This is a genomic window from Campylobacter lari subsp. concheus (genome assembly GCF_008245025.1).
Taxonomy (GTDB): domain Bacteria; phylum Campylobacterota; class Campylobacteria; order Campylobacterales; family Campylobacteraceae; genus Campylobacter_D; species Campylobacter_D concheus.
In genome coordinates, this window is the sequence record NZ_CP043426.1 from 743,901 (window position 1) to 1,205,273 (window position 461,373).

The 461,373-nt window shown below is 29.5% G+C and carries 448 protein-coding genes, 3 tRNA genes, 1 other RNA gene, 7 pseudogenes and 1 riboswitch (2 of these 460 running past the window's edge); of the genes and pseudogenes, 189 read left to right on the forward strand and 270 right to left on the reverse strand.

Annotation, left to right across the window (positions count from 1 at the left end; translation table 11 throughout):
- The 15 genes from fliD to CLCT_RS04000 all read right to left on the reverse strand — a co-directional run.
- Positions 1 to 844, reverse strand: the 5' end (the start) of a protein-coding gene (fliD, locus tag CLCT_RS03930) for a flagellar filament capping protein FliD (protein WP_149062320.1). Its footprint begins 1,445 nt before the window's first position; 844 of the gene's 2,289 nt are visible here — the first part of the coding sequence; the start codon lies at positions 842 to 844; its stop codon lies off the left edge, out of view.
- A 2-nt stretch (positions 845 to 846) separates the two neighbouring features.
- Positions 847 to 1,188 (reverse strand): flagella length regulator FlaG, encoded by a 342-nt coding sequence (gene flaG / locus CLCT_RS03935; protein ID WP_039668392.1) that lies wholly within the window; start codon positions 1,186 to 1,188, stop codon positions 847 to 849.
- A 117-nt stretch (positions 1,189 to 1,305) separates the two neighbouring features.
- Positions 1,306 to 3,099, reverse strand: a complete 1,794-nt coding sequence (locus tag CLCT_RS03940; protein ID WP_149062321.1) for a menaquinone biosynthesis decarboxylase — start codon at positions 3,097 to 3,099, stop codon at positions 1,306 to 1,308.
- Positions 3,100 to 4,026 carry a hydroxymethylbilane synthase gene (gene hemC / locus CLCT_RS03945; protein ID WP_149062322.1) on the reverse strand — a complete coding sequence of 309 codons (927 nt, stop codon included), beginning with the start codon at positions 4,024 to 4,026 and terminating at the stop codon, positions 3,100 to 3,102.
- Positions 4,017 to 4,412, reverse strand: a complete 396-nt coding sequence (locus tag CLCT_RS03950; protein ID WP_149062323.1) for an FxsA family protein — start codon at positions 4,410 to 4,412, stop codon at positions 4,017 to 4,019. Before CLCT_RS03950 ends, hemC begins: the two co-directional genes overlap by 10 nt.
- Positions 4,409 to 6,109, reverse strand: coding sequence for a proline--tRNA ligase (locus CLCT_RS03955; RefSeq protein WP_149062777.1), 1,701 nt, complete (start codon positions 6,107 to 6,109; stop codon positions 4,409 to 4,411). The genes CLCT_RS03950 and CLCT_RS03955 overlap by 4 nt, the downstream gene beginning before the upstream one ends.
- Positions 6,096 to 7,403: a glutamyl-tRNA reductase gene (gene hemA / locus CLCT_RS03960; protein WP_149062324.1), complete on the reverse strand. Its 1,308-nt coding sequence runs from the start codon at positions 7,401 to 7,403 to the stop codon at positions 6,096 to 6,098. The genes CLCT_RS03955 and hemA overlap by 14 nt, the downstream gene beginning before the upstream one ends.
- The gene (locus CLCT_RS03965) at positions 7,403 to 8,296 is read right to left on the reverse strand and encodes a polyprenyl synthetase family protein (RefSeq protein WP_149062325.1); all 894 of its coding nucleotides are present in this window, start codon (positions 8,294 to 8,296) and stop codon (positions 7,403 to 7,405) included. Before CLCT_RS03965 ends, hemA begins: the two co-directional genes overlap by 1 nt.
- A 47-nt stretch (positions 8,297 to 8,343) precedes the next feature.
- Positions 8,344 to 8,784, reverse strand: a complete 441-nt coding sequence (locus tag CLCT_RS03970; RefSeq protein WP_371315833.1) for an exporting protein — start codon at positions 8,782 to 8,784, stop codon at positions 8,344 to 8,346.
- Positions 8,781 to 9,044, reverse strand: a complete 264-nt coding sequence (locus CLCT_RS03975; RefSeq protein ID WP_039628328.1) for a DUF2018 family protein — start codon at positions 9,042 to 9,044, stop codon at positions 8,781 to 8,783. The genes CLCT_RS03970 and CLCT_RS03975 overlap by 4 nt, the downstream gene beginning before the upstream one ends.
- A gap of 3 nt (positions 9,045 to 9,047) precedes the next feature.
- Positions 9,048 to 9,674 (reverse strand): HAD family hydrolase, encoded by a 627-nt coding sequence (locus CLCT_RS03980; protein WP_039668400.1) that lies wholly within the window; start codon positions 9,672 to 9,674, stop codon positions 9,048 to 9,050.
- Positions 9,671 to 10,003 (reverse strand): hypothetical protein, encoded by a 333-nt coding sequence (locus CLCT_RS03985; protein ID WP_039668401.1) that lies wholly within the window; start codon positions 10,001 to 10,003, stop codon positions 9,671 to 9,673. The genes CLCT_RS03980 and CLCT_RS03985 overlap by 4 nt, the downstream gene beginning before the upstream one ends.
- Complete coding sequence (locus CLCT_RS03990) at positions 10,000 to 11,625, reverse strand: cation:proton antiporter domain-containing protein (protein WP_149062327.1); 1,626 nt, start codon at positions 11,623 to 11,625, stop codon at positions 10,000 to 10,002. Before CLCT_RS03990 ends, CLCT_RS03985 begins: the two co-directional genes overlap by 4 nt.
- Before the next feature lie 24 nt (positions 11,626 to 11,649).
- Positions 11,650 to 12,024 carry a heat shock protein transcriptional repressor HspR gene (locus CLCT_RS03995; protein WP_039668403.1) on the reverse strand — a complete coding sequence of 125 codons (375 nt, stop codon included), beginning with the start codon at positions 12,022 to 12,024 and terminating at the stop codon, positions 11,650 to 11,652.
- A gap of 12 nt (positions 12,025 to 12,036) precedes the next feature.
- Positions 12,037 to 12,909 (reverse strand): co-chaperone-curved DNA binding protein A, encoded by an 873-nt coding sequence (locus CLCT_RS04000; protein ID WP_039628332.1) that lies wholly within the window; start codon positions 12,907 to 12,909, stop codon positions 12,037 to 12,039.
- Positions 12,910 to 13,057: 148 nt separating this feature from the next.
- Between CLCT_RS04000 and CLCT_RS04005 the strand changes: the two genes are divergently transcribed.
- From CLCT_RS04005 to CLCT_RS04035, 7 genes are read left to right on the forward strand one after another with little or no spacing between them, the layout of a single operon-like run.
- A complete protein-coding gene (locus tag CLCT_RS04005) occupies positions 13,058 to 14,476 on the forward strand; it encodes a DegQ family serine endoprotease (protein WP_149062328.1) in 1,419 nt (472 codons plus the stop codon).
- A 12-nt stretch (positions 14,477 to 14,488) separates the two neighbouring features.
- Positions 14,489 to 15,163, forward strand: a complete 675-nt coding sequence (locus tag CLCT_RS04010) for a response regulator transcription factor (RefSeq protein ID WP_039668406.1) — start codon at positions 14,489 to 14,491, stop codon at positions 15,161 to 15,163.
- Positions 15,160 to 16,401 (forward strand): ArsS family sensor histidine kinase, encoded by a 1,242-nt coding sequence (locus CLCT_RS04015; RefSeq protein WP_149062329.1) that lies wholly within the window; start codon positions 15,160 to 15,162, stop codon positions 16,399 to 16,401. Before CLCT_RS04010 ends, CLCT_RS04015 begins: the two co-directional genes overlap by 4 nt.
- Before the next feature lie 7 nt (positions 16,402 to 16,408).
- Positions 16,409 to 18,430 carry an ATP-dependent helicase gene (locus CLCT_RS04020; RefSeq protein ID WP_149062330.1) on the forward strand — a complete coding sequence of 674 codons (2,022 nt, stop codon included), beginning with the start codon at positions 16,409 to 16,411 and terminating at the stop codon, positions 18,428 to 18,430.
- Between the two features lie 59 nt (positions 18,431 to 18,489).
- Complete coding sequence (gene tpx / locus CLCT_RS04025; protein ID WP_149062331.1) at positions 18,490 to 19,014, forward strand: thiol peroxidase; 525 nt, start codon at positions 18,490 to 18,492, stop codon at positions 19,012 to 19,014.
- A 39-nt stretch (positions 19,015 to 19,053) separates the two neighbouring features.
- Positions 19,054 to 19,659: a Crp/Fnr family transcriptional regulator gene (locus CLCT_RS04030; protein WP_039668410.1), complete on the forward strand. Its 606-nt coding sequence runs from the start codon at positions 19,054 to 19,056 to the stop codon at positions 19,657 to 19,659.
- 57 nt (positions 19,660 to 19,716) lie between these two features.
- A complete protein-coding gene (locus CLCT_RS04035) occupies positions 19,717 to 19,917 on the forward strand; it encodes a YgaP family membrane protein (protein WP_039668411.1) in 201 nt (66 codons plus the stop codon).
- Here the strand turns inward: CLCT_RS04035 and msrA are convergent.
- The 15 genes from msrA to CLCT_RS04110 form a co-directional block, all read right to left on the reverse strand.
- Positions 19,914 to 20,420 carry a peptide-methionine (S)-S-oxide reductase MsrA gene (gene msrA / locus CLCT_RS04040; RefSeq protein WP_149062332.1) on the reverse strand — a complete coding sequence of 169 codons (507 nt, stop codon included), beginning with the start codon at positions 20,418 to 20,420 and terminating at the stop codon, positions 19,914 to 19,916. The genes CLCT_RS04035 and msrA overlap by 4 nt on opposite strands.
- Positions 20,410 to 20,775, reverse strand: a complete 366-nt coding sequence (locus CLCT_RS04045; protein WP_039668413.1) for a hydrogenase maturation nickel metallochaperone HypA/HybF — start codon at positions 20,773 to 20,775, stop codon at positions 20,410 to 20,412. Before CLCT_RS04045 ends, msrA begins: the two co-directional genes overlap by 11 nt.
- Positions 20,775 to 21,746, reverse strand: a complete 972-nt coding sequence (gene hypE, locus CLCT_RS04050; RefSeq protein ID WP_039668414.1) for a hydrogenase expression/formation protein HypE — start codon at positions 21,744 to 21,746, stop codon at positions 20,775 to 20,777. The genes CLCT_RS04045 and hypE overlap by 1 nt, the downstream gene beginning before the upstream one ends.
- Position 21,747: 1 nt before the next feature.
- Positions 21,748 to 22,839: a hydrogenase formation protein HypD gene (gene hypD / locus CLCT_RS04055; protein ID WP_149062333.1), complete on the reverse strand. Its 1,092-nt coding sequence runs from the start codon at positions 22,837 to 22,839 to the stop codon at positions 21,748 to 21,750.
- Positions 22,826 to 23,107, reverse strand: a complete 282-nt coding sequence (locus CLCT_RS04060; RefSeq protein ID WP_039618343.1) for a HypC/HybG/HupF family hydrogenase formation chaperone — start codon at positions 23,105 to 23,107, stop codon at positions 22,826 to 22,828. Before CLCT_RS04060 ends, hypD begins: the two co-directional genes overlap by 14 nt.
- Positions 23,107 to 23,838, reverse strand: a complete 732-nt coding sequence (gene hypB / locus CLCT_RS04065) for a hydrogenase nickel incorporation protein HypB (protein ID WP_149062334.1) — start codon at positions 23,836 to 23,838, stop codon at positions 23,107 to 23,109. Before hypB ends, CLCT_RS04060 begins: the two co-directional genes overlap by 1 nt.
- A gap of 63 nt (positions 23,839 to 23,901) precedes the next feature.
- Positions 23,902 to 26,100: a carbamoyltransferase HypF gene (gene hypF, locus CLCT_RS04070; RefSeq protein WP_149062335.1), complete on the reverse strand. Its 2,199-nt coding sequence runs from the start codon at positions 26,098 to 26,100 to the stop codon at positions 23,902 to 23,904.
- Positions 26,081 to 27,595: a hypothetical protein gene (locus tag CLCT_RS04075; protein ID WP_149062336.1), complete on the reverse strand. Its 1,515-nt coding sequence runs from the start codon at positions 27,593 to 27,595 to the stop codon at positions 26,081 to 26,083. The genes hypF and CLCT_RS04075 overlap by 20 nt, the downstream gene beginning before the upstream one ends.
- A gap of 100 nt (positions 27,596 to 27,695) precedes the next feature.
- Positions 27,696 to 28,517, reverse strand: coding sequence for a dipeptidase PepE (gene pepE / locus CLCT_RS04080; protein ID WP_149062337.1), 822 nt, complete (start codon positions 28,515 to 28,517; stop codon positions 27,696 to 27,698).
- Positions 28,518 to 28,590: 73 nt separating this feature from the next.
- On the reverse strand, positions 28,591 to 29,256 hold the full coding sequence (locus CLCT_RS04085; protein WP_149062338.1) for a M48 family metallopeptidase: 666 nt from the start codon (positions 29,254 to 29,256) through the stop codon (positions 28,591 to 28,593).
- Positions 29,232 to 30,548, reverse strand: coding sequence for an MATE family efflux transporter (locus CLCT_RS04090; protein ID WP_149062339.1), 1,317 nt, complete (start codon positions 30,546 to 30,548; stop codon positions 29,232 to 29,234). Before CLCT_RS04090 ends, CLCT_RS04085 begins: the two co-directional genes overlap by 25 nt.
- 307 nt (positions 30,549 to 30,855) lie before the next feature.
- Positions 30,856 to 31,596 (reverse strand): phosphate ABC transporter ATP-binding protein PstB, encoded by a 741-nt coding sequence (pstB, locus tag CLCT_RS04095; protein WP_039668422.1) that lies wholly within the window; start codon positions 31,594 to 31,596, stop codon positions 30,856 to 30,858.
- Entirely contained in the window at positions 31,593 to 32,681 is a 1,089-nt protein-coding gene (gene pstA / locus CLCT_RS04100; RefSeq protein ID WP_149062340.1) for a phosphate ABC transporter permease PstA, read from the reverse strand. The genes pstB and pstA overlap by 4 nt, the downstream gene beginning before the upstream one ends.
- Positions 32,678 to 33,592, reverse strand: a complete 915-nt coding sequence (gene pstC, locus CLCT_RS04105) for a phosphate ABC transporter permease subunit PstC (protein WP_149062341.1) — start codon at positions 33,590 to 33,592, stop codon at positions 32,678 to 32,680. Before pstC ends, pstA begins: the two co-directional genes overlap by 4 nt.
- Before the next feature lie 14 nt (positions 33,593 to 33,606).
- The gene (locus CLCT_RS04110) at positions 33,607 to 34,590 is read right to left on the reverse strand and encodes a substrate-binding domain-containing protein (RefSeq protein WP_039668425.1); all 984 of its coding nucleotides are present in this window, start codon (positions 34,588 to 34,590) and stop codon (positions 33,607 to 33,609) included.
- Positions 34,591 to 34,675: 85 nt separating this feature from the next.
- On the opposite strand from CLCT_RS04110, the gene CLCT_RS04115 reads away from it, so the two are divergent.
- The 8 genes from CLCT_RS04115 to CLCT_RS04150 all read left to right on the forward strand — a co-directional run bounded on the left by CLCT_RS04115 (position 34,676) and on the right by CLCT_RS04150 (position 45,530).
- Positions 34,676 to 35,335 (forward strand): response regulator transcription factor, encoded by a 660-nt coding sequence (locus CLCT_RS04115; protein WP_149062342.1) that lies wholly within the window; start codon positions 34,676 to 34,678, stop codon positions 35,333 to 35,335.
- Complete coding sequence (locus tag CLCT_RS04120) at positions 35,329 to 36,618, forward strand: sensor histidine kinase (protein ID WP_149062343.1); 1,290 nt, start codon at positions 35,329 to 35,331, stop codon at positions 36,616 to 36,618. Before CLCT_RS04115 ends, CLCT_RS04120 begins: the two co-directional genes overlap by 7 nt.
- Positions 36,619 to 36,695: 77 nt before the next feature.
- Positions 36,696 to 37,190 carry a non-heme ferritin gene (gene ftnA / locus CLCT_RS04125; RefSeq protein WP_012661514.1) on the forward strand — a complete coding sequence of 165 codons (495 nt, stop codon included), beginning with the start codon at positions 36,696 to 36,698 and terminating at the stop codon, positions 37,188 to 37,190.
- Between the two features lie 106 nt (positions 37,191 to 37,296).
- Positions 37,297 to 37,932, forward strand: coding sequence for a S24 family peptidase (locus CLCT_RS04130; protein ID WP_039668429.1), 636 nt, complete (start codon positions 37,297 to 37,299; stop codon positions 37,930 to 37,932).
- A gap of 181 nt (positions 37,933 to 38,113) precedes the next feature.
- Complete coding sequence (locus tag CLCT_RS04135) at positions 38,114 to 40,051, forward strand: multiheme c-type cytochrome (RefSeq protein ID WP_149062344.1); 1,938 nt, start codon at positions 38,114 to 38,116, stop codon at positions 40,049 to 40,051.
- Positions 40,052 to 40,098: 47 nt separating this feature from the next.
- Positions 40,099 to 42,165 (forward strand): rhodanese-like domain-containing protein, encoded by a 2,067-nt coding sequence (locus CLCT_RS04140; protein WP_149062345.1) that lies wholly within the window; start codon positions 40,099 to 40,101, stop codon positions 42,163 to 42,165.
- 56 nt (positions 42,166 to 42,221) lie between these two features.
- A complete protein-coding gene (locus CLCT_RS04145) occupies positions 42,222 to 42,821 on the forward strand; it encodes a SoxW family protein (RefSeq protein ID WP_149062346.1) in 600 nt (199 codons plus the stop codon).
- 9 nt (positions 42,822 to 42,830) lie between these two features.
- Positions 42,831 to 45,530 carry a cytochrome c biogenesis protein gene (locus tag CLCT_RS04150; protein ID WP_149062347.1) on the forward strand — a complete coding sequence of 900 codons (2,700 nt, stop codon included), beginning with the start codon at positions 42,831 to 42,833 and terminating at the stop codon, positions 45,528 to 45,530.
- A 1-nt stretch (position 45,531) separates the two neighbouring features.
- Here CLCT_RS04150 and CLCT_RS04155 read toward each other — a convergent pair whose 3' ends face one another.
- From CLCT_RS04155 to CLCT_RS04200, 10 genes are all read right to left on the reverse strand, one after another.
- On the reverse strand, positions 45,532 to 45,756 hold the full coding sequence (locus CLCT_RS04155; RefSeq protein ID WP_039668432.1) for a hypothetical protein: 225 nt from the start codon (positions 45,754 to 45,756) through the stop codon (positions 45,532 to 45,534).
- Positions 45,749 to 46,708, reverse strand: a complete 960-nt coding sequence (gene lpxD, locus CLCT_RS04160) for a UDP-3-O-(3-hydroxymyristoyl)glucosamine N-acyltransferase (RefSeq protein WP_149062348.1) — start codon at positions 46,706 to 46,708, stop codon at positions 45,749 to 45,751. Before lpxD ends, CLCT_RS04155 begins: the two co-directional genes overlap by 8 nt.
- The gene (gene ilvN / locus CLCT_RS04165) at positions 46,705 to 47,172 is read right to left on the reverse strand and encodes an acetolactate synthase small subunit (RefSeq protein ID WP_039668434.1); all 468 of its coding nucleotides are present in this window, start codon (positions 47,170 to 47,172) and stop codon (positions 46,705 to 46,707) included. Before ilvN ends, lpxD begins: the two co-directional genes overlap by 4 nt.
- A complete protein-coding gene (locus CLCT_RS04170) occupies positions 47,169 to 48,878 on the reverse strand; it encodes an acetolactate synthase large subunit (RefSeq protein ID WP_149062349.1) in 1,710 nt (569 codons plus the stop codon). The genes ilvN and CLCT_RS04170 overlap by 4 nt, the downstream gene beginning before the upstream one ends.
- 85 nt (positions 48,879 to 48,963) lie before the next feature.
- The gene (locus tag CLCT_RS04175; protein WP_149062350.1) at positions 48,964 to 49,521 is read right to left on the reverse strand and encodes a 2-oxoglutarate:acceptor oxidoreductase subunit OorC; all 558 of its coding nucleotides are present in this window, start codon (positions 49,519 to 49,521) and stop codon (positions 48,964 to 48,966) included.
- Positions 49,518 to 50,363 (reverse strand): 2-oxoglutarate ferredoxin oxidoreductase subunit beta, encoded by an 846-nt coding sequence (locus CLCT_RS04180; RefSeq protein WP_039668437.1) that lies wholly within the window; start codon positions 50,361 to 50,363, stop codon positions 49,518 to 49,520. The genes CLCT_RS04175 and CLCT_RS04180 overlap by 4 nt, the downstream gene beginning before the upstream one ends.
- A gap of 1 nt (position 50,364) precedes the next feature.
- Entirely contained in the window at positions 50,365 to 51,489 is a 1,125-nt protein-coding gene (locus CLCT_RS04185; protein ID WP_149062351.1) for a 2-oxoglutarate synthase subunit alpha, read from the reverse strand.
- 8 nt (positions 51,490 to 51,497) lie between these two features.
- Positions 51,498 to 51,812 carry a 2-oxoglutarate:acceptor oxidoreductase, delta subunit gene (locus CLCT_RS04190; protein ID WP_039668439.1) on the reverse strand — a complete coding sequence of 105 codons (315 nt, stop codon included), beginning with the start codon at positions 51,810 to 51,812 and terminating at the stop codon, positions 51,498 to 51,500.
- 172 nt (positions 51,813 to 51,984) lie between these two features.
- Entirely contained in the window at positions 51,985 to 52,881 is an 897-nt protein-coding gene (locus CLCT_RS04195; protein ID WP_149062352.1) for a malate dehydrogenase, read from the reverse strand.
- Between the two features lie 18 nt (positions 52,882 to 52,899).
- A complete protein-coding gene (locus CLCT_RS04200; RefSeq protein WP_170230434.1) occupies positions 52,900 to 55,401 on the reverse strand; it encodes a YhdP family protein in 2,502 nt (833 codons plus the stop codon).
- On the opposite strand from CLCT_RS04200, the gene mltG reads away from it, so the two are divergent.
- Complete coding sequence (gene mltG / locus CLCT_RS04205; RefSeq protein WP_149062354.1) at positions 55,388 to 56,341, forward strand: endolytic transglycosylase MltG; 954 nt, start codon at positions 55,388 to 55,390, stop codon at positions 56,339 to 56,341. The genes CLCT_RS04200 and mltG overlap by 14 nt on opposite strands.
- Here mltG and CLCT_RS07835 read toward each other — a convergent pair.
- Positions 56,342 to 57,802 (reverse strand): annotated as a pseudogene (locus CLCT_RS07835) (DNA translocase FtsK); the annotation flags it as partial. It lies immediately after the preceding gene.
- Positions 57,803 to 59,224: 1,422 nt separating this feature from the next.
- Entirely contained in the window at positions 59,225 to 61,459 is a 2,235-nt protein-coding gene (gene flgL, locus CLCT_RS04215) for a flagellar hook-associated protein FlgL (protein WP_149062355.1), read from the reverse strand.
- A 155-nt stretch (positions 61,460 to 61,614) separates the two neighbouring features.
- Between flgL and CLCT_RS04220 the strand changes: the two genes are divergently transcribed.
- A tRNA-Leu gene (locus CLCT_RS04220) sits at positions 61,615 to 61,701 on the forward strand.
- Between the two features lie 79 nt (positions 61,702 to 61,780).
- On the opposite strand, the gene CLCT_RS04225 is transcribed toward CLCT_RS04220, so the two are convergent.
- The gene (locus CLCT_RS04225; RefSeq protein ID WP_249040747.1) at positions 61,781 to 62,293 is read right to left on the reverse strand and encodes a hypothetical protein; all 513 of its coding nucleotides are present in this window, start codon (positions 62,291 to 62,293) and stop codon (positions 61,781 to 61,783) included.
- Between the two features lie 716 nt (positions 62,294 to 63,009).
- Positions 63,010 to 63,294, reverse strand: a complete 285-nt coding sequence (locus CLCT_RS04235; protein WP_149062356.1) for a hypothetical protein — start codon at positions 63,292 to 63,294, stop codon at positions 63,010 to 63,012.
- 63 nt (positions 63,295 to 63,357) lie between these two features.
- Here CLCT_RS04235 and CLCT_RS04240 point away from each other — a divergent pair, with 63 nt between their 5' ends.
- Positions 63,358 to 63,603, forward strand: a complete 246-nt coding sequence (locus CLCT_RS04240) for an HNH endonuclease family protein (RefSeq protein ID WP_282958263.1) — start codon at positions 63,358 to 63,360, stop codon at positions 63,601 to 63,603.
- A gap of 153 nt (positions 63,604 to 63,756) precedes the next feature.
- Here the strand turns inward: CLCT_RS04240 and dnaE are convergent, their stop codons facing one another.
- Positions 63,757 to 67,350 carry a DNA polymerase III subunit alpha gene (dnaE, locus tag CLCT_RS04245; protein ID WP_149062358.1) on the reverse strand — a complete coding sequence of 1,198 codons (3,594 nt, stop codon included), beginning with the start codon at positions 67,348 to 67,350 and terminating at the stop codon, positions 63,757 to 63,759.
- 103 nt (positions 67,351 to 67,453) lie between these two features.
- On the opposite strand from dnaE, the gene CLCT_RS07775 reads away from it, so the two are divergent.
- Positions 67,454 to 67,693: a SelT/SelW/SelH family (seleno)protein gene (locus CLCT_RS07775; RefSeq protein ID WP_255349556.1), complete on the forward strand. Its 240-nt coding sequence runs from the start codon at positions 67,454 to 67,456 to the stop codon at positions 67,691 to 67,693.
- 23 nt (positions 67,694 to 67,716) lie between these two features.
- On the opposite strand, the gene CLCT_RS04255 is transcribed toward CLCT_RS07775, so the two are convergent.
- The 6 genes from CLCT_RS04255 to CLCT_RS04280 are packed head-to-tail and all read right to left on the reverse strand — an operon-like array spanning position 67,717 to position 71,961.
- On the reverse strand, positions 67,717 to 68,283 hold the full coding sequence (locus CLCT_RS04255) for a DJ-1 family glyoxalase III (RefSeq protein ID WP_149062359.1): 567 nt from the start codon (positions 68,281 to 68,283) through the stop codon (positions 67,717 to 67,719).
- Positions 68,284 to 68,294: 11 nt separating this feature from the next.
- On the reverse strand, positions 68,295 to 69,167 hold the full coding sequence (locus CLCT_RS04260; protein WP_149062360.1) for an N-carbamoylputrescine amidohydrolase: 873 nt from the start codon (positions 69,165 to 69,167) through the stop codon (positions 68,295 to 68,297).
- Positions 69,136 to 70,050 carry a cation diffusion facilitator family transporter gene (locus tag CLCT_RS04265; protein ID WP_039668447.1) on the reverse strand — a complete coding sequence of 305 codons (915 nt, stop codon included), beginning with the start codon at positions 70,048 to 70,050 and terminating at the stop codon, positions 69,136 to 69,138. The genes CLCT_RS04260 and CLCT_RS04265 overlap by 32 nt, the downstream gene beginning before the upstream one ends.
- Positions 70,047 to 71,024: an agmatine deiminase family protein gene (locus CLCT_RS04270; RefSeq protein WP_149062361.1), complete on the reverse strand. Its 978-nt coding sequence runs from the start codon at positions 71,022 to 71,024 to the stop codon at positions 70,047 to 70,049. The genes CLCT_RS04265 and CLCT_RS04270 overlap by 4 nt, the downstream gene beginning before the upstream one ends.
- 56 nt (positions 71,025 to 71,080) lie before the next feature.
- Entirely contained in the window at positions 71,081 to 71,362 is a 282-nt protein-coding gene (locus CLCT_RS04275) for a hypothetical protein (protein WP_012661606.1), read from the reverse strand.
- Positions 71,362 to 71,961 (reverse strand): MBL fold metallo-hydrolase, encoded by a 600-nt coding sequence (locus CLCT_RS04280; protein WP_039668449.1) that lies wholly within the window; start codon positions 71,959 to 71,961, stop codon positions 71,362 to 71,364. Before CLCT_RS04280 ends, CLCT_RS04275 begins: the two co-directional genes overlap by 1 nt.
- 61 nt (positions 71,962 to 72,022) lie before the next feature.
- On the opposite strand from CLCT_RS04280, the gene CLCT_RS04285 reads away from it, so the two are divergent.
- Genes CLCT_RS04285 through CLCT_RS04305 form a run of 5 tightly spaced genes read left to right on the forward strand, consistent with a single transcriptional unit; the run spans position 72,023 to position 76,555 of the window.
- Positions 72,023 to 72,763, forward strand: coding sequence for an NAD+ synthase (locus CLCT_RS04285; protein WP_039668450.1), 741 nt, complete (start codon positions 72,023 to 72,025; stop codon positions 72,761 to 72,763).
- Positions 72,750 to 73,688 carry a tetraacyldisaccharide 4'-kinase gene (locus CLCT_RS04290; RefSeq protein WP_149062362.1) on the forward strand — a complete coding sequence of 313 codons (939 nt, stop codon included), beginning with the start codon at positions 72,750 to 72,752 and terminating at the stop codon, positions 73,686 to 73,688. Before CLCT_RS04285 ends, CLCT_RS04290 begins: the two co-directional genes overlap by 14 nt.
- Positions 73,663 to 75,072 carry a threonine synthase gene (thrC, locus tag CLCT_RS04295; protein ID WP_149062363.1) on the forward strand — a complete coding sequence of 470 codons (1,410 nt, stop codon included), beginning with the start codon at positions 73,663 to 73,665 and terminating at the stop codon, positions 75,070 to 75,072. The genes CLCT_RS04290 and thrC overlap by 26 nt, the downstream gene beginning before the upstream one ends.
- Positions 75,069 to 75,794, forward strand: a complete 726-nt coding sequence (gene kdsB / locus CLCT_RS04300) for a 3-deoxy-manno-octulosonate cytidylyltransferase (protein ID WP_149062364.1) — start codon at positions 75,069 to 75,071, stop codon at positions 75,792 to 75,794. Before thrC ends, kdsB begins: the two co-directional genes overlap by 4 nt.
- Positions 75,791 to 76,555, forward strand: a complete 765-nt coding sequence (locus CLCT_RS04305; RefSeq protein WP_039668454.1) for a transporter substrate-binding domain-containing protein — start codon at positions 75,791 to 75,793, stop codon at positions 76,553 to 76,555. Before kdsB ends, CLCT_RS04305 begins: the two co-directional genes overlap by 4 nt.
- Here CLCT_RS04305 and CLCT_RS04310 read toward each other — a convergent pair.
- Positions 76,552 to 77,268, reverse strand: coding sequence for an amino acid ABC transporter permease (locus CLCT_RS04310; RefSeq protein ID WP_240387577.1), 717 nt, complete (start codon positions 77,266 to 77,268; stop codon positions 76,552 to 76,554). The genes CLCT_RS04305 and CLCT_RS04310 overlap by 4 nt on opposite strands.
- 247 nt (positions 77,269 to 77,515) lie before the next feature.
- Here CLCT_RS04310 and dsbD point away from each other — a divergent pair, with 247 nt between their 5' ends.
- Entirely contained in the window at positions 77,516 to 79,207 is a 1,692-nt protein-coding gene (gene dsbD, locus CLCT_RS04315; protein ID WP_149062366.1) for a protein-disulfide reductase DsbD, read from the forward strand.
- Positions 79,207 to 79,860 (forward strand): MOSC domain-containing protein, encoded by a 654-nt coding sequence (locus CLCT_RS04320; RefSeq protein WP_170230435.1) that lies wholly within the window; start codon positions 79,207 to 79,209, stop codon positions 79,858 to 79,860. Before dsbD ends, CLCT_RS04320 begins: the two co-directional genes overlap by 1 nt.
- Here CLCT_RS04320 and CLCT_RS04325 read toward each other — a convergent pair.
- Entirely contained in the window at positions 79,853 to 81,028 is a 1,176-nt protein-coding gene (locus CLCT_RS04325; RefSeq protein ID WP_170230436.1) for an NAD(P)/FAD-dependent oxidoreductase, read from the reverse strand. The two genes, CLCT_RS04320 and CLCT_RS04325, sit on opposite strands and share 8 nt — an antisense overlap.
- Positions 81,029 to 81,130: 102 nt before the next feature.
- On the opposite strand from CLCT_RS04325, the gene CLCT_RS04330 reads away from it, so the two are divergent.
- Positions 81,131 to 82,495, forward strand: coding sequence for a sodium-dependent transporter (locus CLCT_RS04330; RefSeq protein WP_039668458.1), 1,365 nt, complete (start codon positions 81,131 to 81,133; stop codon positions 82,493 to 82,495).
- Here CLCT_RS04330 and CLCT_RS04335 read toward each other — a convergent pair.
- From CLCT_RS04335 to CLCT_RS04355, 5 genes are all read right to left on the reverse strand, one after another.
- Positions 82,466 to 83,350 (reverse strand): 1-aminocyclopropane-1-carboxylate deaminase/D-cysteine desulfhydrase, encoded by an 885-nt coding sequence (locus CLCT_RS04335; RefSeq protein ID WP_149062369.1) that lies wholly within the window; start codon positions 83,348 to 83,350, stop codon positions 82,466 to 82,468. The genes CLCT_RS04330 and CLCT_RS04335 overlap by 30 nt on opposite strands.
- A complete protein-coding gene (locus CLCT_RS04340) occupies positions 83,337 to 84,287 on the reverse strand; it encodes an OmpA family protein (protein WP_149062370.1) in 951 nt (316 codons plus the stop codon). Before CLCT_RS04340 ends, CLCT_RS04335 begins: the two co-directional genes overlap by 14 nt.
- The gene (locus CLCT_RS04345; protein WP_039668461.1) at positions 84,274 to 85,605 is read right to left on the reverse strand and encodes a MotA/TolQ/ExbB proton channel family protein; all 1,332 of its coding nucleotides are present in this window, start codon (positions 85,603 to 85,605) and stop codon (positions 84,274 to 84,276) included. Before CLCT_RS04345 ends, CLCT_RS04340 begins: the two co-directional genes overlap by 14 nt.
- A gap of 75 nt (positions 85,606 to 85,680) precedes the next feature.
- A complete protein-coding gene (gene fbaA / locus CLCT_RS04350; RefSeq protein WP_149062371.1) occupies positions 85,681 to 86,745 on the reverse strand; it encodes a class II fructose-bisphosphate aldolase in 1,065 nt (354 codons plus the stop codon).
- Entirely contained in the window at positions 86,745 to 87,560 is an 816-nt protein-coding gene (locus CLCT_RS04355) for a major antigenic peptide/PpiC-type peptidyl-prolyl cis-trans isomerase (RefSeq protein ID WP_039618453.1), read from the reverse strand. Before CLCT_RS04355 ends, fbaA begins: the two co-directional genes overlap by 1 nt.
- A gap of 79 nt (positions 87,561 to 87,639) precedes the next feature.
- Between CLCT_RS04355 and nth the strand changes: the two genes are divergently transcribed.
- A complete protein-coding gene (nth, locus tag CLCT_RS04360) occupies positions 87,640 to 88,266 on the forward strand; it encodes an endonuclease III (RefSeq protein WP_149062372.1) in 627 nt (208 codons plus the stop codon).
- Between the two features lie 23 nt (positions 88,267 to 88,289).
- Here the strand turns inward: nth and gltS are convergent, their stop codons facing one another.
- The 4 genes from gltS to CLCT_RS04380 all read right to left on the reverse strand — a co-directional run bounded on the left by gltS (position 88,290) and on the right by CLCT_RS04380 (position 94,017).
- Positions 88,290 to 89,498 (reverse strand): sodium/glutamate symporter, encoded by a 1,209-nt coding sequence (gltS, locus tag CLCT_RS04365; protein ID WP_149062373.1) that lies wholly within the window; start codon positions 89,496 to 89,498, stop codon positions 88,290 to 88,292.
- Between the two features lie 115 nt (positions 89,499 to 89,613).
- The gene (locus CLCT_RS04370; protein WP_149062374.1) at positions 89,614 to 90,954 is read right to left on the reverse strand and encodes a TolC family protein; all 1,341 of its coding nucleotides are present in this window, start codon (positions 90,952 to 90,954) and stop codon (positions 89,614 to 89,616) included.
- Between the two features lies 1 nt (position 90,955).
- Entirely contained in the window at positions 90,956 to 92,887 is a 1,932-nt protein-coding gene (locus CLCT_RS04375) for an ABC transporter permease (RefSeq protein WP_149062375.1), read from the reverse strand.
- Positions 92,884 to 94,017: an efflux RND transporter periplasmic adaptor subunit gene (locus CLCT_RS04380; protein ID WP_149062376.1), complete on the reverse strand. Its 1,134-nt coding sequence runs from the start codon at positions 94,015 to 94,017 to the stop codon at positions 92,884 to 92,886. Before CLCT_RS04380 ends, CLCT_RS04375 begins: the two co-directional genes overlap by 4 nt.
- 126 nt (positions 94,018 to 94,143) lie before the next feature.
- On the opposite strand from CLCT_RS04380, the gene CLCT_RS04385 reads away from it, so the two are divergent.
- A complete protein-coding gene (locus tag CLCT_RS04385) occupies positions 94,144 to 94,752 on the forward strand; it encodes an NAD(P)H-dependent oxidoreductase (protein ID WP_149062377.1) in 609 nt (202 codons plus the stop codon).
- Positions 94,753 to 94,821: 69 nt separating this feature from the next.
- Positions 94,822 to 98,334 carry an acyl-[ACP]--phospholipid O-acyltransferase gene (locus CLCT_RS04390; RefSeq protein ID WP_394349067.1) on the forward strand — a complete coding sequence of 1,171 codons (3,513 nt, stop codon included), beginning with the start codon at positions 94,822 to 94,824 and terminating at the stop codon, positions 98,332 to 98,334.
- Between the two features lie 29 nt (positions 98,335 to 98,363).
- On the opposite strand, the gene CLCT_RS04395 is transcribed toward CLCT_RS04390, so the two are convergent.
- Together CLCT_RS04395 and CLCT_RS04400 are read right to left on the reverse strand one after the other, a co-directional pair.
- Positions 98,364 to 100,373 carry a CocE/NonD family hydrolase gene (locus CLCT_RS04395; RefSeq protein ID WP_149062379.1) on the reverse strand — a complete coding sequence of 670 codons (2,010 nt, stop codon included), beginning with the start codon at positions 100,371 to 100,373 and terminating at the stop codon, positions 98,364 to 98,366.
- Entirely contained in the window at positions 100,370 to 101,620 is a 1,251-nt protein-coding gene (locus CLCT_RS04400; protein WP_039668470.1) for an MFS transporter, read from the reverse strand. The genes CLCT_RS04395 and CLCT_RS04400 overlap by 4 nt, the downstream gene beginning before the upstream one ends.
- A 253-nt stretch (positions 101,621 to 101,873) precedes the next feature.
- Between CLCT_RS04400 and CLCT_RS04405 the strand changes: the two genes are divergently transcribed.
- The 7 genes from CLCT_RS04405 to mnmH are packed head-to-tail and all read left to right on the forward strand — an operon-like array spanning position 101,874 to position 107,127.
- Positions 101,874 to 102,818, forward strand: coding sequence for an NAD(P)-binding domain-containing protein (locus CLCT_RS04405; protein WP_149062380.1), 945 nt, complete (start codon positions 101,874 to 101,876; stop codon positions 102,816 to 102,818).
- Positions 102,812 to 103,504: a tRNA1(Val) (adenine(37)-N6)-methyltransferase gene (locus CLCT_RS04410; RefSeq protein WP_039668472.1), complete on the forward strand. Its 693-nt coding sequence runs from the start codon at positions 102,812 to 102,814 to the stop codon at positions 103,502 to 103,504. The genes CLCT_RS04405 and CLCT_RS04410 overlap by 7 nt, the downstream gene beginning before the upstream one ends.
- A complete protein-coding gene (locus CLCT_RS04415) occupies positions 103,494 to 103,865 on the forward strand; it encodes a YkgJ family cysteine cluster protein (RefSeq protein WP_149062381.1) in 372 nt (123 codons plus the stop codon). Before CLCT_RS04410 ends, CLCT_RS04415 begins: the two co-directional genes overlap by 11 nt.
- On the forward strand, positions 103,841 to 105,076 hold the full coding sequence (locus tag CLCT_RS04420) for a tetratricopeptide repeat protein (protein WP_149062382.1): 1,236 nt from the start codon (positions 103,841 to 103,843) through the stop codon (positions 105,074 to 105,076). Before CLCT_RS04415 ends, CLCT_RS04420 begins: the two co-directional genes overlap by 25 nt.
- The gene (locus CLCT_RS04425; RefSeq protein WP_149062383.1) at positions 105,061 to 105,663 is read left to right on the forward strand and encodes a beta/alpha barrel domain-containing protein; all 603 of its coding nucleotides are present in this window, start codon (positions 105,061 to 105,063) and stop codon (positions 105,661 to 105,663) included. The genes CLCT_RS04420 and CLCT_RS04425 overlap by 16 nt, the downstream gene beginning before the upstream one ends.
- Positions 105,663 to 106,151: an HIT family protein gene (locus tag CLCT_RS04430; protein ID WP_149062384.1), complete on the forward strand. Its 489-nt coding sequence runs from the start codon at positions 105,663 to 105,665 to the stop codon at positions 106,149 to 106,151. The genes CLCT_RS04425 and CLCT_RS04430 overlap by 1 nt, the downstream gene beginning before the upstream one ends.
- On the forward strand, positions 106,144 to 107,127 hold the full coding sequence (mnmH, locus tag CLCT_RS04435) for a tRNA 2-selenouridine(34) synthase MnmH (RefSeq protein ID WP_149062385.1): 984 nt from the start codon (positions 106,144 to 106,146) through the stop codon (positions 107,125 to 107,127). The genes CLCT_RS04430 and mnmH overlap by 8 nt, the downstream gene beginning before the upstream one ends.
- Here mnmH and CLCT_RS04440 read toward each other — a convergent pair.
- From CLCT_RS04440 to CLCT_RS04450, 3 genes are read right to left on the reverse strand one after another with little or no spacing between them, the layout of a single operon-like run.
- A complete protein-coding gene (locus tag CLCT_RS04440) occupies positions 107,122 to 108,642 on the reverse strand; it encodes an inorganic phosphate transporter (RefSeq protein ID WP_039668477.1) in 1,521 nt (506 codons plus the stop codon). The genes mnmH and CLCT_RS04440 overlap by 6 nt on opposite strands.
- A 46-nt stretch (positions 108,643 to 108,688) precedes the next feature.
- Positions 108,689 to 109,789, reverse strand: coding sequence for a 4-hydroxythreonine-4-phosphate dehydrogenase (gene pdxA / locus CLCT_RS04445; protein ID WP_149062386.1), 1,101 nt, complete (start codon positions 109,787 to 109,789; stop codon positions 108,689 to 108,691).
- Complete coding sequence (locus CLCT_RS04450; RefSeq protein WP_149062387.1) at positions 109,786 to 110,553, reverse strand: pyridoxine 5'-phosphate synthase; 768 nt, start codon at positions 110,551 to 110,553, stop codon at positions 109,786 to 109,788. Before CLCT_RS04450 ends, pdxA begins: the two co-directional genes overlap by 4 nt.
- Positions 110,554 to 110,608: 55 nt before the next feature.
- Between CLCT_RS04450 and CLCT_RS04455 the strand changes: the two genes are divergently transcribed.
- The 3 genes from CLCT_RS04455 to CLCT_RS04465 are packed head-to-tail and all read left to right on the forward strand — an operon-like array spanning position 110,609 to position 112,672.
- Positions 110,609 to 111,568, forward strand: a complete 960-nt coding sequence (locus CLCT_RS04455; protein WP_149062388.1) for a Ppx/GppA phosphatase family protein — start codon at positions 110,609 to 110,611, stop codon at positions 111,566 to 111,568.
- A 10-nt stretch (positions 111,569 to 111,578) separates the two neighbouring features.
- Entirely contained in the window at positions 111,579 to 112,022 is a 444-nt protein-coding gene (locus CLCT_RS04460) for a GatB/YqeY domain-containing protein (protein WP_039668481.1), read from the forward strand.
- Complete coding sequence (locus CLCT_RS04465; RefSeq protein ID WP_149062389.1) at positions 112,019 to 112,672, forward strand: DNA/RNA non-specific endonuclease; 654 nt, start codon at positions 112,019 to 112,021, stop codon at positions 112,670 to 112,672. Before CLCT_RS04460 ends, CLCT_RS04465 begins: the two co-directional genes overlap by 4 nt.
- 29 nt (positions 112,673 to 112,701) lie before the next feature.
- On the opposite strand, the gene dnaK is transcribed toward CLCT_RS04465, so the two are convergent.
- Genes dnaK through CLCT_RS04480 form a run of 3 tightly spaced genes read right to left on the reverse strand, consistent with a single transcriptional unit; the run spans position 112,702 to position 115,875 of the window.
- Positions 112,702 to 114,564 carry a molecular chaperone DnaK gene (gene dnaK / locus CLCT_RS04470; protein WP_114640400.1) on the reverse strand — a complete coding sequence of 621 codons (1,863 nt, stop codon included), beginning with the start codon at positions 114,562 to 114,564 and terminating at the stop codon, positions 112,702 to 112,704.
- A 22-nt stretch (positions 114,565 to 114,586) separates the two neighbouring features.
- Positions 114,587 to 115,096 (reverse strand): nucleotide exchange factor GrpE, encoded by a 510-nt coding sequence (grpE, locus tag CLCT_RS04475; protein WP_039668484.1) that lies wholly within the window; start codon positions 115,094 to 115,096, stop codon positions 114,587 to 114,589.
- Entirely contained in the window at positions 115,093 to 115,875 is a 783-nt protein-coding gene (locus CLCT_RS04480) for an HrcA family transcriptional regulator (RefSeq protein WP_149062390.1), read from the reverse strand. Before CLCT_RS04480 ends, grpE begins: the two co-directional genes overlap by 4 nt.
- A gap of 239 nt (positions 115,876 to 116,114) precedes the next feature.
- Between CLCT_RS04480 and CLCT_RS07780 the strand changes: the two genes are divergently transcribed.
- The gene (locus CLCT_RS07780; protein WP_256374638.1) at positions 116,115 to 116,246 is read left to right on the forward strand and encodes a hypothetical protein; all 132 of its coding nucleotides are present in this window, start codon (positions 116,115 to 116,117) and stop codon (positions 116,244 to 116,246) included.
- Here the strand turns inward: CLCT_RS07780 and CLCT_RS04485 are convergent.
- The 5 genes from CLCT_RS04485 to CLCT_RS04505 are packed head-to-tail and all read right to left on the reverse strand — an operon-like array spanning position 116,235 to position 120,699.
- The gene (locus CLCT_RS04485; protein WP_149062391.1) at positions 116,235 to 116,864 is read right to left on the reverse strand and encodes a hypothetical protein; all 630 of its coding nucleotides are present in this window, start codon (positions 116,862 to 116,864) and stop codon (positions 116,235 to 116,237) included. The genes CLCT_RS07780 and CLCT_RS04485 overlap by 12 nt on opposite strands.
- Positions 116,861 to 117,097, reverse strand: a complete 237-nt coding sequence (locus tag CLCT_RS04490; protein WP_039668487.1) for a hypothetical protein — start codon at positions 117,095 to 117,097, stop codon at positions 116,861 to 116,863. Before CLCT_RS04490 ends, CLCT_RS04485 begins: the two co-directional genes overlap by 4 nt.
- The gene (locus tag CLCT_RS04495; RefSeq protein ID WP_149062392.1) at positions 117,081 to 118,133 is read right to left on the reverse strand and encodes a DHH family phosphoesterase; all 1,053 of its coding nucleotides are present in this window, start codon (positions 118,131 to 118,133) and stop codon (positions 117,081 to 117,083) included. The genes CLCT_RS04490 and CLCT_RS04495 overlap by 17 nt, the downstream gene beginning before the upstream one ends.
- 9 nt (positions 118,134 to 118,142) lie before the next feature.
- Positions 118,143 to 120,302, reverse strand: coding sequence for a flagellar biosynthesis protein FlhA (flhA, locus tag CLCT_RS04500; protein ID WP_039668489.1), 2,160 nt, complete (start codon positions 120,300 to 120,302; stop codon positions 118,143 to 118,145).
- Complete coding sequence (locus CLCT_RS04505) at positions 120,295 to 120,699, reverse strand: Rrf2 family transcriptional regulator (RefSeq protein WP_039668490.1); 405 nt, start codon at positions 120,697 to 120,699, stop codon at positions 120,295 to 120,297. Before CLCT_RS04505 ends, flhA begins: the two co-directional genes overlap by 8 nt.
- A gap of 176 nt (positions 120,700 to 120,875) precedes the next feature.
- Between CLCT_RS04505 and rpsO the strand changes: the two genes are divergently transcribed.
- On the forward strand, positions 120,876 to 121,148 hold the full coding sequence (gene rpsO / locus CLCT_RS04510; protein ID WP_012661650.1) for a 30S ribosomal protein S15: 273 nt from the start codon (positions 120,876 to 120,878) through the stop codon (positions 121,146 to 121,148).
- A gap of 188 nt (positions 121,149 to 121,336) precedes the next feature.
- Here the strand turns inward: rpsO and CLCT_RS04515 are convergent, their stop codons facing one another.
- Genes CLCT_RS04515 through ilvC form a run of 5 tightly spaced genes read right to left on the reverse strand, consistent with a single transcriptional unit; the run spans position 121,337 to position 125,445 of the window.
- Positions 121,337 to 122,230: an RsmB/NOP family class I SAM-dependent RNA methyltransferase gene (locus tag CLCT_RS04515; RefSeq protein ID WP_149062393.1), complete on the reverse strand. Its 894-nt coding sequence runs from the start codon at positions 122,228 to 122,230 to the stop codon at positions 121,337 to 121,339.
- Positions 122,217 to 122,603 (reverse strand): Holliday junction resolvase RuvX, encoded by a 387-nt coding sequence (gene ruvX / locus CLCT_RS04520; protein ID WP_149062394.1) that lies wholly within the window; start codon positions 122,601 to 122,603, stop codon positions 122,217 to 122,219. The genes CLCT_RS04515 and ruvX overlap by 14 nt, the downstream gene beginning before the upstream one ends.
- The gene (locus CLCT_RS04525) at positions 122,600 to 123,367 is read right to left on the reverse strand and encodes a DNA-processing protein DprA (RefSeq protein WP_149062395.1); all 768 of its coding nucleotides are present in this window, start codon (positions 123,365 to 123,367) and stop codon (positions 122,600 to 122,602) included. The genes ruvX and CLCT_RS04525 overlap by 4 nt, the downstream gene beginning before the upstream one ends.
- A complete protein-coding gene (locus tag CLCT_RS04530; RefSeq protein ID WP_039669064.1) occupies positions 123,354 to 124,412 on the reverse strand; it encodes a divergent polysaccharide deacetylase family protein in 1,059 nt (352 codons plus the stop codon). Before CLCT_RS04530 ends, CLCT_RS04525 begins: the two co-directional genes overlap by 14 nt.
- A 10-nt stretch (positions 124,413 to 124,422) precedes the next feature.
- Positions 124,423 to 125,445, reverse strand: coding sequence for a ketol-acid reductoisomerase (gene ilvC, locus CLCT_RS04535; RefSeq protein ID WP_149062396.1), 1,023 nt, complete (start codon positions 125,443 to 125,445; stop codon positions 124,423 to 124,425).
- 107 nt (positions 125,446 to 125,552) lie between these two features.
- Here ilvC and CLCT_RS04540 point away from each other — a divergent pair, with 107 nt between their 5' ends.
- The 6 genes from CLCT_RS04540 (at position 125,553) to CLCT_RS04565 (ending at position 130,411) form a co-directional block, all read left to right on the forward strand.
- Positions 125,553 to 127,493, forward strand: coding sequence for a VacB/RNase II family 3'-5' exoribonuclease (locus CLCT_RS04540; protein ID WP_149062397.1), 1,941 nt, complete (start codon positions 125,553 to 125,555; stop codon positions 127,491 to 127,493).
- The gene (gene holA, locus CLCT_RS04545) at positions 127,486 to 128,451 is read left to right on the forward strand and encodes a DNA polymerase III subunit delta (RefSeq protein WP_149062398.1); all 966 of its coding nucleotides are present in this window, start codon (positions 127,486 to 127,488) and stop codon (positions 128,449 to 128,451) included. The genes CLCT_RS04540 and holA overlap by 8 nt, the downstream gene beginning before the upstream one ends.
- 90 nt (positions 128,452 to 128,541) lie before the next feature.
- Complete coding sequence (gene rpsF, locus CLCT_RS04550) at positions 128,542 to 128,916, forward strand: 30S ribosomal protein S6 (protein ID WP_012661658.1); 375 nt, start codon at positions 128,542 to 128,544, stop codon at positions 128,914 to 128,916.
- A gap of 3 nt (positions 128,917 to 128,919) precedes the next feature.
- On the forward strand, positions 128,920 to 129,447 hold the full coding sequence (locus CLCT_RS04555) for a single-stranded DNA-binding protein (RefSeq protein ID WP_115645698.1): 528 nt from the start codon (positions 128,920 to 128,922) through the stop codon (positions 129,445 to 129,447).
- 10 nt (positions 129,448 to 129,457) lie between these two features.
- Positions 129,458 to 129,718: a 30S ribosomal protein S18 gene (gene rpsR / locus CLCT_RS04560; protein WP_039618521.1), complete on the forward strand. Its 261-nt coding sequence runs from the start codon at positions 129,458 to 129,460 to the stop codon at positions 129,716 to 129,718.
- Between the two features lie 51 nt (positions 129,719 to 129,769).
- Positions 129,770 to 130,411 carry a MarC family protein gene (locus tag CLCT_RS04565; RefSeq protein WP_149062399.1) on the forward strand — a complete coding sequence of 214 codons (642 nt, stop codon included), beginning with the start codon at positions 129,770 to 129,772 and terminating at the stop codon, positions 130,409 to 130,411.
- On the opposite strand, the gene CLCT_RS04570 is transcribed toward CLCT_RS04565, so the two are convergent.
- From CLCT_RS04570 to fliW, 5 genes are read right to left on the reverse strand one after another with little or no spacing between them, the layout of a single operon-like run.
- Complete coding sequence (locus CLCT_RS04570) at positions 130,393 to 130,815, reverse strand: hypothetical protein (protein WP_039668499.1); 423 nt, start codon at positions 130,813 to 130,815, stop codon at positions 130,393 to 130,395. The two genes, CLCT_RS04565 and CLCT_RS04570, sit on opposite strands and share 19 nt — an antisense overlap.
- Positions 130,812 to 131,540, reverse strand: coding sequence for a type II secretion system protein (locus tag CLCT_RS04575; protein ID WP_052239458.1), 729 nt, complete (start codon positions 131,538 to 131,540; stop codon positions 130,812 to 130,814). The genes CLCT_RS04570 and CLCT_RS04575 overlap by 4 nt, the downstream gene beginning before the upstream one ends.
- Entirely contained in the window at positions 131,524 to 131,820 is a 297-nt protein-coding gene (locus CLCT_RS04580) for a hypothetical protein (RefSeq protein WP_149062400.1), read from the reverse strand. Before CLCT_RS04580 ends, CLCT_RS04575 begins: the two co-directional genes overlap by 17 nt.
- Positions 131,817 to 132,545, reverse strand: coding sequence for a pyrroline-5-carboxylate reductase (locus CLCT_RS04585; RefSeq protein WP_149062401.1), 729 nt, complete (start codon positions 132,543 to 132,545; stop codon positions 131,817 to 131,819). Before CLCT_RS04585 ends, CLCT_RS04580 begins: the two co-directional genes overlap by 4 nt.
- Entirely contained in the window at positions 132,545 to 132,940 is a 396-nt protein-coding gene (fliW, locus tag CLCT_RS04590; RefSeq protein WP_012661666.1) for a flagellar assembly protein FliW, read from the reverse strand. Before fliW ends, CLCT_RS04585 begins: the two co-directional genes overlap by 1 nt.
- 176 nt (positions 132,941 to 133,116) lie before the next feature.
- On the opposite strand from fliW, the gene bamD reads away from it, so the two are divergent.
- A complete protein-coding gene (gene bamD / locus CLCT_RS04595) occupies positions 133,117 to 133,773 on the forward strand; it encodes an outer membrane protein assembly factor BamD (RefSeq protein WP_039668502.1) in 657 nt (218 codons plus the stop codon).
- A complete protein-coding gene (lon, locus tag CLCT_RS04600) occupies positions 133,773 to 136,151 on the forward strand; it encodes an endopeptidase La (RefSeq protein ID WP_149062402.1) in 2,379 nt (792 codons plus the stop codon). Before bamD ends, lon begins: the two co-directional genes overlap by 1 nt.
- Positions 136,152 to 136,166: 15 nt before the next feature.
- Here lon and CLCT_RS07785 read toward each other — a convergent pair whose 3' ends face one another.
- The 11 genes from CLCT_RS07785 to CLCT_RS04655 form a co-directional block, all read right to left on the reverse strand.
- Complete coding sequence (locus tag CLCT_RS07785) at positions 136,167 to 137,546, reverse strand: methyl-accepting chemotaxis protein (RefSeq protein ID WP_371817767.1); 1,380 nt, start codon at positions 137,544 to 137,546, stop codon at positions 136,167 to 136,169.
- 4 nt (positions 137,547 to 137,550) lie between these two features.
- The gene (locus tag CLCT_RS04610; protein WP_039668505.1) at positions 137,551 to 138,042 is read right to left on the reverse strand and encodes a PAS sensor protein; all 492 of its coding nucleotides are present in this window, start codon (positions 138,040 to 138,042) and stop codon (positions 137,551 to 137,553) included.
- Positions 138,043 to 138,119: 77 nt separating this feature from the next.
- Complete coding sequence (gene cetC / locus CLCT_RS04615) at positions 138,120 to 138,611, reverse strand: energy taxis response protein CetC (protein ID WP_039668506.1); 492 nt, start codon at positions 138,609 to 138,611, stop codon at positions 138,120 to 138,122.
- A gap of 46 nt (positions 138,612 to 138,657) precedes the next feature.
- On the reverse strand, positions 138,658 to 139,869 hold the full coding sequence (ilvA, locus tag CLCT_RS04620; RefSeq protein WP_149062403.1) for a threonine ammonia-lyase: 1,212 nt from the start codon (positions 139,867 to 139,869) through the stop codon (positions 138,658 to 138,660).
- Between the two features lie 2 nt (positions 139,870 to 139,871).
- Positions 139,872 to 140,231: a CoA-binding protein gene (locus CLCT_RS04625; protein ID WP_170230446.1), complete on the reverse strand. Its 360-nt coding sequence runs from the start codon at positions 140,229 to 140,231 to the stop codon at positions 139,872 to 139,874.
- A 67-nt stretch (positions 140,232 to 140,298) separates the two neighbouring features.
- Positions 140,299 to 141,471, reverse strand: a complete 1,173-nt coding sequence (locus tag CLCT_RS04630; RefSeq protein WP_149062404.1) for an MFS transporter — start codon at positions 141,469 to 141,471, stop codon at positions 140,299 to 140,301.
- Between the two features lie 11 nt (positions 141,472 to 141,482).
- Positions 141,483 to 141,902 carry a MarR family winged helix-turn-helix transcriptional regulator gene (locus tag CLCT_RS07745; protein WP_149062405.1) on the reverse strand — a complete coding sequence of 140 codons (420 nt, stop codon included), beginning with the start codon at positions 141,900 to 141,902 and terminating at the stop codon, positions 141,483 to 141,485.
- Between the two features lie 58 nt (positions 141,903 to 141,960).
- On the reverse strand, positions 141,961 to 143,001 hold the full coding sequence (gene trmA / locus CLCT_RS04640) for a tRNA (uridine(54)-C5)-methyltransferase TrmA (RefSeq protein ID WP_149062406.1): 1,041 nt from the start codon (positions 142,999 to 143,001) through the stop codon (positions 141,961 to 141,963).
- On the reverse strand, positions 143,002 to 144,714 hold the full coding sequence (locus CLCT_RS04645) for a Na+/H+ antiporter NhaC family protein (protein WP_149062407.1): 1,713 nt from the start codon (positions 144,712 to 144,714) through the stop codon (positions 143,002 to 143,004).
- Positions 144,715 to 144,730: 16 nt separating this feature from the next.
- Positions 144,731 to 145,477: an SDR family NAD(P)-dependent oxidoreductase gene (locus CLCT_RS04650; protein ID WP_149062408.1), complete on the reverse strand. Its 747-nt coding sequence runs from the start codon at positions 145,475 to 145,477 to the stop codon at positions 144,731 to 144,733.
- Positions 145,474 to 146,721, reverse strand: a complete 1,248-nt coding sequence (locus tag CLCT_RS04655; RefSeq protein WP_149062409.1) for an ankyrin repeat domain-containing protein — start codon at positions 146,719 to 146,721, stop codon at positions 145,474 to 145,476. The genes CLCT_RS04650 and CLCT_RS04655 overlap by 4 nt, the downstream gene beginning before the upstream one ends.
- 110 nt (positions 146,722 to 146,831) lie before the next feature.
- Here CLCT_RS04655 and CLCT_RS04660 point away from each other — a divergent pair, with 110 nt between their 5' ends.
- Together CLCT_RS04660 and CLCT_RS04665 are read left to right on the forward strand one after the other, a co-directional pair.
- Positions 146,832 to 147,284, forward strand: a complete 453-nt coding sequence (locus CLCT_RS04660; RefSeq protein ID WP_039668514.1) for an O-6-alkylguanine-DNA/cysteine-protein-methyltransferase — start codon at positions 146,832 to 146,834, stop codon at positions 147,282 to 147,284.
- Position 147,285: 1 nt separating this feature from the next.
- Complete coding sequence (locus CLCT_RS04665; protein ID WP_149062410.1) at positions 147,286 to 148,164, forward strand: EamA family transporter; 879 nt, start codon at positions 147,286 to 147,288, stop codon at positions 148,162 to 148,164.
- Here CLCT_RS04665 and truA read toward each other — a convergent pair.
- Genes truA through glmU form a run of 7 tightly spaced genes read right to left on the reverse strand, consistent with a single transcriptional unit; the run spans position 148,118 to position 154,362 of the window.
- Complete coding sequence (gene truA, locus CLCT_RS04670; protein ID WP_039668515.1) at positions 148,118 to 148,852, reverse strand: tRNA pseudouridine(38-40) synthase TruA; 735 nt, start codon at positions 148,850 to 148,852, stop codon at positions 148,118 to 148,120. The genes CLCT_RS04665 and truA overlap by 47 nt on opposite strands.
- Entirely contained in the window at positions 148,852 to 149,877 is a 1,026-nt protein-coding gene (locus tag CLCT_RS04675) for an LptF/LptG family permease (protein ID WP_149062411.1), read from the reverse strand. Before CLCT_RS04675 ends, truA begins: the two co-directional genes overlap by 1 nt.
- The gene (locus CLCT_RS04680; protein WP_149062412.1) at positions 149,874 to 150,626 is read right to left on the reverse strand and encodes a prepilin peptidase; all 753 of its coding nucleotides are present in this window, start codon (positions 150,624 to 150,626) and stop codon (positions 149,874 to 149,876) included. Before CLCT_RS04680 ends, CLCT_RS04675 begins: the two co-directional genes overlap by 4 nt.
- On the reverse strand, positions 150,623 to 151,291 hold the full coding sequence (gene uppS / locus CLCT_RS04685) for a polyprenyl diphosphate synthase (protein WP_149062413.1): 669 nt from the start codon (positions 151,289 to 151,291) through the stop codon (positions 150,623 to 150,625). The genes CLCT_RS04680 and uppS overlap by 4 nt, the downstream gene beginning before the upstream one ends.
- Position 151,292: 1 nt before the next feature.
- Positions 151,293 to 151,913: a hypothetical protein gene (locus tag CLCT_RS04690; RefSeq protein WP_170230437.1), complete on the reverse strand. Its 621-nt coding sequence runs from the start codon at positions 151,911 to 151,913 to the stop codon at positions 151,293 to 151,295.
- The gene (gene coaBC, locus CLCT_RS04695) at positions 151,910 to 153,073 is read right to left on the reverse strand and encodes a bifunctional phosphopantothenoylcysteine decarboxylase/phosphopantothenate--cysteine ligase CoaBC (protein WP_149062415.1); all 1,164 of its coding nucleotides are present in this window, start codon (positions 153,071 to 153,073) and stop codon (positions 151,910 to 151,912) included. Before coaBC ends, CLCT_RS04690 begins: the two co-directional genes overlap by 4 nt.
- Positions 153,070 to 154,362 carry a bifunctional UDP-N-acetylglucosamine diphosphorylase/glucosamine-1-phosphate N-acetyltransferase GlmU gene (gene glmU / locus CLCT_RS04700; protein WP_149062416.1) on the reverse strand — a complete coding sequence of 431 codons (1,293 nt, stop codon included), beginning with the start codon at positions 154,360 to 154,362 and terminating at the stop codon, positions 153,070 to 153,072. The genes coaBC and glmU overlap by 4 nt, the downstream gene beginning before the upstream one ends.
- 159 nt (positions 154,363 to 154,521) lie before the next feature.
- On the opposite strand from glmU, the gene CLCT_RS04705 reads away from it, so the two are divergent.
- The 8 genes and pseudogenes from CLCT_RS04705 (at position 154,522) to CLCT_RS04740 (ending at position 166,045) form a co-directional block, all read left to right on the forward strand.
- Positions 154,522 to 156,876, forward strand: a complete 2,355-nt coding sequence (locus tag CLCT_RS04705) for an autotransporter outer membrane beta-barrel domain-containing protein (protein ID WP_149062417.1) — start codon at positions 154,522 to 154,524, stop codon at positions 156,874 to 156,876.
- A 140-nt stretch (positions 156,877 to 157,016) separates the two neighbouring features.
- Positions 157,017 to 157,752, forward strand: a pseudogene (gene fliP / locus CLCT_RS04710) (flagellar type III secretion system pore protein FliP).
- 9 nt (positions 157,753 to 157,761) lie between these two features.
- Complete coding sequence (locus tag CLCT_RS04715) at positions 157,762 to 158,673, forward strand: AEC family transporter (protein ID WP_149062418.1); 912 nt, start codon at positions 157,762 to 157,764, stop codon at positions 158,671 to 158,673.
- An 8-nt stretch (positions 158,674 to 158,681) separates the two neighbouring features.
- A complete protein-coding gene (locus CLCT_RS04720; protein WP_149062419.1) occupies positions 158,682 to 160,430 on the forward strand; it encodes a chorismate-binding protein in 1,749 nt (582 codons plus the stop codon).
- Positions 160,427 to 160,990: an anthranilate synthase component II gene (locus tag CLCT_RS04725; RefSeq protein WP_149062420.1), complete on the forward strand. Its 564-nt coding sequence runs from the start codon at positions 160,427 to 160,429 to the stop codon at positions 160,988 to 160,990. The genes CLCT_RS04720 and CLCT_RS04725 overlap by 4 nt, the downstream gene beginning before the upstream one ends.
- Positions 160,991 to 161,034: 44 nt before the next feature.
- Positions 161,035 to 162,291: a TolC family protein gene (locus CLCT_RS04730; RefSeq protein WP_149062421.1), complete on the forward strand. Its 1,257-nt coding sequence runs from the start codon at positions 161,035 to 161,037 to the stop codon at positions 162,289 to 162,291.
- The gene (locus CLCT_RS04735) at positions 162,288 to 163,028 is read left to right on the forward strand and encodes an efflux RND transporter periplasmic adaptor subunit (RefSeq protein WP_149062422.1); all 741 of its coding nucleotides are present in this window, start codon (positions 162,288 to 162,290) and stop codon (positions 163,026 to 163,028) included. Before CLCT_RS04730 ends, CLCT_RS04735 begins: the two co-directional genes overlap by 4 nt.
- Before the next feature lie 2 nt (positions 163,029 to 163,030).
- Positions 163,031 to 166,045, forward strand: coding sequence for an efflux RND transporter permease subunit (locus CLCT_RS04740; RefSeq protein WP_149062423.1), 3,015 nt, complete (start codon positions 163,031 to 163,033; stop codon positions 166,043 to 166,045).
- Here the strand turns inward: CLCT_RS04740 and CLCT_RS04745 are convergent, their stop codons facing one another.
- The 18 genes from CLCT_RS04745 to CLCT_RS04830 all read right to left on the reverse strand — a co-directional run bounded on the left by CLCT_RS04745 (position 166,046) and on the right by CLCT_RS04830 (position 178,835).
- On the reverse strand, positions 166,046 to 166,375 hold the full coding sequence (locus tag CLCT_RS04745; protein WP_149062424.1) for an ArsC/Spx/MgsR family protein: 330 nt from the start codon (positions 166,373 to 166,375) through the stop codon (positions 166,046 to 166,048).
- Positions 166,369 to 167,709 (reverse strand): class II 3-deoxy-7-phosphoheptulonate synthase, encoded by a 1,341-nt coding sequence (locus tag CLCT_RS04750; RefSeq protein ID WP_149062425.1) that lies wholly within the window; start codon positions 167,707 to 167,709, stop codon positions 166,369 to 166,371. Before CLCT_RS04750 ends, CLCT_RS04745 begins: the two co-directional genes overlap by 7 nt.
- Positions 167,710 to 167,761: 52 nt before the next feature.
- Entirely contained in the window at positions 167,762 to 168,115 is a 354-nt protein-coding gene (locus tag CLCT_RS04755) for a cupin domain-containing protein (RefSeq protein ID WP_240379230.1), read from the reverse strand.
- 2 nt (positions 168,116 to 168,117) lie between these two features.
- Complete coding sequence (rplS, locus tag CLCT_RS04760; protein ID WP_012661698.1) at positions 168,118 to 168,474, reverse strand: 50S ribosomal protein L19; 357 nt, start codon at positions 168,472 to 168,474, stop codon at positions 168,118 to 168,120.
- 11 nt (positions 168,475 to 168,485) lie between these two features.
- Positions 168,486 to 169,190 (reverse strand): tRNA (guanosine(37)-N1)-methyltransferase TrmD, encoded by a 705-nt coding sequence (gene trmD, locus CLCT_RS04765; RefSeq protein ID WP_149062426.1) that lies wholly within the window; start codon positions 169,188 to 169,190, stop codon positions 168,486 to 168,488.
- Positions 169,187 to 169,711, reverse strand: coding sequence for a ribosome maturation factor RimM (gene rimM / locus CLCT_RS04770; RefSeq protein ID WP_149062427.1), 525 nt, complete (start codon positions 169,709 to 169,711; stop codon positions 169,187 to 169,189). The genes trmD and rimM overlap by 4 nt, the downstream gene beginning before the upstream one ends.
- Entirely contained in the window at positions 169,701 to 169,946 is a 246-nt protein-coding gene (locus CLCT_RS04775) for a KH domain-containing protein (protein WP_012661701.1), read from the reverse strand. The genes rimM and CLCT_RS04775 overlap by 11 nt, the downstream gene beginning before the upstream one ends.
- Positions 169,947 to 169,949: 3 nt before the next feature.
- Positions 169,950 to 170,177 carry a 30S ribosomal protein S16 gene (rpsP, locus tag CLCT_RS04780; RefSeq protein ID WP_012661702.1) on the reverse strand — a complete coding sequence of 76 codons (228 nt, stop codon included), beginning with the start codon at positions 170,175 to 170,177 and terminating at the stop codon, positions 169,950 to 169,952.
- A 71-nt stretch (positions 170,178 to 170,248) separates the two neighbouring features.
- The gene (gene ffh, locus CLCT_RS04785; protein WP_149062428.1) at positions 170,249 to 171,586 is read right to left on the reverse strand and encodes a signal recognition particle protein; all 1,338 of its coding nucleotides are present in this window, start codon (positions 171,584 to 171,586) and stop codon (positions 170,249 to 170,251) included.
- A 64-nt stretch (positions 171,587 to 171,650) separates the two neighbouring features.
- Positions 171,651 to 172,403, reverse strand: coding sequence for a pseudouridine synthase family protein (locus CLCT_RS04790; RefSeq protein ID WP_149062429.1), 753 nt, complete (start codon positions 172,401 to 172,403; stop codon positions 171,651 to 171,653).
- Complete coding sequence (gene waaA / locus CLCT_RS04795) at positions 172,384 to 173,568, reverse strand: lipid IV(A) 3-deoxy-D-manno-octulosonic acid transferase (protein WP_149062430.1); 1,185 nt, start codon at positions 173,566 to 173,568, stop codon at positions 172,384 to 172,386. The genes CLCT_RS04790 and waaA overlap by 20 nt, the downstream gene beginning before the upstream one ends.
- Positions 173,565 to 174,284 (reverse strand): zinc ribbon domain-containing protein, encoded by a 720-nt coding sequence (locus CLCT_RS04800; RefSeq protein ID WP_149062431.1) that lies wholly within the window; start codon positions 174,282 to 174,284, stop codon positions 173,565 to 173,567. The genes waaA and CLCT_RS04800 overlap by 4 nt, the downstream gene beginning before the upstream one ends.
- 11 nt (positions 174,285 to 174,295) lie before the next feature.
- Positions 174,296 to 175,021 (reverse strand): Nif3-like dinuclear metal center hexameric protein, encoded by a 726-nt coding sequence (locus tag CLCT_RS04805; protein ID WP_149062432.1) that lies wholly within the window; start codon positions 175,019 to 175,021, stop codon positions 174,296 to 174,298.
- Positions 175,011 to 175,871 (reverse strand): glycine--tRNA ligase subunit alpha, encoded by an 861-nt coding sequence (gene glyQ / locus CLCT_RS04810; protein ID WP_039668538.1) that lies wholly within the window; start codon positions 175,869 to 175,871, stop codon positions 175,011 to 175,013. The genes CLCT_RS04805 and glyQ overlap by 11 nt, the downstream gene beginning before the upstream one ends.
- On the reverse strand, positions 175,868 to 176,374 hold the full coding sequence (locus CLCT_RS04815) for a DUF3972 domain-containing protein (RefSeq protein WP_039668539.1): 507 nt from the start codon (positions 176,372 to 176,374) through the stop codon (positions 175,868 to 175,870). Before CLCT_RS04815 ends, glyQ begins: the two co-directional genes overlap by 4 nt.
- Before the next feature lie 9 nt (positions 176,375 to 176,383).
- Entirely contained in the window at positions 176,384 to 176,878 is a 495-nt protein-coding gene (gene purE / locus CLCT_RS04820) for a 5-(carboxyamino)imidazole ribonucleotide mutase (protein WP_039668540.1), read from the reverse strand.
- Positions 176,875 to 178,131, reverse strand: coding sequence for a peptidase U32 family protein (locus CLCT_RS04825; protein ID WP_149062433.1), 1,257 nt, complete (start codon positions 178,129 to 178,131; stop codon positions 176,875 to 176,877). Before CLCT_RS04825 ends, purE begins: the two co-directional genes overlap by 4 nt.
- Positions 178,128 to 178,835: a hypothetical protein gene (locus CLCT_RS04830; RefSeq protein ID WP_039668542.1), complete on the reverse strand. Its 708-nt coding sequence runs from the start codon at positions 178,833 to 178,835 to the stop codon at positions 178,128 to 178,130. The genes CLCT_RS04825 and CLCT_RS04830 overlap by 4 nt, the downstream gene beginning before the upstream one ends.
- Before the next feature lie 201 nt (positions 178,836 to 179,036).
- On the opposite strand from CLCT_RS04830, the gene glnA reads away from it, so the two are divergent.
- Positions 179,037 to 180,467, forward strand: a complete 1,431-nt coding sequence (gene glnA, locus CLCT_RS04835) for a type I glutamate--ammonia ligase (protein WP_039668543.1) — start codon at positions 179,037 to 179,039, stop codon at positions 180,465 to 180,467.
- A gap of 28 nt (positions 180,468 to 180,495) precedes the next feature.
- Here glnA and purU read toward each other — a convergent pair whose 3' ends face one another.
- The 14 genes from purU to CLCT_RS04900 all read right to left on the reverse strand — a co-directional run bounded on the left by purU (position 180,496) and on the right by CLCT_RS04900 (position 192,356).
- Positions 180,496 to 181,323: a formyltetrahydrofolate deformylase gene (purU, locus tag CLCT_RS04840; RefSeq protein WP_039628491.1), complete on the reverse strand. Its 828-nt coding sequence runs from the start codon at positions 181,321 to 181,323 to the stop codon at positions 180,496 to 180,498.
- The gene (locus CLCT_RS04845) at positions 181,320 to 182,429 is read right to left on the reverse strand and encodes a tRNA nucleotidyltransferase/poly(A) polymerase family protein (RefSeq protein WP_149062434.1); all 1,110 of its coding nucleotides are present in this window, start codon (positions 182,427 to 182,429) and stop codon (positions 181,320 to 181,322) included. Before CLCT_RS04845 ends, purU begins: the two co-directional genes overlap by 4 nt.
- Complete coding sequence (gene ciaD / locus CLCT_RS04850; protein WP_149062435.1) at positions 182,398 to 182,835, reverse strand: effector protein CiaD; 438 nt, start codon at positions 182,833 to 182,835, stop codon at positions 182,398 to 182,400. Before ciaD ends, CLCT_RS04845 begins: the two co-directional genes overlap by 32 nt.
- Positions 182,832 to 183,080: a hypothetical protein gene (locus tag CLCT_RS04855; protein WP_087699331.1), complete on the reverse strand. Its 249-nt coding sequence runs from the start codon at positions 183,078 to 183,080 to the stop codon at positions 182,832 to 182,834. Before CLCT_RS04855 ends, ciaD begins: the two co-directional genes overlap by 4 nt.
- A 61-nt stretch (positions 183,081 to 183,141) precedes the next feature.
- Positions 183,142 to 184,314, reverse strand: a complete 1,173-nt coding sequence (locus tag CLCT_RS04860; protein ID WP_149062436.1) for an MFS transporter — start codon at positions 184,312 to 184,314, stop codon at positions 183,142 to 183,144.
- A gap of 2 nt (positions 184,315 to 184,316) precedes the next feature.
- On the reverse strand, positions 184,317 to 184,484 hold the full coding sequence (locus CLCT_RS07685) for a hypothetical protein (protein WP_170230438.1): 168 nt from the start codon (positions 184,482 to 184,484) through the stop codon (positions 184,317 to 184,319).
- A 2-nt stretch (positions 184,485 to 184,486) separates the two neighbouring features.
- Positions 184,487 to 184,822, reverse strand: a complete 336-nt coding sequence (locus tag CLCT_RS04865) for a chaperone NapD (protein ID WP_039668548.1) — start codon at positions 184,820 to 184,822, stop codon at positions 184,487 to 184,489.
- The gene (locus CLCT_RS04870; RefSeq protein WP_149062437.1) at positions 184,809 to 185,735 is read right to left on the reverse strand and encodes a WD40 repeat domain-containing protein; all 927 of its coding nucleotides are present in this window, start codon (positions 185,733 to 185,735) and stop codon (positions 184,809 to 184,811) included. Before CLCT_RS04870 ends, CLCT_RS04865 begins: the two co-directional genes overlap by 14 nt.
- A 4-nt stretch (positions 185,736 to 185,739) precedes the next feature.
- The gene (locus CLCT_RS04875) at positions 185,740 to 186,258 is read right to left on the reverse strand and encodes a periplasmic nitrate reductase, small subunit, cytochrome c550 protein (protein ID WP_039668550.1); all 519 of its coding nucleotides are present in this window, start codon (positions 186,256 to 186,258) and stop codon (positions 185,740 to 185,742) included.
- Positions 186,248 to 187,039 (reverse strand): quinol dehydrogenase ferredoxin subunit NapH, encoded by a 792-nt coding sequence (napH, locus tag CLCT_RS04880; protein ID WP_149062438.1) that lies wholly within the window; start codon positions 187,037 to 187,039, stop codon positions 186,248 to 186,250. Before napH ends, CLCT_RS04875 begins: the two co-directional genes overlap by 11 nt.
- Positions 187,036 to 187,785 carry a ferredoxin-type protein NapG gene (gene napG, locus CLCT_RS04885; protein ID WP_149062439.1) on the reverse strand — a complete coding sequence of 250 codons (750 nt, stop codon included), beginning with the start codon at positions 187,783 to 187,785 and terminating at the stop codon, positions 187,036 to 187,038. Before napG ends, napH begins: the two co-directional genes overlap by 4 nt.
- A gap of 2 nt (positions 187,786 to 187,787) precedes the next feature.
- Complete coding sequence (gene napA / locus CLCT_RS04890) at positions 187,788 to 190,562, reverse strand: periplasmic nitrate reductase subunit alpha (protein WP_149062440.1); 2,775 nt, start codon at positions 190,560 to 190,562, stop codon at positions 187,788 to 187,790.
- A gap of 169 nt (positions 190,563 to 190,731) precedes the next feature.
- Positions 190,732 to 191,526 (reverse strand): flagellar basal-body rod protein FlgG, encoded by a 795-nt coding sequence (gene flgG, locus CLCT_RS04895; protein WP_039626513.1) that lies wholly within the window; start codon positions 191,524 to 191,526, stop codon positions 190,732 to 190,734.
- A 17-nt stretch (positions 191,527 to 191,543) separates the two neighbouring features.
- Complete coding sequence (locus tag CLCT_RS04900) at positions 191,544 to 192,356, reverse strand: flagellar hook-basal body protein (protein ID WP_039668554.1); 813 nt, start codon at positions 192,354 to 192,356, stop codon at positions 191,544 to 191,546.
- Positions 192,357 to 192,491: 135 nt separating this feature from the next.
- Here CLCT_RS04900 and rpoD point away from each other — a divergent pair, with 135 nt between their 5' ends.
- Positions 192,492 to 194,369 carry an RNA polymerase sigma factor RpoD gene (gene rpoD, locus CLCT_RS04905; RefSeq protein ID WP_039668555.1) on the forward strand — a complete coding sequence of 626 codons (1,878 nt, stop codon included), beginning with the start codon at positions 192,492 to 192,494 and terminating at the stop codon, positions 194,367 to 194,369.
- A gap of 21 nt (positions 194,370 to 194,390) precedes the next feature.
- On the opposite strand, the gene CLCT_RS04910 is transcribed toward rpoD, so the two are convergent.
- Positions 194,391 to 196,484, reverse strand: a complete 2,094-nt coding sequence (locus tag CLCT_RS04910; protein WP_149062441.1) for an RNA degradosome polyphosphate kinase — start codon at positions 196,482 to 196,484, stop codon at positions 194,391 to 194,393.
- A gap of 227 nt (positions 196,485 to 196,711) precedes the next feature.
- On the opposite strand from CLCT_RS04910, the gene nrfH reads away from it, so the two are divergent.
- The gene (nrfH, locus tag CLCT_RS04915; RefSeq protein ID WP_149062442.1) at positions 196,712 to 197,206 is read left to right on the forward strand and encodes a cytochrome c nitrite reductase small subunit; all 495 of its coding nucleotides are present in this window, start codon (positions 196,712 to 196,714) and stop codon (positions 197,204 to 197,206) included.
- A 16-nt stretch (positions 197,207 to 197,222) separates the two neighbouring features.
- Positions 197,223 to 199,040: an ammonia-forming cytochrome c nitrite reductase subunit c552 gene (locus tag CLCT_RS04920; protein WP_149062443.1), complete on the forward strand. Its 1,818-nt coding sequence runs from the start codon at positions 197,223 to 197,225 to the stop codon at positions 199,038 to 199,040.
- A 27-nt stretch (positions 199,041 to 199,067) separates the two neighbouring features.
- Here CLCT_RS04920 and thiC read toward each other — a convergent pair whose 3' ends face one another.
- The 3 genes from thiC to rpe form a co-directional block, all read right to left on the reverse strand.
- Entirely contained in the window at positions 199,068 to 200,366 is a 1,299-nt protein-coding gene (gene thiC, locus CLCT_RS04925) for a phosphomethylpyrimidine synthase ThiC (RefSeq protein WP_149062444.1), read from the reverse strand.
- A 46-nt stretch (positions 200,367 to 200,412) separates the two neighbouring features.
- A riboswitch (TPP riboswitch) is annotated at positions 200,413 to 200,516 on the reverse strand.
- Positions 200,517 to 200,548: 32 nt separating this feature from the next.
- The gene (locus CLCT_RS04930; RefSeq protein WP_149062445.1) at positions 200,549 to 201,313 is read right to left on the reverse strand and encodes a 3'-5' exonuclease; all 765 of its coding nucleotides are present in this window, start codon (positions 201,311 to 201,313) and stop codon (positions 200,549 to 200,551) included.
- Positions 201,310 to 201,957 carry a ribulose-phosphate 3-epimerase gene (rpe, locus tag CLCT_RS04935; protein WP_149062446.1) on the reverse strand — a complete coding sequence of 216 codons (648 nt, stop codon included), beginning with the start codon at positions 201,955 to 201,957 and terminating at the stop codon, positions 201,310 to 201,312. Before rpe ends, CLCT_RS04930 begins: the two co-directional genes overlap by 4 nt.
- Before the next feature lie 142 nt (positions 201,958 to 202,099).
- Between rpe and rpmB the strand changes: the two genes are divergently transcribed.
- From rpmB to CLCT_RS07845, 5 genes and pseudogenes are all read left to right on the forward strand, one after another.
- A complete protein-coding gene (gene rpmB / locus CLCT_RS04940) occupies positions 202,100 to 202,294 on the forward strand; it encodes a 50S ribosomal protein L28 (protein WP_012661734.1) in 195 nt (64 codons plus the stop codon).
- A gap of 25 nt (positions 202,295 to 202,319) precedes the next feature.
- Positions 202,320 to 203,447, forward strand: coding sequence for a potassium channel family protein (locus CLCT_RS04945; RefSeq protein ID WP_039668561.1), 1,128 nt, complete (start codon positions 202,320 to 202,322; stop codon positions 203,445 to 203,447).
- A 48-nt stretch (positions 203,448 to 203,495) separates the two neighbouring features.
- The gene (locus CLCT_RS04950) at positions 203,496 to 203,711 is read left to right on the forward strand and encodes an HP1242/YdcH family protein (protein ID WP_012661736.1); all 216 of its coding nucleotides are present in this window, start codon (positions 203,496 to 203,498) and stop codon (positions 203,709 to 203,711) included.
- A 429-nt stretch (positions 203,712 to 204,140) separates the two neighbouring features.
- Positions 204,141 to 204,431 (forward strand): annotated as a pseudogene (locus CLCT_RS07840) (methyl-accepting chemotaxis protein); the annotation flags it as partial.
- A 63-nt stretch (positions 204,432 to 204,494) separates the two neighbouring features.
- The gene (locus CLCT_RS07845; protein WP_371817728.1) at positions 204,495 to 204,872 is read left to right on the forward strand and encodes a CZB domain-containing protein; all 378 of its coding nucleotides are present in this window, start codon (positions 204,495 to 204,497) and stop codon (positions 204,870 to 204,872) included.
- A gap of 10 nt (positions 204,873 to 204,882) precedes the next feature.
- On the opposite strand, the gene CLCT_RS04960 is transcribed toward CLCT_RS07845, so the two are convergent.
- The 3 genes from CLCT_RS04960 to groES all read right to left on the reverse strand — a co-directional run bounded on the left by CLCT_RS04960 (position 204,883) and on the right by groES (position 207,481).
- Complete coding sequence (locus tag CLCT_RS04960) at positions 204,883 to 205,452, reverse strand: nudix-type nucleoside diphosphatase (protein WP_039668563.1); 570 nt, start codon at positions 205,450 to 205,452, stop codon at positions 204,883 to 204,885.
- A gap of 117 nt (positions 205,453 to 205,569) precedes the next feature.
- Positions 205,570 to 207,207: a chaperonin GroEL gene (gene groL, locus CLCT_RS04965; protein ID WP_039641822.1), complete on the reverse strand. Its 1,638-nt coding sequence runs from the start codon at positions 207,205 to 207,207 to the stop codon at positions 205,570 to 205,572.
- Positions 207,208 to 207,220: 13 nt separating this feature from the next.
- Positions 207,221 to 207,481, reverse strand: coding sequence for a co-chaperone GroES (groES, locus tag CLCT_RS04970; RefSeq protein ID WP_149062447.1), 261 nt, complete (start codon positions 207,479 to 207,481; stop codon positions 207,221 to 207,223).
- A 162-nt stretch (positions 207,482 to 207,643) separates the two neighbouring features.
- Here groES and CLCT_RS04975 point away from each other — a divergent pair, with 162 nt between their 5' ends.
- Positions 207,644 to 210,187 carry an AsmA family protein gene (locus CLCT_RS04975; protein WP_149062448.1) on the forward strand — a complete coding sequence of 848 codons (2,544 nt, stop codon included), beginning with the start codon at positions 207,644 to 207,646 and terminating at the stop codon, positions 210,185 to 210,187.
- 29 nt (positions 210,188 to 210,216) lie between these two features.
- On the opposite strand, the gene hpf is transcribed toward CLCT_RS04975, so the two are convergent.
- The 13 genes from hpf to yajC all read right to left on the reverse strand — a co-directional run bounded on the left by hpf (position 210,217) and on the right by yajC (position 224,285).
- Positions 210,217 to 210,735 carry a ribosome hibernation-promoting factor, HPF/YfiA family gene (gene hpf, locus CLCT_RS04980; protein WP_039668566.1) on the reverse strand — a complete coding sequence of 173 codons (519 nt, stop codon included), beginning with the start codon at positions 210,733 to 210,735 and terminating at the stop codon, positions 210,217 to 210,219.
- 78 nt (positions 210,736 to 210,813) lie between these two features.
- Positions 210,814 to 211,494 carry a 3-methyladenine DNA glycosylase gene (locus CLCT_RS04985; protein ID WP_149062449.1) on the reverse strand — a complete coding sequence of 227 codons (681 nt, stop codon included), beginning with the start codon at positions 211,492 to 211,494 and terminating at the stop codon, positions 210,814 to 210,816.
- Positions 211,491 to 214,430 (reverse strand): transcription-repair coupling factor, encoded by a 2,940-nt coding sequence (gene mfd, locus CLCT_RS04990; RefSeq protein ID WP_149062450.1) that lies wholly within the window; start codon positions 214,428 to 214,430, stop codon positions 211,491 to 211,493. The genes CLCT_RS04985 and mfd overlap by 4 nt, the downstream gene beginning before the upstream one ends.
- Positions 214,420 to 214,824, reverse strand: coding sequence for a bactofilin family protein (locus tag CLCT_RS04995; protein ID WP_070256690.1), 405 nt, complete (start codon positions 214,822 to 214,824; stop codon positions 214,420 to 214,422). The genes mfd and CLCT_RS04995 overlap by 11 nt, the downstream gene beginning before the upstream one ends.
- Positions 214,752 to 215,663, reverse strand: coding sequence for a M23 family metallopeptidase (locus CLCT_RS05000; protein ID WP_235362463.1), 912 nt, complete (start codon positions 215,661 to 215,663; stop codon positions 214,752 to 214,754). Before CLCT_RS05000 ends, CLCT_RS04995 begins: the two co-directional genes overlap by 73 nt.
- A complete protein-coding gene (locus CLCT_RS05005) occupies positions 215,650 to 216,819 on the reverse strand; it encodes a Mur ligase family protein (protein ID WP_149062451.1) in 1,170 nt (389 codons plus the stop codon). The genes CLCT_RS05000 and CLCT_RS05005 overlap by 14 nt, the downstream gene beginning before the upstream one ends.
- Before the next feature lies 1 nt (position 216,820).
- A complete protein-coding gene (locus tag CLCT_RS05010) occupies positions 216,821 to 218,188 on the reverse strand; it encodes a hypothetical protein (RefSeq protein ID WP_149062452.1) in 1,368 nt (455 codons plus the stop codon).
- Between the two features lies 1 nt (position 218,189).
- Positions 218,190 to 218,687, reverse strand: coding sequence for an LPS assembly lipoprotein LptE (lptE, locus tag CLCT_RS05015; RefSeq protein WP_039668573.1), 498 nt, complete (start codon positions 218,685 to 218,687; stop codon positions 218,190 to 218,192).
- Entirely contained in the window at positions 218,684 to 221,113 is a 2,430-nt protein-coding gene (leuS, locus tag CLCT_RS05020; RefSeq protein ID WP_149062453.1) for a leucine--tRNA ligase, read from the reverse strand. The genes lptE and leuS overlap by 4 nt, the downstream gene beginning before the upstream one ends.
- 8 nt (positions 221,114 to 221,121) lie before the next feature.
- Positions 221,122 to 221,463, reverse strand: coding sequence for a DUF6394 family protein (locus tag CLCT_RS05025; RefSeq protein WP_039618681.1), 342 nt, complete (start codon positions 221,461 to 221,463; stop codon positions 221,122 to 221,124).
- Between the two features lie 2 nt (positions 221,464 to 221,465).
- The gene (secF, locus tag CLCT_RS05030; protein ID WP_039668575.1) at positions 221,466 to 222,437 is read right to left on the reverse strand and encodes a protein translocase subunit SecF; all 972 of its coding nucleotides are present in this window, start codon (positions 222,435 to 222,437) and stop codon (positions 221,466 to 221,468) included.
- Entirely contained in the window at positions 222,437 to 224,017 is a 1,581-nt protein-coding gene (gene secD, locus CLCT_RS05035) for a protein translocase subunit SecD (protein WP_149062454.1), read from the reverse strand. The genes secF and secD overlap by 1 nt, the downstream gene beginning before the upstream one ends.
- Positions 224,010 to 224,285: a preprotein translocase subunit YajC gene (gene yajC, locus CLCT_RS05040; RefSeq protein WP_039618686.1), complete on the reverse strand. Its 276-nt coding sequence runs from the start codon at positions 224,283 to 224,285 to the stop codon at positions 224,010 to 224,012. Before yajC ends, secD begins: the two co-directional genes overlap by 8 nt.
- Between yajC and CLCT_RS05045 the strand changes: the two genes are divergently transcribed.
- Positions 224,255 to 225,577 (forward strand): apolipoprotein N-acyltransferase, encoded by a 1,323-nt coding sequence (locus CLCT_RS05045; protein WP_149062455.1) that lies wholly within the window; start codon positions 224,255 to 224,257, stop codon positions 225,575 to 225,577. The genes yajC and CLCT_RS05045 overlap by 31 nt on opposite strands.
- Positions 225,578 to 225,587: 10 nt before the next feature.
- Here CLCT_RS05045 and metK read toward each other — a convergent pair whose 3' ends face one another.
- Positions 225,588 to 226,781: a methionine adenosyltransferase gene (gene metK, locus CLCT_RS05050; protein WP_149062456.1), complete on the reverse strand. Its 1,194-nt coding sequence runs from the start codon at positions 226,779 to 226,781 to the stop codon at positions 225,588 to 225,590.
- A 132-nt stretch (positions 226,782 to 226,913) separates the two neighbouring features.
- On the opposite strand from metK, the gene sstT reads away from it, so the two are divergent.
- From sstT to CLCT_RS05135, 17 genes are all read left to right on the forward strand, one after another.
- Complete coding sequence (gene sstT, locus CLCT_RS05055; protein WP_039668579.1) at positions 226,914 to 228,140, forward strand: serine/threonine transporter SstT; 1,227 nt, start codon at positions 226,914 to 226,916, stop codon at positions 228,138 to 228,140.
- Positions 228,141 to 228,149: 9 nt separating this feature from the next.
- Positions 228,150 to 229,028 carry an aspartate carbamoyltransferase catalytic subunit gene (locus tag CLCT_RS05060; protein WP_149062457.1) on the forward strand — a complete coding sequence of 293 codons (879 nt, stop codon included), beginning with the start codon at positions 228,150 to 228,152 and terminating at the stop codon, positions 229,026 to 229,028.
- 4 nt (positions 229,029 to 229,032) lie between these two features.
- Positions 229,033 to 230,754: a M3 family oligoendopeptidase gene (locus CLCT_RS05065; protein WP_039668581.1), complete on the forward strand. Its 1,722-nt coding sequence runs from the start codon at positions 229,033 to 229,035 to the stop codon at positions 230,752 to 230,754.
- Positions 230,747 to 231,193, forward strand: coding sequence for a hypothetical protein (locus CLCT_RS05070; RefSeq protein WP_149062458.1), 447 nt, complete (start codon positions 230,747 to 230,749; stop codon positions 231,191 to 231,193). Before CLCT_RS05065 ends, CLCT_RS05070 begins: the two co-directional genes overlap by 8 nt.
- Positions 231,190 to 233,253 (forward strand): ATP-dependent helicase, encoded by a 2,064-nt coding sequence (locus tag CLCT_RS05075; protein WP_149062459.1) that lies wholly within the window; start codon positions 231,190 to 231,192, stop codon positions 233,251 to 233,253. Before CLCT_RS05070 ends, CLCT_RS05075 begins: the two co-directional genes overlap by 4 nt.
- The gene (locus CLCT_RS05080; protein ID WP_039668583.1) at positions 233,250 to 234,068 is read left to right on the forward strand and encodes a pseudouridine synthase family protein; all 819 of its coding nucleotides are present in this window, start codon (positions 233,250 to 233,252) and stop codon (positions 234,066 to 234,068) included. The genes CLCT_RS05075 and CLCT_RS05080 overlap by 4 nt, the downstream gene beginning before the upstream one ends.
- Positions 234,062 to 234,289, forward strand: a complete 228-nt coding sequence (gene csrA, locus CLCT_RS05085) for a carbon storage regulator CsrA (RefSeq protein ID WP_012661763.1) — start codon at positions 234,062 to 234,064, stop codon at positions 234,287 to 234,289. Before CLCT_RS05080 ends, csrA begins: the two co-directional genes overlap by 7 nt.
- Complete coding sequence (locus CLCT_RS05090) at positions 234,286 to 235,041, forward strand: 4-(cytidine 5'-diphospho)-2-C-methyl-D-erythritol kinase (RefSeq protein ID WP_149062460.1); 756 nt, start codon at positions 234,286 to 234,288, stop codon at positions 235,039 to 235,041. The genes csrA and CLCT_RS05090 overlap by 4 nt, the downstream gene beginning before the upstream one ends.
- A complete protein-coding gene (gene smpB, locus CLCT_RS05095; protein WP_039668585.1) occupies positions 235,041 to 235,496 on the forward strand; it encodes an SsrA-binding protein SmpB in 456 nt (151 codons plus the stop codon). Before CLCT_RS05090 ends, smpB begins: the two co-directional genes overlap by 1 nt.
- Positions 235,497 to 235,509: 13 nt before the next feature.
- Positions 235,510 to 236,127, forward strand: a complete 618-nt coding sequence (locus CLCT_RS05100) for a thioredoxin domain-containing protein (protein WP_039668586.1) — start codon at positions 235,510 to 235,512, stop codon at positions 236,125 to 236,127.
- Complete coding sequence (locus tag CLCT_RS05105) at positions 236,111 to 236,404, forward strand: ATP-dependent Clp protease adaptor ClpS (protein WP_039668587.1); 294 nt, start codon at positions 236,111 to 236,113, stop codon at positions 236,402 to 236,404. Before CLCT_RS05100 ends, CLCT_RS05105 begins: the two co-directional genes overlap by 17 nt.
- Positions 236,401 to 238,530: an AAA family ATPase gene (locus tag CLCT_RS05110; RefSeq protein ID WP_149062461.1), complete on the forward strand. Its 2,130-nt coding sequence runs from the start codon at positions 236,401 to 236,403 to the stop codon at positions 238,528 to 238,530. Before CLCT_RS05105 ends, CLCT_RS05110 begins: the two co-directional genes overlap by 4 nt.
- Positions 238,505 to 239,146, forward strand: coding sequence for a leucyl/phenylalanyl-tRNA--protein transferase (aat, locus tag CLCT_RS05115; protein ID WP_039668589.1), 642 nt, complete (start codon positions 238,505 to 238,507; stop codon positions 239,144 to 239,146). The genes CLCT_RS05110 and aat overlap by 26 nt, the downstream gene beginning before the upstream one ends.
- A 92-nt stretch (positions 239,147 to 239,238) precedes the next feature.
- Positions 239,239 to 239,670: a flagellar basal body rod protein FlgB gene (gene flgB, locus CLCT_RS05120; protein ID WP_039668590.1), complete on the forward strand. Its 432-nt coding sequence runs from the start codon at positions 239,239 to 239,241 to the stop codon at positions 239,668 to 239,670.
- A gap of 10 nt (positions 239,671 to 239,680) precedes the next feature.
- A complete protein-coding gene (flgC, locus tag CLCT_RS05125) occupies positions 239,681 to 240,175 on the forward strand; it encodes a flagellar basal body rod protein FlgC (RefSeq protein WP_039618718.1) in 495 nt (164 codons plus the stop codon).
- A gap of 3 nt (positions 240,176 to 240,178) precedes the next feature.
- Positions 240,179 to 240,472 carry a flagellar hook-basal body complex protein FliE gene (fliE, locus tag CLCT_RS05130; protein ID WP_039668591.1) on the forward strand — a complete coding sequence of 98 codons (294 nt, stop codon included), beginning with the start codon at positions 240,179 to 240,181 and terminating at the stop codon, positions 240,470 to 240,472.
- 3 nt (positions 240,473 to 240,475) lie between these two features.
- Complete coding sequence (locus tag CLCT_RS05135) at positions 240,476 to 242,287, forward strand: cell division protein FtsI/penicillin-binding protein (protein WP_039668592.1); 1,812 nt, start codon at positions 240,476 to 240,478, stop codon at positions 242,285 to 242,287.
- A gap of 27 nt (positions 242,288 to 242,314) precedes the next feature.
- Here the strand turns inward: CLCT_RS05135 and hemH are convergent, their stop codons facing one another.
- From hemH to CLCT_RS05150, 3 genes are read right to left on the reverse strand one after another with little or no spacing between them, the layout of a single operon-like run.
- On the reverse strand, positions 242,315 to 243,217 hold the full coding sequence (hemH, locus tag CLCT_RS05140) for a ferrochelatase (RefSeq protein WP_149062462.1): 903 nt from the start codon (positions 243,215 to 243,217) through the stop codon (positions 242,315 to 242,317).
- Positions 243,217 to 244,077 carry a Gfo/Idh/MocA family protein gene (locus CLCT_RS05145; protein ID WP_039668594.1) on the reverse strand — a complete coding sequence of 287 codons (861 nt, stop codon included), beginning with the start codon at positions 244,075 to 244,077 and terminating at the stop codon, positions 243,217 to 243,219. Before CLCT_RS05145 ends, hemH begins: the two co-directional genes overlap by 1 nt.
- Positions 244,074 to 245,150, reverse strand: a complete 1,077-nt coding sequence (locus CLCT_RS05150) for a DegT/DnrJ/EryC1/StrS family aminotransferase (RefSeq protein WP_249040761.1) — start codon at positions 245,148 to 245,150, stop codon at positions 244,074 to 244,076. Before CLCT_RS05150 ends, CLCT_RS05145 begins: the two co-directional genes overlap by 4 nt.
- 108 nt (positions 245,151 to 245,258) lie before the next feature.
- Here CLCT_RS05150 and alaS point away from each other — a divergent pair, with 108 nt between their 5' ends.
- From alaS to CLCT_RS05180, 6 genes are all read left to right on the forward strand, one after another.
- Positions 245,259 to 247,796 (forward strand): alanine--tRNA ligase, encoded by a 2,538-nt coding sequence (alaS, locus tag CLCT_RS05155; protein ID WP_149062464.1) that lies wholly within the window; start codon positions 245,259 to 245,261, stop codon positions 247,794 to 247,796.
- A complete protein-coding gene (maf, locus tag CLCT_RS05160; RefSeq protein WP_149062465.1) occupies positions 247,796 to 248,338 on the forward strand; it encodes a septum formation inhibitor Maf in 543 nt (180 codons plus the stop codon). The genes alaS and maf overlap by 1 nt, the downstream gene beginning before the upstream one ends.
- Entirely contained in the window at positions 248,338 to 250,269 is a 1,932-nt protein-coding gene (locus tag CLCT_RS05165; protein ID WP_149062780.1) for a PBP1A family penicillin-binding protein, read from the forward strand. The genes maf and CLCT_RS05165 overlap by 1 nt, the downstream gene beginning before the upstream one ends.
- An 82-nt stretch (positions 250,270 to 250,351) precedes the next feature.
- Positions 250,352 to 251,245 (forward strand): protein-methionine-sulfoxide reductase catalytic subunit MsrP, encoded by an 894-nt coding sequence (gene msrP / locus CLCT_RS05170; RefSeq protein WP_039668598.1) that lies wholly within the window; start codon positions 250,352 to 250,354, stop codon positions 251,243 to 251,245.
- The gene (locus CLCT_RS05175; protein ID WP_149062466.1) at positions 251,245 to 251,805 is read left to right on the forward strand and encodes a sulfite oxidase heme-binding subunit YedZ; all 561 of its coding nucleotides are present in this window, start codon (positions 251,245 to 251,247) and stop codon (positions 251,803 to 251,805) included. The genes msrP and CLCT_RS05175 overlap by 1 nt, the downstream gene beginning before the upstream one ends.
- Before the next feature lie 90 nt (positions 251,806 to 251,895).
- A complete protein-coding gene (locus CLCT_RS05180) occupies positions 251,896 to 253,791 on the forward strand; it encodes an NAD(P)/FAD-dependent oxidoreductase (RefSeq protein ID WP_149062467.1) in 1,896 nt (631 codons plus the stop codon).
- 63 nt (positions 253,792 to 253,854) lie between these two features.
- On the opposite strand, the gene CLCT_RS05185 is transcribed toward CLCT_RS05180, so the two are convergent.
- The 3 genes from CLCT_RS05185 to CLCT_RS05195 are packed head-to-tail and all read right to left on the reverse strand — an operon-like array spanning position 253,855 to position 256,702.
- Positions 253,855 to 255,975 (reverse strand): heavy metal translocating P-type ATPase, encoded by a 2,121-nt coding sequence (locus CLCT_RS05185; protein ID WP_149062468.1) that lies wholly within the window; start codon positions 255,973 to 255,975, stop codon positions 253,855 to 253,857.
- Entirely contained in the window at positions 255,965 to 256,156 is a 192-nt protein-coding gene (locus CLCT_RS05190; RefSeq protein ID WP_039668602.1) for a heavy-metal-associated domain-containing protein, read from the reverse strand. The genes CLCT_RS05185 and CLCT_RS05190 overlap by 11 nt, the downstream gene beginning before the upstream one ends.
- Positions 256,157 to 256,702: a GNAT family N-acetyltransferase gene (locus CLCT_RS05195; RefSeq protein WP_039668603.1), complete on the reverse strand. Its 546-nt coding sequence runs from the start codon at positions 256,700 to 256,702 to the stop codon at positions 256,157 to 256,159. It lies immediately after the preceding gene.
- An 80-nt stretch (positions 256,703 to 256,782) separates the two neighbouring features.
- On the opposite strand from CLCT_RS05195, the gene CLCT_RS05200 reads away from it, so the two are divergent.
- The 6 genes from CLCT_RS05200 to CLCT_RS05225 all read left to right on the forward strand — a co-directional run bounded on the left by CLCT_RS05200 (position 256,783) and on the right by CLCT_RS05225 (position 260,556).
- Positions 256,783 to 257,490, forward strand: coding sequence for a YebC/PmpR family DNA-binding transcriptional regulator (locus tag CLCT_RS05200; RefSeq protein WP_039618745.1), 708 nt, complete (start codon positions 256,783 to 256,785; stop codon positions 257,488 to 257,490).
- 9 nt (positions 257,491 to 257,499) lie between these two features.
- Positions 257,500 to 257,982 (forward strand): peptidylprolyl isomerase, encoded by a 483-nt coding sequence (locus CLCT_RS05205; protein ID WP_039668604.1) that lies wholly within the window; start codon positions 257,500 to 257,502, stop codon positions 257,980 to 257,982.
- 47 nt (positions 257,983 to 258,029) lie between these two features.
- A complete protein-coding gene (locus CLCT_RS05210) occupies positions 258,030 to 258,458 on the forward strand; it encodes a hypothetical protein (RefSeq protein WP_039668605.1) in 429 nt (142 codons plus the stop codon).
- A 49-nt stretch (positions 258,459 to 258,507) separates the two neighbouring features.
- Positions 258,508 to 259,113, forward strand: a complete 606-nt coding sequence (locus CLCT_RS05215; protein ID WP_039668606.1) for a DedA family protein — start codon at positions 258,508 to 258,510, stop codon at positions 259,111 to 259,113.
- Positions 259,114 to 259,264: 151 nt separating this feature from the next.
- Positions 259,265 to 260,041, forward strand: a complete 777-nt coding sequence (locus CLCT_RS05220; RefSeq protein WP_039668607.1) for a threonine/serine exporter family protein — start codon at positions 259,265 to 259,267, stop codon at positions 260,039 to 260,041.
- Positions 260,038 to 260,556 (forward strand): threonine/serine exporter family protein, encoded by a 519-nt coding sequence (locus tag CLCT_RS05225; protein ID WP_039618755.1) that lies wholly within the window; start codon positions 260,038 to 260,040, stop codon positions 260,554 to 260,556. Before CLCT_RS05220 ends, CLCT_RS05225 begins: the two co-directional genes overlap by 4 nt.
- Here CLCT_RS05225 and argS read toward each other — a convergent pair.
- From argS to mnmG, 12 genes are all read right to left on the reverse strand, one after another.
- On the reverse strand, positions 260,553 to 262,148 hold the full coding sequence (gene argS / locus CLCT_RS05230) for an arginine--tRNA ligase (RefSeq protein ID WP_039668608.1): 1,596 nt from the start codon (positions 262,146 to 262,148) through the stop codon (positions 260,553 to 260,555). The genes CLCT_RS05225 and argS overlap by 4 nt on opposite strands.
- A 9-nt stretch (positions 262,149 to 262,157) precedes the next feature.
- On the reverse strand, positions 262,158 to 262,397 hold the full coding sequence (locus CLCT_RS05235; protein ID WP_039668609.1) for a twin-arginine translocase TatA/TatE family subunit: 240 nt from the start codon (positions 262,395 to 262,397) through the stop codon (positions 262,158 to 262,160).
- A 1-nt stretch (position 262,398) separates the two neighbouring features.
- Entirely contained in the window at positions 262,399 to 263,013 is a 615-nt protein-coding gene (locus CLCT_RS05240; protein ID WP_039668610.1) for a deoxyguanylate kinase / guanylate kinase, read from the reverse strand.
- A complete protein-coding gene (locus CLCT_RS07690; RefSeq protein WP_170230439.1) occupies positions 263,010 to 264,476 on the reverse strand; it encodes a hypothetical protein in 1,467 nt (488 codons plus the stop codon). Before CLCT_RS07690 ends, CLCT_RS05240 begins: the two co-directional genes overlap by 4 nt.
- 59 nt (positions 264,477 to 264,535) lie before the next feature.
- A complete protein-coding gene (gene fliR / locus CLCT_RS05250) occupies positions 264,536 to 265,306 on the reverse strand; it encodes a flagellar biosynthetic protein FliR (RefSeq protein ID WP_149062469.1) in 771 nt (256 codons plus the stop codon).
- A complete protein-coding gene (locus CLCT_RS05255) occupies positions 265,293 to 265,928 on the reverse strand; it encodes an ABC transporter ATP-binding protein (RefSeq protein WP_149062470.1) in 636 nt (211 codons plus the stop codon). Before CLCT_RS05255 ends, fliR begins: the two co-directional genes overlap by 14 nt.
- Positions 265,929 to 265,930: 2 nt before the next feature.
- Positions 265,931 to 267,007: a translation elongation factor Ts gene (tsf, locus tag CLCT_RS05260; protein WP_149062471.1), complete on the reverse strand. Its 1,077-nt coding sequence runs from the start codon at positions 267,005 to 267,007 to the stop codon at positions 265,931 to 265,933.
- Positions 267,007 to 267,792, reverse strand: a complete 786-nt coding sequence (gene rpsB / locus CLCT_RS05265; RefSeq protein ID WP_039626640.1) for a 30S ribosomal protein S2 — start codon at positions 267,790 to 267,792, stop codon at positions 267,007 to 267,009. Before rpsB ends, tsf begins: the two co-directional genes overlap by 1 nt.
- 173 nt (positions 267,793 to 267,965) lie before the next feature.
- Complete coding sequence (locus CLCT_RS05270) at positions 267,966 to 269,093, reverse strand: c-type cytochrome (protein WP_149062472.1); 1,128 nt, start codon at positions 269,091 to 269,093, stop codon at positions 267,966 to 267,968.
- Between the two features lie 2 nt (positions 269,094 to 269,095).
- Entirely contained in the window at positions 269,096 to 270,340 is a 1,245-nt protein-coding gene (locus tag CLCT_RS05275; protein ID WP_149062473.1) for a cytochrome b, read from the reverse strand.
- 1 nt (position 270,341) lies between these two features.
- On the reverse strand, positions 270,342 to 270,845 hold the full coding sequence (locus tag CLCT_RS05280; RefSeq protein WP_012661802.1) for a ubiquinol cytochrome c oxidoreductase, 2Fe-2S subunit: 504 nt from the start codon (positions 270,843 to 270,845) through the stop codon (positions 270,342 to 270,344).
- 166 nt (positions 270,846 to 271,011) lie between these two features.
- Positions 271,012 to 272,865, reverse strand: a complete 1,854-nt coding sequence (gene mnmG, locus CLCT_RS05285) for a tRNA uridine-5-carboxymethylaminomethyl(34) synthesis enzyme MnmG (RefSeq protein WP_149062474.1) — start codon at positions 272,863 to 272,865, stop codon at positions 271,012 to 271,014.
- A gap of 122 nt (positions 272,866 to 272,987) precedes the next feature.
- Between mnmG and ribE the strand changes: the two genes are divergently transcribed.
- Genes ribE through CLCT_RS05300 form a run of 3 tightly spaced genes read left to right on the forward strand, consistent with a single transcriptional unit; the run spans position 272,988 to position 274,436 of the window.
- A complete protein-coding gene (gene ribE / locus CLCT_RS05290; RefSeq protein ID WP_039668618.1) occupies positions 272,988 to 273,596 on the forward strand; it encodes a riboflavin synthase in 609 nt (202 codons plus the stop codon).
- On the forward strand, positions 273,560 to 274,228 hold the full coding sequence (gene pgeF / locus CLCT_RS05295) for a peptidoglycan editing factor PgeF (RefSeq protein WP_149062475.1): 669 nt from the start codon (positions 273,560 to 273,562) through the stop codon (positions 274,226 to 274,228). Before ribE ends, pgeF begins: the two co-directional genes overlap by 37 nt.
- A gap of 1 nt (position 274,229) precedes the next feature.
- Entirely contained in the window at positions 274,230 to 274,436 is a 207-nt protein-coding gene (locus tag CLCT_RS05300) for a hypothetical protein (protein WP_149062476.1), read from the forward strand.
- 2 nt (positions 274,437 to 274,438) lie between these two features.
- Here CLCT_RS05300 and CLCT_RS05305 read toward each other — a convergent pair whose 3' ends face one another.
- Entirely contained in the window at positions 274,439 to 275,692 is a 1,254-nt protein-coding gene (locus tag CLCT_RS05305; protein WP_149062477.1) for a sensor histidine kinase, read from the reverse strand.
- The gene (dccR, locus tag CLCT_RS05310; RefSeq protein WP_149062478.1) at positions 275,655 to 276,320 is read right to left on the reverse strand and encodes a two-component system response regulator DccR; all 666 of its coding nucleotides are present in this window, start codon (positions 276,318 to 276,320) and stop codon (positions 275,655 to 275,657) included. The genes CLCT_RS05305 and dccR overlap by 38 nt, the downstream gene beginning before the upstream one ends.
- A 122-nt stretch (positions 276,321 to 276,442) precedes the next feature.
- Between dccR and CLCT_RS05315 the strand changes: the two genes are divergently transcribed.
- The 14 genes from CLCT_RS05315 to lepA all read left to right on the forward strand — a co-directional run bounded on the left by CLCT_RS05315 (position 276,443) and on the right by lepA (position 291,375).
- Complete coding sequence (locus tag CLCT_RS05315) at positions 276,443 to 277,030, forward strand: bacteriohemerythrin (RefSeq protein WP_149062479.1); 588 nt, start codon at positions 276,443 to 276,445, stop codon at positions 277,028 to 277,030.
- 80 nt (positions 277,031 to 277,110) lie between these two features.
- Entirely contained in the window at positions 277,111 to 277,674 is a 564-nt protein-coding gene (locus tag CLCT_RS05320; protein ID WP_149062480.1) for a bacteriohemerythrin, read from the forward strand.
- Between the two features lie 10 nt (positions 277,675 to 277,684).
- Positions 277,685 to 277,906 (forward strand): ribbon-helix-helix domain protein, encoded by a 222-nt coding sequence (locus CLCT_RS05325; protein ID WP_039668625.1) that lies wholly within the window; start codon positions 277,685 to 277,687, stop codon positions 277,904 to 277,906.
- A gap of 374 nt (positions 277,907 to 278,280) precedes the next feature.
- Entirely contained in the window at positions 278,281 to 279,519 is a 1,239-nt protein-coding gene (locus tag CLCT_RS05330) for a major outer membrane protein (protein WP_149062124.1), read from the forward strand.
- Positions 279,520 to 279,808: 289 nt separating this feature from the next.
- Positions 279,809 to 280,246, forward strand: a complete 438-nt coding sequence (locus tag CLCT_RS05340; RefSeq protein WP_149062481.1) for a c-type cytochrome — start codon at positions 279,809 to 279,811, stop codon at positions 280,244 to 280,246.
- 16 nt (positions 280,247 to 280,262) lie between these two features.
- Positions 280,263 to 281,375 (forward strand): ABC transporter substrate-binding protein, encoded by a 1,113-nt coding sequence (locus CLCT_RS05345; RefSeq protein ID WP_149062482.1) that lies wholly within the window; start codon positions 280,263 to 280,265, stop codon positions 281,373 to 281,375.
- Positions 281,376 to 281,385: 10 nt separating this feature from the next.
- Positions 281,386 to 282,501 (forward strand): ABC transporter substrate-binding protein, encoded by a 1,116-nt coding sequence (locus CLCT_RS05350; protein ID WP_149062483.1) that lies wholly within the window; start codon positions 281,386 to 281,388, stop codon positions 282,499 to 282,501.
- Between the two features lie 22 nt (positions 282,502 to 282,523).
- Entirely contained in the window at positions 282,524 to 283,420 is an 897-nt protein-coding gene (locus CLCT_RS05355) for a branched-chain amino acid ABC transporter permease (protein WP_039668629.1), read from the forward strand.
- 1 nt (position 283,421) lies between these two features.
- Complete coding sequence (locus tag CLCT_RS05360) at positions 283,422 to 284,453, forward strand: branched-chain amino acid ABC transporter permease (RefSeq protein WP_149062484.1); 1,032 nt, start codon at positions 283,422 to 283,424, stop codon at positions 284,451 to 284,453.
- A complete protein-coding gene (locus CLCT_RS05365) occupies positions 284,450 to 285,220 on the forward strand; it encodes a high-affinity branched-chain amino acid transporter, ATP-binding protein (protein WP_039668631.1) in 771 nt (256 codons plus the stop codon). Before CLCT_RS05360 ends, CLCT_RS05365 begins: the two co-directional genes overlap by 4 nt.
- Positions 285,207 to 285,902 (forward strand): high-affinity branched-chain amino acid transporter, ATP-binding protein, encoded by a 696-nt coding sequence (locus CLCT_RS05370; protein WP_039668632.1) that lies wholly within the window; start codon positions 285,207 to 285,209, stop codon positions 285,900 to 285,902. Before CLCT_RS05365 ends, CLCT_RS05370 begins: the two co-directional genes overlap by 14 nt.
- 3 nt (positions 285,903 to 285,905) lie before the next feature.
- Positions 285,906 to 289,136, forward strand: coding sequence for a c-type cytochrome biogenesis protein CcsB (gene ccsB / locus CLCT_RS05375; protein WP_149062485.1), 3,231 nt, complete (start codon positions 285,906 to 285,908; stop codon positions 289,134 to 289,136).
- Between the two features lie 12 nt (positions 289,137 to 289,148).
- Complete coding sequence (locus CLCT_RS05380; RefSeq protein ID WP_149062486.1) at positions 289,149 to 289,574, forward strand: hypothetical protein; 426 nt, start codon at positions 289,149 to 289,151, stop codon at positions 289,572 to 289,574.
- 10 nt (positions 289,575 to 289,584) lie between these two features.
- A complete protein-coding gene (lepA, locus tag CLCT_RS05385; RefSeq protein WP_149062487.1) occupies positions 289,585 to 291,375 on the forward strand; it encodes a translation elongation factor 4 in 1,791 nt (596 codons plus the stop codon).
- Positions 291,376 to 291,406: 31 nt separating this feature from the next.
- On the opposite strand, the gene CLCT_RS05390 is transcribed toward lepA, so the two are convergent.
- Positions 291,407 to 292,030 (reverse strand): hypothetical protein, encoded by a 624-nt coding sequence (locus tag CLCT_RS05390; protein ID WP_149062488.1) that lies wholly within the window; start codon positions 292,028 to 292,030, stop codon positions 291,407 to 291,409.
- A 267-nt stretch (positions 292,031 to 292,297) separates the two neighbouring features.
- On the opposite strand from CLCT_RS05390, the pseudogene CLCT_RS05395 reads away from it, so the two are divergent.
- Positions 292,298 to 293,625 (forward strand): annotated as a pseudogene (locus tag CLCT_RS05395) (MATE family efflux transporter).
- Here the strand turns inward: CLCT_RS05395 and CLCT_RS05400 are convergent.
- Genes CLCT_RS05400 through thiD form a run of 4 tightly spaced genes read right to left on the reverse strand, consistent with a single transcriptional unit; the run spans position 293,606 to position 296,454 of the window.
- Entirely contained in the window at positions 293,606 to 294,247 is a 642-nt protein-coding gene (locus CLCT_RS05400; RefSeq protein WP_039668637.1) for a uroporphyrinogen-III synthase, read from the reverse strand. The pseudogene CLCT_RS05395 and the gene CLCT_RS05400 sit on opposite strands and share 20 nt — an antisense overlap.
- Positions 294,244 to 294,870, reverse strand: a complete 627-nt coding sequence (thiE, locus tag CLCT_RS05405) for a thiamine phosphate synthase (protein ID WP_149062489.1) — start codon at positions 294,868 to 294,870, stop codon at positions 294,244 to 294,246. The genes CLCT_RS05400 and thiE overlap by 4 nt, the downstream gene beginning before the upstream one ends.
- Positions 294,857 to 295,639, reverse strand: coding sequence for a hydroxyethylthiazole kinase (gene thiM, locus CLCT_RS05410; RefSeq protein ID WP_039668639.1), 783 nt, complete (start codon positions 295,637 to 295,639; stop codon positions 294,857 to 294,859). Before thiM ends, thiE begins: the two co-directional genes overlap by 14 nt.
- A gap of 2 nt (positions 295,640 to 295,641) precedes the next feature.
- On the reverse strand, positions 295,642 to 296,454 hold the full coding sequence (gene thiD / locus CLCT_RS05415; protein WP_149062490.1) for a bifunctional hydroxymethylpyrimidine kinase/phosphomethylpyrimidine kinase: 813 nt from the start codon (positions 296,452 to 296,454) through the stop codon (positions 295,642 to 295,644).
- A 203-nt stretch (positions 296,455 to 296,657) separates the two neighbouring features.
- On the opposite strand from thiD, the gene CLCT_RS05420 reads away from it, so the two are divergent.
- The 3 genes and pseudogenes from CLCT_RS05420 to CLCT_RS07855 form a co-directional block, all read left to right on the forward strand.
- Entirely contained in the window at positions 296,658 to 297,110 is a 453-nt protein-coding gene (locus CLCT_RS05420) for a low molecular weight protein-tyrosine-phosphatase (protein WP_039668640.1), read from the forward strand.
- A 255-nt stretch (positions 297,111 to 297,365) separates the two neighbouring features.
- A pseudogene (locus CLCT_RS07850) lies at positions 297,366 to 297,956 on the forward strand (cache domain-containing protein); the annotation flags it as partial.
- Between the two features lie 747 nt (positions 297,957 to 298,703).
- Positions 298,704 to 299,186, forward strand: a pseudogene (locus CLCT_RS07855) (methyl-accepting chemotaxis protein); the annotation flags it as partial.
- Between the two features lie 30 nt (positions 299,187 to 299,216).
- On the opposite strand, the gene CLCT_RS05430 reads toward CLCT_RS07855, so the two are convergent.
- Genes CLCT_RS05430 through ribA form a run of 3 tightly spaced genes read right to left on the reverse strand, consistent with a single transcriptional unit; the run spans position 299,217 to position 300,723 of the window.
- The gene (locus CLCT_RS05430) at positions 299,217 to 299,579 is read right to left on the reverse strand and encodes a hypothetical protein (RefSeq protein WP_149062492.1); all 363 of its coding nucleotides are present in this window, start codon (positions 299,577 to 299,579) and stop codon (positions 299,217 to 299,219) included.
- Complete coding sequence (gene rsmG, locus CLCT_RS05435) at positions 299,573 to 300,160, reverse strand: 16S rRNA (guanine(527)-N(7))-methyltransferase RsmG (protein ID WP_371315831.1); 588 nt, start codon at positions 300,158 to 300,160, stop codon at positions 299,573 to 299,575. Before rsmG ends, CLCT_RS05430 begins: the two co-directional genes overlap by 7 nt.
- Before the next feature lie 2 nt (positions 300,161 to 300,162).
- Positions 300,163 to 300,723: a GTP cyclohydrolase II gene (ribA, locus tag CLCT_RS05440; RefSeq protein ID WP_149062494.1), complete on the reverse strand. Its 561-nt coding sequence runs from the start codon at positions 300,721 to 300,723 to the stop codon at positions 300,163 to 300,165.
- 70 nt (positions 300,724 to 300,793) lie between these two features.
- Here ribA and hemB point away from each other — a divergent pair, with 70 nt between their 5' ends.
- The 4 genes from hemB to CLCT_RS05460 are packed head-to-tail and all read left to right on the forward strand — an operon-like array spanning position 300,794 to position 304,874.
- Complete coding sequence (gene hemB, locus CLCT_RS05445) at positions 300,794 to 301,774, forward strand: porphobilinogen synthase (RefSeq protein ID WP_149062495.1); 981 nt, start codon at positions 300,794 to 300,796, stop codon at positions 301,772 to 301,774.
- A gap of 2 nt (positions 301,775 to 301,776) precedes the next feature.
- Positions 301,777 to 302,262 carry a DUF2603 domain-containing protein gene (locus CLCT_RS05450; protein ID WP_149062496.1) on the forward strand — a complete coding sequence of 162 codons (486 nt, stop codon included), beginning with the start codon at positions 301,777 to 301,779 and terminating at the stop codon, positions 302,260 to 302,262.
- Positions 302,249 to 303,604: an oxygen-independent coproporphyrinogen III oxidase gene (hemN, locus tag CLCT_RS05455; RefSeq protein WP_149062497.1), complete on the forward strand. Its 1,356-nt coding sequence runs from the start codon at positions 302,249 to 302,251 to the stop codon at positions 303,602 to 303,604. The genes CLCT_RS05450 and hemN overlap by 14 nt, the downstream gene beginning before the upstream one ends.
- Position 303,605: 1 nt before the next feature.
- Entirely contained in the window at positions 303,606 to 304,874 is a 1,269-nt protein-coding gene (locus CLCT_RS05460; RefSeq protein WP_149062498.1) for a (Fe-S)-binding protein, read from the forward strand.
- Positions 304,875 to 304,876: 2 nt separating this feature from the next.
- Here the strand turns inward: CLCT_RS05460 and CLCT_RS05465 are convergent, their stop codons facing one another.
- Genes CLCT_RS05465 through CLCT_RS05475 form a run of 3 tightly spaced genes read right to left on the reverse strand, consistent with a single transcriptional unit; the run spans position 304,877 to position 307,102 of the window.
- A complete protein-coding gene (locus CLCT_RS05465) occupies positions 304,877 to 305,086 on the reverse strand; it encodes a hypothetical protein (RefSeq protein WP_149062499.1) in 210 nt (69 codons plus the stop codon).
- Between the two features lie 37 nt (positions 305,087 to 305,123).
- Positions 305,124 to 306,131: an alanine racemase gene (locus tag CLCT_RS05470; RefSeq protein WP_149062500.1), complete on the reverse strand. Its 1,008-nt coding sequence runs from the start codon at positions 306,129 to 306,131 to the stop codon at positions 305,124 to 305,126.
- Positions 306,131 to 307,102 carry a L,D-transpeptidase family protein gene (locus tag CLCT_RS05475; RefSeq protein ID WP_149062501.1) on the reverse strand — a complete coding sequence of 324 codons (972 nt, stop codon included), beginning with the start codon at positions 307,100 to 307,102 and terminating at the stop codon, positions 306,131 to 306,133. The genes CLCT_RS05470 and CLCT_RS05475 overlap by 1 nt, the downstream gene beginning before the upstream one ends.
- Positions 307,103 to 307,227: 125 nt before the next feature.
- Here CLCT_RS05475 and CLCT_RS05480 point away from each other — a divergent pair, with 125 nt between their 5' ends.
- The 3 genes from CLCT_RS05480 to CLCT_RS05490 are packed head-to-tail and all read left to right on the forward strand — an operon-like array spanning position 307,228 to position 308,654.
- Positions 307,228 to 307,647, forward strand: a complete 420-nt coding sequence (locus tag CLCT_RS05480) for a copper chaperone PCu(A)C (protein WP_039668649.1) — start codon at positions 307,228 to 307,230, stop codon at positions 307,645 to 307,647.
- Entirely contained in the window at positions 307,647 to 308,093 is a 447-nt protein-coding gene (locus CLCT_RS05485) for a hypothetical protein (RefSeq protein ID WP_149062502.1), read from the forward strand. The genes CLCT_RS05480 and CLCT_RS05485 overlap by 1 nt, the downstream gene beginning before the upstream one ends.
- A 3-nt stretch (positions 308,094 to 308,096) precedes the next feature.
- Positions 308,097 to 308,654, forward strand: a complete 558-nt coding sequence (locus CLCT_RS05490) for a cytochrome oxidase biogenesis protein, Sco1/SenC/PrrC family (protein ID WP_039668651.1) — start codon at positions 308,097 to 308,099, stop codon at positions 308,652 to 308,654.
- 11 nt (positions 308,655 to 308,665) lie between these two features.
- On the opposite strand, the gene CLCT_RS05495 is transcribed toward CLCT_RS05490, so the two are convergent.
- The 6 genes from CLCT_RS05495 to mapA all read right to left on the reverse strand — a co-directional run bounded on the left by CLCT_RS05495 (position 308,666) and on the right by mapA (position 314,772).
- The gene (locus tag CLCT_RS05495; RefSeq protein WP_039668652.1) at positions 308,666 to 309,868 is read right to left on the reverse strand and encodes an ABC transporter permease; all 1,203 of its coding nucleotides are present in this window, start codon (positions 309,866 to 309,868) and stop codon (positions 308,666 to 308,668) included.
- Positions 309,869 to 309,931: 63 nt separating this feature from the next.
- The gene (locus tag CLCT_RS05500) at positions 309,932 to 310,378 is read right to left on the reverse strand and encodes a hypothetical protein (protein ID WP_149062503.1); all 447 of its coding nucleotides are present in this window, start codon (positions 310,376 to 310,378) and stop codon (positions 309,932 to 309,934) included.
- Positions 310,354 to 310,872, reverse strand: coding sequence for an LPP20 family lipoprotein (locus tag CLCT_RS05505; protein ID WP_039668654.1), 519 nt, complete (start codon positions 310,870 to 310,872; stop codon positions 310,354 to 310,356). The genes CLCT_RS05500 and CLCT_RS05505 overlap by 25 nt, the downstream gene beginning before the upstream one ends.
- A 61-nt stretch (positions 310,873 to 310,933) precedes the next feature.
- The gene (gene gyrA, locus CLCT_RS05510; protein ID WP_149062504.1) at positions 310,934 to 313,519 is read right to left on the reverse strand and encodes a DNA gyrase subunit A; all 2,586 of its coding nucleotides are present in this window, start codon (positions 313,517 to 313,519) and stop codon (positions 310,934 to 310,936) included.
- 36 nt (positions 313,520 to 313,555) lie between these two features.
- Positions 313,556 to 314,128, reverse strand: coding sequence for a ComF family protein (locus CLCT_RS05515; RefSeq protein ID WP_149062505.1), 573 nt, complete (start codon positions 314,126 to 314,128; stop codon positions 313,556 to 313,558).
- On the reverse strand, positions 314,125 to 314,772 hold the full coding sequence (gene mapA, locus CLCT_RS05520; protein WP_149062506.1) for an outer membrane lipoprotein MapA: 648 nt from the start codon (positions 314,770 to 314,772) through the stop codon (positions 314,125 to 314,127). Before mapA ends, CLCT_RS05515 begins: the two co-directional genes overlap by 4 nt.
- 207 nt (positions 314,773 to 314,979) lie before the next feature.
- Here mapA and CLCT_RS05525 point away from each other — a divergent pair, with 207 nt between their 5' ends.
- Positions 314,980 to 316,341: a DASS family sodium-coupled anion symporter gene (locus tag CLCT_RS05525; RefSeq protein WP_149062507.1), complete on the forward strand. Its 1,362-nt coding sequence runs from the start codon at positions 314,980 to 314,982 to the stop codon at positions 316,339 to 316,341.
- A 4-nt stretch (positions 316,342 to 316,345) separates the two neighbouring features.
- Here CLCT_RS05525 and CLCT_RS05530 read toward each other — a convergent pair whose 3' ends face one another.
- From CLCT_RS05530 to ileS, 21 genes are all read right to left on the reverse strand, one after another.
- Entirely contained in the window at positions 316,346 to 316,960 is a 615-nt protein-coding gene (locus CLCT_RS05530; RefSeq protein WP_149062508.1) for a thiamine phosphate synthase, read from the reverse strand.
- The gene (gene thiH, locus CLCT_RS05535) at positions 316,950 to 318,083 is read right to left on the reverse strand and encodes a 2-iminoacetate synthase ThiH (RefSeq protein ID WP_149062509.1); all 1,134 of its coding nucleotides are present in this window, start codon (positions 318,081 to 318,083) and stop codon (positions 316,950 to 316,952) included. Before thiH ends, CLCT_RS05530 begins: the two co-directional genes overlap by 11 nt.
- A gap of 1 nt (position 318,084) precedes the next feature.
- Entirely contained in the window at positions 318,085 to 318,843 is a 759-nt protein-coding gene (locus CLCT_RS05540) for a thiazole synthase (protein ID WP_149062510.1), read from the reverse strand.
- On the reverse strand, positions 318,843 to 319,643 hold the full coding sequence (gene thiF, locus CLCT_RS05545; protein ID WP_149062511.1) for a thiamine biosynthesis protein ThiF: 801 nt from the start codon (positions 319,641 to 319,643) through the stop codon (positions 318,843 to 318,845). Before thiF ends, CLCT_RS05540 begins: the two co-directional genes overlap by 1 nt.
- Entirely contained in the window at positions 319,640 to 319,831 is a 192-nt protein-coding gene (gene thiS / locus CLCT_RS05550) for a sulfur carrier protein ThiS (RefSeq protein WP_149062512.1), read from the reverse strand. The genes thiF and thiS overlap by 4 nt, the downstream gene beginning before the upstream one ends.
- Positions 319,828 to 321,267, reverse strand: coding sequence for a restriction endonuclease subunit S (locus tag CLCT_RS05555; protein WP_149062513.1), 1,440 nt, complete (start codon positions 321,265 to 321,267; stop codon positions 319,828 to 319,830). The genes thiS and CLCT_RS05555 overlap by 4 nt, the downstream gene beginning before the upstream one ends.
- Positions 321,257 to 322,249, reverse strand: a complete 993-nt coding sequence (locus CLCT_RS05560) for an ATP-binding protein (protein WP_149062514.1) — start codon at positions 322,247 to 322,249, stop codon at positions 321,257 to 321,259. Before CLCT_RS05560 ends, CLCT_RS05555 begins: the two co-directional genes overlap by 11 nt.
- A 2-nt stretch (positions 322,250 to 322,251) precedes the next feature.
- Positions 322,252 to 324,315, reverse strand: coding sequence for a type I restriction-modification system subunit M (locus CLCT_RS05565; RefSeq protein ID WP_149062515.1), 2,064 nt, complete (start codon positions 324,313 to 324,315; stop codon positions 322,252 to 322,254).
- A gap of 9 nt (positions 324,316 to 324,324) precedes the next feature.
- Entirely contained in the window at positions 324,325 to 325,422 is a 1,098-nt protein-coding gene (gene dapE, locus CLCT_RS05570) for a succinyl-diaminopimelate desuccinylase (RefSeq protein WP_149062516.1), read from the reverse strand.
- A 3-nt stretch (positions 325,423 to 325,425) separates the two neighbouring features.
- On the reverse strand, positions 325,426 to 326,019 hold the full coding sequence (locus tag CLCT_RS05575; RefSeq protein WP_039668665.1) for a LysE family transporter: 594 nt from the start codon (positions 326,017 to 326,019) through the stop codon (positions 325,426 to 325,428).
- Positions 326,013 to 326,711 (reverse strand): SIR2 family NAD-dependent protein deacylase, encoded by a 699-nt coding sequence (locus CLCT_RS05580; protein ID WP_039668666.1) that lies wholly within the window; start codon positions 326,709 to 326,711, stop codon positions 326,013 to 326,015. Before CLCT_RS05580 ends, CLCT_RS05575 begins: the two co-directional genes overlap by 7 nt.
- A gap of 45 nt (positions 326,712 to 326,756) precedes the next feature.
- Positions 326,757 to 328,955 carry an endonuclease MutS2 gene (locus tag CLCT_RS05585; RefSeq protein WP_149062517.1) on the reverse strand — a complete coding sequence of 733 codons (2,199 nt, stop codon included), beginning with the start codon at positions 328,953 to 328,955 and terminating at the stop codon, positions 326,757 to 326,759.
- Positions 328,955 to 329,302: a hypothetical protein gene (locus CLCT_RS05590; RefSeq protein WP_149062518.1), complete on the reverse strand. Its 348-nt coding sequence runs from the start codon at positions 329,300 to 329,302 to the stop codon at positions 328,955 to 328,957. Before CLCT_RS05590 ends, CLCT_RS05585 begins: the two co-directional genes overlap by 1 nt.
- A complete protein-coding gene (gene murC, locus CLCT_RS05595; RefSeq protein WP_149062519.1) occupies positions 329,295 to 330,587 on the reverse strand; it encodes a UDP-N-acetylmuramate--L-alanine ligase in 1,293 nt (430 codons plus the stop codon). The genes CLCT_RS05590 and murC overlap by 8 nt, the downstream gene beginning before the upstream one ends.
- Before the next feature lie 88 nt (positions 330,588 to 330,675).
- Positions 330,676 to 332,199, reverse strand: coding sequence for an LTA synthase family protein (locus tag CLCT_RS05600; protein WP_149062520.1), 1,524 nt, complete (start codon positions 332,197 to 332,199; stop codon positions 330,676 to 330,678).
- A gap of 190 nt (positions 332,200 to 332,389) precedes the next feature.
- Positions 332,390 to 332,647: a hypothetical protein gene (locus tag CLCT_RS05605; RefSeq protein WP_149062521.1), complete on the reverse strand. Its 258-nt coding sequence runs from the start codon at positions 332,645 to 332,647 to the stop codon at positions 332,390 to 332,392.
- A 35-nt stretch (positions 332,648 to 332,682) separates the two neighbouring features.
- The gene (locus tag CLCT_RS05610) at positions 332,683 to 333,471 is read right to left on the reverse strand and encodes a carbon-nitrogen hydrolase family protein (protein ID WP_149062522.1); all 789 of its coding nucleotides are present in this window, start codon (positions 333,469 to 333,471) and stop codon (positions 332,683 to 332,685) included.
- Complete coding sequence (gene xseB, locus CLCT_RS05615; RefSeq protein WP_039628709.1) at positions 333,464 to 333,637, reverse strand: exodeoxyribonuclease VII small subunit; 174 nt, start codon at positions 333,635 to 333,637, stop codon at positions 333,464 to 333,466. Before xseB ends, CLCT_RS05610 begins: the two co-directional genes overlap by 8 nt.
- Positions 333,637 to 335,088, reverse strand: coding sequence for an IMP dehydrogenase (gene guaB / locus CLCT_RS05620; RefSeq protein WP_039668672.1), 1,452 nt, complete (start codon positions 335,086 to 335,088; stop codon positions 333,637 to 333,639). Before guaB ends, xseB begins: the two co-directional genes overlap by 1 nt.
- A 9-nt stretch (positions 335,089 to 335,097) precedes the next feature.
- Positions 335,098 to 336,462: an Asp-tRNA(Asn)/Glu-tRNA(Gln) amidotransferase subunit GatA gene (gene gatA, locus CLCT_RS05625; protein ID WP_149062523.1), complete on the reverse strand. Its 1,365-nt coding sequence runs from the start codon at positions 336,460 to 336,462 to the stop codon at positions 335,098 to 335,100.
- A gap of 99 nt (positions 336,463 to 336,561) precedes the next feature.
- The gene (gene ileS, locus CLCT_RS05635) at positions 336,562 to 339,327 is read right to left on the reverse strand and encodes an isoleucine--tRNA ligase (RefSeq protein WP_149062524.1); all 2,766 of its coding nucleotides are present in this window, start codon (positions 339,325 to 339,327) and stop codon (positions 336,562 to 336,564) included.
- A 100-nt stretch (positions 339,328 to 339,427) separates the two neighbouring features.
- Between ileS and CLCT_RS05640 the strand changes: the two genes are divergently transcribed.
- Positions 339,428 to 340,519 carry a CinA family protein gene (locus tag CLCT_RS05640; protein ID WP_149062525.1) on the forward strand — a complete coding sequence of 364 codons (1,092 nt, stop codon included), beginning with the start codon at positions 339,428 to 339,430 and terminating at the stop codon, positions 340,517 to 340,519.
- 20 nt (positions 340,520 to 340,539) lie between these two features.
- On the opposite strand, the gene CLCT_RS05645 is transcribed toward CLCT_RS05640, so the two are convergent.
- The 11 genes from CLCT_RS05645 to CLCT_RS05695 form a co-directional block, all read right to left on the reverse strand.
- The gene (locus tag CLCT_RS05645; protein WP_149062526.1) at positions 340,540 to 342,339 is read right to left on the reverse strand and encodes a ShlB/FhaC/HecB family hemolysin secretion/activation protein; all 1,800 of its coding nucleotides are present in this window, start codon (positions 342,337 to 342,339) and stop codon (positions 340,540 to 340,542) included.
- Between the two features lie 120 nt (positions 342,340 to 342,459).
- Positions 342,460 to 345,255: a two-partner secretion domain-containing protein gene (locus CLCT_RS05650; protein ID WP_170230440.1), complete on the reverse strand. Its 2,796-nt coding sequence runs from the start codon at positions 345,253 to 345,255 to the stop codon at positions 342,460 to 342,462.
- An 11-nt stretch (positions 345,256 to 345,266) separates the two neighbouring features.
- Positions 345,267 to 347,885, reverse strand: coding sequence for a hypothetical protein (locus CLCT_RS05655; RefSeq protein ID WP_149062528.1), 2,619 nt, complete (start codon positions 347,883 to 347,885; stop codon positions 345,267 to 345,269).
- A gap of 193 nt (positions 347,886 to 348,078) precedes the next feature.
- Positions 348,079 to 348,576 (reverse strand): TlpA family protein disulfide reductase, encoded by a 498-nt coding sequence (locus CLCT_RS05660; protein ID WP_149062529.1) that lies wholly within the window; start codon positions 348,574 to 348,576, stop codon positions 348,079 to 348,081.
- Complete coding sequence (locus tag CLCT_RS05665; protein ID WP_149062530.1) at positions 348,537 to 349,028, reverse strand: TlpA family protein disulfide reductase; 492 nt, start codon at positions 349,026 to 349,028, stop codon at positions 348,537 to 348,539. The genes CLCT_RS05660 and CLCT_RS05665 overlap by 40 nt, the downstream gene beginning before the upstream one ends.
- Positions 349,018 to 349,674 carry an ABC transporter ATP-binding protein gene (locus CLCT_RS05670; protein WP_039668677.1) on the reverse strand — a complete coding sequence of 219 codons (657 nt, stop codon included), beginning with the start codon at positions 349,672 to 349,674 and terminating at the stop codon, positions 349,018 to 349,020. The genes CLCT_RS05665 and CLCT_RS05670 overlap by 11 nt, the downstream gene beginning before the upstream one ends.
- Positions 349,674 to 350,789, reverse strand: a complete 1,116-nt coding sequence (locus CLCT_RS05675) for an ABC transporter permease (protein ID WP_039668678.1) — start codon at positions 350,787 to 350,789, stop codon at positions 349,674 to 349,676. Before CLCT_RS05675 ends, CLCT_RS05670 begins: the two co-directional genes overlap by 1 nt.
- Positions 350,779 to 352,071, reverse strand: a complete 1,293-nt coding sequence (locus CLCT_RS05680; RefSeq protein WP_149062531.1) for an ABC transporter permease — start codon at positions 352,069 to 352,071, stop codon at positions 350,779 to 350,781. The genes CLCT_RS05675 and CLCT_RS05680 overlap by 11 nt, the downstream gene beginning before the upstream one ends.
- On the reverse strand, positions 352,061 to 353,482 hold the full coding sequence (locus CLCT_RS05685; RefSeq protein ID WP_149062532.1) for a Fe-S-containing protein: 1,422 nt from the start codon (positions 353,480 to 353,482) through the stop codon (positions 352,061 to 352,063). Before CLCT_RS05685 ends, CLCT_RS05680 begins: the two co-directional genes overlap by 11 nt.
- Before the next feature lie 77 nt (positions 353,483 to 353,559).
- On the reverse strand, positions 353,560 to 354,081 hold the full coding sequence (locus CLCT_RS05690) for a ferrirhodotorulic acid transporter, periplasmic binding protein (protein WP_012661874.1): 522 nt from the start codon (positions 354,079 to 354,081) through the stop codon (positions 353,560 to 353,562).
- Entirely contained in the window at positions 354,078 to 356,153 is a 2,076-nt protein-coding gene (locus tag CLCT_RS05695) for an FTR1 family iron permease (RefSeq protein ID WP_149062533.1), read from the reverse strand. The genes CLCT_RS05690 and CLCT_RS05695 overlap by 4 nt, the downstream gene beginning before the upstream one ends.
- A 301-nt stretch (positions 356,154 to 356,454) precedes the next feature.
- Here CLCT_RS05695 and CLCT_RS05700 point away from each other — a divergent pair, with 301 nt between their 5' ends.
- Complete coding sequence (locus CLCT_RS05700) at positions 356,455 to 357,789, forward strand: cation:dicarboxylate symporter family transporter (RefSeq protein WP_149062781.1); 1,335 nt, start codon at positions 356,455 to 356,457, stop codon at positions 357,787 to 357,789.
- Here the strand turns inward: CLCT_RS05700 and CLCT_RS05705 are convergent.
- Positions 357,786 to 358,643 carry a D-amino acid aminotransferase gene (locus tag CLCT_RS05705; RefSeq protein WP_149062534.1) on the reverse strand — a complete coding sequence of 286 codons (858 nt, stop codon included), beginning with the start codon at positions 358,641 to 358,643 and terminating at the stop codon, positions 357,786 to 357,788. The two genes, CLCT_RS05700 and CLCT_RS05705, sit on opposite strands and share 4 nt — an antisense overlap.
- 11 nt (positions 358,644 to 358,654) lie before the next feature.
- On the reverse strand, positions 358,655 to 359,632 hold the full coding sequence (locus CLCT_RS05710; protein ID WP_149062535.1) for a glycosyl transferase family 90: 978 nt from the start codon (positions 359,630 to 359,632) through the stop codon (positions 358,655 to 358,657).
- Positions 359,633 to 359,761: 129 nt separating this feature from the next.
- On the opposite strand from CLCT_RS05710, the gene CLCT_RS05715 reads away from it, so the two are divergent.
- Positions 359,762 to 360,253, forward strand: coding sequence for a hypothetical protein (locus CLCT_RS05715; RefSeq protein WP_149062536.1), 492 nt, complete (start codon positions 359,762 to 359,764; stop codon positions 360,251 to 360,253).
- Here CLCT_RS05715 and CLCT_RS05720 read toward each other — a convergent pair.
- Positions 360,250 to 361,170: a hypothetical protein gene (locus CLCT_RS05720; RefSeq protein WP_149062537.1), complete on the reverse strand. Its 921-nt coding sequence runs from the start codon at positions 361,168 to 361,170 to the stop codon at positions 360,250 to 360,252. The genes CLCT_RS05715 and CLCT_RS05720 overlap by 4 nt on opposite strands.
- Before the next feature lie 3 nt (positions 361,171 to 361,173).
- Complete coding sequence (rsmH, locus tag CLCT_RS05725) at positions 361,174 to 362,091, reverse strand: 16S rRNA (cytosine(1402)-N(4))-methyltransferase RsmH (RefSeq protein ID WP_149062538.1); 918 nt, start codon at positions 362,089 to 362,091, stop codon at positions 361,174 to 361,176.
- A 61-nt stretch (positions 362,092 to 362,152) separates the two neighbouring features.
- On the opposite strand from rsmH, the gene CLCT_RS05730 reads away from it, so the two are divergent.
- From CLCT_RS05730 to CLCT_RS05750, 5 genes are all read left to right on the forward strand, one after another.
- On the forward strand, positions 362,153 to 362,731 hold the full coding sequence (locus CLCT_RS05730; protein ID WP_039668688.1) for a class II aldolase and adducin N-terminal domain-containing protein: 579 nt from the start codon (positions 362,153 to 362,155) through the stop codon (positions 362,729 to 362,731).
- Positions 362,732 to 362,810: 79 nt separating this feature from the next.
- Positions 362,811 to 364,289 carry a peptidylprolyl isomerase gene (locus CLCT_RS05735; protein WP_149062539.1) on the forward strand — a complete coding sequence of 493 codons (1,479 nt, stop codon included), beginning with the start codon at positions 362,811 to 362,813 and terminating at the stop codon, positions 364,287 to 364,289.
- Positions 364,286 to 365,665, forward strand: coding sequence for a cell division protein FtsA (ftsA, locus tag CLCT_RS05740; protein ID WP_149062540.1), 1,380 nt, complete (start codon positions 364,286 to 364,288; stop codon positions 365,663 to 365,665). The genes CLCT_RS05735 and ftsA overlap by 4 nt, the downstream gene beginning before the upstream one ends.
- Before the next feature lie 11 nt (positions 365,666 to 365,676).
- Positions 365,677 to 366,783, forward strand: a complete 1,107-nt coding sequence (gene ftsZ, locus CLCT_RS05745; protein WP_149062541.1) for a cell division protein FtsZ — start codon at positions 365,677 to 365,679, stop codon at positions 366,781 to 366,783.
- A gap of 21 nt (positions 366,784 to 366,804) precedes the next feature.
- Complete coding sequence (locus CLCT_RS05750) at positions 366,805 to 368,169, forward strand: nicotinate phosphoribosyltransferase (RefSeq protein ID WP_149062542.1); 1,365 nt, start codon at positions 366,805 to 366,807, stop codon at positions 368,167 to 368,169.
- On the opposite strand, the gene ispG is transcribed toward CLCT_RS05750, so the two are convergent.
- Complete coding sequence (gene ispG / locus CLCT_RS05755; protein ID WP_394349074.1) at positions 368,166 to 369,230, reverse strand: flavodoxin-dependent (E)-4-hydroxy-3-methylbut-2-enyl-diphosphate synthase; 1,065 nt, start codon at positions 369,228 to 369,230, stop codon at positions 368,166 to 368,168. The genes CLCT_RS05750 and ispG overlap by 4 nt on opposite strands.
- A gap of 534 nt (positions 369,231 to 369,764) precedes the next feature.
- Between ispG and CLCT_RS07750 the strand changes: the two genes are divergently transcribed.
- Together CLCT_RS07750 and CLCT_RS07860 are read left to right on the forward strand one after the other, a co-directional pair.
- Positions 369,765 to 370,169, forward strand: coding sequence for a hypothetical protein (locus CLCT_RS07750; protein WP_249040748.1), 405 nt, complete (start codon positions 369,765 to 369,767; stop codon positions 370,167 to 370,169).
- Positions 370,091 to 370,586, forward strand: a pseudogene (locus CLCT_RS07860) (DUF2972 domain-containing protein). The gene CLCT_RS07750 and the pseudogene CLCT_RS07860 overlap by 79 nt, the downstream one beginning before the upstream one ends.
- Here the strand turns inward: CLCT_RS07860 and CLCT_RS05770 are convergent.
- The 4 genes from CLCT_RS05770 to CLCT_RS05785 are packed head-to-tail and all read right to left on the reverse strand — an operon-like array spanning position 370,579 to position 373,350.
- The gene (locus tag CLCT_RS05770) at positions 370,579 to 372,423 is read right to left on the reverse strand and encodes a primosomal protein N' (protein WP_149062543.1); all 1,845 of its coding nucleotides are present in this window, start codon (positions 372,421 to 372,423) and stop codon (positions 370,579 to 370,581) included. The pseudogene CLCT_RS07860 and the gene CLCT_RS05770 sit on opposite strands and share 8 nt — an antisense overlap.
- Complete coding sequence (locus CLCT_RS05775) at positions 372,420 to 372,890, reverse strand: type II secretion system protein (RefSeq protein ID WP_149062544.1); 471 nt, start codon at positions 372,888 to 372,890, stop codon at positions 372,420 to 372,422. The genes CLCT_RS05770 and CLCT_RS05775 overlap by 4 nt, the downstream gene beginning before the upstream one ends.
- The gene (locus CLCT_RS05780) at positions 372,891 to 373,130 is read right to left on the reverse strand and encodes a hypothetical protein (protein WP_149062545.1); all 240 of its coding nucleotides are present in this window, start codon (positions 373,128 to 373,130) and stop codon (positions 372,891 to 372,893) included. It abuts the gene before it with no gap.
- On the reverse strand, positions 373,117 to 373,350 hold the full coding sequence (locus tag CLCT_RS05785) for a hypothetical protein (protein WP_012661890.1): 234 nt from the start codon (positions 373,348 to 373,350) through the stop codon (positions 373,117 to 373,119). Before CLCT_RS05785 ends, CLCT_RS05780 begins: the two co-directional genes overlap by 14 nt.
- A gap of 154 nt (positions 373,351 to 373,504) precedes the next feature.
- Here CLCT_RS05785 and uvrB point away from each other — a divergent pair, with 154 nt between their 5' ends.
- The gene (uvrB, locus tag CLCT_RS05790) at positions 373,505 to 375,478 is read left to right on the forward strand and encodes an excinuclease ABC subunit UvrB (protein ID WP_149062546.1); all 1,974 of its coding nucleotides are present in this window, start codon (positions 373,505 to 373,507) and stop codon (positions 375,476 to 375,478) included.
- Between the two features lie 17 nt (positions 375,479 to 375,495).
- Here the strand turns inward: uvrB and efp are convergent, their stop codons facing one another.
- The 8 genes from efp to pheS are packed head-to-tail and all read right to left on the reverse strand — an operon-like array spanning position 375,496 to position 385,340.
- Entirely contained in the window at positions 375,496 to 376,065 is a 570-nt protein-coding gene (efp, locus tag CLCT_RS05795) for an elongation factor P (RefSeq protein ID WP_039618934.1), read from the reverse strand.
- A 60-nt stretch (positions 376,066 to 376,125) separates the two neighbouring features.
- A complete protein-coding gene (serA, locus tag CLCT_RS05800; protein ID WP_149062547.1) occupies positions 376,126 to 377,706 on the reverse strand; it encodes a phosphoglycerate dehydrogenase in 1,581 nt (526 codons plus the stop codon).
- Complete coding sequence (locus CLCT_RS05805) at positions 377,703 to 378,182, reverse strand: hypothetical protein (protein WP_039668698.1); 480 nt, start codon at positions 378,180 to 378,182, stop codon at positions 377,703 to 377,705. The genes serA and CLCT_RS05805 overlap by 4 nt, the downstream gene beginning before the upstream one ends.
- Before the next feature lie 6 nt (positions 378,183 to 378,188).
- The gene (locus CLCT_RS05810; protein WP_149062548.1) at positions 378,189 to 379,856 is read right to left on the reverse strand and encodes a 30S ribosomal protein S1; all 1,668 of its coding nucleotides are present in this window, start codon (positions 379,854 to 379,856) and stop codon (positions 378,189 to 378,191) included.
- 55 nt (positions 379,857 to 379,911) lie between these two features.
- Positions 379,912 to 380,748: a 4-hydroxy-3-methylbut-2-enyl diphosphate reductase gene (locus tag CLCT_RS05815; RefSeq protein ID WP_149062549.1), complete on the reverse strand. Its 837-nt coding sequence runs from the start codon at positions 380,746 to 380,748 to the stop codon at positions 379,912 to 379,914.
- Positions 380,738 to 382,024, reverse strand: a complete 1,287-nt coding sequence (gene aroA / locus CLCT_RS05820; protein ID WP_149062550.1) for a 3-phosphoshikimate 1-carboxyvinyltransferase — start codon at positions 382,022 to 382,024, stop codon at positions 380,738 to 380,740. The genes CLCT_RS05815 and aroA overlap by 11 nt, the downstream gene beginning before the upstream one ends.
- Positions 382,021 to 384,351, reverse strand: coding sequence for a phenylalanine--tRNA ligase subunit beta (gene pheT, locus CLCT_RS05825; protein ID WP_149062551.1), 2,331 nt, complete (start codon positions 384,349 to 384,351; stop codon positions 382,021 to 382,023). Before pheT ends, aroA begins: the two co-directional genes overlap by 4 nt.
- Positions 384,348 to 385,340: a phenylalanine--tRNA ligase subunit alpha gene (pheS, locus tag CLCT_RS05830; RefSeq protein ID WP_149062552.1), complete on the reverse strand. Its 993-nt coding sequence runs from the start codon at positions 385,338 to 385,340 to the stop codon at positions 384,348 to 384,350. The genes pheT and pheS overlap by 4 nt, the downstream gene beginning before the upstream one ends.
- A gap of 84 nt (positions 385,341 to 385,424) precedes the next feature.
- Between pheS and CLCT_RS05835 the strand changes: the two genes are divergently transcribed.
- Entirely contained in the window at positions 385,425 to 385,790 is a 366-nt protein-coding gene (locus CLCT_RS05835; RefSeq protein ID WP_039668704.1) for a histidine triad nucleotide-binding protein, read from the forward strand.
- A 17-nt stretch (positions 385,791 to 385,807) separates the two neighbouring features.
- Here CLCT_RS05835 and pckA read toward each other — a convergent pair whose 3' ends face one another.
- From pckA to CLCT_RS05860, 5 genes are read right to left on the reverse strand one after another with little or no spacing between them, the layout of a single operon-like run.
- Positions 385,808 to 387,382 (reverse strand): phosphoenolpyruvate carboxykinase (ATP), encoded by a 1,575-nt coding sequence (gene pckA / locus CLCT_RS05840; protein WP_149062553.1) that lies wholly within the window; start codon positions 387,380 to 387,382, stop codon positions 385,808 to 385,810.
- 10 nt (positions 387,383 to 387,392) lie between these two features.
- Entirely contained in the window at positions 387,393 to 389,177 is a 1,785-nt protein-coding gene (locus CLCT_RS05845; RefSeq protein ID WP_149062554.1) for a biotin/lipoyl-containing protein, read from the reverse strand.
- A 58-nt stretch (positions 389,178 to 389,235) separates the two neighbouring features.
- Positions 389,236 to 390,570 carry a sodium-dependent transporter gene (locus CLCT_RS05850; protein WP_149062555.1) on the reverse strand — a complete coding sequence of 445 codons (1,335 nt, stop codon included), beginning with the start codon at positions 390,568 to 390,570 and terminating at the stop codon, positions 389,236 to 389,238.
- 9 nt (positions 390,571 to 390,579) lie between these two features.
- Positions 390,580 to 391,917, reverse strand: a complete 1,338-nt coding sequence (locus CLCT_RS05855) for a sodium-dependent transporter (RefSeq protein WP_149062556.1) — start codon at positions 391,915 to 391,917, stop codon at positions 390,580 to 390,582.
- Positions 391,918 to 391,926: 9 nt separating this feature from the next.
- Positions 391,927 to 393,279, reverse strand: coding sequence for a sodium-dependent transporter (locus CLCT_RS05860; RefSeq protein ID WP_149062557.1), 1,353 nt, complete (start codon positions 393,277 to 393,279; stop codon positions 391,927 to 391,929).
- Positions 393,280 to 393,474: 195 nt separating this feature from the next.
- Here CLCT_RS05860 and CLCT_RS05865 point away from each other — a divergent pair, with 195 nt between their 5' ends.
- The 4 genes from CLCT_RS05865 to cetZ all read left to right on the forward strand — a co-directional run bounded on the left by CLCT_RS05865 (position 393,475) and on the right by cetZ (position 395,726).
- On the forward strand, positions 393,475 to 393,798 hold the full coding sequence (locus tag CLCT_RS05865; protein ID WP_012661906.1) for a F0F1 ATP synthase subunit C: 324 nt from the start codon (positions 393,475 to 393,477) through the stop codon (positions 393,796 to 393,798).
- A gap of 28 nt (positions 393,799 to 393,826) precedes the next feature.
- Positions 393,827 to 393,912 (forward strand) — tRNA-Leu (locus CLCT_RS05870).
- 18 nt (positions 393,913 to 393,930) lie between these two features.
- Positions 393,931 to 394,365 carry a hypothetical protein gene (locus CLCT_RS05875; RefSeq protein ID WP_039668710.1) on the forward strand — a complete coding sequence of 145 codons (435 nt, stop codon included), beginning with the start codon at positions 393,931 to 393,933 and terminating at the stop codon, positions 394,363 to 394,365.
- A 65-nt stretch (positions 394,366 to 394,430) separates the two neighbouring features.
- Positions 394,431 to 395,726 carry an energy taxis response protein CetZ gene (cetZ, locus tag CLCT_RS05880; RefSeq protein WP_149062558.1) on the forward strand — a complete coding sequence of 432 codons (1,296 nt, stop codon included), beginning with the start codon at positions 394,431 to 394,433 and terminating at the stop codon, positions 395,724 to 395,726.
- An 11-nt stretch (positions 395,727 to 395,737) separates the two neighbouring features.
- On the opposite strand, the gene CLCT_RS05885 is transcribed toward cetZ, so the two are convergent.
- The 8 genes from CLCT_RS05885 to CLCT_RS05920 form a co-directional block, all read right to left on the reverse strand.
- Positions 395,738 to 396,901, reverse strand: a complete 1,164-nt coding sequence (locus CLCT_RS05885) for a metal-dependent hydrolase (RefSeq protein WP_149062559.1) — start codon at positions 396,899 to 396,901, stop codon at positions 395,738 to 395,740.
- Positions 396,898 to 397,800: an NAD(P)H-dependent glycerol-3-phosphate dehydrogenase gene (locus CLCT_RS05890; protein WP_149062560.1), complete on the reverse strand. Its 903-nt coding sequence runs from the start codon at positions 397,798 to 397,800 to the stop codon at positions 396,898 to 396,900. Before CLCT_RS05890 ends, CLCT_RS05885 begins: the two co-directional genes overlap by 4 nt.
- Before the next feature lie 2 nt (positions 397,801 to 397,802).
- Positions 397,803 to 399,221, reverse strand: coding sequence for an Asp-tRNA(Asn)/Glu-tRNA(Gln) amidotransferase subunit GatB (gatB, locus tag CLCT_RS05895; RefSeq protein ID WP_039668714.1), 1,419 nt, complete (start codon positions 399,219 to 399,221; stop codon positions 397,803 to 397,805).
- A gap of 123 nt (positions 399,222 to 399,344) precedes the next feature.
- Positions 399,345 to 400,025 (reverse strand): F0F1 ATP synthase subunit A, encoded by a 681-nt coding sequence (locus CLCT_RS05900; protein ID WP_039668715.1) that lies wholly within the window; start codon positions 400,023 to 400,025, stop codon positions 399,345 to 399,347.
- A gap of 62 nt (positions 400,026 to 400,087) precedes the next feature.
- Entirely contained in the window at positions 400,088 to 401,596 is a 1,509-nt protein-coding gene (locus CLCT_RS05905; RefSeq protein WP_149062561.1) for a phytoene desaturase family protein, read from the reverse strand.
- Complete coding sequence (radA, locus tag CLCT_RS05910; RefSeq protein ID WP_149062562.1) at positions 401,587 to 402,927, reverse strand: DNA repair protein RadA; 1,341 nt, start codon at positions 402,925 to 402,927, stop codon at positions 401,587 to 401,589. The genes CLCT_RS05905 and radA overlap by 10 nt, the downstream gene beginning before the upstream one ends.
- A 3-nt stretch (positions 402,928 to 402,930) precedes the next feature.
- Positions 402,931 to 403,797: a signal recognition particle-docking protein FtsY gene (gene ftsY / locus CLCT_RS05915; RefSeq protein WP_149062563.1), complete on the reverse strand. Its 867-nt coding sequence runs from the start codon at positions 403,795 to 403,797 to the stop codon at positions 402,931 to 402,933.
- The gene (locus tag CLCT_RS05920) at positions 403,797 to 404,342 is read right to left on the reverse strand and encodes a TlpA family protein disulfide reductase (RefSeq protein ID WP_149062564.1); all 546 of its coding nucleotides are present in this window, start codon (positions 404,340 to 404,342) and stop codon (positions 403,797 to 403,799) included. Before CLCT_RS05920 ends, ftsY begins: the two co-directional genes overlap by 1 nt.
- 67 nt (positions 404,343 to 404,409) lie before the next feature.
- Between CLCT_RS05920 and CLCT_RS05925 the strand changes: the two genes are divergently transcribed.
- The 4 genes from CLCT_RS05925 to CLCT_RS05940 are packed head-to-tail and all read left to right on the forward strand — an operon-like array spanning position 404,410 to position 408,341.
- Complete coding sequence (locus tag CLCT_RS05925; protein WP_039668719.1) at positions 404,410 to 405,039, forward strand: 5-formyltetrahydrofolate cyclo-ligase; 630 nt, start codon at positions 404,410 to 404,412, stop codon at positions 405,037 to 405,039.
- Positions 404,963 to 406,516: a ribonuclease Y gene (rny, locus tag CLCT_RS05930; RefSeq protein WP_039628788.1), complete on the forward strand. Its 1,554-nt coding sequence runs from the start codon at positions 404,963 to 404,965 to the stop codon at positions 406,514 to 406,516. Before CLCT_RS05925 ends, rny begins: the two co-directional genes overlap by 77 nt.
- An 8-nt stretch (positions 406,517 to 406,524) precedes the next feature.
- The gene (locus tag CLCT_RS05935; protein ID WP_149062565.1) at positions 406,525 to 407,088 is read left to right on the forward strand and encodes a DedA family protein; all 564 of its coding nucleotides are present in this window, start codon (positions 406,525 to 406,527) and stop codon (positions 407,086 to 407,088) included.
- A complete protein-coding gene (locus CLCT_RS05940) occupies positions 407,085 to 408,341 on the forward strand; it encodes a ComEC/Rec2 family competence protein (protein ID WP_149062566.1) in 1,257 nt (418 codons plus the stop codon). Before CLCT_RS05935 ends, CLCT_RS05940 begins: the two co-directional genes overlap by 4 nt.
- Here the strand turns inward: CLCT_RS05940 and CLCT_RS05945 are convergent.
- The 3 genes from CLCT_RS05945 to CLCT_RS05955 are packed head-to-tail and all read right to left on the reverse strand — an operon-like array spanning position 408,288 to position 411,192.
- The gene (locus CLCT_RS05945; protein ID WP_039628795.1) at positions 408,288 to 409,100 is read right to left on the reverse strand and encodes a ribonuclease BN; all 813 of its coding nucleotides are present in this window, start codon (positions 409,098 to 409,100) and stop codon (positions 408,288 to 408,290) included. The genes CLCT_RS05940 and CLCT_RS05945 overlap by 54 nt on opposite strands.
- Positions 409,100 to 410,482: an FAD-linked oxidase C-terminal domain-containing protein gene (locus CLCT_RS05950; RefSeq protein ID WP_149062567.1), complete on the reverse strand. Its 1,383-nt coding sequence runs from the start codon at positions 410,480 to 410,482 to the stop codon at positions 409,100 to 409,102. Before CLCT_RS05950 ends, CLCT_RS05945 begins: the two co-directional genes overlap by 1 nt.
- Positions 410,482 to 411,192 (reverse strand): plasminogen-binding N-terminal domain-containing protein, encoded by a 711-nt coding sequence (locus CLCT_RS05955; protein ID WP_394349073.1) that lies wholly within the window; start codon positions 411,190 to 411,192, stop codon positions 410,482 to 410,484. Before CLCT_RS05955 ends, CLCT_RS05950 begins: the two co-directional genes overlap by 1 nt.
- A 125-nt stretch (positions 411,193 to 411,317) precedes the next feature.
- On the opposite strand from CLCT_RS05955, the gene CLCT_RS05960 reads away from it, so the two are divergent.
- The 3 genes from CLCT_RS05960 to tpx (CLCT_RS05970) are packed head-to-tail and all read left to right on the forward strand — an operon-like array spanning position 411,318 to position 414,351.
- Positions 411,318 to 412,475: a peptidoglycan DD-metalloendopeptidase family protein gene (locus CLCT_RS05960; RefSeq protein ID WP_039668725.1), complete on the forward strand. Its 1,158-nt coding sequence runs from the start codon at positions 411,318 to 411,320 to the stop codon at positions 412,473 to 412,475.
- A 1-nt stretch (position 412,476) separates the two neighbouring features.
- Complete coding sequence (gene mgtE, locus CLCT_RS05965; RefSeq protein WP_039668726.1) at positions 412,477 to 413,820, forward strand: magnesium transporter; 1,344 nt, start codon at positions 412,477 to 412,479, stop codon at positions 413,818 to 413,820.
- Positions 413,821 to 413,832: 12 nt separating this feature from the next.
- Entirely contained in the window at positions 413,833 to 414,351 is a 519-nt protein-coding gene (gene tpx, locus CLCT_RS05970) for a thiol peroxidase (protein WP_149062569.1), read from the forward strand.
- Here the strand turns inward: tpx (CLCT_RS05970) and CLCT_RS05975 are convergent.
- The 4 genes from CLCT_RS05975 to CLCT_RS05990 form a co-directional block, all read right to left on the reverse strand.
- Positions 414,348 to 415,733, reverse strand: coding sequence for a replicative DNA helicase (locus CLCT_RS05975; protein WP_039668728.1), 1,386 nt, complete (start codon positions 415,731 to 415,733; stop codon positions 414,348 to 414,350). The genes tpx (CLCT_RS05970) and CLCT_RS05975 overlap by 4 nt on opposite strands.
- 12 nt (positions 415,734 to 415,745) lie before the next feature.
- Positions 415,746 to 416,648: a cysteine synthase A gene (gene cysK / locus CLCT_RS05980; protein WP_149062570.1), complete on the reverse strand. Its 903-nt coding sequence runs from the start codon at positions 416,646 to 416,648 to the stop codon at positions 415,746 to 415,748.
- Between the two features lie 97 nt (positions 416,649 to 416,745).
- Entirely contained in the window at positions 416,746 to 417,048 is a 303-nt protein-coding gene (locus CLCT_RS05985; RefSeq protein WP_039619003.1) for an HU family DNA-binding protein, read from the reverse strand.
- Positions 417,049 to 417,139: 91 nt separating this feature from the next.
- Positions 417,140 to 418,054, reverse strand: coding sequence for a glycosyltransferase family 9 protein (locus CLCT_RS05990; protein ID WP_149062571.1), 915 nt, complete (start codon positions 418,052 to 418,054; stop codon positions 417,140 to 417,142).
- Between the two features lie 56 nt (positions 418,055 to 418,110).
- Between CLCT_RS05990 and CLCT_RS05995 the strand changes: the two genes are divergently transcribed.
- From CLCT_RS05995 to CLCT_RS06045, 11 genes are read left to right on the forward strand one after another with little or no spacing between them, the layout of a single operon-like run.
- Positions 418,111 to 418,926: a glycosyltransferase family 2 protein gene (locus CLCT_RS05995; protein ID WP_149062572.1), complete on the forward strand. Its 816-nt coding sequence runs from the start codon at positions 418,111 to 418,113 to the stop codon at positions 418,924 to 418,926.
- 47 nt (positions 418,927 to 418,973) lie between these two features.
- Positions 418,974 to 419,648, forward strand: a complete 675-nt coding sequence (locus CLCT_RS06000; RefSeq protein WP_249040763.1) for a glycosyltransferase family 25 protein — start codon at positions 418,974 to 418,976, stop codon at positions 419,646 to 419,648.
- Positions 419,645 to 420,520, forward strand: a complete 876-nt coding sequence (rfbA, locus tag CLCT_RS06005) for a glucose-1-phosphate thymidylyltransferase RfbA (protein WP_149062574.1) — start codon at positions 419,645 to 419,647, stop codon at positions 420,518 to 420,520. Before CLCT_RS06000 ends, rfbA begins: the two co-directional genes overlap by 4 nt.
- Positions 420,521 to 421,549, forward strand: a complete 1,029-nt coding sequence (gene rfbB, locus CLCT_RS06010) for a dTDP-glucose 4,6-dehydratase (protein ID WP_149062575.1) — start codon at positions 420,521 to 420,523, stop codon at positions 421,547 to 421,549.
- A gap of 1 nt (position 421,550) precedes the next feature.
- Positions 421,551 to 421,955: a class E lipooligosaccharide biosynthesis 3,4-ketoisomerase WlaRB gene (gene wlaRB / locus CLCT_RS06015; protein WP_149062576.1), complete on the forward strand. Its 405-nt coding sequence runs from the start codon at positions 421,551 to 421,553 to the stop codon at positions 421,953 to 421,955.
- Positions 421,945 to 422,685 carry a class I SAM-dependent methyltransferase gene (locus CLCT_RS06020; protein WP_249040749.1) on the forward strand — a complete coding sequence of 247 codons (741 nt, stop codon included), beginning with the start codon at positions 421,945 to 421,947 and terminating at the stop codon, positions 422,683 to 422,685. Before wlaRB ends, CLCT_RS06020 begins: the two co-directional genes overlap by 11 nt.
- A complete protein-coding gene (locus CLCT_RS06025) occupies positions 422,682 to 423,611 on the forward strand; it encodes a GNAT family N-acetyltransferase (protein ID WP_149062577.1) in 930 nt (309 codons plus the stop codon). The genes CLCT_RS06020 and CLCT_RS06025 overlap by 4 nt, the downstream gene beginning before the upstream one ends.
- A complete protein-coding gene (locus CLCT_RS06030) occupies positions 423,608 to 424,003 on the forward strand; it encodes an FAD synthase family protein (RefSeq protein WP_149062578.1) in 396 nt (131 codons plus the stop codon). Before CLCT_RS06025 ends, CLCT_RS06030 begins: the two co-directional genes overlap by 4 nt.
- The gene (locus CLCT_RS06035) at positions 424,003 to 425,268 is read left to right on the forward strand and encodes a CDP-glycerol glycerophosphotransferase family protein (protein ID WP_149062579.1); all 1,266 of its coding nucleotides are present in this window, start codon (positions 424,003 to 424,005) and stop codon (positions 425,266 to 425,268) included. Before CLCT_RS06030 ends, CLCT_RS06035 begins: the two co-directional genes overlap by 1 nt.
- Positions 425,265 to 426,323: a glycosyltransferase family 2 protein gene (locus CLCT_RS06040; protein WP_149062580.1), complete on the forward strand. Its 1,059-nt coding sequence runs from the start codon at positions 425,265 to 425,267 to the stop codon at positions 426,321 to 426,323. The genes CLCT_RS06035 and CLCT_RS06040 overlap by 4 nt, the downstream gene beginning before the upstream one ends.
- A 4-nt stretch (positions 426,324 to 426,327) precedes the next feature.
- The gene (locus CLCT_RS06045) at positions 426,328 to 427,413 is read left to right on the forward strand and encodes a DegT/DnrJ/EryC1/StrS family aminotransferase (RefSeq protein WP_149062581.1); all 1,086 of its coding nucleotides are present in this window, start codon (positions 426,328 to 426,330) and stop codon (positions 427,411 to 427,413) included.
- On the opposite strand, the gene CLCT_RS06050 is transcribed toward CLCT_RS06045, so the two are convergent.
- From CLCT_RS06050 to waaC, 4 genes are read right to left on the reverse strand one after another with little or no spacing between them, the layout of a single operon-like run.
- Positions 427,410 to 428,567 carry a glycosyltransferase family 2 protein gene (locus CLCT_RS06050; RefSeq protein WP_149062582.1) on the reverse strand — a complete coding sequence of 386 codons (1,158 nt, stop codon included), beginning with the start codon at positions 428,565 to 428,567 and terminating at the stop codon, positions 427,410 to 427,412. The genes CLCT_RS06045 and CLCT_RS06050 overlap by 4 nt on opposite strands.
- A 3-nt stretch (positions 428,568 to 428,570) precedes the next feature.
- Entirely contained in the window at positions 428,571 to 430,118 is a 1,548-nt protein-coding gene (locus tag CLCT_RS06055; protein WP_149062583.1) for a glycosyltransferase family 2 protein, read from the reverse strand.
- Positions 430,119 to 430,126: 8 nt separating this feature from the next.
- Entirely contained in the window at positions 430,127 to 430,999 is an 873-nt protein-coding gene (locus CLCT_RS06060; protein ID WP_149062584.1) for a lipid A biosynthesis lauroyl acyltransferase, read from the reverse strand.
- Positions 430,996 to 432,015 (reverse strand): lipopolysaccharide heptosyltransferase I, encoded by a 1,020-nt coding sequence (gene waaC / locus CLCT_RS06065; protein WP_149062585.1) that lies wholly within the window; start codon positions 432,013 to 432,015, stop codon positions 430,996 to 430,998. The genes CLCT_RS06060 and waaC overlap by 4 nt, the downstream gene beginning before the upstream one ends.
- Positions 432,016 to 432,081: 66 nt before the next feature.
- Between waaC and CLCT_RS06070 the strand changes: the two genes are divergently transcribed.
- The 20 genes from CLCT_RS06070 to CLCT_RS06165 all read left to right on the forward strand — a co-directional run bounded on the left by CLCT_RS06070 (position 432,082) and on the right by CLCT_RS06165 (position 452,218).
- On the forward strand, positions 432,082 to 432,861 hold the full coding sequence (locus CLCT_RS06070) for a 3'-5' exonuclease (protein WP_149062586.1): 780 nt from the start codon (positions 432,082 to 432,084) through the stop codon (positions 432,859 to 432,861).
- A gap of 58 nt (positions 432,862 to 432,919) precedes the next feature.
- On the forward strand, positions 432,920 to 433,906 hold the full coding sequence (gene galE / locus CLCT_RS06075; protein WP_039626879.1) for a UDP-glucose 4-epimerase GalE: 987 nt from the start codon (positions 432,920 to 432,922) through the stop codon (positions 433,904 to 433,906).
- A complete protein-coding gene (gene pglK, locus CLCT_RS06080; RefSeq protein ID WP_149062587.1) occupies positions 433,900 to 435,594 on the forward strand; it encodes a BC-type lipopolysaccharide transporter PglK in 1,695 nt (564 codons plus the stop codon). The genes galE and pglK overlap by 7 nt, the downstream gene beginning before the upstream one ends.
- Positions 435,591 to 436,655, forward strand: coding sequence for a GalNAc-alpha-(1->4)-GalNAc-alpha-(1->3)-diNAcBac-PP-undecaprenol alpha-1,4-N-acetyl-D-galactosaminyltransferase (pglH, locus tag CLCT_RS06085; RefSeq protein ID WP_149062588.1), 1,065 nt, complete (start codon positions 435,591 to 435,593; stop codon positions 436,653 to 436,655). Before pglK ends, pglH begins: the two co-directional genes overlap by 4 nt.
- Before the next feature lies 1 nt (position 436,656).
- A complete protein-coding gene (gene pglJ / locus CLCT_RS06090) occupies positions 436,657 to 437,757 on the forward strand; it encodes an N-acetylgalactosamine-N,N'-diacetylbacillosaminyl-diphospho-undecaprenol 4-alpha-N-acetylgalactosaminyltransferase (protein WP_149062589.1) in 1,101 nt (366 codons plus the stop codon).
- A 1-nt stretch (position 437,758) separates the two neighbouring features.
- Positions 437,759 to 439,897: an undecaprenyl-diphosphooligosaccharide--protein glycotransferase gene (pglB, locus tag CLCT_RS06095; protein WP_149062590.1), complete on the forward strand. Its 2,139-nt coding sequence runs from the start codon at positions 437,759 to 437,761 to the stop codon at positions 439,895 to 439,897.
- Positions 439,894 to 441,021: a N,N'-diacetylbacillosaminyl-diphospho-undecaprenol alpha-1,3-N-acetylgalactosaminyltransferase gene (gene pglA, locus CLCT_RS06100; protein ID WP_149062591.1), complete on the forward strand. Its 1,128-nt coding sequence runs from the start codon at positions 439,894 to 439,896 to the stop codon at positions 441,019 to 441,021. The genes pglB and pglA overlap by 4 nt, the downstream gene beginning before the upstream one ends.
- Positions 441,014 to 441,616: an undecaprenyl phosphate N,N'-diacetylbacillosamine 1-phosphate transferase gene (pglC, locus tag CLCT_RS06105; protein WP_149062592.1), complete on the forward strand. Its 603-nt coding sequence runs from the start codon at positions 441,014 to 441,016 to the stop codon at positions 441,614 to 441,616. The genes pglA and pglC overlap by 8 nt, the downstream gene beginning before the upstream one ends.
- Complete coding sequence (gene pglD / locus CLCT_RS06110; protein WP_149062593.1) at positions 441,603 to 442,199, forward strand: UDP-N-acetylbacillosamine N-acetyltransferase; 597 nt, start codon at positions 441,603 to 441,605, stop codon at positions 442,197 to 442,199. The genes pglC and pglD overlap by 14 nt, the downstream gene beginning before the upstream one ends.
- The gene (gene pglE, locus CLCT_RS06115) at positions 442,196 to 443,356 is read left to right on the forward strand and encodes a UDP-N-acetylbacillosamine transaminase (protein WP_149062594.1); all 1,161 of its coding nucleotides are present in this window, start codon (positions 442,196 to 442,198) and stop codon (positions 443,354 to 443,356) included. Before pglD ends, pglE begins: the two co-directional genes overlap by 4 nt.
- Before the next feature lies 1 nt (position 443,357).
- Positions 443,358 to 445,121, forward strand: coding sequence for a UDP-N-acetylglucosamine 4,6-dehydratase (configuration-retaining) (gene pglF / locus CLCT_RS06120; RefSeq protein ID WP_149062595.1), 1,764 nt, complete (start codon positions 443,358 to 443,360; stop codon positions 445,119 to 445,121).
- 113 nt (positions 445,122 to 445,234) lie between these two features.
- The gene (locus tag CLCT_RS06125; RefSeq protein ID WP_039619063.1) at positions 445,235 to 445,612 is read left to right on the forward strand and encodes a chemotaxis response regulator CheY; all 378 of its coding nucleotides are present in this window, start codon (positions 445,235 to 445,237) and stop codon (positions 445,610 to 445,612) included.
- 12 nt (positions 445,613 to 445,624) lie between these two features.
- Complete coding sequence (locus tag CLCT_RS06130; RefSeq protein ID WP_039668748.1) at positions 445,625 to 446,461, forward strand: 50S ribosomal protein L11 methyltransferase; 837 nt, start codon at positions 445,625 to 445,627, stop codon at positions 446,459 to 446,461.
- Positions 446,461 to 448,383, forward strand: a complete 1,923-nt coding sequence (gene ftsH, locus CLCT_RS06135; RefSeq protein WP_149062596.1) for an ATP-dependent zinc metalloprotease FtsH — start codon at positions 446,461 to 446,463, stop codon at positions 448,381 to 448,383. The genes CLCT_RS06130 and ftsH overlap by 1 nt, the downstream gene beginning before the upstream one ends.
- A complete protein-coding gene (locus CLCT_RS06140) occupies positions 448,383 to 449,000 on the forward strand; it encodes a phosphatidylserine decarboxylase (protein WP_149062597.1) in 618 nt (205 codons plus the stop codon). The genes ftsH and CLCT_RS06140 overlap by 1 nt, the downstream gene beginning before the upstream one ends.
- On the forward strand, positions 448,997 to 449,707 hold the full coding sequence (gene pssA / locus CLCT_RS06145) for a CDP-diacylglycerol--serine O-phosphatidyltransferase (RefSeq protein WP_039668750.1): 711 nt from the start codon (positions 448,997 to 448,999) through the stop codon (positions 449,705 to 449,707). Before CLCT_RS06140 ends, pssA begins: the two co-directional genes overlap by 4 nt.
- Positions 449,708 to 449,769: 62 nt before the next feature.
- A complete protein-coding gene (locus CLCT_RS06150) occupies positions 449,770 to 450,324 on the forward strand; it encodes a hypothetical protein (protein ID WP_149062598.1) in 555 nt (184 codons plus the stop codon).
- Between the two features lie 49 nt (positions 450,325 to 450,373).
- Positions 450,374 to 450,463: transfer RNA gene (locus tag CLCT_RS06155), tRNA-Ser, on the forward strand.
- A gap of 98 nt (positions 450,464 to 450,561) precedes the next feature.
- A complete protein-coding gene (locus CLCT_RS06160) occupies positions 450,562 to 452,031 on the forward strand; it encodes a Y-family DNA polymerase (protein ID WP_149062599.1) in 1,470 nt (489 codons plus the stop codon).
- Positions 452,024 to 452,218, forward strand: a complete 195-nt coding sequence (locus CLCT_RS06165; RefSeq protein WP_039668753.1) for a hypothetical protein — start codon at positions 452,024 to 452,026, stop codon at positions 452,216 to 452,218. The genes CLCT_RS06160 and CLCT_RS06165 overlap by 8 nt, the downstream gene beginning before the upstream one ends.
- A gap of 18 nt (positions 452,219 to 452,236) precedes the next feature.
- Here CLCT_RS06165 and ciaB read toward each other — a convergent pair whose 3' ends face one another.
- On the reverse strand, positions 452,237 to 454,072 hold the full coding sequence (gene ciaB, locus CLCT_RS06170) for an invasion protein CiaB (RefSeq protein WP_149062600.1): 1,836 nt from the start codon (positions 454,070 to 454,072) through the stop codon (positions 452,237 to 452,239).
- Positions 454,073 to 454,136: 64 nt separating this feature from the next.
- Between ciaB and CLCT_RS06175 the strand changes: the two genes are divergently transcribed.
- The 4 genes from CLCT_RS06175 to CLCT_RS06190 all read left to right on the forward strand — a co-directional run bounded on the left by CLCT_RS06175 (position 454,137) and on the right by CLCT_RS06190 (position 457,196).
- Positions 454,137 to 454,541 carry an acyl-CoA thioesterase gene (locus tag CLCT_RS06175; protein WP_012661971.1) on the forward strand — a complete coding sequence of 135 codons (405 nt, stop codon included), beginning with the start codon at positions 454,137 to 454,139 and terminating at the stop codon, positions 454,539 to 454,541.
- A 64-nt stretch (positions 454,542 to 454,605) separates the two neighbouring features.
- Positions 454,606 to 455,535 (forward strand): ribose-phosphate pyrophosphokinase, encoded by a 930-nt coding sequence (locus CLCT_RS06180; protein ID WP_039619082.1) that lies wholly within the window; start codon positions 454,606 to 454,608, stop codon positions 455,533 to 455,535.
- Between the two features lie 181 nt (positions 455,536 to 455,716).
- The gene (locus CLCT_RS06185; RefSeq protein WP_149062601.1) at positions 455,717 to 456,283 is read left to right on the forward strand and encodes a hypothetical protein; all 567 of its coding nucleotides are present in this window, start codon (positions 455,717 to 455,719) and stop codon (positions 456,281 to 456,283) included.
- Positions 456,276 to 457,196, forward strand: a complete 921-nt coding sequence (locus CLCT_RS06190; RefSeq protein ID WP_039668756.1) for a Dam family site-specific DNA-(adenine-N6)-methyltransferase — start codon at positions 456,276 to 456,278, stop codon at positions 457,194 to 457,196. Before CLCT_RS06185 ends, CLCT_RS06190 begins: the two co-directional genes overlap by 8 nt.
- 50 nt (positions 457,197 to 457,246) lie before the next feature.
- Here CLCT_RS06190 and ssrA read toward each other — a convergent pair.
- Together ssrA and CLCT_RS06200 are read right to left on the reverse strand one after the other, a co-directional pair.
- Positions 457,247 to 457,605, reverse strand: a transfer-messenger RNA (tmRNA) gene (gene ssrA, locus CLCT_RS06195).
- A gap of 1 nt (position 457,606) precedes the next feature.
- Positions 457,607 to 458,017, reverse strand: coding sequence for a histidine phosphotransferase (locus CLCT_RS06200; protein WP_149062602.1), 411 nt, complete (start codon positions 458,015 to 458,017; stop codon positions 457,607 to 457,609).
- An 87-nt stretch (positions 458,018 to 458,104) separates the two neighbouring features.
- Between CLCT_RS06200 and ruvB the strand changes: the two genes are divergently transcribed.
- Together ruvB and CLCT_RS06210 are read left to right on the forward strand one after the other, a co-directional pair.
- Positions 458,105 to 459,115, forward strand: a complete 1,011-nt coding sequence (gene ruvB, locus CLCT_RS06205; RefSeq protein ID WP_149062603.1) for a Holliday junction branch migration DNA helicase RuvB — start codon at positions 458,105 to 458,107, stop codon at positions 459,113 to 459,115.
- Entirely contained in the window at positions 459,105 to 460,148 is a 1,044-nt protein-coding gene (locus CLCT_RS06210; protein ID WP_039668759.1) for an AI-2E family transporter, read from the forward strand. Before ruvB ends, CLCT_RS06210 begins: the two co-directional genes overlap by 11 nt.
- A gap of 6 nt (positions 460,149 to 460,154) precedes the next feature.
- Here the strand turns inward: CLCT_RS06210 and CLCT_RS06215 are convergent, their stop codons facing one another.
- Positions 460,155 to 461,373: the 3' portion of an MFS transporter gene (locus CLCT_RS06215; protein WP_149062604.1), read on the reverse strand. Its footprint extends 83 nt past the window's final position; 1,219 of the gene's 1,302 nt are visible here — the last part of the coding sequence; its start codon lies beyond the right edge, outside the window — the gene reads right to left on this strand; it ends in the stop codon at positions 460,155 to 460,157.

Genomic DNA, 461,373 nt, shown 5'->3' on the forward strand with positions numbered 1-461,373 from the left:
CAATGGTGTATCTTTCGTAATTTTCACCATTTTTAATTACAAAAGTTAAAGAAGTTTTTTCGCCTGAATTTAAAAGCTTCTGATCTTTAATAGCATCTAAACCTGTATTCCCTTGTATTTCCTCTTTGCTGCTATTTCCGCTTGGTCTAAAACCAAATAAACCACCAGCACTAATACTATTCTTATCAAGTTCCCAACCTAAACCTGCAAGTAATTTATCATCTCCAGAGAATGAAATATTATTTTGTGCTCCAGTTTCTGTACTTTGCACTACTAAGCGGTAAGGGTTGTTTTTGTCGCCTGTGTTGACAATTTTTGCTTCAATTTTACCACCAGAAATTCCATTGATTTTTTCTGCAAGTTGAGATACTGTAGTGCTTTGATCGATATCGATTTTATAATTTTTACCATTTTGTGTAATAGTAAAAGAAGCACTATTTCCTTGCAATCCTAAACTTTTCATTACAGATTCTGTTTTATCTTTAAATCCATTACTTTGATAAACATCTTTTTGAGCAAGTTGATCTACCACTACATTCATATTTTTCAGATCAGACAAAGATCCAACCGTCAAACTAGCAGCAGCGCTATCTCCGCTTACACTAGGAGAAACTTTTTTTTGATTAAATTGAGAAGCATCACCAAGACTATTTACTGCTGTTTGAAAAGCTAAAAGTTTTGCTTCTAACTCTGCTAAATCTTTTTGTCTTGAGCTATTAGTTTCTAATTGAGAATTATATAAACTTAAATTCGCATTCATTTCTGCTTCTTTTAGTTTATTAAGTGTATCGCTTGTTAAAACTCCTGAACCTATTCCTAAACTTCCCAAACTACCTACTGCCATAATTAACTCTCCTTATCAAAAATGGTGCCAATAACACCTTGGAAATGTTCTATTAATTTCATAACTTCTTCACTAGGGATTTTACGTATTAAACGACCCGTGTCTTTTTCAGTTACGCTAACATACATTTCATGAATTTTATCATTGTACGCAAAACGTACATTTGTTTCTAATGTTTCCATTTGGTTATTAAGTTTTTCTGTCGCATTTTTTAGTTTCTCATTTAAATTCTCATCTTGATTATTTAAATCAGTATATTGTTTATTGTCTTGAGATACTCTCTCGGTGTTTTTTGTGTTAAATTGAGCTGTATTTGTATCTCTTTGAATATTACCAATGTCCATTTTAAACTCCTTTTTAAAAGACTTTAAAATACTCTATCGACATAATTTTAAAAAACTTAATATTTAGATTAAAAATCTATCTTTTTATAAGCAAAAAGTGTTCTCAAAAGTTTAAAACTAAAAAATTTCAAACTTTTTGAATAATTTTTCATCATTTGGAAGTAAATTTCTTGCAATGAGTTTATCTATAACTTCTTTAGAGCAATTTGTCATTAAAGGCCATTCTTTGTGATAATTTTCTAACGATCCTTTACTTGTTGCATCAATAGCAACGCAATCTTTTTTGATAAATATATCTCTTTTTGTATCTATATTATTTACCACACGCCAAATTAGCATGTAAGGATTTTCTAAAATAGCATCTGTATCTAAGAAAACCAAGATTCTAAAATGCTTTTTACAAGTTTGTAATTTTTCAAAAACTTGAGCAATTTTTTCTTTTTTGTTAATTAAAATTACGCAAATTGGGGCAAAAGTTTGAGTATAAAATTGCTTTAAATTTAAAATACTTTGATCTTTTTCTTTAAAAAGTGAAAGCAAAGTCTCATTGCTTAGAATTTCAAGTTCGACTTTTTTCTCATCACCGCACGCATCAAGCCCTGCTTTACCACCATAACAATAAGTGTTTGAGGCATGATCGAGTTGATCACAAATTCCTTCGCTAATAAGCAATTTTTCTTCATCAAAGCGATTGAGTATATAAGGTATGAGTTTGTCATAATCTTGCAAGCAAGGTGCATTTTCATCGACAAAAATAGCATGTTTTACAAAACTCATTTGCCCTACTCCCCAAAAAGTATGCATTATTTGTTTTGCATGAGCTGGGTATTTTGCTTCTATTTTAGCCAAGATTAGATTGTGAAAAACCCCGTTTTCAGGCATATTATAATCTATCAAATCAGGAGCATTTGTTTGAAGTAAAGGTAAAAAAACTCTTTCTGTTCCAAGCCCCATGTATTTATCTTCTAAAGGTGGTTTTCCTACAACAGTAGCTTGATAAATCGCATTTTTTTTAGCAAAGATTTTTTCTATTTTTAAAACAGGGCAAAGTTCAACAGGGGTATAAAAACCTGTATGATCTCCAAAAGGTCCCTCGGGTGCGAATTCATTTGGATCTACAAAACCTTCAATTACAAAATCACTATCATAAGGCACATAAAGACAATTACTTTTACATTTTGCTAAAATAGCAGGTTTTTTCTTGATAAAGCCATAAAGTAAAAGTTCAAAAATTCCTTTTGGTAAAGGCGCTTGAGCACACCAAATATATAAAGGATCTCCACCTATGGCTATACTTACTGGCATTTTTTGATTTGCTTTTTTATACTCATGGAAAAAATGGCTCGCATCTTTATGAATTTGCCAATGCATAAGCAAGGTTTTTTCATCAACTACCTGCAAACGATACATTCCAAGATTGTTTTGTTTTCCATCTAAGCTTTGAGTATAAACTTGCCCCATGGTAATAAAAGGTGCAGCATCTTTTTCCCAGGTTTTTAAAATAGGCATATCATATAATGAATTTAAACTTTTGTAGTTAAATTCTCCATCTTTTTTAATGCGTTTTGGTGGGATATTTTTTAAATCAAGTAAGGTTTTGAAAAAATTTAATTTTGCACCAAAGCTTTGCGGTATATGCATTTTAAGTAAAGAACTAATTTCTTTAGCCACATCTTCATAGTCTTTCCCAAATGCTAATTTTAAAGCTTTTTCATTACAAAAAGTATTTAAAAGAACAGGATAATCGTATTTTTTACCGTTTTTTACCGCATTAGTAAAAAGCAAGGCTTTTGAGTCTTCTTTTTTAACTTCTATATAAGCTAAATGTGCCATTTCAAGATCAACATCAACGGGCTCATGAATGGTTTTTAATAAATTATTTTTTTCTAAAAGCTTTATAAATTTTTGCATTTATATCATACTCTCTGCTTCTTTTAAAATTTCTTTTGCACCTTTTGCTATCATTTCTTTAGCTAAAAGTTCACCCGCTTTTGCGTAATCTTGCTTATCAATTATTCTTTTTTCTTTGAGAATTTTACTTGCGTCAGGCAAGCCTACTATGGCGCGAATTTCTATTTTTTCATCAATGATTTTTGCATTAATTCCTATAGGTACTTGGCAGCCACCTTCTAGAGTTTTTATAAAATCTCTTTCTATATGGGTTTCTATGAAGGCATTTTCATCATTTAAGCATTCAAGGTATTTTAAAATTTGTTTATCATCAATACTTTCTATACCTAAGGCTCCTTGGGAAGCTGCAGGTATCATCTCATCAAGTTCAAAAGCTCTAATGTGTTTTATTTCTTTATCCAAACCTAAGCGTTTAATGCCAGCTAGAGCTAAAATGATAGCGTCAAATTCTTTAGCTTTAAGTTTTTCTAAGCGTGAATTGATATTGCCTCTTAGAGAAATGATATTTAAATCAGGTCTTAACGCTAAAAGCTGCATTCTCCTTCTAAGGCTTGTGGTGCCTACTTTTGCACCTTTTGGGAGAGCACTCAAGCTCTCATAATACTCACTTAAAAAAGCATCATTTACTACTTCTCTTTTTGAAATAGCAGCTAAAACTAAACCTTTTGGGAAAAAACTAGGTACATCTTTTAAACTATGCACAGCTAAATGTGAATTGCCTCTTAGCATACTTTCTTCAAGTTCTTTTGTGAAAAGTCCTTTTCCGCCTATTTTAGCTAAAGGTGAATCAAGTAAAACATCGCCTTTAGTTTTAAAACCTTCTAAAGAAATTTCTAATTTAGAATGTATTTGTAATAATTTATTTTTTATATACTCACTTTGCCATAATGCAAGTTGGCTTTTTCTTGTTGCGATGATTAATTGCATTTTTTATGCTCCTGTATGATTTCTACATCTATGATTTCTTCTTCATTATTTGTTTGATGATATTTTCTTTTTTGTTTTGTAAATAATTTTAATACCATCATGAAAAATAAGAGTAAAATTCCTAAAAATGTACTTAAAATTCCTGGTATTAAAAGCAAAATTCCTACTATAGTTAAAGAAAATAATTTAATCATACCAAATAAATTTGTATTGGTATTTTGCATAGTGATGAGATTTGTCCAAGTCTTTGCTAAAAACATTGCACCTAAAAACATACTTGCAAAAACTATCATAAAAAAATTTAAAAAGCCAAAAAAGGTTATAAATAAAATACTAGCGATTAATTCTAAAATTAAAAATACACTTAAATTTGTTTTTACCATCATAGAATTTTCTCTAAGTGTGAAATTACTTCTTGGGTTTTCAAAACTTGTTTTTCTAAGGTATTTCTATGGATTAACTCTACTTCATCATTTTCTAAGCCCTTACCTATAACTAAAGCATAAGGAAAGCCCATTAATTCAAAATCATTAATCTTTATACCAAAACGCTCATTTCTATCATCAAATAAAATCTCTTTATCTTTAAAATGAGTGTAAATTTGCTCAGCAAATTCCATAGCTTTTGTGTCTTTTATATTAGAAACGATAATATCTAAAACAAAAGGAGCTAGAGTTTTATTCCAAATACAACCTTTTTCATCATGGCTTGCTTCTATGGCAACAGCTACTAAACGACTCACTCCCATACCATAACAACCCATAGTGAAAAATTGAGCTTTACCATTTTCATCTAAATAGCTTGCATTCATTGCTTTTGAGTATTTATTTCCAAGTTTAAAAATATGCCCTACTTCAATACCCTTGCTTTGCTTGAGCTTATGTTGGCATTTTGGACAAAGATCATGCTCTTTAACTGCTACAAGATCTTTAAAGCGTTCTTTGTTTAAATTTACAACATTAATTCCGACTAAATGATAATCTTTTTTATTTGCTCCAATAATCATATTTGTTTCATTTTCAAGCTCATGATCAATATAAAAATCAACACCATTTAATCCTACAAAACCGATAAATCCTGGTGCTAAACCTGCTTTCTCTAATTCTTCTTCACTTACATCAACTAATTCTAATGCATTTGCTGCATTTAGTGCTTTAACTTCTTGTAATTCATCATTACCGCGTATAAAAAATACTATAATTTTTTCTTCATTTTCATAAATAGCTTTTTTGGCAACAGCTTTAATGGTATAGTAAGGATTAATTTTAAAAAAATCCGCTAATTCTTCTATAGTTTTTACATTTGGAGTGTGAAATTGTGTAGCAAAATCAGCTTCTGGTCTTTCATCTTCACAACTTTTTTTAGCTCTTTTTGCTGCTTCGATATTTGCAGCATAATCACAATGTTCACATAATAATATATCATCCTCGCCATTTTTAGCCAAAACCATAAATTCTTTTGAACCACTGCCGCCAATAGCCCCGCTATCAGCTTCAACAGCTCTAAATTCAAGCCCCAATCTTGTAAGAATTTTACTATAAGTTTCATGCATAAGATTAAATTCTTTATCTAAATCAGCTTCGCTAGCATGAAAGCTATAGCCATCTTTCATTAAAAATTCTCTACATCTTAAAAGTCCAAATCTAGGTCTAGCTTCATCTCTAAATTTAAGTCCTATTTGATACAAATGTAAAGGAAGTTGTTTGTAAGAATTTATTTTATTTCTTACTAAAGCTACCATAGCTTCTTCATGGGTTGGCCCTAAAACAAAATCATTTTCTTTTCTATCTTTAAAGCGTAAAAGCTCTTTACCAAAAACATTAAATCTCCCACTTTCTTTCCAAAGTTCAGCCGGAGTATTAAAACTTAAATTTACTTCTAAAGCGCCTGCTTTATCCATTTCCTCTTTGATGATATTTTTAATTTTATCTAAAACTCTTTTTCCTAAAGGTAAAAAATTATACAAGCCACTTCCAATTTGTTCTACAAAGGCACCTTTAACTAAAAATATATGACTTGGCAAAGTAGCATCTTTTGGATTTTCTTTTGTGCTTATGGCATAAAATTTACTAAATTTCATGATTATTCTCCAAATTAAATTCACATTTATAAAGGTTTAAACCTTCCATATTTTCATTTTTTAAATCAAACACATAACGCATAGCATTAATTACTGAATCATTTTGCATAGTTCCGCTTAGTTTTTTTAAATTTACGCTAGGATGATGTAAAAATGCATTCATTACTTGTCTTATAAGCTTTTTTGCTTCTTCATGGTTTGAGTGTTTTAAATATCCTTTATCTATAGCCTTTTGTAATTGTTCTTTAGCGATTTCATCAGCTTGTAAGCGCAATTGCTTAACCAAAGGCAAGGTTGCTAGTTTGCTTAGATGTTGAAAAAACTCATTTGTCATAGTACCTACTATAGAATAAGCAATTTGGGCCTGGTGTTCTCTTAGAGTTAAATTTTTTCTTACAACTTCTTCTAAATCATCAACAGCATAGACTATATTTTTTTCATTTGCTTTTACATCAATATCCCTAGGCACTGCTATATCAAAAAAATATCTTTTATAATCTTTTTCTTCTAATAAATCATTAGTTATGATAGCATGTGGAGCATTTGTGGCACTAAAAAATATCTCATATTGATTTAGCACTTCTTTTAAATTTGCAATACTTTCATAGCTTGCATTTTCACCTAAATCCTCGCAAAGCTTTTGAGCATTTTGTATATCTCTATTTAATATCAATACTTTAGCCTTGGCATTTAATAAATGTTTACAGGCTAGTTCGCTCATTTCCCCTGCACCTACTACAACAGCAGTTTTATTTTCTAAATTTACAAGCTCTTTAGCTTTTGCCACCGCCACTGAAGCAACTGAAATAGGATTTTTAGAAATTTCAGTTTGATTTCTAACACTTGCTGCACATTTAAAAGCATAATGCACTGCTCTAGTTATATGCACACCACATCTTTGCTCTTGCAGGGCAAATTTATAAGCATCTTTTAATTGTCCAGCAATTTGTGTTTCACCAATAACTAAGCTATCAAGCGAACTTGCTACAGAAAATAAATGATGGATAGCTCCGCTATCTTCGTAAAAATCAGCCTTAGTGCTTAAATTTTCTCTATCAACTCCACAAAGCAAACTAAGTGTTTTTAAAATATGCTCATTAATGTTTTCAACATCCCCAACAAAAAGAAAAATTTCAACCCTATTGCAAGTACTAAGTACTAAGCTTTCTAAAATTTTATTATTAGTATGGATTAGCTTTAGTAATTCTCTTTTTTTATCTTCATTAGAAAAGGAAAGTTTTTCTCTAGTAGTAATATCTGTATTTTTATGTGTAAAACTGATGCAGTAATAATGCATTAAAATTCCCTTTCTATCATGCTTTTAACAATATCTTCTAAATCTTTTATATTGTATTTTTTTATAGCTTTTAGTGCATTATTTGCATAAGTGTTTAGTTCTTGACTAACTTGATTAAAAATTTCATGCTCTTGTATTTTACTTTTAATCCAAGCAAGCTCATTCGCACTTAAATCTTTCTTGTAGTAAGACTTAAGCATTTCTTGATCTTGTGGATTTAATTTTTCGTGTAAATACATATAAGCAAGAGTGGTTTTACCTTCTTTAAAATCATTCATAGCAGGTTTACCTAAGGTTTGCTCATCACCTTTGATATCTAAAATATCATCTACAATTTGAAAAGCTAAACCTAAATTTTTACCATATTCTGCAAAATCATCTTCGTTTAAATTAGCAAGTATTGCCCCGCACCTTGCACTAGCTTCGATTAAAACGGCTGTTTTATTATATATCATTTGCAAATAAGCGTTTTTATCAGTATTGAAAGTTTCGCTTAAATTTACATCCATTAATTCACCAACAGAAAGCATAACAACAGCATTAGAAATGATTTTTGCTAATTTTAAATCAATCAAAGAAAGTTCATAGAAGGCTTTTGAGTATAAAATATCTCCAAGCATGATAGCATTTTTAGCTCCAAATTGCGCATTAATAGACTTTACACCTCTTCTTAATTTTGCTTCATCAATCACATCATCATGCAATAAGCTTGCAGCATGAATTAACTCTATGATAGCACAGATTTTATAGCTAATATCACTTTCTCCAGCTATTTTTAAAAGTAGTTTTGAGCGTAATTTTTTGCCACCTTGAAGTTTTGAACTCATGGTTAAAATAGGCTCATAATTTAATTCAGATAAAAATTCATGCATATACTGATCGATCTTTTGCACTATGCTTTCCTTAGTTTTCTTATAATTATATTTTATTAAATTTTACTTTAGTTTTGATTAAGAGTGGCTTTTCTAGGGTCTAAAAATTCTACTTCTAATTTCTTATCTCTATCTTCTATATACACAGTAAAAATAGCTTTACCTTTTTTAAAATCACTAAATTCAAGTATCAATCTTGCTCTATCTATATGAGGATTTTTATAATCAGGTACTAAGGTTTGATCTACCCAGTTTAAATTTCTTCTTAAAGACATCACAAATTGCCTAGGATATTTTTTATACTTTGAATGAACGATGATATTGGTTTGATCAAATAAAGTCCATGAGAAGTCAAAATAATAAATCTCATCAGGATAATCAATTTCTTTTATTTTTACACTTGCTTTTTCATCTTTACTTAAGGTAAATTTATAAGTATAATCAAAAAATACTTCAGCCTTTAAAAAATTAAAGATCAAAAATAAAGATAAAAGTAAACGCAAAATCAACCCTCATGCCCTAAAATTTCAGCACTTAAGCCTATATAAAAATCATTCTTTCTCTCATCTATTAAGAGTGAATTTTCTATTTGAAATTGTGCTACATCGCTTTCATTTAAATTATTTTTTTCCAAAAGCTCTATCATAGCGATATGATCGGCTAATAATTTTTCTAAAACATTTTCCAATGCACCCAAATTTGCATATTTTATTGTTTCGATAAATTTTTCTTTGGGACTTTTTGCAAACATTTCATCAAAAATATCCATTTTTTAACCTTTCATGTGAGTTTGAATTTTTTCTATTAAAGTAGTTTTATCATTAGCTTCATCTAAGTCTTTAATTTCTTTTTGCCAAGAAATGTGTATATAATCCATCTTAGCATTTTTAGCACAAAGCCTGTCTTTTAAACTATCGCCTATAAAAACACTTTTTTCATATTTTGCTTCATCTGTGATTAATCTTAGCATCATGGGATCGGGCTTAGCTTCTATACCATAACTAACACCTAATATTTTATCAAAATATGAAAGAATGTTTTGTTTTTTTAAAATAGGCACCAAGCTTTCTTGAGGTGCATTAGTAGCTATAGCCAGATAACAATCATTTTTTTTACAAAATTCCAAAACCTCAAGCACACCATCAAAAAGTACCACGCTTTGATCATAATGCTTGATAAAATACTTCTCATAACCTTCTTTAAAGCTAGTATGTGAGTAAGTATCTACCCCATAAAAAATCTTAGCATAATTTTCTCCAGGAGTATTGATAGTATCTAAAATGAACTCTCTTTTTAAAGGTTTTAAATTGAAATCTGCTCTTATTTCATTTACCGCACATACTATAGCATTAGCACTATCTATAAGTGTGCCATCCATATCAAAAATTACATTTATCAATATTCATCCTTAAATTTAATTTTATGTTTATCTTTTTTATAACTTTGATTATTTTTTAGCTTATATAAGGCATTGGCTTTTGAAGCTAAGGTTTTTTGATCTAAACTCTCATCTAAGCACTCATTTACAAAAAGCTCTAGTGCCTTAGTATAAGTAGAATCCAAAAACACCGCTTGAACTTTTTCAAAGATTTTAGCATTTTTTTGCACTCTTTCTCTAAAAAGTGTTAAATCAAAATCTTCCCTTTTTAAAGCACTCACAGCAGAGTTGGTAAATTTTTCTAAAGCTCTTACGTATTTAACTCTCAAAGCTTTTTCATCATTTTTCATTCTGCTGCACTTGTATTGATTCTGCATTGCAATGCTTCTTGTACTAAATTTCTAGCTATTGAAGCTTCAGCATCTACAATGTGTAAATGTTTATCAGTGTGTGGGAAAATAATCTTAGCACCTGTGCCACTTGTTTTTAAAACCGTTTGTATAGGTTTATTGAAATTAGAAAGTACTTGATAGAGCATGTCAAGTTTAGCTTCATTGCTTATAGTTATAATAGCAACCGAACATTCTTCTATATTAGCTACCTTTAGTGTTTCTACTTGGGCTACATTTGCAAAAAATACATTTTCATTTCTACTACGCCCAAGCTCAACTAAATTTAAATCACTTTCTAAAACTAGATATGGAATACCTGTTTTTTTGATCTTTTGCACTACTTCTTGACCCAATCTTGTATAACCAAAAACGATAAAATGATCTTTCATTTTTTGATCACATAGATAAAATTTAGCCATATCACTTTGTTCACCTTCAGCTGCGTTGGCTATTTTTCTAAGATTATTTAAAATAAAAGGTGTTGCAACCATAGTGATAATAGAAACTATAATAAAAATTTGTGCCGTTTTTTCATCTATAAGTGAATTTACTTGCATTAGCGAAAACACCGCTAGAGCAAATTCTCCAATTTGAGAAATACTCAAAGCAGTTTTTAACGCCACTCTTTTTCTTGTATAAAGGATTAAAAGACCATAAATTACTACAAACTTTATTAACAATACCAAGCTTACAAAAACAAAAATCAAAAACCAATTTTCAAAAACTATATGAAAATCAATTTGCAAGCCAACACTAATAAAGAAAAATCCTAAAAGTAAATCCCTAAAAGGAACTAAATCTGCTTCTATTTTATGTTTATATTTAGTTTCTGCTATCAAAGCTCCAGCTATGAATGCTCCAAGCGAGTAAGAAAAACCAAAAGAATGTGCTAAAAAACTTGCTCCTATTACGGTAAAAAGAATAGTAGCGATGAAAATTTCATTTGCATTAGTCTTAATGATAAATTTTAAAACATAAGTAAAAAGGTATTTACCTATAAAATAAAGCAAAACAAGTAAAATCACAGCGCTGACTAAGGTTGTAAATAAAAGCTTTGAAATATCAGCGTTTTGAGAGCTAAATATATCAATCATCAACAGCAGTGGTATTACGGCAATATCTTGAAAAAGCAAAATTCCCAAAGCTTTTCGGCCATATTCTTCATTGATATCGCCACTATCATTAAGTATTTTTAAAACTATAGCTGTGGAGGATAAAGCTAGGGCAAAACCTGCTATCATTGCTATATGATTTGCTATACCTAAAATATAAGTTACAAGTAAAGTACAAACCAAGCCGCAAGTTAGCATTTGCAAACTTCCATTTAAAAACACTTCTTTTTTCATTGCCAAAAGATGCTTAAATGAAAATTCAAGTCCTATGGTAAACATTAAAAAAACTATACCAAACTCAGCCACATGGATAATGATTTCATTGGTGCTAAAACCATAAAATTCACGCACAAATAAACCTGTGGCTATATAGCCTATAATGGTTGGAATTCCAAATTTTTTAAGTATAACATTAAGTACGACAGCAACTGCTACTGCAGTTAAAAATAAAGTTATAAAAGCATCCACTCACCAACCTTTTGTAATGTTTTATTATTTTATTTTTTCTAAAAAAATTAAGTCAAAATTGCTTCTGTGTTTTACTACTGCTCTTGATTTTGAAGGATTATCTCTTCTATCAAGTTCTAATCTCAATTCTTCAATGGTATTTTCAAACTCATCAATTTTTGTTTTTAGCTTTAAAATCACATCAACACCAGCCAAATTAACTCCAAGATCTCTTGTTAAGCGTAAAATCATTTTGATTCTATCTATATCTTTTTGAGAATATAGTCTCATTTTACCATCGGTTCTACTTGGTTCAACCAAACCTTCTTTTTCATATTGTCTTAGAGTTTGTGGGTGTATGCTTAAAACCTTTGCAACAACACTTATAAGATACACTGGTTCATCATAACTATGCTCCATTGCATACTCCTTTTAAGGTAATTTTTCTTCTAAAATTTTTACAAATTCAGGATCAAGGCTATTAATATCAGGTATTTTTACATTTAAAATTAAATACATATCTCCATAAAGATCTGTTTTTCTATTTTGTACCCCATAACCTTTAAGTCTGATTTTTTGATTGTTTTTTGAATTTGGAGGTATGGTGATTTTAACTTCTTTTCTTGGAGTATGTACGCTGATTTTATCTCCAAAGAGTGCTGTTTTTAAACTAATTTCAACCTTTTTGTATAAATCATCATCTTCTCTTTCATATTCATCACTTTTTTCAAGCTCTACCTTTAAAATCAAATCTCCTTTTTGTCCTTGAAAGCTTTTTCCTTTACCTCGTATGCGTAGCTTTTCGCCATCTTTTATGCCATGTGGAATTTTGATTTTAACTTGTTCGTTATTGATATTTATTGTGTGTTCACCACCTAAAATTCCTTTCTCAAAAGGAATTTTAACACTTGCTTGCAAATCTAGATCCTCTTCAAAACCCCCAAAACCCCCAAAACCACTTCTAAAATTATTACTAGAACTAAAACCTCTACCAAAGCCTCCAAAGCCTCCGCCGAAAATATTATTTAAAATATCATTAATATCAGCTCCGCCTGCATTTCTTGAAAAATCATGAAAACTTTGTCCACCAAACATGGAATCACCGTATCTATCATATTGAGCTCTTTTTTTCTCATCACTTAAAATTTCATAAGCGGCGTTGATTTCTTTAAATTTTTCCTCAGCACCTGCTTCTTTATTGATATCTGGGTGATATTGTCTTGCTAATTTTCTATAAGCTTTTTTTATTTCATCTGCACTAGCATTTTGCGAAACACCTAGTGTTTCATATAAACTATTACTCATTTTTATTCCTTATTTTTTATAAGATTATACCATAAACTTTAGTCTTAGTCAATCAACTTTTATAAGTTTTAAAACTAAAGGTTTTATTTACAATTGCGTAAAAATAAAATTTTATACTTGTGTAAATTGATTTTACAAAGGATAATACATGAAAAAAACTATGGTTCTTTCTTTGGCATTGGCAACTAGTCTTTTTAGTGCTAGTATTGATTTTAAACAAGCTGAAGATAATATTCAAAGATCTTTACCAACTGATAATCAAAATACTATACTCTCTTATCATAATTCTATACAAAAAGTTAAAAATTCAGTTGTGAATATCTCAACTTCTAAAACCGTTCAAAGCAATTCCTTTGGGATTGATGATTTTTTCAATGATCCTTATTTTAAACAATTTTTTGGTTTTGATTTTCCGCAAGCTCCAAAAAGTAAAAAAAATAAAAAAGAAGTAGTAAGTTCACTTGGATCTGGTGTAATTATTTCAAACGATGGTTATATTATAACAAATAATCATGTTATAGAAGATGCTGAAAAAATCACTGTAAATTTACCTGATTCAAGCACTGAATATAAAGCTAAATTAATCGGTGCTGATCCTAAAACAGATTTAGCAGTAATAAAAATAGAAGCAAAAAATTTACCTGCTGTGGTTTTTGCTGATTCGGATAAATTATTAGAAGGTGATGTAGTATTTGCGCTAGGTAATCCTTTTGGTGTTGGAAGCAGTGTTACGAGTGGAATTATCTCGGCCTTAAACAAAAACAATATAGGTTTAAATCAATACGAAAATTTCATTCAAACGGATGCTTCAATTAATCCTGGAAATTCAGGTGGGGCTTTAGTTGATAGTAGAGGGGCTTTAGTCGGGATAAACTCAGCCATACTTTCAAGAAGTGGTGGAAATAATGGCATAGGTTTTGCAATCCCTTCTAATATGGCAAAATCTATTGCACAAAAACTTATCGAGCATGGAAAAATAGAAAGAGGATATTTAGGTGTGGTTATAGGCGCTTTAACTCAAGATATTAAAAAAGCTTATACTAATCAAGAAGGAGCTTTAATAACAGAAGTTCAAAAAGACTCAGCAGCTTATAGTGCAGGATTAAAAAGAGGTGATTTGATTATAAAAGTAGATAAGACTGTGATTAAAAGCCCTATGGATTTAAAAAATTATATAGGAAGTATTGATCCAAAACAAGCTATAGAAGTAACTTATGAAAGAGATAATAAAGTCAAAACAGCTAAATTTATGCTAAAAACAGATGAAAAATCGCTACAATATGAAAAAGGTTATATTGATGGTTTAAAATTAGTAGAGCTTGATTCTAAAAATAAACAACAATACCGCATACCTGAAAATATTGGTGGTATTTTAATCACTGAAGTTACTCCAAAATCAAAAGCAGAAAAAATAGGCTTTGAACAAGGTGATATTATTATAGGTATTGACCAATACGAAGTTTCAAATTTTAAAGAATTATCTAAGGCTTTAGAATTAAATAAAGGCAAAGAATATGTTAAAATTTGGATTAATAGAGGCGGTATGGTTAGAGCTTTACTTTTTTAAGAAAGGAAGAAAATGACAAATATTTTAATGATAGAAGATGATTTAGAATTAGCTGAGATTATAGCTGAATATTTAGAGCAATTTGATATGAAAGTAGATATTGCTCATGAGCCTTATATAGGTCTTTCAAGACTTGCTTTAAATCCTTATGATTTAATCATTTTAGATTTGAGCTTACCTGGACTTGATGGGCTTGAAGTATGTGAGGAAATTCGTAAAAAATATGATACACCTATTATCATTTCAAGCGCAAGACATGATATTAGCGATAAGGTTGCAGCTCTTGATTTGGGTGCTGATGATTATTTACCAAAACCATATAATCCTCAAGAACTTCAAGCAAGAATTAAAAGTCATTTAAGAAGAATTTCAAATACAAAAACTGCTCAAGCTCAAGTTAAAAAAGATCTTGTATATGATAAATACAAACATACTATCACTATGAAAGATCAAGAAATTAACTTTACCAATGCTGAATTTGATATTTTAAGTTATTTAATTAAAAAAGAAGGTGGAGTGGTGAGTCGTGAAGAGCTTGTGTATAATTGTAGCTCTATTAGTGAAGATTCTAGTAATAAAAGTATAGATGTAATCATTAGTAGAATCAGACAAAAAATCGGAGATGATCCTAAAACTCCAAAATACATTCATTCAATCAGAGGCATAGGGTATAAATTAACTCAATGAATAAATCATCAATTTTTTATACCATAACCTTTGTTTTTTTACTTGCTAGTGTTAGTGTGATTTTAGCATTTTTATGGCTTATAAAATATGATCAGCAAAATTACACTAATGAACTTAATGCAAAATATTCTTTTATAGCTAATGCAAGATTATTGTATTTTAACCATGTAATTAGCGAAAAAGAATTTTATGAGCAAACAAAAAATTACAAGATGATAGAATTAACCACACCATCTTCTATAAGAAAAATCATCTATAAGGCTGAAACCATAGCGCGCGCTCAAACTAGCACAGGTGTGGTTGAAATCATTACTTTAGAAGATAGTGTGTATTTAAAAATCATTTTTGATGGTAAGCTTTATTTGTACAAAGATTTAGAATATCAAGGTTATCGTTATTTTGTGATTAAGCTTATTGCTAGTATAGTAGTAATGGTTTTATTGATTTTATATATTTTTATCATTAGAAAATTAAAACCACTTAGAGCTTTAAAAAGACAAATAGATAAATTTGGCGAAAACAAACTCAATGAAATTCAAAATGTCAGTAAAGGCAATGATGAAATTTCTCAAGTAGCAACAGCCTTTTATGAGTCTATTTTGAGAATTCAAAAACTAAACACTTCAAGGCAATTTTTCTTAAGAAATATTATGCATGAGTTAAAAACCCCTATTACTAAAGGTTTAATTACTTTAGAAATGCTTGAAGATAGCAAATATAAAGAAAGATTAGTAGGCGCTTTTAATCGTTTGGAAATTTTGATTAATGAATTTGCAGCTATTGAACAAATTACTTCGGGCGCTGGTTTAATTAATTTAAAAAAATACAATATCTTAGATCTTTTAGATGAAGCTAAAGATATAGCTATGAGTGATGATGAAAAAGTAAAAATTAGTATCAAAGAAAGTTTTAGCGTCAATGTAGATTTTAAACTTTTTACTACTGCGATGAAAAATATGATAGATAATGCGACAAAATATTCTGATGAAAATTGTGTTACCATAGAAATAACTAAAGATTATCTTTGCTTTAAAAACAAAGGAAAAGCCTTAGATAAAGACTTGAAATACTACACTCAAGCCTTTACGCAAGGAAAGAAAAACAAAGATAGTTTTGGACTCGGATTATATATTGTTAAGACTATTTTAGATTCTCATAAACTTACACTTTATTATGAATATAAAGATGGTGTTAATCATTTTTATTTTAATGATATACAAAATATAATTTTAAACTAGGAAGCTCATGCCCTTATCGCGTTTAAATGAAGAACAATACAAAGCCGCTAGTGCTCCTTTTGGACATAATCTAATCATAGCAAGTGCAGGTACAGGTAAAACTTCAACCATAGTTGCAAGAATAGCTTTTTTACTTCAAAATGGCATAAAGCCTGAAAAAATTATGCTTTTAACTTTTACAAACAAAGCTAGTAAAGAAATGATAGAAAGACTTGGTAGGTATTTTGATAAAAGTATTACTTCAAAAATCACAGCAGGAACCTTTCATAGCACTGCTTATTCTCTACTTAAAGAGTTAAATCATGATATTATTTTAAAACCTGCTAGTGAGCTTAAAATTCTTTTACGTTCTATTTTTGAAAAACGTACTTTTCATCATCTAAGTGATACTAAACCTTATATGCCAAGTTATTTGTATGATGTATATTCTTTATTTCAAAATACTAATGCAAATTTAGATGAATTTTATAATTGGTTTTGTCAAAATTATGATGAACAAGCTATTTATGCTGAAATTTATGAGGATATTTTAAAAGAATACGAAGAAGAAAAAGCACGTTTTAACTATGTAGATTTTAATGATTTATTGATTAAATTAAAACATGTTTTAGCTTCACATCATTTTGAATTTGATGAGATTTTAGTAGATGAATACCAAGATACTAATACTTTACAAGGTTCATTAATTGATGCTTTTAAAAGTAAAAGTTTATTTTGTGTGGGTGATTATGATCAGAGTATCTATGCTTTTAATGGGGCTGATATTTCTATTATAGGAAGTTTTAAAGATAGATTTATCGATGCAAATATTTTTACTTTAAATAAAAACTATCGTTCTAGTAAAAATATACTTGCGCTGGCTAATAAGGTAATTTTAAACAATGAAAGATTATATCCCAAAGAATTGATTGTAACTAGAGAAGGAGATTTTAAGGCACCAAGTTTGCTAACTTTCAATGAATTATTTGATCAATACTCCACCATAGCAAAAATAATCTTACAAAGTGGAGTTAATCTTGATGAAATTGCTGTTATTTTTAGAAACAATTCTAGCGCAGATGGAGTAGAAGTTGCCTTAAGAGAACTTGGTATAGCAAGCAAAAGAAAAGGTGGAGGAAGCTTTTTTGAAAGCTTGGAAGTTAAAAACTTTTGCTCTATGCTTGCAATCGTGCTTAATCCAAAAGATATCATGGCTTTTATACATTTGCTTGAATACACCAAAGGAGTCGGTGGGGTTTTAGCAAAAGATATTTTTGATGCTTTATTAAAACTGGGGTATTCTAGTTTGATTAAAGGTTTTTTAAATCCTGATAGTAGTGTTAGTTTAAAAAAATACAAAAAACAAAGTTACCAACTAGGACTTTTTGATGATATTGAGGAGCTAGCCTCGCCTTCAAGGTTTAATTTAGAAAGTGAATTTAACACCCACCCTATTTTAAGCCTTCCTAAAATCAACGAGCTTTGTGCGAAAAATCTTGAAAAAATTTATCTTTTTATTAAAAAAGCAAGCGAGTGTAAAGTTTCAACTCAGCTTGTAAATTTAATCTTAGAAAATGATTATTTTAAAGAAATTTGTGATATTTTAGCAACCAAAAGAGCGACTAATAAAAACTCCAATGTTGATTTAAATAAAAAAAGTGAAATTTTAGAAAAAATCAATGCGAAAATGTTTGTACTAAAAGAACTTGCTAAAAATTATAGTGATAATTATAAATATTATAATTTTCTTACTCTTGGAGCTAGTGAAATGAGTAGTGGCAGTGGGGTTAATCTTTTAAGTATACATGCTAGTAAGGGGCTTGAGTTTGAGCTTGTATTTGTAATTGATCTTGCACAAGGAAGATTTCCTAACCAAAAACTCATGAGTATGGGTGGAAGTTTAGAAGAAGAAAGAAGGCTTTTTTATGTAGCAGTAACTAGAGCTAAGGATACTTTATACTTAAGCTATGCAAAATATGACAAGATAAAAAAAAGCAATTATCAACCTTCGTGTTTTCTAATCGAAGCAGGTATGTGTAAAGAGGAATAAAATAAGACTTTATTAATCTTTTTATATTATGATTAATAAAAATCATTCAAGGAGAAAAAATGAATAGTGTATTATTCAAAGGAAATAAAGTAAATTTAAAAGGAAATAACATCCAAGTTGGCGATATGGCTCCAAATATCACCTTAAAAGCTAAAGATCTTTCAGGTGTTGAAATTGCTCCAAAAGGCAAAACTCAAATTATTATCAGCGTGCCAAGCCTTGATACTCCAGTATGTGCAACTGAAGCTAGAGAATTTAATAAAAAAGCGGCAGCAAGCGGTGTAGAAGTAATCGTAGTTAGTATGGACTTACCATTTGCTATGGGTCGTTTTTGCTCAACTGAAGGTATAGATAATTTAACTGTTGCAAGTGATTTTGTTTCTAAAGAATTTGGTGAAAAATATGGTGTTTTAATGTCTGATGGTCCGCTTGAGGGAATTTTAGCTAGAGCAGTGTTTGTAGTTAAAGATGGTATGGTTGCTTATAAAGAATTGGTAAATGAAGTAACAGAACTTCCAAATATGCAAGCTTTAGAAAGTTTCTTAGGTCAAAGTTGCGGATGTGGTGGTTGTGGTTGCCACTAAAATTTAAAAGCCTTTTATAGGCTTTTAAAACTTAAAAACATGGAAAATTTTCTTTCTCGTTTTGAAATAGAAAAACAAGATCTCAAACTTATACAAGAGCGCTTACAAATAATAAACATTGAAAAAGACTTTAAGGTCAATGATAAATGTTTAGGATTTATAAAAATTTTAAAAGGCGAGCTTAGAGCTTTTATTTTAACCCCAAATGCAAAAGAAATAACACTTTTCCACCTTAAAGAAAATGATGAATGTGTTATTTGCTCTGAGTGTAATATGGATGGCATATCTTATGATGTTTTCATACAAAGTACTCAAAATACAAGTATAGCCATCATCCCCTCTTCAACTTTTCAAATTTTAAAAGAAAAATACCCAAAAATTAATAATTATGTTTTAAGTTTAATTACCAAGCGTTTTAATACCTTAATCAAAGTTTTAGAACAAGCTTTATTTATGCCTTTATCCTCTAGAATTTGTGATTTTTTGAAAGAAAATGCTAGCAACAATACTTTAAAAATTACTCATGAAGCTTTAGCTAATCACTTAGGAAGCGCCAGAGAGGCTGTTTCAAGAATTTTAAAAGAATTAGAAAAAGAAGGTAAAATCAAACTTGAAAGATCTAAAATAATACTAATTTCTTTGTAACTTTATCACAGAAATACTTTTAAAATTTATTTATAATATCAGCAAAAAGGAGAAATTATGAGTAAATTAGAAAGAGTGCTAAGAATAGCTTTAGCCATAGTGGTATTTTCTTTAGGAGTTTATTTTTCAACTTGGTGGGGATTATTGGGTTTAATTCCTTTATTAACAGGTATTTTTGCTGTTTGTCCTATAAGAGTACTTAGTGGAAAACAAGCTTGTCCACTTGGGGTTTGCCCTATTTCTAAAAAGAAAAATTAGGAATGATTTGCTAGTTTTTCTAGCTTTGGCGCGATGATAAATCTACAATAAGCTTGGCTGGGATTATTTTTAAAATATTTTTGATGATAATCCTCAGCCTTATAAAATTTTTCTAATCTTAAAACTTGTGTAACTATAGCTTTAGCGTAATATTTTTGTACTTTTTGTAAAAAATCACTAATGATTTTTAACTCCTCGTTAGTTTGATAAAAAATAACTGATCTATATTGCGTCCCCTCATCAGCACCTTGTTTATCTAGGCTTGTTGGATCATGCATTTTGAGAAAAATTTCTAAGATTTTTTCTAATGAAATTTGTTTTTCATCATAAATTATCTTAGCTACTTCTATATTTCCATCGCCATTTATCACGCTTTCATAACTTGGATTTGGCTTACCACCGCTATAACCTACTTCTGTATAAGCTACGCCTTTAATTTCATCAAATACAGCTTGAGTACACCAAAAACAACCCGCACCTAAAATGATTTCTTTATTTGTCATTATTTTCCAAACCCTCATTTTCTTTTAAAACAAGTTGCATAAGATAAAGTTCTTCTCCATCTATGATTTTTAAATCTTTATCTTCACATTTTGGGCACCAAAAGATATTATTTTCAAGTACTCCACTAAAATGGCATTTTTGACACTCAACTACTACTTCTTGAATATGCATAATAAATTTAGCGTTCTTGCACAAAGGGCTATTTTCTTTAAAAGTTTCAAAGCTTCTTTGTAAAAGTGGAGGTTCAACCCCGCTTAAGCGCCCTATTTTAACATGCACTTCTTCAATAATTTTTCCTTGAGCATATTCTTCGCAAAGCTCTAGCAAAGATTCTGTAATGCTTAACTCATGCATTAGCAAATTCTTGGTAAAAGTTCGCCTTTTGGAGCTTCTAAAATGCGTTTTGCTCCATAAGCATTTTCTAAAACCACTCTTGCTTTTTTATTAGCTGTGATTTCACCTATAATGGCTGCATTAGCATTGAATTGTTTTAAAATTTCTAATGCTTTTTGCTCATCTTTTTTATCTACACAAATAATAAAAGTTCCTTCATTTGCAAGCTCATAAGGCTCGTACCCAAAAAGCTCACAAACCCCTAAAACTTCATCACAAACTGGAATTTTTTCTTCATATATTAAAAGCTCTAAATTACTTAATTTAGCCCATTCATTTAAAACCGCACTAAGTCCACCGCGCGTAGCATCGCGCATTGTTTTTATAGAAATATCTGCATTTAAAAGTGCTAAAACTTCATCTTTTAAGCTTTTACAATCACTTTGGATATTTGCCTCTAAATTATTTCTTTCAACCAAAACCGCACAACCATGAGCTCCAATATCCCTTGAAACTAATATACTACAACCACTTTTTAAGTCTTTGGTATTGATTTTTTTTATATTTTTACCTATACATGAAGTATTAATATATATCTCATCGCCTTTATTTTTAGGAACAACTTTAGTATCCCCACAAACTAGTTTTACTCCCGCTTTATCGCATTCTTCTTTTATAGATTTTAGTATAATTTTTAATTTTTTTATCTCAAAACCCTCTTCTAAAATCAAGGCTAGTGATAAATATAGCGGTTTTGCTCCCACCATTAATACATCATTTACGCTACCACAAACTGCTAATTTTCCTATATTTATATCTTTTAAAAAGATAGGATTTAGTATAAAAGAATCGGTGCTAAAAGCCAAATCATCTAAAATAGCAGCATCATTTGCTTCTTTTAAAACATCATTTTCAAAAATAGAAAAAATTTCATTTATCAAAGCATTCATTTCTTCGCCACCGCCGCCATGAGCTAAAGTAATTTGCTTCATTTTATGCCTTATCTTGATAATATTTATAATAAGCCGCACAAGCTCCTTCACTAGAAACCATACAGCTACCTATAGGATTTTTTGGAGTGCAAGCTTTTGCAAACACCTTACAATCATAAGGTTTAGCTAAGCCTCTTAAAATTTGACCACAAATACAAGCTTTACTTTCATCTTTACTTTGTACTTTACAATCAAACACCTTGCTAGCATCTAAGTGTGCAAATTCATCTTTTAAACAAAGCCCACCATTTACAATCACTCCAAGACCTCTAAATTCAAAATCACAAGGTTTAAAGTATTTTTCTACTAAAGCCTTAGCTTTTAAATTACCCTCTGTGCTAACTACTCTGTGATATTCATTATAAACTTCAAAAGTATTTGCATTTATTTGCTCTACTATATTTAACACACTAAGCATTATATCAACTGGCTCAAAACCACTCACTGCTATAGGAGTTTTGTATTTTTTAGCAATAGGTTTATAAATGTTTGATCCTGTGATAACACTTACATGAGAAGGTCCTAAAAAGGCATCAATTTTTACATTTTCATCTTGCATGATAGCTTCTACCGCAGGTGGAACTAATACATGATTGATATGAAAAAATAAATTTTTTAAATTTAAGGCTATACTTTTTTCTATAATCACCCCGCTCATAGGTGTAGTTGTCTCAAAACCTATGGCAAAAAAGATTATATTTTTTTCAGGGTTTTTTAAAGCTATATCTATCACATCCAAAGGTGTATAAAGTGCTCTAATATCAGCTCCTTTAGCTCTAAGATCAATTAAGCTTTCATAACTTCCTGGCACTTTAAGCATATCACCTAATACACAAAAGATAGTATTTGGCATACTTGCAAGCTTTAAAGCTACATCAATACGCTCTCTTGGCATAACACACACAGGACAGCCTGGACCATGAACAAAATTAATTTCTTTTGGCAATAAATCAGGCAAACCAAATTTCATAATACTATGCGTATGTCCACCACAAATTTCCATGATATTAATAGGCTTAGTAATTTTAGAAGCAATAAGTTCTTTTAGGGCTAAAATTCTTTCTTTATCTCTAAAATCATTAATTAAATCCATTTTTTAGCCCCATATCGCCTTCATTTTCATCAATTTGGCCATTTTGCATTTTTTCTGCTATATCTGTATAAATTTTTAAACTCTCTTGTGCAGCTTGAGTGTCGATTTTCTCCATAGCAAAACCCACATGTATAAGCACATAATCACCTACTTTTAAAGGCTCGCTTATCAAGTCTAAACTCACTCTTCTTTTAACCCCTAAAGTTTCTACTATGGCTGAATTTAGCTCATCAATTTCTAAAATTTTAGAAGGTATAGAAAGACACATTAGTTAAGCTCCTTTTTCATTTTTAGATAATTTATCCAAAGATCAAATCCTGTTTTTGTTTTGCTATCTAAAATCATAATATCTATTTTAGGATTTAGTCTTTTAGCGGCCATAGAAGCTGCTTTGAAATCAAAGTCAAAATGCTGAGCTAAATCGGCTTTAGTAATGACTAATAAATCAGCCTTTCTAAACATCACTGGATATTTTTCTACCTTATCACTACCTTCTGTTACTGAAAGTAAAACTACATTTAAATGTTCACCCAAATCATAACTTGCAGGACATACTAAATTTCCCACATTTTCAACAAATACTATATCAAGTTCGCTAAGTTTGAAATGATGTAAAGCTTCATGCACCATAAAAGCATCTAAATGACAAGTTTGTCCTGTGGTGATTTGATGAGCTAAGCCTCCTGCTTTGATAATTCGATTTGCATCATTATTAGTTTCTAAATCTCCTTCAACCACGGCTATTTTTAAATCATCTTTTAAAGTTTTTATAGTTTCTTCTAAAAGTGTTGTTTTACCGCTTCCTGGAGAACTCATTAGATTAATACAAAGAGTATTATACTCATTAAAATGCTCTCTATTATGAGCTGCTTGATGATCATTTTTTGATAAAATTTTACTAATAACATTAATAGTTTTTTCATCTTTTAAAGCTGGATTTTCATAATGGTGATCATGATGTTCATGTCCATTAATAAAACAACCACAATCTTTGCACATAATCTTTCCTTTATATTTTTATTTTATTGTATATAAAAAAGTATTAAAAAAATATGAGTTTTATTAAGTTTTTAAAGATAAATAATGTACAAGTTGCCCAAGTGCAATAGAGCTATCATTGCAAGGAAATTGTAAAGAAGTTTTATAAGTGAATTTTTTTCGATCTAAAATTTCAAGCAAGGTTTTATTTTGAAATACCCCGCCACACAAAAGTACTTCTTCTTTAAAATCTTTTGAATATTCTATAATTAAATTTGCAATACCATTAAGCAAACCTGTGCTAATTTTAACCTTATCTTTGTCTTCTAAAGCTTGTAAAAAAGCATTTTTAAAGCAAATTTCTTTTTCATGGATATCAAATTTGTAACTGCAATCAAGATTTTTATCATAATATTTTTCCATCAAAAGTCCAATTTGTGCTTCATAGTCAAGCTTTTGTATATCAAAAGCAAAAGCGCCAAAAGCATCAATAATCCTACCAAGAGAACTTGTATATAAAGAGCTTTGCGTGTGAATTTTTTTAAGATTATTTAATTTTACTTGAGAAAATTTAACTAAAAACTTACTAGCTTTGCTTTCTAGATTAAAATCAAAAATCAAAGCTAAAGTTAAATTTGCGATATTTTTAATATCCGCATTAATTAGTTTGAAATTTTTAAAATGATTTAACCTTTCATAGCTTTTTAAATTCGCTCTAAAAATCTCCCCACCCCAAATTTTTCCATCATCTCCATAACCTGTTCCATCAAAAACAAAGGCTAAAACATCATTTTTGTAAATTTTGTGTTCGAATAAACAAGCGCACAAATGCGCATAGTGGTGTTGCACGCGAAAATTTTTATAATCATTAAAATCTTTTACATAGTTAAATTGTGGGTGTTTATCGCTTAAAATATGATCAAAATTTAACCTATAAGAGTTTTGAAAGAAAGTTAAAATTTTAAAAAATCTCTCTTGTATATCTAAACTTTTCATATCACCTATATAAGGAGAAATAAAAATTTGATTTTTAAAAAAACAGGTAAATTCATTTTTTAGCTCGCTTCCTAGAGCTAGAATATTTTCTTTTGCATTAAAAATACTTGCTGTGTTGATATAAAGTGGGTTAAGACCTCTTGAAGTCCTTAAAAACATTACTTCTTTACCAATAACTTGAGCAATGCTATCATCGCTTGAGTTGTGTATTGTTCTATCATAATCAAGATAAAAATCAAACACATCACTAAGCTGCTCTAAAAGTTTTGTTTCTTCATAAATAATACTTTGTGAGCTTAGATTAGCACTTGTCGCAATGATAGGTTTTTTAAAATGTTCAAAAAGCATTAAATGTGTTCCCATATAAGCTAACATAATACCTATTTTATTAGTATCTGGTGCTAAGTTTTTATGAATATTTTTGCTATTTAAAATAACTATAGGTTTTAAATTTGAAGTTAAAAGTTTTGCCTCAGCTTCATTGATAAAAGCTAATTCTTGAGCCATTTTAAGATCTTTTACCATAATAGCAAAAGGCTTTTTAGGGCGATTTTTACGTATTCTAAGTTCATTTATAGCATTTTCATTTGTGCTATCGCAAATTAAATGAAACCCACCCATACCTTTAAAAGCTATGATTTTACCTTCTTCTAAAAGCTTTGCCAGTAAGATAAAAGCTTTTTCATCTTTGGCTAAAATATTTTGATTTTTATCTTTTAAAAAAATAGTAATTTTGCATTTTGGACATGAGAGTGGTTGAGCATGAAATCGACGATTAGTAGGATCTTCGTACTCACTTTGACAAAAAGAACACATTTTAAACTCATCCATAGTAGTATTAACTCTATCATATGGAAGTTTTTTTATAATTGAAAATCTTGGCCCACAATTTGTGCAAGTGATAAAAGGGTATTTAAAACGCGGATTTTTCTCATCATAAAATTCATTATAGCAATCCTCACAAAGAGCAAAATCACTTAAAATTGGACTAAATTTTTCACCATTTTGTGAAGTACTTATACTAAATTCATTATAAGTTTTTTGAAGTTTTTTATAAGAAAAATTAAAATCATCTATCCTAGCTAAAGGTGGTAAATTAGCAAAAAGTTTTTCTTTAAAAATTTCTAATTCATCATTGTTACACTCAAGGATTATAACAACGCCTAAGCTATTATTATAAACTTCACCTTTTAAATTAAGCTCTTTGGCTATATTAAAAACAAAAGGACGAAAGCCAACGCCTTGCACTAGCCCTTTAATATGAATTTCATATCCAAAGCGGGACATCGCTTAACTTAAAAAATGGTATGTGTTTAAATACATTTTTACTAAGGCTTTTGTGTTCAAACAAGCTTCCGCTAAGCACGGCACAATCAACTTGTTCTTTAGCCTTTAAATCATCAAATAAATCTCTTAAAAAATACGCCAAACTCTCAACAACACCTAAGGCTATGATTTGATTTTCTACCCCAGCAAGCTTAAAACTCATCACGCTTCTTAAGGTCTTAGTATAATCAAATTCTTTTTGCTCATTAAGCTTAAAATCTATCCTAACGCCTTTTGCCATTTTACTCTCATCTGCTAAAGCTAAAAGCGCTAATGCTGCTTTTTGTTCATCTTTACCAAGCTCTAAAATCATCCCTACCATGCCAAAAAGATTAAAAAAATTATTAGCCATGTTTAGTTCTTTTCGCACAAGAATAAATTCTTTTTCATAATTAGCTAATAATCTCTTAGCAACATCATCTTGACTTATAGTTTCATAAAACTCATCAAAGCTTTTTGGCAAGCAAAGTTTTAAAAGATTTAGCTCTTTATTAAGTAAGATAATATCATTATATTTTTTACTAAGCTCTAAAAGCAAAGGCTTTTTGTCTTTAAAATCAGACAATATACAAGAAATTCTTGCATAATTTTTATCTTCTTTTTGAAAAATCAAATTTTTAAACTCAGGTAAAATATAATCATAACCCCTGCAAACTACTAGCTCATTTTCGATTAAAGCCACTTCAAAATCATCTTCAAAATGTTCTATCTTTTTAAAATTTAAAAACTTAATCCCTTCTTTTTCAAGCTCAAAACATAAAGCAAACAAGAAAAGATTATCATATATTTTTATTTTAAAACACTCATGATTTAATTGATGATTTTGTCTAAAAATAGCATTAAATTTAAGTTTCATTAGAGGCTTTTCAACCCCTGCTAAGATTTTAAACTGCTCGTTATTGCAGGAAAAAAATGCATTGATATGCTTTGGATCGCTTGGCATTAAAAAATCATCTAATGCTTCATTAAAAATTTCAAAAGCATATACTCCTTTTGAACTTTTAAAATATATTTTTTCTTTGTTTTTTAATTTTCCCAAGGCTTTTTTTAAATTATCGCAGAAATTTTCTTTAGTAATTTTTATAAAATCTTCTTCTATCTTAAACTCTTCTTCTACAAAAACACCCCATTCATTTTCTAAAAGTTCGCCATTAGTATAAGCATTTGCATTGAGTCTTGTTAAAAAACTTCTTTTGGTGAAGGTTTTTTCTTTTTTTATAGGTGTAAAATCTTCTTCTATAACTTTTAAGTCAAATTTGTTTAAAAAAACACTGTGGCTGATATTTTCTAAATTAGAACAAAAGGCTTGAATTTTATCTTTTTCCCCTTTAACTTTAATGATGATTTTTTCATCTTTTTGCTCATAATCATACACATAATCTTTAGCATAATAAGCTAACAAATATTCAAAAATATCATTTTTAGATTTATAATTAAAAGTAATTTCTAAAAGCAAGTTAAAAACCTTAAAATTAAATTTTTAAAGCATAAATATAACAATTTTAATTCTAAGGAAAGCTTAAACAAGCTATCTAAAATATAGATAGCTTGTCATTTTAGTAGTTAAATTCAGAACCAATAGTGATTTTTTGAATTTCTTTTTTGTTTTCAAGTTTTAAAAGCGGAGCGTTTTTATCCATACCTAAAACTTTTGCTTTTTTACCATCAAGTAATAACGCAACACCTTCAGGCAAAGCATAAACAACTACTTTAGGATTAACAATCAAAAACTCTTCTAATCTTTCTTCACGGCTTTCACCATTATGTCCTACTGGCTTACCTGAGATAAAATGTGGATTAATTTGATGAGGGAAAATATTGAAAGTATTAAATGATTTTGGTTCAACTATAGGCATATCATTAGTTGTCATCATAGTTGTACCTGCTACATTTGATCCTGCTGACCAGCCAACATAAGGCACACCCTCGCTTACTCTTTTTGCAATGAGTTCTATTAGGTTATTATTATAAAGTTGATTTACAAGTTCAAAAGTATTTCCACCCCCTACAAAAATCGCATCAGCACTTTTAACAATATCAACAGCATTGCCTCTATGCACACTAATTATTTGAAGACCTAAACTTTCTAAAGCTTTAGCAACTTGTGTTTCATATTGCTCATAAGTTTTTCTAACACCTGCATAAGGTATAAATGCTACTTTTTTGCCTTTTAAGTTATTTTTTTCAACAAATTCTTTAAGCCAAGGCAAAGCATGGTTTAAATACCCAGTGTCTTTATAGCCTGAACTTGAGAGCAATAAAGCTTTTTGCTTATCTTTTGGAAAATTAACCACATCATTAGCATTTAAAGCCACCCCGCTAAAAAGTATAGCAGCCAAACCAAGCACACCTGCTTTTAACAAATTTCTTCTTTTCATTATTTTTCCTTTAAAAGATATTTAAAAATAATTTATTTTAATAAATGGTTTTTTAAATTAAAATAAATTTTTGTTAAAAAATAAGACTTTTTAGAAAAACTTCTCTTTTCTTGTAATCAGGCATTAATTTATATAAAAAATCATAAAATTCTTTTTGATGATGTGGGTAGATTAAATGTGTAAGTTCATGTAAAATCACATATTCTATAGCTTTTATGGGTTTTTGCATGAGTTTTAAATTTAAGTTTATATATGCTTTTTGATGATTACAAGAACCCCATCTTGAAATCATTTCTTTAATACAAATTCTTTGTACCTTTCTCTTGCAGACAAATTGCCATTTTTTTATAAAATACTCAAAAATAACCCTAGCACTACGCCTTAAGAAAAGATCTAAGGCTTTTTGATTTTTTGCAAAAATTTTATCTTTTCTTATGAGAACTTTTTTATGATTTTCATTAAAAACCAACTTGTATTTTTTACCTAAAAAATACAACTCATCACTCGCTAAAATTACTCTTTTTAAAGAAAGTTCTTTTTCTTTAGCTCTAATCCAGCTTTCATTTTTTTCTAAAAATCTTAAAACATCTCTTTGTTCATAATATAGCGGTATGCTAAGTTTGAAATTCAAATCCCTATCTATCCTAAGTCTTAGATATTTAAGTTTTTTCTTTTCAAAAGCAAAACGAAATTCTTTAAATTCTAAAATTCCTTTTATACCAGTGCTTTGCCTTGCCATTTTTTACTTTTCCATCTATATGAATTTACAATACCGCGTAAAAACTCATCTGCACAAAAACCTATCCAAACTCCCAAAATTCCAAGTCCAGCATAAAAACAAAGCACATAACCAACCGGTAAAGAAACCCCAAGCATAAACACCACTCCACTTAAAAATGGAAATCTCGCATCACCACTTGCTCTTAGCGAATTCACCATGACTATATTAAAAGTTCTTGAGATTTCTAAGAAAATTGAAAGAGTAAAAAGTGGCATCATAAGTTCTTTTAAACTTTCTTCAAGCTTTACCACACCCATGGTAAAATCTTGCAAAACATAATTAAGTAAAGCCACAAAAGCACTTGCTACCACGCTAAAATACAAAGCTATCCAAGTATGTTTATAAGCTACATTTAAGTATTTTGCGCCAACTAATTTACCTATGATAATCTCATTTGCTACACTTATAGCTTGTCCTACTAGCATGATAAGCAAAGAAATTTGAAAATAAATCGTTTGAACGCTTAAATTTTCTTTACCTAAACTCGCTACAAAAGCAAAAGCTATAGTGTATTGTATAAACCATATCAAATGCTCTCCTGCCGCAAAGCCACCGATGTTAAAAATCTTTTTAAGCACTACTTTTTCAAGACTTATCATCTCTTTAATTTTAAGGTGAATTTTGAGCTTAAAACTAAGTATTGCTACAAGCATACCAAAGGCTACCAAACGCCCAAGTATATTACTAAACCCCACTCCAAAAAGCTCTAGTTTGGTAAAATGTAATACATAAAAATTTCCTATAAATATCACAACATTCATCAATAAGGTAGTAAACATAACCCAATAAGCCATATTATACACCCTAATAATAGCAGCCAAAACTATACCCATAGCATCAAAAAACAAACAAATTCCAAGCATATGCAAGTAAATCGCACTATCTTTTAAAAGCTCATTTGGAATTTGCAAAAGATAAAGCAAAAACTCTCCATTCCATAAAATCAAACTTCCACACACAAAACCAAGCAAGGCATTTAAAAATAAACTTTGATGAATTACCTTTCTTGCTAAAGTGTAATCTTTAGCCCCTAAAGCTTGAGCGATCACTACGCTACAACCCACACTTAAAAAGCTAAAAATAATGATAAATAAATCTGCTACTTGATTACCCGCACCCATGGCTCCAACTAAAAAGTTAGAATACTGCGAAACCATCACGGTGTTAATAATCAAAGAAAAATATCTTAAAAACATTTCAAGCAATATAGGCATACTAAGATGTTTGAGTGAAAGTTGTTTGCTTGCCATAAATACTCTTTTTGATAATAATCTTTTGAAAGTAAAAAGTAATTTTACTTAAAAATTACTTTTTTAAAGATAAATATATTTTTAATTATACTAATTTCAAGAATAAACAGATGTTTGAGTGAAAGTTGTTTGCTTGCCATAAATACTCTTTTTGATAATAATCTTTTGAAAGTAAAAAGTAATTTTACTTAAAAATTACTTTTTTAAAGATAAATATATTTTTAATTATACTAATTTCAAGAATAAACAAATGTATTTTAGAAAATTTTGATTAATTATATTATCAAAATTTCTAAATAAATAAAAATCACCCAAAAGATCCACTTAAATATGCTTTTGTTTTTTCTTCTTTAGGATTTTCAAAAAATTCCTTACTCTCTCCAAATTCTACAAGCTCTCCTAAATGAAAAAACGCAGTATAATCAGCCACGCGCTTACCTTGTTGCATATTGTGTGTTACCATGATCATGGAAAGATTATGACTTAATTCTTTAATAAGCTCTTCTATAACACTTGAAGATATAGGATCAAGTGCAGAAGTTGGCTCATCTAAAAGTAATAATTTTGGCTTTATAGCCAAAGCTCTTGCTATACAAAGGCGTTGTTGCTGGCCACCTGAAAGTGCTAGAGCGTTTTGTTTTAGTTTATCTTTTACTTCCTCAAAAAGACCCACTTTTTTAAGACAATCTTCCACCAAGGCATCTTCTTCATCTTTGTTTTTGATCATCCCATGGAGTTTTGGAGCATAAGAAATATTATCATAAATGCTTTTTACAAAAACATTAGGTTGTTGAAATACCATTCCAACTTTTTTTCTAAGTACAACTAAATCTTGATTTTTAACATCTTTTCCATCAATCTCAACAAGACCATCGATTTTTGCGATTTTATCATTCATTCTGTTAAAACAACGCAAAAATGTGGATTTTCCACAACCTGAAGCACCTATTAAAGCTGTGATTTTATTTTTTTGAATTTCCATATTTATATCAAACAAAGCTTGTTTTTTACCATAAAATAAATTTAAATTTGTTGTTTTTGCTATCATTTTAATTTTCCTTGAAAATATCTTCTTAAAAGTATTGCTGCTAAATTTAAAATCACCAAAAGAGATAAAAGCACTATAATCCCAGCTGCTGTTCTTTCTAAAAATGCACGCTCTGGCATAGCTGACCATGAAAAAATTTGAGCAGGCAAAACACTTGTTGGAGCAAAAACACTATTTGCTACATCAGGTATAAAAGCTATCATACCTATAATCATCAAAGGCGCAGTTTCGCCAATAGCTCCTGCTAGAGTTAAAATAGAACCTGTTAAAATCATAGGCATTGCCAAAGGTAGCATAACACCTTTTATCATTTGAATTTTAGTCATACCTAAAGCATATGCAGCATTTTTCATATTAATATCCACACTTTTTAAAGCAGCTTTAGTTGAAACAATAATAATAGGCAAACTCATAATAGCTAAAGTAAGTCCCCCGACTAAAGCACTAGAACGAGGCATGCCAAAAAGATTAATAAACACTCCAAGACCTAAAAGTCCAAATAAAATACTAGGAATGCTAGCTAAATTATTTATACATACTTCTATAAAATGCGTAAATACATTTTGCGGAGCAAATTCTTCTAAATAAATAGCAGCTCCAACTCCTATTGGAATACTCACGGCCATACATACTAACATTACAAGCAAAGTTCCAATCACAGAAGCAAATATTCCTGAATTTTCAGGTGATTTAGAGTCTCCATTAAGGAAAAAATTCGTGTTAAAACTTAGTTTTATTTCTTGCTTTTGAACTAATTCATCAACTAATTTTTTTTGCTCATCACTTAGTTTATTGTAGTTTTTTTTCATATATTGATCAACTTCAGAATTTGCTAAAAACCAAGATTTTTCTTTTATTTGACCCGTTCTTATTTTCCTTTGTTCAGCGCGCGATAAAAGCTCATATGAAGGGCTATTTCTATCAGCATGGGCATAAATGTAAGTTTGCTTAAAAGCTCCTATCCCAAGATACCCTACACTTGATAAAAAAATACAAAGAAAAATAAGGTTTATATAAAGCCCTATTTTACAGAATCTTTTGAAATTTTTTGAAGCTTTTTTTCTTTGTTTAAAAAGTTTTTTCATAAATTTTTCCTTTTATGGAAGCGATTTATCAAATAAACGCTAAAGATATTAATGATTAATGTGATAATAAAAAGCACAAGCCCTAAAGAAAATGCACTTAAAGCCAAAGAGCTATCAAAAGCTTGATCACCACTTAATGCTTCTACTATTTTTACAGTCACTGTTGTCATATCTTCTAAGAAATTCATTGTTAAATTTGGACGTAACGAAGCAGCCATAACAACAATCATAGTTTCACCCAAAGCTCTTGAAAGTCCCAAAAGACAAGCTGCAACTATACCTGGCATTGCTTCTGGTAAAATTACTGCAAATACGACTTCTTTTTTAGTCATACCTAAAGCATAAGCTCCATTTATCCTTTTTGAACTTACAGCTTCAATGCAATCTTGTGAGAGTGAAGCCACTATAGGAACTATCATAATGCCCATGATAAAACCTGCACCCAGAGCACTTTGAAAACTAGCTTTGATACCAAAAAGAGAGAAAAACCACACTATAAAAGGAGCTACAACTATGGCTGCGAAAAATCCAAAAACTACAGTAGGAATTCCTGCTATAATTTCTAAAATAGGTTTTAAATAGTTTTTAGATTTTTTACCCGCAAATACTCCAAGATAAATAGCACACATTACACCTAAAGGTAAGGCTGTTAACATTGCTATTAGTGAAATATAAAAAGTTCCCCAAAATAAACTCAAAGCACCAAAAACACCATGCTTACTACTTCCATCAGCACTTACAAATGCAGCATCTGCTGCCCACTGACTTGAAAACAAAAAAGTAAATACGCTTTCTTTTTGAAAAAATTTTAAAGCTTCGATTAAAATCGTTAGCATAATAGCAAAGCTTACTACTACGCTAACAAAAGCACAAAGAAAAAGCGTTAATTTTATTATTTTTTCTTTTATCAATTTTTCATCCTAAATCAAAAAACTTTCCCTGCTTTAACAAGCTCATCAGTTAATAACCCTTTTTCTTCTATATGTTTTTGGGTTTGTTTTAAAGTTTTTTCATCCAAAGGAACTAATCCTATTTTTTCTAATTCTGCCCCACTCTTAGCTAAATCATCGCTCATATAAATTTTTGCAAATTCAAATACTTCTGGATTTTTCTTAGCATTCATATATATAAATAAAGAACGAGCTAATTTATATTTTCCCTCAGATATATTTTTTTCATCAGCTTTTACACCATCAATGTAAGTAGCATTAATTTTATCATCATTACTAGCTAAAAATCCATATCCAAAAAGTCCAAAAGCTTCCTTATCAACAGAAAGTTTTGAAACAATTAAATTATCATTTTCTCCACTTGGTATAAATGCTCCATCTTGGCGTATAGTTTTATATACACCTTTGTATTCAGGAATTTTTTTAGAAATATCTACCATTACAAGCTCTTCTATACTATCTCTTGTTCCTGAACTTGATGGAGGGCCATAGATTGTAATTTTTCTATTTGGTAGATTTTTATTGATTTGTTGCCAATTTGTGTAAGGATTTGGGATTAATTTTCCATCTTGTGGAATTTCTTTAGCCAAAGCTAAAAATAACTCATGTAAGCTTATATTTAACGGGGCATTGATTTTATTTTGAGCTAAAACTATACCATCATAACCTATCATAATCCCGACTATATCACTCACACCTGATTTTTTACAAGTTTCAAATTCACTTGGCTTAATTGCTCTTGAAGCATTAGAAATATCAGTAACACCCTCGCAAAAAACTTTAAAACCACCACCTGTACCAAGACTTTCAACTATAGGTGTTTTTGTATTTTTTATGACAGCATACTCTTCAGCAACAAAAGAAGTAAAAGGGTAGACAGTGGATGAGCCTGCTATTTTTAATTCTACTGCTTCTAAACTAACAAAGCAAGCTACACTTAAAGCTAAAAGTTTTTTCATTTTTTCTCCTTAGTTAAAAAGTAATGAAAATTTAAAAAAACTTGGAAACATTTTGGATACATGTATTTTTTGATATAATTTTTATATGTTAAATGTTATTTTGATAGAAGATGATAAAGACTTAAACGAATTAATCACACTAAGACTTGGCCAAGAAAATATAAAAATTTATAGTTATTTTGATTTTTTTGACTTAGAAAATTTTCTAGATACAAACGAAATAGACTTAATCATCATGGATAGAAATTTACCAAGTGGCGATAGTGTAGAGATGATAAAACAATTAAGAAAAAAAGGTTATATGGAGCCTGTGATTTTTCTTAGTGCAAAGACTTTACAAAAAGATATTTTAGAAGGCTTTGAGCAAGGCTGTGATGATTATATATGTAAACCTTTTGATTTCAATGAGCTTTTATTTAGAATCAAAGCTGTAACTAAAAGAAATAAAATTCCAAAAGAACAAATTTCTTATCAAGATTTTACCTTATATATTGATGAAAGAAAATTAGTCTATCATACAAATACATTTGAAAATTTATCAACCTTAGATGTAGAATTACTCAAGTGTTTTTTTAATCACAAAAATCAACTTCTAAGTCGTCAATTTTTAAGTGAGCAAGTATGGAAAAATGACACAACAAGCGATAAAACAATCAATACAGCTATTTTAAGATTAAAACAAAAAATTCCACAAATTAAAGAAAATATCACTTCAGTGCGCTCGGTAGGTTATAAATTGTGTTAAAAATAAAAATATTTTTTCTTTTTATACTTGGATTTTTTTGTATTGCTTTTTTTATATTGTTTTATTTTTTCAATGAAAGCTATATCAATACTACAGTAAAAAACACTTATGAACAAAAACTAAAAACACTCAATGATGTTTTACAATTTCAGTTATTAAATACACTAAATTCCAATAACATCAAGCAATTTGCTCAAAATACCAGAGCAGATTTTATCGTTAAACAAGATGATGATATTTTTTCATCATTAAAAGATTATTCTTATTTTCTAAATCACTTTGAGTCTAATTTTACTCATGATTTTTATAATCAAAAAGAAATTTATTTTAAAGCTTATACTTATAAAAACTATCAATACATCATCATTGTATATCCTAAAATACACTCTTTGGTGCAAAATTTTTGGATTAAAAATATAATTATTTTTTCTTTCTTTTTACTTGTACTTGTTGTGTTTTATTTTATTGTGTTTTATTTTTTCAAAAATTATTTTCAAGAATTATTATTGTTTGTTAAAAATATCAAATCAAATACTAATTTTATTTTAAAATATAATTTTGTTTATGAATTAAAAAATTTAAATTTACGCTTATTGAAAATTAAAAAATTACTCATCAAGCAAGAATTAAAAAACAAAAAGCAAGCTAAGAAAATTCAAACCAAAAACACCCAACTAAGCAATGTAATCAGTGCTATATCACATGAGCTTAAAAATCCTATAAGCGTTATAGATTTGAGCTTGCAATCTTTAAAAGAAACCAATGATAAAAATATGAAATTATTTTTACTTGAAAAAATTCACAAACAAAGCGTAAAAATCAACCAACTAACACACAAACTCAATTTTGTTTTTAATCTTAATTTTGATTCTTTAAATTTAGAAAAATTCGACCTATATGCTTTAAGTAAAAATTTATTAGAAAGTTTTAGAGATGATAGGTTGAAAATTCAAGGCCAAACAAGCTTTATTAAAGCGGATAAATTTCTCATAGAACAAGTTATCATTAATCTAATAGACAATGCCTTAAAATACAGCAAAAAAGAGGTGTTAATCATTGTAGAAAATCAAAATTTTACTATCATAGATCAAGGTGTAGGCATAGAAGAAAAACACCTTAAATTTATAACAAAAAAATTCTACAAAGCAAACTCAACACAAAATAACTCTTTTGGACTAGGATTGTTTTTAGTTAAAAAAATACTCACTTTACACAAAAGTTCTTTAAAAATTCAATCTAGCCCACAAAAAGGTAGTGTTTTTTCTTTTAGTATTATTTTATAATTTTATGAATACACTTATTAATGTATTTTTAATGTAGTTCTAACTAATATAACAAAAATAATTCATAAGGAGAAAAAATGCTTTCAAAAGAAGTAGTGGCTTTATTAAACGAGCAAATCAATAAAGAAATGTATGCGGCAAATTTGTATTTGAGTATGAGTTCATGGTGCTATGAGCATAGTTTTGATGGTGCGGGTGCGTTTTTGTTTGAGCATGCAAGAGAAGAAAGTGATCATGCAAGAAAACTCATCACTTATTTGAATGAAACTGATTCTAAAGTAGAGTTAAAAGAAGTTAAAAAACCTGATAGTGATTTTAAATCATTGCTTGATGTGTTTGAAAAAACCTTTGAACATGAGCAAAGTATCACTGCTTCTATTAACAATCTTGTAGATTTTATGCTTTCAAGTAAAGATTATTCTACTTTTAATTTCTTGCAATGGTATGTAAGCGAACAACACGAAGAAGAAGCGCTTTTTAGAGGTATAGTAGATAAAATCAAACTCATAAGCGATAATGGCAATGGCTTATACATGGTAGATCAATACATCAAAAGCTTAATTAATAAATAATTTTTTAGCTTCCATAAATTTGGAAGCTAAATATCTTTTAATTTAAAAGAATTCTTGCAAAATAAAAGTAAATTTGCTAAAATACTTTTTATTTAAAAGGATTTTTATGCAAATGAATGAAATTACTGATAAACTTAAATTTATACTCCAAAAAGAAGGCATAAAAAACGCCAAAGATTCTGATGTAGCTAAAATGCTAAATATTAATCCCGATACTTTTTATAGTATGAAATTTAGAAATTCCATACCTTATAAGCAAATACTTCATTTTTTAAATGAAAGAAATATCAATATCAATGCATTTTTTTATGAAGATTCTCTTGAGAGTAATACTCCAACACTTGATCTAAACTATAATGTCTTAAAATATTATGATGTTAATGCTTCTATGGGAGGTGGAGCTTTAAATGATAATGTTAGTTTTTCAGAAGTGATTATAGATGAAAAACTTAGTGATTTTTTTGGCTCTAAAGATTGTGATATCATCCCATGTATAGGCGATAGCATGGAGCCTGAAATCAAAGATGATTCTTTGTGTTTAGTAGATAAAAGCAAAAGCTTTAAAGAGGGTGGAGTTTTTGCAGTAAACACTCGAGATGGTTTGTTTATCAAACAAATTTTTAAAAGCAATAAAGGCGGAGTTTATCTACACTCTTTTAATCTAAGTTATGCAGATGTTCATTATCAAAATGGTGATTTTTTAATCGTGGGTAAAGTAGTGGGTACTATAAGTAGAATTTAGTATTTAGCAAATAATTTCTTTTTCTATATAATAATTTTTATTATTTAAATTAACAAAAAATAAATATAAATATATTTTAAGTTAATTTTTATTAAAAAATAGTCACAATTATACTTTAATAGTTAATAGATAATAAATAAGAGTATTTTTATCTTTTAACAAAACACGCGAAAGGGAAGTTATGAAACACAAATTAGCTAAGGTTGCTACCTACGCCTGTTTAGCCTTAGGTATAAGTTTAAGCTCGCAAGCTTTTGCTTCTTCAGAGCCTAGAACTCTTGATGGTTATGTAGCTCAAGAGGATGCATTTTTTGACTATCTTTACAAACATCACCCTATTTTTAAATATGAAAAAGAAGGGCGTTTGGTGGGTAAATTTACTCATAGTGATAGAACTGAAAACTGGGTTTTAAATCAAAATGGGGCTAAATTTGCTGCTGAGCATGATTTAAAACAAGCTTCTATTACTTATCGTTTGCCTTATGAATCTTTCTTAGATTTTCCAAATAAATTCGTAGGCCCAAAAAAATGTGGTGAGTGTCATCCTGCTCAATATGCTTCTTGGGAGCGCTCTCGCCATGCAAAAACCGTGCGTTTTCCACATGAAATGGAAGAAGTTGGTGGAGCTGAAGGTTTAAAAAAACCTATGTATAACTCTCAAGCTACTATTTTACCTGATGGAATTTATCCAAATGATGTTTATGCTCTCATTGGAACACCAAGAACAAAATATGGTTTTATAGATAAATGGCTTGTACGTGGAACTTACCATGTAGAAGATGGAAATTTGAGTGATTTAAGTGGTAAATTAACCGCTGGAGGTAATCAATTCTCAAGACTTTGGAGTGAGTTTTTAACTCCTGAAATGGCACAAAAAATAGCTGCTTTTGCACCTGGTTTTCCTACTAAAATGGAAGATTTTGGAGGAAATGGTTCTCAAGTATGGGGAACAAACTCTTATGCTGCAACTTATAAAGAAAAAGCGGTTTTCCAGCCTGCTACTGCATATTGTGAAACCTGTCATACTTTTAAATTTGACTTTAAAAGTAAAGAAGAATTTTACAAAGCACTAGGTAATCCAAAAGAACTTCAAAAACATACCATCTCAAAAGGTATTACTTGCGAGGAATGCCATGGGGCTGGAGCACATCTTTATGGAGCAAGAGGTGCGGGTATGCCATCAAATTGTGAAAGATGTCATCAAAGATTTTCATATAATGAAGCTGATGCTAAAATAAATCCTAGAAAACCTTTCAATGCATATTTTAAATCAAGTTGTCCTGCGTGTGGAACAGAAGGTGCTCAAATGTATTCTTCAGCGCACTATGATAAGGGTATGAGATGTAATACGTGTCATGATCCACATGAAGTAACTTTTAATGATTGGAAAAGTGGTTACACTAAAACAAAACTTAAAAAAACTTGCAAAGATTGTCATGAAACCCAAGCTAGTTTTTTCAAAAAAGGTGGAATTCACGCAAAAGATAGCTGTACAGCTTGTCACATGCCAAATATGATGAGTTGTGAAAACTTTGGAGCGGTTCAAAACCCTGATAAAGGTGGATTTGATAATGTTAGAGCCTCACATATTTGGAATATCAAAGTAGACAAAACCGCAAAAACACTCAACCCACCAGAAGGCAAAGAAAGATCACCTAAAGTTGGTGGTTGGACTATAGCTAGAGATGATGAAGGTAGATTTTTCCTTGATTTAATGTGGAGTTGTGGTAGAACTAGTTTTAGCGATATTAACCTAATGGGTCCTGGTGCAAGTGGTTGTCATAGTCCTGTGCAATCAACCTTACCTGAAAAACTTCACTTTAGTAATCAAGAAATGATTTATGATAAAGTAATGCAGTGGCAAAATCCTGTTAAAGAAGGCTATGAGAAAATTAGAAAAGGCATAGCAAATATTGATAAAACTTTTGCTGAAAAAACCAAACTTTCAGTAGAACAAAAATCAAAAGTACTAAGCCTAACTAATCAAGCTCAAGCCATAGCTGATAGACTAGAAAAAGATGGTTCTTGGGGTGTTCATGGGCCTGCTTATTCTAAGAAAATCATAGAAGAAGCTTTAATTTATATCCAAGAAGCACAAAATATCCTAAATGATAAATAAAAACAAAGGAAGAATGAAAAATTCTTCCTTCAAATAAGGAGCTAGTCTTGAAAAATTTAATCATTCGACTTTTTATTGTCCTTTTTACTCTCTTTATGCCATCAGGATTTATTTTTGCTGAGGCTAATGGAGAAATAGGCTCAATAGAAGGTGTAAAAAGTATTAGCTTAGCACAAGCTCAAGAAATGCTAGATCAAAATAATACTTATTTTTTTGATGTCAACTCAGAGCAAGATAGACAAGCTAATGGCTATATACCTAATTCCATATCAACCTATGTTGAAAATTGGCAAAATTTATTACCTAATGATAAAAATGCAAATTTAGTATTTTATGGTTTAAATCGTTTTAGATTTGAAGCTTCTCAAGCTGCTGCAGTTGCTATAGAACTTGGCTATAAGAACTCTGTTGTAATGCTTGATGGCATTGAATCATGGATAACATCAGGTAGAAAAGTTGAAAAAATAGACACAGTTAAATGGGAAAAAGCTAAAGAAATTATCGAGTTTAAAGATACTATCCACTCAAGATTTAAATTTAGCAATACCCCATCTTGTCGTGATTGTCATGCTCAAAAAGGTAAAGGCATTAGAGCTGATATTGCAGCAAGTAAAAACTTAATCAATCAAAAATGCGCAACTTGCCATGAAAAAGCAAGCAATGCTTTGGCAAAAAGCGCTCATGGGATACAAGAGTTCTTGCCTGCTCAAGATATGCAAAAGAAAAAAGAAAAACCATCTTGTGCGACTTGTCACTCTATTCATGTTACCCCAAAACATTCAGGAATTTATTCACAAAAACAATTAGTCGATCAAAAATGCGCACAATGCCATAAACAAAAAAGTGCAACTTTCCATATGACTTTCCATGGTAAAGGTATGTTTTTAAGTACTCCAGGTGAAACTCCAAGTGTTGCTACTTGTTCTGATTGTCATGGCAAACACAATATTTTAAAATCAAGTGAAAGAAACTCAACTCTCTCGCCAATTAACCGTGTTCAAACTTGCAAATCATGTCACCCAAATGCAAATGAAAATTTCGCAAATTGGATGGCACATGCTGATCATAGCGATGGTGAAAAATATCCTGGATTACATGGTGCTTATATATTTATGACTATTTTAGTGATTTCTGTGTTTGTTTTCTTTGGAGCTCATACTATACTTTGGTGCTTGCGTTTAATTGCTATGCGTATAAAATATCCTAAAGAATGGAAAGAAGCAAGAAAAGCAGCGCATGAAGATAAAGTAAGAGTAAGAAGATTTAGCACTTTCCATAGAATTCAACATTTCTTTATGGCAGCTAGTTTCTTGGGTCTTGCATTCTCAGGCTTACCGCAAAAATTTTATGATTCAGCGTGGGCTAAACCTATGATTGATTTAATGGGTGGAGATATTATTAACGCAGCAACCATACATCATATTTCAGCCATAGTAATGTTTGCAGTATTTTTCTCTCACATTGGAGAAATCATCATTGTAAATTGGAAACGCCGTGATGTAGCAAGGGATCCAATAACTGGCAAAATAAGCTTTATGAAAGTTTTAAAAGCTACTTTTGGACCTGATTCTTTAATGCCAAATTGGCAAGATTTTAAAGATATGAAAGATCATTTTAAATGGTTCTTTGGTTTTGGGCCAAGACCACAATTTGACCGCTGGACTTATTGGGAAAAATTTGACTATCTAGCAGTATTTTGGGGTATGTTTATCATTGGTATTTCAGGGCTTATTTTATGGTTTCCTGCTTTCTTTGGTAAATTTTTACCAGGTGAAGCAATCAACCTAGCAACCCTACTTCACTCTGATGAAGCTTTACTTGCTACAGGATTTATTTTTGCAATTCATTTCTTTAATACGCATTTTAGAGCAGATCGCTTCCCTATGGATATGGTGATTTTCTCAGGAAGTATTAGTGAAGAAGAGATTAAACAAGAAAGAAGTGTATGGTATAAACGCTTAAAAGAAAGTGGAAAATTAAGCACTTTATATGAAAATAAAAGTAATTTCAAAGCATATCAATGGCTAGCTAAGCTTGTAGGATTTGCAATGCTAATCACTGGCTTAGTATTTTTATTTTTAATGCTTTATACTTTCTTTAACACTATCTTATAACCTTATTCGCTATAATAGCGAATAAGGACTTTTCCTAACTTTTTCAAGGATTTTAAATGTTTAAAACAATACTCACACTTAGTTTTTTAAGTATTTTTTTTACAGCTTGTTCTAATGAAGAAAAACTTGATTCTAATTTAATCTCAAGTGGCACACAATTTTCTAAAGAAAATTTACAAAAAGCAAATGATTTAGATAAAAAATCTTATGAAGAAATAGCTCATTTATTTAAAGATAATACAAATATAAAAAGTGATGATAAAAATATTTTAATCATTTTTAGTGCAAATCAGTGCCTTTATTGTGATAAATTAAAAGAAGAGATTAAAAATGATAAAAAAATACAAGAACTTATAAAAGAAAAATACAGCTCTTATTATATAAATATAAGCTATAAAAAAATTCATACATTTTATAAAAACCATAAAAGCGATTTAAGCACAGCTGAAATTTCTAGTATTTATAACATAATAGCTACCCCTACTATTGTAATTTTAAACAAAAACAGCCAAACTTTGTTAAACTATCCTGGTTTTATTAGCGCCAAAAGACTAAGTGCTACAATGGAGTTTTTAAACCAAAAAGAAAATCAAAATTTAGACGAAGCAACCATAGCGCAAAAACTTATACATTTTTATAAAGAAAATAATATTTAAAGGTTAAAAATGCAGTATTTTTTTTCTTTTGCGATGAGTTTTTTACTAATGAGCATATACGCCATAGCTTGTGCTGTGGCGACCTTTATAGAAAATGATTTTGGTATTAGTGCGGCTAAAGCTTTGATTTATAATAATGCTTGGTTTGATATGCTGCATTTATTACTAGGTTTAAATTTAATCGGGGTGATATTTTATAACAAGCTTTTTCAAAAGAAAAAATACTCTATTTTGCTTTTACATTTATCTTTTATAGTGATTTTAATCGGTGCTGGACTTACTAGATATTTTGGCTTAGAAGGTGGAATGCATATAAGAGAAAATGAAAGCTCTAACACCATAGTCACTAGGGAAGAATTTTTAAAAATTACTGATTTTGATACTAATGCTAGTTTTAAATTTCCTATTAGTTTTACCCCGCTAACCCAAAAGCATTTTGAAAAAACTATTGACTTAAATGGCGAAAAATTAATCATAAGCTCTATCAAATATACTCCACAAAAAGACTCTATCACACCTGTTAGCTTAGAATTAAATATTAAGTATCAAAAAGCAAATACACAAATAATCTTAAATCCAAATTTTACAAACAAACAAGCAGTGCATTTTAACTTACAGGGAAAAAATTTTACCATCAATTGGGGACCAAGAGAAATCAAACTTCCTTTTACATTACACTTAAAAGATTTTATACTAGAGCGTTATTTAGGCTCTATGAGCCCATCTTCTTATACTTCAAAAATTCAAATCATAGATAAGCAAAATAATATTGAGTTAAATTATGATATTTTTATGAATAATGTTCTTGATTATGGTGGATATAGATTTTTTCAAAGCTCTTATGATCAAGATGAGCAAGGCACTATACTTTCAGTCAATAAAGATCCTGGTAAAATTCCTACTTATATAGGTTATACTTTATTGATTTTAGGATTTTTATGGGTTTTATTTGATAAAAAATCAAGATTTCATCGTTTAAGTGTTTATTTAAAAAAAGGTCAAAGTTTTGTATTGTTTATTTTGCTTTTTGCAAATTTACAAACCCCACTTTTTGCACAAGAAAATAAAAATGAAATTTTAAATTTAATCTCAAATTTGCAAAAAAATTCCTATGAACATTCTTTAAATTTTGCAAAACTACTTGTGCAAGATCATAATGGTAGAATCAAACCTTTAGATACTTTGGCAATGGAATTTGTTTATAAAATCACTCAAAAAGAAAAATTTTTAAATCTTCACTATGATCAAATTTTTCTTGCAATGATGATTTATCCTAAAGAATTTAGAAAAATCAAAATGATAGCTACAAAAACAAGTAAATTAAGAAAACTAATAGGTGTAGATACAAATGAAAAATACATAGCATTTGATGATGTGTTTGATAATGGGGTATATAAACTGAGTAATTATGTTGAAGAAGCTAACCGCAAAAAGCCCTCGATAAGAACTAGCTTTGATAAAGATTTACTAGCTTTAGATGAAAAAATAAATCATGCATATTATATTTATAGTGGTCAAGCTTTAACTATTTTTCCTGATATTAATGAACAAAGTTTAAAGTGGTATTCTCCGGTACAAATTTTACCCTTTGCAAAAGAAGATATAGAGCGTTTGCAAATGCTTTTAGTTAGCTATTTTTTACAAGTTCGCAATGGTATTGAAAACAATCAATGGCAAGATGCAAATGAAATTTTACAATCTTTAAAAGATTTTCAATATCACTATGGAAGCAATGTTTTACCACCAAAGGAAAGATTAGATCTTGAAATACTGCTTAATCATTATAATATTTTTGATAATCTAACTTTTGTTTATATTAGCTTTGCGTTAGTGTTTTTCTTTTTAAGTTTTTATACTATATTAAAAAATATTTCTTTATCTGCCTTTGTATATGATTTTTTTTACATTATTTTAAGTATGTGTGTAATCATACATGCGCTAGCTTTAATCATTCGTTGGTATGTAGGTGGGCATGCTCCTTGGAGTAATGCTTATGAAAGTATGATTTATATAGCTTTTGCTTGTGCGATAAGCGCTGTGATATTTTTTAAAAAATCACTTTTAGCTTTATGTAGTGCGAGCTTTTTAGCAGGCATTTCGCTTTTTGTAGCTCATCTTGGCTTCATGGATCCTCAAATTGGAAATTTAATACCTGTTTTAAAATCATATTGGCTTAATATTCATGTATCAATTATAACAGCAAGTTATGGATTTTTAGCACTTTGTTTTATTATAGGAATTTTGAGTTTAATTCTTTTTACTTTAAGAGGTAAAAATAAAAATATAGATTTAAACATCACCAAATTACACTGCGTTAATGAAATGTCTATGATAATAGGACTTGCAATGCTTACGATAGGAAATTTTTTAGGCGGAGTTTGGGCCAATGAAAGCTGGGGAAGATATTGGGGTTGGGATCCAAAAGAAACTTGGGCTTTGATTTCTATTGTAGTTTATACCATGGTATTACATTTAAGATTTATTTTCAAAACATATTTTATTTTTGTTTTTGCAAGTGCTAGCGTTTTAGCCTTTTATAGTATATTAATGACTTATTTTGGAGTAAATTTTTATCTCTCTGGACTTCATTCTTATGCAAATGGCGACGCTTTCCCTATACCAACTTTTGTGTATATTTTGATTGTGCTTAATTTTACTTTAATTATTAGTGCAGGAAGAAAACGGGATTTAAATACGCCTAGTTTTTAAACTAGGCTTTGCTTTTTTCTATTTCTTGAAGTGCTAGGATAAGATCTTTTAAATTTTCATAAGGAATATGAACTTTCCAATCTATTCCATTTTCCTTTTTTAAAGCCACACCTATGCTTAAAACATCATTACTTCCTACACCATAAGGATTAGAAAGATTACAAAGGCTTATTTCTCCACTTTTACTACCATGTAATTCTATAGTTTTAAATACTTTTTTACTCATGTTTATCCCTAAAAGCTGTGATAATTTTTGCTTGAAATTTTAGCCAATCTTTTTGAAGCATGATAGGAAAACCACCATAAACCCTAGCACCTTCTAAATTTTTAGTGACCCCGCCTCTTGCGGCTATGGTAGCAAAATCCCCTATTTCTAAATGCCCACTTGTAGCACTTTGTCCACCCATAGTAACATTTTTACCTAAAACACTTGAACCTGAAATTCCACTTTGAGCTACTATAAGACAATTCTCTCCTATTTCACAATTATGTCCTACTTGAACAAGATTATCAATCTTTGTACCTTGCTTTATGATAGTACTTTCAAAAACTGCTCTATCAATAGTCGTACAAGCTCCAACTTCTACAAAATCTTCTAAAATAACATTTCCATTATGATAAATCTTATAATGTTCGCCATTTTTTGTATGCGCATAACCAAAACCATCACTACCTATAACACAATTTGCCAGCAAATGACATTTTTTACCTATTTTAGTGTCATTATAAATCACAGCATTTGGATGGATTATAGTATATTCACCTATACTTACATTATCACCTATATAAGCTCCTGCCATTATCACTACATGATCAGCTATTTGAACATTTTCACCTATATAAACATTTGGCATAATCTTAGCACTTTTGGCAATATTAGATTGTTTTTTTTCACTAGAGATTAAAGGTTTAGCAAAAAGCTTACTTAAAAGCGCAAAAGATAAATGTGGGTTATCAACGACTAACTTAATGCAATCTTTTGAAACTAAATTTTCAAATTCTTTCGAGATCAATATAGCCCCAGCTCCACTACTTGCAATTTTTTTAGAGTTTTTTTCTCCATCACAATAACTAAGTTCACTAAAACTTGCATTATTTAATGAATTTAAAGCTGTAATTTCTATATCTTCTCCACAATATTCTATGCCTAAAAATTTAGCAATTTCACTAATTTTCATTTTACCTCCATTAAAATAGAACCGCTTCTAACTACACTAATAGGATTATACTTTTTCATAGTTTTTAAAAAGTTATCGATATTTTTTGCATCATCACTTGCCATTACTATAATAAACTCATCATCACTATAAGTTATACTGCCATTATAAGCTTTTAATATAGCATCTAAGCCTGCAAAATTTTCATTTAAAGCAATCTTTACCAAGGCTGTTTCTTTTTCTATAAAATCACTAGAATCAATCACCTTATAAGTGGGTATGAGTTTGTGAAGTTGTTTTATGATTTGCTCAAAAACTTTTTCATCACCTAAAGTAACGATATTTATCCTTGAAAATTCTTTATCATCAAGTGGTGCAACAGTAAGAGATTCTATATTATAACCACGCCCTGAAAAAAGTCCAACAACGCGTGATAATACCCCATGCTCATTTAATACAATGACAGAAATTACTCTTCTTTTCATTTTTTATCCTTGTTTTTATAGCTAGGTAAAATCATATTATAAATAGCTCCCCCTGCAGGCACCATAGGTAATACATCTTCATAACGATCTATAGCCACATTTAAAATACAAGTTTTTTTAGATTTTAAGGCTGCTTTGAAAGCTTTTTGAAATTCTTCTTTATTACAAACATTATAACCCTCACAATGAAAACCTTTAGCAATAGTAATAAAATCAGGTTGACTTGTTAAATCTGTATTAGAAAATCTTTCTTTATAAAACATACTTTGCCATTGTCTTACCATGCCCAAAAAAGAATTATTTAAAACGATATTAATCACTTTGATTCCATAAGCACTTGCAGTCATTAGCTCTTGTATATTCATTAAAAAAGAACCATCGCCTACAAAATTTACCACCACTTCTTCACCCACAGCTAATTTAGCTCCAAGTGCAGCCGGTAAAGAATAACCCATAGTTCCTTGTCCACCACTTGTTGCAAGTTGTCTTGCATAATTAAAAGGATAAAATTGTGCTACCCACATTTGATGCTGCCCCACATCAGTAATTATCCTTGCATCAGGAGCTAATCTAGCACATTCTTCTATAACCCATTGAGGTTTTAAAACTTCATCACTATCTTCATAGATTAAAGGATATAATTGCTGATATCTTTGTAAAGTTTTAAACCATTCTTGGTATTTTGTATTATCAAAACTTTCTTTTTTTAATTCTTCTAAAGTATCTAAAATAACACTTTTAATATCTCCAACTATAGGAAAATGCGCTTCGATGATTTTAGAAATAGAGCTTGGATCTATATCAATATGAACGATTTTCGCACCCTTGGCAAACTCACTTGTTTTACCAGTAATCCTATCATCAAACCTAGCGCCCACAGCAATGAGCAAATCACACTCACTTAAAGCAATATTTGCACAATAACTCCCATGCATACCTGCCATTTTTAAATTAAGCTTATCATCACTTCTTAAAGTTCCTAGAGCCATCAAGGTTTCAACTGCAGGAATTTGACAAAAATGAATCAATTCTCTTAATTCATCACTAGCATTAGAAGCTATACAACCTCCACCTAGGTAAAATAAAGGTTTTTGAGCATTTTTAATCAAACTTACTAATTTTTTAATTTGCTTAACATTTCCTTTATAAGTTGGCTTGTAAGTTTTCATAGAAATTTCTTTAGGATAATGCCATTTACCTATAGCAGCAGTAACATCTTTAGGTATATCAATATGCACAGGCCCTTTTCTACCTGTTGTAGCAATATAAAAAGCTTCTTTTAAAATTTTAGGTAATTCTTCAATATTTTTTACTAAATAATTATGCTTTACACAAGGCCTTGAAATACCTATCGCATCGATTTCTTGAAAAGCATCGGTTCCTATTAAAGAATTTGCAACTTGAGCTGAAATTAAAACCAAAGGTATAGAGTCACTATAAGCAGTAGCCAAACCTGTAACTGTATTGGTAAAACCAGGTCCACTTGTAACTACTGCCACACCAACCTCACCACTCATTCTAGCATAAGCATCAGCACTATGTAAGGCTGCTTGCTCGTGTCTAACTAGGATATGTTTAAAATGAGTTTGCTTATAAATTTCATCATAAATATTTAAAGCAGCACCACCAGGATAACCAAAAACTACTTTAACATTTTCTTCTTTTAATGCTTCACAAATCATTTGCGAGCCATTTAGCTCTTTCATTATTTTACCTTTTTTGCTTAAAAATGGAAAATATTATAACGATAATTTAATAAATATTATTTTATAAGGAGAGTTTCTTGAAAAATCAAGAAACTACTTGTGCTTTTTTAGCGTATTCTACACCTAAATCAAAAGCTTTTGCATTTGCTTCTTTAGTTTTTGCAGGTACCATATCAAGCATAGTTTGTTTTAATGCATCAATATCAATACATTTACTCATATAAGCAGCTATAGCTAAAGCAACAACTGATTGAGTAGCTACATTACCTACTTCTTCTTTAGCTATAGTAATAATAGGAATTTCAAAAATTTTCCATCTAGTATAATCTTCTTTGCTTGGATGAACTAAATTTGGCTCTACAACTATAACACCGCCTTCACAAACACCATCTTTGAAATTATGATAACCCTTATCAGCAGTTGAAAGCATAAAACTAACTTCGCCTTCTACTGCATAAGGAAAAAAGATTTCACTTTCATCAATGATAATATCAACCTTAGTTGGTCCGCCTCTAACTTGAGAAGTATAAGTAGAAGCTTTAAAAGCATTGCGCCCTTCTTTAATGGCAGCTTTAGCTAAAATTTCACCTGCAGTGATAACCCCTTGTCCACCTTCGCCGCAAAATCTTAATTGATATTTCATTTTAATGCTCCTAAATCAACCATTCTTTTTTCTTTCAAGGCTCTTCTAACTTCTTCATAAGCTTCGCAATATTCTGCCTTGCTTTCATCTTGATGCAAAATTCCTGTAGGGAATTTATCTGCTCTTTGCTCATAGTCTAATTGTTCAAATTTAGACTTATCTACACAACGATTTTTAATCCAATCAAGCATGCTTACAGCTTCACCCATTTTATTTTTTCTACCAAGATTAATATGGCAGTTTGAAAATACATCTACAAAACTATAACCTTTGTGCGATAAAGCTTTAAAAATGATATTTTCAAGTTTATTTGCCTCAATAACATTTGTTCTTGCTACAAAAGAAGCCCCAGCAGCTTTAGTAAGCTCACAAGCGTCAAAATTTGGGTCTATATTACCTGCTTGAGCTGTAACAGTGTAAAAACCTTGCGGAGTAGTTGGTGAAGTTTGTGAGTTTGTAAGACCATAAATAAAATTATTGATTAAAATATGAGTTAAATCTATATTTCTTCTACATCCATGGATAGTGTGATTTCCACCAATTGCTAAAGTATCACCATCCCCACTTACTACGATTACGTGTTTTTTAGGATTTGCTAGCTTAATCCCTGTTGCATAAGCAATAGCTCTACCATGGGTAGTATGCACTGTATTACAATTTACATAAGAACTCATTCTACCACTACAACCTATACCAGAAACTAAACAAACATCATCCATATTCCAGTCAAGTTTTTGAATAGCCCTAATAATAGCTTTTAAAACAACGCCATCACCACAACCCCAGCACCATTGTGTTGGAAGTTTATCTACTCTTAAATATTCATCGTAATTAAAAGCCATTTTACATATTCTCCTTTACTTTAGCAATAATTTCACTTGGGGTTATAGGGCGACCATTTGCACGGTGCAAGCTAATAAAATCATCTCTTTTGCTTACTCTTTGAATTTCTTCTAAATATTGCCCCATATTAAGCTCACTTACCATAACTTTTTCAAATTTAGATACCACTTGAGCTATTTTTTTCTCAGCTACTGGATAAAGTGTGATTGGTCTAAAAAGCCCTACTTTTAAACCCTCTTCTCTAAGTCTTAAAATAGCTTCTTTAGTAGATCTTGCAACACTACCATAAGCAATGATTAAAAACTGCGCATCATCACACATAAACTCTTCATAAGTACAAATTTCATCTGTATTATTTTTAATCTTACCAAACAATCTTTTCATATTTTTATCTACTATCATTCCATCTTCAGTTGGAAAACCTATATCTCCATGATGAAGTCCTGTGATATGATAACGATAACCTTCAAAGAAAGGATTTAGCGTAGCAGCTTCATTTTCCCCTGCTGCATAAGGTTTGTAATCTTTTTTATCGCCCGTAAATTTTTTACGGTTAATAATTTCTAATTCTTCTAAATCAGGTAATTTTGCCTTACCATTCATATGTCCTATGGTTTCATCTAAAAGCAAAAATACCGGAGTCATGTATTTTTCAGCTAGATTAAAAGCTCTAATGGTTTCAGTATAAGCTTCTTCTAACGAAGCAGGAGCTAAAGCTATACTTGCATAATCTCCATGTGTTGGAGCTTTTGCTTGAAACAAATCTCCTTGTGCAACTCTTGTTGGAAGGCCAGTGGATGGACCACCCCTCATAACATTTACAATTACTAGTGGAATTTCAGCTATAAAACCCAAACCAATTTGCTCAGCTTTTAAAGAAATTCCAGGTCCACTACTTGCTGTCATAGACTTAACACCACTCATAGAAGCACCCAAAGCCACACTAATACCTGAAATTTCATCTTCCATTTGTATAAAAGTACCATCATTTTTTGGTAGCATATGGCTTAATTCATGTGCTATTTCAGAACTTGGGGTAATTGGATAACCACCAAAAAATTTACAGCCACAATCAATCGCAGCTTTTGCTACTAAAACATTACCTGTTGATATCACTTCTCTCATTGTTTTTCCTATGCGTTTAATTTTTTATATTTATTTTCTTTAACAGCTTGCGCTCTTTCTTTAGCTTCTGGTGTAAGCTTTGCAAATTTAAACTCATCTCTTTTGGCAACAAAAATTGCAAAATCAGGACAGTGACTTTCACATTCACTACAGCCTATACAAGAATCAGGATGAACCACTTCTATCATCTGTCCTAAAACTGCGCTGATTTCATCTCTCATTGCTAAAACTCCAGCTGGACAATAGCTAACACAGATATTACAAGCTTTACATCTTGCTTCATCAACCCAAACCGGTGTATTTTCTGGGGCTACCATTAAAATTCCTTTCTAATTTTTTGTTATTTTTAATGATTTTTTATCAAAAGTTATTTTTAAAACAAACTTTTTATTATAGCGAATTTATAATATGAGTAAATATTATTTAAAATATAAAGTAAAACAAATAGGTATTTATAACGCAAAGTAACATTAGGAGTAAAAAACTCCTAAAAAATTATTTATAATTATACTCAATGAGAGAATTTTCTAATGCAATTTGTTCTTGATTATCTAATTTCAACTCCAAAATTTCAAGTACTCCATCAAAACTTATCCTTGCCATAACACCAAAAGCTTTTTCTTTTATGCCATATTCTCCATCTAAAATCACACATATTGGTAAAAATTCTCCACTTTTTAAAGCCTCTATCATCCTCACGCAAGCACTCGCAGGGGCTAAATATGCTGAAGTTTTTAAATATTTTATAATTTTAGCACCACCTGTTTTAACTTCTTGTTCTATTTGAGCAAGATCATATTCACTTAAAACCTCATTTAATGCTTTGTTTTGAACTTTACTTTGAGATTTTACTAAAATCATACTATCATTGTGAAAACCTATAAGTTTAGTATCTATACAAGAAGTTTTTATATTTAATTTTTTACCAACTTCATATTTAAATCTAGCATTATCCAAAACACCTGCCATAGCAATAATTTTCTTTGATGAGAATAATTTACTGTCATAAAGAGCATCAAGTAAAAAATCTACAGGGTTGCTTATTATGATAAATAAAGGATCGTTGTTAAATTTTTTAATATTATTAGCACACTCAAGCATGATTTTAGCATTAATAGTAAAAAGCTCATCCCTACTTTGACCTTCTTTTCTAGCTATTCCCGCACTAAAAATAACCACTTGAGAATCTTTTGAGTGTGCATAATCATCTGTGCAAGTTATTTTAATATCAAAATTAAAAGCAGCTATACTCTGACTTAATTCTAATTCTCTAGCAAAAAGCAAATCTTTGTTAATATCAATTAAAACAAGCTCATCAACCAACTCTCTTAAAATCAAAGCATAAGCAGTGCTTACACCGACATTTCCTGCACCTATGATAGTGATTTTCATTTTTTCTCCTTTTTGCATTTATTTCACTAAATTAGCTGGTAATTCAAAAATATTTTTAATCAAATGATAAGGAAGTTGCAAGCTTTGTGCGATAAGCTGGGTCTTAAATTCAGGATCATCCACTGTTCCGCTTAATTTAATTTGTGTACTAATTTGTCTATCCTTGCCTAATATAATTTGATTGATAATTGGAACTTTGGAAATAACCGAACTAGCTGATTTTAGCGTTCTAAGTTCTAATACACCATCCACTTGATTGCTTCTTAAATTGATTTTAACTTGACCTAGCACATCTGCACTATCGCCATTAAAATTAAGTGCGTCTATTTCAAAAAGATCTTTTTTACGGTTAAAACTTATACCAGCATTTTCAACACTAAATCCTTTTTCATTAAAGGTGGGTGCTTTAAATAAAATTAAACTAGGTATGGTATCAATAAAACTTAAAAGCTGTTGATGAAATTTTAAATCTTTTAAATAAGTATCTTTAAATAAAAATTTACCTTTGAAAAAATCGGTGCTATTGCCATCTACATAAAGATTAAACTCACCTTTTTCAAAAACATTTTGATGTATAAAAGTATTTAGAAAATCATCATCCATTTTTAAAGCTCTAATTTGCATTTGATTTTCTTTAAGCAAAAAGTCAAATTTAGATTCATTTCTATTTGCCCAAGCTTTTATATAATCTTTTTGAATTTTAACGTCAAATTGATCAAAATCCAAGGTTTTATTAAAATCTTTTAAAATCAAATCTATATTTTTTCCACTAATATTATAAGTTGAATTTTCAAGAGTATCTAAAGTATTTTCCGTATCTTGCTGAGAAATTAATAAATTAATATTATTTAAAGTAATATTTACATCATCATTGTCTTTTTGAGCAAAAATACTACCACTTGCACTAGTTAAATTAAAATCATTACCTTTTATTTTTATACTAAAACTATCATATTCATAAGGATTATTATCTTTATAGAGCAAAAATGACTCAAAAGTAGTATTATTAATATCTACATTAAAATCTTGAAAATTTAAAGTATTTAAAGATAATTCCCCATCATGCACTTTATTTTTTTGCATTAATTTAGAATAATCTTTATATTTTGCAAGTTTTTCAACATAAACAGACATACCTTGATCAAAATTTAAAGTTGTGGTAAATTCTTTATTATATAAACTAATATTTTTGTCAAAATCAAGGCTTAAATCAAGAAATTTATTTTCCATTTTTAAGCTCTTTTGTGGTAGTTCTAAGTTTGTTATAAAGGTTTTAAAATCACCTTTTTTTTGCTTCAAATCAACACTTGCATTAAGATCACCATTAAACATACTACTTTGCACGCTTGCATTTTGTATATTTAGTTTATCTTTTTTTAAAGTAACATTTGCCTGAGCTATCTTAAAATCACTTATATTTATATTTGAATTAATAATATTAAAACTACCATTATAAGTAATTTTTTCAGGATGATCAAAAGGAATTTTCAGTGTTAAATCAGTCTTTGTGACACCATTGTTTTGCAAAAATGGTAATTTTATATCATATAAAAGCAAAATTTTATTAACCCTATAATCAGCTCTAACATTATCACTTTTAATATGTATATAAATTCCTGCTTTTTCATTTAGCATATTATCTATATAAATTTGGCTTTGAGCTAAATCATAATTATTAAAACGCAAATCATCATAAATAAAATCGAGTCTTTGTTTAGCAAATTCAAGCCTTACAAAAGGACTTACGATAGGATCTATGCCTTTATCTAAAACTACTTTTAAATTATTTACATAACCTTTGGCATTGATATCATTTAAATAATATCTATGTTTTCCAAAATCTGCAAAACCGGTTAATTTTTCTATAAAATAAAAATCAGCCTTTACCTTACCACCCACCCAAAGAGCAAGATTAGAAGGCAAATGCACTCCATTTTCTACTAAAACATCAAAAATTTGCGAAATATTATTTGAACTGATATTTTCTAATTCATAAGCAATCTCTTCTCTTTTGAGTGAAAATTTAACATCACTTTTTAAAAAATCACTATCGATTTTACCTTTAAAAATATAAAATTTTGTCTTAGGATTAATAAGCAAGGAACCAATTACACTAAGATTATGATCTTTTAAAAGAAAATTATCAATATTAGCTTGTATATTTTTATCACTAATTTTTAAATTCACTTTTACTAAAAGATTTTTACTGTTTACAAAAAATAAATTATTTTTATAAATTAACTCCACGGGATAGTTATTGACAAACATTTCATCAATATTGATTTCTTGAAAAAACCAATAAATATATTTTACATCTTTGATAAGCTGCACAGCTTTACTTGCGCTAGTTTCATTTTGAGTACTTTGACTTTGAGAATTTACTACGACTTTTTTAGCATTTAAAATGAGTTTTTTATCTAATTTAATATATAATTTCTCTAAATTAATAGAAGAAAATTCTAATTTTTCTATGTAAATTCCATTTTTGAGGTAAACAAACAAAGCAATGAAAAGTATCATAGGTAATGCTAAAAATTTAAGAATTTTTTTAATATGTTGTGATTTGATTTTAATTTTTCTTTTATCCATTTTTTATTATCTACTTTTACCTATAAAAACAAACTCTGTAGTTTTTATACCACAAGGTTCTGTTAGTAAGATTATAACGCAATTAGATAAAAATAACTATAAAATGAGCGGTATTGATAAATATACTTTATATTTATTAGGCCATCCACAATCTGGTTGGATAAATATAGGCACAAAAGAACTAAATAGAGCTGAATTTTTACATAAACTTACCGTCGCTAAGGCAGCACTTGAAACTATTACTTTAATTCCTGGAGAAACGACTGAAATTTTCTTTGAAGAATTAGCACCAAAGTTAAATTTAAATGCTAAAACTTTAATGCAAGAATTTTACAAACAAAGCCCTTTTAAAGAAGGTATGCTTTTTCCCGAAACTTATAAAATTCCAAAAGGTATCACAGAAGAGCTTTTGGTAAAATATCTTTTGGCTTACTCTGCTAATGAATTTAAAAAGCTTTCTTATAAAATTTTTAGAGAATATAATGAAAAAAAATGGCATGAGTATCTCATCATAGCTTCCATTATACAAAAAGAAGCAGCGAGTAATGAAGAAATGCCTATAGTTTCATCTGTAATTAGAAATCGTTTAAGAAAAGGTATGAAGCTTCAAATGGATGGAACATTAAATTATGGAAAATACTCTCATGAAAAAATCACTCCACAAAGAATAAGATCGGATAATAGTTCTTATAACACTTATAAATTTAATGGTATACCGAAAGAAGCTGTGTGTAATGTTTCATTTGAAGCTATTAAGGCAGCTATTTTTCCTGCTAAAACAGAATATTTATATTTTGTAAGAGATAAAAAAACGAACAAGCATATTTTTACCTCTACTTTAAAAGATCACAATAAGGCAATAAGAAATTAATTATAAAATTTCTCTTTGTCCTTTTGCATCAGGTTCACTTAAAATACCTGTTTGTGAAAGTTGCTCTATGATATTTGCTGCGCGGTTGTAACCTATTTTCAAACGTCTTTGCAAATAAGAAATACTAGTTTTTCTATCTTCTAAGATTACAGCCTTTGCTTCTTCATAAAGTTCATCTAAATCTCCATCATCAAATTCACTTCTTTTATAAGATCCATCTTGACTATCATCTTTTAAAAAGCTCTCATCATATTCTACTACTTGTTGAGCTTTTAAAAACTCCACAATATTTTCTATTTCATTTTCACTTGCAAAAGGTGCATGCAAACGCACTAAACCACTCATACCAGGAGGAGTAAATAAACAATCTCCACGCCCTAGTAAGCTTTCAGCACCCATAGAATCTAAAATAACCTTAGAATCTATCTTTTGCCCTACTTTATAAGAAATTCTACTTGGTAAATTTGCTTTTACAACCCCAGTAACAACATCTACTGAAGGGCGTTGTGTGGCTACTATTAAGTGAATTCCACTTGCTCTTGCCATCTGAGCTAAACGACCTATATAAAATTCTACATCCTTACCCGCAGTCATCATTAAATCAGCCAACTCATCAATAATCACTACAATAAATGGTAAGATTTCACCACCTTGTTCTTTGATTTTTTCATTGTAATTTTCTATATTTTTAGTTTTTGCTTCAGCCATCAAACGATATCTGCGTTCCATTTCAGCTACCATATTCGATAAAGCATTTACCGCCTTTTTAGGATCAGTAATTACCGGAGTAAGCAAATGTGGTATATCATTATAAATACTAAATTCAAGCATTTTAGGATCTATCATCATAAGTCTTAAGGTTTTTGGTGAATTTCTATAAAGCAAAGATAGAAGCATAGAATTAATTCCCACACTTTTACCACTTCCTGTAGTTCCTGCTATTAAAAGATGAGGAAGCTTTTTAAGATCTGTGATGAAAGGATCGCCTACTATATCTTTACCCAAAGCTATAGTTAAAGGTGAGCTAGAATTTTTAAATACCTCACTTTCTAAAATTTCTCTTAAGTAAATTGTATCAATTTTTTCATTTGGCACTTCAATCCCTACTACATCTTTACCTGGAATTGGAGCTTGAATTCTTATAGTTTGAGCTTTTAAAGCCATAGCTAAATCATCTTGTAAAGATAAAATTTTACTCACTTTAACATCTGCTGCTGGACGAAATTCAAAAGTAGTTACAACAGGACCTGTATAGGTTCTAACTACATCACCACCTATTTTAAAACGTCTTAATTTTTCCAATAAATCATAAATTTTTCTATCAATCTCTTCTTCATTTATCTCACTTTTACCTTCTTTTGGCATGGTTAAAAAATCTAAAGGTGGTAAAGAAAAATCTTTTGGTTTTTCAAAATTTCCAAAGTCAAGATCTTTCAATAAAGCTTTATTTTCACTCACTTCATTAGCGATAGAATGGTGTGTTTTATTATCTACTGCTTCCACTATAGACTCTTGAGCAATTTCAAATGGAACTTTTTTTTCTTTGACTTCATTTTGCACTTCTTCTACCACAAAAGGACTTTCATAATTTTTTTTACTTCTTAGCTCTTCTATACTAACAGGTTTAGTAAAATCATCTTCATTAAAATCTAGCTCTTTTACTTCATTTTGCGGGATAAAATCCTCATCTTTAAAATCTTTCACCCCTAAAAAGCTAGTTTTATTTTGAATTTTTTTAAATTCAGCTTCTTTTTGCGCCTCTATGGCGTTTAATTCTTCAATTTTTTTAAAATCCTCATTAAGCTCTTCCAAAATTTTTTCTTTTTGTAAAATTTTATATTCTTCTAGCAATTTAGCTTTTTGTAACATTTGCTCACGCTCTTTAAGCTCTTTGGCAAATAAAGAATTTTCTTCTATCACTTCTTCTTTATTTTCATTTAAGTCCATATTACGTCTTTTATAGCTTGGTTCATCTAAATTTTTACTTTTTAAAGTTTGAGTATAAATATCTTCACTATTGTTTTTATATTTTGACAAATACTCTTCAGGGGTCATTTCATCTTCCTTTGTATTTATTTGACTAGCTTTTTGAGCAAAACTTGCGATAGGCTCTGAAAGCTCATGAATATAACTTGAGCTTAATTTTTTATCCTCTTCACTAATTATCACTTCTTCTAATTCTTGATTTCTTAAATCTTTAAGATTAAATTTTTTATTTTCTTGAGTCTCTTGTTTTGATAGATCTTCCTTTTTAACGGGCTCTTCTTTTTTCTCTTTGATTAAAAGTTCTTGTTTAAGTTTTTCTTGCTCTTCTTTGGTTTCATTTTCATACTTATCGCCACCAAAAAATCCAAAAATTTTATTTTTAACCAAAGTTTCAAGTTTTAAATAAAAATCAAAATCAAGTTCTATTTTAAATACTTCTTTGATAAATTCTGGAAAAGAAATGATAAAAGCAAACGATAAAAGCAAAATTACTAAAACCAAGCTACCTATTTTACCAAAAAGTCCATCTAAAATCACAAACATAGTAGAAGCTATATAGCCTTTATCTTGTAAAAATTCTGAAGAAAAAATAAGTGAAGCAAAAATGCAAGCAAAAATAGCTATACTGAATCTACGTTCGATAAGTTCAAAATTATAGTTATTTTTATATAAAAGATAATTAAACCAAAAAAAGGCAAAAGGATAAATTTTAGTCAATACCCCAAATAGAAAATAACTAAGCTTTGCTAAAGAATACCCTATAATACCTACTAAAGTTTGATCAGGTATTAAAGCACTCAAACAAAAATAAAAAATTAAAATATTTAAAATAACAAAAATAGCTTCTTTTTTTATAACATATCCTTTATAAAGAAAAAAGCTATTATATCAAAAAAATTATAAGTAGTTTAATAAACTAATTTGAGAAATTTTAGAAGTAGCTGAAAGCATCGCTTGATAAGAAACCATAGTTTGCATAAATTGCATATAAGTTTGCCCATAATCAGCATCAGTAACGCCACTCTTAATGGTAGCAACATTAACATTTAAAAATGTCATTCTTTTATTTGTTTCTTCTATATTATTAGTATAAGCTCCTATGGTTGTATGAATTTTTCTTACATGATCTTGTAGATGATCAATTCTTTCTAAAGCACCTTGTAAACCTGTATTTCTAGGATCACTCCCTTCAGAATCTGCTCTCATGTTTCCACTTAAAACAGCATCTATCATTTCATCTAAATCTTTAATTAGATCAACATTAGGATCGTCAATAGTTAAAGAATTATTTGCACTAAATACAAAACCAGAACCATTATTTACTTGACCCCCAGTCGCAGGAAAACCTGCATTTGAATTAGAATCTTTAATAGTTAATCCAATATTAGTATTGGTTGAAAATTTATCTGTAATGTGAATACGACCTTTATAGTCCATATTGACTTCAACAAAATCTTTAGAATTTGAGATATTTTGCTGGATAGTTTGAAAATCATTATTGCCAATTGTGCCATTTGGATTTGCATTAATAGTTGTTGTTGGTATATTATCACTTGCAAACATACCTATAATATCATTTAATTGTCCATAGGTAATATCCTCAGGTTTTGTTTGCATACCAACTGCATTGCCTGTGTTTTCATTATACTGAGAATGCGTGATAGGAAAACTTATTGTTTGACCATTTTGATCAAGATAACTCACTGTTGAATTTCCTAGATTAATAGTAACATTATAAGTTTGACCACTCTTAGAGGTAATATCCATTTGAAGCACTTGTCCTGCCATACTTCCATTAGCATTAGCGATTACTTCGCTTAATTTGGTACTATCAGTAGCATATTCGCTTGTCCCTCTAATGATTTGCGATACATTTCCAAATACAGAATTACCATCTTTTTCAAAAGCTACATCAAAGTCTTTTCCATCAGTTTTATTTCCATTGATATTGCTTTTAATAAAGTCTGTTTGGTGTATATTTAATTGAAAATCTTGACCATTAATTTGCACCGTAACTGGACTTTGCACCTGATTTAAATCACCATTAGGAACAGCTTGTTGCATAATCTCATTAGTAAGTCTATCTTGATCCCATCCAGCTGCTTCAGCTGCTTCTTGTAGTTCTTGAATTTGAGTTCTATCTGTTGCTTGCGGAGTCAAAGCAATTGCATGAAAATCTAAAGAACTATTACCTTCTTTTAAATTTTTAATCTCTATTTGACCACTATCATTGATCGTAACATCCACTACTTTATTAGTATCAGTATTTCCATAAAGCTGACCTATATTTTCTAAAACATCACCTATTTTATCTTCAGGACCTATATTTAAAGTAGCTTTAAAACTTGTACCATCAGGTCTAACACCTTGAATATACATCGAAGAACTTGGAAAAGGTAGTTTACTACCCGCATAATCAAAATCTTTATCAGGATCAAGACCTCCACCTTGAACATAGTTTTGTCCTATTAAATATGAAAATTTATCCTCTTCATCTAAAAAGTCTTTTTTGCTAGGGTCTTTATTTACATCAAATCTGTTATCGATTAAAGAAACATTGGATGAAATTATTTTACTAATATCAGAATCAGGTTTAAAAAATAAATCCCATCCAGGTATATTATAAGGAATTTGGGTTCCAGCACCACTTACTACAAAAATATTATCCTTATTACCATAATAGTTTCCATATTTATCGAAAGGCTTTGTAGCTGCATTAGAACCTGCAAATAAATATTGTCCATTAATACTAGTGTTTGCAATATTTACAATAGAATCTTTTATAAGTTCAAGCTCCTTTGCGATAGCCTCTCTAGAAGTTTGAGAATTTCCATCACTAGCGGCTTTTGTTAAAAGTGTTTTAAATTTTTCTAAGAGTTCTGTAATATTTTTCAAAGCAGTATCAGTATTTTTTGCCATTTCCATAGCAGATTGAGTTCCTTGGATGACCTGACCTATATTAGCTAATTCATATTCCAATCTTGAGCCATTAATATAGGTATTAGCATTCTCCCAAGAATGTTGGATAAGCTGACCAGTTTGTAATTGTAAATTATACTTATTAAGCAAAGACTGACCATCTGTATAATTTTGTATAGAAGTGTAGTAACTATACTGATTACTAATTCTCATAATTTTACTCCACAAATAATTTTTTAAGTATATACAAGCAAAAAAAGTTCCAATTTTTAAAGATATTTTAATTTTTATATAAATATTTTATATTTTTTTAATTTTTTTTTAGTATAATTTCATATTCTATAATTTTTAATTTAAAATCTTAAAAAGCCCGAGTGGTGAAACTGGTAGACGCGCCAGACTCAAAATCTGGTAAGGGCAACCTTGTGTCGGTTCGAGTCCGACCTCGGGCACCATTTGTTTTTTACTCCCAAGTGTTTTTTAAAGAGTTTTTATTTTCATTAACAAATCACACCTGCTAAATCCACCATTTACTTACTTCAATCTCACATTCATAATCATATTAGATAAAAAGATACTATCTTTATCAAAGCTTTTTGAGTTATATTCTAGTTTTAAGTTTCTTTTTTGTATATCTTGCATTAAAGTTGAAAGATTGTATAAACTTAAACTTTCTAATATATTTATAAGTTCTATCTTACTTAAAGTATTAAAATCATTTAACAAGCTAAGATAATTACTTATAATAGAAGAAGAATTGATATTATTAAATACGATTTTATTTTTTATATCTTCTTTAATAAAAAATTGATTATTTTTTATATAAAAATAATCTTTAAGATGATGATTACTTAATATTTGATTATAAAAACTTAAAAGGCTTTCTTTACTATTTAAGTCTATAAAATTTAAAAATATATTTTCTTTTAATAATACTTCTTGTAATTCTTTTAAGTTTTTAAAAGCTTGATTTATACTAGAAGTATTTTTTAAAGCATAAATGATATTATCATCTTTAGAAATTTTTCTATTTATATTATATTGCAATAAAGGATTTTTATAAAGTGTATCACTATTGATTAAGATATTGATACGAAAAGATTCTTTACTTTTATTAGTTGATTAAAGCAAAGATATAATATCTTTTATAACTTGTAAAATATTATTTGCTACTTCACCATAACCCCAAGTAAAGATAATATGATTATCATCTATATTTTGTAGCACCAAATAATAAAGAAGGTGCAAAAATTAAAGCACTAAGGAATAAAATGTAAAATCTTTTCATCAGTTGTATTAAAGAAGTTAAAGAGTTTGTTTGGTATAATTATATTAAGGGTGCAACGCCAAAGGGGCGCAACCCTTTAGCGTTAATTTACCACCCAGAAGGGAGGTGAGCTTAATGCTAATAAAAATTATCCTTATAATTATACTCTTAACGCTTTGCTATGTCAAGGCTTATTGAGTATCCCCTGCTTTTGCAGGGTTTAGGATAATCCCTTTGGCTAACCAAACAAACTTTTAACTAAACTCTATCTCCTTTCTATAATTTTATTTTTCTTTTTAATTAGTAGGTTTTCTTGTTAAATTCTCAAGATTGCTTTCAATCTTTTCTTGTATTTTTATAGAATCAGATTGTATTTTATCTACTTCAATATTTCCAACAATTATTTTACTTATTAAGTTTTGCTAGCTTTTTTCATCTTCTTTACAAGGTACAAGACCTATAAATACTTTATCTTTATCACAGTAACAACCACCAGTTAAGCCAAAAATTTATCTTTAGAGCGGCATCTATTATCTTTTTTATTAAAGATAAAAATTTGTCCTCCGCAAGAACCATCATCTTCCCAACCATTATTATTTTCATCATTAATACCAACTTGAGCATCATCTTCGATATAGCTAGTACCTTCTATGCAAGGAAACGGGGAGTATTGATACTTATTATCTGTTATTTCTTCATTAAATGGACATACCTTCCTACTTTTAACACAATTGCTTGCAGGTTGATATTGAAGCATTACAAGTATCATTAAAACCATCATTGTTAGAATCTATCGCTAGATCATCTAAGCTTTTAGGGTGGCAATTTCAATAAACGATATATTATTACAACATATGCCACAGATAATAATCATCATAGTTTTATACCTTTAGATGCAAATATACAAATAGAACATGTATTGCCTATAAAATACAAAGAATATAATTGGGATGAAATATTTACAGAAGATGAAAGAGAAAATTGGACTAATGCGTTAGCAAATTTAACATTAATATCTATGAGAAAAAATGTTCAAGCGTTAAATTATGATTTTGCTAGAAAAAAAAGAAATTTATGCAAACAAAGATAAGATTTTAACTTGTTATACAATAACTCAAGATATAATATATAATTATAATGAGTGGAACACAAATTCTCTTGAAAAAAGAAAGAAAGAATTAATAGAAAAAATTTCAAATATATTATCAATTTAAGCTATGATAATCATAGCTTAAATTGATATTTAACCTTTACATTTTTGAGAAATTTCTTCAAAAGTCTCTTTAGAAATCACAAAACCTGTATGATAAAGCAAGCAACTACCCACATCTAATACTTTTAAAACTAATTTTTTATTATTAGCGTCTTTTGGATTATGTTTAGAATTTGCTAAAGAATAAATCTCATAAACCATATCTTTACTAAGTTTGTTAATATCAAGTTCTATGATATTTTCTTCAAATTTCATAGGCTCTTGGGTAAATTCTTCTTTGTTTTCTTTTTTTACAAAGCTTTTCTTCTTACTAAAAGATTTTAGCTCATTTTCTTTTGCTTCTTCTAGGGTATAAATTTCATTTAAACTAAAGCTTAAGTCATTGTCATTGTTTTTATATCTTAGTAAAAAAGCAAAGGCTTCATCTTTGCTTTCTTTAAAAAGTGCTTCAACTTTTTCTACTTGAGCTTCAAAGATGATCATATCAAAAGTAGAGTAAAAGTCTAAAACCACAGCCTTAGCATATCTTTTACCACTTTTACTCATCATTGATTTAAAATCTTCAATCTTTCCTACAACCAAAAGCTCACCCTCGCCTTTGAGTGTTTCAAAATCCATACTTTTAAAATACTCTATGCCTTCTATTTGACTTGCAAATTTATCCAAAGGATGGCCTGATACATAAATTCCTAAGATTTCTTTTTCATAGCCTAATTTTTCCATTAGTTCAAATTCTACTTTGCTATCATGAAGCCCTACTTTAATATCTGCAGCTATTTCCTCTTCTCCAAAAAGAGAAGCAGTAGAGTTTCTTTTAACTTCAGCGATTTTTCTACTTGTTTCTGAAATAAGCTCAAGATTATCCACTAAACATTTTCTAGTATAACCAAACTCATCAAAAGCACCTGATTTAGCTAAATTTTCTATGGTTTTTTTATTAATCTTAGTAGGATCAATCGAACTTATAAAATCATCAAAATCACTAAAGCCCTCTTCCTTGCGAATTGCCATGATATTTTCTATCGCAGGAATTCCCACACTCTTAATCGCTCCAAGCCCATAAATAATAGCTTCAGAACCATCTTCAAGCTTAGTTGCACTAAATTCTCTTTGAGCTTTGTTAATGCTTGGTGGTAACAGCTTGATATTCATTCTTTTCATCTCTTCAATATATTTTGCGACCTTATCTACATTGCTTTCTTCGCTTGTTAAAAGTGCAGCCATAAATTCACTTGGATAATAAGTTTTTAAATACGCTGTTTGAAAGGTTATAAGTGCATAGGCAGCTGAGTGAGATTTGTTAAAACCATATTCGGCAAATTTCAAAATAAGCTCAAACAAATCATCAGCCTTTTTCTCATCATAGCCTTGTTTTTTAGCTCCTTCTAAATACTCTGCTTTGAGATTATCTAAGATTTCTCTTTTTTTCTTACCCATAGCACGACGCACATTATCAGCTCCGCCCAAAGAAAAACCACCAATTTTTTGCACTATTTGCATAACCTGCTCTTGATAAACTATAACCCCATAAGTATTTTCAAGTATAGGTTTTAAATCTTCAAATGCATAAGTAGCAGCCTTTCTACCATGCTTGATATCGATAAAATCATCCACCATTCCACTATCAAGTGGTCCTGGTCTATATAAAGCTAAAACCGCTATTAAATCCTCAAATCTTTCAGGCTTTAACCTAGCATTTAAACTTTGCATACCGCCTGATTCTATTTGGAAAATGCCCAAGGTATTACCACTTTGTATGGTTTTATAAACCTTAGGATCATTCATATCAATCTTTTCCCAAATTACATCTTTACCATAGCGCTTTTTCACTAGCTTAATCGCATTATCAATCACCGTAAGGGTTTTTAAACCCAAAAAGTCAAATTTGATTAAATCCACATCTTCAAGATATTCTTTAGAATACTGCGTTACCAAATGACACTCATCATTTTTGCTTTGTCTAAAAAGTGGAGCTTTATTCCATAAAGCTTCATTAGATATCACAACCCCTGCTGCGTGCATACCTGCATTTCTATTTAAACCTTCTAATGCTTTAGCAAAATCCCAAACTTGACGTCCTTTTGGATGAGAATTTACAAATTCAGCAATTTTTGGTTCTTGCTCATAGGCTTTTTCTAAAGTGATTTTTAGCTCTTCAGGAACTAATTTTGCCAAAGCATCCGCATCAGGTATACTCATATCACAAACCCTAGCCACATCACGGATTACTCCCTTTGCTAAAAGCTTACCAAAAGTAATAACTTGTGCAACCTTTTCAGCTCCATATTTATCAATAACATAATCAATCACTTCCCCTCTTCTATCTTGACAAAAATCCACGTCAATATCGGGCATTGATACACGCTCAGGATTTAAAAATCTCTCAAAAAGAAGATTATAAGGTATAGGATCTAAATCTGTAATTTTCAAACAATACGAAACTAAACTCCCCGCTGCACTCCCACGCCCTGGGCCAACTGGTATATCTTTTTCCTTAGCTGCGGCGATAAAATCATGAACGATAAGCATATAACCTGAAAATTTCATATTTTTAATAATACTAATTTCTAAATCAAGCCTATCTTTATACTCTTGATGCTTACTCTCATCGATAAATTGAAGTCTTTCTTCTAAACCCTTTTTACAAAGATACTCAAAAACTATATCATCATTATCAAAGCTAAATTCTTGATCTTCTTGACTTAAGCTTAAGCCATATTTTTTCGCATATTCACGGGTAAATTTAAAATTTGGTGGCGTTGGATCACCTAGTTTTAATTCTAAATTACATTTATTAGCTATTTCTTGAGTATTTTCAATGGCTTCAGGAATATCAGCAAAAAGTTCGCTCATTTGCTCTGGTGTCTTTACATAAAACTCATGAACCTCATGTCTTAAACGCCCAGGATCATCAAGTTTAACCCCCATAGCTATACACATAAATACTTCATGTGCAGCTGCTCTTTCTTTAAAAGTATAGTGTGTATCATTAGTTGCAATAATTTTTATATCAAGCTCTTTAGCAAGTTTAATAATAGAATCATCGATAAATTTTTGATCATCAATACCATGACGCATAATCTCAAGGTAAAAATCATCTCCAAAAACCTTTTTATACCAAAGCGCAGCTTCTTTTGCACCTTCATAGCCTTTTGCACCAAATTTTAAATTTCTTTCATTTTTGGTATTTAAATGCCAATTAACCTCACCTTGCAAACACGCAGAAGAACAAATCAAACCCTCACTATGTGCTTCTAAAAGCTTTTTGTTAATCCTTGGGTAATAATACAAACCATGTATATAGCTTTGCGAGCTTAAATACATCAAATTTTTATAGCCAATTTCATTTTTAGCAAACAAACAAATATGAAAGCGTTGTCTTGAGCTTTTATCACTTAAATCATCGTGATTATGTAAATATGCTTCAAGCCCTATGATAGGTTTAATCCCCTCAGCCCTCATTGTTTTGTAAAAATCAATAGCACCAAACATATTTCCATGATCAGTCATAGCAACACTTGTTGCACCTTGCGCTTTTAGCGTTTTAGCAAGCTCTTTGAGTTTATTTGCTCCATCAAGTAAAGAATATTCTGTGTGTAAATGTAAATGTGTAAATTGGCTCATATTTTCCCTTGTATTTTTTTATTATTATAAAAAAAAACCTTAAATTTAAAACTTACAAGCATAAAAAATGTATAATAGCTTACTTTCAAAAAAGGAGTAAAAAATGGAAGTAAAAATTTATTATTGTAATCTTTGAAATTACAAACCACAAGCTGCAAGGGTTGCAGAAGAAATACAAAATGAATTCAAAGATGTGCAAATTTCTACCATAGAAAAAGGTGGTGGTCATTTTATAGTAGAAGTAGATGGCAAAATCATTTACTCTAAAAAAGACTTGTTTAACTGCGAAGTAGATAGATTTCCTCATGAGGGTGAAATCACCAAGCTTATGAAACAAATGTAAGCTAAACCCTCATTAGCGAGGGTTTATTTTGTCAAAGGAACAAGCATACCTTCATAAAGTTTTTGATAAATTTCTTCTGAGCATAAATGCTTAGCAAGCTCTAAACCAAATAAAATAGCCGTAGCAGGCCCAGCTGCTGTGATGACATTTTCATTTACCACAACTGCTTTATTTACTCTTACACCTTCAATACCTACTTCACAACCAGGATAGCAAGAAAACTCTCCATTAATTACCCCTGCTTTTGCCAATACCATAGGTGAAGCACAAATAGCCGCTACGATTTTTTTCTTAGCATGTAAATCTTGTATGATTTTTATGATAGCTTGATTGTTTTTTAAATTCATCATACCTTCAAATCCACCTGCCAAAGCAATTGCGTCTAAATTTTCTTGATCAACACTAGCTAAACTTATATCAGCCTTTATGCAAATTCCATTAGCTCCTTGTACTAAAAGCTCATCATCTAGCGAAGCAATAATAACTTCTAAATTTCCACTAGCCTCCCCTGCTCTTTTTAAAACATCAGCTATACCTATAAACTCAGCTTCTTCAAAACCTTTTGCCAAAGGCACTAAAACTTTTTTCATTTTTCCTCCTTTTAGTCAATAAATCTTTTATTTAATTCATGAAAATACTCTATGCGTCTATCGCGTAAAAATGGCCACCATCTGCGCACATTTTCACATCTTTGCATATCAATTTCAATGATTTTACAAAGCTCTTGTTTATCATCGGCTCTAAAAAGCTCTTCGCCTTGAGCCCCAAAAACAAAAGAATTCCCCCAAAATCTTATGCCATCTTCCACACCGCTTTCATCTTTTTCAAAACCCACTCTATTAATAGCTACTACAGGTAAGCCATTAGCTATAGCATGGCCTCTTTGCACACCTATCCAAGCTTCAAGTTGTCTTTGTTTTTCTTCTTTTTCATCCTTATCAAACCAACCTATAGCAGTAGGGTAAATCAAAATTTGAGCTCCTTTTAAAGCCATTAACCTAGCAGCTTCAGGATACCATTGATCCCAACATATTAAAACCCCAAGCTTTCCAACGCTTGTTTGTATAGGTTCAAAACCCAAATCACCCGGGGTAAAATAAAATTTTTCATAAAAGCAAGGATCATCAGGTATATGCATTTTGCGGTATTTACCTGCTATGGAGCCATCTTTTTCAAATACCACACTAGTATTATGATAAAGTCCTGCACTTCTTTTTTCAAATAAAGAAGTTACCAAAACAACTTTATTTTCTTTAGCTACATTAGACCAAAATTTAACATCTTCTTCATAATCATTTGCCAAATCAAAAAAGTTTGTATTTTCACTTTGACAAAAATACTGCGTTTGATGAAGCTCTTGCAAGCATACAAGCTCAGCCTTTTCCTTTGCTGCTTGTTTGATAAATTCACATGTTTTTTCTATAGTTTTTTCTTTATTTTGTTTAAATTCTTGCTGTATGAGTGCTAATTTCATTTTTACTCCTTTCTTCTTCTGAATCATCATAAGGGTCTAAGTGTATATGGATATTCCAAAAATCATCTTTAAAATACTCCCTTATACTATCTTCAATCTCGTCACCGATTTTATGAGCTTTTAAAAGTGATATTGTAGGTTCAAAAACTAAATGCACACTAACATAAAGTATATCAGGGCTTTTTCTAGTTTTTAAATGATGAAAGCTTTTGACTTCTTTATTTGCGCTTATAATTTGTTTAATCACTTCAACTTGCTCTTTATCAATTGCCACATCTAATAAAATTTTAGAACTTTCTTTTATGATTTTAAAAGCTGAAAAAATCGTATATAAACTTATAGCTATACCAAATAAACCATCAATAAAATGATAATTTGTAAAAGCTATAATCACAAGTGCTAAAAGCGTTAGAGCATTAGTTAAAAAGTCTATTTTATAGTGCAAACTATCGGCTTTTATAATCAAGCTTTTTGTTTTTTTAGCAACATAGTTTAAAAAAACCACCAAACACAAAGTCACAACCATAGCAAAAGCCATGACAAAAATTCCAAGATCAAGTTTTTCAACGCTTTCTTGATTGTGAATTTTCAAAACGCTCTCATAAAAAATATAAACCCCAATCCCACTAATCACAAGACCTTCAAAAAGCCCCATTAAAGCTTCAATTTTACTAAGGCCAAAATTATATTCTTTACTAGATCCTTGAGAACTTTTTTTCAAAGCTAAAAAATTTAAACCCGAAATCACACAATCAAGTAAAGAATCAATCGCACTAGAAAGCACCGCAACAGAACCTGAAGCTAAACCTACTATAAATTTAACAATAGCTAAAAAAATAGCACATACACTTGCGATAATAGTTGCGCTTTTTTGCAAATTCATCTTTGACCTTCATAGCGGTTTTGACAAGAACAATGCAAAGAACCATTTTGTCTTAAAAACACTCTTGCATCAACCCCTACTACTTTTCTATCTTTACATGTTTTTTGTAAATTTTCTAATACCAAAGCATCGTTTTCATCATTATAAGTTGGTACTATCAAACCACCATTAACAAAAACAAAATTTGCATAAGTAGCACCAAGCCTTTTACCTTCAAAATACAAAGGCTTAGGTAAAGGAAGCTCTAATAAATCAAATCTTGTTTTTTTCAGCTCCTCTTCCATAGCCTTTAAAGGTGCATAATGCTCATCATTTTCATCTTTACACACACAATAAGCGATAGTTTCTTCATTGATAAATCTTGCTAGAGTATCTATGTGATGATCAGTATCATCACCTTTTATATAGCCATGATTTAACCATATAATTTGATTTAAACCAAAAATTTCTTTTAATTTAGCTTCAATTTGCTCTTTATTTAAATGTGAATTTCTATTTTCATTTAACAAACAAGCACTCGTTGTAAGCATTATCCCTTGCCCGTTAAAATCAATACTTCCACCTTCTAAGATAAAATCAATTTTTTCTAATTTTCCAGGCAATTTTTGTGCAAAAAGCTTTGAATTGACTGCATTATCCAAAGTACTTTGAAATTTATCTCCCCAAGCATTAAAAGTAAAATCAAGCCCTATGAGTTTATCATCTTCACATACATCAATTGCACCAAAATCTCTAATCCAAGTATCATTAGTATCGCATTTAAAAAAATCAACGTTTTTTATATGCTTAAATCTTTGAAAGTCTTTTTCACTTGGTGCTATAAGTAAAACTTTTTGAAAATTTGCCACAGCTTTAACAAATTCTTCATAGCTTTGTAAAATCTCTTCTAAATAAGGCTTCCAATCGCTATTTTCATGAGGCAAGGAAAGTAAAAGTAGCTCTTGTTTTTGCCATTCTGCTATGCTTTTTCTCATTTTAATACCCTTTTTGATAATTAAAAAAGTATTTTAACATTTTTAATGATAGTTTTTTACTCTTTTTTTAAAACCCAAGCAAAATACCATATCGCAAAAGATAAAAGCAAAATCATAAAAAGCTTTTTATCATACACTCCAAATCCTATATAAAGCACAGAATACATAAAACCAAAACTTCCTGCATAAATGCAAATTCTACTCATTAAACCATTTTCCACCGCTCTAAAACATGGGCATTTGTGAAAAAATTTCTTTTTTGCTTCTTTGGGTTTAAAAAAACTCAAAACCGCACTTAAAATCAGCAAAAAACTTAAAAAATATAAAACCTTATCCATTAGTGAAAATACCTTAACCAAGCAGGAATTGCTTTTTGTTCTTCTTTTAAAGTGCTTTCTTCTCCATGCCCTGGAAGCAATCTAAAATCTTTTTCATAAGCTAAAACTTTTAATAAACTCTCTTTCATCTTAGCTGCATCTGAGTAAGGAAAGTCCCATCTACCGATACTACGATAGAATAAAAAATCTCCACTAAAAAGCACATCTTCACCCACAAGTTCTATCATACAACACCCTGGAGTATGCCCTGGGAAATGATGAAATTTAAACTTAAACTCATCTATACTAAATTCATTTTCATTTTCTATCAACACATCAGCATTTGAATGTTCAAAACCATAATTAAAAGGATCTTTTAACATAAAAGCATCATCTTTATGGATAAAAAGTGGAATTTCATAAACCTTTTTAACTTTAGCATTATCATAAACATGATCGTAATGACCATGAGTATTTAAAATAGCCAAAGGTTTGCTTGTATTTTCTTTAATAAACTCATAAGCATTTTCACCTGGATCGATGATGATTTGCTTATTATTGTGATCTATAATATAACAATTTGTTTCATACATTCCGCATGGTTGTTTTAAAATACGCATATAAACTTCCTTTTAACTAAATCAAATATAATTTTAAAAAATTAATATTTAAAGATTTTTTATGAATTATACAAAATTACAAGAATTATTGATCAATTTTATAAAAGAACAAGCAGGAGATAAAAATCTCATCTTAGGTTTAAGTGGTGGGATAGATTCAGCTTTAGTAGCTCATCTTTGCAAAAAAGCAGTAGGTGAAAAACTTTTTGTGCTTTTAATGCCTACAAAACATTCTAAAAAAGAAAATTTAGATGATGCATTAATGCTTTGTAAAGATTTGCAAATTCATCACAAGATCATTTATATTGATGAAGTACTTTGTGCTTATGAAAAAATTTGTCAAAACTTAACCCCTTTACGCTTTGGGAATTTAGCCGCAAGAGTGCGTATGAGCTTGCTTTATGATTATTCAGCCTTACATAATGCTTTAGTGGTAGGCACTTCTAATAAAAGCGAGCTTATGCTTGGTTATGGAACTATTTATGGAGATTTAGCTTGCGCTTTTAATCCTTTGGCTACACTTTATAAAAGTGAAGTTTTTGAGCTTGCTAAATTTATGGGTGTGCATGAAAATTTCATACAAAAAGCTCCTAGCGCTGATCTTTGGCCAAATCAAAGCGATGAAAAAGATCTTGGCTATAAATATAAAGTCTTAGATGAAGTTTTAAAAGCTTTAGAAAACAATCAAAGCTTGGAAAATTTTGATGAGAATTTAAAAAATTTAGTCTTAGAGCGTGTGCAAAATAATGCTTTTAAAAGAAAACTTCCAACAACACTAGAGAATACATATGACTTGGCTTGATCGCTATTTTTTTAAACCTAATTTTTTACAAAAAACTCTAGCCTTTTTGCTTTTGCCTTTTAGCTTTTTATATATGATTATAGCTATTTTAAATACTAAATTTAAAAAAGAACTTGATTTTAATTTACCCATTATAAGCATAGGTAATCTAACCCTAGGAGGCAATGGAAAAACTCCTATTTGTAAAGCTATAGCAGCTGAGTTTGAAAATTGTTTTATCATCTTAAGAGGCTATAAAAGACAAAGTAAAGGCTTAATTATCGTTAAACACAAAGATGAAATTTTATGCGATATTAAAGAAAGTGGCGATGAAGCTATGGAGTATGCACTTACAAAGCACATTAGTGGAGTGATAGTAAGCGAAGATAGGGTTAAAGGCATACAAAAAGCTATCGAGCTTGGAGCAAAAATCATACTTTTAGATGATGCTTTTTCTAAATTTCACATTAAAAAGCTTAATATTTTATTGCAAAGTAAAGATGAGCCATTTTTTAATTTTACCCTACCTAGCGGGGCTTATCGTTTGCCAAAATCTTTTGCTAAAAGGGCTGATTTTATAGCTAAAGAAAATGAAGACTTTGTGCGTTATTCTCATGTAAAAGAAAATCAAAAAGCAGTTTTAATAAGCTCTATTGCAAAGCCTTTTAGATTATATGAGCATTTTATCAAAGCTAGGGCTTGCTATTTTTTTGCCGATCATTATACTTTCAAAAAAGAAGAATTAGAAAAACTTTTAAAAAAATACAATTGCGACACCTTGATGCTAACCTTTAAAGACTATGTGAAAGTAAAAGATTTTGGCTTTAAAACTGAACTTATTCATCTTGATATTGTTTTAAAAGATAGCTTTAAACAAGTTTTGCAAGATTATATTTATAAATTTAACAAAAAGGAAGAAAATGTTGCTACACTCAACCCAAGATAAAAACCATCAAGTAAGCTTTTCAAAAGCCTTGCTTAGCCCTAGTGCACCTAATAATGCTTTATATGCACCACTTAATCTACCAAAGCTTAACAATGATGCTTTAAAAAATTTAAGCTACAAAGAATTAGCCTTAAAAATCATCGCAGCTTTTGATTTTGATTTAGAGCTTGAAGTTTTTAAAAAAGCTTTAAAAACTTATGAGAGTTTTGATGATAAAACCTGCCCTGTTCATTTAAGAAAAATTAATGATAAGCTTTATATTAATGAATTATTCCATGGACCAACAAGAGCTTTTAAAGATATGGCCTTACAGCCTTTTGGTGTGCTTTTAGAACACTTAAAAAAAGATGATGATTTTTTAATCATGTGTGCTACAAGTGGTGATACAGGGCCTGCTACGCTAAAAAGCTTTGAAAATAAAAAAGGCATAAAAGTGGTTTGTATTTACCCAAATGAAGGCACAAGTAAAACTCAAGCTTTACAAATGACACATTCAAATGCAAGCAATTTAAAATCCATAGCCATCGAAGGTAATTTTGATGATGCGCAAAATGCCCTAAAAGCGCTTTTAAATGATGAGGATTTTAAAAATACTTTAAAAGAAGAAAAGTTAAGTCTAAGTGCTGCAAATTCAGTTAATTTTGGAAGAATACTTTTTCAAATCATCTATCATTACTATGCTAGTTTAAAAATTGATAAAACAATAGATATTATCATTCCAAGTGGAAATTTTGGTGATGCTTTGGGAGCTTATTATGCTAAAAAAATAGGAGCAAATATAGGTAAAATTAAAATTGCTTCCAATTCAAACAATATCTTAAGTGAGTTTTTTAATACAGGCAAATATGATTTAAGAAATAAAAGCTTACAAAAGACTATTTCTCCTGCTATGGATATACTTATATCATCAAATATAGAACGCTTGCTTTTTGATAAATTTAAAGATGAACGCACCAAAGAGTTAATGCAGGCTTTAAAGAATGAAAAATATTATGAGCTTAGCCAAAAAGAGCTAGAGCTTTTACAAGAAGACTTTGAAGCTGATTTTTGTAATGATGATGAGTGTATGCAATATATCAAACAATACAGCCACTTAGGACTTTTAGACCCTCATACTTGCACTTGCTTTAAAATGCTTGATTCTAACACTACTACGCTTATCACTTCCACAGCACAATGGAGTAAATTTACCCCAAGTATGTATCAAGCAATTTATAACAAAGAATGCCAAGATGAACAAGCTTGCATGCAAGAACTTGCAAAAGAATTTAAGCAAGAAATTCATCCAAATATCGCAAGCTTATTTACAAGCACACAAAAGCAAAATCAAGTTTGCAAACTTGAAAATCTAAAACAAACTATTATAGAATGGATAAAACAATGATAATCATACCAGCAAGATTAAAATCAAGTCGTTTTGAAAATAAAATTTTATGCGAGATTGATAATTTACCTATGTTTATTTATACAGCTAAAAAAATGCAAGAAGTTGATGAAGTGTGCGTCGCACTTGATGATGAAGAGGTTTTAAAAATAACACAAAAACATAATGTAAAAGCAGTTTTAACAAGTAAAAATCACGAAAGTGGCACTGATAGGATCAACGAAGCTTGTCAAATTTTAAAACTAAATGAAAATGAGCTAATCATCAATGTCCAAGCCGATGAGCCTTTTATAGAAACACAAAATATTAAGGATTTTAAAGAATTTAGCCAAAAAGCTTTTGAAGATGAGCTTTGTTTTATGAGTAGTTGCTACAAAGAAGTAGATGCAAAAGCTTGTAATGATCCAAATTTGGTTAAAGTAGTTACCGATAGTAATAATTATGCTTTGTATTTTTCAAGATCTAAAATTCCTTATGAAAGGGTAAATTATAAACAAAATTTTAAAGCCCACCTTGGAATTTATGCATATAGGGTTAAAAATTTACAAGAATTTTGTACTTTGAAAAACTCAGCTTTGGAAGAATGTGAAAAATTAGAACAATTAAGAGCCCTAGAAAATGGTAAAAAAATCAAAATGTTAAAAATACAAAGTCAAAGCATAGGTATAGATACAAAAGAAGATTATGAGAAAGCTTTAGCTAAATTTGGAGTTAAAAAATGAAAAAAATACTTTTTTTACTAAGCTTGTTTTTTACAATCCATGCAAAAGAATTAATCGTAGGTATGGAGTTAGCTTACCCTCCTTTTGAAATGAGTGATACTAAAGGTAATCCAAGCGGCATTAGTGTAGAGTTTTTACAAACCTTTGCTAAAGAAAAAAACTATGATTTAAAAATTCAAAACATAGCTTGGGATGGACTTATACCTGCTTTAAGAACTCAAAAAATAGATCTAATCATGTCTTCTATGAGCATAAGCGAGCAAAGAAAAAAAGTAATAGATTTTACCTTGCCTTATGCTAAGGCAAATTTAGCGATATTAAGTGCTAAAAATTCAAATATTAATTCCATAGAAGATTTAAATCAAAAAGGGAAAATCCTTGCTTTAAAAAGAGGTTCAAGTGCGCATTTATATGCTCAAAAAAATCTTAAAAATGCAAAAATCTTAGTATTTGATAAAGAAAATGCAGCCATTTTAGAAGTCATTCAAGCTAAAGCTGATGCTTTTATTTATGATCAAATGAGTATTTATAAAGCATGGAAAAAACATCCTGAGCAAACAAAAGCTATTTTTACCCCTTTTGAAAAAACACCTGAGCAATGGGCCATAGCTTTAAATAAAAACAATACCAAATTAAAAGAAGAACTCAATGAGTTTATTTTAAAATCTAAAGAAAATGGTCTTTTTGATAAACTAAGTCAAAAATACCTCAAAGATATGCAAGAAGTTTTCAAAGAACAAAAACTTGAGTTTTTCTTTTAAGAAAAACTCTTTTCAAGCTTTCTTGAGAACATAGAAATAGGTAAAGTTAAAACCAAATAGCAAAGTGCCAAAGGAATATAAATTTCTAAAGTAGAAAAGGTAAAAGCATTGATTTCTTGAGCATTTTGTGTTAATTCTGAAATAGCTATAACACTTAAAAGAGAGCTATCTTTAATTAAATTACTAAGCTGTCCGCTTAGTGGTGCTAAGATATTTTTTAAAGCTTGGGGGAAAATAACGCTTTTATAAATTTCAAACTCACTTAAACCCAAAGCTTTAGCACTTTCATATTGCATTTTATCGACACTTAAAATTCCTGCTCTAAATATCTCACAAATATAAGCACTAGCAAATAAAGCTAAAATCAAAACTCCGCAAACATAACGATTATCAAGCCCTAAATTATCCGCAAAAATATAATAAATCAATAAAATTTGCACTAGTAAAGGTGTACCTCTAACAAGTTCTATAAAAACTCTTGCAAACATATTAAAAAGTACAATTTTACAAAGACTCATATAGCATAAAATCAAAGCAAAAATCACACCTACAATCAAAGACAAAATACTAATAAAAAAACTCGTAAAAAAGCCTTGCATCATTTTGTCTTTATATTCATAAATTGCCATAAAATCAAAATTATAACTAGCACTTAAAAAAGATAAATAAAAAAATAAAAACAATAAAAAAACCAACAAAAAAGCATTAACCATATATGTTTTTAAAGTAATTTTTTTATGCTCGTTAAATTTATTGTGTACTAAAAAAATATTATTCAAAAATTTCCTTTATTATGATTTCAAATATAGCAAATAGCAACTAAATTTCACTAAATATAAGATTGTTTAAAATTGAAATTTTAGTTTATAACAAACTCCTTAATTTAGGATAATTATTAACTTAAATTTACCACAAATAAGTAAAATAAAACAAATTTAATTTATAGTTTCAAGGAGAAAAATGCGTTTTTTAGCGGTATTTTTTATTTTTTTAAATTTAGCTTTTGCTAATAATGGAGTATTATCACTCAATGAAGCTTTTAAACTCAATACCCACAGCAATAATCAAGGAATTTTCTTAAAAATCAATCTTGCAGATAGAATTTATCTTTACAAAGATCAAGTCAAAGTAGAATTAGATTCAAATGACATTACTTCTTTATTAAATTTCCCACAAACTCAAACTAGAGAGAACAAAGAAGTAATCTTTAGCCAACTTGAACTTTTTATACCTCAATTATTATTAGATGATTTTGTTAAAAACAACAAAGCAAAACTTTCCTTAGCTTATCAGGGTTGCTCAGAAGAAGGTTTATGCTATCGTCCTGTATATGTAAATTATGAACTTAATAAACAAAATGGAATTTATGCTATAAAATCCACTAAAGATCAATTTAAAAAACAAAACGAAGATGAGCAAATTGCTAATGATTTAAGCACACAAAATATATTTATCACGCTTTTAACTTTCTTTGGATATGGTTTATTATTAGCACTTACTCCTTGTATTTTACCAATGATACCTATTCTTTCATCATTAATCGCAATGAAACTCAAAGATAAACCATCTAAAAAATACAGCTTTTATTTATCTTTTATCTATGTCTTTTTTATGTCTTTAGCTTATGCTATAGCAGGTGCTTTAGTAGGTCTTGCAGGGGCTAATGTACAAGGTTTATTACAACAACCTTGGATTATCATTACTTTTGCAGCCATCTTTGTATTGCTCTCACTTTCTATGTTTGGCCTTTATGAATTACAACTGCCACTTAAATTTCAAAATTTTATTAATAAAAAAATAGAAGGTAAAAACGGAGTTTTTGGTATAGCTATCATGGGCTTTTTATCAGCTCTTATTGTAGGACCTTGCGTGGCTGCACCTTTAGCAGGGGCTTTGCTTTACATTACTAATAGTGGTGATGTATTTTTAGGAGGACTTTCTTTATTTGTGATGAGTTTTGGTATGGGCATGCCTTTATTTTTAATAGGACTTGGAGGAAGTTTTTTAAAAAGCGGAGCTTGGATGCTTAAAATAAAGATTTTCTTTGGTTTTATCATGCTTATCATGGCAGTTTGGATGCTAGAAAGAATACTTAGTGCAAATGTCATTTTAATGCTTTATGGGCTTATAGGGGTATTTTTTGCTAGCTTTATGGGTTTATTTGATGAAGCAAAAACTAATTTTGATAAATTTAAAAAAGCAAGTATGATTTTAATTTTAGCCTATAGTTTAAGTTTAATTTTAGGTGGCTCAATGGGTTCAAAAAGCTTGCTAAAACCTCTTGAGTTTAACCTTGCTTCAAAAGAAAATAACTCTAGTTTAAGTTTTAAAACCATTAAAAACTTAAAAGAACTTAAGCAAGAATTACAAAATTCTACCAAACCAGTCATGCTTGAATTTACAGCTACTTGGTGTGAAAACTGCAAACTTTTAGAGGAATATACTTTTACAGATACGAAAGTACAAAATTTGCTTGCTAATTACACACTTTTAAAAGCAGATGTGACACATAATAGCCAAGAAGATTTAGCTCTTATGAAAGAATTTGGAGTTTTTGGGCCTCCTGTGATGATATTTTTTAACAAAGGCGAGGAAAAAGGACGTATTATAGGCTATGTAGATGCAAATGATTTTTTAAGTAAAGTTTCTTGATGAGCTTTATTAAATCTTTGCAAATTGGCAAAATCAAAAACTATAATAAATTTCATTCAGCATTTATCAAGGATATTTATTTAAATTCTTTGCAAATTTATACAGATTATATTCTTGATAATGAAATAGCTGATAAAATTCATCATGGAGATTTAGAAAAAGTTGTTTTTGCAAATAGTGTGCAAAACTATACTTTATGGAATAATTATTTAAATCAATACTTAAATTTTGGGGAAATGGGAGAGAATTTAAGTATTAATGGTTTAAATGAAAATAATGTTTGTTGTGGGGATATACATGAGATAGGTACTTGTATTTTACAAGTAAGTCAACCGCGCAAGCCTTGTTTTAAAATTTCTAGCATACACAATCACTTAAATTTCACTCAAGAAATTTTCAAAAGCGGAAGAAATGGATGGTACTATAGAGTCTTGAAAGAAGGTATAATAAACAAAAATGACAAAATCAAAATCTTACAAAAAGATGAAACTAATTTAAGTATTATGGAGTTAAATCAATTATTTTCTAATCCTTTTAAAAATTCAAATTCTTTAGAAAAATTAGAAAAAATTTCCACCCTAGCAAAAGGATGGAAAGAGAGTATTCAGGCTAGATTAAATCATACTTATGATGATTCTTATATGTTTATTTAAAAAATCCTTTTATCCCTATAAGCTGATACTGCCATAATTTTTCTATAAAAATTTTAAGTTTTATTGCTAAAAAACCACTAATTGGCTTATGTAAAACTGTGCCAACTGCATAATCATTTCCGATTGAACAAACGGTATTTCCACTCACAAAAGAAAATTCTTGCTTGAATTCCTTCTCATCAATCATAGCCATTAAAGCTTTAGCTACATAAGCTCCTTCTCTTAATGCAAGCTGGGCTGTTGGAGGATAAGGAGTGCTGGTTTTAGGATTTTTAAATAAACTATTATCACCTATAAAAAAGTATTTTGATGGATTTTCAACATTTAAAGGATGCATGAAAGCATCTACTTCTATACGCGATCTTGCACTTGGAAAGTCTGAGCTATTTTCTATAACGCTATTGCCTCTAACCCCTGCAGTCCAAATGATAGTACTAGCTTTAACAAATTCTCCCTTATCAAGTCTTATACCATTTTTTTCACATTCTATGATTTTAGATTTTTCATATACTTTCACACCAAGTGCTTCTAGCCTTTGCCTTGCTTTTAAAGCCAAACTTTTATCAAACATAGGTAAAATTTGATCCATAGCCTCAATAATAGAAAGTTCTAATTTCTCATAAGCAATTTGTTCTTTTTGGCAAAAAATTTTAAGCTCTTTAGCTAAAGAAGCTACAAATTCAACTCCACTTAAACCCCCGCCACAAACTGTGATTTTTAAATCATCTTCATTTTGGGTAGTTTTATAATTTTTTATTTTCTCATATATTATTTCATTAATCTTTAAAGCATTTTCATAATTATCTATACTCAAAGCATATTCTTGCATACCTTTAATACTAAAAGTTTCTTTAGCAAAACCAAGCCCACATACTAAAATATCAAAGTCAAATTCATTATTTTTAGTAAAAACTTTGTCTTTAGAAATTTTTAAAACTTCATCTTGGATAAAGTTGATTTTTGGATTTAATAAAGGTAAAAGATCATATTTTGAACTATAAATATCTTCATTAGAAGCTACTTTATGTAGTAAAATAGTATGATAATGATAAGAATTGTTATTAATCAAACTCACTTGTGCTTTTTCAAAAAACTCATCAGGTAAGGCTTTTATAGCCGATAAAGTAGCATATCCTGCACCTAAAAACAAAATTTTCTTTTTTTGCATGGATTTTCCTTTAATTTGATAAAAAAATAAATAAAAATTTGGCATAATGGTATTATTTTTTATCTTAAAATATTTTTTATTTAAATTTAGCAAGGAAAAAGCATGCAAAGACAAACTTGGAGCAATACGCTAACTTATATCCTTACAGTAGCAGGAGCGACTATTGGTTTTGGAGCCACTTGGCGTTTTCCATACTTAGTAGGTGAAAATGGAGGCGGTGCTTATGTTTTAGCTTTTTGTATAGCTATGATTTTTATAGGAATTCCTGTGATTTTGGTTGAAAATGTCATAGGAAGACGTAGAATGCTAAATTCAGTCGATGCTTTTGGCGGAAAAACAAGCGATGGGGTTAAAATATCTAATTCTTGGCAAGGTGTTGGCTATATGGGACTTTTAGGTAGTTTTGGAATTATGGCTTATTATATGGTAATAGGCGGATGGGTTTTGGCTTATATTTTTAAAATCATCATAGGCGATTTTAACCTTTCAAACCCCATTAATGCTCAATATACAAGCGAATTTTATAGCTCTACTATAGAAAATAATCCTTTGTTAATAGGAATTTTTACTACTATATTCGTGATAATTAACTGGATTATCTTAAAAAAAGGTGTGATTGATGGCATAGAAAAGTCAGTAAAATACCTTATGCCATTTTTATTTATCTGTCTTTTGGTTGTTGTTGTGCGTAATTTAACACTTGAGGGAGCAAGTGAGGGCGTGAAATTTTACCTTACTCCTGATCTTTCCAAAATCACTCCTAAATTGTTTATAGACGTTTTAGGGCAAGTATTTTTTGCCTTATCTTTGGGTTTTGGTGTAATGATAACCTTATCTTCTCACCTTAAGAAAAATGAGAATTTAATCAAAACTTCTGTTTATACAGGAATTTTAAATACTCTCATAGCAGTACTTGCTGGTTTTATGATTTTCCCTGCTTTATTTAGCGTAGGTTTAACCCCTGATAGTGGGCCATCTTTGGTTTTTAAAACCTTACCTGTTGCATTTTCACATATACCTTTTGGAAATGTAATTTGTGTGTTTTTCTTTTTACTTTTAATCATCGCTGCACTTACCACAAGCTTGCCAATTTATCAAGTAATTATCAGTGTTTTGGAAGAAAAATTTAAACTAGCTAAAAATACTGCTATCAATCTAACGCTTGGAAGTATTTTTGTCTTGGGAAATTTACCATGCATACTTACTTATGGTCCTTTAAAAGATATTACTATCGTCAAAGGAAAAAATATTTTTGATAGCTTTGATTTTATTAGTGGAAATATATTCTTTGTTTTAACCGCATTTTTTTGTTGTATATATATAGGTTGGATACTTAAAAAAGATGCTATTTATGAGCTTTCTAATCAAAATACTCTAAAAGGAAGTATTTTTAAACTATGGTATTACTATGTTAAGTTTATTATACCTTTGGTTATCTTAGTGATTTTTTATTTTGGTATTTTTTAATTTATACTCATAACGCTTTAACATACTTATATTTCCTTCAAGGCCTCCTTGATGGATATATAAGATTTTTCCATCATGTTGCTCTTTATGAGCTAATAAAGTTTTAAAACCCACCATATCATAAAGCAAATCAAACTCCACTCCACATTCTTTTTTTAGATCTTGATAAAGATTATAAAATTCCAAATAAGGCTTAGCAAAATGATATTTTTTAGGTGGATTTAGTATGGTTAAATTATTAAAATCATAATTTGGCTCTAAGCTTAAAATTTGCTCTTTTAAATACGCACTATCTCCCACACAAGCACATGTAAAAACTTTAAATTTGCTATGTTTAGCCAAAAAAGCCGCAGAAGTTCCTGTACCTGAAGGTAAAAAAATACTTACATTTTCATTCAATTGCTCACTAAGCTCTAAAGCCAGTTGTTGATATCCAAATTCAGCTTCTTTTATAGCCACACCCTCTTCTATAAAAACATCATCATCTTTTTTTAAGGCTAAAGCCTGTAATCTTCTTGTAGGATAATTTGTATTTTCTATCAACTCCACATTGTGTTTTAATGCAAATTCTAAATTTCCATGGGGATTTTCTTTTAAAAAAGAACTCATTTTTTCACAAACAAAAATGAGCAAAAAATCATTTTCATAACAAAACTTAGCTAAAGCAACCAAAGCATTGCTTTGAGAAGAGCCAAAGGAAATAAATCTTTGTCTTTTTTTAAACAAATGTTTATTTTTTTCAAAAAAGACTAGTTTTCTAGCCTTATTTCCATTGATATAACCTAGTAAATCATCTCTTTTGAGTAAAAATTCGAAATCTTTGTATTTTAAAACATCAATTCTACTTGCTATCAAGGTATTTTTCAACCTTTTCTAAAGCATTATTTGTATTGATATTAAACTTAATCTCTATTCTACGACTTGCTTCTTTATCTTCTTTACCATCTTTTATAATTACATCAGAATAAGACCTACCACTTGCCATTAAAAGTTTTTGCAATCTTGGATCTTTATAAAATGAGTATATAAAACTCATCACAGCATAAGCTCTTTTTTGCGATAAATCAAGATTATATATATAAGAACCTGCACTATCTGTATGACCTTCTATGACTATATTTTCTATGCTATTTAAGATATTTTCATCTTTTAAAATATTGTCAAAATACTGCGTTAAAATCGTTTTCAAATTCTCTTTTGCTTGAGCTTTTAGCGTAAAAGAATTTGTATCAAAAAGTACTTCAGAAGGTAAAACTATCGCCCCTGTATTAGAATCTAAAGTAATATTAGTATCAAATTTTGCTTGAAGATTTTTAATGGTATTTTCTTTGATTAAACCTAATTCTTTGATTTTACTTTTTGCCTCATCAAAATTACGCTCTAATTCTTTGATTTCTTCATCTTTTTTGTTTAATCTCTCAAGCAAAGCAAAAATTTGTTGATCTTTTTCATCCAAACTTGAATTTAAATCTTGGTTGAGTTTAGTAATATTAGCCTCTAAAGCCTGTTTTTGCTTATTAACATCATCAAGTGTGCTTGAAGTATTATTTAGTTTTTGGCTAAGATTTTTTAAAATATCTTCTTTTTGGTTTAATTCTTCTTTGTTCTCTCTTAAGCGCTCTTCTTGTTTTTGTAGATTTTCTTTTATGATTTGCAAATCACTTTGAGTTAAAACATACTTAACAACTATAGCTCCAATAAGCAAAATAAATATAAAAAGCAAGCCCGCCATTAAATCTGCATAAGCTATCCAAAAATTATGTTCTTCATTGTTAGAATTATTTTTTATCATCTATTTTTTCATCTTCTTTTTGATTTTCAAGCTTTGCAATAACTTGCGTTGTTTGCTCATCTAGTTCTTTGCTTTCTTCTTTAAATTCTTGCATTAGTGAAATTTTTTCATCGATATTTTTTTCATCTTCATATGCTTCTTTAAAAGTATGCATACCCTCTATAATACTTGCCCTAAAACCTTCAAAAAGTTTAGTTTGATTATCAAGCATAAGATTTTGATATTTTTCAATATTATTTGAAAAATTATTCACCTTTTCATCCAAAGCACTCACACTTTTATCCAAATGCACAATCTTATCTGAACTCACATCTAAGAGTCTATTGTATTGCTCTGAAATTCTTAAAGTTAAATCTTTTATGTTTGAATTTAGCATATTTACCGCATTTGCAATCTCGCTGTAAGTTTTAACTATATCTTTTTGCTCTCTTTGGGTTTTAGACAAATCGCTCATAGTTTGTTTTACATGCTCACTGCTTAATCTTACAGCTTTTTCCTCAGCATTTACAAGCTCTTGAAAAACCTTGAATTTTCTATCTATTGTATTATCTAATTCTTTAAAAAATTCCTCATTACTCACATGCTCAAAAATCGTGCCTATTTTTTCAAAATGTTGCAAACTTTCTTGAAGATATTTTCTATCAATTTCTTCTTTAGACCAGAAAAAATCACTTGTTGCGTTTTTTTGACGATTCAGAAGTTTTTGGAATTTACTACTGCCATATTTTTCAAAAAATATCCACCAAAGTGCTAAGAAAATTCCATAAATTGATACATAAAAGGCTGTTCCTACTCCATTTAATAAAACTGAAATTTCTTGTTCTAAACCTGCTGTGTCGCTTGAATTAAAATTTGGCATAGACATGGCTATACTTATAAAAGTTCCTAAAATACCAAGCATAGGAAAAATAGCTGCACCCACAGAAGCAAAATTTTCATTTCTCAAATCTTTCACATAAGCATAAGCAAAATCATCAAAACTAGCGTTTGACTTTGTTTCTTTACCTATAACTAAAAAATGCTTCATAATATAGCGTTTTAATATAAGCTTAAATTCATCTTTTTGTTGCTCAAAAATACTTGAAGCATAATCAGCACTATGTCTAGCAAAAATCAAAGCCACTAAAAAGATAATCCCTATCATTATAACACTATGTAATTCTACTTTAAAATCAATCTTTCCAAAATATCCTAAAAGCACTAAAATATACAATATAGCAGGAATAAAAATAATCTTTAAATAAGCAACAATTCCTGTACTACCTTTTCCCTCAGGCAATACAAGATCAGAAAAATCATCAGTTGTTTTAACTTCCATTTTATAAACCTTTGTTAATTTTGCTCTAAAAATTTGAAATCTTCACAGGAAAATCAACTAAGAGTTATAAAACTCTTAGTTTCTATCGATACAATTTAAATCACTAAAAGCACACTCTAAGCGTTTAATCATACTCTCTTCTCCCGCTCTAAGCCATACTCTTGGATCATAGTATTTTTTATTTGGCTTATCATCACCTTCAGGATTGCCAATTTGTCCTTGCAAATAAGCTTTATTTTTAAGTTCATACTCTCTAACACCATCCCAAAAAGCCCATTGTGTATCTGTATCAATATTCATCTTAATCACACCATAGCTAAGTGCTGCTTTGATATCTTCTATATCACTACCACTGCCACCATGGAAAACAAAATTGATTGGTTTTTCTTCACCAAGATTGAATTTTTCTTTTACATAATTTTGAGAGTTTTTAAGAATTTCAGGTCTTAAAATCACATTTCCTGGTTTATATACTCCATGTACATTACCAAAGCTAGCTGCGATTGAAAATCTATCACTAATTTTAGAAAGTCTCTCATAAGCTAGTGCTACATCTTCAGGCTGAGTGTATAATTTTGCATTATCGATATTAGTATTATCCACTCCATCTTCTTCACCACCCGTACATCCTAGCTCAAGCTCCAAAGAAATCCCAAGCTCAGACATTTGCTTTAAATAATTTTCGCAAGTACTTAGATTACTTTCTAAATCCTCTTCACTTAAATCAATCATATGAGAGCTAAATAAAGGCTTGCCTGTTTCTTTTTTAAACTCAATATTTGCTTCAATCAAAGCATCAATCCAAGGAAGTAATTTTCTAGCAGCATGATCTGTGTGTAAAATCACTGGAACTCCATAAGCTTTTGCCATTAAATGCACATGTCTTGCACCACTTATAGCACCAATTACTTCAGCTTTTGGGCAAGCTTTTCCTGCTACAAATTTAGCTCCCCCATTTGAAAACTGAATAATCACAGGTGAATTAACTTTTTTAGCACTTTCTAAAACCGCATTGATAGAATTTGTCCCTACGACATTTACCGCAGGGATAGCAAATCCTTCTTTTTTTGCATGATTATACACGATATTTAGATCATCACCGCTTAAAACACCTGGCTTAACAAGATCTAATACACCCATTATTTGTATTCCACTTTTGCTTTTTGAAGAAGTTCTTGAGCTTTTTTATTCATAAGTTCTTTAAATTCTTCCATTTTGATATTGCTTTCAATACCTGCTTTTACTTCATTATAACTCATAGTACTTTTTGCCCTAGCATCTTCTTTTAAGATAATATGATATCCAAAATCACTTTTTACAGGTGTTTTAGAAATAGTACCTTTTTTCATAGAAAAAGCTGCATCAGCAAATGGTTTTACCATAGTTGATTCAGCAAACCAACCAAGATCGCCACCTTGAGCTGAAGAACCTTTGTCAATTGATTTTTCTTTTGCAAGTTGAGCAAATTTATCATTTAAAGCTTTTCCACTTAGCTTACTAAGCTCGGCAATAATATCTTTAGCTTCTTTTTCGCTAGTTACCAAAATATGCTTAGCTTTCACTTGAGCTGGTTTGGTAAATTTATCTTTATTTGCTTCATAGAATTTTTTAGCTTTAGCATCATTATTTTTAATTGAATCAAAAATTTTCTTTTGGTAGATATTTACCAAAATAGCTTCTTTAGCACGCTCTAATTCTTCTTTATATGAAGGATCATTTTCTATTTTTTGAGCTTTAGCGTCTTTTAATACAAGTTGTTGAACAATATATTGATCAATAATTGCTTTTTTTTGTTCAGCTGGTAAATCAGTGATTTTAGCACCTCTTAACATAGGAGCAAAAAATTCATTCACTTCTGTATCACTGATATTGTTTCCATCAAGGGTTGCAACCACCGCAGCATTTAAACTCAAACCCGTTAACAAAGCCGCAGCAACTAAAGAAATTTTTTTCATTGTTTTTCCTTTTGAAATAGTTTTGTTGATTTTATTATATCTAAACTTTATTTAAAGCCGATTAACATACAATAAGTTTATGAAAAGAAATTTAGAAATTAAAAAATTATTTTTAGAACATTTTGGACAAGCAAAAACAGAATTAGTTTTTAGTAATGCTTATGAACTTATAGTTTGTGTTATGCTCTCAGCTCAATGTACCGATAAAAGGGTCAATCTCATCACGCCGGCTTTATTTAAAGCTTATCCTAATGTGCAAAATTTAGCTAAGGCAAACTTATCATCTTTGAAGCTTTTGATTAATTCTTGCTCATTTTATAATAATAAAGCACAAAATTTAATCAAAATGGCTCAAGCAGTTTGTGAGCAATTTAATGGTGAAATCCCTATGAATGAGCAAGATTTAAAAACTCTAGCAGGAGTAGGACAAAAAACTGCACATGTAGTGATGATAGAATGGTGCGGGACTAATTGTATGGCTGTAGATACCCATGTATTTAGAGTTTCACACAGACTTAATCTTAGCAAAGCCAAAACCCCTGAAGAAACTGAAAAAGATTTAACTAAAATTTTTAAAGATAATCTAAACTATCTTCATCAAGCTATGGTGCTTTTTGGACGCTATACATGCAAGGCTAAAAATCCTTTATGTAAAGAGTGTTTTTTAAATCATTTATGTAAGAGCAAAGATAAAAAGTTAATCTAGCACTAAATTAGTGCTAGATGATTTTAATGAAAGAATGGTAGATATAAGAAAGCATTAATCACTAAAGCATTTACTATATCTATGAAAAATGCACCTACTAAAGGTACAATAATAAATGCCATATGGCTCATACCATAGTGATTTGTTACAGTTTGCATATTTACCATAGCTGTTGGAGTAGCACCTAAACCAAAACCACAATGTCCTGCTGCTAAAACTGCTGCATCATAGTCTTTTCCACATACTCTAAAGGTTACAAATATAGCAAAAGCAGCCATCATAGCAACTTGTACTACTAAAATTACTAGCATCGGTAGTGCAAGGGTTACTAGATCCCAAAGATTAATAGTCATTAACGCCAAAGCTAAGAATAAAGACAAGCTTACATTACCTAAAACTGATACTTCTCTATCAAACACATGGTGAATTTTTGTAGCTGATAAAATATTTCTTAAAACAACACCCACAAAAAGACAATACACAAAAGTTGGTAAAGTAAAACCTGTGTTTGCTTTAATATAAGTAGATAAAGCATTACCTATTAATAAACATAAAGCAATCAATGCTAAAGACTCTATAAAAGAAGATGGAGTGATCAATCTTTCTTTTTCTGGAGATTGGAAATTTAAAATCGCATCTTTATCATCATTTTGTTTTGGAACTACTAATTTATGTTTATTAACCAAATATCTCGCAACAGGACCACCTATGATACCACCTGAAATAAGTCCAAAAGTCGCACAAGCAATAGCAATAGTAGTTGCACTAGAATACAAATAAGGTTCTTTAATAAATTCAGCCGCCCAAGCCGCACCTGTACCATGACCACCACTCATTGTAACAGAACCTGCTATAAGCCCCATAAGTGGATTTTGTCCCATGGCAGTTGCTACGCCTATACCAACTATATTTTGCGCAAAAAGCAAGCCAACAACTACAACTAAAAAAACCGCTAATTTTCTACCACCTTTTTTTAATGAAGCAAAATCGGCTAACAAACCAATACTTGAAAAGAATGCAAGCATTAACGGATCTTTCATAGATTCATCAAATTTAATGTCTAATGAAAAAGAACTATGTAAGATTAAAAGAATAATCGCAGCTATTCCACCACCAACAACTGGCTCAGGGATATTATAATCACGAAGAAATTTTACCCTTTTAATGACAAAAACGCCCAAAAGCAATACTATAACCATAGTAACTAGCGTTGCATAAAAATCAAATTTCATATCTCTCCTTTGTTTGATTTACTTATCAATTGTAATCTAAATGACTTTAAAAACAACGCAATTAAACACTACTCTTTACTAAGATATTACAAAATGAAACATTTTTAAGTCTATTTTACTCTGAAATCAATACTATATTATGATACAAATTAATATTTTTAAGCAAAGATAGTTTCGCTCTACTAAGCTCTTGAAGTGAATTAATAAGCAAAGCATCTGCATCAAGATAATCTTTTAGCTCATTACGCCCTAATTCATATTTTTCAAAATATAATTGTGTAATTTTTGCTTGATTGGTATTAATATCTTTTACTAAATTTAACAAATCATTGTAGTATTTATCGTTTTCATAACAAAGTTTAAACTCATGGATAGCTCTTTGTAATGCGTCTTTATACTCATATAAGCGTGCTTGGTATGTAAATTCAGAAATTTTTACATTTTGTCTTACTCTATAAAAGTCCAAAAATGGTAAGTCAATAACAACATTACCTCCTAAGATTAAAAATTTAAAACTTTCATCAAAATTTTTATCACTCCCATCTAAATTTCCTAATATTTTTATACTAGGCAAAATGCTTTTTTGCACACTTGCATAATCCTTATAAGAAGCCATAAGTTGATTTAGTTTTGCTTGAACCTGTGGTCTATAAGCAAGCATTTTTAACTCTATATCAAAATTAATTTTTTGCAAATAAAAATCCTCAAGAGTGTAATTTAGTATTTTATTAATCAAACGCTCATCATCTTTACCTAGCAAATTTTTTATATTTTTAAGTGTTAAGTCTTTATTTTGCAAATTTGTAATGATGTTTTGTTTAGTGTTTAATAAAGACTTTTTGATATTTAAAAGATCAATATATTCAACCTTACCATAATCAAATTTAGTAGTATAAATTTCTAGCATTTGTTCAAGATTTTTTAAATGATTGTTTAGCAAGCGATCTACATCATTAAAATAAATTAATTCAAAAATACTATTAATTGCCAAATTAATCGTATCAAGTTCTAAAGAACGTAACTCATATTCGCTTGCTTTTGCTAAAAATTCAGAACTAGCAACTTGATCTGAAATTTTTCCATATATATCAAGCTCATAATTTAACATAATGCCATTTGAAAAACTATGCATTTCTGCACCATTGTTTAAATTTTTTCTTATATTTACACCTAAATTTCCACTCAAAGTAGGATAAAAATCTAAATTTAAAAGCTTATATCTAGCTAAAGTGCTTAAAAAATTAACTCTTGCTACATTTAGATCTTTGTTATTATCAATAATAGCTTTTAAGATATTATTTAAATCTTGATTATTATATTTTTCCCACCAAGCCTTGCTTGCATTAAAATCTTCAAAATATTCTTTTTTTATTTGATCTTGAGATACTTGCTCTAATTTTACACCTACACAAGCATTTAAAAAAAAGGCTATAAAAAATAAAAAAAATATTCTCATTTCATTCCTTTGATAAAGCACTAATAGGATTTAAATTTGCTGCATTTTTTGCTGGGAAAAATCCAAAAACAACTCCGATTAAAACCGAACTTAAAAGCCCTAAAAATACTGAATTTAACGAAAGTATCATTGTAAAACCAAAATTTAAAGAATTAAATACTTCAATGATGATAAAAGAAAGTATTACTCCAAAAATGGCCCCTAAAGAACAAATCAATACAGCTTCAATTAAAAATTGCATTAAAATATCTTCTTTTCTAGCTCCAATAGCCATTCTAACTCCAATTTCCCTTGTACGCTCACTTACTGAAACAAGCATTATATTCATCACGCCAATACCACCTACTATCAAAGATACCACTGCAATAGAAGAAATAAGTAAAGTCAAAGTAGCAGTATTTTCCTCAATAGCATTTTTAATCGCATCAGAATTTATAGTGAAAAAATCTTTTTTTCCGCGTTTAATCTCTAAAATTTTTACCATAGCCTCTTCAGCTAAAGCAGGATTTACCTCATCTTTTACCTTAGTTACTATGGCTCTTATTTGCTTATCCCCTGTGATTTTATTCATCAAACTAGAATAAGGAGTATAAATTTTAATGGTATTTTCATCAGCTCTAAAGCCTTTATTATCTCTTTCTTTTTTTAAAACACCAACTATAGTTAAAGGTTGCTTGTTAAAAATCACGCTTTTACCTAAAACATCTCTAGCGCTGATATTATCAAATAAAATTCTCAAAGCATTTTCATCTATAATACAAATATTAGCATTATCTTTTATATCCTCATTATTAATAAATCTACCATCTACCATCACAAAACCTCTAAGTCTTAGATGATTTGGCCCTACTCCATAAATTCTAGCTTGCAAAGAATTATTCTTATAAGTTACCACCCCTATTTTGCCTATATCTGCTTCTACTGCTTCTAAATAAGGCAAAGAACTTAGGGTTTTTAAATCACTTAAATTTAGCCTTGTTTTACCTGATCGAATATCTCCCAAGCCACGCCCTGAAACAACTTCTATAGTATTAGTCCCGATAGAGCTAATGGAAGCAAGTATATTTTGTTGAGCTCCAAGTCCTAAAGCAACCACGCAAACTACTGAAGCTATTCCTATGATAATACCAAGCATAGTAAGCAAAGAACGTAGCTTGTGTGCTACAATGGAAGCTACAGACATTTTCAAACTTTCAAAAAGCTGATTTTTAAGTAAATTAAAGCTTTTTTTCTCTTTTGGCATTAACTTAGCTTTTATTTCATCTGCTTTTTTTGCACCATTATCACTTATAATCTTACCATCTTTAATTTCTATAACTCTTTTTGCTCTAGCAGCTATTTCTCTATCATGAGTGACTAAAACTACAGTGTGTCCTTGTTCATTTAGTTTATTTAAAATTTCTAAAACTATTTTACCGCTTTTAGAATCAAGCGCACCCGTTGGCTCATCTGCTAAAATAAGCTCACCACCATTCATCAAAGCTCTTGCTATGGAAACTCTTTGCTGTTGTCCACCACTTAGTTCATTTGGCTTTGATAATTCTTTATGATCAAGCTCTAAAAAAGAAAGTAATTCTTTAGCCTTTTGTGATCTTTCATGTTTGTTTTTACCCGCATAAACAGCAGGTAAAGCAACATTATCTTTAGCATTTAAAAGACTAAGTAAATTATATCTTTGAAAAATAAAACCTATTTTTTGGCGCCTAATCCTTGCTTTTTCATCTTTGCTTAAATTTGTAACTTCATATGCATCTAAAAAGTATTTTCCACTACTTGGCTCATCGAGTGTGCCTATAATATTTAAAAGAGAGGTTTTTCCACTACCTGATTGTCCTATAATGGCTACAAATTCTCCCTTTTGAATATAAAGATTAATATTTTCTAAAATAGTTGTATTATTAATCTTTTTTTGTATATTTTCTAAGCGTATCATTTTTTATTTTTACCTATGATAACTAAATCACCCTCATTAATACCATCTAAAATTTGAGTATTTAAACTATCTTTAATACCTAATTTAACAGGTGTTTTCACACTTATATTATTTGCTTTTAAAATTTCTACATAATAACCACTTGTATCGCTTTTTATAGCTAAAGTTGGTATAACTAAAGTATTATTTTCTGTTTTAATAGCAATTTCATTTTCTGTACTCATACCTATGCGTAAAAAATTATTATCATTTTTTACAAAAACTCTTGCATAATAATACACAGCGCTAGTGCTAGCACTTGAGTTTGAGTTTAAATTTGTATTGCTTGTTGCATCACTTATGGTAGTATTTGCTGGATCTATGCTTGAAATAGTTGCTTCGTATTTTTTATCAGGCTCATTTAAAATACTAAATTTAACCTTTTTACCAACACTGATTTTATTAATATCAGCTTCAGCTATTTGCATACGAATTTCCATTTCACTTAAATCAGCCAAACGCACTATACTTGGTGTATTTTGGTTTGCATTTACAGTTTGTCCCTCTTCAACTGCTACATTAATAATCTCACCCTTACTAGGTGCAGTTATGGTAGTATAGGCTAAATCTTTTTGAGCATTTTTTAAAGAAATTTCAAGTTGAGTAGTTTGAGCTTTTAAATCAGCTACATTCGCTCTTAAGGCATAAAAAGTATTTTTAAGATTTTCAAGATTTTCTAAAGAAGTAGCCTTTTTGTCATAAAGCTTTTGCTCTCTTTGGTATTGTTTGGTAGCTATATCAAGAGCGATTTTTTTACTTTCTAAATTTGCCTTTGCACTTTCAAGCTGAGCTTTAGTAATATCTAAATCATTTTGTTGTTTATCTTTATCAATTTGTGCAATTAAATCACCTTCATTAACATGATCACCTAATTTTACATAAAGTTTAGTAATTTGCCCACTAACTTGCGCACCAACATCAACTTGGGTTTTTGCATAAACTTCGCCAATTGCTTCTATACTTTGAGTGATGTCTTGTTTTTTAACTTCATAGGTTAGATAATTATATTCTTCCTTATTTGCAAAAAAGAAAAAATATACCCCTATAATGAGTATAATAAAAAATATGCTTAAATAAATTATTTTTTTCATTTTAATCCTTTAAAATCATATAATAAAACATTTGTATGAAGTAAAAATAAAATTGTAACAATAAAATATAATTTTAACAATTTTAAAGCTTATAAGATATAAGATAAATCAAAAAAAGGAAAAATAATGCAAGATTATTTAAATTTAATGCAAAATCGCTCTTCTATTAGAGCTTACACCCAAGAAAAAATTTCTAAAGAGAATTTAGAATATATCTTAGAATGTGCTAGATTATCTCCTAGCTCCTTAGGACTTGAACCTTGGAAATTCTTAGTTTTTCAAAAAGATGAACATAAAAAAGAAATTGCTAAAATAGCTAATAATCAAAGCCATGTAGCAAATTGCGCTGCTATTATAGTTATAATTTCAAGGGCTGATTTTAAAGATTATTTTGAAGAAAAGCTAAAAAAGAGAGGTTTAAGCCGAGAAGAATTAAACAAACGCTTGCAAACTTATAAGCCATTTTTAGACGCAATGGATTTAGAACAAAGTTTTATTTATGCAAAAGAACAAAGCTATCTTGCTATTGCAAACATTATCAATGCTGCTTATAGTTTAAATTTGGGTTCATGTATTATCGGTGGCTTTGATAAAGATAAAATCAATCAATATTTAAATTTAGACACTACCAAGCAGAGAGTATCCATGCTCATTACTTTAGGATATACCCAAGAAAATATTAGCACAGAAAAAGCTCGTTTTACATTTGATGAAGTGGTAGAATTTAAAGATTAATCAAATATCAAAACTCCATTTAAATTTTATATAATAAAATAATATTTTTAAAATAAAATGGAGTTTTTAATGCAAGGAAATTTTTTAAAGATTTTTGGCGTATTGCCATTTTTAGCAGTAGCTTTTATTAACGCTTTTGTAGATTTAGGACACAAAATCATTATACAAAACACTATCTATAAATTTTATGAAGATAGCACCCAGCTTTTTCTAACTGCTATTGTTAATGCTTTGATGCTTTTACCTTTTATCCTTATGCTTTCGCCTTCTGGATTCTTAGCAGATAAATTTCCTAAAAATAAAATCATGAAAATATCTGCATTATTTTCGGTAATATTAACTTGTATTATTTGTTTGTGTTATTATCTTGGAGCATTTTGGCTTGCTTTTGTAATGACTTTTATCATGGGAGTGCAATCTGCTTTATACTCTCCTGCAAAATATGGTTTTATAAAAGAATTAGTAGGAAAAGAACTTTTAGCTATGGGAAATGGAGCCGTAAATGCGGTAAGTATCGTGGCTATTTTAGCCGGTATGACAGTATTTTCTCTAAGCTTTGAAATACTTTTTGAGCCAAATTTTAACACTCCTTCGGATATTTTAACACAAATTGCGCCTTTGGGTTTTGTATTGATAGCTTTTGCTTTATTAGAACTTTTTTTAGCTTATAAACTTCCTAGTTTAAAAGAAGAAGATAAAAATTTAAGTTTTGATAAAAAACAATATTTACAAGGAAAGCTTTTAGCCTCTAATTTAAAAACAATATTTTCTCATAAAATCATTTGGCTTTGCATTGTAGGAATTTCACTTTTTTGGGCCATATCACAACTTTATTTAGTAAGTTTTCCTGTATATGCAAAAAATGATCTTTTTATAGAGAATACCTTTTACATACAATGCTCTTTAGCTTTTTCTGGTATAGGAGTGATTATAGGATCACTTATTAGTGGTAAGTTTTCTAAAAACTACATCGAATTAGGTCTTATACCACTAGGTGCTTTAGGGATTTTTCTAATGAGCATTTTAATGCCATTTTTAGAAAACTTACTAAGCTATAGTGTGGTGTTTTTTATTTTTGGTTTAAGTGGTGCATTTTTTATCATACCTTTAAATTCTCTCATACAATTTCATGCAAAAGAAAATGAACTAGGAAAAGTCTTAGCAGGTAATAATTTTATACAAAATATTTTCATGTTAGGCTTTTTAACACTAGCTACTTTTGCTGCTTATGCTGAATTTGAAGTGATAAATTTGTTTTATTTTATCATCGCTGTGGCATTTTTTGGAAGCGTTTATGTGCTAAGTAAATTGCCTTTTTCTTTAGTGCGTTTATTAATGAGCATAGCGTTTTTTCAACGCTACCGTTTATTAGTAGAAGGTTTTGAGAATATTCCTGAAAAAGGTGGAGCATTATTGCTTGGTAATCATATATCTTTTATAGATTGGGCTATTGTACAAATGGCTATACCAAGAAAAATTTATTTTGTTATGGAAAAAAGCATTTATTCTAAGTGGTATATTAAAATTTTTCTTGATAAATTTGGAGTTATTCCTGTTTCAAGTGCTTCTAGTAAATCAAGCTTAGAGCTTATTGCTATGCATATTAAAAACGGAAATTTAGTTTGTCTTTTCCCAGAAGGAGTACTTTCACGCCATGGACAGCTTAATGAATTTAAAGGCGGATTTGAGTTAGTTTGCTCAAAATTAGAAGAACAAGATGGAGTGATTTTGCCTTTTTATATTAGAGGACTTTGGGGAAGTGCTTTTTCAAGAAGTGATGAAGAATTTTCAGCAAGAAATCGCAAAATAAGCAAAAGAAAAATCGCTATTGCTTTTGGAAAAAGCTTACCAATACACACTAAAAAAGAAATTGTCAAAGCAAAAGTTTTTGAACTTTCTTTTATTGCTTGGAAGTCTCAATGTGAAAGTATGCATACTATAGCCAGAGCTTGGATAGATAGCGCTAAAAGAAATTTAAGTCAAATAGCTATTGTTGATCCTTTAATAGGTGGTATTACTTATAGAAAAATGCTTGCTTTAAGCTTGGTTTTTAGCTCTTTCATAAAAAATATATCGCATGAGCTAAATATACAACCTACCCAAGGAAGCTATGCTCCAAAAGAAGAATGTATAGGAATTTTGCTCCCTGCTTCTATGGCTAGCTCTCTTTGCAATCTAGCTGTATTACTTGCAAATAAAATCGTAGTAAATTTAAACTTCACAGCAGGTGTAAAAGCGATTAATCAAGCCATTCAAAGTTCTCAAATTCAACAAATTTATACCTCTAGAAAATTTATAGAAAAATTAGAAAATAAAGGTATAAAACTAGAATTTGAAGAGCATGTTAGAATTATTTTTATGGAAGATGTTATCGCAAGCTTTAAAAGACAAAAACTCAAAATCTTTTCTATGCTTGCTTTAGTAAGTATCTTACCTACTTGTTTAATAAAAGCATTATTTGCACCTAATAAACAAAACCTTGCCATAGCTGCTATATTATTTAGTAGTGGTAGTGAAGGAACACCTAAAGGAGTAATGCTAAATAATCGTAATATTTTAAGCAATATAGCTCAAATTTCAGATGTATTATGTGCAAAAAATGAAGATGTTGTCTTATCTTCTTTACCACCTTTTCATGCTTTTGGATTAACTGTAACTACTTTTATGCCTTTATTAGAAGGGATTAAAAGCATAACACATGCTGATCCAACAGATGCACTAGGCGTAGCAAAAGCTATAGTAAAAAATAATGTTAGCATTATGTGTGCTACTTCAACTTTTCTAGGTATTTATGCAAGAAATAAAAAACTTGATGCGATTATGTTTGAAAGTTTAAGGATTATCGTCTCAGGTGCTGAAAAACTCAAAAGCGAAGTAAGAACTGCCTTTGAAATGAAATTTAAAAAACCTATTTTTGAAGGCTATGGAGCCACTGAAACCACTCCAGTTGCAAGTGTGAATTTACCGAATAAATTTGATCCTGATTACTGGATTTTACATCGTGCAAATAAAGAAGGTAGTGTAGGTATGCCTTTACCAGGAAGCGCTATACGCATAGTAGATCCATCTACTTATGAAAGTTTAAATCATGGAGAAGACGGATTAATACTCATTGGTGGTCATCAGGTTATGGTGGGTTATTTAAACAATAAAGAAAAAACCGATGAAGTTATCAAAGAAATCGATAACATACGCTGGTATAATACCGGAGATAAAGGCCATGTGGATGAGGATGGCTTTTTATATATAGTAGATCGTTATTCTCGTTTTGCAAAAATTGGCGGTGAGATGATATCTTTAGGAGCTTTAGAAGAAGAAATTGCTAAATTTATCAATACAGATATAGTAAAATTTTGCGCAGTTGCACTAGATGATGATAAAAAAGGTGAAATGGTATGCTTATTAGTAGAATGCCAAGAGCAAGATTTTGATGGAATTTGTGAAGTGATTAAAAACTCTACTATGCCTGCTATTTTTAAACCAAGTAAATATTTTAAAGTAGAGCAAATTCCGCTTTTAGGTTCTGGTAAAGTGGATTTAAAAGGCGCTAAAGATTTAGCTAAAATCTTGCAAGAAAATTAATTCCCAAAGCAATTTTACTTTGGGAAATTTTACAAACTATTTCTTTTAGTTTTATAATCATATTTTTTATCAAAAACAAGCTTATCATTTTCTTTGACTGCTATCTTTCCTTTAATATAAAAATACTCCAAATCACTAGTTTGTGTTAAAATTATATCTGCCTCCATCATACAACCTTCTCGTCCTATTTGCATTGTTTGAGTAATGGTATATTGCGCGCTTAATGGATTTTCATTTTGAAGTTTTAATTCTCTTTTTAAATTATGCTTTACTAAAACATCAATCTCATCAAATCTATAAACACCTTCTCCAAAAACTCCACCAACACCATCTGTAATACAAGTCCAAGTATCATTTAAAATATCATAAGAAATGCTTCTATCTACCCTACCTTCTTCTAAAAGTGTTATTGGAGTTAAAGGAGCACTTTGTGCTTGCATATTGATTTTATTGCTATCTTGACCATTAAAACATGGTAAATTAAATTCACACTCATTTAAATCTAAAGTCAAGGTTGAAATTTTTGGCATAGGCCAAAACATAGGCCAAAAAGAATTCGCTAATGATAATCTTATCTTAGAACCCTTGGTAAATCTATAGCCGCAAGCATCAAGTTTGATTTGCTTTTGGATAAATTCATCTTTTTTTAAAGGTATAAATTGCTCTTTATCATCACTTAATGCAAGATTGACCACTCCATAACTTACTCTTTTTACAAAACCATCAGCTCTAACTTCACTAAGCTGAGCAAAAAGCATAGCTTTTTCTTGATCACTTGTAATTTTTACATTTAAAACCGGAAAACCCAAAATATCTAAATCTTGTTCTAAAAAATCACTTTCAAAAACAACTGCCATCCCATCATCCAACCTTTGATCACTAGGACTTTCTCCTAAAACACCAGCCCCCATCCATTCTCCAGATAAAAGCCCATGATTTAGCGGAGTGTTGATTTTGATAAATTCACTTGATTTTTTACATGTTAATTTATACGAATTTAAATAGTATTTTTTATAGCCAATATCTTTTTTAAAATCATTTAAAGCAACAAAACGACCTTCCACTTTCTCTGTTTTTGAATTTGGCTTAGAACTATTTTCAATATACGCTTGTATCATAGGAGTTTCAAGCGCATCATTTTCCTCATTTTTAAGCCATTTATCCCACCATTTAAGTGCTTCTTGTAAAAAACCCATTGCAGGTAAAGGCAAGCCATCATGAGGATAAACATGAGCCCAAGGACCAACGACAGCTTTTTTTGGAACTTTCAAAGAATTCATTAGAGTAAAAACAGGATTAGTATAAGAATCAGCCCATCCATCTAATGCAAAAACAGGAACTTGTATATCATCATAATTTTCTCCAACAGATCCATGCTTCCAATAGTCATCTTTTAAAGTATGCTCAAGCCACAATGTAGGCCATAAAGGCATATTTTCAAGCCTATTGAGCCATTTATTTCTACCATTTGGATCAATTTTTGGATCAACAAAGCGTGATTGATATGCAAGCATGATATTACCCCACCAAAAATTATCATTAAGCAGACATCCACCTTTATAATGAATATCTTCATTAAACCTATCATCAGTAAAACCTACCACTATAATAGCTCTTAAATTTTTGGGTCTTCTTGCTGCAACTTGTAAAGAATTAAATCCACCCCAAGATTTACCCATCATACCAATATTCCCATCACACCATTCTTGCTTTGCTATCCATTCAATAACTTCTAAGGCATCATCTTGTTCTTGCTTTAAATATTCATCTTCCAATAAACCATCAGATTCCCCACTTCCTCTAATATCAACTCTAACAACCGCATAACCATTACCACTAAAATATCCATGCATAGGTTCATCTCTACCTCTTGTTCCATCATTTTTTCTATAAGGAATATATTCTAATATAGCAGGAACTTTTTCTTTAACTTGAGGAAGCCAAATTCGTGATGAAAGCTTGGTGCCATCTTTTAAAATTATCCATTCATTTTCTATCACTTTAACCTTGTTTTTAAAATCAAAAATAATTTCTTTCATTTTATCTCCTTTTTATTGTATTTTTTAATCCAAATCAAACAAAACATTACACCCAAAATAGCCATAGCTATCATAATAGTAAAATATATATGAAAACCTTTTACACCTGGATATCTATCTAACAAATCCCCAGCAAGCAAAGGTGCAAAAACCTCAGGTAAATATCCAAAAGTAGATACAATACCTATAGCCATACCTGCTAAATGAATAGGAATTTTTCCCTCACTAAGTAAAGAGTAATAAATTCCAAAATTAGAATACATAGCTACATAAATTACCACACAAGCAGAAGTTAAAACGCTCATTTGTAAAAATCCATTTAATTTTGAACTAAGCATTAAAAAAATAACACCGATTCCCATTAAAATAAAGCCTATCATCATTATTTTAGCCTTTCCGTATCCATCTGCTATAAATCCACCTACTACAGAAGAAACAGGACGAATGTATTGAGCTAATACTGTTAAAATAGCTGCGAAAACAGCAGAAGCTCCTATAACATTACTTGCATAAGGAGTAAAATAATAAAAGCTCATATTAAAAAAATATGTACAAAAAGTAATAGCAACCACAAGCCAAAGAGCTGAATTTTTCAAAAGAAAAACCAAATCTTTGATTTTAATCTTCTCGCTTTGTTCATTAACCTCATCTTTTAAAAGAAAAAATAATAAAACAGCACTTGCAATAGGAGCTATAGAATAAAATATAATAACCATTTCTATACCTTGTGCGGCTAAAGCTTTTGTTTGAAAATATCCAAAAATACTTGTAGCTATAGCCAAATGTGCAGCACCAACAACACCTCTACCACCTTCAAAAATTCCATAAGCTTTTGCTTGTTCTTTAGAATTTGCCAAACTTCTTACTATTTTCATCAAAGAAGGCCAAAAAGTTAATAATGAAGTAATTCCCCAGATTCCATAAATAATCAAAAGTGCATTTAAAGAAGTAAAATATAAATGTAACAAACCACCAAGTCCTGTAGCAATTAAAGAAAAAATCAATAATTTTTTTGGCGCAAAACGATCTGCTAAATATCCTCCTAAGGCATAAGAAAACAAACCAAGTAAGCCATAAGCACTACCCAAAAGGCCCATTTCAAAATTATTTAAATGATAAAGACTCATATAATCATCATAATAATATTTTCTAAAATAAGGCAAACCATAAATAATAGATCCACAAAAAGATAATAACAATAATGTAAAAAAATTATTTTTTAAACTTTGTTCTTTATTTTCATACATTAAAAACCTCCTTTTTTATACTATATATGATTTTTTTATTTTTTAATAATATAAATATAGATAATTTTGCATAAAAATTTTAAATTGATATATTTTTTACACACTTAAGATAATTTTTAAAAATTTTTTTTAATTAAATGAGTTATAATAAAAACAAAAACTCTACAAAAAATTAAAATTATCTATAAATTTTTATATTTCATTATCATTTTTTTGATACATTTATACATTAAAAATATTAAAAAGGGAAATAATGAAAATTTTTGATATGGTAGTTATTGGTGCTGGCCCTGCAGGTATTGCAGCTGGAGTAGAAGCTAAAATAAAAAATAAAGAAGTTATTGTTTTAGAAAAAGCTGATGCAATTTGTCAAACCTTAGTAAAATTTTACAAAGAAGGTAAAAGAGTAGACAAAGCTTATAAAGGTTGTGATAGCACAAATTACGGGCATATAAATTTTGAAGATGGAACTAGAGAAAGCACAATAGAAATTTTCCAAAATGCTATCAAAGAGTATAATCTTGAAGTAAAGCTTTCTAGTGAAGTTGAAAGTGTTAAAAAAGATGGAGAAAATTTCATCGTTAGCACTGCAAATGAAAATTATATTTGCAAAAATGCGGTTATTGCTATAGGTAGAATGGGTAAACCAAATAAACCAAGCTATACTTTACCTATAACTTTAACAAAAATCATCAATTTTAATGCAAATTCAGCAAGCCAAGGTGAAAAAATCTTAGTTGTAGGTGGTGGAAATTCAGCAGCAGAATACGCTATAGATTTAGCTAAAAATAATGATGTGACACTTTGCTATAGAAGAGAAACTTTCTCAAGATTAAACGATATTAATCTTAGTGATATTCAAAAAGCTTTTGAACAAGGCAGTGTAAAAGCAAAACTTGGCATAGATATAATTAGTATTGAAGATGAAAGCGGTAAAGCTAAAGTAAATTTCACTAACGACACAAATGAAATTTATGATCGTATTATTTATGCTATTGGTGGTTCAACTCCACTTGATTTCTTACAAAAATGCTCTATAGAAGTTGATGAAAAAGGCGTACCAAGCTTTGATGAAAATAAAGAAAGCAATGTAAAAGGATTATTCGTAGCAGGTGATATAGCGAGTAAAAACGGAGCTTCTATTGTAGTGGGTTTAAATGATTCGTTTAAAATCTGCGATCATCTTTATAAATGCTAAAACTCTTTCAATATTTAAAAGGCTATCGCTATAATAACGATAGTCTTTTACTTTTTGACTTTTTATCTAAATATAATTTAAAAGGTAATATCCTTGATATAGGATGTGGTTGTGGAATTTTAGGACTTTTGATAAAGCAAAAATTTCCAAATTCAAATGTTTATCTACTAGATATCCAAGAGCGAAATATCAAACTAAGTTATAAAAATGCCAAAGAAAATAAACTTGAAATTCAAGGCATTTGTGAAGACTTTTTAAACTATAAAAGTGATATAAAATTTGATTTTTTGATCTCCAATCCTCCATTTTATAAAAAAAATACACAAAAAAGCCAAGATTTGCATTTATGCATATCAAGATATCAAGAATTTATGCCACTTGAGAAGATGTTTGCTAAAATAAATACTTTAATCAAGCCAAATGGTAGTTTTTTTATGTGCTATGAGGCAAGCTTTTTAGATGAAATTTGTGCTTATTTAAAACAATTTAAATTAAAACTAGTTTCGCTTCAATGTGTTCATACCAATATACAAACTAACGCAAGACTTGTTTTAATGCATATTAAAAAAAATAGCAAAAGTCCTTGTGTAATAGTACCTACACTTTTTATGTATGAAAATGATGTTTTAAATCCAAAAATTAGTGAAATTTATGAAAATACAGGAACTATAAGCTATGATGTGTGAAAAAGGTTTTGATTATTCTTTTGATGAAAGTGCTTGTGAAAAATGTGGCGGGAAGTGTTGCACTGGAGAAAGTGGGTATATCTATGCTAGCAAAGAAGAATTAGAAGCTATTGCTAGTTTTTTAAATTTAAGCTTTGAAGCCTTTAAAGAACAATATCTCATCAAAGTTGGGTTTAAATATAGCTTTAAAGAAGCAAAGTATGAAAATGGCTATCGTTGTATTTTTTTTGATACAATGCATAAAAAATGTTTAATTTACAAGCATAGACCAAAACAATGTAGAACTTTTCCATTTTGGGAGTATTTTAAAACATACAAAGAGGAGTTAAAAAAAGAATGTATAGGGGTTTGCTTTCACTAATTATAGTTTTTATCCTAACAAGCCTTGCTTTAGCTAAAGGTGAAGATGAAATCCTACAAGCACTTATTTATGAAGAGCATGGACAATTTCAAAAAGCATGTGATATTTACACAAATTTATTTCATGAAAATAACGAAAGTATTTACTTGCAAAAGGCTTTATTTTTAGCTTTAAGTGCTAATTTAAAACAAAAAAATGAACTTTTAAAAGCTTCTAAAGATTTTTTAGAACACACAGCTATTGCAAGATTAAATGCTTTATATTTTTTTGAAATAGGAGACTATAAACAAGCTGAAGCTATACTTTATAAACTCATTAAAGAAGAACAAGATTATAGAAATTATGAAATATTAGGTGATATTTTTACCAAAAAAGCTTTATACACTAAAGCTTTAGAGCAATATAATCTTGCTTATAAGCTTTTTGAACATGAAAATTTATTACTTAAAATAGTTGAAATTAATATCAAAAATAAAAATATCAACCAAGCTAAAAAGGCCTTAGAAGAATTTGTAAAAAGTTCACAATGCACCCTTAAAACATGCACCCTACTTTTAAAAATTTATCAAGAACAAAAAAATCACAAAGCAAGTATTCAAACCCTTGAAAAGCTATATAAACTCAACAATGATATTAAATACATCTACGCTATGATAGAATTACTAGTACAAGAAAAAAACTATACTCAGGCTCTAAATTTAACCCAAAAATACAACATAGATCCTGATACTAAAATTTTCTTATATACACAAACAAAAGATTATAAAAAAGCTTACGAAATAGCCTTAAAACACTATGAACTTAGTAAAGATAAAAAATATCTTTCTATGGCAGGCGTTTTGGAATTTGAAATTCATATGGATCCTAAAAGTAAAAAAGTCACGGACCCAAAAATTCTAGCTTCTATTATGAAAAAATTTGAGCAAAGCGTAGATATACGCAGTGATGCTTTATATCAAAACTACTATGGTTATGCCTTGATTGAGTATGATATTGATATAGCCAAAGGTATAGAGCTAGTAGGCTGGGCGCTTGAACAAGAACCACAAAATCTTTATTATCTTGACTCTTTGGCTTGGGGGTATTATAAACTTAAAGATTGTAAAAAGGCTTATGAAATTTTGCAAAAAACATTGCATGATAAAGAATTTTCAAGCTCAGATGAAAGTAAAGAGCATTTAAAGGCCATTGAAAAATGTTTAAAACAATAGATTTAAAAAATCATTTTTCAAAAACACAAAAAATTCTTGAAAGTAAAAAAGAAATTTTTCCTTATGATATGCTAGGTAGAAGCCTAGCCTCTAATGCCTTTTATCCTAAAGATATTTATACGCTTTTACTTGAAAAAAAACTTTCGCATTTTTTATATTCTGAAGATTTAAATTTTAATCATGGAAATTTTGATGCCATCATCTTGCCAACAAGCCCTTTACTTAATCAAGATATACAAAATTTAAGCCTTTTTAGGCGTTATCATGAAAAACCTATTGTGCAGTTTGATTTTATTTTTGATGAATATCAAATTTTAGAAAGCTTAGTATATGGGGCTGATGCGTTTATTGTATTTCCTAAAATGCTAAAAACCATGCAACTAAAAAAACTTTATAATTTTGCAATACATCTTGGCTTAGAAGCCATTTTTTACCTTGAAAGCAAAAATGATCTTAATAATGCTATTTTGGCAGGAGCTAGAATTTTTTTATTAGAAGATGAAAAGCTATTACCTTTGATACCAAAAAATAAAGCTCTTATAAGTAAAAATATTAAAAATCTACATGCTTGCATAAAGGAGAGTTGATGGAGTATTTATATGCACCTTGGAGGGATGTTTATTTTAACAATAAAGATAAAAATTTTTGCCCTTTTTGTCATTGTAAGCATGAACTTAATAAAGATGAAAAACTTGGGGTAATTTTTAGAGCTAAAGAATGCTTTGGCATTATGAATAAGTTCCCTTATAGTCCGGGTCATTTTATGATTATTCCTTATGAGCATTTAGAAAATATAGAAGATTTAAGTGATGATACATGGCTAGAAATTAGCCATTTTGTGCGTATTGGAGTTAAAATTTTAAAAGAGAACTTTCATGCTAAAGGTGTTAATATAGGTATGAATTTAGGCAGTGCAGCAGGAGCTGGCATAGCACCACATTGTCATTATCATTTAATCCCAAGATGGCAAGGCGATACAAATTTTATCACTACCATAGGACAAACTAGAGTTTGTGGGAGTGATTTAAAAAAAGTTTATACAACCTTATGCAAAGCTTTTAAAGACTATGTATAAAGAAGTTGATTTTGAAAATTTTTTAAAATTTAATTTTGATCTTTTAATTGATGCAAGAAGTCCCAAAGAATACAAACTTGCTCATATAAAATCTGCGCAAAATTACTACGCACTTAATGATAATGAATTTGAAGAAATAGGCACACTTTATAAGAAAAACAAGGGCTTAGCTAAAGCAAAAGGTGCAAGTTATATTTGCGAAAATATGAGTAAGCATATTAATAAAATTTATCAAAATTATAAAATAGGCTCTTTGGTGGGAACTTATTGCGCAAGAGGTGGTAAAAGATCAAAAGCTATTGCTTTAATCTTAGCTGAACTTGGTTATAGGGTTGTAAGATTAGAGGGTGGATATAAAGCCTATAGAAGTTATGTGAGTGAGTTTTTTACTAAAGATTTAAATATTGAGTTTTTATGTCTTTGTGGTAATACAGCAAGTGGCAAAAGTGATTTAATCCAAACTTTGGATAATGCTTTAAATTTAGAAAAACTTGCTAATCATCAAGGATCAAGTTTTGGTAAAATTTATGGAGAACAACCAAGCCAAAAAGCTTTTGAAGATGAATTGTTTTATTTTTTAAAAGATTATACCCATAAAACTTGTTTTATAGAAGCTGAAAGCAGGCAGATTGGAAATTTAACTATCCCGCTAAATTTATACAATAGCATGCAAAAAGCTAAGAAAATTTGGTGTGAATGTGACACGAATTTACGTGTTCAAAGAGTTTTGAAAAACTATGCTCCAATGGATAAAAAAGTATTTTATCAATGTGTTGAAAAAATATCACCTTATATCAGCAAGGATTTTAAACTAAGACTTTGTCAAAATTATGAAGAAAACAATTTAGAACTTTGTGTAAAAATGCTTTTTGAATATTATGATAAAGTATATAAAAAACCTACAAAAATTGATTATTTTATCGATAGCTCTAATTTAGATGAAGCTAAAGAATATCTTATGAGTTTAAACTCATAAGATTGTATTTGCAAAGATAATAAAAATAATACTTGAAAGAATTCCAGCAACTGGTAAAGTAATCACCCATGCTAAACCAATAGGTTTCATCATAGCCCATTTAGCATCTTTATTAAATACTCCTATACCTAAAACTGCACCAATTAAAATATGGGTTGAGCTAACTGGAATTCCAAGTTGAGTAGCTAAAAGTATAACAATACTTGCGCCAAGTTCAGCACTAAAACCTGTTGTTGGTTTAATTTCAGCAAGTTTTGAACCCACAGTTTGAATGACTTCTTTACCTAAAAACCAAAGCCCAATAACTAAAGCTATACCAAACATAAGCATTACAGCAAAAGGTACTGGTGAGCTAGGATTAATGGTATCATTTTTAAGCACATCTAAAATTGCAGCAAATGGTCCAAGAGCATTAGCTATATCATTAGCTCCATGTGAAAAAGCAAAACTTGAAGCAGTAAAAATTTGAAACCACGAAAAAATCTTTTCTATGGTTTTATTAACCTGAGTTTTTTTCATCAATCTCACAACTGCTAAAGTAACAATATAAGCAAAAATAGAAATAATCGAAACTATCCATAAATTTTGCATTACATCTAAAGTAGAAACATTATTTAAACCCTTAAATAAAAACATAGAAGCAATAGTCAATGCGCCTACACCTGCTATTAAAGGAACGTGAAATTTCATTCTTGAAAAAACATCTATATTTTTTTCTTTTTCTTTTAGCTCTTTGATTTTTAACTTGTATTCACTTCTTTTTTCATCATCATCTAAAACAATAGCACTAAGTTCTTTGATTTGCTCTTCTTGGCTTTTGTTTTTTAAATTTTTAAAATATTCTTCTTTAAATGCTTTTTTTTCTTTTTTGATTTCTTTTACTACAAGAGTTATTTCTTCTGATGGTTTTAGGATTTTTTTATAAATATAAGCATAAATTAAATACGCCACAAGCCCACCAAGCAAAGGTGAAATAACCCAACTCATAGCTATTTTATAAATACCATTCCAATTTACCATAGATAATGCTTGATCTTGATCAAAAAATACAAACCCCATAGCAATACTTGAACCTACAATACCTCCTATAATACTATGAGTAGTAGAAACTGGAAGTCCTTTTTTGGTCGCCACAAAAAGCCAAATTCCTGAACTTAATAAAGCTGAGAGCATTACACATACAAACACCATAGGATTAACCCCATCAGGTAAAACCACTATACCACTTCTTATAGTATTTGTTACTTCTCCTCCTGCAAACACAGCTCCGCTTAATTCAAATACTGCTGCAATAATCAAAGCTTGTTTTATGGTAACAGTTTTAGCCCCCACGCTAGTGCCAAATGAATTTGCTACATCATTACCACCAACATTAAAGGCCATGAAAATACCAAATATACTAGCAAGGATAAATAATATCATGGAATTATTAGGAATATAATTATATCCCCAGACAAAAAAACATAAAACACTCACAATAAAAATAAAAAATGCAATAGCATTATCTTTACTCAAGTATTCTCCTTAAGAATTTATTTTAATGAATTAATTTTAGTAACTTTTACTTAGTTTTTTCTTTGATCTTTAAAAATTGCAAAGCAGATTTCACTGCTTGCATATAACTTTGTAAATTAATTTTTTCATTTTTATAAGCCCTATCATAAGCTGTACCATGATCAACGCTAGTACGAATTATAGGTAAATTTAAACTCACATTAATACTTTTTTCAAAATACAAAGCCTTCAAAGGCGCTAAACCTACATCATGATACATACTCACCAAATACTTGCATTTACTTAACGCAAAAGGAGTAAAAGCACTATCGGCCACTAAAGGCTCACTTAAATAAATATTTTCCTTATAAGAAAATTCTTTTTCTTTTTGACTTAAAAAATCTTCATTTTCTAAATTTTGCAAATTTAATGCATAATCTTTTAAAAATACATTTGCCATTCTTATAGCTTTTTTTATCTCTCTCTCTTCTTCTCCACCTATTACACCATTATCACTTGCATGAGGGTTAAAACTTAAAACACCGATTTTATCAAATAAAGTACATTGATAAAAATTAATTAAAAATTGTGCAAGTTTGAAAGCTTTAATCTCTTTAAAAACATCTCTTAAAGCCATATGCTCAGTATATAAAGCCACAAAAAGCTCATCACACCCTAACATCATAATAGCATCTTGTCTGAAAAAATCTCTTAGCGCATCAGTATGACCTTTATAGCTCACTCCCCCCATTTGCCAAGTCTTTTTATTAATCGGTAAAGTTACCAAAGCATCTAAAAATAAATGCGTGCAATAACTAGCTCCTTCAAAACTTAAAAAAGAATAAATCCCACTTTTAGCGTCTAAATTTGCAGGATTTAACTCAAAATCAAAATCAATAATTTTACTAGCTTGATATGAAAACTCATAAATTAAAAAATTTTCTTTTTCTTCTTTAAAGATAAATTGTGGTTTTGGAGCATTAGAAATTTCAACTAAATTGATTTTAGATTTAGGATTTATTTTCAAAAGTTTATTTGCTTTTTGAAATAATTCATAATGCACAAAATAATAAGGCTCGCAAATTTTTACTAACTCATCATGACAAGCTAATAAAATTTGCATACCTATACCATTTAAATCCCCTATACTTATAGCAATTTTTTTCATCTTTTAATTAAAGCTTTCATTTGCAATATAGCTTTTTCTAAGCCTACAAAAACCGATCTTGCTACTATACTTTGGCCTATATTTAACTCTTCTATTTCTAAAATATCTACGATATTTTTTACATTTTTATAATTAAGTCCATGTCCAGCTGCTACTCTTAAATTTAAACTCTTAGCTAAACTTGCACTTTGTCTTAATCTTTGGAGTTCATTTTCCAAAAGCTTTTTGAGTTCATTTTTACTTAAAATTAATTCAGGCAATGCATAAGAAGTTTGATTGATATTGGTATATAATGCATTATAAATATTAGCATACAAGCCTGTATGAAGCTCTATAAAATCAGCATTTAAAGAAGATGATTTTTTGATATCTTCTAAATTTGGATCAATAAATAAAGAAACTTCGATTTGCTCTTGCTTTAAAGCATTAATAACTTCTTGTAGTTTTTCATTGTCTAAATTTAAACCACCTTCTGTTGTGAGTTCTTGTCTTTTTTCAGGTACTAAAGTAACGCGTGAGGGTTTGTATTTTAAAGCATATTCTATCATATCAATAGAGCATTCTAAATTCACTATACATTTGCAATATTTTAAGATATTTTCTAAATCAAACTCATTAGCATGGCGACGATCTTCTCTTACATGGATAGTGATTTGATCAGCTAAATTTGCACTCAAAAACGCAACTTCAAGCAAATCAGGATCATTTACTTTTCTAGCTTCTCTTAAAACTGCTATATGATCGATATTAACCCCTAAAAGCATAAGTTTTCCTTATAAGTTTTTTGCTATTATACTTTAATTTTTTTAAGGAGAGCTGGTGCTAGGTATTGATATGGGTTCAAATACATTAAGAGCTGTTTTAATGGATGAGAATTTTAATAAATTAAAAAGCGAAGAATTTATCATAGGGGCAGCTAAAAATATGCAAAATGACACCATTAGCGATGAAGCCGTAGAAAGAATTTTTAACGCTTTAAAAATATTAAAAGAAAAAAATTATAACTTAAGTCAAGCCGAAGCAGTTGCCACAGCTGCTTTTAGAAAAGCAAAAAATACTGAGTTTATTTTTGAAAAAATTCAAAAAGAATTTAAACTTGATGTAAAATTAATCGATGCAAAAACCGAAGCAAAATTAAGCATTTTAGGTATGCAAGAGCGTCTTAAATCTCTTAAGCTTTTTAGAAAAGACTTAAACTACTGTGATTTAGGTGGTGCTTCTTGTGAAATTTCAAATGATAAGTTTAGCAAAAGTTATGATTTTGGAATTATTAGTTTTTATGAAAGAATGTATTTTAAAGCTATAAAACCAAGTGCTTATGTAAGATTTTTTAAAAAATACCCACAAAATCTTGCACGTATTAAAGATGAAAAATTAAAAATTCATCTAAGCCCCTATCCTGCGCATCTAAAACAACTTGTCTTAAAAGCTTTTAATCTTAGTAAAGATATAAAATTAAAAGGAAATTTTTTCATATTAAATTCAGGAGTACCTACTACACTTTGTGCTTATAAACAAAACATAAAATACAAAGATTATCTAGAAGAAAGTGTAAATGGCAAAATACTCAAACGCAAAGATTTTTTTGATTTTGCATTAAAAATTTGGAATTTAGAACAAGAAAAAGCTAAAATTTATCTTGGAGAAAATAGAAAAAAATACCTCATAGCAGGCTCAATGATACTTTTTGCTTTATTTAATAAGCAAAAGCTCATTGTGATTGATGATGGTGTTAGAGAGGGTGTGTGTATAGCACATTTTAAAAATATCAAATTTTAAAGGAGAAAAAATGGGTTTAAAAGATCAAATTTTAGAAGATATTAAAGAAGCTATGCGTAATAAAGATGATTTTAAAAGAAACACTTTAAGAACACTTAATGCTAGCTTTAAACAAATAGAAGTTGATGAAAGAATCACACTTAATGATGAAAGAATATATAAAATCATTGCAAGTGAGATTAAAAAAAGAAACGAAGCAGCTTTAGCTTTTTCTAAAGGCTCTAGAGAAGATTTAGCACAAAAAGAACTCCAAGAAGTAGCTATTTTAAGTGCTTATTTACCAAAACAACTTAGCGATGAGGAATTAAAAAGTGAGCTAGAAAAACTTATAGAAAAATTACAAATTAACTCTTTAAAAGAACAAGGTATTTTGATGAAAGAAGCTAAAATATTTTTTGGCGCAAGCGTTGATGGTAAAAGACTTAATGAAATGGTAAGAAAGCTTTTAGCATGAAAAAAGTTTTAACACTTTGCGCCTTAGCTTTAAGCTCTTTTGCTTATACTCAATATGAATTACACCCTAGCTTTAAAGCTTATTTTAAAGACTGCTCTTTATTGATGGATAAATATTATTATATTAATTGTTATGATTATAATTATAAAGGTACTAAGGCAATTGCTTATAAATTAGAAGCTAAAATTTTAAATCAAGGACATATCAAAAAACGCCCAAGATTTCAAGAAGATACAAATTTACCTAAAAAATACAGAACTTATTGGGAGGATTATCTAAGAAGTGGTTACACAAGAGGGCATGTCGTACCAAATCAATCCATGAATGCAACCCCACAAGCCCAACTTAGCACTTTTTTAATGAGCAACATAACTCCGCAAAAAAAAGATATTAATGCAGAAATTTGGAATGAAATTGAACAAAGAGAAAGATATTTAGCAAAGAAAAATAAAGAATTAGAAGTCTTGAATTTAGTACTTTATGATGATAAGCCAAAACGCATTAAAAATAACATAGCCATTCCTAGTTTTTATGTCAAAATTCTTAAGGCTAAAAATTTCAGTGAATGCTATAAAGTACCAAATAACGATAATTTTGCAAGATTTGATAGAAATTATTTTAAGGAAGATTGTAAAAAATATATTGATTAAACTAGAAGCATAAGGCTTCTAGTTTAATTTTACTCAACTTCAGCATCGATTACATCATCGTCTTTTTTCTTTTGGGCGTTTGGTTCTTCTTTTTTGTACATATTTTCTGCTAATTTATGAGAAACTTCACTTAAAGCTTTCATTTTGCCTTCAATTTCTTCTTTAGAAGCATTTGCATTTTTCAATGTTTCTTTTAATTCATCTAAAGCTTTTTGAATATTTGCTTTATCATCATCACCTACTTTATCTCCAAGTTCACTTAAAGATTTTTCTACTTGATGCACTAAACTATCAGCAGCATTTCTAGCTTCTACTGCTTCTTTGCGTTTTCTATCTTCTTCTTTGTGAAGCTCCGCATCTTTTACCATGTTATTGATTTCTTCTTCACTTAGTCCGCTTGAACCTGTGATTTTAATCTCTTGAGCTTTACCTGTAGCTTTATCTTTTGCACTAACTGTTAAAATACCATTTGCATCAATATCAAAAGTTACTTCAATTTGTGGCATACCGCGAGGCGCTGGCGGAATTCCTTCAAGATTGAAATTTCCTAAAGATTTATTATCACGGCTAAATTCTCTCTCACCTTGTAAAACATTGATAGTAACTGCACTTTGATTATCTTCAGCAGTTGAGAAAACTTGCTCTTTTTTAGTTGGTATAGTTGTACCTTTTTCAATGATTTTAGTCATCACCCCACCTAAAGTTTCAATACCTAAAGAAAGCGGAGTAACATCAAGTAATAATACATCTTTAACATCACCTTTAATAACCGCACCTTGAATCGCTGCGCCAATTGCAACAACCTCATCAGGATTTACTGATTTATTAAGCTCTTTACCAAAAGCTTTTTTAACTTCTTCTTGTACTAGTGGAACACGAGTAGAACCACCCACCATAACAATTTCTTTTACTTCGCTTTTATCAAGCCCTGCATCTTTTACTACTTCGTTAATCTTACTAATAGTTTCAGCAACTAAACCATCAATCATACTTTCAAATTTAGCTCTTGTTAGAGTTTTAGTTAAGTGTTTTGGACCACTTGCATCAGCTGTAATAAATGGTAAATTAATATTAGTTTCATTAGCTGAACTTAATTCTTTTTTAGCATTTTCAGCCGCTTCTTTTAATCTTTGTAAAGCCATTACATCGTTTTTAAGATCAATACCTGTTTCATCTTTAAACTCATTTGCTAAAAAGTCGATTAATTTATTATCAAAATCATCACCACCTAAAAACGCATTACCACCAGTTGCTAAAACTTCTACAACATTATCACCTGTTTCAAGCACAGTAACATCAAATGTACCACCACCTAAATCATAAACTACAATTTTTTCACTTTCTTTTTTATCAAGTCCATACGCTAAAGCTGCTGCTGTTGGCTCGTTTATAATTCTTAATACATTCAATCCTGCAATTTGTCCTGCTTCTTTTGTAGCTTTTCTTTGTGCATCATTAAAATACGCTGGAACAGTAATAACCGCATCTTCTACTTTTTCACCCAAGAAAGCCTCTGCATCTTCTTTTAATTTCATCAAAACTTTTGCTGAAATTTCTTGTGGAGTATAAATTTTACCTGCTATTTCAATCGCACAAGCTCCATTTCTTTCTGTGATATGATAAGGCAAGCGATTTTTAGCTTCTTTTGCTGCCTCTTCATTGATCATTAAACCCATAATTCTTTTTATAGAATAAATAGTTTTTTCAGGATTAGTAACCGCTTGACGCTTAGCGCTATCTCCAACTAAAACTTCACCTTTATCTGTAAAAGCAACTACTGAAGGAGTAGTATTTTTACCTTCTTTATTTGGGATAACTTTACTCTCACCTCTTTCATACACACTCACACAAGAATTTGTTGTACCTAAATCTATACCTATAACTTTTGCCATTTTTTATCCTTTTTATTAAATTTTATTTTGCAACACTAACTTTTGCTGACCTAATCACTCTATCATTCATCATATAGCCCTTTTGTAAAAGCTGAACAATATGATTACTTTCATGATCAGCGCTTTCAACATGAAACATTGCTTCATGTAAATTTGGATCAAACTCACCATTTGCTTCTATTGCTTTAACCATATGCTTTTCAAGTTTTTTCAAAAGCAAATCTAAAGTGTTTTGAACCCCTTCTTTGATTTTTAAACTTAATTCATCATTGGCTTCTACATTAATAGCCGCCTCTAATGCATCAACTACATCAAGCAAATCTTTAGCAAAACTTTCATTTGCATAAATTGTTGCTGCAATTTTTTCTTTTTCCATTCTTTTTTTGATATTTTCAAATTCAGCATTTGCTCTTAAATAAGTATCTTTTAACTCATTATACTCTACTTGAAGTTTTTCTAATTCATTGTTTTGACTCTCTGAATTTTCCACTGCTTCTTCTTGCATTTGCTCATTTTGCTTTTCTTCGCTCACGCAGCCTCCTTTATAATATTTAACATTGTTTTAAAATCAGAATACACACTACCAGCAAAAACCACATTAGATTCTTTGCCCAAAAATGTACTCTTAAGCTTTAACCCCATAAAACCCTCTTCAAACAAAGGATCAAATTGCAATTTATCATTAAAATAAAATCCAATTTGAGGAGATAAAAGCTTAGCAAATTCATCATTTTGATAAATTTGATAAACTTTACTCTCATTATATCTATAATAAACCATAGCCTCTTTTAACATAGCAATTTTCTCTAACAATTCTTTAAACTCAACTCTAAAAGCTAATTTTTCAATATTTTTTAGATCAAGTCCTATAAGTCTTTGCAAGAAAATCAAACTATCTTGACTAAATCTTAAAACCAACTCATTTTTCCCAAAATCAAGTATAATAAATTTATCATTAACCTTGGTAATATCTTGTAAAATAAGCTCATCGCCACCATAAACTAAGGTATAAATTTCAAACTTATCAAGTAAAAACTCTAACAAAGCAAGATCGTTAATCACAATCTCATCTTCACAAATTTGCTCATACCAATAAGCCTTCATAGCAGTAAAAGTTGGTATACGACCACTGCTAATGTGAAGTTGTGTTAATACACCTTCATCACTTAATTTTTTAAAATAAACTCTTATAGTAGAAGCGGGTATGCTAACTTTATGATTTAACTCGTTAGAACCCACAGGATTATTACCCTCTAAATAGGTCTCAATGATGGTTTTTAAAATTAAATCTTTTTTACTATAAGACTTCACTACAAAACCTTAGTTTTTTAATTTAGCACTCAATGTTTTTAAGTGACAAAATAATTATACAACTTTAGTATAATAATGTCAAGTTATTTTTAAATAAAAATATTTAAAATAATTTAGTCTATATAACTAAAGTTTATTTATCCATTTATATATAATATATAAAAATTTATTTTTCAGTTTTTTTAAAAGAAAAGATAATATAATTGCGTCTAGCAATATTTTTTAAAAGGTTTATAATAATGAAAAATCTTACTTTAAGAGAAAAGCAAGATCTTGAAGCTTATGTATTTTCTAATATAGAAAGAAAAAAAATGGCTTTGAGTAGAATTTTAAAATTATATTATTTAAGATTTTTTAGATTAGTTTTTTAATTTATATTTTCTCATACTCTCTTTTGCGAAGGATAAATCTTTAAAATCAGGAGATGAGATTAACTCCATACAAGTTTTATCCAAATTTTCCATTCCACTTACTTGCATACTAGCTTGTAAATTTTCATCTAAATATAAATCAAAAATTACACAAGCTTGGTTATTAACCTTGTAAAGAATTTTTCCACCTTTTTTCTCATCTAGTTTATACGCTTGTAATTTATCGTTTTTACTCATTTTCTTAATTTCATTTGCAAAAGATTGATGTAAGGTATAATAAATCATAAAATCGCGCATAATATTTTTAATATCAGCAATTTCTTTTCTTAGTTTTGATAAATCTTTAGCATATAAACTTATAAATTGCGTATTTAAGTATTCATTTAGACTTTTTTCGTTTAAATTTTCACACAATGGATAAATTTTAACCACGAAAGCATTATTTTTAGCAAGCACTATATCCACACAAGCTTGTTTGTTTTGTTTGTATTCTAAAAACAAAGCTTGACTTGAGTTTAAATTTAACGTGTTTTGCTTATTATAAGCAAAATCACTTAAATCTTCGTAGATATTTGCATAAGAAAAAATTCCTATAAAAAGCAATAATAAAATTTTCATTCAAATAAATCTTTATAATGATTTTTTAAGTACTCTACTACCTCTAAGATCTCATCAACTCCTTCTTTTTGAGTATTTTGGCAAACTTCATCAATACAATCAATATAAATTTCAATTGCTTTTTCTAATTTTGATCTTTTTACCCCAGCAAATAACAGCATTGCTTCTAAAACTATGCTTAATTCATATTGTAAATTTTCTATTTCTTCTTTAAAATCATGATTTGTTTTCATTATTTTCCTTTAATTCTTTGCTTTTAATCAAATCTACAAATTGTGCTTTTATAAAATCATAATTAGAGCTATCTTTATATGTGGCAAACAATCCACCACTAGCATTTTTATGCCCTCCTCCATTGACCAAGCTTTTAGCCATCAAACTCACATCAATTTTATTATTTGCTCTAAAACTCAAGGTTTTTCTTGAGCTAAGATCAACGAAAAAATCAAAATCAGGATTTTGCATTAAAAAATCATTTCCAATTACAGAAGTATTGCCTATATTTGAAGTTAATAAACCTTTACTTCCTTTATAAAATACACTAAAATTTTCTTTATTTACACTTAGTCTTTCTACTACGAATTTAGAAATTAAATTGCTTAAGGTGTCATCATTTTCTTTTTTGAAAAAAGATTTTTTTAAACCATGTAAATCATCATCTAAATTAATATGAGCATTTTTTTGATGAATGTATTTTCTACAAACATCAAAAAGATAAAAAAGATATTTGATATTTTCTTGTGCAAACATTACTCTATTGATTTCTTTTGCGCCAGAAACCATACCAAGCAGTACTTTTCCAAGTTCAAAGTTCTCATCTTCACTCAACCAAATATCTACTGCATTCACCACATCTACAAATTCTGACAAGGCTTTATTTTCACCACAACATTTACTAAAAAAATCATAAACAATCTTAGTAGCACATCTTTTATCATCTAAAAAATACCAAGGATATTTTTGCATACATTCTAAGCCACTTTGATGATGATCTAAAAGTAAAAGTTTGATTTTTTTACCTTGTATGGCTTTTTGAAAATCTTCACATTGACTTAAAGTTAAATTTAAATCCGTGATTAAAATCACAAATTCTTCATTAGGATTTTGCTTTAAATCTTCCTCTATATTTTTAAAAATCACATTAAAATTTTCATTAATCTCTTTACCATAATTAGAATTATAAAAATAACAATTCTTAAAATAAAAATCTAGCACATACTGACAAGCATAGCCATCTAAATCCGTATGTGAAAGATGATAAATTTTCATATTTTTCCTTTATAAATTATCAACTTTTATGATACCTTCTGTTTCAAATTTAGTATTTTCTGCAATCTCAGCAAAACTTAAAACTGTAATATTAATACCAAAATTAGAACAAATATCAGCAATAAATTTTCTAAGTTGTGGTTCAACACAAAGTAAGAAAGGTTTAATTCTTGTATTTGCCACACTTGCAAGTTCAGCCTTTAAAGCCTCCACCAAAGCGCCAGTTTGAGCTACATTTATCATTAAATGATACGAACCATCTTTAAACTGCACATGCTCCATTAATTTTGCAGCCGCAGCAGCATCAAAAATATAAAAGCTAATTTGTCCTTTTTCATCCACATATAAATTTGTGATTGCTCTTGCTAAAGAAGCCCTTACATGCTCAATAATCATATCCAAACTCTTACTTACTTCAGCTATATCACTAATTGATTCTAAAATTGTAAGCATATCTTTAATAGGAATATGCTCTTTAAGTAAAGCTTTTAAAACCTTTTGAATTAAACCTATACTAGCAACTCTTAAACAATCATCTACCACGATAGGATAATCATTTTTGATTTTATCCAATAAATTTTGAACCTCTTGTTTAGTTAAAAGCTCTGAAGCATTAGCTTTTATAAGCTCACTCATATGGGTTGAAATCACACTTGCTGGATCAATTACAATATAACCATTTAGCGTTGCCTCATCTTTTAAAGATGATTCTATCCACAAAGCATCAGAATTAAAGGCAGGTTCTTTAGTAGCTATACCTTCGATAGGTTCGGTAATAAAACCACTATCCATAGCTAAATATTTATCAGGATAAATTTCAGCGCTAGCTATACCCACGCCTTTGAGCTTAAAAGTGTATTCATTAGGTTTTAATTGCAAATTATCTCTAATTCTAATTTTTGGCATTAAAAAGCCTAAACTTTGAGCTATATTACGTCTTGTTGATCTAATACGCTCTGTTAATTCGCTTTCTGCTAACTTAATAAGCCCATAGCCTAATTCTAATTCTAAAATTTCTAATTTTAAAATATCTGTGATTTTGTTTTCTTCTTCTTTTAAAATTTCTTCCTCACTACGTTTTTGTGGTTTAGCTTGCTCTTGTTCATCAGCTTCTTGGGATTTTTTAGCCGACATTGTATTGATTTGAATTTTACCTTCTTGTACTTGTTTTATCATATAACCAAGACCCAAAAATACCAAAGCCATAAAGCCCAAAGAAAAGTGCGGTAAACCAGGTACTAAAGCAAAAATAAATAAAACAAAACCTACAATTAATAGTGTTTTGTATTCTCCTAAAAGCTGATTAATAGAACCTTCAGCAAAATTATCCTCATCTTTGCTAGCACGCGTGATGATGATTGCAGTTGCTGTTGAAGTTATAAGCCCAGGAATTTGAGAAACAAGTCCATCACCTATTGTTAATATAGTATAAGTTGAAGCACATTCTCCAAGCTCCATATCATGCTGAAAATAACCTATCATAAAACCACCAATTAAATTTACAATGGTGATAATAATCCCAGCAACAGCATCCCCTTTTATAAATTTAGAAGAACCATCCATTGCTCCATAAAAATTTGCCTCAGCTATAATTTCTTGGCGTCTTGCGCGTGCAGTTTTTTCATCAATCAAACCTGCATTTAAATCCGCATCAATAGCCATTTGTTTACCTGGCATTGCATCAAGGGTAAATCTTGCTTGAACCTCAGAAACCCTTGTGCTACCTTTGGTTACAACCATAAAATTAATCAAAACCAAAATACAAAAAACAACCATACCTATAACATAATTACCACCAACAACAAATTCACCAAAACTTGCCACTATATCACTAACAGCAGCTGGACCTTGATGACCCTCACTTAAAATCATACGCGTTGTAGCAATATTAAGCGAAAGTCTAAAAAGTGTGATGATCAAAATCAATGTTGGAAAAGTTGTTAAATCCGTAGGCTTTGGTATATACAAAGAAATTAAAATAATTAAAACCGAAATGGCAATACTTAAAGCAAGAAAAAAGTCTAAAACTATACTTGGTAAAGGCACTATAATAATTGCTAAAATTGCAATAATTACGGCTACTATGGTTAAACTTTTTGCCTTTAAAATAGGTGCAACAAGCGGAGCAACCCAAGGCAATACTAAGCTAAAAATATCTCTTTTAGCCATTATTTTGAATAATATCCTCTAAAGTAATAGAAACTAAAAAATCATCGATTTTATTTTGAAGTTTCACTAAAACTGGCATAATTTTACAATTATCCTCTTTTTGAGAAGGACAAATTCCATTACTACATTCAAAAACATTAATAGATTTTTTCTCTACACTATTAATAATTTCTTTTAAAGTGTATTCACTTGGCTGCTTAATAAGCACAAAACCGCCCTTAGCTCCCTTGTAAGACTTCAAAAGTGCATCTTTAGCAAGAGCTTGTAAAATTTTTGCTAAAAAACTTTTAGGTATATCTAAGACATTTGACATAGTATCTACATCTTGCGGTTCTTGGGATTTTGCTATATGAATTAAAGACAATAAAGCATATTCGCTAGCTTTGGTAAATAACATTTGTTCCTTTCAAATTATAAATATAATATATTACTTGGTTATTAATAAAAATTTTTATTATATCAAAAATAAGTATCGATAAATATTAAAATTCATTTTTTTTAAATTTCAGCATTCTTTTTGGTTTTTTAGTTATAATTGCACTTTTTATTTTAATACCGCTCAGGAGGTCTATTATGGCTTTAGATTCGGCTAAAAAAGCAGAAATAGTTGCAAAATTTGCTAGAAAAGAAGGAGATACAGGTTCTCCAGAAGTTCAAATCGCACTTTTAAGCGCAAGAATTTCAGATTTAACAGAACATTTAAAAATCTACAAAAAAGATTTTTCTTCTCGTTTAGGTCTTTTAAAGCTTGTTGGTCAAAGAAAAAGACTTTTATCTTATCTAAAAAGAAAAGATTATCAAGCTTATTCTAAATTAATTAGCGAATTAAACTTAAGAGATAAATAAGCCTCGTGCTTATTTATCTTTATACATTTTTTATTGCATTTATTTGCTACTACTTTAATTTAAGTTTTCAAAATTTCATCGTTTTATTCACAAGAGTTTCACAGTGTGAATTTACATTCTAAGCGCCTAAAAATAGCACTTTAAGTTTTAAACTAAAAAATATTTTTCACATTTAATTTTATTGATTTTTAATATTTTTTCACTTTTGCTATAAAAAAACCATCTGCATAGTCATCTGGCAAAACTCTTTTAGCAAACGATAAATCAAATTCATCACTCTTTGCGCATATAAAATCAACCTTGGTTAAATCAAAATCAAGCAATTCTAATTTAAAATTTTCGTTTCTTAATGCATTTTCTAAAACCGCTTCGTTTTCTTCTCTTAAAAATGTACAAGTGCTATATACTAATTCTCCGCCATGTTTTAAAGCTAATAATGCTGAATGTAAAAGCTTTTTTTGTAAATTTGTAATTTGCTTAATTTCTTTTGTGTTTTTTTGGATTTCAAAACCCATTTTTGCAAAAGTTGAGCAAGGTGCATCAAGTAAAATTTTATCAAATTTCAAAGGACAAGTCTTGCCTATTATGCGTGCGTCTTTTAGGAAACATTTTGCAATTTTAACTTGATAATTTTCCATGGTTTTTTTCAAGGTAAAAAAACGTGCTTTAGATAATTCACAACTTGCTAAATAACCCTCATTTTGCATAAAATTAGCTAAATTTAAACTTTTTCCACCAGGAGCTGCACACATATCTAATATACTCTCACCAGCTTTAACACCCAAAGTTTTAGCGCATAAATATGAAGAATAATTTTGTATATAAAACTTACCCTCATTAAAAGCTTTCATTGAGCTTAGTTTGCTTTTGAAGATACTTGGAACTTTATAGCAATATAGATCAATTTTTTCAAATTCTATATTTTCATTATTTAAAATTTCTTCCAATTCATCATTATCAATAAGCAAGGAATTTCTAAAAATATTAATATATTTTTCTTGATTAAAACTTTGAAGGATTTGTTCTTTTTGCTCTTTTGTATAAATTTCATCTAAAGCTGTATTTAAATCAAGTAAGGCCATAAAAATCCTTTAAAAACAAATACGCAGCTAAAGAATCAAGTTTGCCATCTTTTTTCTTTAAATTCACCATGCCAAGTTCTTGTGCATTTTTAGAACTAAAACTCTCATCAACAAAAAAAACTTCTTTATCAAAATCAAGTAAAGATATGAAATGTTCTATCCTTTTTCGCATTTCATCTTCGCTAGATCCACCCAAAGGAATTCCTACTACTAAAGTATTTACATCATACTCTTTGATGTACTTTTTTACCTCATTTGCTGCTTGATTACGGTTTTTTCTAATAATAGCTTCAAGTGGCATAGCTATACTTTTATTAACACACAAAGCAACACCAATACGCTTTAAGCCTATATCTAATGCTAAAGTTTTCATAAGCAAGCTCTTATTTTCACTCCAGATATTTCTACCAAACCCTCAAGTTCATACTCATAAACTCTATCGCCAAATTTTTTTAAAACTTTTTCTAAATCGTCTTCATGTTTTAAAAAACTTAATAAATCATCTTCACTTTGCTCATAATGAAGCTCTCCAAACATTTTTGCAAATTCATCAAAATCATGAATTAAATTTGCCTTTTTTGTAGCTAAAAGCAAATTTGTTCCATCACTTTCATTTTTCCTATGAGGTAATACATATATAGGTTTATTCATACCTAAAGCAAGTCTTGCGCTTTGCATAGAACCACTTTTTAAATCAGCTTGAGCTATTATAACAACCTCACTTAAAGCAATAATAAGCCTATTTCTTAATAAAAAATCGTAGGGCTTTGCCTTGTAATTTCCTTCATTTTCACTTAAAGCTAAAGCATTTTCATAAATATTTAAAATTTCATTTGTGTTTGCTTTTGGATAAATCTCATCAAGCCCATTAGCAAATATAGCTATGGTTTGAGGGTAAGCTATTTTAGCTGCTTGGATATCAACCCCCAAAGCCCCGCCACTTACCACACAAACATTAGTTTTTTTTAACAAAGTCACCAGTTCAACAAGACAATTTTTGGTATAAACACTCATTTTTCTAGAACCTATAACAGCTACTTTTCTAGCATTTAAAAGCTCTAAATTACCCTTATAATAAATCTTTGAAGGCGGATTTAAAAGATTTTTAAAATCCTCAATATTTTCAATAAATTTCATTTAAATACACAAGCTCAACTGAATTTAACAATTCTTTACTTTGCACCAAAGCTTTAAAAGTCTTTTCTCTTGGATGACCAATAGCAATAGCAAAACCTTTCTTTTTTGCCTCTTCTACTGCTTGTTTGAGTTGATTTTTAATATATGTTATATTATCTTCATTATCCAAAAAAACATCTCTAGCTATATAAGATTGATTAAACTGATTTGCTAAATTTTTAGCTTTAGATTTTCCTATGGTTCTTGAATCAACAAAAATAAAATCGTTTTGTTTAAAAGCACTAAATAATTTTTCCATAGCCTGCTTATTTGCAGTAAATAAACTTCCTGTGTGGTTGTTAATAAATTTTGCTCTTGGAAATTGTTCTTTTACAAAAGCTACACGCTTGCTTATTTTTTGCATATCATCACTAGGATGTAAAGTATTTAATTCTGCCTTGTCGTATTTTATAGCAGCAAGGGGCAAATGCACCATAAAAAAGTCAAAATCCTTTGCGAACTCAGCTGTATAAGGATGATGTTTATCAGGTGGAAAAAAAGATGGGATTAATTTTAAATTTGTTTTTTTAAGCATATCTACATGAGTGTGACTTGCCATATCATCTATAATAATTGCTAGACGAGGTTTGGTATTTTTTTGCACTAGGATTTGAGTTTTATTATCCTCGTTTTTATCTGATATATTTTGCTCTTCGTTGTTTAATTCTTTGCTTGCATTTTGATCTATTACTTCTAAAATTAAAGTTTGATTATCTTCTTTAGTTTGATTTAACTCTGTATTTACAGGGTTTAAATTTAAAATTTCACTAATATTTTTATCTAAAAATTCTAATTTTTCATTTTCTAAAGTCAAATTTATATCATTAAAACTAAAATTACTTTCTTGCTCTATTGTAGGTGACAATGGTTCTTTTTTAATTATAGTTTGATTGAAATCTAAAACTTTATTTTCTTCTTTTTTTAAAAACAAAGCTCCAAATGCAAAAAGAAAAATTCCAAACACAACCAAACAAAGTGCCAAAAGCACTTTGTATTTTTTATTTATAGTTTTCAAATTAGTTTTTATCTTTATCAACTAATTTTTTAGCACTAATCCAAGGCATCATAGCGCGAAGTTCGCGTCCTGTTTTTTCTATCAAAGAATCATTCATTAATTTACGCTCTGCATGCATTCTTGCAAAATTCGCTCTTCTTTCTAAGATAAAATCTTTAGCAAAACTTCCATTTTGTATGTCTTTTAAAACACCTTTCATAGCCTCTTTAGTTTCTTTGGTAATAATCTTAGATCCTGTGATATAATCTCCATATTCAGCAGTATTAGAAACAGAATATCTCATATCAGCAATACCACCTTGATAAATCAAATCCACAATTAATTTCATTTCATGCAAGCATTCAAAATATGCCATTTCAGGCTCATACCCTGCTTCAACTAAGGTTTCAAAACCAGCTTGGATTAAAGCACTAAGTCCTCCACAAAGCACTGCTTGCTCACCAAATAAATCTGTTTCAGTTTCAGCTTTAAAAGTTGTTTCTATAATACCTGTTCTACCACCACCTATAGCACTAGCATAACTTAAAGCTAAATTTTTAGCATTTTTACTTTCATCTTGATGGATAGCAATTAAACAAGGAGTGCCCCCACCTATACTAAATTCATGCCTTACAGTATGACCTGGAGCTTTAGGAGCTATCATAATCACATCTATACCTTTTGGAGCAACGATTTGTCCATAATGGATATTAAATCCATGTGCAAATGCTAAAGTTTTGCCTGCTTTTAATTCAGGTTTAATTTCCTCATTAAAAATTTCACTTTGAATTTCATCAGGAGCTAAAATCATAATCAAATCTGCTTCTTTGGTAGCTTCTTTTACGCTTTTTACTATAAAATTTGCTTTTTGAGCTTTTGCCCAACTTTGCCCACCCTCTTTTAAGCCTATGATAATATCTACGCCACTATCTCTTAAATTCATAGCATGAGCATGACCTTGAGAGCCAAAACCTATAATAGCTACTTTTTTTGATTTTATTAAATTAATATCACAATCTTTATCATAATAAATTGATACAGCCATTATGCACTCCTAAAATTAAAATTAAAGCAAAGATTATAACTAAAAAATATAAATTTAATCCTTTTATGATAAAATTTAAGTTTTGAAAAATTACTATAAAGAGTCTTATGAAAGAATTATTTAATCAACTAAGTTATGGTCTAAATGCTAATGAAATTACTAATAAAAACAAGCAAATAATTAAAGAGTTATTAACTTGTGATATTATTAAATTTTATAAAAACAAATACTATTTAAAAGATGGCTTTACTTTTGGTAAAATTGACATTTCTGTTAATGGAACGGGATTTTTAGAAAGTTTTGATCCTGCTTTTAAGCGTGATTTGCTCATAGAAAATAAAAATTTAAAAGGAGCAAATTATGCTGATATAGTTGTGGCAAAATTACTTCCTCTTAAAAAAAAGCGTCCAAGTGCTAAAGTTATTTTAATACTTAAAAGAGCCCATGAAACTTCTTTGGTTATAACTAAAAAATACGGCGAAGTAGTCCTTGGAGTAAATATTCAAACAGGACTCACATGTGCCTTAAAAGCCTCTCAAAAATCCTTAAAAGCTCTGCCTTTAGGAACTATTTTAAAAATAGAAAATCATGATAATAATATCACTGAAGTGATAGGGCATATTGATGATGATTTTGTGGATGAAAAAATTTCCTTAGCACTTTTTAATAAAAATGCAATTTTTGATAATTTATGTGAAAATGAAGCAAAAGCTTATGGAGATAAAGTCGATGCAAGCATGTATCCATCAAGAAAAGATCTTAGAAATTTAAATTTTTGCACCATTGATCCAATTGATGCAAAAGATTTTGATGATGCAATTTATTATGATAAAAATGAACATGCCATTTATATAGCCATAGCTGATGTAAGTGCTTATGTACATGCTTATAGTGCTATTGATAAAGAAGCAAGATCAAGGGGTTTTTCGATTTATTTTCCTCATATTGCTATACCTATGTTGCCAAGAGCTTTGAGTGAAAATATTTGCTCACTAAAACCTAATGAAGATAGGTTGACATTTTGTTTTAAAATAAGCTTAGATCAAAACAATGAAGTGATTAAAGAAGAGCTTTTTGAGGCTATTATTAACTCAAAACGCCGTTTTAATTACGATGAAGTTGATAAGTATTTACAAACGCAAGAAGACTTAGGTGCGATTAATTGGCTTTATGAAGTTTTTAAAATCACTCAAAATTTACGAAAAAAACGATTAAAAAATGCCTGTGAGTTTAAAACCCAAGAGTTAAGAATGACTTTAGATGAAAATAATAAACTCATAAAAACACGCCTTGAAAATGACACAGCCTCGCATAATTTAATCGAAGATTGCATGCTTTTAGCCAATAAAGCTGCAGCAAAACTCATTGATATAGGAGTTTTTAGAAATCACTTAAGTCCTGATTATAAAAAAATAGATCAATTGCTAGCTGATCTTTCAACGCTTAGTATAGATATTAATTCTAAAAATAATGTCATAGAATTATTTAAAGATATTCAAACCTTAGCAAATGAGCTAAATATAAGAGAAGAAGTAGATAAACTCATCATCAAGGCGCAAAAAAAGGCCGAATATTCTAGTGAAAATGCGGGACATTTTGGCTTGGGTTTTGATAAATATACCCATTTTACAAGCCCTATTAGAAGGTATTCTGATCTTATTTTACATAGACTTTTAAAGGCTAAAATCAACAATGATGAAAAAATGTTTAATTATTTGCTTTTAAACATACAAAGCACTTGTGAGGAATTAAGCCTACTAGAAAGAGAAGCAGATAAAGTTGCTTGGCATTTCATGGATAGAAAATTTACAAGATGGGCAAAGGAAAATATAGGAAAAAGATTTAAGGCTTTAGTGGTAGAAAATCAAAGTTCATTGCAAGTAAAATTAAATGATGAAATTAAAGGGGCTTTGATTGCTATCATAGGTTCAAGGGCAAATTTATTAGAAAATGTAGAAGTAGAAATCACTGAAGTGGATATTGTTAGTGCCAAAATTTTTGGAAAAATCACCAAGCATTTTAGTTTAGAAAGAAACCAAAATGTATAAAAATCAACTTCAAAGCTTACTTAATAGCAATAGTTTTCCTAATTTTTTCTTGCTTTATGGAGCGGATAATTTCCAAATAGAGCTTTATGCTAAATTTATTAAAGATAAATACTCTTTTGATGAGAGTTTAAGATTTTATTTTGAAGAATATGATTTTAAGCAAGCCTATGATTATTTATCTAGCGCCTCCTTATTTAGCGAGAGAAAACTACTAGAAATCAAAACTCAAAAGAAAATCCCAAGTAAAGAACTCAAACAACTTTTACAGCTTTGTCAAAATTCGCAAGATAATTATTTTTTACTCGAAATTTATGATGAAAGCTCCAAACAAAGTGAAGCGGAGAAAATTTTTGCTAATAATTTTTGTAGATTTTATAAAGTAAATTCAGCTAAAGAAGGTATGGAGTTACTAGCTTTAAAAGCTAAAGAATTAAATATTAACATCACTCAAAATGCCCTTTATGCTCTTTTTTATAATTTTAATGAGAATTTATATTTGGCAGCTAATGAGTTAAATAAATTTAGTGGTTTAAATATCGATGAAAAAATTATTCAAGAGCATTGTTATAGCTTAAGCACTATTAGTTTTGAAAATTTTTTTGATAAACTAATGCAAAAACAAGATTTAAGAAACGAACTTGAAAATATTTTAGAAAATTATAATGAAGTAGCACTGATTAACGCCTTATATGCAAATTTTTATAGACTTTTTAAAATTGCTTTACATGTTAAAATTTATGGAAATTTAGACTTAAAAGAAATTTTAGGCTATACTCCGCCTATTTCTGTGGCACAAAATCTTCAAAAACAAGCTCTTATAGTCAAAATATCACAATATAAACATATCTTTTTAACACTTTGTAATTGCGAATATGAATTAAAAAAAAATTCTAAAATAGAAAAAAAAGAGTTTTTAATCTCAGCACTTTTACAACTTAGCACCATATTAAAAAGTTAAATTAAGAAAACTTATGGTAAAATAAAATTTGCATTTTATGCAAAATCCTTGCCTAAAATTTTAGGCTTTATATCCATAAGGAGAAATTAAATGAGACATTATGAAGTTTTATTCATATTAAAACCGACACTTACAGAAGAAGAAGTAAGTGCTAAGTTGGAATTCGTAAAAGAAGTCCTTACAAAAAATGGCGCAGAAATTGAAAGCGTAGTTCCAATGGGAACAAGAAAACTTGCGTACAAAATTAAAAAATACGAAAGAGGAACTTATTTTGTGATTTATTTCAAAGCTCCTACAAATTTAATAGCAGAGCTTGAAAGGGTATTAAGAATCACTGAAGAAGTAATTAGATTTTTAATCGTAAAATATGAAAATAAAAAAGAAATTGCAGCTTGGGAAAAACTAAGCAAAGGTATCAAACAAAATAAAAAAGAAATCAAAGCTAGTGAAAGTACAGAAGGCTAATTAATGTTTAATAAAGTCGTTTTAGTAGGTAATCTTACAAGGGATATAGAGATGCGTTATGCTCCATCAGGTAGCGCGATAGGCTCTTCTGCTATAGCTGTAACAAGAAGATTTAGTACAAATACAGGAGAAAAAAGAGAAGAAACCTGCTTTATCGACATTAGTTTTTTTGGTAGAACAGCAGAGATTGCTAATCAATACCTTAACAAAGGTAGTAAAGTTTTAATTGAAGGTCGTTTGAGATTTGAGCAGTGGAGCGATCAAAATGGACAAAATAGATCAAAACACAGCATTCAAGTTGAGAATTTAGAAATGCTAGGTTCAACTGTACAAAATAACCAACAAAACAATTTTGACAATCAAAATTATGGCTATAATCAAAATTTTAACCAACAACAAAGTTTTGATCCCTATGCTCAAGTACAAACTAGAACAAACCCATCTAATACTTATCAAAATCCTCAAAAGGAAACTCCTATGAAGGAAATTGATATTGATAAATATGATGATGATACAGAATTACCATTTTAAAGGAAAAAACATGGCAGAAAAAAGAAAATATTCACGTAAATATTGCAAATATACAGAAGCTAAAGTTGATTTCATCGACTATAAAGATACAGCATTATTAAAACATGCTTTATCAGAAAGATTTAAAATCATGCCACGCCGTTTAACAGGTACTAGCAAAAAACACCAAGAAATGGTTGAAGTTGCTATTAAACGTGCAAGACATGTAGCACTTATCCCTTATATTGTAGATAGAAAAGAAGTTGTTACTAATCCTTTTGAGGGACTATAATTATTAAATCAATCCCAAGCTTAAAAGCTTGGGAAAATAAAAGGTTGTCTTATGTTTTCAGATATAGAATCTGAAATTTATGCTATTTTACTTGCTTCTGTTGCTATTATAGCAGTCTTAAATCCTTTTGGAAATCTTCCACAATTTATAGCAATGACCGAAGGTCTAGATGCTTATACAAGAAAAAAACTTTTTAGAAATATCATTTATACTGCATTTTGTATTGTTTTAGCTTTTTTACTTTCTGGACCGTTTATCATGAAATATTTATTTAAAATAGATATTAATGATTTACGAGTTGCGGGCGGTTTGATTTTAATCATTATGAGTACTAAAAATTTACTTTTTACTCCATCAAGTTCTCAATTTCAACATTATCAAGGATTAAGCCATAAAGAATTATTGAAAAAAAGTATAGTCCCAATGGCATTTCCTATGCTAGTAGGCCCTGGAACACTTTCAACGATAGTGGTTATTTCAGAAGATCAAAATTTAGCTATAGCTATAACTTCTGTATTACTTACCTTTGCTTTTATTTTTGCTTTATTTCACTTTTCAGCTACCATTGAAAAAGTCATAGGAAAGCTTGTGCTTTATGTTTTTTCACGTATTGCTTTAGTTTTTATTATGGCTATGGGAGTAAAAATGATAGCTATTGGGGTTCAAACTTACATTCAATCTAATTTAGGATAAACAAAAAAACTTTTTTGTAAAAACACTTCTTCATTTACCGCTTTATTACCATTTAGCAACACACTAATATTTACCGCTATAATACTTTTTGCATTAGCATCATTTGCTATCAATTTATATTCTTTACACTCACCTAAAGGATAAGCATAATCAATTCGTATTTTTATATTATTATATTCAAAATTATATTCATTTAAGCATTCTTTACCCTCTAAATAGGTTTGATATAAAAAATATTTAGAAAGCTCTTTTGCATCATGAAGTAAAATCTTTCCTTGAGTATAAAGAGTTAAATCTTTCATAATTCTTGGAGAATATGAAGAAATTTTTATTACAAATACCATAACAAAAGAGATAAATAAAATAAAAGATATTGTATAAACCATAGCAAACGATTTTTTCATAAAAACATCCACTTAGATAAACATTCATTTTGACTTTTATCACATATTAAAGCTTTTAGCGCCTTATCATCTTGCTTGAAAATAAGCTTTGAAATATTTTGAGCTAATAAAAAAGATCGTTTATTATGATTTAAATCATCTATTTGCATATAAATATTTTCATTTTCTAAATATACCTTAACATAAGCATATAAAATAGTATAAAATCCACTAAATTTCTCATTAATAAAATGGATTTTCTCTCTATCATTTACTAATACTTTATAAATTTTTGAATTTTTTATATCATAAAAATACATATAATCATTAGCATATATTTTTAACTTTTTTTCGCTATGCATATCTTTATAATTACTTAAAATTCCTTTAGAACTTCCATTTTCTATAAAATGCAAATTGCTTTTTGGACTAAAAAAACTTTCATTGTTTTCTAAAATAATGCCACTAAAGTTTAATTTTTTCAATGATAAATCATAAAAAATATCATCATTTGCGCTCATATAACACTCAAAAGAACTACTTGTCAATGTCGCATTTAAACAAGAATGATAAATTTTTTCCATACTAAGCAAAGTTTGGTTTAAATTTAAAAATACTGTGTTGGAATTTTTAATTTTGTAACTATGATTATAAAGATGTATGGCCGGATTGCTCAAGATAACAATCAATACACCCAAGATAACAAGGCTTAATGCAAGCTCTAATAAACTAAAAGCTTTTTTCATCTATAAAAGCTTCTTTATAGGATAAATCTTTTATTTTTAAAGATTTGAGTTTAAACTCATCACTAGTGTATTCTAAAAAGTTATAAGTATTTATATTTACTTCTTTTGATTTATATGAAGGATTTCGCATAAATAATTCTTTTTCTTCATTAAAAAGGATTTGATTTTGCCATATAATATTTAAAGGTTTGTGTGTAAATATAAGATAATAAGATCCAAAAACAAAAGATAAGATTACAATACAAAAAGCAAGCTCTAGGAGACTAAAAGCTTGCTTCATTTATTTAAACTTGCATTAAAAGCTTCAAAAAAAGCACCGCGCAAAGCTCTTTTTTCTAAAGCCTCAACTCCTCTTATAGTCACCCCTGCTGGAGAACAAATTTTTTCTTTAATAATAGCAGGATGTGTATGGTTAAACAAAGCACTAAAGCTTTCAAAACAAGCACGCGTAAGCTCATAACTAAGCTCATTTTTTAAACCATTTTTCACACCTGCATTTGCTAAACTTTCTGCTACCAAAGCCAAAAACGCAGGAGCACACCCACTTAAAACCATAGCCACATCAAATTCTTTTTCATTTTGCAAACTTATGGCTTTACCAAAAGTATTTAACAAAGATATAATTTCATGTTTATATAAATCATTTTCCATCAAATACGCAGTCGCTGAGGCTTTAAATTCAGCTGCTGTATTTGGCATGATTTTTATATAATTTTGTGCATTAACACAATGAAGTTGCTCAAAAGTAGTATTTGCTAAAACTGAAATAAGCCATCTTGCCTTGCCTTTTAATTTAACAGCTACTTCTTCTAAAGCATAAGGTTTAAATGCTAAAATAACATTTTTATCTTCTAAATCAAATTCTTCATAAGATAAAACTTCTAAATTTAAGCTACTAGCTTTTTTTAAATCCCTAGCAACAACAACTACTTTATAAGTATCTTTTAAACCTTTAGCTATAGCACTTGCCATAGCGCCATTTCCTAAAATATAAATTTCAGACATTATTTTGTTTGCTTAATAAAAGCCGAAATCTTTTCAGATTGAAAATAATTAGGGTATTTGCTTGTATCCAAAATCACTTGCACTAAAGAATTATTATCATAATTCATCACAACAGGTGCTAAAAAATTAACTGTAGATTCTTCTAGTGGCTCATTAATAGCGACAATAACAAATACGCCAAAATTAGTTTGCTCATTTAAAGCTAATAATTCTTGATAATAATCAGGTACTTCAAAATCATAATCAGGACGGATCATATAAGGATCAATCATCACAAAAGAAAAATCTTTACCATCAAGACTTTTAAGTCTATAAAAAACCTCATCTATTTTATAAAAGTTCATATTTTTGGTATCTTCAAACCCCAAAATAGGACATTTAACCTCTAAATTCATTTTGCCTCCTAAAATCTATTGACTAAGAAATTACAATTCATAAAGCAATTTTAGTTCCAACTTTTTAAATTATACTAATTAAAACTTTTTGATTATAATTTTAATTCAAAAATTAACATTTTCATAAACATAAAAACATTATAATTATAAACTATATAAATTTATAAGGTAACACCATGAAAAAACTTTTTATTTTTTCGTTTATTATTGCAGGTTTATTTTTAGGAGCATGCAGTTCAAAAAAAGCAGAAGATTTATATAATCTAAGCTCAATGGAATGGTATCAACAAATTATAAAAGATTTACAAGAAAAAAATCTTGAAGCAGCTGATAAACATTATACTTCAATGGCAGCTGAACATATAGCTGATCCATTATTAGAACAAACTTTACTTATATTAGCCCAAGCTCACATTAGTGAAGAAGAGTATGAAATGGCAAATTTTTATCTTGATGAATACTTAAATAAATTTGGTGATTCACAAAATGTAGCTTATATAAGATATTTAAAAATCAAGGCCAAATTTGACTCTTTTGCTGTTCCAAATCGCAATCAAGCACTAATGTTAAAAACAATAGAAGAAATCAAAGAATACAATCAAAGCTATCCTAATGTGCAATATAATGATTTAATTGACACCATGCTTACTAAATTTAATCTTGCAGTTTTTTATCTTGATACCAGTATAGCAGAGTTATATCAGAAAAAAAATAGAGAGCAAAGCTATGAAATTTATAAGCAAAAAATAGAAAATTCCGATTTTAATAAAATCGATATGATTAAACCAGAACTTCCATGGTATAGAAAAATATTTGAAGAAGGTATAATGTAATGAAATTAGAAAATACTCAAAACTATCCAACAAAACTTCCTGTTCTTGTGGAAGATGAGCTTTTTTTATACCCTTTTATGATAACACCAATTTTTTTAAATGATATGCAAAATATCAAAGCTTTAGATACTGCTTTACAAAATGAGAGTATGATTTTTGTAGCACCATCTAAGATTGAAGGTGGACGTGGTTTTGATGAAATTTATGATTGTGGGGTTATTGGAACTATTATGAGAAAAGTTCCATTGCCTGATGGTAGAATTAAAATTTTATTTCAAGGTTATGCTAAAGCTAAGATAGTTGAAAGAATTTCAGATGATCCCTTACTTGCTCTAGTTGATTTAATCCACCAAGAACCATTATGTAACACAAAAAAAGAAGCAATCATTGAAGTAGTAAGAGAAAAAGCTAAGGCTTTATCTACTGTGAGTCATTATTTTCCACCTGATCTTTTAAGAACCATAGAAGAAGATGTCGAACCTAGTAGAATTTGTGATTTAATACTAAATTCCATTAAAATCAAAAAACAACAGGCGTATGAATTTTTCATCGAAACTAATTTAGAAACCAAGCTTTTAAATTTAATTGATTATTTAGCTAAAGAAATTGAAGCAAATAAAATTCAAAAAGAAATCAAAAACAAAGTTCATTCTAAAATAGATAAAGTCAATAAAGAATATTTCCTAAAAGAACAACTCAAGCAAATTCAAAGAGAGCTTGGAAGTGATATACAAAAAGAAAGTGAAGTAGAAGAATATAATAAAAAATTAGAAAAGAAAAAAGCTTTTATGTATGAAGAAGCTTATAAAGAAATCAAAAAACAAATTCAAAAATATGAAAGAATTCATCAAGATAATTCAGAAGCCTCTATGGTGCAAACTTACATAGAAACAGTTTTAGATATACCTTTTGAGCACTCTTCAAAGAAAAAGCTTAATCTAAAAGATGTCTCTTTGCAGCTTAATAGAGATCATTATGCATTAGAAAAACCAAAAGAACGTATTGAAGAATACTTTGCGGTAAAAGAACTTTTAGAAAAACGCAAAATTAAAGATAGAGATGGTGCTAAAGTTATCTTGTGCTTGGTTGGACCTCCAGGTGTTGGTAAGACTTCTTTAGCAAATTCAGTCGCAAAAGCATTAAAAAGAGAATTAGTACGCATAGCTTTAGGTGGCTTGGAAGATGTAAATGAATTAAGAGGGCATAGGAGAACCTATATAGGAGCTATGCCAGGACGCATTATACAAGGACTTATAGAGGCTAAACAAAGTAATCCTGTGGTAGTGCTTGATGAGATTGATAAACTAAGTCGTAATCACAGAGGAGATCCAAGTGCAGTTTTACTTGAAATCTTAGATCCTGAACAAAATACTAAATTTAGGGATTATTACCTAAATTTCAACATTGACTTAAGCAAAATCATTTTCATAGCTACTGCAAATGATGCAAGTTTAATCCCACCTGCTTTAAAAGATAGAATGGAATTTATAGAGCTTAGTTCTTACACTCCTCAAGAAAAATTCCAAATAGCTAAAAACTATCTCATACCTGATGAAATAAAAAAACATGGACTAAAAGAAAAAGAAATTAGCTTTGATGATGAAGCTATAGAATTAATAGTCAATGAATACACCAGAGAATCAGGTGTAAGAAATTTAAGAAGAAAGATTGCTGAAGTTTGCAGAAAATGTGTTAAAAAACTTCTTTTAGAAGAGAATATTAAGAACATTCAAATTAATGCTAAAAATTTAAAAGATTTTTTAAACAAAAAAGTCTTTGAAATAGAAAAACATGAAAAAGAAAATAAAATCGGTCAAGTAAATGGACTTGCATGGACTGCAGTGGGTGGGGATGTTTTAAAAATAGAAGCCATTAAGATCAAAGGCAAAGGCGAGTTAACTCTTACAGGAAGTTTGGGTGATGTGATGAAAGAATCGGCAAAAATTGCTCAAAGTCTTATTAAAAATTTAATTGATGAAGAACAAATCAAAACACCAAAAAGTCTTTTTTATAAAAAAGATGAAAGTATTTACAATCAATACAATCTTCATATTCATGTTCCAGATGGTGCAACACCAAAAGATGGACCAAGTGCAGGCATAACAATCACTACAGCTATTGCCTCTATTTTTAGCGACAAAAAAGTAAGATCTGATGTTGCAATGACAGGGGAGATTGACTTAATGGGCAATGTTTTACCAATAGGTGGCTTAAAAGAAAAATTAATTGCTGCTTATAAAGCTGATATTAAAACAGCTATTATTCCACATAAAAATTACGAAAGAGACTTAAAAGATATCCCAGAGGAAGTAGTAGAAAATATGAAAATAATTGGGGTAAAAACTTTAAATGAAGTATTAAAAATAGCTCTTGTGTAATAAACTAGAAGCTTATTAAGCTTCTAGTTTATCCATAATTAATTTACTATCTTTTTCCAACTCTCTTATATCACTAATAATTGAGTCATAATCTTCTTTTGAAATATTTTCTTTTTTAGCTATTTCTATAGCTTTATTTGCAGAGTGTTGTATTTTTTCACTCTTAGAATCCATTTCATTTTGAGAGATTAAAGGACAGAAAATGCTTTTTGCATCTTCATCTTTACATAAACTAGAGATTGGATCAAGATTTTGTAAATTTTGCTGAGAACCATTAAGAGTAAGATAAACATCTGATTTATATAAAATATGATCTATTTTCATAGCTGATAAAGTCAAATCAGAAGCAAAATTCACAAATTCTTTTCCTAAATGAGAACTTTTATCTTCTAATTCTCTAAATGCTTCGCTAAAATTAGCGATTTTGCTATTAGAAGAATTTGCAATATCAAATACCTTTTCACTGTTTTCTTGTATTGAGCCAATTTCTTGATTCATTACTTGAATTGCTAAGGTAATCTCACCAGTTGCTTTTTGCGTTTTTTCAGCAAGTTGTCTTACCTCATCTGCAACCACAGCAAAGCCTCTTCCATGTTCACCCGCACGAGCAGCCTCAATAGCCGCATTTAGCGCAAGAAGATTAGTTTGATCTGCTATATCTCTAATAACTTCTACAATTGCATTGATACTTTGAGCATTTGATGCAAAAGTATCAACAGCATTTTTACTCTCATCAGCTACTTGCATCATAGAAGAAATCGAATCTTGCAAATTACCCACTTCTAAACCATTCTTTTGAGCAGTATCTGATATGATTTTAATATCACCAAAAACTTCTCTCATCAACTTAATAATACCATTTAAAGCAGAAGATAAGTCGTTTAAATTTTTATTTTGACTATTTAAACTCAAATCCATCAATTCTCTTGATAAAGCATTTTTAAAAACAGATTTTCCTGTTTTTTCTATATCATCTAAGGCTTTATTGATAAAGTTAATATTATGAACAAAAATTCCTTTTAAACCTTCAGGAATAGCTCTTCTAAAATACTCACCCTTTTGAGAACAAGCAATAGAAGTATTAATTTCTCTCAAATAAGCTTCTAAGCCATCTATAGTATTATTAAGATTATCTGCAATTTCTTTAAGTTTTTTATTGCTACATTTAATGTATACAATTCTTGAATCAAAATTACCATTTTTTAATTCTCTACTAAGATCTAAGATTTTATCACTAAATTGATCTTCTTTTTTTAAAACAACAAAAGCAAAAGTAAACAATAAAAACAAAGCCAAAGAAAACCCAAAAGAAATAAAATCTATAAAATATATAGAATTTGCACAAGATAAAATACCCAGACCAATACCAACTAATACTATATTTTTCATCAACATCCTTTTATTTTTGAATTTGCATTATTAATTCATTGTAGCTCATCCCATAGGATTTTACTACAGCATTTAGTTCTTCAAGTCCTGCTTTTACACCACCTTCCTTTTCTTTTCTTATAAGAACTTTATAAATTTCTTCTATTGTTTTAACAGCCTCTGCTTTAGGCTTTCTTCTTACTGAATAATAATTTAAAATATTTTCATTAGAATCACAAGAAGCTGTTATGTTTGCAAAAACCCAATAATAATCATTAAATTTTGTTTTATTTTTTACAAAAGCAAAAACCTCTCTTTTCATTTGAATATTATCCCATAAATATTTAAAGACAGTTCTTGGCATATCAGGATGACGCATAATACTATGAGGTTTATATAAAATTTCATCAATTTTATAATCAGAATATTTCAAAAAATCTTCATTAGCATAAATAATTTCACCTTTTAAATTGGTTTTTGATGTTATCAAAACATCTGAAGTTAGAACTTTTTCCAAAGACATAGATAATTTCCTTATTTTTAAAATAATAAGACTAATTATACCTTTTTTTATAAAAAAAATAATTTTATTTGTAAAAATTATTTTTGAAGCTCTAAAATTAATTGATTATAACTCATATTATAAGAATTAACTATTTTCATAAGCTCATTTACTCCAGCTTTTATGCCTTCTGTTTTTTCAACTTCTAATAAAACCTTATAAACTTGCTCTATCACCGGTATTGCTTCTCTTTTTGGTTTCCTTCTTACTGAATAGTAGTTTATAATATTTCCTTGTTTATCAAATGAGGCTGTAACATTAGTAAATACCCAATAATAATCATTTTGTTTAGTTTTATTTTTTACAAAGGCAAAAATTTCTTTTCCATCTTGTATATAGTCCCACAAACACTTAAAAACCGTTCTTGGCATATCAGGATGGCGTACGATATTATGTGACTTATACAAAATTTCATTCATTTTATAACCAGCATATTTTAAAAAATCATCATTAGCATAAATGATATTTCCTTTTAAATCTGTCTTAGAGGTTATCAATGTATCTGGTTCTAAAATTTTCTCTTGTGACATTTTTACCCTTTTTTAATTTCATTTACAAAATATTATATTTAATATATCATAAAATTTCATTAAAATTAAAACCTTTATCATAAAGTATTTTTCTAACTAATTCTTGGTGTTCTTTTCCTTTAGTTTCCAAAGTGATTGAAATCATTGCATCACCATATTCAAGCTTAGTTGAAAATCTATCATAATCAATTTTAACTATATTAGCCTGAGCTTCTTTAATCGCATCACTCAAAGCACTCAAAGCTCCTGGTTTATCAACTAAAGTAACATTAATAAGCATTTTTCTAAAAGCTTTAAACAAGCCTTTTTCTATAATGATATTTAACATTTGCACATCGATGTTTCCACCACTTAAAATCACTCCGATTTTCTTATGATTTTTTAAATCTATTTTTTTATGTAAAAGTGCAGCAACTGCTGATGCTCCTGCTCCCTCAACTGTTATTTTGTGTTTTTCAAGTAAATATAATACTGCATTAGCTATTTCTTCATCATCAACCTGAATAAAATCATCAACACATTCAAGAATAATATCAAAATTAATTTTATTCACATCACGTACTGCTATACCATCAGCTATAGTTCTAACAGCTTTTGAATTAATTATTTTTTTATTTTTAAAACTCTCATACATCGCAGGAGCTCCTTTAGCACTCACTCCGATGACTTTTATAGCGGGATTAATTTGCTTAGCAGCACTCGCCACACCACTAATCAAACCTCCTCCACCAACTGGAACTAAAATCATATCTAAATCACTTATTTCATCAAGCATTTCAAGCATTAAAGTGCCTTGTCCTGCTATAATACTTTCATTTTCAAAAGGATGAATGAAATTTAAATGATGTTCTTTAGCATAATTTAGTGCATAAGCATAAGCCTCATCAAAATTATCTCCTTTTAAAATCACTTTTGCGCCTAAATTTTTAGTAGCACTTACTTTTAATAAAGGTGTAGCTTCGGGCATAACAATCACAGCTTCTATATCAAATTTTTTAGCACTAATCGCAACTCCTTGTGCGTGATTTCCTGCGCTTGCAGCTATTACTCCTGCTTGTTTTTGTTCTTTAGTTAAATTAGCTATTGTATTATAAGCTCCTCTGATTTTATAAGCACCTGTTTTTTGCAAATTTTCACATTTTAAAAAAACATCAGTTTCTAAAAACTCACTTAAAAAAGAAGAGTGTACAAAAGGGGTTTTTAATACAAAATCTGCGATTTTTTGTTTTGCTTGATAAATTTTATTTAATTCAACCATGACTATCCTTTTTGTAGTTCTATTTTAATGCAACAATTTTGAACGCAATTTATACCATATTTTTTACATTTTTGCATTATTTCCTCATTGATAATACCAAGTTGCATCCAAAAATTTTTAATCTTTTTACTCAAAAGATCCTCAAAAATTTCATTTGCAAAACTTGCTTTTCTAAACATTACAACCGTATCAACTTCAAAAGGGATTTCTTTTAAATTTCTATAAACCCTTTCATTTAAAATAAAATCTTCTTTAGGATAGATGGGATAAATTTTATAACCTAAATCTTGTAAATATTTGCTTACAAAATGAGAAGGTTTATCTTGATTAGGGCTAAGTCCTATAATGGCTATATTTTTCATAGTACTTAGTATTTTATAACTATCACACAATGCTTTTCCTTTTTAAAGCATTGTATCTAAAATCAAATTAACAAGAAGCTTTTTTTACAATCAACAAACAATACAAAATCAAAGCCATTGCAACCAATAAAACACAAAAAGCATAAACATTGGCAAAACCTATACTTGGCTCTATAATACCTAGCAAATAAGGACTTACTCCTATACCAAAATCCAAAGCTATAAAAAATGTAGAATTAGCCAAACCCATTTTTTCTTTAGGTGCAAGTTTTATAGCTAAAGCTTGAGCACTTGAAGTAGCATTAGCATAACCTAACGCACAAAAAACTCCAGCTAAAATAATCATATAAAAATTTAATGCAAAAGCAAGTAAAAGCAAACATACTATAAAACTCAAAAAGGAAAAAATCATCACAATATTAGCACCATATTTATCAAACACTTTACCAGCAAGTGGTCTAAAAACCATAGAAAACCCAGCATATATCACAAAAAACATAGATCCAGCAAAAGCTAAATTTAAACTTTGGGTATAAGCACTCATATAAGCTATAATAGCGCCAAAAGGGCATGCAAGCAAAAAGGTTACCAAAGCTAAATTTAAAACTGATTTTTCAAAATAATTATAAATACTAAATTTTCTTTTTATATGATGATGTTTTTTAAATCTTCTTATTTTTAAAAAAATAGATAAGATTAACGCAAAGACAATACTCAAACAAGCTATTAAAAAACTAAGCCAAAATTGATTGATAGAGTCAAGTTTTATGGCCAAAAAAGGACCTAAAGCTGAAGTTAAAACAACGCTTGTAGCATAATATCCTATACCAACTCCTCTTTTATTGCTAGGTATTATCCTAGCAATAGCTGCCCCACAAGCACAAGAACAAATTCCATAACAAATCCCTGCTAAAAAGCGTATCAAAATCAAAAAATATACATTATAAAATTTCAAATACATTAAATTAATAAAAAGATAAAACAAAAGCGAAAACACTATAACCTTTTTTATATTAACATCATCAATTATAGAACCAAAATAAAGTCTAGATAGTAAAGCGCCTATAACAAAAGCTCCCATAATAAGACCTGCAGTGCTAGTTTGAAGGTTTAAAACACCTAAAACATAATCTGTACTAGAAATAGTACTCATATAAAAAACAAGACAAATAACAAAATTTATCCCAAAAATACAGAAAAAATTTATATTAAATAAATTATATTTTTTACTTAATCCCATGAAAAAACCTTTTAAATTTTCTCATTGATATAATCAAGTAATTTTAAAAGTCTTTCTTGATCTTTTACATCTAAGATATCCAAAATATTTCTTTCATATTTTCTTATATAAGCATTTGCATCTAAAAAAATTTCTTTACCTTTAGCGCTTAAAGTAATGATTTTTTCTCTTTTATCATCTGCTTCCAAAAACTCTATATATTCAAGCTTTGCTAATTTAGAAACAACTCTAGAAAGCATAGCTTTATCCATCTGATAAAACTCACATATTGGAGCTAAAGTGCTATAGCCATGCTGATTTAAATATACAAAAACCCTCCAATCACTTGATTTTAGTCCAAAGGGTTTTAAAATTTCATTGACTTGATAGAGTATTTTTCTATTTGTATAAGTAATTTTTTGAAATAAAATAAGAAATCCTTTATAAAAAATTAATTGATTAAATCAACTATTTTTATAGTAACAAAGCTTGTATAAATTCTAACTTATGCTAGGCTTTTATTTTTAAATGCACCCCACATTCAAGATGAGGAGTATTGGCAAATTGATCAAAAAAGGCTAAATTTAAAATTTCATGACTTTGACATAAGATTTCAAGATTTTCTTTCAAAGTGGTAGGATTACATGAAATATAAATGATATTTTCATAATTTTTAATAAGTTCAATCACACTTAGATCAAGCCCTGCTCTTGGAGGATCAACCAAGACATGAGATATTTTAAAGCTATCTAAATCTATGCCTTTTAAGCGATTAAATTCTCTTTCTTTTTTCAAAGCTTGACTTAACTCTTCGCTAGAAAGCCTTGTAAAAGTTATATTTTCAATAGAATTTAAAACGCAATTTTTTAAAGCAAATTCGATATTTTTTTTAGAAATTTCAGTTGCTAAAACTTTGTTAAAATTTCTTGCTAAAGCTATGGTAAAATTTCCATAACCACAATAAAGCTCTAATAAATCTTGTTTAAAATCACTCCTAATACAAGATATAACCCACTCGATCATCTTTTCATTGATAAAAGTATTAGGCTGGATAAAACAATCATTATTAAACTCATATAAAAATTCATTTGTATTGATTTTTAAAGCTTGTCTTAAATTTTCTCCATTAAATACAAATTTTTTACCCCTGCTTCTTGCTATGAGTTTGAGATTTAATTTTTCTGCTAATTCTTGTAAATCTTGTGCAATTAACTCTATATTTTTATGGAAAAGTAAAGTTATACTTAAATCTAATTTTGTAGCTAAAAACTCTACTCCAAAAAGCTTATGTTTTAAATTTTCATTTAGATTATTTAATAAAATAGGCATATAATCTTGAATTTTTTCATCTGCTATATCAAATTTTTCAATAGGAATTTTTTTCTTATTTTCAAACATTGCATAAGAAATTTCCCCATTTTCATGATGATATATAGAAAATTCTGCTCTAGTTCTATAAGCTTTTAAAGGCGACTTAAAGCACTGGATTTCTTTATCATATAAAGAAGAAAACAATGCTTTATTTAAAGCAATCTTTTCTTCAAAATGCATCTATGCATCTACCTTTTTACCAACTACAAACAGCAAGGCTATCATAGCTAAGATTCCAAAAACAAGCCCTAGCCATACATTAAGTCCTAGTGTTACTGGTAGATAACCACAAAGTATACTAATAGCACAAACACTCAAAGCATAAGGCATTTGCGTGCTAACATGAGCTAAAAGATCGCACTTACTTCCCATAGATGAAAGTATTGTGGTATCAGAAATTGGCGAGCAATGATCTCCAAAAATAGCTCCTGTTAAAACCCCAGAAATATTAATAATCATATATTGGTGCAGCTCTGCTCCGCTTAATTCATTATGAACACCAACAGCCATAGCTAAAGGAATAGCTAAAGGCATTAAAATACCCATAGTCCCATAACTAGTTCCTGTCGAAAAAGAAATAATAGAAGCAAAAATAAAAATTGCCGTAGGAAGTAAGTAAATAGGTGTTTTATCTGAAAATAAATCAATTAAATATTTAGAAGTTCCTAAATCCTTAATCACAGAAGCTAATGACCATGCGCAAAGTAAAATAATCACAGTCATAATCATAGTTCTCCAACCATGAGTCCAAACTACAATAGCTTCTTTTAAAGTAAATATTTTTCTATACATTCCTAAAATAATAGCTACTATAGTAGCTAAAAGTGCTGCTTGAAACAATACAACCGAAGCATCAGCTGCGCCAAAAGTTTCTCTAAAAGCAAATAAACTAAATGGTGCTGCATCAATTTGCGCTTTAATACTCGCATCATCCAAAGCATTATAACCACTAAAATAAAAACCTATAAATGAAAATACAATCAAAACAGCTAAAGGTATAATGGCATTAGAAGCTTGTAATTTCACATGCTCTTTTGGTTCTAAAACCTTATCTTCTATATTATCAATTTGCTCATGACCATGAGAAAATTTACCCGCTCTAGCTCTAAGCTCAGCTTTTAACATAGGCCCAAATTCTCTACCTGTATAAATAGTCAAAACAACAAAAATCAACATAAAAAGATTATAAAATCTATAAGGTAAGGTTTGTACAAAGATTTCAAAAGCATTGATTTCTTCTTTTACTATACCCAAATGCGCAAAAGTTGCATTATCGATTAAATCATATCCGCTACGAATTAAAGAAATTTCAAGTCCTATCCAAGTAGAGATGATAGCAAGACCGGTAATTGGCGCTGCAGTTGCATCCATAATAAAAGCAAGTTTTTCACGACTTACTCTAAATTTATCTGTCACTGGACGCATGATAGGACCTACGATTAATGAATTAGCATAATCATCAAAGAAAATAAAAATCCCCATACACCAAGTAGCAAATTGTGAACTTTTTGCCTGCTTAGCTTTAGTAGAAAGCCAAACAGCCACAGCCTTAGTACCACCTGTTTTAGTAATAAGGGCTACAACCCCACCTATAGTTAAAACTTGCAATAAAATTCCTGCATTACCAGGACTTGCCATAGCATTTACCACTTTAGAAATAAAGCCTGTAAAAGAAGCAATAATAGCATGATAAATGCTATTTTCAATAAGTCCTAGCATAAAAGTACCACTTAATGCACCAATAAACAACGAAAGTACTACATCTTTAGTAATAAAAGCTAAAATAATAGCTATCACCGGTGGTAAAAGCGTCCAAACTCCAAAAAGTTCTGCATTTGCCTGCACATCAGCAAATAATAATAAAGGAGCTAATAATAAATAAAAAATTTTCATATTTTTCCTTAAGTTTTTATATTTTCTCGCTAAAAGTTCCTGCCCATGTTTGAGTCACAGGCATAAGTTCAATTTCGTTAATATTAATATGCTCAGGCAAGCTAATAATAAAAGTAATAATTTTTGCTATATCTTCAGCTTTAATATATTTAGTATTTTCATAAACCTCATCAGCTTTTTTAATATTACCTTTAAATCTCACTTTACTAAATTCAGTTTTACAAAGCCCTGGAGCGATATTAGTTACCTTTATATTACTTCCACGCAAATCCGTTCTTAAAGCTTTAGAAAATTGTGCCACAAAAGCCTTAGTTCCACAATAAACATTACCTCCATAATAAGGCACATTTGCCGCAATTGAACCAAGATTAATCACATGAGCATTTTTTACCTTTCTAAGTAAAGGTAAAGTAGCTCTTGCTATGTATAAAAAGCCTTTAATATTAGTGTCTACCATGGCCTCTATATCTTCAATATCCAAAGAATCAAACTCATTTAAACCCAAAGCAAGACCTGCATTATTAACAAGTAAAGAAATATTTTGTAAATCTTGAGGCAAATTTTCAATTGCTGTAAAAACCGCTTGTTTATCCCTAACATCAAGTATAATAGGATAAATTTTATCCCCATAAAGCTCTTGTAGTTTTTCCAATCTTTCTTTGCGTCTTGCTATGGCTATAACCTTATAACCAAGCTCTATCAAAGCTTTTAAACTTTCTAATCCAAAGCCTGAACTTACCCCTGTTATTAAAGCAATTTTCATGGTTGTGCCTCTTCATACAACATCAAATTTTTATTTTCTTTTAAACCAAGTTTTTTTAAAAATTTAATATTTTCTTCTTTTTTTGCAATAATGGCAAAATCAAGAGCATTAAATCCTAAATCATCTATTTCTTTATAATTAGCTTTATAATCTATAAGTAGCTTAAGCATTTTTACATCAGCATAATTTGCCCCATGCATAAAGATATTTTTAGAAGTATGCTCAAGCGCACATAAGGTGATAAAGTATGGTGTATTGCTTCCCATACTGGCAATAGAAAGTTTTTCATTATCGTTAATGTATTTTTGATTTACATTTGCACCATTTTCAAGCAAAAGCTTGGCAACTTTATAGTTGTTATATTCAACAGCATAAAACAAAGGTGTTTTCCCAAAAGAATTTTTATAATCAATCACCGCTTCATTTTCAAGTAAAAGCTTGACATTTTCTGCATTATCCAGTGCAAAAAATAAAGCAGACTCATAACCTTCATTTATTTTTACACCTAATTTTATAAATTCTCCTATAATCTCATTTTCTCTATTATTTAACAAGGCTGATTTAAAACCATTGTTTAATTCTAAATTGCTAATTTTTTTAGTATAAATATACTCTTTAATCTGCTCTAAAGAATTATTTTTATTAGCTACAAATTTTTCAAAATCTGAAATATCTTTAAAAATTTTAGTCTCACCAACCGCCCAATTTAAAAATTCATTCAAAGCATTACTAGCAAAATAAATTGCACTTGCTTTATCTAAATTAAATTCCTTTTGAAAATATCTTGTTAAAGGATTAATCGCATTATTGTATTCTTTCCAAAATTCCTTAAAAAGTTTAAAATTTCCAATGCTTTGATAAGCCCAAAATCTAAAATACGCTTTTAATTTTGCAAATTTTTCTTCAAGTATTATAGGATCTTGTAAAGTCTTTTGATAGCCCTGCGGATCAAGTGCAATTTCTAATAATTTAAAATCAAATTTTCTCAAATCACTAAAATATTCTCCGCCCATACAAGCGCTATTACTTCCTCTAATTTCATTAGCAAGTTCATATAATCTTTTTGTGATTTGATGGTTTTTTAAAGAAAAAGCGCAATTTAAATCCACTTGTGCAAAATCTTGTGTATTTTTTGGCTCAAATTCTTTGAAAAAATCAACCTTATTTTCCTTAACATACTCACAACTATAATCCAAAGCTAAAGCATTTAAACTTATAATCAAACTAAATAATAAAATCTTCAAATATTTTCCTTGAATATAAATTAAATTACTATTTTAACTAAATTTTTGCTTTAATAACAATTAATTAATTTAAAATTCATACAATGCCTGCTTTTAAAATAAGGAAAAATATGTATCAAAGTTTTTATAAAGCTAGTTTTGCTTATATTCTTTTACAAAGTGATAAAGATAAGCTTATTAATGTTGATTTTACTATATACAAGCCTGATTTTACCAAAGACAAACACCCTGTTTTAGAACAAGCTTTAGAAGAACTAGACCTTTATTTTAACAAAAAGCTTTTTACTTTTAACACTCCCCTAGCTCTTCAGGGAAGCGAATTTGAACAAAAGGTATATAAAACTTTAGTAAAAATTCCTTATGGACAAACTAAAACCTATCAAGAAATTGCTTCTTTTATCAATCATCCAAAAGCTTTTAGAGCAGTAGGCAATGCAAATTCTAAAAACAAACTTGCAATTTTTATACCTTGCCATAGAGTGGTAGCTAAAAATCACTTAGGTGGATATAATGGTGGTTTATTTATCAAAGAATCTTTACTTAAATTAGAAGGCGTGCTTTAAAATGCCAAGTTTATTACTAGCAAGTTTTATTTGGGCTTTTTCTTTTTCACTAATTGGGCATTTTATCACCTTAGAAATGGATAGTTTTTTTGCAGCATTTGCAAAAGTTTTTTTGTCTTTATTGGTATTTTTACCTTTTTTAAATTTTAAGCTAAATTTATATTTAAAACTAAAACTCATAAGCATTGGAGCTTTGCAACTTGGTGTAATGAATTTATTTTATTATCATTCTTTTTTATATTTAAGTGTAAGCGAAGTAACGCTTTTTACGATTTTTACGCCTTTTTATGTTGTGCTTTTCTATGGGCTTTTTTCAAAAAATCTTAGATATTTATATTTCATAAGTATTTTTATATGTATTATGGGTGCTTTTGTAGTTAAATTTGATAATATTAACTCTAATTTTTTATATGGCTTTTTACTTATTCAAGGGGCTAATTTAGTATTTGGAGCTGGACAAAGTTTTTATAAAATTTTATTAGAAAAAAATACAAACTTAAGCCAAAAAGAAGCCTTTAGTTATTTTTATTTAGGCGCAACCAGTATAACCTTGCCTACTTTTTTATTTTTTGGAGATTATAGTAATTTACCATCCAATTTAAGCTCTTGGATAGCTTTGATTTATCTTGGTACTATTGCTTCAGGGATTGGATATTTTTTATGGAATAAAGGATCTACTGAAGTAGATAGTGGGGTTTTAGCCTTGATGAATAATACCGTTATACCTATAAGTATTTTTATCAACATGAGTATTTTTGGAGTAGATGTAGAGCCATTACCTTTTTGCATAGGCACTTTAATCATTCTTTTTTCATTTTTTATACATAAAAAAATCATGCATCATTACAATAGGAAATCTTACTCAAATACAAACCACTAGCAGGAGCTAAAAATCTACAATGAGCTTTTTTAGCATTGATTTGCTCTAAAAGCTCATTTTGGCACATTTTTCCTTCTAATACTTTTAAAATACTTGCCATCATCATTCTAATTTGCGATCTTAAAAAACCATTTGCTTCAAAATAAAACACAGTGTAATTTTTATAAGCATAAACTCTAGTTTTATACATTTTTCTTATGCTTGTTTTATTATCAGAGCCTTCTTTTTGAAAGAGTTTAAAGTCATGCTCTCCTTCAAATAAAAATGCAATTTCCTTGGCTAATTTAATATTTATTTTTGGATAAAAATGCACATAAGAGGCTAAAAAAGGATTATATTTTTCATGACTTATAATATAACGATATGCTCTTTTTTGCACATTAAAACGCACTTGAAAATTTTCTTGCACTCTTTGGATATGCTTTATATGTATAAATGGGTGTGCAAAATAATTGATTTTATTTTTTAAATATACAAAATCTTTAAAATACTCTCCCGCTTTTACACAAGCGACTGCATTAAATGCATGCACACCTTTATCAGTTCTTGAAGCAAATAAAGGCTTTTCATAAATACCCAAATGCGACAAGGCCTGCGCTAAGGTATCTTGGACACTAAGTTTATGTGGCTGAGTGGCTGAACCTTGAAATTTAGAACCATCATAAGAAAAAGTTAATTTTAAAAGCATTAATACTTACTTGCAATTTTTGCTTTAAAATAAAACAAAGAAGCAATTAAAAAGCTTGAAAAAATCACGGCAATAGCTACAAAGGGAGGATTATAAAAACTAATCAAAAGCGTAAAATAAGCAAAAATAATCACAAAAATTCCAAAATAAGCAAAACCTTTTTCATAACGATAAGTTACTATACCAAAAGAGAGTGCAAAAAGCACACTAGCTAAAGGAAATAAAGCTATAAGAATATAAATAACAAATTCTTTTGCTTTTTCTTTATTGCTTGTCACATCAGACCAATACCCATAAAAACTTTGAGTATTTAATTCTTTAGAAGAAAGTTTGCTTTTAATTAATAAATTTTTAAAGCTAGAAATATGCCAATCTTCTTCTTTAATCTCATAAGCCTTTCCCTCATCTAGCTTAAAAGTAATAACCCCATCATTTGTTTCTAACTTTCCTTCTTTGGCTAAAATCACTTGTTCTTTGTCTTGTGGATTTTTCTTTGGATGATACATTATGATATTTTTATAAGTTTCATCAGAATTTTTAGCATCAATAAAAACAAGCCATTCTCCATATCTTTGTCCAAATTCCCCTGTTTTTATGCTTACTTTAGCACTAATTTTTTTATAATCTACAAAACTATCAAAAAGTTCAAAAGATATAGGTATAAAAACCAAAACCACCACAAGCATAAAAGCACTTACTAAAGCTGCAATTTTTGCAAAAAAACTTGCTATCATGCTTGGAGCTACACTCAAAGCAAACAACACCGTGCTTTCATTTTCCCTAGAAAGCCTATAAAATGCCAAAGTCAAAGCTATGAAAAAAGATATAGGTAAAGTAAAAATCAATATCTTTGGTAAAAGAAAAATATATAATTTGATTAATTCAAAAAAAGTAATTTCAATATAAGCAGTAATTTTAGCAAGTTGTATAAAAAATATAATCGAAACAATAATAAATAAAGTAAAAAACAAAGACAACATTGTGCTTAAAAACTGATTAAGCAAATACTTATAAACTAGTTTCATAATATACTTTCTATAGTTAGATTAATCAAAATTCCACAAAATAAAAAAGGAATCATAGGCATTTGATAATCTTTCTTGGCTATTTTTATAAACATCAAAAGACTTAAAAAACTTGCAATAAATAAAATCAAAAAGCCTTTTTCATAACCAAAAATTCCAAAAATCAAAGCTATTATTATAACATCACCTTCCCCTAAACTTTCTAAAATTTCATCTCTTTTTTTAAAATTTTTAATAAAATTAATCACACTTTTTAGTATGAAAATTAACCCCGCCCCAAAACACACTCGAAATAAAAAGCTATCTTGAAAATCCTCTAAAATTAAACCATTCTTTTGTAAAAAATCAAAACAAAAAGCTAAAATAAATAAAATCCAAAGCCAAAGCTCACTCACCGATTTTAGATAAAAATCCATCCAAGAAAGCGCTAATAATACAGCTAGCATACAGGCAAAAATTAAAATTTGAAAAACATCTTCAATTAGATAAAAAGCAAAGACAAACAAACACGCACAAATAAATTCATTAAAAGGATAAATCAAAGAAATTCTTTCTTTACAAAAGGCACATTTGCCTTTTAAAAATACAAAAGATAGCAAAGGAAAAAGATGATAAAATTTCAAAGTTTTAAAACACTTAGGACATTTTGATCTTGGACTTATTATGCTTTCTTTATTAATCGTTCTTAAAATCAAAACATTGATAAAAGAACCCACACAAAGTCCTAGTAATAAAAAGAAAAATATCATTTACCAAAGGTTCTTTTGCGTTTTTTAAACTCAGTAATGATATTTGCGATTTCTTTTTTAGTAAGTGCAGGAAATAAGGTTTGACTAAAATAAATTTCTGCATAACTTGACTGCCATAACAAAAAATTTGAAATTCTTTTAGCACTCCCTACCCTTAAAAACAAATCCACATCCTCACTTAAGTCAAGATTTGCTTGTATATTTGCTTCATTAATTTCAAGATTTTTTTCAACCACCTTTTTAACCGCTCTAACTATTTCATCCTTGCCTCCGTAAGAAATAGCTAAATTTACACATAATTTTGTGTAATTTTTAGTTTGTTCTTGAAAATTTTGTATTTTTTTTAAGGTTAACTCATCTAAAAGATTTAAATTTCCTATAGCTTTAAAACGCACTTCATTGGCTACAAATTTATTTAAAGACTCATCAAGATATTTATTTAATAGCTTGAAAAGAAACTCCACTTCTTCTTTTGGTCTTCGCCAATTTTCTGTACTAAAAGCATAAAGGGTTAAATTTTGAATTTTTTCATCTATACATACTTCTATGATTTTTTCAACAACTTTAGCACCTTGACTATAGCCAATTTTTTCTAAAAGTCCATTTTTTCTAGCCCATCTTCTATTGCCATCCATTACCACAGCAAGATGTTTTAATTCATTCATTCTATCCCTTTATATCCATCAATCTTTTAAAAACAAACATAGGATTAAGCGTATTAACTACTTCAAATTTAAAATACTCATTTAAAAAATGCGCTACTTTGACAAAAGGTGTTTGTATGCGTGTGATTTTACCATTATCAATTATAATTTTTAAAGCACCAAAAATTTCAAAATACAAATACACTTCTAAAATATTTCCATTTTTCTTAGCTTCAAACAAAGCCCTATTTCCCTCATAAACAAAAGGTATATGATAAATTCCTTCAAAAAATGCAAAAAACATTTCCTTATAAATTTCAAACTCATACGCACTTTTACTTTCCATAAGCCTTTGGATAATGAATTTTTTATACCAAGCTTTTTCATCACCTTCTTGTAAAAGCTTTTCTATGAGTTCAGCTCCCTCTTCAAAAAGTCTAATTTTAGGCTTTTTCAAAAGATTTTTAAAAGAAATTACACCTTTGTCTTCATAAACTTCGGCTAAATATTCCTCCCCTACTTCAAGCTCTATCATACTTTTTGTTTCAAGCTTTTTAGTATTTAAAAGCAATACATAGCGATTGTATGCGCGTTTTTCTAAAATTTGCATTCTTACAGGTAAGGTTGAGTTGATGATATTCACCAAAGTTTCCTTAATTCTTGTGCTAAAATAAAGCCAAGTTTTTCTTTACTTTGTTTAAAACTTTGAGAGATACTATCTTTAGTGATAAAACAAATGCTATTTTCATCGCCTCCAAAGTTCATTTGTCCATTTAAGACATTTAAACACACCATATCTAAATTTTTACTAACTAAAGATTTTTTAGCATTTTCTAGTGCATTTTGCGCGTCAAATTCCATCTTAAAACCTATTTTTTTACCTTTAAAATCTAAATTTTTTAAGATATCCTCATTAAGCTTTAATTTTAAATCAAGTCCGTTTAAATACTCATCTTTTTTAATCTTACCCTTATAAGCCTCAAGAATAAAATCACTCACAGCAGCAGCCATAATTAAAGCATCAAAATCTTTATATTTTTGCAATTTTTCTTTTAATTCTAAAGAAGATTCAAATTTTTCTAATTTATAAGGTGTTTTAAACTCTACTGAGCTAACTAACACCACCTTAGCACCTAAAAAAAACAAAGCATCAGCAATTGCCTTTGCCATTTTTCCACTTGAAAAATTACTAATACATCTTACATCATCAATTTTTTCTTTAGTTCCACCACCGCTTATAACAAAACTTTTATCTTTAAAAAAATCTTCTTGCATTAAGCTTCTTTTTAAAGTATTTATAATGCTATCAAGCTCAGCCAAAGCTCCCAAACCCTCATCTTTACAAGCTAGGGTTTTAACTATAGGATCAATGATAATATAGCCTTGCTCTTTTAAATTTTTTAAAGAATTTTGAGTGCTAAAATGTAAATACATGTTTGTATTTGCAGCGGGTGCAATTAAAAATGGTTTATTTTTATCTACTGCTATTAAAGTTTGAATAAATAAATTATCTGCTATACCATAGTTTAGTTTATTGATAGAATTTATACTAGCAGGCGCAAAAAGTACACAATCGCAAGTCTTGCTGAAGGCTATATGATTATTAGTATTTTGCCAACTTTCATTATCTTCACATAAAATTTCATCCGCTAAAGCTTCAAAGCTAAGCTTAGTGCCAAATTTCAAAACTCCCAAGCTTAACAAAACTTTAACCCTAAAACCTTCTTTTTTTAATAAAGAAATAAGCTCATAAGCTTTATAAAAGGCTATACTTCCACTTACTGCTAGTAAGATTGTTTTCATTTTTTACCCAGTTTTTTATAGTAAAAATCTTCTATGATTTGCACTTTTGCTCTATTGATATGTAAAGAACCTTTTTCTACGTCTTTACATACGGTACTTCCTGCTGCGATGATTACCTCATCTTTTATCTCAACCGGAGCAATAAATTGCGTATCTGAACCAACAAAAACATTTTTACCTATTTTGGTTTTATGTTTTTTAACCCCATCATAATTACAAGTGATAGTACCACAACCGATATTAGTTCCCTCATCTATCTCACAATCCCCCAAATAACTCAAATGCCCTGCTTTAACTCCATTTAATAATGCATTTTTACATTCTACGAAATTTCCTATATGGGTATTTTTAAGCTGACATTTTGGACGCAAATGTGCTAAAGGTCCTACATCGCTATTTTCTACTATACTATCTTCAATCACACTTGAACTTTTAATAATAGAATTAATGATTTTTGATTTTCCCTCTATACGCACATTTTCATACACTTCACACTCGCCTACAAACTCAACCTCATCTGAAATAAAAGTCGTTGCAGGCATGTGAAAAATCACTCCTTGCTTCATCCATTCTTTTTTAATTGCTTCTTGCATAAGATCTTGAGCTAAGCAAAGCTCTATTTTATCATTTACCCCCATAAAATCTTGCTCATTTACAAACACCGCATCGATTTCATAACCCTTTTCTTTTGCCAAATAAACTGCATCGGTTAAATAATATTCTTTGGCTTTATTATCATTTTTTATCAAAGGTAATACCTCTTTTAAAATTTGTGCTTTTATAGCATAAACACCACTATTGCAAATGTTTATAGCAAGTTCTTCTTTGTTTGCATCTTTTGTTTCTACTATTTTTTGAATTTTATTTTCTTTTAATACTATTCTTCCATAGCTTTTTGGATCTTTTGCCTCAAAAACCGCCACATTAAAATCACTTTCATTTAAAGCTATTTTTTCTAAATCCTCTGCCTTAATTAAAGGCATATCACCACATAAAATCAATACTTTTTCATGCTTACCTTCATAACCCCTTAAAGCTCCTGCAGTACCTGGAAAATTTTGCAAATCTTGCTCTAAAAAGCGTGTATTTGGAAAATGCTCTAAAACAACTTGTTCAACCTTTTCTTTTTGATGAGAAAGCACCACACATACATCATCACTAATTTTATATGCTTGTTTTAAAATATGTAAAATCATTGCTTTTGAGCAAATTTTTTGAAGTACTTTTGGATTTTGCGATTTCATACGCGTACCAAGTCCAGCAGCTAAAATAAGCACAGAAATTTTCATGAAACACCTTTATAAAAAATTATTGCTTATTTTAACAAGCTAAAGTAAAAAATTCTTACTGATTATTGCTTATTTTTGTAGATTCTCATTTACTTTAAACTTAAATTTATGGGGGGGGTATAATGCTTTTTTTCAATTTAAAATTAAAGGAGTAATCAAATGAAACTTTCTTATCATACAAGTAAAGTTTTAATGGGAGTTAGCATTAGTGCTTTATTAAGTAGTGCCACCTTAGCACAAGAAATAAATCATGGAAATTTTTCTGATTTTTTTAATTATAAAGATGGAATTTGGAGTTTAGATTCTAAAGAAAATATAGAATTAAAAATAAGTCCGAGTATGCTCCAACTATATCCTATCCAAGAAGGTATAAATGGGGCTGGAAAGACAATAAAAGAAATTAATATCAAAACAAGTGATATTTTAGCCATAGGATCTGATTCAGATTGGGTGGATCTAGGTGAAACTTCAACTAATGAAGCACGATATGATTTATATAGTGTTAATTTAGAAGCAAAAGAAGTTATTTTAAATAAAGATCAAACTTCTTTAAAAGCAAATAAGGCTTTCAATATAAAAGGAAATCTTACACTTAATGGTAGCTCGCCTATAACAAATGATAATATAAGCAACGAAGAACTTGATAGACCTAGTCTAGATGTATGGAATGGATATGGCGAAAAAGATGGCTATATGAACATACAAGGAAATTTAAATATAAATAATTCTTTTATCGGTATACATGATGCAAATAAAAAAGGTGGCTTAATCTCTGTAGATGGAGATGTAAATATAAAAGATTCAGCTATAGGCATAAGCACAAATAGTGTTTCAAATTTAGGTATAAAAAACTATGTAGCTATAAAAACAACAGGTAGTTTTAACCAAGATATAGATAAAAACATAATAACAGCACTATATACTAAAGATATAACGAGCATGCTTGAAACAAGCAATTTACTACCAAAAAATATATTTTTTGAAGATACTGATTTGGCTCAATTTACAGATTATAAACTTAGTGTTTCTAATGATGGTAAAAGTCTTTTAATTAGCGGTGGTGCTAATGAAAATGTAAGAGATTTATCAATGATATTAAAATCTGAAATTGATATTAGAAAAGAAGCTTTAGATAGCTTTAATAATATAAAAGAAGATATTAAAAGAAATGAAAATTTAGAAAATTCTGGATTTGGAACCTACCAAAAACCAGGATATATTGGCGATGATGCTATGCTTGAAGCCATAGCACAGGCAGAAAAAGAACTGCAAGAACAAATTAAAAAATTAGAACAACAAATCCAAGATATACAAGATAATGGTGGAAAATTTGATGGTGGTGATTTAGTTGAAAACATGAAAGATGTTAGCTTAGAAAATAAAAATTTAGCTGTAAATATGATAAATAGTATTTTAGATTCTAAACTTAGCAATGATGCTATCGCAGCACTCACTCTAGATACCACAGGAAAAAATCTAAACACACTTACCACAAATACAAAAGCAAGTGCAAAAGCTATAGTAAATAATGCTCAAAATTCTTCTGTTAATTCATCTATAGGTGTAGCAAATGACCTAGCCATTGGAACAAGAATAGCAAAACTTTCAAATCCTTATCAAGATAAAGCTTTAGTAGAAAAATTTGCTACAACCCATATAGCAGCACTAGCAAGTGATGTTTATAATTATTATGGAAATTCTTCATTTAATAATAGCTTTTGGGGTAATGTTTTTGGTGGTGCAAATATCATAGATGGAGATAGTGGCGCTTTATATGGATTTACACTAGGTGCTGATAGAAAAATCAATGATAATGCTTTGCTTGGTTTTTACTTTACTTATGCTGATTCAACTATTAAAGATGGTGTTATGGAACAAAAATCAGATAACTATCAATTTGGTATTTATTCTTTAATTAATCCAAACGATCAATGGGAAATCAATCTAAGAGCTTACGGGCAAATTTCTCCAACAGATCAAAGCGTAATGATGTTAAGTGATTTTAGTAATGCTAATTTTGATAGCAAATTCTTTGGTTTAAGCGCTAATGCCGGTAGAATTTTTAATCCAAATTCATCATCATTATTCATCAAGCCTTTTGCTGGTATAAATTACTACTATGCACACACTCCAAGTTATAAAGAAAGCAGTATGTTTGCAAAAGATGTTCAAAGTATGACAAATAATTCCATATCTTTAGAACTTGGTGCTGAATTTAGAAAATATATGAGCGAAGCATCATATTTATTTATCACTCCAAAAATAGAACAATATGTAATGAATGATGGAGATGATTTTGTAGCTGGATTTATTGGCTCAGGTTCTAATTTTATCATCAAAGGTAATGATAAGAAAAAAACTTATGGACAAATCATTATAGGTGGTAATGTTGATATTAGTGAGCAATTTAGCTTAAATGCAGGTATTGGAGCTAAACAAATACTAGCTGGTAAAACAGATGGTAAAAATGAAACTTATGTAAGCGGACAAGTAGGTTTTAAATACAAATTCTAAAAAATATTTTTAAAAAATTCCTAAATGCTAGAGTTTTTCACTCTAGCATTTTAAAATAGCAATTAATCCTACAAATTATATTATATTTTTAAGAGTAAAATTGCTAAAATAATGCTTTTAATTTTAATCAAGGAAATATTTTGAGGGTTTTACTAGCTTTATTTTTATCAAGCTTGGCTCTTTTAGGCGCTGAAGCAACCATACCAACTGTAAATTTAAGCCTTAGTGCTCCAAATAGTCCACAACAACTCGTAACAACCCTAAATATAGTCATAGTTCTAACCATACTAGCTCTTGCACCTACTATTGTTTTTGTAATGACTTCATTCTTAAGACTTGTAGTAGTATTTTCTTTTTTAAGAACAGCTCTTGGCACTCAAACTATGCCACCAAATACTATTTTGGTTACTTTAGCTTTGATTTTAACTTTTTTCATTATGGAACCTGTAGCTACAAAATCATACAATGAAGGTATAAAACCCTACATTGCCGAACAAATAGGCTATGAAGAAGCTTTTACTAAAGGTGTTAAGCCTTTTAAAGATTTTATGCTAAAAAACACTAGAGAAAAAGACTTAGCGCTTTTTTATAGGATTAGAAATTTAGAAAATCCAAAAACCATAGATGATGTGCCTTTTAACAGTTTTAGTGCCAGCCTTTATGATAAGTGAGCTTAAAACTGCTTTTGAAATAGGCTTTTTACTTTTCTTGCCATTTTTGGTTATTGATATGGTAGTAAGCTCGGTATTAATGGCTATGGGTATGATGATGCTACCTCCTGTTATGATTTCTATGCCTTTTAAACTTTTGATATTTGTACTTGTAGATGGATGGAATTTACTCATACAAAATTTAGTCAAAAGCTTTTTAACTTAGTAGAATAAAATGTATATTTTTTCTTCTTTGTTTAGTATATTTTGTTTGCTTTTTGGCGGATACTTTGCTAAAAAAATCAAAATTTTAAGACAAAAACAAGCACGTGCTTTTTTAGATTTTGCCATTATTTTTGCCTTGCCTTGCTTGATTTTTGAGCGTGCTTATCATTTAAATTTTGATTTTTCTTTAATTGTTATTATATTGCTTGGGTTGGGTTGTACTATTTTTTCAGCATTATGTTGTGTATTTTTAGCTCTTTGCTTTAAATTTAGCAAAAGTACTCTTGTAAGTATTTTTTTACTTTCTAGCTTTGGAAATACTTTATTTGTAGGTATACCTATTATTAGTGGAATTTATCAAGATCCTCATTTTTTGAGCGAAATCATCCTTTATGATGCACTTGCTACTTCTTTGCCTGTAGCTTTACTTGCTCCCTTTATCATATCTTTAGCTAGTGAGCAAAGGGTAAGCTTTTTACAAAATCTTAAAAAAGTTTTTACTTTTCCACCTTTTGTTGCTTTGATTTTAGGACTTTGTTTTAAACTTACCACGCTTCCGGATTTTATCTTTGAACCTTTGCGTATGCTTGGAGCTAGTGCTACACCTATAGCACTTTTTGCCATAGGTTTAAATTTAGGTTTTTTAAGTATAAAAACTTCTTACAAAGCAACTATAATAGTTATTTTTGGTAAAATGATACTCACACCTTTAATATTTTTAATATTTTTAAAGCTTTTAAATTTCAAATTAAATCCTAGCTTGGTCATCGCCTTACTTGAATCAGCTATGCCCACTATGACAATGGTTGCAGCTATGATTATGAAAGCAAAGCTTGATACAAATTTAGCAGTTAGTTCTGTAGCCTTTGGTATAGTTTTTGCCTTTATTTCTTTACCTATTTGGGTATATTTTTTAAACTAAGGATATAAATGGCATTTGCTATCTTTGGAAAATATCTTTATGATGATCTTTCCTTTACTCTTAAAGCCCACACTCAAAAAGAAAGTAAAAAAGCTTTTAAAATCATAGAAAAATATAAAAATCAATGTTATTTTTTAGGTTATATCCAATATGAATTTTATAAATATCTAGAAGATAAAAACTATAAAAGCAAAGAACCTTTTTTGTATTTTTTTGCTTTCAAAACAAGAAAAATCTTTACAAATGAAGAAAAAAATTTAGACTTTTATCCAAGTTTTTCATCTAATTTAAATCAAGAAAAGTATTATGAAAATTTTGACAAAGTTAAAGATGCTATAGCTAAAGGCCAAAGTTACCAAATCAATCTTACTCAAGAATTACATTTACAATCAAATCTTAGTTTATATGAGAGTTTTTTAAGCCTTTATCCCAAGCAAAATACCCCTTATAAAGCTTATATGAAAAATGAATTTTTAGAACTAGCTTCATTTTCACCTGAGCTTTTTTTTAAAATCAAAAATAAAAAAATCATCACAAAACCTATGAAAGGTACAATCAAACGCTCAAATAATCCAAAAGAAGATGAAAATCTAAAAAACTTTTTAAAATACGATGAAAAAACCATTAGTGAAAATGTAATGATAGTTGATTTATTGCGCAATGATATTTCAAAACTCATCAAAAAGCATTCTTTAAAATGCGAACTTTTTAAGGTTAAAACCTATCCTACTTTACACCAACTCATTTCAAAAATAAGCGGAAAATTAAAGCAAAAAAATGATTATTTTAAAATTTTCAAAGCCCTTTTTCCATGTGGATCTATCACAGGTGCACCCAAAATAGAAACCATTAAACTCATAGAAATTTTAGAGCAAAGAAAACGTGGAATTTATTGTGGAGCGATAGGTTTAATCCATAAAAACAAAGCAAAATTTAGCGTAGCCATACGCACTTTAGAGAAAAAAAATGATGATGATTTTTTAAGATATGGCGTGGGAAGTGGACTTGTGTGGGACTCGCAAAAGCAAGATGAATTTGAAGAATTAAAACTAAAAAGCAAAATTTTAGAACCTAACTTTTACTTGTTTGAAACGATGTATTATAAAAATCATTCTATCTTATTCTTCAAGGAACATTTGCAAAGGATTTTAAACTCAGCTAAATTTTTTGACTTTGATACTCAAAGATTAATACATGATTTTAAAAATATACTAGATAGCAAAGATAAAAAATTCCATTTTAAATCTTTACAAAATTTTAATAATTTTGTTTTCAATCATCATCATTTTTTTACAAAAAGTAATTTTACTCAAAAATGTTCAAAAGCTATTAAATTAAAACTTTTTAAAAACGGCCTTTATAAGTTTGATTTTAGCAATATACAAGAAAATTCAAGCAAAAAGCTACTCATAAGTAAAGACATTGTAAAAGTAAATCTTTTAACACACCATAAAACTTCTCTGCGTAGTTTATATGAAGCAAATTCTCATCTATGGAAAGAAAATATTTGCTATGATATAGTTTTTTTTGATGAGCAAGACATGCTTTGTGAGGGTTCAAGAACTAATATTATCATAAATTTAAACAACGAATATTTTACCCCTTATGCTAAAAACTGCCTCAATGGAATTTATAGACAAGCACTCTTAAAACACAAACTCATTAGGGAAAAAGATATTACTAAAGATGATCTTTTAAATGCTAAAGAAATTTATGCTACTAATTCTTTAAGAGGCTTAAAAAGGGTGTTTTTGTGAGAGTTTTGATTATAGATAATTATGATTCTTTTACCTACACCATAGCCTTTTATTTAAAAGAATTAAATATTACTTATAAAATCATCAAAAACGATAAATTTAAAAATCCAAAAAAGCTTAGAAAATATGATTTTACCCATCTTTTAATCTCCCCTGGACCAAATTCTCCAAAAGAATCAAAGTTAAGCCTAAAAGCTATAAAATATTTTAAAAAAGATAAAAAAATATTTGGAATTTGTCTAGGACACCAATGTATAGCGCATATTTTTGGTGGTAAAATTTCTAAACTTCCAAACCCAACTCATGGTAAGGTAAAAACTATAAATTTTAAACCAAACCCTCTTTTTAAAAATCTTAAGCAAAATTTTAAAATTTGTTTATATCACTCTCTTTATGTTAATCATATAGGTAAAAAATGTGAAATTTTAGCCCATAGTGAAGATAATATCATCATGGCTTTAAAACATAAAAAATACGACATTTATGGAATCCAGTTTCACCCTGAAGCTATACTAAGTCAAAATGGCAAAAAGCTACTTAAAAATTTTCTTGCTTTATAATTACTTTAAGTTATATTTTCTATAATAAAACAAAAAGTTTAAAAATGAAAATTTTATATTTGCTTTTCTTGCCTTTATTTTTACCAGCTAACAATCTTAAAGAATTGATAGATTTAAGTTTAAACAATGAAAATTATTTACAAAAGCAACTCCAATTTTCAAAAAGTATCTTAGAACAAGAAAGCGTACAAAATGCTTATTTTCCAAGTTTACATTTAGGGGTTTCTTATCTTGGCTCAAACAAAGATCGCTTTATCATAGAACCTCAAGAAAGTTTAATGAGTACTCTTTCGCTTAAATTTTTACTTTTTGACGGAGGCAATAGAGAAGCAAAAATCGCTAGTATGCAAAGTCTAAAACAACTTGCTCATCTTGAAAAAGAAAACATGGCAAATTATATGGCGCTTAGCGCTAGTGTTTTGTATTTTAATTATCTTAGTTTAGAAAGCATTATAGCAAGTGATAAACAAAAAGAAATCGCTCTACAAAATCAACTCAAGCGCTTAGAAAATTTTTACCAAGCTGGACTTGCTAGTCAAAGTGAGCTTGAGAGCATAAGAGCAAAATTTGAGTTAAGCTCTTATGAATTAGCTCAAAATGAATTAAAACTATATGAATTAAAAAACGAAATTTATAATCTTAGCAAAACGCATTTTACGCCTTCTTTTCAAAATATTTTACAAGAACCAAGTGTAGAAAAAAACAAAAACTATGAAATAGCCCTTATGCAAGAAAAATTAAATTTAGAAAATTTAAAAATAGACTCTGCTAGAGCTGAGTTGTTTCCAAAAATATTTTTACAAAATAGTTTTAGTTTTTATGATATGAACTATAATCCTAAATTACCACATGAGCTAAAATCAACAAGCGAAAGCTTTTTAAAAGAACATGGACAAAGCAATCGTTTTATTTTGGCTTTTGAGTGGAAAATTTTTGATTTTGGTGCTAATCAAAAAGCCCTAGAAGCTCAAAAATATACAAGCAAAATCACTCAATTAGAGCTTGAAAAAACCAAAAGAAAAGTAGATATAGAACTAGATAATCTTTTACAAGAAATTGAAATTTCTAAAGTTAAAATAAAAGCATTAAATGCAAGTTTCAAAGCAGCCAATTTAGCTTTTGAATCCATTGAGAAAAAATACAGTGCAGGACTTTGCTCGTATGTAGAATACCTAAATGCATTAGAATTAAAATACAAAAGTCAAAGTCAGCTCGAACTGGCTAAAAATGAATATGAAATCACAAAAGCAAGGTATTATTTTACAGCTGGAATTGATATAAAAACAAAGGTTTTAGAATGAAACTGGTATTTTTAATTTTATTTTCTTTACTCACTTTAAAAGCTGAAGAAATTTATGCTAGTTTTGATGTGCTCGCACAAAATCAATCAAAATTATCCTTGCAAAGTGCTGGTATAGTTAAAGCAATTTATGTGAATATTAATGATAAGGTAAAAAAAGATCAAGTTTTACTTAAACTTGAAGATTCTAGCGAGCAAATAGCCTTAAAATTAGCACAAAATGAGTATAAACTTGCCACTCTTGCACTAGAACATGCTAAAAGTTCTTTAGAAAAATTTAAAAAGGTGCAAGAAGTTATAGATAAGCAAAGTTACGAAAATGTTTTATTTGAATTTCAAAAAGCACAAAGCTTGCAACAAAAAGCCTTTTTAAATATACAACATTATAAAGACTTAATCGATAAAAAAACTCTAAAAGCACCTTATGATGGGATTATTTCTAACAAATATATCGACATAGGCGATGGAGCTAAAGGAATTTCTCATATTTTATTTGAATTTTTTTCTTATCCAAAAGTAAAATTGCTTTTAAGTTTTGATGAAAAATTTAAAGACAAGGTAAAAATTGATGATATTTTTATTTACAAAATAGACTCAAATGAAAAAGAATATCAAGGTAAAATCACACTTATTTATCCAAGTATAGACATAAAAACACGAAAAATTTATGCAGAAGTTGAAGCCTTAAACTTTACTCCAGGTTCTTTTGGAGAAGGAAAAATCATCACCAAGGATTAATCTTGTATCGTTTTGCTATTAATAATCCTATTGCTGTTTTGATGTTTTTTATCGCTTTGGTGATTTTTGGTACTTTTTCTATTTTTAGTATGCCTATTAATCTTTATCCAAAAGTAGATATTCCTTTGATTAAAATTACCACTACCGCTAATGGAGATTTAAAATTTATAGAATCTAAAATAACCAAAGAAATAGAAAATGCAATTTCAGATGTACAAGGGATAAAAAATATCAATTCTACAAGTTATAATAATTTTTCTATTTCTGTTGTTGAATTTGAATTAGGCAAAAACTTAGAAGTAGCTGCAAATGATATTAGAGATAAACTTAATACTATTAATCTTCCGGTAAAGCCAACACTAGAAAAAATATCCCCCGATGCAGGATCTGTTGTATCATTATTTTTAAGTTCTAAGGATCATTTAAAACTTATGCGTAAGATTGACAATGACATAAAACCATTTTTACAAAAAATTTCAGGAGTTGGAACGATCAATGATATAGCCTTTTTAAAACCACAAGTTCAAATCAAACTCTTGCCTAATGCCTTGCAAAAATACCACATTAATGCACTTGATGTAGCCAAAATCATCCAAAGCCATAATTTTAAACAATATCTAGGTGAGTTTGAAAATTCAAAAGATAATTTCACCATCAAAGGATATTTTGAAGCACAAAATTTAAAAGAGTTAGAAAATATACGCATTTTTAGTGGAATATTTTTAAAAGATATAGCAAATATTAGCTATGGCTTAGAAGATCAAAAGCAGTTTGCAATGTTTGATACAAAAGATGGGGTATTGCTTGAACTTAATAAAATTTCTGGTTATAACTCCTTAAAAGTTATAGAAAATATCAAAAATTCCTTAAAAACACTACAAACAATAGCAGGCAATGAGGTAGAAATTAAAATAGTTTACGATAAAAGCCAAAACATCTTAAAACATATCAATCAAGTTATCTTTGATATGATTTTTGGTGTGATTTTGACACTTTTAATAGTGTATGTATTTTTAAGAAATATCAGTGCAACTATTTTAGCTTTTATTGTTTTACCAACTTCAATTATTTCTAGTTTTTTTCTCATTAATCTTTTAGGTTATGACATTAATCGCTTAACCATCATAGCTCTTACTTTAAGTATAGGAATTTTTATAGATGATGCTATAGTTATTATTGAAAGTATAGCCAAAAAAGCAAAAACACTCCCTCCTTTACAAGCTTCATTTGAAGGGATCAAAGAAATAGGTTTTAGCGTTTTAAGTATTAGTGCGGTTTTATTGTGTGTGTTTATACCTATTGCTTATATGAATTCAGTTCCTGGTTTATTTTTTAATGTATTAGCTACTAGTGTTGCTTCTGGTGTGATCATAAGTTATCTTGTAAGTGTATTTTTAATACCTACCTTAAGTGCTAGATTTTTAAATACTAGCGAAAGCACATTTTATAAAAAAAGTGAATTTTTATTTATAAAACTTGACTTATTTTATGAAAAGCTACTTTATAAAGTTTTAGCTAATAAAATTAAATTTATCCTATCAACACTTATTATAATTACTTTATGCTTTTCTTTAACTCCTAAAATAGGATTGGATTTTCTACCTATAGAAGAAGATAGCGAAATACAAGTTTTATTAGAAAGCAAAAACGACTTATCTTTAGAAGCTATGAAGGAAAAAAGTTTAAAAGTATATGAATATATAAAGCAAGATCCAAGTGTTGCTTATGCATATTTACTTATAGGATATAATGACGCAAAGGAAATTAAAAAAGCAAAAATTTATGTAAAATTAAAACCTTTAAATGAAAGAAAATTCAGACAGCCTAAGCTTATTAGCCTTTTTCAAGAAAAATTAAACTCCTATGAAGACTTAAAAATAAAAGTTTTAGAACTCCCTAAAATAGAAGGAGCAGGCATTGAAGATCCAGTTCAAATTCAAATTTTAGGTGATGATTTAAAGTCAATAAAAGAAGCTATTGATAGAATGAAAGAAGTATTTTCAAAACACGAAGGTTTTGTTGCTATAGATGATAATGAAGGGGATTTAAAAGAAGAGATTGCTATTAATATTAACAGAGAAAAAGCTGCTAAACTTGGTATTAACCCTCAAGAACTGGCTTATGTTTTGGCTTATTCCTTTGGAAATTTAAGTGTTGGAAATATGGATTATAAAAATTTTAAAGATGAAATTATTCTTAGCTTTGATGAAGCTTTTAAGCAAAATCCAACCAGTTTAGAGCTAATAGAACTTAAAAATCACAACAATGAAAGTATAAAACTTGCTAGTATTGCTAGCTTTTCTTATAAAAAAGATCTTTCTTTAATTAACAGACACAATAAAACTACTAGTATAAAACTCACTTCGAGTATAGAAAACATTTCTTTAGGTGAAGTAAGAAAAATTTTTGAGTCCAATTTAGCTTATATTTTAGGAAAAAATAACCTATCTTTTGCTTATTCTGGTTTTTTGGACTTTTTAGATGATACCATTAGTGGATTTTTGTTTTCTATATCTTTAGGAATGATTTTGATTTATCTAATCCTTGCTTCTTTGTATTCAAGCTTAATACTTCCTTTAATCATCATGATAAGTATGCCTTTGGCCTTTGGTGGAGCTTGTTTTGGAATTTTTATCACAGGAAATCACTTTTCTTTATTTGTACTTGTAGCTATTATTTTGCTTTTTGGAATGGTAGGAAAAAATGCTATATTATTAGTAGATGTAGCTAATAAAAAATGCGATGAAGGCATGGAGGTAGAAAAAGCGCTAATTTATGCAGGAAAAAGTCGTTTAAGAGCCATTTTGATGACTACTTTTGCGATGATTTTTTCCATGCTTCCTCTAGCACTTTCAAAGGGTTCTGGTTTTGAAGGAAATTCTCCTATGGCCATTGCTATTATATTCGGACTTATTAGCTCAACTTTACTTACACTTTTAGTAGTGCCAGCTTTATTTAAATTTGCTCATAATTTAGATGTGAAAATTAAAAAAATCTACCAAAGAGAGAAAATTTAATTAAAAACTCTCATATTCTTTGGCTATAAAGACTTCATCATCTTTTACAATTAATGGGCGTTTTATGAGTGTTGGACTTTGTAAAATCATCACTTTAATTTCATCTTGGTCTAAATTTTGAAGTTTTTCTTTATTTAACCCTAATTTTCTAGCACTCATACCTGCTGTATTTACAAGCTCTAAAATACTTCTTTTACTAAGCCAAAAACCCAAAGTTTCTTCATCTAGTTTTTTAATGTCTAAAAATGCAAATTCAATTCGCTTAGAATTTAAATAATCCATAGCTTTTTTAACACTATTGCAATTTTTAATACCATAAAATTTTAACATTTTCTTGCCTTTTTAACTAAGTCTGCTATAATAAATGCTAATTCTAAAGCTTGATCAGCATTTAATCTTGGATCACATTGTGTTTCATAACGTTTAGAAAGTTCTTCTTGAGTGATATTTAAAGAGCCTCCTACACATTCTGTTACATTTTGCCCTGTCATTTCTAAATGCACCCCACCAGGATACACTCCCTCACTCATAGCTATTTCAAAAAATACACGCACTTCTTGGATGATTTTATCAAATTCTCTTGTTTTAAAATTACCTGATTTAACTGTATTTGCATGCATAGGATCTATGCTATAAAGTATATTAAATCCTTCTTGTTTTAACTCTTTAAATAATTTTGGCAAGGCATTTTCTATCTTATCACACCCCATACGAATAATGAAATTTAACCTTCCTGCTTCATTATGCGGATTTAAAATACTTACTAGCTTTTTTATCTCATCTAAATCATAACTAGTGCTAAGTTTAACACCAAGTGGATTTTTCACCCCGCTTAAAAAATGCACATGTGCTTCATCTGCTTTTCTAGTACGCTCACCTATCCAAAGCATATGTGCTGAGCAATCATAAATTTCCCCACTTAAACTATCTACTCTAGTTAAAGCTTCTTCATAAGGCAAAAGCAAAGCTTCATGAGAAGTATAAAAGGCTGTTTGAGAAAGATTTGGAGTATCAGTGATGCCGCAAGCTTGCATAAAGGCTAAGGCTTGAGTGATTTTTTCACTAAGTTCATCATATTTTTTTCCAAGCTCTGCCTTTTTTAAAAAACCCAAATTCCACTTATGCACTACTCTTAAATCTGCTAAACCACCTCTTGAAAAAGCTCTTAATAAATTTAAAGTTGTAGCACTTTGATAATATGCTTCTAGCATTCTTTTAGGATCAGCTGTTCTTGATTTTTCATTAAATTCAAAACCATTAACAATATCCCCACGATAACTTGGAAGTGTTACTCCATCTACTTCTTCAAAATCACTACTTCTTGGCTTTGCAAATTGCCCTGCAACACGCCCTACTTTCACTATAGGACAAGATCCTGCAAAAGTAAGCACTATAGCCATTTGAAGCATAACTTTAAACATATCTCTTATATTATCAGCACTAAAATTTACAAAACTCTCCGCACAATCTCCTCCTTGGAGTAAAAACGCTTGAGAATTTACAACATTAGCAAGGGATTTTTTTAATTTATCCACCTCACCTGCAAAAACAAGTGGTGGTAATTTTTCTAATTTTTTAACAACATCTTGCAATTCATTTTCATCAGGATATTGTGGTTGTTGTTGAATTGTATAATTTTTCCAAGAATCTTTAGTCCATTTCATAACTTAACTTCCTTATTTTAGTAAGCTAAAATTATACAAAATAAGACTTAAATTAATATTTTAAAATACTTTCAACGCGTTCAAGACTATCTTGCTTATATAAAGTTAAGCGCACTATAGAATCTTCTAGCGCTAAAAGATTATGGACTTCATGAGCTTTTAAACTTATACTATTCAGTGTTTTAAGTAGAATTTTTTGGTTTAAAACTCCAAAATCAATGGAACCTTTTAATACTTGTATGGTAATATCAAAAGGCGCTTTATGATCTTTCATAAAGCTATCTTTTGACATAGTTATGCAGATTTCTTTAGCATAAGTATTTTCTATTTTCTTAGATATATTTATGCCATTTTGAATTTCTTGTTCCCAAGAAATTACTTCATATATTTGAGTTCTAAATTCCACTTTTATTTTTTAAGTTCTTTAATACGAGCAGCCTTACCTCTTCTATCTCTTAGATAGAATAATCTAGCACGACGCACACGACCTCTTCTTAATACTGTAATACTTTCTAAACTTTCACTATAAATAGGGAAAATTCTTTCAACGCCTACATTGTTAGCACCTATTTTGCGCACGATGAAAGTTTCATCTACACCATTTCCTCTACGTGCTATACAAATACCTTCAAAATTTTGAATTCTTGTTTTATCGCCTTCTTTAATGCGAATAGCAAGTCTTAAAGTATCTCCAGCACGAAATTCTGGAACATTTTTACCTTCAATTTGTTTTTGCTCAAATTGCTCAATGTATTTATTTTTCATAACGATATTCCTTAAAATTTGCGTTCATGCTTTTGATACAAATCAGGACGAAAATATTTCGTTTTGCAAGACGCCAAAGTAGTTTTTAAAGCTGTGATTCTAGCGTGATTTCCCTTTAAAAACTCTGAAGGCACATAAAATTTTTTATTTTCCTTTTCAAAAATAAAAGGTTTGGAAAACGATGGAGCTTCTAATAAGTCATTTTCAAAACTTTCTTCACTTAAGCTTTCACTATTTCCAAGAACATCTTGGATATTTCTGCTAATAGCATCACACATCACCAAAGACGCTAACTCTCCACCTGTAAGTATAAAATCACCTATAGAAAATACCTCGTTAGCAAATTCTTCCACAATGCGTTCATCCAAACCCTCATATCTACTACTTACAAAGCAAATATGATCTTTTTTGCTTAATCTTTTAGCATCAGTTTGCTTAAAAGTCTTAGCACAAGGCAAAAGAAAAACAAAATGAACATTTTTATCTTGCTTTTTAATACGCATTAAACAATCATACAAAGGTTGAGCTTGTAGTAAAAGCCCTGCGCCTCCTCCTATTTTATAATCATCTACTTTAAAGTGCTTGTTTGTGGTAAATTTTCTAGGATTAATAAAAGTAAATTCTAATATCCCCTTTTCTTTTGCCCTTGCCAAAATAGAAGTTTGAAAATAAGGTTCAATAAGCTCTGGGAATAAACTTACAAAAGTATATTTCATGAATTTTCTAAAATATCCAAAGCAGATTGTGTAAATATCTTTTTACTTTCTACATCAACTTTTTGAATATATTTATCAACATAAGGAATATAAAAATTTTTAACCTTTGTCTGTAGTTTTTCATCGCATTTTATACAAAATAAAAACCCTGCTCCATTTTCTAAAATGTCTTCAACTACACCTAATTTTTGCTCATTTTCAATAACATCACATCCAATTATGTCAAAATAAAAATACTCATCTTTTTTTAATTTACAAGTTTCTTTTGTAGCTTCAATAGTTTGAAAAAGAGTAATATTAGTTAAGGTTTTAGCAGCATCAACACTCTCAAAGCCTTCAAATAAAATCAAAGATCTAATTTTATCAAAAGCCTTTATGGTGTAAATTTTTTGATTAATATCAAAAAATTTAGCACCTATTTTAAACTGCTCATAAAAATCACTAAAATTATGTAATTTTACATAACCTTTTAAACCAACACTTTTTCCAAGTTTAGCAACTTGAACTAAATCACTCTTCAATGGCTTTTACCGTTATACGATATGAAGTTGCATCTTTAACTTTGTAAGCCATAATAACTGTTTTTATTGCGTTGATTAATTTTCCATTTTTTCCGATCAACTTACCAGTATCAGATGGATCGACATAAATGATAATTTCAGCAAAATTATTTTCTAAATTTTGTCTTTGTATATCAACTTTTTCAGGAAAATCAACAATTAATTTTGCGTATTCTCTTAAAAAATTTTCAACCATTTTTTATTTGCTTGTAATAGCTGCTACTCTATCGCTTAATTTAGCACCTACGCTTTTCCAATAAGCTAAACGTTCAGCATCAAATTTTACCACTTCAGGCTCAACCATAGGATTATAATATCCAATGCTTTCTATCCAGCTACCATCACGTCTTTTTCTACTATCAGTTACAACTATACGATAAAATGGTCTTTTTTTACGTCCCATTTTTGTAAGTCTGATTACCGTCATTTTAATACTCCTAAAAAAATTAAAATTTTGTTATAGATATTTTAACTCATATATCCATAAAAAAGCTTTAATTATTGCGGTCTTTTAGCTTGCTGCAACATATTCATAAAGTTTTCCATTCCTTTTTTGTTTGAAAATTTCTTTGCCAACTTAGCTGCATTACTAAATTGTTTTAAAAAGCGATTTACCTCCATTTGAGATAAACCAGCACCCTCTGCAATACGACGCTTTCTTGCGTTGTTTAACAAATCAGGATTTTCTCTTTCTTTTGGTGTCATTGATGAAATCATTGCCTTAATATGAATAATTTCTTTAGAATTATCCAAGTCAATATCTTTAATATTTGCCGCCATAGATGATAAACCAGGTATCATACCAATGATTGATTTCATACTACCAAGTTTTTTAACACTTTCCATTTGATTTAAAAAGTCATTAAAATTAAATTCACCTTTTTTAATTTTCTTATTAAGTTTTTTTGCTTCCTTTTCATCAATAATGGCTGCAGTTTTTTCAGCCAAAGTCGCTAAGTCACCCTCGCCCATAATACGATTAACAATCCTATCAGGGATAAATACTTCTAAATCAGCTACTTTCTCACCAACACCAATAAATCTTAAAGGCACACCAATTTGTTTTGCTATACCTAGTGCAACGCCACCTTTAGTATCTGCATCAAATTTACTTAAAATAACCCCTGTAATTTCTAAAGCCTCATTAAAGCTACTTGCAGTCTTAACTCCATCTTGACCACTCATGGCGTCAGCTACATAAAATACTTCATCAGGATTTAAAATAGCTTTTACTTCTTTAAGCTCATTCATCAAATCCGTATCGATTGCTAAACGGCCGGCAGTATCTACAAGCAAAACATCATACATAGAATTTTTTGCTTTTTCTAAAGCTTGTTTAGCTACATTTAAAGGATTATTTTCATTTTCTATAAAAAACAAATCAAGCTCATTAGCTTGAGTGAGTTGTCTTAACTGTTCTACTGCAGCCAATCTTTGCAAATCACATGCAGCAATTAGTACTTTTTTATTTCTTAACTTTAAATAATTAGCAATTTTTACCGTAGTAGTAGTTTTACCACCACCTTGCAAACCACACATCAAAACAACCGTAGGTGGCTTACTAGCAAACACAAAACCTTGATTTTTACCTTTAACACTAAGAATTTCTTCTAAATTTTTCTTAATTGAGTCTAAAAATTGTTTTTGACCTATGCCATTGGTTTTCACATCATTTTCTACTAAAGTAAGTAATTCTTTAGTAACTTTATGATGTACATCTGCTTTTAAAAGGGCTTTTTTTAAAGTGTCAAGAGCGTTTTTTAAAGCTTTTTCATCATCAACAAAACGAAGTTTATTAACCGCGGATTTAAATGACTCGCTAACTATCTCAAACACTTTATTTTCCCTTTATTAAAATTTTAAAAAGCTAAATTATAAACCCTTTTAGCTTTAAACGCCTTTAAAAATTTAAATTTTTTATTTCAAAACCATAAACATTGAAGCTCTCATCAAGCAAGGCTTTAAATTGATAATCAAGAATATGCGTTTCATAAGAATGCAAATACATTCTAGAAGAGCTAATTTTTGCATATTTTTCATCACCGATAATACCATGTTTTATATGATTTAAATGCACTCTGATTTGATGTGTTCTACCTGTTTTAATAACTACTTTTATTAAGGTTTTTTTAGCATTTACCATTAAAGGTACAACTTGAGTATGAGCTTCTAAGCCAAATTTATCAATTTTACTAAAGGCTCCAGATTTATTTTTTATTGTAGTTATTTTTTCACAAATTTCAAATTCTTCAGCAATCACTCCATCAACAATAGCTAAATAACTTTTATAAACATTTTGTTTTTTGTATTCTTGAATACATTTTAGTCTAAATTCCTCATCTTTACTTAAAAGTAAAACTCCACTTGTTTCTTTATCAAGTCTATTGATTAATTTAGCATTATAAACACCTTCTAAATTCTCACTAATCTCTCCATAAGGCTTATTTAAAGCTATGATTTTATCATCTTCAAAAAGTATTTTTGCTTTTTTTATTTTTTGCACAACAAATCTTGTTTTAGAACTCATTAAAGCTCTAGCTATAACAATCTTTTTACCCATAGCAAAAACACAGCCCTTATCAATCAAATCTTTTGCTGCGTTATTAGAAATTTTTTCTTGCATTGCAAGCAATTTATAAGCTTTTTCTTGCATCTAAACCTTCTTTTATGCTTAATATAATTTCATTTAAACCACTTTGTTCTTTAACCTGCGCTTGCGATAATTTTTGTTTTAAAAAATTATTTATATCTTTTACACTCTCGCAAATATACAAATCACCAACTTCTTGATATAAACTTTCTTGATTAAAAAAATATTTCCCTGAAATAATAATATTATTCCATCTAGCTGCTTCTATGGGATTATGCCCACCTATATTGTCTATAAAAGAGCCGCATAAAAAAACCACATCACTAATCTTATAAAAACTTTCTAGCTCACCCAAAGTATCCAGCAATAAACATTTAGCATTAAAAAAATTTGCAAAATCATTTTCGCTTAAAATAAAGTCTGAAAATTTTTGCATATTATAATGATTTTTTTGACAAAAATCTTTTAAAATTTCCTCAACCTCGCCAAAACGCTCTGGATGTCTTGGAGCAATAATCAATTTATCGTTTTCTTCTAAATTAATTTCATTAAGCAACAATTGCTCTTCATTTTCATGCGTACTAGCAAATATAATAATCCTAGCTTTGGGTTTGGAATAGTTTTTCACTTGCTCTTGTTTTATATTAGCTTTAATATTTTTATATACTATAACATTTTTAGCACCCAAGCATTCCAATCTTTCTTTGTCTTTTTGACTTTGTGCAAATACAACATCAATATATTTAAAAATCAAACGATAAAAAAAGCTAAAACGTTTGTAGTTTTTTAAAGATCTATCGCTAATTCTAGCATTTAATAAAACAACTTTTGCATTATAAAATTTAGCCATAAACACAAGCATAAGCCAAAGCTCTGCTTCAAAAATAACTAAAACTTTACAAGGTCTCATCCAAAAAGGTACAAAAACCTCGAAAGGGAAAAAATTTACTTTTTTAGAATATTTTAAAGCTTCACTAAATCCAGTTTGAGTTATGGTTGAAATTTTACAGGTTGGAAAAAGTTTTATTAAAGGAATAAGGCTTTTAATTTCACCAAAAGAACAAGCATGAAAATATACATCACCTTGCTTTTGCCTTAAATTTTTGTAAAGAAAAAATCTTGATTTTAATGATATTTTATACTTTTCCTTGCAAAAACTTAAAATCAATAAAAAAGGAGCTGCAATTATATATATAATCACAGCAAAAATATAATAAAAAAAAATCAATTTTGATTTTCTTCTTTTTCTTTGTATAAAATTCTTCCACAATGTGGGCAAGTTATGATTTCATCACCTTTTAAAACAGCCAAATAAGTTTTATCATAAATTCTCATAAAACAGCCATAACAAGCATGTTTTTTTACAGGAACTACTGCAGTATTTCCCGCCCATTTTCTAATTTTTTCATAAAAAGTTAAAACTTTTTGGTTTATTTCGCCTACTAGTTTTACCTTTTTATCATAAATTTGTAATCTTTCTTTTTCGATATCTACTAAAACAGTTTTAGTTTGAGCATCAATTTGATCCACTTCATTTTCAAGTTCGCTTCTTTTAGCTTGCAATTCTTGTATAAACTTTTCTTTGTTTTCTAAAATTTTATCCAATCTTTCAATTTCTTCATTTGCAGCATCAAGTTGTTCTTTGGCTATATCCTCTTCAATTTTTAAAGCATTTGCTTCTTTTTCGGTTTTTACTGCTGCACTTTTTTTAGCTATTTCTTTTATTTTTACACCAAATTCTGCAATATGATTGTTGTTTTGAATTTTTTGATTTTCTATATCTTTAATATCTTTCTCAAAGCCTGCAATCTCCTCTTCTGTTTTATCAAGCAAATTGCGTTTTTCTTTTAAATCTTTTGTAGCATCTTCTACTTTATTTGCAAAACCATCAAGTTCTTTATCAATTTGCGATAAAGCTATAAGTTGTTCTAAATATTTACTCATTGAAATTTTCCTTAAAAATATTGAAATGGATTTTTTGAAACTGATATTATAACTTCTAAATGAAATTTTTGCAAATCTTTTGCTAAAATTTTACCAAAACAAGATTCACTTTCATAGTGTCCTATATCAATCAAACTAAGTTTATTATGATAACTTTCCAAAGCTTGATGATATTTAAAATCTCCACTTAAAAAGCAGTCTGCTTTAACACTAGAAATTAAATCTCCTCCACTACCTGTGCATATTGCTAAAGTTTTAATTTTTTCATTACCTGCATTTACAACTCTTACATAATCAAGCTTTAAACTTTTTTTTACATGATTAATTAAATCACTAAATTTAAAATCAACATCACAGTAAATTAAAAAATCATTTTGTTCTTTAATCTTAAAACCTAAAATTTCATGAGCAAAATAAGCATTTAAATGACTTAAGTCAAAATTCGTATGCATAGCAATTAAAGCTATGTTTTTTTGTATCATTTTAGTAAGAATATTTTGCGGATAAAATACCCCGCTTAAGTTTTTTAAACCTTTAAAAATCAAAGGATGGTGAACTATAAAAAGTGAATTTTCACGTGCATTTTCAATTAAATGTATATCCACATCAAGAGCAAGATAAATTTGATTTACTTCTTGATCTAAAGTTCCAAGCAATAAGCCACTATTATCCCATGAACTTTGCGTACTAAATGAGCTAATAGTATCCAAATAATCATAAATTTCTTTAATTTTCATCTAAACTTTCTTTATACACCAAAGCACAATTTTTAGATAATTCTCTAATTTTAAGCATAAAATCTTGTCTTTGAGTTACTGAAATAGCTCCTCTTGCATCAAGCAAGTTAAAAGTATGTGCTGCTAACATACAATAATCATATGCGGGCAAGGCAAGTTTTGCTTCTAGTGCATTTTTGCATTCATTATAAGCATTTTCAAATTGCACATTTAAAGTTTTTACATCACTTACTTCAAAATTATATTTACTAAATTCAAACTCACCTTGCTTGTGAACATCTTTATAAGTAATTTTTTCGCCGTTAAATTCATTCCAAACTATGTCATATACATTATCTACATCTTGCAAATACATTGCAAGTCTTTCTAAACCATAGGTAATTTCAGCACTTACTAAATCTACGCTTATACCGCCAACTTGTTGAAAATAAGTAAATTGTGTTACTTCCATACCATCAAGCCAAACTTCCCAACCCAGACCCCAAGCGCCCAAACTTGGACTCTCCCAGTTATCCTCAACAAAACGAATATCATGTGATTTTAAATCAAAACCTAAATTTTCCAAACTTTTCAAGTATAATTCTTGGATATTATCAGGACTTGGTTTAATCAAAACCTGAAATTGATAATAAGCACCTAGTCTATTAGGATTTTCACCATATCTTCCATCAGTTGGTCTTCTACTTGGTGCTACATAAGCAGCTGCCCAAGGTTTTTTACCTAAACTTCTTAAAAAAGTTGCAGGATGAAAAGTCCCTGCACCTGCTGGAAAATCATAAGGCTGCATAATGGCGCAACCTTGTTTTTGCCAAAATTCTTGTAAGTTTAATATCATTTGAGAAAAAGTCATTTTTCTTCCTTTATTTCTTCTGGCTTTTCAGGTGAATTTGCATATAATTCTACTGTTTTATTCCACATCATTTTATATTTTCTTTTTAGAAATTCCACTTCATTGCGTGCATACTTGAGTTGCTCGTTAAGATTTTCTATAGTTTTTCTATCCTCATCATAAAGTTCTTGCATAGAATAAAGAGCATCTTTTAAAAATTTATTCTCACCTTTTAAAGCTTCTAAGGTCTCATCTTTAGCATCAAGAACTTTTTCGTGTAAGTTTAAAATAGTACCTATGGTTTTTTCTACAAAACTTTCTCCTGCTAAAGTCATAGAATTTACCATAGCAGGTTGCTTTGAGCTTGTTGGAACCACGCTAAATGTTCCCTGATTAGCCTCAATATAAATTTCACCCTCTTCTTCTTTGAAATTTAAAGCACCATTTGCCATCATTCCTTTTACAACATCTTCAGATAAATGCACTAATTGACAAAATTCTTTTAACTTCAAGTAGGTTTGCATAAATACTCCTTAAAGAAAAACTTCAATGGTACTAGAATCTTGAATTAGTTTTTCTTGTTGTTTTTTTCTATCTTCTAATAATTTTTGTGCTAGAAATTCATCCTCTATAGCTAAAATTTGCACAGCTAAATAAGCTGCATTAATAGCCCCTGCTTTACCTATAGCCAAAGTTGCTACAGGAATTCCACTTGGCATTTGTACAGTAGAAAATAAAGAATCCATACCTGCCAAATTACTTCCTGGCATAGGTATACCTAAAACAGGTTTTGTTGTATGCGCTGCAACAACTCCTGCTAAATGTGCTGCCATACCTGCTGCTGCAATAAATACTTTTGCACCTTTTTTTTCGGCATTTTTGATATATTCTTGGGTTCTTTGAGGACTTCTGTGTGCTGAAGTGATTAAAACTTCGTATTTTACATCAAATTTTTCCAAAATTCCTAAAGCTTCTTTCACTACATCATAATCACTCTTGCTTCCCATCAATATAGAAACAAATTTCATTCAACACTCCTTCTTAAAAAGCTAAATTCTGGAAGCTTAAACGGCAAAGTAATTTCATTTTCATTACCACTATGAATTTCACTAAATTCTTTATTATTTTTGGCTAATAATTGCTTAAAAACTATAAATTTCTTACCATCATTTTCATAGACTAAGCCTAGTTTATTTTCTCCTAATTCTATATTATAATTAATCGGAGTTAAAATTTCATATTCTTTGTTTAATTCTATCTTGCCTTTACATTTAAAAAACTCACCATCTTCACTAATAGCATGCACCTGATGAGTTCCTTCTTCTATACTTGTATTGTGATTAATAGAATCAGTTTTTTCATAAGCTCTTGAAACTAAATATCCATCCGTAAAACCTCTGTGCTTTAATGTATGGATTTCTTTTTCATATTTAGCAGCATCAAAAGTGTCTTCCAATACATCTTGCACCGCCATTTTATAAGTTCTTGTAGTCAAAGCTACATAATACTCGCTTTTTGTTCTTCCTTCTATTTTAAAAGCATGAATACAATTTTCTTGCATGATCTTTTGAATATATGAGCTTAAATTTAAATCTTTAGAATTAAATACATGTGTGCCATTTTCATCTTCTTCTAATCTAAAAAGTGTATTTGTCTCTGGATTTTTCGCATAAAGTTCATAATTAAATCTACAATCATTTGCACAAGAGCCACGATTACTCATGCGTCCACTTTGTACTGAGCTTATTAAACATCTACCAGAATATGCAAAGCACATAGAACCATGCACAAAACTTTCAAGCTCGATATTACAATTATTTTTTAAATCTTTTGCATCTTTTAAACCAAGTTCTCTTGCTATAACAACACGCTTAGCTCCCATGTCTTTATAAACTTGAGCGTCTAAATAGTTTAAAATATTAGCTTGAGTGGATACATGAAGATTAATTTCAGGTGCAAGTTCTTTAACTAAACGCATAGCACCTACAGAAGCTACTATAAAAGCATCTGGTTTCATTTCTTTTAATTTTAAAATATGCCTTTTTAAACCCTCAATTTGTGAACTAAAATGAAAACCATTAATGGTTACATAAATTTTTTTTCCTCTTGCGTGAGTATAATCAATAGCCTCTTTAAAAGTTTCATAATTGAAATCTCTAGCAGTTCTTGCTCTTAATGAAAAATTACTCACTCCCGCATAAACAGCATCAGCTCCATAAGCTAACGCTATTTTTAATTTTGTAAAATTTCCCGCAGGAGCTACTATTTCAGGAATAATCATTTTTTTCCTAAACTTGCGATTAATGCCTCAATATCATCATTGCTTACAACATCTGTAGTTGTATCACCTTCAATATGCACAGCAGATCCCACGCGTTTTTCATCATCAATTTTACCTTCAAATAGACTACTCATATATCTACTTAAAGCTCTCATAACATTAATAACACGTTCAATTTTTTGACGATGAATATCTTGATATTGCATAGCATCCATTGCCATCATAACCTCATCTTGTCCAGTTTGCAAACAACCTGTGATTTCATCTATAATATTTTTAGCATTATTGTTAGTTTCTATAGCTTCTTTAAAGCTTACAACATTAGGAAATTTTGCATTTAGTTTTTCAAAAATTTCTATATTTTTATTCAAAGCATCGCTAATTACACAAAGCTCATTTTCTGAATTTGCAAAAAAATCATTAATAATTTCTAACTTTTCCATCATTTCAGTAGCTTTGATTTCGCTATCTCTTGTAACATCATCAAGCTGATGCACAACTTTATGTTCTTTACTAGGTGGTGGTGGTGGCCAAGCCATATCTGCTCTTGCTTTATAATCACCATTAATCATTGCATCAACAATTTGTTTATTTTTTTCCTCATCTTCATACTCTGTTTCAGGCTTTATTTCTGTTTCTTCTACAGAATCAAGATCTAAATCTTCAGTGCTATTCATTAAAGCATCTAATTCTTCTTGAGTCATCTTTACACCTTTTTAATATAAAAAACTAATGTGAAATTATATTATAAAAAAATATAAACCAATATTAATTTTATTAATTAATTATATAAATTAATATTTTTTATATTTGACTATAAAAAAAATATTAATTTAAACTTAATTTAATAAAAATATACTACAATCTTAAAAAATAAATTAATACCGATTTAAAAAGGAGAGAAAATGGGTAAGTTTGTAAATAACATTGGTGAGTTTTTTAGTTATTGTCAAGAACATGAAGTTTTATTTGTTGATTTTAGATTTACTGATATGATAGGCACTTGGCATCATATCACTTACAATATAAAAGCAATTGATGATAAAACTTTTGAAAATGGAATTCCTTTTGATGCAAGCTCTTTGCACGGTTGGCAACCTATAGAAAAATCAGATATGATTTTAAAACCTGATGTAGAAAGCGCATTTTTAGATCCATTTACAGCAGATCCTACTATCATAGTAATTTGTGATGTATACGATATTTATAAAGATCAAATGTATGAAAAATGTCCAAGAAGTATTGCCAAAAAAGCAATGCAACACTTAAGTACAAGCAATATTGCTGATACAGCTTATTTTGGTCCTGAAAATGAATTTTTTATTTTTGATAATGTAAAAATAGTTGATTCTTCTCATTGTGCAAAATATGAAGTAGATACTGAAGAAGGTGAGTGGAATGATAATAAAGATTTCGCAGATAGTTATAATAGCGGACATCGTCCAAGAAATAAAGGCGGATATTTTCCTGTAAGTCCTATTGATTCTAGTGTAGATATTAGAGCTGAAATGGTGCAAGTTTTAGAAAGAGTGGGTTTAAAAACTTTCGTACATCACCATGAAGTAGCACAAGGACAAGCTGAGATTGGTGTAGAATTTGGAAATTTAGTTGAAGCTGCTGATAATGTGCAAATTTATAAATATGTAGTAAAAATGGTAGCACATTTAAATGGAAAAACTGCAACCTTTATGCCAAAACCACTCTATGGAGATAATGGAAGTGGTATGCATGTGCATATGAGTCTTTGGAAAGATGGAGTAAATTTATTCTATGATAAAAAAGGCTATGGAAAATTAAGCGAATGTGCAATTAATTACATCGGTGGAATTTTAGCTAATGCTAGAAGTGTTGCCGCATTTACCAATCCTAGCTCAAATTCTTATAAAAGAATAGTTCCAGGTTTTGAAGCACCTTGCATATTAACTTATTCTTGTCAAAATCGCTCTGCAAGTTGTCGCGTACCTTATGGTATTAACGAGAAAAGTGCAAGAGTAGAAATCAGATTTCCTGATAGCACTTCTAATCCCTACTTGGCTTTTACAAGCTTGCTTATGGCAGGACTTGATGGTATTAAAAATAAAACCATACCGGTTGGCCCTATGGATGAAAATTTATTCGCACTAACCCTAGATGAAATTAGAGAAAAAGGTATAGAGCAATTACCTCACACCTTAAGAGGATCTTTAGAAGCACTCATTAGAAAAAATGCTTTCTTAAAGCCTGTTATGAGTGATGTGTTTATCGATGATTATCAACACATGAAATTTGAAACCCAAGTATGGCCTGTAGAAGCTAGACCAACTGCATATGAGTTTAAAACTTGTTATTCTTGCTAATTTTTGATGCCTTTTTGGCATCAAAAATTTAAAACACTATCGTTTTATTTTCGTGTATAAAAATCCTATCATCAAACACCAAATCCAAGGCCTTAGAAAAAACATTTTTTTCCACATTACGCCCTGCTTGTTGCATAGCCTGCCAAGAATATTCATGAGTAACCGGTATAACATCTTGAGTGATAATTGGCCCCTCATCTAAGTTATTATTTACAAAATGCGCTGTTGCGCCTATAATCTTAACTCCTCTTTCATAAGCTTGCTTATAAGGATTAGCTCCTATAAATGCAGGTAAAAAAGAATGGTGGATATTAATAATCTTCCCTTCAAAATGCTCCACAAAAGATGGAGATAATATTCTCATATATTTTGCTAAAACAATATAATCAAACTCATATTGTTTTAAACACTCTAGTAATTTTTCTTCATGCTCTTGTCTGCTTAAATCCTGTGCTAAAATAGTATGAAAAGGTATGTTAAATTTATCCACTAAAGGTTTTAATACCTCATAATTTGCAATAACTGCTTTAATATTTGCGTTAAATTCCCCACTAAATTGGCGGATAAGTAATTCGCCTAAACAATGAGTTTCTTTAGTAGCTAAAACAATAATATCTTTTTTTCTCTTTGGTGTAATTTCGATTTGTGCATTATCAGGAAGCATGGCTTCAAGCGTTCCCTTAAAAGCTTTTATATCAAGTTCACCTTCTAAATGTGCCCTAAAGAAAAAACGATTTTCTCCAACAAATTCATCATTTTTTATAATATTGATTCTATATTTAAAAATAACATCTGAAATTCTATAAATCAATCCTTTTTCATCACTACTTGAAATTTTTAAAATATATTCATTCATTTTTGCTCCTTTATATAATTTTTTAATTCTTGCAATCTTCTTTTTTCAAGCTCAATCCCAAGCTCTTTTCCACTAAATCCTTCCTTTAGCAAATCATTAGCACTAATTTTACTTTCAAAAGTATGATGATATAAATTTAATTTCTTTGCTTGTGCTATACGCTCATTATCCCAAAGCCCAAGCCATTTACAAAGTGGAATTTTTAAAGCAATTTTAGCTAAATTAAAATTATCAATTTTACCTAAAATAAATTCTTGTTCACATTTTTTTAATAGTTCTTTTTTTAATTTTGTTTTATTGAAAAATTCCTCTTTATTTATATGAAAAAAATTCAAATACAAATATAAATACAAAGCCTCATCGCAAATTAATTTTTGACTATGCTCTAAAAGTCTTTCAAATTCTTCATTACAGCTTTGATAAAAAAATATTTTTTCTTCTAAATTTAAAATTTTGAAATACTCATAAGCTTTATTTAATTTTGAAGTTTTAAAAATTTTATAAAGTTCATTATTAATACGTTCTTTAGATAAATCACTTATATCCATAGTTTGCATTAACTTTAAACTTTCCTTTGCAATTGTTAAATCAAACCTGCATGCAAAAGAAATTCCACGAAGCACTCTTAAACTATCTTCAACAAAACTTTTATCATCAATATGTCTTATAATCTTTGCTTGTAAATCTTGCAAGCCATTAAAAAAATCTAAAAAATTAAAATCAAAAATATTTACCATCAATGCATTAACGGTAAAATCCCTTCTTTTAGCTCCTTCTTGTTCATCATTACAAACTTTAACTTCAAAACCTCTATGGCCTGTAGAAATTTTATTTTCATAACGTGCTAGAGCTAAATCAAATTTTTTGTATTTATATACAAAAAAACTTTTTCCTACTCCATTTGCACCAAATTTTTGCATAAGCTCATCAAAAAACTTAGGCTCAATATCATAAATTTCTATATCATAATCATCGCTAGATAAATCTAAAAAAGAATTTCTCACACAACCACCTACCAAATAAGCTCTTTGCGTGTAAGGTTTAAGTATATTTTTAATTCTTAAAAAATCTTGATCATTTTTTAAGTCTATCTTCAATCTTTGCAAGTAAAAACTCTAAAAAAGTAATTGTAATATCTAGTCTTTTTTCTATATGCTCATCTTTAGTATTTTTTAATCCTTCAAATAAAACTAAAATACGCTCTCTGAGATTTTTTAAAAAAAATTCTTCATTATTTATAATACTTTCTTTTTTTTCCTCTAAAGCTTCAACCTTAATAGCCATAGCTTGCTTATCTTCTTTAACTTTTACTTCTAAATCATCTAATTCTTGGATCAATTCTTGTGCAACTTGATTAATCTCTTTTTTTATTTTATCTTCTTGGATATTAATATTTTTTTCTTGGGTAATTTCTTCTACCATAGGAGCAAATTCATCATTTTTACTTTTTTTATTATCTAACTCTGAATTAACTTCGCTTATGGCCATTTTTGCTAAATCTTCTATATTCATAGTTTTATTAACCACCTTTTAAATTCATTAACTTCTTCTTCGCTTTTCATATTTACAAAAAAATCAAGCATATCGTAATTTAAATCTTCATGATTAGAACGCAAACCACTTAAACGCCTTATAGCATCAATAGCATTTTTATTTTGCGGATCTTGCTTTAATATATTTTTATAAATCTCCAAAGCTTCATCTTTTAAACCTTGTGCCTCATAAATAGAAGCCTCTGTTACTGTATATCGCATTATCAACTCACAAAAAATAAAATGTCAAAATTCTAACAAAAAAGACTTTAATTTATTTTAATTTTTACTTAATCACAGGAGCTTTATATGCTAAAAATACAAAAATATTAAGTATTATAGCTACCGTAATAAGCATAATAAAGCCTAAAGTAAAATTTCCAAAACTATCATGGAGCATACCTATAATCCAAGGTGCTTGAGCTGCTATTAAATACCCTATGCCTTGTGACATGGCAGAAAGTTTAGCTGCTATAAAAGAAGTTGAACTTTTTATAGCAATAAACAATAATGAAATTGTAAAAACCCCACTAGATGCAAAACCTAAGAAAATAGCTGCTAATAACAATACTAATTTTACATCACAAAAAAACACCAAAATAAAACTTAAAACATATAAAAAACCTAATATTATAATAACAAAACCCTTAGCATGAGCTCTTAGTTTTCCTAAAACAATAGGCAATAAAAACGCCACAGGCATGCCTATGATTTGAGAAAGTAATAAAACATTAGAACCAAAATCGATTCCAAAACCTTTTTCACTTATCATCACACTAAGCCAAGCAAAAAGACTATAAGATAAAAAACTTTGCAGTCCCATTACGATAGTAACTTTCCAAGCTGTTAAATTTAAAAAAAGATTTATTTTATTGATGTTTTTCTTTTTAGGACGCAATAATCTTTTGTTTTTCAAATGTGGAAAATAAAAAATCAAAGCAATCAAAGCTAAAACAACCCAAAAAAACATAGCTTGAGGTACTTCAAAAATTTTAAGCAAAGGAAGTGATAAGGCCACTCCAGCAATTGAAGATAAACCTATAATTGATCCATATAAACCCATTATTTTATAAGCATTTTTTGCAAATTTTTCTTTTACAAAAGAAGGTAATAAAACATTAGCTATTGCAATACCTGCCCCAATTAAAAAAACTCCATAAAATAAACCTATATTACCCCCATAACTTCTAATAAACTCTCCAAAAACAATTAAACACAAAGCAAAAAACAAAGCTTTAATTTGCGAAAAATACGCCACGAAAAAAGATATAAGTCCAAAGGCTATCAAAGGTAAAGTTGTAAGCATACCTGCTAGAGCTGAATTTATCTTATAGTATTCTTGAATGTATTCTACCATAGGACCTATAGAGGTTATAGGTGCTCTTAAATTTAAAGCAAGGGTAATTACAACTAAAATATTAATCCAAAAGAATTTTTTATATGAAATTTGCGTATGCATGATTATTTTTGATTTAATATATTTTCAAGATATTTTTGTTTATCTTGTTTAATATCTTTTTGTTCTATTTGTTTTTGTTGTTTTACTACTTCATTTTCCTTAGAAAAATAAAAATGATCAATAATAAAAACAGAAGAAATGATAAAAATCAAAGGAATCAAAAAAACCATAATCAATACTTTCTAAAGACATTACCATAGTATTCTATATTATCTTTTTTTAAATTATCATCAAAAGCATTTGCCTCAAAATTTGCTTTTAAAATTTTCTCTCTTTCTTCATCTAAATCCTGATAAGAAAAAACCATATTAATACTCACTACCCCATCAAGTTGTTCTAATTGTTTATATGCTTTTAACTCATCATCTAAATTTTCACTTTCTATTACTACTATAATTTTTTCATCCTGAGCTAATTCCACGCTACAACAAGGTGTTTTTTGAATTTGCTCTTTGAGCTTTTCTACTTTTTCTTCTTTAGTTAAAATCAATACACTAGAAAGATTCATCTATACTCCAAAATATAATTTTATTTTCATAACCCGCACTAATGAGTTCATGCTCATTTACAAATATAAGATATTCTAGCAAAAAATCTTTATTTTGGAATTTTTTTATTGTCTTTAGGTTTTTGGTATTTACAAGTTCTATAATATTTTTTTCATTATCCCCAAAAGCCGCTATAGAACCATTTTCATTTAAAGTGCAAGTATAAATCAAAAAATCTCTTTCTATATTTTTTTCTTGATCATTTTGCACTATGCCTAATTTTCTATCAGTACTACAGCTTGCAATAATTGCGCTTTTAAAATCAAGTTGATAAATATTATCCTTGTGAACATTCTTATAACTTTTTATTTTTTGCCACTTTTTCACATCAAAAAGCATTAGTTCACCACTTTCAAAACCCGCCACTAATTGAGTTTTAGTTTCATTTAAAACCACATCACTTAAGCTAGAGCTAGAAAAAGTAAAATTTTTTACAACATTTTTTGTTTTTAGATCAAAAAGCTCTATATTAGAACCTAGCAAGGCTAATAAAATAATATTATCATCTAAAAACAAAGCTTTTTTTACTCCATCGTTAGCTAAATCATAGCTTAAAAGTTGTTTATTTTTATAAACATATAATTTTTTACTTCCAAAATCACCTTCACTTAAAATCAAAATAGCCCCATTTAAGTAATCAATACTATAAATTCTAGGGCTAAGATTTTCTTCATAAAAATTTTTAATCTTATCTAGCTGAGTGATTTTTTGCATTTTTTTATCTTTAAGAAAATATTGATTTATTTCTCCATTATCAAGTCCTATGAGTAAACTATTATCAGCAAACTTTAAAGCGTTTAAATTTGAATCAAGCTTAAGCTCATAACTAAATGTATAAATACTCATTAATAAGACTAAAAATATTTTTTTCATAATTTTATTTTACACCTTCGTTTAAAACATCTAAAAGATTAGATTTTTTCTTTGATTCTTCACTTTTAAATTTTGCTTCAAAGCTATTTCCTACCAAAGGTTTAGCATCACTTTGTGGCACATGACATTGTGTACAATTAAATCTTGCATCACTTATCATATCTTTAGTAGATTTGTTTTTTCTTAAATCAAAATAATGACTACTTGGAAGTGGCGTAGCTCCAACATCTTTAGCAATAGTCTTATCATGACAACTTAAGCAAATATTATTATCCTTAGTGATTGGAAGCATATCCTCTAAAGTGTGCGGGATTAATGGTGGAGCATTTTCAAACGATCTTTCAATCAAAACAGATTCACCAGCCATTGTTTGAGAATATTTTACATCCAATAATTCTACATTTTCACCTTCTAAACTTGTTTTTCTTAAACCTATATCTTTTGAATCAACACTTTTAACAGCAAGCCCACAAGCACTTATTAAAATAGCTGCTGCTAAGGATAAAAAGATTTTATTTTTCATTTTCTCTCCTTAAATTTATTATACTAAAACCTAAAGCATCATCGCCGCAAATATCAATACATTTTCCACATCTTATACATTCACCTGATTTTACATCTTGATTTTCTTTACCTATCATCCAAAGCACTTGCTTTTCAGGACACACTCCAAGACATTTATAACACTTAGTACATTTTTGTAAGTTATATCTTACTTTTAACAATGAAAAATGCGAACTTAAAGCCCAAAAAGCCCCTAAAGGACAAAAATGCGAACAAGTAAATCTTGGACTAAAAAATGTATCTGCACAAAAAATAATCAAAGCTATAAAAAGCCAAGAAACACCACCGAAAATAATCCCTCTTTGGATTATTCCTATATAAGAAAATTCCTCAAAAATAGGAAAAGAAAAAAGAAAAGAAAAAATCCAAACAAAAGCTAAAACATAATAACGCAAATTTTTATTTACATTAAAAACTCTTGTTTGATTAAAGCCTAATTTATTTCTAATAAAATAAGCAAAATCAGTAATGATATTCACAGGACAAACCCAAGCACAAAACGCTCTTCCAGCAAAAATAGCATAAAATAAAAATACTATCAAAGCACCACTTAAAGCCATTAAATCTACCTGCAAACTTGCTAAAGCAAGTTGAATAAACGCAAAAGGATCACTTAGTGGCACCAAAGAAAATAAAACTGAAGAGCTTAAATTTCCTTTTAATATAAAATTAAATACACCAAAAGAAAAAAAAGTCAAAATAGACAATTGCACTATTCTTCTTAAAATAAGATATTTCATAGCAATTCTCCATCATTAAGGTAATCTTTAGCCTTATTTTTATTGAAATTTTTATCTGTGTTTACATCTTGCAAACGCTTTTCATCTTTTTCATCCCAACCTTTGATGTAATTATCTCCAACTTTTCCTAAAACAAATTCTCTAGGTAAAACCCTAATAGCTGCTTTTTGTGTTATACAGGCTTTTTCACAAATCCCACATCCAACACATACTTCATGATCTACCACAGGTAGTAAAAATGCATGCTTTGCGGTTCTTTCATTACGTTTTGTTTCAAGTTTTAATGCTTTATCTATTAAAGGGCAAGCCCTATAGCAAGCATCACATTGAATTCCCCAATAAGCAACACAACTTGCACTATCAATTATAGCTATACCCATTTTTGTTTTATAAATTCCATCTTGTTGGTCTAGATATTTACGATCTAGAGCATTTGTAGGACAATCTCTTATGCAAGGTATATCCTCACATAACCTGCAAGGGTTTTCTCTTGCTACAAAAAAAGGTGTACCATTTTTAGCACTATTTTCTAAATTTGCTAGCTTCAAAACATCATAAGGACAAGCTTTTACACAAAGTCCACATCGTATGCATTTTGATAAAAATTCTTTTTCATCATCTGCTCCAGGAGGTCTTAAAAAATACTCCTGATTTGAGCTAAATGCTAAACTTGCCAAAAATGCACTTCCGCTTCCTATACATAAAAGCTTGAAAGCAAAGGCTAAAAATTCTCTTCTATTTTTCATTTTTATGCTTTAGTAATTTTTACGGCACATTTTTTGAAATCTGTTTGATTAGACAATGGACAAGTTGCATCTAGTGTAACTTTATTTATATACACATTCTCATCAAACCAAGGCACATACACAAGGCCTTTAGAAGGTTTATTTCTACCGCGAAAATCTACCCTAGCTTTTACTTTGCCACGGCGAGATTCTACCCATACAATATCGCCTTGATTGATTTTCATAACCTTAGCATCATCTTCATTCATATAACAAAGCGCTTCAGGAACTGCACGGAAAAGCTCAGGAACCCTCATAGTCATTGTTCCACTATGCCAATGCTCTAAAACCCTACCAGTAGACAACCAGAATGGATACTCTTTGGTTGGTCTTTCAGGTGCTTTCATAAATGGTCTAAAGAAAATTTTTACTTTATTTTTTAAGCTGTATTTTTCTTTAGTTTGCGGAGCTAGCAAGTCTCCTTTTGGTAGTTCTTTTGCAAAATCTCCATAAAATGCAAAATCTGAATTTGGAGCAGCTTTTTTAGCATAATAATCAAATTTAGTATTAAATCTCCACTGTGTTTCCTTGCCATTTACTACAGGCCATCTTAAACCTCTTACCTTATGATAAGTATCAAAATCAGCTAAATCATGTCCATGACCCAAGCCAAATTTACGATATTCTTCCCATAAGTATTTTTGCACAAAAAATCCATAACCATTAAATTCTTTACCATCACTACCTATGACTTTTCTCTCATCACCTAACACTTCAGAATTATCAAAACCTTTGGCGATATTATCCTTAGCTTTGAAAGTTTTTGCTTCTTTATTTGCAAATAACACATCAAATAAAGTATCATCTTCGCTATAACCCATAGCTTTTGCTTCTTCCAAAACACTTGGTAAAGTAAGCTTATCATTTACCTTAGTTTCACCCCAAACTTCTTTTAATTTAAAGCGTTTTGCAAATTCCATAATTTGCCAAGTATCACTCATAGCCTCACCTACAGGCAATACTTGTTGTTTCCAGTGTTGAGTTCTTCTTTCAGCATTACCATAAGCTCCCCATTTTTCATAAATCATTGCACTTGGTAAAATCAAATCAGCCACTTTGGCACTAATTCCTGGGTAACAATCACTTACAACAATAAAATTATCCATTTCTCTTGCTGCTGCTATCCAGTGGTTTGCATTAGCTGTATTTTGCCAAGGATTATTCACTTGTACCCAAGCAAATTTGATATTTCCATCTTCTAAATCCCTCATGATTTTCAAATACGGTGCGCCTGGTTTTGGATTGATCGTTTTTGCAGGTACTTTCCAAATTTTTTCACTAATAGCTCTATGTTTAGGGTTTGCCACCACCATATCAGCAGGTAAACGGTGTGAAAAAGTTCCAACCTCTCTTGCTGTTCCACAAGCACTTGGTTGCCCTGTCAATGAAAATGCTCCACTACCTGGCTTAGCTTGTTTACCAAGTAAAAAATGTACCATATAAGCTTGCTCATTTACCCAAGTACCTCTTGTGTGTTGGTTAAAGCCCATAGTCCAAAAACTTACAACTTTTCTATTTTTTTCTATATAAAGATTAGCTAATTCTTGAAGTTTTTTCTTAAATTCTTCCATACTTTCATCTTCATTACCCTTAGCAACTTTAGCAACATATTCAAGCGTATAAGGCTCCAAAGCTTTTTTGAAATCTTCAAATGAAATTTCCCAATGCGCATCAGGAGTATTTTGGTGTTTCATTTCAAATTTATCGCCTGCTTTTACCCCCAAATAAGCCAAAGATACTGCTTCTTCTTCATCTACAATAATAGCATTTTGCTTTATTACGGTATCTTTTTCACTTGCTTTAAATTTAGGATGGTTTGGATTATTTCTCATTCCATAACCAATATCAGCATAACCTGTTGTAAAAATACAATGTTTTTCGATAAATTCTTTATCCATTGCTTCAGGATGATTATAAACAATTTCTCTAGCGATATAATTCCAAATAGCTAAATCAGTATTTGGTTTGAAAATGATTTCAGTATCTGCTATATGAGAAGTTCTATTAGAAAAAGTAGATAAATTTACGATTTTAACTTTATCTAAATTACTTAATTTTCTATCACTTACCCTTGACCATAAAATTGGATGCATTTCTGCCATATTTGCACCCCAAGTAATAATAGTATCAGTAAGCTCTATATCATCATAACAACCAGAAGGCTCATCAACCCCAAAAGTTTGCATAAAACCAACAACAGCACTAGCCATACAATGACGTGCATTTGGATCGATATTGTTTGATCTAAAACCAGCTTTTACTAATTTTGCAGCAGCATATCCTTCTTGTATAGTATATTGACCACTTGCAAAAATTCCAATTCCCTCAACACCTTTTTCTTTATAGGCTTTTTTAAATTGTTTTTCCATTTCATCAAAAGCTCTTTGCCAAGAAACTTGTTGAAATTTTCCTTTTTTATCAAACTCACCTTTTGCATTTACGCGAAGTAAAGGTGTTACCAAACGGTCTTCTCCATACATGATTTTTGCATTAAAATAACCTTTAATACAATTTAATCCACGATTTACCGGAGCTGCTGGGTCTCCTTTTACAGCGACAATTTTGCCATCTAAACTTGCAACTAAAATTCCACAGCCTGTACCACAAAATCTACAAACAGCCTTATCCCAACGCCATTTATTCTCAGTATTTGCAAGTACACTACTTGGAACACTAAGGCCTGCAACACCACAAGCACTAGCAATAGCGGTATTTTTAATGAAGTCCCTTCTGTTCATTATATCCCTCGTTATTGTTTTATTTATGTATAAAAGAATACATAGATAAAATATTACTATGATTATTTTAAATTTAAATTATAATAGAGAATATTTTATAAGTATTTATAAATAGGAGTTTTTTAGTATTTTTTAATATTTTTTGCATATTATAAAACGCTAGTTAATTCTAGCGTTTTAATTGATTTACAATACCAAGCATATCATCACTTGTAGTAATAGCTTTTGAGCCTGCCTCATAAGCTCTTTGCCCTGTAATAAGATCAGTCATTTCTTCTACAAGCTGAACATTGCTAAGTTCTACAAAGCCATGTTTAATTACAGAAAATCCATTCTCCCCTGCTATACCTGCAATAGGCGCACCACTTGCATCAGTTTCTACTAAAAGATTATCTCCTAAAGCATGTAAGCCCGCTGGATTAATAAAATTTACAAGCTCGATTTGGCCTATTTGAGTTTCAGCTGTATTTCCTGGTTGCATAACAGAAACCGTTCCATCACTTGCTACGTTAATGGCTGTAGCATCCTCAGGTATAGTCATTTCTGGCAAAAGTCTATAACCATCTGAATTTACTATATTTCCTTCGGCATCTTTAGTAAATTGACCATTTCTAGTATAAGCTATAGTTCCATCAGGCATTTGAATTTGAAAAAAGCCATTATTACCAGCAATTGCCATATCAAGACCTGATGTTGATGTTTGTTTTAAACTACCTTCACTAAAAATTTTACTAACAGCTGTCACTCTTGAACCAAGACCCACTTCTATACCACTTGGGTGTTTTGTGGTGCTTGAGGTTGAAGTACCTGCGTATTTCATCGTTTGATACATCAAATCCGCAAATTCTGCACGCGATTTTTTATAACCTACTGTATTAACATTTGAAATATTATTTGAAGTTACGTCAATTTGTGTTTGTTGCGATACCATCCCTGATGCTGCTGTGTATAATGATCTTAACATTTTATCTATCCTTAGTTTTATTTAGTACTTGCTAATTTATTAATAGCTTCTTGATTTAAATCATCCATATGAGATGTCATAACTTTTTGATACATCTCAACCATTCTATTTGCTTCAATTAATCCTACCATTTCTGTAACTGGATTAACATTTGATCCTTGAGTAAAACCTTGCTTTATAGCATTTGAATTTGGCAAATCTCTAATTTTGTTTAAATTATCGATTTTGTACATATTATCGCCATCTTTTTGTAAATCTCTTAAATCATCAACTTGTGCTACAAATAATCTTGCTATATCTTGATTAGATGCACTGATGATTCCATTTTTATCTACATTAATAAAAGAAGTGGAATTTCCTATACGTATGCCATCATTTTCAGGATTGTTAAAATAATCACTGCTTAAAACTCTATACCCTTGACGATTTACCAAATAACCCTCATCATCAAGCTGGAAATTTCCATCTTGGCTTAATCTTACCTCGCCATTATTTGTTTTAATTAAATAAAAAGTATCTTCGCGAGTAAGAGCTAAATCCAAAGGATTATGCGTCATTTTCATAGAACCTACACTAAAATTTGTATAGACATGATTAACCTGCGGAACTCTATCTATAGTTGTATTTACAAATCTTGCAGCATCTCTTGTGTGATTTTGTATAGGTAGCTCATCTTGAGTTTCTTTAAAAATCCTTTTAAAATCTGCAATAACAACATTATCTCTTTTATAGCCACTCGTATTTACATTTGCTAGGTTATTAGTTACAACATCTAAGCGATTAAACTGCGTAACCATAGCGCCAGTAGCCTGATAATACCCATTTTGCATTGTTTTTCCTAACTAAAATCTTAATTTTCTAGCTAACAAAGCAAAAGATGTTCCAAAATGTTTTTATTTGTTTTTAATTAATTTTTAGGCATAATATTTGGTTTTACACTCATTACTTAAATACAAGGGGTACTCATGGCTAATGAAACCAATGTTTTAGAAGAACTTTTCAAAGAAAATTCTAAAGATTATATCACATATGAAAAACTTGTCAAGTATTTTGCAAAGCTTCCAAATGTAACAAGTGCAAAAAAAATCCGCGATTTAATGGATAAACATAAAGTTGAATTAATTTCTTCAGCTGAAATTGCTAAAAAAAGAAATTTAGAAGAAGCAAAAAAACTACAAGAAGAAAAACAAAAATTACAAGATACGAGTTTAGAAAATGAATTTGATTTAGCCAATGAAAATGATTTGCTTGAATGGAGTAGATCAGACTCTCCTGTTAGAATGTATTTAAGAGAAATGGGGCAAATAGCTCTTTTAAATAAAGATGAGGAAGTTGAAATTTCTAAAAAAATTGAGCTAGGTGAAGACATTATCATCGATGCTTTTTGTTCTGTGCCTTATTTGATAGATTTTATACTTGATTATAAAGAACCTTTAATCAATAGAGAAAGAAGAGTAAAAGAGCTTTTTAAAAGCTTTGAAGATGATGATAAAAATGATGATGATAAAAATGATGATGAAATAGATTCTGAAGAAGAAAATGAAAACGAGGAAAATGAAAACTCAAGTGAAAAAAAACCTAAAAAAGCAAGCAAGAAAGAAGATGAAAGAACCTTAAAAGTTATAGAAAGTTTTAAAGCCTTAGAAAAAGCAAAAAAAGAATGGTTAAAAACCATATCTACTATTAATGCAGAAAAAAATGATGATGAATTGTTAGATAAACTCATAATTGCTTTCAAGAAAAATATATTAAAAGAAAAACTAATGGATCTAGGTCCAACTTCAAAACTTATTTCTGAAATCGTAAAATCCATGGAAACAGCTTTAAAAAGCGATGAGGAATTTGACAAAGAATTAAAACGCTTAGAGTATCGTTTACCAATGTTTTCAGAAGAATTAAAACAAAGACACCAAGATATCTTAAAAGATATTACCAAACTTAGTAAAGAAGAAATTGCTGAACGCGCACTAGAAACTACGATGGTAAGCACTTATATGGAGATTAAAAAACTCATTCAAACCAAAGAAGCCAGCCAAAATTCTTTTGATTTAGAAAAAGATCAACTAAAAGAAATTCTAGAGCAAATAAAACGTGGTAAAAAAATCTCAGATGAAGCTAAAACCAGAATGGCAAAGTCAAATTTACGCTTGGTTGTAAGCATTGCTAAAAGATATACCAATCGTGGATTACCATTTTTAGATTTAATCCAAGAAGGTAATATAGGCTTAATGAAAGCGGTAGATAAATTTGAATACAAACGCGGTTATAAGTTTTCAACCTATGCAACTTGGTGGATTAGACAAGCTATTTCAAGAGCTATTGCTGATCAAGCAAGAACAATTAGAATTCCTATTCATATGATAGAAACTATTAATCAAATCAATAAAATCATTCGTGAGTATTTACAAAAAGAAGGCAAAGAACCTGATGTAAGCATTATTGCTAAAGAAGTAGGACTTAGCATAGATAAAGTAAAACAAGTAATTAAAATCACTAAAGAGCCAATTTCTCTAGAAGCACCTATTAGCAATGAAGATGATGGTAAATTTGGAGATTTTGTAGAAGATAGAACTTCGATTTCTCCTATGGATCACATCTTAAAAGATGATTTAAAAGAACAAATTGATGAAGTTTTAGATCAGCTTAATGATAGAGAAAAAGCTGTTATTAGAATGCGTTTTGGTTTAATGGATGATGAAAGCGATAGAACCTTAGAAGAAATCGGCAAAGAACTAAATGTTACAAGAGAAAGAGTAAGGCAAATAGAAAGCTCAGCTATAAAAAAACTCAAGCACCCAAAAGTTGGTAGAAAACTTAAAAATTACATAGAAGGTTGGAAATAATCCTTGCTAAAAAAGCAAGGATTAGCTATCCCTAAAAAGCTTCGTTGCTAAATGCGCTGCCCTACTATGATCAGTATCTTTTTTCAAGGTATTAAAAATTCTACTAATATATTCTTCTAAAATTTGTTGAGAATTGTTAATTTTTTCTGCTTCATTTAAAGCAATCTTACGATATCTTCCTTCACTGTTTAACTCATAAGCTAAATCATTATCACTTAACTGTAGTTTTAAAATTTGAGCTAATTTTGCACGCGAATGCTCATCAAAAATAGGAGTCATTAATTCTAGTCTTCTTTCTAAATTCCTTGGCATCCAATCAGCGCTTGAAATAAAATAATTTGGCTCAGTATGTTTAAAATATAAAATTCTAGCATGCTCTAAATATTTTCCAACTATACTTCTAACTTTTATATTTTCACTATACCCTTTTACTCCAGGCCTTAAACAACAAATTCCACGCACAATAAGATCTATTTTAACACCCTTATTTGAAGCCTCATATAAAGCTTCAATCACATCACCATCTACTAAAGCGTTCATTTTAGCTATGATTGCTCCATTTTTTCCATGGCTTGCTTCAGTAGCTATCATATCTAAAATTCGCTCCTTAATCTGCTTTGGACTCATTGATAAAGTCTTTAAGCGACGGCTTTTACTATATCCTGAAAGTATATGAAAAAAAGTTGTGGTATCTTGAGAATATTCTTCTTTAGAAGTGAAATAACTCACATCGGTATAAATTTTAGCCGAACTTGCATTGTAATTGCCTGTACTTAAATGATTATAAATTTTTAATTTATCCCCTTCTTTTCTAATCACTTGAGCTACTTTTGCATGCACTTTAAAACCTGTAATGCCATATATTACATGAGCTCCTGCATTTTCTAATGATTTTGCCCAGTGTAAATTATTTTCCTCATCAAAGCGTGCTTTTAATTCTACCATTACAGTAACTTGTTTACCATCACTTGCTGCATCAATTAATGCTTGAACTATGTTTGAATTTTTTTCTACCCTATAAAGAGTCATTCTTATAGAAACAACCTTAGGATCTTTACTTGCTTCTTTGATAAATTGATACACAGGTTCAAAACTTTCATAAGGCTGTATAGCTAATATATCTTGTTTATCAATTGCATTAAAAATAGATACATTATCTCCAAAAGGAGGTAAAATCTTTGATGTATACACAGGGTTTAGTAAGTGTGTAAATTCTTTATTAGAAATAATTTGCCACAGTGATGGTAAATTTAAAAGTATACTGTATTCATAAATGTCTTTATGAAAAATATTCATATGAGAACTTAAAAATTCGATCAACTGCTCATCTGCGCCTTTTTCTATTTGCAAGCGTATAAAAGCACCTTTTCTACGAAGCTTTAAACCCTGCTCCAAAATCAACATAAAATCATCAGCCTCTTCTTCTTCTATCTCCATATCAGCATTTCTAGTTACCCTAAAGGCAGCAGATGACAAAAGCTTATAACCAGGAAAAATATGTTCGGTATGATGGCGCACTATGCTTTCTATAGGCACATAAATATTAGAGCTTACTTGATAAAATCTTGGTAAAACCCTAGGTATACGTATCATGCCAAATTTTAAAAGTTCAGGATGCATAGGATCGCAAAGTTTTACCGCCAAAGAAAACGAAAGATTATTTAAATGTGGAAAAGGATGAGTTGCATCAACCGCAATAGGTACTATTACAGGAAAAATATTAGAGAAAAAATGATCATTGCATTCTTGTTTTAAATCCTCATCAAGTTCTTCATATAAGCGAATAAATAAATTTTCTTTTTCCAAATCTTGAGTGATTTTAGTAAAATACTGTTCTACTACATATTTTTCTTCATGTAAATAATTTCTAATGGCTTTAAGCTGTGCAAGTGGTGTCATTTCATCATTACTTGCTGTACTTATTCCTGCTATAAAAAGCTGTTTTAATCCAGCCACTCTTATCATATAAAACTCATCTAAATTTGTACAATATATGGCTATAAATTTAAGTTTTTCAAGCAAAGGAAGATCTTTGGAACATTGATCTAAAACACGGGAGTTAAATGCAAGCCAAGAAAGTTCTCTATTAATATACATTGATGGTTGAATTTGCATAATACACCTGCCTTATTTTCTAGTATTTAATATTTTAGTATTTCTTTTATTAAAATTTATTTTATTTTTATAATAGTAAATAAATTTATATAAAAAAATAATACTTTTTTGATCTTATTAAAAAAAATATAAATGAATGATAAATTTATATTTATTTTTTAAGTTTTATAGTGTAATATAATTAAACATAAGTTCTTGCAACTTAAACTTCATTCAAAGGAGAGACTTTGAAAAAAGCAAACTCAAAACTTTTTGCTGTTTTCCTCTTCTTGCTTGTAATTTTAGCAGGAGTTGGAATGTATACTTTCCATAATGCTAAAGGCACTTCTTATTTTAGCGATGCCAGTGAAAGCTGTAATAACTGTCATATTATGAACGAAGTTTATAATGATTATTTAAAAGCTTCACACTCTAAAGAAGTTGATGGTAAACCAAGAGCAACCTGTAATGATTGTCATTTGCCACATAGCTTTTTTGAAAAATGGATTGCTAAAGCTCAAAGTGGTTTAGGACATGCTTATGCATTTACTTTTAAACTTGATTCTTTACCTACGCATTTAAGTGCAAATGCAAAAAGTAAAGAAATAGTCCAAAATAATTGCATAGAATGCCATAAAGAAATTGCGAGCAACACTATCAACCCTACTCTAGATCCACACAAAAATAATTCTTTAAGTTGTGTATCTTGTCACCAAGGTGTTGGCCATAAGAGAGGATTTTAAATGAAAGGAGTAATTAATGAATAATAAAGGCATTTTATATAGTGCTATAAGTGCTACTATAGTAGCTATTGCGGGCGTATTGTGGTTAAATCAAGATATCACAGCTAAAACAAATGATTCAGTGGGCGGAATCATTTCTCAAGAAATTGTAAAACTTGGCGATGAAAATCCCACTTTTGATTACTGGGGAAAGAACTTTCCTGATTATTTAGATATGCATACAGCAGTGGAAAAACAAGCACCTAATGCAACAGAATTTGGTGGAAATTTAGCTTATTCAAAACTAATCCGCTATCCACAACTAACTGTTCTTTGGGCAGGTTATCCATTTAGCATTGATGCAAATGAAGAAAGAGGACACTTTTGGGTTCAAGTAGATCAAATGGATACAGCTAGAAATAACAAAGACTTCTTAAATGCACATGACTTTGCAGGATTTGGTGGCCAACCAACAGCTTGTATGAACTGCCATAGTGGATGGACTCCTTGGCTTTTAAACAACACTGCAAAAGGTGATTGGGTGGCATTTAACTCTGCAAAATATTGGACTATGATTAAAACAGTTCCTGCGGTAAATGGAGCTAAAGAAAACTCACCTGAGCACAGTGGACCTCATGGTGGAAAAAGAATGGGAGTAACATGTGCAGATTGTCACAACCCAACAGATATGAGTTTAAGACTTACAAGACCAGCTTTAATCAATGCATTAATTTCAAGAGGCTATGAAGCAGATGAAAAACAAGGCATTAAAGCTTCAAGAAGCGAAATGAGAACTTTAGTATGCTCTCAATGTCACGTTGAGTATTATTTCAAACCAACAGGTACTAAAGTAAAAACTATCGGTGAAAGTATTGCTAATGATAGTTCTAAAAAATGGTGGAATGGCACACAAAAAACTTACGATGAGTTTGACTCTTGGAGAGATGGAAATAAACCAATTGAAATTGAAGTTGATGGTATAGAGTTAACCTATCCATGGAGTGAGTGGAAAAAAGGTGAGTCATTTAGAATAGAAATGTTTGATGATTATTATGAAAAAAGTAGAGAAAATTTCCCAAGTGATTGGGTTCATAAAATCACTAAAGCACCTATGTTAAAAATTCAACACCCAGAAAGCGAGCTTTATAGTGGTGGAGTGCATGCTGCAAATGGTGTAAGTTGTGCAGATTGTCACATGCCTTATATTAGAAAAGGTGCAAAAAAAGTTACTAACCATAACATCACTTCACCTTTAGTTGATATTAACTCAGCTTGTAAAACTTGCCATACTCAAAGCGAAAGCTATCTAGCTAAACAAGTAAAAGATATTCAAAATTCAGTAGCTCATGATTTAAGAACAGCTGAATATTCTTTAGTAAGCTTAATTAAAGATGTAGAAACTATTCGCGCAGAGCTTGGAAAAATGCCTAAATTCCAAACTAATGGCAAAGCAGATGATGCTAAAATTTCAGCTGAATTAAAAGAAGTATTAGAACTACATAGAAAATCTCAAGTAAGAGCAGACTTTGTAGGTGCTGAAAACTCAACAGGATTCCACAATCCTAGAGAAGCTTCAAGAATGCTTTTACAATCAGTTGATATGTCAAGACAAGGACAAACTAAATTAGTAGAAATTGCAGCCAAAAATGGTATTAAAGATTTCAAAACTTCAAATTTAGGTTTTGAAGATATTCAAAAATTAAATCCAGGTGAAATTCACTATAAAGTAGATCTAAATGGCAACAAAGCAGGAGATCGCTACTATAAACACCAAGAAGTAAATGGTAATCCACCGGCAAAACTTCTTGAAGATGATAAAAATCTAAAACCTTATAATTATAAAGTAATAGATTAATCATACTAAACCCTCATAATCGAGGGTTTATTCTTTTATCAAACTTACATCCTCACCTTTTAAAATTTTATTCATAGTGTTCATAGCGCACATTTTTCCACACATTGAACAAGAATTAAGCTCATCAGGTTTTCTTTCATTAAACATTTTCTTAGCCTTTTCTCCATCAATTGCTAATTTAAACATTTTTTCCCAATCAATATCTTGTCTAGCTTTACTCATTGCATCATCTATTTTTCTTTCTTTAGGAAGTTTGGCTATATCTCCTGCATGAGCTGCTATTTTAGTCGCTACTATACCATCTCTTACATCTTCTAAATTTGGAAGTCTTAAATGCTCAGCAGGTGTTACATAGCAAAGTATATCAGCACCAGCTGCTGCTGCAACTGCTCCACCGATTGCTCCACTTATATGATCATATCCTGCACCTATATCAGTAACCAATGGTCCTAAGACATAAAAAGGTGCGCCGTTGCAAATTCTTTTTTCAAGTTGCATATTAGCTTCTATTTCATTAATAGCCATATGACCAGGTCCTTCTATCATTACTTGTACATCTTGAGCCCATGCTCTTTTAGTTAACAACGAAAGTTCGATAAGTTCAGCAATTTGAGCTCCATCGCTTGCATCATGGGTGCAACCTGGTCTTAGTGCATCGCCCAAAGAAAGTGTCACATCAAATTCCTTACATATAGCAAGCAAATCATCATAATATTCATAGAATGGATTTTCAGCATTATTCATTTGCATCCAAGCATAAAGAACTGAACCTCCTCTTGAAACTATATTAGTAATCCTATCACACTCTTTAAAAACCCTAGCAGCACGAGAATTTATCCCTGCATGAATTGTCATAAAATCCACTCCACTTTTAGCATGATGATATACTACATCTAAAAAATCTTTTGCCTTAATATCTTTTAAATCTTTTTCTAAAAATCCAACTGCATCATAAACAGGCACCGTGCCTATCATAGCTTTTGAAGTAGCAATTAGCTCATCTCTAAAACGACTAGTTTTACCATAATTGCTAAGATCCATAATAGCTTCTATATTAAATTTATGAGCTAACTCCACTTTTTTCATTTCTTCACTATAATCTACACAATCATTTGAAACACCTAAATTTACATTTACCTTTGTTTTAAGTCCATAGCCAATACCATTTGGGTCTAGTGCTTTATGGTTGATATTTACAGGAATGATGATTTTTCCATATGCTATATTTTCAAGCAAAAAATCTTCACTTACTTGCTCTTTTTGTGCAACAATTTGCATTTGTTTTGTGAAAATTCCTTCTTTTGCATAAGACATTTGAGTTTTCATTTAAATTTATCCTTAAAATAAAAATTTGGATAAATGAAGGGTATGTGAGTAGTTGATAAATTATCCCAACGCTAGCATTACCTAGTTCTGGTGCGGTCTAAGCTTTTAGCTTACTCTCAGCCTGTATCACAAGCTCCCGTCATTTATGCAAAGCAAGTATAACAATAAATACAAAACAAAGTTTATTTTTTTATTTGACTTTTAGCTTGCTTGCTAAAATGTAACAATTCTTCGGTGGTTTTTATATAAAAAGGAATTTTTTTAAGACAGTATTTTAAAATTTCACTTGCAGCCAAAGCATCACTTAAGGCTCTATGATGCTTACTTTCAATACACAAAAACTCTTTTAGTGCATCAAGACCGTATTTTGGACTTTCAATGCACTTTTTAGCTAAATCAATAGTGCATAATCTTCTATTTAAAAGCACTCCAAAATCATTTTCATACATAGCTTTAGATATAAAATGATAATCAAAACGTACATTGTGTGCTACAAAAATGCTATCTTTTAAAAACAATTTAAAATCATTTAACACAGTTTTTAAAGAAGGTGCATTTTCTACCATATCCAAACTAATCCCGGTTAATTCTGTAATATTTTCAGGTATACTTTCTACTTTTATAAAGCTCTCAAATCTATCAATTTCTTTATAATTTTGAATTTTAACCGCACCTATTTCTAAAATTTGACCACTTTTTATCCCACCAGTGCTTTCAATATCTACTACACAAAAAATCTCATCTTTTATTTTTATATTCTTACTTTTTAAGCACAAGCAATTTTGTGCATTAAGCTCCACTCCTAGCCCTAAAAGCTCAAAAATATATAAATCAAAATCATAATGGTTTAATTCTTCTATTTTTGCAAGTTCTTTTAAAACCCAAGGAAAAGGTTTGTTTTCCTTACTTAGCTTGATGATTAAATCATCGATTTGTTGTTGGCTCAAAATTCAAGCTTTAAAGAATTGATTGCTGTTTTTTTATCTTGCGAGGAAAAGATATAACTACCTGCGACTAAAATATCAGCTCCTGCTTCATCTAAATCAGGTGCATTTAAACCATTTACCCCACCATCTACTTCTATAAAAACTTTAAGATTTTTCCTATCTATCATTTCTCTTAACTGTCTAATTTTATCATATATCAATGGTAAAAAATTTTGCCCACCAAAGCCTGGATTAACACTCATTAAAAGCACCATATCTACAAATTCTAAAATATACTCTATACTTGAAACTGGAGTATGTGGATTTAAAACAATGGCAGGATGAATACCTTTTTTTCTTATATACTCACACACCCTAATAGGATGATTTTCAGCTTCTAAATGAAAACTAATAAATTTTGGTTTTATTGGGATAAATAAATCTACAAAACTACTAACATTATATACCATTAAATGCACATCTAAAGGCACTGAAGTAATTTTTGAAATATTTTCAATCACACAAGGACCAAAAGTAAGATTTGGCACAAAATGCCCATCCATTACATCAATGTGCAACAAATCAGCCCCTGCTTCACACACATCTTTAATCTCATTTTCCAAATTTAAAAAATTTGCAGACAATAAACTTGGCGCTACATACATTTTATATCTCCAATAAAAGTAAAAAATAATTTTATCATACTTATTATCAAATTTTCTTTATGTATTTTTGATAATATTTGATTTTTTTAAGCTTGTTTTAGATATAATGCTAAAAATTATTTTTATTTCATAAGGAAAATTTATGTCAAGAATTTGCCAAATTACAGGAAAAGGACCTATGGTAGGTAACAATGTTAGCCATGCTAACAATAAAACAAAAAGACGCTTTTTGCCAAATTTAAGAACAGTTCGTATTACCTTAGAAGATGGAACTACTAGAAAAGTTAGAGTTGCTGCTTCAACTTTAAGAACACTTAAAAAGCAAAGTAGTAAATAATCCTTAATGTAAACGAGGAATTACTATGTCTTTTTTAAAAAAGCTACAAAAATTCCTCAATTGGTCTCCCTCTCCAAAACCTTCAATTAATCTCAATGATGAGCTTTATGAGCAACTTAAATTTTTAAGAATTCCTCTTATTGCTGTTGTAATGATGACATTAATTGGGGCTTTTGGTTATATGCTCACAAGTAATTACAACCTTAACGACGCTATTTATCAAGCTGGTATGACTTTTACCACTTTGGGTTATACTGAAGTTAATCCCATACCAACAGCAGGTAGAATTTTTACTGTTGTATATGTATTATTAACTTTTACAATATTTACTTTTTGTATGGGTTTAGTAATAGAAATAGTAAAAAAAGGTGTTTTGTCTAAAATCATCAAGGAAAGAAGAATGCTGCATAAAGTTGCAAGATTAAAAAATCATTTTGTAATATGCTATCATAATGATTTTACCATAGAATTAGCACAGCAATTTAGAGAAAATCATATTCCTTTTGTTGTAGTTGATGAAATTGAAAATTTCAGTGAGATTGCTGAAAAATATAATTATCCTTATTATATAGAAAGCGCACCTCATACCAACACAGCTTTTTTAAAAACCAATCTTTCTAGTGCAAAAGGCATAATCACCCTTAGTAATAACATAGCAGATAATATTGCTATCATCGCCTCAGTAAGATTATTTGAAAAAGAATTACAAAGAATTAATCCTTATTTTATACTAGCCAGCTCAAGCAACGAAGATGAAACAGAAAAACTTAAAAAACTTGGGGCAAATTCTATTGTTTCTGCTACAAAATTAGTTGCACAAAGACTTAGCGCGATGTCAGCAAGACCAGATATGGAAAATTTATTAGAAAATTATCTTTATAAAAAAAATAGCCCTATTGATTTAGAAGAGGTTAAAATTCCTGATGAATCATGGGTGAGATTTAAAAGATTAAAAGAAATTCATTTAAGAGATATGGCAAATGTAAGCATAGTAGGAATTTTAGAAAATAAAAAATTCACACCTATGCCAAGAGGTGATACTTTAATAGGTACTGGAGCAAAATTATTAATCGTAGGTACAGCAGATAGCATAAAAATAGCCAAAAAGATTATAAAAAACAAGCAAAAACCTGATGAGTTAAAATATATTTAACTTATTTTAAGTTATAATCAAATACTAATTTAAAAAAAGGAGGCTTATATGCTACATGAATTTAGAGATTTAATTACCGAGCTAAAAGGTAAAGATATGCACTTTGATAAATTGTTTGAAGAGCATAATGAACTTGATCATAAAATTAAAGACGCTGAAGAAGGTAGAATTCATCTAGATAGCTTGGAAATTGCAAATCTTAAAAAAGAAAAACTAAGATTAAAAGATGAGTTAAATACTTATTTATCAAATTACAAAAAATAATTTCTTTCTAATTTTAACTTTCAAGGAAAAACCATGTTTGGAAAAAAAAGTCAATCAAAACAAGACTTTGAAGATTTGCAAAATAAAATCAAAGAGCTACAAGAAGAAAACAAAAAACTTCTTTTAGAAAAACAAGAACTAATTGAAAAATACGAAAAACAACTTCAAGAAGATTGTGGGAAAACTGCACTTGAAACTCGTCTTTTAGAAATGCTATTAAATGGAGTATTAAAAGGTATTTCAAATGTACAAGGCGATATGCAAGAAAATGTAAATAAAGCAGAGATGATTTCTCAGTATTCTGACTCATCATTAAAAGATATGCAAGAATTAAATGCGATTACACATTCAATCATATCCTCACTTCAAAGCATTATTGAATCAGCCAATCGCTCAAGAGATACAGCAGGTAATTTACATCGTAGTGTTGATGAAATTACCAATGTTATTAATTTAATTAAAGATGTATCTGATCAAACCAATCTTTTAGCGCTAAATGCTGCTATAGAAGCTGCGCGTGCGGGAGAGCATGGTCGTGGTTTTGCTGTTGTTGCTGATGAAGTTCGAAAACTTGCTGAAAAAACACAAAAAGCAACTTCTGAAGTAGAATTAAATATTAATCTATTAAAACAAAATGCAGATGAAATGTATGGACAAAGCGAACAAGTAGAAAAAGTGTCACTAGAATCAAATGAACATATTATAAAATTCTCTAGTAATTTTACTCAATTAATTTCTAATGCAAACTCAACTAGTTCACATGCTAAAAGTATTGCTTCTGAAATTTTTGTTTCTTTAGCTAAACTAGATCACGTTGCTTTTAAGCTTAACGGCTATAACGAAATCATTCATGCCACAGGTAAAACGCTTTCTGATCATTTAAGTTGTAGACTTGCAAAATGGATTGCGGGTGTAGGTAAAGAAAGATTTTCTAGCGGAAGAGCTTTTGGTAAGTTAAATTTACCACACCAAAAAGTGCATGAAAATATCAACCAAGCCGTTGCCTTAGCACATAATGAAAATACAGGCAATGAATTAGTTCAAAATCAAATTCTAGATAAATGCTCAAACGCCGAAAAAGCCTCTGAAGATTTATTTGTAATCTTTAAAGAAATGCTTGATGAAAAAGACCCAAACATTGAAAATAAAGAAGAAAAATAAAAGGTAAGATTTAATTCTTACCTTTAAACCACAAATACGCATATTCAAGTAAAGGGGTTTTGATAGGATTTTCTTTAGAAAATTTTTCGAAGTCTTTTCTTTTTATCCATACTGCTTGAATATCCTCTCCATCAATTCCACCACCATGACCAATTTTATCATCTTCAGTAATTTCAGCATAAAATAAAAACTGTCTGCTTACACCTGAACCAAAACCTGTGTAAAACTCTCCTATTTTTTCTACAAGTTTAGGAGCATAACCTAGTTCTTCAATACATTCTTCTTTAGCTATTTCATCTAAACTTAAATTTTTATCAACAAGTCCTGAGCAAAGCTCTACACTAAATCCCATCTCATCTAATTTTAAATTATTACGTTTTTGATAATCCCATAAAGGAATTCTAAATTGCTTTACAAAAACAAAAGAATCTTTTTGAGTATGATATAAAAAAACAGAAACACTATCTAATGCTTCTATAAAATCCCAAGTATATTTTTTATTATCTTTGCCTATATAAGTATATCTTTTAGGTTTAATGTATTTTGAGTTGGAAAATTGCTCTTCTTGTAAATTTTTCATGTAAAATCCTTATAATTTTACATCTATTATAACAAAAATAAAAATCAGTGCAGAAAAATAAAAAAAGAGTGAGTTGCTTTACATAAAAAGCAACTCAAAAGCAGCAAAAAAATGGTATTACATCATACCACCCATGCCTCCCATACCACCCATGCCACTCATATCAGGCATAGCAGGTTTATCTTCTTTGATTTCACTAATTGTAGCTTCAGTTGTTAAAAGCATGCTAGCTACTGAAACTGCATTAAGTAAAGCTACTCTTTCTACTTTAACAGGATCAATAATACCGCTTTCAAGCATATTTACATATTCGCCTTTTGCAGCATCAAAACCAGTGTTTTCTTCTTTACTATTTTCTACCGTATTTACAACTACACCAGCATCAAACCCAGCATTTTCAGCAATTTGTCTTAAAGGTGCTCTTAAAGCTCTTTCTACAATAGCTGCACCAATAGCCTCATCACCTTCTAAATTCAAGCTGATTTTTGATTTTGCCTTGATCAATGCAGCACCACCACCTATTACTATACCTTCTTCAACAGCAGCTTTTGTAGCACTTAATGCATCATCAACTCTATCTTTTTTCTCTTTCATTTCAGTTTCCGTAGCAGCACCAACTTTAATTACCGCTACACCACCACTTAATTTAGCAAGTCTTTCTTGTAATTTTTCTCTATCATAATCTGAACTTGTTTCAGCAATCTGTGCTTTAATTTGGTTAATTCTTGCATCAATATTTGCTTTCTCACCTGCTCCATTTACAATAGTTGTATTATCTTTATCAATAATCACGCTTGAAGCTTGACCTAAATCTTGGATACTAGCACTTTCTAAAGTTCTTCCAAGCTCTTCAGAAATCACTTCACCACCTGTTAAAATAGCAATATCTTCAAGCATAGCCTTTCTTCTATCGCCAAATCCAGGAGCTTTAACTGCTGAAATATTTAAAACACCTCTTAATTTATTTACAACTAAAGTTGCTAAAGCTTCACCTTCAATGTCTTCAGCTATAATTAAAAGTGGTTTTCCTGTTTTTTGAATTTGCTCTAAAATTGGTAACAAATCTTTCAAGTTAGCAATTTTTTTATCAAATAACAAAATAAATGGATTTTGCAATTCAGCTGTCATTTTTTCAGTATTTGTAATGAAATATGGGCTTAAATAACCTCTATCAAATTGCATGCCTTCAACTACATTTAATTCATCATTAATTGATTTTGCTTCTTCAACAGTGATAACACCATCTTTTCCAACTTTTTCCATAGCATCAGCGATTAAATTTCCGATTTTCTCATCTGAATTTGCAGAAATTGTTGCAACTTGAGCGATTTCTTTTTTGTCTTTAACTTCACGAGAAAGTTTTTTAAGTTCAGCTACTATAGCTTCACAAGCTTTATCCATACCTCTTTTAACTTCTATAGGATTAGCACCTGCTGTGATATTTCTCAAACCTTCTTTAAAAATAGCATGCGCTAAAACTGTTGCTGTTGTTGTTCCATCGCCTGCCTGATCAGCTGTTTTACTAGCTACTTCTCTAACTAAAGAAGCACCCATATTTTCTAAAGAATCTTTTAATTCCACTTCTTTAGCCACACTCACACCATCTTTTGTGATAGTTGGAGCACCAAAACTTTTTTGGATTAATACATTACGACCGCGTGGCCCCATAGTAACTTTTACTGCGTCATTAAGTTTTTTAACACCTTCATAAAGTTTATTTCTTGCTTCATCTGAAAAAAATATTTCTTTTGCCATTTTTTATCCTTTTTTATTTAATAATCCCCAAAACATCATCAATATTAAGAACCAAATACTCTTCATTATCAAGTTTAATTTCAGTTCCACCGTATTTTGCAAACATTACTTTATCATTTACTTTAACATCTTCTATTTCTTTACTCACTGCAACAACTTCACCATTTAATGGTTTTTCTTTAGCATTATCTGGTATAATAATCCCAGAAGCAGTAGTTTTCATTTCTTCTAAGCGTTTTACCAAAATACGCTTTCCTAGAGGTTGAAAATTCATTTTTTATCCTTTCTAAAATGTGCCATTTTTAGCACTCTTTGTTTTTGAGTGATAGAATTATACATTAAAGAAAGTTAATTGTCAATAAATTAAGTAAAATATATCATATAGATTTAGTCTATTACACTAAATCTATATGATATATCATTATAAAGGTTTCTCATGAAAAAAATTCTTTACATTCTTTTAGGTGTAGTGTGTGTGGCATTATTAGCTATATATATATTATTATTTACAAGCATAGGTAATGCTTTTTTAAAGCCAAGAATCGAAACGATTATTGCTCAAAAAAGCGGTATGAATGTTAAATTTGAAAATTTTAAAATTAGTTTTTCACAACTTAACATTAAAGCAAACATTGATGATAAATTTTTTGCTAACATAGAAGGTGGTATATCACCTTTAAGACTAGGATTTAATTTAAACTATCTTTTAGGACTTAAACAAAATTATATTCAAAAACTTGGTTTAAAAAGCGATAAAGATTTTACATTTAAGGGTAATGTTGTAGGTAAAAGTAGCGATTTTTCAGTAAAAGGTAATGGATTTTTATTTGATTCTAATCTTAACTTAGATGCAAAAATCGTTGATTTTTCTCCTATAAATCTTGAATTCGTTGGAAAAAATATAGATTTAGCTCAAATTTTAGATTTTACTAATCTACCAAGATATGCTCAAGGAAAAATTAGTATTATAAGCGATATACAAGCTAAAGATTTAAAACCAAATGGTAATGCTTTGATTAATTTTTACACAAGTTCTATCAACAATACTCTTATTGAAAAAGATTTTAATCTAAGCTTACCAAAACAAAGCTATATAAAAGGCGAAATAAGATCTTTAATCCAAAACAATGAAGTTATTTCTAAAAGTGAAATTTTAAGTAACTTCTTCAGACTTTATACACAAAAAAGTATTTATGATATAGCAAAACAAAGCTTAACTAGTGATTTTGATATCAAAATAGATGATTTTGATCAATTTTCATCTCTAGTCAAAATGAAACTCCAAGGTAAAAGTCAAATTCAAGGTAATTTACTTTTTGCAAACAATCAATTGCAAAAATTAGATGCTAACTTACTTGGATTTGGTGGTAACTTAAAAACTATTTTAGAAAATAATAATCTTAATATCAATACAACTAATATAGAAGTAGCAGAGCTTTTAAAAACTATCTCTATGCCTGCTTTTATTAATTCTAAATTAATTTTAGATTTAAAAGCACAAGGACTTGATTTTAAAAATTTCAATCTAAACACTAGGTTAAACAATGCAAATATAAATGTTATAGAATTTAAAAAACTAAGCAATCTTGATTTTCCAAAAACAAATTTTAATCTACAAGCTAAAGCAAATGCGAAAAATTCTTTGATTGATTATGAAGCTTTGCTTGATTCAAACATAGCAAAAATACCTCAGCTAAAAGGCTCTTATAATCTTACAAACAAAGATTTAAAAGCACAAATTAGTGCTTTTGTAGATAATCTTAACAAATTAAAACCTTTAACCAAACAAGATCTCAATGGGCCTTTAAATTTAGATGCTAAAGTTGATCTTAAGGCAAATCAAATTCAAAATCTTGATGCGAATATTAAAATCATGGAAGGACTTATCAATGCAAAATCCAATGGGAAAAGTTTACAAGCAAAGGTTGATAATATAAAATTAGAACAACTTTTCCCTTTAATAGGACAAAAAGTTTTAGCATTTGGCGATATAAATGCAGATATTGACTTAAAGTCGCTTGATTTTAACAATATTAATGGTGATTTTAAAGCCATTATTAATTCTTCTTTTAATGAAGTAGAATTATCTAAGCTTTTAGATAAAAAATTTCCAAAGAATACTTCAGCAAAAATCAATCTTGATGGAAAAATTTCTAAATCAATCATTGATTTTAACGCTAAAGCTCTAAGTTCATTTGCGAATATTAATTCACTAAAAGGAAAATTTGATCTTAATCAAATGGCTCTAGCAAGCACTTATAATATTTCATTGCAGGATTTTTCTAAGCTAGGATTTTTAGTCGATAGAAGCTTAAAAGGCAAGGCTGATTTTGAAGGAAAATTTGATTTTAAAAATGCTTTAATAGATGCAAGCGCTAATAGTAAAAATATATTTAACGGCTCATTAAACGCAACTTTAAAAAATAATATTTTTAACGCTAAAATGCAAAATACTGATCTTTCAAATTTAGCTCAAAGTTTAGATTTACCTGATTATTACCAAGCAAAATCAAACTTAAGTATCGATTATAATCTTTTAAAAGAAAGCGGTGTGGTACTAATGAACTTAGCTGATGGGCAACTTAAGAAAAACCTCATCACAAGCGCTTTAATGTTGCTTTTACAAAAAGATATCACTCAAGATGTATATCGCAATGGCGAAGCTAAAATAAATATCAATAAAAATCTCATAGATTTAAATTTAAACCTGGTGGCCGATAGAAGTAATATAAACATCAGTAAAGGTAAGGTTGATACAAAAAATACTAAATTAAACATTCCTTTTAATATCGTCGTCGATAGAGCAAATTTCAAAGGCATTATAAAAGGAACAACACAAGATCCCAAAGTAAGTCTTGATACAAAAAGTGTTGTAAATTCTATTGTTAATACAATAGGTGGAAATACTAGTGATGGCGCTAAAAATACAGGTAAAAAAGTAGATCAGGCAATAGATAAAATCTTTAACAAACTCTTCTAATACATCTAGCCTTTTTGAGGCTAGATTTTTTAAAACAAACCAAATTTACCATCTTTTTTCTTATATAGTACCCTCATTTTTGCATCTATATCATTAAAAACTAAAAATATATCTTTACTTGCTTTTAATTTTTCCAATGCTTCTTCAATTTCCAAAGGTTTATATAATTCAAGCTCTGTTGGAACTATCTCATCTTCTTCAATCACACTTGGTAGTACTAAATTTCCTTTTATTTCATCTTGATGCTTATGCGTGATATTTTTATCATGCAATCTTCTTAAAACCTTAGAAATTCTATCAATAGCTAAATCTATAGCAGCATATAAGTCTTTATCCTTTTGCTTTACAACCACTGTGTTAATACCAGCTAGGTTAATGCTAAATTCAGCCCAAAATCCTTTCTTTCCATGCCTTTCATCAGCACTTATAACACAACGCGCAGAAATCACATCTAAGCCATATTTACTTAAAGCATCAAAACTTTTTTCCACATACTCTTTTATAGACTCAGTTAGCTCAAATTGCTTTCCAACTATACTTGTATTCATTACTTCTCCTTTTTATGAAGTTAAATACATTATAGCACTTTAATCGTAAAAAATTAACTTTTTAAATAAAAAATAAATTTAAAATTTTAAAGGATCTAAAATAAGCACACCGTTTGCTGAAAGTTTTTTTCCTTGAAAATACATTTTACAAAAAGAAACAATTAAAGCATGAAAAATTTGATAAAGCTCATATAATTTACATTCTTTTTTTAGTAAAACACACAATTCTTGTTGATTTTTAGCTATGTCTTTTTTAAAAAAATCTGCCAATTCATCATAACTTTGACACTCATAGCCTAAATAATTAGCTATTTTTGCACTATAAACATCAACTACTAAAACTTCTTTTTTGCATATATAATTTAAAATTCCATCTGCACTTTCTTGACCCAAACCTTTAACATCTAAAAGCCATTCTCTATCTACTTCTTCTTTAAAAAGTTCAAAAGAATTAAAATCTTGGAAATATTTTTGAGTGAAGTTTTTAATATATTTTGCCTTGGTATTATAAAATCCACTCGGCTTTATTAAAAGCGCCAAATCTTGAGTATTTAACTTTGATAAATCTTCTATCTTAGTAATATTTGCTTGTTTTAAATTTGTCAAAGCTTTTAATACATTTTTCCAGTTTGTATTTTGAGTTAAAATCACAGAAATTAAAATTTCAAACTCGCTTAAAGTATTATTTTCTAACCACTCAAAATCTTTATAGTCAGTATTTGCATTAACTAAAGCTTTAAAAATTTCATATCCACTCATGCTTTTTCACACTTTCTTAAATGCATCAAAATAGCCTCAATTACATCATCATCGTCTTTACTTTTTGCCTTAATGACTTCCTTGCTCTCATCATCTTTGACAAAACAAATATTTTGCTCATAATTACTCACTAGTTTATAATGCTTGCTAGCTAAAATTTTTATGATGATTAAATCCAAAAACTGCTTTGTGAAGATATCAGGCTTGCCAAAACGGTCATTCATCTCACTTTCTATCTCATAGACTTCATTAACACTCATACATTTACTAAGTCTTCTATAAAGTTCTAATCTCAAACGATCTTCGCTAATATACTCACTATTTAAAAAGGCATTAATATTAAGCTTTAAATCTATTTTTTTCTCTTTAATTTCTTCTTTTTTACTTAGCTTATTAATTTCATCTTCTAACATTTTAAGATATAAACTATAACCAATTTGCTCTATATGCCCACTTTGGTCCACGCCTAATAAATTTCCACCCCCGCGAATTTCTAAATCATGATAAGCAAGCACGCTTCCTGAGCCTAAATAAGAATTACTCTCTAAACTCGTAAGTCTTTTTAAAGAATCTTTAGTGATTTTTTCCTTATCTTCAATCAAAAAATAACAATATCCTTGCTTAGCGCTACGCCCTACTCTTCCTCTAAGTTGATGCAAATCAGCCATACCAAAGCGATCTGAATTTTCTACTATAATAGTGTTTGCATTTGCCAAATCAATACCACTTTCAACTATAGAAGTGCAAAGCAATAAATCATATTCTTTATTTTCAAATTTAATCATCTCTTCTTCAGTAGTTTTAGCATCAATCTTAGAATGCAAGATTAAAATTTTTAAATTCGGAAATAAATCTAAAAGATATTTTTTACACCCATCAATACTTGCTATATGATTATGTATATAAAAAATTTGTCCTGCTCTTCTTAATTCTCTAGAAATAGCTTCTTTAATCAAAGCATCATTACTTTCTCTAACAAAGGTACGCACATCCAAACGATCCTCAGGTGGAGTTTGTAAAACACTATATGATTTTAAAGAACTGAGGGCTTGATTTAAGCTTCTTGGTATAGGCGTTGCTGACATAGATAAAATATGGGAGTTTTTACTTAATTCTTTGAGTTTTTCTTTTTGTTTTACACCAAATTTATGCTCCTCATCTATCACAACTAAACCTAAATTTTCACACTCAACCCCTAAAAGAGAATGCGTTCCAACCACTACGCAAGGCTTATTTTCTTTTAAAAATGCCAAAACTTGTTTTTTTTCTTTGGCACTAGTAAAACGATCTAGCTTAAAAACATCTATATTAAAAGAGTCAAATCTTCGTTTTAAGGTTTTAAAATGCTGGGCTGAAAGTAAAGTAGTTGGTACAAAAAACAAAGCTGTATAGCCACTTTTTACACAAGTAAATATAGCATTCATAGCAACTTCTGTTTTACCAAAGCCCACATCACCACTTAAAAGCCTATCCATTACTTGAGAACTTTTTAAATCTTGAGTGATTTCTTGACAAACTTGACTTTGATCTTTAGTGTAAAAAAATCCCGCCTTATTGATAAATTCATCTTGTAATTCTTGAGAAATTTTTAATTCTTTTGCTTTTATCAAAGCTCTAGCTGCTGCTAAAGAAACTATATTTGATGCAATAGCAAATAATTTTTCTTTTAATCTTTCTTTGATTTTTAGAAAACTTCCTTTTCCAAGCTTATCAAGCAAAGGTACACCACCACTTGCACCGATATATTTATCAATCATATATAAATTTTCAACAGGCAATAAAAGCTTGTCATTATTTAAATACCCAAGAGCTACAAATTCTTTTTTTGCTCCTGCAATTATAATAATCTCAAGACCTAAAAATTTAGCTATACCATAATCTTCATGTACAACAAAATCCCCGACTCTAAGCTCATCTATTACCAAACTTGCTTTTCTAACTCTTTTATTTTTTTCTTTTTTATTTAAAGAGATAATAAGCTCATCTTGAGTGATTAGGTTGATTCTTTCTTGAGATATTTTTAATTTAATATTTGAAAATTCTTGTAAATTTAAAGCTTTAAACAAAGCTTCATTCTTTGCTAAAACAGTAATTTTTTTATCTTTGTGAAAGGTGAAAAAATCATGATTATAAGAACTTACTAAATCTTTATAAAATCTTGGTTCATGTAAAATATTTTGATTGATTTTACTAATATCTTCTTCAAAATCATTTATATCAAATTTTTTTATGCTTACAAAATTTAAATTTAAATAATCACAAAAATCATCAATACACCAAAAGCCTAAAGAATTAACATCATTGATAATACTTTGACTTTGAAAATTTTGAATTTTTTCTTGTAGATTTTCATATTGCTCTTGATTGAAAGCACTCAAAAATGGACAAATTTCAATTTTTGAAAGTTCATTTGGGATTGATTTTTGCGTATAAATATCAAAATATCTTATACTTTCTATCTCATCTGAAAAAAGCAAAATTCTAAAAGGTTGCTCTTCACTAATCGCAAAAATATCTATAACATCCCCGCGTATTGAAACCTCACCCTTATCTTGAACTATATCTACAAATTCATATCCACTATGTAAAATTTCTTCTTTAAATTTCTCTAAAACAAGAAGTGAATTTCTTTTAAGAATAATATTTTTTAGATGCTTTTTTCCGGGGAGTTTTTGCAAAATTGTTTTTATAGGAGAAATTAAAATTTTATTTTCATCTTCTTTATGATAAGCATTTAAAACTTTACAAATTTCAAAAAGCTCTTTAGAAAAAGAGCGCAAATCGCTACCAAATTCTGCTCTAAAATCAGGTAAAACGAAAGTTTTTAAATTTAAAAATAAACAAACTTGAGCTAATTCATCTGCTTCTTTATCATTCTCACAAACTATTAACTCAGTTTTGTTATTTAATAAATATTCATATAATTTAGCTTGCATTTTCTGAATTTTCTATGCTCACATCAATAGTTGTAAGCTCTTCATCTTTTTCAATTATTTTACTGCTTCCGTTAAATTTTCCACCATTTTCAATGCTCAATTGTTTAACTATGATATTACCATTAAGCACACCACCGGATAAAATCTCTAAAGAATCAACTTGCATTTCTCCTTCAAAAACCCCATTAATCACTATCTTGTTTGCCTTAACTTGTCCTTTTAAAACACCACTTTTGCCTATTACTATCACATTAGAAGAATCAATCACACCTGTAATTTCTCCATCTAAGTGAAGCATAGAGTCAAAATAAAATTTTCCTTCTATTTTTGCTCCGTTTGAAATGACTGTAGTTTCGGATACTGTAGCAATAGAGCCTTTATTAAAGATTGCCATGGAACTCTCCTTTCTTTATCAAATATTTGTTCATAATTTTTTCGGTTTAAATCTATAAAAATTTTAGGGTCTAAAAGTTTATTAATAAATCTAACCTCATAATGCAAATGTGGCCCCGTAGAAAGACCGGTATTTCCTGTATATCCAAGCAAATCACCTTTTTTTACAAATTGCCCTGCTTTAACAACATCTTTGCGCATCATGTGTGCATATACTGTTTTAAAGCCAAAATTATGGATTAAAATCACTGAATAGCCATAACCATTATTGCTGTATGCAGCATACTCAACCACTCCATTTGCCGGTGCATAAATAGGAGTATTTAAAGCTGCTCTTAAATCAATGCCTGGATGAAACTCTTTTTTATTTAATATAGGATGATGACGCCATCCGAAATTACCTGTGACTCCATTATCTTCAATCACATGGCCATTTGGAATTTGTGTTAAAAATAAATAGGCTTGATCATTAGTAAGCTTAACTTTTTCCAATCTTTCTGGTATATCTAAACCCTCATCTTGCTTTAAACCTAAATTTTCTTCAATATCTGCAAGTTGAGTTTGGAGTTCACCATACAAGGCTGTTTTTTCCTCTAAACTTTTTTGCATACTTTCATTTTGAGAAAATAATTTAGTATTTTTTGCTGACAATGTTTCTTGCTCTTTTAAAAGCTCTGAACGCTTATCTGCTAAATAATTAATATATAAAGCACCCAAAACTATAACAACAAAAACAAAAGTAGTAAAATAAATAATTACTTTTTTTATGATCTGACTTAATAAAAAATGTCTAGAACCATTTACATCTGTGATAGTTAGCGTAAATTTATCTTTCATTATAGCCTCTTAAAAATTTTTCTACCAATACAAAAGAACCAAAAACTAAATACAACTCATCTTTTTTTATTTGTTCAAATTTTTGATGAGCAATATCTAATTTTTCTAAATTTTCTAGCAAAACAGAGCCTGCTAAAGGTCTGTCTTTACTTTCATACTCATAAATTTCAACTATTTTTATTATAGGCTTTAAAGCCCTTAAAATTTTATAAGAATCTTTATCTAAAAAGCAATTATAAACTAAATGAACTTTTTTTTCCTTGAAAATTTCAGCTAAAGTTAAAGCTGCCATTTCATTATGGCCTACATCAACAAAAATATTTTGACTTATTTGTTCACATCTTCCTTTTAAATCAAGTTTTGGCAAATTACTAATGCGTTGAATTAATTCTTTTTCATTTTTGGCACAAATTTTAGAAAAAGCTTCTAAGGCTAAAAAAAGATTATCTTTTAAAAAACTCGCTAAATTATATTTTTGAATATATTCTTGTACACAAGGATAAATAGTTGTATTTTTATCTAACGAGCTAATATTTAGACTAGCTTGTTTTAAATTTGCTATTTTTTGAGCCAAATTTAATACTTTTACCTCTTGCTTATGATTAATTAAAGCTTTAGTACTCATGGCTTTTAATTTTGTTCTTGCTATTTCATCTAAGTTTTTACCTAATAAATCTTGATGATCAAAACCTATTTTAGTAAAAATGCTAAAGTCTATCTCAAAAACACTTGTAGCATCGTACTCTCCACCTACTCCAGCTTCTAAAATCATATAATCACAATCTTTAAAAACAAAAAATGCTAAAAATGTAGCATACTCAAAATAGCTAAGTTTTTTCACATCATCCAAAAAAACACTTTCTAATTCTTCATGTGCTTTTTCTAAAAGCTCATTGCTTGTAATTTTTCCATTTAACCAAAATCTTTCATTAAAATCAAAAATATGAGGACTAGTATAATGTCCTACTTTATATCCTTGCTCTAAAAGTAAAAGCGCTAAAAATCTGCCTGTACTTCCTTTGCCATTAGTGCCAATAATTTGAATATTTTTAGTTTTTGGAATAGATTTTTTATATTTTTCATACATACTAAACATAAAAAATCTACTGATTTTTTGTACATGCATAGTTTTTTGTGAAAGTGTTTGTTGGAATTTCATACTAAGCTTTTTGCATTAATTCTTTTAAAATATCACCATCTGGAAATTCTTTTTTTTCTATGCAAGAAGATGATAAAACAAGCTTAACTACTTCTTCCTTGTAAATAAATTTGTAATCATCTATAAGCTTCAAAGCTTTTTCTGTAAAGATTTGAGCATCTTCTAAGCTTTTACCCGGAAAAACAATTAAATAAGAACTTTCATCTAAAATCCAAATTTCGGCCAAATTTTGACATAAGTCTTTGAGGATTTTTTTAAACTTCCCGCTAATAGTTTTAAAACTATCAATACCATAAGCATTAATAACATGTTCTATATTATTGATTTTAAAGAAAGATAAGGCATAATTAACCGCATAAAGCTTATAATTTTCATCAAGCTTTTTAAGCTCTTGAGCAAGACTCCATTGTTCTCTTTGCTCATCATCGCTTGTAGCTTGAATTTGAGTTTTAATTTGAGCTATTTGCTCGTTTGCATACAAAAGCTTATCTTTTAATGTATCAAAATTAATCCGCACATTACCATTTTCATCTTTAGTTAAAGCATTGATAAATTTCACATCTTCTTGGCTATTATCATAAAGCTTTGAAACCATTTCATTTAGGCTTTCTAAATGTTGATTGAAAAAAGAAAGATTTTTTTGTATATAGTATTTATCTATTGCTTCTTTTTTTTGTAGCATCAAACAATATTCATGTGCAAATTCTTTTCTAGCAATCAATCTAGGATTTTCTTTTAATTTTTGCTTAAATTGCTCCACTTCTTTACTTTCGCCAAATAAAGGTTCCAAAGAAGCTAGTAAAAGTTCAGCTTGTTTTTCATAGGAACGTTCTTTTAGCATAGTGATAAGTTTTTCTATTAAAACATGAAAATCTAAAAAAGCTCGGATATTAAATTCTTCTAATTTTTTTAAAAGTTCTCCATCTTCATAAGATTTTTCAAGTTCTTTCCATTTGGCTCTTAAAAGATATATGGTTTCTAAATCCATAGCTTGGGATAATCTGTGTTGAGTAATTTGAGCAAGCTCTTTGATTTTTTTATCTTTACTAATACTAAGTTGCTGAATGATTAAGCCAAGTAAAGCATAAACATCTTCATATTTTCTACTTACCTGTCTATTGAGCCTAGAGACTAAAAACATCAAAAACTCATCAATAGTTCGAATGCTTTTTCCTTTCAATTCTTGCTTGTAAGAATCATCTAAAAGATTGGTATATTTTTCTATTCTAGCTTTATTTGAACTCATCACTCCTGCTTTTTTAGCACACTCTTCAAACACCTCGCTATAATTTTCAGGAGTTGGATATAATTTACGCTCTTTTAGTTTTATCAATGTTTCTTTTGCAATTTCATTGATATGACTTGCCATTTTATTTATAACCCCTAATAGCTATAATAGAAACAAATTCATCAAAAGCTTCACTTGATGCATTTTTAATCGCTTCAAATCTTGCTTGATCACTGATAATAGAGTTTGGATTAATATCAAAATTATAACTTCCTTTGGTATTTACAATTTCTTCCTTGCCATTTTTATAACGCAACACAAACTCCAAATAAAGCTCTGCTTTATAATTAATCACATAACCATTTTTGTCATAAACCATAGGATGAAATTCTAACTTTTTCATTGTGACTATAATAGAACTATCCGCATTATACTCATCTGTGATTTTTCTACCAAGCTTATTAAGCATGGCTTCTCTTAGAATGTCTGTTATGTAAACACTGTTTTCAGGATCTTGTTTGCTAATATTGATTTTTAAAAATACATTTTCACCCAAAACCCTACTTGCCATCTGTGAAGAGGGAATATATCCACAAGCTATGATGAAAAAGGCAAAAAACAACACTAGATATTTTTTCATTTAATCACCAAATTTACTAATTTCTTATCAATATAAATTTCTTTTACTATAGTTTTTCCTTCTAGCCATTTTGCGACATTTTCTTTAGCTAAAGCTAAAATCTCATCTTCTTTAGCTTCTGAATTTATTTCAATCTGTGCTCTTTTTTTACCATTAACACTAATAGCTATATTAAAACTATCTTTTACAAAAACTTCATCTTTTATTTTTAATACTTTGAAATTTTCACATTTAAATAAATGCTCACTAAGTTCAAAACAAACATGAGGGATGATAGGCTCTAAGATATTTAAAATAATATAAAAAGCTTCTTTTGAAACTTCTTTATGATTTATAGTATTTAAGGCATTTAAAGCCTCCATACATGCAGCTATTAAGGTATTAAAGGCAAAACTTTCTTCATAAACTTCGAAAGATTTTTTCAAAGCTTCATATACTTTTAATCTAGCATATTTTTCTTCTTTATTTAAACTTTGATGATCTATTTCTTGTAATTTTCCACATTCTAAACTCATAGCCTTTTCATAAAGCCTATTGATAAATTTAAATGCACCTTCTAATGCACTATCGTTCCATTCAAGTTCTTTAGCAGGTGGTGCAGCAAACAATATAAATAATCTTGCGCTATCTGCTCCATATTTTTCTATAATATAATCAGGATCAACCACATTTCCTTTAGATTTACTCATCTTAGCACCATCTTTAGTAACCATTCCTTGGGTTAAAAGTCTATTAAAAGGCTCATCATCTTTTAAATAACCTAAATCTCTAAGTGCTTTTTGGAAAAATCTAGCATAGAGTAAATGTAATATCGCATGTTCAATACCGCCAATATATTCATCAACATTCATCCAATAATTAACACTTTTTTCATCTATTGCTTTTTCTTGCCATGTTTTATCATCACTTGCAAAACGCGCAAAATACCAAGAACTTTCAAAGAAAGTATCTAAAGTATCGCTTTCCTTTTGTGCTTTTTTACCACATTTTGGACAAACACACTCTTTCCATGTTTCATGCTTATCAAGTGGATTTCCTTCTCCATTTATCACCACATCTTCAGGCAAGGTAATAGGTAAATTTTCAATTTTTTGAGGAACTATGCCACAAGAATCACACTTAATCATTGGTATAGGAGCACCCCAATATCTTTGTCTAGAAACACCCCAATCACGAATTTTAAAATTGGTAACCTTTTTACCAATACCCAAAGATTCAATTTTTAAACTAATTTTTTCTCTAGCATCATTGCATTCTAGTTGATCAAATTCGTCACTATTAGTTAAAATGCCTTCTTTTAAAGTGTAGCATTGCGCATCATTTTCATCTTTATAAATTACTTTTTTTATAGCCAAATTATAAGTTTTTGCAAACTCATAATCTCTTTCATCGTGAGCAGGCACACTCATAACAGCCCCACTACCATAATCACTTAAAACAAAATTAGCCACCCATAAAGGAATTTTTTCTTTACTTAGTGGATGGATTACATAAAGATTTAAAAAATATCCTTCTTTTGGCGCAGCTTGTCTTTGGCGTGGTGTTTGATTTTGGATATTTTGAATTTTAGTTATAACATCTTGTTTTAGTAACTTTTTATCAATTAATTCATTTACTATTTCATGGTTAGGTGCTAAAGCAATGTAAGATACTCCATAAATAGTCTCAGCTCTTGTGGTAAAAACATTGATCTTTTTTGCACTGATTTTATCATTTTCTTCTATATCAAAATCAAAGCTAAGCCCTGTGCTTTTACCTATCCAATTTTCTTGCATAGTTAGAACTTGACTTGGCCATTTTCCTTCTAATTTTTTAAGATCTTGCAATAATTCATCCGCATAAGCGGTAATTTTTACATAATATCCTGGCATTTTTTTTCTAATGACTTCATGTCCACAACGCCAACATTTGCCATCTTCAACTTGCTCATTTGCTAAAACTGTTTTATCATTCTCACACCAATTCACTTCGGCTTCTTTAGTATAAACAAGTCCTTTTTTATACATTTTGATGAAAAATTCTTGCTCAAATTTAGTATATAAAGGATCAGAAGTAGCAAGTATTCTTTTTTTAGAAAAAGAAAAACCCAAAGAAGCAAGCTCATTTTGCATATAATCAATATTTTCATAAGTCCATTTTTTAGGATGGATACCATGTTTAATCGCAGCATTTTCAGCAGGCATACCAAAACTATCAAAACCTATAGGATGTAAGACGTTAAAACCTTTTTTTCTATAATACCTAGCCATAGCATCGCCTATGCTATAGTTTCTCACATGTCCCATATGAATTCTACCACTTGGATATGGAAACATAGATAAAATGTATTTTTTTGGTAAAGAAAAATCATCTTTTGGTTCAAAATATTGTTTTTCTTGCCAAATTTTTTGCCATTTTTTTTCTATTTTGCCTGCTTCATATGCCATTTTAACTCCTAATTTTCTTCTTGATTTTTTACTGAATCAACTATAACTAAAATCATTGAAAAGATATTAGCTATCAAAGCACCAATTGCTAAAGTATAAACCATAACATTAGCTTCTGGATTAATTTGTATTAAAGCAAAAGCCGGAATTAAATGCAAATCAGCCACTAAAGAACTAGCAAATAATTCAGCTGCTAAGAAATTTCTAACCCCAATTTTTAATAAAGTAGAAATTAAATTCACACAAGCTGCAATAAATAAAGCAACCTCATTTTGATCATATAAAAATCCTGCGGTTGTAGTTAAGCTCATTAAAGCAAAAAAGATATAAATAACCTTACCCCAATTCATTTTTACACTGTTCCTTTTTCATACATTGCTCTTAATTTTTCTTTTTCTTGTTTTTTCTTTACTTTTTCTAATTCTTTTTGACGATACTGTGCAACACTAAATTTAAACCATAAAAGCGCTGGACTTGCTACAAATATAGAACTTGCAGTACCTGCTATAATACCTACTATCATAGTTAGAGCAAAACCTTCTATCATAGATCCGCCAAAGAAATAAAGCACTACAACAGTAATCAAAGTCAAACCCGTTGTTAAAGTAGTTCTTGATAAAGTAGCTGAAACTGATTCATTAATAATTAGATCAAGTTTTGAATTTTTACTTGTTTTAACACCTTCTCTAATCCTATCAAAAATAATAATCGTATCATTTAAAGAATATCCAAGCACAGTTAAAACAGCCGCCAAAATATCTAAATTTACATCTATTTCAAATAACGCAATAGCGCCCAAAGTAATAACTATATCATGAATTTCACATACAATAGAAGCCATAGCAAAACGCCATTCAAATCTTACTGCCAAATAAATCAAAATAGCAATCAAAGAAATTCCAACCGCCATAAGACCTTTATTACGCAGTTCATCTCCTACTTTTGGACCTACTACATCCACGCGGCGCACTTCAAATTTACCCGTATCTTTTAATAAATTTGCAATGCTTACTCCAATATCACTTCCCAAACTATCACTACTTCCTGAAAAACGAATAATCACTTCATTAGCACTACCAAATTCAGTAACACTAGCGCCTTTTAAATTTTCATTGATAGCTAAAGCTTTACGAATTTCAGCCAAAGGAGCTTTTTGCTCATATTGAAGTTGCACCAAAGTTCCACCAGTAAAATCAATACCAAAATTTAAACCCTTAGTAAAAAGGATAAAAATAGAACCAAAAAATAAAATAAAAGACAAAGAGATGGCTGCAAATCTCATTCTCATAAAATCATAAACATGTTTTTGACTAAAAAATTGCATTAAGGTCTCCTATATCCAAACCATAATCTTGTGTTATTGCTTTTTTCCATACGGTTCATAAACATTTCAAACATACCATGAGTTCCAACAATAGAAGTAATCATCGAAACTAAAATCCCAATACTCAAAGTCACCGCAAAACCTTTTACCGCACCCGTTCCATAAGCATAAAGCACCACTGAAGTAATAAGCGAAGTAATATTAGAATCTAAAATCGCACTCATTGCATGTTTATAACCATTTTCAACACTTTGTCTTATGCTAGCACCTTCTCGCAATAATTCTCTAATTCTTTCATTAATAATAACATTAGAATCTACTGCCATACCCACAGTCAGTACAAGTCCTGCCATACCAGGCAAAGTCAAAGTTGCACCAAACATAGCCATTACAGCAATAATCACTAAAATATTTGCCACTAAAGCAATATTAGCAAAAATTCCTGCTATACCATAATACATCACCATAAATGCAATAACCAATATAGAAGCACCTGCTAGGGCTATCATACTCATTTTAATACTATCAGCACCCAAAGATGGTCCAACACTTCTTTTTTCAAGCATTTTAACCGGTGCTAAAAGCGCCCCACTTCTTAAAGCAATAGCCACATCATGAGCTTCTTCTACGGTAAAGCTACCACTAATTTGGCCACTACCCCCGCCTATTCTTTCATTAATTCTTGGAGCTGAATATACTTTGTTATCCAAAACTATAGCTAAGCGTTTACCTACATTATTTCCGGTATAGTCTCCAAATTTTTTCGCACCTTCTGAATTTAAGGTAAAATTAATAACAGGAAGATTGTTACTTTGTGCAAAGCCTACTTTTGCATCTGTTAGCATAGAACCATCAAGAATGGGTATAGATTTTACTAGATATTTAATTTGAGGATTTTTTGCATCTTCAAAAATCAAGTCTCCATATTCAGCAGCTTGAGCTGGAGTAAGATTATTTACCTGATCCATTCTTACATCATCTACTTCCATTAATTGCAAATGTGCAGCTTTTGCGATAAGTTCTCTAGCTCTAGCCTCATCTGCAGCAGTTTTAATACCTGGAAGCTCGACTAAAATTTTATCCTCACCCGATCTTGCTACGTTTGGCTCTGCAAGGCCAAATTGATCAAGTCTGTTTCTAATGGTTTCTACAGCTTGTAAAATAGCTTGTTCATGGGTTAATTTAATTTCTTCTTGGGTTAAAGAAAGTGTGTAGTGTAAATTTTCGTGTGTAATAGCCAAGCCTTTAATGTCTTTTAATAACAAATCAACCTTAGCTACATCATTTTCATCTAATAAACTAAATTCAATACTAGCATCATTTACTTTGATTTTATCAACAATAATATCTTCTTTATTAATAGAATAACTAAGAGAAGAGGCTATAGATTTAACCTTTGATTTAACCGCCTCTTCTACTTCTACACCTAATAACATATGTAAACCACCTTGCAAATCAAGTCCTAGGTTGATCTTAGCACCACTTTGGGTTTGCATAAAAGAAGGTATGGAAAAAATTAATCCTATAAGAAAAACTACAAAGAAAATAATACTTCTATAAGTAATTTTTCCACTACGCATCAATTTTCTTTGCTATAAAATCTCTAGAAATTTTTACAACTACATTTTCATCATTAAGCTTAACTTTGATAAAATCCTCTTCTGGTTTTACCACCTCGCAAATTATTCCACCGTTTGTGATGATTTTATCTCCTTTTTCTAAAGATGAAACCATCAATTTATGGTCTTTTGCTTGTTTTTGTTGTGGTCTAATAACCAAAAAATAAAAAATCGCAAAAAGCACAATGAGAGGCAACAATGAAGTCCAAATATTTCCGTTTTCTGCCATTTCTTCCCCTTTTTTTAAAGTTCATAAATTCTAATTCTACCACTTTTAAAATAATAAAAGCCTTTTTTTCTGCACTTTTATTGTCAAATTTTATTTATTTTTCTTTTTTTGAAAATTTACTTTTTGAATTTATTTCACCATTTTTAAGTATATATGGTTTGATTTTATTGCTAAGAAATAAAAGTAAAATAGGATATTTTTATACCGGATTTTTTGTAGGAATTTTATGGTTTTGGTGGATAGTTTTATCATCAATTTATTTTGATTTAGCTTATTTAATTCCTTTAGAAATTATCTTAATCGGATTAATTTATGGATTATTATTTTTAATATGTTTTTTTCTTAAATATGATTTTTTAAGACTTTGTGGAATTTTTTTACTTAGTTTTGTTCATCCTTTTGGATTTGATTGGCTAAATTGGGGTGTTTTAAGTGTATATGGAATCTTTGATGCAAATTATCAAGGCATTATAGCTATGTTTTTGATTGCTTATTTTTATTATGAAAAATATATTTCAAGATATTATAAAATAGCAATCATTTTAATTCTTATTCTAATCGGAGCTCAATATAACCAAAAACAACCACAAACACTAAATTTAGACTATAAATTAATTCAAACCAATATCTCCCAAGATCAAAAATTCATACAAGAAAATTTACAAACTCACTCTAAGGATATATTTTATCAAATCAATCAGGCCATAAAAGAAGGCAAAGAAGTAATTATTTTTCCTGAAACAGCTTTTGCCTTTGCTTTAAATAAAGCTCCAAGTTATTTACAAGCTTTAAAAGATTTATCAAAACAAATCATCATCATCACAGGTGCTATAAGTACCACACCTAATCATCTATATAATAGTACTTATGTATTTGACAATGGCAATATACAAGTTTTTAACAAACACTATCTTGTACCTTTTGGAGAAGAAATTCCTATATTTAAAACCTTTTTTAAAAAATATCTTTTAAATATTGATGAATTTTCAAAAGGAAAGGAATTAAATCAATACACTTTAAATAATCAACTCATCACTAATGCTATCTGCTTTGAAGCCACAAAAGAAAAACTTTACAAGCACTCAAAAATCATCGTAGCTATTTCAAACAATGCTTGGTTTAATTTTTCAAGTGAGTATAAATTACAAAATTTTCTAATGCGTTTTTATGCAAATAATTATAATGTAAGTATATATCATTCAGTTAATGGAAAAGAAAATACTGTAATTAAACCAAAAAAGATATTGATTTTAAAGATAAAAGAAAAACTTTTAAAGCAAAATGAAGCTTAAAAGCTTCATTTTATAATGCTTTAAATTCATCAAGAGCGTCTAATTTTTCCCAAGGATAATCAGCCTGACCTACTTGACCACGAGCAGCTACATCAGCATACATAAAGGTATCTTTACTTGGTTTATCAAGATTGAATTTATTTTTAATCCAATTTGGAGTTAATGGGAAAGTTTTCATTACAAAATCACTTAAAATATCATCATTTAATCTTGTGTTTGTTCCCATACAATCCACACTAACAGAAGTTGGTTTAGCTACGCCTATAGCATAAGAAAGCTGCACTATGCACTTTTTAGCAAGACCTGCGGCTACGATATTTTTAGCAAGCCATCTTGCAGCATAAAGCCCACTTCTATCAACCTTAGTATAATCTTTAGAAGATTGTGCCCCTCCACCTATTGGAGCATAGCCACCAAAACTATCTACTATAAGTTTTCTTCCTGTTAAACCACTATCATGTAATGAACTGTGATTTACATATTTTCCCGTTGGATTGATTAAAATTCTTGTTTTTTCTGGACAAAAAAGCTCTTTTGGTAAATTTGAATCCAAAATCAAATCCATCACCAAAGCTCTTAAATCTTCTATTTTCATACTTTCAACACAAGGAGCTGAAACTACAATAGTATGGATACTTTGAGGTTTACAATTTTCAAAATTTTCTTTATTTACATAATCAATTGTCACTTGAGTTTTAATATCCACTCCAAGTTTATCAGGATTGTTTTTTGCAAACTCATATACTTTATCACAAAGCATTCTAGCATAAGAAATAGCTGCTGGCATATATTCTTTTGCTTCATTGCTTGCAAAACCAAACATTATACCTTGGTCACCCGCACCAATTTCTCCATCTTCTTGATCAACACCTTGATTAATATCAGGACTTTGTTCATTTAAAAATACCATTACATCTAAATCATCAGGATGCAAACATTGCTTTTTACTAAAATGTGGATGCCCATCATAACCAATATCTACTAGAGCTTTTTTTACAATATTTTCATAATCTTGTTTTTCTAGCTTATATTTTGATTTAATCTCACCACCAATTACTACTTTATTTCCTGCTACAAAAACCTCACTAGCAACCCTTGAGTCTTTATCATGAATTAAAAAAGCATCCACTATAGAATCAGCTATAATATCAGCACATTTATCAGGATGTCCTGCGCTAACAACTTCAGAAGTAAATAAATACATATTTTGAATATTCCTTATCATAAAAATTCTAGCTTTATTCTAACATAAGCTAGCTTAAAAATAAAAAAGCTTATTTAAGCTTTACTTTGTTAGAATAAATTAAAAATTTATCACTACAAAAAAAGGTAAGAAATGAGTTTATTTTCTTGTGCAATCAAACGCTATAAAGATGGAAATCTTATTTTGCAAATTTGCATAGGTATTGTTTTAGGAATTTTAGTAGGTATTTTTTCTAAAGATTTAGCTATTTTTGCAAATATTTTTGGTGCTTTATTCACAGGAGCTTTAAAAGCTATAGCACCAATTTTAGTTTTTATTTTAATCTTAACAACTATTTGCACAAAAGAATTTAATCATGGAAGCGAGAAAATAAAGCATATCATTTTCTTATATATATTTGGAACTTTTTTAGCTTCTTTAAGCGCAGTTAGTATAAGTTTTATCTTTCCTGTAGAATTAGTATTAACCGATATTGAAAAAGCTTCCACTACAAGTCCTGCACATATAAGTGAAGTATTTAAAACCTTACTTTTTCAAATCGTAGATAATCCTATCCACGCTTTATCCTCGGGAAATTATTTAAGCATATTAGCTTGGGCTATAGGCGGGGGTTTTGCTCTAAGACATTGCTCAAATGACGCAAAGCAACTTTTTACTGATATCAACGAAGGCGTGTTAAAAATCGTTAAATTTATAGTCAAGCTTGCTCCTTTTGGAATTTTTGGACTTGTAGCAAATTCAGTTGCTCAAACAGGAGCAGCAGGACTTTTAAGTTATATTAAATTATTAATAATTTTAGTTTTAACCATGTTTTTTGTAGCCTTTGTGATTAATGCTTTAATTGTTTTTGCTTATACGAAGAAAAATCCTTATCCTTTGATTTTTATTTGCTTAAAACATAGTGCTGTTTTTGCATTTTTTACAAGAAGTTCTGCAGCAAATATCCCTGTAAATATGGCACTTTGCTCTAAATTAAATATCAATAATAATTTATATAGTATCTCCATTCCACTAGGCGCTACGATTAATATGGCAGGAGCAGCTGTAACTATTGCTATATTAAGTCTTGCAGCAGCTCACACAGTAGGTATTGAAATAAATTTTTTACAAGCAATGCTTTTGAGTGTTTTAGCCGCATTTGCAGCTTGTGGAGCTAGCGGGGTTGCCGGAGGCTCACTTTTACTTATACCACTTGCTTGCTCTTTATTTAATATTGATTATGACATAGCCATGCAAGTAGTTGCGGTTGGATTTATCATAGGGGTTATCCAAGATAGCGTTGAAACAGCTTTAAATAGCTCAACAGACGTTTTATTTAGCGCTATTTGTTCAGATAATGAGCTTAATTTAAAAATTTAAGGAGGGCTTATGAGACATTTAATCACTACAAAAGATTTTAACAATGATGAAATCTTGACTTTATTTAAAGAAGTAAAAGAATTTTTAGATGAAAAACCACGTACATTTTTAGAAGGAAAAAGCGTTACGACAATTTTTTTTGAAAATTCAACACGCACTCAATCAAGCTTTGAAACAGCCGCAAGAAGACTAGGTGCTAAAGTTTTAAAATTAGATGTTTCAAGAAGTAGCTCAAGTAAAGGTGAAACACTTTTTGACACTGCTGCAAATTTAGATGCAATGGCACCAAGTGCTATTGTAGTTAGACACAAAAACTCGGGCGTACCTCATACTTTAGCAAATTATACTCATTGTCCTATAGTTAATGGAGGCGATGGCAAACATGCTCATCCCACCCAAGCATTACTTGATCTTTTTACTATAATGGAGCATTTTGATTACAATGTAAAAGGTAAAAAAATAGCAATAGTAGGAGATATTAAAAACTCACGCGTTGCTGCTTCAAATTTAGAATTATTACCTCGTTTTGGTATTGATATCACCCTAGTAGCCCCACCTCATTTTATGCCAAATTATCCTATTAAAAAAACAAATAAACTAAAAGAAGTCATTGATGATGTTAATATTATCATGAGTCTTAGAACACAAACCGAAAGACACAATATTCCAACCTATGCATCGCTTAAAGATTATGCAAATGATTTTTGCATTAGCAAAGACTTAATAAAAGATAAAAATCTCATTATCTTGCACCCTGGCCCTGTACATAGAAACATTGATATTAGCGATGAAGTAATGGCTGATAAAAGATGTAAGGTTTTAACTCAAGTTAAAAATGGTGTTGCCATTAGAATGGCTGTATTAAAAAAACTCATTTTAGAAAGCTAAAATCATGCAAAATTGGAACTTAAGTACATTATTTAAAGATGAACAAGAATTAAATCTTTTTTTACAAAAAACCCAAGATGAAGCTTGTGAATTTAAAAAACAACTTGAAAATAATCTTCATAGTTTAGACCATGAGCAATTTTTGCAGGCTTTAAAAAATTATGAAGAATTAATCTTAAAACTTTCTCACATACTAACCTATGTGTATTTAAATTTTGCTCAAGATACTACCAAAGGTGCTTTTTATGCAAAATATGAAAATTTGAGTAAAAAAATAGAAGAAAATCTTTTATTTTTTGAGCTTGAATTTTGCGAATTAAAAGAAGAAAAAAGCAAAACCTTCATTACATTTTGCAAAGATTATGAGTTTTATTTAAATAATCTTATCAAACACAAAAAACACAATCTTTCCAAAAAAGAAGAAAGAATTATCCTAGCTCTATCAAGTACAGGTTCAAATGCATTTGCAAGATTATTTGATGAAACCTTTAGTGCTTTAAAATTTAATTTTGAAGGACAGAAATTAAGCGAAGAAGAAATTCTAAGCAAGCTTTATGATAAAGATAGAAGTATTAGAAAAAAAGCTTCAAAATGCTTTAGTAAAACTTTAAAAAAACAAAACAAACTTTTAGTATATATTTTCAATATGATTAAAAGTGAACTTGCTAGTATTTGTGAGTTAAGATCCTATGAAAATCCTGAAACTCCAAGACATATAAGAAATCAAATTTCTAAAAAAAGTGTTGATGCGCTTATTAGTGCTAGCGAGAATAGCTTTGATATTGTTTCTAAATTTTACAATGCAAAGAAAAAAATTCTAGGATATAAAAAATTAAAAGATTATGATCGTTATGCGCCTATTGGAAAGGAAATGCAAGTTGATTTTGATCAGGGAAAGGATATAGTTTTAAAAGCCTTTGAAAAATTTTCTAAAGATTTTTATATGATAGCAAAAGAAGCTTTTGAGAATAATTGGATTGATGTTTACCCTAAAGAATTTAAACAAAGCGGTGCTTTTTCTCACTCAAGCACACCACTAAGCCATCCTTTTATACTTTTAAACTATACCAACCAAAGACGTGATCTTTTCACCCTAGCACATGAGCTAGGTCACACTATACATCAAAAACTTTCTTATAAAGTAAGTTTTTTAAATCAAGATACACCACTAACTACAGCAGAAACTGCTTCAGTGTTTGCTGAAATGTTGATTTTTGATTATATTAAAGAAAATTTAGACAAAGAAGAGCTTTTATCTTTATATGCAGCAAAGATTGAAGATATTTTTGCTACTCTTTATAGACAGATTAATTTTACCACCTTTGAACGCAGATTTCATGCTAAAAAAGAAGAGTTAAGCACTCAAGAACTAAGTGAAATTTGGCTTGAAGAATCAAGAAAAATGTTTCAAGATAGCGTAGTTTTAACTAAAAACTATGGCCTTTGGTATTCTTATATACCACATTTTATACACTCTCCATTTTACTGCTATGCTTATGCTTATGCACAACTTTTAGTTTTAGCACTTTATGGTCTATACAAAAGTGGTAAATGTACTGATTTTACTTCAATTTATATTGAGTTTTTAAGTAGCGGTGGAAGCAAAAGTCCAAAAGAACTTGTAGCTATGTTTGGCTTTGATATAGAAAGTGATGAGTTTTGGAATATAGGCTTAGAGCAAGTTAGAATACTAGTAGATGATTTTTTAAGGCTAAGCAATGATTGATAAAATTTTAAATAATAAAAATTTTATAAGTTTAATGCAAAAAAGCATTTATGAATGTTTACAGATTTTAATCCAAGAAGATATTGAGTTTAATATCATTGTAAATACTAAATTTGTTACACTCGAACCTCCTTTGCCACCAGAATTAGATGTAGTGAGTAAAAATCCTTATTGTCTTTTTGCGCTTGGTGGCTATACTTTTAAATCCATAGTTTTAAAAAATGAACATATAGAATTTCATGCAGGTTTTGGGCCTGATGATTTTGCAACTTTTGTGAAAGTGGATTTAGGAGCAATTACTCAAATCCAAGTTGAAGATAATATCATTTTTGTTAATTTTTCAAACTATTTCAAAAAGCAAAATGATCAAAAATTAAAAGAAAAATCCATGAATGCTTTTTTAAATAATCCTAACAATAAAGATTTATTTAAAAAATGAGTTTTTTCGAAGGTTTAAATGATAACCAAAAAGAAGCTATCATGCATATTGATGGAGCTATGCTGATACTAGCAGGCGCAGGTAGCGGAAAGACTAAAACCATTACCACTAGACTTGCTTATTTAATCGATCATGTAGGTATTCCTGCGCAAAATACCCTCACACTAACCTTTACAAATAAAGCTGCTAATGTAATGAAAACAAGAGCCTTAGCACTTTTACAAGATCAAAATTTGCACAATCCCCTTTTATGCACTTTTCATAAATTTGGCTTGTTATTTTTAAGACTTTATAGCGAAAGAATTAATAGAGCAAATAATTTTGTCATTATTGATATAGATGATAAAAAGAAAATACTAAAAGATTTAGCTAGTGAAAATTTACAATGCTCTTTAGCAAGCATAGGTGCTTATATTTCAAATTTTAAAAATCAAAGCAAAAGCGCTCAAGAAATACGCAAAGAATTAGAATTTTTAAAAGATGAAAAAAACAAAAATTACGAAGAAATCGTTCATTTATATGAACAATATGAGCATTTTTTAATCCAAAATAATTTCATGGATTTTGATGATTTACTCATGCTAACTAATAAAATTTTAGAAGATGAACAATTTGCAAAAGAACAAAGTCAAAAATATGCCTATATAACAGTAGATGAGTATCAAGATACCAATGTCTTGCAATATCAAATTCTAAAAAAACTTTGCACTTCTCATGAAAATATTTGCGTGGTGGGTGATGATGATCAAAGTATCTATGGTTGGCGTGGGGCTAAAATAGAAAATATTTTAAATTTTAAAGAGCAATTTAACAATGTAAAATTAGTCAAACTAGAGCAAAACTACCGCTCAACTAGCGCTATTTTACAAGCTGCAAATGAACTTATAGAGCACAATAGAAAAAGACTAGGAAAAACTTTAATTTGCACCAAAGATAAGGGCGAAGAAATTACAATTTTACAAAATGATGATGAAAAAATTGAAAGTTTTAAGGTTTCAAGAGAAGTTTCAAAACTTTTAAACTCAGGGATTAATCCTAGTGAAATAGCCATACTTTATAGAGTAAATGCTCTATCTCGTGCTCTTGAAGAAGCTTTTAGCAAAGAAAAAGTTCCTTTTAAATTGCTAAGTGGAATTCGTTTTTATGAAAGAGCTGAGATTAAAGATATTATTTCTTATTTAAGATTACTTTCAAATTTAAATGATGATTATTCTTTTAAACGCATTATCAACCGCCCTAAAAGAAACTTTGGCAATGCAAGTTTAGAAAAGCTAGAAAATTATGCCAAAGAAAATCATTTATCCTTATTTGAAAGTCTATGTGCTTTGCAAGGAAGTGGATTTTTTAGCAAAAAAACAGACAAAGAATTGGAAAAATTCATACTAAGTATACACAAAATCAGAGAAAAAGATGATTTACTTGCAATGATTTTAGCCTTAGAAGAAGAATTTAAAATCAAAGAATTTTATAAAGATAACCCAGAAGGTGAAGATAAACTTTTAAACATAGACGAACTTTATGCTAATTTAAAAGATAAAATCACTCATGGAGATTATAATGGCTTAGATGATATTTTAAATGAAATTTCTTTACTCAATGAGCAAGATGGACTTGATAAAGAAAGTATTTGTATTATGAGTATTCACGCAAGTAAAGGACTTGAGTTTGATTATGTTTTTATCATAGGCTTAGAAGAAGGGTTTTTTCCACTCACTAGCGAATCAAGCAATATAGAAGAAGAAAGAAGACTTGCTTATGTAGCAATCACTAGAGCCAAGAAAAAACTTTATTTAAGCTATGCTAATTCTAGATTTTATAAAGGAAGTCGCACAAGATTAGAAAAAAGTAGATTTTTTGGCGAGAGTAATGTAATCAAAAAAGAATTAACACTAGATCATCAAAAAAATTGCTACAAAAAAGGCGATTTAATCAAACATAAAATTTTTGGCATAGGTAGAGTTACTGGGGTAAGTAAAATAGGAGCTGAAGAAAAACTCACGATTAATTTTGGAGGCATAGAAAGAATGATAATGTCAAGTTTTGTGGAAAAAGTAATATGAATAAACTTTTTGTAGCTTACAAACCAAGTGGAATAAGTTCTAATGCTTTTTTAGGCAAACTGAAGAAAAAATATAAAAACAAAAAAGCAGGTTTTTCAGGAACACTTGATCCTTTTGCAAAAGGTGTTTTGCTTATAGCCTTTGATCAATACACAAAACTTTTTCGCTTTTTTGATAAAAATCCAAAAGTTTATAAAGCAACACTTTGGCTAGGCGTGTATTCACTAAGCCTTGATAATCAAAACATCAAAGAGATCAATCTTATAAATGCCTTTAATAAGCAAATTTTAGAACAAATTAAAAATGAACTTTTAGGTAAAATCACCTACACCCCACCCGCATTTTGTGCAAAAAAAATAGATGGAGTGCGCTCTTATGAGCTTGCAAAAAGAGGTTTTGAAGTCAATTTAAAACCCTGCGTTATGGAAATTTTTTATACTAAAATTTTACATTACAATCATCCTTTTTTAACTATAGAAATAGCAGTTAGTGAGGGTTCTTATATACGCTCTTATTGTGAATTATTTGCTAGAAAACTTGGTATTAAAGCCACACTCAGCTCACTAGAGCGTTTAAGCGAGGGAAGGTTTTTTTATGAGAATGAAAAAGAGTTAAATCCTTTAGCTTATTTAAATCTTAGAAAAAATACGATAAAATATCCCCAAAAATTACACAATGGACAAAAAATATTTTTGGACGATTTGGAAATTCAAGAAGAAGGTAGCTATATTTTAGAAGAAAAAGATTTTTTTTCTATCATTTCTATCCAAGATAATCAAGTGCAATATTATTTAAACAAGGTATTAAAATGTTAATTTTATCAAGAAAAGAAAATGAAAGTATAAAAATCGGAGATGATATAGAAATCAAAGTAGTTCAAACAGGTAAAGGCTATGCTAAAATAGGCATCGAAGCTCCAAAGTCTTTAATGATACTACGCAAAGAGCTTATCGAGCAAGTAAAAAGTGAAAATTTACATGCAATTAGCGATGAAACGATAAAACTTGATGATCTGAGTAAAAAGCTTAAAAAATGAAAGCTTACGCAAAAGCTAATATTTTTTTAAAAATCATAGGAATTGATTCAAAATCATATCATTTATTGCAATCACGCTTTGTTTTGTTAAAAGATATTTTTGATGAGTTAAGCTTTAGTGATACAAAAACCAAAGAAGGGTTTGAAATCACTGGAAATTTTACCCAAGATATCATCATACACAAAGCTTATAAAGAATTAGAAAATTTAGGATTTTCTAATGAATTAAATGAATTTTTTAAAGACAAAAGTTTAAAACTTATCAAAAATATTCCCATAGGTGGAGGTCTTGGCGGAAGCAGTACTGATGCGGTGACATTTTTACTTATGGTTAACGAAACTTTAAATTTAAAACTTAGTCAACAACAACTTGAACAAATCTGCCAAAAACTCGGTTCTGATTTAATCTTTTTTTTAAGTGGGTATAATAGTGCAAATGTTAGCGGTTGTGGTGAGATTGTAGAATATTTTGAAGATGATTTTAGCCAACTTGATTTTACTTTTCCGGCTATTGAGTGTTCAAGTGCCAAAGTATATAAAGCATTTGATGAAAGCCCATATGATTTAAAAGCGAATTTAAATTTGACCAAAACACTTAAAACACTCAAAACAAGTGAAATTTTAGAGTATAAAAATACTGATTTAAACGACTTATTTGCTCCTTGTGTAAAAATTTATCCTAAAATGCAAACATTTCTTAATGAGGCTTATTTTTTAAGTGGAAGTGGAAGTGGAGTTTTTAAGGCTAAATAATGAAAAAAACTATAGTAAAAAACAAAAAAGCTTTTTTTGATTATGAAATTTTGGAAAAATTTGAAGCAGGCATTGTTTTAAAAGGTTCTGAGGTGGTAGCATTAAGAGCTAGTAGAGCAAATTTAAAAGATTCTTTTGTGCGTATTATCAAAGGTGAAATTTTCTTACTTAATGCTCATATTTCTCATCTTAGCACCACACATTCATTTTACAAACATGATGAAAAAGGTGCACGAAAACTTTTAATGCATAAAAAGCAAATCGATAGACTTTTTGGTAAAATTAGCACCCAAGGCTTTACTATAGTGCCCTTAGAACTTTATTTTAATGAAAAAAATAAAGCAAAAGTTTTAATAGCCTTAGCTAAAGGAAAAAACTTACACGATAAAAGAGAAAGCTTAAAGAAAAAACAAGCAGATCTTGAAGCAAGAGCTGCTATGAAAAATCATTATTAAAAAAAGGATTTTGATGAAAAAATTTGCTTATTTATTTTTTATATTTGCTTTTGCATTTTTAATAAGTGCTTGCTCAAGTGAAGAAAAAATCGAAAATGAATTTGCTTTTGCTGAGTATAAAGTGGGTGATGAAATTCTTTTAAAAAGTGTCAATGGTGGTGAAAAAACCTTAGTAAGAACACAAAATGGTTTTATGATAAAGGGCGAAGAGAATAAAATTTTAATGTTTGATTTTTTTGGAACCTTTTGCACGCCTTGCCAAGAAGAAGCTGCCCATCTAACAAGCTTATGGCAAAAAAATACAGATAATTTTATTATCGTAGGGCTTAGTCATTTTGAAAATGTAAGCGATCAAACTGTAAAAGATTTTGCTATTAAATATGGGGCGTATTATTTTTTAAGCAATTCTAAAGAAAATGATAGAATTGTCGCGCAAGCTTTAAAAGATATTAACTATCAAAGCATGGAACAACTTCCTTTTAAAGTAGTTTTAAAAGATGGTATTTATCAAGATTTAACAGACTTTTGGAATAAAGACTCAAAAAGCTATGTGAAATATTATCTTGGAAAAGTTTCCACTGAGATTATGCAAGAAGATATTAATAGGATATTAAATGGGTCTAAAAAGTGAAATTTTAGAACAACAAAAACTAGCAGAACCTAAAATGTTTAAGGTTTTGCTTTTAAATGATGATATTACCACCATGGATTTTGTAATTGAAATTTTAATGAATATTTTTCATCATGATTTTGAAAAAGCAAGCGCAATTATGCTTGAAATCCATCATCAAGGAAGCGGGGTTTGTGGCATATACACAGAAGAAATTGCACTTAGCAAAAAACAGCAAGTTGACATGGCAGCAAAAAATAATGATTTTCCACTCCAAACAAGGATAGAAGAACAATGAAATATAAAGAATTGATTGACTCATTTATACCAAATGCAAGACATTTAAGCTTTATCAATCATCATGAATTTATCACTTGTGAGCATTTACTTTTTGCTTTAGTTAAACTTAGCAATGATTTTAAAAATCTACTTGAAGAAATCGGAGATGGTGATTTACAAGGCTTTGAAAATGAATTAAAAAATTATCTGGCTAAAAATAATGAAATTTTAAAAAAAGAAATAGAACCTATTTTTTCTGTAATTTTGGAAAATATATTACACAAGCTAAATGCGAAAAATCAAACAAGCGTGATTGATTTTATCATCGCACTTTGTAAAGAAGAAAAAGCTTATTCTTATAATATTTTAAAAAAACACCTAATAGAAGAAGAAAAAATAAAAGAATTGTTACAAAATGCTGAATTTAAAAATTTAAAAACCCATACTATAGAGCTAGTTGAACTTGCAAAAAAAGGTAAAATAGATCCTGTTATAGGTAGGAAATTTGAACTTGAAAGAATGATGCAAATTCTAAGCCGTCGCAAAAAAAATAATCCTATTTTAGTTGGTGAGCCAGGTGTTGGTAAAAGTGCTGTTATAGATGGACTAGCGCTAGCTATAACTGAAGAAAAAGTACCAAAACATTTAAAAAACTCAAAAATTTATAGTCTTGATATGGCAAGCTTGCTTTCAGGAACAAAATATAGAGGTGATTTTGAAAAAAGATTAAAAGATATCATAAAAGAATTAGAAAATATCCCTAATGCTATTTTATTTATAGATGAAATTCACACCATAGTAGGAACTGGTGCAAGCAATGAAAGTCATGCAGATATGTCAAATTTATTAAAACCTGCACTAAGTAATGGTAACATTAAATGCATAGGTGCAACTACTTTTATAGAATATAAAAACACCTTTGATAAAAACAAAGCCCTAAGTAGAAGATTTGCAAAAATTGATATAGATGAGCCAAGCGAAGAAGAGTGTTTTTTAATCTTACAGGGCTTAAAAAGCAAATACGAAAATTTTCACAAAATCAAAATCAGTGATGAAATTTTACAAACAAGTATAAAACTAGCAAAACAATTTTTACATGATAAATTTTTACCCGATAGTGCGATTGATTTAATCGATGAGCTTGGCGCAAGTTTTGCTTTGGAAGATAAAAAAAGTAAAAAAATAGTAAAAATAAAAGATTTAGAAAATACTTTAGCAAGAATGACACATTCTCATAAAATTTATGAAAGCGATCAAGGTAAAATTCTTAAGAACTTGGAACATGTTTTAAAACAAAATATCTTTGGACAAGATGAAGCTATTAAAACTTTATGTTCTATTTTAAAACAAAGCTATGCAGGATTAAAAGGCAAAAACACTCCAAAAGGTGTGTTTTTATTTACCGGATCAAGCGGGGTTGGCAAAACCGAACTTGCTAAAAATTTAGCACAAATTTTAAACCTTAATCTTGAAAGATTTGACATGAGTGAATACTCACAAAAACATGATGTAAGCAAACTCATAGGAACTTCAGCAGGTTATGTGGGCTATGAAGATGGTGGCTTGCTTAGCAATAGTATTAGAAAAAATCCTTTTAGCATAGTTTTATTTGATGAGATAGAAAAGGCTCATCCTGATTTAACTAATACCTTTTTGCAAATTTTTGATAATGCAAGTTTAACAGATAATAGTGGGTTAAAAGCTGATTTTAAAAATACTATTATCATTATGACTTCAAATTTAGGTCTCAAAGAAAGTAATGAGCTTGGTTTTTTAAGCAGTGATAAAGAAAAAAGTAATAAAGCCATAAAAGATTTCTTCGCACCTGAATTTATCAACCGTATAGATAAAATCATTCATTTTAATGACTTAAGTCAAGAAATTTTAGAACAAATCGTTCAAAAAGAACTAGATTTAATGGCAAAAAATTTAAACAACATCACCATGGAAGCTGATAAAAAAGTAAAAGAATTTCTTGCTAAAAAAACTACTAATAAAGAATTTGGAGTAAGATTATTAAAACGCATTATTGCCGAAGAATTAGGTGAGAAATTGAGCGATGAGATTTTATTTGGAAAATTAAAAAATGGTGGTAAATTAAAACTCAAACTTTCCAAAAATGAAAAAATTGAATTTGTATTCTAAACTTTTAAAAAGCCCTGATGATGCGCCTGTTTTTATTAGTGAAAAACTAGAAGTAGATTTTATACCTCATGCTTATAGCTTAGGGCTTTTTCCATGGACTAGCAATCCTGTTACTTGGTGGTGTCCTTCTCCTAGAATGGTGCTTTTACCTGATGAAGTGCGCATACAAAAAAGCATAAAAAAAGCTTTAAAAACTTATGAAATAAGACTTAATTTTGATTTTAACTCGCTTATAAATCATTGCGCAAAAAGAAAAAAAACTTGGATAAGTCAAGAATTTATACAAGTTTATACAAAGCTTTTTGAGCAAAATTTAGCTCATAGTGTTGAAGTTTATGAAAATGATGTTTTAATCGGCGGTTTATACGGACTTATAATAGGTAAAATATTTTTTGGTGAAAGTATGATAAGTCTTAAAAAAGATGCTTCAAAAGTAGCCCTAATAAGACTTTGTGAACTTTTAAAACCATATGATTTTTTAATAGATTGTCAAGTGCCTAACGAGCATTTAAAATTTATGGGTGCCAAAGAAATGACAAAAAAGGATTTTTTAAAAACATTAGAAAAAAAAGTTTTGCTTGAAAGTGGCTTTAAAAATTTCAAAAATTTACTATAAAAAGATATACTTATACATAAACAAAATTGCATAAATATTTTGGAATGATTTTTGCTTTTAACCTATAAAAGCTTTATTTTAAAGGAAAAATTATGATAAGCCCTTTTAAATCAAAAGAACTTATTGTTGATGCTTTAGCAGGAAGAAACCTAAGAAGTCAAATGATTAATTCTAACCTTGCAAATGTCGATACTCCTTTTTATAAAGCAAGAGATATAGAATTTGAAACTGCTTTAGTTAATAGAGCAAATGAAATTTTCAAAAAAAAAGATACCAAAGAGCTTGAATTAGCAAGTACAAACGCAAATCATCAAAAACCTTGGAAATTTCCAGATCCTAATAAATCAACCATTTATTTAAGAGATGGACATTTAGCAAGAAATGATGCAAATACAGTAGATCTTGATGTAGAAACTACTGAAATGAGTAAAAATACTATGATGATTACTGCTTTAGATGGTGTTTTAAGAAGACAAAGTAATATTTTTTCAACCATCATAGAAACAAGCTCTAAATTAGGCTAGGAGAAAAACAATGGCTTATTTAAGTGATTTTGATATTAGCGGATACGGACTTAGCGCTCAACGCTTTAGAATGAATGTAATTAGTTCAAATATAGCTAATGCAAACACCACTAGAACAGCAGAAGGTGGTCCGTATAGAAGAAGAGAAGTGATTTTTAAAGCAACTGATTTTAATGAATTACTAAATAAACAAATTGCTAAAGATAATAATTTTTTAGAATATGAAAATCCTTTAAACGACCCAGCTTCACAAAAAGATGCAAAACCTGCTATAATGAGTGTAGTAGTTGATAAGGTTGTAAGAGATGATAAAGATTTTCGTATGAAATTTGATCCATCTCATCCAGATGCGAATGAACAAGGCTATGTTGCTTTTCCAAATATAAACCCTGTCATCGAAATGGCCGATTTAATAGAAGCAACAAGAGCTTACCAAGCCAATGTAAGCGCTTTTACAAGCACTAAAACTATAGCACAAAGTGCGATAGATTTACTAAGAGGTTAATAAATGAACACTATTAATGGTATTAATCAATTTAACAATGTTAACAATAAAAATAATAATAACTCAAATAATATAGGTGATGAATTTTCAAGCTTATTAAAAAATTCTATTAACAACCTTAATAAAACTCAAGAAACAGCTGAAGCTGCTATGGTAGACATTGCAACAGGCGAAGTAAAAGACTTACACCAAGCAGCAATTGCTATTAGCAAAGCTGAATCAAGTATGAAATTTATGCTTGAAGTTAGAAATAAGGCTATAAACGCATATAAAGAAATTTCAAGAACTCAAATTTAATATATGCTTTCAAACACCATTAGAAATAGAGTTTCAAAGGTAGCTTTTGCTTTTTGTATGGCTCTGTTTTTTATGGCCTTGTTTTTACTTTCTACTTTTTTTCTAACCTCAAAACGCCATATACCAAATACCCAAAAAGAACAATATTTTTCCGCTCTTAGAGGCAATATCATTACAAGCGATAATTTTACAGTAACTTCTAGTAGGCAAATTTATAGAGCTGAAATTGATCTTAGAAGTTTAAATCCTGATAAAAAAGAATTATTTTTAACTCTTTTTCAAATTTATAGTAGTGCAAGCGATGAACAAATGCAAGATATCAAAAAAAGAATGCTTGCAAAAAAAAGAAGAAGTTATAATTTTATTTTACTCCAAGATATTAATTCAAAAGATGCAAGTTATTTAAAAGAATTAGCTAAAAAGCTTTATACTCAAGGTTTTTTTAAGTCTTTTACAAATAACAATGGCAGAGTTGAAACAAGAGGACTTGATATCATAGAACACAAAGAAGATCGCGTGTATATGCCAAAAGACTCACTTACTCCTATCATAGGCTACACAAGAACTTATATGGATGAAAAAAGTGAAATTTTTAAAAATGTTGGCATAAAAGGCTTAGAAAAATACTACAATGAATGTTTAAGCCCTTTACAAAATGCAAAAATCCAAGGTTTAAGAGATATAGGTGGCAATATTATCTTAAATTTACACTCTTATGAAAAGCGTAAAATAGATGGATGTAATTTATACTTAAATATTTCACTAAAACTTCAAAAAGGCTTAGAAAAGGCTATTGATAAAAGAAATGAAGATCTAAAAGCTAATGAAATTATAGTTGCAATTATGGAAAGTAAAAGTGGGAAAATTTTAGCCCTTGCTAGCTCAAGAAGATATGATCCGCAAAATCGTGGAAAAGATCTATCTGTGCTTAATGCAAGTGCGATAGAATATGGCTATGAAGCAGGCTCTGTTATAAAGCCTTTTATATTTACCACTGCTTTAATGCTTGATAAAATCAAAGTCAATGAAATCATCAACACCCAAGGTGGTCAATACAAGCTTGGCCGTTTTACTATACGCGATGATCATAGAAAAGATAAAATGAGCATGGAAGAAGTTATCACCTACTCTTCAAATGTCGGTATGATTAAAATCGCCCAAAGATTAAGTAATCTTGAAATCATCTCAGGGCTTAGAATTTTTCGTTTTGGAGAAAGAAGCGGTATTGATCTTCCTTATGAACAAAAAGGAGAAATACCAAATCCAAAAAGGTTAAGAGAAGTAGAAAAATCTGTATTAAGCTATGGCTATGGCTTAAAAACAACTTTTATGCAACTTCTAGCTGCTTATAATGTATTTAATAATGATGGAATTTATATCACACCACAAATTGCAAATAAAATTTATCAAGACGGACGTTTAATAAAACTTGATGATGAAGTTAAAAAAGAAAAAATTCTTTCAAGTAAAGCCGCCAAAGAAATGCAACAAATTTTAATCAATGTTATAGAAAAAGGAACGGGCAAAAAAGCACAAACTCAAGGCATCATCATAGGTGGCAAAACGGGTACAGCTAGGATTGCTGAAAGAAAAGGCTATACTTCAAATCGCTACAATGCTTCATTTTTTGGCTTTGCAAATGATGAGAAAAACAATTACACTATAGGGGTTTTGGTGAGAAATCCTACCAAGGCTTATAGTTATTATGCTGCACAAAGTGCTTTACCTATGTTTAAAGATACAGTAAATCTTATGATAAAAGAAAGTTATTTAAAGCCTATAGAAAACAAAACAATAAAAACTAATCCGAACTAACTTTAAAATTTAGAGTTTTATTTGACTCTAGACTAAACAATTTAAAATAAACTCTATAAACTCATCGCTATCATTAGGGCAAGCAATAAGCTCATAATCACTTTTTGCTAAGTGTCTATACTCAACTCCAAGCTCAAAAATCGTTTCAGAGCAATCTATACAAAAAGATATAGGATAAATCAAAGCTTTTTGATCTAAATTTTCTAAAATATCACTTGTGTTAGGTTCAAGCCATTTCACTGGACCTAGTTTTGATTGATATGATAAAATGATTTGATCAAATTCATTTTTAAGTTTTTCTTTCAAGATACCCACATGCTCTTGCACATGTTTTTCATACAAATCACCTTTTTTAATCACTGAAAGCGGTAAAGAATGGGCAGAAAAAATCAAAATTTTATAATCACACTCTTTCTTTTTTTCTAAAATATGTTTTATAATCATTTCATTATAAAGTTCATCTTTATAAAAAACATCAATGATTTTTACATTAGCTTGATTTTGGATATTTCTTAGCTCATTTTGTACCACTTCTAAAGAACTAGTTACAGTGGTTTTAGAATGATGGGGGTATAAAGGAAATAAAATGATTTCATCATTTTTTTGAAAATCATATTTTGAAAAAATATCATTTGCAAAGGGTGGAACATATAGACTGATAAAATCAAAATTATATTCTCTAGTTTTGGAATTTAATTTATCACATAAACTTTGCGTGATTTGAGTAAGCGGGGATTTCCCACCCATTTTTTCATAGTTTTGCTTCATAGCTTTTAGTCTTGATTTTCTTATCATAAAGGCTACAAATTTTCTTAAAAAAACATTTTTTATTCCTAAAATATAAGGATCATTAAACATATTTTTTAAAAAAACTTCACATTCATCAAGTTTATTAACCCCGCCCATATTTAAAAAAAATACATATTTCACTATTTAACACCTTCTAAAATTTCTTGCACTCTCAAAGCATCTTCAATGCTAGCTAAATTTTTACAAACCCCATTTTGCAAAAGCTCAAAAAAGTCTTCATGCTCAGCATACAAAGGAGAATTTTCATATAAATTTGGAATTTTTTGCGTATTAATAAAAAATTCAAAATTTTTAAGATCAAGTTCATAAGTATGTTTTTTACCTAAAAGTGTGATTTTTCTTATAATGCATTGTCCATTCCAGCTATCATGAATACTTGCTAAAATATTTTCTAATTTTAAGCTTATCATTACCTCATCTTCAAATTTATCATAATGGAAGCTTTTATAAATATTTGCTTTTAAAATCTGTTCTTGACTTAAAAATCTAACTAAGTCAATATCATGTACACCAAGATCACTTAAAACACCTACATCGTTTATTCTTTGTGGATAAGGCGAAATTCTTTGTATATTAATACTTATAATCTCATCTTCTAAGAGTTTTTCTTTTAAAGTTAAAATAGCAGGGTTAAATCTCTCACAAAAACCCACCCCTACTCTGACTTTATTTTCTCTAGCTTTTTGCTCTAAAATTAAAATTTCATCAATATTTAATGCCAAAGGCTTTTCTATCAAAACATTTTTTATTTTAAGAAAAACCTTTAAAGCTGTATCTAGATGCGTATGAGTAGGCGTAGCAATGATAACACCGTCAAGATTTTGCTTTAAAAAATCATCAAAATTTTTATGAAAAAAGTGTTTAAATTCATCTTTGCAAAAAGGATCATAAAGATGAATTTCTTTTACTTTTAAATTACGCTCAAGTTCTCTTAAATGGTTTTTACCCATTTTACCAAGGCCTATAAGCCCTATTTTCATTTAAAAGCCTCAATCACTCTAGCTTGGTGCTCTTCTTTTAAAAATGCACTCATAGGTAAAGATAAAATTTCACCACTCAAAAGTTCTGTATTTGGCAAATCACCTTTTTTATAAGCAAGATAATCAAAAGCTTCTTGTAAATGAAGCCCCAAAGGATAATGCACCGCAGTAGGTATGCCTTGCTCTTGTAATTTTTGCATGAAATTTTCTCTATTCTTTACACGCACACTATATTGAGCCCAAGCACTCACAAAATCATCTTTTCTTGATGGTAAAATACAATTTTTTAAATTTTCATCATAAATTTTTGCTATTGCCTCTCTTTTTTTAATCTCTTCATCTAAGTATTTTAATTTCACATTTAAAATGGCTGCTTGGATAGTATCAAGCCTTCCATTAATGCCGATGTATTTATGCTTATATCTTTGCACTTGTCCATGATTTAAATAAATTTTTATTTTTTGCGCTAATTCATCATCTTGGGTAAAAATCGCTCCACCATCTCCATAAGCACCTAAAGGCTTAGATGGGAAAAAGCTTGTACAAGATATATCAGCTATAGCACATGATTTTATGCCTTTTTGACTAGCTCCAAAACTTTGCGCACCATCTTCTATCAAAGCAATATTTTGACTTTTACAAAGCTCTTTTAGAGCAAACATATCAGACATAAGCCCAAAAATACTCACAGCAATTACAGCTTTAGTTTTAGGCGTGATGGCACTTTGAATTTTTTCTAAACTAAGATTATAATCTTTAAAATCAATATCTACAAAAATAGGCTTAGCGCCGATTAGAGCAACCATTTCAGCTGTAGCTATAAAGGTAAAACTTGGCACTATCACCTCATCATTTCTACCCACGCCCAAAGCCATCAAGGCTAAAAATAACGCACTTGTGCCACTTGAACAACCTATTGCATGTTTAATACCTACATATTTAGCTAAATTGTTTTCAAATTCTTCTAATTTTGCACCACCTATAAAAGAGGTGCTTTGTAAAACTTCGCCAATAGCCTCATCGATTTCATTTTTATAAGCATTATATTGAGCATTTAAGTCTATAAAAGGAATTTTCATTGCATTACCTTAATAAATTAAAATCATGATTATAAGATAGTTTTACTTAATTTAAAGTATTTTTGGTATTATTTTAAGCAAAAAAACTAGCTAGGAAAATCTATGGATATAAGAAAAGAATATTTAGAATTTTTTAAGTCAAAAGGACATGAAATCACTCCTTCAAGTCCTTTAGTGCCTGATGATGCAACTTTACTTTTTACTAATGCAGGTATGGTACCTTTTAAAAGCATATTTACTGGAGAAGTGCCACGCCCTAATCCTCCACGTAAAACAAGTTGTCAAACTTGCATAAGAGCTGGTGGAAAACACAATGACTTAGACAATGTAGGTTACACAGCAAGACATCATACTTTCTTTGAAATGCTTGGAAATTTTAGTTTTGGGGATTATTTTAAAAAACAAGCCATTGCTTATGCTTGGGAATTTGTAACTGAGGTTTTAAAACTACCTAAAGAAAGATTATATGTAACTGTACATGAAAACGATGATGAAGCGTATGAGCTTTGGCAAAAACATATAGAAAAAGAAAGAATTTATAAATTTGGCGATAAAGATAATTTCTGGCAAATGGGCGATACTGGACCATGCGGGCCATGTAGTGAAATTTTTTATGATCAAGGTGCTGAGCATTTTAATTCTAGTGAAGATTATATGGGTGGTGATGGGGATAGGTTCTTAGAAATTTGGAACCTAGTTTTCATGCAGTATGAAAGAAGTACTGATGGCACGCTTACTCCATTGCCAAAACCAAGTATTGATACAGGTATGGGACTTGAAAGAGTTAGCGCTATAAAAGAAGGAAAATTTAGCAATTTTGATAGTTCTTTGTTTATGCCTATTATTGAGAGTATTGCTAAACTTTGTGGCAAAACTTATACTTATGAAAGCGGAGCCAGCTATAGAGTAATCGCTGATCATATTAGATCAAGTGTATTTTTACTTGCTCAAGGAGTTGGTTTTGATAAAGAAGGTAGGGGTTATGTTTTAAGAAGAATTATGCGCCGTGCCTTAAGACATGGATATTTACTAGGCCTTAAAAGAGCTTTTATGTATGAGCTTGTAGATGTAGTATGTGAGTTAATGGGTAGACATTATACTTACTTAAATGAAAAAAAAGAATTTATCAAAGAACAAATTAAACTAGAAGAAGAAAGATTTTTAAGCACTATCGAAAATGGTATAGAAATTTTTAACGAAGAGCTTAAAAAAACTAAAGATATTTTTAGTGGTGAAGTAGCTTTTAAACTTTATGATACTTATGGTTTTCCACTTGATTTAACCCAAGATATGCTAAGAGAAAAAAATCTTAGTGTAGATGAAGCTAAATTTAATGAGCTTATGCAAGAACAAAAAGACAGAGCCAAAGCTTCTTGGAAAGGAAGCGGGGATAAAGCAGTTAGTGGAGACTTTAAAGTTTTATTAGAAAAATTTGGTAAAAATACTTTTAGTGGTTATAAAAATTATGAAGAAAAAACTAAAATCATGGCCATTTTAGATGAAAATTTTAAAATCACAACCGAAGCAAAAGCAGGAGATATAGCATGGTTAATGCTTAAAACAACTCCATTTTACGCAACAAGTGGAGGGCAAAGTGCTGATATAGGCTTTATCAATGAAAATGAGGTTTTAGATACACAAAAATTCTTTGATATTAATCTTAGTCAAGTGAAATTAAAACAAGATCTTAAAACAAACGATGAAGTGTTAGCTTGCATAGATACTAAAAAAAGAGAGCAAATTGCAAGACATCACAGCGCGACACATTTACTACACCATGCTTTAAGAGAAATTCTTGGCTCACACATTAGTCAAGCAGGTTCTTTGGTAGAACACAATAAATTAAGATTTGATTTTACTCATCCAAAAGCCCTAAACAAAGAAGAACTAAAACAAATAGAAGCTTTAGTTAATACTTACATTATACAAGCGAATGAGGCTAAAATTGAAATTTTGGCTTTAGATGAAGCTAAAAAAAGTGGCGCAATAGCTTTATTTAGTGAAAAATATCAAGAAAAAGTAAGAGTTTTAACCCTAGGAGCCAGTAAGGAACTTTGCGGCGGTACTCATGTGAAAAATAGCTCTGAAATAGGAAGTTTTTATATTGTCAAAGAAAGCGGGGTTAGTGCTGGAGTTAGAAGAATAGAAGCAGTAGTAAGCAAAGCTGCACTTGATTATGTTAATGAAAATTTAAAAGAACTAAACCAAGCTAAAGAAGAGTTAAAAACTCATGATATTTTAAGCTATGTAGCAAAATTAAAAAATGAAATAGCTAGTTTAAAAAATGAATTAAAAAATTCAAACAAAGCAGAATTAAGCTCTAAAGAACTAAATGGCATTCAATATTGTGTGCAAAAAATAGATAGTGGCGATATAAAAACCATGATAGATGAGTTTAAAAACAAATTTAACAAAGCTGTAATTTTACTTTTACAAGAAAAAGAAGGCAAAATCATCATAGCAGCAGGCGTTAAAAACGCTTCATTAAAAGCTGGTGTTTTGGTAAAAGAAATTGCTCAAATACTTGGTGGAAACGGTGGCGGTAGGGATGATTTTGCAACAGCTGGAGGTAAAGATACAAGCAAAATAGAACAAGCGCTTGATTATGCCAAGAAAATCATAGAAGAAAGTCTTATTTAATGCTTTATCTAGCTTCAAGTTCGCCTTCGCGCGTTGCTTTATTAAAAGAAGCAAATATCGCTTTTGAGCAAATTATTATAGATTATGATGAGAATTTGGTAAAAAAAGATAATCCAAACTCTTATGTGCAAAAAATTGTTTTAGAAAAAGAAAGGCAATTTTTTACAAAATATCCTTATTTAAAAAATGTTTTAGTTGCTGATAGTATAGTTTGTGCTCAAAATATCATTCTTACCAAAGCTAAAAGTGATAATGAGGCTTTTAATATGCTCAATTTGCAAAGTGGCAAAAGCATTAGCGTTTTAAGCGCAATGATTTTAATTTTAGAAGATAAAAAGATTTTTAATCTTAGTAAGTGTGATTTGATTTTGGATAAATTTGATTTAAAAGATATGCAAGAATACATTGAATCAAAACTTTATCAAGGCAAAGCCGGAGCTGTGATGTGTGAGGGATTTCATAAAAAATACATTAAAAAAATTATAGGCCATCAAAGTACAGCACTAGGGCTTAATATAGAACTTTTGAAAGCATTTTTATGATAAAAATTTTAAAAATATTTCTTTCTTTTTGTGTAGTATGCGCGGTTGGAGTTTTTATATTTATTGCATATTTGTTTTCTGATTCTGATTTAAATCAATACACCTTTAAAGATTACAAACCACCTCTTACAACACAAATTTTTGATAAAAATGGAAAATTAGTTGCAAATGTTTTCGAGCAACACCGCTTTTACGCTCCTTATGAAGAGCTTCCACCAAGACTTATAGAAGCTTTGGTAGCCATTGAAGATACTAGCTTTTTTGAACATGGTGGGGTTAATATAGATGCGATTTTTAGAGCAGCTATTAAAATCATAAGAAGTGGCGGAAAAACCATGGAAGGAGCTTCCACTCTTACTCAACAATTCATAAAAAACACAGAATTAACCCCAGAGCGTACTTTGAGTAGAAAACTAAAAGAAGCTTTGCTTGCATATAAAATAGAAAATACTTTAACTAAAGAACAAATTTTAGAAAGATATTTAAATTTCATCTTCTTTGGACATGGATATTATGGAGTAAAAACTGCTGCGCTTGGGTATTTTAGAAAAAATTTAGACGAGCTTAGTTTGAAAGAAATTGCCATTTTAGTAGGTATGCCAAAGGCTCCAAGCACTTATGATCCTACTAGACACTTAGATCTTTCTTTAGCTAGGGCAAATAGCGTGGTACAAAGGATGTATAATCTCGGTTGGATTTCTAAAGAAGAGTGTGAAAATGCCTTAAAAGAAATTCCAAAAGTATATGATGATACTTTAACACAAAATGCAGCTCCTTATGTTACTCAGGAAGTTTTAAAACAACTAAGCGGAATTAAAGACTTAAAAAGTGGTGGTTATAAAATAGAGCTTGCTATTGATCTTGACGTGCAAAATATTGCAAGAGAGGCTTTAAAATTTGGCTATGATGAAATAGTTAAAAGAGATAAAGATGCAAATTTAAGTACACTTAATGGAGCTATGATAGTAGCAAATCACCAAAATGGAGATATATTAGCTTTAGTGGGTGGGGTAAATTATACAAAAAGTAATTTCAACCGCGCTACTCAAAGTTTAAGACAGCCTGGAAGTTCTTTTAAGCCTTTTTTATACCAAATTGCCATTGACATGGGCTATTCTCCTATGAGTAAGGTTGCTGATATTTCAAGAATTTTTGAAAGTACCAAAGAAGATGAGAAAGACTGGAAACCTAAAAATTACGGCGGAAAATTTCTAGGGCTTATAAGCTTAAAAGAAGCACTAACTGGATCAAGAAACCTAGCTACCATAAATTTAGCTCTTGCTTTAGGGCTTGATGTGATCCATGATAAACTTCAATTTATGGGCTTTGAGAATATACCAGTTGATTTATCTATAGTTTTGGGTAGCTTTGGAATTTCTATTTATGATTATGCTAAACTTTATACAGTATTTGGAAACTATGGCGTGCAAAAAGATTTAATACTCATTAAAAGAGTAATTGATAAAAATGGCAAAATAGTAGTAGAGTTCAATTCTGGAGAAAGAAAAATCAGCGAACCTGAACAAGCCTTTTTAGTTAATGATATGATGCAAAATGTTGTTAAAAAAGGTACCGGACGCAATGCTAGAGTGGAAGGGATTGAGATAGCTGGAAAAACAGGTACTTCAAATAAAAGCGTAGATGCGTGGTTTTGTGGCTTAACTCCTGAAATAGAAGCTATTATTTGGTATGGTAATGATGATAATAAACCTATGAAACAAATCGAAGGTGGCGCAAGGACTGCTGCTCCAGTTTTTAAAGAATTTTTAACAAAATACTTAGAACTTTATCCTGATAGTGCTAGAAAATTTATCATTCCAAAAGGGGTTTATCAAGGAATTTATGAAAAGCAAAGAGAATATTACACCAATATTTCTCCATTTCCAAAAAACAACCCTGCTCTATCTGCAAACAATGAGATAATTTTTTAAAAATATTTTTTTTATATAATAAAAATTATCCTTTTGTTTTCCTTTATATGTTTTAATATCATAAAACTTATAAAGGAAAATTATGAATATCACAAACGAACAATTATATAAAAATAGACGCCATTTTTTAAAACTAGGTGCTGGGGCTTTAGTTAGTTCAGCTTTAGTTCAATCTGAATTGATGGCATTAAATTTCTTTCCTGATCCTAATAATGAAAAATTAAAACTTAGCGATGAAAAAATTGCGACTAATTATGTAAATTTTTATGAATTTTCTACTGACAAAAAAAGAGCCGTAGAACTTGCGAAAAATTTTAACACAAACGGCTGGAAAATAGAAGTTAGTGGAGAAGTTGAAGAGCCTTTGACTTTAACTATGCAAGATTTATTAGCCTTTCCTTTAGAAGAGAGAATTTATAGATTTCGTTGTGTTGAAACTTGGTCTATGGTAGTGCCTTGGGTTGGTTTTGAATTGCGTGCTTTAATAGAAAAATGTAAAGTCAAAAGCGAAGCAAAATTTATAAAATTTACCACTCTTTTTGATAAAAATCAATTTGCCGATCAAGCTTCATTTTTCCCAACTCTTGATTATCCTTATGTAGAGGGCTTAAGATTGGATGAGGCTATGCATCCACTAACGCTTATGGCTGTAGGTATGTATAAAAAGCCTTTATTAGGACAAAATGGAGCACCGATTCGTCTTGTAGTTCCATGGAAGTATGGCTTTAAAAGTATAAAATCTATCGTAAAAATAGAATTTACCAAAGAACAGCCTAAAACCACATGGGAGCTAGCAAACCCTAGAGAATATGGTTTTTATGCCAATGTTAATCCAAATGTTTCTCATCCAAGATGGTCTCAAGCAAATGAGCGTCCTTTGGGAGATTTTTTCACCAAGCCTACACAAATGTTTAATGGCTATGAAAAAGAAGTAGCACATTTGTATAAAGACATGGATTTAAAGGTTAATTTTTAATGAGCAAAAAAGTTTATAACATCGGTGGATTTTTAGTCTTTGCTTTAAGTATTATTTTTAGCGTTTATCAAATCATGCAAGAATTTGATATTGTAAAATCTGTATATTTTTATAGTGGTATATTTGGTTTAATCTTTTTTGGATTAAGCCTATTTTTTTCACTTTTAAAGTATAAACACACAAAAGATTACCCTAAATTTTTAGGTTTTTATGCATTTTTTTGGGCTTTAATTCACTTTTTTAATTATTTTGCTTTTGGAAAAAATTTAGATTTAATACTTTTTTTTAAAGATACTTTTAGTAAAAATTTAGAATTTAGTGGTTTTGTAAGCTTTTTTATACTCACATTTATGTTTATAAGCTCATTTAAACTTTTTAAAAAATTAAACAAAATAAGAAAACTTGGATATTTTTGCTTTTTGCTAGCAGCTTGGCATTATTTTTTATCTGCAAAAATACCACAAATTCCACATTTTTTAGCTTTAAGCCTAGCCTTGATTTTTCTACTTATCAAACTATATAAAAATTATAAAAAGAGAAAAAAAGTAACTTTTTTATAAAAATTTGTATTCAAATGAAACACTTTTAAGAGTAAATATATAAATATATTCTTAGAATAAGACTTGATATATCTTATTTTAAGGACAATCATGCAAAGAAGAGATTTTTTAAATGGAATGGCTTTAACTATACTTGCAGGAATGACTCCTTTGCAAGTATTATATGGTAAAGAAGCCAAAATCGAAGATTTTACCAAAGAATACTATCCTCCAAAATGGCTTGGACTAAGGGGTAGCAATAATGCAAGTTATGAATTTGCACATATGCTAAGAGATGGTGAAAAATTTGACTTTAGCGCTATCAAACCTAAACAAGAGTATGATTTGGTTGTTGTTGGAGCTGGAATTAGTGGTTTAGCAGCTGCCTGTTTTTATCAAAACAAATTTGGAAAAGATAAAAAAATTCTTATCCTTGATAATCATGATGATTTTGGTGGACATGCTAGAAGAAATGAAATAGATTTAGAAGATGGTACTATTTTAAGTTATGGTGGCAGTGAAACATTTCAATCACCAAAGGCATTATATTCCAAAGAAGTAGTAGATTTATTATCATCTTTGGGTGTGGATATTGATGAGCTTGCTAAACGCTTTGATGTGAATTTTTATCCTGATTTAAATCTTAGCAGAGGTGTGTATTTTTCTAAGACTGAATTTGGAGTAGATAAAGTCGTAAGTGGCAACCCTAGAAAAGTAATTTGTGACGACATTCCTGAGGGAAGACATAATGGCAGAAGTATTGAAGCTTTTATAGGTGATTTTCCTCTTAATGAAAAAGATAAAAAAGATTTAATTGCTTTATTTAAAAGCGAAAAAGACTATCTAAAAGGTTTGACAAAAGGGCAAAGAGATGAGTACGTGGCTAAAACAAGCTATAAAAAATTCTTAGAAGAAAAGGTTAAACTTTCACCACAAGCTGTAAAATTCTTTGAAGGTATGACAGATGACTTTTTAGCTTTAGGAATTGATGCTGTTTCTTGTGAAGATGCTAGAGCTTCATTTTTGCCTGGTTTTGATAAACTTGGACTTGATCCAATCGAGGGAGAAGCATTAGCTGAAATGGAAGAGCCATACATCCACCACTGCGCTGATGGTAATGCCACTGTTGCCAGATTAATGGTTAGAAGATTAATTCCTGATGTGTCTAAAAAAGGCAAAGATATGGATGAAGTTACTCTAGCTCATTTTGATTATTCTAAACTTGATCTTGCTAAAAACAAAGTACGCTTAAGATTAAACAGCACTGTTATAAATGTAGAAAACACAAAAGATGGAGCTTTAGTAACTTACGTTAATAAAGGCAAAAATTACAGAGTAAAAGCTAAAAAAGTTGTAATGGCAAATTATAATAGTATGATTCCATACATAGTACCAAGCATGCCACAAGATCAAAAAGATGCTTTGAGTAAAAACGTAAAAACATCACTTTTACACACAAATGTTATTATAAGTAACTGGGAGCCATTTATAAAACTTGGGGTTCATGAAATTTATTCGCCAAAAATGCCTTATGCTAGAACCAAGCTTGATTATCCTGTAGATATGGGAGGATATCACCACCCAAGAGACCCTAAAAAACCTATTTGCGTTCATATGGTATGCTCACCTTTAGTATTTGCTTCTATGCAAGGAATTGATCTTGAAGGAATGGACGCAAGAGATAGAGCTAGAGTAGGTAGAAATTTATTATTCACTATGAGCTTTGAAGAGCATGAAAAAATCATTCGCGATCAACTCCAAGGTATGCTAGGTTCAGCTGGATTTGATCATGAAAGAGACATTAAGGCTATAGTTGTGAATCGTTGGGGACACTGCTACTCATATACAGAAAATAGTCTTTTTGATGATAGTGAAGAAGCACAAAAGACCATAGAACTTGCGAGAAAACCTTTTGGTAATATCGTTATAGCAAATTCAGATTCTGACTGGTCAGCTTATATGCATTCAGCAATCGATCAAGCATATCGTGCTGTTAATGAATTATAAAATCAAACTCCTTTTTAGGAGTTTGATAAATTAACTCTTGTAAATATTGTTTAAAAAAATTATCTAACGTAATCTTAAAGAATTTAGTACAACTGTTACCGAACTAAAACACATTGCCAAAGCTGCCAAATGTGGACTAAGACTTATAAATGGCACAAAACCTGCTGCAATAGGAATACACAAAGCATTGTAAATAAAAGCCCAAAAAAGATTGAGTTTGATGATATTTTTAGTTTTTTGAGAAAGCTCAAAACAATAAGCTATTAAAGATAAATCATCTTTTATCAAAATCAAATCTCCGCTTTTTTTAGCAAGCTCACTTGCTTTAGAAAAACTTATGCTTGCACTAGCTAAATTTAAAGCAGGAGCATCATTGACACCATCTCCTATAAAAAGAACTTTTTCTTTTTTGATTTTTTCTTTTATGAAATTAAGTTTTTGCTCAGGTTTTAAATCAGAATAATATTCATCAATATTAAGCTCATTTGCTATTTTAGTAACACTTTTTTTATTATCGCCGCTTAAAATAATACTTTTTATACCTTTTTGTTTTAAATTTGCTATCAAGTCTTTAGCTTCATTTTTAAGTTCATTTTTCAAGCAAACCCCACCAAGACAAATTTTATTTTTTACAAAATACAAACATATAGGCGCTTGATCTTCAAATTCTTGCAAAAATTGCTTACTTTTTTGTATATCAACACCATTTTCAAGCATTAATTTCTCATTGCCTATTAAATACACATCATCATTTTCCTCATAAAGCAAACCACTGCCCACTAAAACACTTAATTTCCCTTGTAAATTTAAATTTACATTCAATTCTTTAGTAAAAGCCTTTGCGATTGGGTGTGAGCTTAAATTTTCAATTTGGGTGAGTTTTTGAAAATCTTCTTGAGTAAGATTATACTTATAAACACTTAATTCATCTTGACTTAAAGTGCCTGTTTTATCAAAAATAGCAAGTTTTATACTAGCTAAATTCTCTAATACCGCTGGATTTTTTACTAAGATAAAATTTCTTGCACCATTTGCTAAAGCACTAACTATAGCTATAGGGGTTGCTAAACCCAAAGCGCAAGGACAAGAGATTAAGAGCATAGCACAAGCATGTAAAAATGCTGCATTAATTCCTTCTTTAACATACCAAAATACAAACACAAAAAGCGATAAAACAATAATACAAGCTACAAAATAAGCTGAAATTTTATTAGCTAAATTTGCTAAAGGTGTTTTGACATTGCCTGCTTTAAAAACAAGATCTTTGATTTGTTCTAATGAGCTTTCAATCGCCTTTTTATTAGCTTTAATCTTTAAATTTCCATTAATCAACACAGTTCCTGCTAAAATCTCATCATCTTGCTTTTTCAAAAGTGGTAAAAACTCTCCTGTTAAAAAACTCACATCAACCTCAGCTTCACCTGCTATAATCACCCCATCAGCAACAACACTTTCACCCTCTTTTACTAAAATCACATCATTTTCTTTTACAAAAGCACTAGGTATGCTTTTTATACTTCCATCTTCTAAGATTATATTAGCTTGTTTAATATCTATATTTTTTAATTTGTTTTGATATTCTAAGGATTTAAATTTAGCCTTTTCTTCTAAGTATTTACCTAACAAAACAAAGCTTATAATCATCGCTCCACCGCTAAAATACAAATAACCATCTTTGCTAAATACTTCAAAATACACAAAAAAAGAATATATAAAAGAAGTAAAAGCACCTAGAGATATCAAGGTATTCATATCTAAATTTTTATGTCTTAATCCTTTAAGGGCATGGATAAAAAAACCTTTTCCACAATAAAAAATTGCTATCATAGATAAAAGCATTTGAATTAAAGCAGAAACATTTCCTTGAACAAACATTTCAAAATACATCACAATAGAGCTTAAAACTATACTCATAATAAGCTTTATTTTCATATTTTTAAGCTCTTTGAGTTTAAACTCGTATAAATTTTGCTCTTCTTGCAATATCTCAAAACCCAAAGCTTTGATTTTTTCTTTGATTTTTGCTTCCAAAGATAAATCTTTAAGCAAAAACACTCCACTAGAATTGACATAAGAAACACTTACATCTTCTACTCCATCAATTTTTGCACAAACTTTTTCTATAGCATTAGAGCAATTAACACAAGTCATATTACCTATTTTTAATTTTAACTCATGCTTCATCTATCTCAAAACCTAAATCTTGCAATTGTTTTTTGAACTCTTCAACTTGCTCTGCTTTTAAATCAATCTCTATGCTTTTTGTTTCAACATTTATTTGCATAGCACCAAATTCATCTTCCAATGAAGCCTTGATTAAATTGACACAACTTTGACAATTAATATTTTTAGTTTTTATAATCATTTATTCTCCTTTTTCTCTATATTCATATTTATGAGAGTGAAAAATTTTATTTTTTATCAATTTAAAACCCATTTTTTCATAAAGCATTTTTGCATTTATATTTTCATCTTCTACGATTAATGAAAGCTTTTTACCATTTTTAAAAGCTTCATTGAAGGCATATTCAATCAATTTCTTAGCAATACCCTTCCCTCTTGATTTTTCATCCACACAAATACTATCTAAATAAAACTCATTTTCACACTCTTTTAAAACTTTTTCATTGATTCCTAAAAATTCTAAATGATCATTTAAAGGCTTATCTAGCTCATCTGCCAAAGCTCCATCATAAAAACAAATCGCACCTAAAATTTCCCTATCTTCTTCATAAACATATATATTTTCATAGCTTAAACGATTATTTTCTTGAGTGAAGAAATTTTCTAAAACCTCTATGGCTTTTTGATGATCATTATAGCCACTAAGTTTATATATAAAATGATCCATTGCCAAAGCAAGCAATTGCATGCATTTTTTAGCATCATCCTTTCTAGCTTTTCTGATCACTCTTTTACTCCTTTAAAATCAAATTTAGACTTCTTAGTTTATACTTTTAACTTTAAAACAATATAAGAAAGAGAGAATTTATGGGAAGAGCGTTTGAATATCGCAGAGCCTCTAAAGAAGCAAGATGGGATAAAATGAGCAAACTTTTTCCAAAACTTGCGAAGGCTATACAAGTAGCAGCAAAAGAAGGCGGAGCTGATCCTGATATGAATCCAAAGCTTCGTAGTGCCATAGCTACCGCAAAAGCTAATAATATGCCAAAAGACAATATCGATGCAGCTATTAAAAGAGCAAGTGGAAAAGATAGTGCTGATATTAAAAATATTCACTATGAGGGAAAAGCAGCACATGGAGCTTTAATCATCGTTGAGTGTATGAGTGATAATCCTACACGCACAGTGGCCAATGTAAAAGCGATTTTTAGCAAAAATGGTGGAGAAATTTTACAAAATGGCTCTTTAACTTTTATGTTTTCACACAAGGCTGTCTTTCATCTTGAAAAATATGATGGAGATTTAGAAGAACTTGAGCTTGAACTCATTGATGCAGGACTTGAAGAGCTTGAACAAAATGAAGAGGAATTACTAATTATAGGTGATTACACTGCTTTTGGCGAGCTTAGCAATGCCATAGAAAAAAAAGGTTTAGTGCTTAAAAAAGCAGGACTTGAATATCTTGCAAACAATCCTGTAAGTTTTAGCGAAGAACAACTTCTGGATATTGAAAAATTGCTTGATAAATTAGAAGATGACGATGATGTACAAGCAGTTTATACCAATATAGAATAGGAGCAAAAAATGCTTAAAAAAATCGATACAAAAAATGCAAAAAAATACAATTTTGCTATCATTAGTACCGAAAAAGGTAATATGAAGTTAGAATTATTTCCTGATGAAGCGCCACAAACTGTGTGTAATTTTGCCAACTTAGCCAATGATGGTTTTTACAATGAACTTGTTTTTCACCGCGTGATTCCAAATTTTGTGATACAAGGTGGTTGTCCTTATGGTATAGGCTCAGGTGGCCCTGGCTATGAGATAGAATGTGAATGTGACGATCAAAAACACAAACACTTAAGAGGTAGCTTGTCTATGGCTCACGCTGGTAGAGATACAGGTGGATCACAATTTTTCATTTGTCACAGCCCACAGCCTCATTTAGACGGAGTACATACTATCTTTGGGCAAATTAACCCTAAAGATAAAGAAAGCTTGGAAGTGCTAGATAGCATTAGAGCAGGAGATAAAATCAAAACTATCCAAATTTTAGAAAAACTTTAAATTTACATCTCCTTGAAATTGTGCTATGATTTTTAAGGAGATTAATTATGCATTTTATTTTTATTTGTATTCATCTTATTTGTGCTGTATTTTTTATAGCCTATGTATTTTTTGATGTATGTGTTTATCGCTTTGCTTATCAACACGCAAACAAAGAAGATTGTGATAAAATCAAAAAAGCCTATACTAAATCAAGTATTTTTATTTTTGCTGGTATTTTTATCTTACTTTTACTAAGTGGATTTTATCTTTTGAGCTTTTATGAAATTAACTCTTTTTGGGATTTTTTTGCGAGTAATTTTGGCATATTTTTATTTATCAAACTTTTATTATTAATAACAATGCTAGCTTTGACTTTTTATTCTTTATTTTTTATAAAATTTTTAAAAAGAAAAGATCCTTTAAAATCTCACTTGATTGCATTGATTTTATGTATTTTAATAATCATTTGCGCAAAAGCGATGTTGTATTTTTAAAACATTAAAACTAAACTTATATCATTAGCTTAAAAAATAAAGGTTGTTTATGCTTGGTGATATTATAGATTTTTTACTCACTCTTGCAAAAGATTGGGGTTATTGGGGGATTATTTTTCTTATGTTTGTAGAAAGTTCCTTTTTTCCTTTTCCTAGCGAAGTAGTGATGATACCTGCTGGATATTTAGCCCATCAAAACGAACTTAACTTTTGGTTATGTCTGCTTTGTGGGACTTTTGGAGCTCTTTTAGGAGCTTTACTTAATTATTATTTATGTTATTTTTTAGGACGGGAAGTTCTTTTGAAAATATGCAAATATTTTGGAGTTAATGAAGCAAAATTTGCTCAATTTGAGGCCTTTTTTAATAAACATGGTGAAATATCAACCTTTAGTGGTAGATTAATCCCTGGTTTGCGTCAGTACATTTCTTTACCTGCAGGATTAGCAAGAATGAATTTGAAAAAGTTTATATTTTATACTAGTTTAGGGGCTGGAATTTGGTGTTTAATTTTGCTTATATTAGGCTATGTTTTAGGTAAAAATGAAGATTTGATCAAAGAATATTTGCATTTTGTTATTATTGCTTGTATTGTTTTTGCTACTATGATTGTGGCTATTTATATCTATATCCAAAAAAGAAAAAAGATATCTTAAAATTTCAATTTTAAATACCTAGTTTCATTAGCTAGGTATTTTATTATTTTCTTTAATTTAATATATATTTTTCTAAAAACATTTAAATTTATATGATTTTATATTTGATTTTTGATAAAATCTTATAAAAATTATTTCAAAGAAAAATGTTATGCAAAAGCCATCTATTCAAAATTTAACGGATTTTTTAATCGAATACATTAGTGTTTTTTTAAGCGCTGGAACCTACACAGCAAGAGTGGCAAAGTGCGTTGGAAGAATAGCTAATGCATATGGTTATGAGATTAATATGAATTTTTTCTTTCACCATACCACACTAAATATTTTTGATAAAAATGATAATTCCATACAAAGAACCTATATCATACCTAATAAGCACAATCATATTAATTTTAAACTGATTTTAGAACTAAGTGCGTTAAGTTGGCAAATTCATGATCATAAATACAACCTAGAAGAAGCTAAATTTTCTCTTTTAAAACTCAAACAAAGCACAAAAAATCCTTTTTTAGCTAATTTATTTTTAGTTTCAGTGGCAAACTCAGCATTTTGCAAGCTATTTGGAGGGGATTTTTATGGCTGTTTATTTGTATTTTTAGCTACTTTAGTAGGTTTTAGCTTAAGAATTTTACTCACTAGAATAAAAATTGATTTAAGAATTCAATACATTATTTGTTCTTTTTTATCCTCTTTTATTGTATTTTTTGGGGTGGATTTAAAGCTTGTGCAAGAAGCTAATGTTGCTTTGGGTTCTAGTATATTGTATTTAATTCCTGGGGTTTATTTTATAAACTCCGTTATAGACATTTTAAAAGATCATATACTTATGGGACTTAGTCGTATTATTAGTGTGGCGATATTAGTATGCTGTATTGCCATTGGAATTTATACTACTCTTAGTATTAATGATTTTGGGATTTTAAGATGATTGATTATTCTTCTATACTTTGGGATATGTTTTTTGCAGCTTTAACAGGTTTTGGTTTTGCTTATGTGTGCAATCCGCCCTTTAAAACGCTCATACTCTCAGCCATATTGGCTGCTATAGCTCATGGTATGCGCTTTACCCTGATGGGATATTTTGGTTTTCAAACCTTGGCTATTGCAACTTTTATAGCTTCTTTTAGCATAGGCTGTCTTGGTTTGTTTTTAGCTAAGATTTTTAAAACACCTGCTGAAATCATAGCTTTTCCTGCTCTCATTCCTATGATACCTGGAATTTATGCATATAAAGCCATATTGTATTTGATTTCTTTTATACGCTCGGAGGATATTAGCGAAAAGACCAATTTCTTGATTCAATTTTTCGATCATTTTTTTACAACACTTTCAGTAACATTAGCCTTAGCAGTAGGAGTAAGTGTAACTTTGCTTTTGTTTTTTGAGCAAAGCTTTATGATGACAAGAAGTATTAAAAAAAGTAAAAATCACGATCAAAATTAATCGTGATTCATTTTATTTTTTGCTTCTATTCCCATAAGCGCAAAAGCTGTTTTAATACTTAAAGCACATACGGCAAAAAGTTTTAAAAGCTCATCTTCGTTATCTGAGCCAACTACTTTATTTTCATTATAAAATTTATGAAATAAAGAAGCTAAATTTTTTAAATAATCAGGAATTTTTTGTAAGGATCTTGACTCAAATGCGTCATTAAGCACTGCTTTTAAATTTAAACTTTCAAATAAAAGATTCATACCATCTTCATTTAAACTCTCAAATTTAGAATGCATAACATCATCTACACTCTTACCTGCCTTAGCAAATACTTGATGAATTCTAGCATGAGCATAATTAATATAATACACAGGATTAGAGCTATCTTCTTTTTTAAACTCATCTACATCAAACTCTAAATGTGTATCACATTTTTTACTAATAAAAATATATCTTAACACATCGCTACCAAGCTCTTCTAGAACATCACCCATTAAGATGAAATTTCCCGCTCTTTTGCTCATTTTATAAGGCTCACCATTTTTTAATAATGAAACCATTTGCGCTAAGATAATTTCAAGATTTTGACTATCATGACCTAAAAATTCCATAGCAGCTTTCATTCTAGCTATATAGCCATGATGATCAGCCCCCCATATATTAATACACTTATCATAACCGCGGCTCATTTTATCTTTATGATAAACTATATCAGCAGCTAGATAAGTTCCTTTTCCATCATCTTTGATAACCACACGATCTTTTTCATCGCCTTTAGCACTTGATGCAAGCCAGATTTTACCATCTTGCTCATAAGTACCACCATGCTCTTTTAAAGCTTTTAAGGTATTTTCTAATTCATTATAATAACTTGTTTCACTCACATAAGCATCAATAAATATCTTAGCATCGGCCAAATTTTGCTTGATAACTTTAAGCATTTTATCCTTAGCCCAAAGTGCTAATTGCGGAATGTTTTCTTCTACAAAGAAATCTTTTTCAAAATCAACAAAAGCTTCTTTTGCTACATCTATGATATATTCGCCTTTATAGTACTCATCAGGATATTGAACTTGCTCTTTTAAACAATATTCTTTTACTGCAAGTAAAATAGAAAGACCTAAAAGATAAATTTGATTACCCGCATCATTGACATAATATTCTGTATCAAATTTATATCCTAAATGTCTAGCAACCCTAGTTAAAGTATCACCAAAAATAGCCCCTCTAGCATGTCCTATGTGTAAAGGTCCTGTCGGATTTGCACTCACATATTCAAGTAAAAAACTCTGCTCTTTTTTATTGTCTTTTGCAAAATTTTCACTATCACTCAAAGCTTGCGTAGCCAAAGAATTTAAAAAAGCTCTTGAAAGTTTAAAATTTACATAACCATTTAAAGCCTCTACACTTTCAAAACAATCACAATCTTTTAACTTAGCAACAATATCATTGGCAATTATCATAGGATTTTGCTTTAATTCTTTAGCCAAAGAAAAAGCCAAAGGCGTAGCAAAATGAGCTAGATTTTTATTCTTGGGATTTTCTAAGATAAAATCTCTTCCTAGCTTTTCTTTAATTTCTTTATAAACTAAAGTTTTCAATGTATTGCCTTAAGCTTTTTTTATTTCTTCGTTATTTTCTTTTACAAGAACATCTTTTTCATTGATTTTTTCAATTTTTTGCGCATCTTCTTGAACAATTTTTTTATCATCTTCTGTGTTCATTTCGTCTTTAAAAGTTTTAATACCTTTTCCTAAACCTTTAGCAAGTTCTGGAATTTTTTTAGCACCAAAAAGCAACACTACTATAAGCAATATAATCAACCACTGAGTTCCACTTGGCATATGCATTTTATTCTCCTTTATTCCATTGAATTTGAATTTGTTTTAAATCATGTTTTGTACTTTTTAATTTTGAAGCTTCAAAAACCGTTTCTAACTCCCTATAACTTTTTTCAAGATCATCATTTATGATTAAAAAATCATATCGGTCTAAATAAGTCATTTCATCGCTAGCATTTTCTAATCTTTTGCTAATATCTTCTATTTTATCAGTATTTCGCTTAAGCAATCTTTTTTCAAGTTCTTTTTTATTTTTGGTTGTAATAAAAACAGAAGTAATGTATTCAGGCATTTTTTCTTTAGCTATACAAAAACCTTGCACATCGATATCAAAAATGACACTTTTACCCTCTTGCAATGCTTTTTTTACAGGGATTAACGAAGTACCGTAATAATTTTTATGTACCAAAGCCCATTCTAAAAAATCGCCTTTTTCTATACCTTGCTTAAATTCTTCTTCACTAACAAAAAAATAATCCACTCCATTTTTTTCATTTTCTCTAGGAGCTCTTGTTGTGCTTGAAATAGAAAAATAAATATTATCTTTTTCTTTAAAAAGTCTTTGAAGCAAGCTACTCTTACCTGCTCCACTTGGTCCTGAGATGATTAAAATTTGGCCACTCAATGTTTATCCTCATCAAAGCTTATATTAATGTTTATATTCATTTTCATACCTTTTAAGGCTGCTTTTAAAGTATCATCAGTAATACTCGAAGTGATAGTTTGAGCTATGCTTTTACTAAGCTCATTTACCATTTCATCTTCTTGTAAATTTTCTGCTTTTTCTTCAGTGTTTACCTTGCTTATTTCTTTCTTTTCTACAATAGCTGGAGCAAGTTCTTCTCCTAAAGCTAACATAACATCATTTTCATTTAAATTTGCAAATTCATCTTGCATTTCATCTAAAACTTCACTCATGTTTTCCTCTATATTTTCCTCATTTACATCGGCTTGTGATTTTATTTGTAAATCTTCACCCTCACTTAAATCCTGCATATCAAAATCACTCATTAAATTCTCATCAATATCACCAAATTCTTCATCTAATTCATCAATAGCAGCTAATTCTTCTTTTATTTTATCTTGAGTGCTTAACTCCTCTTCTGGCTGAAAATCTTCTATACTTTCATTTTCAAAAACCTCTTCTACCAAAGGTTCATTTTCTTCTGCAATACTATTATCATCTTTTGCTTCACCAATAAATTGAGCATCTTTAGGCAAATCATCAAAACTCATCTCTTTTTCGCTCACTTCTTCAACCATAGGTAAATCATCAAGAGAATCAAATTCGGCGGGATTTTCTTCTATATTTTCTTCTATATTTTCTTCTATATTTTCTTCTATATTTTCTTCTATATTTTCTTCTATATTTTCTTCTATATTTTCTTCTATATTTTCTTCTATATTTTCTTCTATATTTTCTTCTATATTTTCTTCTATATTTTCTTCTATATTTTCTTCTATATTTTCTTCTATATTTTCTTCTATATTTTCTTCTATATTTTCTTCATGTTGTTCATCTGCTAATGTCAACTTATCACCTAATTCTTTATCAACATCAACTTCATTTGTTAATTCAGATTTATCCTCAGCTTCTAATGAATTATCTAAATTTTCTTCAAAAAAATCTTCCTGCAGATTTAAATCATCTTCACTTAAACTTTCTTCATGCTCAGACAAATCAATACCAGCCAAAAGTTCATTTTCATTTAAAGGTATATCTTTATCAATTAGAACATCCTCATCAAAACTTAATTCATCTTCTTCTAAAGTATTATCTTTATCTTCACTTAAAGTTTTTTCATTACCCAAAAGTTCAATAAAATCAGTCGGCAAAAAAGGCTTATATAAACACTCTACGCCTTCTACTTGCTCTTGGTTTCTAGGCAATAAATAAATCAATCTATTACATTTGCTTTTCAAATCATCCAAATTAGCTTCAATATCATGATCTATGATGATAATATCATAAAAATCTTCAAGTTCTTCAGTACTTGCAAGCTCTTCAAATTCATAACCTAGCTTTTGAACTCCTAAGCTAATTAATTTTGAAACAGCTACATTAAAATTTATCAGCACAACCTTCATCTGTCATCCCCCAAGTTAAACAAATGTATTATTTTAAAACATTTTTAATTATTTATTGCTTATATATTGAAAAACAATAACTCCATATGCTCAAAACTTTTTAACATTAAATTTTTAAAATACTGCATCATGATAAGTAAAATAGCAATAAGCACTGCAAAAGATAAAAATATCTTAATAGGATAACCCACCACTAAAAGATTAAATTGCGGCATAGTTTTCATAAGCATACCAAAAATAACATCCGATAATAAAGATATTGCTAAAATAGGAAAAGCCATAGAAAAACCAAGCACAAAAATATTTACCATAGCTTTATTTAAATAAAGCATTAAATTCTCATGCGGATAAAATCCACCCAAACTAATATAATCTAATGAACTAGACATAAAAAGCAATACCAAATGATGACCATCAAATGCTAAAAAAACCAATAATGCAAGCAAATTTAAAACTTGAGAAATCACTGGAGTATTGGCACCTGTAGCTGGATCTAAAATACTAGCCATAGAAAAACCCATAGTAAAAGAAATTTGTTCGCCTGCCATTTGTAAAATAGCAAAAATCATTTGTAAAATTAAACCTGCAACCATCCCAAAAAGTACTTCACTTAAAAGATATAAAATAAAAAAAGAGTCAGGTGTATTATTTTCAAGTTTTGCCAAAGGATATAAAAACATTGTTAAAAATAAAGCTAAAGTTGTTTTTACTACCAAAGGTATACTATTATGAGAAAAAAAAGGGAAAAATACTATTAATCCACTCATTCTGGCAAATAAAAGCATGAAAATTACAACATTTTCATCGCCTAAATATTTAACAAATTCCATAATTACTTAAATGACAAATTCTATCACATTTTTTAGCAAGTTCTTGATCGTGAGTCACAAAAAATAAGGCTGCATTATTTTCTTTAACATAATTAATCAAAATATCTAACACATTTAAAGCATTTTTAAAATCTAAATTACCAGTAGCCTCATCAGCAAAAATGATTTTTGGTCTTTTACTTAAAATTCTAGCTATACTTACTCGTTGCTGTTGTCCACCACTTAATTTTGTGATCTTTTGATTCATTAAATCAACAATATCAAGTTTTTTTAATAACTCATAATCGATATTTTGCTTACTCAAAATACTTGCAAGCTCTATATTTTCAAAAGCTAAAAAACCTTTAAATAAATAATGCATTTGAAAAATAATCCCAAAATCTTTTCTACGAATTTCTAATAAAGCTTCATCATTTAAGGAATACAAATCCTGATTATTATAAAAAACTTTTCCTGATTGAGGTTTTAATAAGGTAGATAAAATATGCAAAAGAGTAGATTTGCCGCACCCACTACTTCCACATATTGCAATACAATCTTTTGTATTTAAAGTAAAATTTAAATTTTCAAAAAGCGGAATATCAAAACTATGGCTTAAATTTTCCGCTTTTAAAAGTTCCATTTTCAACCAATTTGCGCAGCAACTTCAGCAGCAAAATCTTCAGTTTTCTTTTCTAAACCTTCGCCCACTTCAAAACGAACAAATTCTACTATTTTAATAGTTCCGCCAAATTCTTTTTCTTTTTCTGTAATTACTTGCTCAACAGTTTTTTTATCATCCATCGCATAAAACTGCCCCATTAGAGTAAGTCTACCATCAAGCTGAGAATTATCCGCTATAAAGCTATTTAGTTTACCTGGGATAATGTTAGGCCAAATTTTTTCTGGCTTTCCTTGTGCTTGAAGTTCAGCTTTAATAGCTTCTTCAGCTTCTTGGATTATCTCTTGAGTTAATTGCTTTCTACTTGCAAATTTTGGAATTTTAAGCTCTGGTTTATTAGGATCTTTTAATCTTCTTCTTTCTTCATTTTCTTTTTCCAACTCTGCAACTAAAGCTTTATATTCATTTTCTACAAAATCCATATCAAGCTCTTCATAAGATAAATAACTTGGTTTCATTGCAGCAATATGCATACAAAGATGTTTTAAAAAATCTCCACACTTATTAGCCGTAGCTTCACTATCACAAGCTGCAGCAATAATAACACCCACGCGTCCATTAGAATGAACATAACCATTTACTGCTCCGCTAGCTCCAGCTTTTACGGTAGCAAACCTTCTTACAACTAAATTTTCACCTATAGTTGCAATTTGATTTTTCAAATATTCTTCAAATTTAACACCATTAATCTCACTTGAATGCAACTGCTCAACATTCTGAAGGCTTTTAGCTTGAATATGCGCTGTTGTATCTTTTGTTAAAGCAATAAATTGTTCATTTTTAGCAACAAAATCGGTTTCAGAATTGATTTCACTTACAGTTGCACATTTTAAATCATCGCTTACTTTTACACTTACCAAACCTTCAGCAGCTAAACGATCAGCTTTTTTATCAGCTTTTCCAAGCCCTTTTTCTCTTAAAAGTTGCACTGCTTTTTCAAAATCACCATCTGTGTCTTTTAAAGCATTTTTACAATCCATCATACCTGCGCCAGTACTTTCGCGCAGTTCTTTTACCATTTGTGCAGTGATTTCAGCCATTACTCTTTATCTCCTTCAAAATCTTCTTCACTCATAGCTTCCTCTAAAACTTCTTTTTTTTCTTCTTCAGAGATTGGTTGTTCTTCATTTACTTCACCATCTTGCTCTCTTAAAGCTTTACCTTCATTGATTGCTTCAGCCATTTCTTGGCAGAAAAGTTGAACTGAACGAATCGCATCATCATTTCCTGGAATTGGGAAATCAACTAAGTCAGGATCGCAGTTTGTATCTAGTGGAGCAACCACAGGGATTTTTAATCTATTAGCTTCTTGTACTGCAATTTTTTCTTTAACAGTATCAATAACAAAAATCATATCAGGTTGGGTTTTCATATATCTAATACCACCAAGATATGCTAATAATTTTTCTTTTTTTCTAGTAAGCATTAAAGCTTCTTTTTTAGTTAAAAGCTTAATGCTTCCATCTTCTTCCATTTTTTCTATAACTTCTAGTTTTCTAATTGATTGGCGGATAGTTCCAAAGTTAGTCATCATACCACCAAGCCATCTATGATTTACATAAGGCATACCGCATTTTTCAGCATATTCTTTAATCGCTCCACCGGCTTGTTTTTTAGTACCAACAAATAAAATTGTCTTACCTTCTGCAGCAGCATCACGAACGATGTTATATGTATATCTAAAATATCTAAGTGTTTTTTGTAAATCAATTACATAGATACCTTTTCTTTCTCCAAAAATAAATTTTTTCATTTTTGGATTCCATCTTCTTGTTTGGTGTCCAAAGTGTACACCACATTCTAATAAATCTCTCATGCTTACCATGAAATTCTCCTTGAAATAAAATTATTAGGTTTATTCCTCCGCATTCTTTAACCCATAAGCAACCTAATAAGGAAATTAATGCGTGTGAAATGAAAAAATATTATATCAAATTTTATTTTATATTTAGCTTATTATTGAAGAAAAAGAACGCCATGGGGCGTTCTTTGGGTAAATTAGTGTAGTTTAGACCAAACTGATCTTTTCCAGCCTATAGCAAAAATACTTAAGATAGCAAAGAATATCATGATATAAATTCCTGTTTGCTCCCTTTCTTCTTTTTTACTATCACCAACTTTTTCAAGATAATCAATAACTTGAGTTTGTGCTTTTTCATTCAAACCAACTCTTGGCATAGCAGTTCCATGAATTTTCTTTTGAGGTTCATTGATGAAGATTTCAAGATAATGTGCACCTTTAGAACGAATCATCATAGATAGATCTGGAGGTGTCATTCCAAGATAATTTTTTAAATCACTCATATTTGAGCTTGAAACAAAGCCGTCATATTTTACATCATGACATCTTCCACAAGCATTTTCAAATGTATGTTTGTTTTTAGCAAAATCAAACTCTTTTGCAATTAAAGCTATTTTTGTTTGCTCTGAAAGCTCTTGATTTTTAGCATATTTTTCTTCTAAATCAGCTTTTAATTTTGCATCAAATTCTTTTTCATATTCACTAGCTGTATTTTTAAAGAATGCAATTAAATCTGCCAAATCTTGATTATCTTGTGTTTCATCGCCACTTAAAGGATAAGCAGGCATTAAGAATGGATTTTCATCATTAAATTTATGTGAAATTTGTAAAGCTTTAACTGGATCAACAATCAATGCTGCTAAAAATTTCTCATCATAGATAGCACCTGCATCACTCAAATCAGGAGGTGTTACACCTAAAGAAGAATCTGTGATAGTAGCAGGAATTCCAGCAGCTTTTACACCATGACATGCAATACAATTTCCTTCAAAAAGTTCTTTTCCTTTTTGTACATTGCCTTTGGTAAAATCAATTTTTGCGATTTTTTCCCATAATTGCCTAGTAGCTTCTTCTTGGCTTTTAGCAAGTTCTAATGCTTTTTGAGCATTAGCTATAGCTTTTTCACTCCCTGAAGCATTAATATCCATTGCTGCTTTTTCTTTTAAAGCAACCTCACCTTTGGTAAATTCTACATCAGCTTTTGCAAAGTCAAAATTAACTGGAGTTGAAGGAGGATTCATCACTGAATGCGCATAAGGCTCAACCCCCCAATAAACTAAACCTGTGAAAAAGACAACTACAAAAAATATTTTTAATTCTCTCATTATTAGCCCCTTTTTCTTTCCATGATAGTAATAATTGGTAAAACTACCAACAATAATAGTAAAAATACCATAGAAGCGTAAAATCCTATCCAAGCGTTAATTCCTGTTGGAGGAAGCTTTCCATAAACTGTTAGTACAATTAAATCTATCAATAATACCCAAAACCATACAAAAAACATCGGTCTTTCATGTGCTGGTTTTATAACATCACTTCTATCAAGCCAAGGTAATAAGAAGAAAATAATTTGTGCTATACCAAATGCTGCAAGTCCTATATCAAAAGCCTTAATACTTCCAACATCAAAGAAAAATCCTCTTAAAACTTCATAACTCCATAAGAAATACCATTCAGGATAAATATGAGGAGGTGTTTTTAAAGAATTTGCTGGGTCAAAGTTGATTGGATCCATTGCAAAATTAAATTTAAAACATACCAAATAAAAGAAGAAAATCATAAATAGCGCAATATACATAAAATCTTTAGCTAAAAATCCTGGCCAAAAAGGAATCACTTTAGAACCTTTTGTATCACCTGCTAAATATTTTTCAGCTTCTAAATCAAAATCAATTTCTTCCGAAATTTCATTATTAACATGAGGGATTCTTAAAGAATAAAAATGGAATGCAATAATTGCTAAAATTACAATAGGTAATAAACACACATGCAACATAAAAAATCTAGTTAAAGTTGGATCTGAAACTGCAAAATCTCCTCTTATCCAAATAACCAACGCATCACCTATAAAAGGAATTCCACCAAAAAGCTGAGTAATAACTTGAGCAGCCCAAAAACTCATTTGTCCCCAAGGTAACATATATCCACTAAATGCTTCTGCTGAAAATACAACAAATAAAAGCATACCACTAATCCAAATCATTTCACGACCTCTTTTATAAGAGCCATAATAAATTCCTGTTAACATATGGATATATATGATTAAAAATACAACCGAAGCGGCCACACCGTGCATATGACGCCAAAGCCAACCATACTCCACTTCTTGCATGATAGTTTTATTTACACTATCAAAAGCCAAAGCGACATCTGGCTTGTAATACATTACTAAAAATAGACCTGAAATAAATAAAATAGCAAAAAGAGTAGTTAAGATAACACCCATTGCCCATAAGAAGTTAATTTGTTTTGGTATCCAATATTGAGCCATTAAAACATTAAAAAGTTTATTTACAGCTAATCTTTGATCAAGCCAATCTACAATACCATTTGCTTTTTTTATTTGTGCCATATTAAGCCTCCGCGATCATTTTTTTATATTCTGGACCTTCTTCGCCTAATACTAATTTTGTTCCATCAATTCTAAAAGGAGGAATGTCCAAAGGTCTTGGAGGAGGACCAAATACATTTTTACCACTAGTGTCAAATTCACCACCATGGCAAGCACACTTAAATAACTTTTCGCTTGGAGCATAAGCTGGAATACAGCCTAAATGCGTACAAAGACCAATAACTACAGTATAAGCAACATCACCTACAACAACATCTCTATTGCTATCTTTTGCCATATCTGCATCTTTTTTTAAGATAAATATAGGCTTTTTACGCCATTCAATTGTTCTAAGCTCGCCCTCTTTCATGTCAGTTAGATCTACAGTAGTAATACCTGCTGCTTTTACACTTGGGAGCGGATCCCATGTTTTTTTCATTGCAACTAATGAAAAAGCACCACCCACAGCAGCTACTGTTCCAAAGGCAAAGCCCATAAAGCTTCGTCTACTTTCAGATGTAGCCATTTTACTTCCTTTGTTTTGATTTTTTGTAAAACCTAGCAGTTTATCTAAAAAATGATAAATTTTTTCTTTGGTATAAAAAGCTTGATTTAAGATGTATGAATATTTATTTAAAAACAAAAACAAATGTTTGTTTTTAAATCATAACAATAGATAAATTTATTATTATCTACTGTTTTTTCATTTTGATATAAATATGTAAAACATCCAAAGCAGCAGGAGTAATACCGCTAATTTGCGAAGCAGCAAAAATAGTTGGTGGATTAAATTTTTGCAGTTTTTCTACTACTTCATTACTCAATCCACTCACACTTTTAAAGTCAAAATTTTCAGGGATTTTCAAATCATTTAAATTTTTCATTTTTTCAATTTGTGCTTTTTGCATTGCAATATAATGATAATACTTTGCTTCATTTAAAATTTCATTTAAAGAATACTCATCCATATTTTTAAACATTTCATCTAAAGCTTTTAATTTTTCTATATTAAAACTAGCTCTTGCAACAATTTTTTGCAAACTCACTATTGAAGTGATCTTTTCCTCTTCAATACTTTGTAAAAATTCATTATTTTGCTTACTTGGTGTCCATGTAGTTTGAAGTAAAAACTCAAGTCCTTTATCAACATTTTGTTTTATATTGTCAATATATACATAATCTTCTTGATTTAAAAGTTTAAAATTATATCCATATTCTCCAAGTCTTAAAATAGCATTTTCTTCTCTTAAAAACAGTCTATACTCAGCTCTTGAAGTAAACATTCTATAAGGCTCTTTAGTACCTTTCATTACTAAATCATCAATCAACACCCCTATATAAGCTTCATCACGCCTTAACACAAAAGGATCTTTTTCATCAATTGCTAAAACTGCATTCACTCCTGCCATAAAACCTTGCGCAGCAGCTTCCTCATAACCAGTGGTTCCATTAATTTGCCCAGCACAATATAAATTTTTAATCTTTTTGGTTTCTAAAGTATGTTTTAATTCAGTCGGATCAATATAATCATACTCTATAGCATAGCCAAAACGTGTGATTTTAGCATTTTCAAAACCTTTTATACTTCTTAACATCGCAATTTGCACTTCATAAGGAAGCGAGGTAGAAAAGCCGTTGATATAATATTCAGTCGCATCTTTAGTTTGTGGTTCTATAAATAAATGATGACTTTCTTTATCACTAAAACGATTAATCTTATCTTCTATAGATGGACAATATCTTGGCCCTATACCTTCAATTTGCCCTGTAAAAAGCGGAGCGCGATAAAAATTGCTTTTTATAATCTCATGTGTTTTTAAATTTGTTCTTGCTATATAACATGGGAGTTGATTAGGTTTGAAATTTTTTGTTTTAAAACTAAAAGCTTTAGGATTTTCATCTCCAGGTTGAATTTCTAAAACACTAAAATCAATACTTTTAGCGTCAACCCTTGGACAAGTTCCTGTTTTCAATCTTCCTACTTTCAACCCACTTTGTTTTAAGTAATCTCCCAAATTTACAGACGCAAGCTCACCTACCCTACCTGCTTGAAGCTTGGTTTCACCTATATGGATAAGTCCATTCAAAAAAGTTCCTGTTGTAAGTATGATTTTCTTGGCAAAATATGTATTTTCTAAATTAGTTTTAACCCCTTTAAGCTCATCATTTTCAACAATCAAAGACAAAGCTTGCTCTTGAGAGATTTCTAAATTTTCAAGTTTTAAAAGCATATTTCTAGCACAAATTCTATAAGCATCCATATCAATTTGTGCTCTACTTCCGCGCACTGCAACACCTTTACTTTCATTTAAGATTCTAAATTGAATTCCAGTCTCATCGGTAATTTGCCCCATAAGTCCACCCATAGCATCAAGCTCTTTTACCAAATGTCCTTTTGCTAAACCACCTATAGCAGGATTACAACTTGCAGCACCAATTTGCTCAATTAAAGTAGTTAAAAGTAAAGTTTTTTTACCCATTCTAGCAGCAGCAGCAGCAGCCTCAACTCCAGCATGCCCACCACCTATTACGATTATATCATACATATTTTGACCTCATTTTTATAAAAAGGCAAAAATTATATAATATTTTTTAAAATAAAACACTAAAAATATTTTTTGAAATTTAAAAGTTTTAGATAAAATCTCATAAAAATTAAAGGTATTGAATGTTTAATGGATTAATCCGCGAATTAGCCTTTGTCAAATCATATCAAAACAACACTTTAAGATTAAAAGCAAACTACAAACCAAAACTAGGCGATAGCATAGCAGTTAATGGTGCGTGTTTAAGCGTAACAAAACTTTTTGATGATGGTTTTAATCTTGAACTTTCTTATGAAACAAGAACTCACATAGCTATTGAAAATTTAAAAGACTATGTGCATATTGAACCTGCACTAGCTTACGGCGATAAAATAGATGGACATTTAATGCAAGGACATATTGATGGTATAGGTGAAATTACTAATATTTCTAAAAAAGAAAATGGAGTTGATTTTTATATTAAATGTCCTGATGATATACAAATTTATATGGCAAATAAAGCAAGTGTGGCCATAGATGGAGTGAGCTTAACTATCAATGAAGTTCTAAAAGATGGCATTCGCTTAACTATCATTCCTATAACCTTTAATGAAACTTTGTTTAAAGATTACATCATAGGAAGACGCGTTAATATAGAAAGTGATCTTTTAGCAAGATACATACACAGACAATTAAATTACAAAAAAGAAATTTCATGGCAACAAATAGACAAAATTACATCACTTTATTAGAAAATGATTTTACAAAAGCTTTTGTAGCTTTTGATCAAGATTATAATATCTTTAGAGCAAAAATTCACGATAATACTTTTCCTTGGGAAAATTCTATAAAAAAGTGTGTATTTTTAAATCAAATTCATTCTAATATCATTACTCAATATAATAAAGATTTTCACTTTAACGCTGATGGGATAATTAGCAATGAAAAAAATGTAGCTTTGTGTATTTTAAGTGCTGATTGCTTACCTTTGCTTTTATATGATGATAAAAATAAAGCCATAGCAGCTTTGCATTCAGGCAGAAAAGGATGTTTTGAAAATATCTTAAAAGAAGCTGTTTTAAAAATGCAAAAAAGCTTTAACACCCAAACCAAGAATTTAAAACTCATCATTTCAGCAGGAATTTGTGCTAAAAATTATGAAATTAATGACGAGATTTTAAACTACAGCAAAGAAAAATTTGCACCTTTTTTACATGAAAATAAGCTTGATTTAAAAGCATTGGTTAAATTTCAAGCAAAAGAATTAGGTATTAATAATATTTTTGATATCAATCTTTGTACTTTTGATGATGAGAAATTTTTTTCTTATAGAAAAGACCAAACTCCAAAGCGCATTGTTAGCGTGATTTATTTAAAGGATTAAAATGTATGAAGTAAAAAATTTGCTTGCTTTGAAAATTTTACAAAAGGCTAGAGAATTTGGTGATAATGACTTAAGCAACGAAGTTTTAATCACTCAAATGCTAAATCATACCTCACAAACTCTAAATCAAAACGATACTAAAAATTTAAATGAATTTATCACAACACTTATAAATGCCAAAGAAAAGGCTAAAATGAGCAACAAATAATTTTAATTTTTCCAAGTTAAAATAAATTTTGTTCCTTTATTTAGCTCACTTTCTACTTTTATATTAATGTTATGATCTTTACAAATTTTATCCACCAAAGAAAGCCCTATACCAAAACCACCTTGATTTTCATTAAATCTTGAATAACGTTCAAAAATATTGGTCAAATTTTCCTTTGCTATACCACAGCCACTATCTTCTATTATAAGTCTTTGCTCTAAAAGCATTATTTTGATATGTCCATTTTTTACATTATATTTTATAGCATTATTAACAAGATTATCAAACATTTTAAAAAACTGCTCTTTATTGGCATAAATTTTTCCATCATCTTCCAAGCTAAGCTCTAAGTTAATATTTTTTTGCTCCAAAAATATCTTAAAATACTCCATTCTTTCTTTAATCAAATCTTTTAAAAATATCCAATCCTTTTTAGCCTCATAAGCTTGAGAAAAATTTAAAAAAGTTAAATCTGAATATAAATGACTCAAAGTCAAAGCAGCTATTTTTACACGCTTTAAAGCTTTAACTTCTTCAAAATTCTTTTTTCTTTCTAAACCTTCTACACTCATTAATATCGCACTAATTGGTGTATTAATCTCATGAGTGGTATCTTTTATAAAATTATTTAAAAATATTATTCTCATTTCTAAAGGCTTGAGTGCAAATTTTAGTATAAAATAAGCCATTATACTTACAAAAATCAAAGAAAAAACCATAGCCAAAGCTACTTTAAACCTTATAAATCCAAGTTCTTTGGAGATATCATCACCTTGTACCAAAACCCTCAAACGATTAACATCACCCAAAACCTCCAAAGCATCTTGTCCTTGAGTATTTGCAAGCAATAAATTATTTAAATTCACATCAGCTACATAAATTAGAGTGTTATTGTTGTAAATATTTGCATTATTAAATTTAAAAAATGTTGTTTGAGCAGGCAAGTCAAGATTAGAAAAATAAACTTTTGTTCTATCAAATATTGCAAATTTTATATTAGAAATTTGAGCAATTTTTTTAGCACCTTTTTCTATAGGCTCAAAACGTAATTTTTCCATTTGTAAAATTACAAAACGATGTTCTTGTCTTAATTTTATGCTATGTTCAGTTATTAATTCTTCTATTAACTTTGCATACCATACACCAAAAAGTACTATAAGAACACTTCCTATACTCACTAAATACAAAGAAAGAATTTGCCATGCAACGCGCTTGGCTTCATACATAACAATACCCTCTTCCTCTTTGATTGACAATACTATCTTTACCTAAAATTTTTCGTAAATTTTTTACATAAGCTCTTAAGCTAAGCTCACTTGGCTCTTGATCATACTCCCAAATTTCTTCAAAAATACAAGCAGTATCTATAAATTTACCTTTATTTTTTAAAAGCAAAGATAAAAGTTTTAATTCTTTTAAAGGCAGAGTTAAAGGCTTATCGTTTTGATATAAAGTTTGTGAAACAAAAGCAAATTTAAAACCATTTCCTAAGTCTTCATGATCTTCGTTTTTATGAGCAAAAGAACGCTTTAAAATAGCATTAATTCTTATTTTTAACTCCTGCAATTCAAAAGGCTTTTTAATATAATCATCACAACCGCTTTCAAATCCCTTTTGTAAATCCATAGTAGTATTTAACGAAGTCATAAAAATAGCTGGAGTATATTTGCCAGCTTCTCTTAAATTTTTAAGCACACTAAAACCATCACCTTGCGGAACTTTTACATCTAAAATCCATAAATCAAAATTTTTCTCATAAGCTTTATCTTGTGCATCTTGAGCATTATCCACTAAAGTAACTATAAAACCTTCTTCTTCTAAAAATTCACTAACAATTTCTCCTAAATTAATATCATCTTCTAACAAAAGAATTTGTGTGGCCATTTTTAACCTTTTTATTATATTTTCTTAAAACATTATATTTTTTTTGTGTAAATTGAGTGTGAATTTTAGTAGAATTAAAGCCTGGTATTTATATAATCTGGTATTTTATATTTAAGGCTCTTATGTTACCTGAATGGGATCAAAAATACAGTATTAATAATGAAAAAATTGATGAACAACATAAAAAGCTTTTCGAACTTGCTTTTAAAGTAGAAGAAGTTTCAGATAGACCAATTTATCAAGTCGAACTTAAAAAGATAGTTGCTGAATTTTTTCACTATATTAAAATTCATTTCCAAGATGAAGAAAACTACATGGCTGAGATTAATTATCCTTATTTAAATCAACATAAACTTATGCATAAACAAATCACACAATCCATGATAAAACTCATACAAAACATAAAAAGCACCAATGATCTAAAAGAAAAATTATACATAGTGGTTAATTCATGGCTTATAGAACATATCATTCAGCACGATATGATGATAGAGTATTGGAAACAAAGTACGCAAATAAAAAATTCTTCAGATAGCTTTGAAGAAGAAAAACAAAAAATAAAAAAATTCTTATATCAATGCCAATGCGAAGGTAGAATTCATAAAGTTCCTTATGACATTCATTTAAAAATACAATATTCTAAAATACAATTTAAATGTAAAAAATGCTCTACTAGTTTAATTTTACGTAAAGAAAAAACCGAAATTTAATAAAAATTAATCATAATTTAAAATATTGTAAATTATAATACATCAAAAACTCTCCCATAAACCAAATAAGGGGTTTTAATATGTTACCAAAATGGTGCGATAAATATAGCATTCATAATGAAGAAATCGATAAGCAGCACCAAAAACTTTTTGAACTTGCTGCTAATGTTGAAATGATTTCGGATAAACCTATTCATAAAGGACAGATTAAATTTTTACTTGCAGATTTCTTCAATTACATGAAAGAACATTTTGCCGAGGAAGAAAAATATATGGCAAAAATAGGCTATCCTGAACTTGCTAATCATCAAAAAATTCATAAAAACATCATACAATCCATGATAGATTTGATTCAAAATTTAAAAAGTACTAATGATTTAAAAGAAAAACTTAATATAATTGCTTCTAAATGGCTTTTAGAGCATATTTTAAGAGAAGATATGAAAATAGAAAAATGGCATCAAGCCCAACTTAGCAAAAAAGACAAAAAGATAAACTTAGGAGAACTACAAGAATTTTATGAATACATTTGTTCTTGCGCAGATAAAATTCACAAAGTTCCTTATGAAATTCACCAAAAAATACAAACAACTAACACAAATTACAAATGTAAAGCTTGCCAAGAAGCAATAAGACCAAAATAAAGGCTAGACAATGAATAAAAGATACACTCTAACTCTTTCAGAAGAACTTTACGAGCGCTTAAGTCAAACTGCAAAATTTTCTAAAAAGAAAAAAGCTGAAATTTTGCGCAATGCTTTAGAAAATTATCTTGATGAAATGGAAGATTTCGTTCCTGCTATAGAAGCTTTAGAAGATTTAAAAGATGGAAATAGCAAAAAATTAGACAGTGTTATTAAAAAATTAAAATGCTAACCCAGTTTCCAAACATTAACTATCAAAGAGCATAATTACATCTGTAAAAGCAAACATTCATAGATAACTCCTTAGTTTTTAAAGATCTAGTTTTTGCTAGATCTTTAAAGATATTTAGTTTTAAATATGAATGAAATTATTTATTTAAGATAAAATAGGAATAAAATTTAAATTACAATTTTAAAGATTTAACTTAATTATAGTTTGATTATCTAAACTATAATCATTATATACTAATAATTATAGTATAACGACATACTATAACTTCAAATATATATCCCAATAAATACATATTTTTGTTTACTTTAAGAATTCTCATATAAAACTATGATATAATACAAGCCATAGTTTTAATTTTAATAAGGAGAATTCTCATGAAACTAGTTAAACTTAGTTTAGTAGCAGCTTTAGCTGCAGGTGCTTTTTCAGCAGCTAACGCTGTTTCACTTGAAGAAGCAATAAAAGATGTTGATGTATCAGGTATGTTCAGATACAGATTTGAATCTGATAGAATGGATATTGGGAATAATCAAACTACTGGCGGTTATAATAATCCTGGTAATAGCAACAACACACACAAGTTTAAATCTCAATTAAACTTCAAAGCAGCTTTAGATGATAACTTTAAAGCTTTTGTTCAATTCCAATACAGCACTAGTGAATTAGGCTATGGTAATGTAAAAGATGAAAATGGTGAAATTGCTAAAAAAGTTGGAACAAACACTCACGACACTTTTGCTGTTAACCAAGCTTACTTAGAATACACTAATGAAGCTTATGCTACAAATGTAATTTTCGGTAAAATGGAAATTAATTCTATTTGGACTGATGATGCAGTAGGTACAGGAGCTAAAGTTCTTAACAATTCTATCGAAGGTTTAACTTTTGCTGGTTATTGGTTTGATAGCTTCAATGATGAAGATGATGGTGATTTCGGTGGTACTAAATTAAATAATTCATCTTTATATGGTGCTGCTGTATTAGGTGATTTTGATCCATTTGCTTTCCAATTATGGGCTGCTTATTCAGCAAATAACGCATTCTTATATGCAGTAGATGCTAGCTATAAATTTGCATTTAATGATATGAATTTCAAAATCCAAGGTCAATATTTAGGAAATAGCTTAGACAGCGATTTTGAAAAATTCTATAGTAATAATGTAGATAATGGTAACTTCTATGCAGCTAAATTCAGTGGTGATATCTCTGCATTTGATTTCCAAGCCGGTGTAGTTGGTTATGGTGAAAAAGATAAAGAAACTCTTGTAACTTTAGAAGATTTAGGTAGAGTTATTGCTCCAGGCAAACAAATTTTCTATTCTGAAGGTAGCGATTTAAGAGGTGATATGGGTGAAAACTTCTTCTACTTTGCAGGTTTAGGTTATACTTTTGCTGAAACTTTAAGAGTGGGATTTGACTATATTGGTGGTAAATCTGAACAAGTTGGCTATGATATAGATAAATACGAAATGGTTGGAAGCGTATCTTATGCTTATAGTCCAAAACTTACATTTAGTGGATTCTATTCTTACCTAAATGAAGACTTAAATAAACAAGGTGTTAATGATAGAGATGATCAATATATCAGACTTGAAGCTCTATACAAATTCTAATTATAAAAGCTAAGCCTTTTGGCTTAGCTTACTATATCTAAAATTATTTCTTCTTTTAATCCTTGTATTTTAATTTCTTTTATTTTTAAATCATTAGGTAGGTTTTCTAGTAAAGCTTCTTTGCTATGTATATTTTTACTTGCTAGTATTCTTAATATTTTACCCCTATAAGCCTTTGCAAAATGACTTAAAGTTTTGGAATTTTTTAAAAAAGTGAGGGTAAAGTGAGATTATTTATTTTTTTTAGATATAATCGAGCTTTATTTATATATTAAAAAAGGTTATATTTATGTTGCGCTTGTTTATTGTAAGTGTTTTATTTGCTAATTCACTATTAGCTTTTAATGTAAAATCTTTATTTACTTATACTTTTAATGATAACATTAGTTATAACTTAGAAAAAGCTAAAGAAATATATTTTAAAAACAAGTGTAATACTTGTCATGGAGAAAATGGAGAAAAAAATTCTTATGGCAAAAGAGCTCTTAAAGACTTAAGTCCAGAAGAAATCAAAGGGGCTTTGAAAGATTATGCTAATGGATATTTTGAAAATCAATCAAGTGATAATATCCAAATGAGTTTGTATGCTAAAAAATTAAGTGATAGTGATATGAACCACATTATAGCTTATTTAAAGGGGCAAAATTTTTCTATAGAGCTTAATCAAAAAGATCTTCTAGAAGAGGAGCCAACACCAAAAACTAAAAACAATATATTTTTAAAATAACAAAAAAGGAGTTTTCATGAAAAAAAATCTACTGTTTGCTAGCTTACTTTGTGCTAGTTCAATTTATGCTGCAGAGGTAAAAATAGGGGTTGTTTTGCCGCTTACTGGCACTTTAGCAGCCTATGGTAATGATGTATATGAGGGTATCAAATTAGCCAATACTTTAAATCCAAATTTAAAAAATGGAGATAATATTAAAATTATAGCTATTGATACTAAAGGTGATAAAATAGAGGCGGCAAATGCTGCTACTAGACTTATCTCTCAGGATAAAGTTTTAGGTCTTATAGGTGAAGCTGTTACACCAAACACTATGCAAGTTTTGTCTATAGCTGAAGAAAAAAAGATTCCTGCTATAGCTCCAGTTGCTTCAGGCGATAAACTTTTAGACAAAAAGAGTTATGCTAGTAGAGTTTGTTTTATGGATAGCTTTCAAGGAGATAAATTTGCTAATTATGCCTATAAAGATTTAAATTTAAAAAGCGTGGTTGTGATAGTTGATCAAAGCAATGTGTATTCTTTGGGTTTAGCAAGAGCCTTTGAAAAAGAATTCAAACAAAATGGTGGAAAAGTACTTAAAAAATTAACTATTTCTTCAGGCGATAAAGACTTTAAAGCTATTGTTTCACAACTTAAAAATATCAATCCTGACTTTGTTTATATGCCAATTTATCACCCAGAAGCTGCCTTAATAGCAAGACAAGCAAAAGCGGTTGGATTTAACAAACTTTTAAGCGCAGGAGATGGGGTAAATAATAAAACTTTTATAGAGCTTGGTGGAGATGCTGTAAATGGAGTGGTATTTACCGATAGTTTTGACTATAACAATCCTCCAACAGCTTTGTCTAAAAATTTCATCAATGCTTATGAAAAAGATCATGGCACCAAAGAGCTTCCAGCATTTTCTGCTATGGGAGCTGATGCTTATTATGTAATGGTAAATGCAATGAATGAGTGTACTAACAATCTTAACGCACAATGTATTAATGAAAAAATTCACTCAACCAATAATTTTGAAGGTGTAGGTGGAGTTATAAGTATAGATACTAGCGGTAACGCGAGTCGCTCTGTAGTTATAAAAGAAATACAAAATCAAAAACAAATTTTTAAAACTATTATTAATCCTTGAAAGGTAGACTATGAAAAAAATTAGTATAGCTATATTATCTGTCATAGCTTGCAATATTATACAAGCAAAAGAGATTAACATAGGTGTGGTTTTACCTCTAACCGGCTCAACTGCAGCATATGGACAAAGTGCTTTAGATGGAGTGAAAATTGCAAATTCTATGAAAAACACTCTAAGTAATGGAGATAAAGTAAATTTAGTAGTAGTAGATACAAAAGGTGATAAAATAGAAAGCGCAAATGCTAGCACAAGATTAGTTTCACAAAACAAAGCTTATGCACTAATTGGTGAAATGCTAACAGCTAATACTTTACAAGTGATAAGAATTGGCGAAGAAAAAAAGATTCCAGTGGTTGCTCCTGCAGCTACTGCTGATAAAATTTTAAATAAAAAATTATATGCAAGTAGAGTTTGCTTTATGGACAGTTTTCAAGGCTCATCTTTAGCTAATTATGTAAAAAATAAACTAAACTATACTAAAGCCGTGATAATTAGTGACCAAAGCACGGATTATTCTTTGGGTTTAACTAGAGCCTTTGAAAAAGAATTTAGCAAACAAGGTGGAAAAATTTTAGATAAATTTAGAATCACAGCAGGCGATAAAGACTTTAAAGCTATTCTTTCACAAATTAAAAATTTAAAACCTGATTTTATTTATCTTCCAGTATATTATACCGAAGCTTCTTTATTTGCACGCCAAGCAAAAGCAATGGGTATAAATATTCCTATGGGTTCAGCAGATGGAGTTGCTGATGAAACTTTTATTAATTTAGCTCAAGATGCTGCAGAAGGATATTTATTTACTGATAGTTTCGATTATAATAATCCACCAACACAACTTTCAAAAGACTTCATACTAGCTTATGAAAAAGAAAAACAAAACAAAGAAGTTCCAAATTTTACAGCTATGGGTGCAGATGCTTATTTTGTGATTTTCGAAGCTATGCAAAAATGCGTTAATGATTTTAACAGCGAATGTATCAATAACAATATCCACGCTACTTCAAATTTTGAAGGTGTCAGTGGAGTAATTAGTATTGATAAAACAGGTAATGCAACACGTTCAATTGTTATAAAATCAATAGAAAATCAAAAACAAGTTTATAAAGATATGATTCTTCCATAAATAAAAAATTTTAAGAGGTTCAATGGATAGTTCTTTAATTTTACAGCAAATTGTAAACGGTTTTAGCTTAGGCAGTATGTATGCACTTATTGCCATAGGCTATACCATGGTCTACGGTGTTTTAAGATTGATCAATTTTGCACATGGTGATATCATGATGGTAGGTGCATACTCAGCTTTATTTTGTGTCACAAGCATGAATGTGCCTTTTTTAGGAGCTCTTTCTTTAGCTATGTTATTTGCAGCAGCTTTAGGTATAGCTATTGATAAAGTAGCTTATAAACCTTTAAGAAAAGCACCTAGAATTTCTTTACTTATCACAGCCATAGGTATAAGTTTTTTAATACAAAATGTGTTTAATGTTTTATTTGGCTCAACACCAAAGTATTTTCCTGTACCAAGTTATCTTGAAACAGTGATTAATTTTAATAATATCAGCATTAGTATTAATAGTATTTTAGTGCCTATTTTGACATTTTTTATACTATTAGTGGTTTTATTTATACTTTATAAAAGCAAATATGGCATTGCTATTAGAGCTTTAGCTTTTGATATTCATACTGTAAATTTAATGGGAATTGATGCAAATCGTATTATTGCTATTGTATTTGCATTAGGCTCAGCTTTAGCTGCTATTGGTGGTATTTTTTGGGCTGTTAGTTATCCTTCTGTTGAACCTAGCATGGGAACCCTTATAGGACTTAAGGCATTTGGTGCTGCTGTTTTAGGTGGTATTGGCTCGGTTGCCGGAGCGGTTTTAGGTGGTTTGATTATAGGATTTACAGAAGTTGTTGTAGTTGCTATTTTCCCCGATCTTTCTGGTTTTAAAGATGCTTTTGCGTTTATCTTTTTAGTATTGATTTTGCTTTTTAAACCAACCGGAATTTTGGGTATAAATTTTGAAAAAAGTAGGTTTTAAGATGGTTGCAAGAAAAATTATACATTTAAGTTTTTTTATCATAGCACTTGCTTTTCTTTTTATATCTCCTTATTTTTTCAATGATTATAAAATAGGAATTTTAAGCAATATTGCTATTTTTGTTATCTTAGCAGTAAGCTATAATCTTATCAACGGGGTTACAGGACAATTTTCACTAGAACCAAATGGCTTTGTAGCTATAGGAGCCTATGTTGCAGCTTTAGTATTACTTACAAGTGAAAGCAAAATCGACCAGTTTTCTTTAGAAGATCCAAGTAGTTTTATTTTGATGATTCATTCACCGAGTTTTATTGTGGCTTTAATTGCTGCTGGACTTTTTGCTATGCTTTTATCTTTAATTTTAGCTTTTGCAGTATTTAGAGTTAGAGGGGATTATTTAGCTATTGTAACACTAGGTTTTGGTATCATTATTAAACTTATGGCAATTAACTTTGCTTCTGTTACAAATGGCTCTTTAGGTTTAAATGATATTCCTAAACACACTACTTTATACTGGAGTGGTGGGATTGCCATATTTTCAGTTATTATCATCTTAAATATTGTTAGCTCAAAATTTGGTAGAGCTATGAAAGCTGTAAGAGATGATGAGGATGCAGCATTAGCAATGGGTATAAACACCTTTAATATTAAAACCTTAGCCTTTAGCACTTCAGCGTTTTTAGAAGGTGTCGGGGGAGGCTTGCTTGCTTGTGCACTAGCTTCAGTTTCACCTGAGCAATTTGACTTTTTATTTACCTTCCAACTTTTAATCATCATTGTTTTGGGTGGTTTAGGCTCAACTACTGGTGCTATTATCGGAGCTATTTTAGTAATAGGTGGAAGCGAGTATTTAAGATTTTTAGATGAAAGTATGAATATTTTTGGTTATGAAACTCCTGCTATGCCTGGTCTTAGAATGGTTGTATTTTCCATTGTATTGATCTTGGTAATGCTTTTTGCAAGAAAAGGAATAATGGGAGATAAAGAATTAACAGATATTTTATTTAAGTTTTCTAAAAGGAAGAAAAAATGATTTTAGAACTTAAAGAAATTCATAAAAATTTTGGTGGAGTTAGCGCCATAACAAATACCTCATTTGCCATTAAAGAAAGTGAAATTTTTGGACTTATAGGCCCAAATGGCGCAGGAAAAACCACACTATTTAATATTATTACAGGAAATTATAAGCCAAGCAGTGGGGAAGTCTTTTTTCTAGGAAAAAAAATTGATCATTTAAAACCACACAAAATAGTTCATCTGGGTATAGCAAGAACTTTTCAAAACATCAGACTTTTTTCAAGCATGAGTGTTTTAGAAAATGTATTGATTGGTTTTGATAAGAGTATTAAATATAATATTTTTGAAGCCTTTTTACATCTTGGAAGATTTTCTAAAGCAGAAAAAAATGCAAAAAAAGCAGCTTATGAAATTTTAGAACAACTCAATATTGCTCATTTAGCTGATGAAAAAGCTACTAGTTTAAGCTATGGTCAGCAAAGAAAAGTTGAAATAGCAAGAGCTTTAGCAACAAATCCTAAACTTTTATTGCTAGATGAACCTGCAGCAGGTATGAATTCTACAGAAAGTGATGATTTGGCTGAGTTAATTTTCAATATAAGAGATAACAAAAAAATTAGTGTTTTACTTATAGAGCATGATATGAAATTTGTAAATAAACTTTGCGATAGAGTTATGGTGCTTGATTACGGTAAGACTATTTTTGAGGGAAAACCAAACGATGCGGTGCAAAACCCTGAAGTAATTAGTGCATATTTGGGAGATTTTAATGCTAGTAGTTAAAGATTTACATGTTTATTATGGTTTGATTGAAGCTGTTAAAGGTATTGATTTTACTATAAAAACAGGAAGTATAGTTAGCTTAATAGGCTCAAATGGCGCAGGAAAAACCTCAACACTTAATGCTATGCTAAATTGTGTTAAAAAAACTGGTGAGGTAACTTTTTTGGGTTATGACACCCAAAGACATTTACCGTACACTCTAGTTCAAAAAGGTATCGCCTTAGTACCTGAGGGAAGAAGAGTTTTTATCAATCTTACCATAGAAGAAAATTTAAAAATTGGTGCTTTTAATAATGCAGAAAATTATGAGCATTTAAAAAATCAAATGTATAGGCTTTTCCCAAGATTAAAAGATAAAAAAAATGCCCTTGCAGGAACTCTAAGTGGCGGAGAAGCTCAAATGCTAGCTATCTCAAGGGCACTCATGAGCGAGCCAAAACTTTTAATGCTTGATGAGCCTTCATTGGGTCTTGCTCCAAAAATAGTTGGAGAAGTTTTTGATATTATAGTCAAATTAAAAGAAGAAGGAATTACCATTTTATTGGTGGAACAAAATGCATTTTCAGCTTTAAAAATTAGCGACTATGCTTATGTTTTAGAAAATGGTAAAATTGCTATGCATGCACCCGCAAAAGATCTTATCGGCAATGATGAGATTAGAAAAAAATACCTTGGAGCTTAATTCATGAAAAAACAACTTTTAGCTTTTGGGGATATAAAAATTTCTATTTTTTTGTTTTTAATTTTTGCCCTATTTTGCGCCTTGGCTACTTTCATAGAAAGTGCTTACAATACACCAACAGCTTGGGCGATGATCTATGGCTCTTCTTGGTTTGGCTTTATACAACTCATACTAGGGATTAATCTTTTAGTAGCTCTTTTTAAATACAAAATGTTTAATAAGAAAAAAATACCACTTTTAATCTTTCATGTCTCATTTTTATTTATATTACTAGGCTCAGCGATGACTAGATATATGGGATTTGAGGGAAATTTACACATTAGAGAAAATGAAAAAAACAACATCATTGAAACTTCAAAAAGTTATATTTACATAGCAACCTTAAAAGATGATAAAGTATATAGTGCTTCAAAATCTGAATATATCGCGACCCTGCCTTTTGCAAATGATTTTTCATTTGATTTAATCTTGCCTGATGAAAAAGCTCAAATTGCATATGAAAATTTAATCTTAGATGCAAAAGAAGTTTATATTGATGATAACAATTCTGCTCCACTTTTATCCTTAATGCTTTCACAAAATAACGAGTCTAAAGAATTGCTTTTTAAAGCAGGGGATGTTGAAAATATCAATGGTATTAATATAGCATTTTTAAATGACTCTGTTTCAAGTCCTTATATAAAAATCGATAAAGATTTAAAACTTAGTGCTGATTTTGATTTAAAATACATGTCAATGAGTGATGGCAAAGAAAATATTTTAAAAGCAAATCAAAAAGCACAAGCTAAAGATTTAAGATTGTATTCTTTCAATGATATTAATTTAGTGGTTAAATTTGCTTCCTTGCATGGTAAAAAAACTTTAGAAGGTATCAATCAAACTCAAGATGAAAGTTTTTTTACTTGGTTTAAAAATAGTTGGATAGAGCTAGGACGCAATGCTTTAATTTCTTTATTTGGCGAGGCAAAATACTGGAATAATTCTTTATTGAATAATTTCAAAGACTTTGCACAAAGCACTAAATATATGCCAACCCAACTTTCAGATAATGCTATTAACGCTTTAAAATTAAAACTAAGTTACAAAGGAGAATCCAAAGAAGTTTTCCTAATAGAATACAACTCACCTATTCGCATTGATGTAGCAGGTCAACCTTTCTTTTTAAGATGGGGTCCTAAAGGAATAGAAATGCCATTTGAAATGTACTTAAAAGACTTTGAATTAGAACGCTATCCTGGTTCGATGTCGCCTATGTCTTATGCAAGTTATGTAGAAATTGATAATGCTAACAAGAAACTAGAATATAAAATTTTCATGAATAATGTTTTAGATTATCAAGGTTATAGATTTTACCAAAGCTCGTACGATCAAGATGAACTTGGTACCATACTTTCAGTCAATAAAGATCCGGGTAAAATTCCTACATATATAGGATATTTTTTACTCACACTAGGAATGTTTTTAAATATTTTAAATCCTTATTCAAGATTTAGAACCTTAGCTAAATTAATCAACCAAGACACCTTGAAAAAAACAAGTGCTATTTTGGCTTTTATATTAGTTTTGTTTGCGAATCAAAATACTTATGCAAATGAGCCTATTAAGGTAGATGAAGCACACGCTAAAGAACTTGCTTCTTTGATAGTACAAAAGCCTGATGGCAGAATGGTTCCTTTTAATACTTTAGCCATAGAAGTTTTAGAAAAAATTCACAAAACAACAACCTTCCAAGGACAAAGTGCTGAAGCAACAATCATATCAATGATTTTTGATGGTAGCGCATGGTATGATAAAGATATTATTTTTATGCCAAGCAGTCGTTTAGTTAATGAAGAAATTTCTAAAATTTTAGAGATTGAGCCTAGAGCCTATACTAGTTTTAAAGATTTTTTCACTACAGATTCATATAAATTACAAAAATATGTAGAAAATGCTAATAGAAAAAATCCAAACCGCAGAAGTGTTTTTGATAAAGAAATCATTAAGCTTGATGAAAGAGTTAATATTGTAAATTTAATTTTCTCAGGTGATATTTTTAGATTTATTCCTTTGCAAAATAGCACAAACAATCAATGGGTAGCACCGCGTGAAGCTTATATAGGATTAAAAGGTGAAGAAAGCGCAGAAGTTAAAAGTATTTTAGAAAACTATTTTAATGCAGTTAGTAATTCCATTATGCATAATAACTGGAATGAAGCAACTAAAAACTTAAATACTATTAAAAATTACCAAGAAAAATACGGCCATGAAGTTATGCCTAGTGCTAAAAAAATTAGCACAGAAATCTTTTTCAATAAAAGTCAAATTTTTGTAAATCTTACCCCTCTTTATCTTTGTGCTGGATTTTTGCTTTTAATTATAGTTTTTGTTAAGATGTTGCTGCCAAAAATCCGCATTGATTTTATTTTTAAATGTGTTTATGTGTTTAACATTGTGGCATTTTTCATCCATACTTTAGGTTTAGCTCTGCGTTGGTATATAGCAGGTCGTGCGCCATGGAGCAATGCTTATGAGAGTATGGTTTATATAGCTTGGGCTTTATCATTATCTGGAATTTTCTTTTCTAGAAAAAGCCCTATTGCGCTTTCTTTAACTTCTATTTTAGCAGGAGTTACTTTAGGTGTAGCTCATCTTAGTCAAATGGATCCACAAATTACCAACCTAGTTCCTGTGTTACAATCATACTGGTTAACTATACATGTTTCAGTGATTACTGCTAGCTATGGGTTTTTAGGACTATGTGCATTATTAGGTATATTTGTACTTGTTTTACTATGCATGCTAAAAATCAATGGTAAACATAATGAAAATATTTTAAGAAATATTACAGAAGCAACAAGAATCAACGAAATGGCCATGATCTTAGGACTTTGCTTGCTTACAGTTGGAAATTTCTTAGGTGCTATATGGGCAAATGAAAGCTGGGGAAGATATTGGAGTTGGGATTCCAAAGAAACTTGGGCTTTAATAAGTATTTTAGTTTATGCAGCTATTTTACACATTAGAATGGTACCAAAATGGGCAAATCAATACACTTTTGCAGTTTGTTCTATGTTTGCATACTGGGTGATTATTATGACTTATTTTGGAGTAAATTACTTTTTAACTGGTATGCATTCTTATGCAGCAGGAGATTCAGTAAAAATTCCTGATTATGTGTATTGGGGATTTTTATTTATGGTAGCATTAAGTATAGCAAGTTATTTCAAAAAATCTTATGCAAAAAAATTATAGGAAAGTTTTTAAATGAATAATTCTCTTTTTATATTTTTGATTATTGTTTTAGTTATTGTTATTATACTTGGAATTCTTTTGGTTTTATTTTTTACACATAAAGATAAAAACACAAATAAATCAAATATCACTAAAACTCCAAAAATAATTAGCATTGAAGATTTTATATCTAAAGCCAATGATGCAAAAAATTCTCAAGAAATTCAAGCTTTAATTTTGCAGTTTTTAAATTCACAAAAATTAAAATCTAATCCAAAAGATAGCACCACCAAAAGAAAACTTGATTTTATTAGTGCTATTTCAGCAAATACCAATGCCACTCCTAAGAATATTTCGTTTTTAAATAATGAATTAAAAAAAAGATATAAAACTTTAAAAAGCGAAATAGATGCTTATGAGCAAATAGGTTTAGCAAAAAGAAAAATGAGACAATCTTAAGGTTTTTTTGATGAAAAATATTAGAAATTTCTCTATTATAGCTCATATTGATCATGGAAAAAGCACATTAGCCGATAGAATCATCAGTGAGTGTGGTGCAATTAGCGATAGACAAATGAGTGCTCAAGTAATGGATACTATGGACATAGAAAAAGAGCGTGGTATAACTATAAAAGCTCAATCTGTGCGTTTAAAATATAAACTCAATAACGAAGAATATGTATTAAATTTAATAGACACTCCAGGTCATGTTGATTTTTCCTATGAAGTAAGTCGCTCTTTGGCAAGTTGCGAAGGGGCTTTACTTGTTGTTGATGCTTCACAAGGAGTAGAAGCTCAAACTATAGCTAATGTTTATATAGCCTTAGAAAATAATCTTGAAATCATACCGGTGATAAATAAAATAGATCTTCCTTCAGCTGATATAGAAAAAGTTAAGCACGAAATAGAGCATATTATAGGCATTGATTGCTCTAATGCAATTTGTGTTAGCGCAAAAACAGGTGTAGGTATAAAAGAACTCATAGAAACCATTATCACAAAAATTCCTGCACCAAAAACCGATGATGAAGCACCTACTAAAGCTTTAATCTATGATTCTTGGTTTGATAATTATCTTGGAGCTTTAGCTTTGGTTAGAATTTATGAGGGAAATATAGCTAAAAATGATGAAGTTTTAGTTATGAGTACAGATAAAAAACATCTTGTACAAGATCTTTTTTACCCTCATCCATTAAGCCCTATAAAAACCAAAAAATTAGAATCGGGTGAAGTAGGTGTTATCGTACTTGGACTTAAAAATGTTGCTGATGTCCAAGTGGGCGATACCATAACACTAACTAAAAACAAAGCAAAAGAAGCCATTGGTGGTTTTGAAAAAGCTAAAGCTTTTGTTTTTGCAGGATTATACCCTATAGAAACAGATAAATTTGAAGATTTAAGAGATGCTTTAGATAAATTAAAACTCAATGATAGTTCTATTACCTATGAACCCGAGACATCTCTAGCTTTAGGATTTGGTTTTAGAGTTGGTTTTTTAGGCCTTTTACATATGGAGGTTATTAAAGAAAGACTTGAGCGTGAGTTTAACCTTGATTTGATTGCTACTGCCCCAACTGTTACTTATGAAATTTATCAAACCGATGGAGAAGTTTTAAAAATTCAAAACCCAAGTGAGCTACCACCAGTAAATAAAATCGACCATATAAAAGAACCTTATGTAAAAGCAACCATCATAACTCCAAGTGAATATTTAGGAAATTTAATCACTCTTTTAAATCGCAAACGTGGTATGCAAGTTAAGATGGATTATATCACTCCTGAGCGTGTTTTACTTGAGTATGATATACCTTTAAACGAAATCGTTATGGACTTTTACGATAAACTCAAATCACTCACTAAAGGCTATGCTAGTTTTGATTATGAGCCTATTGAATTTAGAGTGGGTGATCTTGTAAAGCTTGATATTAAAGTAGCTGGTGAAAATGTCGATGCATTGAGCATCATAGTGCCAAATGAAAAGGCGCTAAGCAAGGGTAGAGAACTAGTAAAAGCAATGAAAGAAATCGTCCCAAGACAGCTTTTTGAAGTTGCCATCCAAGCAAGCATTGGAAATAAAATCATCGCAAGAGAAAATGTAAAATCTATGGGTAAAAATGTAACCGCAAAATGCTATGGTGGGGATATTACTAGAAAAAGGAAACTTCTTGAAAAACAAAAAGAAGGTAAAAAAAGAATGAAAGCTATCGGCAAAGTACATTTACCTCAAGAAGCATTTTTAAGTGTTTTAAAAATAGACTAAATCCCTAGTTTAGAACTAGGGATATATAAATTTATGCATTGATATCTAAAGAATTTCCACCCAATTCATTGATTTTTTGAGTTACTTTTTCGATAGCTTTATCAATTGTTTCATAGCTGATATCAGGAAGTTTGCCACCCCACATTTTTTCCGCTTGCGCAAATCCTGCTTTTAGACCTTCTAAACCTTTTTGAAGTTTTTCCATATCATCACCAGCCCCATTAATAACAAAATCAGCCAATCTTTGAGATGTTTTTGCTACACCAAAATACCCATCTTCCCCAATAAGCTCTTTTGCCTCATCAGCATTTAAACTAAGTATATCTTTGCCTTCATATCCTATGGCTTTAAAATCTACATTTGATAAAATAGCTGTTAAAGAATCCTTAGACTGAGCTCCTTGAAAAATCCCAGCTTGAGATAGACCATTAGATGAACTCATACTAAATGCTTGTTGCATAAAACTCATGGCATAAAGCTCTGTTATGCCTTTTCCGCCTATGCTAGCAAGCTTACTAAGCTTATCCTCATCAATATCTTTTGTGCTATTAGCGCTTTTAGTATTGGCATCCTCAAGCTTAGTATTCGAATCAGCCTTCCTATTGCTAATCTGTTGTGACTCCACTGCCACACGTGAATACGAATTTATTTGCATCCTTGCTCCTTTTTTTGTGGGTTTGTAAAAATCGGATAAAAATTATTAAATTTTATATTAAGAAAATTATAACCGCTATTACAATATAATATCTCTTATTTATTATATTTTTAAAATTTAGGTGATATAAATGCTTTTTAGAGATTTTTTTATAATCATTGTTGATCCTTATTTTAAAGATATTATAGAAGGTATAGAATCTCTTTATTAAATTATTTTATCTGCACAATCTAAATAAAATAATCTTTAATAAGGAAAATCATGTCAATCCATAACTTTTATACTACATTAAACCCTACTAAACTTTTTATAAAATGCGCCTTGCCAAATATGGCTAGCATGGCTTTTATCTATCTTTATGTAATCATTGATGGAATTTTTGTTGGAAAATATTTAGGTTCAAATGCACTTGCTGCTATGAATTTAATGATGCCTTTTATTATGATAAGTTTTGCGCTAGCAGATATGATAGCCATAGGCTCATCGGTACAAATTTCTATCAATCTTGGCAAAGGAAAAATTAAAAAGGCAAGTGCTATTTTTTCTTTTTGTTTGTGTTTAATCTTTACTATATCATGTCTAATGGGATTGTTGGGATATTTTTTGGCAAATAAACTAAGTGTATTTTTAGGTGCGGATACAAATCTACAAGAACTTTGCACCCAATATATGCAAGTATTTGCACTTTTTGCACCAGTAACCATCATAGGTTTTGCAATCGATAATTATTTAAGAATTTGTGGCAAGACTTATTATAGTATGATTGCAAACATTAGTATGGCTTTGATCAATATTTTTTTAGATTGGCTTTTTATTGTTGTTTTTGAATGGGGACTTTTTTCAGCCGCTTTAGCAACTTGTTTAGGCATGTTTTGTGGAGTGATACTTGGAATCATTCCTTTTATTTTTGGAAACTTGATTTTAAAATTTACAAAACCAAGTATTCAGTTTAAACTTTTAAAAAATATTATTTACAATGGCTCATCAGAATTTTTTTCTAATATTTCTAGCTCAATTTACACTATCTTGGCTAATAAAATTTTATTAGAAATTGCAGGAAATATAGCTATTGCAGCATTTTCTATCATACTTTATTTAAGCACTTTTACCTATATGCTTATTTTAGCTATGTGCGATGCCATGCAGCCAGCACTAAGCTACAACTATGGACTCAAGAACACAGATAGAATCAAAGCACTTTTTAAAAGAATGCTCTTGGGTTCAGCTTTGCTTTCTTTGGGTGTATTTTTTATAAGTTTTTTTTACCATGAAAATATTGTTGCTTTTTTAACAAAAACAACGATATGGAATTTTTAGCCCTAGCTAGTAACGCTTTATTTGTTTTTTGTTTTTCATTTTTGCTTAATTGGTTTGGTGATGTTGGAACTTCAGTGTTTACATCTTTGGATAAACCTTTTTATTCCTTCATCGTTTCTATGGCACAAAATTTAATACTACCTTTTTTATTACTACATATTTTATTGAATTTTTTAGGACTTAATGGAGTTTGGTTAGCTCCATTTGCAGCAGATTTTATAATGATTTTTGTTATTGCATTTTTACTTGCAAAAACTTTTAAAAATCTAAACTCTTAGCTAAATTCAAGCAAGAGTTTAAATCTTGCTTTTTACATATATATAAATTTTTAAAATTTTGAAGTTTTGAGGCTGTACTTTGACCTATAACTACAACTTTATCTTCTTTTTTTAATGTAAAAAATTTCAAAAACTGTTCAACACTTGAAGGAGCACTAAAGATAAAAACACTTGGATGATATATTTTTAATTCATCTTTTTTAGGCTCTATGGCTATATTTTCATAAACGATTAATTGCTTTAAAAGAATATTTTCTTTCAACAAACACTCATCAAGATCCGAACTAATTTTCTTCGCTCTTAAATAAAGGCATTGTTTATTTTTAAACTCAGATAAAAATTCACTAGCTAAATTTTTACCATAAGCCTTACTAGAATATTTGACATTTTTAAAACCAAGCTCTTTTGCAAAATCAGCACTTTTTTGACCCACAACATAAAGTTTAATATCAAAATCAATTTCGCTTTTGCTTAACATTAACGACTTTAATGCATTCTTAGAACTAGCAATTAAACAATCAAACTCTTTTAAATTAACTTCAAAATTAAGAAATTTAATTTCATTTAATCTTATAGTCTTAACACCATCAAATTCTTTATCCCCTATAAAATAAATCATTATTTTCCTATAAAAGTTTTATCAAAATTTGATCTTAAATTTAAAGTTGCCATATAAGGATCATTTGCATCCATTATCGCTCTAACCACAGCTATACCTTGTATATTGCAATCCTTAAATAAATTTAAATTAGTCTCATCTATCCCTCCTATAGCCACAATAGGCAAAGAAGTTAAACTAGCAATTTCTTTTAATCCATCTATGCCAAGCACAACACAATCTTGCTTGCTAGGCGTAGCAAAAACAGCACCTACTCCAAGATAAGTAGCACCTTGAGTATTAGCAAGCTCACTTTTGTGATTAATTGTAAGTCCTATAATTTTATCTTCACCTAAAAGTTCCCTTGTTTTCTTTAAAGGCATATCCTTTTGTCCTATATGCACTCCATTTGCATTCACAGCCATGGCTATATCAATTCTATCGTTTATCACAAAAGGCGTATTGTATTTTTTACACAACACTTTAACTTTTAAAGCAAGATTATAAAATTCTAAAGTACTAAGATATTTTTCCCTAAGTTGTAAAATATCAATCTTAGCTTTCAAAGAAGCTTCTAAAATATTTAAAAACTCACTTTCACTTTTCTTACCCTTACTTGCAACAAGATAAATTTTAAATGATTTCATATTTAGCTCTTTTTTTAATTTCTTCATCATTTAAATTACTCAAAGCATCAATTAAATTAACTCTAAAACTACCGCTTCCAGTAGAAAGCTCTTGGGCAACTTCACTAGCTATACCAAAACTAAGCAAAGCATATAAACTAGCTTGAAATTTATCTTCTAAAGCTCCTGCAAAAACCCCACACAAAGAAGCACACATACAACCTGCTCCGGTTATTTTAGTAGCCATAATAGAGCCATTATAAATTTTAGCAATATGCTCTTGATTTATAATATAATCAATTTTTCCAGTTATAGCTAAAACACGCTTAGTTTTATAAGAATATTCTTTGGCTTTTTCTAAAAACTCATCATCGATTACAAAAGTACTATCAACCCCTCTTGCTTTACCATCTAAACCTATAACACTAGCCATTTCAGACGCATTTGCCTTAACAATATTGATACCTTTTAGATTAAGCAATTCAAAATTAATCCCATCTCTTGCTCTACTTACTCCTAAAGCAACAGGATCAAAAACTATAGGTTTACTTAATAAAGCATATTCTTTGGTTGCTTTTAACATAGAATTTGCTACAAGCTGATTAATTGTGCCTGTATTTAATACCAAGGCTGAACTTATTTTAGCAAAATCAGCTTGTTCTTCATAAAAATCAGCCATAGCAGCACTTGCTCCCATTGCTATAGTTACATTCGCACAATCATTAGCTGTAACATAATTAGTAATATGGTGAATCAAAGGATTTTTTTCTCTTACTGCTTTGATAATCATTTTTACTCCTTATCAAATTGGAAAAAGTGATTGGTTGGACCACAACCTTTTCCAAGTGCTAAAGAATTTAAAATAGCTCCATACACATAATCTTTAGCAAGCTTTATAGCTTCATACTTTTCTTTGCCTAAGGCAAGATTACTAGCTATAGCTGAACTTAATGTACAACCTGTACCATGTGTGTTTTTTGTATTAATTTTTTCTGCTTTAAAAATACTAATTTCCTTTCCATCATAAAAAACATCATTAGTATTATCTTTACTATGCCCACCTTTAATCAAAACACTTTTTGCACCTTCTTTGTGAAGCTTTATAGCGGCTTTTTTCATATCCTCTTCGTTAAATATTTTAAAATCACATAAAAATTCAGCTTCAGGTATATTTGGCGTAAGTACATCAGCTAAAGATAAAATTTCATCTTTAAAAAACTGACAATTTTCTAAAGGCATTAAAGCATAGCCATTTTTTGCAAACATCACAGGATCTATCACTACATTTTTGGCTTTAAAGCGTAATAAATTTTCTTTTACACAAGTTATAATTTCTTTTGAACCTAGCATTCCAATTTTCACAGCCATTGGTTCTATGTCTTCATAAACTGCTAACATTTGCTCATCTATTATCTTAGTAGGTATATCAAAACAAGAAATTACCCTTGCAGTATTTTCAGCCACAACACTTAAAACTACACTCATACCAAATAAATTATGCGCACTAAAGGTTTTTAAATCAGCTTGTATGCCAGCTCCACCACTACAATCACTTCCTGCTATAGTTAAGACAGGAATTTTAGTTTTTGTTTTTGCTTGTATCATTTTTATCCTTTTTTATAAAAAAGGAAAGTTTTTGCAAGAATTCAAAGTTCGCATTACCAAACTTCTCAAGGGTCGAAGTCTAACTTCCTCTCAGCAAAAGCTCCCCATTAATGAAAAATTATATCTTAGTTTTAATTAATCTTAAAAAATATTTTAAAATACTGCTATAATTTTGAAAAAATTACACAATTTTTGAGGTAAAAATGACTAAGATTATTTTTGTTTGCTTAGGGAATATCTGTCGTTCCCCTATGGCTGAATTTATTATGAAAGATCTTTTAATAAAAGCAAATTTAAACAATAGATTTATTGTTTCTAGTGCAGGTACTTCAGGATACCATGATGGAGAGGATATGCACTATAAAACCAAAACCATGTTAAATAGTAAAAATATCAATTCCAAGCCATTTTGCAGTCAAAAACTAAGCTTAAAAATGTGTGAAGAAAATGATCTTATCATTGTTATGGATAATTCTAATTACAATGATGTAGTTAAAAATTTTCCAAATTTTAAACACAAAATTCACAAAATCACTTCTTATGCTTTAGAGTTAGAATATGATGAGGTTCCTGATCCTTGGTATAGCGGAGATTTTGATGAAACTTATACTATACTCTCACAAGCATGTTCTAAGCTCCTAAAAACATTAGTATAAAAATTTATCATTTAGATAATATTTATACATTTTTGATTATAATGTTGTAATAAAATAAAATTTCAACATTGCAAAATAAAACAAGGAGATTATTTAATGAAAAGTATTAAATTAAAAATTTCACTAATTGCTAATGTTATAGCTATCATCTGTTTGATAGTACTTGGAGTTATTAGTTTTATTTTTACAAAAAAAGCTTTAAATCATGAGGTGGTTAAAGCTGAAACCAACTATGTAAAAGTTGCAGAAAAATCAATGAGGGATTTTAAAAACCTCCATACTCATTCTTTAGAGCAACTTTCTCAAGCTATTTTAAAACTTCCGTACAACAAACTTAATACCCAAGAAAAGCTAATGGAAAATACAGGCGGTTTACTTAAAACTGTTAGAGATATAAATAGCTATTTAGCTGTTTATATAGCTCAATCAAATGGAGAATTAATAGTAAGTGATCCAGATAGTGATAGCAAAGGCTTAGACTATGGAATTTATGGAAAAGCCGACAATTATGATGCTACAACGAGAGAATTTTATATAGAAGCTAGAAAGAAAAATAGCTTATATATCACAGCAGCTTATATTGATGCAACAACAGGATTGCCATGTTTTACCTATGCTATGCCTTTAATTAAAGATGGTAAATTTATAGGAGTATTAGCAATTGATGTTTTAGTTAAAGATTTACAAGAAAAATTTAACGAACTACCAGGAAGAACTTTTGTATTTGACCATGCTTATACTGTATTTGCATCAACTGATAAATCATTAGTTGGTCAGGAACAAAATCCAGATATTGTTACAGTAGCTAAAGCTTATGAAAATACTGGAGATTATAATATTTTTAATTATACTACTCAAAACGGCGGCGATAGATTCGGTATTTGTGTAAAAATTGATGGTTATACAACTTGTGCTGGTGAAAATGTAGAAGTAATAGAAACCCCTGCGTTAAAAATAGCCTACATTCAAACTATTATTGTTATTTTTACAAGTATTACAAGTATTGTTTTACTTTATTTCATCATCTCTTATTATCTATCTCCTTTACAAACTATACAAAATGGTCTTAGTTCTTTCTTTGATTTCATCAATCATAAAACCAAAGACTCAGCTATGATAGATGTTAAGAGTAATGATGAATTTGGTGCTATGGCAAAAGCTATCAACGAAAACATCACTAAAACTAAAAATGCATTAGAACAAGATACTAAAGCTGTAGAACAATCAGTAGAAACTGTTAGAGAGGTTGAAGGTGGTAATCTAACAGCAAGAATTAATGCAATGCCTGCTAATCCTCAATTGCTTAAACTTAAAAATTATCTTAACGAAATGCTTAATGTATTAGAACAAAAAGTAGGTTCTAATATGAATGAAATCAATAGAGTATTTGATAGTTATAAAGCATTAGACTTTACAACAGAAGTTGCTAATGCTAAAGGTGGAGTTGAAGTAACAGCAAATGCTTTAGGTAAAGAAATCGTAGCTATGCTAAGACAATCATCTGAATTTGCTAACTTACTTGCTAGTGAAAGTGGTAAATTACAAAGTGCTGTTAAGAACTTAACAGATTCTTCTTCAAGTCAAGCTTCTTCTTTAGAAGAAACAGCAGCGGCATTAGAAGAGATTACTTCTTCTATGCAAAATGTATCTCATAAAACTAGTGAAGTAATTGCTCAAAGTGAAGAGATTAAAAATGTTACTTCTATTATTGGAGATATAGCAGATCAAATTAATCTACTTGCATTAAATGCAGCTATTGAAGCAGCACGTGCAGGTGAACATGGACGTGGCTTTGCTGTTGTTGCTGATGAAGTTAGAAACCTAGCAGAAAGAACTCAAAAGTCTTTAGGTGAAATAGAAGCTAATACTAATATCTTAGTTCAATCTATTAATGAAATGGGTGAGAGTATTAAAGAACAAACTACAGGTATTACTCAAATTAATGATGCTGTAGCACAAATTGATCATGTAACTCAAGAGAATTTAAAAATAGCTAATGATAGTGCTATAGTAGCTGACAATGTAAATAAAATAGCTAGTGATATCTTAGAAGATGCTAGGAAGAAAAAGTTTTAAATAATTAACTAAACCCTTAATGGGTTTAGTTTAGCCAATGAAGGATTTTAAACAAACTCCATCTACATTTAATTCATAAGCTTTTTTCAGATTATTTTTTAAAGTATCAAGTAGAAATAAAATTTTAGAATCAAACATATAAAATTCGGCCATCTTTGATGCAATTTTTGCCAAATTTTCATCTTTTATTAAAATATATTTAGCGCCCAATGCATTAGAAAGCAAAATTTCTTCTTCATTTTTAACAAAAATGCCAAAATCTACTTTTTCATCTTTTGCGTTTTTAATAACCGATTCATCATATTCAAAACAATTCACACTGGTTTTAATAAAAATATTTTCATAATGACTAAATTTTTGCATATTTATCAAAGGATGTCCAAAAATTAACATAACTTTTCCTTTACTTTTAAAAGACAATAATTTCTAAAACCACAGTTAACAATTTTATAATCTTTCATTCCTTCCAGTTCATCATAAACCTCACTACCTTTATAAAGCAAAAATGAAGTTTTTTCATCATAAAAACCATTTGAAATTTCAATCAAAGGTTTTATATCCATCAAAGCTCTTGAGGTGATTAAATCTACTTTAAAAGGTGGATGATTTTGCAATTTTTCTTTTATAATGTTCACATTTATCAAATTAAGTTCAGTTTTGATTACTCTTAAAAAAGAAGCCTTTTTAACACTGGGCTCAAATAGAAAAAAAATACTATTTTCCAAAATGCATGCTAAAAATATCGCAGGAAAACCAGCCCCACTTCCAACATCAACAATCTTTTTTTTATCAGTCAAATCACAATAGTCTAAAATTTTTATACTATCGATAATATTATCATCTATGTTTTCAAGATGAGTTAGATTATGCACAGAATTAAATTTTTTTAGTAACTCTTTATAAAGTGTGATTTTTTGGAAAAAATCATCTTTTTTAACAAAATTTTGTATGAAATTTAATTGCTCTTCATAAATTTTCAATTTAAATGTCCCATTTGCGTATGTTTAATTTCCAAATAATCCTTATTAAAACGATTTGCTTCAATTAAAATAGGAATTCTTAAATTTACTTTTCCTTTTAAAGAGCTAAGTTTTTCAGGATTATTAGTCAAAAGATTAATCTTAGTAATCTTATAATGTTTAAGTATAAAATCTACCATTTCATAACTACGCTCATCTGCTTTAAACCCTAATTGATGATTTGCTTCTATAGTGTTAAAACCTTTATCTTGTAAAGCATAAGCATTAATTTTATTAAAAAGCCCTATGCCTCTTCCTTCTTGCCTTAGATAAATTACCATACCACCATGCTCTTGGATATATTTTAATGAAAAGTCAAGTTGCTCGCCACAATCACATTTTAAACTTCCTAAAACATCACCTGTTAAACATTCTGAATGAATTCTAATATTAACTTCTTTTTCTAATCTTCCTTTAAAAATACAAAGATGTTCTTTGTCGTTTTCTTTGAAACTTTGTATATTAAATTCTCCAAAACGAGTGGGAAGTTTTGCTATTTCGGAAATTTGAATAGTCATTATTTTCTTCACCTTTTTTACAAAAAATATGCTAGAATTTAAGCAATTTTAACAAACAAAAAGGAAATTTATGTTTAAACGCTTTAGAAGATTAAGATTGAATGAGAATATTAGAAGTCTAGTAAAAGAAAATACCTTAAATTTAGATGATTTAATCTACCCCCTTTTTGTTGTAAATGGCACTAATATTAAAAATGAAATCGCGTCTATGCCAGATGTGTTTCAAATGAGCTTAGATGAAATTTTAAAAGAATGCGAAGAGCTAATTAGTCTTGGTATTAAAGCTATTATTTTATTTGGTGTGCTAGAAAGCTCTAAAAAAGATAGCTGTGGAAGTGATGCATTAAGCGATGATGGTTTAATTGCTACAAGTCTAAGAAATATTAAAGCAAAATTTCCTGATTTAGTAGTGATTACTGATCTTTGTTTTTGTGAGTATACTGATCATGGTCATTGTGGCATTATTGATCCAAAAAGTAAAAGTGTAGACAATGATTTAACTTTAGAAATTTCAGCTAAACAAGCTCTAATTCATGCCAAAAATGGTGCTGATATGATAGCGCCAAGTGGTATGATGGATGGCATTATTGAAACTTTAAGAAAAACTTTAGATGAAAATGGTTTTGAAAATTTACCTATTATGGCTTATTCTACCAAATTTGCCTCAGCTTATTATGGGCCTTTTAGAGATGTGGCTGATTCTGCGCCAAGTTATGGAGATAGAAAAACCTATCAAATGGATTTTGCCAATGGTAAAGAAGCCTTATGTGAGAGCTTAGAAGATGAAAAACAAGGTGCTGATATTTTGATGGTTAAACCAGCACTTGCGTATTTAGATATAGTTAAAGATATAGTAAATCATTCCAAACTTCCACTTTGTGTATATAATGTAAGTGGTGAATATGCTTTATTAAAAGCAGGTCAAAAAGCAGGTGTGATTGATTATGAAAAAATAGTGCTTGAAACCATGCTTGCATTTAAAAGAGCAGGAGCTAAGCTTATCATAACTTATCATGCAAAAGAAATTGCAAAATTATTAAACAGGGAGTAAGATTGGATAGTCTAAGTAAAAAAAGTTCTCAAGATATCATTAATGAATTATCAAATTATTTGGGTATAGAAAAACACAATCAAACCGTATTTTATCTAACTCATATAAACGAAAAAGAAAAAAAATTAAGCTTAAAAAATGGACATGAATTAGCACCTGAACCATGGTTTATAGTAGACGAAAATGGCGAAGTTAAAACTATGTTTTCAGTAAAAACCCTAATTGAGTTTTTACAAAATGCTAAAGAGGTGCAAAAAGATAATTTTGAACTCAAATTAGAAAAGGCTATTTATCAACAAATTCCTATTGATTTTAATGATGTTTGGACAGTTGCTATGGATGAGATTAAACATCAAGTTGCTAAAGGTGTAAAAGAAGTAAATATTGATTTAGATCAACTAATTAGCAATATTCATGCTAAATATCCTAATTTGTTTATCAATATGAAAGAAATGATGCAAAAGGTAAAACCAAATGAAAGATTATAAAAGTTTTGTTAAATACTCCAAAGCGGGTCCAAGATATACATCTTATCCTACTGCAGTAGAGTTTAACACTCAGTTTAAATATGAAGATTATATACAAATTTTAAAAGATCAAAAAGCACAATTGTCTTTGTATTTTCATTTGCCTTTTTGCAGAAGTGCTTGCTATTTTTGTGGTTGTAATGTAATATATACTGCTAAAGAAGAAAGCAAAGAAAGATATTTGAACTATCTTTTTAAAGAACTTGATCTTTTAGCAAATATCATCAACACCCAAAGAGAAGTAGCTCAAATGCATTTTGGTGGTGGTACACCTACATTCTTTTGCGCTAAACAATTACAAATTTTGATTTTAAAAATAAAAAACATTTTTCCAAATTTTACCCAAGATAGCGAAGTAAGCTGCGAGATCGATCCTAGATTTTTAAATGAAGAACAAGCTGATATTTTAATCCAAAATGGCTTTAATCGTATTAGTTTTGGTGTGCAAGATTTTGATGAAAAGGTTCAAAAGGAAATTCATAGAATTCAACCTTTTGAGCTAACCAAAAATGCAGTAGATATGGTAAGAAAAAAGGGAATTAACTCAGTAAATATGGACTTAATCTATGGTCTTCCTTATCAAAGCCTAGAAAGTTTTAAGCAAACTTTAGAAAAAGCATTGCTAATTAATCCTGATCGTTTTGCTATTTTTAACTATGCACATGTGCCTTGGCTTAAAAAAAATATGAGAAAATTTGATGAAAGTACATTACCAAGCCCTGATGTAAAACTTCAGATTTTAGAATACTGTGAAAAATTTTTAACTCAAAATGGTTATAAAATGATAGGAATGGATCATTTTGCAAAACCACAAGATGAACTTTTTAAAGCTTTAGAAAATGGTAGCTTGCATAGAAATTTCCAAGGCTATACTACAAAAGGTGGAACTGATTTAATTGGTATTGGCTTAACAAGCATAGGTGAAGGACAAAGACATTATATGCAAAATTTTAAAGACATGTCAAGTTATGAAAAAGCTATTGATGAGGGTAGATTACCTTGTGAAAAAGGTATTATGCTTGATGATGATGATGAATTAAGAAAAGCTGTTATTATGGAACTTATGAGTAATTTTACACTTAATATAAAAAATATAGAAAATAAATTTAAAATTGATTTTTTTGAATATTTTAAACAAGATTTAAAAGAACTTGAAGAACTTAGCGAGTTTTTTACTTTAGATGAAAATTATATCAAAGTTAATGAAACAGGAGTGCTTTTAATACGTAATATTGCTATGTGTTTTGATAAATATTTAAAACGCATTAGCGAAGATAAAAAAGTATTTTCTAAAACGGTTTAATATGCTAATTGTTAATGAAATTTCTAATGCTTGCGTAAAATGCGGCAAATGCATACCAGTTTGTACCATACATGAAATAAACCGCGATGAGAGCACTTCTCCTCGTGGTTTTTTAGATTTAATTAGTGCTTATAAAAACCAAGAACTAGAACTTGATAAAAATCTTAAAAAAACTTTTGAATCATGTTTTTTATGCACAAATTGCGTTGAAGTTTGCCCAAGTCATTTAAGAGTAGATAGTGCCATTGAAAAAGTACGCTTTGATATAGCCCAAAAATTTGGTATAGCATGGTATAAAAAACTTGCTTTCTTTTTTCTAAGGCACAGAAAGATTTTAGATATTTTAGCAAGATTTGGCTATGTTTTTCAAAGTTGTGCCTTTAGCTTACAACATAAAAATTTAGGAATGAAAGCTAAATTTAGCCTACCTTTAATCAAAAAAGACCGCTTGTTACCTTCTTTAGCTAAGAAAAGCTTTTTAGCCTCTAATCCTGATTTTATAAACAATCAAGGCGAAAAAACTATAGGACTTTTTATAGGTTGTTTGTCTAATTATTCTTACACCAATACAGGTTTTGCCTTACTTAAAATTTGTAAGCATCTTAAAATTAATGTTGATTTATTAAAAGATCAATCTTGCTGTGGTGCTCCTCATTACTTTACCGGAGATTTTAACAGCGTAGAAAAATTAGCTAAAAAAAATATCATTTATTTTGAGGAAAAATTAAAAACACTAGATTATATTATTATCCCAGAAGCGACCTGCTCTGCAATGATTAATATAGACTATGAACATTTTTTCCATATGCAAAATGATAAAGAATGGGCAATAAGAGCTAAAAATATTTCCAGTAAAATACTACTTGCAACAAAATATTTTTATGAATACACTAATTTAGAAGAACTTTTAAAAACAAAGAAAAAAATAAATACAAAAATTGCATATCATGATCCTTGCCATGCAAGAAAAATGCAAGGGGTTTTTAAAGAACCAAGAGCTTTACTAAAACAAAATTATGCTTTTAAAGAACTTATCAAGTCAAACGAATGCTGTGGTTTTGGTGGAGTTAGCATGCAAACTGATCATTATGAAAAAGCTTTGCAAGTTGGCATAAAAAAAGCTCAAAATATACAAAAAAGTGATATAGAAATCATTAGCGCAGAATGCTCAGCTTGCAGAATGCAAATTTCAAATGCATTAGAGCATGAAAAAATTTCCACAAGATTTTTACACCCATTAGAACTTATAGCTAAAACACTTCAAGATTAAAACTAATCTTGAAGTTTAATATCTTCAATATTTGACCTATTTTTTTCTATTAAAATTCTATTTTGTTCTATGTTTTCACTATTTTTCTTGCATTCATTTTTTAAAATCTCTATATTTTTATGCAAAATCTTTATTTTTCTTTCATAACGATTAATCAGCAAAAACACTATAAATAAAAATAAAATTAAAATAGCCCAATTTAAAAATGCCATATTTATCCTTTCTTTAGATATATTAGTACTTTTTATCTTAAATTACAATTCTTTTTAAAGTTGGAGAAAGTTTTACTAAAATTTCATAATTAATAGTATTAAAAAAGTTGGCCATAACATTTGCATCATTTAAAACACAAATTACATCACTATCATTCTCACAAGAAAAGCTATCCATAGACATTTTTCCAAGTATTTTTTTACCATTAGGAAGAAAAAAATCTTTTTTACCATCATAACGCAAAAGCCCATCAGCATAACCTAAATCATAAGTTGCTATTTCGATATCTTCTTTTGCACTATACATTCCACCATAACCAACACTTTGACCTTTTTTTAACACTCTCTGGCTTAATTTTTCAGCCCATAAACTCAAAACCTTATGTAAGTCTTTATTAAAATGCGCATAACCAAATTGTACAAGCCCTACTCTACAATACTCATCATCTTCTAAAGTATTTGCTCTAAATAAAGCTTCAGAATTATGAGAATGAAATACCAAGCTCTTAGTCTCTTCTTGTAATAAATTATAAATTAACTTTTTAGCGTGTTGAAATTTTTGTTTTTGCACAAAATAACTTGCATCTACTTCATCACTTCCTGCAAAATGCATCATCACTCCACAAAGTATCAAATTATTGCTTTTTAGCTCTTGCATCACTTCTTGAATTTCTTCAGATAAAATTCCATTTCTATGCATATTTGTATCTATGACTAAATGAATTTTTGTATTTTTTTTAAGCTTTTTTATGTCATTTCTTGCATTTAAAGCATAAATAAATTTTTTACTTTCATTGCCATGTGGATGATGAGATAAAATTAAGATATTATCAAAAATATTTTCAAGCTCTTTTGCTTCGGCTTCATTTTTTACGGCTATAAAATTTATACCTTTTGCTCTAGCTATGGGAGCTAAAAGTTTAGCTCCATGACCATAAGCATTATCTTTAAAAACACAAATTACTTTTTCGTAACCTCCAGCCTTAGAGGCTATTAGATCAAGATTATACTCATAAGCTGAGCGATCGATTTTTATATAAGCCATTATTGTTCAGCTAAAATTTGCATTTTATCTTCAACTAGCTTAACATAAAGAACTTTTTCTCCTTTGAATTTATAATTAGTACTACGATAATCTTCATAAAATCCTATTCTAAAAATCTTCTCATTTTTATCATTTGGATAAGGACTTATGCTAAGATCTGAAAATTTAATAGTTTTTTCTTCTTTTTTAGTGAAAATTCTTTGCTTGTTTTTTGCAAACTGTTCATATGAAAATTTATTTTTATGTTTGAATATTTTTTGATCATAAAAAGATAAGTATTTGCTAATATCACTTTTTTGCCAACTATCTTTCCAAGCAAATAAATTTGCTAACAAAATAGCAACTTCTTCATGGTTTGTTCTTACTTTATTTTTTTCTTCTGTCATTGCATATGATTTTCTATCAGCGACTAATTTATTAAAATCTTCTAACAAGTCATTTTGTACAGCAATGCAACCTCTAGTTTTATAAGTATCTAAACGCGTTCCATCTAAAGGATACCCATGAATCCAAATTCCACCACCTGTTTTACCTAAAGTTTTATCTAAAACGTTTGGATAAGTTGTCGCAAAAGCAAATGGTCCATAATATGGATCGCCAGGATAAAATTTCTTTCCAAGTTCATAAAAACCTATAGGAGTTTTTAAATCTCCTTCTATTTCTTTATCTCCAGCCAAACCAGTTAAAACATCTTTTTGAATAAATTTCTTTTCTACCTTTCCATCATTATAATGATAAACTCTAATGATTTTATCGCTTTTATTAGTCAACACAATAGCTACATTTTCTTCATAGTAACCAAGGCTAACATTTTTATCTTTTATCTCATCAAGCCAAAAATCTTTCTTGCTTAATTCTTGCTCTAACACCTTTTCAACTGCATCAATACCTTGATTTAAATAAATTTTTGCAAGATCACTTGCATTTACAAATACAACCAGACTAAATAATACTAATATAGTTTTAAACAATTTATACCTTTCTATTAAAATTTAAAACAACAAAGAGATAATTATAATATTTTTACAATAAATATATTTTTAATTTTTTCCGTGTATAATGTTTATGATTGACTAAAAAATATAAAGGGATAATAATGAAAAAATTACTTAGTTTAGCTATATTAAGCACCTTTGCTATTGCAAATGAAATCACTATAAATGATCCTTATGTTAGACAAACTCCGCCAAATTCTAAAACAACAGCAATTTTTTTGGAACTTAAAAATAATTCTGATAAAGATATAAAACTAATAAAAGCTCAAAGCTCATTAAGCGATACAACTGAAATTCACGATCATATCATGGAAAATGGTAAAAAAATGATGGTGCAAATCCCTCAAATTACTATAAAAGCTAATTCAAGTGCTGAACTTAAACCAGGTGGCATGCATATTATGATACTAAATCTTAAAGAGAATATCACACCTCAAACCAAAGCTAATTTAACACTTTATTTTGATGATAATAGCACAATTGAACTAAAAGATATCAAGTCAAGAAGCATTAAAAAATAATGAAAAATCTACTTATTTTTGCCCTAGCTATAATCTTTGCTATATGCGGGGCTTATTTTTATACTAATTCAACAAATTCTGGAAAAAAAAGAGAGTTAATCACCACTCTAACGCCTTTAGCATGTGATCTAAACACCCAAGAGTGTGAGTATAATTTTAAAGATAAAAAAATCTTGATAAATTTAAATCCAAAGCCTATAGCTACACTAAATGAACTTGATTTAAATATCACTAATTTAGGTGAGTTTAAAAAACTAAACGCTAGAGTTTATGGACTTAATATGTATATGGGAGATATTGTTCCACAATTTAAAAAAATCAACAACACTTATCATGCTAAATTAGTTTTAAGCTCTTGTACACTAGATGTGATGCGTTTTAGAATAGAACTTTTTGATGATGAAACTCCGCTAAATTTTTATTTTGACTTTGATGTAAAAAGGTAAAGTATGAAAAAAATAAATATTTTTTTATTAATTGTGGTAATTTTTGGGGTGTTTTTTATATCAGTGCAATATTTTGAAAATAACAAATACAATTTTCACTTAAATTCTGAAAAAGGTATACTTAGTTTAAAAGATTTTATCGGTAAAAAATTAATTGTATATTTTGGATATACATATTGTCCTGATGTTTGCCCTAGTGAACTTGCCTTAATTGCTAATGTTTTAGAAAAAATGCCAAATAAAGAAAAAGCTCATGTGGTATTTATCTCACTAGATCCAGCAAGAGATAACAATCTAACTCAAACTAGTCAATGGGTAAAATATTTTTATCCAAATTCTACTGCTTTAGTTGCTAAAGATGAAAAAGAATTAGAAAAAGTTACTAAAAATTATGGTGTGGTATATGAAAAAATCAATCTTAAAGATTCTGCTATGGGATATTCTATAGCGCATAGTGGTGAATTTTATCTGATAGATGAAAATGGAAAATTTATTAAAACCATAAAAGATATTAGTTATGATAGCTTTTTTAACGAAATTCAAAAATTCTTAAACGAATAAATTGTAAAAATTTATTCGTTTCTTAAAGTATCTAAAATATCTACTTGAGTTGCTTTTTTGGCAGGATAATAAGAAGATAAACTTACAATCACAATAGCTCCAAAAAGCGTAACACAAAAATCAACTAAAGAAAGCTCTAAAGGCAATTTACTCATACCATAAACATCACTTGGTAAAGAAATAATATCAAAATTTCCAAGCACCCACAAAGCTATAGCTGCAAGAATCACACCTGCTACAATGCCACCTCCACCTATTAAAAACCCTAAAGAAAAAAAGGTTTTTTTAATCTCTAGCTTACTAGCACCTAAAGAAAGCAATAAAGCTATTTCACTGCGCCTATTCATCACTATCATCAGTAAAGAGCTTACTATGTTTAAACTTGCAACTAAAATAATTAACATTAATACTATAAACAAAGCTCTTTTTTCTAAAGCAAGAGCTGCAAAGAAATTCCCATTTTGTTCCCACCAACCTATACTAGCATATCTTGCACCCAAAAAAGCATCAATTTGTTTAATATTTTCAAAGGGTTTATTTGAATACACATGCACTCCATCATAATTTCCTTGAGGATATGATAAAATTTTAGCTAAGGCTTTAGCATCTGTATACATATAAGCTTTATCATAGGCTAATAACCCTGAAGAAAAATCAGCCTTAACATTAAATCTTTTAACCTGTGGGATAAGCGAAAGTCCACTAGCATTAAGATTAGAAAAAATTAGAGTTATTTTTTCATTATAATCTAGTCCAAATTCATCTTTTAAACTCTTGCCAATTAAAATATCAAAATTATCTAATTTTTTATTTTCTAAAGCTTGAGCTACTACCTCATTGATCTTTTTTTCATCTTCAAAATTAACCCCAAAAAGCATACCACCTTCTAATTTTAAATCATTTCTTGCTATAACTTGAGTAGCAATATAAGGACTAAATAATAAATTTGGAAATTTAACTCTTAATTCTTGTAATAATTTATCATCTACACTTGCTCCAAAACGTGGCAATATAGTGATAGGATAATTCATAGTAAAAAGCTTTCTTTCAAATTCCTTATCAAAACCATTCATAATAGCCATTGCAACTAAAAGCACGCAAAGCCCTATACTCACACCTAAAAAGGCTAAAATTTTTGAAAGCATGATAAAGGGCTGATCTTTGTCAAAACGCAAATATTTAAATAATAAATAACGAGGAATACTTTTTTGCATTTTATACTCTTAATATTTTTTTAAGTATTTTAACTTGATTTTTATAAAAGCTAGCTTTGTTTTTTATTTAAGATAATATACAAAGGCACTATTATCATGAAATTCAACTATAAATCTTAGTGGCAAAATTCTTACATAAGTTTCACTTTGCGCACTTGCTTGTTCACTTTTTACAAAATCTTTTACATCTATTTTTGAATTAAAAAAGCAATCAATTAAATCATTTTTGTGAGCATTTAAAAAATTAAATTTATCTAACTTTGTCATTTTCTCTTCATCTACCACACCAAAATCATTGCGTATTAAAGATTTCAAGTCACTTGGTGTATAAACTAACTCACAAGCATATTCTAAATTCTTTTTTTTGCTCTTGGTCATAGCCATAGAAATAGTTTCATTTTGATGAAAAAGGATTAAATTTTTATTAGAGAGTTCTGCCCAAAATATAAATTCATCTTGGGCAGCAGCATTAAAAATTATAAGGATTAATAAGCAAACAATTCTTTCCACTTGTCAGCATCGATTTTAAGTTCTACATTTACTCTATAAAGACCATCTTTAAAGTCTTGATCAACTACACTTGCATTTTTAATCAAACCATTTACTTGTGCTGTAATGGTTGAACTTTTAAGCATTGCATCTTTTACTGTATCTTTACCATTAACTCTTACACCATATAGCTTGCTAGCTAATTGTCTATAAGCATCAGTAATTGCTGCTCTTTTAGCTAAAGCCAAAGCTTGACCAACAGAAACTGTATTTAAAGGAGCGATACCCTCACCCACTGCTGTAAAAGTTAAATCGTTATCTGTGCTTGTATCATTTGCAAGCATTTTTTCTTCTCTAATGATATTACGCACATCATCTTTGTCTACTTTTTGAACTACAACATCAGAACTTGCAGCTTGAGTAGCTTGAGCTTGAGTAGGTTTCACACCTCTTTGATCTAGTGCACACGCACTAAAACCTAAAGCCAAACAAAACATAAAAATAACTTTTTTCATTTTTACACCTTCAATTTATTTGATATTATTTTAAGATAGCAAAAAGCATTCCAGAATTTTACTATTCTAAATTTAAATCCATATTAGTTTCAACATCTAATTCCTCATCTTCTTCTTTAGGACACTTAGCAATGCTTACCACTTCATCATTTTCCACATTAACAACAATTACACCACTTGTGTTTCTACCTGCTTTTCTAATACTTTGCATATCAACGCGTATCATCTTACCGCTGCTTGTTAATGCCATTAAATCCATGCTTTCATCGACTATGACTATTCCGATTAAATCTTTTGTTTTAGCAGTAAGTTTCATACATATTACACCCTTACCACCTCTACTTTGAAGTCTATATTCGCCTGCATCAGTACGCTTACCTATACCTTTTGCACTTACACTTAAAATTTCTTGAGCATCATTTTCTATAACAACAGCACCCACAACTTCATCATCTTTTTCTTTAAATTTAATCGCAGTCACCCCTCTACTTACACGGCCAATCTCTCTAACTTTAGCAAGCGGGAATTTAATACACATACCTTTTTTGGTAACTGCAAAAAGCATTTTACCACTAACAATTTCAAGCTCTTCGCTATTTTCATTTGTTTCAATGTCCAGATTATCTTCTGCTTCTAAGTTTTCGTCTGTATTTATATTTACAATTTCACTTTCATCTCTTGCTACGACAATTGCAGTAACAAGCTCATCATTTTCATCTAGATTAATCGCTTTTACACCCACGCTTCTAATATTTTGATATTCGCTTAAATTTGTGCGTTTTACGATACCATTTTTAGTAAAGAAACACAATGATTTACTCTCATCAAAATCAGTGGTTGGAATAATTGCCATGATTTTTTCATCTGCTTGTAGATTAATGAGATTAACCACAGCTTTACCTTTAGCAGTTCTACTTCCTTCAGGAATTTTATAAACCTTAAGCCAATAAAGCTGCCCACGATCAGTAACAAACATCAAAGTATCGTGTGTGTTTGCTGTAAAGAAGCTTTCTATAAAATCATCATCATAAGTTGTCACTGCAACCTTACCTTTACCACCACGTTTTTGTTTTTCATATTGCTTGCTTGGAACACGCTTAATATAGCCACGATGAGTAATAGTAACTACCATGTTTTCATTTGGTATCAAATCTTCTATATCAATATCATCATAATCATCTTCAATTTGAGTGATTCTTGGCACATCAAATTTTGTTCTGATTTCTTTCAGCTCATCTTTGATTAAATTTTCAAGCAAAGTTTCGCTTTTTAAAATTTGATCAAGTCTTTCAATTTCCGCTAATAATTCTCTTAATTCATTATCAATCTTTTCTCTCTCAAGTCCTGTTAAACGACCTAATTTCATATCTAAAATCGCATTAGATTGAAGCTCGCTTAAGCCAAATTTTTGCATTAATAAATTTTTAGCCGTTGGATTATCGGGAGAGTTTTTAATCAAAGCTATCACTTCATCAATATTATCTAGTGCAATTTTTAAACCCTCTAAAATATGCGCTCTAGCTCTGGCTTTTTGCAATTCATAAATCGTTCTTCTAATAATTACAGTTTTTCTATGATTTAAAAATAAATTTAAAAGCTCAATCAAAGAAAAAACTTTTGGCTCCTTGTTATGTATAGCAAGCATAATCACACCAAAAGTACTCTCCATAGTGGTAGATTTAAAAAGATTATTTAACACGATCTCACTCATAGCATCGCGTTTTAGCTCAATCACCACGCGAATTCCTTCTCTATCACTCTCATCTCTAACTTCAGCAATACCTTCGATTTGTTTTTCTTTGGCAAGTTCAGCAATTTGCTCTATCAATCTTGCTTTATTGGTTTGATAAGGAAGTTCATCTATGACGATAATATCTTTATTAGCTCTTTTTTCTATATGGGTTTTTGCTCTTACTTTTACCCTACCACGACCTGTGCGATAAGCCTCTATAATACCCTTTTTACCAAAGATAATACCACCAGTTGGAAAATCAGGGCCTTTGATAAATTGCATTATTTCTTCTAAGCTTGCATTTTTATTATCAATTAAATAAAGCAAACCATCAATAAGCTCATTTAAACTATGTGGAGGAATATTAGTAGCCATACCTACTGCAATACCACTTGAACCATTGAGTAATAAATTTGGCACCCTAGCAGGTAAAACATCAGGCTCACTCATAGAATCATCATAATTTGGTATAAAATCAACCGTATCTTTTTCTATATCACGCAAAAGTTCTTCAGCCAAAATCGTCATCCTAGCTTCAGTATAACGCATTGCAGCAGCGCCATCACCATCAATAGAACCAAAGTTTCCTTGCCCATCTACGCTTGGATAACGCATAGAAAAATCTTGCGCCATTCTTACTAAAGCATCATATACAGCTGTATCACCATGTGGATGGTATTTACCGATTACATCACCCACTATACGCGCTGACTTTTTGTATGCACTACGACTTCCAACACCTAAATCATTCATAGCATATAAAATTCTTCTATGAACAGGCTTAAGCCCATCTCTAGCATCAGGTAAAGCACGGCCTATAATAACACTCATAGAATAATCTAAATAACTACTCTTTATAGAACTTTCTATATCTATATTTTCAATATCTGAATCTTTAGTAAAAATATTTTCCATAAAAATCCTTAAAATTAATCTTTATATTTTAGCAAATTATTCTTTTGCATTAGCTAAAACTAAAGCAAAAAGTACTTCGATATTATTTTTTTCTAAAAGCTCTCTTGCTTCAAGCAAACTTAATCCCGTAGTTACAACATCATCTACTAAAATCACAGGATATTTTGGACGTTTTAAAAGTTTATAAGATCTTTTATTATCTTTGCGAAACTGCAAGCTTTTTCCACTATATTTAAATTCTGAATTAGCTTGCAAAGCATGATACATAGGTTTTATAAATTGAGTTTTTAAATGTTTGGTTAAAATAGCAGTATGAGAGTAGTTTTTATATGTTTTATCATCCAAGGCTATGGCATTAATTTCACAAGAGGGTTGAAAAAAATCTTTAAATTTAGCAAAACTTAATTTTGCAAGCGCATTTAAAACAAAATATCCTTGAAATTTGTGTTTAAAATAAATTAGATGTTTAATTTGTTCATATTGATAAAAATAATAAACCTTAAAACCTTTATCAAGCTCTCTTATGCCTAAAGAATATTCTAAAAGCTCTTCCTTGCAAGCTGAACAAAAGCTCGCAAAGGAAAATTCATGGCAGTTAAAACACCTCACAAAGAGCTGATAATATCTGCGGATTTATTAGCTACTTGCTTTATAAGAAGCTGAGTGAAAAAAGGTAGATCTTTAATATTATAAAAACCTTTAACTTCTTGTTTAGTTTTAATATTAATGGTTTTATTAGTGTTAATATCTTTTAATGTTAGTTGACTAGCAATAATTGAAAATAAAGAATTAGAATCGAATTTAGAATAAAAATCATTAAAACTCAAATCTACTCTTAAAATATAAGGAGAATCTTGTGTATTTTCAACCACAACTATACCTCTATTTTCTAATTCTTCTTTTAAAAACACATAAAAATAGTAGTTAAAATTTTCATTAATATAATAATTATTTCCATTAGAAGAAGAATATTTCAAATTTTCATTTAAATCATACACTCTATGAATATAAACTTTTTTCAAAGAAGCACTTTTATCAATTGTTCTTTTATTTGTACAATATTTAAGTCCTACATCACTAATATACACAAGACCTTTAATTTTTGCTTCATATGCTTTAGAATCAGAAGGATTATAACACTGTGCTTGAATTTTTATAATTTCATTAACCTTAGCTACACCTTGATTTTTAGGGTTTATAGCGCAAGCACCAAAAAACAAAGCTAAAATACATACGAATATTTTTTTAAACATTATCTTTCCTTAAAAGCAATCATCTTTTTGATTAAAGATGATTTTTAATCAGCAAAAATTATACCAAAAACAAATAAATTTTACTAAAAATTACTTTTTTTCACACAAAAATAATTTTGCAAAAAAAAATTATATAAAAATTAATATTTAAAAGAAAATTCATTTAGAATATGTTACAAAACTACAATATTTTAAAGGAGTTGTTAAATGAGTTCAAACACAAAAACACTTATAGTTATTGCTGATTTAGTGTTATTTATCGCTTTACTTTATTTCTCCCCTTTTGGCGAAACTAAGGTAAACCAAGGATTATCCCTGTTGATCTTTATCGCCATATTGTGGCTTAGCGAAGCTTTGCATGTTACTATTACAGCTATTTTAGTACCTGTTTTAGCAGCCATCTTAGGATTGCTACCTACTGCTAAGGCTTTAACAGGTTTTGCTGATTCTAACATCTTTTTGTTTTTTGGCGGTTTTGCTCTAGCAGCAGCCATGCATCATCAAAAACTAGATAAGCTAATTGCACATAAAATTTTAACCCTAGCAAAAGGACATTTGGGTTTATCAAGTTTATATATTTTTATTACTACTGCATTTTTATCCATGTGGATGAGTAATACTGCAACCGCAGCTATGATGCTTCCACTTGCTATAGGTATGTTAGCTTCACTTGATCCACAAAAAGATAGAAATACTTATGTTTTTATTCTTTTAGGTATAGCTTTTAGCGCAAGTATAGGTGGTATAGGTACTATAGTAGGAACTCCACCAAATGCTATTGTTGCTACTCAATTACACATTAGTTTTGCACAGTGGCTAAAATATGGTATTCCTATTGTTTTAATCTTTTTACCTGCAATGATTTTGATTTTGTATTTTATGTTTAAACCAAGATTTAATCTACAAGTTGATTTACACACTGAAAATATAGAACTTACAAGACCTAGAATCATCACTTTAATAATCTTTTTAGTAGTTGCACTATCTTGGATTTTTAGTGGTAATATAAGTCCTATCATTACAAGTATTTTTGGACATAAAATAGCAAATCTTGATGCGATTATTGCTTTATTGGCTGCTGTTTTAGTATGTGCTTTTAAAGTAATTGATTGGAAAAATGTACAAAAAAATACCGATTGGGGTGTGTTAATGCTCTTTGGTGGAGGTATCACTCTAAGTGTAGTGTTAAAAGATTCGGGTGCTAGCAAAGTTATGGCTGATACCATTATTTCATTTATAGAAAATGGACATTTATTTATTATAGGCTTAATCATAGCATTTTTTATAGTATTTTTAACAGAATTTACCTCAAATACTGCTTCAGCAGCCTTACTTGTACCTTTGTTTATCTCTATAGCAGATACTTTAGGTGTTCCTGCTTTAGGACTTGCTTTAATTATTGCTATTGGTGCTTCTTGTGCTTTTATGCTACCAGTTGCTACACCACCAAATGCTATAGTTTTTGGTACCGGCCATATAAAACAACAAGAAATGGTAAGAGTAGGAATTATACTAAATATATTCTGCTCAATTAGCCTTGCAATAATTGCATATTTCTTCTGGCTATAATCTTTTAGTCCTTTTGGACTAAAAGATCTTTACATCTTAAAATATATTTTTTTATATTTTCACTTTTATACAAAGCTTCTCTTATACACACACCTGCTAAATTTAAATCTTTTAAGTGGATTATAGTTTGAGTATTTATACCACCTATGGCATAAATGGGTATTTTTGAAACTTCTAACAAATCTTTTAAATTCTTAATACCTTTTGGAACTAAATCAGCCTTACAAGAACTTTCAAATACATGACCAAAAAAAGCATGATTTACTTTAAGCTTATAAGCTAAATCTAATTCTTCTTTGGAATGGATAGAAGTACCCAAAAGCTCAAATTTTGTATAGCTTTGTGGGTAATTTTGTAAAACAAACAAAGGAGCATGAAAAAATTGATGATTTAACTTTAAACAAACTTCATAATGATAATGCAAAAAGCAAATCTTTTGAGTTTTATTAAAAATTTTTAATACTTCTTTGGCTAATTTAGCGTATTCTAACTCATCTAAATGTTTTTCTCTAAGCACTAAAGCATCAATACTACTTTGGCTTAGTTTTTCAATAAAATTTAAAAAATCTCCTTGGGTATTTTGACTATCGCTAATAGCAATGATTTTTTTATCCCACATAAATACTATCGCTCATTATAGCTTGTAAATTTGCATTTTTTAGCATAGCTAAAACCTCATCAACACTACGCATATCACTAATTTGAAACTGATCATCACCTTTTTTATCACCTTGATGCTCACCCACACCCACACTCACTCCAGCGCTCATTTTAGTAGCTCCAAGTTTAATAACCCCATCTCTAAATCCTGCTCTTTCACGTGTAGAAATAGTAATACTTGCAAAAGGCAAAAACAATCTATAAGCACATAAAACTTGCAAAAGTCTTGTTTCGCTTACATCTTTTGGATGAATTTTTTTATTATTGATAATAGGTCTTAGTCTAGGGATAGACAAAGCTATTTCAGCATGAGGGTATTTTTGCTGTAAAAAATACGCATGTAAAGCCGTGGCAAAAGCATCTTTTCTAAAATCATCTATACCAAGTAAAGCTCCAAAAGCAACCCCTCTCATACGCGCTTTTAACGCTCGCTCTTGTGCATGAAAGCGGTACTCAAATACACTTTTTTCACCTTCAATATGAATTTTAGAATAAGTTTTTTGATTATAAGTTTCTTGATAAACACTCACATATTCACAACCCTTTTCATGAAGCAGTGCATACTCATCTACATTCATAGGATAAACTTCAATCCCAACGACTTTAAAATACTCTTTTGCTATCTTACAAGCTTTGGCAAGATATTCTACGCTAGCATACTCCCTGCCCTCACCTGTTAAGAGTAAAATTTCTTCTAAGCCACTTTTTTTAATCTCTTGCATTTCTTTGTGAATTTCAGTCTCATTTAGCTTAGCTCTTTTAATGTTGTTTCCTTTTTGAAATCCACAATAGGTACATTTGCTATTGCAAAAATTAGAAAGATATAAAGGTGTAAAAAGTGAAATGGAATTTCCAAAATATTTTTGAGTAATCTTGCTTGATTTTTGTGCCAAATCTTCTATAAAATCTTCTGCTGTGCTTGAAAGCAAAGCTTTTAAATCATCTATGTTAAGATAATCTTTAACTAAAGCTTGTTTTACATCAAAAGCGCTAAAATTATTTTCATCAAAATTTTCAACTTCTTTTAAAACCTTAGTTAAAATTTCACTTTCGATATTTTGCATATGAGGATATTTTTGCATTTTAATCTCTTAAAAAACCACTCAAAGGCGAGCTTGCACTTGGCACGCTTTCATTTGCTATGCCTGCTAAATACGCATTATGCCCTGCATCTATAGCCAAAGCAAAAGCCTTTGCCATTTTTGCTACATCTTTGGCTTGAGCTATGGCAGTATTTGCCATCACTGCACTTACTCCCATCTGCATGGCTTCGCAAGCTTGCGCGGAATTTCCTATGCCCGCATCCACTATAATAGGCAAGCTAATTTCATTAAGCAAAATTTGTATAAATTCTTTAGTTTTTAAGCCTTTATTGCTTCCTATAGGCGCCCCAAGAGGCATTATAGCAGCAGCTCCTACACTAGCCATAGCACGTGCTACATATAAATCAGGATACATATAAACCAAAGGCGTAAAACCCTCATTTGCTAAAAGCTCCACTGCTTTTATACTTTCATAATTATCCGGTAATAAATATTTACTATCGCTAATTACTTCAACCTTAATCATATCTCCACAACCAAGCTCTCTTGCAAGTCTTGCTATACGCAATGCCTCATTAGCATTTCTTGCACCTGAAGTATTTGGCAAAAGCTTAATATGTTTTGGAATAAAATCAAGTATATTTTCTATACCTTTATCATTCACCCTACGCAAAGCTAAGGTGATAATCTCAACTTTTGCTTCTTCAATGGCTGATTTTATAAGCTCAAAAGAAAATTTCCCAGAACCTAGAATAAACCTAGAATTAAACTCATATTTTCCTATTTTTAATTTTTCCATTACTCACTCACTAAAAGTTCTAAAACTAAATTTGCTTGATGTCCTGCACAAATATTTACACGCGGTGCCATAAGTCCATTGCCTACTTTTGCCTCGTTTTTTAAATCACCACAAACATAAAAGTTTTTTGCAATTTTTCTTGTTTGTATGCTATTACTATCGCCATATCCTGCTAAACCAGAAGCACAAATTAATATTTTTTGAGGATAGTGTTGGTGAAAATTTTGTGCTAAAAGAGCTTTATATTTTGCACTATCAAAGGCTTCACAAACTATATCATCATTTATAAAAAGCGCAGCTATATTTTCTTTTTCTATCTTTAAAACTTGTGCAAATACTTCTATAAAAGGATTGATTTTAGCGATTTGATCTTTTAAAGCTTCGGCCTTAAATTTACCTAAATCTTCTACCATATAAGCTTGGCGGTTAAGATTACTTGGTTCCACCACATCAAAATCAATCAAATGAAGCCTACCAACCCCACTTCTTGCTAAATTTATAGCTATATGCGAACCAAGCCCACCAAGCCCACACACTGCTACACTTGCCTTTTTAAGTTTATCATGAAGCTTTGGAGTGTGTCTTGCCCTCATCATCGCATCAAGAGCTTCATATGGTGGTAAAGTATTTTTTTCTATACAAAAAAGCTCATCATTTTCTTTTAGCTCCAAACTTTCTTTTGTCGCAAAACCATTGACTATCCATACATCATTTTCATTTTTACTCACATTTTGAAAAAAATCCAAAGTATTTTTAAAATGTGTGTCTATCATACTACCATTAAATTTAATTCTCATCAACCACCACCTACAAAAGTAACAATCTCTACTTTATCATTTTCTTTTAAAATCAAATTTTCAAATTTATCCCTTGGGATAATTTCTCCGTTTAATTCTAAAGCAATAAATTCTATTTTTAATTGCTTTTCTTTAACATAATCCATAAATTTAAGCTCTTTTAGCTCAAGCTTTTGCCCATTGATAATCATGTTTTTCCTTGTATTTGCTCTTCTACTTTAATTTTTGCATTATCTAATAATTGTTTAGATTTTTTCCTTAAATTAAAGCTTTCTTGTATATATTTTGCAATTTTTTCTTGAGTTGTAGGATCTATTTTAGGGATAAGGATTTTAGACAACTCTTCTTTATTTATTGCACAAAGTATTGTTCCACTTGGAAATTTCTTTAAATATTCTTGAAATATTTGACTTTTAAACATTACAAGCAAAGTTTCACCATTTAATAATTTTGATTTTAATACAAAGAATCCTGTTGAAACTAAATGCTTGTCAAATTCTTGGGTAATTAAAGCACAGCTTGACAGACTGCCTTCGATACTTGAAATAATTACATCTCCCTTGCTCACTATTCTTCTTGCTCTTGTAGGTAAATTTTTTCCCAAATCACTAATTGGTTCGTTAATATTGCCATTATTGCTTATATTTGCAAGCTCTATATAACTGTAATTTTCATTATTTTTAGGGGTAAAATTTGTGTCTTTGTTGTTTATAATGTTTAAAAAGCTATCATATCCATTTGGATAAGATTTTATAAATTTTTCTATGTCTTCAAATTTACTTTGATAATATTCAGAATCCAATCGTCCTGTTTTTAGAAAAGATTCTTTTAATGTGTGTATAGAGATATTTGGTGATTTTATAGGTTTATTTGTTTTAGAATCTAGCAAACTTTGTAATGGATTTTTCGGATCAAGCCCTAACTCAAGGCATAGAGTTTCCTCTGCTTTTTTATATAATTCCTTACTTTCTTCTAATGTTTTATGAGAATCTTTTACCATTTTTTCAATTTCTTGCTGAAATTCTATAGGGAGAATGGGGATTGGTAATTTCTCATAAAATGCCGTTGGTACTCTTTGTCTTCCGCTAGTACCTACCATATTATCAGCAGCCATCCTTCTTATAGAATCTCTATTTAAGTAACAAAATACAAATGTGGTCAGAAATCTAGAATCTCGAATTCTAAATACATTAAATTCTGTGCTACCAAAGCCAATCCCATTACCTAAGTCTGTAGCAATTGCACATTTTCCATGCTCCATGCAAGGTGTTATTTTAGCAATTAAGATATCATTTTCTGCAAAATAAGTATATCCATTTTCAAATTGTAAAATTTGCCCTTGTTCTCTATGATGTATAAAACCATTACCCAAATTCTGCATTGATAAAAAAGTAATAATCGCATCTTTTGAAAAATTATTTATTTCAGCTTTTGAAGGATTTATAACTGCAATATTTGATAATTTTTCATATAACAAATTAGTGTTTATATGTAAATTTGATTTTTTGAATGGTTCAGAATCGATTCTAAAACTCTCATTATCTTTTTGCACTTCACTAAGCTTTAATATACTTACTTCTAAATGCGGATATCTTTCCTGCAAAGTTTGACTAGGATTATTTTCCATTTTTTTTCCAAATATTGTGTTTTTTACAAAGTTCTTTTATATCATCATCTGATAATTTTTTTTGATTCAAGAAATCGAAACAAAATTTACTATAATATTTTTGATTTTTCTTTTGTTGAAAATATTTAGCATCTTGCTGTATGATAGGATATTCAGCTAGAATACCTCTAAAATAATGATGAGTTATGTTTAAACCTAATCTTTCTAGCAATTCTTTCGTAGTATAAAAATCTTTTTCAAGATTTAAATTTGGCGCCATAATTTCTCCATTCTCTATAGTTCCTATAAGTTTAAGCGCTGGAGCGCCTTCTTTTTCTACAAACTTGCCTTCAACAACTAAATTTAGATTCTCCAATAACTTTTTATCTATGACTATTTTTTTTCCATTGCCACTATCTATTTCTCCACGAAGCAAATCTAGCATTTTAACATTCTTTGGACCTATCTTGGCTATGTTCTCTATATGTTCCATCCACTTTTGGCGCTCTATTTCTAAATTTTTATCTAAAATATTTCTTAGTTCGGGATATTTAATTTTTTCGCTTCTTCCACTATATCTATAATATATTTCTCCTTCTAAAATTTCTTGTTTTTTTCCATTGTTTTTAATGCAAATAAATGGCTTGTTTAATCCTTCTTTAACCTCTATTATTCCAAAAGTTTTATTATCTGCATTAAAAGTTTGTATATTGAAAATAATTTCTGGTGCAAAACTTTCATTTAAAAAATTTGAGAAATCCTTGTTATCCAAATTTTCAAGATTATTATTTGTCATGCCTATTGCCTCCCTTGGTTTATCTTTAACGCCAAATACAATAATGCCACCTTGATTATTTGAAAAAGCTGCTAATGTTTTAGCATATAGTGCAAAATCTGCCTTATTAAAATTTGCCTTAAATTCAAGTTGTGAATTTTCTCTATGTTTAAGCCTCTTTGTACTTTCATCAGTTGCAATTAATTCTAAAAATTTTCGCTCTGTCATATTTATTCTTTCCAAAAACTCAAATTTTCACTCTTTGCAAATTCAATAAAAGCTTCCGCTATGCCATCTTTTTGCAAGTCTTTGTATTTTTCTAAATTTAACCTATATTCTTGCATTCTTTTATCAAAATCTTCTTGGCTTTCATCTTTTTGTTTTATAGGCTCATCTCCTTCTAAATGCGGATGAAATAAATCATGTTTTACTACTAAATGATCATGAGAATCTAAAAGTGGATAATAAATCTTTTCACCTGAATTATCTTTGCTAGGCTCACTCATAGTAGCAAAGAAGATATTATAGTCCTCGCACTTTGGACATAATTTATCATCCCATTTTTGTAAAAATAAAACACTTGTTTTTGTCCCTGTGTGTGGCTTAAAGACATTTCCATGAAGTCCTACAACTGCTAAGATTCTAGCTTTTTGTGCAATAAATTCTCTTATATATTTATCACTTGAATTATTAAAACGCCCTTGTGGTAATACAATAGCCATTCTGCCACCAGGCTTTAACATATCTAAATTTCGTTCAATAAATAAAATATCTCTTCCTACTTTACTTTGAGGTTTGCCATTTTCTTTTTTGCCTAACTCATATCTAGCTAAAATTCTACTTTCTTTTATATCTCCGGCAAAAGGTGGATTTGCCATTAAAATATCAAAATTAAAATCCCTATTTTGGTTTTTAGTAGCTCTTAATTTTTTTAAGCGTTTAAATCCCTCAAAATACACATCTTGCCAATCTTCATCATCTCTTACCCATTCATCCCATCTATCAAAGTCAATGGAATTTAAATACAAGACATTCGTATGCCCATCGCCTGCGATTAGATTAAGCATTTTTGATACGCGCACGCTTTTTTCATCAAAATCTATACCAAACACTTTTTCTTTTACATAGTCTTGACACTCAGAAATCTTTTCTTCAGCTGTAAAGAGATGACTTGCTTCTATACCTCTTTCTTTATAAATTGAACGCCACACATAAAAACAAGTATGTATCGGAAATCCACAACTTCCACTTGCAGTATCTATCATACTTTCATCTTTTTTAGGGTTTAGCATTTTTACGCACATATCTATTACATAACGCGGAGTAAAATATTGCCCTTTTTCACCTTTTGAGGATTTATTCACTAGATATTCAAAAGCATCATCAATTACTTCTAAATTTGAGTTAAATAACTTTACATTTTGCAATGATGATACACATACGCTTAGGTGCGAAGGAGAAAGTTTAATTTTCTCATCATTATTAAATACACCTTCCCATTTTTTCTTTGCTTTATCAAAGAGTTTTTCTATTTTTTGCTTAAGTTCAGAATCAGATTCTCCATAATTTCTAAACTCTAAACTCTTTGTTCTATCTCTTGCGCCATCTAATTCATCAAAAAGTTTTATAAATATAAGTTTAAAACATTCTTCAAATACATCAACTCCGGCATTTGCCAACACCTCATCTTCCATTTCTGTGACTAAATTCTTTAAACTTCGCTTTTGACTTTTTAAAATATCTTCTTTGATCAAATCATCAAAGGTAAATTTTACTTTCAACAGATCTGGTAATGTCTGGTTTGATGCAGGAATATTTGGAATAGATTCAAAATAATTTGGATCTTTTCTATGATAATAACTAATTTCTTTACCATTACACCACACAGCCATAGTTGCACCTGTAGCATTACAATAACTTTTTAACTGCTCTTTGCCATCTTTCAACTTTGGCTTTTTTACTTCTATAATGATGTATGGGGTTGTAATTTGGATTTTATCCATTATCACAATATCAGCTCTTTTTACTTCGCGTCCAAAATGCACACCAAATTCAATTTTTATCATATCCTTAGGATAGTTATATTCACTTAAAAGCTTATCGATATAAAGTTGACGCACAATTTCTTCTGGCGTGAGTTTAATTTCTTTATCGCGGACAAGGCAATTAGTATAGTATATAATTTGATTATTTTTGTTTGTTTTAACTATAATTTTAGTTTCCAATTCAGCAATAGCTTTTTTACTAAATAGATCTAGTTTGTAATCACTATCTTTTAAAATTTCCTCAATCATTCTAAACCTTTAAAAATTTTCTATCAAGTCTTTAAAAATCAAATACAATTTTTCAAGCTCTTCTACACTCACTCTCTCATCAATAGCATGAATTCTATCATTACACACGCCAAATTCTACTACCTTTACGCCAAACTCAGCAAAATACCTTGCATCACTTGTACCGCCTTTGGTGTTAAGTTCTGGCACTATTTGGGTGATTTTTTGCACGCTCTCGTTTAGCCTTTGTACGATTTTAGAATCACTTTGTGTTAAAAAAGGTTTTGAGCTTTGATTTATACTTAATTCATAATCAAGTCCTTCACAAGTTTTTTCCACATAAGCTTTTACATCTTCTAAGCTAGTTTGCGGAGAATTTCTTACATTAAACATCAATTTTAAATCATTTGGAGTTACATTACACACTTCCATACCACCACGTATATCAGTAATGACAATTTTAGATGGAGCAAAAACCTCATCACCTGGATCAAGATCAAATCCTGCTAAAAATTTCAAAGCCGAAGCAAAATTATGCACAGGATTAATGCATTTTTGCGGGTATGCCACATGACCTTGCTTGCCTTTAATGAGTAATTTTGCATTGATAGAACCACGACGCCCTATTTTAATACTATCTCCAAATTTTTTATCACAAGTTGGCTCAGCAACTACAGCAAAATCAGGTAACATATCTTTTTCTTGCATAAATTTAAGCACTTCAAGCGTGCCAAATTTAGCCTCACCTTCTTCATCGCTTGTTAAAATCAACGAAATTCTTCCTTTGAAATTTTCTACTTCCTTGACCGCACATATAAAAGCAGCCACGCCACTTTTCATATCTTGCGCACCTCTTGCATAAATAAACCCATCTTTTTCTAAAGGCTCAAAAGGATCGCTGCTCCAACCCTCTCCCGCAGGCACTACATCTACATGCCCACCAAAAGCTAAATGCTCCCCATCATCACTAAATTTTTTAGTCAGTAAAAGATTTTTCACACCTTCTTTTTCTATAAAAAAAGCTTCAAAATCACTTAACTCCACTGCAATATAATTTAACGCCCCATCATCATCTGGAGTGATAGATTTAAATTTGCTTAATTCCTTAAAAATTTCAACTACTTGCATGTTTTATCCTATAAAAGCTTTATACAGCATAGAAAGAGCAAAATACTCTAAAATAAACGCTGAAAAAAGATTAATGTAAAATATATGTTTGTTTTTTACAAGGGCTTTAAATTTAGACACAAAAAACGATAAAGTAAAAATCCAAAACACAATAAAACCCACCAAACCAAAAAGCAAAGCAAAAGAGTTTTTACTCTGCATACTAAGTCCTGCCACACTCACCCAAAAGCCTATCACATAAGGATTTGTAACATTTAAGAAAAATCCTTTACTAAAACCCTTGAAAGGATGAGTTTTATTTACCTTGTTAAGATCGACTTTTCTTGTTTTTCTTAGCATTAAAAACACCATAAAACTCAAAAAGAAAAAGCCAAAAACTGCTAATATTTTATAAAAAAAATCATTATTTGCAAAGCTTAAAAGCCCAAGATTAATCAAAATCAAAAAAAGTATATCAGCACTTAAAGCACCAAGCCCAATGCAAAAAGCATTTTTAAAAGAAGACAAAGCAGTATTTAAGATTAAAATATTTACGGGTCCAAAAGGCACAGACACACCCATACCTAAAACTATACCTTGTAAGATTACTTCTAGCATTTTGCTTCCAAAAAATTTTCTATATCGATTTTGATTTTATCAATAGCTGTGCAAACATCTTCTATATAAACTTTAGTAAAATTGCTTTCTAAATATCTATCTTTATCAAGATTGTTTAATATACTTTGCTTGCACACTCTTGCATATTCTCCCACAGGCAAAACCTGCCCACTTGTGCCTATACATACAAATAAATCACAATTTTGTAATTTTTCATATAAAATTTTATAATTTGGCGCCATTTCTTCAAACATTACGATATTATGTCTTACATTTTTACTTTGACAACTTGGACAAATTTTATCATCACTACTTTCATAACCTATGTTAAAAATACTTTCACATTCTAAGCACCTAAGCTCAGGTAAAAAGCCATGCAAATGCACCACTTCTTCACACCCTGCTCGCTCTAATAAATCATCTACATTTTGTGTTAAAATGCTAATTTGTTTTGGAAATTTTTGTTTTAATAAAGCGATGATTTTATGTGCATGATTTGGCTTAACACTAGCTAGTTCTTTTCTTCTTTTATTATAAAATTCCAAAACTTTTTTAGGATTTTTTCTAAAGCCAGTTGCAGAGCAAACTTCCATCACATCATGCTCTTCCCAAAGCCCACCACCAACTCTAAAAGTCTTTATACCACTTGGAGCAGACAAACCTGCTCCACTTAAAATCATCACTTGTTTCATTTGATAAACCTCATTATTGTTTTAAAGGTTTTACTATAATTTTACTTAAAGCTTAACCACCTTAGCACCAAAACCACCTTGATTAATCGGTGCATCATTAAAGCTTTTTACACTCTTGTGGGCTTTTAAAAACTCTTTTACCGCAAAAGCTAATTTTCCTGTACCTATACCATGATAAACTATCACCTCATCAAAACCTACTATCAAAGCATCAGAGATAAATTTATCTAATCTTTCAAGCGCCTCATCACTTTTTAAGCCGTGTAAATCTAAAGTCATATTTAAAGCACTTGGACGGGTTATATTAACACTTGATTTTGCCTTTTGTGTAGGGGTTTGATTGCTTTTTTTAAGAAGATTTAAAGGCACACGCAAACTTAAACCATCACTTTGAATCATCGCATCATTTTTTGAAATAGCTGTGATTTTACCTTTGATTTTTTCATATTTTACAAAATCTCCAACTCTAAGTTCTTCATTTTGCTCCATGCTTGGCAAAACAATGCTTTTTTTAAGCTCATTGGCTTTGTTTAAACTTCTTTGTTTTTCTTTAATATCTTTTAGATTTATCGTTTTTTTAGCTTCTTCTATGGCTTTGTGATATTTAAACTCTAAATTAGAAATAAGCTTTTTAAATTCTTGCTCATTTTTTTCTTTTTGATCTTTGAGTGAAAGTAAAATTTCATCTACCTTAGCTTCTTTTTCCTCAAGTTCTTCATTTTTCTTGCGTAAAGAAAGTTCAAGATTGATATTTTTACTTACCATCTCTTCTAAATTTTCTTTATCTTCACCATAAAGCTTTTTAGCATTTTGTACTAAATTTGCACTTATGCCATATCTTAAAGCCGTTTCAAATGCATAAGATTTACCTATAGTACCTTTTAAAAACTCATATTTTGGGCGTGATAATTCCTCATCATACAAAGCAGCGATGAGTTCTACTTGTGAATTTTTAGCCAAAAGCATAGCAAGGCGTTTATGGTGAGTTGTGATAATGATTTTATTATCTTGTTCTAAAAGCTTAGAAATAAGCTCAGTATATAAACACGCAGCTTCTTCAAAATCTGTCCCAAGCTCTATCTCATCAACCCCTAATAAAACATTTTTCTTGCCCAAAAGCTTAGAAAAATGTAACATTCTTCCTGCAAAAGTAGAAATATCGTTTTTTACATTTTGTGGATCTTCTAAAATCGCATCAAATTCTTTGAAGTTGCCTATTTGGCTTTTTTGCGCATTAATTCTCATAGGAAGTAAATGCTTTGCAAGTAAAGCTGCGCTTAAAATTCCTTTTAAAAGCATAGACTTACCACCTGCATTTACACCTGTGATGATTAAAACTTTTTTATTAAACTCTATATTAACACTTTTTGCATTTTTTAAAGCCGGATGTGCGAAGTTATATAAACTTAAATTATTAGAACTATCAGCTAAAACAAACTCATAATCATGCTTTTTAGCCATCAAAACTCTAGCGCTATAATGATCAAACAAATCAAATGCATTATTAATAAATTTCAAAAACATCAAATTTTTATAAAAAACCAAACTAATTTTTTTAGCATATTCATAAAAAATTTCTTCTTTGGCGTCTTTGATTTCATCAATTTGACTTTGAATTTTTTCTACACTTAAAGGCACCACATAAAATCCACCGCCGCTACTTCTACCTATGATTTTTGCTTTTAAGACATGATTAAATCCACCGCGTAAAAGCAAGGCTTCCATACCATTGATAAGATGAATTTGCGTATCGATCAAGTATGCATTAAGACTTTTAGTATAGGTAAGTTTTTTAAACTCAGCCACCAAGCTTTCTTTCTTCATTTTTAGAGCTAAATTTAAATTAACAAGTCTTTCATCAATACTTTCTTTAATCTCACCCTTTTCATCAAAATACTCAAAAAGCTCTAAAATAGCTTGTGGAATTTCTATTTTTAAAAGCCATTCTTTTAAACTTTCTTCAAATTTTAAACCCTTCAAGTATCTAAAATACATGCAGATTTTAATAACTTCAAAGCTTTGACTTAAATGCAAAATTCCTTGCTTGCTAAGATGAGTTAAAGCACTATTTAGCTCTTCTATCATGGGCGGGGGATTAAAATCAATCAGCGAAAGCTCATTAATCCTTTTATAATGAAGTTTGCTATCACCTTGTAAAAAAATTTCTTTATCTCTTGCAAAAAACCCCCTAAAGTCTTCTATATAACCATCTAAATCCAGCTTTTTAAAAAATTGCTCTTGCATTATTTATCTACCTTGCAATCTTTTATATCAAAAACATAGGCTTTAAATTGTTTATTTTTACCATTTGAAATAAAACTTTGCGTTCCATACTCAAAGTTAAAATACTCTTTAGTGACATTAATATCTTTACAAATTAGACTTTGTCCTTGTAAAAACGCATTGAGTGTTTCTTTTTTTAAAACTCCACTTCTTGTGGCACTTAACTCAAATTTAATCGCAAAAGCAATCATTAAAATCAATACTAAAATCAAAAGATAATTACTAATCTTGCCTATTTTTTTACGTAAAAAAACAAAAAAAAGCAAAATCGCAAAAAAAGCTAAGATATATAAAAAAATCTTAAACATATTTTCCCCTGAGCTTTGTGCTTATATCTCCTGCACCAAAGCCTATTACCAAACCATTTTCAATCAACTCATCATCAAGACAAATAGTGTTTTCTTCTCTTTTGATTTCTTTTATAAATTTAGCTTTTGGAAAGTATTTTTGCATATTAATTTCTATTTTAGCTTCCCCTGCTGCATACACAGGTAAAATATAAAGCTCATCAACATTTGCTAAAACCTCGCTAAAATACGATATATTTGCACTTAAACGCGTATAACGATGAGGCTCAAAAATCGCTATGATTTTTTTATATCCAGCTAGCCTTGCATACTCATTTGCTGCTTTAAGCGTGGTTTTGATTTCTGTTGGATGATGTCCATAATCATCAATCAAAGCCATATTTTCATCTGCAAACAAAATATCAAATCTTTTTTTAATGCCTTGGTATTTTAAAAGTTTAGTTTTTAGCTCTTCTATGTTTATAAATTCACTCGCAGCCAAAATAGCCAAAGCAGCATCCATCGCTACATGTTCACCCATACCAAAAATACTAAATTCACCTAAATCTTTAAGTGTAAAATAGGTTTTTGGCTTAAAATTTTCTACTTTCATATGAATATTTGTGATATCTTTACTTGGGTAAAGTTTTTTTGCGTTATTTAAATTTAAACTTGATAAAAACTCATCTTCAGCATTAATCACTTGGATTTTAGACAAGCACAAAAAGTCCTCATAAGCTTTATGTAATCTTGCAAGATCGTTTCCATAATGATCTAAATGTTCTGCTTCAACATTAGTCACTATAGCTAAATAAGGATTTGAATTTAAAAAAGAACTATCACTCTCATCGGCTTCAAAAATGAGATTTTCACTTTCTTTATAAAGCATATTAGTGCCGCTTTCTTTTAACACTGCACCAATAATCACAGAAGCTTCTATCAAGCTTGCTAAAATACTTGAAGTTGTGCTTTTACCATGAGCTCCTGCAACTGCAAAAACTCTTTTATCTTTTAAAATCATAGGCAAGGCTTCTTTTCTTGAAAGAGTTGTGATGTTTTGTTTTTTTGCACTAATTAATTCTTCATTGTCTTCTTTAATAGCAGCTGAATACACCACTAAATCCACATCTTTGACATTATCTTTATGATGAGGAATTTTTATATCTATGCCTTCTTTTTCTAATTCTTTTGTGATTTTACTTTCTTTGATATCAGAGCCACTAATCTTAAAGCCTTGCTCTTTTAAAAATCTCGCCAAAGCTGAAATTCCAATACCACCTATACCTATAAAATGAATTTTTTGCATTCTTGCCTCAAATTTTTTAAAAATTTAAGGCAAAATTTTATCATTTATTTACTAAAAATAAAATATAAAAAGTCCTTAGAGATAAAATCTACTCATCATTGTTTGATGTTTTAAGATTAACCAGTCTATAATTTAATTGCTTTTGAAATAATTCTTTATATTTTTTTGAAAAATTTTTATGATATAAATCTAACTCAAAAGCCTTATTTGTATCTTTTATACTAGTATTATTTTCAAAATAATAACCACTGTTTCCATCATACACTCCATTTTGATCTATCCAAACAAGCTCATTAAAACCAAATTCTAATTTTTCATTTTTTACAGGTGCTAACATATTTCTTCCACCTAGGCTTAAATACTTTGTGTTGCTAAGAGTAAGATTATAAAGTGTTGGAAAAATATCTTTATGTGAACCCACACGATTTTTATCATAATAAATATCATTTTTCAAAGACTTTGGAAGATATAAATAAAAAGGCACACTATAGGCAAAAGCTTTTTGGGATTTTATATCCATCTTAATATCTCTAAATCTATGATCACCTGTAGTAGCAATAATAATATTTTCTCTCAAACTACTATCTTTTATGCGATCTAAAAATTTTCCAAATTCATCATTTGCATACGCATAAGCATTTAAAGCACCTATAGAATCACTGATAATAAATTGATTTAATATTTTTTCATCTAAAGCATTCTCATCAATAAGTTGTGTTTTGCTTTTGTGTATATAAGGTCTATGAGTAGAAATACTAAGAGAAATAACAAGCGTAGGATTTGTAGCATTTTCAAAAATAGAATATATTTTTTTATACATAAACTCATCGGCTATACCGTATTTGTGTTTTGTTTTTCTAGCTTGTGGAAAATCTTGCATCAGTGTATTTTCATCTATGATTTCATCTACACCTTGATTTTTAAAATAATTGCCAAGATTATACCAAGAAGCATTACCACTATAAATAAAAACTATTTTATACCCTACATTCTTGTAAATTTGCAAAGGCGTAAAGGCTAATTTTTCTTTTTGATACAATCCATTTGAAATAATATTTGGACTTAAAAAAACCAAACGATTGAAACTTTCTATGGTATTGTTTGCACTAGATAAAAATCTAGTAAAAATAATATCTTGCTCAAAATGTTTTTTTAAATTTCCCAAAAGATTAATGTTTTTAGTGCTAAGATCAGCTAAATTTAAACCAAAACTTTCCATGATGTTAATATAAATATGATTTTTAGCATGATTTTGATGTGTCAAAGTAGTATCAAACATAGGAAAAAGTTTTTCTTCTAGTTGATTAAGCTGTTTTATATCTACACTTTTAAACTTCTGCTGATTTTTATACTCTTTATATGCCCATGAAAAAGCCATCAAAGGATTTGTAGAAATTTCATTAAAAGCTTTTATAGTGCTAAATTCATAACTTGAAGCTCTTAATGCATTATAAGCAAAATGTCCTCTTAACGCTACAATATAAGCATAAATTAGTAAAATGTTTAATAAAACAAAAAATACTAGTTTTATTTTAATAATCTCTAATTTTAAGCTAAGAATTTTAATATTAAGATAAAAACAAAATATACTAAAAATTACAGCTAATAACAATGCTTTTATAATAGGATAATCAGAAAAAACTATAGATAATATTGCCTTAGTATTATCATCTTTTAAACCAAAAATAAAAATATCAATTTTGCTTGTATAAAGTTGAAAGTAATAATAATGTATAAACGCAGAAATTAAAACAACAAAAGCTATAAAAGCTATATAAAAACTAGAAAGGTAAAAATAAAATTTAGCGATTACCCCCCCCCGTAACGTAATATTTTCTATCTTTAAAAACCAAACTTATATAAGAAAATAAACCACACAAAAATAAAGGTAAAAAAATAGCACTAAAGGTTCTCATATCATGACCTAATCCATATACATATACCATTAAGCTATTTTCACTTTCACTGGTTAAATTTTTTATCATCAAAAACCTAACTAAAGCAAAAATTCCCATAAAAATAAAACTAAAAGAAAGAATTTGTAATAAAATTTTTCTCATTATATTCCTTTGATAATATTTTCTTGTTAAAAAGATTATTCTTCGTAATTTTTTATAAGCTTATCAAAGCCCCATAAATTTCTAGCTTCATTTGCCTTGCCAACTTCTACCACAAGCATTTCTTCTTGATCACCAAGTTGCTCTTGCACTTCCCCAAAAGCGTTGATAAAAAAGCTATCTCCATAAAATTTCCAATCATTTTCTTGCTTTAAATTGCCTATGCGATTAACCCTTAAAATACTTGTTGAGTTTAAAAAAGCTCTTGTTTTTAAAAGCTCTAGCCATCTTTGGTTACTCTCAAAAGTACTAGCTGTAGGAATGATGACTAAGTCTATCTTTTTTTTCATAATCATTTGCCAAAAGATATCAAAATGTGCTTCAAATCCAAAAAGCAAAGCACATTTTAAGCCCTCATGCGGGAAAGCAAAAAGTTTAAGCTTATCAGTTTTTTTATTGCTAAAAAATTTTTCTTCATTCCAGTGTGTATAAGGCATTAAAATTTGTTGCTCATACACTTTTACATTTTGTGGGCTTACTTTTAAGCATAATTTTTTTAAGCCATCATTTTCTACACTTATGAATGGTGCAATGATGTTTAAATCATATTTTTTAGCAAATTTTATCAAGCTTGCTTTTTTGCTTTGACTTTGTTCTTTAATCATACTTTTTGGCATAGTTTTTAGCTCACTAAAAAAGCTATTTAAAACATACTCGCCCAAAACCACCAAATTTGCACCACTTTCCTTAGCAGCTTTTAGATAATAATCAAGCCTTGATTCACTCAAAGCCAAAGTTGGAAATTGTAAAGCTACAACACTACTCATCTACTTGCTCAATTTCTAATTTAGCATTTTCAAGCATAGTTCTTGCTTGCTTGATACTTTTTAGACCTTCTTTATAAATTTCTACACAAGTTTTAAGGTCTAAATCTTTATCATTAAGTTTTTCTAAAGAAAGCTCAGCTTGTTTGATGTGATCTTCAAATTCCATTAATTACTTACCTTATAATTTGGTGCTTCAGCAGTGATAGTTACATCATGCACATGACTTTCTTTTAATCCTGCTGCGGTGATTTCTACAAATTCAGCTCTTTCTTGGAAAGCTTTGATATCTACTGCACCTACATAACCCATAGAAGATCTAAGCCCACCTAAAAGTTGATGTACTACACTTTTTATACTTCCTACATAAGGCACCCTACCTTCAATTCCCTCGGGCACAAGTTTATCTTGAGCGGTACCTTCTTGGAAATATCTATCTGAACTTCCTTTTTGCATAGCACCTAAACTTCCCATACCACGGTAACTCTTATACTGTCTTCCTTGATAAGTAAATAACTCACCTGGACTCTCATCTGTTCCTGCTAAAAGCGAACCTATCATCACACTACTTGCACCTGCTGCGATAGCTTTTGCTATATCACCTGAGTATTTTATACCCCCATCAGCAATTACTGGCACACCATATTTACTTGCTTCTATCGCACATTCATCTATAGCTGAAATTTGAGGCACACCCACACCTGAAACAATGCGTGTAGTACAAATACTTCCAGGCCCTATACCTATCTTAACAGCGTCCGCACCTGCTTCACATAGATCTTTAACTGCTTTAGCACTTGCAACATTTCCTACTATCACATCTACATTAAACTCAGCCTTAATTGCTTTTAATGTATCAATAATCCCTTTAGAATGCCCATGCGCACTATCCATGACTATAACATCAACTTCAGCTTCCACTAAAGCTTTTACGCGATCAAGCTGACCTACACCCACAGCTGCGGCCACTCTTAATCTTCCATAGGCATCTTTATTTGAATTTGGGTATTCTTTACGTTTTTTTAAATCTTTTATAGTAATCAAACCTTCTAAACGATTATTTTCATCTACGATCGGAAGTTTTTCTACCTTATTGGTAGAAAAAATCCTTTCTGCATCATCTAAAGTAGAACCTTTTTTAGCAGTGATTAAAGGCATTTTTGTCATTACATTTTCTACTAAATTATCAAAATTAGTTTCAAATCTCAAATCGCGATTAGTTAAAATTCCTATTAGAGTTTTATTCTCATCTACCACAGGAACTCCTGAAATTCTATATTCAGCCATGAGTTCTAGCGCTTCTTTAACGCTTGCTTTAGCCCCTATGTAAATAGGATCCATAATTACGCCACTTTCGCTTTTTTTAACTCTTTTTATCTCTCTAACTTGTGAAGCTATATCCATATTTTTATGGATTACCCCTATACCACCAAGTCTTGCCATCATGATAGCTGCTCTATGCTCAGTAACCGTATCCATAGCAGCTGAAATTAAAGGCATGTTTAATGTGATATTTTTTGTAAGTCTTGTTTTAATATCCACTTCTTTGGGTAAAACCTCAGAATATTGAGGAACTAGTAAAACATCTTCAAAAGTCAAAGCGCGTTTGATGATTTTCATAATTTTCCTTTATTTATTTTTAATAATTTCTTCTAAGCTTAAAGCACCATCTAGCAAAGTTTGTTCATCGTAAGCTTTACAGATAAGCTGCGCAGAGACATTAAGTCCATTTTCATTTTTTCCTACTGGCACGCTAATGCCACCAAGTCCTGCTAAATTCACTGAAATAGTAAATACATCTTCTAAATACATTTGAATAGGAGTTTTAACATCATTAAAGCCAAAAGCAACGCTTGGGGCAACTGGCATAAAAATCAAATCACAATCGTTTAAAATTTCCTCATATTTTTGCTTGATAAATCTTCTAGCCTTTTGTGCTTTGATATAGTATGCATCATAATACCCACTACTTAAAACAAAGGTTCCTAGTAAAATTCTTCTTTTTACTTCCTCGCCAAAGCCTTCACTTCTGCTATTTACATACATTTGGCTAAGATTATCACATTTTTCACTTCTTCTACCATATCTTACACCATCATAACGACTCAAATTTGCACTTGCTTCAGCTGCTGCTATGATATAATAAGCTGCAACATCAAATGTAGAATCCATTAAGTCCTTATAAACAATCTCATGTCCATTTGCTTTTAGCATATCTATGGTTTTTAATAAGGCTTGTTTTACATCATCATTGGTTTGTTCTATATAATTTTTAATCACAGCTATTTTTAGCTTTTTATTTGCATTTAGTTTTGGCGCGGTTGGTTCAAAAGCTGTGTTTGTACTTGTACTATCTTTTTCATCATAACCTGCAATAGCATCATACAAGATCGCAGCATCTTCAACATTTTGTGTTAAAACTCCGATTTGATCAAGACTTGAAGAATATGCTGCTAAACCATACCTACTAACTCTTCCATAACTTGGCTTAAATCCAACACAACCACAAAATGCAGCAGGCTGTCTTACCGAACCACCCGTATCTGAACCCAAACTTGCTAAGGCTATCCCTGCAGCAACTGCCGCAGCGCTCCCTCCACTACTTCCACCTGGGACTTTAGTATTATCAAGCGGGTTTAAAGTCTTGCCATAAAAAGAAGTCGCGCTCGTACTTCCCATAGCAAACTCATCCATATTACATCTTCCAAATGGAACAAAATTATTTTTACGTAAATTTACAATGGCACTTGCATCATAAGGAGCTACATAGCCTTGTAAAATTTTAGAACCGCAAGTTAATTCCCAATCTTTTACGCTAATATTATCTTTTATAGCTACTGGCACACCGACACCTGAAATACTTAAGTCTTTATTTAAAAACTGCTCTATATAAGCACCTAAATGCTTTTGCTGATATGCTTTTTCATTTAATTCTTTTTTTAGATTTTCTAATTCTTCATTTGAAAATTTCAAAGCTTCTTTTAAAGTTACCATTATTTATCCTTAAATTTTTTAACCAAATAAAACAAAAAAAGCGTGATAAATAAAAAGCCTAATAAAGTAATCACTACCACGCTAAAAGGTAAAGCTTGTTCAAACATTTTTTGCTTTTTCTACACTATTACATCTTGGACATAAACATTCTTCTTCTTTTGCTAAAAACTTCCAACATCTTGGACACTTGTGTAACGAAGAACGCACAATTTTAAAACTATGATCATTTATTTTAAACTCACTCAAAGCTTCTTTATCATCTAAGCTTTCTACTGAGCTTACCATAAACCAATCAGCTACTTCTTCAATATCTTCGCTCAAAAGCTCATTTGCACTTGTTTGCAAACTTAACTCTAAAGTTGATTTGATGATTTTGTCTTTTTTTAATATATCAACAAGTTCAAAGAATTTTTCTCTTGATTTTATAAATAATTCATCTTCGATTTTATACTCATAATCAAAGCCATTTTTTAACACCAAATCAAACACATCTTTAGCATTTTCTTTAATAGCTACATTTGCATGCTCTAGCGCTTCGTCTATCGTGTAAGTAAGACTTGGGGCTAAAAGCGCAAAAATCTTTCTAGCTATTAGTACCATAGCACTTTGCGCGCTTACTCTCTTTGTGTCATCTTTTGCATTACAATATAATCTATCTTTACACACATCTAAATAAATTCCACTTAAATCCGCACTTAAGAAATTTAAAAGAACGCTAAAACCTTTTGCAAATTCATATTTTTCAAAAGCAGCTTCACACGCTTCAAAAGCAACTTTTGCACGCATTAAAATCCACTTATCTAAAAGTGTGAAATTTTTTGTTTCTAAAAATTCCATATCATTAGTGTTTGCAAGTAAAAATCTTATAGTGTTTCTTATCTTTCTATACTGCTCGCTTACTTGTTTTAAAATATTGTCTGAAATTTTTAAGTCCGTTGAATAATCACTAAGCATTATCCAAAGTCTTAAAATTTCTACCCCATAATTTTTAGCTACATTTTGAGGCAAGATGACATTACCCTTAGATTTACTCATTTTTTGACCCTTTTCATCTACGGTAAAGCCATGAGTAAGTATGTTTTTATATGGGGTTTTGTGATTGATCGCAGTAGAAATTAAAAGTGAGCTTTGAAACCACCCACGGTGCTGGTCACTTCCTTCAAGATACATTGAAGCTTGGTATTCCCCTGCATCGTATCTAGCCGAGTTTAATACTGCTTCCCAAGTACTACCACTATCAAACCAAACATCTAAAATATCATAAACTTTTTCTAAATTATTTGGATCATATTTGCTATTTTGCGGTAATAAATCTTTTATTTCTAAATCCCACCACGCATCAGCTCCATTTGCTTCAAAAATTCCCACTAAATGATCTAAAACATCATCATCAAAAATCACTTCTTTGGTGCTTTTATCTCTAAAAAATGCTATAGGCACACCCCAATCTCTTTGTCTTGATATACACCAATCGGGACGATTTTCTATCATAGAACTAAGTCTTTTTACTCCACTTTCTGGGTAAAATTTCACATTATTTAATTGTTCTAGCGCTAGCTCTCTTAAAGATTTTCCATCTAGCTTTTTCTCATCCATTAAGATAAACCATTGTTTTGTAGCTCTATAAATAACCGGTTTATGTGTTCTCCAGCAAAATGGATAAGAATGTGTAAATTTGGAACTCTCAAGCAAAGCTTCGCCAAGTAATTCTAAAATACGCTCATTTGCTTTAAAAATATGAAGTCCTATAAACTCATTTAACAAATGTTCTGGTAAAAGTCCTTTAGCTCTTAGCGTTTCATCATAACACCCACCATCATCTACCGGCATAATCACTTCAATGCCATATTTTAAGCACACATAATAATCATCCTCACCATGGCCTGGTGCAGTATGTACAAGCCCTGTCCCGCCTTCCATTAAAACATGATCACCCAAAATAAGAGTGGATTTTCTTTGATTGAGTGGATTAATAGCGCTTAGATTTTCAAATTCAGAACCTAAAAGTTCTTTTTGAATTTTTCCTTGAGTAAAGTTTTTATTGATCATATTTTCAAGTAAGGCTTTAGCAAAAATATAACCCTCTTCAGTGATAACATATTTTTCATTTGGATTTAAAGATATAGCTTGATTTGCTGGTAAAGTCCAAGGTGTAGTAGTCCAAATTACCGCTTTTGCTTTTTCAACTCCTAATTTTTCAACCGAAGTTTTATCAAGCTCAAATGCTACAAAAATAGAATAATCTTCTTTGTCTTCATACTCTACTTCAGCTTCTGCTAATGCACTCTTAGCAGCCCAGCTCCAAAAAACAGGTTTACTTCTTTCTAACAAAAGTCCTTTTTTGGCGATTTTACATAAAGCTTTGTAAATATCTGCCTCAAAAGCATTTTTCATAGTCAAATATGGCTCATCCCAATCAGCAATCACACCCAAAGACTTAAATTCATCTCTTTGGATATTTACAAATTCTCTCGCATGCTCTCTACAAAACTCACGAATTTCTTTTTTGCTTAAACTTTGCTTTTTATCTTTAAGTTTAACTTCAACTTGTTGTTCTATCGGTAAACCATGGCAATCCCAACCAGGAGTAAAACGCACTTTTTTACCTTGAAAATAATGCATTTTTATGATGATATCTTTTAAAATTTTATTTAAAGCATGGCCAATATGCAAATGTCCATTAGCATAAGGAGGGCCATCATGTAAAGTAAAACTCTCACTTACCTCTTGTCTTTTTTGTTTCATTTTCTCATAAGCATAGTTGTTTTCAAACCACTTGCTAAAACGCTTAGGCTCAAGCTCTGCTAAATTTGCACGCATTGCAAAAGTCGTATTTGGAAGCAATAGCGTATCTTTATAATCCATATAATCCACCTTGAAAAATTTAAAAATAGTAAATTCTACTTAAAATACTTTTAATTTGCACTTATTTTTTTGTTATAATCGCAAGAAAAAAAGGAAAATCATGAAACATCTTATCATCATCATAGGTAGTGAAATTATTATCAATGAAAATTATATGCATTATATACAAGAAGAATACAAAAAGCAGTTTTTAGAACTTCATGAGCTAAAATTTATAAACAAACCTGACAAAGAGCTTCCTTTTTTACTTGAAAAACTTTCTAAAGAATATGATTATATAACCATTTTTAGCATTAGCGAATACTATACAACCATAGCTAAAATCATAGCAACCCTAAATGATGATGTTTTAATCTTAGAAAATGATACCCTAGTACCCTCAAAAGCTTTGCGTGAAAAAAATTCCTTTTTAAGCTCTTTTGAACAATGCCATATTAATTTATTAAACATAAATATAGAACAAAAATTACCTTCGGTTTTACAAAATCCTGAACTTGATTATGCCTATTTTTGTCTTTTAGATATAGATGAAATGAGTGCGAATATCCTACTTAGTACGCTTACTGCGTCTTTTGAAATTCAAACTAGCTCAAGCGCATTATTAGATAATCTCATTTGTATTAGAGCAAGCACTAGTCAGTATGGAAAACTAGAAGGCTTTTTAAAAGGTGTTTTTAAACTTTTTACTGGAAAAGTATTCTTAGGAAATGATCCTATTAAATTTATAGCTAAAAAACTTTTAGAAAAAAACTTAAAAATTTCTTTTGCAGAAAGCTGCACCGCAGGACTTTGTGCTTCAAAATTTGCTGAAAATTCAGGAATTTCTAGCATATTTGAAGGTTCTTTGATCACTTATTCTAATCGTTTAAAAAATTCTTGGCTTGGTGTGAGTAATGATACCTTAGAAAGTGTTGGAGAATACTCTGATCGTTGTATTTATTTTATGTTAAAAGGGATTTTTAAAACCACAAATTGTGATTTTGCTTTAGCACTTAGTGGGGTAGCCGGGGAAGAAAATGATAAAAACACCAAAGCAGGTACCATCTACATAGGAGCTATGTATAAAGATGGAACATTTTTACAAGAATGCATTCACATACAAGGTAACAGAAATTACACAAGAGAACAAGCTAGTTTGGCCGCATATTGTTTAATGCTTAGATTAAAACCTGAAATTTTCTTTGGTGTTTAAAACCATAAAAGCGGTGGTAACTAAAAATACACCCCACCACTTAAATACAATTTCATTCTATAATCATCATCATATTTATATTGATGTAACGCTCTTGCCCCATCAAGCTTTATGTAATATTCATTAGTTTTATTATAAAGTATTTGTAAACCCACTGCATCTAAAAAATGTTCATCTGCTAATCTATCCCCTGAGTCTTTTTCATACCAAGCATACCCTATATCATAAAAAGGTGTAAAATAAAAATTAGTATTTGGTATATTTATTCTTATACCAAAGTTGGCCACTATGGTATTATCTCCATCACCCTCACCATTATCATAAGCTCTTACTCCATAAGCACCACCTAAAGATGAACTCTCAGAAGAATCTAATTCAAAATTTCCTAATACCTTTTGATAGTTTATATTTAAAGTATGAGTAATATACTCATTAATACTATAATAATTATTCACACTAGCATTGAGTTTTCTAAACCAGCCAAAGCCTTTACTATTTGTATCAAGAATTAAACCACCTATTTTAGTGCCATCATCGCTTACCTTACCTATACTAACCTTAACACTATAACTTAAGGTATTATTTTCAAATCCTCTAAATAAACCTTCTAAACCCATACTTCCAACATTAGAACTTTTATCAAATGTTAAAAAACCTCCACTTGTATCACTAAGTTCTTTATGATATATACTAGAAGTAAAGTATAAAGATGAATAAGTATTAATCCATACAGGATAAGAAAAATCTATACCGAAATTTTTAGAAGTACCATAAAACCCAGCATCCTTATATTTATCACCTAAAGAATAAGATCCTTGAGATATACTTGGAGTAACTTTTAAATTACCTAAAAAGAAAGTATAATTAGCTCCATAGTTAACTTGTTTTTCATTACTTGATTGTAGGTAAAAATTATAATAATCACCCATATTAAATATAGAATTAAATCCCATACTAATACCAGCTCTTATATTACCCGCACTTTCAATGCCATAATTATCAGCATATAATAATACATTAGCTTTAGTATCAGGTTCTACTTCTATTACTACATCAGTTTCTCCCACATTCTCTCCTGCTTGTAAACCTGCTAGGGTTTGTACTCCATACATTTCATTGACTTTATATACACTATCTTCTATTAATTTAGTAGAGATAATCTTACCTTTAATTCTTTCATTAAGTTTACTTTCTATAAAATGATCTTTTATAGTAGTTTTATTTTTTATTATATACTTACCTAATGTTCCTAAGGCTATATTTATTTGCACACTATCTTCAAATTCTTGTTGTGGCACATAAGCTGTTGCAGCAGGATAGCCATTAACTTGGAAATAATATGCAATAATATTGGATATATCTTGTAAATCTTGTAAGCTAAATTTTCTAGCACTAAAATCACTAACTAGGTTTTGTAAATCTTGCTCATTAATACCTAGTTTTCCAAAGCTAGTATCTTTATTAACAATAACAAATTTATACTTAGTTATAATCTTTTTAGTATCATTTGTGTTGATATTGGTTTGATTGTTTGAGTTGGTAAGATTATTGCTAGTTGCATTAGAGTTGGCTTTATCTTCTTGTTTGAATTTTTCTTTTAGAGCTTTCTTTTTTTCTTCAAAGTCTTTTTTAGCTTCCTTTGTTTTTTCATAATCTTGTTTAGTTTTTAGATTTTCTTTAATGGCTTTGTTTTGTGGAATATTTCTATCAGGAGATAATTCTATAATCTTTTCCATATCATTTTTAGTTATAGTAATACTTCCTTCATTAGCATAGATTAAAGAACTAATTGCTATGGTACTAAGTAAGAATTTTTTCATGATGATTAATCCTTTTTGTATTTATAGTTTTTATTAATTTGTTTTGTTATTAAATGATGAAATATTGTTTGATATAAACTTTTTTATTTTGCTAGGATATAGCTATCCTAGCAAAGTATTTTATAATCCTCCAACAGCACAAGGATTCATAGTTTTAAAATTATCACTTACTATACAAGTTCTATTTTTTTGCATCATTGCTGTTTCTTCTACTTCTTTTTCTTCTTTTTCTTCTTCTACAGTTTCATCACCTATTAAGTTGAAAGAAGCAGTTTGCTCAAATTCTAAATCATTATCAGGAAGTTCTGGTTTATTTGGATCTTCTCCGCCCCCACCTTCTTCTGTGATTTGATCTAGTTTTGGGTTAGTGTTTAAAATAACATTTGCAAAAGCACCAATAATTTTAAAGTGACCATTAGAATCTTTACTAGCTTTATCTTGCCATAATTTTAAAGTGTTTTGATTTAATCCTATTTCACTAGCTAATACATCACTTTCACTCATTAAAGTATTGATTTGATTTTTTAGTGTAATAAATTCTGGATCGCTTTCATTTGCCAATCCCTTATTAATCAATGCTACATAGTTATTGTAAGCTTTAATAAGTGTATCAAGTTCTTTTTGTTTAGCAAGCAATATATTTAATTTATCATTTGTAGCATTAACTAAATCTTTTAATTGGGTATTGATAAATAGTAAAAGCTCTGTCTTATTTTTATTGAAAGTATTAAATTTATCACTAGCTTTTTTATAATCTGTACTAAATTTTTCCAATATATCTTGCATACCGCTTTGTCCATATAAAGCTTCTAAAAAGGCAATGCTTTGTTGTATTTCTTCTGAAACACCTTGTAATTTAAGATCTTTAATATCTATCCAATATGTTCCATTGTATATTTCATCAAGCCATTTATTTAAATCATTTGCACTAATTACATCATCACTTTCTAAAACAACATCAGGGTCGGTAGGATCGATAGGTTTAAATGGTTTTTGTATAGTATCTGCTTTAGATAAAAAATCTTTGTAAGTATCATTTTGAGTAGAATCATCATAAGTATGAATATTTATTTTATCTGAAATATAACCGTTTTGATTAAAATCATTCACAAGAAATGAATCATTGTTTATGTTTGACAAAGTGTTATCGTTAGAATATATATGAATATTATCCAAGTTAGCATTTAAAATCCCTGCAAATTTCCCTAGATAATATCCTCTAAAATATCTATTATATGATATTTGAGAATTCTTACCTATAAATATATAAATATTTTGTATGGTATCTTTTTGACTTCCATACAATGCTCCAGCAAAAGAACCAATATATAGATCATAATTTCCCCAAGCCCCATTAACAGATATATTGCCAACATTATCAATTGCAATATTTTTAAAACTATTAGCATTACCAGAAGATGAAAGTTGATCGGATCTACCAACAAACCAACCAATATAAGATGTAAACACATTTCCTATTTTATTTGTCAATGAAATATCACCAATATTATTTAAAATAATATTATCATAGGTTGTAGATGAATTCATTCCTGTAAATCCACCCACACCAACAGCATTGCCTGCAGATTGTCCTTCATTTAAAGCACTGATACTTTCTATTTGATTAATTGTTACATTGGATATGTAAGAATCGCTTATATTGCCACTAAAACCACCTACAATTCTTACCCCATTAATGGCACCAATATTATTCAGTGTTATATTTGAAATATTACTATTTCCTATATATCCTGCAAACCCACCTATTCTAAATGGTAAATCTTTATCATATTTAAAATTTATAGCATCAATAACAATATTAGAAATTTCAGCATTATTGATTACACCAAATAAACCAACATTATAATCTTTATTAGCATTAATGGTAATATTTTTTAATGTGTATCCATTGCCATTGAACATTTTATCAAAAGCGTTTTTATAGTCATAAGCAATTGGATCTACTGTTGTACCACTAAAATCAATATCATCTACTAATCTAAATTCATCAATATTTTTAGTATCACCTAGACCTTCATTCCACCCTTTTGAAAAATGCCACCATTCTATAGCATTAGCTTTTTCATCTCCCATATTTCCTATGGTTAAGGCTTTTTTGAAATTAAAATTTCCCTTATGTGTTTGTCCATTAGTTTCTGTATAATCTGCATTATTTATGTTTACATTTTTTGTAAAACTATAATTATCATTAGCAAAATTTATCATTTGTCTTTGTATATAACCACCTTTTAAGGCTGTTACATTAATGGTAGAGCTTAATTTTACACTATCTGCATCCACAAAAACTTTATTCCCCACTAAATGCGTAGTTGAGTTTTTATTTCCTAACTTGCCACCTTGTATATCTACCTTATTTCCTATAAGCAACACATCATTTGTATTAATATTACCCATATTAACTACATTACCTGCTTTGTGTGGTTTAAATACAGGGGAAAAGCTTAAACCCTCATCAAAGCTTTTTAAGTTAGCAAATGCTTTCATATCTCCATCACTCATAGAAGAAGTTGAAGCTACAAAGCGATTAGCGTTAATGGTTCCTGTTTTAGTAATGATTACTCCATTAGGATTAATTAAAAACACATTGTTGCCACTTGCATTTAATATACCTTCTATAGTAGATTTACTAGTACCATGAGCAATATTTAAGTAGTTTTTATTCGAGCCATTGAAGTTTACTTGCTCATTCTTGCCTATATTAAATCCTCCACCCCATTGTATGACGGAGTTTGTTCCATTGCCCATAATATTCATATTATTACCACTAGTACTTATACTTCCACTAGTTCCATGAGTAAATTTACCTCCACTAGGTAAAGCCATTAGTGGAGAAAAAAGCATTGATACTGTTATACCTGAAAGTATTATATGATTTGAGAGTTTGTATGTTTTCATCATTAATCCTTTTAGTTTTTATTTAAATTTACTACTATGCTTTTTGCATCATTACTTACACTTAGAGTGTATTTAGCTTTTTGTACTTTTGCTTTGATATTTTTGTGTAAGCTTTTATTGTTTTTTACTAAGACATTTAATAAGCTTTGTAAATCTTCTTGATTTAAATGCTTATTATTTTCATCTACAAAGCCTTTTTCACTTTGCATTAAGATAAAACTTTTGTTTTTTACATTGTTATTAGTGTAGATATTAATAGAACTTTCTTTGCTTATATTTATTTCTTCTTTAGTACTTAGATAAGTTTTAACATTATCTTTTAAGATAAAACTATAATGATCAAAGTTATTTACCATATTAGCTTTTATGTTTGTATTTAATATTAAATGATTATTGGTGTTGTTTTTATGATCTAAAGCTTTATAGCTAAAAGAATTTTCATTTTTTAAAGATAAAATATTTCCTGCTAATACATCAATATTTGTATTTTTAAAGATATTAGTATCACCACTTAAATATAAGGTATTATTATAGCTTTTATCATTGATATTATAAGTAGCCGAAGGAGCTATAAATATAGCTTCTTGATTTTTATACTCATCTATATTTAAATTATTTATATGGATATAATTATCATGGGTGTTTTTAGAAATACCAGCAACAATAATTACACTACCTTCTCTTTTATCAGAAGCTGTTCCAAGTGTTACATTATCAAATATAAAATCATTATTAGAGCTTTCTTCTTCAGCTTTAATAATATAAACATTATCATGTGCTGCAGAAGAATAATCTTTGATATTTAAAATATTATCATTTGCGCTTTGATTAGCTCTTAGAATAATTTTAGAACCTTTATCAATATTAGAGGCATTTGATAAAGATTGCACCATGTTATATTTAATAGTATTTTTTTCTAAATTATCAGCTTCTATAATAGTGGTTAGATTTCTACCTGATTTTACATTATCTAAAACTATACTATTAGCATTGGCACTACTTGCATAATAATCTTTATTATCTAAAGTAGCTTTGCTTACTCCATATAAATATAAAGGCATAGCAATATTTGAGTTTTTAATAACAATGCTATTATTATTTGCTTTAGAGCTTAGAGTTTTTGCTGCTGTAATTTGAATTTTATCTTGATAGTTTTCAACAATAAGATCTTGAGTTAAATCACCTTTAATAATAATATTATTTCTATTAGCACCTTTTGTTGCTACTCCACCATAAAGATTAAATTCATTTTTACCAGTTGGATTAGAATTGATTTCAAATGGAGCCTGAAGGTTAATATTAATATTATTATCATTAGCTACACCATTACTAGTAGCTCCCCCATATAAATCCAATAAAGCTCTTACTTCAATATTAGCATTTAAGTTGAGCAAGGTTTGGAGATTTTTTATATCTATATTATTTTTATAAGCATTTCCTTGTATGATTTTAGCACCATAAATTTCTCCTTGTAAAATAGCATTATAAGCTAATGGGGTATTTTTAGTATCTACTCTTAAATCTAGTTTTAAATCATTAATCAATACACTATTATTACTTACTTCATAACTTTGATTGTTATTTACATCTACAAAAGTTCCAGCTAAGTGAGTAGCAGCTGAAGTAGAATAAGCTCCACTTGGACCATGTACTAATAAAGAAGCTCCATCAATGATCACTTTATTATTTTTAGCATTACCATTATATACCATAGCACCGACAATATGTGTCATTCTTTCATCAAATATATTAGCACCTAAAGAGCTTTGTTTATAAGGAGTAGTATGAAAATCTATTCTTACTCCCTTATTTAATATCACACTATTATTATTAGCATTAGCATCAATTCCAAAAGCACCTACAATATAAGGAGCACCATTTAAAGGCAAGGTATAAGTATTTTCAACACCCATATTTACATAGGCATCTTTTAAGAAATTTAATGTATTGTTATTTACTTCACCCTTTCTTGCTATAGCTGGAGTGATTAAAAAATTATATTTATTATCCAAACCACTAGCTTGAGGATTAGCTACTTCTTTATCCGTAGGTTTTAAATAATATACTGAAGATAATTCTCCTGCTTTTAATATCAAAGTATTATTATTAGCTTTAGCATTGAAAGTATAAGCAGAAACTAAAAAAGGTATATAACTTATTTGAGAGGCATTGATATTATTAGCTGCATAAGAATTATGATAACCATTAACTACAAAAATATCTTCTTTAATACTTGGTGTAAGTATGTCTTGTTTAAAATACATATCATTCATTTTAGAATGAGCTTTATCTTTAGGATTATCATAAATTAAAGTGATATTTGAAAGGTTTTTATTGCTAGCCATTTGGCCATAAAAATTTTTACCACTTAAGAGTTTGTAAGTATTAAGATTATAATCATATACATCATTATTACTAAATTTATGTTCTTTGATTATATAAGTATTAGAAGTTTTATCATAATCTGCTTCAGTAGCAGCTTCTAAAGAACTTAGTGAAAAAATAGCAAATAAGGAAAGTTTTAAAAGATTAGAGGATTTATAGTTTTTTAAAGAAGTCAAAAAACGAAAATTATCGTTCCCCCCCCCCAGTGGAGTGTTTTTTATACATATTTTTATCCATTGAAACAAGTCCTTTCAAAAAAATATTTAATATGTTGATTGATTATTTATCTCATTAGAATTAGTAATAATAATTACTAACAAACTATTAATATATTAAGAATATTATTATTTTATTTATAAATTTAAGCTTAAGTATAATTTAAGAGAAAAAGTATCTTAAATACCGCAAACACAGTAATGTTAATATTTTTAATAAAAATTATTGTAAAAATTTAATTTTATTTTCTAAAATACTTTTTGGGGTAAGCCCAATGAATTTTTCGTTTACTTTGCCCTTTTCATCATAAAAAACTATTACAGGCACACCATAAATTCCACCCACAGCTTTAGACAAAAATGAACTTGCTTTGGCTTCATATAAAAGTGGCAAACCTAGCTTTTTTTCTAAAAGAATTTTTTGAGCTTCTTCTTTTGACTTAGCTCCATTTAACACTGCTAAAATAGGAAAATTTCTTTCTTTATAAAGCTCGTTTAATATAGGAATTTGTGCATTACATGCACCACAATCTTGTGTGAAAAAAAATAAAGCGTAAGCTTGATTTGTATTTTGTGTTTTTAAGGTTTTTTCAAAACCATCGTATTTGAAAGTATAGTTTTGACTTGAATTTAAGGTTTGAAATTCATTATTTGAGCATGCACTAAAGAAAAAAACACTTATTAAAGCCAAGAAGCAATAGAAGCTTTTAGTTGCGACCATGGTTTTTCTCCTATGATTTTATCTTGTACAACACCATCTTTAATGACAAAAGTAGTCGGCACTGCAAAAACGCTAAATCTTTGCCATGAGATATCTAAATCATCTTGCAAAAATGTGATATTTTTGTAATCATATTTTGTAGCAAATTCTTCAAAATCCCTACCCTTATCTATAGAATCAAGTGCTAAAATAGTCATTTTTTTAGGATATTCGTTAGCTAATTTTTCTAAAAGTGGTAAGTCTTTTAAACAAGATGCACAACCTTGCTCCACAAAAGTTAAAACGATAAGATTATCAAAATCAGCTAGTTTGATTTTCTCGCCTTGTAAATTTTTAGCTGCGATTTCTGGTGCTTTTAGGCCTATTTTGCCACCATTTTTATTGTTGTTTTCAAAACACGCACTTAAAAAAACTAAACATAAACAAGCTAAAATTATACTTTTAATTTTCACTTTTCATTACTCCATGGCTTAAAATGATAGTTCTATCAGCAAAGGTAGCTAGATCTGGATTATGGGTGATTAAAACTATGGTTTTGCCATCTTGTTTTAATTTACAAAAAAGCTCTAGAATGTTTTTTTCATTTGCCTCATCTAAATTTCCAGTTGGCTCATCTGCTAATAAAATTTCAGGATCATTCACTAAAGCTCTTGCTATACATAGCCTTTGTTGCTCCCCGCCACTTAGCTGACTAGGCAAATGCGTAAATCTGTGTGAAAGTCCTACTTTTTCTAGCGCCATTATAGCGTCTTTTTGCTCTATACTTGAGTGATAAAATTGTGCTAACATAACATTTTCTAAGGCATTTAAATAAGGTATTAAATGAAATTGTTGAAAAATTAAGCCTATTTTTTCTCTTCTAATTACGCTTTTTTCTTCTTCACTTAAATTTCCAACTTCTTTATCATCTAAAAAATACTCTCCGCTACTTTGAGTATCCATCAAAGAAAGTATATTTAAAAGTGTTGATTTGCCTGAACCTGATGGACCCATGATGGCTAGCCATTCGCCTTGCTTTACTTCTAAGTTGATATTTTGTAAAGCTTTAACTTCGTTAAAATTACGATTTAAATTTGAAATTTTTATAATATTTTTCATCACTCACCCTTTAAATTTTCACAAACATTGATTTTTAAAGCTTTTTTTAGCGGTAAAATACTTGCAAAAAAAGCAAATACTAAAGAAATAAGTACTGCAAAAAATACTGAAAGCAACCTAAAATCTATACTTGCATTAAAAATCAAATACCCAAAAATATTTGCCAAAAAATACCCACAAAAAGCACCAAGCAAACTTGCGCTTAAACTTAAAATAAACACTTCAGCTCCAAAGAGCTTGATAACTTCTTTATGCTTAGCTCCTAGTGCAAGGTGCAAGGCTATTTCTTTTTTTCTTGAAAAAATTACCGCACTAAGAGTGGTATTTACACTCAAAGAACTAATGAGTAAAATCGTTAAGCTAATCAAAGCCATTAAAGCTTTAATCTTTTCCAAAATAACACCTTCGCTAATGGATACTGAAGCTATGACTTTAGCTTCTACATTGCCCTTACTAAGTTCTTTTGCTTTTTGATCTAAGCTTTCATAATCGCCTAGCAAAATAGCTTGAGCATAGTTTATCACTTCTTTAGCTGCTAGTTCTTGCGCTTTTTTCAAAGAAATAATTAAAACCCCATCTTGCTCATCATTACTTCTTAAAATAGCTTTGATTTTTACTTTGACTATTTTAGATATACTTGGGTTATAAATTTGCAATTCTTGTCCTATTTTAAGTTCAAGTTGTTTCGCTAAATCAGCTCCCACAAAGGCACTATCTTCACTAAAATCACTCAAAGAAAAGCTTCCTTTTAAAACCTCCATAAAAGGCTTGGTAAGCTTTAAATTTGCAAAATCAACCCCAACTACTACCGCACTTGAACTTTCAAGATTATAAAAACCATATAAAAATGGAGTTAAGGCCTTTGCTTTCAAGCTTTCTTTAGCTTGATTAAATTCATCCATACTTAAAAACTCACCATCTTTTGGTGTGATGATAAAATTAGCCCCATAGGCCTTTAATTCTTTAGATAATTTTGTGTCAATATCAAAATAAATATTAAAAAATGAAGCACTAACCATAGCACCCATAAACACAGCTATAAAAATAATACAAACTCTTTTATAAGAAAAAATAAGAGATTTAAAAACCTCTTGTATAAAAAAATTATTTGCCATATAAAACCTCTGAAGTAGAAAGTTTAGAAATTCCTTTGACAGAAAACAAACATCCTAAAAATACTATAAGCACTGCAAAAAATAAGCAAATTGGTAAAATAATCCAAGATATAGCAATAGCATGATCAAATATACTTAGAGCAATAACTTCTGAAACTCCCACGCCAAAAGCAAAACCAAAAATAGCTCCAACCAAAGCTACCATAACCCCTTCTAGCGCAAAAATCATATAAATTTGCAAAGTACTAGCACCCAAAGCTTTTAAAAGTCCTATTTCGCTTTTTCTTCTAAAAATATCTGCACTCATTAAAGATGATATAGCTATGGAAGCTACGATTAAACATATAATGCTAACCACTGCCATTAAAGATTGAATTTTAGACACTATTAAACTTTCTGCATCTGAAATCGCACTCACTACTTTTGTGCTAGCACCTTTAAAATCTTCTGCGATTTGATAAGCAATAGAACTTACATAAGCAGTACAATACCACTGATCATATTCAAGCTGATCAAGGCTATCTACATCGCGTCTTGCTTTTTGTGCTAAATCATTTTCAGGTATAGTCAAAGCTGAAACTTCTGCTTTGGCAAATAAACCTTCTTTTTTAGAAAGCTTTTGTGCTAAAAGTAAAGAAGTAATGATTTTATTTGAAAAGGATTGAGTTAAGTCTATAATACCAACAATTTTTACTTTAAAAATTTGATCATTTTGCACCAGGGTGATTTCATCATCTATTTTTAAATCATACTTTTGTGCTAAGTCTTTTCCTAGCATTATTTCATCTAAACTATCATCTTTTGGATAATTTCCTTTGATATGACTATATTTGTATAATTCTTTAATACCTGCATAAAAATCATCATCATCTTGAACCTTTATAGCCTTATCAAAATAAGTTCCCACTAAAGAGATATTTTCATAATTTGCATTTGGGGTTTGGATTTTTACTTGGGTATCTAAAAATGGTGCAAAGGCATTGATATTATTTCTCCAAAAAATTTCTTTTATAGTATGGAGTTTATTTTCTTCTAAAAAATTTTGATTTTTCAAAGGCTCATAGATTTTACTACCCACTTCTACACTCAAACTTGCACCTTTAGGTAAAACTAAAATATTTGATCCATAACTTCTTAGTTCTTTTGTGATTTCATTACCTATACCCAAAGTAAGATTTAACATAGTAGCCATAAGCAAAGTAGCCAGAAAAATCGTTAGCAAAGCTAGGGATTTTTGAATTTTATTTTGAGAGATAGAATTTTTTACAATCTTAACTTGCATAGTCATTTCCTAATAAATTATGAATTCTATATTTTGAAGTCTTATTTATATCAATGTATTTTAAAGGATCATTTTTAAACTCTTCATAATTTTTTTCATTGGCAAAAAAATATGTTCTACCTTTATAAACATAAGATCTTGGTGCTTTTAAATTAATTAATTCGGTATGATCAATAGGATCATAGACTTTCTTTTCTACTACTTGAGTGAAAAAATTTACCCCATCTAAAATTTCTGAAAAAGGTATGATAACCTTACCATTTTCAAATTTATATTTCATAGGGATAGGATTACATCCGCCTGCCTTACCCACACTTGGTAAGAAAATTCTAACATTACATGAGATACAAATTAACTCTCCACCTTTTTTAACATACCCCATATCTCCACATATACTACAAGCATCAAAAACCGCTACTGGCGAGTCTTTATCTTCTCTTTTGTTAATTAGGAAAAACCTCACTACCTTACCCTCATCACTAATATAAGCAAAGCGGTGCAAGTTATTATCCCTTAAAATCGCTACATCAAAGACAAATTCATCATTTTCATTTGGTTCTACATAGGTTGGCTCATCTATGGTTATAGGTCTTGAAGCATGCAAGTCATAAAAAAGAAAAATACAAAGACTTAAAATCATAGCACTAAAAACACTTGCACTAAAGTTAGTTATAATTGAATTTTTTGCTTGATTTTTTCTAAATTCTATATCAAAATCTTTTTTCTTGATGTTTTCTCCCACTCTTTGCTTTAGAGCTAAAACGACACAAAGTCCTAACAACACAAACCATACATAAGTATAAAATTTAGCATAATACACACTTTTTGCCACATAGCTTAAATACAAGCTTTCTGTTTCTACCACGCCTTCTCTCATAAGGTGTAATAAAATTTGAGCTAAAGCTTCATTTAGATAAAAAATCACGATAATAAATAAAAATAAATTTAAAAGCTTAAATTTAAATTCTCTTAGCCATCTTGTAAAAAGATAAACCCCAAAACACATAATAAAAGCAAGTAAAATAAGCCCAAAAGAGCTAATAGCCAAAGAATCTAAAAAATTAGTGCTTAATATAGGAAAATCTATAGAAATATGTAAGTATTTTATACCAAAAGCAAAAGATAATAAAAAAAGCAATATTGCTTGAATTTTTTCTTTTAAAAAATTATTTTTTATAAAAGAAAAAATGATAATACCCAAAAACAATAAAACAAATAAAATATCATTAGAAAAAAATAACAAATCATAACTTAGTGTTTTAGCGCTAATAAAAAAAGCAAAATAAGAAAAAACAAAACCCACAAAAGCAAGTTTAAACACTAAAGAATTTTTTAGATTATAAAAAAATAAAGCACTCAAAAGCGCATAAGAAAAAAATGCTCCAAAAAAATGTACAAAATAAATCGACATAGGCTCTTCTTTGATAGAATTTATTTATAAAATCAATAATTTCATAAATAAACCCTAGCAAAAAGCTAGGGGAAAAATCACTTAGGTTTTCCTGTGTATTTGAAGTTGTATTTAACTGAAAATGGCTCAAACCACTTACCAACACCTGTTTCTTTATCAACATGGCGTCCAAAACCTTGTTTTTCGGGACTTTCTATTAAAAATACCAACTCGTAATTTCCAATACCTGTATCCATTTTTAAATTCGCCCCATAGTGAGGGCCATCATCTGCAACCATAGGCATAAGAGTTCCTGTTTTTACTTTACCATTATCAAGATTAGTTAGCTTATAAGCTATAGTTAAATAAGGGATCCAAAAGCCTTCTGGAAAGCCGTTTTTATTGCCCTTTAATGCATGAATATCTGCTTCAAGGTGAATATCTGCTAAACTTGCTGCAAGATCAATCCCTCTTGGCTCCATTTCAATTGGCTGTAAATAAACCGCTGCTATTTCCATACCATTTAACTCATAAGGATCGCCAATTGGCACCTCTGCTGCAAAAACTGAACTAGCTAAAATACTAGCTGCTGCACCTAAACTCAATAAAGTTTTTTTCATATTTTTTCCCTTTTATTTGAAATTTGCTTTGTTATAAAAATACCCATAATGAGTAAGATTAAAACCATAAACTGAGGTATGATGCTCTCATAGTAAGGATAAATTCCAAGCCATAAAATTCCTTCAAAATCAAAAGGAAGTAAGCTTGGTGTAATAACCTTAGCTTCTATGAGCTCACCAATGCCTTTGCCTGTAAAAACAAAGACCATATAAAAAATAATGTATGAAGTTATATAGAAAAATTGTTTTACTGGTATTTTTAAAGCACCAGCTTTTAATAAATAATAAAGTATGACAAGTATAATCAATCCACTAGCTAATCCTATAAATATAAAACTATAATCCGTACTTGTTTTTGCATCAAACAATAAAGCCTGATAAAAAAGAATAGTTTCAGCACCTTCTCTATATACAGCTAAAAACACACTAAACCATAAGGTTTTTGCCGAATTATTTGATATAGCTTCAACTGCTTGAGTTTTTATGTGATTTGCCCATTTTTTATTTTGCGCATTTGATAAAAGCCAAAAACCCACATAAAATAATAATGCAACAGCCACAAGCATAGTAATACCTTCTAGTAACTCCCTGCTTTGCCCTGCTTGTTCTTTAAAAATCCATGAAATAAAAAATGCCGTTACAAAACTTAAAAACACCCCGCTCCAAAGTGCTGAATATACTATATTTAAACGCTTTTTATTGCCACTTTGAACTAGGTATGAAACTATAGCTACAATGATAATTAAAGCTTCCAAACCCTCTCTTAAAATAATGCCCAAAGCCCATATAAATAAAGACATAGGTGAGGATTCTTGAATTTTATCTAAAGAGCCCTCCACTAAGGCACTAAGCTCATCAAAATTTTGTTTTAATTCTTCTTTAGAAGCACTTGCTTTAATAAGTGCAACGCCTTTTGAAAAATAACTTTCTATTTTTAATTTTAAAGCACTATCAATAGCACCAATTTTACTTTCCATACCACTTGCTTCAAAAATATCCAAATACACATTTTGTAAAGCATCTATACTATTTAAACTAAATCCCTCATAATTTTGCAAAATATCATTAAGAGCAATTTTCATATCATCATATACTTTAGTATAGTTTTTAGCATTCATAACACTCTCATCAAGACCTTTAACTTGAAGCAAGGCTAATTCTTCTTTAGGCAAAGCTAAAAACGCTTCATATAATAAATCTGATATGTTTGAAATTTCATCTCTAATAGTTTTTTCATCTAAAGTATTAGCATTGATTTTTCTTATAATAGTTCTAAGTTTAGTTTGAATTTTTTTATCCACTCCTGCCTTAGTATATCTTGCCACTAAAACTTCTACTTTTGAGTTTCTATAGTCTTCAAATAATGCTGATTGAATCAAATCTTTAGCTTTTTGATAGTCTTTATTTACAAAAGCTAATGCAGCTTGATCAAGCTTTGAAATCATTGAATCCATTAAAAATTGCAACCTTGCATCCAAAGCCGATGCTTCTTGCAAAGCTAACAATGCTTCATCTTTTTGAGCGTCTTGCTCTTGAGTAGCCAAACTTTGAGTTGAATTTTGTGAAGTTTGCTCTTTAACATTCTCTCCAAGTAAAGCTACAAACATCGCTTCAGCTTGTGCTTGACGCTCTTTTTCTGCTTTTAAAGATGAGTTTTCAGCTGCCTTTTTATCATAATTTACATCACTAGCTTCAGCTTTAAGCTGGAAGCCTTTTTCTAAAATAGGAACTATTTCATCTAAATCAAAATATAAACTGCTAACTAAAGCTTCTATTTTAGAAAAATCTTCTTTATCTTTATATAACTTTCTTAAATGAACAAATTTACGCTCCATAACAATAGCTTTTCTACCAACATTACGTCCAATAGAGCCTTCCATGGTTTCAAAATGCTGAAAATATGCATCTTCTGCTTTTTTCTTTGCTTCTAAATTTTTATTTTCTTTGTATAAAATCATACTTTCATTTAAAATTTGTTTGATTGCTTGGGCTTCTTTTTGATAATCAATCTCTCTAGCATAAACAATAGTACAAAATAAAAAAATTATCAACAAGCTTATTTTTTTAAACACTATTTTACTCCGAAATGATATTCATTTTTAAAATCATAGTCGCAAGTATAGTACTAGCTTTCTTAAATTTAGATAAACATTATCATTATTTATTTCATAATAAATCAGATAAAAATACTACAAAATGCTACTTTTATCTACAAAATAAGCTAAAAAATTATTATTTTTAAGAGTATTGTTTATTTTTTATTTGTTTTAGTCATAAAAATAAGTTTTTATTTGCTAATATGTAGTGGTTTTAAAAATTCAAGGAGTTTTTGTGCTAGTAATTGCCCATGAAAAACCAAGCAAATTTAAAAAAATGTTAAAAAATTTAGGTTTTTGGGTGATTATAGGAATAATAGCTGGTATTAGCCTTGGTTTATTAGATAAAGAACTTGCGCTAGCTAGTAAAATCGGAGTGGATTATTTTATACAAGCTTTAAAATTTTTAATAGGGCCTATTATATTTTTAACTATTGTTTTAGGAGTTGTTAGCCTTGAAAGTCTAAAGCAAGTTGGAAGTATAGGTGCTAAAGCTTTATTATACTTTGAAGTAGTGAGTACTTTTGCTTTAGCTATTGGTATTTTTATGGCAAATATTATGGGACCTGGTAAAGGAATGAACCTTGATCCAAGTACCCTAGATCAAGAAAGTGTAGCTCAATTTGTTAATAAAAATATAGAAATAAGTGCACAAAATGAAATTTTGCATATTTTAAAAGACGCCATACCTACTGACATTATCGCTGCTTTTAGCGAGGGAAAAACCTTGCAAATCTTAGTTATAGCCCTAGCTTGTGCTTTTATTATTTCACTTATGAGAATTGATGAGAGAAAAGCTATACAAAAAACCTTAGAAATAATGCAAAGTTTTGTTTTTAAAATCTTAGAAATCATTATGTATTTTTCTCCTATTGCTGCTTTTTCTGCGATGGCATTTTTAGTAGCAAAATACGGACTTGACTCTTTATTAAATTTAGGATATTTGCTTGTTGTTATGTTACTTGCTTCTTTGCTTTTTATCTTTGGAGTTTTAGGACTTATTTGTTTTATTGCCAAAGTTAATATTTTTAAATTTATGCGTTTTATTTCAAGAGAAGTTTTGATAGTTTTTGCTACAAGCTCTAGCGAATCAGCATTAGCTCCACTGATGAAAAAACTTGAAAAGGCAGGAATTTCAAAAGCCACCGTAGGCTTGGTATTACCAACTGGATATAGTTTTAATCTTGATTGTACTAATATTTATTTAGCTATGAGTTTGATTTTCCTTGCACAAGCTTTTAATGTGGAGCTTTCTTTAACACATGAAATTAGCATTTTAATCGTACTGATGATAGCTTCAAAAGGTGCTGTTGGTGTAACTGGTTCAGGTTTTATTATACTAGGAAGTACGCTAGCAGCTTTATCTAATATGCATATTGCAGAGGCTAACAATGGCTTAGGAGCAAGCTTAGGAGAGGTTTTACCCGTAGCTGCTATTTCTATACTTTTGGGCGTGGATAAATTTATGTCTGAAATTCGTGCGGTAGGAAATTTATGTGGTAATAGCGTAGCAGCTTTAATCGTAGCTATCTGGGATAAACAAATAGACTGGGAAAAATTCCACTACGCTCTTGATAATCCTAAAGAATTTACAAACGCAGGTTTTGATTAAAAAACCTCTTTTTGAATTTTTTCTACATATTTTTCTCTTAGCTTTTGGGTATAAAAGCCTACTTTACCATCATTAATTACCTTGCTATCTGCTTTTATAACACCCAAAATCAAAAAAGTAGCTGCAGAAATAAATACCTCATCAGCCTCATATACTTCTTTCATACTAAAAGCCCTTTGATCTACTTTAAGATCAAGTTCTTTGGCAAATTTCAAGATATTTTTACGGCGAATTCCCGGTAAGATTTCATTAGAAAATGGCTTAGTGATTAAAGTTTTATCTTTTATAATAAAAGCTGAACTACTAGAAGCTTCTGTCACCAAAGCATTTTCTACCATAAAAGCTTCAAAAACCTTAGCTTTTATAGCTTCTTCTTTTGCAAGACATTGAGCTAATAAAGAAATTGATTTTATATCCCTTCTTTTCCACCTTAAATCAGCTGTTGAAATAATACTTACCCCGTTTTTAGCATACTCATGCTCAATCACCTTACACTCAAAAGCAAAAGCCATAATAGTAGGTTTTAATCCTTTTAAAAGAGCAAAATTTCTACTAGCAACCCCTCTAGTAACTTGCATATAAAGCCCGCCCTCTTTAAGAGAGTTTTTAATGATTAATTGCTCTAAAATATTTTCAAATTCTTCTTTTGTATAAGGAATTTGCAGTTCAATTTGAGCCAAACTACGCTCAAAGCGCTCCCAAAATTCTTCTTTATCAGCTATTTTTGCATTTACTACAGGAACTACTTCATAAATTCCATCCCCAAAGATAAAACCTCTATCAAAAATACTCACTTTAGCTTCACTAGCTTTTACAAACTCATCATTTAAAAATACCACTTCCATTTCTTGCATAAATCCTCCTTTTAATCAAATAAATCAACAATATCTTTTGGCAAATCAAGCTGATTAGAATAATAAAAATACTTAGCTAAAACTAAAATTCCTATATAAAATTCTATCTTTTCATCCAAAAATTGCTCTATATAAGCATGAGCATTTTGTATGATTTCTTTTGCTCTATGTGGGTTAGCCAAATAATAATCAAGCAAAGCTTCTACGTTTTCATAATCATCATCAATCAAAGCAAAATGCTCATTTGGAACTAGCTTTCCTTCCATAAACCAAGTTTCATAACGCATTTTTGGTGCCAAAACTAAAGAATTTGTTTTCATCGCCCACTTTAAGTTGCTTGCTACGTCATTGCCTTCTAATGAAAGTAAAAATTTAAACTGAGTTTGATAGACTCTACTGATTTTAAAATTTAATTTTTTAATCCATTTTTCAGCTTGAATTTTTCTACCACCAACATGGGCAATATCGCAACGAGGATTATCAAAATACTTTTCAAAAAATTTAATACGATGAGGCTGATAAATCGCACCTCTAAAAAAAAGTAAGTCTTTTTTATCTTCAAATTGATTTTTATCCTGTATAAAATCAAAATGTCTGTTTTTATCTAATTTTAAAATGATGTTATTAAAACCATTTTCAATCGGTCTTGATTTAGCTATGCTTGGATATTTAAGATTATAACTAATATCCCCAAAACCTTTAACCCACAAAAAATCATCATTAAAGTACTTACTGATTGCATAGGCATCATAAGCATAAGAAGTTTTTTTAAAAGGAAATTTTCCTATTTTTTCATAATTTTCAAATTTCTTTATATCAAAAAAATCATTTTGCAGATTATAATAATTCAAACGAGTAATAATATTATCTATATTTTTTAGTTTTAAAATTTCTTTTAAAATATTTTGTAATTGATTTTGATAAATTTTTCTAGGTATAAAACTTTTAGCTATGCCTTTTACATTCATCATAAATCTAGAATCTGCCATTTTTCTTCCATTTTGATACTAAAATAATATAAATTTTAACACAAGATTTCATTTACAAGACTTAAAATTTAGTTTAATTAAAAACAAAAATGTTAAAATCACAAAAATCACATACTAATTGGGTAAAAAATGAAAATACAAGAATTTATTTTAAACTTTATTTTTAAAGTTTCAAACCAACCTGTTAATTTAAAAGATTTACTAGAAGCAAACACCTTACTTAATGAAGGTATGATGGTAGATCCTGCGAAATTAAATTTTAAATTTAAAGTGTTTAATTCTTATCTTATTTATGCATTTTTTTGCATAGCTATTTTAGTTCCTATGCTTATCATTAGTCATTATTTTTTGACAATTATTGATTTTCATATTAGTATTTTAAGTGCTGTTTTTGTAACCGCTTGTGTTTTTATTGGTTATGATATTTTTAAAATTTACACTAGAAAAGTAATAAGCAAAAGATTATTAAAAAAAGCTTGGGCTTTGCATTTTCCATATTTTGCTTATGAAAAATATTCAAAAATAGCAGAAAATATTTACAACCAAGCCATTAAAGAAGAAATCCCAAAAAATCAACTCGAGCAATATGTTTTAGAAAAAATCATTCAAACACAAGATTAATCTAAAAAGTCTAAAACTTGATTTTGAAAATATAGCGCCTCAAGCTGTCTTTGAAGCTCTTTGTTTTCTTCATCTAAAACAAGTTCTTGCGATCTTAGATCTGCTATATCTCTACTTACATAGTAAATTTGATTTCTAATATAAATTTGCGGGAAAAATATCAATAAAGCAAATACTATCATCAAACCCGCATATATTAAATTTTTAGGGGTTAAATTTTTATTTTCCTCACTTACTATGCTATCTAAAAGTTCGTATTTATCTTCTTGGTTATACTCTTGGTTTTCTTCAAGTCTTACTTTTTCTTCTAAAATTTTTTGTTCTTGTTTGGCTAGTTTTTCTTTTTCTTTTAATTCCTCTTGAGCTTTTCTTAATTTTTCTTGTTCGATTTTTTTTTGCTCTTTTAATTCTTGTTTGAGTTTAGCTTTTTCTTTTCTTTTTTCTTTTAAATCTTGAAATTTTGAAGCGACAAAAACATTGCTTTGAGTAAGAATTTTAGATATTTGAATAGAATCTTTATTTTCTTGCTTTTTTTCTATTTTTCTTACTTCTTGTGTTGACTTGTTACTTTTAAGCGTTTTAGAATTTGCAATATTTTTTTTATCGAATTTTTCTTTTTGCTTTTTGAAAAAATTAAGTTGTAATTTAAAAGGCTTTTTTTCTTCTAATTTAACATTAATCAAATCTTCTTTTAAATAAATAGCAGATTGCTTCTTAGGTTTTTCTTCATATTCTTCATCAAAATCTGTAAATTTAGGTCTTTTTTTACGTTGTATTCTATTTTTTAGTATACGGTCGCTTTCATTAAAATTTTGCTCATATTCTTCATAAGGCCTACCTTCTTTAATAGCCCTAGAATATTTCAACATTTTTTCGCGTATATTTTGTTTTTCTTTTAAAAAATCATCTTCAACCATTATTTACCTAAAATAAAAAATTCTCATTTTTGCACAACTTGATCTGCTATTATAGCTTATTTCTTCTTTGGAGGCACTTATGGCTTTTTTACTTAAAATTTTACCAAGACTATGTCCTTTATCACATTCACATTTTATAGCTCTTTCATCACAAATACAGTCTTTTTCCCATCTTTTAAAAGTATTTTTTACTATCCTATCTTCTAAAGAATGAAAACTAATAATAGCTAATTTACAATCTTTTAATTTTGCTTTTTCTATATTTTCAAGCAAGGATTTTAATTCGCCAAGTTCATTATTTACTTCTATGCGTAAAGCCTGAAATACAAGTAAAGCTAAAGACACATTGCGTCCTTTTAGCTTAGCATTTCCTATGATCTGACTTAATTCTTTTGCACTTGTAATCTCTTTTTGACTTCTTGCATTGATGATTTTTTGAGCAAGCATTGAAGCAACCGGTGTTAAATCTCCATAGTCTTTAAAAATTTGCTCCAAGGCTTCCTTACTGTAAGAATTTACTACTTCTTTGGCGCTTAAAGGGTTATTTTGATCCATTCTCATATCTAAAAAATCAGAATTTAGTGAAAAACCTCTATCGTTTTTGTCAAGCTGCAAAGAAGATACACCTATATCAGCTAAAATTCCTCTTAAGTTTTGCGTTGGAATTTGAGTTAAAATATCTTTAAAACCTATATGATTAAAACTTATCCTATCTTGAAATTTTTTTAAAAATTCTTTAGAAAAATTTAAAGCTTCTAAATCTTTATCACAAGCAATTAATCTTAGTTTCTCATGAGCTTGCAATAATGCCTTAGAATGCCCTCCATAACCCAAAGTACAATCTAAAAAATCTCCACTATCAAAATCACCAAAAACATCTAAAACTTCTTGCAGTAAAACAGGAATATGTGGACTTTGCAAAATAAACCTTTAAAATATTTTTTAGTATAATATCTTAGTTAAGTTTAAAACAAGGTTTTTAATGAATAAAGAAAATATCATTTCTCAAATCAAAATACTTTCTACTTCAATGTTTAAAAAAAATTTTTTTGGAATTTGCCACGGATCAGTTTCAGCAAAACTATCTCAAAGTTCTTTTATTATAAATAAAAATGACACTTTTTTAAATCAGCTAGATGAAAAAAGTTTAAGTATTTTAAAATTTGCAAAAGATTATAGCTGGGATGAGGCAAGTAGCGATAGTGAAATCCATAAAAGTATATATGAGAATATACCTGAAGCTAAATTTATATGTTTTGCCTGTCCAACTTACACCTTATCTATGAGTTTAAATCATGACTTTATAACACCTCAAGATTATTTTGGTGAAATTTTTCTAAAAGAAATTCAAGTTTATAATCCTAAAAATTATGAAGATTGGGAGGATAGATCACAAACTGAAATTTATCGTTATATGTTAGAACAAAAACAAAATTTTGTTGTTGTAAAGGGTTATGGCATATTTGCCTATGGTAGAACAAGTTATGAATTAGGTAAAATTATAGATTTAATTGAAAATTCTTGCAAAATTATCCATTTAGCGGAAACAAATTTATCATAATAATTTAAAATTAATCTTTTATTAATCACAAATTATTTATAATTTATAGTTTAATTTATTTAATCAGATTGGGGTAAAAATGCTCACTTGGATGCAGCATCATAAAAAATATTTAGTTGTAACTATTTGGATTAGTGTTATTGCTTTTGTTGGAGCAGGTTTTGTTGGTTGGGGGAGTTATGATTTTAACACCGATAGGTCAAATTCTGTTGCAAAAGTAGGCGATGAAAAAATAAGCTATGATGAGTTTAATCTTAAATATTCTCAATTATTTAGCTATTATTCTCAGCTAAACAATGGCAATTATACACAAGAACAAGCACAAAAAGATGGCTTAGATACCCAAGCTATTAATGAACTTATACAAGAAAAACTACTACTTTCTTATGCTAAAACTTTGGGTTTAAATGTGAGCGAGGAAGAAATCGCTTATGATTTAGCACATCAAAAAATCTTTCATAATACTTCAGGTGTTTTTGACAAAAATTTATACTATAATCTGCTTGCAAGAAACAACTATACACCAAAAACTTATGAAAAAATCATTCACGATGAATTATTACTTAAAAAAATCAATACTATTTTAAATTTACAAATCAAACCAAATGAACTTGATATGTTTGGCGCAAGTTTTTTAATGCAAGATAGTTTAAAAGTTCAAGCTATAAAACTTTATAACAAAAACATAACAATTGATGAAAAAGAGTTAAAACAAACTTGGGAGAAAAATAAAGAACTTTATAGAACGCAAAAAAGTTACGAGCTTGCAACTTATTTTTTAAACCCCGATATAATCAAAGTTAACGACAAAGAAATCCAAACTTACTATGCAGAAAATAAAAATGATTATAAAGATTTTGCGGGGAAAATTCTGAATCTAGAACAAAGTAAAGATAAAGTTATAAAAGATTTAAAACTTTCTAAACTTAAACTTAAAGCCAATGAAAGCTATGTGACTTTGAGAAAAAACGAGCTTAGTTTTGATAAAAATATCACAATCAGCGATGCTGATATTTATTATCCTTTAGAAAATATACAAAAAGCTAAAGAAAATGATTTTATTAAGCCTTTTAAATTTGAAAATGGCTATATGATTGCAAAGCTTATAAAAATAAATCCTATACAAACTATGACTTTTGAGCAAGCTAAAAATGAAGTAAGTAAACTTTACATTAAAGAAAAAACTAAAGCTTTATTAGAAGAAAAAGCAAAAATCGCCCTAGATAATTTCCAAGGCGTAGACATAGGTACTTATAGTCGTGACTCAAGTAAAAATGCAAAAGTGGGCAATATGATGGATGATACTGAATTTAGTGAGTTTTTAATGCATGTATTTGACTCAAATAAAGCTAAATCTTATATATTGTTTGATGATAAAGTAATAGTTTATGAGATCACAAAGCAAACTTTAGAAAATAAAAACAAAGAAGAAATTTATAAATTTATCATAGAACAAAGTGCTAAACAAACTAAACAAGCTTTACTTAAGGAAGAATTATTAAAAAAACTTATAGAATTATATCCAATTCAACGCTATTATAAAGGAAATACAAATTGAATATTTTAGGAATTGATTTAGGCTCAATACAAACTTGCGCCATATTAGCACAAAAAAGCGAAGAAGGACTTAAAGTCATTGGTTTTGGAAAATCAAAATCAAATGGTATAAAAAAAGGAGCAATTACCAATATAGAACTTGCTTCAAAATCCATAGAAGAAGCAGTAGCTGATGCACAAATGATGTCAGGTGTGCACTATGATAAGGTAATTGTATCTATTTCAGGTGCTTATGCAAAAAGCGTAGATAGTATAGGCGTAGTTAATATACCAAACCATGAAATAGGCATTAAAGAAATTCATAGAGCAGTAAGCACAGCAAAGCATACTGCAAATATACCTAGTGGATATGAAATCATTCATGTATTACCTTATAATTTTAAAGTAAATGATCTTGAACATGTAGAAGATCCTTTAGGAATGAGTGGAAATCGCCTTGAAGTTTCTACACATATTGTAATCTCACAAGAGGTGCATATTAAAAATCTAAAAAAAGCCGTGGAGCTTGCTGATCTTAGAGTAGACAACATCGTTCTTTCAGGCTATGCTTCTTCTATTGCTTGTTTTGATGATAGTGAAAAAGAGTTGGGTGCTATTTTAATCGATATGGGTGGAGCAGTTTGCGATATGGTCATTCATGCGGGCAATTCTATACGCTATAACGAATGCTTACAAATTGGCTCTGTAAATATCACCAATGATTTATCTATAGCTTTACATACTCCACCAAAAGAAGCAGAAAAACTAAAATTAAATTATGCATCTTTAGTGCAGAATGAAAACTCAATTATACAAATTCCATACATGGGCGATGAAAAAAGAAAAAATGAAGTTTCAGTAGAAGTCATATCTAATGTAATTTATGCAAGAATTGAAGAAACTATTATTATTTTAGCTAAAATGTTAAGTGATAATGCTTGTGCAAATCAAGCAGGAGCAGGCATAGTATTAACAGGCGGAATGACAAAATTTGCAGGACTTGACAAGCTTGCTTCAGCTTATTTTGATAATAAAGCTGTTAGAATAGCGACTGCAAAAAAAGATACTATGGATGGTTTTAAAGAAATTTTTGAAGATGCAGAAAATAGTTGTGCTATAGGTCTTTGTTTGTATGGTGGAGGACATTTTACTCCTTATGAATTAGATTCTAATGAGAAACTAAGATACAAAGGAGAGCCTGAGTTTATCAATAAACAGATCAAACAAAATCTTGCCATAGATGAACATGAAGAAGAAAATAAGGATTTTGAAGAAATTTTTCAAGATCAAAAAGAATTTGAAAATGAAAAAACAGAATTAATAAAAATAGAAACAAAGAAAGATAAAAAAACGAATTTAATGCATAAATTTTGGAATAAACTAATAAACCAGTTCTAATAGGAGACACAATGAGCGAATATCTAGTGGAAGAAATGCAACACGCAAAAGGTGCAAAAATAAAAGTCATAGGCTGCGGTGGCGGTGGCGGTAACATGATAGATCATATGGTAAATATGGGTTTACATGATCTTGATCTTATTTCAGCTAATACTGATGCACAAGCCATAGCTAAATCTTTAGCAAAAACCAGAATTCAACTAGGTGAGAAAAAAACCAAAGGTTTGGGTGCTGGAATGCAACCAGAAATTGGAGCAGAAAGCGCAAGAGAAAGTTTTGAAGAAGTAAAAGCTGCTTTAAGTCAAAGTGACATAGTATTTATTTCAGCAGGACTTGGTGGTGGAACTGGTACAGGTGCAGCTCCTGTTGTAGCACAAGCTGCTAAAGAAGTAGGTGCGCTAACTGTTTCAGTTGTAACTATGCCTTTTGCATTTGAAGGGAAACAAAGAAAAAAATTAGCAGAAGCTGGTTTAGCTGAATTAAAAAAAGAAAGTGATTCTATTATTGTAATCCAAAACGAAAAACTTCTTAGTATACTCCCAAAAAAAGCAGGTATAAAAGAAGCATTTAAACTGGTTGATGATATTTTAGCTAGAGCTGTTAGGGGTATGGTGTCTATCCTTTTAGAAGATGGCGATATTAATGTTGACTTTGCTGATGTTAGAACTGTTATGAGCCACAGAGGTTTAGCTTTAATGGGTGTGGGTCATGGAGAAGGTGAAAATGCCATTATGGATGCATTATCAAGCGCTATAGAATCTCCATTATTAGACGGTATGACTATGAAAGGCGTTAAAGGTGTAATCATCCACTATAAAATTGGACCTGAATGCTCACTGATAGAAATTTCACAAGCCACTCAAAGCATTAGCGATATAGCAGATGAGAATGCAAAAGTAATCTTTGGTGCAACTACTGATGAGAGCATGGGTGATCGTGTTGAAGTTACTATCATTGCTACAGGTTTTGAAGATAAAGCTGAAATAGAAAGTGCTAAAGAACAAGAAGAAAATAAAAAAAATAGCTATATGAATTTACGCAAAGCTAGCGGTGGATTTGATGAGGAAGTAATTTCTCAGCTTGATGTTCCTGCTTTCTTGCGTCGCCAAATGGATTAATTTTTTAGTAAAAATCCTTATATGAATTCTTCATTATTATGTGATTTTTACGAACTAAGTATGGCTTATGCTTATTTTAAACAAAATATGTATAAGCAAATTGTTTATTTTGAAGTTTTTTTTAGAAAAACTCCTGATAATGCTTCTTATGCTGTTTTTTGTGGATTAGAACAAATCATAAATCATATTAATCATTTTTCTTTCTCTAAAGATGACATAGATTTTTTAAAAAATACTAAAAAATTTGATGGTGATTTTTTAAACTACCTTTCAACTTTAAAATTTAGTGGTGATATACTATGCGTTAAAGAAGGTGAATGTGTTTTTGCTAATACTCCTTTAATGATCATTAAAGCACCTATAGTAGAAGCTTTATTGTTAGAAACTTTTATACTTTTAACCCTAAATCATCAATGTCTAATTGCCACTAAAGCCAGTAGAATTACTCAAATTGCAAAAGAAAAATTGCTTTTAGAATTTGGCTCTCGCAGAGCCCATGGAGAAAGTGCGGCTTTAAATGGTGCTAGAGCTGCTTTTATAGGTGGTTTTCATGCAAGCGCTTGTACTTTAGCTGGGAAAAAATTTAACATTCCTATTAGTGGGACCATGTCTCATGCTTGGGTGCAAATATTTGATGATGAGTTAAGTGCTTTTAAAGCATATTGTCAAATTTATAAAGATAGTATAAGTCTTTTGATTGACACTTATGATTATAAAAAAGGTATTGAAAATGCTATTTTAGTTTTTAATGAGTTAAATGCGCAAGATTCTATGCGAAATTATTCTATCCGTATTGATTCAGGAGACTTACTTAAAATCTCTAAATATATTAGAAAAAAACTAGATCTTGCTGGCTTAACAAAATGCAAAATCATAGCTAGTAATGCTTTAGATGAATTTATCATAGAAAAATTACTAAAAAACAAAGCCCCAATCGATGCTTTTGGTATTGGAGAAAAGCTTATTACTTCAGCAAGTTCACCTATTTTTGGAGCTGTTTATAAGCTTGTTGCATTAGAAAAAAACAATCAAATCATCCCTAAAATCAAAATCAGTGCAAGCTCAAGCAAGACAACCTTGCCACATTTTAAAAAACTTATAAGGTATTATAAAAACAATAAAGCAAGTTTTGATATCTTATATACACATGATGAAAATATCAAAAATTACCAAGGTTATACATATAAAAATTTACATGAACTTATTTTTAAAGATGGAAAATTAATCTACGAGCTTCCTAACTTAAAAAATATTCGAGAGTATCATAAAAAAAGTGTTGATAGTTTGGATCTTAAACTAAAAAAACTTCAAAATCCAAGTATTTATAAAGTAAAAATTTCTAAAAAATTACAAAATATGCAAAAAACTTACTTAGAAAAAAATTAATCTTTTTCTCTAAGTTTTACCTCATCTTCTACTTCAAGTAAAAATCTATCTACAAGCTCATCTTCTTTTAATTTGGCCACTACTTCGCCATGTCTTATAACTAAACCTTGATTTTTTCCAAAAGCAATCGCCACATCAGCACCCTTAGCCTCACCCAAAGCATTTACAACACAACCCATAACACTTATATTTAATGGTTCTTTTATATGTTTAGTTTTTTCTTCTACTATTTTAATCGCTTTAATCAAATCACTTTGAATTCTTCCACAAGTTGGGCATGAGATGATATTTACTCCACTTTTTTGCACTCCACTATCTTGCAAAATAGCCCTTGCTACTTTAATCTCTTCTTCAAGCTCCCCTGTCATAGAAACTCTCATTGTATCGCCTATACCTTTTAAAAGCAAATTTCCCAAAGCAATCGAGCTTTTAACCGTGCTATGAAATTTAGTTCCTGCTTCAGTAACTCCTAAATGAAACGGATAATCACAAAGTGGTCTTAGAGCTTCATAAGCTTTTATGGTATTTTGCACATCTGAAGTTTTCATAGAAATTTTAATATCAAAAAAGTCTAAATCTTCTAGTAATTTTATATTATATAAAGCACTCTCAAGCATAGCCTCTATATTATAACCATATTTATCGCTAAATTGCTTTTCTATAGAACCATGATTTACCCCTATTCTAATAGGAATTTTTCTTTGTTTACAAGCTTGCACCACTTCTTTTATATTTTCTTTTGAGCCTATATTTCCTGGGTTAATTCTCACCCCATCGATAAATTCAGCACAAAAGACTGCTAGCTTGTGATTAAAATGTATATCCACTATTAAAGGTAAGGGGCTTTTTGCTTTAATTTCTTTTAAAGCTCTTGCATCTGCCATATCCAAACAAGCTAAACGCACTATATTTGCACCAGCAAAATAAAGTCTATTAAGCTGCTCTAAACAACCTTCAATATCTCTTGTTTTAGTAAAAAGCATGGATTGCACTGAAATAGGAGCATCACTACCTATTAAAACATCGCCCACTTTTATTTGTCTTGTTTTGTATCTTGTCATTAAAATCACTCTAAAAATATTTTTATATAATTTTAATAATTTAATCTAAAAATATCAAGGATTTAATATGGAAAATTTAATTAATTTTTATCAGCTCATTTAGATAGTAGAAAAGCAAATTTTTTATTAAATTCACTCAAAACTAATCAAGATTATTTTTTTCAAAAATTTATCCTAGATAATATAAATCATATTACAACTTGGCTTAATAGTGACGATTTTAAGCAATATGAAAATAATACTTATCCACCATTAGTAAATCCAAAAAATATCGATATAGAACCTAGTGATTATTGTGCGGAACTTGCTTGGAAATTAAACATACCTCTAGAAAATGCTAAATTTATCTATATTTCCCCTCATGGTGTTGGTGCCGCTGCTTTTTTAACATTACTCAATGAAGCATGCAATGTTTATTGCCCTGCTTCTTGGATACTTCCAAACAACGGATATTGCAGATATAATTTAAACTTTAAATCACTTCTTCAATACTCTCAAACAGCTATTAATATATCTGAGACAAATATTTTAGATTTGGATAAATATTTAAATTTAATTGATTGTAATATACCCATACTAATTCAAACACGAGATCCTATATCTTTATTAAAACATTCGTATGGAAGAGATTGGAGTAAAGTTCAAAGAAATTATAATCAAAATTTTAACTTAAATTTTAACTACCAAGAATATATCAATTTTTTAAAACCAAACAAAACTTATATGAAAGATGATTTTGAAAATTTATTAGAAAATACTTTTATAATGCATACTCTACTTAATAAAATTAATGCAAACAATATTACTTATATAGATATGTGCGATTTAGACAAAAAAAAGCTTATGATACTTTTATTAACTTGGCAAATAAATTTGATTTTACCCCCCCCCATAATGATGAAAATCTTTTTAAAAGAAAAGAATTTAGAGGTTATATAAAATATTTACTTCCTTTAATTTTTCAAGTAGATTATGAAATAAAATTAATTATCAATAGATATCATATAAACAACGAACAAATAAATATTTTTCCTATATTAGCAATAATGATCTTAAAAACAATACTGGCTTTTATATCGATAAAAATAAAATATCTAAATTTTTAAATCATAAAAATTATGCAAAAATCAAACAATATTTATCTAATTTTTTAGATGCAATCAAAGATATTGTTGACTACACAGAAGCAAATCTTATGAAAGAAGATGAAGTATTAGACTATCTCAAGAAAAACAAAACAGCAAGGTTGAAACTCAAAGATATATTGATAAAGAACTGATACATATTAAAAATTTCCGCCCTGATATTGTGAAATCATGGAAATATTATCAAGAATTTGAAAAATTCTTTAGCTAAAATCAACCGGATCTATATCGCAAGTAATATTTTTAAAATTTAAAGCAAAATGCTCAAATTTTACAAGCTCTTGATGGGTTTTAGCACGTAACAATACATAAAAACGCCATTTTTTATTTAGCATTTCAATGCCACAAGCACCATGACCTACTAATTGCACTTGTTTTAATTCTTGAACTTTATTAGCTATAAATTCACACAAATTTAAAGCTTTATTTTTATCTTCATCTTCAATAATCAGCCTTAAAAGTCTTTTAAATGGAGGATAAAGCTCATTTCTAGCATTTAATTCATCTTTTAAAAAGCTATCATAATCTTGTATATATTTTTCAAAAAAAGATCTATTCTTAGTTTGTAAAAGCACCCTACCCTCGCCCTTACGACCTGCACGACCTGCTACTTGCATAGCAAGAGCTAAAGTCTCTTCCAAAGCTTTAAAATTAGGTCTAAATAAATACTCATCAAGCCCCAAAATCACACTCAAATCCACATTGTGATAATCATGTCCTTTAGCAAGCATAGAAGTACCTACTAAGATATCAATTTTTTCTTGATTAAAATCTTTTAAAATCATATCAAGCTTTTTTACACTGCTAACCTCATCGCTATCGAATCTTTTTATGATAGGATTAAACTCGGCTAATTCTTTTTCTAAAAGTTCACAAAGCTCTGCTGTACCTATTTTTTTAGCTTCGAGCATAGCTCCATTACATGTTGGGCAAGTTTGATCAATTTCTTTAGTGAAATTACAATAATGGCATTTTAATGCATTTTTGTTTTTGTGTAAACTCAAAGCAATAGAACAAAAAGGACATTTAATAGTATTAGCACATTCTTTGCATAAAATTTGTCTAAAATTTGCCCTTGTAGGTAAAAACACCACGACTTGCTTTTTATTTCTTAAGCTAATTTTTAATTCTAAAAGTAATTTTGGCGAAATACTAAGCTCACTCTCATCGTACAAAAACTGCTTTTTACTTTCAAAGAAAGTTCCTTTAAGCCTAAAACAAGGATGCTTATAAAAACTCACAACACTTGGAGTAGCCGAGCCTAAAAGAACTTTTATATGCATTTTTTTTGCTACAAATAAAGCCAAATCTCTTGCATTGATTTTTGGATTATTAGAAGCTTTATAAGAATTATCATGCTCTTCATCAATAATAATCAAACCTAAATTCTTAAAAGGTAAAAACAAAGCCGACCTAGCTCCCACCACTAAAAGAGCTTTTGAATTTACCAAATCTTGCAAATATTCTTGCTTTTTTTTCTTAGTAATTTTAGAATGCCACAAAAAAAAATGCTCACCAAAATACACTTTTAATCTTTTTTGCATTTGCGGAGTTAGAGCGATTTCTGGCATTAAAAGCAAAACCTGCTTTCCTTGCTCTAGATATTCTTTTATCAAGCTAATATAAATTTCAGTTTTACCACTTCCTGTATCACCAAATAGCAAACTAGTTTGTTTGGTTTTTATAAATTCCAAAGCCTCTTGTTGATTTTTACTTAAGCTAGGTACTTTTTCTATATGAATCTTTTCATTTTTATACTCTTTAATACTTTCAAACTTACCCAAAACAAAAGCTATTTTACTAGCATAATAATAAGCAATAAATTGAGCAAGTTCGTATTGGTATTGCGTTAGTTTAAAACCTGTTTTTTTCTTTATAGCTTGGGTTTTAAAATCAGGTTTTAAACATTTTTGTAAAATTATAGCTTTGAGATTTTTTTTCCTTGCAAGATCAACTACCACCTCATCTAAAATTTCAAATTCTTCCTCACTTTCATAAGTTAAGATATCTAAATAATATCCTTTAATAGCAAGTTGATAAAAATTCAAAACCCATAATCCTTACAATTTAAACTCACACATTCTAAAAAAACTTTTTCACTATTATAAGAAAAATCTATGTAATTTTTAGTATTTATGAAAAATCTATATTGAGTATTTGCTATTTTCATCCACGATTTTTTAGATGAAATGATTGGTTTTTCTAAAACACTATAGGTGCATTGTTCTGTATTTTTATGATTTTGAGAATGAGAACATACAAATAATTTTTGATTTTCGCTATTTATTAAAGCCTCATCTAAAATAGTCGGAAAATCTTTACTTTCTTTAAATAAAAACTGATTTCTAAGTAAAGACAAAGAAGCATTGATAAGTTCCACCTCACTTTTTACTTGAATGAGTTTAGCATCGTTTTTTCCAAAAGAAAAATACGGATAAGCAATTACGCTAAGAATAGCAATAATCATCATACAAAAAACAAGCTCTATCAAAGTAAAAGCTTTTTTTATTTGCATTTATTTTATTTCTTTATCGATAGTATTGATAAGTTTATTGAGTTCTTTTTTTAAGATATAGTTTTCGTAGCTAAGTTTTACAAAAGCATTAATGAAATTTGCAAGCTCTATCTTGCCTGTACCTCCAGAAATTAAAGCAATTTCATCTTCAAGATGATTTGCAAATTCATTACTGCATGTTACAACAAAGTCTTTTGCATAGACATTAATTGTAACTTTTCTTTGGTTATTGTTTGCCAAGAACTGCCTCTATTTTTTTGATCACATCTTCGCTTTCAATATTTTTATTTTTAAGTTCTTCTTCTAAACGTGCGATTTGATTATTTTTAGCTTCATTTTGTGCTTTTACACTCACTAATTCATTTCTTAAATTTTCATTTATTTCACATACTTCATTATATTTAGCCAAAAGCTCATTTACTTTATCTGTCATTGTGTTGATTATTCTTTCATCATACATATTTTCTTGCCTTTATTGATTTTATATTTAGAATATTTTAAACACATAATTGTAACAAAAAAAAATTTAATTTTGCATAGCTTTTTATTTTAAAATTTAAATTTTTACAAAAAATTTTGTGTAAAATTAACAAAAATACAAGTTAGGAAAATTTATGTTTGAACTTACTAGTGATTTTAAGCCAAGTCCTGATCAAAAACAAGCCATTGATGGTATAGTAAAAAGCATTCAAGCAGGCAATAAATACCAAACCTTGCTAGGTGTTACAGGCAGTGGAAAAACTTTCACTATGGCAAATATCATTAAAAACTTAAACATACCCACTCTTATCATGAGTCACAATAAAAGCTTATGTGCACAACTTTATAGTGAATTTAAAGGCTTTTTTGCAAATAATCATGTGGAGTATTTTATAAGCTATTATGATTATTATCAACCCGAGGCTTATATACCAAGAACGGATGTTTTTATAGAAAAAGATAGCTCTACTAATGAAGATTTAGAAAGATTAAGACTAAGCGCAAGTGCTTCGCTTTTAAGTTATGAAGATGTTATTTGTATAGCTAGTGTTTCAGCAAATTATGGTTTAGGAAATCCAAGTGAGTATGTGGGTATGGTTTTAATTTTAGAACTAAATATGCAAATTTCACAAAAAGAACTTTTAAAAAAACTTGTAGATATGGGCTATAAACGCAATGATAATTTCTTTGATAGGGCTGATTTTAGAGTAAATGGAGATATAGTAGATATATATCCGGCTTATTATGAGGATGAAGCTATTAGACTTGAGTTTTTTGGAGACGAGCTTGAGGCGATGTATCATTATAATGTCTTAGAAAATAAAAAAGGTAAAGATTTAAAAAAATTTATACTTTACCCAACTAGTCAATTTAGCGTAGGTGAGGTTAGGCTTAAAGAGGCTATAAAAGGCATAAAAGCTGAATTAAATGAACGCCTTGCTTATTTTGAAAATGAAAATAAACTCGTAGAAGCACAAAGGCTAAAACAAAGAGTAGAATTTGACCTTGAAATGCTTCAAAGCACTGGCATGTGTAAAGGAGTTGAAAATTATGCTTTGCATTTAACAGGGCTTAAAAGTGGCGATACACCTTATACACTTTTTGATTATTTTGCCATTAAAAACCAAGATTTTTTAGTCATTGTAGATGAATCCCATGTATCTTTACCACAATTTCGTGGGATGTTTGCAGGGGATAGAAGCAGAAAACAAACTTTGGTTGATTATGGTTTTCGTTTGCCAAGCGCCTTAGATAATAGACCTTTGATGTTTGATGAATTTATTAATAAAAATTGTAAATTTTTATTTGTTTCAGCTACACCTGCACCTTTAGAACTAGAATTAAGTAAAGAAAATATTTTTTATCAAATCATGCGTCCAACAGGGCTTTTAGATCCTAAAATAGAAATCAAAGATAGTGAAAATCAAGTAGAAATTTTATACGATGAAGCTAAAAAAGTTATAGAGCGCAATGAAAGAGTTTTAATAACCGTTTTAACTAAAAAAATGGCCGAAGAGCTTAGTAAATACTACTTAGAACTTGGCTTAAAAGTAAAATACATGCATTCAGAAATTGACGCAATAGAACGTAATGAAATCATCCGTGGTTTAAGAAGTGGTGCTTTTGATATTTTAATCGGGATTAATCTTTTAAGAGAAGGGCTTGACTTGCCTGAAGTTTCTCTTATAGCTATTATGGATGCAGATAAAGAAGGCTTTTTAAGAAGTACCACTGCGCTCATTCAAACCATGGGACGTGCTGCTAGAAATGTCAACGGAAAAGTTTTACTTTTTGCCAAAAAAATCACAAAATCTATGCAAGAAGCTATCGATACTACCAATGAAAGAAGGGCTTTGCAAGAAGCTTATAATAAAAAACACAACATTACACCAACCTCAGTAAAAAGAAATATAGAAGAAAGTTTAAAACATGAACTTGAGCAAGGAGAAATTTATCGTAAAGGCAAAGAACTTGAAAAAATGCCCGCAAAAGAACGCGCCAAAATAGTAAAAGAATTAAGAAAACAAATGTTAGAAGCTGCTAAAAATCTTGAATTTGAAAAAGCGGCAATGCTTAGAGATGAGATTAATAAATTAAGAACTTTATAATCCCTTAAAATAAGGGATTATTTATTTGCTCTTTCTATATACTCTCCACGCACAGTATCAACGCGAATCACTTCCCCTTCTAGCACATGGAAAGGAATTTGCACCACCGCACCTGTTTCTAAAGTAGCTGGCTTTTTGTTTGAGCCTTGAGTATCACCTTTGAAATTTGGTGCTGTTTCGATAATTTTAAGTTCCATTACTTGAGGCACTTCCACACCAATTGCTTTTCCATTGTGGAATAAAACATCCACCATGGTTCCATCAAGCATCCATTTTTTAGCTTCGCCCACATCTTCATCGCTAATTGCAACTTGCTCATAAGTTTGAGTATCCATAAATTGACAATTTTCACCATCATCATATAGATATTGCATTTGTTTTTCTTCTAAATTTGGAGATTCGCATTTATCTCCTGCATGGAAAGTTTTTTCTAAAACCTTACCATCGATAAAAGATTTAATTTTAATACGTACAAAAGCAGGACCTTTTCCTGGTTTTACGTGTTGATATTCTACGATTTTAAAAGGAATACCATCAATTTCTATTTTTAAACCTTTTTTTAAATCTCCCATTCCATAAGAAGCCATATATTTTCCTTAATTTTAAAATTAAAAAATAATTGTAACAATTAAGGCTTATAAAAAGCCTTAAATTTCTGCATATTCTGCAAAAATACAAGCATCAACTGCTCTTAATTCCTCAAGTAAAGCTTTTGAAATTTTTGCATCAAGCAAAATCACAGCTAAAGCTTTTCCAAAGCCATTTCTACCAAGTCTAAAATCAGCTATATTGACATTATTTTTAGCTAAAATTCCGCTAACATTAGCAATAACTCCTGGTATATCATTATTATTTAAAATTATCATTTTCCCTTTTGGTTTAAAATCTACATCAAAACCATTTAACTCTACTATCCTTTGTTCATTTTCACCAAAAATAGTCCCCGAGATAGAAAGGTTAGAATTATCTGTAATTACCTTTATGGTGATTTTATTACTATAACCACTACTTGGTAAAATACAAGAAGAAAGCTCCACACCCTTATCTTTAGCTACAAAATGTGCGTTAATATAATTAATATTTTCACCTAAAATTCCTCTTAAAACACTCACTGTCGCAAAAGTTAGCAAAGACTCATTATATTCACTAATTTGTCCTTCACTTTCAAGTTTAATAGCCTTAATAGGAGTTTTATCAAGCTGAGCAGCCAAAAAGCCCATTTTTGAAATAAGCTCAATATAAGGCGCTACAAAACTTGGTAAATCTTCAGTTTTAATTGGTAAATTTAAAGCATTAGGATAAGAAATTCCTCTTGCAGCATTTAAAGCTTGCTCACATGCTTGGATAGCTATATTTTCTTGACTTTCTAAGGTATTTGCGCCAAGATGAGAAGTGACAGAAACATTTTCAAAGTCTAAAAACGGATGATTAGTTGCGGGTTCTTTATTAAATACATCTATACCAAGCCAAGCTATCTTACCACTTTTTAACCCCTCGCATAATGCATCTTCATTATAAAGACCACCTCTGGCACAATTTATCAATCTTACGCCATCTTTCATTTTAGAAATTTCTTCAAAAGAAATCATATCTGTTGTTTCTTTTGTTTTTGGTGTGTGTATGGTAATAAAATCACTTTGAGTTAAAATTATATCTAAAGAATTCACGCACTCAATACCCAAATCAGTCATTTTAGAAGCTACCACATAAGGATCATAAGCTATAACTTTCATACCAAAAGCTTTTGCGCGTACAGCTACTCTTGAACCTATATTACCAAAACCTATAACCCCTAAAGTTTTGTTCATAAGTTCAACACCATACCACTTTTCTCTTTCCCATCTTCTTTGTATTTTTAAAAAATTATGAGCATTTACAAAAGATCTTGCAGAGCATAATAGATGATTCATAGTAAGTTCAACCGCTGCTATGGTATTAGCCGTTGGCACATTCATAACTATAATGCCTTTTTTAGAACATTCATCTATATCAACATTATCAACCCCAACACCTGCTCTAACTAAGGCTTTTAAATTAGAACATGCATTGATAAATTTCAAATCCACATCTGTTGAACTTCTAGTAATAGCTACATCTACATCACTTAATTTTGTTAAAAGCTCATCTTTAGGTAAATGCGCTGCTTCAATAAGTTCTACATCATCAGCTTTTCTTAAAAGCTCCACACCTTTGTCTAATATTGCATCACATACAATAATTTTTTTCATAACCAAACCTCCTTTAATTTTGCATTTATGTTGTAAATTTTTAATTTGTCGATCAGTGCGTTTAGAACTTTTTCATTATTTGTATCTAAATAAATTGCCACTTCATCTTTACTTTGTGTTAAAGTGTATTTGATAAAAAAAGAATGCAAAGTTTGCTTTAAACAAAACATAGAATAAACATCGTTTTTATTTACATCGAGCATATAAAATTTTTGTTTTGGTTTTACTACAGAATCATCCATATTAAAACTCATATAAAATTCATTCACTGCTGGAGAAAAATCATTAACTTTAAGATTTGAAAGTTTATCTTGCCAAGTTTGTGGCAACTCTTTTTTTATCTCATCAAAAGAATATTTAACATTTTGTGAGATAGGTAAATTTCCAACACTTACATATCTCACCATAAAAACAAAAGCAACAATCAAAACTAGGCTTAAAAAGCCTAAAATACCATAAAGGGTATATTTTTTCATTTGTTATTATGAAAGTTGATCTTTGATAATATCACCTAAAGTTACTTTATCATTATCATTGATTTCGCTTAACGCTTCTCTTTCTTTCATTCTTGCAAGACTTTTTACGCTTAAACGAATTCTATTTTTCTTTTCATCAATGAAAACAATTAAAGCTTCTATTGTATCACCTACTTTTAAACTTGAAAAATCAATATTACCTAAATCTTCTTTGTGAATTAGTGCATCAACACCCTCTTCAAGCTCTACAAAAACTCCAAAATCCTTAATATCTCTAATTTTTCCTGAGATAATATCATTTACTTGGTGTTTTTGTGCATAAACTTGCACAGGACTTTTTTGCAATTCTTTAGTACTTAAAGATATTTTTTGGTTTTCTTTGTCAAGTTTGATGATTTTAACTTCTACAACATCACCAACTTTATACATATCTTTGCATTTATCATTTCTATTCCATGAAGCATCTTCATTATGCAACAAACCTTCTAAGTTTGCAATTTTTACAAAGGCACCAAAATTAGTTACAGAAGTAACACTACCTTTTACCACATCGCCTACTTTGTGTGATTTTAAAAACTCATCAAAAGGTTTTGCTAGTAAATTTTTTAAAGAGACTCTAAGTCTTCTTTCTTTAGCATTAATCTCAATCACTTCTACATCAAGCTCTTGGCCTTCGCTAATATAATCTTTTGGATTTTTTGCATTTTTATCCCAAGAAATTTCACTTATATGTAAAAATCCTTCTATATCATTTCCCAAATCAACAAAAGCACCATATGGTTCTATATTTGAAACCGTAACCTTAATAGTATCACCAACCTCTAAACCATCTTTAATTTCATTCCAAGGATCAGGCATGGCAAGCTTGATAGATAAAGAAAGATGTTTTTTATCTTTATCATATTTGATCACTTTTACAGGAACCTTATCACCCTCATTATACAATGAACTAGGATTTACTGGTCCTTTATAAGAAATTTCACTATAGTGAACCAAACCATCAACACCACCTACATCAACAAACATGCCATAGGTAGTGATTTTTTTAACAATACCTTCTATGATTTCTTCTTGATTTAACACATTTGAGATAATCTCTTTGCGTTTTTTTCTTTCTTCATCTACTATTTTTTTTCTAGAAACTACTATACTTTGAGCTTCTTTATCAATTTTGATGATTTTAACTTTAAAAGTTTTATTGATGATGTTGTTTGAATCTTTAAAGCTGCTTTGTGATTTTGGCAAGAAAAATTCTACTCCATTTTCATCCACAGCTACAAAGCCACCTCTATTTTTACCAATGATTTTTACATCAAACATACTTTCATCATCTTTATAATTATCAATAAATTCTTTAACTTTTTGCTTTCTTAAAGCTTTTTTATGAGAAAGCAAAGATCTGCCACCGCGAGAACCCACTATAGCAACTTCTAATGTATCGCCTTCTTTGAAGATAAATTCGCCTTTGTCGTTTTGAATTTCTTCTATTGCTAAAATACCTTCTGATTTTTGCCCTACATTTACAAACACTTCTTCGCCTTTAATTGCGACAATTATACCCTGTGTAGTTGCCTCCTCATCAGACTTGAAAGATTCCTCAAGCATTTGCTCAAAATCTTCTTCTATGATAATATCCTCTAGTCTGTTTTGAACTTTTTTGTTCACCTCGCTCATCGTGGTCCTTTGTTTTAAATTTTAATTCTTGATTATAGTATTGTTTTCTTTAAACTTAGTTAATTTTGGTGTATTCTTTGATTTTTTCCAAAACCAAGTCAATCACCCAATCAGGTGTAGAAGCACCTGCACTAATACCGCATTTTTCTTTACCACTAAACCATTCTTTTTGAATTTCTTTTTCGTTTTCGATTAAGTAGCTATCCTCGCAGTAATTTTTTGCTATTAAAAAAAGTTGCTTAGTATTAGCTGAATTTTTTCCTCCAACTATTATCATTACATCACTTTTTTTAGCAAGCTCATTGATTGCTTCTTGATTTTTAAAAGTCGCATCACATATAGTATTAAAAACACGCACTTCTTTAACCCTAAGCATTAAATAATTTACAATTTCCATAAATTTTTCTATTTTTTTTGTAGTTTGTGATACCACTGCAATTTTAGAAGGCAATTTAATATCAAATAATTCTTTTTCATCAAGAACCACATAAGCTTTAGTGCTTACATAACTTCTAACCCCTTTTACTTCAGGATGATTTTCATCTCCAAAAATCACAACTTCATAGCCTTCTTTGCTCATTTGCTCACAAATTTTTTGAGGTTTAGTCACAAAAGGACAAGTTGCATCAAAAATTTCTATATCTTTTTGCTTTAATTTTTCCAAATCTTGCTTTGTAATACCATGGGTTCTAATGATAGCTTTTTTTTCTGTGCTTAATTCATTGATATCATTTAATGTTTTAACATTATAATTTTTCCAAAGTCTTGTGATTTCTTCATTATTATGAATTAAAGGGCCTATGGTAGCTGCATCTTTAATCTGTTCAGCTTTTTTAATAGCTCTTTTTACCCCAAAACAAAATCCATAGCTTTTTGCTAGTTCAATCTCCAATTTTAGCTCCTATTTGCTTTAAAATCTCAATAAAATTTGGAAAAGAAGTTTTAATACATTCACTATCATCTACTTCTATTCCGCATCTTAAACCTAAAATTAAAAAACTCATCGCAATTCTATGATCCCCAAAGCTTTCTATTTTAGCACTTTTAGCTTCGCCACCTTCTACTTCAAAACCATCTTCCAATTCTTTTACCTTTATGCCACATTTTTGCAAATTTAATACAATTGATTTGATTCTATCACTTTCTTTTACGCGCAATTCTTTAGCATTTTTTATAACGCTTTTTCCCTTTGCACAAGCAAAAGCGATGGCCAAAGCTGGAATTTCATCAATCAACCATGCGATATTTTCACTCACATTTACCGCCTTTAAAGGCGCACTTTCAACACAAATTTCTCCAATACTTTCAAAATCTTCATTGGTAATATTATAAGTGATTTTTACACCCATTTTTTCTAAAATTTTAAAGGCTTCAATGCGTGTTTTATTTAACAAAACATTTTTTAAAACTACTTTTGAATGAGGTAAAACACAAACAGCTAAGGCAAAATAAAAGGCCGATGATGGATCATTTGGCACACATACTTCAAATGCTTTTAATTTTTCTTTTAAAGGATTGATTTTGATAAAAGTTTTTTCCTCATTTAAATATTCAATACAAGCTCCCATTTTATTAAGTATAATCTCACTATGATCTCTTGAAAGCTCAATTTCTTTAAAATAGCTTTCTTTTTTGGCAAATAAAGCTGCTAAGATTAGAGCTGATTTTACCTGAGCTGAAGCAATATTACTACTAAAATCAAAACCATCCAACTTAGCTCCTTGTATACAAATAGGTGCTAAATTTGCATTAGCTCTTCCATAAATTTTAGCTCCTAAACTCATCAAAGGCTCGCTTACACGTCTCATCGGCCTAGCATTTAAATAACAATCTCCACTGAGTACAAAAATTTCATCTTCAATAGCGCTTAAAAGACCTATTAAAAGCCTCATAGCTGTACCTGAATTTCCACAATCTAAAACACAATTTGGAGATTTTATATATTTTGGAGCTTTAATGTAAATCAATCCATCAATTTCTTCAACCTCAGCTCCTAAAGCTTGAATGATTGCTAAAGTATGTAAAGTATCTTGTGCTTTTAAATAATTTTTAATTTTGCAAGTTCCTTGGGTAAGCAAAGAAAAGATAGCAAAGCGATGAGATATAGATTTATCAGAAGCTATATCTTCAAGTTCTACTTTAAAAGAATCAATAGGACAGATTTTCATCGAAGTTTTAAACCATGCTCATCATCTAAAGCTTTGATGATTTTATCAATATATTCAAGAATAATGTTATCTTCTAAGGTTTTTTCAAAATCTCTAAATACTAAATTAATAGTCAAGCTATAAAAATCGCCTAAATTCTTATCTGTGTATAAATCTACCACTCTAAAACTTTCTAATCTTTCAACATCTAATTTAGCAATAGTATGTTTGATTTTTTCATATTCAAAACCCTTAGGTATAACTATACTTAAATCCCTGCTCATAGATGGAAATTTAGAATAAGCTTTAGCAGTTTTAAAGTCTTGTTTTAAGCCTTTTAAATCAAGCTCACAAATATAAGTTTTAACCAGATCTCTTTTATTTTCTATACTTAAATGCACTCTACCTATAAACCCTATACGCTTACCGTTTTTATATACATTTGCTTGCTCATATGGGCTTAAAAATGTATGTTCTGATTTTTGCAAACTAAACTCACCTATAATGCTTTTTAATTCTGCTAAAAAAGTATAAAAATCTACCAAAACAGGCTTAGCCTTATTTGTGATTTTAGCTTCTTCTTTGTAGCCGCTAAAGATCATTGCAAATTTAGCATGCTCATTTGAAAACTCATCAAAAACACTACCACATTCAAAAAGTTTGATTTTCTTTTTTGAATTTCTTAGATTAAAGCTTGCTGCATTTAAAAGATGATTTATCAAAGTACTTCTTAAAGTATTAAGCTCATTGGTGATAGGATTAATAAGCTTATTTTTAACACATTTAAATCCTAATTGACTTAATTCTTCTTCATTATCTAAAACATAATGCACACTTTCAAAATATCCATTACTACTTGCTTTTAGTCTTAAATTTTTAAGCTCTTGATAATCAAAATATACTTTATTTAAGCGATTTTTTTCTTTAAATTCTAATGCTTTTGATGGGATATTATCAATGCCAATAATTCTTACTATCTCTTCACTAATATCAGCTATATTTGTTATATCGCTGCGATGAAATGGGATTTTGATATTAAATTGCTCATCATTTACTACACTTATTTCAAAACCTAATTTTTTAAGAATTTTTACTAAATTATTTTTATCTATAGACATACCAATGATTTTATCAATCTCTGCACCAAAAATACCAATAATATTTGCTTCATTTTCCTTAAAAACTTGTTGGCTTCCTGAAAAAACACTCATTGCGCTAATTTTTAAACACTCATTAAATAAATACTCCATTCCCAAAGAAAGCTTAGGCTCACTACCTCTTAAAGAACGATATATAGTGTCATTTTTCTTTTTATAAAAGGCTATTGCACTTGCTATAGTTTGAGGATGAGTATAGCTTGCTTCTATAATGATGATTTTACTCTCATCATTGATTTTAAATTTATCTTCTTGCTCTATACCTGCTAAAGCTATTAACTCATCTTTATAATAAACTCCATATTCTCCATGTTCTTGAGTTTTAATTTCTAAAACAATCTTTTCATCGATTTGACAATCTTGACAAAGCTTATGAAAATCATAAGCACAAAAAATCACCCCACTTGCATGAGTTGCATATGTTAAAAGATTTTCTATGTTGTTATTTTTATATGCTTCAATCAAAGCAAGACGAATTTGCATCGTAATATTTAGTCTAAATTCTTCTTTAATCTCTAACGCTTTATAAGTAAAAAACCCTTCAACATCACTTTGATTTTTAACACTTAGTATTCTTCCTATACCTACGCTATTTTCGCTTTCTTTTAAAGGATTTAATTCTTTTAAATTTAAATCAAGTGCTGCGCTTAAATCTCTAGCAACACCATATAAACTCAAACAATCCCCGCGATTTGGAGTAAGTTCTATTTCAATTAATTCATCATTAAAAAGTTCATAATCATTTAAAGCTTTTCCTAGAACTAATTCCCCCATACTTTCATCTAAAACCATAATACCTTCATTGCTTTTTCCAAAACCAAGCTCACTAGAAGAGCAAATCATACCCATAGATTCAACCCCTCTAAGTTTGGCAGGTTTTATCTCAAGTCCATTTGGAAGCACTGCACCCACTAAAGATACGGCTACAAATTGATCTTTATCAACATTTTTTGCACCACAAACAATTTGTAAAATTTCATTCCCAACATCTACTTTACAAATATTCAATTTATCTGAATTTTCATGCTTAACTTTTTCTAAAACCTTACCTATTACAACTTTTTGGGGAGCTTTAACACTTTTGAAACTATCAACTTCTAATCCTATAGAATTTAAAGTATTTACTATAGTTTGTGTTGATATTTCACTTAAATCAATCCATTCATTTAACCAATTTCTACTAATAATCATCTAAATTGCTCCAATAATCTTAAATCACCTTCAAACATAGAACGCAAATCAGGAATTTTATGCAAAAGCATAGCAAAACGCTCCACACCCAAACCAAAAGCATAGCCACTTACATTTTTATAACCAACAAATTTATAAACATTAGGATCAACAACACCACACCCTAAAACTTCAAGCCATCCTGTTTGCTTACAAACCCTACATCCACAACCTTTACAAAACACACAAGAAATATCTACTTCAGCAGATGGCTCTGTAAAAGGAAAAAAGCTAGGTCTAAAACGCACTTTTACATCACCAAACATATGTTTTAAAAAATGTTCTAGCATATCTTTTAAATTTGCAAAATTTACCTTATCACCCTCTTCTACCACAAGTCCTTCCACTTGATGAAACATAGGCGTATGGGTAATATCAAAGTCTCTTCTAAAAACTGCACCTGGTGCTATCATTCTAATAGGTGGTTTTTGAGATAGCATAGTTCTAATTTGAACTGGAGAAGTTTGGGATCTAAGCAAGGTTTTATCTTCAAAATAAAAAGTATCTTGCATATCTCTTGCAGGATGATTTTGTGGTAAATTCAATGCTTCAAAATTATGAAAATCATCCTCAATCAAAGGTCCTTTTTCTATGCTGAAATTTAAAGCTGTAAAGTATTCTATGATTTTATCCATAGTTTGCATGATTGGGTGCAAAGCACCTGCATTTGAAGTTTCATCAAAAAAGCTAAAATCTTGCACATCTTGTTTCATTTTTTCATTTAAAGCTTTTTCTTCTAATTCTTTTAATTTTATTTGATAAGCTTCATTAAATTCATCTCTTGCTTTATTTAAATCATTAGCAAATTCTTTTTTTTCTTCACCTTGCAAATCTTTTAACTTTGCAAATTCCAAAGTCAAAATACCTTTTTTTCCTAAAACACTTACTTTTATATTTTCAAGTTCTGCTAAAGTACTTGCAGAAGCAATTTTTTCTATCATATCTTGCAATTTTAGCTCCAACTAAATTTTTTTTAAACATTCTAATGTAAAATTATTTAAAATTAGCAAAAATAATAAAAAAAGGACTATTAAATGAGAGAAAAAACCGTATTTGAACTAATCGTAGAAGGAAAAATCCCTGCTAATAAAGTTTTAGAAAGTGAAAAATTTTTAGCTTTTCATGATATTAATCCTAAAGCACCTATTCATATTTTAATCATTCCAAAAGAGCATTTTGAAAACTTTCAAGAATTAAGACCTGAATTAATGAGCGAAATGACACAATTCATTCAAGAACTAGCTATTCTTTTAGGGCTTGATAAAAGTGGGTATAGATTAATCACAAATTGTGGAAAAAATAGCGGACAAGAAGTCTTTCATTTACATTTTCATATGTTAGGTGGATTTGAGCTTCCAAAAAATAAAGAAACCCAAATCAATCCTGAATCACTATTCTAAAAAGAGCTTAACTCTTTTTAGATAGCAGGACCAGCTAATTTAAATTCTGCTCCTTCTTTTACATCTTCATAGCGTTTAAAATTTTCTATAAACATTTTTGCAAGCTTTAATTTGGTTTCCTCATAAGCTTTTTTATCTTCCCAAGTATTAATAGGATTTAATAGCTTACTTTCTACACCCGCTAATTCTTTTGGAACTGCAAGATTAAATAAATCATAGTTTTCAAACTCACAATTTTGTATACTACCATCTAAAATCGCATTAATGCAAGCTCTAGTAGCTTTAATACTCATTCTTTTGCCTACGCCATAAGCTCCACCGCTCCAACCGGTATTTACTAGATAAACATTCACTTTATGCTTGCTGATTTTTTCACCTAAAAGTTTTGCATAAACAGTTGGGTGTAATGGCAAAAACACTTCACCAAAACAAGCTGAAAAAGTCGCAACAGGCTCAGTAATACCTCTTTCGGTTCCTGCTACTTTAGCAGTATAACCACTTAGAAAATAATACATTGCTTGTTCTTTACTAAGTTTACTAACCGGAGGTAAAACACCAAAAGCATCTGCCGAAAGGAAAATAATATTACTAGGATGACCCGCGCTAAGACTTGGCTCATGATTTAAAATATGTTCTATCGGATAAGAAACTCTAGTATTTTCAGTTTTAGAACCATCATTAAAATCAACGCTTAAATCATCTTTTAAAACTACATTTTCTAAAAGTGCATTTTGCTTTATAGCTCCATAAATTTCTGGCTCACTTTGAGGGTCAAGGTTAATACATTTTGCATAACAACCTCCTTCAAAATTAAACACACCCTCATCATCCCAACCATGCTCATCATCGCCTATTAATTTTCTTTTTGGATCGGTTGAAAGAGTGGTTTTACCTGTACCGCTAAGTCCAAAGAAAAGCGCCACATCACCTTTTTCTCCAACATTAGCACTACAATGCATAGGAAGTTTATTTTCTAGCGGGAGCCAGTAATTCATCATAGAAAAAATTCCTTTTTTCATTTCTCCACCATACCAAGTCCCACCAATTACTGCTATATTTTTTTCTATATTAAATATAACAAAAACCTCTGAATTTAAACCATCTTTTTCATAGTCTTCATTCGCACATTTGCATGCATTATATACTACAAAATCAGGTTTAAACTCACCAAGATCTTCTTCTTTTGGACGAATAAACATATTTTTTACAAAATGCGCTTGCCAAGCAATTTGTGTTACAAAACGCACAGCTTTACGACTTTTTAACGAAGCACCACAATATGCGTCTTGGATATAAATATCGCTATTACTAAGCTGCTTTTTAGCTTTTGCTAAAAGTTTTTCAAATAATTCCTCGCTAATAGGTTGGTTAATCTTACCCCAAGCAATATATTTTTGCGAAGGATCTTGTTTTACAAAATATTTATCCTTAGGGCTTCTTCCGGTAAAAATTCCCGTATCTACACTAAAGGTACCATTTTTAGTACATACACCTTCATTGTTATTTTTTTCATGTTTTAAAAGCTCATCATAACTAAGATTATGAAAAACTTGTCCGATATTTTCTAAACCCAAATTTTCTAAACCCATCATTTTTACCTCCTTATTTATAAGTCATTAAAACCTGGCCTTCACTTACACTCTCACCAGTATTTACTAAAAGTTCTGCAATTTCTCCATCTTTACTTGCACTAACTTCAATCTCCATTTTCATAGCTTCAAGTACAGCTACAACTTGTCCTGCTTTAACGCTATCATTTTCTTTTACTAAAATTTTAAATACATTTGCATTCATACTCGCAACGATAACATTAGCACTATCATCTACTTGTACTTTTTTCACTTCTGTTTTATCTGAATTTACCTTGACAGCACTTTTAACATTAACATCTCTATCAAAACCTGCACTTACTTCCACATGGTATTTATTACCATTAACTGAAACGGTAAATTGATTTTCATTGATAAAACTTGGTTTTAATTTGCTATTTTTTCTAACATTAACCTTAGCTTCACCTTTTAAGAAAGCTATACCTTTTTCTTTACAAGCTGCAACGATAAAAATATTTTCTTCACTTGTTTCTAAATTTTCTTTTTCCAATAAGTTTTTAATATAAGCTATACTTTTACTCTCATCTGCATCAGCGATATCTGTGGCTAATTTTGTAGTTGGTTCTAATTTTAATTGCTCGCTTGCAAGTTTAATTACTTCAGGATCTGGAGCAACGGGAGTTTTTCCAAAATATCCTAAAACCATCTTACCATACCCATCTGCTATTTTTTTCCAAGGTCCAAACATTACATTATTAAAAGCTTGCTGAAAATAAAATTGCGATACAGGAGTAACCGAAGTACCATAACCACCTTTTTCTACCACTTCTTGCATGGCTTTTATAACTTGAGGAAATTTATCTAAAATATTATTATCTCTCATCATTTGTGTATTAGCAGTTAATGCTCCACCTGGCATAGGTGAAAAAGGTATTAAAGGATTTACTGCTGTTGCTTCAGGTGGTAGAAAATAATCTTTTAAACAATCTTTTAACACTTCTTCGTATTTTAAAATTTTTTCTTCATCCAAACCAAGATCGAAATTGCTTCCCTTTAGAGCATGAAGCATGGTTAAAATATCAGGCTGAGAAGTACCACCACTAACAGGAGCAGCTGCCAAATCTATACCATCAACACCTGCTTCTAAAGCTGCTAAATAGCATGCTATACTTACCCCTGCAGTTTCATGCGTATGCAACCTTATATGCATATTTTCAGGCAAGTTTTTTCTAGCCATTTTAATAACTTCATAAATTTTATTTGGGTTTGAAGTTCCGCTTGCATCTTTAAAACAAATACTATCAAAAGGAATTTGTGCTTGTAGGATTTCTTTTAAAATTCTTTCATAAAAAGGCACATCATGCGCACCTTTACATTTTGGAGGTAAATCCATTAAAGTAATAGTAATTTCATGTTTTAAACCATGCTTAACTATACATTCTCCACTAAATTTCAAATTATTTACATCATTTAATGCATCAAAATTTCTTATGGTAGTTGTACCATGTTTTGCAAACATTTTTGCATGTAAATCAATAATTTCTTTACTACCTGTATCAAGCGCTACAGTATTAACCCCTCTTGCAAGGGTTTGTAAATTTGCTTCTTTTCCAACGATGGTTCTAAATTTATCCATCATTTCAAAGGCATTTTCATTTAAATAAAAAAATAAGCTTTGAAACCTAGCTCCACCGCCAAATTCAAAATGCCTAATATCTGCTTCTTTAGCTGCTTCTAGGGCAGGAAAAAAGTCATTCATCAAAACTCTAGCACCATAAACAGATTGAAAACCATCTCTAAATGTGGTATCCATCACATCAATTAATTTTTTAGCCATAATTTTTCCTTATTTTTGCATCTTTGCAATTATAACCTTACTTTCTTAAAAAATAAATTTATAAAATTTGATTTAACATAATGACAATAATCGCAACAGGCGCAACAAATCTGAGTAAAAAATACCATATTTCAAAAATACTTTTACTCATAAATTTAGAAAACAAATTATAGATTTTCATTTTATCTACAAAAAATCCTGCAAAAATAGCACTAGTAATAGCTCCAAGTGGGAGCATAAAATTAGAAGTTAATTTATCCAAAATATCAAAAAAACTTAGACCAAAAAAGCTAAAACTAGCCCCATAACTAGCACTAAAAGATAAAATACAACTCATCCCTAAAAGAAAAACTACAAAACCTATAAAAACCAAAGCTTTTTTTCTTGAAATTTTATATTCATTCACAAGATAAAAAGTAAAAGGTTCTATCATAGAAACCGCTGAAGTAATTCCTGCAAAAAATAAAGCCAAGAAAAAATAAAAGGCTAAAAAATGCCCAAAAATAGCACCTAAGTTAGAAAATAAAGTCGTTAAAGATATAAATACAAGTCCAGCACCTTCTGCGGGATTGGCATTAAATTTAAATATAAAAGTAAATACAATAAGCCCCATCATTAAGCCTATACTGATATTTAAAAGCACAATTATGGCTGAACTTGTGATTAAATTTGTATCATCTTTTAATGAAGCTGCGTAAGTAGTAATACAACCTATACCTAAACATAAGGTAAAAAAAGCAAGACCTAAAGCTGTTAAAACCGAGTTTAGATTAAGTTTAGTAAAATCAGGATAAAACAAATAAACGAAAGCTTCTTTAAAACCATCTTGAAAAAAACAATACACTAGCATTAAAACAAGCATGATAAATAAACTTGGCATGATCCAAACATTAAGTTTTTCTATACCACTTTTAACCCCTCTTGAGACAACAAACAAGGTAAGAAAAAAAGCAATTAAAAAATACAAACTACTTTCTAAAATACTATTTTGTATTAAATTTCCAAATAAAGCTCCTGCCTCTTGGGTATTGCTAGGCAGATAATAAATAGAAGTTATCATGTATTTTAAAACCCAACCCATAATAACAAGATAAAAAGATAATACAAAAATTCCACCAAGCATAAAAAATCCTGCAAATTTCCATTTTTGAGCATATTTAGTTGCTAAGCTTTTATAAGCATTTACAGGATCACTTTGACTTAATCTTCCCATAGCAATTTCAGCCAAAAATACACAAAATCCCACACTAATAGTCAAAAGCAAATACAAAAGCACAAAAGCAAAACCACCATTTTGCCCTACTAAGGTTGGAAACTTCCAAGCATTTCCAAGCCCTATAGCCCCACCTGCAACAGCTAATACAAAGCCTATTTTAGAAAATTTATCATTCATTTTAATGCCTTAGAAAAAAAGTTGTCTAGCCATGATTAAAATCACTGCTAATGGAGAAATATATCTTAAAAAGATATACCAAATTTCAAAATATACCCCACGCATAAATGGCTGAAATAAAATTTGCAAAGCTTCTTTTTTAAGTACAAAACCCACAAAAAATGCTGTAATTAAAGCAGAAATTGGCATTAATAAATTTTGTATGAAAAAGTCTAAAATATCAAAAAAACTTTTTCCAAAGAAATTTAAGCTTGGCGCGCTTACATGATAAAAAGAAAGTATAGATAAACTTCCAAGAAAATAAACAATCACACCTACAAAAACCAAAGCTTTTTTTCTTGAAATTTGATAACGATTTATAAGATAAAAAGTAAAAGGTTCTATCATGGAAATAGCTGAAGTAATCCCTGCAAAAAACAAAGCTATAAAAAAAGCTATAGCTAAAACATTTCCTAAAAATCCTAATTTTGCAAAAAGTGTTGTTAATGATATAAATATAAGCCCTGGACCTTGTTGGGTAGGATCAGCCCCAAATTCAAATATAAAAGTAAACACAATAAGTCCCATCATTAAGCCAATGATAGTATTAATGATGATAATATTTAAAGCACTACTTATAAAATTTGTTTTTTCAGGCAAGCTTGCTGCGTAAGTTAAAATCACACAAACACCCAAAGACATACTAAAAAATGCAAGCCCTAGTGCATCTAATATAGAATTAACACTTAATTTTGAAAAATCAGGTACAAACAAAAACTCACTTGCCTTGGAAAAACCATCCATACTAAAAGAATATCCAAGCATTAAAATAAGTAATATAAATAAGCTTGGCATCATCCAAACATTAAGCTTTTCTATACCGCTTTTAATACCTTTTGATACTACATAAAAAATCACTATAAACACAAAAGTAAAGCATACAAATTGAGATAAAACATCATTAGAAAGTAAATTTCCAAAAATAGCACCTGCTTCATTTGTATCTTTAGGTAGTTCAAAAAACCCAAAATAAGCATATTTTGCTATCCAACCTATAACAACACTATAAAAAGACACTAAAATAATAGCACCAAGCATAAAAAATCCCGCAAGTGACCATGCTTTTTTATTTTTTGGTGCTAAAGTATAATAAGCATTTACAGGATCTTTTTCGCTGAGTTTTCCTATGCTAAGTTCTGCTAAAAATATCACAAAAGCCACACCCAAAGTTAAAAGTAAATACACCACTACAAAAGCTGAACCGCCATTATTACCCACTAAAGTTGGAAATTTCCAAGCATTTCCAAGCCCAACAGCTGAACCTGCCACTGCTAATACAAAACCTATTTTAGAAAATTTATCATTCATATTTTAACCTTAAAAAAATAATTGTTTTACCATGATTAAAATCACCGCTAAAGGTGAGATATATCTTACAAAAAAATACCAGCACTCAAAGTATTTACCCCTCATATAAGGATAAAATAAAGTTTGCAAAGCCTCTTTTTTAAGCACAAAACCTACGAAAATTGCACCAAATAATCCGCCCAAAGGCATCATTAAATTTGAAGCTACAAAATCTAATATATCAAAAAAACTTTTTCCAAAAAATTCTAAAGAATCTTTACTCCACTCAATTCCTGATAAAATACATAAACTTCCTAAAAAATATACAATGAAAGCTATAAAAACCAAAGCTTTTTTTCTTGAAATTTGATAACGATTTATAAGATAAAAAGCAAAAGGTTCTATCATAGAAACCGCCGAAGTAATTCCTGCAAAAAATAAAGCTATAAAAAAAGCTATAGCTAAAATATTTCCCAAAGGCAAAAAGCCTATTGGATCAATATTTGAAAATAAACTCATCAAAGATACAAAAATCAAACCTGGACCTTGTTGAGCTGGATCTCCATTAAATTCAAACATAAAAGTAAATACAATCAGTCCCATCATAATACCAATGATAATATTAATAATTATAATATTAATAGTACTTGTAATGAAATTTGTTTTATCAGGTAAACTTGCAGAATAAGTTATAATTGAACCCACTCCGATAGATAAAGAAAAACAAGCAAGACCCAATGCACTCAAAAATGCTCCTACTCCGAGTTTAGAAAAATCAGGAGAAAACAAAAACTCACTCGCCTTAGAAAAACCATCCATACTAAAAGAATATCCAAGCATTAAAATAAGTAATATAAATAAGCTTGGCATCATCCAAACATTAAGCTTTTCTATACCGCTTTTAATACCTTTTGATACTACATAAAAAATCACTATAAACACAAAAGTAAAGCATACAAATTGAGATAAAACATCATTAGAAAGTAAATTTCCAAAAATAGCACCACTTTCTTCTATGCTTTTTGGTAAAGGAAAAAATCCAAAATAAGCATACCTCACAATCCATCCTATAATCACACTATAAAAAGAAACAATCAAAATGGCACCTATTAAAGAAAAACCGACTATAGACCACGCTCTTTTATGTTTTGGCGCTAAAGTATAATAAGCATTTACAGGATCTTTTTCACTAAGTTTTCCTATGCTAAGTTCTGCTAAAAATATTACAAAACCTACACCCAAAGTCAAAAGCAAATATAAAAGCACAAAGGCTGAACCACCATTTTGTCCTACTAAAGTTGGAAACTTCCAAGCATTTCCAAGCCCAACAGCTGAACCTGCCACTGCTAATACAAAACCAATTTTAGAAAATTTATTATTCATAAAATAACCTTAATGTTTAAAAACTATAAAAAGTTTTAATGTAGCTAAAAAAAACTTTAATTTATTTTAAAACATACTTAATTAATTTAAATTTCAATAATTTTAAAGCTATATTGATATATAATTTTAACTTTATAAATCACAAGTAGGGATACGCAAGCCGAAAGGATTTAAATTTTATATCGAGGAAATACTATGAAAAAAATCGTATTTTTAATGCTAGCTTTAAGTGGTTTTGCATTTGCAGCCGAAGGTTCTATGAATCAATGGTTAGCTTCTTTTTCTATCTTAGCAGCAGGTTTAGGACTTGGTGTTGCAGCTTTAGGTGGTGCTATTGGTATGGGTAATACTGCAGCAGCAACTATAGCAGGTACTGCTAGAAACCCTGGTCTTGGTGGTAAATTAATGACTACTATGTTTATTGCTTTAGCGATGATTGAAGCTCAAGTTATTTATGCACTTGTTATTGCTCTTATCGCTCTTTATGCTAACCCATTCCAAGCATTAGTAGCAGCTTAATTATAAAAGCCCTTTTTTAGGGCTTTATGCGGTTATGGTGGAACTGGTAGACACGCCATCTTGAGGGGGTGGTACGCTCAGCGTGTGCGAGTTCAAATCTCGCTAACCGCACCATTTAAGGAATTTTAAAAAATGGTTTTCTATCTCTTAATTAGTGCAATAGCTTTTTTAATTCTTTTTTTTTCTATTAAAAAATATACATTAAAATTAGATGAACAAGCCTTACTTGAACCCATTAAAAATGATATCTATCCTGAGTTTTGTGATCTTATTAACGAAGAAATAAGAAATATTAAAAATAGTCTTTTACAAAACACTTTTACGCTTCAAAATGAAAATAATAAAGATAAATTTTTAGAAAATTTAAGTAATATGAGCAGAAAGCTTAACCATATTCAAACTATGAATTTAAGTAAAAAAAGCAATGCTTTATGGGAAGAGGCTCTTTTTGGGTTTTTAAAAGAACTCGAAAAACTTAATGAACAATACTTAAAAAATAGTGATGAGATTAATGATTCGATAAGAACTTCTTTGCAAGAAAAATTTTCTAATTTAACAAAAAACTAACACAAACAAATTTTTTATTTCAAAAAACACTTTATAATTTTAAACTATTTTTACAAAGGAAATTCATGTTTGTCAATAAGAAAAAAATCAATGAGCAAATTACTCAATTAGAACAATCTAATCAATCTTTTCAAGATATACTTAATGCTATAAGTAAAACTATGGCGATGATAGAATTTCAAACAGATGGAACCATCATTAGTGCTAATGAAAATTTTCTAAAAACTATGAATTACTCTCTAGATGAAATTAAAGGAAAACACCATAGTATGTTTTGCTTACCTGAGGTAGTAAAGTCTCAACATTATAGTGATTTTTGGAAAGATTTAAAAAGTGGTAAATCAAGAAATGGTCTTTTTAGACGCATCGCAAAGGGAGGAAAAGACATTTATCTTGAAGCTAATTATCTTCCTATTTTAGATCAAAATAACAAAATATACAAGGTTATTAAATTTGCCAATGACATTACTCAAAGACACTATGAGATGCTTGATTTAAAAAATACCATAGATGCGGCTAATCGTTCTATGGCGATTATTGAATTTAATCCTTATGGAGAAATTCTAAATGCTAATGAAAATTTCACTCAAACAATGGGTTATTCACTAAGCGAAATCAAAGGAAAACACCATAGTATGTTTTGCGAGGAAAAGTTTAGAAACTCAAAAGAATATACAATTTTTTGGGAAGAATTAAGAAGTGGTAAATTTCAATCAGGAAAATTTATACGCTTTGGTAAAAATAATAAACTAATCCACCTAGAAGCAAGTTATAATCCTATTAAAAATGATGATGGAAAAATTTATAAAGTTATTAAATTTGCAACAGATATTACCGAGCAGGTTGTAAGAGATGAGGAAAAATTAAAGCTCATTAGTGAGCTTGCAGAACAAAATGATAATTTAACCCAAGAAGGTGATAGTGTTATAGAAAATACAGTTCAAAATATTCAAAATATTGCTGAGATGATGAATAATAGTAGTAATTTAGTTTCATCATTAAATGAACAATCAGAAGAAATTAAAAATATCATTCAAACCATTAGTGATATAGCAGATCAAACCAATCTTTTAGCGCTAAATGCTGCCATAGAAGCAGCACGTGCCGGAGAACATGGACGTGGTTTTGCTGTGGTTGCTGATGAAGTTAGAAATCTAGCTGAAAGAACTGGACATTCAGTAAATGAAATTACTACCACCATTAATTCTATCAGAAATGTAACAGCTGAAGTGGTACAAAGTATAAAAGATGGCTTAAGTGGTGTAAATCAAAGCGTGGATTTAGCTAAAGAAGCCAGAGAATGCATGGAAAAAATTAGAAATAGCTCAGCTCAAGTAGCACAAGCTATGCAGGATAAATAAGAGTTTTTAGCTTAAAAGCTAAAAACCTTTCCCGCTATAAAGCTTTTTTCTACCTTACCTTGCAAGGTATCATTTGCATATAAACCTTTCCCTTTAAAAGAAAGATTTTCTTCAAATACAACTAAATCAGCATCAAAACCAAGTTCTATTTTACCTTTGTTTAATCCTAAAAATTGCGCTTGATTATAACTTGTAAAATCACATAATTCTTTCCAAGTTAAAATACCTTCTTTTACTAAATATGTAAAACATAAACTCATATATATAGCTATAGCATTAACTCCAAAATCTGCTTCATCAAAAGCTAAATCTTTTTTAGTGCTAGGAGTATGCAAAGAGCTTAAGAAAGTAATTTTTTTATCTTGAAGTAATTTTTTAAGACTTATTAATTCATTTTTTGCTCTTAGTGGAGGTAAAATTTTTGCTTGAGTATTGAAATTTTCGCAAGCACTTTCATCTTTGATTAAATGATGAATTGAAATTTCACTATATTGATCATGTAATAATTCAAATGATCTTGCAATTGCTAAAGAGTTAAAACAAGCTTTGTTTTTATAAAACTCTACTAATTCTTTCATTTTTACTACTTCACTAGTCTCAGCTATATCGCTGATTCCTATAAGTCCTAATTCAAAGCTTGTTTGTCCATCATTCATTACCCCATGATCATCAAAACTCTCATCAAAACACTTTAAAAACACCGGAGTTGATTTCATATTAGCATATTGCATACACTGTCTTAAATAATTTGCACCTAAAGTACTTGAAAGCTCCAAACCTTTTGCACCCATATCAATTAAGGTAGCAATATTTTTTAATTTTTCTGTTTTATCTAATACATTAATAGTAGGCAAAATATTAATATCTAAAGATTTTAACTTATCAAAATAAAGTGCATAACCTTGAGTGTTAACTTCTAAACTATCTTTTAAAACAATAGTCCCTACCCCACCTTTTAAGCATGCTTTTTCAAGATCATATAATTTATCTATACTAAATTCATTATCAAGTAAACTAACATTTAAATCAATAAACGAAGGAAGTAAAGTCTTGCCTTTTATATCAATAATATACTCATCATCATTTAAATCATTAGTAATTTGAGTGATTTTTCCATCTTCTATTTTAAGATCAAGTACTTGTTCACCGTAAATTTTTGCATTTTTGATAATCATGATATTTCCTCCTTTGATGACATCAAATCTTTCAAAGACTCCCAGGCATTCTTACCCTCTAGCATTAAAACCACTTCATTAACAATCGGAGTATAAATTTGAAATTGCTTTGATAAGGCATGTATAGCATAAGCAGTTTGCACTCCTTCGGCTACCTCTCCAAGCTCCATTAAAATATCTTTTATATTTTTATCACTAGCCAAACTCAAACCTACCCTATAATTTCTTGATAGATTACTAGAAGCTGTTAAAAATAAATCTCCAGCTCCACTAAGTCCTAAAAATGTTTCTTCTTTAGCGCTAAAAAACTGCCCAAAACGGTGCATTTCCACTAAGCCTCTTGAAACCAAAGAAGCTCTTGCATTATTACCTAATTTTAAGCCGTCGCAAACCCCGCTTGCAATTGCTAAAACATTCTTATAAGCACCACAAATTTCAGCACCTTTAACATCAGAACTGGTATAAGTTTTAATATAATTTGGAAAAAAACTTGCAAATTCATTGCAAAGTTCTTGATTTTTACCGCTAATAACCAAAGCACAAGGTTTTTTTTCTAGCACTTCACTTGCAAAAGAAGGTCCACTTAAAAAACAAAGTCTATCACTACTTATGAACCCACCAAAAACCTCATCCATAAATTTTAAACTTTTGCAATCAATACCCTTAGAAGCTACAAGAATTTTTTGATTTAAATCTTTAAAATTATTTACAAGCCACTCATGTATTCCTTGAGCATATAAAGCAAAAACTAAATATTCATACCCTAAAGCTTCTTTGGTGCTAACAAAATAAGAAAGATCTTTTTTGCGAAAAGAAGTTATCACACATTCATTTTTAACACTCAATGCATCATATAAAGCACTTCCCCATTTTCCTGCACCAATAACTGCTATTTTCATATTTAACCAAGTTTTGATTTTAAAATTTCATTTACCTTAGCAGGATTAAATGCACCCTTGCCTGCTTTCATTGCCTGACCGACAAAGAAACCAAAAAGTTTATCTTTACCACTTTTATATTCAGCTACCTTATCTTCATTGTTTGCTAAAATTTCATCAACAATCTTTTCAATAGCACCATCATCGCTGACCTGTTTTAAACCAAGTTTTTCAATAGCATCATCAATTTCAACTTCTGTATTTTCAAACACATAAGCTAAAATATCCTTACCTGCTTTAGCACTAATAACACCTTCTTCTATACGTTTGATTAAAACAGCTAATTTTTCTTGTTTTATAGGTGAGTTTTCTATAGTTAACTCACCTTTTAAAAGTCCCATTAACTCAGTCGTAAGCCAAGTAACACAAAGTTTTGGGTTTAATTTTTGATCAATTAAATACTCAAAATACCTACAAAGTTCTAATGAAGAAACAATCACTTCACTATCACTTTCTTTAACACCTAATTCACTAATAAATCTAGCTTTTTTCTCATCAGGAAGTTCTGGTATATCTTGACTTAGCATTTCATCATCTAAAATTACAGGTAAAAGATCAGGATCAGGGAAATATCTATATTCGGCAGAATCTTCCTTGCCTCTCATACTTCTAGTAACTAAATTAACCGTATCAAATAATCTTGTTTCTTGCACAACTTCTTGATCGTATTTTCCATCTTCCCAAGCTTCACTTTGGCGTTTTACTTCATACTCAATCGCCTTTTGGATAAAACGGAATGAATTTAAATTTTTAATCTCCACTCTAGTATAAAGTTTATCATCACCCTTTGGACGAATACTAACATTAGCATCACATCTAAAACTACCTTCTTGCATATTTGCATCTGAAATATCTAAAAATCTTATAATAGAATGAAGTTTTTTCAAATAAGCCACTGCTTCATCAGAACTTCTAAGTTCCGGCTCGCTAACGATTTCAAGCAAAGGCGTGCCTGCTCTATTTAAATCTACTTTTGAAAAATTACTTTCATGTATATTTTTTCCTGCATCTTCTTCTAAATGAGCTCTAGTAATACCTATGCGTTTATTTTCTCCATTTACATTAATAAACAGTTCACCATTTTCTACTATAGGAATATCAAATTGCGAAATTTGGTAAGCTTTTGGTAAATCAGGATAAAAATAATTTTTTCTATTAAAAATACTTTTTTTATTTATAGTTGCATTAACTGCTTTTCCAAATGCTATAGCTTTTTTCACTGCTTCTTGATTTAATACAGGCAAAGCACCCGGTAAAGCTAAACATGTTGGGCATACATTAGTATTTGATTTTTCTCCAAAAGAAGTTGCACATGAGCAAAAGATTTTTGTTTTGGTATTTAATTGTGCATGAACTTCAAGTCCTATAACAACTTCAAACATTAAAATTTTCCTTAGAATTTTTTGTTTATTCTAGCGTTTTTTATTTCAAAAAGAGTTTAAAAAAGAATAAAAGAAGAATATTAAAAAAGAAAAAAGCAAAAAATATTTTTTGCTTTTTAAAAATTAATGATGTTCATCAACTACAGTTGCACCTGCTAAATAAACATAAGTTAAAATCATAAAAATAAAAGATTGTAAAAATGCCATAAAAGTTAAAAGCATATAAGCAGGTAGTGGTGCAACCCAAGGCACAAGAGCTAAAATAACTGCTAAGAATAAATCATCTCCTTTAATATTACCAAATAAACGGAAAGATAAAGAAATAACTCTTGAAAAATGAGAAACCACTTCTATAGGAAACATTAAAGGTGCTAGAATTTTAACAGGCCCCATAAAATGTGCAAAATACTTAAAAAATCCTTGAGTTCTAATGCCTTCAAAATGATAATACACAAATACTATAATAGCCAAAGAAGCGCTAAAATTTAAACTAGCACTTGGAGCTTCAAAACCTGGTATGATTCCTATGATATTACTAAAAAACACCATAAAACCTATAGTTGCAACTAAAGGCAAGTATTTTCTAGCAGCTTCATCACTACCCATGGTATCTCTACCCATGCTTAAAATGCCTTCCATATAAGCTTCAGCTAAATTCTGACTACCTCTTGGGACAATTTGCATGGATCTTGTAGCAAGTTTTGCTAAAATCAAAGAAATCACAACCACTATACCCAAATGAAAAAAGTATGCAAAAGTGTGACTAGAATCTATAAAAGAACTAAATAAAAATAAATCTTTCATTAAAAATCCTTAGCAGAATAAATATTTCAAAGCTAATATTATAAAAAAAAATTGCTTATATTTTAATGAAAATTCATTTTATTAGCACAAAAATATCCACCCAAAACCACACCTGTAAAACCACCTCCAGGAAATATAAAAGCATTAGCAAAATATAAATTTTCTATACTTTTACTTTTGTAATGCAATCTATATTTAGCCCCTTCTTGATCTTGAGAAAATCCATAAATTGTGCCCTCGTAAGCTTTAGTATATCTTTGTATAGTTTTTGGCGTAGCTAATTCTTGATGGATTAAGTGTGAGCTTAAATTTGGAAATATCTCATCTAGTCTTTGCACTATAGCTTTTAATACTTCTTCTTTTTTAGCTTTATAATCTTGCTTATTTAAATCCCATTCACTATAATTTGAACTAAAGGCTATAGCACCTATGCATTTATCGCTAGCTAAGCCACTATCAATTTTAGAATAACTCACAAAAGCCATAGGTCTTTTTTTGATATCTAGTTTTAAAATATTAGTATTTTCATATGAGCTATTTAAAAAATCATCTTCAAATATAAAATTGCAATAATCCATATTTTCATAAATTTTAGAAATATCTTTATCATAAATAAAATAAGCACTTACCAAAGAACAAGCGCGCTTTTTAGACTCTATTGCTTTGATTTCTTGGATTAAATTTAAATCTTTAAGCAAGTCTTTATATACGATTAAAGGATCACAATTTGCAATGATATTTTGCGCATGGATGGCGTGTTTTTGATTATTTTGAATGTATTCTACTCCATAAGCTTTTTGATCTTTTGTGAGTATTTTAACAACTTCAGCCTTGGCTAAAACCTGTCCTTGATTTTCTTTGATAACCTCAGCCAAAGCATCACTTAAAGCTTGCGAGCCACCTTTAATATACACCCCACCATCATAATAATGCTTTTGAGCAATACTATGAAAACTAAAAATAAATTCTTTACTATCATGATGATAATAACTCATATTTGCATTTAAAATCTTTTTTAGCTTATCATTTTTAATATAAGCATTTAAAATATCATAAACCTTTTTATTAAACAATCTATTTTTGATAAATATCCAAGAAGTGCTAAATGGAAATAACAATAATTCACTTAATTTTAAATCCCAAGGAAATCTTCGAATAGCATAAGCTTGCGTTTTTATAGCTTTAAAATACTTATCAATACCTTTGCATTCTTGTGGAAATTCTTTTTTCAAAACCTCTTTTATTTTTTCTATACCATGAGGCAAAGTTAGATTATAATTTTTGCTTTTAATACTCCATGCGCTTGGTAAAGGTAAAATTTCAATTTTATTCTTTATACCAAGTTTTTCAAAAACCAAATGCTTCATGTCAGTTTTTACTTCACCTAGATCCATCTCATGAAGCCCCGCATCAATCAAAACGCCTTTTCTTTGAAAACAAGTAGCACAACCGCCAATTAAAGAATGCTGTTCTAAAACTAAAACTTTTTTACCATTTCTAGCTAAAAAAGCACCTGCGCTTAAGCCTCCAAGTCCTGAACCTATAATGATTACATCAAATTTTACATCCATTCTAAAACTTCACGCAATTCTTTAGCTACAAAACATTTTAAACCAAGTTCTTCCATAGGTTTTACAGGCACTATGGCATTTTTAAATTTTTGCATTTTAGCTTCTTTTAAACGCACATCAAGCGAAAATACTTCTTTAATCTCACCATTTAAACTAAGCTCACCCACAAAAACACTATCTTTGCTTAAAGGACGGTTTTTAAAACTTGAAATAATCGCTGCAACCACCGCTAAATCTGCCGCAGTTTCGCTAATTTTTACCCCACCACTTACATTAATAAACACATCATAATGACCCAAAGGAATTTCAAGCTTTCTCTCAAGTAAAGCTATGAGCATATCTAAACGATTTTTTTCATAGCCTGTTGCACTGCGTTTTGGATAAGCACTCTCGCAAACTAAGGCTTGAATTTCTAACACTAAAGCTCTACTTCCCTCCATTATCACACTTAAAGCACTACCACTTGCTGCCTTACCACGCGTAAAAAATCTATTAGCTATATCTTTAGCACTAATTAAACCCTTAGAAGTCATTTCAAAAATACCAACTTCAGAAATATTTCCAAAACGATTTTTAAAACCTCTTAAAATCCTTATTTCTTTATTAGCATCACCTTCAAAATAAAGCACCACATCTACCATATGCTCTAAAATTCTAGGTCCAGCTATAGCCCCATCTTTAGTAATATGGCCTATGATAAAAGTGCTAATATTATTAGCCTTAGAATAGCGCATTAACTCAAAAGTAATTTCTCTAACTTGGGTGATACTACCTGCTGCTGAAGTAATTTTGTTAGAATATAAAGTTTGAATAGAATCAATAATTAAAATTTCATAATCTTTTTTAGAAAGCTCACTTAAAATATCTTCCAAGCAAAGTTCAGTAAGTAAAAATAAATTCTCACAATTTGCATTCAAACGATCTGCACGTAGTTTGATTTGAGATTTACTCTCCTCTCCACTTACATAAAGTACTTTTTTACCGCTTTTAGCCAAATTGGAAGCAATTTTTAATAAAAGTGTGGATTTTCCAACCCCAGGTGAACCCCCAATTAACACCAAAGAACCCACAACAAGCCCACCACCCAAAACTAAATCAAGTTCATTATCATCAGTGCTAATACGTGTAAAATTTTCTGCTATAACATCATTTATACATACTGCAGAACTTGGAGTGTTTGATAGTGAATTTAACTCTTTTAAAACCTTAATTTGTTCTTGCTTTAACTCAACAAAACTATCCCAAGAGCTACATTCAGGACATTTGCCTAGCCATTTACTTTGTTGATTTCCACAAGCTTGACATTCAAATAAAATTTGTTTTTTAGCCATAAATTATGCAAAAATCTCTTCAACTAAAGTTTTAACATATTCATTAGGATTAAACTCATGAATTTGTCCTAGCTGCTCCCCTACTCCTACATATAAAATAGGAAGCTCAAGCTCTCTTGCTATGCTAAATAAAGCTCCACCTTTTGCGGTTCCATCAAGTTTTGTAATAATCACTCCATCTAGTTTTACTAAATCATTAAAAGCTTTTGCTTGCAAAATTCCTGCCACACCTTGAGTACCATCAAGCACAAGAATTTTTCTATGAGGAGCTCCCTGCATAGCTTTATCGCTTATACGAACGATTTTTTCAAGCTCATTTGCAAGATTTTTTTGATTTTGCAAGCGTCCTGCTGTATCTAAAATAACCCTATTATAGTTTTTCGCTAAAGCTTTAGAAATAGCATCATAAGCAACAGCTGAAGGATCATGTCCTTGTGAAGTAGCTATGATATCTATATCTAATTTTTGCGCCCATAATTTTAACTGCTCTATAGCTCCCGCCCTAAAAGTATCACAAGCTCCAAGTATAACTTTTTCACCATTTTCTTTATGCAAATGTGCCATTTTAGCAATGCTTGTGGTCTTACCCACTCCATTTACACCTAAAATCAAATCCACAAAAGGTTTGGCATTAGCAAGTTCTGGTTTATCATAAATAAAATAAGTCCCCATAACACGCTCTAAATCAGCCTTTTTGACCTCATCATTTGGAGGAAGATAATAAATAATCTCTTCAACTATTTCATACGCCACATCAGCTTCTAAAAGCATTTCTTCAAGCAAATCTTTGGTAATGATTTTATTTGAAGCCTTAACTAAATGAATACTTTCTAAGGTTTTTTTCAAACCATTTTTTAAAAATCCAAACATCACATTATCGCTTTTTGTATATCTATATCTAGCATTTCTTCAGGAATTATCCCCAAATACTCTTTAATCTTTTCACCTTTTGTATTAAACAACACCATTGTTGGAATAGAACTGACATTTAAAACTTTAGAAAAAACAAAATTATTCTCTCCTATAGCTACTGGAAATTTCATTTTTTCATCTTCTATAAAAGTTAATATTTCTTGCTCCTTATTCTCTTCCAAAAAAAGCGCTATTACTTCAAATCTATCTTGATATTTATTATTTAGATTATTTAAATGTGGAATTTGAGCCTTGCAAGGTGTACACCAAGTCGTAAAAAAAACAAACAACTTAGCTTTAGTTGTATCATCAAAATTAAATGCTTGCTCATGATATTTCACATACATTTTTCCACCATCTAAAAATTTTAAAGTAAAATCAGTATTTTCACTTTGAGTTAAACTTGCATTGTCTGTATTTTCAGTGCTAAAATTTTCTTTATCACTAGAACATGAAGTAAAAAATATCATAATAAAAATTACTAAAAAAATTTTAAATTTCAAGTCTTATCCTTATGATTTTTTAAGCTTAAAAGTATAACATAAAAAGTTAAAAACTTTAAGGAAAGCCTTGATAAAAAACAATTTTAGAATAAAACAAAAATCCAAAATGCATTTAAAATTAAAATATCAATACAAAAGGGATTTTTTGGTTTTTCAAGAAATAAAGAAAATTCTAAATTTATACAAAAATTGTAAAAACATCCTTATATATATCCCTTTAAAATATGAAATTAATCTTTATAAATTCAGACATTTTCTAACAAAAAAATATCAAATTTTCGTCCCATTTATGCAAGATAAAAGTTTAAAGGTAGTAAAATTAAGATTAGCTCTTGAAAAAAAGAGCTTTGGGGTGTATGAGCCAAAAGATTCTTTTTTGCAAACTCGCATTGATGTTGCGATTATTCCTGTAATAGGCGTAGATGCAAAGTTAGGAAGAATCGGTCATGGTCAAGGTTTTTACGATAGGTTTTTTGAAAGCATTTCTTATAAAAAACCTTTGGTTGTTTTTACACAAATGATTGATGCAAAATCTGATCAATTTTTTAGCCAAGATCATGATATAAAGGGAAATTTTTATATAAACCCTTATAAAAAATATTTTAGGAAAGTTAAAAACAATGATAGAAATATTAGTCGCATTAATAGCCGTTTTTATAGGCGGAGGGATTGGATATATAGTCGCCAAAAAGATTAATGATGCAAATTTCAATATCTTTTTAGAGCAAGCAAAAGCAAAAGCAAAAGCCATTGAATATGAAGCTGAACTAACACTTAAAGATGCCAAAAATTCAGTTGCTGAAGCTGAATTTGCAGCAAAGAAAAAATTTGATGAAAAAATTCAAAAACTACAAAAAGAACATTCTATTAAACTAGAAGAGCTTAATAAAAAAGAACAAAATCTTCATTATCAAGAAAAACTTCATGAGGAAAATAAAAACAAGTTAGCAAAAGAGCAACAAGCTATAAAAGCTTTACACGAGGAAAATGAAAATTTAAAACAAAATTATGAGACAAAGCTTAGTGAAGTATTAAAAATTCTTGAACATTCAGCTGGTCTTACACAAGAAGAAGCAAAAAATATAGTTTTACAAAAAGTAGAAGAAAATTCAAGAGCTGAGATTGCTCATATTGTTAGAAAATATGAAGAAGAAGCTAGAAATGAAGCTAAAAGAAAGGCTAATTTTATCCTAGCACAAGCTACTTCAAGATTTGCAGGGGAATTTGCCGCTGAAAGATTAATCAATGTAGTAAATATCAAAAATGATGAGCTAAAAGGTCGTATTATAGGTAAAGAAGGGAGAAATGTTAAAACCTTAGAAATGGTTTTGGGTGTTGATATTATCATCGATGATACACCTGGAGCAATTATAGTAAGTTGTTTTAATCTATATAGACGTGCCATTGCTACAAAGGTGATTGAACTTTTAGTTGAAGATGGAAGAATACAACCTGCAAAAATAGAAGAAATTCATGAAAAAGTTTGTAAAGAATTTGAAGATAATATCTTAGAAGAAGGTCAAACTATAGTAATGGATTTAGGACTTAATAATATACATCCTGAAATTGTCAAATTAATAGGAAAATTAAGATATAGAGCAAGTTATGGCCAAAATGCTCTAGCACATTCTTTAGAAGTGGCGCATTTAGCTGGAATTATAGCAGCTGAGTGTGGTGGGGATGAAAAATTAGCAAGAAGAGCTGGGATTTTACACGATATAGGCAAGGCTTTAACGCATGAATTTGAAGGTTCTCATGTGGATTTAGGAGCTGAACTTTGCAAAAGATACAAAGAACATCCTGTTGTGATTAATGCAATTTATGCTCATCATGGGCATGAAGAAGCTATTAGCATAGAATCAGCTGCAGTTTGTACAGCAGATACACTAAGCGCTGCACGCCCTGGTGCAAGACGTGAAGTTTTAGAAGCCTTCTTAAAAAGAGTGAGCGAACTTGAAGACATAGCAAAGAGTAAAGAAGGTGTTAAAAAAGCTTATGCCATTAATGCAGGTAGGGAAATTAGAGTTATTGTTAATGCAAAATTAGTCAATGATGATGAATCTGTCCTTTTAGCTAAAGAAATAGCTGAAGAAATTCAAGAAAAAGTTCAATACCCTGGCGAAATAAAAGTCAATGTCATCAGAGAGCTTAGAGCAATTGATTTTGCAAGATAAGGTTTTTCATGCAAGAAATGATAGATAATCTAAGTACTTATGGCTATTTAATTTTATTTTTTTATTCTTTTGGTGGAGGTATGGTTGCTATACTTGCTGCAGGAGTGCTTTGTGCAAGTTCTACTAAACTTGATTTGCATTTATGTATATTTTTAGCCTTTTTAGCTAATACCATAGGCTCAACCTTGTTGTTTATCTTGGGAAAATACTATAAAAAAGACATAATGCCTTATTTTAAAAATCATAGAAGAAAAATCGCTCTTGCTATGATGAAAATCAAAAAATATGGTGATTTGCTTTTAGTGGTGCAAAAATTTATCTATGGAGTAAAAACCATCATTCCTATAGCAGCGGGTCTTTGTAAATTTAGCTTTGTAAGATTTTTTATCATCAATACCTTAGCTAGTTTGATTTGGGCTGTTATGTTAGGTTATGCTGGTTTTATTTTTGGAAATACCCTAAAAGAAACTTTTGAAGCATTTGCCAACTATCCTTACATAGCTCCTGTTTTTATAATCACTTTAATTTTTATTATATGGTTATATTTATCACGCTTTTCTAAGAAAAAATGAGGTTAAAATTCTCTATAAAAGAAACCTATAGAGAATTTTTTATTTTATTTTTATGTTTTTTAGCAATTTTTAGTTTAAATCTCATCTATGAGTATAAAAAATATCAAAATTTTAAACTTACTAAGCATTTATTACTTAAAGATAACATCATTTTATCTTCTTATGAAAAAACTAATAAAAAAGGTAAAAAATATCAAGTTTTAAAACTCAAAAATTCTGATTTTATTTTTTACACCACTAGCTTTAAAGATCTAAATTTAAGTAAAAATGATATGATAAATCTTAGAATTATTACTAAAAATATTAACTTTAAAGATTATCTTAGTAAAAGTTTTTATGCGCCAAGTTATGATTTTAACAAAACCAAAACACAAAAAGAAAATACCCTAATAAGGTATTTTTTAAATCAACATCATAATGAAAAAATCAAAGAATTTTATGGGGCTTTATTTTTTGCAAAAAATGTATCAAGTGAACTTAGAAATGATGTAAATTTTTACAATATTGCACATTTAATTGCTATTAGTGGATATCATTTGGGCTTGTTATTTAGTTTTTGCTTTTTGATTTTTGCTCCTTTATATGCTTTTTTTCATAAACGATATTTTCCTTATAGAAGTTTGAAACTTGATATTAGTATTTTTGCTTTCTCACTTTTAATTTTTTATATATTTTTAATAGACTTTAGCCCTTCTTATACAAGAGCTTTACTGATGAGTCTTTTTGCTTTTTATTTATTTAGTAAAAATATTAAAATATTCAGTTTTAAATTTTTATTTTTAAGTATAACATTTTGCATTAGTATTTTTCCAAAATTTCTTTTTAGCGTTGGGTTTTTATTTTCTATTTTAGGAGTTTTTTATATTTATTTATATCTTCATCATTTTAAAGATCAATTTTCAAATTTTACTCATGTTTTTTTGCTAAATATCTGGACTTTTTTAGCAATGATTATCCCTGTATTATACTTTTTTCCTCTACTTAGCTTTCAACAATTTTTGGCCATACCTTTAAGTTTAGCCTTTATAATATTTTATCCTTTGGTTTTGATCTTGCATATTTTTTCTTATGGAAATTTATTAGATTTATATTTAATGCACTTTTTTGAGTTTAAAATGCATGCGATTAATCTATCAATACCTTTTGTGTTTTATTTTATTTATTTAATTTTATCTTTAATCGCTATATTTAATAAATACTTAGCTCTTTTTGTAGTTTCTCTTGGGCTTATTCCCTTTATTTTCTTGATTTAAAAGCAAATAAGCCTTTAATCCTAAAAGATAAATAATCCAAGAAATATAAATCCACAAAAAGAAAAATAATATTACAGAAAAAGAACCATATACATTTAAATAAGTTTTATTATACACAGCATAATATACAAAAATCATCTTAGAAATATACCAAATTACAGAAGCACCAAAAGAACTAATAAGTAAAGTTTTTAAATCACCTTTTTTGCTTACTGAACTTGAATAAGAGACAAAAAATAAAGCCCATATAATCACATAGGGTAAAATCTCGAAAAAATTTAAAGCAATATTAAAATCATCTAAGGTTTTTTGTATAAAACCTGAAATATAAAAACTCACCCCAAGTCCAAGCGGAGTTAAAGTTGCTAAAGTCCAATAAGAACTTATACTGTGCCAAAGACTTTTAGAATCTTCTTCTAAAAGCTTATTAATCACATAATCATAACCTGAAAAAAAAGCCAAAGAAGTCAAAGCCATAGCCAAAAGTCCTATAAGTCCTAAATTTACGCTGTTTTTTAAAAATGTATTGATGTATTGTATGATTAATTCTTGTTGAGTTGGGATTAAAAAAGTAAAAATTAAATTTTTAATTCTTTCTTGATATATTTCAAAACTTGGAATTTGGGTAAAAACCCAAAAACACAAAAACAAAAGTGGTATTAAAGATAAGATAGTATAAAAACTCAAAGCCGCAGCATAATTTAAAATTTCTTTATCTCTTAAAGCTAAAAGAATTTTAAATAAGTTTTTAAAATTCATCAAAGTCCCATTTTGAAAGGATTGAGTATATTATTTGGATCAAATGCTTTTTTAATATTTCTCATTAAGTCCATTTCAGCTTCACTAAAAGCAAGCTTCATAAAAGGAGCTTTTGAAATGCCTATACCATGCTCTCCACTTAAAGTCCCACCTAAAGAGACTGTAAGCTTAAACACCTCTTCTACAGCTTCATAACCTTTTTTAACTAATTCAGGATTGTTTTTATCACTTACCATTACATTAGTATGTACATTCCCATCGCCAGTATGACCAAAACAAGGGATTTTAAAACCATATTTTTTAGAAATTTCAGCTATGCCTTTTAAAAGCTCAGGTAGTTTTGAACGCGGTACTGTAATATCTTCATTAAGCTTTAAATTTCCATACATTGCTATACTTTGAGAGCAATTTCTTCTAGCAAACCAAATATCAGCTGCTTCTTGTTCATCTTTTGCTATTTTAAACTCTCTTACACCAGATTCATAAAAACTTTCTTGCAAGATTTTTAAATCCGCCTCCAAAGCCTCTTCTACATTACCATCTACATCAGCGATTAAAATCGCACCCGCATCCATAGGTAAGCCTTTTTGGAATTTTTGCTCTAATGCTTGTATGCTTAATTGATCTAAAAATTCCATAGATACAGGAGTTACACCTTTAGCTAAAGTTTTATAAACTGCATTCATCGCTTCATCAATGCTGTTAAAAATCCCCATAGCTGTCTTTTTAAACTTTGGCAAAGCTACTAGTTTTAGAGTAATCTCGCTAAGCACAGCCAAAGACCCTTCACTTGCTATTAAAATTCCAGCTAGATTATAGCCTGCCACATCTTTTATGGTTTTTTTACCTGCTCTAATGATTTCTCCATTAGGTAAAACTGCTCTTAAAGCCATTACATAATCTTTAGTTATACCATACTTAGCAGCCCTCATACCCCCTGCATTTTCGCTTACATTTCCTCCCAAAGAAGAATACTCCATGCTAGCAGGATCAGGTGGATAAAATAAACCATATTCTTTTGCTTTTTCTTGTAAAGCCATATTTATCACACCAGGTTGTACTACTGCGACTAAATTTTCAAGATCAATTTCTAAAATTTTATTCATATGTTTTTCAAAGCTTAGCACTACTCCGCCATTAACGGCTAAGCTTCCACCAGTAAATCCACTACCTGATCCCCTAGGAATAACGATGATTTTATTTTCATTGCAATATTTTAAAATTTGACTAATATCATTTTCATCTCTTGGGAAAAGCACTCCATCAGGCAAATAATGCTTTTTAGTAGCATCATAGCTATACGCTCTTTTATGGATAGGATCAAAATGTGCATTTTCAACCCCTAAAAGATCTTGAAAGAATTTTTGATGAATTTCTTGCATTATTTTTCTCTAGTTAAGCTAATTAGTTTTTCATAATATACATAATAATTTCCAATGGCCTCATCATTTAAGCTAAAAATATCACTTTTATAACCTGTGATTCTTGAATAAAATGGAATTTGTAAACTTTGAGCTTGCGGTATGTTAAATTCTTCAATCTTGCCAAAGTCTTGACAATCAACTATCTCAGCTTTATTTTCTAAAGCTACTACTAAAAGCCCCACAGCATTTTTTGAACAAAAAGATCTAAAGTCAGATCTTCTTGGAGTTTGGCGGTATTCTTGTATCATATGAGCACCAAATAAATCAGGATGTAAAAAATAAATTCCATTTAATTTTTGAGCTATAAAATCATACACACTTTTATCAGGAGCTATAATCAAAGCTCTATCATATAAATAATTTAAAACTATTTTATCGCCTACTTGTGGCAATACATTTGGTAAAGGCATAGCATCTTGAGCTAACATATCAAAAACTTTAAATTGCAATTTAACTAAGCCATTTTCACGCCCTATCACACTAACTCTTGCAATGATAGATTTTTGTGTATCAATTTCATGTACAACTATACCACTTGAGTACAATAAAATTCTAGGATCATCTTTTATATAACCATAAATATCATCTACTTGTTCAAGTTTTGTTTGTATTAAATCAAAATTTTTTGCTTGTAAAAATGCTAAAAAACAACAAAGCATTAAGATAATTCTTGGCAATTTATACTCCTTAAAAAGTGTAAAAATAAATTATATTGTTTTTTCCTTACAAAATTGTAAGAAAAATTAAGTAAAATACAAATTTATGTTTAAATTTTAGAAGGCTTTAGGTTGTCATGAAAAAAATTTTCATATCTTTACTTATATCCATAAAACTTTTTGCTATCTCAAGTGTTGAAGAACTTTCTTGGGAAAATGGCAAAACTTTACTTGATTTTTTACAAGATCATTCTATACCACTTAATTTATATTATAATCTTGATGGAGAAGATAAAGAACTAAGCGCAGAAATCACAAGTGGTGTTAAATACCAAATGCTAAAAGATGAGCAAGGTGAACTTGAGCAAGTCTTAATCCCAATTAGTGATGATTTACAAATTCATATTTACAAAAATATAGAAAATAAATTTGTATTGAGTTTTACTCCTATTTCTTACACTAAAGAAAAACGAACTATTCGCGTAGCTATCAACAACTCAGCTTATCAAGATGTTTATGATGAAAGTGGTAGTGTAACCTTAGCAAGAGCCATGGTAAGAGCTTTTAAAAATAGTGTTAACTTTAAAAATGTCAGAAAGGGCGATAGCGTAGTATTAATTTATGAGCAAAAAAGAAGACTAGGGAGACTTTTTGGTGATATTAATATCCAAGCAGCTTTAGCTAATATTAGAGGTAAAGAATATTCTGTGTTTTTATATAAAGATTCTTATTATAATGCTCAAGGAAAAGAACTTGAAAATTTCTTTTTAACTAAACCTGTTAAATATACAAGGATTTCAGATCGTTTTACTAGAGCAAGATATCATCCTATATTAAAACGTTATAGAGCTCACTTAGGTATTGACTATGCCGCTCCAACGGGTACTCCGGTTAAGAGCGCAGGAGATGGAACAATTAGTTTTGTTGGAACAAAAGGTGGTTATGGTAAGGTTGTACAAGTAAAACACGTATCAGGCTATATGACTTTATATGCTCATCTTAGCCGTTTTGCAAAAATCAAACGTGGTCAAAAAGTTAAACAAGGCCAAGTAATTGCTTATGTAGGCTCTACTGGTATGAGTACTGGACCACATTTGCATTTTGGACTTTATCTAAATAATAAAGCAATTAATCCTGAAACCATAGTGAAAATTCCAAAATCAAGCCTAAGTGGCAGAAATAAAGAAGAATTTTTAAAAATGGCAAAAGAGTATGAAAACCGCTTACAAAGCATTGATGAAAACTATAAAAATCCACCAAAAGAACAAAACATAGAAAATTCTATGGAGCTTTGAGATGATGAATGATTTTTTAGAAGCACAAGAACTTTTAAAAAATATTTCCAAAGATCAAAGCACCTATGAAACCAATGAAGCCCTAAAGACTATCAAAAGATACAACGAAGAGCTTTATTTGCAAACTCTTAAATCTTTTGATACTTACACACTTGCAAATGTGGCTACTATAACACCTGAACATATATTAGAAGATATTTTAGAACACTTAAGTATTACAAAGATTGCAAAAGCAGTAGAAGAGCTTGAAAGTGATGATGCAACAGACTTAATTAAGCGTTTTGAAGAGCTAAATCCACAAAAAACTTTAGCTATTTTAAACCGCTTAAGTTCCGAAGATAAAGAAGAAATTTTACGCCTTAAAAATTATGATGAAAATACTGCTGGTGCTTATATGCAAACAGAAATTTTCACAGCTTCTATTGATGAGAGTATAGAAAAGGCTATTAAAAGATATAGAATTTTAAAGCATTCAGGACAAGTAGATCAAATTTTTCAAGTTTACATCATAAATAATCAAGGGAAGCTTTGCAATGCTATCAACTTAAGCGATCTTTTGCTTTGGGATTTTAAACTAAGTTTTGCAGATATTATTAAAAACAACAATGAAAGATATAAAAGCTATAGCATAAAAGATCATGAAGATATACAAAAGGCTATTGATATAGTAGAAGATTATGATTTGAGTGTTTTAGCGGTTGTAAATGACGATGGAGTACTTTTGGGTAGAATTACTTATGATGATATTCATGATTTAATCCAAGAAAATGCAACAGAGCAAATTTATAACCTAGCTGGAGTTGATGCAGATGTTGAAGAAGAAAGTGCTTTTAAAGCGGCTAAAGCTAGAGCTTTTTGGCTTATGATTAATCTTACCACTTCATTAATCTCAGCTAATATCATCAGTCTTTTTTCAGGTGAAATAGAACAACTTGTAGCTCTAGCAGTACTTATGCCTATTGTAGCTTCCATGGGAGGTAACACAGGTTCACAAGCTTTAGCAGTAACAGTTAGAAAGCTCTCGCTCAATGAAGTAGAATTTAAAGATGCTAAAAAAGTTATATTAAGAGAGAGCGGAATTTCTTTACTCAATGGGTTTATATTTGCTAGTATTATGAGCATTATAGCTTTCATATGGTTTAAAACAGCTCTTTTGGGGCTTGTTATAGCCTTATCAATGCTAATTAATCTAGCCTTAGCTGGTTTTGTAGGCTCTTTTGTGCCATTAACTTTAAAAAAATTTAAAATCGATCCTGCAGTAGGATCAAGTGTAGTAATTACTGCAATCACAGATGGTTTAGGATTTTTTAGCTTCTTACTTTTAGCAAAAATGATTTTATTATAAAAAAGGGAAATTATGGCAAGCATTACATACAAAGGTCAAAATATAGAACTTGCAGGAATTGAACTAGAAGTTGGTGATAATGCTCCAAAGGTAGTTCTAAAAACCAAAAATCTTGCTCCAGTAGAAATAGCACCACCTGGGAAAACTCAAATTTTATTAACTCTACCTAGCTTGGATACACCAGTATGTTCAAAACAAGCCAAAGAAACCAACAAAAGACTAGCTTCTATGAAAAATATTGAAGTTATTATTATTAGTATGGATTTACCTTTTGCTATGGATCGCTTTTGTGCTACTGAAGGGATTGGTAATATTATAACCGCAAGTGATTTTGCTTTTAAAGATTTTGGCATAAACTATGGGGTGTTAATAAATGATAGTATATTTGCAGGATTATTAGCAAGAGCAGCCTTTGTAGTCAAAGATGGAAAAATAGCGTATAAGCAACTTGTGAAAGAGTTAATGGGAAAAATTGATTTTAAAGATTTAGAACTTTTTATGCATAGAAATTATGGTTACCCTTTGAATTAACCTTCAAAGTTTGTAACCACAAAATCTTCTTTTGGAGCTTCAATAAAGCACGATTTTTCTTTCAAGAAAAGCAAATCCACATGCCCTACAGGACCATTTCTATTTTTACCTATAATGAGTTCAGCCTTTTCTTGCACAGGATTTGGCATAAATTTTCTCTCATAAGTCTTGCCTTCATTTTTAGCTTTATTTTCTCTTTCTTTTTCTTCTTGTTCTCTATAAACCTCATCTCTATATACAAATAAAATAGTATCTGCATCTTGCTCTATAGCACCACTCTCTCTTAAATCGCTAAGCATAGGACGTTTATTTGCTCTACTTTCTAATGAACGATTTAATTGCGAAAGTGCCACCACTGGCATATTTAATTCTCTTGCTAAAAGCTTTAAACCTCTTGAAATTTCACTCACTTGCAAATGCCTATCATTAAAAGCTGAGTTACTCATCATAAGACCGATATAATCTACCACACAAAGCTCAATACTTTCATCTTGGGCTTTAATTTTGCGTAAAATCGAACGAATATCAGCTATACTAGCATAACCGCTATCATAAATATAAAGATTTTTTTGCGCATATTCATTGCAAGCATCACCCACCCTACTCCACTCATCATCGTTTAAATCTGCGATTAGAATTTTTTGCAAAGGAATGGAGGTTTTTGCACTGATTAATCTTTGCATGATTTGTGTAGCAGGCATTTCTAGTGAAAACATTACAACACCTTTATTTTGTCTTAGTGTTTTTTCTATAAAATTTAAACAAATTGTAGTTTTTCCCATACCTGGGCGTGCAGCGATGATTACAAGATCACCAGGCTTAAAACCCTTTGTCATTTTATTAAGCTCGCTAAAACCTGTATCAAGTCCTAAAATGTCTTTGTTTTCAGCTTCTTTTTGCTTTTTAAACTCATCCATAAGCTCAGACATAACCATAGTCATATCTTTAATACTATTACTATTTACACGGTTGGTAAGATTAAAAATCTCTTTGCCTATTTCATCTGAAATTTGAGAAATGCTTTTATCTTCATTAACCCTTGTAGGTATAGTATAAGCAAAATTTAAAAGTTGTCGTCTAATGGACTTTTCTCTTAGTTCATAAGCATATTTACTCGCATCTGCTATGGAAGTAGTAGCTAAAACTTCAGCTAAAATTTGCTCGTCTATTTTTTTATGTTTTCTAATAAAACTTGCACTTATTGGCTCACCTGCATTCACGCAAGCTAAAATCGCTTTATAAATATCTTGATGAGCTTTGAGCGAAAAATCATTAATCTCAATATCTGAAGAAATACTAAAAAAAGAATCTTCACTATAAATACAAGAGCTTAAAATCGCTCTTTCAAGATCTAAATCAAAATGCTCATTATTTTGACTCATACATACTCCAAATTATAAATTTGCAAATAAATCAGTTGATAAATACCGTTCGGCTGTATCATTTAGCATAGTTAAAACTTTCTTATCAGGATTTTCTAAGGCAATTTTTCTAGCCATAAAAACATTTGCGCCACTTGAAATTCCTGCCATTATACCATTTTTACCAAGTTCTAAAGCTGTATTTATAGCATCTTCATTGCTTACACAAACTATCTCATCTATGATTTTTTGATTTAAAATTTTAGGGATAAAATTTGCACCTATACCTTGAATTTTATGGCTTGCAGCGGTATTTTGGCTCAAAAGCGGCGAAGCTGCGGGTTCTAAAGCTATGATTTTGATATTAGGATTATGTTCTTTTAAAATTTCTCCTACCCCGCTAATAGTCCCACCTGTACCAAAACCTGCTAAAAAAATATCAAGATCAGGTAAAGCTTTTAAAATTTCTAAAGCAGTATTTTTTCTATGTGCATTTTTGTTGTTGATATTTTCAAATTGACTTATCATAAACGAATTTGGAATTTCACTCAAAAGTTCATTAGCTCTATCAAGTGCTCCTTGCATACCTTTACTTGCTTGAGTAAGCTCTAGCTTTGCACCAAAAAAACTCATCATTTTTCTACGCTCAATACTCATAGACTCAGGCATAGCTATGATAAGTTTAAGTTTTAAGCTTGCACAAATCATTGCTAAAGCTATGCCAGTATTTCCACTTGTAGCTTCTATAATGGTTGTTTCTTGATTAATCTTACCTTCATTTAAAGCCTGTTTTATCATCTCTACAGCCGCTCTATCTTTTATAGAATGACTTGGATTAAAATACTCACATTTAGCATAAAGATTTGGAGCAAATTCTTTTAAAGAAATAATCGGGGTATTACCTATACAATCTAAGATATTATTATAAACTGACATTGTTTTCCTTTTAATGTTTTTAAAAACAATATCAAAAGAAAATTAACACTTAATCTATAAAGAAAAACGCAAAAGTTAGAAACTTTTGCGCAAAGAATTATTTTTTAGCTTTTTTAGCAGTTTTAGCAGCAGCAACCGCGTCTTTAAGGTTTTTACCTACTTTAAATTTAGCAACTTTAGTAGCAGGTACTTTGATAGTAGCACCAGTGCTTGGTACTCTAGCTTCTCTAGCAGCTCTTTCGGCTACAGAAAATGTACCAAAACCAATAAAGCTAATGCTATCACCTTTAGCTAATACATCAGTAATAGTAGCGATTACTGCATCAGTAGCTGCAGTTGCATCTTTTTTAGTTAGCCCAGCAGTTTGAGCAACTTGAGAAATAAAATCTGCTTTAGTCATAAAAAGCTCCTTGATTAAAAATGATTGTTAAGTTTAACACATTTATCAAGCTTTTGCAAGAGGTTTAAACCCAAATACAAAGAAAAATATGTTAAAAAAATGTTTTTGCTAAATTTATCACCACCTCAGGCTTTAAGTCTTTCATGCATTTGTGATGTTTTAAAGGACAAGTCTTTTGCATACAAGGCATACAAGCTAAATTTAAATGCGCTATTTTAGCATTTTTTTGCCAAGGTGAAGTTTGACTAAATTTAGTCGAACCAAAAATAGCTACTGTTTTCACCCCATAAACTGCACCTATATGCATAGGACCACTATCGTTTGTGATGAGTAAATCAAGCATAGAAATATTTTTACATAAAGTATAAATGTTAGTTTTACCACAAAGATTTTTTGCCTTTATGCCTTCTTTTAAAAGATAATGTTCAATTTCATCACAAATTTCTCTCTCGCTTTCTACTCCAAAGATTAAAATTTTATGCGTAAAACTAAATTCTTTTGCTACCCTTGCAAAATAACTCGCTTCCCATCTTTTCGCACTTCCAAAATGCGCACCTGCATTTATACCCAAAAGTTTTTGAGTTGATTTTGCTTTTATAGGGAGTTTTAAAACATTTAAAGTTGCTTTAAAATTTAAAGCTTTTTCTATGAAATTTAAGTATTTTAAGACTTGGTGTTCTTCTTTTAGAATATTTTTATCAAAATAAAATCTTTTTTTTGCTTTGATTAGATTTAAAATAATCTTGCTTGAGAATGCCGAGCGAAACGAAAAAGCTAAATCAAATTTACCAAGGTTTTTTCTAGCTTTTAAAATTTGCTTATATCTTTGTTTTTTATTTTCTACTAAAATTTGAGCATTTTCAAAGTATTTAAAAAGCTCTGTACTCACAAAAGAACCATAAAAAGTAAATTTAGCTTGGGGGTATTTTTCTTTTATAGCATAAATAGCCGCACTAGCCATCACCGCATCGCCAAGCCAAGTGGGAAGGTTGATAAAAATATTCATAATTTTCCTTAAAAATAAAAGTTATAATTATATCATCACTTTATTAAAGAGCTAAAATGAGTCAAATTTCCATCATACTGCCAACATATAATGTGGAAAAATATATTGCTAGAGCATTAGAAAGTTGTATTAACCAAACTTTTAAAAATATAGAAATTATTGTAGTAGATGATTGTGGTAATGATAAAAGTATAGATATAGCTAAAGAATATGCTAGTAAAGATGATAGGATAAAAATCATACATAATAAAGAGAATTTAGGAACCTTTGCTAGCAGAAATATAGGTGTATTGAATTCAAGCTCACCCTATATAATGTTTTTAGATCCGGATGATTATTTAGAGTCTAACGCTTGTGAGCTTGGGTTTGAAAAAATTAAAAATGTAGATATGGTAGTGTTTGATGCGTATGTGCATAGAGTGAAATTTAAGAAATTTTATAGATTTAAACAAGATGAACTTTTTAAAAAAAATGAATTTTTGGAATTTTTACTTAAGCAAAAGCATTTTTGCTGGAGTGTTTGGGCAAAGGTATATAGAAAAAATTTGATTTTAAAAAGTTTTGAGCATGTTGATTTTAAAGAAAGACTTTGTTATGGGGAGGATGTGCTTTTTAATTATATAAATTTTATGTTGAGTGAGAGTTTTTTTGTATCGAAAGAATGTATATACCACTATGAATTTAATGAAAATGGCAGATATGAAAACAAAAATAAAGAAATTTTATGGCAAAATTATGAGCATAAAAAGCAAAGTTTAAAACACATTAAAAAATTAGCTAATATTTTTCCATATAAGTATTTTAATGAAAAAATATTAGAAATCTTAGAAAAAGAAATTTTAGGGTTAGAGGGTAGAGTTTGGAAAAAGTAAAAGTTTTTATCATCAATCTAGAACGCTCAAAAGATAGAAAAAAAATTATGCAAGAACAAATTCAAAAACTCTTTACATACAATCCAAATTTAAAAGATCTACTAGAATTTGAATTTTTTAGAGCTATCGATGGCTCTAAAAACGAGCATTTGCAATTTAAAAGTCATTTCCCATGGTGGTGTCAACTTGTGCTTGGCCGCGAACTTAGTGATAGTGAAAAATCATGTTTTGCATCTCATTATAGTTTATGGAAAAAATGCCAAGAACTTAATAATCCCATCATCATTTTAGAAGATGATGTTATTTTTAGTGATGAATTTTTAAATAATCCAAACATCATTGAAAAACTACTAAATAGCAATTATGAATACATAAGACTTCACTATTCTTTTGATAAGAAAATTTATCAAATAAATAGCAATTTTTTTAAAAGTTTTGAAAATATCAGCGGTGCTTTAGGTTATTTCCTTCATCCAAGTGCTGCCATAAAATTTACAAACAAGGCAAAATATTGGTTTAAACCGGTAGATGATTACATGGATATGTATTATTATCACAAGGTGAAAAATATCATATATAAACCTTTTTTAATTTATTTGTCATCATTAAATAGTATAATTGGACAAAGAAACCAAAAACCTAAAAATATACTTCGAAAAATTACTAGAGAAATATTTAGATTTTATTTTAGCATAAAGAAAACATTGCAAGGAAGAAAATGAAAGGTATTATTTTAGCAGGTGGCTCTGGAACAAGACTATATCCTAGCACTTTAACTTTATGTAAACAATTACTTCCAATCTATGATAAACCTATGATTTATTATCCACTTTCGGTGTTAATGCTTGCTCAAATTCAAGAAGTTTTAATTGTATCTACACCAAAAGACATAGTAAAATTTCAAGAACTTTTTCAAGATGGATCTTGGCTTGGGATGAATATATCCTATTGTATTCAAGAAAAACCTGAAGGGTTAGCACAAGGCTTAATACTTGCAAGTGATTTTATAAAAAATGATGACATAGCTTTAATTTTAGGAGATAATATCTTCTACGGACAAGGCTTTACAGATATACTTAAAACTGCAAAAGAAGATGCAAAAAATCATTATGCAAGTATATTTTCATATCATGTAAAAGATCCAGAACGTTTTGGGGTGGCAGAAATTTCTAAAAATGGAGAAGTTTTAAGTATAGAAGAAAAACCTCAACAACCTAAAAGCAATTATGCTGTTACAGGATTATATTTTTATGATAATCAGGCTATAGACATAGCTAAAAATATCAAACCAAGTCAAAGAGGTGAACTAGAGATAACTGATGTAAATATAGAGTATTTAAAACTAAAAAAACTAAAATCTCAAATTCTAGGAAGAGGTTTTGCTTGGGTTGATACCGGAACACACGATAGTCTTATAGAAGCAAGCTCTTTTGTGCAAACAATAGAATTAAGACAAGGTTACAAAATAGCATGCTTAGAAGAAATAGCCTTTAGAAATGGGTGGATTGACGAGACTAAGCTTTTAAAACGAGCTAAATTATTAGAAAAAAGTGGCTATGGAAACTATCTTCAAAAAATTTTACAAGGTTTTTAAATGAATAATATCTTAATTACCGGTGGAGCGGGTTTTATAGGAAGTAATTTTATAAATCATTATTTACAACATCATTCAAAAGATAAAATCATCAATCTTGATTTATTAACTTACGCAGCAAATTTACAAAACCTTCAAGTAAGTAGCAATCATCCTAACTATACTTTTTACAAGGGAGATATTTGCGATCAACAACTAGTCCGTGATATTTTTCAAAAACATTCTATTAATATAGTTATTCATTTTGCAGCAGAATCACATGTAGATAATTCCATACAAAATCCTGATATTTTTATAAAAACCAATATCAATGGAACTTTTAATCTTTTACACAATGCCTACAAACATTGGTTTTTAGAGCCATTTGTGAAAAATCCAAAATTTAACAAAACTCTTTTTTATCATATTAGCACAGATGAAGTTTTTGGAAGTCTTGGAGAAGATGGTTATTTTACAGAAAAAACATCATATGCTCCAAATTCGCCTTATTCTGCCTCTAAAGCAAGCTCAGATATGCTCGTAAGAAGCTATCATCATACTTATGGATTAAATACTATAATCTCAAATTGTTCTAACAACTATGGCCCGAATCAACACGATGAAAAACTCATACCAACCATCATAAGAAATGCTCTAAATGGTAACTCTATCCCAATATATGGAGATGGTAAAAATATCCGAGATTGGCTTTTTGTGCAAGATCATTGTGAAGCTATAGGGCAAATTTTACACTATGCTTTAGAAAATTCTAAAAACACTTTTTTTGATACATTCAATATAGGCGGAAACGAAGAATGGCAAAATATAGACATAGCTTATAAAATTTGCTCATTTTTAGATACAATTTTACCAAAACAACACTCATATAAAGAACAAATTTCTTTTGTAAAAGATAGAGCTGGGCATGATAAAAGATATGCTATAGATTCAAGTAAGCTTAAAAATACTTTACAATGGAAACCAAAAGAAAGTTTTGAGAGTGGCTTGGAAAAAACTATAAAATGGTATATAGAAAAATATAAGGTATAAAATGAATTTTGAAATTTTAAATTTTTCAGCTATTACTGACAAAAGAGGTTCTTTAATAGCACTTGAAAATTTAAAAGATATTCCTTTTGAGATAAAAAGAATATATTATATTTTTGATACAAAACCAGAGTTTCCAAGAGGAGCCCATGCTCATACAAACTTGGAGCAAGTTTTAATCATGATGGATGGATCATGTGAGATTATATTAAACGATGGCAAAACATCACAAAGTATAATCCTAAATCGTCCTGATATAGGACTTTACATAGGTAAAAATATATGGAGAGAAATGAAAAATTTTTCTTATGGAGCGAAATTGCTTGTACTAGCAAGTGAATTTTATGATGAAAAAGAATATATAAGAAATTATGATGAATTTTTAAAGGTTATTACAAATGGAAAATAGAGATATAGAAAAATACACCAAGGAGTATATAAATACTGAATATAATTTTGAAGAAATAATGGTTCTTTATCGAAGAAAAAAAATCTTAGAAATTTTAAATAAATATAAACCCAAAAACATTCTAGAAATAGGATGTGGAATGGAATCTATTTTTAACCATTACAAAGATTATGAAAATGCAATTATAATAGAACCATCAAAAACATTCTGTGATAAAGCTCAAAAAGATTGTCGCAACAATATCAATATAATCAATAATTTTTTAGAAAATGAAATAAGTTCTTTGCAAAAATATGAATTTGATTTTATAATATGTAGTAGTTTATTACATGAAGTATGTAATCCTAATGTTTTTTTGAAAGATATTTTTAAAATTTGTAGTCAAAATACTATTTTACATATTAACACACCCAATTCAAATTCTTTTCATTTGATTTGGGCTTATGAAAGTGGTTTAATCCAAAGATTAGGTGATTTAACTCATACTTCACTTAAATTACAGCAAAATTCAACCTTTAATTTAAATAAACTTATAGATATTGTAGTTGCAAACGGTGGTGTTATATTAGATAAAGGATCATATTTTATAAAACCTTTTAACCACTCTAAAATGTCATTGTGTTTAGAAAATAAAATTTTAGATGAAAAGTTATTAGATGGTTTATATAAAATAAGTGATTATTTACCAGATTTGGGCGCAGAGATTTTTGTGAATGTGAAAATAGCATGATAATAAAAAAATACACTAAAGAATATTTTGATATTTGGAATGAATTTAATAAAAATTCCAAAAATGGCTTATTTATGTTTGATCGTAATTACATGGGCTATCATTCTGATAGATTTATCGATCATTCATTAATGTTTTATGAAAATGATAGATTGTTTACCTTACTTCCACTAAATGAGAAAGATGATACTTTGTATTCACACCAAGGATTGACTTTTGGTGGGTTTATTTGTGATTCTAAAATGCAACAAAGTAAAATGTTAGATTGTTTTGATGTTTTATTTGATTACATGAGAAAGCAAAATTTTAAAAACCTTATATATAAAAGTATACCTTATATATATCATAAAAAAGCTTCACAAGAAGATTTATATGCATTATTTATAAATAATGCACAATTATATAGAGTAGATTGCTCTAGTGTAATATATCTTGATAATTATAAATTTGCCAAAGGAAGAAAATATCAAATTTCAAAAGCTGTAAAAGAAAATATAATAATAGAAGAATCAAATGATTATAAAAATTTTATAAAATTACTAAACGAAGTTCTTTATAAACAACATGGCGCCAAAGCAGTACATAATGAAAAAGAATTAATTTTGCTAAATTCAAGATTTCCTGAAAATATAAAGCTTTTTATAGCTAAAAAAGATAGCGTTATGGTTGCAGCTACTTTGCTTTTTATATATGAAAATTTAGTCCATACACAATATCTTGCTAATAGCGACTATGGCAGAGAAGTAGGAGCTTTGGACTTACTCTTAAAAACGTTAATAGAAAAATATAGCAAAGAAAAAAAATATTTTGATTTTGGAATTTCTACAGAAAATGAAGGAAAGTACTTAAACAAAGGACTTATCTTTCAAAAAGAAAGCTTTGGAGGAAGAACTATGGTGCATAATATATACAAGGCAATCTCTTGATAAATGTAATTACTTTTGGAACTTTTGATTTGTTTCACTATGGACATTTAAGAATTTTGGAGCGTGCAAAAGAATATGGTGATAATTTAATTGTAGGTGTATCATCGGATGAGTTAAATTTCACCAAAAAGCAAAGGTATCCTTTGATACATGAAAAACAAAGAATGCATATTATCAACTCTCTAAAATGCGTAAATAAAGTTTTCTTGGAAGAATCACTTGAGCTAAAAGAGGAGTACATATTGAAATATAAAGCTAATATATTAATTATGGGTAATGACTGGCAAGGAAAATTTGATCATCTTAAACATATAGCAGATATTATCTATCTACCAAGAACTATTAATATATCTACAACTGATATTATAAATCGAATTAAAGAGGAGTATTAGTGAGAATTAAATTTATGCAACAATGTATTGATATTATAAGATTTAAAAAATCCTCTTTATTAAGAATACATCTGCAATATTTTATTTATAGAATAAAAATTAATAACAAAATAAAGCAAATAAAGCAAAAAGATAGAATCAAAGTAGCTTTTTTACATATGTACAATACAGATATTCAAAATATATCAATTTTTGAGAAATTTTTAGAAAATCCGAGATTTGAACCATTTTTTATTGTAAATCCCGATACTGCAAGAAGCAAAGAAAATTTTATATACCAATATAATAAAACATTTAACGAACTAGCTAAAAAATATGGAATTGAGAAAGTCTTACATGGCTATCTATTTGATGAAAATAAATACATAGATTATACCAAAAATTTCGATATTATGACCACAAACAATCCCTATGATTCAATGGCGCATAAATTTTTTAAAATTGAGTATTGGATAAAGAGTCAAATTCCTGTTTTTTATATTAACTATTTTTATGCTGGAAGGTGTATTATCACAATAGACAATTTAAAATTATACTATTTAAACTATCTTTGGATTTGGTTTATTGAAAACAAAGAAGTACTAAAACTTGCAAAACAATATAGAACCAAAAAGGATAAAAATTTATTTTTATCCGGATATCCTAAAATGGACAAACTAAAACAAATAAATATAACCAAAAAAACAAATGAGAAAACCATTATCATTGCTCCACATCATACAATATTAAATTCTAATTTTCAGTTAAGTAATTTCTTAAAATATTCCAATCTTTTTTTAAAATTACCGAAAAAATATCCTTATATCAAATTTATTTTTAGACCACATCCATTGTTAATTCCTAATTTAAAGAAAATAGATATTTGGGGAGAAGAAAAAACAAATGACTATATTTCTCAATTACTATCACACCCTAATGTTGAATTTTCAGATAATGGAGATTATTTAGAGCTATTTCAACAATCAGATGCATTAATTCATGACTGTGGCTCTTTTATGGCAGAATATTTGTATTTAAACAAACCAGTAGCCTTTATGGCAAATTCTAATAAAGAAATATTTACAGATTTTGGAGAACAATGTATTCAATGCCATTATAATATTTACAACGAAGAACATCTTTATGAATTTATTGAAAATATTGTGATTCAAAATAAAGATTACAAAAAATACTATAGGAGTGATTTTACAAATAGTGAAGTAGCTATCAATCATCCTTATGCTACGGAAAAAATTTATAATCATCTATTAAAGGAGCTTACTTGATTTCTATTTTAACCCCTTGTTTTAATCATGAAAAATATATTAAATATTTCATACAAAGCATTTTAGAACAAAGCTTTGAGAATTTTGAACTTATTATAGTAGATGATTGCTCAAGTGATGATAGTATAAAAGAAATTCAAAAATTTAATGATTCTAGGATAAAACTCATAAAGCATGATTTTAACCAAGGTATAAATGGGGCTTTAAATACTGCTTTTGAAAATTCAAGTGGAGATTATATAGTGTTTTGTGCCAGTGATGATATGCTGGAAAAAAATGCTTTGGAAAAGATTTATCAAAATTTTAACTCTTTAGAAGTAGATGTAATATATCCTAGTATGAGTGTTATAAATGATGAAAATATAGAAATTTCAAAAAGTTTTATCACTCAAAGATCAAATCTTGAAGCTTTGAGGTATTTATTTTTTAAAGGAAATTGCTTTTTTTCTCCAGGGATGGCTGTAAAAAAAGAGGTATTTAAAAAAATCTATCCTTTACCAAATGCACTATGTAATCACCAAGATACTCAAATGCATATAAGCCTACTTACTCAAAAAGCTAAAATCCATTTTTCAAAAGAAACCTTAGTAAAATACAGAATTCGAGCTAATGAAGCAAATATAAGTACACCTAATGCTTCCACAAAAGCTAGAGAAAATTTAGAGATAGAACTTTTAATGGATTCATTTTTAAAAATTCAAGATATAGAATTTTTAAAAGAAATTTTCAAAGATGAAATTAAAAAATTAAAAATCGATCCTTTTGAAAATACCATAGAATTTTTTCTTGGAAGAATGGCGATAGAATCTCAAGAAAAAACTAGAAAATACTGGGGTTATCATAAAATAATACATTTTTATAACGACAAAAACAATGTTAAAATTCTTTTAGAAAAGTATAATTTTACCTTTAAAGATTTACTATCTTTATCTGTTTTATGTGATGATGATAGAGTAGAGAAAAAATATAGAAAATATAAAAAGCTTTTTAATTATTCTCTTATATTTTCAAGTATAATTACCTTGATGTTTATATGTATTTTATTGCTAGGATGATGATATGATTAGTTTTTTAAATTTACACAAAATTAATGCAAGATTTGAAGATGAAATAAAAGATAAAATAAATGAAGTTATTGATAGTGGTTGGTATATACTAGGAAAACAATGTGTAAATTTTGAAACAAATTTTGCAAAATATTGTGGTGTAAAACACTGCATAGGTGTTGCAAATGGTCTTGATGCATTAAGAATTATCATCAAAGCTTATGAATTTAGCAAAGATGATGAAATCATAGTTCCTGCAAATACTTATATTGCTTCTATATTAGCCATAACTGATAATCTTTGCAAGCCAGTTTTAATAGAACCTGATATAAATACTTATAATATAAATGCAAAATCAATCAAAGAAAAAATCACAAACAAAACAAAAGCTATCATGGTGGTTCATCTTTATGGACAAGTTTGTGACATGGAGCCAATATATGCTTTAGCAAAAAAATATAATCTTAAAATCATAGAAGATTGCGCACAAGCTCATGGGGCACATTTTAAAGGAAAAAAAGTTGGTAGTTTGGGTGATGCAGCTGGGTTTTCATTTTACCCTGGGAAAAATTTAGGTGCTTTGGGTGATGCAGGTTGTATTACAACAAATGATGATTTATTAGCTAGTAAAATACGAGCTTTAGCCAACTATGGTTCTCATAAAAAATACGAAAACTTATACGTAGGTTTAAACTCAAGACTTGATGAATTACAAGCTGGAATTTTAGATATTAAATTAAAATACTTAGATGATGACAATCAAAAAAGAAAAGAAATAGCTGATTTTTACATGAAAAATATAAAAAATGAAAATATTATTTTACCTAAAATAGACATCGATCATGTATGGCATTTATTTGTCATAAGAACCAAATTTAGAGATAAACTACAAAAATACCTCAACGAAAACAATATACAAACAATCATCCATTACCCTATACCACCGCATAAGCAAGAATGCTATAAAGATTTCAATAATCTTTCATTACCCATAACTAAACAAATCCACAATGAAGTATTATCACTGCCAATTTCACCTGTGACGACACAAGATGAAATCAAACAGGTTGTTGAGGTAATAAATGACTGGAAAATTTAAGCTTTAAAAATCCTTTTAATTTTTTGCCAAATTTTCCAAAGATCATAAGGAATTCGTGTTTCTATATATGGCATGATAATAGGTAATTTTTCTTTTAAATTTAAAGGATCTTTTTTAAATTTTTTAATCATCAAAGCTTTTTTTACATAAAAAGGCAAAAAGATTTCCTTTATGGCTTGAGAATTTTCACTTTTTTGATCTTTAAAAAACTCTATCAACTCTAAAGCTGTTATCATCCTACTTGCTGCTTTTAAATAGTTTTTTGCCTCTTTAGCATTTTCTCCAAAAAATTCATACAAGTCTTTAAAATACTCTGATACATTTGCTTTTGTAATCTTTTTATCATGATTTGATATGCTATTGGATCTTAAAATACAAATATATAATGTTTTAGGCAAAATACAAATAGACTTAGCACAAGCAAACAAAACCATACCAAAATGTATATCCTCATTGATGATATAATTAATAAACTTTAATTTTATGGACCTTAGAAAATCAAAATCTATCATCCCCATAACACCAAAAGAAATATCTCTCATACCAACTCCTTCTGCTCTTTGCGCATATTCTTTTGGACTAATAATACATTCATCATTGTAATAAAATTTTTGAAATCTCGTTTTTTTTCCTTTATCTTTAATTCCATCTTCATAAACACATTTATAATCAAATAACAATACATCTACATTTTGCATTCTCACAACGCACTCTTCTATGCAGTTTAACTCCCAATAATTATCAGAATCTAAAAAGATAATATAATCAATCTTTAGAATTTCTAACCTATCATTCGCTAAAGCATTTTTATGTTTATAAATTTTATAAATATTTTGTGGATTATTGCCAACAATCTTAAAAATATTTAATTCATTTTCATTTTCAATATATTGTGTTTCATATTCACCATAAAAATATTCTATACCTACATTTCTAGCACTACTTAAACCACCATTTTTCTTATCAAAAAGAGTGATTCTTTTATCTTTTAAAGTATATTCTTTTGCAATATTAAGTGAGTTTTCATCTGTACTACCATCATTTACAAGTATGATTTCTAAGTTAGTGTAAGTTTGATTGATTACACTATCTAAACATTCTTTTAGATATTTTTCTACATTATATATGGGGATTACTACGCCTACTTTTTTCATGTTTTATCTCCAAGTTATTTTTTTATTTTTTATAGTTTCAAGATAAATTTGATGATTGATTTCTAGCATATTTTTGCTATTTTCTTCATGGTAAATATGATAAGCTAGGGCATTAAATTTAAGTCTTTTAAACACTCCGTTATTAAATAAAAATCTAGCTACAAACTCACTATCTTCCCTACCCCAACCTATAAATTTTTCATTAAATCCCTCAATGGCTTCAAAATCACTTTTATAAAAACTCATATTGCAAGTTTTACTACCTTTGACAAGTTGTGATTTTTTAAAAAATTTCTTAGTTAGTTTTGAAAATTTATATACACATTTAGCTAAAAAAATATTTCTTTGATTTTTAAAACCCTTTTTATTAAAAGCTAGTTTAAAATCATTTTTGCTTAAAAGCTCTTTGCTTTCTTTTTCATTTAAAATAGTTCTTGAGCCTTGTAAGATAGTTTTTAAACTAGCAAATTTTAAATGATCATTAATAAAGTTTTTTTCTAAAATCATATCACCATCGATTAAAACAATATATTCACTATTTGAAGCTCTAATCGCTTTGTTGCGGCTTGCCGCAGCACGAAACCCCTCATCTTCTTGCCAAATATGCTCTAACTTACAAGGAAAATCTTTTTGATAAGCTTGTATAAGTTTAGCCGTATCTTCCCTGCTTCCATCATCAGCTATTAAAACCTCATCTGGTAAAGGCTCTAAGTTTTTAACGCTATCAAGCACCAAAGCAAGTCTTTCTTTTTGATTATAAGTTGTGATAATTAAAGCGCAAGTTTTTGGCTTTTGCTTTTTTAACTCATACAATTTCATATATTTAAAAAAAGCTCCAAGGCCATTGCAAGTACTTATGATAAAGCCTTTATAACCATAAAAAATTCCCTTTTTTAAAATGTAATTTCTAAAAAAAGTCCAAGTTCCTCTTAACAAAGCCTTGCAAATACTGCTTTCTTTATGTAAATTTTGCAAAGCCCAAAGTTTGGAGTATTTTTGAAGTTTATCTAGCAAACCATCTATATCATCAAACGCAAAATGCCTTAAACCATTTTGTAGCTTAATCTTTTTACTATCTTCATATAAAATCAAACTCTCATGCACTAAAATCCCATTAAAACTAGTATGAGTTTTATTAAACACTCGCATTACATGATCAGGCCACCATCCACAAGCTTTAATCCACTCTCCATTGTATAAATTTTCTCTTGGTAAGGCTATAATATCTTCTTTATTAGGCTCAATTTGCCGCAATTCTTGTAAAAATTCTTTCTTAGCAAGCTCATCTGCGTCAATATTAAAAATCCAATCATTGCTAGCATAACTTATGGCTAAATTTTTCAAAGGTCCAAAACCTATAAATTTATGCTGATAAATCTTGATATTTTTATAACTTTTACTAAACTCATAAGCAATTTTTAAAGTATCATCATTACTATCATTTTCTATTAAAACTATCTCGCCAAATTCTTGCAAAGACTCCAAACAAGCTTTTAAAGTTTTTTGAGCATTTTTAACTATCATTATCACACTAATTTGCTTTAAATCCATTTTATATCCTATAAATACAACTCGTGATTGTATCTTTTAAATCTCTTATGAAAGAAAAAATACTCATCAGGTTTAAATTTAATCATCTCTTCACAACACTTTGCTTGATACTTAGTAAGCTCTTCTATACTTGCCTTACTTGCGTCTAAAGCCTTAAAAGTTTTTACAAAAAATTTCTCATCTTTTTGATACACAAAACAAGGTAAAATTATAGCTTGTGTTTTTTTAGCAAGCACACTTGCACCTGCTATGAAATTTACTTCTTGATTAAAATACTGTATTTTTACACTTTCACCATCTACCGCATCTTGATCGGTTAAAATTCCAAGTGATCTACCTTCTTTTAAGGCTTTTAGCATTTTTTTAAGCCCACCTTTTTTTTCTATAAGCTCTATGTTAAATTGTGTGCGATTTTTACTTAAAATTTTATCCATTATCACACTATCAAGCGCTCTTCCAACTATAGAAATTCCTTGAAATTTAGCTCCAAAAGATAAAGCTAAAAGTTCCCAGTTGCCATAATGAGCCGTAGTTACGATCAAGGGTCTTTTACTTTGCATTATATTTGAAATTTGTTCCTCATCATCAAAGCAAATTTTATTGATGATTTCTTCTTTACTTGCATTTTGATTTTTGATAAAATCAATCCCAAATTTAGCAAAATTTTTATAGATATTAAGGCTAGTTTCATCACGCCATGTTTGATCTTTTTCAGGAAAGCAAATTTTTAAATTAGCATCGATGATTTTACGGTGCTTACGATTTAACTTATAAGTGATTAAAGCAACCAAATTTGCAAAAGAATTTAAAAACTTTGAGGGTAAAATCTTCACAAGAACTTTTAACATATAAAAAAGGCTTAAATATACATAATTTATCATTTTTCTAAAAGCTCACAAGCTAGTTTAAAAATATCTTTTTCATCGATATTTTGTATACAAAAATCACTCTTATCTATATGCTTTGAATGCAGTATTTTTTTACCTGCATTGATCGTTTTGTTGATATTTGTTTCATAAGCATTTCTTTGACTAGGAGTAGCACCAAAGATCGTTATAGAAGGCTTGTTTAGTGCAAAGGCCAAATGAGTAGGCCCACTATCATTTCCGATAATCAAATCACTTGCCTTAGTTAAAGCACAAAGCTCACTTAAGCTTAATTTTGGTGCAAGTTCTATTTTTAAATGTTTTAAATTTAAAACTATATCTTTTGCAAAATTAAATTCCCCTACATTGCCCCAGCCAAGTATGATTTTTGCACTAGTAAAATGCTCCAAAAGCATTCTACAAAGTAATATCAAACGCTCTTTTGGGTAAATTTTATTTGGCATAGATGATCCTACATGTATGAGTATATTAGGCACACTTTCATTCAAAGATAATCTTTGCTCTAAGCTTTCCTTTAACTCATCATCTATACTAAAGCAACTTTGTTTTAATTCTATATCGCTATGATCAAAATGCTCATTTAACACATAAGCTACCAAAGAAAGATTACGCACGACAATATTTTCTTCATAATTACACGCAAATTTATGCGCATAAAAACTACTCGCAAAGCTTTCTTTTATGCTTTCTTGATCAAAACCAAAAGTATTAGCACATAAAAATTTACTCACTAAAGCAGATTTAATCAAACCTTGTAAGTCAATCACAATATCATATTTGTTTTGTCTTGCTTCAAAAAGCATAGCAAAGACTTCTTTGAATTTTCTATCTTTTAAAGGTAGGGCATATACTTCATTGATCATTGGATGATCTTGCAATAATCCTGCAAATCTTACATCTACAAACCAATCAATACTTGCTTTAGGATAATGCTTTTTAATAAATTGCAAAACAATCACCGCATGGATGATATCTCCAAGTGCAGATAATTTAACCAAACCTATTTTCATGTGCTACTTTATTTTTAAATTTTCTGTTATGATTTTAACAAAGATTTTTTTAAAAAAAGGTTTATCATGCAAGAATATATTTGCGTTTTTGATTGTGAGAGCATTCCTGATGTAGAATTGATAAAACATCTTTATGATTTTAATGGCGATGATTTAAGCATTAGTAAACAAGCTTTAGAAAGACAAAAAGAAGAAAGCGGAAGCGAGTTTTTACCTCTGCCTTTTCATAAAGTTGTAAGTATTTGTGCAGTGATTGCAGATAAATTTGGAAATTTCATCAAAGTCAATAAAATCAAAGGCGAAAATGAAAAGCAAATGCTAGAAGAGTTTTTTAACTTCATAGATAAATACCAACCCCGCCTTGTAAGTTTTAATGGTAAAAGCTATGATATGCCTTTGCTTGTTATAAGAGCATTAAAATACAATATCAACGCAAGTGCTTATTTGGATGCAAGCGATAAATGGAATAACTACAAAAGCAAATTTGTAGAAAATAAACACTGTGATTTATTAGAATCTTTAGGAAGTTTTGGTCAAAAAGGCTTAAGACTTGACACACTTTGTGCTATGGCAGGACTTCCTGGAAAATATGATGTGCATGGAAATGAGGTATTAGACCTCTTTTATCAAAACAAATTAGAAAAAATTCACGAATACTGTGAAAGCGATGTATTAAACACTTATATGCTATTTTTAAAATACGAATTCATCAAGGGCAACTTAACCCAAGAAGATTATCTTAATATTTTAGAAAATTTCAAAGAAGAGCTTTTACAAAAACATAGCGATAAAAGCTATCAAAAGCCATTTTTAGAAGCCATAGAAAAAGAAAAGAGTAAGTTTTAAATTAATTAAGAAAAGTATATTAAAATAACTATTATTAAATATCACAAAAAGGATAAAAATGAAAATTTTAATCACTGGTGGCGCAGGATACATAGGCTCTCATACTTTAAAGCAGTTTTTAGAAACAAATCATGAAATTTGTGTATTAGATAATCTTTCAAAAGGTAGCAAAAAAAGCTTAGATGAGCTTTCTAAAATCAGACCTTTTAAGTTTTTTGAGCAAGATTTAAGCGATTATGCAGGGATTAAAAAACTTTTCAAAGAAGAAAAATTTGATGCAATTGTGCATTTTGCAGCTAGTATTGAAGTTCCTGAAAGTATGGAAAATCCTTTAAAATACTATATGAACAACACTGCAAACACAAGCAATCTAATCCAAACTTGTTTAGAAACAGGTGTGAAAAAATTCATTTTTTCTTCAACTGCAGCTACCTATGGAGAGCCACAAACTCCTATTGTAGATGAACAAAGTCCATTAGCACCGATTAATCCTTATGGACAAAGCAAACTAATGAGTGAAAAAGTCTTACAGGATGCTAATATGGCTAATCCTGAATTTAAATACTGCATTTTAAGATACTTCAATGTAGCAGGTGCTTGCATGAGCTATCCTATAGGACAACGCTATCCAAAAGCTACTTTACTTATCAAGGTTGCTGCTGAAGTAGCTACAGGAAAAAGAGAAAAACTTTATATTTTTGGCGATGATTATAATACTAAAGATGGCACTTGTATTAGAGATTTTATCCATGTTGATGATATTTCAAGTGCACATTTAGCTGCTTTAGAATATTTAGAAAATAACGAAAGTAATATTTTCAATGTAGGCTATGGACATGGCTTTAGCGTAAAAGAAGTTATTGAAACTATGAAAAAAGTAAGTGGGGTGGATTTTACAGTAGAACTTGCACCAAAAAGAGCTGGGGATCCTTCTGTGCTTATTTCAAATGCTGATAAAATCAAAACCCTAACTAATTGGAAACCAAAATATGATGATTTAGAATTAATCTGCAAAAGTGCTTATGAGTGGGAAAAGCAGTGTTAAAAAAACTTTTTTTTATACTCAATGCTCATGATAAGAAATTTTTATTTGCTTTACTAATTTTTTCTATTTTTATAGGATTCATAGAAAGCTTTGCTATTTCTTTAATCATGCCCTTTGTATCAGTAGCGAGTAATTTTGAGCTTTTAGAAAAAAGCTCCTATTTTCAACCTGTATATGAGTATTTAAATTTACCAAGTTATAAGATTATTGCTTATTTTGGCTGTATATTAATCGCCTTTTATATTTTTAGAGCCTTTTTAAATGCCTTTTATTTTCATTTACTTGCGCGTTTTTCTAAAGGGCGTTATCACAGCCTTGCTTGTCGTATTTTTGATAAATACTTACACCTTGAATATGAGAATTTTACTAATAAAAATCAATCAGAACTTTTAAAAACCATCACTCAAGAAGTATTTCATTTAAGCACTTTAATTAGCGCTTTTTTACTTATGCTAAGTGAAAGCTTTGTGGTATTTTTGCTTTATACTTTATTGCTAATTATCAACTATAAAATCACCCTAGCTTTAAGTGCTTTTTTACTTTTAAATGCTTTTATTTTAATCAAAATCCTCTCACCCTTGGTAAAAAAAGCTTCCATAGCTAGAGAAGAGGCGATGAAAAATTATTTTGAAATTTTAAATGCAAATTTAAACAACCTTAAAATCATCAAACTCAAAACCAAAGAACAAAGCACGCAAAAGCTTTATGAAATTCAAAGTGGGCTTTTTGCCAAAGCAAATATTAGCAATGAAAGCATGTCAAGCATACCTAGAATTTACCTTGAAGGTATAGGTTTTTGTATGCTTTGTTTTATTGTAGTGTATTTGGTTTTAAGATATGAAAGTGATATTTCATCTATCTTAGCAACTATTACTATTTTTGTGGTGGCTCTTTATAGACTTATGCCAAGTGCTAATCGCATCATCACAAGTTATAATGAAATCACATATTATAAAAACTCTTTAGATATTATTTACAACATGCTTAATGAAAAAGAAGAAAAGCTAGGCGATGAAAATATTAAATTTAAAGAAAAAATCGTTTTGAAAAATCTTTTCTTTGCTTATAAGGGTAAGAAAAATTTATTTAAAAATTTAAATTTTGAACTTAAGAAAAATGAAAAAATTGCTTTTATAGGTAAAAGTGGAAGTGGCAAAAGCACTTTAGTTGATCTTATCATAGGGCTTTTAAAACCAAGTGATGGAGCTATTTTTGTAGATGGAATTAAGCTTGATGAGAGTAATATAAAAAGTTTTAGAAGTAAAATTGGCTACATACCTCAGCAAATTTATCTTTTTAATGATTCTATTGCTAAAAATATTAGCTTTGGAGAAGAAATAGATGAAGCACTTCTACATAAAGTAATCAAGCAAGCTAATCTTGAAAGCTTTGTAAATTCGCTTGAAGATGGAGTGCATACTAAGGTAGGCGATTCAGGTTCGTTTTTAAGTGGGGGTCAAAGACAAAGAATAGCCATAGCAAGAGCGCTTTATCAACAACCTGAAATTTTAGTTTTAGATGAAGCAACTAGCGCTCTTGATCAAGAAAGCGAAGCAAAAATCATGGAAGAAATCTATAAAATTTCAAAAGACAAAACCCTCATCATCATAGCTCATAGACTCTCAACTATACAAGGTTGCGATAGAGTATTTGAAGTAAAACATGGGCATTTAAAGGAACAAGTATGAAAATCACTTTCATCATAGCTACTTTAAATTCAGGTGGTGCTGAAAGAGTATTAGTCACTTTAGCTAATGAGCTTTGCAAAAATCATGAAATAAATATTATTAAATTTCACAAAGAAGACTCTTTTTATAAGCTTGATCCAAAAATCAAACTTTTTACTCTAGAGCAGTTTGACTTTTCCACTCTTTATAACAAAATAGCCTCACGCATTAAAAAATTCAAAGCCTTAAAACAAGCACTTAAAGACCATAAAAGCGATGTTTTTATCTCATTTTTAGATACAACTAATATCGCTTGCATTTGGGCAAATAAAGGTTCCAATACGCCTTTAATTATTAGCGAGCATAGCTCTTATACTTATTTAAAATCTAAAATTTGGAAGTTTTTACGCCGTATAAGTTTTCCTCATGCAAATGCTCTAACCGTGTTAAGCAATGATGATAAAAAATACTATGAAAACTTTATTAAAAAAGTTATCAATATGCCAAATCCTTGTCATTTTAGCCCAATTAAAGAAAATTTAGAAAAAGAAAACAATGTCATTTTCGTAGGCAGACTTGATCATAATAAAAATGCTTCTATGTTTTTAAAGGCCATAGCAAGACTGGATACAAATTTACAAAATCAATACAATTTTTTCATAGCAGGCGATGGAGAATTAAGACAAGATTTAGAACAAGAAGCTATGAATTTAAATATCAAAGTTAATTTTTTAGGTAAAGTTGAAAATATGCAAGAACTTTATAAAAAAGCAAAAATAATCTGCCTTTGCTCTTTCATAGAAGGCTTACCAACGGTTTTGCTTGAAAGTTTATATTATCAAGTAGCACGCATTAGCACTAAATACACAAGTGGCCATAAAGATTTAATTGATGATGGAAAAGATGGATTTTTGGTAGATTTAGATGATGAAAAGGCTTTAAGCGAAAAACTCACCCTTTTAATGCAAGATGAAAATTTAAGAAAAACACTAGCACTTAATGCACAGCAGCGATGTAAAGATTATGAAGTAACAAATGTAGCACAAAAATGGCTTGATTTGATCAAAGAAGTAAAGGTTTAATATGAAAAAACTAGCAATTTTTATTTATTCTTTAGGAAGCGGTGGTGCTGAAAGGGTTGTATCTACGCTATTGCCTGTGTTAAATTTAAAATATGAAGTGCATTTGATTTTAATGAATGATAAAATATCATATGATATTCCTGAAGTTAATATCCACTACCTTGAAAAATCAAGTCCAAGCGAAAGCAATTTAGCTAAATTTTTAAAACTACCCTTACTAGCTATGAAATACAAAAAACTTTGTGAGGATTTAAAAATCAATTTACAATTTGTATTATTAAATAGACCTAATTATATTGCATTAATGGCAAAATCCCTAGGACTTAAATCAACCCTTATTATCAATGAATGCACTACTCCAAGTGTGATTTATAAACATAATAATCTGAATTCTTTTATCAATAAATTTCTTATTAAAAAATTTTATAACAAAGCAGATTTAATCTTAGCAAATTCTATAGGAAACAAAGAAGATTTAATACAAAATTTCAACATAGAGGCTAAAAAATGTGATATTTTATACAATGCCATAGATTTAGAAAGCATCATAGAAAAATCTAAAGAAGAAATAGACTTTAAGGATCCTTTTATATTAAGCGTTGGCAGGCTTGATCATGGTAAAAATCATGCTATGCTTATAAGAGCTTATGCAAAAGTTAAAACTGATTTAAAATTAGTCATTTTAGGCGAGGGTATTTTAAAAGATGATCTTTTAGCTTTAATAGAAACTTTAAATTTAAAAGACAAAGTCTTTTTGCTAGGTTTTGATAAAAATCCTTATAAATACATGAGCAAATGTGACTTTTTTGCTTTTGCTTCAAGTTTTGAGGGCTTTTCCAATGTTTTAATCGAATGCCTAGCTTGTAATACTGCGGTGCTTTGTACTGATCATAAAAGTGGTGCAAGGGAATTATTTTTAGATGATGAGTTTGGACTTTTAGTAAAAGTAGATGATGAAAAAGCCATGCAAGAAGGCTTAGAAAAAATGTGCAATGATGAGTCTTTAAAAGCTACATATAGACAAAATGCTTTTTTGCGTGCAAAAGAATTTGATAAAATTAGTATAGCAAAGCAATTATTTGAATTTTTCAACAAGGCATAAAATGAAACTACAACAAAATTTCACGGATAATACTTCTATAAAATATACCTGTATTTTAATCCTTATAGCCTTTGCTTTTAGTATTTTATGTAGGTTATACTGGGTAGCTTGGGCAAGTGAGTTTTATGAGTTTTTCTTTAATGATCAACTTATGATTACTACTAATGATGGCTATGCTTTTGCAGAAGGTGCAAGGGATATGATAGCAGGTTTTCATCAGCCTAATGACTTATCTTATTTTGGAAGCTCACTTTCTACTTTGACTTATTGGCTTTATAGTATTTTACCTTTTAGCTTTGAAAGTATTATTTTATATATGAGTACTTTTTTTGCATCTTTGATTGTTGTGCCTATTATATTAATCGCAAGAGAGTATAAACTCACTACCTATGGCTTTATAGCAGCCTTACTTGGAAGCATTGCAAATAGTTATTATAACCGTACTATGAGTGGGTATTATGATACAGATATGCTAGTGTTAGTTTTACCAATGCTTATTTTGCTTACTTTTATACGCTTAACTATTAATAAAGACATTTTCACCCTACTTTTAAGTCCGGTTTTTATCATGATTTATTTGTGGTGGTATCCATCAAGTTATTCTTTAAATTTTGCTATGATAGGACTTTTTGGTCTTTATACTTTAATATTTCATAGAAAAGAAAAGATTTTTTATCTAGCTATTGCTTTAATGATCATAGCTTTAAGTATGCTAGCATGGCAATATAAACTTACCTTGATTGTATTGTTGTTTGCTATTTTTGCCTTTAAAGAAGAAAAGATTAATTTTTATATGATTTGGATTTTGATTTTTATTAGCATTTTAATTTTGCATTTAAGCGGTGGCTTAGATCCTGTTTTATATCAACTTAAATTTTATGTTTTTAAAGCTTCTGATGTACAAAATTTAAAAGATGCTGCCTTTATGTATTTTAATGTCAATGAAACCATTATGGAAGTAAATACTATTGATCCTGAAGTATTTATGCAAAGAATTAGCTCTAGCGTTTTAGTATTTATTCTTTCTTTTATAGGTTTTATCTTACTTTGCAAAGATCACAAAAGCATGCTTTTGGCTCTACCTATGCTTGCACTAGGTTTTATGGCTTTAAGAGCTGGACTTAGATTTACCATTTATGCGGTTCCTGTGATGGCTTTGGGTTTTGGGTATTTTTTATATATTTTTTTTAATTTTTTAGAAAAAAAACAAATCAAACTTAGCCTAAGAAATAAAAATATCTTACTCATACTCATTGCATTTTTTAGTATAAGTCCTGCCTTAATGCATATTTATTATTATAAATCCTCTACTGTTTTTACTTCTTATGAAGCTAGTATTTTAAATGATTTAAAAAATAAAGCTCAAAGAGAAGATTATGTTGTTGCTTGGTGGGATTATGGTTATCCAATACGCTATTATAGCGATGTAAAAACCTTAATCGATGGTGGAAAACACTTAGGAAAAGATAATTTTTTCTCATCTTTTGTCTTAAGCAAAGAACAAATTCCAGCAGCTAATATGGCAAGACTTAGTGTAGAATATACTGAAAAATCTTTCAAAGAAAACTATCTTGATATTTTAAAAGCTATGATTAAAGATTATAACCAAACAAGCGCTAAAGATTTTTTAGAAAGTTTAAATGACAAAGATTTTAAATTTGATACCAATAAAACCAGAGATGTATATATTTACATGCCTTATAGAATGCTACGTATCATGCCTGTGGTAGCACAATTTGCAAATACAAATCCTGACAATGGAGAGCAAGAAAAAAGTTTATTTTTCTCCCAAGCTAACGCCATAGCTCAAGATAAAACCACAGGTTCTGTTATGCTTGATAATGGAGTAGAAATTATTAATGATTTTAGAGCTTTAAAAGTAGAAGGTGCGAGCATACCTTTAAAAGCTTTTATAGATATAGAATCCATCACTAATGGGAAATTTTATTACAATGAAATTGATTCAAAAGCTCAAATTTATTTGCTCTTTTTAAGAGAATATAAAAGCTTTGTAATTTTAGATGAAAGTCTTTATAATAGTGCTTATATACAGATGTTTTTATTAAATCAATATGATCAAGATTTATTTGAACAAGTCACTAATGATGCAAGAGCAAAAATTTATAGGCTAAAAAGATGAAAATAGGAATTTTAACCCACAGTGCAATGAGTGTGTATTATTTTCGTCTTGCACTCATTAGGGCTTTAGAAAAAAATAATCATGAAGTTATAATCATCACTCCAAAAGATGATTTTGCTATTAAATTGCAAGAGCTAGGTTATAAAGTTTGCTTTTATGATTTAGTCAGATCAAGTGTTAATCCTTTAGTTGTTTTTAAAAATCTACTTAGCTTAAAAAATACACTCAAAAATTTAAATTTAGATCTTTTACAAACAAGTGCTCACAAAAGCAACACAACAGGTATTATAGCGGCTAAAATAGCAGGCATTAAATACACTTTTGGTTTGGTTGAAGGCTTAGGAAGTTTTTATATAGATGATGATTTTAAAAGTAAATTAGTAAGAATGAGCATTAATTTACTTTATAAAATTTCTTTTAAACTTGCTAATGGTTTTATTTTTGTCAATGAAAGCAATGCTTTATTTATGAAAAATTTAGGCTTAAAAGAAGAAAAAATCAAAATCATCAAGTCAGTAGGGCTAAATTTAAAACAATTTTTACCTTTAAAAATTAGTACAGAAGAAAAACAAGCTTTTTTAAAAGAACATAATATGCCTGATAAGCCTATCATTTTAATGATCTCAAGAGCGCTTTGGCATAAAGGAATTAAAGAATTTTATGAGGCAAGTCAAATTTTAAAAGACAAGGCAAATTTTGTCTTAGCAGGTGGAAGAGATGATAATAAATCTTGCGCACCATTAGAATTTTTAAACTCAAATGATGTTTTTTATCTTGGCGCAAGAAGTGATATTGCACATTTATTAAACCTGTGTGATATTTTTGTTTTACCAAGCTATAAAGAAGGTTATCCAAGAACGGTTTTAGAAGCACAAGCTTGTAAAAAAACGTGTGTGGTAAGTGATGCTGAGGGTTGTATTGAAGCAGTGGATAATGCCATAGATGGTTTAATTTGCAAATGCAAAGATAGTAAAGATTTAGCTGAAAAAATCGCAGTTTTATTAGAAGATGAAAAACTAAAAAATACTTTAGCGCAAAATGCTTTTCTTAGAGCGCAAAATTATGATGAAAATATTATAGCTTTGAAATATCTTGACTTTTATAGGGGTTTTACAAATGTATAAAAATGGCTTGAAACGAGTATTTGACTTTATATTGGCTTTGATTTTATTGATTATTTTTTTACCCTTTATAGTGCTTATAGGTATTGTTTTAAAAATCGTTCAAGGAAGTGTACTTTTTAAACAAGCAAGGCCAGGATTAAATGAAAAAATTTTTTATATTTATAAATTTAAAACTATGAGTGATGAAACCGATGAAAATGGAGAATTACTTCCTGATGAATTACGCTTAAAGCCTTTTGGTAAGCTAGTTAGAAGCTTGAGCTTAGATGAATTACCACAGCTTTTTAATGTATTAAAAGGCGATATGAGCTTCATAGGCCCAAGACCTTTACTTGTAGAATACTTACCCTTATACAATCAAGAGCAAAAAAAACGCCACGATGTAAGACCAGGCATTACAGGTTGGGCGCAAATCAATGGACGCAATGCTATTTCTTGGGAGCAAAAATTTAAATATGATGTAGAATATGTGCAAAATTGCTCTTTTTTATTTGATCTTAAAATCTTTTTTATGACCATTATTAAAGTTTTAAAAAGAAGTGGGGTTAATAAAGAAGGAGTAGCTACAACGGATAAATTCAATGGACACAACTAAAAGTATTTATATATATGGTTCTAGTGGACATGGTTTAGTCTGTGCTGATGTAGCTAGAAATTTAGGATATGAAAAAATCATCTTTTTAGATGATAATAAAGGCTTAAAATATCACTCCAGTTTAGAAAAACACGATATGTTTATTGCTATTGGTGCAAACTCTATTAGAGAAAAACTTTTCAAAAAAGCAAAAGATGATGGATTTAGATTAGTTAATTTGATACACAAAAGTGCTATTATTAGCCCAAGTGCTTTTTTAGATGATGAGGGTATTTTAATCATGCCAAATGTCGTAGTTAATGCTAAAGCTAGCATTGCAAAAGGTGTGATTTTAAATACTGCTTGTGTGATTGAGCATGAGTGTTTTGTAGATGAGTTTAGCCATATTAGCGTTGGAGTTAAACTAACAGGAAATGTAAAAATAGGAAAGCGTTGTTTTTTGGGAGTTAATTCAAGCGTTATTCCTTGTATGAGTTTAAATGATGATATAACTTTAGGTGCGGGAGCGGTTGTGGTTAAAAACTTAACTTCTAAAGGCATTTATGCTGGAGTTCCTGCTAAGAAAATAAAGGAGGTAAAATGAGATTTTTTCTATCAGCACCACATATGAGTGGAAAAGAATTAGAATACATACATAAAGCTTTTGAAAGTAATTATATAGCACCTTTGGGTGAGTTTGTTAATGCCTTAGAACAAAGTATTAAAGATTATACAAAAAGCTCTAATGCACTTGCTCTAAATGCAGCCACTGCAGCCATTCATCTAGCTTTAAGAGTTTTAGGTATCAAAGAAGGCGATGTGGTTTTAGCTTCAAGTTTTACTTTTATTGCTTCAGTAGCGCCTATTTCTTACATGAATGCTACACCAGTGTTTATTGATTGTGATGAAACTTATAATTTAGATGTAAATTTATTAAAAAAGGCTATCAAAGAAAGTTCTAAAAAGCCAAAAGCTCTCATTTTAACACACCTTTATGGTAATGCTTCTAAAATGGATGAGATTGTCCAAATTTGTAAAGAAAATGAGATTTTTTTAATCGAAGATGCTGCTGAAGCTTTGGGAAGTTTTTACAAAAATAAAGCTTTAGGTACTTTTGGGGATTTTGGAGTATATTCTTTTAATGGTAATAAAATCATCACAACAGGTGGTGGTGGTATGCTTGTAAGTGAAAATCATACTAATCTTGAAAAAGCAAGATTTTATAGCACTCAAGCTAGAGAAAATTGTCTTCATTATGAGCATAAAGAATACGGCTATAATTATAGAATGAGTAATATCTTAGGTGCAATCGGTACTGCTCAAATGGAAGTTTTAGAAGAAAGAGTAAGTAAAAAGCGTGAAATTTATAGCTGGTATAAAGAATTTTTAAGCGGGGCTTTTACTTTTTTAGATGAACTTGAAAATACCAAGTCAAATCGCTGGCTAAGTACTGCTTTACTTGATTTTGATTTAAATAAACTTAATACTTATGAAAAACATTGTATATGTGAAAATAAAAATGTTCAAATTCAAGATAAAATTTTAAAAATCATACAAGTTCTAAAAGATAATAAAATCGAAAGTCGTCCACTTTGGAAACCTATGCATTTACAAGAGCTTTACAAAGGATGCGATGCTTATTTAAATGGCAATAGTGAGTTTTTCTTTAGTAATGGAATTTGTCTTCCAAGCGCAACTACTATGAGTAAAGCTGACGTAGAGGAAGTTTCTACTTTAATCTTAAATACCTTAAAGGACTAAGATGGATTATAAAAGCAAACGCTTAGGATTTTTTCTAGGCGCTGATATTTTACTTTTTGTTATAAGTATTTATTTGTCTTTTTCTTTACGCTTTAGTGCAGACATCCCGAGTGAATTTTATGAAGGTATGTTTAAAAGCGCTGTGATTTTGATTTTACTTAAAATCATTTTTCTAGCTTTTTTTAGAATTTATCAAGTTGCTTGGAGATTTTTCTCACTTAATGAAGCACGTAAATTAGTCATCGCTTTAGCTTTAGCTGAACTTGTATTTTTAGCAATTTATTATTTTTATGATGATTTTTTTAATCCTTTTCCAAGAAGCATTATAGGAATAGATTTTGTTTTATCTTGCATGCTAATTGGAAGTTTGCGTATAAGCAAAAGAATGATAGTTGATTTTAGAAAGCCAAAATATAATGAGGAACATCCCTGTATAGTAGTTGGCGCCACTTCGAAGGCTTTGCATTTATTAAAAGGAGCTAAAGAAGGAAGCTTAGGACTTTTTCCTGTAGCTGTGGTAGATGAGCGTAAAAATTTAATAGGTACTTATTGTGATAAATTTATAGTTGAAGAAAAAGAAGCTATTAGAAAATATACCGCTGAAGGAATTCATACTGCTATCATTGCTTTAAAACTTGAGCAAGAAGAGCTTAAAAAACTTTTTGATGAACTCATTGCTTATGGGATTAATGATATAAAGCTTTTTTCTTTTACACAAAATGAAGCAAGAGATATAAGCATTGAAGATTTATTAGCGCGTAAGCCAAAAGATTTAGATAATGCTTGCGTGATTGATTTTATCAAAGATAAAGTAGTTTTAGTTAGTGGAGCTGGTGGAACTATAGGAAGTGAGCTTTGCAAACAATGCATTAAATTTGGTGCAAAACACTTAATCATGCTTGATCATAGTGAATATAATTTATATAAAATCAATGAAGAATTAAGCTTACATAAAGAAAAAATCGAGCCTATTATGATGAGCATATTGGACAAAGAAGCTCTAGAAAAACTTTTACAAGAAAAAAACATAGATTTGATTTTACATGCAGCAGCTTACAAGCATGTGCCTTTGTGTGAGCACAATCCGCATTCAGCTATTTTAAACAACGTCATAGGTACTAAAAATTTAATCGATCTTGCAAAGACTTACAAGGTTGCCAAATTTGTTATGATAAGCACTGATAAAGCTGTAAGACCGACTAATATTATGGGTTGTACAAAAAGAATTTGTGAGCTTTATGCACTAAGTTCAAGTTGTGAAAATTTTGAAGTAGCTTGTGTGCGTTTTGGCAATGTTTTAGGCTCAAGCGGAAGTGTTATACCTAAATTTAAAGCTCAAATTGCAGCTAATGAACCACTTACTCTTACCCATCCTGATATAGTACGTTATTTTATGCTTGTGGATGAGGCTGTACAACTTGTTTTACAAGCTGCGGCTATTGCAAAAGGTGGGGAGTTATTTGTGCTTGATATGGGCGAGCCTGTTAAAATCATGGATTTAGCTAAAAAAATGCTTTTACTTTCTAATAAAAAGTTAGAAATTAAAATCACCGGACTAAGAAAAGGTGAAAAACTTTATGAAGAGCTTTTAATCCATGAAAATGATTTGAAAACTCAATATGAAAGTATATTTGTTACCACTAGTGAAATTAAAGATTTAAAAATTTTAAATCAAGAAATAGAAAGATTACTTCAAAGTGCAAATCCTGCAAAAGTTTTAAAGGAAATTGTGCCTGAGTTTAATCATAACAAAAATGGAGAGTGATTAAATTCTAATTTTATTTTTAAATGGTATAATATAAACTTTTAATTGATTAATAAAAATAAAAACGATACAATTACACTTTTATGTAATTACATCAAGACAAAGGAAAAAAAGTGAAGTTATTAGTAGTTGATGATAGTTCTACCATGAGAAGAATAATCAAAAACACTCTTGTAAGATTAGGTCATAAAGATGTTTTAGAAGCTGAACATGGAGTCGAAGCTTGGGATTTGCTTTCACAAAATGATGATATTAAAATTTTAATTACTGACTGGAATATGCCTGAAATGAATGGCTTAGAATTAGTAAAAAAAGTAAGAGCAGAAGAAAAATATGCTGATATGCCTATTATCATGGTAACTACAGAAGGTGGTAAGGCAGAAGTTATCACAGCTTTAAAAGCAGGTGTAAATAACTATATTGTAAAACCTTTTACACCTCAAGTATTAAAAGAAAAACTTGAAGACGTTTTAGGAACAAACGAAGGCTAATTATAAGTTTTCATGCAAACACATTATTACGAACTTTTTTTTCAAACAGACAAGGAATATTTAGATTTATTCCTTGATCTTGTTTTTTCTCTAGATATAGATGCCATAGAAGAAAAAAATGATGGCGTTTATATACGATCAGAAGAAGATATAAAACTCATTCAAATAGCCTTACAAAGCTTTCATCAAAAATTATGTGAAAAATTTAACACTAAGATTTATTTTCATTCTACTTTAGAAAAAAAAGAAAATAAAAACTGGATAGAAGAGTATAAAAAAGGCATACAAGCTTTAACCATTGATAATATCCATATTCACACCACTTGGCAAGAAGCTATACAAGATAAAATCAATATCATTATAGATCCTGCCCTAGCTTTTGGCTCAGGACATCATGAAAGCACTTATACTTGCATAGAATTTTTACAAAAATACACAGATGATTCCAAATTTTGCTTAGATGTGGGTTGTGGAAGTGGGATTTTAAGTATCATCATGGCAAAGCTCGGAGCTAAAGTGCAAGCTTGCGATACAGATGAGCTAGCCATAGTTGCAAGCAAGGAAAATGCAAAATTAAATCAAGTTAACTTTGATGATATTTGGGTAGGTTCTATTAATAAAAGCTTACATAAATATGATATAGTTGTGGCAAATATCATTGCTGATATTTTAATCATACTAGAAAAAGATCTTAAAGAAAAAACCAAAGAAGGTGGAATTTTAATCTTATCTGGTATTTTAAACAAATATGAAGAAAGAATTAAAGATAAATTCAAAGATTTGACTTTGTTAGAATGTAAACACAAAGGAGAGTGGTTGAGTTTAACTTACAAAAAGGAAACAAAATAATGAATAAAAAACCAAACGAACCAAAAGATAATCCAAACAATAATAGCTTTTTTAATAAAAATCCTATTTTTATTTTCGCTATTTTTGCCATTGTGATGATTCTTTTATTTAAAGGATTTTCAGATGATGGTAGCATGGGTATTATGGGCGGAGAAAATACCAAAAAAGTTACTTATTCTGAATTAAAAACTTTAATTGAAAACAATCAAATTGCCCAAGTTAATATAGGTCAAACTACCATAAAAGCAGTGTCTAAAGCAGGAAATATGGTATATATTACCAAAAAAGTTCCAAATGATGCTACTTTTGTACCTTTGCTTGATTCAAAAGGCGTTTCTTATGGAGCTTTTAACGAGAGTAATTGGTTTATAGATATCTTGCTTTCTTGGGTTTTACCGGTATTTATTTTCTTTGGTATATGGATGTTTTTAGCTTCTCGTATGCAAAAAAATATGGGCGGATCTATACTTGGCATAGGAAGCTCTAAAAAGCTTGTAAATTCAGAAAAACCAAAAGTTAAATTTAATGATGTTGCAGGTGTTGAAGAAGCAAAAGAAGAAGTTAAAGAAATTGTTGATTTTCTAAAATATCCTGAAAGATATATCAATCTTGGAGCAAAAATTCCAAAAGGACTTTTGCTTGTAGGCCCTCCAGGTACAGGTAAAACTTTACTTGCAAAAGCAGTAGCAGGCGAAGCTGATGTGCCATTTTTTAGCGTATCAGGTTCATCTTTTATAGAAATGTTTGTGGGTGTTGGAGCTAGCAGGGTTAGAGATTTATTCGAAAATGCTAAAAAAGAAGCTCCAGCTATTGTATTTATAGATGAAATTGATGCTATAGGTAAATCACGTGCTGCAAGTGGCATGATGGGTGGAAACGATGAAAGAGAGCAAACTTTAAATCAACTTCTAGCAGAAATGGATGGGTTTGGTACTGAAAGCTCGCCAGTAATCGTACTAGCAGCAACAAACCGTCCTGAAGTCTTAGATGCGGCATTACTTAGACCAGGACGTTTTGATAGACAAGTTTTAGTAGATAAACCTGATTTTAAAGGCAGATGTGATATTTTAAAAGTTCATATGAAAGATGTTAAAATTTCACCTGAAGTAAAAGTAGAAGATATCGCAAGATTAACAGCAGGTCTTGCAGGTGCTGATTTAGCAAATATCATTAACGAAGCAGCTTTACTTGCGGGTAGGGACTCTAAAAAACATGTAGAACAAAAAGATTTAGTTGAAGCAGTAGAAAGAGCTATAGCAGGACTTGAGAAAAAATCACGTAGAATTAATGATAAAGAGAAAAAAATCGTAACTTATCATGAATGCGGCCACGCTTTAATCGCTGAAACCACAAAAGGTGCTAAAAAAGTAAGTAAAGTTTCTGTTATACCGCGTGGTTTAGCAGCTTTAGGATATACACTCAATACTCCTGAAGAAAATAAATTTTTAATGCAAAAACATGAGCTTTTGGCTGAAGTTGATGTACTTTTAGGTGGACGTGCAGCTGAAGAAATTTTCATTAAAGAAATTTCAACTGGTGCAAGCAATGACCTTGAACGTGCAACTGACATCATAAAAGCTATGATTTCTATGTATGGTATGAGTGAAATCGCAGGTTTAATGGTGCTTGAAAAACAAAGAAATACTTTCTTAAGTGGTGGACAAACTATCAAAGATTATTCTGATAAAATGGCTCAAGATTTAGATGAGTATGTGAAGAAAACCTTAGATGAACGCTATGCAGGCGTAAAAGAAATTTTAAAAACTTATAGCGGTGCTATAGAAGTAATGGTACAAGCACTTTATGAAGAAGAAACTATTGATGGTGCTAAAGTTAGAGAGATTATTAAAAATTATGAAGAAGAAAACAATCTTCCAACGCGCTTAGAAGAAAAAGAACAAGAAGTTATTAAGGATAACTAATGAAAACAAATTTTATTGCAAAGACTGGCTGGAATTTACTTATAATTCTAGCTATAGTTTTTGCAATAGCTCAATTTATATGGGGATTTTCTTGGCTTTTATGGTGTATTTTTATACTTTTTGCTTGCCTTTTTAGAGCTAGTAAAATCGATTATATAGCAGATCCAAATACTATCATAGCTCCCATAGAAGGAAAAATAAAATGCATTAAAACAAGCTCATATAAAGAGCTTGGTGAATGCATAGAAGTGCAAATTATAAACAATATCATTCATCAAGGCAATATCATAGCTCCACTTAATATGGATATAGAAGAAACTAGACCAAGACACGGACTTTTTTTATGTCCATTTATGAAAAATACAAATTTAATGGGTGAAAGAATGTTATTTTTAGCGCGCTCTAAAGGCAAACAATGGGCATTACGCATCATTTTTGGCGCCTTAAATAGAAAAGTTCATATTGGTGATTTTGGTCATCATTTAAACCATGGACAAAATATAGGTTTTATGTTTGATGGTAGTGTGAGTTTATTACTTCCAAAAGATACTAGAATTTGCGTAAATGAAAACGATAAAGTACGCATTGGTGCATTGATAGGATACTTAAATCCATGAATTTTAAACTAATTTATATTTTACCTAATCTTTTTACAGCTGCTTCCATATTTTTAGGCATTATTTCAGTGATTGCCTCTATTAATCAAAATTTTGATAAAGCATTAATTTATATCATTTTATCATTAATTTGTGATGGCTTAGATGGACGCGTTGCAAGAGCTACTAATTCTACTTCTAAATTTGGGGTTGAGTTTGATTCGCTAGCAGATTTAATAGCCTTTGGTGTTGCACCTGCTATGCTTTTTTATATGAGTATAGGTTATGAATATGATCGTTTTGGCTCCTTAATAGCTGGTTTATTTGTAGTTTTTGGCGCTATACGCTTAGCAAGATTTAATGTTACCACAGGTACTTATGAACCTTCAGTTTTTATAGGACTTCCTATACCAACAGCTGCAGTTGTAAGTGCTTTATGGGTAAGCGCTTATTTATATTATGATTTTTTACGTGATTTTTCTTTGATGATAGTATGCATTCAAATGCTTTTAGCTTTTTTAATGGTAAGCAATATAAGATATCCAAGTTTTAAAAAAATTGATTTAAAACGGGCAAATGTTTTAAAAGTATTAATCCTTTTAGTGGTCTTATTTTCCATGCTTTATTTGTATTTTTTAGAAAGTGCATTAATCGTCGCAAGCTTATATGTGCTTTATGGAATCATTCGAAGCTTTTTTACTCTAGCTCGTAAATTTAAAAAAGATTAAAATTTTATTTTCACTTCACCTTTTAATAATATACTTCTCATTATTTTCAAAAAGGAGTAAAAATGAATAAAAACAAATTATTCAGACAAATTCACATTTACATTAGCTTGTTTTTCTTACCACTAGCATTTTTATATGCTGTTACTGGTTTTGCTTATATAGCTGGTTTTGATGGAGAAAGTGGAGCTAAAATTCAAACTCAAAAAGTTCAAGCCATTATCCAAGAAGGCGCTGAAGCTGAATTTTTAATTGATTTTTTAAAGAAAAATAACTTAAAACTTCCTTCATCTTTGGAACCAAAACTTAACAAAAAAGGCAATGGCATAGAGCTTGGTGCTATAAACTATACTGTAAGTATTGTCAAAATAGATGAAAACAATTATGAAATTATCACAAAAGAAAGAAGTTTACTTGGAAATATGATTTTACTTCACAAAGATAAAGGTATGTGGTATTTTTCTGTTCTTGGACTAGCTTTTGCACTTGCTATGATAATCCTTTATATTTCAGGACTTTTAATCACTATCATAGCTATACGCAAAGACAGGGGTAAACAAATCGCAGTTTTAGGTGTTGGTTTTGTTATAACTTTAATTATAGCTTATCTTAGTGTATAAATTTAAGGTATATCTTATAATCAATAAGATATACTTTTCCTTTTAATACGGACAGATGGGTGAGTGGCTGAAACCACACCCCTGCTAAGGGTGCAGATCTTAACGGGTCTCGAGGGTTCAAATCCCTCTCTGTCCGCCACCTTATAAAATCTATTTCCTTTCATCTATTTTAATATTTTTTATTGTTATAATTAATACTATCAAACTTAATAAATCTAAAGGTAAGTTTCACATACTATGCAAATTTATGCTTCTATTGATTTGAAATCTTTTTATGCTTCAGCTGAGTGTGTTTTAAGAAATCTAGATCCCTTAACAACTAATCTCATTGTAGCAGATGAATCAAGAACAGATAAAACCATCATACTAGCAGTTTCACCTGCGCTAAAAACTTACAATATACCTGGTAGATTAAGACTTTTTGAGTTTAAACAAAAAATCCATTCGATTAACCAAGAAAGATTAAAACAAGCTCAAAAACACCACTTCAAAGCTAAAAGTTTTGATACATTAGAACTTGAAAATGATTTAAATTTAGAACTAGACTATATCATAGCTAAACCCAGAATGGCTACTTATATAGAATTTAGCACAAAAATATACAGCATTTATTTGAAGTATTTTGATCCTAAAGATATCCATTTATACTCTATTGATGAAGTTTTTATTGATCTTAGTTCTTATCTTGAAAGATACAAACTTTCAGCTCATGAGCTACTTACTAAAATTTTACTTGATATTTTACACACAAGCAAAATCACTGCAACAGCAGGCATAGGCACAAATTTATACTTAGCTAAAATTGCCATGGATATACTTGCTAAAAGACAAAAAGTAGATGAAAATGGCTTACTTATAGCCTTTTTAGATGAAAAATTATACAGATATAAATTATGGCATCATAAACCTTTAAAAGATTTTTGGCGTATAGGTAAAGGTATTGCTTTAAAACTTGCAAATTTAAACATTCACACTATGGGAGATCTTGCAAGATTTTCTTTAAAACACGAAGCCTTACTTTATAAACACTTTGGTATTAATGCTGAACTATTAATCGATCATGCATGGGGTATTGAAACTTGTACAATGAAAGATATCAAAAACTATAAATCACAAAATCATTCTAAAGTCATGGCTAAGGTTTTACCTTTTGCGTATGATAACACTCAAGCAATGAAAGTTTTAAAAGAACTTGTAGATCATTTAGTACTTGAACTTATACAAAATAATCTTAAAACAAATCATATCACGCTAGATATACAATATGATAAAAGCAACTTAGAAAATTCAAGCCTTTTAGCTTCTTATAAAGGAGTTACCACTAAAGATAGCTATGGAAGAACTATACCTAAAAATGCTCATGGAAGTATAAATTTAGAAAATTTTACCCATTCTCTAAAAATCATCAATAAAAAAACCTTAGAGCTTTTTTGCAAAATCAGCGATAAAAGCTTAAGCATTAGAAAAATCAGCCTAAGTTTAAATAATATCACAGATAAAGCACAAAAAAACTACCAAGAATTAAATTTATTTAGTGATTTTAATGCAATTTCACAAGAAAAAAATCAACTTGAAAAAGAAGAAAATCTCCAAAAAGCAAGACTTCAAATTATGCAAAAATTTGGCAAAAAGGCTATTTTAAAAGCTTCAAGTTTAGATAATGAAACTAAAGAAATTACTTCTTTAATAGGAGGCCATAATGCATGATGATTATAAAGATATAATAGATATAAAATATCAAAAATCAAAACAATTTCCACCAATGTCAAGAGAAAAAAGAGCAGCGCAATTTGCCCCATTTTCAGTGCTAAATGGTTTTAGTAAAGCAATTTTAAAAACGCAAAAAGATATGGAAAAAGCATTAGAAAATAGCAAATATCAAGAAGAAAGCTAAGTTCTTCTTGATAAAATTTTATTTTACATTAGAGTATTTTTCAAACTCTCCGCTTTCATCAATTTCATTACCATAAAACTTGTGTAATTCATAGTAGTATTTTACAAATTCCTTACACTCTTCATCAAGTGGTAAAAACACCTCATCTTCTAAAACACAAAATTCATCTAAATAATTTTTAGCATCTTCTTTTAACATATAATGTCTTGCTAGCTTATAGTAATTTTGCATAAATACAGCCTTAAAGGCTTCATAAGCTTCCTCATCAAATTTAATGTTTAATTTCTCATTTGCAAAAGATAATACCCCTGATTTAAACAACAATGACAAATGAATCAAACCTTCAGTATAATAAGGCTTAACCTCCTCTACTCTTTGCCAAGCGATCAATCCTATAGCCCTTTTAATAAGCTCATAAAATACAGGAAGCTTTAAATCATCTTCTTCATGTAAAAAGAAATTCACAAGCCCGCCTGCAGTAGCTTTAAACTCTTCTATATTTTTAAATACACCACTTTCATTCATTTTCTTTTCGCTATCATTTGCCACAAAGAAAATATGTCCAAACTCATGACCTATGGTAGAAACCTCATAAATTCTTTTCCATAATTTTTCATTATAAAATAAAATTTCTCTACCATAATCTAAAAATTCTTTTTCAAATACCATAGAAGAAAGCTTCATAAAAGGCTTGGTTTTAGCATTTTCATAAACATAATTTAAAAAAGCAAAGATCTTTTTACCTGCTATATTGCTTACATACTCATCATTTGGCACTACTTGAGCAGAAAAAAGCCCCTTAAGCTCTGCTCCATAAAAAATCATAGGCATACAAATATAAAGCTGAGTTTTATCAAGATTAAAATTCACTTCATCAAACAAAGCCTCATCTTCTTCTTCTAAATTTGCATACACCATAGCAAAGCTTTTTTTGATTTTTTCTTTAAATTCGCTCCCGTTAAAACCACTCACATCTTCTAAGCGTATATCCCATTCAAGCGCCACTGCATGAGTGTAAGAATCTTCATAGTATTCTAAAGGATGGCCAATTTGCAATGGACATTTTACTTCCATCCACGCAAGCTCTGCTTCTTGCCATTTTTTGACCACTTCATTATTATCTTTTTCACAAAAAGCAAATTTTAATTTTTCTATATAATTAATATAAGCATTTTTTTCATCATCTAACGTGCAATTTCTTAGTTTTTCTAAAAGCTTATCAAACTCATATTCAAGCTTTAAAACCTCATTTTCAAAAGCCTTTGCATAAGGCAAAAATCTCCAAAGTGTTCCTATTTTAACTAAAGCTCCATAGCTTCTTTCACAAATTTCACCATCTTGATTAAGCTGATAAAGCTCATTTTGTTTTAAAAACTCCAAAGCATCGCTTAAATTTGGAAATTGTTCTTTTAAGATTTTATTATTTGTATCTAAAATTTGCTTGCTCCAAACAAGCTCAAAAGAATTCATAACTACACCTATATTATGCACACCTTGAACTAAAGCCAAATAAAACTCATCAAGTAAATTTTTACTTTTAATCTCATCGATTAAATCTTGGTGTTCTACTTCATAAAAGGCTCTTACTAAAGAAAAAACTTTATATTTTATTTGAGAAATTTCTTCTTCGTTTAAACCTTTTTTCTCAAGCTCTTGGACTAAATTTTCCTCTTTTAAATCCACCAAACGACGCAACATTGCCAAAACATTACTTTTTTCATTTTCAAGATTAGCTAGTTCTAAAGCTCTATCTATCAAAGGATGATTTTGATTAGTTTGAAGTATATTATAAAGACTATTGATATTTTGTTTCCTATTTTTCACAATTTTTGCTATTTGCTTAAAATCATTCATTTTTTACCTTTCTTTATTTTTAAAACTTAATTATAATGTTTTTTTTAAAACACAAGGAGAATGTATGAAAGATATGGGAGAACCTAAGCTAAGAGTTATAGCTATGCCAAGCAATACAAACCCCGCTGGTAATATCTTTGGCGGTTGGATTATGTCACAAATTGATCTAGCTGGAGCCATTGCTGCAAGAGAACTTTCTCCACAAAGAGTTGTCACAGTTGCGGTAGATAAAATCATTTTTAAAGAGCCAATTTTCGTAGGTGATTTGGTATCTTGCTATGCAAAAATCATCAAAGCGGGTAATACATCCATCACCGTAGCAGTAGAAGTAGTTACTCAAAGAGCTAATGAATATGGCCGTGTGTATTGTATGCATGTAACTTCAGCTGTAGTAACTTATGTAAGCGTAGATAAAGATGGAAATAAATTTCCTATTGATGCGGATTTAAAAAGATTGCACGGCTTTTAATATGTTTTATTGTATTTTTAAAAAACTTTTTATATCATCACAAAAAACTTTCTAAGGCTTATATATGCGTGGATATAAAATATTTTCTGGTTCAGCAAATGAAGAATTTGCTAAAAAAATCTCAAAATACCTTTCATTGCCTCTAAGCAATGCAGGTGTGAAGCGTTTTAGCGATGGTGAAATTAGCATTCAAATAGATGAAAGCGTGCGTGGTAAAGATGTATTTATCATCCAAAGCACCTGTGCTCCAACAAATGATAATCTAATGGAACTTTTAATCATGACAGATGCTCTGCGTCGCTCAAGTGCAAGCTCTATCACAGCTATCATCCCTTATTTTGGTTACGCTAGACAAGATAGAAAAGCAAGTCCTAGAGTGCCAATTACTGCAAAATTAGTAGCAAATCTTATAGAATCAGCAGGAGTAGATAGAGTAGCTACCATAGACTTACATGCTGGACAAATTCAAGGCTTTTTTGATATACCGGTGGATAATCTTTATGGAAGTATTATTTTTAATGATTATATTAAAAATAAAAACTACAAAAATCCTATCATCGCAAGCCCTGATATAGGCGGTATAGCAAGAGCTAGAAGCGTAGCAAAAGCTTTAGGACTTGATATAGTGATAGTAGATAAAAGACGCGAAAAAGCTAATGAAAGCGAAGTGATGAATGTCATCGGTGATGTAAAAGATAAAGAAGTGATTTTAGTAGATGATATCATCGATACAGCAGGAACCATAGTAAAAGCTGCTGAAGTATTTAAAAGCAAAGGTGCAAAGTCAGTTATAGCTTGCTGTACTCACCCTGTACTTAGTGGTGTAGCTTATGAAAGAATAGCCAAAGATGCGCTTGATGAGCTAGTAGTAACTGATACTATACCTTTAAAACAACAAATGGATAAAATCAAAGTCCTAAGCGTAGCACCTATTTTTGGTGAGGTAATACGCAGAGTTTATCATAATGAAAGCGTAAATTCTTTATTTGTATAAATTCTTTGCAAGGATTGCCTTGCAAAGAAAATCTAAAATTAGTTTTCTTTTAAATTTTTAAAATATTTTACTTAAAAAATTATCATTTATATATTTGAAGAAAAACTAATCAGCTTTTGACAAAATATAATTTTGTAAATTAAAAATAATAATATTAAAATATATAAGGTAAATAAAAACAATGTCTAGTAAAATAATTAGTAAAAATGATGATTCTAGTAAAGAATTTATTATCAAATGTTTAAATGGTGATAAAACATATGGTTTTGATATAGATAGTATTTATCTTTTACACGACAATAAAACAAATCAATATTATATCTTTGAATACTTAAAATGCGAAAGCGGTTATTTAACACCACATACGTCAGATCCAAAATACTATCCATATAACTGGAGAAAATTTCATTCTCTTTTTCAACTTTCCAAGCAACTAAATGCAAAATTAATACTAGTTAATTATGGAGATGGATATAAACAAATTAAAAAAAATAATGAAATCATTTTAGAGGAATTAAATAATAAAGAAAAATATATAGAAGAAGTTAAAGTTTTTTATGTTTCAAAAATAAACTATAAAATCTTATATGAATATGAAAACACTACCTCGAAACCAAAACATTTAGAATACATAGAATATGAAAAAATTGAAAAATTAACCTTTAAGGAATTTTCCAATAAATTAAGAGAATTAAATAGATTATGCAGTCAAAACAATATTAATTGGAAATTACTAATCAATGAGTGAAATATTTTTAAGCCCTATATTATATATGGGTAATAAATCTCGTTTGATTAGAAAAGGATTAATAAATTTATTTCCTAAAAAAATTAATAAGTTTATAGATGTTTTTGCAGGAAGTGCAAGCATTTCCATGAATACTAAAGCTAAATTCTATATAATAAATGATATAGATGATACCTTACACTCTTACTACCAAATGTTTTTAAAATATGAAGCTAATGAAATAATTAATCATATAAAACAAAGAATTGCAGAATTTAATCTACCACAAAAAACAACTATTCGCTGTTTCAGTGATAAAGAAGAAGTTGATAAATATAAAAAAGCATATCATATTTTTAGAGATCAATATAATAAAAATAAAAATGTTTTAGATCTATATACTCTTATGTTTTTTGCGTTTTCACAACAATTTAGAACTAACAAAAAAGGTGATTTTAATATGCCTTTTGGAAATAATTACTTTTCTACTAAAAATGAAAAGAATATAACAATTGGACATTCCTTCTTTAAAAAAAATATTTCCTTTTATAAAGAAAATTTTATTGATTTAATAGATAAAATAAATATTTCAAAAGATGATTTTGTCTATTTTGATCCACCATATAGAATAACAACAGCAACATATAATGAAAATAATAGTTGGAATCAAAAAGATGATACTCTACTTTATAATGTTTGTGAAAAACTGGATAAAAATGGAATTAATTTTGGTTTGAGCAATGTATTTATAAATAAAAACATCGAAAATACACTATTAAAAGAATTTTGCATCAAAAATAATTTAAACATTTATACACCTAATAATTTTAAATATCATGCTTGTGGAAAAGAAAATATAAAACAGCAAGAAGTTTTTATTTGTAATTATGAAATTGAATCAACCGAGCATGACTTTAATTATATTAAAATATAGAATCTGAAATAGAAAATATAATTTGCTGGTTATTATAAAAAACTAAGTATTGGTGGAGACGAGGGGAATTGAACCCCTGTCCAAAAATAAAACAACCACGGCATCTACATGCTTAGCAAAGGTGAAAATTTCATCTAGCCAAACTCACCTTCCAAAATTTCAAGCTAGACTAAGACTTTAACTTCGATTAAAACTTGTCAAATTTCAATCTACACTATCGAAAATAACCAAATTCTAAGCTAGATAGTATCACTTAAAATTCAGGCTCAACTGAACTTACGCAGCTTTAGCGTAAGCAGGAGCAAATTTAACGTTGTTTGCGTTTAATTTTAATTTGAGCTTTATACGCTTTGCTCAAAGCGACATGCCACCAAGGCCACTCTACTCCTGTCGAAGCCAAGTCGTCCCCGTTATTTAGAAATTTTATCTGGAACATTTGCAATTTTAGGGTTAAATACACTTAAAAAAGAAGTATTTTTTTCATAATCACTGCAATATCTATCAAGCTGCTCACCCACTAAAAACATCCAATCCACAAATTCATCGCTAGCAGGCCCATCAAATTTAGCTGCTTCTTGCATAATTTCTTCACAGAATGTACAAAAATTTGCAATTTCATCTAAATTTAATCTTTTAGCAGCCCAAACTACATTATGAATATTTTGCTCTAAGTCTTTTAAAGCTTCTTTGTATTTTAAGCTATCGCTACTTAGTTTTACTATCAAAGGCTCTAAAACATCGCAAAGACTTCTAAAAAAATACAAAAAACGCTCGATTTCTTCAAGCTCGTAATCTAACTCTAATTGCTCTAAAATTCCCATAAAAACTTCTATAATCTAAGTTTAAATGTTTATTTTAGCAAATTTTAGATAAAATTAAAATTTCTTACAAAATAAAATGGAAAAAATATGGACAGAATCATAGAGATTGAAAAATTCTCCCCTGATGAAACTTATGAAACAAGCCTTAGACCTTCAAATTTTGACGGCTATATAGGACAAGAAAACATTAAAAAAAATTTAGAAATTTTCATCAAAGCTGCTAAAAAAAGAAATGAATGTCTAGATCATATCCTTTTTAGTGGGCCTGCAGGACTTGGTAAGACAACTTTAGCAAATATTATCTCATATGAAATGAATGCAAATATCAAAACTACCGCTGCACCCATGATAGAAAAAAGTGGAGACTTAGCTGCGATTTTAACCAATCTTAATGAGGGAGATATTTTATTTATCGATGAAATTCATCGCTTAAGTCCTGCCATAGAAGAAGTGCTTTATCCTGCTATGGAAGATTTTCGTCTTGATATTATCATCGGTAGTGGACCTGCTGCACAAACAATAAAAATCGATTTGCCTAAATTTACACTCATTGGTGCTACCACAAGAGCAGGTATGCTAAGCAATCCTTTACGCGATCGCTTTGGTATGCAATTTCGCTTGGAATTTTATAAAAATGAAGAGCTTGCTATCATTTTAGAAAAAGCAGCTCTAAAGCTTAATAAAACTTGTGAAAAAAAAGCTTCTTTAGAAATAGCCAAACGCAGTCGTTCTACCCCAAGGATTGCTTTAAGATTGCTTAAGCGCGTAAGAGACTTTGCTGATGTTAATGATGAGGAAATCATTAGCGAAAAAAGAGCTAAAGAAGCGCTTGATTCTTTAGGGGTAAATGAGCTTGGTTTTGATGCAATGGATTTGAGGTATTTAGAGCTTTTAACTGAAGCTAAAAGAAAACCTATAGGACTTTCTAGTATAGCTGCAGCATTAAGTGAGGATGAAAATACCATAGAAGATGTGATAGAGCCATATTTACTAGCAAATGGCTATATAGAAAGAACAGCTAAAGGTCGTATTGCAAGCTTAAAAAGCTTTGATGTTTTCAAATTAAAATACAACAAGGGTTTATTTGATGAAAAGTAGTAATTTTTTCTTAATTAGCTTTATTTTGATCATTTTATTTTGGGTGCTTTTTTTATTTAAACCTTTTTTGATGAATATAGCCATAGCAAGTTTAATGGCTGTTTCTACTTCTAATGTTAATGTTAAATTCTTAAATATATTCAAAGGTAAAAAAGTCGTTGCAGCAACAGCTACTACTACTTTTATGCTGGCTTTATTTTTTATACCTTTTGTATATGCTATTATAGAACTTGCAAAAGCTGCTAGCGGTTTTAATATAAGTTATATTCACAATACCATAGAATATTTTAAAAATTACTCTTTACACCTACCTGAATCTTTAAGCTTTATAGAGCCCAAAATCAAAGAAGCACTAGCAAGTATTGATTTAAATTCCATTTCTAAAGATGTTTTAACCTATCTTTCAAGCGCAACTAAATTCGGGACTAAATTTCTAACTGATATGGTGTTAATTTGTGTGTTTTATTTCTTTGCTAATCTTTATGGAGCCCAACTCATTGGCTATATCAAAACCATAGTACCTATGAAAAAAGAAGAAACTCAAGGTATTTTAAGTGAAGTGAGCAATGTAATGTCTGTGGTGTTTTATTCTATGGTGCTAAATGCCATTTTACAAGGGGTGCTTTTTGCTATCATTACTAAATTTTATGGTTATGATGCGATTTTAATGGGGATATTATTTTGCTTTAGTTCTTTAATCCCTGTTGTAGGCGGAGCATTAATTTATGTGCCTGTTTCTTTATATGAATTTGCCAATAACAATCTAAGCGGTGCTTTAGTGATTTTCATTTATAGCGTGGTAATGATATCTTTTATCGCAGATACTTTAGTAAAACCCTATATCATTAAATGGATTAATGAAAAACTTGTTCAAATTCCAACGCAAATTAACGAACTTTTAATTTTCTTTGCGATGATAGCAGGAATTTCAAGTTTTGGTTTTTGGGGTATTATCCTTGGACCTGCTATTTTAACTTTCTTTATTTCTACTTTAAAATTATATGTGATTTTAAAAGAAAAGCATTTTGTATAAAAGCGATTATTTTTCAATAATCGCTAAAATTTCTTCTTCACTTGTAAGTTTTTTATTGTATTTAATCACTAAAAATTTAGAGTTTTTATACACATCTAAAACTCCATTTATGCCTTTAATCATATTTAAATCATGTTTTGTTTCTAAAGATAAATAGACATTTTTAAAATCTGCTGGACTTTGTAAAAACAAAAGCAGCACAAACCAAATTACAGACAAAGCTATCAAAATAAAAGCAAGAGAAACTAAACTAAAATGGTGTAAAAAATATCCCCCTACAACACCACCTAAAAAGCTTCCAAAATAACCAAAAGCATTAAACACGCCCAAAGCTGCACCTTTTTCATTTACCTTAGCAAATTTACTCGCACAACTTTGCATAATAGGCTCATGCAAATTAAATCCTATGAAAAACACTACAACACCTACCATAAACACTAAAGCATTATGCGAAAAAGCAAATACAATATAAGCAATGATAAAAAATGCCACACCTAAAAGCAATATCTCTTTGCTTAAGCCTCTTTTTTCTCCCAAAGATCCTGATAAACCCATAGCTAAAAACCCAAGTACCATAGAGCTAACATAAACATGCCATAAATTCTCACTCGGGTAATTAAACTCATGCACTAAAACCAAAGGAATACTTAAAAACGCAATACTCATAAGCATTTTTTGCATACAATTAGTAAGATTCATCAAAGCTAAGTTTTTTTCTTTTAGAAGTTTTTTTAATGGAGTTTTAGTATTTTCATGTACTATTGTATGCTCTTTAGGCACAACGCTAAATAAAAGCACGATACAAATTAAACTCAAAATCGCACTTAAATCAAACAAACTTGAAAGTCCAAATTTGGCACTCATTAAAGGAGAAAGCACCAAAGAAGCTGCGAAAGAAAGTCCTATAAATGAACCCATTATAGCCATAGCCTTACCGCGATTTTCTTCATTGATAAAATCACTTATCATAGCAGTAGCTACTGCTCCTATGGCCCCTGCTCCTTGTAAAAGCCTTCCAAACATCATCGTATAGATATCATCAGCATATGAACATACCAAAGAACCTATGATAAACACCACAAGTCCTATTAGCATAGTTTTTTTACGCCCTATTTTATCCGAAATGATTCCAAAAGGAACTTGCAATGCCATTTGAGTTAGAGCATACACACCCACTAAAAGTCCTACTAAAAACTCATTGGCTCCTTTTAAATTTAAAGCATAT

Bases quoted from the DNA above. Each gene is read 5' to 3' on its own strand.
- flaG (WP_039668392.1), bottom strand. From the start codon at position 1,188: ATGGACATTGGTAATATTCAAAGAGATACAAATACAGCTCAATTTAAC.
- CLCT_RS03940 (WP_149062321.1), bottom strand. From the start codon at position 3,099: ATGCAAAAATTTATAAAGCTTTTAGAAAAAAATAATTTATTAAAAACC.
- hemC (WP_149062322.1), bottom strand. From the start codon at position 4,026: ATGCAATTAATCATCGCAACAAGAAAAAGCCAACTTGCATTATGGCAA.
- CLCT_RS03950 (WP_149062323.1), bottom strand. From the start codon at position 4,412: ATGATGGTAAAAACAAATTTAAGTGTATTTTTAATTTTAGAATTAATC.
- hemA (WP_149062324.1), bottom strand. From the start codon at position 7,403: ATGCATTATTACTGCATCAGTTTTACACATAAAAATACAGATATTACT.
- CLCT_RS03975 (WP_039628328.1), bottom strand. From the start codon at position 9,044: ATGGATATTTTTGATGAAATGTTTGCAAAAAGTCCCAAAGAAAAATTT.
- CLCT_RS03985 (WP_039668401.1), bottom strand. From the start codon at position 10,003: ATGAAAAATGATGAAAAAGCTTTGAGAGTTAAATACGTAAGAGCTTTA.
- CLCT_RS03995 (WP_039668403.1), bottom strand. From the start codon at position 12,024: ATGGAGCATAGTTATGATGAACCAGTGTATCTTATAAGTGTTGTTGCA.
- CLCT_RS04000 (WP_039628332.1), bottom strand. From the start codon at position 12,909: ATGAGTAATAGTTTATATGAAACACTAGGTGTTTCGCAAAATGCTAGT.
- CLCT_RS04005 (WP_149062328.1), top strand. From the start codon at position 13,058: ATGAAAAAAACTATGGTTCTTTCTTTGGCATTGGCAACTAGTCTTTTT.
- CLCT_RS04010 (WP_039668406.1), top strand. From the start codon at position 14,489: ATGACAAATATTTTAATGATAGAAGATGATTTAGAATTAGCTGAGATT.
- CLCT_RS04015 (WP_149062329.1), top strand. From the start codon at position 15,160: ATGAATAAATCATCAATTTTTTATACCATAACCTTTGTTTTTTTACTT.
- CLCT_RS04020 (WP_149062330.1), top strand. From the start codon at position 16,409: ATGCCCTTATCGCGTTTAAATGAAGAACAATACAAAGCCGCTAGTGCT.
- tpx (WP_149062331.1), top strand. From the start codon at position 18,490: ATGAATAGTGTATTATTCAAAGGAAATAAAGTAAATTTAAAAGGAAAT.
- CLCT_RS04030 (WP_039668410.1), top strand. From the start codon at position 19,054: ATGGAAAATTTTCTTTCTCGTTTTGAAATAGAAAAACAAGATCTCAAA.
- CLCT_RS04035 (WP_039668411.1), top strand. From the start codon at position 19,717: ATGAGTAAATTAGAAAGAGTGCTAAGAATAGCTTTAGCCATAGTGGTA.
- msrA (WP_149062332.1), bottom strand. From the start codon at position 20,420: ATGACAAATAAAGAAATCATTTTAGGTGCGGGTTGTTTTTGGTGTACT.
- CLCT_RS04045 (WP_039668413.1), bottom strand. From the start codon at position 20,775: ATGCATGAGTTAAGCATTACAGAATCTTTGCTAGAGCTTTGCGAAGAA.
- hypE (WP_039668414.1), bottom strand. From the start codon at position 21,746: ATGAAGCAAATTACTTTAGCTCATGGCGGCGGTGGCGAAGAAATGAAT.
- hypD (WP_149062333.1), bottom strand. From the start codon at position 22,839: ATGGATTTAATTAATGATTTTAGAGATAAAGAAAGAATTTTAGCCCTA.
- CLCT_RS04060 (WP_039618343.1), bottom strand. From the start codon at position 23,107: ATGTGTCTTTCTATACCTTCTAAAATTTTAGAAATTGATGAGCTAAAT.
- hypB (WP_149062334.1), bottom strand. From the start codon at position 23,838: ATGTGCAAAGATTGTGGTTGTTTTATTAATGGACATGAACATCATGAT.
- hypF (WP_149062335.1), bottom strand. From the start codon at position 26,100: ATGTCCCGCTTTGGATATGAAATTCATATTAAAGGGCTAGTGCAAGGC.
- pepE (WP_149062337.1), bottom strand. From the start codon at position 28,517: ATGAAAAGAAGAAATTTGTTAAAAGCAGGTGTGCTTGGTTTGGCTGCT.
- CLCT_RS04085 (WP_149062338.1), bottom strand. From the start codon at position 29,256: ATGGCAAGGCAAAGCACTGGTATAAAAGGAATTTTAGAATTTAAAGAA.
- CLCT_RS04090 (WP_149062339.1), bottom strand. From the start codon at position 30,548: ATGGCAAGCAAACAACTTTCACTCAAACATCTTAGTATGCCTATATTG.
- pstB (WP_039668422.1), bottom strand. From the start codon at position 31,596: ATGATAGCAAAAACAACAAATTTAAATTTATTTTATGGTAAAAAACAA.
- pstA (WP_149062340.1), bottom strand. From the start codon at position 32,681: ATGAAAAAACTTTTTAAACAAAGAAAAAAAGCTTCAAAAAATTTCAAA.
- CLCT_RS04110 (WP_039668425.1), bottom strand. From the start codon at position 34,590: ATGAAAAAACTTTTAGCTTTAAGTGTAGCTTGCTTTGTTAGTTTAGAA.
- CLCT_RS04115 (WP_149062342.1), top strand. From the start codon at position 34,676: ATGTTAAATGTTATTTTGATAGAAGATGATAAAGACTTAAACGAATTA.
- ftnA (WP_012661514.1), top strand. From the start codon at position 36,696: ATGCTTTCAAAAGAAGTAGTGGCTTTATTAAACGAGCAAATCAATAAA.
- CLCT_RS04130 (WP_039668429.1), top strand. From the start codon at position 37,297: ATGCAAATGAATGAAATTACTGATAAACTTAAATTTATACTCCAAAAA.
- CLCT_RS04135 (WP_149062344.1), top strand. From the start codon at position 38,114: ATGAAACACAAATTAGCTAAGGTTGCTACCTACGCCTGTTTAGCCTTA.
- CLCT_RS04145 (WP_149062346.1), top strand. From the start codon at position 42,222: ATGTTTAAAACAATACTCACACTTAGTTTTTTAAGTATTTTTTTTACA.
- CLCT_RS04150 (WP_149062347.1), top strand. From the start codon at position 42,831: ATGCAGTATTTTTTTTCTTTTGCGATGAGTTTTTTACTAATGAGCATA.
- CLCT_RS04155 (WP_039668432.1), bottom strand. From the start codon at position 45,756: ATGAGTAAAAAAGTATTTAAAACTATAGAATTACATGGTAGTAAAAGT.
- lpxD (WP_149062348.1), bottom strand. From the start codon at position 46,708: ATGAAAATTAGTGAAATTGCTAAATTTTTAGGCATAGAATATTGTGGA.
- ilvN (WP_039668434.1), bottom strand. From the start codon at position 47,172: ATGAAAAGAAGAGTAATTTCTGTCATTGTATTAAATGAGCATGGGGTA.
- CLCT_RS04170 (WP_149062349.1), bottom strand. From the start codon at position 48,878: ATGAAAGAGCTAAATGGCTCGCAAATGATTTGTGAAGCATTAAAAGAA.
- CLCT_RS04175 (WP_149062350.1), bottom strand. From the start codon at position 49,521: ATGAAATATCAATTAAGATTTTGCGGCGAAGGTGGACAAGGGGTTATC.
- CLCT_RS04180 (WP_039668437.1), bottom strand. From the start codon at position 50,363: ATGGCTTTTAATTACGATGAATATTTAAGAGTAGATAAACTTCCAACA.
- CLCT_RS04185 (WP_149062351.1), bottom strand. From the start codon at position 51,489: ATGAGAGAAGTGATATCAACAGGTAATGTTTTAGTAGCAAAAGCTGCG.
- CLCT_RS04195 (WP_149062352.1), bottom strand. From the start codon at position 52,881: ATGAAAATCACTATCATAGGTGCAGGAAATGTCGGTGTAAGCACTGCT.
- mltG (WP_149062354.1), top strand. From the start codon at position 55,388: ATGAAAAGTATCATAGGTAATGCTAAAAATTTAAGAATTTTTTTAATA.
- CLCT_RS04200 (WP_170230434.1), bottom strand. From the start codon at position 55,401: ATGATACTTTTCATTGCTTTGTTTGTTTACCTCAAAAATGGAATTTAC.
- flgL (WP_149062355.1), bottom strand. From the start codon at position 61,459: ATGAGAATTAGTAATCAGTATAGTTACTACACTTCTATACAAAATTAT.
- CLCT_RS04235 (WP_149062356.1), bottom strand. From the start codon at position 63,294: ATGATGGTTTTAATGATACTTGTAATGCTTCAATATCAACCTGCAAGC.
- dnaE (WP_149062358.1), bottom strand. From the start codon at position 67,350: ATGAGCCAATTTACACATTTACATTTACACACAGAATATTCTTTACTT.
- CLCT_RS04255 (WP_149062359.1), bottom strand. From the start codon at position 68,283: ATGAAAAAAGTTTTAGTGCCTTTGGCAAAAGGTTTTGAAGAAGCTGAG.
- CLCT_RS04260 (WP_149062360.1), bottom strand. From the start codon at position 69,167: ATGAAATTAGCACTCATACAGCAAGAATTTAAACAAAATAAAGAAAAA.
- CLCT_RS04265 (WP_039668447.1), bottom strand. From the start codon at position 70,050: ATGAATTTGCAAAAAAGCGCAACTATTATCGCAAGTGTATGTGCTATT.
- CLCT_RS04270 (WP_149062361.1), bottom strand. From the start codon at position 71,024: ATGAGAAAAAGCATAGCAGAATGGCAAAAACAAGAGCTACTTTTACTT.
- CLCT_RS04275 (WP_012661606.1), bottom strand. From the start codon at position 71,362: ATGGATAAGGTTTTATATTTTTTAAGTTTTTTGCTGATTTTAAGTGCG.
- CLCT_RS04280 (WP_039668449.1), bottom strand. From the start codon at position 71,961: ATGCGTATTTTAAAACAACCATGCGGAATGTATGAAACAAATTGTTAT.
- CLCT_RS04285 (WP_039668450.1), top strand. From the start codon at position 72,023: ATGAATTATACAAAATTACAAGAATTATTGATCAATTTTATAAAAGAA.
- CLCT_RS04290 (WP_149062362.1), top strand. From the start codon at position 72,750: ATGACTTGGCTTGATCGCTATTTTTTTAAACCTAATTTTTTACAAAAA.
- thrC (WP_149062363.1), top strand. From the start codon at position 73,663: ATGTTGCTACACTCAACCCAAGATAAAAACCATCAAGTAAGCTTTTCA.
- kdsB (WP_149062364.1), top strand. From the start codon at position 75,069: ATGATAATCATACCAGCAAGATTAAAATCAAGTCGTTTTGAAAATAAA.
- CLCT_RS04305 (WP_039668454.1), top strand. From the start codon at position 75,791: ATGAAAAAAATACTTTTTTTACTAAGCTTGTTTTTTACAATCCATGCA.
- CLCT_RS04310 (WP_240387577.1), bottom strand. From the start codon at position 77,268: ATGGTTAATGCTTTTTTGTTGGTTTTTTTATTGTTTTTATTTTTTTAT.
- dsbD (WP_149062366.1), top strand. From the start codon at position 77,516: ATGCGTTTTTTAGCGGTATTTTTTATTTTTTTAAATTTAGCTTTTGCT.
- CLCT_RS04320 (WP_170230435.1), top strand. From the start codon at position 79,207: ATGAGCTTTATTAAATCTTTGCAAATTGGCAAAATCAAAAACTATAAT.
- CLCT_RS04325 (WP_170230436.1), bottom strand. From the start codon at position 81,028: ATGCAAAAAAAGAAAATTTTGTTTTTAGGTGCAGGATATGCTACTTTA.
- CLCT_RS04330 (WP_039668458.1), top strand. From the start codon at position 81,131: ATGCAAAGACAAACTTGGAGCAATACGCTAACTTATATCCTTACAGTA.
- CLCT_RS04340 (WP_149062370.1), bottom strand. From the start codon at position 84,287: ATGATAAAAAATAATTCTAACAATGAAGAACATAATTTTTGGATAGCT.
- CLCT_RS04345 (WP_039668461.1), bottom strand. From the start codon at position 85,605: ATGGAAGTTAAAACAACTGATGATTTTTCTGATCTTGTATTGCCTGAG.
- fbaA (WP_149062371.1), bottom strand. From the start codon at position 86,745: ATGGGTGTATTAGATCTTGTTAAGCCAGGTGTTTTAAGCGGTGATGAT.
- CLCT_RS04355 (WP_039618453.1), bottom strand. From the start codon at position 87,560: ATGAAAAAAATTTCTTTAGTTGCTGCGGCTTTGTTAACGGGTTTGAGT.
- nth (WP_149062372.1), top strand. From the start codon at position 87,640: ATGAAAAGAAATTTAGAAATTAAAAAATTATTTTTAGAACATTTTGGA.
- gltS (WP_149062373.1), bottom strand. From the start codon at position 89,498: ATGAAATTTGATTTTTATGCAACGCTAGTTACTATGGTTATAGTATTG.
- CLCT_RS04370 (WP_149062374.1), bottom strand. From the start codon at position 90,954: ATGAGAATATTTTTTTTATTTTTTATAGCCTTTTTTTTAAATGCTTGT.
- CLCT_RS04375 (WP_149062375.1), bottom strand. From the start codon at position 92,887: ATGATACGCTTAGAAAATATACAAAAAAAGATTAATAATACAACTATT.
- CLCT_RS04380 (WP_149062376.1), bottom strand. From the start codon at position 94,017: ATGAAAAAAATAATTTATTTAAGCATATTTTTTATTATACTCATTATA.
- CLCT_RS04385 (WP_149062377.1), top strand. From the start codon at position 94,144: ATGCAAGATTATTTAAATTTAATGCAAAATCGCTCTTCTATTAGAGCT.
- CLCT_RS04390 (WP_394349067.1), top strand. From the start codon at position 94,822: ATGCAAGGAAATTTTTTAAAGATTTTTGGCGTATTGCCATTTTTAGCA.
- CLCT_RS04395 (WP_149062379.1), bottom strand. From the start codon at position 100,373: ATGAAAGAAATTATTTTTGATTTTAAAAACAAGGTTAAAGTGATAGAA.
- CLCT_RS04400 (WP_039668470.1), bottom strand. From the start codon at position 101,620: ATGTATGAAAATAAAGAACAAAGTTTAAAAAATAATTTTTTTACATTA.
- CLCT_RS04405 (WP_149062380.1), top strand. From the start codon at position 101,874: ATGAAAATTTTTGATATGGTAGTTATTGGTGCTGGCCCTGCAGGTATT.
- CLCT_RS04410 (WP_039668472.1), top strand. From the start codon at position 102,812: ATGCTAAAACTCTTTCAATATTTAAAAGGCTATCGCTATAATAACGAT.
- CLCT_RS04415 (WP_149062381.1), top strand. From the start codon at position 103,494: ATGATGTGTGAAAAAGGTTTTGATTATTCTTTTGATGAAAGTGCTTGT.
- CLCT_RS04420 (WP_149062382.1), top strand. From the start codon at position 103,841: ATGTATAGGGGTTTGCTTTCACTAATTATAGTTTTTATCCTAACAAGC.
- CLCT_RS04425 (WP_149062383.1), top strand. From the start codon at position 105,061: ATGTTTAAAACAATAGATTTAAAAAATCATTTTTCAAAAACACAAAAA.
- CLCT_RS04430 (WP_149062384.1), top strand. From the start codon at position 105,663: ATGGAGTATTTATATGCACCTTGGAGGGATGTTTATTTTAACAATAAA.
- mnmH (WP_149062385.1), top strand. From the start codon at position 106,144: ATGTATAAAGAAGTTGATTTTGAAAATTTTTTAAAATTTAATTTTGAT.
- pdxA (WP_149062386.1), bottom strand. From the start codon at position 109,789: ATGAAAAAAATTGCTATAAGTATAGGGGATTTAAATGGTATAGGTATG.
- CLCT_RS04450 (WP_149062387.1), bottom strand. From the start codon at position 110,553: ATGCTTTTAGGGGTTAATATCGATCATATAGCAGTTTTAAGAGAAGCT.
- CLCT_RS04460 (WP_039668481.1), top strand. From the start codon at position 111,579: ATGGGTTTAAAAGATCAAATTTTAGAAGATATTAAAGAAGCTATGCGT.
- CLCT_RS04465 (WP_149062389.1), top strand. From the start codon at position 112,019: ATGAAAAAAGTTTTAACACTTTGCGCCTTAGCTTTAAGCTCTTTTGCT.
- dnaK (WP_114640400.1), bottom strand. From the start codon at position 114,564: ATGGCAAAAGTTATAGGTATAGATTTAGGTACAACAAATTCTTGTGTG.
- CLCT_RS07780 (WP_256374638.1), top strand. From the start codon at position 116,115: ATGAAAAATCTTACTTTAAGAGAAAAGCAAGATCTTGAAGCTTATGTA.
- CLCT_RS04485 (WP_149062391.1), bottom strand. From the start codon at position 116,864: ATGAAAATTTTATTATTGCTTTTTATAGGAATTTTTTCTTATGCAAAT.
- CLCT_RS04490 (WP_039668487.1), bottom strand. From the start codon at position 117,097: ATGAAAACAAATCATGATTTTAAAGAAGAAATAGAAAATTTACAATAT.
- CLCT_RS04495 (WP_149062392.1), bottom strand. From the start codon at position 118,133: ATGAAAATTTATCATCTTTCACATACGGATTTAGATGGCTATGCTTGT.
- flhA (WP_039668489.1), bottom strand. From the start codon at position 120,302: ATGGCTAAAAGAGATATTTTTAGCTTAGTATTGCCTTGGGTTGCTCCG.
- CLCT_RS04505 (WP_039668490.1), bottom strand. From the start codon at position 120,699: ATGTTATTTACCAAAGCTAGCGAATATGCTTTATTGTCTTTAATTCAT.
- rpsO (WP_012661650.1), top strand. From the start codon at position 120,876: ATGGCTTTAGATTCGGCTAAAAAAGCAGAAATAGTTGCAAAATTTGCT.
- CLCT_RS04515 (WP_149062393.1), bottom strand. From the start codon at position 122,230: ATGGCCTTACTTGATTTAAATACAGCTTTAGATGAAATTTATACAAAA.
- ruvX (WP_149062394.1), bottom strand. From the start codon at position 122,603: ATGAAAACTTTAGCATTAGATATAGGCTTAAAGCGTATTGGTGTTGCT.
- CLCT_RS04525 (WP_149062395.1), bottom strand. From the start codon at position 123,367: ATGAAATTTATTGAAAATATTGAGGATTTTAAAAATCTTTTAAATCCG.
- ilvC (WP_149062396.1), bottom strand. From the start codon at position 125,445: ATGGCTGTATCAATTTATTATGATAAAGATTGTGATATTAATTTAATA.
- CLCT_RS04540 (WP_149062397.1), top strand. From the start codon at position 125,553: ATGAAAGAATTATTTAATCAACTAAGTTATGGTCTAAATGCTAATGAA.
- holA (WP_149062398.1), top strand. From the start codon at position 127,486: ATGTATAAAAATCAACTTCAAAGCTTACTTAATAGCAATAGTTTTCCT.
- rpsF (WP_012661658.1), top strand. From the start codon at position 128,542: ATGAGACATTATGAAGTTTTATTCATATTAAAACCGACACTTACAGAA.
- CLCT_RS04555 (WP_115645698.1), top strand. From the start codon at position 128,920: ATGTTTAATAAAGTCGTTTTAGTAGGTAATCTTACAAGGGATATAGAG.
- rpsR (WP_039618521.1), top strand. From the start codon at position 129,458: ATGGCAGAAAAAAGAAAATATTCACGTAAATATTGCAAATATACAGAA.
- CLCT_RS04565 (WP_149062399.1), top strand. From the start codon at position 129,770: ATGTTTTCAGATATAGAATCTGAAATTTATGCTATTTTACTTGCTTCT.
- CLCT_RS04570 (WP_039668499.1), bottom strand. From the start codon at position 130,815: ATGAAAAAATCGTTTGCTATGGTTTATACAATATCTTTTATTTTATTT.
- CLCT_RS04575 (WP_052239458.1), bottom strand. From the start codon at position 131,540: ATGAAAAAAGCTTTTAGTTTATTAGAGCTTGCATTAAGCCTTGTTATC.
- CLCT_RS04580 (WP_149062400.1), bottom strand. From the start codon at position 131,820: ATGAAGCAAGCTTTTAGTCTCCTAGAGCTTGCTTTTTGTATTGTAATC.
- CLCT_RS04585 (WP_149062401.1), bottom strand. From the start codon at position 132,545: ATGTCTGAAATTTATATTTTAGGAAATGGCGCTATGGCAAGTGCTATA.
- fliW (WP_012661666.1), bottom strand. From the start codon at position 132,940: ATGAATTTAGAGGTTAAATGTCCTATTTTGGGGTTTGAAGATACCAAA.
- bamD (WP_039668502.1), top strand. From the start codon at position 133,117: ATGAAAAAACTTTTTATTTTTTCGTTTATTATTGCAGGTTTATTTTTA.
- lon (WP_149062402.1), top strand. From the start codon at position 133,773: ATGAAATTAGAAAATACTCAAAACTATCCAACAAAACTTCCTGTTCTT.
- CLCT_RS07785 (WP_371817767.1), bottom strand. From the start codon at position 137,546: ATGTTGATGAAAAATATAGTATTAGTTGGTATTGGTCTGGGTATTTTA.
- CLCT_RS04610 (WP_039668505.1), bottom strand. From the start codon at position 138,042: ATGTCTTTGGAAAAAGTTCTAACTTCAGATGTTTTGATAACATCAAAA.
- cetC (WP_039668506.1), bottom strand. From the start codon at position 138,611: ATGTCACAAGAGAAAATTTTAGAACCAGATACATTGATAACCTCTAAG.
- ilvA (WP_149062403.1), bottom strand. From the start codon at position 139,869: ATGGTTGAATTAAATAAAATTTATCAAGCAAAACAAAAAATCGCAGAT.
- CLCT_RS04625 (WP_170230446.1), bottom strand. From the start codon at position 140,231: ATGAAAAATATAGCCATTATAGGACTTAGCCCTAATCAAGATAAACCT.
- CLCT_RS04630 (WP_149062404.1), bottom strand. From the start codon at position 141,471: ATGGGATTAAGTAAAAAATATAATTTATTTAATATAAATTTTTTCTGT.
- trmA (WP_149062406.1), bottom strand. From the start codon at position 143,001: ATGCATTTTGAAGAAAAGATTGCTTTAAATAAAGCATTGTTTTCTTCT.
- CLCT_RS04645 (WP_149062407.1), bottom strand. From the start codon at position 144,714: ATGAAAATTTTTTATTTATTATTAGCTCCTTTATTATTATTTGCTGAT.
- CLCT_RS04650 (WP_149062408.1), bottom strand. From the start codon at position 145,477: ATGAAAATTGCTTTAATAACAGGGGTAAGTTCAGGCTTTGGATTAGAA.
- CLCT_RS04660 (WP_039668514.1), top strand. From the start codon at position 146,832: ATGTATCAAAGTTTTTATAAAGCTAGTTTTGCTTATATTCTTTTACAA.
- CLCT_RS04665 (WP_149062410.1), top strand. From the start codon at position 147,286: ATGCCAAGTTTATTACTAGCAAGTTTTATTTGGGCTTTTTCTTTTTCA.
- truA (WP_039668515.1), bottom strand. From the start codon at position 148,852: ATGCTTTTAAAATTAACTTTTTCTTATGATGGTTCTAAATTTCAAGGT.
- CLCT_RS04675 (WP_149062411.1), bottom strand. From the start codon at position 149,877: ATGAAACTAGTTTATAAGTATTTGCTTAATCAGTTTTTAAGCACAATG.
- CLCT_RS04680 (WP_149062412.1), bottom strand. From the start codon at position 150,626: ATGATATTTTTCTTTTTATTACTAGGACTTTGTGTGGGTTCTTTTATC.
- uppS (WP_149062413.1), bottom strand. From the start codon at position 151,291: ATGAATGAATTAAAACATCTTGCTGTGGTAATGGATGGCAATAGAAGA.
- coaBC (WP_149062415.1), bottom strand. From the start codon at position 153,073: ATGAAAACAATCTTACTAGCAGTAAGTGGAAGTATAGCCTTTTATAAA.
- glmU (WP_149062416.1), bottom strand. From the start codon at position 154,362: ATGAAAATTTCTGTGCTTATTTTAGCTGCTGGACTTGGTACGCGTATG.
- CLCT_RS04705 (WP_149062417.1), top strand. From the start codon at position 154,522: ATGAAACTTTCTTATCATACAAGTAAAGTTTTAATGGGAGTTAGCATT.
- CLCT_RS04715 (WP_149062418.1), top strand. From the start codon at position 157,762: ATGTATATTTTTTCTTCTTTGTTTAGTATATTTTGTTTGCTTTTTGGC.
- CLCT_RS04720 (WP_149062419.1), top strand. From the start codon at position 158,682: ATGGCATTTGCTATCTTTGGAAAATATCTTTATGATGATCTTTCCTTT.
- CLCT_RS04730 (WP_149062421.1), top strand. From the start codon at position 161,035: ATGAAAATTTTATATTTGCTTTTCTTGCCTTTATTTTTACCAGCTAAC.
- CLCT_RS04735 (WP_149062422.1), top strand. From the start codon at position 162,288: ATGAAACTGGTATTTTTAATTTTATTTTCTTTACTCACTTTAAAAGCT.
- CLCT_RS04745 (WP_149062424.1), bottom strand. From the start codon at position 166,375: ATGTTAAAATTTTATGGTATTAAAAATTGCAATAGTGTTAAAAAAGCT.
- CLCT_RS04750 (WP_149062425.1), bottom strand. From the start codon at position 167,709: ATGAAATGGACTAAAGATTCTTGGAAAAATTATACAATTCAACAACAA.
- rplS (WP_012661698.1), bottom strand. From the start codon at position 168,474: ATGAAAAATAAATACATTGAGCAATTTGAGCAAAAACAAATTGAAGGT.
- trmD (WP_149062426.1), bottom strand. From the start codon at position 169,190: ATGAAATATACTTTTGTAAGTTTATTCCCAGAGCTTATTGAACCTTAT.
- CLCT_RS04775 (WP_012661701.1), bottom strand. From the start codon at position 169,946: ATGGTTGAAAATTTTTTAAGAGAATACGCAAAATTAATTGTTGATTTT.
- rpsP (WP_012661702.1), bottom strand. From the start codon at position 170,177: ATGACGGTAATCAGACTTACAAAAATGGGACGTAAAAAAAGACCATTT.
- CLCT_RS04790 (WP_149062429.1), bottom strand. From the start codon at position 172,403: ATGCAAGAAAAAGCTTATAAATTGCTTGCAATGCAAGAAAAAATTTCT.
- CLCT_RS04800 (WP_149062431.1), bottom strand. From the start codon at position 174,284: ATGAGTAAATATTTAGAACAACTTATAGCTTTATCGCAAATTGATAAA.
- CLCT_RS04805 (WP_149062432.1), bottom strand. From the start codon at position 175,021: ATGAAAATTAAAGAAATTTATGATTATTTGGATACTATTAGCTCATTT.
- glyQ (WP_039668538.1), bottom strand. From the start codon at position 175,871: ATGACTTTTTCTCAAATGATATTAAACTTACAAGAATTTTGGCAAAAA.
- CLCT_RS04815 (WP_039668539.1), bottom strand. From the start codon at position 176,374: ATGCAAACCTACTTGAAGTTAAAAGAATTTTGTCAATTAGTGCATTTA.
- purE (WP_039668540.1), bottom strand. From the start codon at position 176,878: ATGAAATTTGTTTCTATATTGATGGGAAGCAAGAGTGATTATGATGTA.
- CLCT_RS04825 (WP_149062433.1), bottom strand. From the start codon at position 178,131: ATGATTATTCCTGAAATAGTAGCTCCTGCGGGAAATTTTACAAAATTA.
- CLCT_RS04830 (WP_039668542.1), bottom strand. From the start codon at position 178,835: ATGACTCAAGAAGAATTAGATGCTTTAATGAATAGCACTGAAGATTTA.
- glnA (WP_039668543.1), top strand. From the start codon at position 179,037: ATGGGTAAGTTTGTAAATAACATTGGTGAGTTTTTTAGTTATTGTCAA.
- purU (WP_039628491.1), bottom strand. From the start codon at position 181,323: ATGAATGAATATATTTTAAAAATTTCAAGTAGTGATGAAAAAGGATTG.
- ciaD (WP_149062435.1), bottom strand. From the start codon at position 182,835: ATGAATATAGAAGATTTAGCAAAAATGGCCATAAGCGAAGTTAATTCA.
- CLCT_RS04860 (WP_149062436.1), bottom strand. From the start codon at position 184,314: ATGCATACGCAAATTTCATATAAAAAATTCTTTTGGATTAATATTTTA.
- CLCT_RS07685 (WP_170230438.1), bottom strand. From the start codon at position 184,484: ATGGTTTTTTTGATTCCTTTGATTTTTATCATTTCTTCTGTTTTTATT.
- CLCT_RS04865 (WP_039668548.1), bottom strand. From the start codon at position 184,822: ATGAATCTTTCTAGTGTATTGATTTTAACTAAAGAAGAAAAAGTAGAA.
- CLCT_RS04870 (WP_149062437.1), bottom strand. From the start codon at position 185,735: ATGAAAAAAATATTTTTAGTCTTATTAATGAGTATTTATACATTTAGT.
- CLCT_RS04875 (WP_039668550.1), bottom strand. From the start codon at position 186,258: ATGAAAAATAAAATCTTTTTATCCTTAGCAGCAGCTATTTTAATAAGT.
- napH (WP_149062438.1), bottom strand. From the start codon at position 187,039: ATGAAATATCTTATTTTAAGAAGAATAGTGCAATTGTCTATTTTGACT.
- napG (WP_149062439.1), bottom strand. From the start codon at position 187,785: ATGAAAAATAGAAGAGAATTTTTAGCCTTTGCTTTCAAGCTTTTATGT.
- napA (WP_149062440.1), bottom strand. From the start codon at position 190,562: ATGAACAGAAGGGACTTCATTAAAAATACCGCTATTGCTAGTGCTTGT.
- flgG (WP_039626513.1), bottom strand. From the start codon at position 191,526: ATGTTAAGATCATTATACACAGCAGCATCAGGGATGGTATCGCAACAA.
- CLCT_RS04900 (WP_039668554.1), bottom strand. From the start codon at position 192,356: ATGCAAAATGGGTATTATCAGGCTACTGGCGCTATGGTTACGCAGTTT.
- rpoD (WP_039668555.1), top strand. From the start codon at position 192,492: ATGGCTAATGAAACCAATGTTTTAGAAGAACTTTTCAAAGAAAATTCT.
- CLCT_RS04910 (WP_149062441.1), bottom strand. From the start codon at position 196,484: ATGCAAATTCAACCATCAATGTATATTAATAGAGAACTTTCTTGGCTT.
- CLCT_RS04920 (WP_149062443.1), top strand. From the start codon at position 197,223: ATGAATAATAAAGGCATTTTATATAGTGCTATAAGTGCTACTATAGTA.
- thiC (WP_149062444.1), bottom strand. From the start codon at position 200,366: ATGAAAACTCAAATGTCTTATGCAAAAGAAGGAATTTTCACAAAACAA.
- rpe (WP_149062446.1), bottom strand. From the start codon at position 201,957: ATGTATGTAGCGCCAAGTTTATTGTCTGCAAATTTTTTAAATTTGGAA.
- rpmB (WP_012661734.1), top strand. From the start codon at position 202,100: ATGTCAAGAATTTGCCAAATTACAGGAAAAGGACCTATGGTAGGTAAC.
- CLCT_RS04945 (WP_039668561.1), top strand. From the start codon at position 202,320: ATGTCTTTTTTAAAAAAGCTACAAAAATTCCTCAATTGGTCTCCCTCT.
- CLCT_RS04950 (WP_012661736.1), top strand. From the start codon at position 203,496: ATGCTACATGAATTTAGAGATTTAATTACCGAGCTAAAAGGTAAAGAT.
- CLCT_RS04960 (WP_039668563.1), bottom strand. From the start codon at position 205,452: ATGAAAAATTTACAAGAAGAGCAATTTTCCAACTCAAAATACATTAAA.
- groL (WP_039641822.1), bottom strand. From the start codon at position 207,207: ATGGCAAAAGAAATATTTTTTTCAGATGAAGCAAGAAATAAACTTTAT.
- groES (WP_149062447.1), bottom strand. From the start codon at position 207,481: ATGAATTTTCAACCTCTAGGAAAGCGTATTTTGGTAAAACGCTTAGAA.
- CLCT_RS04975 (WP_149062448.1), top strand. From the start codon at position 207,644: ATGAAAAAAATTCTTTACATTCTTTTAGGTGTAGTGTGTGTGGCATTA.
- hpf (WP_039668566.1), bottom strand. From the start codon at position 210,735: ATGAATACAAGTATAGTTGGAAAGCAATTTGAGCTAACTGAGTCTATA.
- CLCT_RS04985 (WP_149062449.1), bottom strand. From the start codon at position 211,494: ATGAGTGGATATGAAATTTTTAAAGCTTTAGTTAATGCAAATACTGAC.
- mfd (WP_149062450.1), bottom strand. From the start codon at position 214,430: ATGCAAGCTAAATTATATGAATATTTATTAAATAACAAAACTGAGTTA.
- CLCT_RS04995 (WP_070256690.1), bottom strand. From the start codon at position 214,824: ATGGCAATCTTTAATAAAGGCTCTATTGCTACAGTATCCGAAACTACA.
- CLCT_RS05005 (WP_149062451.1), bottom strand. From the start codon at position 216,819: ATGAAATTCCAACAAACACTTTCACAAAAAACTATGCATGTACAAAAA.
- CLCT_RS05010 (WP_149062452.1), bottom strand. From the start codon at position 218,188: ATGGCAAGTCATATCAATGAAATTGCAAAAGAAACATTGATAAAACTA.
- lptE (WP_039668573.1), bottom strand. From the start codon at position 218,687: ATGAAAAAATATCTAGTGTTGTTTTTTGCCTTTTTCATCATAGCTTGT.
- leuS (WP_149062453.1), bottom strand. From the start codon at position 221,113: ATGGCATATGAAGCAGGCAAAATAGAAAAAAAATGGCAAAAAATTTGG.
- CLCT_RS05025 (WP_039618681.1), bottom strand. From the start codon at position 221,463: ATGAATTGGGGTAAGGTTATTTATATCTTTTTTGCTTTAATGAGCTTA.
- secF (WP_039668575.1), bottom strand. From the start codon at position 222,437: ATGCAATTTTTTAGTCAAAAACATGTTTATGATTTTATGAGAATGAGA.
- secD (WP_149062454.1), bottom strand. From the start codon at position 224,017: ATGCGTAGTGGAAAAATTACTTATAGAAGTATTATTTTCTTTGTAGTT.
- CLCT_RS05045 (WP_149062455.1), top strand. From the start codon at position 224,255: ATGAAGTCCAAATATTTCCGTTTTCTGCCATTTCTTCCCCTTTTTTTA.
- yajC (WP_039618686.1), bottom strand. From the start codon at position 224,285: ATGGCAGAAAACGGAAATATTTGGACTTCATTGTTGCCTCTCATTGTG.
- metK (WP_149062456.1), bottom strand. From the start codon at position 226,781: ATGTATTTATTTACTTCTGAAGTTGTTAGCGCAGGACATCCTGATAAA.
- sstT (WP_039668579.1), top strand. From the start codon at position 226,914: ATGAGTTTATTTTCTTGTGCAATCAAACGCTATAAAGATGGAAATCTT.
- CLCT_RS05060 (WP_149062457.1), top strand. From the start codon at position 228,150: ATGAGACATTTAATCACTACAAAAGATTTTAACAATGATGAAATCTTG.
- CLCT_RS05065 (WP_039668581.1), top strand. From the start codon at position 229,033: ATGCAAAATTGGAACTTAAGTACATTATTTAAAGATGAACAAGAATTA.
- CLCT_RS05070 (WP_149062458.1), top strand. From the start codon at position 230,747: ATGATTGATAAAATTTTAAATAATAAAAATTTTATAAGTTTAATGCAA.
- CLCT_RS05075 (WP_149062459.1), top strand. From the start codon at position 231,190: ATGAGTTTTTTCGAAGGTTTAAATGATAACCAAAAAGAAGCTATCATG.
- CLCT_RS05080 (WP_039668583.1), top strand. From the start codon at position 233,250: ATGAATAAACTTTTTGTAGCTTACAAACCAAGTGGAATAAGTTCTAAT.
- csrA (WP_012661763.1), top strand. From the start codon at position 234,062: ATGTTAATTTTATCAAGAAAAGAAAATGAAAGTATAAAAATCGGAGAT.
- CLCT_RS05090 (WP_149062460.1), top strand. From the start codon at position 234,286: ATGAAAGCTTACGCAAAAGCTAATATTTTTTTAAAAATCATAGGAATT.
- smpB (WP_039668585.1), top strand. From the start codon at position 235,041: ATGAAAAAAACTATAGTAAAAAACAAAAAAGCTTTTTTTGATTATGAA.
- CLCT_RS05100 (WP_039668586.1), top strand. From the start codon at position 235,510: ATGAAAAAATTTGCTTATTTATTTTTTATATTTGCTTTTGCATTTTTA.
- CLCT_RS05105 (WP_039668587.1), top strand. From the start codon at position 236,111: ATGGGTCTAAAAAGTGAAATTTTAGAACAACAAAAACTAGCAGAACCT.
- CLCT_RS05110 (WP_149062461.1), top strand. From the start codon at position 236,401: ATGAAATATAAAGAATTGATTGACTCATTTATACCAAATGCAAGACAT.
- aat (WP_039668589.1), top strand. From the start codon at position 238,505: ATGAAAAAATTGAATTTGTATTCTAAACTTTTAAAAAGCCCTGATGAT.
- flgB (WP_039668590.1), top strand. From the start codon at position 239,239: ATGATAAGCCCTTTTAAATCAAAAGAACTTATTGTTGATGCTTTAGCA.
- flgC (WP_039618718.1), top strand. From the start codon at position 239,681: ATGGCTTATTTAAGTGATTTTGATATTAGCGGATACGGACTTAGCGCT.
- fliE (WP_039668591.1), top strand. From the start codon at position 240,179: ATGAACACTATTAATGGTATTAATCAATTTAACAATGTTAACAATAAA.
- CLCT_RS05135 (WP_039668592.1), top strand. From the start codon at position 240,476: ATGCTTTCAAACACCATTAGAAATAGAGTTTCAAAGGTAGCTTTTGCT.
- CLCT_RS05145 (WP_039668594.1), bottom strand. From the start codon at position 244,077: ATGAAAATAGGGCTTATAGGCCTTGGTAAAATGGGTAAAAACCATTTA.
- alaS (WP_149062464.1), top strand. From the start codon at position 245,259: ATGGATATAAGAAAAGAATATTTAGAATTTTTTAAGTCAAAAGGACAT.
- maf (WP_149062465.1), top strand. From the start codon at position 247,796: ATGCTTTATCTAGCTTCAAGTTCGCCTTCGCGCGTTGCTTTATTAAAA.
- msrP (WP_039668598.1), top strand. From the start codon at position 250,352: ATGAATATCACAAACGAACAATTATATAAAAATAGACGCCATTTTTTA.
- CLCT_RS05175 (WP_149062466.1), top strand. From the start codon at position 251,245: ATGAGCAAAAAAGTTTATAACATCGGTGGATTTTTAGTCTTTGCTTTA.
- CLCT_RS05180 (WP_149062467.1), top strand. From the start codon at position 251,896: ATGCAAAGAAGAGATTTTTTAAATGGAATGGCTTTAACTATACTTGCA.
- CLCT_RS05185 (WP_149062468.1), bottom strand. From the start codon at position 255,975: ATGAAGCATGAGTTAAAATTAAAAATAGGTAATATGACTTGTGTTAAT.
- CLCT_RS05190 (WP_039668602.1), bottom strand. From the start codon at position 256,156: ATGATTATAAAAACTAAAAATATTAATTGTCAAAGTTGTGTCAATTTA.
- CLCT_RS05200 (WP_039618745.1), top strand. From the start codon at position 256,783: ATGGGAAGAGCGTTTGAATATCGCAGAGCCTCTAAAGAAGCAAGATGG.
- CLCT_RS05205 (WP_039668604.1), top strand. From the start codon at position 257,500: ATGCTTAAAAAAATCGATACAAAAAATGCAAAAAAATACAATTTTGCT.
- CLCT_RS05210 (WP_039668605.1), top strand. From the start codon at position 258,030: ATGCATTTTATTTTTATTTGTATTCATCTTATTTGTGCTGTATTTTTT.
- CLCT_RS05215 (WP_039668606.1), top strand. From the start codon at position 258,508: ATGCTTGGTGATATTATAGATTTTTTACTCACTCTTGCAAAAGATTGG.
- CLCT_RS05220 (WP_039668607.1), top strand. From the start codon at position 259,265: ATGCAAAAGCCATCTATTCAAAATTTAACGGATTTTTTAATCGAATAC.
- CLCT_RS05225 (WP_039618755.1), top strand. From the start codon at position 260,038: ATGATTGATTATTCTTCTATACTTTGGGATATGTTTTTTGCAGCTTTA.
- CLCT_RS05235 (WP_039668609.1), bottom strand. From the start codon at position 262,397: ATGCATATGCCAAGTGGAACTCAGTGGTTGATTATATTGCTTATAGTA.
- CLCT_RS07690 (WP_170230439.1), bottom strand. From the start codon at position 264,476: ATGAAGGTTGTGCTGATAAATTTTAATGTAGCTGTTTCAAAATTAATT.
- fliR (WP_149062469.1), bottom strand. From the start codon at position 265,306: ATGGAATTTGTTAAATATTTAGGCGATGAAAATGTTGTAATTTTCATG.
- CLCT_RS05255 (WP_149062470.1), bottom strand. From the start codon at position 265,928: ATGGAACTTTTAAAAGCGGAAAATTTAAGCCATAGTTTTGATATTCCG.
- tsf (WP_149062471.1), bottom strand. From the start codon at position 267,007: ATGGCTGAAATCACTGCACAAATGGTAAAAGAACTGCGCGAAAGTACT.
- rpsB (WP_039626640.1), bottom strand. From the start codon at position 267,792: ATGGTAAGCATGAGAGATTTATTAGAATGTGGTGTACACTTTGGACAC.
- CLCT_RS05270 (WP_149062472.1), bottom strand. From the start codon at position 269,093: ATGAGAGAATTAAAAATATTTTTTGTAGTTGTCTTTTTCACAGGTTTA.
- CLCT_RS05275 (WP_149062473.1), bottom strand. From the start codon at position 270,340: ATGGCACAAATAAAAAAAGCAAATGGTATTGTAGATTGGCTTGATCAA.
- CLCT_RS05280 (WP_012661802.1), bottom strand. From the start codon at position 270,845: ATGGCTACATCTGAAAGTAGACGAAGCTTTATGGGCTTTGCCTTTGGA.
- mnmG (WP_149062474.1), bottom strand. From the start codon at position 272,865: ATGTATGATATAATCGTAATAGGTGGTGGGCATGCTGGAGTTGAGGCT.
- ribE (WP_039668618.1), top strand. From the start codon at position 272,988: ATGTTTAATGGATTAATCCGCGAATTAGCCTTTGTCAAATCATATCAA.
- pgeF (WP_149062475.1), top strand. From the start codon at position 273,560: ATGGCAACAAATAGACAAAATTACATCACTTTATTAGAAAATGATTTT.
- CLCT_RS05300 (WP_149062476.1), top strand. From the start codon at position 274,230: ATGTATGAAGTAAAAAATTTGCTTGCTTTGAAAATTTTACAAAAGGCT.
- dccR (WP_149062478.1), bottom strand. From the start codon at position 276,320: ATGGCCACACAAATTCTTTTGTTAGAAGATGATATTAATTTAGGAGAA.
- CLCT_RS05315 (WP_149062479.1), top strand. From the start codon at position 276,443: ATGTTACCTGAATGGGATCAAAAATACAGTATTAATAATGAAAAAATT.
- CLCT_RS05320 (WP_149062480.1), top strand. From the start codon at position 277,111: ATGTTACCAAAATGGTGCGATAAATATAGCATTCATAATGAAGAAATC.
- CLCT_RS05325 (WP_039668625.1), top strand. From the start codon at position 277,685: ATGAATAAAAGATACACTCTAACTCTTTCAGAAGAACTTTACGAGCGC.
- CLCT_RS05330 (WP_149062124.1), top strand. From the start codon at position 278,281: ATGAAACTAGTTAAACTTAGTTTAGTAGCAGCTTTAGCTGCAGGTGCT.
- CLCT_RS05340 (WP_149062481.1), top strand. From the start codon at position 279,809: ATGTTGCGCTTGTTTATTGTAAGTGTTTTATTTGCTAATTCACTATTA.
- CLCT_RS05345 (WP_149062482.1), top strand. From the start codon at position 280,263: ATGAAAAAAAATCTACTGTTTGCTAGCTTACTTTGTGCTAGTTCAATT.
- CLCT_RS05350 (WP_149062483.1), top strand. From the start codon at position 281,386: ATGAAAAAAATTAGTATAGCTATATTATCTGTCATAGCTTGCAATATT.
- CLCT_RS05355 (WP_039668629.1), top strand. From the start codon at position 282,524: ATGGATAGTTCTTTAATTTTACAGCAAATTGTAAACGGTTTTAGCTTA.
- CLCT_RS05360 (WP_149062484.1), top strand. From the start codon at position 283,422: ATGGTTGCAAGAAAAATTATACATTTAAGTTTTTTTATCATAGCACTT.
- CLCT_RS05365 (WP_039668631.1), top strand. From the start codon at position 284,450: ATGATTTTAGAACTTAAAGAAATTCATAAAAATTTTGGTGGAGTTAGC.
- CLCT_RS05370 (WP_039668632.1), top strand. From the start codon at position 285,207: ATGCTAGTAGTTAAAGATTTACATGTTTATTATGGTTTGATTGAAGCT.
- ccsB (WP_149062485.1), top strand. From the start codon at position 285,906: ATGAAAAAACAACTTTTAGCTTTTGGGGATATAAAAATTTCTATTTTT.
- CLCT_RS05380 (WP_149062486.1), top strand. From the start codon at position 289,149: ATGAATAATTCTCTTTTTATATTTTTGATTATTGTTTTAGTTATTGTT.
- lepA (WP_149062487.1), top strand. From the start codon at position 289,585: ATGAAAAATATTAGAAATTTCTCTATTATAGCTCATATTGATCATGGA.
- CLCT_RS05390 (WP_149062488.1), bottom strand. From the start codon at position 292,030: ATGCAAATAAATTCGTATTCACGTGTGGCAGTGGAGTCACAACAGATT.
- thiE (WP_149062489.1), bottom strand. From the start codon at position 294,870: ATGAAATCATTTAAAATTTATCTTGTTGCAAGTAAGGGTAAGAAAAGT.
- thiM (WP_039668639.1), bottom strand. From the start codon at position 295,639: ATGATTATCAAAGCAGTAAGAGAAAAAAATCCTTTGATTCACCATATT.
- thiD (WP_149062490.1), bottom strand. From the start codon at position 296,454: ATGATACAAGCAAAAACAAAAACTAAAATTCCTGTCTTAACTATAGCA.
- CLCT_RS05420 (WP_039668640.1), top strand. From the start codon at position 296,658: ATGACTAAGATTATTTTTGTTTGCTTAGGGAATATCTGTCGTTCCCCT.
- CLCT_RS05430 (WP_149062492.1), bottom strand. From the start codon at position 299,579: ATGTTAATTTTTGGACATCCTTTGATAAATATGCAAAAATTTAGTCAT.
- ribA (WP_149062494.1), bottom strand. From the start codon at position 300,723: ATGACTATTCAAATTTCCGAAATAGCAAAACTTCCCACTCGTTTTGGA.
- hemB (WP_149062495.1), top strand. From the start codon at position 300,794: ATGTTTAAACGCTTTAGAAGATTAAGATTGAATGAGAATATTAGAAGT.
- hemN (WP_149062497.1), top strand. From the start codon at position 302,249: ATGAAAGATTATAAAAGTTTTGTTAAATACTCCAAAGCGGGTCCAAGA.
- CLCT_RS05460 (WP_149062498.1), top strand. From the start codon at position 303,606: ATGCTAATTGTTAATGAAATTTCTAATGCTTGCGTAAAATGCGGCAAA.
- CLCT_RS05465 (WP_149062499.1), bottom strand. From the start codon at position 305,086: ATGGCATTTTTAAATTGGGCTATTTTAATTTTATTTTTATTTATAGTG.
- CLCT_RS05470 (WP_149062500.1), bottom strand. From the start codon at position 306,131: ATGGCTTATATAAAAATCGATCGCTCAGCTTATGAGTATAATCTTGAT.
- CLCT_RS05480 (WP_039668649.1), top strand. From the start codon at position 307,228: ATGAAAAAATTACTTAGTTTAGCTATATTAAGCACCTTTGCTATTGCA.
- CLCT_RS05485 (WP_149062502.1), top strand. From the start codon at position 307,647: ATGAAAAATCTACTTATTTTTGCCCTAGCTATAATCTTTGCTATATGC.
- CLCT_RS05490 (WP_039668651.1), top strand. From the start codon at position 308,097: ATGAAAAAAATAAATATTTTTTTATTAATTGTGGTAATTTTTGGGGTG.
- CLCT_RS05495 (WP_039668652.1), bottom strand. From the start codon at position 309,868: ATGCAAAAAAGTATTCCTCGTTATTTATTATTTAAATATTTGCGTTTT.
- CLCT_RS05505 (WP_039668654.1), bottom strand. From the start codon at position 310,872: ATGAAAAAAGTTATTTTTATGTTTTGTTTGGCTTTAGGTTTTAGTGCG.
- gyrA (WP_149062504.1), bottom strand. From the start codon at position 313,519: ATGGAAAATATTTTTACTAAAGATTCAGATATTGAAAATATAGATATA.
- mapA (WP_149062506.1), bottom strand. From the start codon at position 314,772: ATGTTTAAAAAAATATTCGTATGTATTTTAGCTTTGTTTTTTGGTGCT.
- CLCT_RS05525 (WP_149062507.1), top strand. From the start codon at position 314,980: ATGAGTTCAAACACAAAAACACTTATAGTTATTGCTGATTTAGTGTTA.
- CLCT_RS05530 (WP_149062508.1), bottom strand. From the start codon at position 316,960: ATGTGGGATAAAAAAATCATTGCTATTAGCGATAGTCAAAATACCCAA.
- thiH (WP_149062509.1), bottom strand. From the start codon at position 318,083: ATGCAAAAATATCCTCATATGCAAAATATCGAAAGTGAAATTTTAACT.
- CLCT_RS05540 (WP_149062510.1), bottom strand. From the start codon at position 318,843: ATGGAAAAATTAAAAATAGGAAAATATGAGTTTAATTCTAGGTTTATT.
- thiS (WP_149062512.1), bottom strand. From the start codon at position 319,831: ATGATTATCAATGGGCAAAAGCTTGAGCTAAAAGAGCTTAAATTTATG.
- CLCT_RS05555 (WP_149062513.1), bottom strand. From the start codon at position 321,267: ATGGAAAATAATCCTAGTCAAACTTTGCAGGAAAGATATCCGCATTTA.
- CLCT_RS05560 (WP_149062514.1), bottom strand. From the start codon at position 322,249: ATGACAGAGCGAAAATTTTTAGAATTAATTGCAACTGATGAAAGTACA.
- CLCT_RS05565 (WP_149062515.1), bottom strand. From the start codon at position 324,315: ATGATTGAGGAAATTTTAAAAGATAGTGATTACAAACTAGATCTATTT.
- dapE (WP_149062516.1), bottom strand. From the start codon at position 325,422: ATGCAAGTAGTTGAAATTTTTAAGGAATTAAGCAAATTTAAATCTATC.
- CLCT_RS05575 (WP_039668665.1), bottom strand. From the start codon at position 326,019: ATGCTAGAAGTAATCTTACAAGGTATAGTTTTAGGTATGGGTGTGTCT.
- CLCT_RS05580 (WP_039668666.1), bottom strand. From the start codon at position 326,711: ATGAAACAAGTGATGATTTTAAGTGGAGCAGGTTTGTCTGCTCCAAGT.
- CLCT_RS05585 (WP_149062517.1), bottom strand. From the start codon at position 328,955: ATGCAAGAGCAATTTTTTAAAAAGCTGGATTTAGATGGTTATATAGAA.
- CLCT_RS05590 (WP_149062518.1), bottom strand. From the start codon at position 329,302: ATGTTTAAGATTTTTTTATATATCTTAGCTTTTTTTGCGATTTTGCTT.
- murC (WP_149062519.1), bottom strand. From the start codon at position 330,587: ATGCAAAAAATTCATTTTATAGGTATAGGTGGTATTGGAATTTCAGCT.
- CLCT_RS05605 (WP_149062521.1), bottom strand. From the start codon at position 332,647: ATGAGAAAAATTTTATTACAAATTCTTTCTTTTAGTTTTATTTTTATG.
- CLCT_RS05610 (WP_149062522.1), bottom strand. From the start codon at position 333,471: ATGAGTAGTGTTGTAGCTTTACAATTTCCAACTTTGGCTTTGAGTGAA.
- xseB (WP_039628709.1), bottom strand. From the start codon at position 333,637: ATGGAATTTGAAGATCACATCAAACAAGCTGAGCTTTCTTTAGAAAAA.
- guaB (WP_039668672.1), bottom strand. From the start codon at position 335,088: ATGAAAATCATCAAACGCGCTTTGACTTTTGAAGATGTTTTACTAGTT.
- gatA (WP_149062523.1), bottom strand. From the start codon at position 336,462: ATGGTAACTTTAAAAGAAGCTTTGAAATTTTCAAATGAAGAATTAGAA.
- ileS (WP_149062524.1), bottom strand. From the start codon at position 339,327: ATGGATTATAAAGATACGCTATTGCTTCCAAATACGACTTTTGCAATG.
- CLCT_RS05640 (WP_149062525.1), top strand. From the start codon at position 339,428: ATGAAACATCTTATCATCATCATAGGTAGTGAAATTATTATCAATGAA.
- CLCT_RS05645 (WP_149062526.1), bottom strand. From the start codon at position 342,339: ATGAAAAAATTCTTACTTAGTACCATAGCAATTAGTTCTTTAATCTAT.
- CLCT_RS05650 (WP_170230440.1), bottom strand. From the start codon at position 345,255: ATGAAAACATACAAACTCTCAAATCATATAATACTTTCAGGTATAACA.
- CLCT_RS05660 (WP_149062529.1), bottom strand. From the start codon at position 348,576: ATGGTCGCAACTAAAAGCTTCTATTGCTTCTTGGCTTTAATAAGTGTT.
- CLCT_RS05670 (WP_039668677.1), bottom strand. From the start codon at position 349,674: ATGAAAAATATTATAAAAATTTCAAATTTAAATCGTAATTTTAACGAA.
- CLCT_RS05675 (WP_039668678.1), bottom strand. From the start codon at position 350,789: ATGGCAAATAATTTTTTTATACAAGAGGTTTTTAAATCTCTTATTTTT.
- CLCT_RS05680 (WP_149062531.1), bottom strand. From the start codon at position 352,071: ATGCAAGTTAAGATTGTAAAAAATTCTATCTCTCAAAATAAAATTCAA.
- CLCT_RS05685 (WP_149062532.1), bottom strand. From the start codon at position 353,482: ATGTCGATTTATTTTGTACATTTTTTTGGAGCATTTTTTTCTTATGCG.
- CLCT_RS05690 (WP_012661874.1), bottom strand. From the start codon at position 354,081: ATGAAAAAAACTTTATTGAGTTTAGGTGCAGCAGCTAGTATTTTAGCT.
- CLCT_RS05700 (WP_149062781.1), top strand. From the start codon at position 356,455: ATGTTAAAAAATTTAGGTTTTTGGGTGATTATAGGAATAATAGCTGGT.
- CLCT_RS05705 (WP_149062534.1), bottom strand. From the start codon at position 358,643: ATGCAAGAAATGGAAGTGGTATTTTTAAATGATGAGTTTGTAAAAGCT.
- CLCT_RS05710 (WP_149062535.1), bottom strand. From the start codon at position 359,632: ATGGCAGATTCTAGATTTATGATGAATGTAAAAGGCATAGCTAAAAGT.
- CLCT_RS05715 (WP_149062536.1), top strand. From the start codon at position 359,762: ATGAAAATACAAGAATTTATTTTAAACTTTATTTTTAAAGTTTCAAAC.
- CLCT_RS05720 (WP_149062537.1), bottom strand. From the start codon at position 361,170: ATGGTTGAAGATGATTTTTTAAAAGAAAAACAAAATATACGCGAAAAA.
- CLCT_RS05730 (WP_039668688.1), top strand. From the start codon at position 362,153: ATGAATAAAGAAAATATCATTTCTCAAATCAAAATACTTTCTACTTCA.
- CLCT_RS05735 (WP_149062539.1), top strand. From the start codon at position 362,811: ATGCTCACTTGGATGCAGCATCATAAAAAATATTTAGTTGTAACTATT.
- ftsZ (WP_149062541.1), top strand. From the start codon at position 365,677: ATGAGCGAATATCTAGTGGAAGAAATGCAACACGCAAAAGGTGCAAAA.
- CLCT_RS05750 (WP_149062542.1), top strand. From the start codon at position 366,805: ATGAATTCTTCATTATTATGTGATTTTTACGAACTAAGTATGGCTTAT.
- ispG (WP_394349074.1), bottom strand. From the start codon at position 369,230: ATGACAAGATACAAAACAAGACAAATAAAAGTGGGCGATGTTTTAATA.
- CLCT_RS05775 (WP_149062544.1), bottom strand. From the start codon at position 372,890: ATGCAAATAAAAAAAGCTTTTACTTTGATAGAGCTTGTTTTTTGTATG.
- CLCT_RS05785 (WP_012661890.1), bottom strand. From the start codon at position 373,350: ATGTATGATGAAAGAATAATCAACACAATGACAGATAAAGTAAATGAG.
- uvrB (WP_149062546.1), top strand. From the start codon at position 373,505: ATGTTTGAACTTACTAGTGATTTTAAGCCAAGTCCTGATCAAAAACAA.
- efp (WP_039618934.1), bottom strand. From the start codon at position 376,065: ATGGCTTCTTATGGAATGGGAGATTTAAAAAAAGGTTTAAAAATAGAA.
- serA (WP_149062547.1), bottom strand. From the start codon at position 377,706: ATGAAAAAAATTATTGTATGTGATGCAATATTAGACAAAGGTGTGGAG.
- CLCT_RS05805 (WP_039668698.1), bottom strand. From the start codon at position 378,182: ATGAAAAAATATACCCTTTATGGTATTTTAGGCTTTTTAAGCCTAGTT.
- CLCT_RS05810 (WP_149062548.1), bottom strand. From the start codon at position 379,856: ATGAGCGAGGTGAACAAAAAAGTTCAAAACAGACTAGAGGATATTATC.
- aroA (WP_149062550.1), bottom strand. From the start codon at position 382,024: ATGAAAATCTGTCCTATTGATTCTTTTAAAGTAGAACTTGAAGATATA.
- pheT (WP_149062551.1), bottom strand. From the start codon at position 384,351: ATGATTATTAGTAGAAATTGGTTAAATGAATGGATTGATTTAAGTGAA.
- CLCT_RS05835 (WP_039668704.1), top strand. From the start codon at position 385,425: ATGAGAGAAAAAACCGTATTTGAACTAATCGTAGAAGGAAAAATCCCT.
- pckA (WP_149062553.1), bottom strand. From the start codon at position 387,382: ATGATGGGTTTAGAAAATTTGGGTTTAGAAAATATCGGACAAGTTTTT.
- CLCT_RS05845 (WP_149062554.1), bottom strand. From the start codon at position 389,177: ATGGCTAAAAAATTAATTGATGTGATGGATACCACATTTAGAGATGGT.
- CLCT_RS05850 (WP_149062555.1), bottom strand. From the start codon at position 390,570: ATGAATGATAAATTTTCTAAAATAGGCTTTGTATTAGCTGTTGCAGGT.
- CLCT_RS05855 (WP_149062556.1), bottom strand. From the start codon at position 391,917: ATGAATGATAAATTTTCTAAAATAGGTTTTGTATTAGCAGTGGCAGGT.
- CLCT_RS05860 (WP_149062557.1), bottom strand. From the start codon at position 393,279: ATGAATAATAAATTTTCTAAAATTGGTTTTGTATTAGCAGTGGCAGGT.
- CLCT_RS05865 (WP_012661906.1), top strand. From the start codon at position 393,475: ATGAAAAAAATCGTATTTTTAATGCTAGCTTTAAGTGGTTTTGCATTT.
- CLCT_RS05875 (WP_039668710.1), top strand. From the start codon at position 393,931: ATGGTTTTCTATCTCTTAATTAGTGCAATAGCTTTTTTAATTCTTTTT.
- cetZ (WP_149062558.1), top strand. From the start codon at position 394,431: ATGTTTGTCAATAAGAAAAAAATCAATGAGCAAATTACTCAATTAGAA.
- CLCT_RS05885 (WP_149062559.1), bottom strand. From the start codon at position 396,901: ATGATTATCAAAAATGCAAAAATTTACGGTGAACAAGTACTTGATCTT.
- CLCT_RS05890 (WP_149062560.1), bottom strand. From the start codon at position 397,800: ATGAAAATAGCAGTTATTGGTGCAGGAAAATGGGGAAGTGCTTTATAT.
- gatB (WP_039668714.1), bottom strand. From the start codon at position 399,221: ATGTTTGAAGTTGTTATAGGACTTGAAGTTCATGCACAATTAAATACC.
- CLCT_RS05900 (WP_039668715.1), bottom strand. From the start codon at position 400,025: ATGAAAGATTTATTTTTATTTAGTTCTTTTATAGATTCTAGTCACACT.
- CLCT_RS05905 (WP_149062561.1), bottom strand. From the start codon at position 401,596: ATGGATGTAAAATTTGATGTAATCATTATAGGTTCAGGACTTGGAGGC.
- radA (WP_149062562.1), bottom strand. From the start codon at position 402,927: ATGGCTAAAAAACAAATTTTATTTGAATGTCAAGCTTGTGGAAATCAA.
- ftsY (WP_149062563.1), bottom strand. From the start codon at position 403,797: ATGTTTGGATTTTTAAAAAATGGTTTGAAAAAAACCTTAGAAAGTATT.
- rny (WP_039628788.1), top strand. From the start codon at position 404,963: ATGATAGAAATATTAGTCGCATTAATAGCCGTTTTTATAGGCGGAGGG.
- CLCT_RS05935 (WP_149062565.1), top strand. From the start codon at position 406,525: ATGCAAGAAATGATAGATAATCTAAGTACTTATGGCTATTTAATTTTA.
- CLCT_RS05940 (WP_149062566.1), top strand. From the start codon at position 407,085: ATGAGGTTAAAATTCTCTATAAAAGAAACCTATAGAGAATTTTTTATT.
- CLCT_RS05945 (WP_039628795.1), bottom strand. From the start codon at position 409,100: ATGAATTTTAAAAACTTATTTAAAATTCTTTTAGCTTTAAGAGATAAA.
- CLCT_RS05950 (WP_149062567.1), bottom strand. From the start codon at position 410,482: ATGCAAGAAATTCATCAAAAATTCTTTCAAGATCTTTTAGGGGTTGAA.
- CLCT_RS05960 (WP_039668725.1), top strand. From the start codon at position 411,318: ATGAAAAAAATTTTCATATCTTTACTTATATCCATAAAACTTTTTGCT.
- mgtE (WP_039668726.1), top strand. From the start codon at position 412,477: ATGATGAATGATTTTTTAGAAGCACAAGAACTTTTAAAAAATATTTCC.
- tpx (WP_149062569.1), top strand. From the start codon at position 413,833: ATGGCAAGCATTACATACAAAGGTCAAAATATAGAACTTGCAGGAATT.
- CLCT_RS05975 (WP_039668728.1), bottom strand. From the start codon at position 415,733: ATGAGTCAAAATAATGAGCATTTTGATTTAGATCTTGAAAGAGCGATT.
- cysK (WP_149062570.1), bottom strand. From the start codon at position 416,648: ATGTCAGTTTATAATAATATCTTAGATTGTATAGGTAATACCCCGATT.
- CLCT_RS05985 (WP_039619003.1), bottom strand. From the start codon at position 417,048: ATGACTAAAGCAGATTTTATTTCTCAAGTTGCTCAAACTGCTGGGCTA.
- CLCT_RS05990 (WP_149062571.1), bottom strand. From the start codon at position 418,054: ATGAATATTTTTATCAACCTTCCCACTTGGCTTGGCGATGCGGTGATG.
- CLCT_RS05995 (WP_149062572.1), top strand. From the start codon at position 418,111: ATGAGTCAAATTTCCATCATACTGCCAACATATAATGTGGAAAAATAT.
- CLCT_RS06000 (WP_249040763.1), top strand. From the start codon at position 418,974: ATGCAAGAACAAATTCAAAAACTCTTTACATACAATCCAAATTTAAAA.
- rfbA (WP_149062574.1), top strand. From the start codon at position 419,645: ATGAAAGGTATTATTTTAGCAGGTGGCTCTGGAACAAGACTATATCCT.
- rfbB (WP_149062575.1), top strand. From the start codon at position 420,521: ATGAATAATATCTTAATTACCGGTGGAGCGGGTTTTATAGGAAGTAAT.
- wlaRB (WP_149062576.1), top strand. From the start codon at position 421,551: ATGAATTTTGAAATTTTAAATTTTTCAGCTATTACTGACAAAAGAGGT.
- CLCT_RS06020 (WP_249040749.1), top strand. From the start codon at position 421,945: ATGGAAAATAGAGATATAGAAAAATACACCAAGGAGTATATAAATACT.
- CLCT_RS06025 (WP_149062577.1), top strand. From the start codon at position 422,682: ATGATAATAAAAAAATACACTAAAGAATATTTTGATATTTGGAATGAA.
- CLCT_RS06045 (WP_149062581.1), top strand. From the start codon at position 426,328: ATGATTAGTTTTTTAAATTTACACAAAATTAATGCAAGATTTGAAGAT.
- CLCT_RS06050 (WP_149062582.1), bottom strand. From the start codon at position 428,567: ATGAAAAAAGTAGGCGTAGTAATCCCCATATATAATGTAGAAAAATAT.
- CLCT_RS06055 (WP_149062583.1), bottom strand. From the start codon at position 430,118: ATGGATTTAAAGCAAATTAGTGTGATAATGATAGTTAAAAATGCTCAA.
- CLCT_RS06060 (WP_149062584.1), bottom strand. From the start codon at position 430,999: ATGATAAATTATGTATATTTAAGCCTTTTTTATATGTTAAAAGTTCTT.
- waaC (WP_149062585.1), bottom strand. From the start codon at position 432,015: ATGAAAATAGGTTTGGTTAAATTATCTGCACTTGGAGATATCATCCAT.
- CLCT_RS06070 (WP_149062586.1), top strand. From the start codon at position 432,082: ATGCAAGAATATATTTGCGTTTTTGATTGTGAGAGCATTCCTGATGTA.
- galE (WP_039626879.1), top strand. From the start codon at position 432,920: ATGAAAATTTTAATCACTGGTGGCGCAGGATACATAGGCTCTCATACT.
- pglH (WP_149062588.1), top strand. From the start codon at position 435,591: ATGAAAATCACTTTCATCATAGCTACTTTAAATTCAGGTGGTGCTGAA.
- pglJ (WP_149062589.1), top strand. From the start codon at position 436,657: ATGAAAAAACTAGCAATTTTTATTTATTCTTTAGGAAGCGGTGGTGCT.
- pglB (WP_149062590.1), top strand. From the start codon at position 437,759: ATGAAACTACAACAAAATTTCACGGATAATACTTCTATAAAATATACC.
- pglA (WP_149062591.1), top strand. From the start codon at position 439,894: ATGAAAATAGGAATTTTAACCCACAGTGCAATGAGTGTGTATTATTTT.
- pglC (WP_149062592.1), top strand. From the start codon at position 441,014: ATGTATAAAAATGGCTTGAAACGAGTATTTGACTTTATATTGGCTTTG.
- pglD (WP_149062593.1), top strand. From the start codon at position 441,603: ATGGACACAACTAAAAGTATTTATATATATGGTTCTAGTGGACATGGT.
- pglE (WP_149062594.1), top strand. From the start codon at position 442,196: ATGAGATTTTTTCTATCAGCACCACATATGAGTGGAAAAGAATTAGAA.
- pglF (WP_149062595.1), top strand. From the start codon at position 443,358: ATGGATTATAAAAGCAAACGCTTAGGATTTTTTCTAGGCGCTGATATT.
- CLCT_RS06130 (WP_039668748.1), top strand. From the start codon at position 445,625: ATGCAAACACATTATTACGAACTTTTTTTTCAAACAGACAAGGAATAT.
- ftsH (WP_149062596.1), top strand. From the start codon at position 446,461: ATGAATAAAAAACCAAACGAACCAAAAGATAATCCAAACAATAATAGC.
- CLCT_RS06140 (WP_149062597.1), top strand. From the start codon at position 448,383: ATGAAAACAAATTTTATTGCAAAGACTGGCTGGAATTTACTTATAATT.
- pssA (WP_039668750.1), top strand. From the start codon at position 448,997: ATGAATTTTAAACTAATTTATATTTTACCTAATCTTTTTACAGCTGCT.
- CLCT_RS06150 (WP_149062598.1), top strand. From the start codon at position 449,770: ATGAATAAAAACAAATTATTCAGACAAATTCACATTTACATTAGCTTG.
- CLCT_RS06160 (WP_149062599.1), top strand. From the start codon at position 450,562: ATGCAAATTTATGCTTCTATTGATTTGAAATCTTTTTATGCTTCAGCT.
- CLCT_RS06165 (WP_039668753.1), top strand. From the start codon at position 452,024: ATGCATGATGATTATAAAGATATAATAGATATAAAATATCAAAAATCA.
- ciaB (WP_149062600.1), bottom strand. From the start codon at position 454,072: ATGAATGATTTTAAGCAAATAGCAAAAATTGTGAAAAATAGGAAACAA.
- CLCT_RS06175 (WP_012661971.1), top strand. From the start codon at position 454,137: ATGAAAGATATGGGAGAACCTAAGCTAAGAGTTATAGCTATGCCAAGC.
- CLCT_RS06180 (WP_039619082.1), top strand. From the start codon at position 454,606: ATGCGTGGATATAAAATATTTTCTGGTTCAGCAAATGAAGAATTTGCT.
- CLCT_RS06185 (WP_149062601.1), top strand. From the start codon at position 455,717: ATGTCTAGTAAAATAATTAGTAAAAATGATGATTCTAGTAAAGAATTT.
- CLCT_RS06190 (WP_039668756.1), top strand. From the start codon at position 456,276: ATGAGTGAAATATTTTTAAGCCCTATATTATATATGGGTAATAAATCT.
- CLCT_RS06200 (WP_149062602.1), bottom strand. From the start codon at position 458,017: ATGGGAATTTTAGAGCAATTAGAGTTAGATTACGAGCTTGAAGAAATC.
- ruvB (WP_149062603.1), top strand. From the start codon at position 458,105: ATGGACAGAATCATAGAGATTGAAAAATTCTCCCCTGATGAAACTTAT.
- CLCT_RS06210 (WP_039668759.1), top strand. From the start codon at position 459,105: ATGAAAAGTAGTAATTTTTTCTTAATTAGCTTTATTTTGATCATTTTA.